The sequence below is a fragment of the Orbaceae bacterium BiB genome (assembly GCA_036251205.1).
GTDB lineage: Bacteria > Pseudomonadota > Gammaproteobacteria > Enterobacterales > Orbaceae > Orbus > Orbus mooreae.
This window is the reverse complement of sequence record CP133958.1, coordinates 1,672,474-2,133,846: the sequence shown is the minus strand read 5'-3', so window position 1 is coordinate 2,133,846 and position 461,373 is coordinate 1,672,474. Positions and strand designations below refer to the sequence as shown.

Below are 461,373 nucleotides of genomic sequence, written 5' to 3'. Positions count from 1 at the left end.
TACTGTTTATTAACTCTTTGAAATCAATAAAAACCAATGAAACCAATATAAATTATCAAAAGATACCTAATTAACTACGAACTATGTTATCGGTAACCATATAGGGAATAAAAGCATTATTATAAAGATATCTTAAAAATAATAATGCAAAACAGATCACATATTCTCTATAATTAATGAATATCTTTATCTAACACATTAAAACTATCAGCCCCCTCTTCAGCAGAAGATAAACGGCAACGAAGAGTGTTGAATAATTCTCGACCAAAACCAATATAACTACTATCACAATTAATCGGCTTACATATTCGATGATCTAATTCAGATTGATCGACAAGTAATGTTATCTCGCCTGTTTTACCATTAATACGAATCAGATCCCCCTCTTCAACTTTACTGAGCAAGCCTCCGACATAGGCTTCAGGAGTAACATGAATTGCGGCCGGGACTTTACCAGAAGCACCTGATAAACGACCGTCGGTTAATAGTGCAACATTAAATCCTCGATCTTGTAATATACCAAGGGGAGTAATAAGTTTATGTAACTCTGGCATACCAATTGCTTGAGGACCTTGATAACGAACAACAACCACACAATCTTTATCTAATTGACCCGCTTTAAATTTTGCCTCTAAATCATATTGACTCTCAAAAATTACAGCTGGAGCCTCAATAATTTGATGTTCAGCTTCAACCGCAGACGTTTTCATAATTGCTCGTCCCAGATTCCCTGTCATCACTTTTAATCCACCATGAGAGTTAAAAGGTTTATCAATAGATGCAATAACTGTCTTATCTAAAGACTCTAATGGACCTTCACGGAAAATTAATTCCCCATTTTCTAATATTGGTTCTTGTGTATAACGACTTAATCCATGTCCGACAACAGTATTAACATCATCATGTAATAATCCACCTTTTAATAATTCTCGGATCAATACAGATGTTCCACCTGCAGCCTGAAAATAGTTAATATCCATAGGACCATTTGGATAAATACGGCAAAGTAAAGGGACAACATCAGATAATTGAGAAATATCATCCCAATTAATAATTATCCCTGCAGCCTTCGCCATTGACACTAAATGCATCGTTAAGTTTGTTGAGCCACCTGTCGCCAATAGTGCAACTAATCCATTAACGATAACTTTTTCATCAACTAAACGCCCCACAGGTAAATAGTTTCCTGATTGTTCAGTTAAACGAGTGATCTGTCTAGCTGCGGCATTCGTTAATTCCTGACGAAGTTGGGTCTCCGGTGGAACAAAAGCAGCACCAGGTAGATGAAGCCCCATTGTTTCAATGACCATCTGATTACTATTTGCTGTACCATAGAAGGCACATGTGCCTGTAGAGTGATAAGACTCCGCTTCAGATTCCAACAAATCAGCTCTTGTTGCTTTACCTTCTGAATATAATTGTCTAATTCGAACTTTCTCTTTATTTGGCAACCCTGTAGGCATAGGCCCTGACGGCACAAAAATAGCTGGCAGATGTCCAAATGCTAAAGCACCCACAAATAGACCTGGTAAAATTTTATCACATACACCAAGGTACATAGCACCATCGAACATATTATGAGATAAACTAATAGCAACAGACATCGCAATAACATCCCGACTCATGAGGGATAATTCCATTCCAGGCTCACCTTGAGTTACACCATCACACATTGCAGGTACGCCACCGGCCATCTGGCCCACGGCGCCAACATCATGCAATGCTTGACGAATCTGAGCAGGATAATGTTCGTAAGGTTTATGTGCAGAAAGCATATCATTATAAGAACTGATAATAGCAATATTACTTTTTAATAGATTTTTTAAATCACTTTTATCTTGACCACAACAACCAGCAAAACCATGGGCAAGATTACTGCACGGCAATTGAGCACGAGCTGTTTTATGGGCAGATAACGTCTCAATTCGTGCCAAATAAGCTTGTCGCGAAACTTTAGAGCGCTCAATGATACGCTGTGTAACGGCTTGAACAAATTTATTCACTTCTACCTCGAATAACTAAATCACAAAACCAAATGTTACTGGTAACGTATTTCTATTAGGCCATAAAATCAACTTATTCAACATGGAAATGTGACTTAAATCACATTTCAAGTAAAAAAAATGTAAAATAGTATTAATTTTAAGATTTATCAAGAATAACGCTAATAATAAAGAGTCATAGAATTCACATGAATGTTACAGGTAACAATCATGTGTTTCAAAAATACATTGATACCTCGAATAATAAAGAGAAAGCATACAAATATTAAATAGGTATAACAGTTAGTATATGAAAGGCTAGATACTTTCGCCTTCGAGAAAGGTGACCGGAAGATCGATAACTTTTTGGTTAATAACCTGACCACTAAGCCGTTTAAGTAGAAGTTCAGCTGCAACTCTTCCCATTTCAACTCGAGGAGTTAATACTGAAGCTAACCGAGGAGTAACAGCGTGACTGATATTGTGTCCATGAAATCCAGCGATAGATAGCTGCTCAGGAACTTTTATATTGAGTCGCTGACACTCAAACAAGACACCTAATGCTAAATTATCATTACTACAAAAAATACCATCAACGGTCGGACACTCTTGAAAGACTTGATGCAACAATTTTCCACCTAAAGTATAAGAGGAAACCTCTTTACTGGTTATAGTATAATTTGCTAATCCATGTTCACTCATTGCATCTATATAGCCTTTCTGTCTAATAACACTTCGTTCATCAGAGCGAGCACCAAAATAAACAATATTTTTTCGACCTTTATTTATCATCATATTGATCATCTGTTTAGCCGCTGAAAAATTATCAAATCCGACAGCCATATCAATACAAGGTGAAACACTATCCATGATTTCAACAATTGGAATATTGGCAATTTGTAACATTTTAAGTGCTGCAGGGGTGTGATGTCGTTCTGATAAAATAATACCATCAATATTATATGATAAAAGGGAACGTAATCGAGTCTCTTCTTTATTTTTATCATAAGCCGTATGAGCAATCATTGTTTGATATCCATGCTTATCGGTCTCCATTTCAATACCTTTTAAAACTTCGGCAAAAACATGGTTAGTTAAAGATGGCAGAAAAACGCCAATCGCATAACTTTTTGCATTAGATAAAATATCAGGAGCTTTGTTTGGTATATAACCTAACTCATCAATAATAAAAGCAATTTTCTGCCTAAGTGTTGGAGAAACAAGAGCGGGATCTTTCATAAAACGACTAATCGTCATTTTACTAACCCCAGCTAAATTAGCTATATCAAGAAGTCCGGTACGGTGCTTTTTATTCATATTTTATATACTTTTTTAATTAATCTTTGATATTCTATACATAATTTAGAACTTATTATCTATATTATATATTAAAGCTAAACCGAAAGTATTGGAATAAAATTATGGCATATGTGCGATTCGTCACACAACGCAGTCTCTATTCGTGCATAAATCGAATAAAACAGACCTAATCATTAATGATCACAAAACATCTCGGTTTTAACTTGCTCAAGATCATCCACTTACGGTATGATATCGCTAACAAACATATTATAAATAGATTTAATGTTGAAATCATCATCTATTAGTCAAGAATTGATTACCTTCATCCCTAATTCAATTTTAGAAAATTACCAATTATTAATTGTTTGTGGCCTACTATTCATCGTCATTATCTTATTCTCTTTTAGCAAACTCCGCATGGATATTGTCGCAATTCTAGCGATAACATCTATAATTATTACTGGTATTTTATCTCCAGCGGAAGCATTATCTGGTTTTAGTGATCCCAATATTGTTCTGATTGCTCTTTTATTTATCATTGGCGAAAGCTTAGTCAGAACAGGAATATCTTACCAAATGAGTGAATATATACTCAAGATTGCTGGAAAAAACGATATCCGAATTATAGTTCTAATTATGTTAGGCGTTGCACTATTGGGTTCCGTCATGAGCTCAACCGGCGTTGTAGCTATTTTTATTCCCGTTGTCATTAGTATCTCCTCTCGCTCAGGAATTCATGTAAAAAAATTAATGATGCCATTATGTATTGCAGCATTAATTAGCGGAATGACAACGTTAGTTGCAACACCGCCCAATTTAGTGGTAAACAGTGAGCTTGAGCGCGCAAATATAGCGGGATTTGGTTTTTTTTCAATTACACCAATTGGCTTAGGCATTCTTATCATTGGGATAATTTATTGTATCATTAGTCGTAATTGGCTAATTTCATCCGAGCAAGCCAATCAAACGGAAGAGTCACCTTCTCGGCGAAAAATTACCGATCTTATTCGTGATTATAAACTGACAGGAAGAGCACACCGGGCACAAATTTTAATGGGTTCACCATTTCTAGGAAGGACCCTTGATTCACTTCATTTAAGAAGTAAGCAGGGTGTTAATGTCATTGGTATCGAGAGATGGCGCAAATTTCGGAAAGTGTTAATACCTGTTAATGGTGCCACTGAATTTAGAGAAAATGATATTTTATTGCTTGATTTTGCTCATACAGAAGATGAATATCGCCAATTTTTAACAACAAATTTACTTGAACCAAAAGTATTGCGTGGCGAGTATTTTTCAGAGCAAGTTAAAGAAGTGGGGATGGCTGAAGTGGCTATTTTGCCAGACTCATCACTATATGGTAAGACATTAACTGAAATTGATTTTCGTAGCAAATATTTTTTAACGGTTATTGGTATCTGGCGTAATCATACCCCGCTAGAAACAACCAATTTATTTGAACAGAAACTCGAAATCAGTGACACGTTACTCGTCTGTGGAGATTGGGGATCTATCCGTAAATTACAATCGAAAACTAGTGATTTTGTCGTATTAGATTTTCCAGCCGATATTGATGAGGTCGCGCCAGCAAGTTCACAAGCCATCCCTGCATTAATAAATTTAGCCATCATGATTATTTTAATGGTAACAGGCATTGTAGCCAACGTAGTAGCCGCATTAATTGCTTGTTTACTCATGGGGGCAACTCGCTGCATTGATATGACAAGCGCCTACAAATCAATTCACTGGCCTAGTTTAATACTTATTATCGGAATGATGCCATTTGCAATTGCATTAAATAAAACAGGTGGAATCACCTTAGTATCTGAGTTACTTAAAGCACATCTCTATAGCTATGGCCCCTATGTTGTTCTGGCTTTTATTTTTCTACTGTGCTCATTTATTGGTTTATTTATTACTAATACCGCAACAGCTATTTTGGTTGCGCCAGTCGCCATTAATATCGCGCAAGCGTTTGAGTATTCACCTTATCCATTTGCGATGACCGTCGCAATCGCAACCTCGGCATCTTTTATTACCCCAGTTTCATCACCCGTCAAAACAATGATTGTTGCACCAGGTGGCTATAGTTTCAGTGACTTTGTTAAAGTTGGCGTGCCATTAACGATGTTAGTCTTTGTTGCAGATCTGCTACTTGTACCGGTCTTTTTCCCATTTTAGTCATTGAGATGAAACCCCAGCAACCAACTCTCGTTGTTTGGCTTTTTTCATCAACAAAAACCAAAAACCATTCAATATTCCGACAATAAGTACAATAGAGCCAAAAAGAAAACATGCCCAAATACCGAATATTAAATTAACCATCAAAAGTATCCCTATATCGGTAACACTAAATAAATCCATCGAGCGAACTTGAAAACTGGTAAAAACACCAATAAAAAAACCGCCTAAAAATGTAATAACAAAACAGCATAATAGTGAAATCAAAAATAAACTCATTGCCGAACGCAAATAATAACAACTTTTATAAAAAGCAATATAAAAAGTGATCACACACAAGCACGAAAAAATGCCGTCCAAAATTAAAAATGAGCTATCCCATTGGTGCCAAGTTTGCATATTTAGGATACCAAAATACGTAAAAAAAGCGTTACCAGTAATTAAATTAATGATCAGACCGGTAATAAATACCTGTTTAGTGGATAAATTCATTCTTTCAACCCTTTAATAAAGATTAGCGACATAAATTGCGTTATACTATCACCATATTAACTCAGCAAAAAATGGCGAGAATAAAAATGCCCCTTACACCAAATAATAAACCATTAAAAATTATCTTCGCTGGTACACCTGATTTTGCAGCAAAACATCTACAGGCGCTGATTAGTTCTCATCATCAAGTCATTGCGGTATTCACCCAACCAGACCGCCCGGCAGGTCGTGGAAATAAAATTACCGCCAGTCCAGTCAAACAATTAGCTTTAGAACATAATCTCCCAGTTTATCAGCCTGCAACATTAAAAAAGGAAGAAAACCAAAAAGTTATTCAAGGACTGGATGCTGATATCATGATTGTCGTTGCTTATGGCTTAATTTTACCTCAAGCAGTCCTTAATCTTCCGAAGCTTGGTTGTTTAAACGTTCATGGCTCACTATTACCAAGATGGCGTGGTGCCGCCCCAATTCAGCGCGCATGCTGGGCTGGAGATACAGAAACGGGCATAACGATTATGCAAATGGATGCGGGACTTGATACTGGCGATATGTTATTTAAGGTAACATGTCCAATCACAAGTAATGATACCAGTGCCTCTCTCTATGATAAACTCGCACAATTGGGACCCGATGCTTTACTCGAAACATTAACGCTAATTACTTCAGGAAAAGCCATTGCCCAAAAACAGGAACAATCCTTGGTAACTTATGCTGAAAAACTCTCTAAACAAGAGGCTAAACTTGACTGGCAATTATCGGCTGAACAGTTAGAACGCTGTATAAGAGCCTTTAATCCTTGGCCAATCAGCTATTTCGAAATCAATGGTGAACCAATCAAAGTGTGGCAAGCCAATGTTATTAACCAAAATAGCCAACAAGCACCTGGCACAATTTTACAAGCCAACAAACAAGGCATACAGGTTGCAACGGCTAAAGGTATTATCAATTTAACACAACTCCAGCCAGCAGGTAAAAAACCGATGTCTGCAGCAGATGTACTAAATTCAAGACAATCTTGGTTTGCTGTAGGTAACATACTTTAAGCAATTAGTACGATTATTTTCGTTATAATATTGCTGTAAAGTGTTATTTTAGTGTAAAAACGGATGTTCATAATGACGCAATTAATATCATATGCAGATAAAAATTCTTTACAGGCAAATTGATTGCGTTATGCTTACCACCATTAAATATTAAAACTTCATGAACATGACATCATCAACTAAATTTCAACCAGAAAAATATAATCTTCGCGCTTTTTGTGCACAAATTATTTTCGATGTCCTTGAAAAAGGCCATTCTCTTAGTGCGCTCTTAGCCACTTATAGCAATAAGGTGAACGACAAAGATCGAGCTTTAATGCAAGAGATCTGTTTTGGCGTGATGCGAGTACTACCAGAATTGGAGTTTTATACACAACAGCTAATGGATAAAGTATTTACAGGTAAAAATAGAGCAATTCATTACCTAATATTAGTGGGAGTTTATCAAGTACGCTATACTCGAATTCCAGAACATGCCGCTGCCAGTGAAACGGTTAACGCCGTAGTTAATTTAAAAAAACCATCGCTTAAAGGGGTCGTTAATGGGGTATTACGCTCCTTTCTACGTCAGCAAAGCGACTTAAAAGATCAGTTTATCCAGGAAGGAAATACAACGCTTCATCCGAGTTGGCTATTAAAACGAATTCAATCAGCTTACCCTGAAAACTGGTCTAATATCATCGAGTCCAATAATCAACGCCCTCCTATGTGGTTACGAGTTAATCGTCAACACTATACTGCAGAACAATATCAAACATTATTAGCAAGCTGTGATATTGCTTCAGAAAAGGATGAACAGATAAAAAGTGCGTTAAAATTATTATCGCCTTCTCCCGTTCATAAATTACCACAATTTGAGTTAGGCGTTGCAACTGTCCAAGACTTATCTGCACAACATGCGGCCTATTTACTTGCGCCACAAAATGGCGAAATCATTTTAGACTTATGCGCAGCACCCGGCGGTAAAACAACCCATATTTTAGAACTTGCACCACAAGCCGATGTGCTGGCTGTTGATATTGATGCAGAGCGCGTTAAACGTATTAAACAAAATCTTGAACGTCTACAACTACAGGCTGAAGTTAAAGTGGGCGATGGCTTAACACCAGAAGCGTGGATTAATGATAAAATATTCGACCGAATTTTATTAGATGCGCCTTGTTCTGCAACAGGAATAATACGTCGCCACCCGGATATTAAATGGTTAAGAAGAGATAGCGATATTAATGAACTCGCTAAATTACAATTTGAAATCTTAACTAAAATTTGGCCTTACCTTAAAGAGAATGGCATCCTTATTTATGCCACTTGTTCTATTTTACCAGATGAAAATAAAGTACAAATATCTCGTTTTTTAAATGACAATAAAAATGCTCAATTAATTGGTGAAATGCAACAGTTTCTACCTACTGAAAATGGTGGAGATGGTTTTTTCTATGCTAAATTACAAAAAATTAAACAATAAATGCATTTTGTAGCGATTTTTATTGTTAGTATTAGACGAAAAAAATGAATAAATGATAACATCACCCCAAAATAGAGTAGATTAGAAAAACATGAACTTAATTAACCATCGCTATTTTAGTTTAGCGATTACCCTTATAACCTGCGTTTTAGCATTATTAAGTAGTTTAACACTAAACTATGATTTTTTATTCCAATTCGTCGATGAAGGCGGATTTATTGAGACATTAACTGTTGTTTTTTACTTTATTGCCGCGTTATTCGCACTTTTTTATCCACAAAAAACAATTCGACTAGACTCCCGAGTTGCTATTGCAATCTTAATGTTAGCAATGCTTGCACGAGAAGCTGACCTACATAAAATACTCGGTATGAGTATGCTCAAAATTAAATTTTGGTTAACTAGCGAATCATCAATTAGCGACAAAATATTAGCCGCTATTATTCTGCTATTCCTCGCGTTTTCACTGTATATATTAATTCGTCGATCGGCTAAAACTTGGTTATTAGACTTAAAACTAGGTAAAACCTATGCGGTGACGCTATTTATTTTTTTTGCTGTTTTAGTTATTTCAAAAATTATCGATCGTTCAGTAAATATGATTTACGAAATAACCAATTGGATGGCACCGATTTGGGTAGTAGCAATACAGCTACCGCAGGAGGAGTATCTGGAGTGTTTATTGCCATTACTCATCATAGTAGCAATAACACAATACGATAATAGTAAAAAATTAAGTCATAAACTATAATAGGAAATAAGTAATGCAGTGGATAAAAAAGCAATATTCATCAGTCTGGTTAACCGTTTTCACAATACTATTAGCATTGTTGAGTTCAATTTTTTTAGATCATGAATGGCTACTTGATTTTGTTGATGAAGATCATTTTGTTGAAAATCTTACATTAGTTTTTTATGCAATAGCTATTGTATTTGTATTTATTTATAAGCTTGGTTCAATCAAATTTAGCTATCGTTTTGCATTAGCATTTATTCTATTTGCAATGATGGCACGGGAAGCAGACTTACATAAAATCTTTGGCATGAGTATGCTAAAAATTAAGTTTTGGTTAACAAATGCTGCCAATGTACAATCAAAACTACTCGCTGCACTCATTATTCTTGCTATTCTAATCGCGATTTTTTATATCATTTTAAATAATTATAAAACATGGCTTGTCGATCTCAAGAAAAGAGAAGCCTACGCAATTAGTGTATTTATGTTTTTTGCAGTTCTTGTGGTATCAAAGATTCTCGACCGTTCAGTCAATATGATTAATGAAATTACAGGTTGGATGGCTCCGCGGTGGGTTGTTGCTTTTCAACAGCCACAAGAAGAGTACTTAGAGTGTATTTTACCAATACTGATTATGATTGCAGTAATTCAGTATGTTGATAAGAAGTTAAAATAATTATATCCGATTAATGATTACAATTATTCGACTATGCTTCGCAACAATAGTTTTAATATCCTTAAGTGGTTGTGCAGCTTTCTTGGGATATAGAGAAAATCTCGACCAGTATGAACAACAACTGATTAGTCGTGATTGTAACTATACACCAATTGACGGGCAAATAAAGAGTGATCCTCTACTCTGGACTCTCAATGGAGGGGCCCTTGCTCGTCAGTGCAACGACTATCAAAAAAGCATTACTTATTTAGATCAGGCTGAAGCAATTTTTAAACAAAAAGAGACTGCCTTAGCGCTAAGCGCTGTCGGGCAATCCCTTGGTTCAATCCTAGTCAATAATAATGTTAATGATTACCAAGGCGAAAATTATGAAAAAATCATGATGAATGTCTATAAAGGTTTAAACTTTATGTCACTCAATGATTTTGATAATGCCAGAGTCGAATTTAATCGCGCCTTAGATCGGCAGCGGCGAGCAGCTGAATACTTCGAACAAGAAATAAATGAAGCTTATAAACAATATAATCATTCTGAATATGCAAAAGAGATTAATACCCATTCATTAACCAATAGCAATATTAAAAATTATCGAGGAGATATCTCACCTGAATTATTGTATCCTGATTTTATTAATCCATTTGCCACGTATATAAGTGGATTATTTTTCTATTTAGATCACGATTACAGTAAAGCGGAGGCGTTATTTAGACAAACAGCCCGTATGCTCCCGAACCAAAAACAGGTACAAGATGACTTAAAGTTAAGTACCCAATCGTCTAAACAGAAGCAAAACTACGTTTGGCTGATTTACGAAAATGGTCAAGGCATGCTTAAAAGTGCATTTACTTATCATTTCCCATCTTATCTGTTTACTGATAAAGTCATCACAACTGATATTACAGTTCCTACAATATATAAGCGTTCCTTGTCTTATCCTTATCTAAAATTGGAACAACAAGCTACCACTGAAATTGCGGATATGGATAACATTGTACAGCAAGAGTTCAAAAAGAAACTTCCCGCCATCATGACAGAAGCAATGCTAAATATGATAGCAAAATCGACAATACAATATACTTTAGAAGAGAAATTAGAAGAGTATGGCGGTAAATTTTGGGGATTCCTCTACCAATTGAGCACAGATACCGCAGATATTAGACAATGGAGAGCAATACCGAAAAATATCCAAGTCGCACGCATCCCGATTCAAGATAATACTGTCACAATATATAAACCAGACGGTACGATATTAACAAAAATTGATTATCTACAACCTAATAGCAATGCTATTATTTACATTAAATCCGAGATAGTAGATCATAATACTATTCACCTAATACAACAAAGCAGCAACACACAATAATAATGAGGCTTTATATGATTAATTTATACCAATCCCTAAACCGATGTACTCTCGCAATTACTTTAGGACTTAGCATAATATTAACGGGTTGTTCATCAAATGTTGAATATGTCACTGCTGATAACGCACAAGATGCCGTTAGCTTAGGACTTGATAGTCAAGACTTTGAACTGGCAGCTCAAGAGTCACTGAATTCATTATTAGCAAGTGATGTATTGAATAAACCAGGCGGAGGACGCTATGTTGTTGCTATTGGTAAAGTTGTAAATGATACAACTCTACGCATTGATACCGATATGCTGATCAAAAAAATTCGTATCGGCATGCTACAATCCGGCAAAGCAGTGATTACAACAGCCGTTGCGGGGAATAGTAATAACGTTGACGATTTAATTTATGATGTACGTGAATTACGTGATAATGATGAATTTAAACAAGATACGATTGCAGGCAAAGGAACCCTATATGCGCCAGACTTATCATTAACTGGAAAAATTTTACAACGTATATCTCGTACTGGTAAAAATAAGCAATTAGTTGAGTATTATTTACAGCTAACATTAACTGATGTAAAAAGTGGCTTAGCTTACTGGGAAAATGAGAGTATTGTACGCAAATTAGGTAGCAATAAATCAACTGCTTGGTAATAAAAAGGGATTTATGATGAAAAAATGCATAAAATTAAGTATCTCTCTAGCAACTATTTTATTTCTAGTTGCTTGTAGTTCACAAAATACGGTGAAAGAACAACAAGCGCCTAAAAATGATGTTGATGTATCAACAACCGATGAGAATAATAGTGCCACTTATACTAATGGGTTAGGAGAGACGCAAATTGAACGGTATAAAATTGTGGTCTTGCCAACGCAAGTGGATTTAACAAGCCAGAATGCTTTTCCAATTTCGCCGAGTGCCTTATCGAAAACATTAACTCATGACATTACAACAGCACTGTATGAAACTCACCGTTTTGAGCTTATCTCTGCTGAAAACTACATGAGTGATGGCTTAGAACCTAATAATGTCACTGAACTATCTGATTTTTATCTGCAAAGTACGTTAAATCAATTAGATACTGAAGAGACTGTTCGTATTTTAAAAGCCACTGGCCAAGGCGTTACTGAGAAAATCGTCTCAGCAACAGTGCTATATCAAATCATTGATGCTAAAAGCAATAAGATTGTATTTAGTAACACATTACGTTATCAGTTAAAAAGTACCACTAATAATGAGAGTTTTAGTACTACCATTAATAATACTCTGCAATCTGTAGCTGATTTAATGAAAAATGAAATTATTGGTGAGATCTATCCTATTCGTTTAGTTTCTGTTTCAAATTATAACGAAATAGTATTAGATTATCCGTTACCATTAGGCTCGCAATGTGAAGTTACACGTTTAGGAAAGAAAGTTAAAGACGTTTATACCGATAGCCTACTAGGCTATGAGCAAAGTACAGTCGGTAAACTATTGATTACGCAAACAACAAGTGTGCTCTCGTACGGTGAAATGCTTAACGGTGTTGCACTTAAAGGTGATATTTGTAAACCGATCCAAGCAACATTAAGGGTCGCCCCAGAACTAGTAAAACAGACACCACAAGGTGGTGTTGTATTACCATTTGATTAAACACTTTAAATAAAGTTGTTATATATGAAAAGACTAGTTTCAATAATCAGCCAATTACTCATATTGGCTATCGCATTAAATATCACAAATACTTATGCTGAAAACAAAACAGAACTCTCTTCCTACCTTTCCCTTTTACCTAAAGGTACTGATTTATCAGTATTAGTCGAGACTGTTGATAAAAATCCAACCACACTAGCTGCTTTTCAAAATGATCAGTTTAGGCAACCCGCAAGCGTACAAAAATTAGTAACAGGGCTTGCTGCAATGCTTGAGTTAGGCCCTGACTTTCGTTTTGTGACTCGCTTACAAACAACTGGCAAAATCAGTAACAAACAATTAAAAGGCGATCTCATTATTCAATTGAGTGGCGATCCGACATTGACACGTAAACAACTTGCCGAAATGCTTTCGGTATTGAAGTTGAAAGGTGTCGATAAAATTGTAGGCAATATTGTTATCGACAACTCTATATTTATCGGCCACGATAAAGCCTCTGGTTGGTCATGGAATAATTTAACATCTTGCTATAATACCGCCCCATCAGCAACGATCATTGATGAAAATTGTTTTTATGCGGGTATTTTGCCTGCACAAAAAATTGGTAATAAAGCAACCACATCAGTGTCATCTCGCTATCCAATCACGATCACAAGTGACGTTAGAACCATCAGTAATAAATCGCAAACCTTAGATGATAAATATTGTGAGCTCAATGTCACATCAGCCGATAAAAATCGTTATCACTTATCCGGTTGCATTAAACACAGTAGCCAAAAAAGTTACCTTAAATTTGCAGTTACAGATAGTTTTGCCTACTTTTCTGAAATACTCAAAGCGGAGCTAGCACAAAAGCAGATTAAATTTACAGGACGCATTATTGAAGCTAAAGAGCCAATAACTCAATCATTAGCCCCCCTAGCGCTCAATCAATCGGAACCGCTATCAAAATTACTCACGATTATGCTAAAAAAATCGAATAACTTAATTGCTGATACGGTATATCGAACAATTGGGGCTCACCATTTTAACATGCAAGGTTCATGGCAAAATGCCAGTGATGCAGTGAAAGATATTTTGCTTAAAAAAGCGAATATTGATTTAGAAAATGCAGTCATTATTGATGGTTCAGGATTATCACGACTAAATTTAATTGATGCCAATAAATTGATGCAGATATTGCAATACATTGCAGCTAACAATGATACATTACATATGGTTGAAATGTTACCTATTGCAGGTGTCGATGGTACGTTACAATATCGCAAAAGTTTTGCTAATAATGAATTAAAATCAATTGTCTATGCTAAAACAGGGTATCTTGAAGGCAACTATAATCTAGCTGGATTCATCAAACTAAAAGAAGATAAATATGTTGCATTTGTGCAATTTATCTCTGGTTATAATTATATCACGCCAGACTCTGCGGCCAAAAATAGTGCCATAATTGAGTTTGAAAGGACGCTTTATCAAGATATTCTAAAAAAACGTTAGTCCTAATATGATATACTACTTGGTAAATATCATGTTATTAACAATAAAATGGGTTAATTATAAAATTTGTAACAGTCATTATAATCTGATTTTTAATGATTTTTACATTCAAATTAAATAATCTAACTCATTATTATTTATAATAAATTGTATTATAAAAAAATACTTAACTGTAGTAAGCATGTATTTTCAAGCTATTAAGAATAAATTAGCTAGACTTTTTTTTTAATAAGCATAAAAATAAGCAGTTAAAATAATCGTTCAAAATTTTATGTTATTACCTCACTAAAATTTTTGACAGTCAGTTCGACATCTTACTGTAAGAGAAATAATAGTATCTTCATCTAACTGACTCACAATATAGAATACAAATTGGATAACAAATAGATGGTTTCTGTTTTTTATATTGCAGCAATTATTACTGTATTGGCAAGCATTAAAGCCATTAGTAGTCGACGCTCAATGAGCGCTTTACTGTACTTTGTAATTTCTCTGCTAGCAACCGCTGTAGTTTTTTTTATTATGGGTGCTTATTTTTCAGCAGCCCTAACCGTTATACTGTTTGTTGGAGCAGTATCCTTACTTTTTCTCTCAGTGTTATCACTAATCAATCTTCGCTACGATGCTGTAGAGCAGAATAAACGCGGCATCAGCCCTAAAATTTGGTTAGGCCCATTAATTTTAGTTTTTGTCCTCTTAGTTACATTAATTTATGGTATTGCCAGCACAGATTATTCGGCTTTAGAAGTGACACAGCCAGAAAATGAAAGTCTTACCGATATGTTCTTGGGCTCGTATATTTTAGTTATTGAGTTAGCGATTTTACTATTACTTTGTGGATTAGTAATTGCCTATCATTTTATTTATCGCTTATATATTCATAAAGAGATACCGCCTACTTCCACCAAATCCATAACAAATAAAGGGGAAAAATATGATTCCACTAATGCATAGCCTAATTCTGGCAACATCCCTGTTTATCATTGGTTTATTTGGTGCATTGATTCGCCGTAATTTCTTATTTTTACTATTAAGTTTAATGGTTATGATTAATGGAGCCTTAATTGCTATCGTTGCTGCGGGCGCTTATTGGCAACAGTCTGATGGGCAGATCATCTCAATTTTAGTGCTAAGTACAGCTATCGCTGAGTCTTGTATTGGCCTGGCTTTACTAGTAAAAATGTATCATCGCCGCAAAACGGTAAATATTGACGCACTGAGTGAAATGAAAGGATGAATTTACTTTATTTAACAATTGTTATCCCTTTACTCTCTTTCTTAATTTTAATTTGTTTAGGAAGAAATATAAGTAAAGAAAACATTATTATTGTCGGTATTAGCACAATAGGTTTGGTGTGTGTATTAATGCTATTTGTATGTATCGATTATCAAACAAATACTTATCCTGACACATCTCTAATATACTCCCGCTTATTATGGGAGTGGTTTAGTATTGGCGATACTAAAATCTCAATAGGGTTACAGCTGGATGGTTTATCGCTGGTTTTTTTAGTGATTATTTCACTATTTTGCTTACTGATTTACTCTTTCTCGGCATACTATCTTACTTCATCAAAAGATACCTATACGTTTTTTGCCTATGGTAATTTACTGATTGCTAGCCTATTTCTATTAGTGTTAGCCGATAACTTATTTATCCTCCTACTAGCTTGGGAAGGAATTAGTATTAGTAGTTATTTATTAATTGGAATCTATTACCATAAACGACAAGTTAGTTTCTCCGCGATTAAAACATTTATTATCATGAGTATCGCTGATGCGTTTTTATTATTTGGTATTTTCTTAGTTTACAATGAATTAAATACCCTAAATATTCGCGATGTTCTCACCCTTGCTAATCAAAATTTAGCGATTGATTCAGAAATTATATTTTGGATTACGTTAGTCTTCTTAGTGAGTGTTATTGGTAAAGCCGGATTATTCCCTTTCCATACCATTTTTACCGAAACAAACATTGCTCCAATGCCTGTAATTACGTTATTACAATCAGTGATGGGGATTTTATCTAGTGGTTATTTTATATTACGATTAAGTCCTCTGTTTATGATGTCCAGTGATGTCTTTGTTATTATGGGTGCCGTCGCTGGTGTTGGACTGATATTCTCAAGCTGTGTGTCATTAGTTCAAAATAATATAAAAAGCTTAGTGACATATATTAACTTGAGTCAAATTAGCTACCTCTTTTTCGCCTTTGTCATTCAAAATTGGGTATTATCACTCAATTATATTATTAGTTATTGTGTGACTAGCTCATTATTACTGCTCTCTAGTGCTATTTTAATTAAAATTTGTAACGGAGAACAAAATATTCATAAGCTAGGTGGTTTGTATCGTCGATATCCGTTACTGTACGGAACATTTCTATTATCAGCAGCATCACTCTGTGCGATGCCTTGGGTTATGTCGGCGTTCTATACTAAAGGCGATATTATTTGGGCATTAGTTACCAAAGAGAAAATGGGATTAGGAATCATTGCATTAATTGGGGTGCTACTATCAAGCTTAAGTATTTTAAGACTGATTTTTACCGTTTTCCATCATAAACAAAAACTAACGACTTTTACACCAATTACTCGATATAGTTATATTCCTTTAGTCATATTGGTGCTGATGTCTACAGCTATTTTTAATTACCTTCCATTACCGATAGAAGGAATTATTCCGAATGTTGATTTTAATACTAAAAATCAGTTAATTTTACAAATTTTATTAGCTGCAATCACGATTTTAAGTATTCTAATTGCTTATATACTATTTTTTGATATTAACTCTGAAATTCATGAAATATCCAATACACCAATTGGTAAAGCATTTTTAAAGTTATGGCGTAATGAGTGGTATTTTAACCAGTTACTTGAGTTAGTTTTTGTACGACCCTATCTTTATTTAGCCCAGCTAATTAAAAAGGATCCGCTATCACAATGGAATCAAATAATAAATTGGGGTATTAGGAAGATAAACTTCCAAATTGATTTATTAGAAAATGGTCGATTACGCTGGTATATGATGTCAATAGTGAGTGGTAGTATTATTATCTTATTACTGCTTATTTTGTTTTAATTATAATTACGGAAGGTTTTTCTGTGTTACTTTGGCTTGTTTTTTTACCATTATTAGGTGGATTAATTGGGTGGCTATTAGAAGCTAGCCTAAAGCGTTCATTTACCAAAATGGAACAATGTAGAATCGAACAAGAAAGTCGATTTTTTTTAGTCAATAAATTAAAAAGTGAATTATGTTACTTCAGTGCTGGATGGGTTGCATTATTAACGATGCTTATTGTGTTCGTTATGATGACAATACTCAGTATCGATGCACTAACAAGCTTCTATCAAGGGCAGATGTGGGTCAAAGAGTTTGATGTAAACTGGATCCCATTACTCGGCATTAAATTTCATCTTGTCTTAGATGGACTCTCAATTCTTATGGGAATGCTAGTCAGTACGATTGTCCTCATTGCGATCTTATATTCACGAAAAGAGAGACCAAGTAGTTCTGGTTTATTCTATTTCTGCTTATTATTCATGGCATCAGCGATAATCATGCTGTTTATGGCTATGGATCTTTTTTTATGGTTCTTTTTGTGGGAAGCTGTAGCGATTCCATTCTATTTTCTAATTACACTATGGGGACGCAGAGACTCCAGCGCATCATTAAAAACAAATGGAGCGAGTAAATTTCTGGTTTACACTCAAATCACCAGTCTATTAATGTTATTGGCCATTATTTCATTGGCATTAACAAACTGGCAAATCACCAATGAATGGACATTTGATTATAATGTGTTAATGAAAACCCCAATTTCAAGCTATTTTGAATTTATGCTTATGCTTGGTTTTTTAGCTGCATTAGTGGTCAGAATACCGTTACTACCTTTTCATAATTGGTTTATTGATGCACATATTGAAGCCTCTACAACGGGCTCAATTATGATTAGTGGTTTACTGGTGAATACTTCAATTTATGGTCTATTGCGATTTGTATTCCCCCTCTTCCCTAATGCCTCATTAACAATTAGTCCATTTATTATCATTCTCAGTTTATGTACTCTGTTTTACATGGCTCTGTCATGTTTTAATCAAAGTGATATCAAACGCTTAATTGCTTATGCACATATTGCATTGATGAGCTTTATAACAGCCGTTGCCTATAATGGCTCATTATTTGCCTATCAAGGTGTAGTATTACTGATTATTTCAATTAGTTTAGTGATTGTTGGTCTATTTATTATTAGTGGTTTGCTGACAGAGTTTTACTTAACAAGAAATATTAATAATTTCTTAGGATTAAAATCACATGTTAAGTATTTATCAACACTAACATTATTTTATCTATTAGCAATTTTAGGTATTCCTGGAACAGCAAATTTTGTGGGTAATTTTATGACCGTGTTTAGTAGTTATCAAAATTCAACCTATATGGCTATTTTCTTAATTATTGGACTAATTCTACTATCCATCTCTATTATAGTTCGTACGCAGCCTATTTTTTATGGTGTTATTGATAAGCAGCAATCAAATAAGAAATCTGTTTGTTTTAAAGATCTATTTTTATTAATCGGCATATTAGTGATCTTATTTTTTATTGGGCTATATCCACAATGGGTTTTAGATATATCGTCACCGCCATTAAATAAAATTCAACAAATTATTAGCAGTGCACAAACCAATCTCATCAAAGGAGATGTTTAACTATTATGATGGCGATTACAATATCAGAATTAATCTACTTATCACCGATACTAATATTGAGTTTGGCGATTGTTATCTTATTATTTTTACTACTTTTATTACGTGTTGACACTAAATTTTCAGCAATATTTGCGATTGCTTGTTTGACCATTGCTTTACTCACCTCCGTATTTATTGGCGGCAAGATAATTATTAATGATCATAGTTTAAGTACAGATCCAGCAACCAATCAAGTCGAACAAACGATCCAAGAAGAGAGTGAAAGCAATCCTTATATTATTCCAGCGATACCAGATGACAGTAGTATTAAGGGTTTAGACAGTAATAATATAAGTGCAAAAGAGAGTAGTCATTTGTCTTGGCAAGCCAGCTATGTCACATCACTCTTTACTAGCGACGCTTATGGTGCGTTATATACTAGCCTGATTCTATTCTTATCCATTGTAGTTTCAACATTATCTCTTAACTGGTTTAAAAATGATGAGCAACAGCATCATGGGCTATTCTATCTAATGGTGCTATTTTCCTCATTGGGCGCCACTATTTTAATCTACTCAAGCCACTTGATGTCGCTATTTATTGGTATCGAATTACTATCTATTCCAATCATTGGATTGATCGGTTATCAATATACACAGCAATATTCTTTAGAAGCAGCAATAAAATATATGGTGCTATCGGTTATCTCAACAACATTTTTACTATTAGGTATTGCGTTTTATTATGCGGCGACAGGTGAACTTACCTTTAGTGGCCTAAGTTTCCAACTATCAACAGTCTCCGCGCCAAGTATCTTGTTATTACTTGGGGTCTGTTTAATGTTGGTTGGAATTGGTTTCAAATTAGCACTAGTGCCATTTCAACTCTGGTTACCTGATGTCTATCAAGGAGCGCCCGCGTGTATTGCACTATTACTAACAACAGTAAGTAAAGTTGCTATTTTTTGTGCAGTAGCTAGACTATTTTTATTAGCCCCGATTGTGAATAATGAAACGATTCGAATAATTATGGTCATCATGGCATTTTGTTCAATTATTTGGGGAAATGTCTTTGCGATTAAACAACAAGATATAAAACGACTATTAGCTTATTCTTCGATTACTAATTTTGGCTACCTACTTATTGCTTTAATTGCGGTACAGTATCAAGTATTGGCACTGGAAACCATTGGTATCTATTTGATCGGTTACATTTTAGCGAATATCTGTGTACTTAGCGTAATTAGTTTAGAATCAAAATCAACAGAGACTGATAGCAAAAATATCAATTTAAGCGGGCTCTTCTGGCGTAGGCCAATCGTTGCGCTTGCTATGGGGGTCGGTTTATTATCGCTCGCAGGTGCGCCATTAACCGTTGGGTTTATTGGTCGTTTTTCATTAATACTATTAGGCGTAACAGCGGAATTATGGTGGTTAATTTTAGCAATCATCATCGGTAGTGCCTTTGGATTATACTTCTATTTACGTTTAGTGATTAACCTATATATTAGAAGTCCAAATGATAATAGTGCTATAAATACCCAAGTATTACAAAGTAATCAGCAACAAAAAATAGGCATAAATGAAGTATTTATAGTCGGTTCTGCGTTATTAATTTTATTATGTGGAATCTATCCAAGGTGGTTATTTAATTTAGTTAGTGTCGCGCAATACCTAGCACCAAACTAATTAAATCATTAGTGGTGATAGAATGTTTGTGAAATTAGTGTGCTATAATGCAATTTCTCGTGTATCATTGTTCACCGATTTTTATTAATTTTTAACTGACTCAAGAGGAAAAGTATGGACTTTTTTATCAGTAAAGCTTACGCCGATGGCGGAGAAGTAGCCGAAAGCAATCCTTATTTTTTACCAATTATGCTTGTTGTATTTGGTCTATTTTTTTATTTCATGATTATGCGCCCACAACAAAAACGCGCAAGAGCTCATAAAGATTTAATGTCATCTATTTCAAAAGGTGATGAAGTATTAACTAATGGTGGTTTAATCGGCCGTGTAGCTAAAATCAGTGAAAATGGTTACGTTTCATTAGAACTCAATGACACAACTGAAGTTGTGATTAAACGTGATTTTATTACTTCCGTTCTTCCTAAGGGAACAATGAAATCTTTATAATTCATTGTATATAATAAGTTAACTAATAAACCACAAGAGAATACGTCGTGTTAAATCGCTATCCTTTGTGGAAGTATATTTTGTTGGTCGTCGTAATACTCGTCGGCCTACTTTATGCACTTCCAAATATTTATGGTGAAGACCCTGCAATTCAAATTTCTAACACCAGAAGTTCTGAAGTTACAGTCCAAACTCAAGAAGAGATTCAAAAGCTTTTAAGTGATAATCAAATTGAAGCTAAATCAATTGTATTTGAAAATAATTCAATTCTAATTCGAGTTGCCAATAATGATATTCAGCTTAAAGCCAAAGAACTTATTGCGGAAAAATTAGGTGATAAATATATTGTCGCTCTCAATTTAGCGCCAGCAACCCCCGCTTGGTTAACCGCTCTTGGTGCAGCACCGATGAAATTAGGGTTAGATTTACGTGGTGGTGTTCACTTCCTGATGGAAGTTGATATGACTGCGGCGTTAGAACGGTTACTTGATCAAGCAAGCGATACATTAAAAGCTGATTTTAAAGATAATAAAATTAATTTCACATCACTTAATAAAACGAATGATCAACAAATTAGTATTATTTTTGCAGACGATGATGATAGAAATAATGCAATTGCAAGAATTAGCCAATTAGCTGACTATAATATTGCTGCACAGAATGATAAACAACTCCTGATTAACATCAGTGAAAATAGGTTACAGCAAACAAAATCAGATGCAGTTGCACAAAATACAACAATCTTAAGAAATCGAGTCAATCAGCTTGGTGTTGCTGAGCCTATCGTACAAAGACAAGGTTCTGATAGAATTATTGTTGAATTACCTGGTATTCAAGATACCGCACTCGCTAAACAGATTTTAGGTGCCACAGCTACTTTAGAGTTTAGACAAGTCAATGATATCAATCCAAACACTTTATTAGATATCGTTTCTGGTTCAGCTAGACCACCTTATGGTTCAGAAATCAAATATACCCAAGAAGGTCGCCCCGTATTATTGTATAAAAATATTGTATTAACCGGCGATCATATTACAGACTCCTCATTCCGCTTGAATGAGTATGGTCAACCTGAAGTATCTATATCACTGGATAGTGAAGGTGGTAAAAAGATGCTTGAATTTACCCAAGCGAATCGTTATAAACCGATGGCAACACTATTTGTTGAGTATAAAGATTCTGGTAAAGTCGACAAAGATGGCAAACCTATTTTAGAAAAACAAGAACAAGTAATTAATGTTGCAACAATACAAGGTATTTTTAGTGACCGTTTCCAAGTAACGGGTATTAATAATGTAGAAGAAGCACGACAATTATCCTTATTACTACGAGCTGGCGCACTGATTGCACCAATTCAAATTATTGAAGAGCTAACCATCGGTCCATCAATGGGACAAGAAAACATAACTCAAGGTTTAGAGTCTTGCTTATGGGGACTATTAATATCAGTTATTTTCATGCTCGTCGTATATCGTCTATTTGGGGTGTTTGCTAGTGTTGCATTAGTCGCAAACCTTATTTTAATTGTCGGTATTATGTCCTTATTACCAGGTGCAACACTAAGCATGCCAGGTATTGCAGGGATTGTATTAACTGTTGGTATGGCTGTTGATGCAAACGTACTGATTAATGAACGCATAAAAGAAGAGCTGCGTAATGGCAGAGGTGTTCAACATGCGATCAATGAAGGGTATGCTGGCGCTTGGAGCAGTATCTTTGATGCTAACATTACAACTTTAATGACGGCGATCATATTATATGCTGTGGGTACGGGCTCAATCAAAGGTTTTGCAATCACATTAGGTATTGGTATTTTAACCTCCATGTTTACCTCAATTGTCGGAACAAGAGCATTGGCTAATTTAATATACGGTGGACGCCGTGTTAATAAGCTATCAATTTAGGAGTTAATGATGGCAAATTCACAGTTAACAAATAATCAAGGTCAAGAGCCACAAGTGAGTGTTGAATCACTAAATCATGGCCGACGAGTTATTGATTTTCTTCGTTTCGGCTTTGTAGCATTTGTTATTTCAATGGTATTAGTTGTCGCGTCTATCGTGGTTATCTTCGTCAAAGGTTTTAATCTTGGCCAAGATTTTACTGGTGGTACCACTGTCGAAATAACATTAAGTAAACAAATTCCACTTGATGAGATTCGTGTCAGCTTGAAAAAAGCGGGCTACGGAGAACCCGTTGTACAGAACTATGGCGGTAGCCGGGATATTATTATCCGTTTACCAGTTATCACCGAAGATGAATCTTTCGCACCAGGTAAAGAACCCGATGCAAAAGAGATTCAGAAAATTAATAGTATCGTTGGTACAAAAATCTCTGATCTCATGCACCAAGATATTGACTCAGGAGCACAGATTAAACGTGTCGCATTTGTTGGTCCAACAGTCGGAACTGAGCTTGCTCAAGATGGGATTTTGGCGATTTGTGCAACCCTAATTTGTATTTTAATCTATATTGGATTCCGTTTTGAATGGCGTTTCGGTACCGGTGCGGTTGTAGCATTAGCTCATGATGTTATTATCACCGCAGGTTATCTATCACTATTCCAACGAGAACTAGACCTAACAATAGTGGCAGCCATGTTGTCAATTATTGGTTACTCGTTGAATGATACCATTGTTGTATTTGACCGAATCAGAGAAAACTTCCGTAAGATTCGCCGAGCTTCACCTTATGATGTAATCAATATATCATTAACGCAAACACTAAGTAGAACCTTAATGACATCTGCAACTACGCTTGCGGTCGTTGTTATTCTATATATATTTGGTGGTAGTATGTTAAAAGGCTTCTCGGAAACATTGGGTGTCGGTATCTTATTAGGTACATTCTCATCGATCTATGTTGCTGCATATATGTCGTTGAAAATGGGTATCAAACGAGATCACTTTATTTCTCAAAAAATTGAAGCCGAAGGTGCAGATCAACCTTCTATTATACGTTAGAAAAATAGTGTATCGCCGATTTATTATACTGATTAACGAATAAATCGGTGATACATCAATTTGTATATTGACATCAATCGCTTGCTTGCATATCATTGCGCGTAAGTAGTATTTATGGGGCCATAGCTCAGCTGGGAGAGCGCAACGCTGGCAGCGTTGAGGTCAGGGGTTCGATCCCCCTTGGCTCCACCAATTCAATATTTATTAAAACTCATTAACCCCCATTTAAACCCATAAAAACCAGTAACTACAACGCTTTGTTAACTAATTAAAGCTCATTAAGTACCATTAACACCCATTTACAACCAGAATTAATAGGGGTATAAATAGGGGTATAAATTTATACCCTGAAATTTTGTACCCCAAAAGGTTGATTATGGCTATTAAAATAACACCACTTACAGACACACAAATAAAAGCATTTAAGCCAATAGACAAAGATAAAAAGTATTTTGACGGTGGTGGGCTGTTTTTATTGGTAAAAGTTAACGGCGTTAAAGTATGGCGACTAAAATATAAGAGACCTCTTACCAAAAAGGAAAACTTATTAACCTTTGGAAACTATCCCAAAGTATCACTACAACAAGCCAGAAAGCTAAGAGATGAAGCGAGGGAACTATTAAGCAATGGTATTGATCCACAGGAGCATAAAAAAGAGCTACTGGAACAAAAACAGGCAGATTTATATAATACTTTTCAAAATGTAGCACATGATTGGTTTAAGCTGAAAGCTAGCAAAGGATTATCAAAAGGTACACTAGATAGAACATGGCGATCCTTGGAGATATATATTTTTCCTTGTATCGGGCAAAAAGCAATAACATCATTAAAGGCTAAAGACTTTATAAAAGCACTTGAACCACAGAGATCAAGCAAGAAATTTGAAAATATTAAGCGGTTATGTCAACGCATCAATGAAGTAATGTTTTATGCGGTAAATATTGGATTAATTGATGCTAATCCTGCCGTAAAGATAAAAGATGCCTTTGAAACTCCAATAAAAGGACAAATGCCAACAATTACACGCGATGAATTACCCGAATTCATGAAAGCCTTATCTATGGCAAGAATAGAACTTCAAACAAGATGCGTTATAGAATGGCAGTTATTAACAATGGTCAGACCTAGCGAAGCTGTTGGCGCTAAATGGGAAGAAATAGACCTTGATAATAAACTTTGGAATATCCCTCCCGAGCGCATGAAAATGGATAGACCGCACAATGTGCCACTTTCAGCGCAAGCATTACAAATATTAAAGACAATGAAGCCTATTAGTGGCTCAAGAGTTCATGTTTTCCCTAGCATGAAGCCGCCTTACACTCAATCAATGAATAGTAGCACCGCTAATATGGCGATTAAAAGAATGGGCTACAAGGATAGATTAGTAGCTCACGGGCTAAGAGCGTTAGCTAGTACCGTGTTAAATGAACAAGGTTTTAATTATGACGTAATAGAAAGCGCACTAGCTCATACAGACACGAACACGGTAAGGCGAGCATATAACCGCGCTACCTATTTAGAGCAAAGGCGCATTATGCTAGATTGGTGGGGTGACTTTGTAGAACAAGCAAGTAACGGCAATGTATCAATATCGGGCAATAAATCATTTAAGGTTATAAATAGCTAGTTAAAACAATGGTGTAAGCATATATCTATAATTGCTTACAACATCAACAATATTAACGGGCGCAAAATTGTGCTTGCTCTATCTCTCTAAAATCTCAATAAATTCAATAGGCTTAAAATTGAGCTTGGTTAAGTAAGTGGCTCAAATTGAGCTACCAAATCAATCGGCTAACTTTTCAGCCAATCAGCCGTCTTTATAATGAAGATACCCCTTACCAAGAAAAGAATATCTTAAGTATTCCGTCAATAGTGTAATATCTTTTGCCTACCCCCTAAAAGTTTTATAAAAGTATCCACTTGTATCCACTTAATTCTTTCTAAGTATTGATATATAAGGTTTAGACCTAAGTGGATACTTGTAAATACTATCCCCTTGTATCCACTTGTATCCCCTTAATAGGTGCTATTTAATAACTTACTGAAATATAAAGAATTTAATAAAACGTAATTTCACACTTTGCTTATAAATCAATGTGTTATGTTTTTGTCAGTCCCATGATAATCTAAAGATATGAGCAAAAGTGCGCGCATTGTAGAATGTATTAAATAAATACCTTTCCTTTGGTAAGCATGATTATATTAGGCTAGGATTTGAAATCCGACCCTGTGACAGATTTTATTAAAATCACAGTAACATTAAACCCTAAGTTATTGATATTATCGGAGAACGCCAACGGCGTAACCGTAATTACAAAAAGCTAAATCTAATCATCTATTTATTAATCTAGTCCTAAAGTAAGTCAGGTTTTGTGACGGATTTTATTAAAATCATATAGATAGGTTACTGTTACTATGGGCGCGAACTATTTAAAGAGTATGACTTTTTATGAGTCGTAGACTACATAACGGTTACTAAATTTTTAGTAAACCATTTAAAGGTATCACTGAAGTGGTGATAGCTGAAAACTACAAGATCGTAGCTTTAATTACTGGGGGATCTCATATTTAACTTAAATGTAAATTCATTACCTCAATGGTGATCTTCACCATTCAGCTAGAGAAAATAACTCTTTGATTTTATTTAATTGCGACTGTAGCCCGTATTTAAGCGAGGGCAGAATATTGCCTTAGACTATTGGCATTATCGCAATGGTTGATAATTAGCCACCTCAAATTAGAGGGTACACCTTTATAATGATGTTGATTCGAGTAGGTACGCCCAAAACTGGACACACCCATAAATAAAGATAGCTTTAATCTCAATATCCAATAATCGGACTTTGGATTAGTTAAAGCGATGGCGGAAATCCGCCACCCATTACAAGGCGTAAACGGTTAATAATTGAACTACAAAACTTTTGTAGTAGAATAAGTGACAGGTGAAATGTCACAATTAAGAATTGTACAAAATTTAAGCGAAACACTAAAATGTGCATCGGTTGATAATAAAGGGCTAGAGGTATGAAAGGACGAAAAAGTAACCTAGATACACGATTAGTTAAGGCAAGGGGATACCTTAATAAAGGCTATAAAGAAAATGGCGGATTAATTCCGTCTGTTAGCGGATTATCGCTATATATTGGTTGTTCGCGTTCGAGCTTGTACAACTATGCTAATGAATCGGAAGAATTTAACGACTTGTTGGAAACGGTGAAAGCTATCCAAGAAAATGAGCTAATCAATAAAGGCTTATCAGGCGAGTTTAACGCGACAATCGCAAAGTTAATGCTTGCGAATCATGGTTACAGTCACAAGCATCAAGTAGATCTCAATTAAAAAGAAGTTAACTGAAGCTCAGATATTGAATATAACACAGCTCTACCTTTAAGTTTTATTCTGTCGTCATTGACTTGACAATATAATATACCACTTCTTTCCGATTCTTGTTTTGCAACTATTTTTTCTTTTTTCAATCTTTTCGCCCAAAACGGTGCTATATGGCAGTGACCTGTGCCACAAACTGGATCTTCGGATACATTTAATTTAGGCGCAAAGCTTCGGCTTACGCAATCATATTCAGAATTGGAGCTTCTTGCGGTTATATGCAGTAACAGACCAGGTAAGCTTTTGGCATTTTCTAGATCTATTTTAGCATTTTTAATTTGATTTTCATTTTCTAGTACACAAACTAAATCGCGATCAATCCACGTTTCCACTGGTGTAAATCCAATAATTTTTTTTATTTTCTCAGTTGTTTCAATTGATTTTAATGAATAACAAGGAAAATCTAATTCATACATATTATCAATTTTATTTACAATAAGGTCTCCACTTAATGTGTTAAAATGAATTTCTGTTAGTTCTTTCTCATAATAGTTCATTATTACAAAAGCTGTAGCAAGTGTAGCATGACCACATAAATCAATTTCACCATTGGGTGTAAACCAACGAAGTCTATAACTTTTATTTTCTTTAACCGCAAACGCGGTCTCTGATAAGTTATTTTCACTTGTAATTAATTGCATAAGTTTATCATCGAGCCATTTGTCCGTGATGCATACCGCAGCGGGATTACCTTCAAAAACTCTCTCAGCAAAAGCATCTACAACATACTGTTTTAACATTACCCACCTCTATTCTTTAATTATATAATAACCAATTATTAGCAATTTTTTTATTATAACAACGTAAATATTATTATCTATTATTTAAATAACTAAAAAGTTAATTAATAGTCACGTTAGATCTGACTCGCAAATATTTATAGATAATATAATTTACTATTATAGATAACTCCATTTTTATAATTTGTTAACTTACTTATTTTATTTGTTATTCTTTAATTAACTTTAGATGTTAATAAATGGCATTTAAGAAAGTTCTAATTTTTGGCAAGCATCATCATTAAAAGGCTAAACAACCAACTTACACCAATGGCGGAAGTTAAAATTAATTGTATATAGTGTTAAAATAATCAAATGATTTCGTATTGGAAAAATAATAATGGTTAGAGCTAACACGCGAAACTATACAAGTGAAGTATCACGGATTAATACAAAGCACCTTAAAACGCTTGTTAAAAGTCCGTTACAGTACATAATAACCAGTGGCAATAAAAAGCTAACGGTACAAGTAAAAGACTACGCAATCACTTATACGCTACCTAATGGCAGAATCATACAAAGCAGGATAGACGATACAGCCGTATCTTATGGATCGCGTTACTGGTTTATTTGCCCACATTGCCAAACTAGGCGCGCAACCCTTTATTTTACTAATCAGCAAATTGCTTGCCGTCAATGCTTCAATCTTCATTACCCTAGTCAAAGTGAAAACAAAATGGATAGGCTAAGACGCAAAGTAATTAATAAACGCGATAGGCTATTTAAAAGTAATGATTATGAATATAACAACCTTTTCAATAATTCTTACTATTTCCCTAAGCCTAAAGGAATGAGCCATAAACGTTACGAAATAGAACACAATAAACTAGCTAATGTTGAAGATGCGTACTGGGGCGTTGCGCGTGTGTACGTTGATAAAATATGCGGTAAGGTTACAAGTTAATTATTGGACACGTTAGGATAATCTTGGGGAATTGATGATGAAAAATATTATTAGTATGTTATCTTTATTTGTTATAGTTTTTTCAGTTAAAGCAGATGATAACTGGTTGGTTAAGTTTACTAAAAAAAATAATTTTACGTACAATGAATTTATACAAATAATTGATGAAAATAATAAAGATTTATATCAACGTTTATTCGCCGCTGGATACTATTCTGGAGTTATTAATGGCTCCAGAACTTTGAACGCTGTGGCTAATTTCGAAGGAATTCCAACACTTTATTGTATTCCTGATGAACAAAGGATAGGATTTGAAAGTTATGTTAACTTTATGAAACTTTATTATAGCACTTTGAATAGTGAGCAACAAAAAATTGTAAATGATTTACCCATAGAAATAGTACATTTAAGGACATTAAAAGATAACTTTCCTTGTAAGAAATAATATAAGTTATAATTTAATTATTAGACATTCTGACAGTTTACATCTCTTAAATTTGTAAACTATAATATTTCAATTATCTAGTACTTAAATGATTATCAATTATACTACGGTATCTTTTCAAAAATATTAATCGCCACTTATGTGGCTTTTTTTATGCCTAAATTAAAACAGCCTAATACAACATGTTGTTGAATATTGTTGTTAATTACTACCATATGTAGTATTTACTAAACTAAATTGATTAAAAAACAAGCAAACAGTTTTATTAGTGAAAATAATTAAAAATATTTAATTTATAAAAATTAAAATCACAGTAAAAAGCTATTTAATCAAGCGTTTATTGACAATAAAAAAAGTGTTAATTTTTAATTAAATTAATCAATGACTTAATGCTGGTTAAATTTACCATACGGTAAATACTTCCTAGAACGCACCATACTGATGTTAACCTAACTTAATGGGAAAAGTATATCTTAACTTCACTTTATGCGCTTAAATCGCTTGTTTTGAGGCTTAAATTTTATTTTTAGTTATAACTTGCTATTACCTTTTTTAATAAATGTGTATAATGAAGTTAATTCGTCATTGTGTATATAAATACAGTTACCCGTATATTAAATCAGTGGTTGAATCGAAGCTAATAAGAAGTGTTTTTATTGGTTGGATATGGGAAGTTAGTTACAGGCGACCAAACTTGATAAATAACTCCCCAAAGGCAAAAGATATTAGATAGCAAATAGTAGAATTTACTAAATGGTAAAAAATAACTTTCGTGGTATTAATATAATATCTACTTAAGGTAGTCAAGTATATACTACAAATTAATTTGTAACAGGTTAACATTTAGTCACTTCTATTTTTTATAGTTTGTTATTTAATTTCTTTAATTATTTAATTTTAAAGGACTTAAATTAATGAATACAAATATAAACTCAAATTTAGATATAATCCCACAACAAGAACTATTAAACCTATTAGGCTATAAAAGCCCCGAATCACTAAGAACCCTATTAAAGCGCGACGAAACAGCACCAAAACCATTTAAACCATCAGGGCGTAAAGTATTTTTTGTGCGCTCAGAAGTTGAAAGCTGGTTAGAATCAAAAAAAGCGTCAAGGGGGTAAGCATGAAAAACAACCCTCTATATCGCCAAATAGTCGAGGGCTATACTTGGAATAACTACATTTCATATGATAGCCCAATCCCTCAAAAAAGTGTAGCGAAAAAGTACCGCGCTTATTTATTAATTGCTTGCTCAGGTATTTACGGCATAACAGAAAATGAGATATTGCGAACCTGTTCACTATCAAGCGGCAGAAATTACGCAACAGATATAGAACGCGAGTTAAAAATAACCCTACACCGCTACAAGGATAGTAATCCCGACGGTATAGGCTCACATTTTAGATATGCGCTTACCAGTAAGGAAGATACTGAAAAAGTGTTACACCTAATCAATAAAAACAACCCTAAGTTATTAACCGACAACCAATTAGCCGACATACTGGAGCTATACCCCTTAAAAGTCGCCTAATTAAACCATAACAAAGCATAACGCGTTATCAATGCCATAAGGTAAATAATGCGATTGAAGTCTCTTATTGCCTAAATTTAGCGATATGAGCGATTAATAAATAAATTGAGGTTACAAAATGAATAGTTTTAACAGCGTAGTACCAGTTACAGAATCAACAATTAACGGCAAATTACAACAAACGGTTAGCGCGAAACAATTACACGCTTGTTTAAATGTGGGTAATGATTTTTCTACATGGATAAAAGAGCGCATTAATAAATATGGCTTTATTAAAGATGATGATTATTTAGTTTTTGATTCCTCAAAAAACAGGAATCAAAGTACAAAAATTGAACAGTTAAATAAATGGGAAACATCAAGAGGCGGAGACCGTCGAAGTATTGATTATCATCTAACTTTAAACATGGCTAAAGAACTCGCTATGATTGAAAATAATGAGCATGTGCGCGCAATTAGAAAATACTTTATTAGATGCGAGGAACAACTAAAACAAGTAGCTCCTGCTATCCAAAAGAAAGAAATCAAACGATTAAAGGCACGGCTTGAAACTATAAATTATAGTGGCCCTATGTGTGACGCATTAGCAGAACAACGGAAAGCACTAGGTAAAAGCGCAAACAGTCACGTATTTACTAATGAATTCGATATGATTAACCGCATTGTATTAGGTATGCCGTCGAGCAAATACAAAGAGGCGCATAATCTTACTGGCAACATTCGCGACAATCTAACCGAATTTCAATTAAACCATATCGCACACCTTGAGAATGCCAATACCACATTAATCAATATTGGATATGACTATCATCAAAGAAAAGCCGAGTTAATAAAGCTATCTCATGCTTATTTGATCCGTCATGCGGAACAGGTGGCGTAATGATGACGATAACCGCACCATTTACCACACTAAAAGCCAGTAGTATAAAAGGCTCAAGCGTGGTTATTTCCACACCAGTTACCGCACATGATAACGGTAAGGTAACGGTAAGGATTAAGTTAATAAGCCGTTACTCAAATTTGAGTAAAACCTCTAACGGTGGGAGACCAAGTAAGGAATACCACATTTCTATTGATATGGCTAAAGAGCTTTTAAAATTGGTATCCAGTCAGGTATCCACCGAAAACGTACACTTTGCGTTAGTTGCCAAAAAAGAGGTTGCCACTTTAGTTGCCACTGAAAAGAACGTTTATAACCACGCTTACCAAGAAAGGAAAATCTTATCTTTGGCAAGCAATAAAGATTTTCTTGGGGTCACAACGCGAGCGCGAGAGATTGAAAACCTTTACCAAAGTAGTAAATCATTTACCAAAACAGTAAAGGTTAAGCGCGAATTAATGGACACGTTAGGAACACCTAATAAAATAATTTTGCGACTCCATAAAAAAGGGAATTATTTAGCTGAATTGGCTAACTTTTCGCGACAGGCATTTTTAACCCAAGCCGAGAAATTAGTGTTTTCTTTTGCGACGTGTTTATCAATTTGTTCAAGTAAATCATCTTCAAAGCGGATCATCTTCATAGTGCTGTTTGATCGGTTAAATGATTTTTTTTCTTTTTTCTCTTGCATAGGTAAATACCGTTGTGATAAATTAGTTTTAAAAGGTAAATACCATTATATAGATAATTACCTTAAAAAAGCAATCCCCCGAAGTGTACCACCACTATCGAGGGATTTAACCCAACCATTATACGAGGTAATGATTATGGCTGATCGCTATGATAGCGCACCCCTACGCGCTGAACAATCAAAATTATTCACGTTCTACAACGTTTTAACATCTCAATTAGTCCGAACTATCGCGACAACCGACCAACAAGCTAGGCAAAACCTAAGCAATAGTAAACTTGCGTTTATTTCTCGAAAACCTTTAGCAATGGGGGTTAATCATGGTTAATAAAAACGATAACTTAATATGTGATATTGAAGCTAAATTATATCAAATAGGAAGCATGGCAAGGATAGCCCTTGAAAATCATAACTATAAAAATTCAGGCTATAGCGAACCGTTTATTGATAGCGTTGATATGGGTAATTTAATGTGGGCTATTGCTGACTTAGCCAGTGAAGCAATCAGCAAGCTAAATAATATCGAAGTAAAAGAGGACGTGAATCATGCCTAACATTTCAATGAGTACAGTAAACCTAATCAATAATAAATTAAATCAGGCAGAGGCTATCACTTTATTAATACAAGGCAATTCAACGAGTGAATCACCATTAATAGAGAGCCATATAGATAACGCACTAATGGCGGTTGCGGATTTAATCGAGTGTAGCAATGAAGCGTTAAACGATGACATTGCCAGCGCAAGGGGTAAAAAATAATGAGCCGATTAACAGCAGAGCAACAAGACGAAATTATAGAAAAGTTATCAAAGGCGGAAGCGATTTTAGAATGCCTATCTATTGCCTTAGACCCTCGAGCCGTTGTCAAAATTACGGATAAAACAATACAAAATATTGTTTGGGAATTAGACGACCTAGCACATGGCGCGAATGAAATAGCCATAAATAAGTAAGGAGTTAGCTAATGACTAAGCAAGAAATGATAGAAATATTACGAGCACGAACAGCTAGAGCTATCCTTAATCATTGCGTGGATAAGTTTGGCTCAACAGCTTACTACAAAGACGGTAGACCGTTATTTTTAACCCGTGATGAATTAAATAAATTCTTAATTGTTGATATTGAGGACGTGGCAAAGGAGGAGAATCAACCCGAACACGCAGAACTTATTATTATCAATTTTTACTCTGATATGTTAGATGATGAATCAACGGGCGAAACGGTAAAGCTTAGGGCGGTGGGTTTATCGACTATGGGCATTGAATTTATGGATGATTATTTTAATGAGTTTATCGAGGCGCTAATTAAAAGCGAGGCAAACAATGACATTTAACGAGATTGTAAGCCAGTCAATCGGTAAGTGGGATAGTATTTATCAATCATTGAATATTGACGTATTCCCGAAAGATAAGCATAAGCCTTGCCCTGCTTGCGGTGGGCGCGACCGTTTCAGATATGACGATAAAAACGGTAAAGGTGATTATATTTGTAACCAGTGTGGAACAGGCGACGGAATCAATTTAATTGAGCGCGTTTATCACTGTACGGCAAGTGAAGCGATTAATAAGGTTGCTGATAGCTTAAATTTAAATGTGACTTTAAATCACAATAAAACTACCGAAAAAACGGCAGTTAATAACATGCGCGATAATCCCGTATGTAAAAAAGTGGAGTATCTATTATCACAATCTAATTTAGGTCAACCGGAGTACCTTACCAAGAAAGGGATTACCTTTAGCTTGCCCTTGCTAGACGGTGGAAAAATTATAGTCCCTCTTCTGAATCTTCATAATGAATACACAGGGGCGCAATTCATCGATACTAACGGCAACAAGCAGTTAATGAAAGGCACGAATAAAAAAGGCGCATTTATCGCGATAGCCAGTAACTCACTTGTACCAGTCGAGGGTATAAGTCTACAACTGAAAAGCGAGAACGGGGTTATTATTTGCGAGGGACTGGCGACAGGTTTAACCTTGCGAGAGTTTAATCAGGATAAATTGATTATTATCGCACTGGACGCAGGAAACCTTATTCATGTAGCTAAAGCAATCCGTGAAGTTAATCCAACTGCTAAAATCATCATAGGCGCAGATAATGACATAGGGAATAGTGTTAATACTGGCGTAGAGAAAGCAATTAAAGCCCTTGAATGTGTGGGCGGTTATTTAGCCGCACCCAATACGGATTATAAAGCGGATTGGAACGACTACGCAGCGCATCACGGCATTATAGAAACAAGTAAGGCGTTTACTCAGGTAATGCGAGAAATAGGCTTAAAATCACAACCAGAGCCAAGTAGACGCGAAGAAGTAAGACTACAAAGTAATACCCCTGCAAATAAGCGCGCGGATATTCTCGTTAATTCATATCATGGAAACCTTGCCTATAATCGAGGCATTAAAGAGGCATATTTCTTCACTGGTAAGCAGTGGCGACGTTTAGGGGAATTTGAATTACTGGATAATTTAATTTCAATCTACGAAGATAACAACATTGATTATAGTATTGATAATGTAGAGCGCGTTACAAGACTCGCACTATTAAAATCACCTATTATCAAAGAGCAAAAACAAGGCTATATCTATTTTGATAATGGGGCTTACTGCGTTAATGATATGACTTTCGCGCCTCACAATAAACTAAACTATAACACCAGTACCAACGGTATTACTTATCATAAAAGCCAAACTAACGACAGCTTAGAGACTGGCGCACCCCTATTTTATAAATTCTTATCTAATGCGACTAACCAAGATAAAAGTAAATTAATGGGCGCATTGGCAATACTCTATATTATTTTAGCTAATCGGCATGAATGGCATTATTTTATAGAGCTTACAGGGTCAGGCGGTACAGGGAAAAGCACGTTTTCAGAAATTGCGCGCTTGCTTGTTGGTGAGGTCAATACGGCTGATTGTGATATTAAAGAGCTGGAGCGAAAGACATCAACTAGAACGGCTTTAATTGATAAAACGCTGTTAATCTTATCCGACCAATCACAGTATCAGGGAGAGGGCGACCTACTCAAAAAACTATCATCAGGCGATAATATAGACGTAGACCCCAAATATAAGCAAGCCCATTCATTTAAACCTAAAGCGGTGATATTAGCTGTTAATAATTCCCCTATGGTTTTCAAAGGTAGCGATAGCGGAATAGATAGGCGACATATTAGGCTAGTATTTAATAACGTTATACCGTCAAACGAGCGAGACCCGAATTTACTGGACAAGATAAGCGCAGAACTGCCGTTCATTATTAATTATTTATTGAATACCTTTAGCGACGACAAGGAAACAATTAAACAACTGGAGCAATTAAAATCATCAGATGAAGCCGAAGAAATCAAGCGGAATAATAGCCCTATTTATGATTTTTGTTGCTACCTCATTCCACTAGATACCCCAGACGGTTTAGGCATAGGGCAAAAGACGGAAAACTGGCACAAGTACGACCCTAAAAAATACTTATATCATGGCTACCGTGCTTATTATGGCGCGAATGTGGGCGGTGAGCCTAGAATCAGCATACCAACGTTTAAAAATCAGTTTAAAGAAATTATTAAAATGAGGGGGATAAAATACCTTGAAAGGTTATTAAATGGCGCAATAAAAACCAATCTAATTTATAGCGAGGAAGCGGAGGCGACCGACTGGCTAAATGAAAAAGAGTTTTACATAGTAAAAGCATCAGAGCATAAACAACCAACAAAAAGAGGAAATAAATAAAATGGCTAGAGCAACAAAATTAATTACTATCAACACCGAATCAGGGCGCGACAATGGCAAAGTATTTCTAGTGACAGAGCCTAACGCGTTTATTGGTGAAAAGCTATTCAATCAAGCCTTTTCATTATGTGGCGAGGACGTAACACCTCAATCGTTAATGATGAAAACAACCACTAAAGAGGGGCGCGAATTATGGGAATCATTACTGTATTTAGTGAAATATGTGCCTAATCCTAACGATATTAGTACCGCCAGAAAGATAGACCAAACAGGCGACGATATAGAGGATATTAGTACCGTTATCCGTTTGCGTGGTGAGGCGTTAAGTATGATAGTAAATTTTACCGAAGAATAAAGCCGTTAAACTTGCCCTATCAACCGAGCAAGTACAATTTTAAGGGATATGTGAATATTGGCTCTTATTGTGGCGCGCTAATCTCAACCGGTAAGGCGACATTAAAAGAGTTACAAGAATACTACTCATTAACGGATTTATTCATTATGGCAGAGGTTTTACAGGTTGATAACTACAATCAAGGCGTTATTAATAGAAAAAATAGCGGTCATCATTCGATAAACTTAGGGACGATTTAATCGTCTCTTTTTACAAGGTGGAAAGTATGAGCAGTCAAACGATTGACGAAATGAAGTTAGAGTTAAAAGCTGAGGGCGTATCGCAGTTTATAAAATCGCTCGAGGAATCACAAACAGCATTAAAAGGCGTATCTGAAAACATCAACAAAGTATTAAAAGATGCTGGCGTATTAGATAAAAAAATAGGTAAAACGGAAAAGATACGCGCCGATAAAACCAAGAAGATAAGCGACAAAGAGATTAAGCAAAAAAAGGACGCGTTAAAGGAAAATAAAGCTAATTTTAACGAACTAACCCGAATATTTAAAATTATGGGGGCAATTAGTGGCTTATCCTTTGGTATGAAAGGAATTAAAGACGGCGCGAATAAATCGGCTAATGATGTTACGTCACTCGCTAACCAAGCAAGAACAAGCACGGCAAGCGCGAAAGATATCGAGGCAGTACATCAGGCGTTAAAACTAGGCAATCAAAACGCAGGAACGCTTGACGGATTAGTCAATAAATTAAGCCTTAATCAGTCAGGCTATAAAACTAATGGCGCGTTAGATCCCGATATATTAAACATGATTACAAACCTTAACGCCCGATCAGGTAGTAATAAACAGGTTGATTATTTAGATACAGCACCATTAAAAACATTACGGGATATATCAGAAGTATTAAACGGCATTAAGGACGACTTTAAAAGGAAACAAGTAGCCTTTTATATGGGGTTAAATGATGCTGAGTACTCTGCCCTATCAGATAATAACTTTAATTCTAACTTAAACACTGGCGAAAAACAGGCGATTAGCACACTGGCACAAGTCGAACGCAGCCGAAAAAATAAAATAGAACTAGAAACGAGCGAAAAAGAGTTAGATAACGCGATTAATCTCGCAGGGGAGAAATGGACAGGGGCAAGCGTTAAACTTAATAAAATCTATACCAATTTAGCAACCAATAGCGCAATACTCGCCCCTATGGTTGAGGATGCGTTAGACCTTGTTAACGTGTTGGTGACGGGCGTCAGTAAAGGCGTTGATTTACTCTTTGGCAAGGACGGACTGTACACCACGCAGAAAAAGGCAGGTTTAGATTATTTAAATAATGTTGAGGAAAAACAAGATAAAGCAGAGGGACAGAAAGGCGAAGTATTAAAACGGTTAGATGATAATATTGAATCTATCGATCGAGAAAATGGCGTTATTAAGTTTAAAAATAATGAAGGCAGCTTTAATGGTGGGATTCTTGACTGGCTCAAATACTCCCCTTACATTTTCGATCATTTAAATTCACTATTGGAAACCGATAGCGATACAGGGATAAAAAATAAAACAAGTGGGCTGATTGGCGTAGATAGTAACAAACTTTCAAATTATAACGAGTTATCAGCACCGAATCCCTTACAAAGCGCAATAAATAACACGGCTAACAATAGCAATTCAGTAGTAAACAACTACGAGATTTTAGTCAATAGTGACGCGTCTACCTTTGGCGCATTAATGGCGGATATTGAGAGTTTAAAATCAAGTGTTGATATGCAGAGGTCATCATTTAATAAAATCAATGCGTCTAATGTATTTCCTCACCTAAGTAACGTTTCATAAGGGGCAAGTAATGGATTATCAAAACCAACAGTTAGACTTTACGATCACCCTAGCCAATGAAGAACAATCATTTAGTAACGGTAGCCGTAAAGTAACTTATTTTTCACCACGTAGCACGGCAATTATAACCGCTATCAACGGCACGAATAGCGGTAAAGCATCATTTAGAATATGGGGATTAACTCGCGAAACTATAGCAACTATTACCAATATGGGGATATGGCGAACAGGTGATAAATTAAACAAAATAGAGGTTAAGGCTAACGGTGCGACAGTTTATCAGGGCGTAATAGCTAATTGCGTGGCAGATTTTAATCAAGCCCCCGATATATCTGTTAGTATTGATTGTTACGCTAGTGCGTTTTTAATGATAGAGGTCGCTAAACCTTTTTCATTTAATGGCGAAGTAAAAGCAAGCCAAGCGATAGAATCAATCATAAAGCCTTTTGGTATGACACTAATTAATAATGGCGTGACATCTTCATTAAGCAACCCTTATATTAGCGGTAGCCCATACAATCAAATAATGGAGATTGCGAATAGTGTAGGTTGTCTTGTTATTTTTGAGTATGACACCATAACGCTACATGATAAGGACTACAAGCCTGGTGATCCTGTTATTACTATCTCACCCGAAACGGGATTAATCGGCTATCCAATGTACTTTAGTTATTATCTGACAATTAAAACGTACTTCAACCCAAGCTACAAAGTAGGTAAGCCTGTGAATTTAATTACTAGCCTACCATTAGCAACAGGAAAGTACATAATCGGGGGTATTGAGCATAATCTATCATGTAATCTGATAGGTGGATTGTATGAAAGTAATTTACTATTGTATAAAGTATTTAACTAACCGAAGCCCTTAAGTGGGCTTTTTTATTTCAATATAAACATTTTTTTACGATAAAATATTAATGAGAAATTTAATATACATTAGTTAAAGTCGACTCCAATAGGAGAACGACATATACCCATATCAATATTAGTTTTACTACTTATTATTTTTTTCATAGAAGGCAAATTATAAATATCACATAATTCTTGTATTTTTTCAGTTGTTTCAGTATTAGCTTTTCCAGCTAATAAATTGTTGAAATAATTTTTTGTTTCTATTGGGTAAATATTCCCAATGATTGAGGATAAACGGTTAAATCCTAACTTAATTTTTCTCTCAAGATTTGACTCCCCCCCAGCATATATATAAATACTCTTATTTAGTTTAGATAATAAATTAGGTATTTTATTTTCATCTCCAGCTTCTTTTATTCCAATAATATTGCTTAATAAAAAAAGTCTTTTACAAGTGGATATTTCTAAATCAAAGCCTGTTCTTTTAGGATTATTATATAAGATAATATTTTTTGAGGTTAAATCATCAATACTTTCAACGTAATATTGAGATTCTTTCTGTGTAGGAATTATATATGGAGGGAAACCAACCATTAAAGAAGATATTTTTGTTTTAGTCTCAATTACTTTTGCTAAATGTTGTGCTTCCTTTAGCCTAATACTAGATACGCCAAAAATAATTTCAAAATCAGCGCGTATGCGAACATCTTTTTCTATGGCTTCTATAATTTGTTTTTTTTCTTCAAAAGTTAAACTATGTTGCTCTCCTGTTGAGCCGGATACTAATACTGATTTTATACCTATATTTTGTAAACTAATAATGTAGTCTAGTGTAGATTGTATGTTCAACTTTTCATCTATCGTAAAAGCAGTAGGAATAGCAATATGATAATTTTGCTGTAATCGCATGAAGCACCTTTTATAACGAATATCATTTGATAGTGCGATTCTATTCTTATTTTTACATAAAGGATAGCAAACACTACGATCAGAATAACAATTCAAAAGTTCAAAATTACTAAATTATTCAAATAATAAATAAATTAAGGGGATACTTGCATAAATTAAGGGGACACAAGGGGGGTACAAGTGGATACCTGAAACTCTTGTAACCATTGATAATAAAGGCTTGACAGTAATTCAGTGGACTAAGTGGACACTTTTTCAAAAACTTTTTAGGGGGGGGTATGAAAAATTTTCCCAAGCAAGAATCATGCCAACTTTTAATTATTAGTAAAAATAATTTATTGCTTAACAAAATAAAATAATTCCTCTTTGGTGAGGTGATGATAATTTTTGGAGTAGTACGATTGTGCGAGGGTGATTATTTATACAGGGGTAGGCAAATAGCTATATAGTTATGATCATAGTACCGCCGCTATACCTCTTTTCATACGACCGCAAGTTAGAAAACTTTTTTTCAACTTCCGCCAATGGTGTAAGTTATTGATGTGAAAATATTTAATGTTTTAAAATATAGCAATAATCCGATCCCTAAAATTAATATTTAACACCGCTAAACTGTGGAATTTAAAAAAGTATAAATAATGAACAATTTAGGGGGTTACTTTTCATAATGGGGGTATAAATAGGGGTACAATAAACATCCGTGAAAAACTAAACCCTTTATTAAAAAGGATTTAAACCACCACGTTAGATCTCCCTTGGCACCAATTCACCATCCACAACAATTGTCTATCTTTATTAAAACAATTATAAACCAAGTGATAATCCGATATTATTCAAAACTCTGCTTAATTAAAGACCATTTACATACAAAAAATAACGCATTATAATTAACCACGCTAAGCCTTACAAATACAGCATTTTTCTTTCATATATCATATTTTTTTAAATGAAATTTTTTAGTAGAAATATTAGAAAATAAAATTAATAGCACTCTTATTAATAGGATTTAAAATATGAAAATATCAAAACTTGTTTTCACTGCCGCCATCTCATTATTAACAATAAATTTAGCCTCTGCTAATATTGGCAACACAGTTAATACTAAAAATGGCAAAATTGAAGGGTATTTATCAGCAGATAAACAATTATCTATTTTTAAAGGCATTCCATTCGCGGAACCTCCTGTAGATGAATTACGTTGGCAAAAACCCCAAGAAATAAAAAAATGGCATAATGTTAAAGAGACTAAAACGTTTAGTGCCGGATGTATGCAAACCGTAATTGATGGTGATAAATTACCGTGGAGTAAAGAGTTTTTACACCAAGGTCCAATTAGTGAAGACTGCTTATATTTGAATGTTTGGAGCCCCGCTAATCATAAAAATGATAAACTCCCAGTGATGATTTGGATCTATGGTGGAGGCTTTATCGAAGGCTCTGCCAATGTACCGCTGTACGATGGTGCTAATCTTGCAAGTAACGGCGTGGTTTTTGTAACCTTTAACTATCGAGTTGGTGCATTTGGTTTCTTTGAACATCCAGAATTAACCAAAGAACAAGGAACGTCTGGAAATTATGGTCTATATGATCAGCTAGCTGCCATTAAATGGGTGAAACAAAATATCGCTGAATTTGGCGGAGATCCTAATAATATCACAATCATGGGACAGTCTGCTGGAGCAAACTCGATCACTGCATTAATCGCATCACCTTTGTCTAAAGGATTATTCCAAAAAGCCATCATTGAAAGTGGCCCAGGAACCACTATTTCTGATTATGGTATCAGACCTTTACAAAAAGCAGCAACACCACTTAAAGACGCCGAAAAGCTAGTGTTGAACTGGAGTCAAAACAATGGCTATTCCTCATTAGAGGCATTAAGAGCAGCACCAGCTGATGAATTAATGAATAAGTTTAATAAAAAACCGCCAGTAAAAGGTTATGTCATCGATGGTGTGTTCTTGCCAGAATCAATCCCAGCTATATATGCAAAAGGCGAACAAAATGAAGTTCCTGTTATTGCGGGAATGAATCGAGATGAGCGTGGTAGCGAGAAAGATTACGGTAAAATGACGCTGAAAGAGTACCAATCTTATGCGGAAAAGTATTACCCGTATAATAAACAACAATTTTTATTAACTTATCCAGCCCAAAATAATCAAGAAGCAGGAGAGCAACAAAAACAGATTCTTCGAGATGAACGCCTGTTTAATTTGTATTGGCTTGCTAATGCTAGAATGAGTAAAAATAATGCAAAAAATTATCTTTACTATTTTGATAGAGCCATCCCATGGCCTGAGCACCCTGAATATGGCGCTTTCCATTCTAGCGAGTTTGTTTATGTATTACAAAATCAAGACAAATTAGCACGAAATTGGACACCTTTAGATCAAAAAATATCATCGGTAATCGGACAGTATTGGGTCAATTTTGCTAAAACAGGTAATCCGAATGGCGGTGATCTTCCAGACTGGAAACCAATTAATGAATCCAATGGTGAGGTTATGGTTTTTGGAAATGAAATCGAAATGAAAAAAGTATTATCTAATAAAAAATCAGTGATTATCGCTGAAAAAGTAAATTAATTTATTGTCTGTTCATCCGCCTACTATTCTTGTAACTCACAAGAATAGTAGGCGGATTATTCATGATAAAATACATTAAAAGAAAAACTACTAAAATAAAAATTATACTTTATCCGACATATAAACAATCAAAGCTAATACCATTAAACCAAGTGTTATCCAGCGCCGAGTTGTCATAATTCCATCCTATTGGTCTTAGTGATTGCAAAAATTTTATTTACCATAACGCATCTATGAGCAAACGTGAATCTTTATTTAAAAGAAAATAAATAAAATTAATATTCTCTTAATATTTATTTGATTAAATAGTTAACATCAAACGAGATACATGTTTAACTAACAAGGGGTACATGATGAAAAAATTAATTCCACTAGTATTAATTACTACTTTAGGTCTTTCTGGTGTTGCAATCGCTAAACCGATGCCACAAGGTGGGTTCCACGATAATACAGGCTCTCCTCGCACAGAAATGAATATGGGAGGCTTTCAAGGCGGATTAGTCGCAGCAACAACCGTTGAGCAGGCAAAAAAATTATCTGACGATTCATGGGTTGTGCTTCGCGGTAATATTGTTAAACAAGTTGGTAAAAAAGACTATATCTTTAAAGACAGCACTGGTGAGATTCAAGTTGAAATTGGTCCAAAAGACTGGAGAGGTCAATCAATTACTCCTGATGATTTAATTGAAATTGCAGGTGAAGTTGATAAAGATTGGAACTCAATTGAAATTGACGTTAAAAGTGTAAAATTAATTCCCGCTGACAGTAAATAACTACTCAGTTAATTCTTAAAAAACTGCTTTATAGCGGTTTTTTAATGTCTAGACTCTACTTCTTTTATCCCGTTAATGAGCAAATAATAGGACACTATTTGTAACTAATTTCCATCGTCCGTCACCGCTGATTTATCTACAATAGAACTCACAGAATCTAGTTCATTGTTCACCGTTAATCACATCGCTAGGTTAATAATAATAGCTACAGTCACTATTGCGAATTGCGATATTAAGCTTGAAAAGGAGACGTCATGCGAAAACCCAAAAAATTACTTAATGATCCCAATAATGTTCGTCGTGAAGTCATGGGCGGCTTACTTTATGCCTATAATGGTAAATTAGAAGCGCTTGAGGATTACTGTGCAGTCTATCGAACAAACATTAACGAACAAGTTATTATCGTCAGTGGTGGTGGTAGCGGTCATGAACCGACCTTTGCTGGTTTCATTGGGGATGGTGGTATTGATGCCTGCGCATTAGGTGAAGTATTTACCTCGCCCTCACCCGATCAAATCATTGAAGTCACTAAGTTAGTTCATAAAAATAAAGGTGTGCTATTTTTATATGGTAATTATTCTGGTGATGGTATGAATTTTGATATCGCGGCAGAAATTCTGGCTGAAGAAGGCATTGTAAGTAAAACACTGAGAGGCACCGATGATATTGCCTCTGCACCACTCGAAAGAATCGCTGATCGTCGAGGTGTCGCAGGGATTATGTTTCTCTATAAAATTGCAGGTGCAGCCGCACAGTTCAAAAACTATGATCTTGATTCGCTATATAGCGTAGTTAAAAAAGCGAATCAAAATACACGAACAATTGGTGTTGCACTTGATGGCTGTGCGTTACCTCAATCAAGTAATTTTAATTTTGAGCTTGCTGATGACGAAATAGAAATCGGTATTGGTATTCATGGTGAAGCAGGATTACGCCGACAAAAAATAGACTCAATGGATAAAACCGTTACAGAAATGGTAGATCGCTTATGTGCAGATCTCCCTTTTCAACAAGGGGATAAAATTTGTGTCTCTATTAATAATCTTGGCTCACTCAGTAATACTGAACTCTTAATTGCGACTAAAAAAGTCGGGGAAGAGTTACAAAAACGCGATATTACTATACACCATTTAGTCACAGGGCATTTTTGTACCTCTCTTGAAATGTCTGGTTTTTCTATCAGTTTTTTGAAACTTGATCCTGAGCTACAAGCTCTATATGACTTACCGTGTAAAACCTTAGGTTGGAGAAAATAAGATGAACTTAGCACAAACCCAAGCAATGATAATCTTCACCGCACAAAAAATGGTTGAAAGTGAGCCCACACTAACTTCGCTCGATCAAGTTATTGGCGATGGGGACCATGGAATAGGAATGAAACGAGGCTTTGCTACAGTTCTTAAACAATTACAAGATCCTACGTTTCATGCTAAAGATATTGGTGATTTATTTAATCAAATAGGAACTAAATTGATGACCTCGATGGGCGGTGCCTCGGGCGCTATTTTTGGTACGCTCTTTCGTGCTGGCGGAAAAAGTATTGCTGGAGCTCAAACATTATCTAGCCAAGCATTATCTGAATTTTTGAATAATGGTTGGCAAGCTGTCCATCAAAGAGGAAATGCAAAACCCGGTGATAAAACGATGGTCGATGCCCTTGCTGCGGCCAGTCAAACGGCTCAACAGCAAATTAATCAACCTCTCCCATTAGCATTAAAAGAAATTGCAAAATCAGCAATGGCTGGCGCAGAACAGACCAAAAATATGGTCGCCGTATTCGGCCGTGCTAAAAACTTAGGTGAACGCGCGATTGGTCATGTTGATCCTGGGGCGGTATCAATGGCCTATATATTGCAATATATGAGTGAATACATCTCTCAATAATCTCGACACTAATAATCATAGCCGCCAAATGACGGTTATGATTATTATAGATAATATTAAAAATATCGAGTATCTCTTTCCGTTATTTTCTTGATGAAAGGTGTTATTTTAGTGTAAAAAGTATTTAACCTTAATTAGGATAAAATAATTTATAGCCATTTACTAATGTTTATCCTATATATAAAAAATAAATAAATCAATATATTATATTAATAATATAGTAATTAAGTAAGTGCACACTTACACTAAGAGATGATATTAGCCCGATCAAGGAGTATTATTACTCCTTATGATGTTTGCTACTCTTACTCGATAGATGATAGAACTTTTTCTCACTCATCGAATGGCTTATTTATTACAAATACAAAGCTGTTGCGCAAAATTGGCATAACCTCGTAATAATAGCATTGCCACATACGCACCAGGATCCAATAGTGTTCGAGACTGCTCCCCTCGAGTGGCTGCCCTGCCATGTATAGCCAACATATGGGTTGTATTCATCATCCCCATCTGTGCACTAGCTAAGGCTTGATTAGCTAGAATATCCCATGCTTCAGTCTGGTAAGCCGCTATTAATGTTTGAACTGCGGGATACAATCCATCTAAAAAGGTCTTTTCACCAATTTGAGCCTTACCACGAGCTTGTACCCCATTAAAATAAGCTAAAAATAGTTCACCAAATTCAGTACTATCAATTGATGGACGATCTTTAAACGTTTTTCCTACTTGCATCAGGCCCGAAGCCATCAAGGTTCCCATTGTTGATGGAACAGCATTCATCATTGTTTTACCGGCAACATAGAATAGTTTACCAATATCTTGTTCATTACTATCTTGAACCGCTAAATTAGCCGCAGTAAACCCATCACTCATAGTCAAACCTAAATCACCATCGCCAACAACACTATCTAGCTCGATTAGTTGCTCTTTTTCGGACTGCATAATCGCAGCCCATTGACTAAATAGTGGTTTTAACGCTATCGCAGTTAGTTGCATACCAACCTCACAATAATTGAAACTGTTTGAAAAATGGAGTATTAACCTGTGTATTAATCAATCGTTTCAATTCATTATCCAGTTTTAATAAGCTGATTGATAAACCAGCCATCTCCATCGCGGTGGCATATTCACCAACATAAGTATGATAAATATGAATATTCTCAGCTTGTAAAATCTGTTGAACTCGCCTAAATATGACATACTGTTCTTCAAGGGGAGTTGCACCTAAGCCATTAACTAAAATAGCGACTTCATCACCACTTTGAAATGGTAAATCCATTAATATCTTAGATAAAATTTCATCAACAACCTCATCTGCAGGCAGTAATTTACCTCGGCGAAGACCTGTTTCACCATGAATCCCCATCCCAATTTCCATCTCACCATCAGCTATAGCAAATCCCGCTTTACCAACTCTAGGTACAATACAGGGGGACAAAGCAACGCCCATCGTACGGACATTATATGAAGCTTTTTGCGCAATTCGCTTAACGTTAGCCAGATCCATCATCTCCGCAGCTGCCGCGCCCGCACATTTATACACAAAAAACAGCCCCGCAACACCTCGACGAGTATTTTTTGCATTCTGGTTAGTTGGTGCAGCAGAAGCAACATCATCACCAACGACGACCGAACTTACCTTGATATTTTCTTCGAAATCAGCCATTTCAGCAGCCATGTCAAAGTTAAAAATATCACCATTATAATTACCGTAAATATATAAAACGCCAGCACCAGAATCGATCTCTTTGGTTACAGCAAGCATCTGCTTCGGGCTCGGCGATTGAAAAACGTCACCAATAGCACAACCATCTAACATACCTTGTCCTACATAACCTAAAAATAGGGGTAGATGTCCTGACCCTCCGCCCGTTGCAATGCCTACTTTACCGGCCTGTTTATAAGTAGTATGTAAGCAGTGTAAATCATTATTTGCATAAGCAAGCATATCAGGATGGGCGGTATAAATTCCTTCTAACATTTCACTAATAAAATTTTCGGGTTTATTAATAAATTTTTTCATCATCACTATTCCCTTGATTAATAAAGCTATTGAGAAAAATATCGCTTTAATTAAAGCGATATTTGATAATTCAAGCTAGTTTTTGAATTTGATTTCTGAAGGATAAGCCCACTGCTGTAGCTCTTGCGCAGCAAACCCACCAGGATCTTTGCCATTATTAATCAGTAAGGCGTGATAATAAATTTCTGCCATTTCTTCAATATAAGCGGCCTTTAGAACCGCTTCGTACGGATCTTTATCAACCGCAATCGCACCATGTTTTTCCATTAAAATAGCATCAGCTCGTTTGATAGGTTCAATCACACTATTAGATAAATCTGGCGTACCTGGACGACCATATGGCGCGACAGGAATCACTCCATCTTTAAGGTTTAAGATAGCACATTCATAGACGACCGCTGGAATCGGTCTGGCTAATACAGCAAAAGCAGTTGCATAGATGGAATGGGTATGTGAAATAGCAAATACATCAGGACGAGCTTTATAGATCTCAATATGCATCAAACATTCGCTAGTCGGACGAAGGCCTGACTCTGCTTCAATCACATTAGCATTAACATCCATGACAACAATATCTCGAGGTGTTAATAGCTGCTTATCAATGGTTGTTGGAGTCACAAGTACATATCCAGTCTCTTTGTCACGCACGCTTGAATTGCCAGCTTTATGTTTACAAAGCCCCCATTCAGCGGACTTTTTAGCCATATCAACAACATATTTTTTTTGAATCTCTAACATAGTCATGCTCCTATTAAATAATTGACTTACTGGTAGTGGGCTAATAATGAATAGATCTCATCTTGGCTCTGTGCATCTCGAATACGACTCGCGCCGTGATGAAATTCTAAAAACTCGTTAAGTTGTGCTAAGGCCTTTAAGTGTTTTTGTGGATTGTTGGTAGCTAATACAATAATTAAATCTGCTTGCATATAACCGAGAATATCAATGCGTTCTGGTAATTTGAGTAGAGACATACAAGCTTGATTGGCACCATCTTCAATACCGGCATGAGCAATGATTAAACCATCAACAAGCATAATGTATGGCTGTTCAAATTGAATTTTATCAATCATTCTTTCCAGATAATAAGGTTCAATGAATTGCCTATCGAGTAGCGGTTTTGCTGCCAGCGTAATGGTATTTTGCCAAGACAGTGCCATCGTAGGTAAAATATGAATGTGCTCAATCGGTAATAGTTCAGCTAAAGAGGGTACAGATAATTGGCTAATACGTAATGCGTGGTCACTATCGTTATCATTATATAAATACTCCGTTAACTCTTTTTGCAGTGCTTTTTTATCCACAAGGTGAGCATATTTTTCAATAATTGATATGAGTTCCTCAACTTGAATAATGCTCGGGTCGATACCTTGTAAGGTACCGATAACCTGATTTCGAAATGCATTTTTATGAAAATGGCTAAGTGAGGGATTGACGACAAATAACATTTTATCCGTCACCAAATGAGAGGTTGAAAACACAATATCATAGTAGCGGTTATACTTTTCAAACTCACGTTTTGACATAGCTGTAGCAAAGTGCAGCTCAGGTAATAAAACTTGTAACGTTAAATACAGGTAAGTTGATACTGTTGCGCTATTTTCACAGACAACAATAGCAATTTTTTTCGTTTTGATTTGGTTAATCATCCCCTCGCGAGTTAACCAACCGCCAAATAATACCGTGATAAAGGAGACCTCTTCATCAGGCATTTTGCAATGTAATAGACGTTCGAAAGGGGCGATCGCCCGGCGGACAATCTCATGTAGATGCCCAAAATCCTGTAATACGATGTCGTAAACACTATTAATGTTCGATATATGGTAACGAATACGATAATAGGCAGGTTTCCAGTGCTGATAAATCCGTTCAGTCAGTTCATTTTTATCTTTAAACGTAATACAGCTAATTTGTTCAAAATTATTGATAACGACGACAACACTTTCCAACAAAATCGCGTCGAGATGAAAATATTTATCTGCAATGGTTTGAATATTCGAGCTCTGGACTAATATTGTTAGAAAAATCTTTTCATTGCGTTCCTTAATGCCAAATTTTTCAATTAATTTTTGCATTAGATGGAAATCACGGCTATGTTCCGCTTCAGCATAATTATCAGGAAGCGTCTTAATCATTTTTCCAGCTTCAATACGTTGTAAGACAAAGCAGATAAAATAAATCAGTTCTTGTAACTGCTCATCTGTAAAGAGTATTTTAAGTTTTTTCTCAATTTCACTAAAAACATGACCAACTTGCTCAAGCTGACCTAGCGTAATACTGCTATTATCAAAAAAGATTTTCTGTGCAATTGGCATTCCAATAATCTTACGAATAATATTGAGGAGCAAATAACGCTTATTAATTTCACCACCAATAATTCGATAACCATTTTCACGATCATAGCTAACTTGTAGGTAATATGATTCAATACTATTTTGTACTTTTTTAATATCGTTGATAATTGTATTTTGGCTAACCGTTAACGCTGATGATAAATGAATAAGAGATTGCCTTGTTGTTCTCATTAATAATAAGAACATAATTAAATTACAACGTTCCTCTTCCGAATAAATATAACGTCCAGCTGTCATCGCTTCACCACTATCGCGAAACGTCTCAATTACGATTTTAGGGACACTCAATTTACCCGTTTTGAAACGCTTAATCGGTTCAAGATGATTAGACTCAAGGAAATCATTTACTTTTCTCAAACGATAACTCAGCTGTTTACGTGTTAAGGCAAACTGACTCTCTAACTCAATACCAGTTATTGTCGGATTATGAATAATTGCTGCTAATATTTGATGAATTGCTTTGTCTACGACCATGTAATCAAACCTCTCAAAGTAGTGAGCAATTCCGTTTGGTGATTGCTCACTACAACACATCAATTTATTGAGTTATCAAGACTATTTTTTTGGGCTAAAGAGGCTTCCTTTTTGAGATCTTTAGCATAGAAAAAGTAGCCAACACACCAGTACACGGCCAGCAATAGAGGAATAAAATAACCCTGTACACACTGTATTAAAAATGAAAATGCATAGGTAAATACTGGCGCATCAATCGAACTGTTTGAGATAAGTTGTTCAGGTGGAATATCAATAGCTTTAGTCATTAAACCAAGGTCTGTAATAATCGGTGCAAATTGAGTACCAACAAAAAGGAAGAACGGTACACCAATAATCGCTAAAATAACCATGCGTAGCGTATTGCCATTAGTCAGAATATATGCCGGAACAACCAACGCAATATTAATAATGCCAGCAAATGGTAGAATTTTGTTACCAGGTAGAATAATCGCCCAGATCAATGTAAAAGGAATAGCGACAATCACCGTAAACCAAATTTCGCTAGAGCCCCCCATAAATGGCCAATCCAAACCAACAAAGAATTTACGACCTGAAAAACGTTTATTCATATAATCACTAATCGCTTCTGAGATTGGCGATAATGCTTGCATAAATAGTTTAGAGATCATTGGGAATAGCATTAATGCTGTCGCGGCTTGCACGCCTAACATTAAAATTGTAGCAATATCGTATCCAGCAATAATACCGAAGATAACACCAAGGATAAAACCGATCACATGGTTTTCTGCAAATACACCAATTTTAGAACGTAATACAGCGGCATCCATCGGTTTATTCAGTGCTGGAATTCGACGCAATAGTAGATCAAAAGGGTAATAAATCGCAGCAAAAAAGAGCATACGATGCGTACACGTTACTCCAGGAATACCCGTCAGTTTTTCAATACGATGCTGATTTATATCACCCGAATTAAGCTCCATAATCGTTTGGAAAGAGGCAATAATAAATGATAAAACCAGTGCTGCTGCGCCGCCAATGATCGGACTTGCCACCGCAACAACAATAAAGGCCGTAAAAATTTTACCCCATACATTCCATAAATCAGCATTAAATGTGTTGGTTTTTTTAATCATTAACATCACAATATTTATACCGACTTGCAGTGGAAACATCAGAAATGCATACGGCCAAGCCCATGATACGTTGGCCATTGTTGTCCAACCACCATCAATAATACTGAGTTCAATTCCAGTACGATCCATCATCGTCTGTGCTGCAGCACCAATTGCACTGACCATAAAGCCAATAAGCATACTCATTCCAACAAAAGCGACACCTAATGTAATGGCTGCTGATGAAGCATCTCGGAATTTCATACGCACAATAAGACCTGCGATAAGCATAATAAACGGCACAAAAACCGGTGCCCCTAAATTCAAAATATAGTTAATTATCGAACTGAGAAAATCCATTGCGACACTCCTCTAGTTGTTGCTAATTACTTACAAGCATTAATAATTTTTTGTAGTTCAGCATCCATTCCAATGCCTGTTAAGAACGCAATACCATTAATAACGGGAATCGGATAAGTCTTATCTATCTTGGTAATAGCAATATAAGCAGCACTATCTTTCATATGACTATCAACAGATTTCAAATCGACCACTTCAACTTTAATATCATGACCTTGTTCTTTTAATAATCTCATGACTTTGCTTGCAACTGTTTGCGATGTTGCAACTCCGCTTCCACAAGCAACAATAACTTTTTTCATATATTGGTCTCCTATTGTTTAAAACTTAACTTTTGAATAAAGTAAGTGGATAAAACCTTCAGTAGTCTGACATTCATAAAGCTGTTGTAAAAAATCACCTTCAGTAAAACAAGCCATCAGAGTTTGTAATAAATTGATATGCCCATCTTTTTCAGTAAAGCCTAATAAAAAAATGAAATTGGCTTGAAGAATGCAATCATTGTTGGCCATTTCATGCCAAGCAACATTACCCTTTACACGAGTGACTGAAATGAAAGGTTTGTTGATATGCTCAATATCAGTATGTGGTAATGCCACTACGTATGGCTGAGTAGGTAAAGCCGTTGGATAGGCAGCTTCTCTTGCTTTTATCGCTGCTAAAAAGGATTGTTTAACATATCCATTCGCATAAAGAATCGGAAAAATAAAATCAAAGAATTCATCTGAATTTTTGAACGCATGATCTAAGTGAATCAGATCATTAAAAAACAGATTATTATTGTTATATTCCTCCATATACCTCTCCTAAATCAATGTTCTCAATACTTATGATTACCAATAAGCACTGTTTTACTGATTATTGATTGTAGAGAATCTCATACCAATAGACGACTTAAATTGATACCAAAAAATATCCGTTATTTTGCACCTCATTGGAATCAAGAGATAAGATAAGTCGAGGAGTGGATAAAAATGATATAAAAAAACAGCAGATTATAAAATAACCTGCTGTTTTTTCATTAAATAGCGCTAAAAAACGTAATTAGAAGCGGACTTGAGCGCCAAATGATAATCCAACATTTTGATAGTTATGATCACCGCGTTGGTAACCCACATTGACCCAAATATTGGTATGTTTATTTAAATTACTTTCAAAACCACCCTTAAATTCGGCAAGATTACGAACTCCTGATTGAGAAACCTCTGTACTATTCATTTTGATTGAGAATGGCGATGAGTTATATAACCAGTTTGTTTCTAAGAAAATACGTCCGCCTGTTTCAGTACTCATTTTGTTGGCATCCATCATCATACGTAAACCAAGTCGAGTTTGTAAGTTATTACCATTACCCGATACACGAGTGCCATCAGATTCGGTATGTGTATTAGAGTCAACACCCATCCAAATCAACTGCCCTTGTGGTTGTATGATGTGCTCCTAGTTTAGTGGAGACTTTTTAGTAACAAAAAAGGAGTCTCAAATGAGTAAAAAATACGATCCCCAATTTAAACAAGAAGCGATCAATTTAGCCCTAAATAGCGAACAAACTTATCGACAAACAGCCAATGATTTAGGTATAAATTACAAAACATTTTGTAATTGGATGTACCAAACGATGAATAAACCAACCCATCAAGCGATAAAATCAAATAAAAAACCAGACTATCACGAACTTGAGCGTCAAAATAAAGCGATGAAAAAAGAGCTTGAGCTACGTAAAAAGGAGATCGATATCCTAAAAAAGGCCGCTCAGTACTTTGCGAGCCTGAAATAGCCAGGTACGAATTTATTAAAAAGCAAAACACGCTATCTAAGCGTCGTTTATTTCATCTATTTGACGTGTCAAGTAGTGGTTACTATGCCTATTTAAAGCGATTACCGTCTCAGAGAACAGTGTTTAATCAGCAGCTTGACAAAAAGATTGAAACACTATTTGAAGATCATCGGCATCTCTATGGTTATCGGCGTTTACATGTCGAACTTTTGGAGGAAGGCTATTGTTTATCACGTGAACGAGTTCGTCGACGAATGCACAAGCTTCACCTTAAAGCAAAACAACGCAAAAAGTATAAACAAACAACGGACAGTAACCACAACAAACCGGTCGCTGAAAATATTTTAGATAGGCACTTTACCATGGACACACCTAATCAAGCTTGGGTATGCGATATAACTTACATTAAAGTGAACGGACAGTGGTTATACCTCGCGATTGTACTTGATCTCTACTCTCGTAAAATCATAGGCTGGGCGATGGATCTGCATATGGAAAGCTCGCTAGTTTGTCAAGCCTTAACTATGGCTTTGCTTCATCGGGGCTATCCAAGTAAAGTGATTGTTCATAGTGACCGTGGTGGCCAGTATTGTTCCGATGATTACCAAGCTATATTAACGGCTTATGGCTTAACGTGTAGTATGAGTCGCAAAGGTAACTGTTGGGATAATGCGGTGGCTGAAAGCTTTTTCCATACCTTAAAAACAGAATGGATTTACCGACACAAACTAGAAAATATGGCACAAGCTAAATCGATGATCTTGTGGTACATTGAGGTTTACTATAACCGAGTAAGAAAACATTCATATTTAAACTATTTATCACCTGTTCAATTTGAAGAAAAAATGATTTAATAATTTGAAAATAACTCTCCACTAAAATGTGGGCAGATCATTATTACCTGATGTCATGACTGTAGAACCATTAGTAAGAGTGATTGTGTTCCAGCTATAACTACCAATAATTCCAGAGCTGCCATCTCCTTCAGTAATAATATTTGAGTGATCCCATAATGAAACAGCACCACGGTTAGGACCGCCATTACTTCCCGACATCTGAGCACTATAAACACCATAGGCATTATTACCTTTTGTATGAACCGTGACATTATTCATCTTTGCTGTCGTCTGTAACGGCTCATCACCACGATAATTTGCTCCCCCTAAATATATACCGATGCCCTTATCAGCCGTTGTTGTTATGGTGCCATTTGATAGTTCTACTTGAGAACCAAACATAGCATAAACGCCATATTTTCCGGCGGTAATATCAAAACCATCAATTTTAGTCATATTAGCAAAGTCTTTGCCTGCGACACTGCCATTGAGATCTAATCCATGGCTTCCTGAACTAATGGTGACATTAGTTAAATCAACAGAGGAAGAGCCTGTAATATATAGACCATCACCCATTGCAGAAATATTAATACCATCTCCCGTTACGCTAGTCGCTATTGTTTGCGTACCTTGTACCATTAATCCACTACATCCAGATGTTGTACAATTAATCGTTGTATTTTCAATATTTCCCTGTGGACCATTAACGTAAGTGACGCTACCATTTGCTGTTGTATTTTTTATATCAACACCGGTACCCTTATTCCAAACATCAATACGACCAACAGATTGCCCATCAATAACATGACCGGATCGACCATCTGTAATGATAATTTGTTCTGCATAAGCAGTAGAAGTTCCAATTAATGTGGTTAAAATAAATAGATGTTTGGTGAATGATTGGGGAGTATAACAATAAGGTTTCATTTGTTTTGCCTTTAGTCTTTATAATAATTTATTTTTATGTTTTTTTCTAACGTCTAAAATTAAAGGGAGGGCTAGTATAAAAATTAGTTATCATCATGCCGCACAAACAAAATAATAACGGTCAATTTTAGCAAGAATCATGAGAGCAAACAATCGTTAGATGCTTGTATATTAATGGTTTAAGAGTAATGTGAGATAAATCAAAATATCGTCAGAAAAGTGATGATAAATATATAGCAAGAAATGAAGGAAGGTAGAAAATAAAAAACCCGTTACGTGAACGGGTCTAACATCTATTAAATAATCTTATAATTAGATTAATTTAACTTCAGCAGCCGCAGGACCACGAGCACTGTCTTGAATTACGAATTCAACATTTTGGCCTTCAGCTAATGTTTTGAATCCATCATTCATAATTGCAGAAAAGTGTACGAATACATCTTTGCTACCATCAGTAGGGGTGATAAAACCAAAACCTTTACTTTCGTTAAACCATTTAACTTGGCCAGTTTTCTTTGTCATTTTCAAAATTTCCTAAAAAATAAAACTCACTGCATATCAAAAAAGATATGCTCATTCACATAAACTTACATAACTAATTTTTAACACTTAGAGGGAGCAAAAGTTGAAAATGCAAGGAACTCACTCATCACTTTATATTCAATTCTTAATGCTTTAAAAAAGTTGCACAGCTAATGCCTCAATTATTAACGCATATTCATATATAGATAGCAAGCATAATTTTACCCTTCAGCCATAATCACATATAAAAGATTGATAAAAAGGATAATTAACCGCTAAAATACCCATAACAATAATAGAGAGAGAATACCAGTGCGAATACTTATAGTCGAAGATGAAAAATCCATTCTAAATGTGTTAGCGAAACGACTTTCTCAAGAAGGGTATGGTGTCGATATGGCTGCTGATGGGCAAGAAGCTCAAGCTTATATTGATATGGGCGTTTATGATTGTATCGTGATGGATGTTATGTTACCCATTCAAGACGGCTTAACAGTCTTAAAACAGATGCGCAAAAAACATAATAAAACACCAGTCTTATTATTAACAGCAAAAGATGGGATCGGTGATAAAGTTATTGGTCTCGATGCTGGCGCTGATGATTACCTAGTTAAACCATTTATTTATGATGAGCTGTCAGCTCGGATTCGCGCATTACTACGGCGTAATAGCGAGCAAACATCAACAGTACTACAATTTTCAGATCTCACTTTAGACTTAACAACTAGAGCGGTAACACGCGGCAATAAACAAATTGAATTATCAGCAAAAGGGTTTACCATTTTATCGTATTTTATGCATAATCCAAATCGAGTATTAACGCGCGACCAAATTATCGATCATGGATGGAATTTTGATTACGACAATGATTCCAATGTTATTGATGTTTATGTGGGTTATTTACGGCGTAAAATTGATGATGGATTTGATAATAAGCTACTACACACAGTACGTGGTGTTGGCTATGTACTGAGAGATTACAATGAAAAAAATTAGCATTAGAACCCGTATCACATTATGGTATACCTTGCTATTAATGATTTTTTTAGCTATCGGCGTTGCGGGTTCCTATAATGCTATGTATGAAATATTATTAGAGCAACAACGTAATGGAATGCAAAAAGGCGCTCATAATTTAGCACGTTTAATTGCTAAATCAGATAACCCTATGCAATTTTCGCTAACAGATAAAAGATCCCCACCGAAAGACGTTTACTTTGCTTTTCTGAATCAAGAAAATCAAGTTAAAGCTGGACAGTATGAAGAATGGATGCTTGAGTTACCAAAAGAACTAGATCAAATACGGACGATTGAGCATGATGATTTATATTGGTTCGTCTATGACTATCCAGTCTATAAATACAATACTGAAATTGGTTGGATTAGAACAACCATTGATACCACGGCAACCTTTCAAGCATTACAAGCGATGCGAGAACAGGGAATTATCTTTATTATACCGTGTTTATTATTAGCCGCTTTAGGTGGATTTTTAATTACCCGCTGGGGTTTAAAGCCAATTAAAAATATTGCTATTGCCGCTAAAGAAATTGGTGCAGGTGATCTATCAAAACGAATTGAGCTTGATGCAGCAAAAGATGAAATCGGTGAACTATTAACTGAATTTAACCATATGGCTGATAATTTACAAAATGTCATCGAGAGAGAAAAACAGTTTAGTTCAGATGCTTCTCACGAAATTAGAACCCCTATTGCAGTTATTATTACTAATGCTGAATATGCTATCGAGAGTCAAAATCTGGCCATTTGTACCCAAACATTATCTCTTATTATTAATAAAAGTAAGCATATGCAGCAGATGCTTTCACAGTTAATGATCCTAGCGCGAGGCCATGAACAAGCTCAAGCAATGGAGCTTGAACAACTTGATATTAGTAACGTCATTACAGATATCGCAGAAGAGCGTTCGCCGAGAGCAGAAGAGAAAAATATTACGATCAATATAGACTCAGAGCATGGCATTATCGTCAATGCAGATTTGATGCTACTTTCCCGTATGATAACCAATTTGATTGATAATGCAGTGCAGTATGGTAAAGAGAGTGGATATATCAATATTGATATTTATAAGGATAAAGAGACAAAAAAAGCAGTTATTTTAGTCGTTGATAATGGTATTGGCATCGCTCAAAATGATTTACCATTTATTTTTGATCGATTCTACCGTGCCGATAAATCCCGTTCGCAATCCGGGTCCGGATTAGGATTATCTTTTGTTGACTTCATCGTCAAACTGCATAAAGGTCATATTAGTGTTGATAGTCATTTAGGTAAAGGGACTTGTTTTAAAATTGAACTACCACTAGCTTAGTACTATTCATACCAAGCTAGTATACAAGACGTGTGAACTTAATCGCGAGTTAATGCTTCAATTGGATTAAGTTTAGCAGCATTTTTAGCTGGCATAAAGCCAAATACCACACCGATAATCATCGAGAAAATAATCGATAATATCATGACATTAGTCGAATAAGAGAGGGTCATTGAACCCGATAGAAACCACTGTAATGCGGTACCAATTATTCCAGAAAAGACCAAACCAAATATACCACCGATCATACAGATAAGTACTGCTTCAATTAAAAATTGTTGCATAATATCTGACTGCTTAGCACCAATTGCCATACGTAAACCAATTTCTTTTGTACGTTCAGTTACAGAAACAAGCATGATATTCATAACCCCAATACCACCTACAACAAGGGATATCAAGGCAATACCTGAAATCAGTAAAGTCATCGTTGCAGCAGTACTTTCAATGGTCTGTTTAATACTGTCAGTATTAATAGTGAAAAAATCTTTACTGCCATGGCGCTGGGTTAATACTTGGATAATATTATTTTCAGCCATCTGCGAACTAACACTATCGGCAACTTTGACTGTAATAGAGCTAATATATTTATCGCCAGTAAATTTATTCATCACTGTCGTATAAGGCGCCCATAATGTTAGCGTGTCATTAGACATGCCTATCGTAGTTAATTTTTGTGTAACACCAATAATTTTTAATGGCTTTTTATTAAAAATTATTGTTTTCCCTAAAGGACTTTCGCCATTTGCAAAAAGCTTATCTTTAACATTTTGATCAATCACAACAACCGACGCATTCTCTTTGACATCCTGCATATTAAAAATACGTCCAGATTCAAGTTTAACCCCTTTTACATCAAAATATTGTGAACCGACACCATTTAACTTAGCCGTAAGCGATTCATTTGCAAACGTGATAGTACCTGTCGTCGAACTATTGGGTGTTGTGCTATCGACATAATTTTGTTGCGCTAAAAAATTAGCATCATTAACTGTTAATGTTTTTATTTTATTGGAACGCATATCACCAAAATTCTTTCCTGGCATAATATCAATGGTATTTGTCCCCATTGCATTAATATTTGCCATAATACTCTGCGTTGACCCCTGCCCTAACGCAACCACCGTAACCACTGAGGCAATACCAATAATAATACCAAGCATCGTTAAAAGTGAACGCATTTTATGAGACAAAATAGCCTGAACCGACATTTTAAATGATTCAAATAACATGTATTTACAATGCGAAAAAAAGTTACGCGCTTTACTTTTTACTGGCTTTAACGTGGAGTAGATTTCATCATTTTGTCTATAATCAGCAATCACTTCACCATCTTTAATCTCAATCACTCGACTAGCATAATTAGCAATATTCTTATCATGCGTAACTAAAATTATTGTATGACCCTTACGGTGTAAGTTGATGATAATATCCATCACATTTTCACCACTTTTAGAATCAAGTGCCCCTGTCGGTTCATCAGCTAAAATGATTTCTCCACCATTCATTAAGGCCCGCGCAATACTGACACGCTGCTGTTGACCACCAGAAAGCTCATTAGGTTTATTCGCTAATTTATGTTCTAACCCTAAATCAGTTAATAACTCTTTAGCTCGAGTTCGGCGCTCATTGATATTGCTACCGCTATAAATCGCAGGTAATGCAACATTATCAATGGCACTTAAATTACTCAGTAAATTATAACGCTGAAAAATAAAACCAAACGTTTTAGAACGAAGTTCTGCTAGTTGATTATTATTCATTTGGCTCGTTTCAACGCCATTGATTTGATAAGAACCAGACGTAGGGGTATCTAGGCAACCTAATATATTCATTAATGTTGATTTACCCGAACCAGATTGCCCAATAATTGCGACAAAATCGCCTTTTTCTATTGTTAAATTAATATCTTTTAAGGCGTAAACAAGATTATCGCTACTACCAAAGCATTTATTAATTTTACTAATTTTAATAATATCCATCACTGACTCCTGCTGGGCTATTTTTAAGTGTTATTAAAAATTAACCATTAACTTGTTCACTTCACTCCCCAATAAAAAATAGAGTAAAGCATTACATCATACGAGGGCCTCTTACATTCCCCATTGAACTGTTAATTTCCTGTGTTGTCATTTGTGATAAGACGACTTTCTCACCTTCAGTTAATCCACTCGTAACCTCAATATTAATACCATCAGATAGACCGGTAGTAATAACTTTTTCGACAATCAGATTATCACTTCCTTGAACCTTGACATAGTTTTTACCATTACGTTCAACGATTGCTGAAACGGGGATGGTTAATACATCGTCTTTATGAGCAATTTTAATAGTATCTTGAGTTGTCATACCAATACGTAATTTCCCTTCTGGATTAGGCACTTCAAGACGTCCATAATAGTATATCGCTTGGTCAGAACTATCACCTTGAGCGTAGCTACCATTAGTCAATGTTGTTAGACCTGGATCAATCTCTTTTAATGTTGTCGTAAACACCTCATCTGGAGACGATAAAATAGAATAGGTTACAGGCATCCCCGGTTTAATTTTATTAATATCCCCTTCTGAAATCTCCATCAAGATCTTCATTTCACTTAAATCAGCGATCTGTACGATGGTCGGTGTGGACATTGCCGCATTAACTGTTTGTCCTTCTTCTACTGGAATAGATACCACGGTACCATCAAGTGGTGAAGTTATTTTGGTATAACCTAAGTTTACTTTAGCGGTATTTAATGATATCTGCGTTTGAGATATTGATGACTTAAGTTCAACAACCTTAGATTTTGCTGTTGCATAGGCGCTTTCTGCCTCTTCTAAACTGGCTTTCGATGTTGCTTTTTGTGCATATAACGTTGTTTGTCTATCAAACTCTGATTTTGCAACAACAAGTTGAACTTTTGATGCCTCATACTGAGCCCGATAACTTTCTAATTTAGCCTCTTCGGTATCATAAGTATTTTGCTGTGTTGTTGAGTCAATTTGAGCAATTAAATCGCCTTTTTTAATCGTTTGCCCAAGCTTAACATATAGCGTCTCAATTTGGCCGGAAACCTGAGCACCAACGGTGACAAGTTGAATTGCCGTAACTTCACCCGTTGCACTCACTTCTTGGCTAATATTTTGTTTATGTACAGGAACAGTGATGTAATGGATATCATCACTCGTCTTAAACACAAAAAAGTATAGTGCGATACAAATCACTACAATAATAGCAACAATAATAAGTTTGAGATTCTTTTTCATAAAGTAACCTTAATTTAAATTCATCCACTTCTGCAAATTAAGCACTAATATAATTGAAGGGAATGAAAACTACATGAAAATAAGATGAAGAAAATTTCATTTTCAATTTAATTGAATGGCAAAAAGATAACAGATATTAGTCCAATTACGTTGAACTAATAACGTTATAAATTTAAAAATAAAGTAGTTTATCAATAAACTAGCGAGTTAATAATTTTTTTACCGGTGCAAAACTGGTGCGATAAATCTGATTCACGCCATGTTGAGCTATCGCATCTAAGTGCGATTTTGTTGGATAACCTTTATGTTGGGCTAATCCATAATGTGGATAGATTTTATCAAGCTCAGCCATTTCCCGATCTCTCGTCACTTTTGCTAAAATCGATGCAGCACTAATCTCTTGTACTAAACTATCGCCTTTAACAACGGGTTGTGCTGGAATCCCAAAATCAGGGGCTCGATTACCATCAACTAAGACTAAATCAGGTTTTATGGATAAACCGGCAACAGCCCTTTGCATCGCTAGCATCGTTGCATGCAAAATATTTAATGAATCAATTTCTGCAACACTAGCTCTTGCAACACACCATGCTAATGCATCACGTTTAATAATATCGAACAGATATTCACGTTTTTTCTCTGAGGTTTTTTTTGAATCAGTGAGACCAACAATCGGTTTTTTAGAATCTAAAATAACCGCAGCAGTGACAACATCACCACATAGTGGCCCACGTCCCACTTCATCGACACCCGCGATTAAACCAGCATCGAGTGGATAAACAAAGATCATAGTTTAACTCCAATCACATCTAATACCGCCTGTGCAGCCTGTTCATCAGCATTACAACGAATTTGTTGATGAAGTGATAAAAAAGTCTCTTTGAGGGATGAATTATCACTATTGAAAATACCGATAATTTGCTGAGCAATATTCTCCGCCGTGCAGTCATCTTGCAATAATTCGGGAACAATTTCTTTACCGGCTAAAATATTTGGCAAAGAGACATAAGGTGTTTTAACCAATTTTTTAGCTAACCAAAATGTAAAAGGTTTCATTTTATAACCCACTACCATTGGGCATTTAGCGAGCATACACTCTAAGGCGACAGTACCAGATGCTAAAATAGCAGCATCACTCGCAATCATCGCTTCCCTTGCTTGACCATCAAGTAGCTGTACCGACAAATTCGGAGCAATCAGCGCCTTAATCTCCTCAAACTCCACCCGTCTTTTGGAATTTGCTAGAGGAACAACAATATATAAATTAGGAATAGCAATAGCGATTAATTGCGCTGCTTTCAAAAATGGTTCAGACAACAGCGTAACTTCAGCATGCCGACTCCCTGGGAGTAAAGATAATACTTTTGCATCTAAAGGAATATTCAGTTTTTCTCGCAAACCTATTTTATCTGGGCATAATGCAATATCATCAGCCATTTTGTGACCAATGAAACGACAAGGTACCTGATATTTATCATAAAAAGCTTTTTCAAAAGGCAAAAATGTTAAAATTAAATCCGTATTACGTTTAATCTTAAACACTCGCTTTTGTTTCCATGCCCAAACTGAAGGACTAACATAATGAATAGTTTTGATTCCTGATTGTTTTAACTTACCTTCTAAACAGAGATTAAAATCAGGAGCATCAATACCAATAAATAGATCTGGCTTTAATGTTTGAATTTTTTTAGTGATATCTTTGCGAATGAATAAAATTCGTCTTAGCTTACCTAAAACTTCGACAATTCCCATTACAGATAATTCATCCATTTGATACCAAGCTTCGCAGCCCTCAGCCTGCATTTTAGGACCAGCAATACCAATAAAACGGATATTAGGATAATGTGTGCGGAGGGAACGAATTAAACCAGCTCCCAGAATATCGCCAGAAGTTTCTCCAGCGACAATCGCAATGGTTAACATTCGTTGCTGCGGCTTATTCATGATTAATACACTATTGAGTTGATTGAATAAAAGAAAGATGCATCACGAATGTGATGCATACTATTATTAACGAATAATTCCACGAGTAGAACGAGCAAAAAAATCAAGGAATAGCTGAGCTTCAGGGTGCTGAGCTGCAATGATACCGATTTGCTCTTTGGCTTCATCCAAAGATAAACCATTACGATATAACTCTTTATAACTATTACGTATTGCGTGCAAAGCTTCTTTACTAAAACCACGACGCTTCAATCCTTCAAGATTAACGCCATGAGGGATGGCGTGGTTACCTTGCGCAATAACATAAGGTGGAACATCTTGAGCAACGCCAGAACAACCACCGACCATAACATGAGAACCAATAATACAAAACTGATGAACGGCAGTCATACCACCAATAATAACAAAATCATCAAGTTCAACATGGCCACCAAGTGTCGCGTTATTCGCTAGAATACAACGATTACCAATTTGACAATCGTGGGCAACATGGGCATTGATCATTAATAAATTATCACTACCAATACGGGTCAAATTAGTCCCTTGCACTGTACCACGATGGATCGTTACGCTTTCTCGAATGCGATTGCGATCACCAATTTCAGTACGGGTTGGTTCACCCTGATACTTCAAGTCCTGATTAACTTCACCGATTGAAGCAAATTGATAAATTTGATTATCTCGACCGATTTTTGTATGACCATTAACCACGACATGAGACTTAAGCTCAGTGCCTTCACCAATTTCAACATTTTTACCAATAAAACAAAACGGTCCTATTTTTACATTAGCACCAATAACTGCTCCATCTTCAATGATAGAGCTTGGGTGAATTACAGCTAATTTATCAATTGCCATAAGTATTCCTTAATATCGAGAATCCACCAATAACTATTTACGAGCACACATCATTTCAGCTTCGCAAACTAGCTTACCATCCACGGTTGCAATACCATGGAATAGAGCAATTCCTCGACGTTCTTTGATGTAGGTAACATCAAGAATCATTTGGTCTCCAGGAACTACTGGACGTTTAAAACGTGCCTTATCAACAGATGCAAAATAGTAGAGTTGTCCAGGTGTCAATTCTTCAATACTTTTGAAAGCTAAAATACCAGTGGCTTGTGCCATTGCTTCCAAAATCAAAACGCCGGGAAAAACCGGTTTATTAGGGAAATGACCTTGGAAAAACGGTTCATTCACCGAAACGTTTTTAATCGCTCTTAATGTTTTACCCTTTTCATAGCTAACAACGCGATCAACCATTAAAAATGGGAAACGATGTGGCAATAAACGAATGATTTCGTCGATATCAAGGGAATTTAATTCAGTACTCAAAATAATCATCCTTCTTTGTAATAATTATATCTGCTGGGCATTATAACTGATGTTATGGTTTGGGGGAATCATTTCAAATGATTATTTACTTGATTCGCATAAATCACCGACAGATAAAATATAATGATTTTGTAAATTGCATGCTATTGCTCTTAGATTTGTATATAATACAGCGACTATTGTATACAATAGCCAAATCTATTCGAGATAAATTATGGAGAGTCTAGGATGAAATCATTATTAAAAATGACACTGATCGGTAGTGCAATTGTATTTGCATTAGCAGGTTGTGATGATAAAAAAGCAGAAAAAACCACAGATACACAACCATCCACAGTTCAAACAACTGAGAATGGTGCGGCTGATCAATCGATTAATATTGAAGTCGATCCATCTAAAGAAGCTTATGCTATTGGTGTATCTTATGCTAATTTCTTAAAATTTAATGCTGAAAAAAGCGATCTAAATCTTGATCACAAAGAAGTAATCAAAGGTTTTATTGATGCATTAAATGGTCAATCTAAATATAATGAACAAGAAATTCAATTCATTTTAACTGAATTGGGTAATCGTTTAAACAAAGAACAACAAGAACGTTTAACGGCTGAAAAAGCAACTAGTACTGCTGTCGGTGATAAATTCCGTACTGAGTTTGCCGAGCAACCAGATGTGAAAAAAACTGATAGTGGCCTACTTTATGAAGTGATTACTCCGGGTACAGGCCCACATCCAACGGCAGAAGATACTGTTATCGTTCATTATACTGGCACATTAGTAGATGGTACGAAATTTGATAGTTCTTATGATCGTGGTGAACCAACTCAATTTCCATTAAGTAGTGTTATTCCTGGCTGGACTGAAGGGATTCAATTAATCGGTACTGGCGGAAAAATTAAATTAGTTATTCCACCAGAATTAGCTTATGGTGAACAATCTCCAAGCCCTAATATTCCTGTAAACTCAACGCTTGTTTTTGAAGTTGAATTATTAGGTATTAATAACGATCAAGCAAAACAACCAACTGAATAATTTAGTGTGAGTAACACTTCACTCAATTATACTGTTATTGTAATGGGTCCCGCCTATGGGACCCAATCTTCTTATTGTGCTTATCAATTTTGTCACTCTTTACTATCTCGTTCTAAGCACAAACTAACCTCTATTTTCTTCTACGCTGACGGTATCTATAACGCAAATAGTTTAACCAATCCAGCCAATGATGAGTTTGATCTAGTCAATGCATGGCAAAGACTGGCTAAAGAGTATCAAGTTAAACTCTCAGTCTGTATTGCAGCTGCGCAACGACGTGGAGTTGAAGATAATGGGCAAATGAATAATGTTGCGACTCAATTTGAGTTAGTTGGGCTGGGTGAATTAAGTGAATCAATCTCGCAAAGTGAGCGAGTGATACAGTTTTAACTGAGGGTGAAAAATTGAAAAAAGTTGCTATTATTTTTAATCATCCACCTCATGGTTCAGCAAGAGGTCGAGAAGGACTAGATCTATCCTTAGCACTTTCCGATATTAATCAAATCTCTATATTTTTTATTAATAATGGTGTATTTCACTTACTTGAGAATCAGCAACCAGATAAAATCTTACTACGCGACTATATCGCAACATTTGGCATGTTAGAGCTTTATGATATTGAGAACATCTATATCTGTCAGCAATCTTTGATAGAGAGAAAGATAGATAGATTGCCCCACGTAATAGATGGAGCATTAGTTGATAAACAAACGATAGTTAAACTATTAGCGGATCACAATGCCATCATACAATTTTAGTCTTGTTGGCTAAACCATTCATTAAGTTTCTGTTTTAGCTGCTCTAACCCACTACGTTTTAATGAAGAAAATGTTGTAACTGTAATATCACCTTGAAAAGGTAAAATTGCTTCTTGAACCATATTAAGCTGGCGTTTTTGCGCACCTGAAGCCAATTTGTCACATTTAGTGAGTAATAACATCACTGAAAGATTAGACTCAACAGCCCAAGCAATCATCTGCTGATCGAGATCCTTAAGCGGATGACGAATATCCATTAAGATAACTAATCCTTTTAAGCTTTCGCGCTTTTGTAGATATTCACCTAACGCTTGTTGCCATTTAATCTTTACAGTTTCGGGAACCTGAGCATAACCATAACCTGGTAAATCAACTAGGCGACAATTGGGTTCAACCTCAAATAAGTTAATTAATTGAGTTCGTCCAGGTGTTTTACTGGTTCTAGCTAAGCTTTTCTGATTAGTTAACGTATTAAGTGCACTGGATTTACCCGCATTAGAACGACCAGCAAATGCAATTTCAACACCAGAATCCTCAGGTAAATGATTGATATCAGGCGCGCTCGTTACAAAATATGTTTTTGCATAATTTAATTGACCCACTGACATCAAATACCACCTTTAATTTTATTATTTGGATTCATCATAATCCTTTAAATCGCCATTTATAACAGCTAAGTACGTTTTAAACTAACACAGAAAAAACCATTATTTTCTATATTGAGATTAGCAACCTAATTTGAGCCTGAATTCTATCGCAATAAAGATTGTGATTGCAACTATTAAAACGTCAATATATCGCAAGAAAGGAGAAAGAGAGAAAGATTGCTCAAAGCAATCTTTCTATAACGGAATTAAGAAGAGGCAACCACTTTAGCTACAGCTTGTGCGAAACGCTGCATCCCCTCTTTGATCTCCTCATCAGTAATTACTAATGATGGTGTAAATCTTAATACTGAAGTCCCTGCATTGAGAATCATTACCTTAAATTCAGTCGCAACATTCAAAAAATCTCGTGCTTTACCATGATATTTCGGGTTCAGTTCCGCGCCTAGTAATAATCCTTTACCTTTATACTGCGTAAATACATTAAATTGTTGATTAATCTTTTCTAGTTCATTAATAAACAGTTCGCGCTTAGCATTAATACCAGCGAGTACTTCAGCTGAATTGATCGTATCAAATGCAGCTAAACCAACAGCACAAGCAAGAGGATTTCCCCCATAAGTTGTACCATGCACTCCAGGATGCATCACTTCTGCAATTGCTTCTGTTGTTAACATAGCACTGATTGGGAAACCACCACCTAATGCTTTAGCTGAAGTCAAAATATCAGGCTCTACACCATATTGCTGATAAGTAAATAAAGTACCTGTACGCCCCATACCACACTGAACTTCATCAAAAATTAATAGCGCATCAAACTCATCACATAGCGCTCTTAATCCTTTTAAAAATTCAGGTGTTGCCGATGTTAATCCACCTTCACCTTGTACGGGTTCCAAAATTACGGCACAAGTATGATCATCAATGACAGCTTTAACCGCGTCTAAATCATTAAATGGAATATGAATAATATCCGCTGGTTTTGGTCCAAAACCATCAGAATATTTAGCCTGTCCACCAACTGAGACGGTAAAAAAAGTACGCCCATGAAAAGAGTGATTAAACGAAATAATTTTCGTTTTGTAAGGACTAAATTTCTCAATAGCATAATGTCGGGCTAATTTTAATGCGGCTTCATTCGCTTCAGCACCTGAATTGGCAAAAAATACTCTATCAGCAAATGTATTATCAATTAGTTTTTGTGCTAATTGTAGAGCGGGTTCATTAGTGAATACGTTACTAACGTGCCACAATTTTTCGCTTTGCTCATGTAGTGCTTTTAATAAATTAGGATGACAATGACCTAAAGCATTAACCGCAATACCGCCAGCAAAATCAATATACTCTTCACCATTTTGATCCCACACTCGGCTACCTTTACCTTTAACAGGAATAAATTGCGCGGGGGCATACACGGGTAAAATGACTTTATCAAATAAACTACGGGTAACGGGGTTTTGTTCTTTACAACTCATAATAGTGTCCCTAATAACAGCAATGAGATAATAACGAATAGTTTAACCTAAATTTACTTTATGTAAATATTTATTCAAAATAAGTGAATATAAATTCACGTAATCAAGATAAGTTAAACACCACTCGATAAAAATAAATAACCTAATTGAACTTAATTATTAAGGTATTATAATGCGACGATCAAATTATTTATACTAGATTTATAATATGAATAGCTCCTCCTCATCCGGATTATCGATATCACTTACACTATTGATGGCAATCGCTGTTGGAATTACAGTTGCAAACAATTATTACGCCCAACCGTTATTGCACTCTATCGGACAAGATCTTCATATATCAATGGAGAACTCAGGCATTATTGTCACCACAGCACAATTTAGTTACGCACTGGGTTTGCTGTTTATCGCACCATTAGGCGATAAAATTGAACGCAAAACATTAATTATTAGCCTAATGTTGTTAACAACTTTAGGGTTAATTATTAGTGCTCTAGCCTATAACCCAACCATGTTAATTATCGGTACAGCCATTGCGGGAGTATTTTCCGCTGTAGCGCAAGTTTTAATTCCTTTTTCTGCAACATTAGCCTTTCCTAATCAACGCGGTAAAATTGTTGGTATTTTAATGAGTGGTATGTTACTTGGTATTCTTTTAGCGCGAACATTTGCCGGTGCAATCTCAACAATGGTTGATTGGCGAATGGTCTATTGGATTGCGGCAGGTATGATGTGTTTAATTACACTGCTACTAAGTTACTCACTGCCTCGCTATATTAATCAAGCGCAGCTTAACTATTGGCGCTTAATTGGTTCCATTTTTGTACTGTATCGCCATGAGCGGGTATTAAGAATTCGTTCTCTAATTGGTGGTATTGCTTTTGCGCTATTTTCACTACTCTGGACACCATTAGCTTTTTTGCTTAGCAGTGAACCCTATCACTTTTCCGATTTTATTATCGGTCTATTTGGTTTAGCAGGAGCGGCAGGCGCCATGGGGTCTCCTATTGTCGGACGCTTATCTGATAAAGGTAAGGGGCGCTTAGTTACCTCTATTGGACTTATATTATTACTACTCTCTTGGCTACCACTATCACTTGCACAATTATCAATTATCGCCTTAATTATTGGTGTTATTCTTATCGATTTTGCGGTACAAATCACCCATGTTTCGTGTATGAATGCCATCTATCAAGGTAATCCAGACGCCAGAACTCGAATGAATGCTGGGTATATGTTAAGTTATTTTACAGGCGGAATGCTCGGCTCTTTTAGTTCAACTTACTTGTTTGCTAATTTCGGTTGGATTTCAGTAGTTATAACAGGAGTAACCCTTGCACTATTTGGACTCATTATTTGGCTTTATTACCTAAAATCCGCATACCAAAATTGTTAATTTATCAACATAATATCCTACTTGTGATATCTGGATATTCTGCTACTATCTTGATAAATTTTAACAATTACTATTTAATCAAGGTAGAAGCAATTATGTCATTTCAAATAGCATCAATCGGTGTATTGACTATGTTAACGTTACTCTTAGTCGGCTGCGGTAATGAAGAAGAACGTAAAGCATGGCAAGTAAATATTCAAGAGAGTTTAGATATTATGAACCCTGAAGGTGATCGTGGCTTTTGTTTTGCAATAGAAAATGTTAACTTCCCTTATATTAATCAATATTATCTTGATAATGGACAAGAAACCGAATGGGATAAATATCAAAAATTAATTACAAAAAATATTATATTAGTAAAAAGTCTAAATCGTTTTGCCGATTTAGGTTTACTAAATAAAAAGGCAATAGAGAATAACTCGTATCAATTCGAATATGATTTAAGCAATGAGGGTAAACATTATTTTGTTCCTGAAGTCGGATTTTGTTTTGGTCGGCAAGTACTCAATGAAGTTAATTTATTAGAGTCTATAAGTAAAAACCAAATGAAGATTCGCTTTACCTATACTATTGAAAATCTGCCTGATTGGGCTAGCGACAGTATATTAAATAACCAAATTTATCATATCAAAATGCGTTTTTTAACTGACCGTCTTTATGAAAAGACTATTTATCCCACCAAGAAACTGGACGTTAAACCTGAGATTCATTCCCAATAAAGAGGCTAAAAGATGAAATATAAAGTTATAGTACTAATTGCATTTTGTCTACAGTCATTTTGGGGAGCAGCCTCAAATTCAAATGGCCAAAATAATATTAAAGCAACCATTCAACAGCAAATTGATAATCTCAATCCAAGTGGTAATCAAGCCATTTGTTATTATGTTGGAGATGTGGTATTTCCTTATCAATATATTCCAGTATCAAAGCAAAATAATCGCTTTGTCATCTGGGTTAATAATGAATTAGCTAGACGATTAGATTTATTTGTACAAATGGGGCTTCTCATGGAAACTTCTATGGGTTCAAAACATTATGATCTAACACCAATTGGACAGACCTACTATGTTGACCAAAGTTTCTGTTTTGGCAAAATTGAGCTAATTGAAATAGAATTATTCAATTATCAGGACAATATTCAGCAACAAGGTAAATTCAGTTATCAAGTCAAAAATATCCCTGATTGGGCTAAATCAGATATTTTTACTAAGTATTTTTATTATTATCAAAAATACAGCGATATTCCTGATTTCAAAAATGTGAATTTCTTGCAGAAAGATAATAAAATTCCCGCTTTTATTATTGATGAACAATCCACCTTATCTGAGCTAATTAATTTCGTTAAAAAAGTTGATGGTAGCCTGATACTTGAAACGGATATCGCGACAAAAATTTATGCATTTTATGATGAATCCACTCCAGTTCAATTTGACTCATATAAATATCTTTATGATCCAGGTTGGGGTGGTGGTGATAAAGTTTTGCATTTAATAAACCGTCATGAGTTTGCCCAAACAATTTATGCTAATAATGTTTTATTATTAAACGATCTTAATATATTAGGAGCGCCTCCTGAACCTACTCACTTTATAAAAGAAATCGAATTGAAAATAAATAATACTTTTGACCAGATAGAAGAATCACTCAATTATTTCAGTAATGGTGTACTGATGTCAAAGTATATTCATATTCCCCCATCAGGATTATGGAGTACGAATGGTGAGATCTCGCGAAACTGGGGATATGATTCAGAACCTATCGGTTGGTATTCTAAAGGATCATTAAGTTATAGTAGGTTCTCAACTTCTTCAAATCGTATTGAATATAGAACCAATGCAAGAGGTCAGATTGTTAAAACTCACTCGAACGTTAACGAATACATAAATGGACAAGTGATTTATGACGAGGAAGATAGAGTAATTCGTTTTTATAATGATAATTCTGAAACAAAATATTTTTATGCAAATAATTATTTAGTAAAAATAGTTCAAAATGCGACTATTCCTGAAACAAATGAGAAACTGCATCTAGAACAAGAAGTGATATTAGATGAAAACAATAAATTAGTAACGTATAAAGAATCACTCACTGAGTCAGGTAAAAAGACGATAATAACGAAATGTCAATATAGTGAATTTAATGAACAGGGTGATTGGACGAGACTTATTTGTGAAGATGAAACAACTATTGAACGAAAATTATCTTATTATCGTGATGATCAACTTAAATAATAAGTATGATAATTAATATGAAAGAAAAAATAAAATCAAATGGTTATAGATAAATTAATCATTTGATTTTGCTTGAGAAAATATTACTAGCATCGAGTGCTGAATTCGCTACAATATACACATCAATTGTCATGTTAACTAATGGAAAACGCAATGGCACAATATGTTTTTACAATGAATAGAGTGGGTAAAGTTGTCCCACCTAAACGCTACATCCTCAAAAATATCTCTTTAAGTTTTTTTCATGGCGCAAAAATTGGCGTATTAGGCTTAAATGGCTCAGGTAAATCAACACTTTTAAAAATTATGGCGGGTCTTGATACTGAAATCGAAGGCGAAGCACGCCCACAAGCAGGACTCAAAATTGGTTATCTACCACAAGAACCGAAATTAAATCCAGAACAAACTGTTCGTGAAGCTGTTGAAGAAGCGGTAGGTGATGCAAAAAATGCATTGGCTCGTCTTGATGCTGTATATGCCGCCTATGCCGATCCAGATGCTGATTTTGATAAGCTAGCCAAAGAGCAAGCTGAGCTTGAAGCGATTATTCAAACTCATGATGCACATAACATCAACACTCAATTAGAACGAGCTGCAGATGCACTGCGTCTACCTGATTGGGATGCAAAAATTGCTGTTCTTTCAGGGGGTGAACGCCGTCGTGTTGCACTGTGCCGTTTATTACTTGAAAAACCAGACATGCTCTTACTTGACGAACCAACCAACCACTTAGATGCGGAATCTGTTGCGTGGCTTGAACGCTTCCTACACGATTATGAAGGTACTGTCGTTGCTGTTACCCATGACCGTTATTTCCTTGATAATGTAGCGGGTTGGATTTTAGAACTTGACCGTGGTGAAGGTATTCCTTGGGAAGGTAACTACTCATCTTGGCTTGAACAGAAAGATCAACGTCTTGCACAAGAAGCCTCGACGGAGTCTGCTCGCCGTAAGTCAATTGAAAAAGAACTTGAATGGGTGCGCCAAAATCCTAAAGGTCGTCAAGCAAAAAGTAAAGCTCGTCTTGCTCGTTTTGATGAACTTAACAGTAGTGACTATCAAAAACGAAATGAGACCAATGAACTCTTTATTCCAACAGGTCAACGACTCGGTGATAAAGTTATTGAGGTTGAGCACTTAACCAAATCCTATGGTGACCGCGTCTTAATTGATGATCTCTCATTCCGTATTCCAAAAGGTGCAATAGTCGGTATTATCGGTCCAAATGGTGCTGGTAAATCGACACTATTTAGAATGTTATCAGGACAAGAACAAGCTGATTCTGGCACAATTTCATTAGGTGAAACGGTACAACTTGCATCTGTCGATCAGTTCCGTGACAGTATGGATGATAAAAAGACAGTTTGGGATGAAATATCTCATGGTCAAGATATTATGCGTATCGGTAATTTTGAAATTCCTAGCCGAGCCTATGTTGGTCGTTTTAACTTCAAAGGTGTTGATCAACAAAAACGTGTTGGTGAACTTTCTGGGGGTGAACGCGGACGAGTCCACTTAGCTAAATTACTACAAATTGGTGGTAATGTTCTGTTACTCGATGAACCAACCAATGATCTTGATGTTGAGACACTACGTGCATTAGAAAATGCGATTTTAGAATTTCCAGGCTCTGCATTAGTGATTTCCCATGACCGCTGGTTCTTGGATCGTATTGCAACCCATATTCTTGACTATCAAGATGAAGGTCATGTTGAATTCTTTGAAGGTAACTTTACAGAATATGAAGAGTGGAAAAAACGAACTCTTGGTGCAGAAGCGCTAGAACCTAAACGAGCTAAATATAAACGTATTATCAAATAGTTACAATTATAACTCGTTATAATATTGCTGTAATATCTAATTATAGTGTAAAAAAATAGGGTCGATTCATTCGGCCCTATTGTTATTTAGCACTTGAGGAAATCAAATTAGTTAACTAGTCATAAAAATAAATGCTATATATGAGTTGTAGATTATTTTTATATTATCCACAGAAAAACCACACTTATTCAGTAATCAATCTAGGCTCAATAACTATTTCTGGGAGTGTTGAGCCGCTGTTAAGTAGATTATTAGCCGCTTGCCGACCAATCTCGATAGGTTGGTTATCAATATAACTGATTAAATTTTTCGCCAAATATATCTCACTTTGAGTGCCAAAACTGAATATCTCTATTTGTTGTTCAAAATAACTCGTATTACCGCCTTTACCAATAGAGCGTCCCAATTTTGAAGCACCTAAAATAAGCGCTAATGTAGTTGAAGTGTCATGACATAAAAAGGCGGTAATATTGGGATATTGTTTAAGTAGCTGTTCAAAGTTGCCTAATTGTTCAGGATAATCATCAGCAACAACCCACTCAGTTTTAAATTTAAGACCATGCTTAGTTAATGCATTGGCAAAACCAGCAACACGTTCAGCACGAGTTAATGAATCACTTCGGCCACCTAAATAAGCAATCTGTCTATGTCCTTTACTAATTAGGTATTCTGTAGCCAGCTTTGCCCCCAATCGGTTATCAGAACGCACAAGCAATATATTATCGACGCTACTGGATTGGGAGACCAAAATGAGTGGTATTTTATGTTTATCGGTAATCGTTTTAATTTCATGAGCGATCTGTCCACCACTTCCTAAAATAATACCCGACACATCCTGCTCAATAAGTGAATTAACACATTTGAACAAACCCGCAGAGGTCATATCAGATTGTAGTAAAAAGATAATATATTCTTGCTCAACAAGCACCTCATTAATACCCGTAATAATTCCGGCATAAAAAGGATCGCGAATATCATGAACAATAACGCCAATTACCGCAGAATGCCCACTACGTAACGTTGCCGCATTTTTATTACGAACATAACCAAGTTCTTGAATTGCTTCATTGATTTTTTTAATTGTTATTTCAGATATGCGCCCCTTTCCACTTAAAGCAAGTGAAACTGTCGTTACGGAAACATTGGCATGTTTAGCAACATCATTAATTGTGGGTTTTCGCATCATGTTAAATCTATTTTAGTCATTGTCGATACATCATATTAGCTATTTTCAGTTAACTTGCCTATAGCTAAATTTATTTTCTAATTTTGTGATAAAGGACACATTTACTCTATGGTAAAACGTTTTACCTTAGGGTAAATTAATACTAATTAATCAACATTTAGGTCCCATTATGCCAAATAAAATTAAAACTAAAGTTACCTTTTGGGAGTTTTTCCAAAGCCTCGGTAAGACGTTTATGCTACCGGTTGCACTACTCTCATTTTGTGGGATTATGCTTGGAATAGGTAGTTCATTGGCCAGCCAAGATGTACGCGAATTATTACCATTTCTAGATAATTGGCTCTGCATCACTATTTTTACTTGGATGAGTAAAATTGGTTCATTTGCATTTAGTTTCTTACCTGCAATGTTCGCGATTGCAATTCCGCTTGGACTGGCAAGAGAGGATAAAGGCGTAGCCGCATTTTCAGGATTTGTTGGTTATGCTGTTTTAAACTTAAGCATCAACTTTTACTTAACAATTTCAGGCATCTTACCAACCGAAGATTCAGCAATACTAAGGGCTAATGATATTCAGTCAGTATTGGGGATTCAATCTATTAACACGGGTATCTTAGGTGCTATTTTTGTCGGTATCTTAGTCTATATACTGCATGAACGCTTTAGAGCAATCCGCTTACCCGATGCCTTGGCCTTTTTCGGTGGTAATCGCTTTGTGCCAATCATTACAACATTAACATTAGGTATTGTAGGATTATTGATCCCTTTAATTTGGCCATTTTTTGCCAAAGCGATCAGTGGATTAGGTTATATTGTTAATAGTACTGGAGCATTTGGTCCATTAATTTTTGGTACTGGTGAGCGACTATTATTACCATTTGGGTTACATCATATTTTAGTTGCATTGATTCGCTTTACCGATGCTGGCGGTACGATGGAAGTCTGTAACGAAACCGTCAGTGGTGCACTAACAATTTTCCAAGCACAATTGTCATGCCCAACAACCACCGCATTTTCTGAAAGTGCGACGCGGTTCTTATCACAAGGTAAAATGCCATCATTCTTAGGCGGTTTACCTGGTGCAGCATTAGCGATGTATGTCTGTGCAAGACCAGAAAATAGACATAAAATTAAAGGTTTATTAATCTCAGGTGTTGTTGCCTGTACAGTTGGGGGAATTACCGAACCACTAGAATTTTTATTCTTATTCGTTTCACCTATTTTATATGTTATCCATGCCTTATTAACTGGTATTGGTTTTATGATTATGTCTCTACTTGATGTGACAATTGGTAATACTGATGGCAATATTATCGACTTTGTTGTCTTCGGTATTTTGCATGGCACCGCGACTAAATGGTATTGGGTTCCGGTAATTGCTGCTGTCTGGTTTGTCATTTACTTCTTTGTATTTAAGTTCTTTATTCTACGCTTCAATATCAAAACGCCTGGACGAGAAATTGAGCTTCAAAATGACGATACAAATACACAAATTAACAGCATGATACAGAGCAAATCTGGCTATAATGTACCTGCTATATTAGAAGCCCTCGGCGGCGCGGATAATATTGTCTCTTTAGACAACTGCATTACCCGCCTACGTTTATCTGTTAAAGATATTAGTCTTGTTGATGATAGTAAACTAAAAGCTAACAAAGCTATTGGTGTTGTGCGTCTTAATGAACATAATTTGCAAGTTGTCATCGGGCCACAAGTCCAATTAGTTAAAGATGAACTACAACACTATCTATCATAGTTAAGCATTCAATCGGCTAGTCAAACTAGCCGTATATTGTAAAAAGGCTCACTCAAATGGCTATTTCTGATACTAATTTATTTGATTTTGCTACCCCAGTTGATCGTAAAGGCACTTGGTGTACTCAATGGGATTATGTACAAGATCGGTTTGGTGTTGCGAACTTAACACCATTTACAATTTCTGATATGGATTTCAAAATTGCCCCTTGTATTGAAGATGCTTTACATCAACGTCTGAGTCATGGCGTGCTAGGTTATAGTCGCTGGCAAAATGATGAATATCTGGGTGCGATTGAACACTGGTTTACCTCTCAGTTTAGCACCCTTATTGACCGAAATATGGCAGTTTATGGCCCATCAGTCATTTATATGATTGCGAAACTTATTAACTTATGGAGTGATGAAAATGATAGCATTGTCGTCCATACTCCAGCTTATGATGCATTTTATAAAACCATTATTGGTAATAAACGGCACGTTGTCAGTTGTCCATTGACTAAACAAGGTAGTAACTGGCACTGTGATATGAACGACCTTGAAACGATATTAGCCAAAAGAGAGGTTAAAATCCTTTTACTCTGTAGTCCTCATAACCCAACGGGGAAAGTATGGACAAAACAAGAGTTAATGACAATGGCTAATCTTTGTGCCAAATATAATGTAAAAGTGATTAGTGATGAAATTCATATGGATATGGTTTGGCAAGGAGAACATATACCATGGAGCCAATGTGGTCAAAGCAACTGGGCATTAATCACCTCAGCATCAAAAAGCTTTAATATTCCAGCCTTAACTGGTGCTTATGGTTTAATTGAATGTGCTAAAACCCGAGCTGATTATTTACAACAAATAAAAGCTTGTGATGGGTTATCATCTCCGGCAGTGTTGTCGTTAGTCGCCACAATCGCCGCTTACCAACATGGCGCACCTTGGCTAAAAGCCTTAAAAAACTATCTGTATGGTAATCTCAATTTTGTTGCCGAAAAGTTGAATAGTGCATTTCCAGAACTACAATATACTGTTCCTGAATCAACATACTTAGCTTGGATTGATTTAAACGCGCTTAAGTTAGATGATATCAAATTACAGGAGCAGCTAGTAAATCATGAAAAGGTCGCAATTATGCCGGGTTTTACCTATGGTAATGAAGGTAACGGTTTTCTACGATTAAATATTGGATGTCCACGCAGTAAGGTTGAAATTGGTGTACAAGCAATAATTAACGCGATTAATGCCTTAAAATAAAAAAGGGTGAATATCTAGCCGATATTCACCCTTAATCTGACTCAGTGTATTACTGAGTTTTTTTCTCTTTATCTTTTATTAATTTATCAATAATTTTTTGATGAATACCACCAAAACCACCATTACTCATCACTAAAATAACATCATTGGATTTAATATTTTTCGTAATCATCTCAACGAGCAAATCTAAGTCACTTGACCAGTATGCAGGCTGAATACACTCATCGACCACATCCGACACTAACCAAGGTAGTTGTTCTGGTTGATAGATAAATACTTCATCAGCTCGGCCTAATGACGGCGCGATTTCATCCTTACAAACGCCTAACTTCATTGTATTAGATCTAGGCTCTAGTACCGCTAAAATGCGTCTATTGGCGCCAACTTTACTTCTTAATGCTTCAAGTGTTGCCAAGATCGCCGTTGGATGGTGAGCAAAATCATCATATAATTGAACTGAATCGACTTGACCATAAAGCTCTAAGCGCCTTTTAGCATTATTAAATGTTGCTAACGCTTTACACGCATCTTCGATCGGAATACCGACATTTCTTGCAGCAGCTATCGCCATCAATGTGTTATGCATATTATGTTCACCAACTAGCTGATATTTAACTTCGCCAACCACTGTACCATCTAAAATCACGCTAAAATTACTTGCATCATTGCTCAGTTTTTTAGCATCCCAACCCGTTGCAGATTCGGTCTGTATCTGTTCACTCCAACAACCTTTAGCAAGTACTTGTTTTAAATTGACATCATCTTGAGGCGAAATAATCAGTCCTTTACTCGGGACTAAGCGAACTAAATGATGAAACTGTTTTTGAATCGAAACTAAATCATCAAAAATATCAGCATGATCATACTCTAGATTATTTAATATCAAAGTCTTCGGACAATAGTGCATGAATTTGGAACGTTTATCAAAAAAGGCACTATCATACTCATCAGCTTCAATGACAAAGAAATTACCTTCGCCAAGACGAGCCGAGACTTCAAAATTGCCAGGAACACCGCCAATCATAAAACCTTGCTGATAGTTTGCTTGTTCTAAAATCCAATTGACCATACCTGCTGTTGTAGTTTTGCCATGTGTCCCAGCAACAGCAATAACCCAACGGTCTTTTAGTACATTATCATGTAACCATTGGGGAGCAGAAATATAGGGGATATTATTATTAAGGATATATTCAACACAAGGATTTCCCCTCGACATCGCATTGCCAATAATCACTAAATCCGGAGCAGGATCGAGTTGACTTGGATCGTACCCTTCAATAATTTTAATATGTTCTTTTTCCAGTAACGTACTCATTGGCGGATAAACATTTTTATCAGAGCCAGTTACTTTATGTCCTAACGAGCGGGCAATTAATGCAATTCCTGCCATAAAAGTACCGCAAATACCAAGAATATGAATACGCATTTTGAATCCTTTTGAAAACTTATCAATTTTTAATAGTTACTACGCCGGAGCTCATTAAATCGTCGTAAAAGTCTCTAGTCCAAAGCCCACAAATGTTTTACTAATAATGTAATGCTTTGATTACCTCTAAACTCATCAACAGTCAGATTATAAACCATTTTCACTGTTTTTATAGATGGATCAGGCCATAATGCAGGATCAACATTAAACATAATAGCGTTAACCAGCTGTCCTCCATCATTGGGTTGTAAAACAAGTTTTAGGTGTTTTTGAGCAATCAATTTTTGCTGATAAACAGAAAAAATACCATCAAACAACGGATCAGGGAAACCTTCGCCCCATGGACCATGCTCTTTAAGTAGTTGCGCCGTTGCAACATTTAAAAATTCATCACCTATTTCACCATCAGTTTCAACAACATGCTCTAATGTCATATTAGCAGTTACTTTAGCGACTTCTTCATTAAAATATTGCGTAAAAAGTGCTAAATTTTCTTGTTCGATCGTCAACCCAGCGGCCATGGCATGCCCACCAAAACAGACAATGAGTTTTGAATCACGAATATTTATCCGTTCTAATATATCTCGAAGATGAATACCACTAATTGAGCGCCCAGATCCTTTTAGATAACCATTTTCAGCTAATGCAAATGAAATCGTTGGCCGGTAAAATCGCTCTTTAATGCGTGATGATAATACGCCGATCACCCCTTGATGAAACTTTGGATGGTAAATCACAAAACCATTGGGAATAGTATCTGTTTGTAGATCCAATTGCTCAATAAAGGATAACGCCTCTTGCTGCATATTTTTTTCAACAGCTTTACGGCTATTATTCAGATCTTCCAACACTTCAACTAATTCAAGCGCATCTTGTTCATTTTCAACTAATAGTAACTCGACACCTAATGACATATTTTCCATGCGGCCAGCCGCATTGAGTCTTGGGGCTAAATAGAAAGAGAGATCTTGTGCCGTAAGTTCATGAATATTCTTTTTACTGATCGAAATTAATGCTTTAATCCCTGCACCACAATATCCTGATCGAATCCGGCTAAGGCCTTGTTGAACCAAAATACGATTATTTTGATCTAACTTAACCACATCAGCAACAGTACCCAAGGCAACTAAATCGAGTAAATTAGCTAAATTATACTCTTTTAAATTGCGAGTTTGGAACCAGTTTTGCTGACGAAGCAATGCGCGAAAAGCAAGCATAAAATAGAATGTGACGCCAACCCCCGCTAAATTCTTCGAAGGGAATGCACAATCGACTAAATTGGGATTGATAATAGCATCAGCATTAGGTAAAACATCGGGAGCAAGGTGATGATCGGTAATAATAACTTGAATATTTGCTTGTTTTGCAAAGCTTACTGCTTCAACAGCTGAAATACCATTATCAACCGTAATAATTAATTCTGCTTGCTGTTCAATCGCCTTATTGACAACCGAGGTACTTAAACCATAACCATCTTCAAAACGATCCGGAATAATATAAGTCACATTAGTAATACCAAACTTTTTTAAGGCTGTAATAATCAAAGCGGTACTTGTTGCGCCATCAGTATCAAAGTCACCGACAATTAAGATTTTTTTGTTATTAATAACGCCCTGATAAAGAACTTCCGTTGCCAGATGAATACCCGATAGATGTTGATAATTTAGGAGCGCTTGAGTGGAGTAATTCAATTCCTCAGCTGACTTTATCCCTCTTCCTAGATACAACTTTTCCAGTAAAGGATGTTTAACGCTCGCTAAGTGAATATTTTGTTGAGGTAACTCTCGTCTTTTTATTACTATTTCACTCATAATCTACTTAATTTTAAACACAATGATAATAGCGCAATGAATATTCAAAGCGCTATATAAGTTTATGATGACATTAACAAACTATTTAGTTTGTTCTAGAATTTCCAATAATTTATTAGCAGGAACATAACCGGCTAACAATTCACCATTTGGTAGAATAATTGCAGGAGTACCAGTTAAGCCAAGCTTAACACCAACTTCATATTGCATTTTCACATAAGGAACGACGCTAGAAGCAGGTGAAATTTTACCATCACGATAAGCATTATCAAATGCTGCTTTGCGATCTTTAACACTCCAGATAGATTGCATATTTTTTGCCACATCAGAATCTAGACCGGCTCTCGGGAAAGCAAAATAGTGTACAGAGATACCCGCTTTAAGATAGGTATCAATTTCACTATGTAATTTTTTACAATAACCACAAGTGTAATCACTAAACACATAAATACTATACTTTTCGTCAGGTGCTTGATAAACAATAGCGTCTTTAGCAATAGTTGCAATTAAAGCTAGGTTAGATTCATTAGCAATATTTTGTGGTTGTTTACCACTCATGTTGTAAATAGGACCCTGAGTCAAAAATTGACCATCATTAGTGATATAAAATTTACCGCTAGGCGTTACAACACTTTTCATATTAGGCATTGGTGTATTGCTAATCGTGATACTCTCTTTTGTATAACCTAATTTTGCTAACGTCGCAGCAATATCGGCATCAGAGGCATATGCAGCACTCACAAGTAAACTAGAGATGATACCGATGGTCATGGTTAATTTTTTCATAAAATATGTCCTATTGTGTGTCTAAATTTGTTAAGTCTTATGCCCTTGGATGATGTTTTTGATGTAACTGTTTTAAGCGTTCAGTCGCAACATGTGTATATATCTGTGTTGTGGATAAACTACTATGCCCCAACAACATTTGTACTACACGTAAATCAGCACCATGGTTAAGTAAATGCGTAGCAAATGCATGTCGCAAAACATGAGGAGATAATGCCTCAGCATCTATCCCTGTTAGTATGGCATAATATTTGATCCGATGCCAGAAGGTCTGTCTGGTCATTTTATTACCTAATCGACTAGGGAATAAAACATCAGCAGGCCCCTCTTTCAGTAAATCATCTCGACTATATTTTAAATAATACTCTAACCAGTAAATAGCCTCTTCACCAATTGGCACTAAGCGCTCTTTATTACCTTTACCGATTATGCGAATAACTCCTTGGACTAAACTGATATCATTAAGCTCAAGATTGACTAATTCAGAAACCCGCAATCCCGTCGCATAAAGTAGTTCAAGCATAGCTTTATCACGAATTTCTAAAGTATCTTCGGTATTGGGGGATTGTAATAATGCCTCAACTTGTGATTCAGTTAAATCTTTAGGTAAATTTTTTGCTAGCTTCGGTGATGATAAACTTGCTGAAGGATCATCTTCACGGTATTTTTCACGATAAAGATACTGAAATAGCCGTTTAATCGCACTAAGTAAGCGCGCAGAACTACTGGCTTTATAACCCTCTTCAACCCGCTGTAATAAAAAATCTTGCAGATGCATCGTTTGGGCTGTCAAAAAAGTCACCTTTAGATCTACAAAGGCTTTAATCAGAGCCTGCAAGTCAAGCCGATAAGAAGCAATCGTATTATCGGCGAGATTACGTTCAAGCCATAGCGAATCTAAAAACTGTTCTAATAAAACCGTATCTTGGGACATAAGTTATTCACATACTAGTAGTTAGTAAATGGTTCGACTATTACGAAAACATAACTTTTCAATTCCGCTGACGACATTTTTTGCAAAACGTTCTGATAATTTTTTACGTCTCTGGAATTTGACTTCAATAATTTTATACTCATCAATCAGCGATAAAATAACATCATCACTAGTACTAATTTCATCGACTAAGCCTTTCTCTTGCGCTTGAATAGCAAACCAATGTTCACCGGTTGCCACGTCATCAATATTGATATTAGGACGGTTTTCAGCTACAAAATCTTTAAATAATAGATGAGTTTCTTCTAATTCCTCTTGGAATTTTTTACGACCTTCATCTGTATTTTCACCAAACATCGTTAGAGTCCGTTTGAACTGTCCCGCTGTTTGCAACTCGACATCAATTTCATTTTTCTTTAATAGGCGATGAAAGTTAGGAATTTGTGCAACAACACCAATTGAACCAACAATTGCAAAAGGAGCTGCAATAATTTTATTTGCAGTACATGCCATCATATAACCACCACTTGCTGCTACTTTATCTACGATGGCAGTAAACGGAATATCTTTTTTTCTAAAACGCATCAATTGCGATGCAGCAAGTCCATAACCATGAACAACCCCGCCCGGGCTTTCTAGTTTTAAAAGCACTTTATCTTCAGGTTTTACGACCGATAACACAGCGCTCACTTCCTGTCTTAAATCTTCAACTTCATGGGCATCAACACTCCCATTAAAAGATAACACATAACAAGTTGCTTTATCTTTGTGTGTATTCGTTGGCTTTGCAGTATCTGTATCATCTTTTTCTGATGCCGCTTTATCGGCTTGTTTTGCCAACTTCTTCTCTTGTTTTTTACTCTTTTTCTGCGCCTTTTTGAACTGTTTAATCTGCTCTTCACTCATGATATTCAGCTGCATCGTCTCTTTAATCTCATGATATTCGCTGGTGAGATCTTTAATTTCGAGACTTCCTTGTGGCGCCGATTTTTTACGTTGTGCGATGATAAAAACCAGCACAACAACAATTGCGATAACAACCGTTACAGTTTCAGCTAAAAAAACGATATATTGTAATAGCCATTCCATAATTTACTTAATCCTAATCAAAAATAATGACATATAATAACAGATTTCCTAAAAAGTTTGTTTTATTTACACCCCTTTAATAATCAGATACATAACATAACGATTAATTGATTTAACATATTGTTTTAATTGCAATAATAATTAACCTTTATCCGGTCAGACAATTTCATTATACTATACCCCTGCACACCTTATTTTATTACTCAATGAAGAGATCATCATTATGACAAACTCAGCCAAATTGCTTCCTATTAGTGAAATTGCTCAAAAATGTGGTATCGATGAGGAGTATTTAATCCCTCATGGTAAATACGTTGCTAAAGTTGATTTATCAATCATTGCAGCAAATAAAAAGAGTGTTAAAGGAAAATTAGTTCTCGTTACCGCAATAACCCCAACACCACTTGGCGAAGGCAAAACGGTTAATACTATTGGTTTAAGCGAAGGACTCAACTATATTGGTAAAAAAGCAATCGCTTGTATTCGACAACCAAGTTTAGGCCCAGTTTTTGGAGTCAAAGGTGGCGCCGCTGGTGGAGGGCAAGCAGAAGTATTACCAATGGAGACCCTGAATTTACATTTAACGGGTGATATCCATGCCATTACAGCAGCGCATGATTTAGCGTCAGCAGCGCTTGATGCAAGACTTTATCATGAAACACGTCTTGGTGATGATTTTACAAATCAAACAGGCCTTAAACGATTAAATATAGATAAAGATCGTATCATTTGGAAACGCGTTATTGACCATAATGATCGTGCCTTAAAAAATATCACCGTTGGTGTCGGTGGCGGACTCAATGGTGTTGAACGTGCAGATGGTTTTGAAATCACTGCCGCATCAGAATTAATGGCAATATTGGCGTTAGCTAATGACTTACATGATATGCGTAAACGTATTGGTCAGATTATTTTAGCTTACAATAGCCAAGGTGACGCAATTACCGCCGAAGATCTGGAAGTTGCTGGTGCTATGACAGTACTCCTTAAAAATGCCATTAACCCTAATATCATGCAAACGGTAGAGAACACTCCGGTCTTAATTCATGCTGGGCCATTTGCTAATATTGCACATGGTAACTCATCGGTTATTGCCGATCTTGTAGCGCTGCCATTAGCTGATTATGTGGTAACAGAAGCTGGTTTTGGTTCTGATATGGGTATGGAAAAATTCTTCAATATCAAATACCGCCAATCTGGTATCGCACCATCTTGCGTAGTGCTTGTGGCAACTGTGCGTAGTTTAAAATCCAATAGCGGTAAATATAATATCAAACCGGGACAACCAATTCCTAAAGAGATCTCTGAATCGAATGTCGAGCTGTTATCAATAGGGGCGGCTAATCTGGGGTGGCATATCAATAATGCCAAAAGTTATGGTATGCCTGTCATTGTTGCCATTAACCGTTTCCCTCATGATAGTGAAGAAGAGCTGGCATTTTTACAACAATACGCTTTAGAGCAAGGTGCATATGCTTGTGAAGTCAGTGAAGTTTTTGTTAAAGGCGGTAAAGGGGCTGAGTCTCTAGCTCACCATATTGTTGAAGCCTGCAATACAAAGAGTTCCGTCACATTACCTTATCAAGACAGCGATAAGCTAATCGATAAAATTCAAAAAATGGCTAAAAAATATGGTGCTAATAAAGCGAATTTAGCAGAAAAGGCATTAAAAGATATTCAAGATATTGAAAAATTGAAACTCGATCATTTACCACTCTGTATGGCAAAAACGCCAATGTCAATTAGTGCAGATGCCAACTTAAAAAATGTACCAACTAATTTTGACATTGATATAAGTCATCTTGCTGTATCTGCTGGAGCAGGGTTTATTCGAGTCTACGCAGGTAATATTATGACAATGCCGGGGCTTGGTACCAATCCCGCTTATCGCAATATCGATATTGATAATAATGGAAACATAGTTGGTTTAAGTTAATGACACAAGTACTTACCGCATTTATTGATGAGAACAACTGTATCGGCTGTGGCAAATGTATCCGCGTTTGCCCAACAGATGCAATTGTCGGCGCCAAACATTTTCTACACACCGTCATGCCGGTATTATGCACGTCCTGTGAAGAGTGTATCAATGCCTGCCCGACCGACTGTATTACGTTAAAAACACCTCACCAACCGATGAGCCCAGAACGAGAAGCACAGCTCAAAATGCAAAAGCAAGCACGTTTGGTTGCAACGAAGTCAGTACCACTTAATATACATACTGAAGTGGTTATTAATGATGTCCAAAGTCACGAACCAGAACAACGCAAGCAACAGATTTCTGATGCGATTGCTCGAGTTAAGGCAAGAAAACAGTTATTGAGCAAATAGGAAGAATAATTTGATGGCATATCTCGTTAAATTATTGCTGTCAGGTATCATTATAGTATAAATTTTAGTGATAACTGCAGTATAAACAGTATGTCTTTGATTGCTTCTTTCGCTGATAGCGATATTATAATTGAATATAGATAGAGGAGTATTACATTATGTTAAAAAGTATCAATCCAACCGAAACAGCAGCATGGAAAGCATTACAATCTCATTTTAAAGAAATCAAGAACACGACGATCAAAACACTTTTTGATGCAGATAGCCAACGTGGTGAAAAATTTTCTTTACCTTTTAAAGATCAAGTTTTTATCGACTATTCAAAAAATCATATAACGGCTGAAACATTAGATAAATTGCACGCCTTAGCTAAAGAGTGTAATTTATCCGCTTCGATTAAATCGATGTTTGATGGTGAAAAAATCAATCAAACAGAAAATCGTTCAGTATTACACATTGCATTACGTAACATTTCGAATAAAGCGATTTATTCTGATGGTGTCAATGTGATGGATGACGTCAATGCAGTATTAGCAAAGATGGAATCCTTCAGTAAAAAAATCATCAGTTGTGAATGGAAAGGCTATACAGGTAAAGCCATTACAGATGTTGTTAACATCGGTATCGGCGGTTCTGATTTAGGACCTTATATGGTTACTGAAGCACTTCGCCCTTATAAAAATCATTTAACAATGCATTTTGTTTCAAATGTTGATGGGACTCATATTGTTGAAACGTTGAAAACACTTAATCCAGAAACAACGCTATTTTTAGTCGCATCAAAAACCTTTACAACCCAAGAGACAATGACCAATGCACAAACCGCTCGTGATTGGTTACTGAAATCAGCTAATGATAAATCTGCCGTCGCCAAACATTTTGTCGCCTTATCGACCAATACTCAAGAAGTAACCAAATTTGGTATTGATAGTGCCAATATGTTTGAGTTTTGGGACTGGGTTGGTGGTCGTTACTCGCTTTGGTCAGCAGTAGGGCTTTCAATCGTCTTATCAATTGGTTTTGATAATTTTAAACAGCTATTAGCTGGTGCTCATGATATGGATCTGCATTTTAGTGAAGCAGCTCCAGAACAAAATATTCCACTTACTTTAGCTTTAATTAGTTTATGGTATAACAATTTCTTTGGTGCTGAAACTGAAGCAATTCTACCTTATGATCAGTATATGCATCGATTCCCAGCTTACTTCCAACAAGGTAATATGGAATCTAATGGTAAATATGTTGATCGTAGTGGTAATAAAGTTAACTACTCAACAGGGCCTATTATTTGGGGTGAACCTGGTACCAATGGACAGCACGCATTTTATCAATTAATTCACCAGGGAACAAAACTCATTCCATGTGACTTTATTGCACCAGTGGTTAGCCATAACCAAGTGGGTGATCATCATGAAAAATTATTATCAAACTTCTTTGCACAGACTGAAGCATTGGCGTTTGGTAAAACTAAAGAGGTGGTAGAAAAAGAGTTTTTATCAGCAGGTAAAACCTTAGATGAAGTTAAAAATGTAGTGCCATTTAAAGTATTTGAAGGTAATCGACCAACTAACTCTATTTTAGTTAAAGAGATAACGCCTTATACATTAGGTGCCTTAATTGCCATGTATGAACATAAAATTTTCACACAGGGTGTTATTTGGAACATCTTTAGCTTTGACCAATGGGGTGTTGAATTAGGTAAACAGCTTGCTGGAAAAATTCTACCTGAACTACAAAATAACGATAAAATCGCTAGCCATGATAGTTCAACCAATAGTTTAATTAATCGTTATAAATCTTGGCGCTAAGTTATTCAATATATCAATTAAAACAACTCAGTAAAAAGTCTCGGCTTGTTTACTGAGTTTATTGAATAAATGATAACGATTAGATAATAAAAAAACCGCTATAAAGCGGTTTTTTAATGCTACAAAAATGAAGTTATTTTTTCACTTTCATGATTGGGGTTTTGCCTTCTTCAACTGTACCAGACAATTTAACCAATTCATGGATACTATCCATATTAGAAATAACTACTGGCGTCAGTACAGATTTAGCTTTACCTTCTAAAAAGGCCAAATCAAACTCGATGATAGTATCACCAACTTTAACCTGCTGTCCTTCTTCAGCCACACGAGTAAAGCCTTCACCTTTCAGCTCTACAGTATCGATACCAAAGTGTACAAATAACTCGATACCTTCGTCAGATTCTATCGCAAATGCATGATTAGTTTCAAAAATTTTACCAATCTTACCCGCTAAAGGTGCAACAATTTTATTACCAGTAGGTTTAATTGCAACACCATCACCAACTATTTTTTCTGCAAATACGACATCAGGTACATCTTCAATTTTCACGATTTCGCCAGATATTGGTGCGAATACTTCAATAAAACTCTGATCATCATCAGATACAAACTGCTTCAATTTATCGAATAAACCCATAGTAGCCCCCTGCTAGCAAATTTGCTTTTCTGCCGCGAATTTTTCAAGTAAATCACTAATTTCCTTAGCGGTTGCTTTTTGTAGCGCTTCATCAGCAAGAGCTTTAGCTTCACTAAAATTAGTATTACGGATAATTTTCTTAATTTTAGGAATAGAAATAGAGCTCATACTAAACTCATCTAATCCCATACCCAGTAATAGTACTGTAGCGCGCTCATCACCACCAAGTTCACCACACATACCAGTCCATTTTCCTTCTTCATGAGATGCATCGATCACATTTTTGATCAAGTTAAGCACAGAAGGAGACATTGGATTATAAAGATGCGAAATCAACTCATTACCACGGTCAACAGCTAATGTATACTGAGTTAAATCGTTAGTACCGATACTTAAGAAGTCCACTTCTTTTGCTAAATGTCTTGCAATAACTGCCGCAGATGGAGTTTCAACCATCACACCCACTTCAATGTTTTCATCGAATTTTTTACCTTCGGCACGTAGTTGTTCTTTAAGAATATTCAGTTCTGATTTTAAGATTCTTACTTCTTCTACAGAAATAATCATCGGGAACATGATACGTAATTTACCAAAAGCAGAAGCGCGTAAAATAGCACGTAGTTGTGTATGTAGAATATCTTTTTTATCTAAACAGATACGAATTGCACGCCAACCTAAGAATGGATTCTCTTCTTTTGGTAAATGCATATAAGGAACATCTTTATCACCGCCAATATCCATCGTACGAACAATAACAGACAAGCCATTTGTCGCTTCAGCAACGTCTTTATAGGCTTTAAATTGCTCTTCTTCATTTGGATAAGCATCGCGATCCATGAATAAAAACTCAGTACGATAAAGTCCAACACCCTCATAACCGTTACGGTCCGCGCCAGCGATATCACGTACAGTACCAATGTTTGCACAAACTTCTACTTGGTGACCATCTAGTGTAATAGCTGGTAAATCTTTTAATTTAGCTAACTCTTCTTTGTCATCAAGGTACTGTTTTTGGACAAGTTTTAACTTATCGATCGTTTGGTTATTTGGGTTAATATAGATGGCATTATTAATCGCATCTAATATGATATAGTCGCCTTGTTTAATATTTTTTGTCGCATTAGTTGTACCAACAATAGCTGGAACCTCTAATGAACGTGCCATAATCGAAGTATGTGATGTTCTACCACCAAGATCAGTAATAAACCCTTGCACCATATCTAAATTTAATTGTGCGGTTTCTGATGGCGTTAAATCAGTTGCAACTAAAACACAAGGTTCATGGATTGCACTTAAATCAACGATTTCTAAACCTAAGACATTTTTTAATAAACGTTTACCGATATCACGAATATCTGCAGCACGCTCTTTTAAATATTCATCATCTAGCCCTTCTAACTCTTTTGCTTGAGCTTCAAACACAGAGTTAACAGCAGCATCAGCAGATGAATGTTTAGTCTTGATACGGTTAATCACTTCACCTTCAAGATCTTCATCTTCTAACAACATGATGTGACCTTCAAAGATCGCTGCTTTATCTTCACCTAACGTCTTTTTAGCACGTTCCATGATTGCTTGTAGCTGTTGGCTTGATTTCTCACGCGCGTCTTTAAATCGTGCAATTTCTGCATCAATTTTATTATCGGCAATTGGTCTAGTGTTTAGAACAATTTCATCTTCTTTTAATAATAAGGCTTTTGCAAATGCAATTCCTGGGGAAACGAGTATACCTGAAACCATAATATTGATCCTTGTCAGATAGTATTACCTAAAATTTAACATATTTAATTCGATGGGGTTATTCTAATTCGGGAATAAGCTTAACTAGGTGATCAACTGCATCTTGTTCATCTTCACCATCGGCGACGATTGTGATCACTGTACCTTGTGTTAATCCAAGAGTTTGTAGTTTAAAAAGGCTTTTAGCACTGGCACTTTTGCCATTAGATGTGATAGTTATCTCTGAATTAAATGTTTTAGCTTCTTTTACAAATTGAGCTGCTGGACGAGTATGAAGACCATTTTGCGCTGTGATTGTAACATCTTGCTGATACATATTAATTTACCCCTACAATTTATAATTGTTTCCAATATAAATAAAATTAGACAAAAAAACCAGTCAGTTTTTACCTTAATTTAGAAACTATTTGCTTTTAATTAATCGCCTATTATGGCGAGGAAATTAATTTGAAACAAGTATATTTATTAACTCATTGTTTTAATTATAAAGATAGTATTAGGAAATATTAAATAATTCCATTTTTTTATAAAGTGTTGAGAGTCCAATCCCTAATTTTTTGGCAACTAATCTTTTTTCTTCTGTTGTTATAGTATTTTTCAACAACTGCTGCAAGATGTTTTTTTCGTACTCAAACAATAAACTTTTTAACTGAAATCGTTCTGTATCACAAGGTGTATTAATCGTATTGGGTAATAGTACATTCTTGGGTAAATCACTTAACTGAACTTCCCCTGTTTCATTAATATTAGCAAGGTATTCAACAATATTTTTTAACTCCCGCACATTACCAGGCCAATCGTAGTTAAGTAAGGCAGACATTACGGTAGAAGAAATATGAATACTCTTCTTAAATTTTTTATTATAAATCTGTATAAATGCCTCAATTAATAGTGGAATATCATCCCGTCGGCTCTTTAACGCAGGGATCGTAATTGGAATGACATTAATGCGATAATAGAGGTCGAGACGAAAGCGATTTTGCTCCACTAATTTTAATAAATCTTGGTTAGTGGCACAAATCACCCTGACATTAATCGGTATCTCATGAGCACCGCCAATGCGAGTGATTTTTTGTTCTTGTAATACACGTAATAATTTTGATTGTGCTAACAACGGTAGTTCACTAATCTCATCAAGAAACAACGTGCTATTATTAGCCAGTTCAAATTTACCAATATGACCCGATGATTTTGCACCAGTAAATGCTCCGGCCTCATAACCAAATAACTCACTTTCAATTAAGTTTTCAGGAATCGCACTACAATTTACTGAAATCATCAATTTATGACTTCTCGGGCTATTGTTATGAATAACATTAGCTAACACTTCCTTACCAGTACCACTGTCACCCATAATTAATATGGTTGAATCAGAGCAACTGACTTTATTAACTAAAGAGAGCATCGCTTTTATTTGCTGATTTTGACCAATAAACCCCAGTTCATTTAAATGTTTTCTATTGTTATTAATGACTTCATCTAATTGATTCTCAAGCTCTTGACTATGGTGTACCGTCATCATTTTACTCTCAATTAACATGCTCATATATTTGAGGAACTGTTCAAATTTACGCTTATTATCTTGTAAAATAATCCGTTCTTCCTCTGAAAATGCAGCAATACTAATTACACCACAGACATTATTATCAAAAAAAATAGGGTAAGCTATATCGGCAAATTCAGCACAATTAAAACGATTTCCGCATTGATTACACACATCACTCATTTTTGCATTTTCAACGATTGACGGTCTCTGTGTATGGAAAATTTTTTCAAAGAAAGAAGCATGTTGTATCTGTTCGCCTAACTGATTAAATTTAGCGGTAGCAGCAATACGCTTCATATTGCGATCAACCACCGTCACTTCAACATTCAAAATCGCGGCAATCGCATTCACAAATGCTTGAATGAAATCCGCAATTTTGTTTAATTCTGTTTGCATACATCGCTCCGATGGCTTATTTAAGACTATTCTGTGATGATCTCCAGTATAAAACAAATCATTCTCAAAATGTAGAATTTTTCTCTAAATAGAGAAAGCAAACTTTGAACACAAATTATTATCCATTTGATTATAAATAATAATTTTTTAAATGATATTTTTTAACAAAATGACTTTCTCTTAGAAGAGAAAAATTTAACATTAAAATACAGATAGTTATCATTATTTTTACTCATGGCGAGTAAGATTTATGGTCTTTTTAGTATAAAATAGTGAGATAAATTAAAATTATCTTTATTAATCAATGCAATAATGTATTGGCATATTTTTTGCTTAAATAATATTAGTGCTAACAATAACACCCATCATGAATAAGATAGAGAATTAAATTATGGAAAATAACACCGCTATATGGCAAGCATTAATAGATGTATTAAAACGTCTAGTTTTACCCGCAACAGGCTGTACTGAACCAATTTCATTAGCTTATGCTTGTGCAACAGCTGCAACTTATTTAGATAAAGATCATATCACTCGCGTTAACGCGAAAGTGTCACCCAATTTGATGAAAAATGGGATGGGTGTTACTGTTCCTGGAACGGGTATGGTCGGTTTACCTATTGCTGCTGCCGTTGGTGTCTTTTGTGGCGATGCACAAGCTGAACTGGATGTATTAAAAAATATATCGCCAATTGAACTCGAAAGAGCCAAAGCTTTCTTACAACAAAAACGAGTTTCAGTTGAAATCGCGCAAACGAACAAAGTACTGTATACCGAAGCCAATGTTTATACTGATGATAGCCATGTAAAAGTCTGTATCGAAGATCACCATACCAATATTGTATTAATTGAAAAAGATGGACAGATTATTTTCCAAAAAGATCCAGCACAACAGACAAATAGCGATACCACAACCGTGATGGAGCAAGCGTCAATTGAATTACTGTACGATTTTGCTTGTCATATTGAATTTGATAAAATTAAATTTATTCTACATGCTGCAGAGTTGAATGATGCGTTATCCAAAGAGGGGCTAAAAAACACCTATGGATTAAGTATTGCCGCGCTATTAAAACAACAAATTGATAAAGGGCTACTATCCGACGATCTACTGAGTAAAGTCATGATTAGAACTACCGCAGCATCCGACGCACGAATGGGGGGAGCGACCTTGCCGGCCATGAGTAATTCCGGCTCAGGAAACCAAGGTATTGCAGCAACCATGCCAGTAGTTGTTATTGCGGAATATATTAATGCCGATGAAGAGCGACTCGCTCGCGCATTAGTCTTGTCCCATGTTATTGCGATTTATATTCATAGTAAATATCCACCATTATCCGCACTCTGTGCGGTATCAACGGCTTCTATGGGCGCGGCAGCTGGAATGGTTTATCTATTAGATCACGATAATATTAATAGTGTAAATATGGCGATTTGCAATATGGTGGGCGATTTAACGGGTATTATCTGTGATGGTGCATCAAATAGCTGTGCAATGAAAGTCTCAACATCAGCTTCTTCGGCCTTTAAAGCGGTCTTAATGGCGCTAAATGGCGTACGAATTACAGGCAATGAAGGGATCGTCTGTGATTGTGTTGAGATATCGATTAATAACTTATGTGCATTAGCGAGTAAAAGTATGCAGCAAACCGATGTACAGATCATTAATATTATGGCGAACAAGCCTTAATATTAAGCAATCAAATCAAATTACGCTGATTATATAGACAAATAGACATAAATTTTTAAAAATGTGCTGGACAAAATATTTAGAAATGCGTAATATTGCGTCCTGCTTATATGGTGGCTATAGCTCAGTTGGTAGAGCCCTGGATTGTGATTCCAGTTGTCGTGGGTTCGAATCCCATTAGCCACCCCATTAAGCTCACGGCGAGTAGCGCAGCTTGGTAGCGCAACTGGTTTGGGACCAGTGGGTCGGAGGTTCGAATCCTCTCTCGCCGACCAAATATATAAAGAAAGCCTGCTCTTTGAGCGGGCTTTTTTTATATATTAAGTATAGTGAATGAACCTCCGAAGGAGGTCGACAAATAGTCGGAACGATTTGTACATCACGTAGTGATGCCCGTAGGGTGAGTATCATGGATGATACGAGTAAATCCTCTCTCTCCGACTAATACGATGTCAAACTCTCAACATTATCTTACCAAGATAAATGGGCTTTCCCTTTCTTAAACTTGTGATTTAGATCATTTAATCAAAATACCATTAATAAGGCGTTGCGCCGATTGGGCTATGGCACTCAAACTGAAATTTGCGGACATGGTTTAATAACCATTGTCTGTAGTACACTCAATCAATCGGGGCAATGGTCAACTGATACAATAGAAAGACAAATGAGCCATCAAGAGCGTAACAGCGTTAGAGCCGCTTATATTCATAAAGCGCAGTTTATTGATGAGCGTAAACGTATGATGCAATGGTGGCTGATTATTAAGACGCAAACAAATTGAGTTTTGTAGCGTCTTATGGGTTTAATCATATATTATCGAGTCAGACGCTCGTAATCAGCTTTTATTGAACTCGGAATAGACGCACTATCTATTAGTTCTAAAGCCGTTTTTAAATTTCTACGGCAAAGAGCACCCACAGATATACGACGTCCTAAAGTAGAATTAGGCTCTCCTGCCGCTCGAATTAAAATAGCTATTTCTCGAGGAGAAAAACCTCGAATAATTTCATTATAGAAATGTAAAGCTGCGTTAGAAATGCCATATCCATTACCTATCCGGCAACACATCACTGTTTGAACAAAGTTATCTTGGATTGTTTCAGGAACCGCACCTTGTTGAGTTATTTCTAATAATCTCTCAGCAAGAGGTGGTTCATTATAGAAATTATTCATTCCATTATGGGTATTCCATAATCGTTCAATAGCTTTAGAGAAAATTGAATGCTGTTCTGATTCATTGAGTAAGCTTATAAGTCCTAAACTCTCGAAAAATTGTAAAGATGCCGTGTGCTTATCTTGTAAGCCTTTTGCTACATAATCAGAATGGGAATTAATTAAATCTGATTTGATTGAGCTAGTGAAACTACTCTTTAGTCCATTACAAATATCAATAGAATTTAAACGAGCCGGCTGTGCCATTGCTGAGTCACAATAAATACCATGAACCATATTAATAAGTAATTGGCGTTGTGCATCGTGCGTTTCTGCTAATCTTTGAATCCAGATTTGGCATTGATCATTATTAAATCTAGGACCCTTTACAGCAGAAATAAATGAACTAATGTTGACCCCTCTTGGTGATGAAGAGTCGGCTAAAGCATAACGAACGCAGCGATTTAAGAAGGTTACAAATTCTCTATCATTAACCGTCCCCATTGTTGGATGGGCAGCAGAAAAATTATTTCGTACATTACGACATTGATCAAGAAAGAAAAATCCATCTTCGTCGATTATATTAAGTTTTAAACAAAGATCTAAAAGACGACTATCTTGTAGTTCTATTAATTGTTTTTCTTCAAAATTATTTTGTTGAATTTGAGCTACTACTGGTAAACCAAAATTTCTAATCTTTTGTCTTAACTGGAGAATCGCAGAATTCCAGATATAATTCATTGCACCATCAAATAAACCTGCACTCACAGCCACACACATTCTTGCTATTAAATTATCTCTTAAATTTTCGGGTATTTCTTTTAGTTCCCTTGGTAGATCTCTCCATGCATATTGAATTTCATCTTGACTAGCTAAGGTATCTCGAGGAATGCCGAGAGCTTTAGTCAATTCAGCAATTGCGGGAAGAATAGTATTTGGTAATTCTGGAAGAGTGACATTATTAACAACAGTGAGATTGTTCATTTTTTACTCCAAAATTTTGTCTTTTTAATTAAATAAAGATAAAATTAATTATTCTTCCTTATGAAAAAGAATAATAAAATTAATCGGTTTGATATCAATATATATTAAAAATAGTAAGATATATACTATATAAGAATAAAATTTCATCAGGTGAATAATAATTTTACTTTTGTTTAAAGTATATAAACCCTCTCCACATATCTTCCTCTTCCATCACCATGCCCCAAATCCATAGAAACCAAAGCTAATAATTTAGAAGGAAAATAAACGTGCAGAATAATCAAACAGATTTATATAATGAAATAGGTCAAATATTAGTATCATCAGGGCCTGAAGATGCTAAAAATATTATTATGATTGCAAATCTCTATCCAGAAGGTGATGTTTGCGAATATGAATTTAATTATATATCTATTAGTAATCAAGAGTACGAATACGAGCCTTTAGGTAGAGCAACAACTGATTTAAGAAAAGCACTAGTGAAATTGAGACAATATTTTATCGATAATAATCTAACTAATGATCAGCCTATCTGGACAGACTGCATGGCAACTGTCGATATTGAGAACTCAAAAATCAGTATTGAGTTCAAATATGAACCGTTTATGAATAACTAGCTAATAGTGGATCTTTTCATTGCCAGCCTGCTTGTTTGGTTCAATGACTCCTACAACTATAAACAACTATCCAAACCCCTTTTAAACAGGATTCTCATTTAGTACTTAAATCTAAGCCCTATTTTTACACTAAAATACCACATTACAATAGAATTATAACGAAAAAGGAGGCTTTCGCCTCCTATTATTTGTTTTGATATCTGGCTTACAGTACCATTCTTACAATATCAATATCGCCTAGCTCTTTATACAAGTTTTCTACCTGCTCAATATGCGTTGCATTGATAGTTACAGAGACTGAATGGTAATTACCTTTACTACTTGGTTTAATTGATGGTGTATAGTCACCTGGCGCGTGACGTTGAATCACCGTGATAACTTTGTCAACTAATTCAGGTTTAGCTTCGCCCATGACTTTATAGGTAAAAGAACAAGGGAAATCAAGTAGTTCATTTAGTTTAGTTGGTTGCATAATATTCTCATTAACTCTTTAATTCAATCGATATACTCTATATAGTGTCATCTTATCATTTTATCAACTCATAAAAATAAATAAGACGGAATAAAATCCGCCTTATCATTAAATTCTAATACTAGAACCATTGGTGAAATTTGAGTTTAATATAATCCCAGATGCTACCAAAGAATCCGGTTTCTTCGACCGTTTTAAGTGCAACAAGTGGCTTTTCTGCAATCACTTGATCATCTAACATAAATTGCATTTTACCCACTTCAGCGCCTTGTTCAAGCGGTGCAGATAGATAAGCATCATTCAATTTATAGTTAACTTGTAACTCAGCTGCACGACCTCGCGGAACCGTCACATAGACATCTTCTAATGAGCCAAGTGCAACACTATTCTCATCGCCATACCAAATCGTTTCATTGACAAGTGGTTTATTCGCTTTTAATGGTGTAGCAGTTTCAAAAAAGCGGAATCCCCAAGTCAGTAATTTTTTAGACTCTTCTTCGCGACCCTTAAATGTTCGTCCACCTAATACAGCTGAAATTAATCGAGTATTCCCTTCAACTGCTGAACCAACTAAATTATAACCCGCGGCATTAGTATGCCCAGTTTTAATACCATCAACATTTAATGAGGTATCCCATAATAATCCATTCCGGTTTGTCTGTTTGATATTGTTAAAGGTAAACTCTTTTTCTTTATAAACAGCATACTCTTCAGGCAGGTCTTTAATCAATGCACGTCCTAAAAACGCAATATCTTTTGCTGTGGTATATTGTCCAGCCGCATCAAGACCATGTACAGTTTGGAAGTGAGTATTGGTTAATCCTAATTGCTCAGCATAATTATTCATTAAATTAACAAAAGCGTCTTGGCTACCGGCTACATGCTCTGCCATCGCAATACAAGCATCATTACCAGATTGAATAATAATACCTTTATTAAGTTCAGATACAGGAACTTGATCGCCCGGTTTTAGAAACATCAAAGATGAACCTTTTAAAACTGGATTTCCTGTCGCCCATGCATCTTTACTAATCGTCACAATATCAGTTGTTGAAATGCGCTTGGATTTAATCGCTTCACCAACCACATAACTCGTCATCATTTTTGTTAAACTAGCAGGATCACGACGAGTATCTGCATTGTACTGAGCAAGAATTTCACCCGAATTAGCATCAATCAAAACGTAAGCTTCTGCATCCAATTTAGGGGCATCAGGCGTCGGAAAGCTAATATCTGCATGCGCAGTACCGATTGCTAATGCAAGTACTGCTAAGGAGTATTTGAATTTAAGTGATAACTGTTTTTTCATTATATAAACCTGATCTTATAAAGATAAAAAACTATATGTTTTTTGACAACATATTACGATGTGTGTGGATTGACATAATAATACCAAAGCTAGCCATCAGTACAACTAATGACGATCCCCCATAACTGATAAGAGGTAATGGTACACCAACTACCGGCAATATACCACTGACCATACCAATATTAATAAAGACATAAATAAATAGCACCAGCGTTAAACCTCCAGCTAAAATCCGACCAAAGGTGGTTTGAGCTTGTGAAGCAATAATAAGGCCTCGGCTAATTAAACATAAAAACAGAATTAATAAAATAATAGCACCAATAAAACCAAATTCTTCAGCTATTACCGAGAAGATAAAGTCAGTGTGCCGTTCAGGAATAAACTCTAGCTGTGACTGTGTGCCAGCAAGCCAACCTTTACCCCATAGTCCACCCGAACCAATAGCCGTTTTAGATTGTAAAATATGATAACCTTTACCGAGTGGATCGCGCTCTGGATTAAATAATGTCAATACCCGTTCACGCTGATAATCGTGCATTAAAAAGAACCACATCACCGGGATAAATGCGCCAATAGCCACAACAGATGCAGCAATAAATTTCCAACTAATACCAGCAAGGAATATAATAAAAATACCCGACATAGCAATTAAAATTGCCGTCCCTAAATCGGGTTGCATAGCAACCAATAGCGTAGGTACCGCAATAATTGCTAATGTTTGTACGGTCGTTTTTAAGGGTGGAGGACATCCCTCTCTATTAATAAATTTTGCGACCATCAGCGGAACTGCAATTTTGGCGATTTCAGAGGGCTGAAAACGAATAAATCCTAGATTTAACCACCGCTGAGCACCTTTACTGGTATAACCAAAGACATCAACAATAACCAAAACAATAATACAGGCGATATACAGATAAGGTGCCCATTTTTCATAAAATCGAGGTGAGAACTGGGCAAAAACAATCATCACGAAAATACCTAATATTACCTGCCCTACTTTTCGCTCGGTCATCGGTAGATTTTGCCCACTGGCACTCCACATAATGTACACACTGTAGCCGAGCAACAGGAGAATAAAAAATAAAAATAACGGATCGATATGTAGCCGCATTAAAAGTGAGTCTTTTTTGCCACTAACCATTAGTCTTCATGCCTCGTATTCACAATGGGCTCAGGAACTTGCGTTGATTCATCACCCAATAAATAATAGTCCAAAATATGTTTAGCAATAGCACCACCATTAGAGCTACCACCGCCGCCATGCTCCAGTACAATCGCTAAAGCGATTTTCGGTTTATCATAAGGAGCAAATGCAATAAATAGCGCATGATCACGCAGATGTTCTGGAATATCATTAGCATTATAAATTTCATCAGCCTTTAAGCCGTAAACTTGTGCTGTTCCTGATTTTCCTGCTGCTTTATATGGAGAACCAGCATAAATTTTTCTAGCCGTTCCCCTCGAGCCAAACATGACTTTATACATCCCCTCTTTAGCAAGCGCCCAATATGCCTGATTAATTAATACAGTTAAATCAGAATTGGTCGTTACGGCATTTTTTGTTAATGCAGGGAATGTTCCATCCTCTAACATCTCACTACGTTTATTTTTTAACAGATGGGGTGTATAAACTTTACCATTATTCGCCATGATCGTAGTTGCTTTGGCCAACTGTAATGGTGTTGCAGTCCAATAGCCTTGTCCAATTCCGACCGGAATTGTATCACCAGGAACCCATGGTTGTTTATAACGCTGCATTTTCCATGCGCGACTCGGCATAATTCCGCGACTCTCTTCATTAGGCGAAATATCAATACCAGTACGTTCACCATAACCAAATTTATTCATCCATGCAGAGAGGCGATCAATTCCCATATCATAAGCGACTTGATAATAATAAGTATCCACAGACTCTTCTAATGATTTAACAACATCAACTTTACCATGTCCCCAACGTAACCAGTCACGAAAACGCTTTTCTGTTCCTGGAAGTAACCAATAACCAGGATCCGTCACTATGGTTTTAGGCGTTATCACCCCTTCACTCAGCGCTGAAACAGCAATAAATGGTTTTACTGTTGAAGCTGGTGGATAAGATCCCAACATTGCCCGATTAAATAGCGGTTTATCTTTATCTTCTAATAACGCATTATATTTTTTAGAAGAGATCCCACCGACAAAAAGATTAGGATCATAGCTTGGACTTGAGACCAAGGCTAACACCTCACCATTATTAGGATCGATTGCAACAACCGCAGCCTTTCTACCATCTAGCAATTTTTGAATATATAGCTGTAAATTGAGATCAATCGTTAAATAGATATCTTCTCCCGCTTGAGGAGGATTGTGATTTAATTGGCGAACAATCGTTCCTCGATTATTGACCTCAACTTCTTCATATCCAGGCGTGCCATGGAGTAAATCTTCATAAAAACGTTCCACACCAATTTTGCCGATATTAAGTGTACCGACATAATCACTAAGCTTATTTTCCTCTTCTAAGCGTGCTTTATCCTGATTATTAATTTTCGAGACATAGCCTAATACATGAGTTAAAGCACTCGAATATGGATAGTAACGATGCTGATTACCTGAAATATTAACAAAAGGGAAACGGTGCTGATTAACAACAAATTTAGCAATCTCTTTTTCTGTCAAATTATCTTTAAGGGGAACCGGTCGGTGAGCTTTATAGCTACGGCGCTCTTTTTGGAAAATTTCAATATCTTCGTCAGTCAGATCAACGAGTCCTCTTAACTCATTAAGCTGCTCTTCTAAGTTACTAATTTTGTCAGGGATAATTTTTAACTGATAAATCGTATTGTTAATCGCTAACGGTGTACCATTTCTATCATAAATCACCCCTCGATTCGGTGGAATAGGGATAATTTCAATACGGTTATTATTAGATTTTGTATTGTAATAACCAAAACTCAATATTTGTAAATGTGCGAGAGTGACAAGCAAAACAACAACCATCATCAATACGACCGCAAAAGCAATCAATGCCCTGCGTAGAAATAAATTAGCTTCTGCACTGTGATCCCGAATCTTTGCTCGATCTCGCGAATTTAGCTGTTGTATAACTTGCTACTCCTGATGACTCTTTATTTGATTCTGCCGATTTTCCACCTTACGTTGCTCCTCGGCTTGTTCCCATTTATCATAGGCATTAACAATTCTAGCAACAACAGGATGTCGAACGACATCTTCACTATGGAAAAAGTTGAAACTGATATCGTCGACTTGATTTAACACTTCAATAGCATGTTTTAGACCAGATTTTTGATGACGAGGTAAGTCTATCTGAGTAATATCCCCAGTAATAACTGCTTTAGAATTAAAACCAATACGCGTCAAAAACATTTTCATCTGCTCAATCGTTGTATTTTGACTCTCATCCAAAATAATAAAAGCATCATTAAGCGTTCGTCCTCGCATATAAGCTAACGGCGCAACCTCAATAACGTTTTTCTCGATCAATTTTTCTACTTTCTCAAAACCAAGCATTTCAAATAACGCATCATACAGCGGACGTAAATAAGGATCGACTTTTTGGCTTAAATCTCCCGGTAAAAAACCAAGCTTTTCACCCGCTTCAACTGCGGGTCGCGTTAATAGTATTCGACGGATTTCCTGTTTTTCAAGGGCATCGACTGCGGCAGCAACAGCTAAATAGGTTTTCCCGGTACCAGCAGGACCAATACCAAACGTAATGTCATAATTCATAACATTAGCAATATAAGTTGCTTGATTTGGCGTACGAGGCTTAATCACACCACGTTTAGTCTTAATCATCACTAATTTACCGCCATCATATAGAGCATGAGCAGGTAAATGTTGAGATGCTTTTTCAAGTGCACCACTTTGCTTAATCGCAAGGTGTATCTGCTTAGGTTCAATATCAACTATTTGTTGTTTATTGGTTGTCTGCTTATACAAATCTTGCAAAATTTGCGCGGCAGCTTGCGCGCAAATCGTATCGCCAGTTAACCTAAATTGATTACTACGATGATTAATCTCAATACCTAAACGCTTTTCTAGCTGTTTAATGTTATTGTTATGAGGCCCACATAATGCATTTAATCGCTGATTATCTGCTGGTTCCAAATTAATTTCGTGTGTAATAATGTTCAAGCGTTATCCTTCAAATATTTTTCACCATTAAGGGCGATAAATTTCCACACCGAGCGCATCCGCTTTCTGAGTTTTAGCAATAATAGAGCTTGGTGATAGGCTAATTCGTAAATCCATCTCATCTTCAGTACGAATCACTTTACCACGTAATGAATTTGGATAAACATCGGTGATTTCAACATCTACAAATTTACCAATCATATCAGGTTGCCCCTCAAAATTGACGATACGGTTATTCTCAGTGCGTCCCGTTAGCTCCATTAAATCTTTTTTAGATGGACCTTCAACTAATACTCTTTGCACAGTACCCAACATTTTACGACTAAATTGCATAGCTTGCTGATTGATTCGTTCTTGTAAGATATAAAGACGCTGTTTTTTCTCTTCTTCTGAAACGTTATCTTCCATATCTGCTGCTGGTGTTCCTGGTCTTGCAGAATAAACAAAGCTATAACTTAAATCAAAATTAACATCAGCGATCAGTTTCATCGTCTGCTCAAAATCTTCCTGTGTTTCACCTGGGAAACCAACAATAAAGTCAGAGCTAATTTGAATATTTGGACGAACTTTATGTAACTTACGAATAATTGATTTATACTCAAGTGCAGTATGTGTTCGCTTCATCAGATTAAGCACACGATCAGAACCACTTTGTACTGGTAGATGTAAATAACTAACTAGTTCAGGTGTATCTTGATAAACTTCAATAATGTCATCAGTAAACTCAATTGGATGACTAGTCGTAAAGCGAATACGATCAATACCATCGATTGCCGCAACTAAACGTAATAACTCGGCAAAAGTACAAAGGCCACCATCAAAAGTTGGACCACGATACGCATTTACATTTTGTCCCAGTAAATTTACTTCACGCACGCCCTGCGCTGCCAACTGTGCAATTTCATAAATGACATCATCAAATGGTCGACTCACTTCTTCGCCTCGGGTATAAGGTACCACACAATAAGTACAATACTTATTACACCCTTCCATAATAGAGACAAATGCTGTCGGGCCTTCACTACGAGGCTCGGGTAAACTATCAAATTTTTCAATTTCAGGGAAACTAACATCAACAATATGCGTGTTTTCACTGCTACTAATACGGTTGATCATCTCTGGTAAACGGTGAAAAGTCTGCGGGCCAAAGATAATATCGACAAAAGGGGCTCGTTTACGAATATGTTCACCTTCTTGTGAAGCGACGCAGCCACCAACACCAATAATAATATTCGGATTATGTTTTTTTAAATTTTTCCATCGGCCTAACTGATGAAATACTTTTTCTTGTGCTTTTTCCCGAATAGAACAGGTATTTAATAATAAAATATCGGCTTCTTCGGCATCTTCAGTTAATGTTAGACCATGGGTAGATTCAAGGAGGTCGGCCATTTTTGATGAGTCATACTCATTCATCTGGCAGCCCCAAGTTTTGATATGTAATTTTTTGCTCATCAATAACTCAGCTAGTTGTAATTGTTAAAATGAAAACGGCTTTAAATCCGCGATTTTAGCGAGTTGTATTGTAATGCTTTGTTGAAAGTGAATCCAGATAAAAATAAATTGATTTAATTATGACCAGTTCGCCCCGTTATAAAATGGCAAAAAATAGAAAGAAAGAGGGTAATGAGTACGATATTAAAATATAGTGCTCATTACCCTCTTAAAATACCAATAAAAATTATGATATTAAAAGCTGTTGAACGAAGCCAACATGCATTTTTACGCCGATATCTAACACATCTTCGTCTAAAATAAATTTCGCATTATGTAGACCTACTGTCGTACCTTTTGCTTTATTACCCGACCCCATAAATAGGAAACAACCTGGGACTTTTTCTTGATAAGAAGAGAAATCTTCACTACCAAACATTGGTGCTGAGGCGATAATAAGATTGTCTTCACCAACCACATTGGTGATCACTTGTTGCGCAATATCACAGGTTTCTTCAGCATTATCACCAATGGTATATCCCGTTGTCCATTTAAACTCATAATCCGCACCATGAGCTTGAGTGATACCAGCGACAATGCGTTCCATCAATTGTGGTACCTTCTGACGAACATCTTTATTGTGAGTTCTTAGCGTACCAGCTAAATGCGCGGTTGTAGGAATAACATTATAGCTATCGCCAGCCTGAAATGTTGCAACAGTTAATACTGGAGCATGTAGTGGATCAAGATTACGCGCCACAATTTGCTGTAATGCACTAACGACTTCTGCACCAATCGTAATTGGATCGATACAGTTTTGAGGCATCGAGCCATGACCCCCAACACCTTTAATCGTAATATCAAAATTATCACTCGAAGCACTAAATACTCGACGCTTAAGGGAAATTTTACCGGTTTCAATATTTGGAAATACATGCAGTCCAAAAATCATATCTACATTATCGAGAACCCCTTTTTCGACTAGCTCTTTCGCACCTCCTGGTGGCACTTCTTCCGCAGGTTGGAAAATGAAAAGTACATTTCCTTTAATTTGAGCTTTAAGTTGAGCAAGAACTTTTGCCGCACCTAATAACATTGCCGCGTGTGCATCATGCCCACAAGCGTGCATGACGCCTGTATTTGTTGAACTAAAAGTTTCACCACTACACTCAGTGATAGGTAACGCATCAATATCCCCTCGTAAAGCAATCGTTTTACCAGATTGCGCACCTGCCAAATAAGCTGTCACACTAGTGGGAGTTGGACGACTTAGTTGTAGTCCTTCAATTTTTTCCAATTGCTCATAAATATAATTAGCAGTTTTTTGTTCATTGAATGTTAAATCTGGATATTGATGAATATGACGACGCCATCCAATAACCTCATTTTTGACCGATTCAATTAAAGTATTTACAGTTTGCATAATTCGACTCCTATAATTAATTATTTCAAGCTAATTCGTGTTGTGGTTTTTTCAACGGTAACACGATTAACGCAGCCAGTACCATTCCAGCTGAAAGAAACATAAAGGCAAAAGAAAAATCGCCTGACATAGCACTATTTTCACTAGAGATCATAAAACCAATAACGATTGGAGAAACAAATCCACCTAAAGTCCCGCCTGTATTAACAACTCCCATAGCAGAACCAATCACATTGGCAGGTAGCCATTTCATTGGTAAAGTGAAAATAGTGACAAAAGAGGTCATCAAAAAGATATAGGCAATAAATAGGAATATAGCCGATACGATAATATTTGAATTAAAATAGACTAACCAGATACAAACCGCAGAAATAAGTGAACTCACAAAAATAACTCTCTTCTCTCTATTTCGCATATATTTTCCAACGAACCATCCACTACCAATAGAAGAAATCCACTGAGCTACGCCACCAAAAGCCATGACATATGCTGCCCATTCTAAATTTAGATCTCTTGCTTGTACCAAATATTTAGGTAGCCAAAGCATCAAACCATACGCTGGAATATTAACGCCAAATATAGCAATAAAAAGTAATACCACTACTGGATTTTTCAATAGTGAAAAATACGATATTTTCGGTTCTGAATTCACCGCAGTATTGGTACCACTTTTCTTCAAGTTAGGAACACCGACTAAAATTAATAATGCAACTACAAACGCGATAAGCGCTAAGTCAATATAGGTCCAACGCCAACCAATTAAGCTCAAAGTATAACTAACTGCAATTGGCCCTATAATCATAGCGACACCGCTTGAAGAGAGTAAAATGGACTGAGCTAATGTTCTTTCATCTACTGCAAAATTAGAAGAGACTGCCTTTGCGCATGAACAAGGATAGCCTGAATGCCCGACTCCAGCTAAAAAACGGAAAGTGATTAATAACGCAATCGTTGAGCCGATAAAGCCAAAAAGAAATGCACAAGCCCCGATTATGACCAGAGAAAGCAATAACACTTTTTTATAGCCAATACGATCATTTAACCAACCGGCTGGAATTTGAAATACCGAATAAGAAAGAATAATCCCGTAATATAACCAACATCTTTAGTTGAAAGATCAAGCTCTTTACTTATATCTATCATGGCTAAACCAATTACTGTTTTATCGATATAAACAACTAAATAACCGATAAAAAGTAGTAATATCATCATATATCGTTTTCTATTTTCATGCGCTCACCTTAAATTAAATGGAATAATCCGTTGTAGTTTTATTCGGTATTCATAATAATAAAATGTGATCCAGATCACAAAAATATCATTATATTACAATGTATTAGTTAATATTCATTAATATATATTCCCTTTCTCTTTATAGGGGAATACTATTTTCCACCATGTGATAACAAAAACTGATAGGTCTAGGCATAAAATATTTACCTAAAATTGGTCAATTGAAAGTTTTTCAAGCAATTATTAAATACGGCAGTATTAGGGCAGCGTCGCGCGCATTAAACCAATCGCAGCCTGCACTAACTCGGTCAATGAAAGAGTTAGAAAGTAGCCTAGGCACAGCATTAATTATCCGCGGCGTTCGCGGTGTTCAATTAACAGAAGCGGGACGACTATTCTCAATTAGAATGGAAGTAATTTTAAGTGAACTACAAAAGGCTACTGAAGAGTTACAATATGTGAATGAACAAGCCGAAGGTTATTTGCGAATTGGCTGCTCCTCTTTAATTTTGTTAACTATTTATCCAAAAATGTTAGCTGAGTTTAAAAAATTCTTACCCAAAGCCAGTCTATTTTTAAAAGAGGGACAACTTTCAGTACTCATGCCTGAGTTACGAGAAAACAAATTAGATTTTGCCATTGGCACTGTCTCTGAAAATATACCACTCAATGAATTTATTGAAGAACCCTTATTTAAAGCACCATTTACTATTTTATGTCGAAAAGGACATTCTTTAGAAAACTGTACAGACCTAGAGCAACTACGTAGTGCTAACTGGTTAGTACCTGCAACCGATATGGGCTACTATCAGCAAATACAAAATTTTTTACAAAATACCTATAATCAATTAGATTCGGCACCACTATTTACTGATTCGATAATATGTGGTCTAAATTTAGCACTGAAAAGCGATTATTTAATGATCATCGCTTATGCAATGTCAAAACCGTTATTATTAGATCATGCTTTGTCTGAAATAAAACTACAATCTCCTTTACCAGAAGCGACCTATAGTCTTATTTATCCAAGAAATACTCCTTTAACATTAACAGCTAACCGAATGATAAAAATTTTACGTTGGCACAGTAAAAATACCGATTGGAATCAACTCTACAATTAAGCTAGCAGAGTTCGGCTAGCTTTATTCGGTGAGCAAGTCTGTAAATTAGCTCAGAATCACATACTATCCCTATTAAATTTGTCCGTTTTTCAATCAATAAAACTTAAATTTAATAAAAATTATTTATACTTTAAAAAAATTAAATACCATAAAAATAATAAATACGTCTCATTACTTTAAAAAGTAAGTGTTCACTATCAATAATAAGCTTATTAATAACTGACTTATTGATTTTTTTGGAAAAAAATAATAATCGATTAAGATTATCAATAGTTATCAAGTCATCTTTACCACGATTTTTTATTAATCAACAAGTACTATTATCGATCAAAATCTTTATGTATAATTTACAAAATTTATACTGAAAATGCTTATTAAGAATTTGATTGGATATGTGTGATGACCCTAACTCGCCCATTTATTGTATTATTATGCTTGTTGATTTTTATATCGACTACACTGATCTGCCCACATTTTAGTGGAGAGTTATTTTCAAATTATTAAATCATTTTTTCTTCAAATTGAACAGGTGATAAATAGTTTAAATATGAATGTTTTCTTACTCGGTTATAGTAAACCTCAATGTACCACAAGATCATCGATTTAGCTTGTGCCATATTTTCTAGTTTGTGTCGGTAAATCCATTCTGTTTTTAAGGTATGGAAAAAGCTTTCAGCCACCGCATTATCCCAACAGTTACCTTTGCGACTCATACTACACGTTAAGCCATAAGCCGTTAATATAGCTTGGTAATCATCGGAACAATACTGGCCACCACGGTCACTATGAACAATCACTTTACTTGGATAGCCCCGATGAAGCAAAGCCATAGTTAAGGCTTGACAAACTAGCGAGCTTTCCATATGCGTATCCATCGCCCAGCCTATGATTTTACGAGAGTAGAGATCAAGTACAATCGCGAGGTATAACCACTGTCCGTTCACTTTAATATAAGTTATATCGCATACCCAAGCTTGATTAGGTGTGTCCATGGTAAAGTGCCTATCTAAAATATTTTCAGCGACCGGTTTGTTGTGGTTACTGTGCGTTGTTTGTTTATACTTTTTGCGTTGTTTTGCTTTAAGGTGAAGCTTGTGCATTCGTCGACGAACTCGTTCACGTGATAAACAATAGCCTTCCTCCAAAAGTTCGACATGTAAACGCCGATAACCATAGAGATGCCGATGATCTTCAAATAGTGTTTCAATCTTTTTGTCAAGCTGCTGATTAAACACTGTTCTCTGAGACGGTAATCGCTTTAAATAGGCATAGTAACCACTACTTGACACGTCAAATAGATGAAATAAACGACGCTTAGATAGCGTGTTTTGCTTTTTAATAAATTCGTACCTTGCTATTTCAGGCTCGCAAAGTACTGAGCGGCCTTTTTTAGGATATCGATCTCCTTTTTACGTAGCTCAAGCTCTTTTTTCATCGCTTTATTTTGACGCTCAAGTTCGTGATAGTCTGGTTTTTTATTTGATTTTATCGCTTGATGGGTTGGTTTATTCATCGTTTGGTACATCCAATTACAAAATGTTTTGTAATTTATACCTAAATCATTGGCTGTTTGTCGATAAGTTTGTTCGCTATTTAGGGCTAAATTGATCGCTTCTTGTTTAAATTGGGGATCGTATTTTTTACTCATTTGAGACTCCTTTTTTGTTACTAAAAAGTCTCCACTAAACTAGGAGCACATCACACATGCCAATACACTAACTCAAAATTCAGCTTCATCAACAAAGATCATAATTAATGACCCTTCTGCATTAATCCCATCATTACAAGCTGCCGCCGAAAAAGGTGATGCCGATTCACAATATTCTCTTGCTAATATCTACCAACAAGGACTGGGTACCGAAACGAACTATATCAAAGCCGCATTTTGGTATAAAAAAGCGGCTGATCAGGGAATGGCAAAAGCGCAAAATAACCTCGCAAATCTTTATGTTGATGGGCTAGGAGTCAATCGAGATTTACTAAAAGCATTTGAATACTACCAAAAAGCCGCTAATCAACATTTTGCTTTAGCGCAATATAATTTAGCATTAGCCTATAAAAATGGTACGGGTACAACTAGAAATATATTACTTTCAATCGATTGGTTCACATTAGCGGGTCAACAAGGCATCTCTGATGCTAACTTAAATATCGGACTAATCTACTTTTTTGGTGATGGCATTCCACAAAATAAAAAAATTGCAGCAGATTGGTTTAGTAAAGCGGCTAAAGAGAGTAATAGCGAAGCCCTGTATTATTTAGCGGTCATGTCTGAAAAGGGTGATGGAATCACGCAAGATTATCTTGCCGCTATTTATTGTTACACCGAGGCTGCGGAGCATGATTATGTACCGGCTATGTATAATCTAGGTATTATGTATGCAACAGGAATCGGAACTAAACCGAATAATTCGAAAGCAGCTTACTGGTTTACAAAAGCCGCAGATAATGGCAATGTTGATGCCCAATTTAACATTGGTGTAATGTATGATATTGGTGGTGGCGTTGAGCAAGATCCGGTAAAAGCTGTTGAATGGTATATTAAAGCGGCAGAGAATGGCAGTATGGATGCGCAATATAATTTAGCAACAAAATATCTTGATGGTAATGGTATTATTAAAAATAAGGGCCGAGCTATCTACTGGTTTACTAAAGCCGCCGAACAAGGTGACGAAGATGCAAAAGCCAATTTAGCCGAGTTACTAAGACAAGATGAATACAACGACGAAACTGATTAAAAAAAAAGATTGGCACATGAATATGCCAATCTTTTTTGACCTTAACCTGAGTTACGCATACCAGCAGCAATACCCGATATAGTAATCATTAACGCCTGTTCAACAATTGAATTTTCTTGTGGATTTTTACGTGAACGCTCGAGGAGTTCAACTTGCAGTAAGTTCAACGGTTCGATATAAGTATTTCGTAACGCGACAGATTCGGCGATCCACGGTAAATCAGCCATTAAACTATCATCATCAGTAATTTTTAATACTGTTTCAATATCCTCTTTTAACATACTACATAGCATATCACCTAGATGCCACATTGAACGGTCAACTAATCGTTTTTCATAGTATTGGTAAATATTGGTATCAGCTTTAGCATAAACCATTTCCAGCATACCTAGGCGCGTATTAAAAAACGGCCAGTGATAATACATCTCTTTTAGTAGATTTTCTTTTCCATCTGTTATTGCGCCTTTTAAGGCCGTACCTGCTCCAAGCCAAGAAGGTAACATCAAACGATTCTGTGTCCATGCAAAAACCCAAGGAATAGCGCGTAAGCTTTCGATTCCGCCACCTTTGTTACGTTTCTGGGGACGAGAACCGAGAGGCAAGCGACCCAATTCAGCTTCGGGGGTCACTGCACGGAAATATGAGACAAACTGAGGCTCATCACGGACATAATGGCGATAACATTGGCAGGATTTTACCGACATTTCATCCATGATATCTCGCCATGCTTGTTGCGGATTAGGTGGCGGCAATAAATTTGCTTGTAAGATAGCTGAAGCGTAAAGCATGAGACTACTCAACGCAATTTCAGGCAACCCTAATTTAAAGCGAATCATTTCCCCTTGTTCAGTGACTCGTAGTCCACCTTTTAAAGAGCCTGGCGGCTGAGAAAGTAAGGCTGCATGAGCAGGTGCACCACCTCGACCAATTGAACCACCTCGACCATGAAATAGTGTTAGTTCAATTTGGTAATCTGCAAAAAGTTTAACCAGTTCTTCTTGTGAACGATATTGTGCCCAAGATGCAGCAAGTGTTCCGGCATCTTTTGCTGAATCGGAATAGCCGATCATAACCATCTGTCGACCATTAATTTTTTCTCGATACCACGGAATATCAAGCAATTTTTGCATCACTGATTTGGCGTTATTAAGATCATCTAATGTTTCAAAAAGCGGTACAATCGGAATCTCTTTCTGGCAATTTGCTGATTTCAGTAATAAGCAGACAGCAAGAATATCAGACGGCGTTTTCGCCATTGAAATGACATAAGCCGCAATTGACTCTTCTCCCGCATGAGCAATAACTTTGCAAGTATCAAAAACCTCTTTTACTTGTTCTTCCTGCTGCCATTGGTAAGGGAGTAAAGGACGATTAGAGGCCAATTCAGTTAATAGAAATTGTTGTTTTTCCTCTTCACTCCATGAAGCATAACTCCCGATTTTTAACTCTTGTGTCAATGCATCAAGAGCTTGTGTATGGAAAGAGCTATCTTGACGAATATCTAAACGTACCAATTGTAAACCAAAACTTTTAATACGACGTAATGTGTCCAATAATGGCCCATGAGCGATGGTTGACATACCACAAGCAATCAGCGAGTTATAGCACATATACAGTGGTTGCCATAATTGCTCATTTTTCAACAAAATATCAGCTGGCGGTAAAATATCCTCTTCATTGAGGAGCGATTTTAAGTATAAATGGGTATTAACTAATCGAATTCGTAATTTTTTCATTACGACTCGGTATGGCTCAGCACATTCAGTACCTACAGCAAGATAATCTAATACATCGTCTGTACATTCAGACATTGATAATTCACGAACAAGAACTTGAATATCCGCTAAAAATAACTCTATCGCTTTAATACGCGCTTGCAGCATTACTTTCGCAGTTATCTTAGCCGTTACATTAGGATTTCCATCACGATCTCCCCCCATCCACGAGGTGAATTTTATTGGCACTTGCTCAACCGGTAATTGCTGATCAAAAGCATAGACTAATTGATCATTAAATTCTCGAAGGAATAAAGGAACACCTTCCCATAAACTGTCTTCAATGACAGAAAATCCCCATTTTGCTTCATCAATAGGTGTTGGTCGCTGTTTACGTATTTCATCTGTATACCAAGCTTGACAAACAAGCTGACGAAGCCGACGCATAATACGGTCTTTTTCATAATCCGCTAAATCATCATGATCTAGCTGGGAAAGACAATTGTTAATTGAGGTATAAGTATTAATTAATGTTCGACGATTAATCTCAGTAGGGTGTGCAGTCAAGACCAATTCAATTGAGAGTTTATCAATCGCCTGGCTAATCGCGCTTCGATCAATATTTTGTGTTTTAAGAATATTGAACAACTCAGTTAATTTCTGTGGGCTACTAACAGCTTCACCATGTGGAGAGATACCATAATACTCTGCAGCGGTATTAGCTAAATTTAAAAATTGGTTAAATGCTCGAGCGATAGGTAATAGCTCTTCATTACTTAAATTTTTAATTGCATCAAGAAGCTCATCATGAGCAGCGCTATCACCCTGTTGGCTAACTTTAGCAAGCTGGCGGATATGCTCAACACGATCTAGTGTTTCTTGACCAGCTGCTCGAGTTATTGCATTACCTAACAAGGTACCAAGCATATTTACATTACTCTTCATCAGTGAATAATCTGTATTCATAGTATCCTCAAGATTGTCATATCGAAATAATAGATCGAGTATTATTAACGTATTTTAAAAAATTTTGCTATATCGATGATCAGTCGATTCACATGAATTAATTATTATAAAATAGGTATCATATATTTTCAGTCTCACTACTTTATAATAATGCCAAGATAAAATTAAATTATAAAAATTTATATTCGCATATCGCTTACTAATTCTAGTTATGGTTAAGCTATGTTTATATGGTATTGCAATAGACAAAATAGATAAAAATTATCTTAGGTTACTTAAATTAAAATAGAGAAAATGATTTCATAATTGCCGCTATGATCACAATCTTATTCAAAAACTTATCACTATTGCATTAATATGGTGCATTTATTCTATTTTGGTGCAAGAATATGATGACAGCAAATTAAGATATGATACCGAATCGGTAGATAGTTTTAAAAAAAATATAACCCATTAAAATAAAACAAATTATTTTTATTATAGTAGAAATAACAAAATTGGCATCCTTTTTGCTTATACTTTTTTACAAGAAGTTAATTTAATAATTGTTTGTATTTCGTCCTAATTGTGGAGAATAAATATGTCTATAGAAAAAGTTTTAACAATGATCAAAGAAAATGAAGCTAAATTTGTCGATTTACGTTTTACTGACACAAAAGGGAAAGAGCACCATATTACTATCCCTGTGAGTCAAATTGATGCAGATTTTTTTGAAGATGGCAAAATGTTTGACGGCTCTTCAATTGGCGGATGGAAAGGGATCAATGAATCAGATATGGTATTAATGCCAGATGTATCAAGTGCTGTAATCGACCCATTCTATGAAGATACAACAATGAATATCCGTTGTGATATTTTAGAGCCAGGTACACTACAAGGTTATGAAAGAGACCCGCGTTCAATTGCTAAAAAAGCAGAAGAGTTTCTAAAATCATCAGGTATTGCTGATAGCGTTATTTTTGGACCTGAGCCTGAGTTTTTCTTATTTGATGATGTCCGTTTCGGTACACCGATGTCTGGTAGTTTTGTCCACATCGATGACATCGAAGCTGCATGGAATACAGGTACTAAATATGATGAAGGTAATAAAGGTCATCGTCCAGGCGTAAAAGGCGGTTATTTCCCAGTTCCACCAGTCGACTCATCACAAGATATTCGTTCTGCAATGTGCTTAATTATGGAGCAGTTAGGATTAGTTGTTGAAGCTCATCACCATGAAGTTGCAACAGCAGGACAAAATGAGATCGCATGTCGTTTTAATACATTAACCAAAAAAGCAGATGAAGTGCAAATTTATAAATACGTAGTGCAAAACGTTGCCCATGCGTATGGTAAAACAGCAACATTTATGCCAAAACCAATGTTCGGTGATAACGGTTCAGGAATGCACTGCCACCAATCATTATCTAAAGATGGTGTAAACCTATTTGCGGGTGATAAATATGCGGGCTTATCTGAAATGGCACTATTTTACATCGGTGGTATTATCAAGCATGCCAAAGCAATTAATGCTTTCTCTAACGCAACAACTAACTCATACAAACGTTTAGTTCCGGGTTATGAAGCACCAGTAATGCTAGCTTATTCAGCACGAAACCGTTCTGCATCAATCCGTATCCCAGTTGTAAGCAGTCCAAAAGCGCGTCGTATTGAAGTGCGTTTCCCAGATCCAACAAGTAACCCATACTTATCATTTGCAGCACAGTTAATGGCTGGACTTGATGGTATTATCAATAAAATTCACCCTGGTGATGCGATGGATAAAAACCTCTATGATCTACCACCAGAAGAGTCTAAATTGATTCCACAAGTTGCTGGTTCATTAGAAGAAGCGTTACAAGCACTTGATGCAGATCGTGAGTTCTTAACTCGCGGTAATGTATTTACAAATGATACTATCGATGCTTATATCACATTAAAAACTGAAGAAGTTGATCGTGTAAGAATGACTCCACACCCAGTTGAGTTTGAACTTTACTACAGTCTTTAATTATTAAAGCCAATAAATACTTACTACACCATACATAAGATGAGTAGTAAGTATTTTAATAGCAAACGAATTAAGAACAGCTCATCAGGAGGCGCATTTTGGTTGCAAAACGATTTTCTGAAACTGATGCTATTCTTAATTCGGTTCTAACCAATATTCTTGTGCTAGATAGCAACTTGAATATTATCTATGCCAATATGGCAGCCCAACAGCTTCTAGCCCAAAGTACCAAAAAACTTTATGGTGCTTATTTTCCCGATTTACTTCATTACTTTTCATTAGATATTTCGTTAATGAATACTGCGTTAGCGCAAGGACAAGGTTTTACCGATAATGAAGTCAACATTGTGATACATGATCAACTCTATGTTTTATCCTTAACGGCACAACAGTTTAATCGAGATTCGATTCTAATCGAAATGACGCCACTGAATAATCATAAACGTTTATCACAAGAGCAGATACAACAAGCGCAACAAGTTGCAGCCCGAGATCTGGTTCGTGGTCTTGCACATGAAATAAAAAATCCGCTTGGTGGATTACGGGGAGCAGCCCAACTGCTAGCCCGTGAATTACCACAAAATGAGTTACAAGATTATACAAAATTAATTATTGAACAGGCTGACCGATTAAGAAATTTAGTCGATAGGTTACTTGGTCCTCAACATGTGTTGCAACAAAAAACGGCTAATATTCACCAAGCAATTGAACGTACTTATGCGCTATTAAAATTAGAGAAACCAGATAACATTACCATTGTACGAGATTATGACCCAAGCCTACCCGAGCTATTTCATGATCCAGAACAGATAGAACAAGTTATTTTAAATATCGCCCGTAATGCACTACAAGCCTTAAATAACCAAGTGGGCGGTGAGATTATCATTAAAACACGGACAGCATTCCAAGTCACTATTCAAGGTTCCCGCTATCGTCTGTGTGCCAGAATTGATATTGAAGATAATGGGCCAGGTATCCCGATGTCTTTACAGGACACTATTTTTTACCCAATGGTCAGTGGTCATGAAAATGGTTCCGGTTTGGGACTATCTATCGCACGTAATATTATCGATCAACATCATGGAAAAATTGAATTTAATAGTTGGCCAGGGCATACCGTCTTTTCTATCTATTTGCCTATTCGCCAATGAGGAGTCATCTGATGAGCTACCACCTTAACAATATAAAGCCAGCTATTGACTATAGCGATCAGGCTATATCATTTAACAAAAAACAAGTTTGGGTTATCGATGATGATAGTTCAATCCGCTGGGTATTAGAAAAAGCCTTAACACAAGCTGGTTTTATCTGTACCTGTTTTGAAAATGGCCAATCGGCACTCAATGCGCTGAATACTACAGTGCAAAAACCAGCCGTATTGATTTCAGATATCAAAATGCCAGAAATGGATGGTCTAACACTGCTGAATTTAGTCAAAGAACAGTACCCATCATTACCCGTTATTATTATGACAGCTCACTCGGATCTTGATGCTGCGGTTAACGCTTATCAGCAAGGTGCATTTGATTATATTCCAAAACCATTCGATGTTGATGAAATGATACTACTCGTTGAACGAGCGATCATTCAGAACCAAGAACACCTCTCGGCACAAATAGAAAAGAAAGCACCGTCAACAGGAATTATTGGTGAAGCCCCAGCAATGCAAGAAGTATTTCGTATTATTGGTCGTTTATCAAAATCATCAATCAGCGTATTAATTAATGGTGAATCAGGAACCGGTAAAGAGTTAGTTGCACAAGCGCTACATACGCATAGTCCAAGAGCCAATGCGCCTTTTATCGCTTTAAATATGGCCGCAATCCCAAAGGATTTAATCGAGGCTGAGCTATTTGGTCACGAAAAAGGAGCTTTTACTGGCGCGACACAAATCAGACATGGTCGTTTTGAGCAAGCCAATGGCGGAACGCTTTTTCTCGATGAAATCGGCGATATGCCACTTGATATACAAACACGCTTATTAAGAGTCCTTGCCGACGGTCAATTTTATCGAATCGGTGGATATGCGCCAGTGAAAGTCGATGTAAGAATCATTGCCGCAACTCATCAAAATTTAGAGAATCGCGTTAAAGAGGGTAAATTTAGAGAGGATCTCTTCCACCGCCTCAATGTGATTCGTATTGTACTCCCTGCACTACGCGAAAGGGCAACGGATATTCCGACATTAGCACAACACTTTTTACAAACTACGGCAAAAGAGCTTGGTGTAGAGCCTAAAGTATTATTACCAGAAACTCAGCAAGTGCTATCTCGCTTAAACTGGTCGGGTAATGTGCGACAATTAGAAAATGTCTGTCGTTGGCTAACCGTTATGTCATCAAGTAAAGAGATACTGCCGCAAGATCTACCATCAGATTTAATCGTAGATTCGGTATCCAATGATGCGAGTAAAAATAGTGATGAATCTAAACATATTAATTCACACACATCAGAGACCGATCACTTATCTGAAGAGTGGCAAAAACAATTAAAAATCTGGAGTAAACAAGCGCTTACTGCTGGTAAAGAGAATATTTTGCCAGATGTAAACTATCACGTTGAAAAAATTTTATTAGAAACTGCACTAGACTTTACCCGCGGACATAAACAAGATGCCGCTAAATTACTTGGTTGGGGCAGAAATACCTTAACTCGTAAATTAAAAGAATTGCATATTCATGATAAGTAATTTTATGCTGTTTAGAGTGCCGTAATTATTATAATTTTATCCATCTCAAAAATTGCGGAAGGTATTGGTATAATAACCTTCCGCACTACCGAAACAGAACGACTATCATTAGATCATATTCAAAAAGATAATTATCACTATTTAATAAAATACAATAACAATAATAGTTAAAAATTTTGTTATTTTACTGGACATTAATATACTAAGGTTGTAATTTTATAACCAATAACCGCAGTGTTATTAATGAATTTAGATAAAAATTCAATTATGGTTAAAACAAGGAGATTTATTATGGCTAAAAGTGCTTCTACTGAAAAAAAAGCAACACCAACAAAAAGTGTTAAACAAGCAACTGATAAAAAAATTGAACAAGCTAAAAATTTACAAAAAGCGCCAATTTTGTTCCCAACTGATTTAGGTGAAAAAGCTTCAAAAGATATTTCTGCAGCAATGAACTCTGTTTTAGCTGATGTATTTGCATTATATTTAAAAACTAAAAATTTCCATTGGCATGTTAGTGGTCCTCACTTCCGTGACTACCATTTAATGTTTGATGATCAAGGTACAGAACTTTTTGCTATGACAGATCCAATTGCAGAACGAGTTCGTAAATTAGGTGGTACGACACTACGCTCTATCAGTCATATCTCTAAATTACAAAGTATTTCTGATAACGATGCTGCTTTTGTTGAACCATCAGATATGTTAGCTGAACTTTGTCAAGATAATATCAAACTAACATCTCGTTTACGTGCAGCACATGAAATTTGTGGTAAATACAATGACACAGCAACAGCAAGTTTAATTGAAGAGTGGATTAATCAGGCTGAACAACGTGCTTGGTTCCTATTTGAAACTAGCCGTAAATCAGACTCTTCTGGTCACTAATTCTCTCGTCTTCAAAAAGCCAACACACTACCCTCGGTAGTGTGTTTTCTCAGTTTCATTTCAAGTGGGGTTTATATGAGTAGCACAATCGCTGTATTAGTAGGTAGTTTACGTAAAGAATCTTATAATCTTAAAGTAGCTAAAGTACTTGCCCAAATCGCACCAAGTTCACTGAAATTAAAAATTATTGAAATTGGCGATCTACCTTTTTATAACGAAGACATTGATGGCGCGACTCCACCTGCAGCCTATACAAGATTCAGAAATGAAATTGCGGGATGCCAAGGTGTTTTATTTGTTACCCCTGAATATAATCGAAGCTTCCCTGCTGTAATCAAAAATGCACTCGATGTTGGTTCTCGCCCTTATGGTAAAAGTGTATGGGCAAAAAAACCAGCAGCCGTTATTTCTGTTTCACAAGGTGCTATCGGTGGCTTTGGGGCTAATCATCATTTACGTCAACCACTAGTATTTTTAGATATGCCAACATTACAACAGCCTGAAGCTTACTTTGGTAACGTTGCCCACTCTTTTGATGAAAATGGTCATATTGTTGAAAAAAGCGAAGCTTTTTTACAACAATTCATTAATGCTTATGCAAGCTGGTTTGAAAAAGTAAAATAGATGACTATCATATATAAAAAAAAGCCCTAATGGGCTTTTTTTATTTCTGTGCTTTTCTTACTTTTCGCTCTCTTAGCAAATTAAGCGTTTCAACCGCTAATGAAAAGAACATTGCAAAGTAAATATAGGCTTTAGGTACATGAATATGTAAGCTTTCAACAACTAACACAAGACCGACCATAACTAAAAAGACAATCGCCAACATTTTAATTGGTGGATTTGCTTCCACAAAATCACCAATCGTTTTCGCTGCAAACATCATTATCAGTACAGCAATAACAACAGCTAAAATCATAATAAATATATGATCAGATAATCCGACAGCAGTAATAACCGAGTCTAGACTAAAGACAATATCTAACACCATAATTTCAGCAATCGCTTTGCAAAAAGAGAGTTGTTTCACTTTTTTATCTTCATGATGATCGATATTAAACATCTCTTTAATTTCAAGGGTACCTTTCCAAACTAAGAAAAGCCCACCTAACAATAGTACGATGTCTCGAGCGGAAACAGCAAACACATCAACTAAAGCGCTGACATCAGCGTTAGAGCCCAAGAGTTGCCATTGATAAATATAAAAGAGAGGATGGGATAATTTAACAACCCAAGCAAGCGATGCGAGTAATGCAATACGCATAATCATTGCACCGCCTAACCCTAGTCTGCGAGCAAAATTTTGTTGATGCTTTGGTAATTTTGCCACAACAAGAGAAAGGAAGATGATATTATCAATACCAAGAATAATTTCTAAAAAAGTTAACGTGGTTAATGCAAGCCACGCATTCGGATCAGCTACCCATTCAAACATAATAAATACTTTACATAATTTTGTGTTTGTCTATTATACGATAAAATATTAAATTAATGCTATATTTGTACTTATTGATGTGATTTAAATTATCACATATAACGCCGATGAAAATACAACCTAAGCCCACCAGTGAATCAATGTTAATGGCAAAAGCGCGAGAGATTGCCGGTTACTCTCTGGGTGATATAGCTAAGAGTATTGACTTACCAATTCCCCCTGATTTAAAGAAGAAAAAAGGCTGGGTAGGCCAACTGCTCGAACTCTATCTTGGTGCTGACGCAGGTAGTAAAGCTGAACGCGATTTTGCTCATTTAGGTATTGAACTAAAAACTATCCCGATCAACCAATTAGGCTATCCACTCGAAACAACATTCATCTGCGTTGCACCTTTGGTTGAGAATCATGGAATTACTTGGCAAAGTAGCCATGTAAAGTATAAATTAAATAAAGTATTATGGATTCCGGTTGAGGGAGATCGCGCAATTCCACTCGCTCAAAGGCGTGTAGGATCCCCGATATTATGGCAACCATCCGCAGAAGAAGAGCAACAATTAAAGCAAGATTGGCAAGAGTTAATGGATATGATTGTTTTGGGCAAAATAGCGAATATCACCGCCAAACATGGTGAATTTATCCAAATTAGGCCTAAAGCGGCCAATGGAAAAGCACTAACCGAAGCCTTTAACGAAAATGGCGAGTTAATAATGACTCGCCCTAGAGGATTCTATTTGAAAAAACAGTTTACAGCTCGCATACTAACGAACTATATAACCTTATCTCGTTAATGTTCAATGTCTAACATCAATATTTTCGAATTACGCTGATAATTATATAGCTGCTTTTTCTTAATCGGCAAATTATCAACTTCAGCAGGAATAAAGCCTTTCTCTCTGAACCAGTGAATACTACGTGTTGTTAAAACAAATAGCTTAGTTAATTTCATTTTTTGTGCTTGTTCAACCAATTTTTCTAACAGCATATCGCCTCTTGCAGAGCTACGATAATCAGGATGAATAGCGACACAGGCCATCTCTGCCATTCCCTCTTCAAAATAAGGATACAGCGCAGCACAACCAATCGTAATATTATCACGTTCAATAATAGTAAATTTATCAATTTCCATTTCTAACTGTTCGCGAGAACGTCTAACGAGAATACCTTGTTCTTCAAGTGGTTTAATGAGTTCTAAAATACCACCGATATCATCAATAGTGGCTTTACGAATTTTTTCAGAATGTTCCATCGCAACTTGAGTACCAATACCATCACGAGAGAAGATCTCTTGTAATATCGCACCATCAACTAAATAGCTCACTAAATGACTACGATGCACATGATTACGACAAGCTCGAGATGCCGCACGTAGGAATCGAATATCACTCGATAAATGCTGACCATTCTGTTCTCGCATTTTGACATACTGATCAGCATCGGCAGGAAAGAGATCCGTAATAACATTACCATTGCTATCTAAAATGCCTTGCTCTGCACAAAAACCAATTAACTTATCCGCTTTAAGTTTAATCGCAACTTCAGCCGCCACATCTTCTGATGATAAATTGAAGCTTTCCCCGGTTACCGAGACACCAACAGGCCCAAGAAGAACTATCGAACCATGATTAAGTTGTTCCATAATGGCTTCACAATTAATGCGGCGAATTTTTCCGGTATGACAATAATCAATCCCATCATCAACACCCAATGGTTGAGCGATAACAAAATTACCACTGACAACATTAATATGTGAACCTTGTAGAGGCGTATTGTTTAAACTCATTGATAAACTTGCGGTAATATTCAATTGCAATAAACCCGTCACTTGTTTAACGATATCAAGGGTTTTGGCATCAGTAATACGAGTATATTTGTAATACTTAGGTTCAATATGCTGTTCTTGTAGTGCTTCATCAATTTGATTTCGAGCACCATTAATAATCACTAATTTGATTCCTAAACTATGCAATAAACCGAGATCATTAATAATATTTGCATAGTTGTTACTCTTTAATGTAGCCCCTGTAAGTAAAATCACAAATGTTTTACCTTGATGCGCATTAATATAAGGAACCGAGTGTCTTAAACCTTTAACTAATTCTGTTGTTCGCTCTTTCATTCTCACAACCAAAATGAATAAATATGCAATAATTATGTATTTTTATTTATTTTTTAGCAAATAGCAAGTGATTTTATGCAAATCATATTAATTAAGATATGAAATAATAACAGAGACTAACAAAACAATCGGTATGATTAAATGAAGGAATAATTATGAGAGAGAAATAGAGTGCGATGATAAAATCGCACTCTATTATTTGCTTAACAAAATCTATTCAACAGTCACTGATTTTGCTAAGTTTCTTGGCTGATCCACATCTGTGCCCTTAATTAAAGCAACATGATAAGCCAATAATTGTGTCGGCACTGTAAAATAGATTGCTGCTGTTATCTCTTCAACATGTGGTAGTGAAATAATTGTCATAGAGTCATCACTTACAAAACCAGAATCCTCCTGAGCAAAAATATACAACTGACCACCACGAGCACGAACTTCTTCAATATTCGATTTTAGCTTCTCTTGTAAGTCATTAGTTGGCGCCATAACAATAACTGGCATCTCTTTATCAATCAAAGCTAATGGACCATGTTTCAGCTCTCCGGCAGCATAAGCTTCAGCATGAATATACGAAATTTCTTTCAATTTTAATGCTGCTTCCATTGCAATCGGATACTCATCACCACGTCCTAAAAATAGTGCATGTTGTTTATCAATAAAGCGAGCTGCTAATTTTTCGATTTGACTATCGAAAGTTAATACTTGTTCTATACGATTAGGTAAAGCTTGTAATGCATGTGTAATCGCTTTTTCTGTCTGCTCAGACATATTATGAGCTCGACCCAGTTTCGCAACTAATAACATTAATACCGTTAATTGTGTCGTAAACGCTTTAGTTGATGCTACACCAACCTCAGTACCTGCTTTTGTTAATAAGACTAAGTCAGCTTCTCGAACTAATGTTGATGTCGCAACATTACAAATTGCCATCGTACTAAGATATCCCAACTCTTTTGCTAAACGTAAAGCCGCTAGGGTATCCGCTGTTTCACCCGATTGTGATAATGTGATAAACAGACTATTTTTACGTTTTGCTCGTTTACGATAACGAAACTCAGAAGCAATTTCTACATCACAAGGGATACCCGCTAAAGATTCAAACCAATAACGGGAGATAAATCCAGCATTATAGGCAGTACCACAAGCAACAATTTGAATATGTTCAATTTTTGAAAATATATTTTCAGCCTGTCCACCTAATTCAGATAAATCAACCAAACCATGTTTGATACGATTTTCTAATGTATTTTTAATCGCGATTGGCTGTTCATAAATTTCTTTTTGCATATAGTGGCGGAAACCAGCTTTATCGCCCGCATCGTATTTAATATCAGATTCGATTTGCTCACGCTCAACAAGTTGATAGTTTTTATCAACAATTTTAATATTACGGCGTGTTACTTCAGCAATATCACCCTCTTCTAAAAAGATAAAGCGGCGTGTTACTGGTAATAGTGCTAACTGATCAGAAGCAATAAAGTTTTCACCAACACCTAAGCCTATCACTAATGGACTACCTGAACGTGCCGCGACTAAAACATCAGGATTACGCGTATCCATCACAACAGTACCGTACGCCCCTTTTAGTTGACGAATAACCAATTGTACCGCCGTAAATAAAGAGCACTGTTCTTTAGTGATTGTATCATGAAGCAGATGTGCAATAACCTCGGTATCTGTTTCTGAACGGAATTGATACCCTTTGGCAATCAACATTTCACGCAATGGTTCAAAATTTTCAATAATCCCATTATGAACTACAACAATAAAATCAGACACATGCGGATGAGCATTTAATTCTGTTGGCTCTCCATGAGTAGCCCAACGGGTATGAGCAATACCGGTATAACCAGATAATGGATTATCATCAATCGCATCTTGTAACTCTTTCACCTTACCAACACGACGAACGCGTTGTAGCTGACCTTCAGGGGAAATAATAGCAAGACCCGCTGAATCATATCCCCGATATTCAAGTCTTTTTAATCCTTCTAGAAGAATCTCTGCAATATCTCGTTTTGCTATAGCACCTACAATTCCACACATCGTATTTTCCTCAAATTCATTTCATTTTTTAACAGGTCGTTGCCAATTTGCTATCTGCTTTTGTTTCACTCGGCTTACAACAAGCTGATTTTCTTCAACATTAGCTGTCACAGTTGTTCCCGCTGCAATTGTTGCCCCTTTAGCAATTGTCACAGGGGCAATCAGTTGGCTATCAGAACCCACAAACACATCATCACCAATAATTGTCTGGTGTTTATTTGCACCGTCATAATTACAAGTGATAGTACCAGCACCAATATTCACATTCATACCAATGATACTATCGCCCAAATAAGTTAAATGACCAGCTTTTGTACCTTTACCTAAATGCGCTTTCTTGAGCTCAACAAAATTACCCACATGAACTTCGTCATCAAGTTTTGACCCTGGTCGTAATCGAGCAAAAGGCCCTACCGTACAAGCTTGAGATAAAACAGAATCTTCAATAATAGAATAAGGGCTTATTTCACTATTATCACCAATCACGCAATTTTTTAAGATACAGCCAGCTCCAATATAAACATTGTTGCCGAGTTGTACGTTGCCTTCAATAATAACATTGCAATCAATGACAATATCAACACCGTGACTAAGCTCTCCGCGTAAATCGAAACGCATCGGGTCGAGTAACGTTACGCCAGCCAGTAATAGTTTTTCAGCTAATTTTGTTTGATAAGTCCGCTCTAATGAGGCTAACTGCAAACGGTTATTCACGCCTTCAACTTCAAAAAGTGCTTTTGGATGAGTCGCTTTAATCGGACAACCATCTTGATGAGCAAAGTCAATAATATCGGTTAAGTAGTACTCTTTCTGAGCATTATTATTCGAAAGTTTAGCTAACCAATGTTTAAGTTGCTTACCATTAACTAACATAATGCCAGTATTTATTTCATTAATCTGTTGTTGTTCTGATGTAGCATCTTTTTGTTCAACAATTGCAACAATTTCACCATTTTCTCTCACAATACGACCATATCCCGTTGGATCATTAACAATCGCAGTCAATAATGAAATTCCATTATCGGGTTTATTGGTTATCAACGCTTGTAAAGTTTGTGGTGAAATTAAGGGTGTATCGGCGTAAAGAATTAAAATATCTTCATCGTCATTAATATTAGGTGCGGCTTGCAAAACAGCGTGCCCCGTACCTAATTGGGGTTGCTGTAAGACTAAACTAACGGGTTGATCACGCAATACGGGCTCAAGTTGCTCTTTACCATGACCATATATCACATAAATATTAGCAACATCGAGTAAATTAACAGAATCAATAACATGCTGTAACATCGATTTATGACCAATTTTATGTAATACTTTAGGCAAGTTTGAGTACATACGGGTACCTTTTCCCGCAGCCAGAATAACAGCACTTAATTTAGACATAATTATCATCATATAAAAAATATATGGTATTACTATAATAAAATAGAGTACTGATAACAATGTAAAATCTATTTGAGTGGATTAATTTTTACATCAAAATAAGTATTAGGATATAATCCTAGTCAATCTTAATTGTAATAAGCTATTTGGAAAATCATCATGGAACTAAAAAATGATCGTTACCTACGTGCACTACAGTGCCAACCTGTTGATCGCACGCCACTTTGGATGATGCGTCAAGCCGGTCGTTATTTACCGGAATATCGACAATTACGTGCTGAGGCTGGTGATTTCATGACGATGTGTAAAAATCCAGATTTAGCTTGTGAAGCGACATTACAGCCACTGCGCCGTTTTGATTTAGATGCTGCAATCATCTTCTCTGATATTTTGACAATCCCTGACGCAATGGGATTAGGCTTATATTTTGAGCAAGGTGAAGGGCCTAAATTTAAAAAGGTTATTACTAATATTAATGATATAAAACAGTTGCCAATACCCGATCCAAATAAAGATCTCGCTTACGTTATGAATGCGTTAAGCCTAACTCGCCAAGAATTAAAAGGTAAAGTACCATTAATTGGATTCTCTGGTAGTCCATGGACTTTAGCTACTTACATGATTGAAGGTGGCAGCAGTAAGACCTTTACTAAAATTAAGAAGATGTTATACAGTGATCCAGCTGCATTGCATTTGTTACTGGATAAACTTGCCGAAAGCGTTGCACTTTATCTTAATGCACAAATCGAAGCTGGTGCGCAATCTATCATGATTTTTGACTCTTGGGGCGGCGTGTTAAGCCATAGTAGCTATCTTGAGTTTTCGTTGCATTATATGCATAAAATTCTCTCCTTACTTAATAGGGGCACAAAACACGAACAATATACTCAAAACTATATTCCAGTTACGCTATTTACCAAAGGCGGTGGTTTGTGGATCGATAAAATTATGGCAACGGGATGTGATGCCGTTGGCGTCGATTGGACGGTAGATCTCAGTACCCTAACAAAGGGGAAAGTAGCAATACAAGGTAATTTAGATCCAACCATTTTATATGGTGATAAACAAACAATTGAAGAGAACGTTGCGGCTGTACTGCAAGAGTTTGGTCAACATAATGGACATATATTCAATTTAGGACATGGTATTAATCAAGATACACCAATTGAGAGTGTTGAAACATTAGTTAATGCTGTACACAAATTTTCTAAAAAAATAATAATGGAGTGAATGATGATTAAGAATCCAATTCATCTACGCTTAGAAAAACTAGACAACTGGCAGCTAAAGCTATTTATGGTGTGTTTATGTGAAAGAATGTACCCTAATTTTGCGCTTTATTGTGAGCAAACAGAGTGTCCTGATAGCAAAATTTATAAATCGATTCTAGAACTGAACTGGGAATCATTGCTGGTAAAAAATGCTAAAATCAATTTTGATAGCCAATTAGAAAAATTAGAAGAAATAATTCCCACTGTTGATGAACAAAGCCCATATAGCATCTATCCAGCAATTGATGCATGTGAAGCATTAAGTGAATTATTACATTCGTACTTAAGTGGTGAAGCCCTCGTCGAACACGCCGTCGCTATTAGCCAAATTTCATTAAAAACGATTATTGAATTGGAGAATGCTCAAAACGGTGATAATTTGTCCGAAGAGGAACTTAAAAAATGCCAGCCAGTTCTTGATGAACTTGATATTCAGTGGGAAATATATCGTTTGTTAAAAAATGAAGAACAACATAATTTAGCCCTAATAAAGGGCCTAAAAAATGACTTAAGAGAAGAGTCTATTAGTAATATTGGTGTTTTTTTGAGCAACCAAATATAAAAAAAGTCGTTTTTTATAAGATTTTGATAAATTTTACTTTAATATTCGTTAAATATAGACTACATTTAAGCACATTGGTAATGTGTTTACCTTGGTTGAACAAAATGTTCGGTCCTATTTCTATCAACAATAAATATTATGTAAGGATATGTTCATGAATAAAACAGAACTAGTAGATGCTATCGCAGCTAAAGCTAATATTACTAAAGTTGCAGCTAAGACAGCTCTTGAAGCAACTTTATCAGCAGTATCTGAGTCTCTAGAAAAAGGTGATTCAGTACAATTAGTTGGTTTCGGTACTTTCAAAGTAAACAGCCGTAAAGCGCGTACTGGCCGCAACCCTAAAACAGGTAAAGAAATCAAAATTGCAGCAACTAAAGTTCCAGCTTTCGTTGCAGGTAAAGGCTTAAAAGACGCTGTAAAATAATAAAATATTTTTATTATACAGTTGAGTCTAAAATTTCAGTATTCACTTTTTAGTTAGCTGAGATTCCCGCCCAATTAGAGGTTAAGTTAAATAGTAACTTGGCCTTTTTTATTTTATAAGCTAAATTTTCATTATATTATTGCTGCAATATATTAATCTAGTATAAAAATAACCAGCCAATCCAGTTATTACTCATCTACCGTCAATTTTTACAATCATGTTATTAATCTTCAAACCTAAAAACTTAGGTATAACAATAATAAAGTTGAGTTAATAGGGTTACGAGTAATACTCAAAAAGTGATAGATATGATTGAAAGCAGCTAAAATAAAAAAGGCGGAATAATCCGCCTTTATAATATAAAAACAACGCCTATTTAGTTGGTCGCATCGCAGGGAATAGAATCACATCTCGAATAGTGTGGCTGTTAGTAAATAACATCACTGTTCGGTCAATACCAATACCAAGCCCAGCAGTTGGTGGTAAACCATGCTCAAGTGCTGTAACGTAGTCTTCATCAAAGAACATTGCTTCATCATCGCCAGAATCTTTTTGTCTCACTTGATCTGCGAAACGTTCAGCTTGATCTTCGGCATCGTTAAGCTCAGAGAAACCATTACCAATTTCCCGTCCACCAATAAAGAATTCAAAACGATCAGTAACAAACGGATTTTCATCATTACGACGAGCTAGCGGTGATACTTCTGCTGGGTATTCGGTAATAAATGTTGGTTGAATCAAATTAGCTTCAGCAACCTCTTCAAAGATTTCAGTCACAACACGGCCTAGTCCCCAAGCTTTTTCAACTTCGATACCAACAGCCTTAGCAATTGCACACGCTTTATCAAAGTCATCAAGATCAGCATTATTGGTTTCTGGTCGATAGTGACAAATCGCTTCTCGCATCGTCATTTTGATAAATGGTTTTCCAAAATCAAAGGTATGCTCACCATATTGTACAACTGGAGAACCCGTTGTAATCACGGCTAATCGACGGAATAATGTCTCAGTCAAGATAATAAGATCTTTATAATCTGCATAAGCCATATAGAGTTCCATCATTGTGAACTCTGGATTATGTCGCGGTGATACGCCTTCATTACGGAAATTACGATTAATTTCATAAACACGTTCAAAACCACCAACAACCAGTCGTTTTAAATATAATTCAGGGGCGATACGTAAATACATATCTAAATCTAAGGCATTATGATGGGTAATAAATGGTTTTGCTGATGCACCGCCAGGAATAACCTGCATCATTGGTGTTTCAACTTCCATAAAATGTTGCTCAGCCATGAATTGACGAATTTCAGCAACAATTTGTGAACGGATTTTGAATGTTTGCCGAGAAGTATCATTCGTAATCAGATCTAAATAACGTTGACGATAACGTGTTTCTTGATCAGCTAGTCCATGGAACTTATCAGGTAGCGGTCTTAAAGCTTTAGTCAATAAACGGATCTCTTCACAGTGGATAGATAGCTCGCCCGTTTTAGTCTTAAATAAATAACCTTTAGCCGCAATAATATCGCCAAGATCCCATTTTTTAAACTGCTCATTATAAAAACCATCAGCTAATTCATCACGAGTAACATAAAGTTGAATCTGTCCACCCACATCTTGTAATGAAACAAATGAAGCTTTACCCATGATTCGGCGCATCATCATACGTCCTGCTACAGCAACATAAATTTTATCTGCGACTAACTCTTCATTAGTCTTATCGCCATATTTCTCATGCAATTCACTCGAAATTGTATCGCGACGAAAATCATTAGGGAATGCGATTCCTTGTTCTCTAATCTGTACAAGCTTTTCACGACGTGCTTTAAGCTCGTTATTTAACTCTTCTAAGCTACTTTGACTTTGGTCTTGAGTTTCTGTTGACATGGTTATTTACCTTAATTAACTATTTATAAACCCGCTTTTAAGCTCTCTTCAATAAATTGATCTAAATCACCATCAAGGACGGCTTGTGTGTTACGTGTTTCAACACCGGTACGCAAATCTTTAATTCGGGAATCATCTAAAACATAAGAGCGAATTTGACTCCCCCAGCCAATATCAGATTTATTCTCTTCCATTTGCTGCTTTTCTGCATTCTTTTTATGCATCTCAAGTTCATAAAGCTTCGCTTTTAATTGCTTCATCGCCTGATCTTTATTGCTATGTTGTGAACGATTATTTTGACACTGGGTCACAATACCGGTTGGAATATGGGTAATACGTACGGCAGATTCTGTTTTATTAACATGCTGACCACCCGCGCCAGAAGCTCGGTAGACATCTATCCGTAAATCGGCTGGATTAATTTCGATATCAATATCATCATCCACTTCTGGATAGACAAAAACAGAGGCAAATGAAGTATGTCTACGATTACCAGAATCATAAGGACTTTTACGGACTAAACGATGAACACCAGTTTCAGTTCTCAGCCAACCGTAAGCATAATCGCCCGAAATACGAATAGTAGCTGACTTAATACCAGCAACATCTCCATCAGAGATTTCCATCACTTCGGTAGTAAACGATCTTGATTCTGCCCAACGTAAATACATGCGCAGTATCATTTCCGCCCAATCTTGTGCCTCGGTACCACCAGAACCAGATTGAATATCTAAATAACAATCAGCGCTATCATATTGACCAGAGAACATTCGGCGAAACTCTAACTTATCAAGCTTTATTTCAAGCTCAGCTAATTCACTATTTGTCTCATCAAATGTATCTTGATCCTGTTCCTCAATAGCCAGTTCTAATAGCCCTTCTACATCAGCTAATCCCTGAGTAAGGGAGTCGATCGTATTAACAATTTCCTCAAGTGCTACACGTTCTTTGCCAAGCGATTGAGCTTTTTCTGGATCAGACCAAACGTCCGCCTGTTCGAGTTCACCGTTAACTTCCTCAAGGCGCTCTTTCTTCGTTTCATAGTCAAAGGTACCCCCGGATAATCGCTGTACGCTCAGTAAGGGTTTGGATTTTTGTTCTAACCGGATTTATTTCAAACATAGAATTACTCAAATTTTTAAATTACTTTATGTTAAGTCTGATTGTAACGACATTCTATTTTAGCGAAATATGAATAAATAATACAGATAATTAACCAGAGAAAGGCGAATATTATAAATAATTTGCCATTAAACAAAACCTTTCTATTGAAAAACTCCGTTTAATGACAAATCGTTATTCAGTCGATGTGGAAACGACAATACGCTATTTTGCTACGTTACCGGCGATATTAAGTACATCCCATGTTCGAGCAAAAGGCGGAGCATAAATAAAATCCATAAAACCAAGTTCATCAACTGTCAAACCAGCATAAATTGCGACAGCTAAGGCATCAGTTCGATGAACACTACCACCCAAATAAGCACCACAAATTTGTCCACCAAGTAATACTCTGGATGATTTATCATAAATCAGTTTAACCCAGATATCCGTTTGTGGTTGAACATAATCAGTATGATTTTTATCTTCGACAAAGACGATACCATAATCAATATTGCTTTGCTTCGCATCCGCTTCAGTAATTCCAGTTCTACCAGCCTCGAAATTAAAAACACGAATACCACTTGAACCTAGAGTCCCAATAAATTGGCTCTGATGGCCTGCCATCACTTCACCGGCTAATCGGCCAAGTTTATTAGCCGTTGTCGCTAATGGAATAAAAGTATTACCTAAAATACAGTGTTCGACTGTAGCACAGTCGCCCGCTGCATAAATGTCGGCAATATTGGATTGACAACAATTATCAATAATAATTGCCCCTTGCGCTGTCAAATCAATACCACTATTTTTTAAAAATTCAGTATTCGGCTTAAAACCAGTCGCGACAATCACTAGGTCTGCAGGATAAGAACCTTTATTCGTCGCAACATGAGCCACTTTACCAGCATTACTGATAATTTCCGTAACCGCTTCATCAGTTCTTAAATTCACACCATTATGGATAAGTTCCTGTTCCAACAGTGCAGTAATTTGCTCATCAAAAGTTTTATTTAAAATACGCGGCGCAAATTCAATTAGTGTAACTTTTTTACCTCGGTGTCTTAATGCTTCTGCTGCTTCTACACCAATAAATCCACCACCAATTACAACGATATTTTCGACTTCGGGTAGCACTTGTACGATATTTTGTGCATCATAACGTGAGTGCATCGTCATCACATTTTGTGTCGAAAAACCGTTGATTGCAGGTTTGCTTGGTGAAGCACCAACAGCAATTAATAACTTATCATAATAAAAATCGGTGGTTTGATTCGTCACGAGTTGGCGACAACTAACCTTTTTATTATTAGCATCAAGAACAATAGCTTCATGTTGTAATTTAATATCAATACCTAATTGAATAAAGTCTTGATATGGTCTAGCGGTCATCTGTTCAATATTGGAGAACTCGCCGCCAACATAATAAGGGATACCACATGAGCCAAAAGAGACAACATCGCTTTTTTCAAGAACAGTCACTTTAGCATTCTTGTCAAATTTTAAGATACGCACTGCGGCAGAGAGCCCTGCCGCGTTTGCGCCTAGAATCAAATAATTCATCTATTCTCCTTATGAATTAAAACATAACTTTTTATTTTTCAGTATTAAGCTGAAGTTATGACAAATCCTCTAGACTCTCTAAACCCGCTTTAGGATCATGGAATACGTCCATATCCATGGTACCTACTTCACGATCTGTTGCAACAGCGGCAGTCATTGTACCTGATACGTTTGCTAATGTTCTAGCCATATCAATAATTGGATCAATGGCTAAGACAATACCAATTAATGCAAAATGCTCAGCCATTCCCATACCAGATAGAACAATTGTTGCGGCAACGGTTGCGGTTCCTGGAATACCAGCAATACCGATAGAACCAATAACAACGACAATCAACATCATAATATAAAATTGCACACCCGTTTCGATACCAATCATATGAGCAACCATCACTGCAATCATTGCCGGGAAGAAACCGGCACAACCATTCATCCCCATTGTGCTTCCTAATGAACCGACTAAATTAGCGGTACCATCATTGACCCCCATACGTTTTGTCAGTGTTGAAATAGTCATTGGAAGTGTGCCAACAGAAGAGCGGCTAGTAAAGGCAAGTAACCATGTACTAAATGCTTTTTTGATAAATGTAATTGGGGAAACACCATGCAGAGTCACAATAATTACATGAACGACTAACATGACAAATGTCGCAATATAAATTGCAAAGACAAAGTTAGAAACTTCGATAATAGCGGGAATACCATTCGATGCAATGGTACGGGCAAGTAAAGCAACAACAGCATAAGGCATATATTTAATAATTGTCATAGCAACTGACATTACAATTTTATATAGACCTTGGATTAACTTTTTAAATACACCAATCGCTTCTGGTGCTTTCTTCTCCATTCGGTTAGCGGCAATCCCTAACAAAGCAGAAAAAATGACCAGTCCAACAATATTTTCAGAGTTCATCGCTGAAATAATATTACTTGGAATTAAACGTAATAATGTGTCCACTAGATTTGTATAAGTTTTGGCTTGAGCAGCAATCGATGTCGTTGAGGAGCTAGCACCTAAATTAAATATATTGGCTAACACAATACCTAAAATACAGGCGATTCCAGTAGTAAATAGTAACCAGAATATACCTCTAAAGGCAATTTTAGGTAGATTCTCTTTCCCTGCAAAATCAATAATTACTTTTACAATTGATACAAAAATTAATGGAATAACTAACATTCGGATAAACGCAATAAATGCATTACCAACAAGTCCATACCAAATCGTAATCTCTTTCATCCATACAGATGATGTTGCTGGAAATCCACCGAAAGCTTGAATAGATAAACCTAATACGGCACCTAAAATTAAACCGACTAGCATACGTAATGAAAAAGAGACTTTTCTATTTTGTAGCTGCTTTAAAATAAAAAAACAGACCAAAATAGCCAGTATACCAATTAATGTTTGATAATGCGTAATGGATAGAAAGTTCTCAAAAAAGGTCCCTTCAAAAATAGCCTCTGAATTCATCATATTGCTCCATATTAATTTATCAGTTTTATCACTGATATTACCATAAGTTAATGAGTGATTTATATATCACATTTGTCGTATCAAGGTCTGAAATGATTATGGATATAAAATTAATCACTTCCTAAAATTCAAGCTGTTTTAAATTACGATAAAAAGCTAAAAAACATAATTAATAACAAAAAAATATCCATTGATCTTATTAAACGAAAATATCATTAAGCTCTTTAATATAATTACTGAAATTCTTCTACTGTCATTAATCTTTTGGTCTGGAATTGAATCAATGGCGGTGCTGATATTAACGCTTTTTGCTTCTTGGATGGTTATAGCATAAAGCATTTAATAAATAAATTTTTATTATGGGTAAGCATGATTCAGATCGACCGTATTTCTAAAATAATTATTTAAAATAGAAAGGATTATAATTAAATGATAGCTTTACCATTTAATTAGATAAGTGCTAACTAACAAAAATTAGACTCAGACTAATTCATTAAAAGAGCTCACGCTTGAGCTCTTTTAATATGGAATAGATAGAAAATGAACTATTTACTATTCTTACATAATACTGGGTAAATAATACCCGCTAATACCGCACCAATAATTGGACCAATCTAGAAAATCCAAAGTTGCTCAAGAGCCCAACCCTGTACAAAAACAGCCTGACTTGTTGCACGCGCAGGATTTACAGAGGTATTAGTCACCGGAATACTAATTAAATGAATTAAGGTTAAGCATAAACCGATTGCAATCGGTGCAAATCCAGCAGGAGCTTTACCATGTGTCGAACCAAGAATAACCATCAAAAAGAAAAAAGTCATAACGATTTCACAAACTAAACCTGCTACAAAGCTATATCCTTCTGGAGAGTGTTCCCCTACACCGTTCGCCGCAAAACCATTAACTTCAATAGAGAATCGACTATTACCGGTTGCAATAATATAGATAATTGCGGCAGCCAAAATACCACCAATCACTTGTGCAATAATGTAAGGAAGAATCTCTTTTATTGGAAAACGTCGACCAACAGATAAACCAATAGTCACTGCAGGATTAAGATGACACCCAAAATATGCCCAATTGCATATGCCATCGTTAAAACTGTTAAGCCGAATGCTAAAGCTACACCTGCAAAACCAATAAATGAACCTGCTAAAACCGCACTACCACATCCACCTAAAACTAGCCAAAACGTTCCAAATGTTTCAGCTAAACATCGTACTTTTAAAGAATACATATAAATCCTTTTATCATATTTTATTTAAGATATTTTATAATTTTTACCCACTAAATTGGTTTCCATACTAAACTGACACAATAACAAAGATATCGTGTAAATTTTGACAAAATAGTAAGCGGCTCACTATTTATCACTTTTATTTTAATCGTCAAATGTAATCAAATGAAAACATCTAGAGTGGATAAATAACAAACATTATATGGTGAATTTTAATAAAAATTACATTTAAGTCAGTGAGTTAATTAACAGAGTGGTATCTGTATGCTCTATGTTATAGCACACAAGAGTAAGTTAAAGATTTGATGAGTTGATAGGTTCTATATATTACAAATAAATCATATCACTCTATATTTTAGTGAGTAAGTTGAAAATGATATAGCGAGAATAACAAATACAATATGGGGATATTTGATTGTAACAAAGAGGGAGAAACAAAGATGCCATTAACAATGGCATCTTTTGGTATAAACAGAGTAGATTATTTCGCTGCTGCGTATAATTGAGCAACTTTATCCCAGTTTACAACATTCCAGAATGCAGCAATATAGTCTGCACGACGGTTTTGATATTTAAGATAGTAAGAGTGCTCCCAAACATCTAGTGTCAAAATCGGCTCACCAGAAACACCAGCGAATTTTTCACCCATAATTGGTGTATCTTGGTTAGGTGTTGAAACCACAGCTAGTTTTCCATTTTGAACAACAAGCCACGCCCAACCAGAACCGAATCGGCCTGTTGCTGCTGCAGCAAATTTCTCTTTAAATGCATCAACTGAACCGAAATCTTTTTCAATAGCAGCTTTTAATTCACCTTTTAACTCAGTACCAACTTTTAATAGTTCCCAAAAGAAAGTATGGTTTGCATGACCACCAACGTTATTTTTAATTGGGTTCAATTTATCGGCAGGAACTTTATCTAAATGGCGTAATAGCTCATCTGGTGCTAATGCTTTTAGATCAGCAGGTAGTGATTCAACAGCTGCATTGGCATTATTAACATAAGTTTGATGATGCTTATCATGGTGTAAATGCATTGTTTCGACATCGATATAAGGTTCTAAAGCTTCATATGCATAAGGTAAAGCAGGTAAAGTGTAAGCCATAGTAATGCTCCTTTTAATTATTTTAGGAAATAGCAAAGTTGACACATATACTCAAGTATTATACGTGCTTTACGGGTTGACTCAATCTATTATTCGTATAGTTAATATCTATATCAATAAAATTAATAGCAAATCTCATAACACGGCTCATACGCCGTACCACCAGGTAATTTCATGCGATGTTGCTCGACAAAACTACGCAATAATAGGTCTAATTGCTGCATTATTTGTGGATCACCTTGTAGCTTATAAGGACCATATTGTTGAATGAGCTTCATACCTGATTCTTTTACATTACCGGCGACAATACCAGAGAAGGCTCGGCGGAGATCCGCTGCAAGATTTTCAACAGGTTGATCACTATGTAAATTAAGCCCAGCCATATTTTCATGCGTTGGCTCAAAAGGATGTTGCAAATCTTCTGCTATTTTTAATGTCCAGTTAAAGCCATAAGCATCACCGCTCGTTAAGCGAGAAGCTTTTACTTGTTTAACGCCATTTTTCATAATCCGAGCGACTTCTTCTGGGTTATCAATAACAATTTGATACAGTTTTGTGGCCTCTTCGCCTAACGTGCTTAAGATAAAATTATCAATTGCATCAAAATAGTCAGCACACTCTTTCGGGCCAGTTAAAATTAGCGGTAATGATTGTTTTTTATTTACAGGATCTAATAATATGCCCAGAATATAGAGGAACTCTTCAGCGGTTCCAGGTCCACCAGGAAAGATAATAATACCGTGAGACATACGAACAAAGGCTTCAAGGCGTTTTTCAATATCTGGCATAATGATCAACTCGTTTACTAAAGCGTTAGGTGGCTCTGCTGCAATAATAGAAGGCTCAGTCATACCAATAAAACGGCTATCTTTATAACGTTGCTGAGCATGACCAACCGCGGCACCTTTCATTGGTGCCTCCATAATACCGGGCCCACATCCCGTACAAATATTAAGTTCACGTAATCCTAATTGCATACCAACTTGTCGAGCATAATAGTATTCTGTTTCATTAATGGAATGACCACCCCAACAAACAATCAGATTAGGATCTTCACCAACATGTAATGCATTTGCATTACGTAAAATAGCAAAAACCAGATTGGTAATATAAAAAGAGTCATGCTCTTTTCCAGTTGTCGGCGTAAGTATTCCTTTAATTAAAGCCGCTTGGCTGTTAACAAAAAGAATATCTCTTAAAACAGCAAATAAATTCGCTTGGATTGAACGAATAATCTTATTATCGACAAATGCGCTTTGCGGTGGATTAATTAATTCAAGTTTAATTCCCCGCTCATTAGTAGCAATATTGATATCATAAGATAAAAATCGATCGAGCAGCTCTTTAGTGTTATCGGTTTTACTACCCGCATTAAGCGTTGCGAGAGAACAATTTCTGAATAGTTGATATAATTCGCTATTCGCTGAACGCTTCAGCATATTAACTTCAATCTGAGCGAGTAAATCCATTGATCCTAATGGACTAATCTGAGTAATCACATAAACCTCTCTTTATTTCAACATCGCTGGTTATTATCATCACTATTCTATACAATATTCTTATTAAGTATCTAATTATTGTGCTATTTCTGGGTTGTCTTTACACTTTTAAACAGATAATTCAGATAAGGTTTCAATAAATGACGTTATCATTAGCGATACAGTTATCCTTTTTCAGTCATCATTTGGTAAATAATTATATGAGTTACGCCTCTTCTAATTCACTACTTACTTTTACTCAGCACTATATTTATGAGTGGCAAAAAAACGTTGGTCATAATCCAAAAAGTGCTGATTTATACGGCATTTCATCGCCTTGTATCACGAGTACAAAAGATTTAGAGGTATTTTGGCTACCGGTATTAACCAATAACCATTCATTAAATATCGTTGAAGAAGTAATCAATTTGACGATTACACCAGATGCACACCTTTTTTACGGGACGCAATATGCCGGTGATATGGCAGCTTCATTCAATGGACTCTCGTTATCATTAATCCAAGTTTGGAGTGAAGAGGATTTTTCACGCTTGGAACAAAATATCATTGCTCATCTAAGCATGCAAAAAAAACTAAAACGTCGACCATCGATTTTTATTGCTACTACAGATGATCCAACCCAGTTAATCGCGATTGATAATTTAACAGGAACAATTATTCTTGAAAAACTTATTGAAAATGAAACAGAAGTTTTAGCTGATAATCTTGACTCGTTCCTCGCTGACCTAAAACCTATTGCCCAATAGCTTTTATCAAGCGTATAATGGCAACATCAATGGAAAAAACAGGTGATCTGATGTTTGAAAATCTAACGGCAGCCGCCGCTGACCCAATTCTAGGCTTAGCTGAAATTTACAATACCGATGAACGTAATAATAAAATTAATCTCAGTGTTGGAATTTATAAAGATGAGCACATGCAAACACCAATTTTAGCCTGTGTAAAAAGAGCAGAAACATTTTTATTAGAGAATGAACGAACGAAGTCTTACTTACCAATTGAAGGTCTTGCTGCATTCAACATAGCTACACAAAAATTGATTCTTGGTGAAGATAACCCATTAATTAATAATGGTCGTGTAAAAACAGCTCAAGCACCTGGTGGTACTGGTGCATTAAGAATTGCAGGAGACTTTCTTGCGAGACGTACTAAAGTTCGTCGTATCTGGGTGAGTCAACCCACTTGGCCAAATCATCATAGTGTGTTTCAAACCGCTGGATTAGAAGTTAGAGAATATCGTTATTACAATGAACAAACTCACGATCTTGATTTTGATGCATTAATTGAAGATCTTAGTCGTATTAGTGCCGGAGAAGCCGTATTACTTCACGGTTGTTGTCATAATCCCACGGGTATTGATCCGACACCAGAACAGTGGAAAATTATTGCTGATTTAGCATTAAAAAACGGCTGGCTACCGGTGTTTGATTTAGCCTATCAAGGATTTGGTAAAAGCCTTGATGATGATGTTTTCGGCATACGTTTATTTGCACAAACTCAACCCGAACTATTAATTGCCAGTTCTTATTCTAAAAATTTCGGCCTATATAATGAACGTGTTGGTGCATTAACTGTTATGGCTCAAACTGAAGATATTGCAAATAGGGCATTTAGCCAAGTTAAAACCATTATTAGAGCAAATTACTCTAATCCGCCCTCTCATGGTGCTAATATTGTTACTCATATCTTAGGTAATAATGAGCGAAAAGAAGAGTGGATTGATGAATTAACAATAATGCGTGAGCGTATTCATCGGATGCGCCAGCTATTTGTTAAAACATTACAGGAAAAAGGCACAAACCAAGACTTTAGCTTTATTACCAAACAAAATGGTATGTTTTCCTTTAGTGGCTTAAACGAAACTCAGGTATTAACTTTACGTAATGAGTACGGTATTTATATGGTTAACTCGGGACGAATTAATGTTGCTGGTATGACGCTAGATAATATGTCACTACTCTGTGAGTCAGTTGTAAAAGTATTAGCTTAATCCCCTTCTACTTGCTCTGTTTATCAATAATGAGTATAAACAGAGCAATTTCCCTGTAGTTTTTGCATGTTTAATAAATAATCAATAGCATCTCAAATAAAATTCAGTATAATTGCCCCGTAAGTTATTAATAAGCAAATAGTTAAGTAGGATTTTATGAAACAAGATCGTTCTGTGATCGACCAATCACTTTTTTCGCTAAGTTGGCCGATTTTTATCGATATTTTTTTACACCTGGCTACACTTTTTATCAATACCTATATGATAAGCCATGTGTCAATGTTAATGGTCGCAGCCACAACGGTCGGTAACCAATTTTTTGATATCTTTATCCCTATTTTTAATTTTATTGGGATTGGTTGTAGCGTGGTTGTTGCCCAATACTTAGGTGCGGGTAACCGAGAATTTGCACGCAGAGCGATCCACCTCTCAATATCATTCAATCTCGTCCTTGGTTTGTTATGTTATGTTTTTATATCCGCAATGGGCTATCAAGTACTAATTTGGATGAACACTCCAGCAGCAATTTTGGATATGAGCTATAACTACTTTCATATTCTCGGAATCTGTTTAATTTTTGAAGCGATTGCTATCATTATGGCATCTTGTCTACGAGTTTTTGGCCGTTCACAAGTCGCAATGTATGTTTCCCTAATTATGAATGTCATTACCGTCATTGGTAATATTATTGTGTTATACGGTTTCTGGGGCTTTCCACAAATGGGGCTGGAAGGTGTTGCATGGTCAACAGTTATAGGCCGAGTTATTGGTGTCACATTACTATTTTGCTTATTATTTTATGGATTACGAATCAAAACTGAGCTCTCGCTATTTTTCCATTGGAATAAAAATATCCTGAAGCAGATCTTTAAAATCGGACTGCCGTCAGCGGGTGAAAACTTATCATGGTCAGGGCAAGTTCTAGTCATGACAGCTTTTATTGGATTGATGGGTGAAACAGCCTTAGCCGCTCAAGCTATCTTTTTTCAAATATCCTATTTTATGATGTTATTTGCTATCGCGATCGGTGTTGGTAATGAAATAATGGTAGGTCATCTAGTCGGAGCCAAACGATTTGATGATGCTTATAAACGCACATTCAAAAGCTTAAAATTAGGTATTATTGTTACAGCAATTGTGGTAATTACATTCTTTTTAGTCAGAAAACCACTTGTGACCTCGTTCACCGATAATTTTGATGTCGTAAATACCATTTTACCTATTTTCTTATTATCGATCTTACTTGAACCCGGTCGTACACAAAATATTATTATGGTCAATGCACTACGTGCAACTGGTGATGCCAAATTCCCACTTTATACCGCGATCATTTTTATGTGGGGTGTTGCAATACCGATCGGTTATTTCCTCGGTATTGTTATGGAAATGGGCTTACTCGGTATTTGGATTGGCTTTGCTTGTGATGAGTGGATTCGCGGATTAGTTAATGCATGGCGCTGGAAGTCTCGTAAATGGGAGACGAAACGTCTAGACATTGATCACCATACGCTCTAACAGAACAATCATGACCAATAGTTTCGTTATAAAATTGCTGTAACCTATGATTATAGTATAAAAAAGACCTATATTGAACAATGAAATATTTATTTTGTGGTGTAATAAGCTCATCATCGCTGAATGTTTAATATTTCATTAATATTTATCACATATAATGTCGTAAAACTAAAATCATCATAAGGGCATAATTATGAGAATCTTATTAATAGAAGATGATACCTTAATTGGTGATGGTATCCACATTGGCTTAAAAAAAATGGGTTTTACCCTCGACTGGTTTACTGACGGTCAAGAAGGCGAAAATGCATTATCGATGGCACCTTATGATGCAGTTATTTTAGACTTAACCCTACCTAAAAAAGATGGTCTAACTATTCTAAAAAATTGGCGACAAGCGGGTCTAACAACACCGGTATTAATTTTAACTGCACGCGATGCAATTGAACAACGCGTTACTGGATTACAATCAGGCGCAGATGATTATGTGTGTAAACCCTTTGCACTATCAGAATTATCAGCTCGCCTGCAAGCATTGATTCGCCGTAGCCATCAAAAAGTAGTGGCTGAATTAACATTTGGTGATATTAGCTATAATCCAGAAACACAAGAGGTTAAAAAAGCCAATCAGTTAATTGTATTAACGGCCAAAGAGACTCGTTTATTGGAACTCTTTCTACTCAATGCCAATAAAGTACTCTCTCGTGAGCTGATACAAGAGAAGTTATACAGCTGGTCCGATGATGTCGCGAGTAATACTGTTGATGTCTATATTCATAACCTGCGTAAAAAACTAGGAAATCATGTCATAAAAACAGTTTATGGTGCAGGTTATGCCCTAAGTAAGGAAGCGGAGTCTAATTAATGAAATCACCAAGCCTACGTTTAAGACTCACCATGTTTATTAGCGGTATCTTGCTATTGGCTTGTTTAATCACAACTAGCATCTCTTATTTCGAACTTAAAAACTCATTAAATCAAGTTTTTGATAGCCAACAATTACTATTTGCCAAACGGCTAGCTGCATTAAGCTTTCATGGCAATATGATGCCAAAACCTATGGGACCTAAAAAAATCCCTGAAATCGATGAAGATGAACTTGAGTCATTACAATTTGATGATGATGCGCTCGCTTTTGCCATTTTTAACCGTAAAGGTGAAATGTTGATGAATGATGGAGAAGAAGGTAAAAATCTCTATTTTTATGGTGGTTTTTTCTCATCTAAAAATCATCGCGCAATGGTCAATGAACAGGATAAATGGCGTATCTTATGGCTACTCAGTAATGATAATCGCTCGGTTATTGCTGTTGGGCAAAAACTCGATTATCAACAAGATATTTTAGCCGATTTAGTTTATAAACAGTTGATTCCTTGGTTAATTACCTTCGTTATCGTTATTGTATTTGTGGTATTTTTAATTGGTCGTAGTTTTTCACCAATTAAGATATTAGCCAATAAGATAGCTAATCGGAAACCCGATGAAGCCAGTACCATTAATATCGAGGGTATTCCCAAAGAGATCAGCCCCTTTGTATTAGCATTAAATAAATTATTTGGCCGGATTTCGTCGATGATAACACATGAAAGACAGTTTATTTCTGATGCTGCTCATGAATTAAGAACGCCACTAGCAGCACTACGAGTGCAGACAGAAGTTGCCCAATTATCAAATGATGATGAAGAGAGCCGTAATCGAGCACTTAATAATTTACTAATCGGTATTGATCGGACATCACACCTAGTTGATCAACTATTAACCTTATCGCGTCTTGATTCTTTAGAAATTAAAGATGAACTTAAACAAGTTCGTTGGCTAGATATTATTACTAATGTGGCCGAAGAGTTAAAACCATTAGCAGAACAAAAGCATATTCAAATTACAATAACGCCACAAAATAGTGATGAAACAATTATCGGGCAACAATTACTATTATCAATTATGGTCCGCAATATTATTAACAATGCGATTCGCTATATTGCAGAAAATAAACAGATCACGATTACAATTCAACAAAACCGCATCATTTTTGCTGACAATGGTAAAGGTGTAGACAGTGAAATACTACGTCGTCTCGGTGAACGTTTTTATCGACCAGCAGGGCAAAAAGAGAAAGGAAGTGGATTAGGACTATCAATTGTTAAAAAAATTGCTGAATTACATAAAATCAGCGTTACTTTTGCTAATAAAGATGGCTTTGTTGTAACGCTTGATTGTGAAAACCGTTATGTATCTGGAAAAAAATGACAAGCAAATAAATAAATCCACAAAATAACAGCGAGCAGAACTGATAAAAAAACAGCTGCAGAACCGTAATCTTTTGCGCGACCAGAGAGCTCATGTCTTTCCAGACTAATTCTATCCACAACACACTCAATCGCGCTATTAAGTAATTCAACGATCATCACAAAACCAACGGATCCGACAAGCAGAATCCGTTCGTAGATAGAGAAGTCGATCAGCATAACAATAATATACGCAGCAAGTAACAAAAAACACTCTTGTCTAAATGCTGTTTCATTCAAAAATGCTGATTTTAGTCCCTGTACTGAATATTTTCCGGCATTAATTACCCGACGTAAACCCGTTGCCTTTGCCATTATTAATACCTAAAATTATCTCACATATCCATAGTTCATCAGACGTTGGAAGCGACGTTCTAATAATACAGAGCTATCTAATGCTCCTAACTCATCAAGGTCACCAATGAGCTGTTTTTTCAATGAAGCGGAGATTGCTGTGTAATCTCGATGTGCACCACCTAATGGCTCAGGTACAATAGAATCAATTAAATTGAGTTTTAAAAGTTTATCTGAAGTCATATTCATTGCTTCAGCAGCTAATGATGCCTTATCTGCACTTTTCCATAAAATAGAGGCACAACCCTCTGGAGAGATAACAGAATAAGTACTGTATTGTAACATGTTAACCTTATCGCCTACGCCAAGCGCAAGTGCTCCACCAGATCCACCTTCACCAACAACAGTACAAATAATTGGTACATTTAAACGTGACATTTCACGTAAATTACGGGCAATAGCTTCTGCTTGGCCACGCTCTTCTGCACCAATTCCAGGATAAGCGCCCGGAGTATCAATAAAAGTAATAATAGGTAAACGGAAACGCTCTGCCAGCTCCATTAAACGTAAAGCTTTACGATAACCTTCTGGTGCAGGCATACCAAAGTTTCGATAAATTTTAGATTTTGTTTCACGACCTTTTTGATGACCAATAACCATTACAGGGCGATCATCAATACGAGCCATACCACCAATAATCGCTTTATCATCAGCATAAGCACGATCACCGTGCAACTCATCAAAATCAGTAAAAATCTCTTTGATGTAATCTAGCGTATAAGGACGATTTGGATGACGAGCTAACTGTGCAACTTGCCATGGGGTCAAATTTGCAAATATTTTTTTAGTCAATTCTTTGCTTTTTTTATTTAACTGCTTAATCTCTTCATCAAGATTAATATCAAGTTGAACTTCTTGCGAGTCCATATTTTTTAGTGAGTTAATCTTTGCCTCTAACTCAGCAATAGGTACCTCAAAATCTAAGAAATTATTCATAACTATCCAATGGTTGCCTCTTGTGATCTCGCCAACAACAGCGAGATTAATCAATCATTATATTTTGTTTAATAACTCATAGCGAGTTAATTTGAAAAATCGACTATTATCATTATAACGATATTTTATATATCAATGAATTAATTTTACTATGTATTGAAGATAAATCGCTACAAATTTCCTATTTTATCTGTAACTAATTAAATTCCAACTCAATTCGCTCATTACCCAACATCGTTTTTAGATTAATCAATAATTCATCATTCGGTGTTATTCGCCAAGTAGTACCAAATTCAATGCGCGTCCTCGCCTTACTCGTTTGGTAATAGATATGAACGGGCACTGCACCATTACGATAAGGCTCAAATGTTTTTTGCAATTGTTGTAGAAATTGCCGATTGATCTCAGTCTCTTCCAACGAAACACTCAATCCTTTAACATATTTTTCTCTCGCCTCGCTTAAATCAATAATATCGCGAGCGGACATTTTAAAGCCACCATTAAAGTCATCAACGCTGACTTGTCCGGAGACAATCAATATCTTATCAGGCACCAGTAAATGCTCAAATTTATCAAGAGTTTCACCAAAGGCGATTACTTCGATACGGCCCGAGCGATCATCCAGCGTAAACAAGCCAATGCGGTTTCCTTTCTTCGTTAATCGAATACGTGCACCAATGACTAATCCTGCAAATGTCGCCATTTTACCCCAACCAGTTGGGTTCGCCTCGCTGATGCGTGTTCCATTAGTATATCGATTTAACTCTTTTAAATATTGGGTAACAGGGTGGCCGGTTAAATATAAACCAAGAGCTTCACGTTCACCTTCTAGTATAACTTGTTCGGGTAATTCAGGAACATTGCCATAAGCGTATTCTACTTGTTCTGGCTCTTGTGCCAAAACACCAAACATATCCTCTTGTCCGATATCTCGTGCTTTAGTGTGTTGATCTGCGGCTTGTATCGCATCATTAATACTGTGTAAAATTGCAGCACGATGTGGCCCTAACTTGTCAAAAGCCCCTGCCATTGTCAATTTTTCAAGCACGCGACGATTAAGCTTTTTGATATCTGTTTTCGCACAAAGTTCAAAAATATTTTTGAAAAAGCCATTTTTACCCTGACTATTACGCGCCTCAACAATCGCTTCTATCGGTCCCTCTCCCACACCTTTAATCGCACCAATACCATAAACAATTTCATTTTTTTCATTAACATGAAAATGATATAGTCCGCTGTTGATATCAGGTGGATTAACCTTAATACCCATGCGCAAACATTCATCAACTAAACCGACAATTTTATCGGTGTTATCCATATCAGCAGTCATTACTGCGGCCATAAATTCAGCAGGAAAATGAGTCTTTAACCATAATGTTTGATAAGACACTAACGCATAAGCGGCTGAGTGAGATTTATTAAAACCATAACCGGCAAATTTTTCCACTAAGTCAAAAATTTTCATGGAAAGTTCACCATTTACACCACTATTTTCAGCCCCCTCTTTAAATACCGAGCGCTGCTTAGCCATCTCCTCAGGTTTCTTTTTACCCATTGCTCGCCGTAGCAAATCAGCACCACCTAAGGTATATCCTGCTAATGTTTGAGCAATCTGCATAACTTGTTCTTGATATAAAATGATACCGTATGTTGGTTCTAAAATTGGTTTTAATGATTCATGTTGATATTGACTATCAGGATATGACACCTCTTCTCGTCCATGTTTTCGGTCAATAAAGTTATCCACCATACCCGATTGTAATGGCCCTGGACGAAACAGTGCTACCAAAGCGATCATATCTTCAAAACAGTCTGGTTTTAAACGACGAATAAGGTCTTTCATACCTCGGGACTCTAACTGGAATACCGCAGTTGTCTCTGCTTTTAATAGCAATTCGAATGATAAAGAATCATCGAGAGGAATACGGTTGATATCGACAGTAGGCTGACCTTCTCGTTTCATTCTGGCATTAATCATCTCTAATGCCCAATCAATGATCGTTAAGGTACGTAGACCTAAAAAGTCAAACTTAACTAATCCTGCATATTCAACATCATTTTTATCAAACTGAGTAACTGGATGGTGACCTTCAGAATCACAGTAGATCGGTGAAAAATCAGTAATTTTAGTTGGAGAAATAACCACCCCACCGGCATGTTTTCCAGCATTACGTGTAACCCCTTCTAATTGTCGTGCAATATCAATTAGCCCTTTAACATCTTCATTATTATCATACAGTTCTTGTAACTGGGGTTCGACTTCAAATGCTTTGGCTAAGGTCATACCAGGATCGGGTGGAATCAGTTTAGATATTCGATCCACAAAGCCATATGGGTGTCCTAAAACACGTCCAACATCGCGAATAACTGCTTTCGCGGCCATGGTTCCAAACGTGATGATCTGTGATACAGCGTCTCGACCATACATTTCTGCTACGTGGTCAATAACCAGATCTCGCTTATCCATACAAAAGTCGACATCAAAATCGGGCATGGATACACGTTCTGGATTTAAGAATCGTTCAAAAAGTAGATCAAACTCTAAAGGATCCAAATCAGTAATTTTTAAAGCATAAGCAACCAGTGAACCTGCACCAGATCCGCGGCCAGGTCCGACCGGAACACCATTATCTTTTGACCATTGAATAAACTCCATTACGATCAAAAAGTATCCAGGGAATCCCATCTGATTAATCACGCCAAGTTCAATATCTAAACGTTCATCATACTCAGGACGACGTTTCTTTCGAACCTCCGGATCTGGGAATAAAAATTCTAACCGCTCTTCAAGACCAATTTTTGCTTTATGAACCAAATAGTCCTCTGTGGACATTTCACCGGTTGGGAACTGAGGTAAGAAATATTCACCTAGACGAATCGATACATTACAACGTTTAGCAATTTCAACACTATTTGCCAGTGCTTCTGGGATATCTGAAAATAACTCACACATCTCATCCTCGCTGCGAAAATACTGTTGAGGTGAGAATTTTTTAGGTCTTTTCGGATCATCAAGGATATCGCCATCATGGATCGCAACTCGAATTTCATGGGCTTCAAAATCACTACTATGAATAAATTTAACATCATTACTAGCAACAACGGGTAAATCATATTGCTGCGCTAAAATGACGGCTTGATTAATAAATAGATCCTCATTTTCGCGTCCAGTACGAATTAACTCTAAATACCAATGTGAGGCAAAATGGGTTTGATAGAAAGCAATGGCTTGCTCTACAAGAGTGGAATTATTACGTATGACGCCAATACCGATATCACTTTTATAACTAAGCAGTAGGATCAAACCTGAACGATGTTCAATTAACCACTCTTTATCAACAACAGGGCCATCACCAATATAACCTCGTTGATAGGCTTTAGAGATTAATAACGTTAAATTTTGATACCCTTCATTATTAGCAGCAAGCACAGTAATATCGTAAAAATCATCGATTTCAATATTGCGAATTTTAAGATCTGCACCAATTATCGGCTTAACACCTTTGGAAAAAGCACCACCATAAAATCGGACTAATCCACATAAATTAGTAAAATCAGTTATCGCAATAGCTGGCATATTCATTGATGCAGCTTGCTTGACTAAAACATCGGTTTTAGCCACACCATCAATCATTGAGAAATCACTATGCACATGTAAATGGATAAATTTTGGTTCAGACATAACATACATATTAATAATTAAATTATCACTAATTGTACCATCAATTTGTCATCGGATTGCAATAATCTTACGACAAAGAACGATGTTATTTATTTCACCGATGCTGTCAGTCACTTAGTTAAATTAATGTAATTATTATTTTTAGAATTAATAAAAAATGCCCATTCCACGCTAATTAAGTTAAAATATGGCAATATAAGTTAAATTAACACAGATAAAGGCATGATGATTTATGAATGAAAATGCAGACATGATTGCAATGCTCTGTCGCCGTATAAAAATAGCGAGAATTGAGAAGAATTTGTCGCAAATTGAGTTAGCAGAACGCTCAAATTTAGGAATTGCAACCATTAAACGCATTGAACTCGGAGAATCAATCACGCTGCTAACCCTAATTTCAGTGTTACGAGGCTTAGATGAATTAGATCAACTCAGAAATCTACTGGCTCACAATGAGTTAAAGATTGCCTCGCAAAAAAATGTTCAACAGCGTAAACGAAAACTTAAAGAGAAAGAGAGCCAAACTAAAGAAGAGATAGCTGGGGACGATTTTATTGTATCTAATTTACATAACATGCACTGGAAATACTAGAAAAACGGCTTACCTATAGATGTAAAAATAGGCAGAATAGGTGATATTACGGAATATCAATTATGATACTCCGTAATAAAACGATTTATTCACATTTAACCGTAATTGCTAATCCACCACGAGAAGTTTCGCGATATTTAGAATTCATGTCTTTACCTGTTTCATACATCGTCTCAATTACCTTATCAAGAGAAACGCGAGCAACTGTTGTACGTCTTAATGCCATACGCGCTGCATTAATCGCTTTTACTGCCGCAATCGCATTACGCTCAATACAAGGGACTTGTACCTGACCACCGACGGGATCACACGTTAGACCTAAGTTGTGCTCCATCGCGATCTCTGCCGCCATACATACTTGTTGTGCATTACCACCAAGTAGTTCTGCAAGTCCTGCCGCAGCCATCGAACAAGCAACACCGACCTCACCTTGACAACCAACTTCAGCCCCTGAAATGGATGCATTCATTTGATAAAGCTGTCCAATTGCACCACAAGTTAAGAAAAAGCGAATATAGATATCCGGAGTAACGGGTGTCACAAACTTATTATAATAAGCTAAGATTCCGGGAATAATACCACATGCACCGTTAGTTGGTGCGGTAACTACGCGACCGCCAGCTGCATTCTCTTCACTTACAGCTAATGCAAACATATTAACCCAATCGATAACAATCATTGGATCTGAAATTATTTTTTCAGATGAGGTAGCAAGCTGACGATATAAAGAGAGCGCTCGACGTGGTACTTTTAATGGGCCTGGTAATAAGCCTTCAGTATTCATACCTCGCTTAATACAGTCCTCCATTGTTTTACCAACACGAGTAAAATAGGATTCTATTTCATCATAGCTATGCATCGTTAATTCGTTTTTCATCATAATACTAGAGATTGATAAAGCGTTCTCTGTACAATACTCTAATAACTTTTCTGCACTAGAAAAAGGGAATGGCATTTCAAAACCAGAACTATCTTCTTGTCCAAATTCCTCTTCAAGAACAATTTTTCCGCCACCAATTGAGTAATAAGTCTGTTGTAAAACAAGTTTATCACCTTGATAAGCAGATAAAGTCATACCATTTTCATGTAATGGTAAAAATTTAGAATAAAAATTCATACTTGTTGCTAAAGGAAAAGCAACTTCATATTTACCATTATAGATAGGCAATCGACCTGTTTTACTTACGTTATAAATAAAACTAGGAATATGATCAATGGCAACTGCATCTGGCGTTTCACCTGATAGCCCCATAATAATAGCGACATCTGTTTGGTGCCCTTTACCCGTTAATGAAAGCGAACCATAAACATCAGCCACAATTGCTGTTACTGATGGCATCAAATTTTGTGCAATCAATTGATCAACAAAGAGCTTACCAGCCCGCATTGGTCCAACCGTATGCGAACTTGATGGACCAATACCAATTTTAAAAATATCAAATACAGAGCCCACAATTGCCTCCTTATATTTATTTAGACTTGATGATATTGGTCTAAATAAATAAAATTCAAATTACTTTTTATTAAAAAATGATAAATTAAGTGCCATTTATGCAATGGCACTTAAACTCTATTAATTAGACTAAGTTATATACTGCTGCTGAGATAGCAATAAGTCCCATAATAACAATGAAAATATTACTCAATTTGCCACGGTATTTAGCTAAAGCTGGTAAATTATGAATAGCATACATCGGCATAATGAATAAAATAATCGCTAGAATTGGGCCACCTAATGACTCGATTAAACCTAAAATACTTGGATTTAATGTCGCGACAATCCACGCAGTTACAAACATAAAAATAGCGGCAATATTGTCTAGTTTCTTCTGACCAATCGTTTTACCTTGACTACGTAACGCTTTATTTACCATACCATTAAACCCTTCTTTACCACCTAAATAGTGACCAAGGAAAGATTTTGCCATCGCAACAAACGCGATAATTGGACCTAAATATTCAATAACTGGAGAGTTAAAACGATTTGCTAGGTAAGATAAAATAGAAATGTTTTGCGCTTTTGCATCTAATAGTTCAGCTGGCGTTAAGCAAAGTGCACAACTAAATACAAAGAACATTACAGTTACAACCATCAACACATTACTCGCTGCGATGATTTTACCACATTTTGGTTCAGCATACTTATCACCATACTCTTTACGTTTAGCAACCGCTAAAGAAGAGATAATAGGTGAATGGTTAAACGCAAATACCATTACAGGAATAACTAACCATAGTGTCATCCAAAGTCCACGACCACCTTCAGCTGAACTACCAGACCAAGAAAAATCAGTAAATAATGCGCCATTCCATTCTGGAATTAAAAATAAAGCTAATACCATCAACACTGCAATAAATGGAAATACTAATACAGACATAACCTTAACGATCAGATTTTCGCCTAAATGAACAATTAGCATTAATGCACCCACTAGCACAAAAGATAATAATATTCTTGGTGGAGGAGTCATCGCTAATTGATGTTCCATAAATGAAATAACGGTATTAGTGATACCAACGCTATATACTAACAATATAGGATAAATAGCAAAAAAATACAGTATTGTAATTAATCCGCCCGCTTTACGGCCAAAAGCTTCTTCAACAACAACGGTGATATCACCATCAGCGCTTTTACCTGATAACACAAACCGACATAATGCTCTATGAGCAAAAAAGGTCATTGGGAAAGCTAATACTAGCATGACCAACATAGGTAATAAGCCACCGACGCCCGCATTGATAGGTAAAAACAATACACCAGCACCGATCGCAGTACCATATAAACTTAACATCCAAGTAGTATCACTTGCCCGCCATTTCGGCATTTGACCTACATCTTTTGTAATTATCTTTTGATCGCTCATAGATTAACTTCCTTAACTTTAATAATTAATAACAAATATTTCCTAACATGTATAATAGCAAACTTTTTCAAGTAAATAAGTGACCTATGTCACAAAAATAAATCTTTATTATTCAATAACTTAAAGGAATATTAATTGATACCAAACGCCCTAAAATTACATTAAAGTATCATAAAAGATACCTATCAATAACATTAATGCCATTAACATTGCAATTTTGATATGTTAATAGCAACAAAATATCGATTTTCGAGAAAAATCAAAAATAAATTTAAGAAAAATTGATTTTTTAATAAGGGAAAGGATTGTTTTTATTTTTCTGTTCGAGGTTAAGTAGTGAATCTTTGCGAGATAGTCCACCAGAATAGCCGACCAGTTTTCCGGTAGTACCAATGGCACGATGGCAAGGAATAATAATACTTACTGGATTCATTCCATTTATTTTACCAACAGCTCGAATTGCTTTTGGTGTTGCCATATAATTTGCCAAATCAAGATATGAACTGGTTGTACCATAGGCGATGACCATTAATGACATCCAACTCTCGGTTTGAAATGGTGTACCTTTAATATCTAATGGAATCGTAAATGTCTTCCTTTTTCCATCAAGATATTCATTAAGCTGTCTTTTTGCCTGTTCAATATAGATATTTTCACGATATTCCAACGTTGCATTATAACGGTTTATAAACGTTTTGAATTCACTCATTGGCTTCAATCGGTCACTGAACTCAAGCAAACAGACACCTTTTTCAGTCGCAGCAATAAACATTGAGCCAATTGAGAGATCTAAATAACTAAAACAGACAATATTATTGCCTTTTGGACCCTTTGGCTTTTCAGAGATATCACTAAAAATCATCTGATATAAATCACCAAAATGGACTAAAAGAGTCATACCTCCATAAGTATTAACATCAAAATGAGCGTTATTTAACGCTTTCATCGCCAACATCATTCTATTCATCCGCTGATAAATAGAAAAAGTCATATTATGGTGAGTTAAAAACCAGTTATCGACAATTTTGGCATCCAGGCCTCTTTCTCGTAAATCATCATCAGATAATGGCTTATTTTGATAATCATCTTCCCATGATAATAGCTCAACTATTTGATCTGGTGTCTGCTCGGACACATACAGCGGCTGACAAATTTTACATGCAGTATAACCACTTAAAATCGCATCATAAGTTGATGCAAAATGCTCAATATTTTCTGAAATTGACTCTCGCTCAGAACAAATATCACGACAGAAAATACCGGTCTGACGACTTCCAATATATGATCGCTGATCACCATTGGTATATTTATTATCTATATTTTCAGATATTGATTTCATTATTATGACCTTAAATGTTGCGTACTTTTACCATGATAATTTTAGTTACTGGACCAATATCAATAAACCGACTCTTTAAGTTGTCATTCCTAGCTAACAATGCGAGCTTATCAACAGCAAATAGTTCAAATTTTTATACATAACTTTGTTAATCAGTTTACCATTAGAATAGAGATAACCATCACCTAATTCACGATTATCGAGTTGCAATGCTGCTTTTTTATTCTTACTACAATATCATCAAGAATAATGGGTAATTCAATGATATTTAAATAATATTTTTTGATTGGGTTTAGATAATAAAAAATACCATTTTAAATCAATTTACTAGCTACCTTCAAAATCTATTTAGCCCTATTTTTTACTGTTATACTTGGTTATCGAATAATAAAGATAAAATCTATTATTAATTATTAAAATTAGCAACAAAATTTCTTTAGTGTTGGCTTATGTACTGCTACACTAATGCATATTTTGTATGTTAATTCTGGAATAAATCATGCGAACCAGTCAATATCTTCTATCAACATTAAAAGAAACACCTGCTGATGCTGAAGTCATTAGTCATCAACTCATGCTTCGTGCAGGAATGATCAGAAAAGTAGCCGCAGGTCTATATACTTGGTTACCAACGGGTTATCGAGTACTTAAAAAAGTTGAAAACATTATTCGCGAAGAGATGAATAATGCCGGAGCAATCGAAGTACTAATGCCTGTTGTGCAACCCGCAGACATTTGGCAAGAGAGTGGCAGATGGGAACAATATGGTCCTGAACTTTTACGAATCAAAGATCGGGGTGATCGTGAGTTTGTATTAGGTCCAACTCATGAAGAAGTGATCACTGATTTAATTCGTAACGAAGTCAGTTCTTACAAACAGTTACCATTAAACTTTTTCCAAATTCAAACTAAATTTCGGGATGAAGTGCGACCACGTTTTGGTGTAATGCGTTCACGTGAGTTTATTATGAAAGATGCTTATTCATTTCATACATCACAAGAGTCGCTACAAGCAACTTATGATGACATGTATAAAGCATATAGCGCCATTTTTACTCGCATTGGGCTTGATTTTAGAGCAGTAAGAGCAGATACCGGCTCAATTGGAGGAAGTTCATCTCATGAATTCCAAGTATTAGCAGAGTGTGGTGAAGATGATATTATCTTTTCGACCGAGTCAGATTATGCTGCTAATATTGAAATGGCAGCTGCATTAGCACCAACGGCAGAAAGAGCGGCACCGACTAAAGCAATGGAAATTGTTGATACACCAAATGCGAAAACCATTGACGAGTTAGTCACTCAGTTTAATTTACCGATTGAAAAAACCGTTAAAACGCTGATTGTCAAAGCAGATAAAAATAGTGGGCACCAATTTGTTGCCTTATTGGTGCGAGGTGACCATACCTTAAATGAAGTTAAAGCAGAAAAACAAGCTCTTGTTGCTTCACCATTAGAGTTCGCTACTGAACAGGAAATTCGCGCGGTAATCGGTGCCGGTCCGGGATCATTAGGCCCCGTGAACTTAACCTTACCTGTCGTGATTGATCGCGATGTCGCTGTGATGAGTGATTTTGGTGCTGGCGCAAATATTGATGGTAAACACTACTTTAATATTAACTGGGAACGAGACGTAGCTCTACCCGCTGTTGCCGATATTCGTAATGTTGTTGAAGGCGATATCAGTCCAGATGGCAAAGGAACACTGTTAATCAAACGCGGAATTGAAGTGGGTCATATTTTCCAACTTGGAACCAAATACTCACAAGCAATGAATGCAACGGTACAAGGTGAAGATGGCCAAAATCATGTCATGATTATGGGATGTTACGGTATTGGAGTAACTCGTATTGTAGCAGCTGCCATTGAGCAACGTTATGATGACCGAGGTATTATATGGCCTGAGGCTATCGCCCCATTTAGTGTCGCGATTATCCCAATGAATATGCACAAATCAAGTAAAGTACAAGAAACGACTGAAAGACTTTATCGAGAATTACAATCAGCGGGAATTGAAGTCCTATTTGATGATCGTAAAGAACGTCCTGGCGTAATGTTTGCCGATGCAGAACTAATTGGTATACCACACACAATCGTGATAGGTGAACGTAACTTAGAGAATGGTGAAGTTGAATACAAACACCGTGCTAATGGCGAAAAAGTAATGATTCGTGTTGATAACATCATTGATTTTATCAAAGATAAAAGCAAGTAATATCACTTAGTATTAAGCTCATTTTTATACTAAAATTACATATTACATCAAAAAAATAACGAAAATCTGCAAGTAAAATCCCTTATTAGTGACTAATAAGGGATTTTTTATTTAAGCTTTCGGTTTCCAACGTTTTAATAATAAAGCATTCGTCACAACACTTACACTGCTCAATGCCATTGCCGCACCGGCAATCATCGGGTTAAGTAGACCTAATGCCGCCAGTGGAACACCAATGACATTATAAAAGAAAGCCCAAAAGAGATTTTGCTTAATTTTATTGTAGGTTTTTCTCGAAATATCAATCGTATCAGCAATCAGTAATGGATTGCCTCGCATGAGTGTAATCGCGGCTGTCTGCATTGCCACATCTGTGCCGGTTCCCATTGCAATACCTATATCGGCAGCAGCAAGTGCTGGTGCATCATTGACACCATCACCAACCATCGCAACTTTGCCATACTGTTTTTGCATTTGATAAATTTTATCAGCTTTATCCATTGGCATAACTTGTGCCACAATTTCATCAATTTCTAGCTGTTTACCAACATTATTTGCAGCGCTAACATTATCACCGGTTAACATAATACTTTTCACACCCAATTGATGTAAAGCAGCAATAGCGGGTCCAGCCTCTTCTTTGACAACATCGGAAAAACCAAGTAGTGCTAAAATCTTAACATTATCGGCGCGCTGCTCTGCCAACCAAGAAATAGTACACCCTTTTGCTTCTAATGCCGGGACACTATTTTGTAAATCACCAAAGTCGGCCTGTAATGTTTGCATCCAACGAGAGCTACCTAATACATAGCAATGTTCATTGACAGTCGCTCGAATCCCTGAACCTGCAATATTCTCAAGATTTTGTACATAACTATATTGTAACTGCCGTTCATTAGCAGCTTGTAATACCGCTTTTGCTAAAGGATGCTCACTCCCAGCTTGTATTGTTGCCGCAATAGCTAACAGTTGATTATCATCCATATTCGGTATGCTTTTAAAACTCACTAACTCTGGTTTACCAATAGTTAGTGTACCAGTTTTATCAAAAGCAACAGCTTTAATACTGTGCACGGTTTCAAGGGCTTGAGCATCTTTAATTAGAATACCGTGACGAGCAGCAATACCTGTCCCGACCATAATAGAAGTCGGCGTTGCAAGCCCAAGAGCACAAGGGCACGCGATTACTAATACCGCAACAGCATTGAGTAAAGCCTCTTCCCAATTACCTTGTGTTATCCCCCATGCTAATAATGTCAGTAAAGCAATAACAAGGATTACAGGTACAAAAATAGCACTAATACGATCAACAATCCGTTGAATTGGAGCCTTTTTAGCTTGTGCGGATTCAACCAGTTGAATAATTTTAGCCAACATCGATTGAGCTTGAACAGCCGTTGTTCTAACTGTTAATAATCCTTCACCATTAATAGCACCGCCTGTAACATAATCATTGACTTGTTTACTAACAGGTAAACTTTCGCCAGTAATCATAGACTCATCACTACTTGATGCACCTTCAATAATTACGCCATCAACAGGGATACGTTCCCCTGGTTTAATTAGTACGATATCATCCAATTTAACTTGATCAATGGGCAATACTAACACTTTATCACCGCGTTTTACCGTTGCAGTTTCTGGACGTAACGTACTTAATGCCTCAATTGCTTTTGTTGTTTGATGTTTTGCTCTAGCTTCTAACCACTTACCAAATAGAATCAGCGTAATAATGACAGCTGATGACTCAAAATAAAGATGAGGCATGCTACCACTACCCCACCATTTAATAAGCTGATATAGCGATAACCCGTAAGCAGCACTAGTACCCATGGCAACCAATAGATCCATATTGCCAGTAAAAGCTTTTACTGCTTTCCAGGCACTACGATAAAAACGAGCACCTAGAATAAATTGTACTGGTGTTGCAAGAATCAATTGTACTAACGCCGGTAACATCCAATGAATACCAAAGGGCTCAAGCAGCATAGGTAAAACCAGTGGTAAAGCTAATAGCGCAGAGATAATCACTGGCCATAACGATGGTTGCTTAGGTTTAATAACTTGAGCCTTTTTTTCATCAAGAAATTGTGCTGTATAACCGGCATCTTCAACAGATTGAATCAGTTGAGCCACATCCAGATGATTTCCGATAACTGTCGCTTTTTCTGTTGCTAAATTCACTTGTGTACTTTTAACACCTGCAACTTTATTTAATGCCTTTTCGATTCGATTAACACAAGAAGCACAACTCATTTCACCAATCGATAGTATCACTTGTTGTTCATCATCCTCAGAGGGGGGAGCAATAGCATGATAGCCTGCATCTTCAACAGCCTTAAATAAGCTATCCATATTTATTTCATGAGCTGTTTGTACTGTTGCTCTTTCTGTCGCTACATTAACACTGGCACTCACAACACCATCAACTTTATTTAGCGCTTTTTCTACTCGACCAACACATGATGCACATGACATACCTTCAACAATTAATTGGTATTCAGCCATCTGATAAACTCCTTTATTAAAATAAATTTATATAATACTCCGCATTACTATAAACCTTATCCTTAGAGTAAGGTCAATAAAAAAGTCATTTTTTAACACTTTTTTATATTATTCAGAATCATGTAAAGTATGCAAAGTCTATTACCTCCGCCCTAATCAGATAGGAAAATAGGGGATTATAACGAAATACAGTCAATATTGAGGTTACCGTATACTGCAATATGTCATATTGACTAAATACAATTAGAAAAATAATAGATATGCGGCCAAAACAAGATTTAACCTATTGTATTCAATAAAATAAAACGCATTAAATTAACTACATTTAAATAGATAATCAAATTGAGTACTTTATCATTGACTGTAACGAAATAATTGTGGTCTTTTTTAACTAAATATGGTATAAAACGCGCGCACCTTTCTATTTTTTTAGTCGGGTTGCATAAACAATTTAATTTATTAACGTTATAACACACACATATTACAACGCTTTGCCGGGGTGCTTTAATGAAAATTAAGGTCGGTTAAAGGGAATATGTGGAGGCATAACCCCAATTTTCTATGAGGAAATCATGACTACAGTATCTATGCGCGATATGCTGCAAGCTGGTGTACACTTCGGTCACCAAACCCGTTATTGGAACCCAAAAATGAAACCATTTATTTTTGGTGCTCGTAATAAAGTTCACATTATCAATCTTGAAAAAACAGTTCCTATGTTCAACGAAGCATTAGATATGCTAAACAAGGTTGCTGCTCGTCGCGGTAAAATCTTATTCGTTGGTACAAAACGTTCTGCAAGTGAAGCGGTAAAACAAGCAGCAGAAAGCTGTGGACAGTTTTATGTTAATCACCGTTGGTTAGGTGGTATGTTGACTAACTGGAAAACAGTTCGTCAATCAATTAAACGTTTAAAAGATCTAGAAACACAATCACAAGATGGAACTTTTGATAAATTAACCAAAAAAGAAGCGTTAATGCGTACTCGTGAAATGGCTAAGTTAGAAAACAGCCTTGGTGGTATCAAAAATATGGGTGGATTACCTGATGCGATTTTCGTTATCGGTGCAGATCACGAACATATTGCTATCAAAGAAGCAAATAACTTAGGTATTCCAGTTGTAGCTATCGTTGATACCAACTCTAGCCCAGATGGAATTGACTATATTGTTCCTGGTAACGATGATGCTATTCGTGCGATCCAACTATACACAACTGCAGTAGCAAGTGCGATTAGTTCTGGACGTGAACAAAACCAAGCTCCTGTTGCAGCAGAAACATTTGCTGAAGAAGTTGCTGCTGAGTAATTTGTTAATAGATTCATCGCTCTAATATTAGGAGGAGATATTTCCTCCTATTCTTGTGTATCAAATACAATTTGTCGAAAGAAATTTGGGCAAATGACAGATTTAACTGAGGATTAAAAAATGGCTGAAGTAACTGCTTCTATGGTTAAAGAACTGCGTGAAAGAACTAGCGCAGGAATGATGGAATGTAAAAAAGCATTAGTTGAAGCAAATGGCGATATCGAACTTGCAATCGACAATATGCGTAAATCTGGTCAAGCTAAAGCCGCTAAAAAAGCAGGTCGTGTTGCTGCTGAAGGTGTGATTATTTCTAAAGTTTCAGCTGATAAACAATTCGGTGTTATTTTAGAAGTTAACTGTGAAACAGATTTCGTAGCTAAAGATGCAGGATTCTTAGCATTTAGTGAAAAAGTAGCAGCATTAGCGTTAGCTGATCGCATTAGCGATGTTGCTGTACTACAAGCTAAATTTGAAGAAGAAAGAACAGCTTTAGTTGCAAAAATTGGTGAAAATATCGGTATTCGTCGTATTGCTGAAATCGCTGGTGATGTTGTTGGTGGCTATCAACATGGTGCACGTATTGGTGTATTAGTTGCAGCAAACGGTGCAGCTGACGATGAATTAGTTAAACATATCGCAATGCACATTGCTGCAAGCAAACCAGAATATGTTAACCCAACTGATGTTCCATCTAATGTTGTTGAACATGAGCGTCAAATTCAAATCGATATTGCTATGCAATCAGGTAAACCACGTGAAATCGCAGAAAAAATGGTTGAAGGCCGTATGCGTAAATTCACCGGTGAAGTCTCTTTAACTGGTCAACCATTTGTTATGGATCCATCAAAAACTGTTGGTGACTTACTGAACGAGAAAAAAGCTGCTGTTGCAACATTCATCCGCTTTGAAGTTGGTGAAGGAATTGAGAAAGTTGAAGTTGATTTCGCAGCAGAAGTTGCCGCGATGTCAAAACAGTCTTAATTTGACAAGAAAAATAGCAAAACCGCCGTCAAGGCGGTTTTGTTTATCAAAAAAATGCTTTAGAATTGTATTAATAAATCAATGATTACTTTTATTCATAGGATCCCTCTGCTATGACAACGCAAATCCCCCGTTATAAACGTATCCTTTTAAAACTTAGTGGCGAAGCGCTCCAAGGTGAGGAAGGTTTTGGTATCGATGCCTCTGTTCTTGATAGAATGGCATTGGAGATTAAAGAACTAGTAGACATGGGAATAGAAGTCGCTGTTGTAATTGGTGGCGGTAACTTATTCAGAGGTGCAGGGCTTGCTAAAGCCGGCATGAACCGCGTAGTTGGCGACCATATGGGAATGTTAGCGACCGTTATGAATGGTCTAGCAATGCGTGATGCACTACATCGTATTGAAGTGAATGCCCGTTTAATGTCTGCTATTCCACTTAATGGTGTCTGTGATGATTACCGTTGGACCGAAGCAATTAGCTTATTGCGTCATGGTAAAGTTGTCATACTTTCAGCTGGTACAGGTAATCCATTTTTTACCACCGATTCTGCTGCATGTTTAAGGGGAATCGAAATTGAAGCTGATGTTGTACTAAAAGCAACTAAAGTTGATGGTGTCTACTCTGCTGATCCGGTTAAAAATCCAAATGCAACACTGTTTAAAACACTAAATTATGAAAAAGTGTTAGATGACGAACTAAAAGTAATGGATTTAGCTGCCTTTACCCTTGCACGTGATCATAATCTCCCAATCTGTGTATTCAATATGAATAAACCAGGTGCATTAAAAAGAGTGATCTTAGGTGAGCAAGAAGGAACGCTTATCAATAATGATGTTACTGTAAGTCAATAATTATAGGAAAGAAGGTTTTATATTATGCTTAATGAGATACAAAAAGACGCTCAGGATAGAATGGAAAAAAGCTTAGAAGCTTTCCACAATCATATTGCTAAAATTCGTACAGGTAGAGCATCTCCAAGTCTACTTGACGGTATTGTTGTAGAATATTATGGTAGTGCAACACCACTACGTCAACTCGCTAATGTTGTCGCTGAAGATTCAAGAACACTTGCAATTACTGTATTTGATAAATCATTATCAGCTGCTGTTGAGAAAGCAATTATTGCCTCTGATTTAGGTTTAAACCCGTCTTCAGCTGGTACAGTGATTCGAGTACCACTACCACCATTAACAGAAGAACGTCGTCGTGATCTAACAAAAATTGTTAGAGGCGAAGCTGAACAAGGTCGTGTCGCTATCCGTAACGTAAGACGAGATGCAAATGATCAAGTTAAAGCGCTATTAAAAGATAAAGCTATTTCAGAAGATGATGAGCGTAAAGCTCAAGATGTTATCCAAAAAATGACTGACAACATGATTAAAAAATTAGATGTTGTTCTTGCTGAAAAAGAAAAAGAGTTAATGGAGTTTTAAGAATTAAATCTGACTAGCTACTACTAGTCTAATTATCCAAATACGATAGATATAACTGAAAGTAATCATTCAGTTATATCTATTTTCTCTAGAGCAAATCTACCAAATAATAAGTCATATTCAAGTCCATGGAAAAAAAGCCAGCTTACTTAATTGATTACTATAGACAAAATCCACAGCAATTCGTTTCCAAAACAGTTTATTCTCGATTTTGTATTATTTTTTGGTTACTCTTTATTATATTAGGTTTTTTCATTCATCCAATTATCAGTATCATAGGCCTTATTTTATTTCCTCTATTTTTATTCATAAGTCGTAAACATTATTACTTCAATTCAAAAAATAACCATAAAATTACTGGTGTATTAGAACTGTATTTTAAAATTATTTAATGAAAAAGGATGAAATTATTGACTGTTTTTTAAACAAACGCTTTGTACGTTTAAAGCAGTTAATCGATGAAGCTGAGGATCTAAACTATACCGATCATGATTTTCCTGAAGATCCCGACGAGATTGATAAATTATCAGATAAAGAGCGTAGCTATTTTGATTCGATTTATCTTGAGATTGATAAAGAAGAAAATAGTCAAAATACTATTGTCTATTGTCTATTGTCTATTGTCTATTGTCACAACAACGAGAAAATCCGAAACAAGATGAGGATGACATAATCGGATTAACAGGTGTTCTTATTTTAGAACATGGCGATTATATGGCATTAAATGCCCTCATTGAACTAGCAAAAAACAAGTTAATTCAATTGTGTCTTAATATAAAATTTTTGAGTATAGATCAAAAAAGCCGAGTTTTAAAATGAAGTGACCCCATAAAGTTGGACACTTTAGTTAAGTAGCTCGTAAGGCTTGGTTTCGGTATGCTACCGGAGTCAGGCCTTTTAATTTAACTTTAATCCGTTTCGTGTTGTAGTATTCTATATATTCTTCTATTTTTTCAATCAATTCATCCGCATCTTTAAAATGTTGCCCATGATACATTTCTGATTTTAATAGTCCAAAAAAGTTTTCAGCAACAGCATTATCTAAGCAATTCCCTTTTCTTGACATACCTTGCTTTATACCATTATCAGCAAGTTGCTTCTGATAAATAGGATTTCTATATTGCCAGCCCTGGTCACTATGTAGCAAGGGGTTTTGTTTGTTTTTTAATCGTGATATCCCTTTTTTAAGCATATCGGTGACTAAAGTCAAACGTGCATTCTTAGCCACACTATAAGCAATCACCTCTTGGTTGTATAAATCAATAATGGGCGATAGATAAATTTTCTGTTCATTGACTTTAAATTCAGTGACATCGGTTACCCATTTTTTATTCGGTTTTGACACTTTAAATTTTCTCTTAAGACGATTGGGTGCCGTTTTACCCATCTCGACACGATAAGAGCGATATTTTTTGGGTCTTACTGTTGATTTAAGATTAAGCTCCCTCATTAATCGCTGTACCGTTTTATGATTGAGCCTGCTCCCCTCATTGATTAAAGATAAATGAATTCGGCGATAACCATAACGCCCTTTATGTTCATGGTAAATCGCTTCAATACGCTTTAATTCCTTCTCATAAGGCGATGGCTTTTTCAGCCTATTAACATGATAATAAAATACACTTTTTGCTAGCTGTATTACTGACAGCAAATGTTTTAAGGGATATTGAGATTTAAGCGCTAAAACAACTAACGTTTTTTCTTTGTTTGTTGTCGTTTCGTTTGTCTTAGCTCCTCCCACTTTTTTAGAACAGCGTTTTCCGCTTGTAAATAAGCTATCTCTTCTTTTAATTCTTCAACTGTTTTTTCATCATTACAATGAGTCGATACAATACGTGATGGTTTCATGGATGGTTTTCCTCTAGATTGATACTCAAGCCCGCTGAATCCTTTTTCACGATATCTATCAAGCCAAACGAATAAAAGCCCAGGAGAGGCTAAATTAAGCATAGCACTGGTGTGCCCGAGAGACCAATCATTTGTCCACATTAATTTTAGGGCCTGTAATCTGGCTTGTGCGTGACGTAAATGGGCTGTTGATTGAAAGGATTTATCACCATGAATCGCCACTACCTGCGACCAATACCTTATTTGGCGAGAAGAAATAGCATACCTTTTTGAAAGTGTTTCGGACGATTCTCCTGCTAAGAATTCATTAGCAATGATAATTTTTAAATCTCGACTGTATTTTGACATAAAAAGACCCCCTGTAATTGGTTGTCCAACTATTGGGGGTCACTTCAAAACTCGGCTTTTTTATTTCATCATTAACAATTAAGCTTCAATCGCTGCTCGTAATTTTTGCATCGCATTTTTTTCTAATTGGCGAATACGTTCAGCTGAAACACTATATTTTGCAGCTAACTCTTGTAATGTTGATTTACTATCATCAGCGTCAAGCCAACGTGCTTTAATAATATCCTGACTACGCTCGTCAAGTGATGATAATGCATCATGTAACTTATCCGTTGCATCATTTTCCCAATTATCATTTTCAATAGATTGAGAAAAATTAGAGTTAACATCCTCTAAATATAACGCTGGAGCAACAATTGAATTGTCATCATCATCATTATCAATATCGAACGACATATCTTGTGCAGACATACGAGATTCCATCTCTAATACATCTTTACGAGTTACGCCTAACTCATCAGCAACAAGACCGACTTCATCATGGCTAAACCAGCCTAATCGTTGTTTAGACTTACGTAAATTAAAGAATAGTTTACGTTGTGCTTTCGTCGTTGCAACTTTAACAATACGCCAATTTTTTAATACATACTCATGAATTTCAGCTTTAATCCAATGCACAGCAAATGATACTAGGCGCACGCCCATTTCTGGGTTAAAACGACGTACCGCTTTCATCAAACCGATGTTACCTTCCTGTATTAAGTCCGCTTGTGGTAATCCATACCCAGAATAGCCTCGTGCAACATGCGCAACAAAACGCAAGTGCGATAAAATCAACTGTTTTGCAGCATCAACATCGCCTTGATAATATAATTTTTCACCTAACTCTTTTTCTTCTTCTGCGCTTAACATTGGATACGAGTTAACTATGCGCAAATAAGATTCAATGTTACCTTGTGGAATAACGGCAACAGATTGCATTTTTATTTCGTTACTCATATAAATTCCTCTCACTAAATCCCGACTGTTTATTGTATATAAAACAATAGGTTTAAAATTCGGTGCCTAACTAAAACTTCAGTTTATTATGGCAATTTAATAATTAGACCATAAAAATGTGATTTAGTTCACATTTATATCGTTAAAGATAAAAATCATTCTTATTTACAACTATTGTATCAGTAAAGTTATTACTTAACTAAGCAATATGAGTCATCTTTAAATACTTTTTAGTTGCAATAAAGGCGGATAACCAACCAATTATTGTTGCAATAAGAACAATAAAAAGAGCCTCTTCCCAACTTAGACCTTCGATCGTAAATATTGTGCCAAAAACTGACGAAACATTCAAAATGATTGTTTCGATTTGAAAAATAAATATTGCCGATAATATTAGCGCGACAACGGCGCTAATAAAACCATTAAACATGCCGCTATACAAAAATGGACGTAGAATAAAGCCTTCAGTAGCCCCAATAAGTTGCATTACAATAATAGTTTGTCTTCTGGCAAAAATCGCTAAACGAATACTATTACCAATCACTAACGATACAGCAATGATCATAAAAATTGAAATAGTCCATACAATCGTTTTCACCATATCCGTTAATGCTGTTAAACGCGTAAACCAACTATCATCTAATCTAACGTCATCAACGCCATTGAGCTTCACAACTTCAGTTTGTAAAGCATGCAAAATAGTTGTTTGTTTGGCTTCTTCTTTAGGGATAATAATAGCAACAGCTGGCAATGGATTCTCATCAAGCAAATCAAGGGCATCACTAAACCCAGACCAAAGTTTAAACTCTTCTAGCGTATCACTACGAGAAAGATAATTGATCTCTTCAACTTCGGTAAATTGTTTCATATTATTAATTAAATTCGTTGTCTGCTCTGGTGTTAATGATTTATCCAAGTAGACAGTCAAATTAGGCGTTGGATACCACTGATGTGCGGCCTCATTTGCATTTTTCCAAAGCAAATAACAGATAGTCGGTAACGTGATCGAAATCGCAATAACAATAATCGTTAGTAATGAAGCGATAATATGTTGACGAAAGTCATTGAATACATTTTGCCAACCATATTTAATCTGCCTCAGCCAGCGTGGGAAAAAGGCATTGTCGTCTGTTGGCTGATTTTTATTTCTACTAGCTAACATTAGTATCTCCAATTAAGCGACCTTGGCTTAAGTTCAAAATACGATGATGCTTACGCCGTATGAGTCCCATATTATGGGTTGCCATTAAAACAGTAACGCCTGTTTGGTTAAGCTCTTCAAATAATTTAAGAATATCTTTCGATAATTTATCATCTAAATTACCGGTTGGTTCATCCGCTAATAAAATTAAAGGTTTATTGACGATCGCCCTTGCAATGCCTACTCGCTGCTGTTCTCCGCCAGAAAGCTGAATTGGATAAAACTTCATTTTATCAATCAATCCAACTTTATCTAAAGCAGCCGAAACGCGACGACGGATCTCTTCCGCTGATTTACCTAAAATAATCAGAGGGATCGCGACATTATCATATACTGTATGATCCATTAATAGCTGGTGATCTTGGAAAATGACGCCGATTTGGCGACGTAAAAACGGTAAATCATGTTTCCTTAACGTATTCACATCATGGCCATTTAATAAAACTTGGCCATCGTTTGCACGATCTAATCCGCTTATCAAACGAAGTAAAGTACTTTTCCCTGCTCCTGAATGACCAGTAAGAAAAGCCATTTCCCCTTGGTTTAAAGCAAAATTAATATTCTGCAAAGCCGGTTTGCCGCCAGAATAAACTTTACTAACGTGATTAAACTTAATCATGAATTTTCGCTATCACCCGAATTATTATCAAAGAGAGCATTAATAAAATCATTTGCCACAAAAGGTCTTAAATCATCAATCGTCTCACCAACCCCAATATAACGAATCGGAATGTTAAACTGATCGGCAATACTAAAAATGACACCACCTTTTGCAGTACCATCAAGCTTGGTTAATGTGATTCCCGTTAAACCGACAGCTTCATTAAATATTTTGGTTTGGCTAATTGCATTTTGTCCTGTACTCGCATCAATAGTTAACATAATTTCATGAGGAGCCGTTTCATCCTGCTTTTTCATTACACGGACAATTTTCTTTAACTCATCCATTAAATGTGCTTTATTTTGTAATCGTCCTGCTGTATCAGCAATTAAAACATCGATCTTTTTAGACTTAGCTGTTTGTAAGGCGTCAAAAATAACCGATGCAGAATCAGCATTAGTATGCTGAGCAACAACAGGAATATGATTACGTTCTCCCCAAACTTGTAACTGTTCAACTGCTGCCGCTCTAAATGTATCCCCTGCGGCTAACATGACCGACTTACCTTGATTTTGGAATTGTTTTGCAAGCTTACCAATAGTCGTTGTTTTACCAACACCATTTACTCCTACCATCAAAATAACGAAAGGTTTATGGCTATCTAAATCAAGAGGTTTATCAACATTAATCAGAATTTCACTCATCTCTTGTTTTAATAAATCATGCAAAGCATCAGCGTCTTTAAGTTGTTTTCTTGATGCATGTTCGGTTAATGACTTAATGATTTTTTGTGTTGTATCGACACCAACATCAGAAATAAGTAGCTGTTCTTCTAATTGATCAAACAACTCATCATCAATTTTTTTACCTTTAAATAGGCTAATAAAACCTGAACCAATATTTTGCTTGGTCTTAAATAATCCATTTTTTAAGCGCGCAAAAAAACCCATTTTTTTTTGTTCTGTCATTTGAACAACAACCCCAATAATTTCTTGTTATTGAATAATATTTTGACTTATTATCGACTAAATCGCGAATTTAAACAAATTCATATTATAACTTCAGTTAAGCCATGCAACCGATATGATAAAGCTGATGTCATATAAAAATATACCACATCAGCCGTGATTTCTATCTTTACTATTTACTGATTAAGGTTGACTAGCAAGCTCGGCTGCAATTTTAATTTGTTCAACCGTTGGTGTTTTACCAGTATACAAAATAAATTGTTCAACTGCTTGTAAAATCATCACCTCTCTCCCCGATATTGTCTTTATATTATGACGTATCGCTTCATTAATCAAAGGCGTATAAACTGGCATAGCGATGACTTCGAAAACAACGTTAGCACTTTTGATCAAATCCGCCGGGAAAGATAATGTATTAACATCAGCGCCGCCTGACATACCAAGCGGTGTCGCATTAACTAAAATATCATAATGGGAGGCGGGTTCCGTTACCCATGAAAAATGATACTTCTTAGCTAATGCTTGCCCAGCAGCCTCATTACGCGCAAAAATAGTCACATTCTTAAATCCAGCATCATAAAAAGCCGCAATAACGGCTTTAGCCATACCGCCACTGCCATGAATAATAACAGACTGAGAGGTATTTAATTGATATTGAGTAATCAGTTTACGAATCGCAATATAATCGGTGTTATAAGCGGTCAAATGACCGTTATCATTAACAATGGTATTAACGGAATCTATTGCTAATACTGAATCTGTTAATTTATCTAAAAATGGTATACAAGCCTCTTTAAATGGCATAGAAATTGCGCAACCCCGGATATTAAGAGCGCGAATACCTTTTACCGCATCTTCAATATTTTTGGTTGAAAAAGCCTTATAGATAAAATTTAATCCCAGTTGCTCATATAAACTATTATGAAATCGTGTGCCAAAATTACCCGGTCTTGCCGATAAAGACATGCACAGAGTAGTGTCTTTATTAATCATAATATTTCTCCCTTTATAATGTGTGTTCTTATTACTTACGATATAAATCTGTTTCCGCCAGAGGCATCCATTGTCCCAAAGCGAGTTGATTGGTGAATAGATTAAAAGCACCGATTTGAACGCGAACTAATCTTAAACAGGGAAAACCAACAGCAGCGCACATCCGTCTCACTTGACGATTTTTACCTTCGGTAATCGTGAGACTTAACCAAGATGTTGGTATAGTTTTACGTTCTCTAATCGGCGGCTCTCTTAGCCATAATTCAGTTGGCTCCTCTAAAATCTTGGCCACAGCAGGTAGGGTAGTAAATTCTTTTAATTTAATACCTTTCTCTAATTGATTAATCGCTTCTGCCGTTAATGAGCCTTCTACTTGTGCCCAATAAGTTTTAGGTAACTTAAATTTGGGTGACGCAATTTTTGCTTGTAGGCTACCATTATTAGTTAAAAGTAATAATCCCTCACTATCAGTATCTAATCGCCCAGCCGGATAAAATTCAGGTAGGTTGATATATTGTTTTAATGTTGGGTGTTGGTCATGTTCAGAAAACTGACAAATAACCCCGAAAGGCTTATTAAATGCAATGAGTGAAGGAGCCATACCATAAACATATATTTTATTCAGTGATAGCAAGATTATACACAATTTCTTATAGTGGCGTGATTATAAAATGCTAAGGACATATAATTGAGTCAAATATAACTAGTTTTCACCCTTTATAGATGGATCTTACATAAAGCGACTAACGCTTTTTTCTTAAAAAGCGTATTTCCATGCCTTTTTGTGCTCTTAGTTGTAAATTAACTTTTTATTTACAAATTATACCTTGAATTGTACAAATAATAATGATTATCATTCCCATCATAAATGAAATAAAATAGCAAGGATATTAAAATGAAACTAGTCTCTAAAATTACCGTTTCTGGTTTAGCCATTTTTTCAATGGCTGCATTTGCTCAAGAATACCCACTTGGTCACCCTGTAATCAAAAACGGAATGGAGATCCAAGGTGTATATTTACAACCGATTACAATGGATAGTGAAGAGGGACATCATGCAATGGCCCACCTTCCAGCCGATAAAGCCGATGTCCATTTAGAAGCTGATATCCATGCTGTAGAAGATAACCCCAACGGTTTTGCTGAAGGCGACTGGATGCCATATTTAACTGTAGAGTATACCGTCACTAAATTAGGTGATGAGGCACAGATGCAGTCAGGTACATTTATGCCAATGGTAGCTAGTGATGGTCCTCATTATGGTGAAAATATCAAATTAAATGGTAACGGGAAATATCGCGTAACTTACAAAATTTACCCACCTTCACATAATAAAGATGTGATGTTTGGTCGTCATATAGACAAAGAAACAGGTGTTGCTCCATGGTTCGAACCATTTGAAGTTTCTTGGGACTTCGATTATGCAGGTATAGGACGTAAGGGTAGTTACTAGTTTTAATTTAATAAATGGAAGGGCTTAATGTCATTCATTAAGTCCTTCTAATTCTTAACAGTAAAATAATCATACGAGCCAATAATGAAAACATTCATTAGCCTATTGATAGTCCTTCTATCGGTATTTTCCTCACCGTTTGCTCTCTCTGCTGAAAAATATACCGTTGAACTCGAAATGAATAACGGTGATTTAATACCTCGTGTCTTAGAAGTACCAGCTAAAACAATAATACGAATAAAAATAACGAATACGGGAACAGAACCGGCGGAATTTGAAAGTATTCAACTAAGAAAAGAAAAAGTACTAGCACCAGGAGCTAGCTCAGTGGTGGTTATAGCACCATTAAAACCTGGTACATATACTTTTTTTGATGATTTTCATCTGTCTCACCCAAAAGGCGAGATTGTTGCTAAAGAATAGGATTTAAAATGGGACAGGTTCTTTTTGTTGTCTGGCGTGAAAGTTTTGAAGCGCTCATTGTAATAGGGATTATATATGCCTGGATTAAACGTCATCCAGACGCTAAAAATGGCATGAAATACCTATGGGGAGGAGTCGCTCTCGGCCTTGTCATCTCTGTGTTATTAGCACTAATTATTTACGGTGTATTCAATGTGTTAGATGATACGGCTCAATCACTATTTATGATATTCATGGAACTGCTTGCCTGTATTTTGATAGTACAAATGGTTTATTGGATGAATAAACATGGCAGCTCGATGAAAACTCAAATTGAAGCAGGAATAACGAATAGCGCTGTACACCACAAATGGTGGGGAGCGACAATCATTATCGCGATTGCAATCGCCCGAGAAGGCAGTGAAATTGTTGTTTTTCTATCAAGCTTTATTATGTCACTGACATCAGTAAATGCCGGTGACTTTTTTATAGAAGTAGCAGGAGGCATTGCAATTGCAGGCCTTACCTTATATGCATTTTTGTTAACGAACCGTTATGTATCTTGGAAAATATTTTTTAAAGTGACAGGCATCATCTTATTATTCTTAGCTGTTTCTTTACTACTCAAAGGTGTCGAAGAGATCGCTAATTTATTAATTGAATACGATTATTCTATTCCTGAATTCTTAATTTACCCGGCGTGGGATACCACTTCGTTACTTGATGACTCTAGGGCAATAGGTAATTTTATCTCCTCATTTTTAGCTTACCGTTCACAACCTATTTGGCTAAGTGTTATTACCTTTATTGTATATTGGATTGTTGTCATTACACTTTTTGTTCGGAGCAAAAAACATGCGTAGCATTATTACTATTTTTTTGAGCTTAACCCTTCTTGGTATCACATATAACGTTACCTTTGCTAAAGCGTTACGCTCCCCTGTACAAACAGGTGAAAATATTATTATTGCGAAGGGTGATATTCCAACACCAGAAAAATACCAACCTGCGATAGAAAGTTATTTAGAATTTGTCTCTGAGCAGGTAAATAAAATGGTTATTCAACTTGAAATCTTGCAGCAAAGCATTCAAAACGGTGATCTAAAACAAGCTCAAGACGCCTATGTTTTGGCCCACCAAGACTACGAACGTATTCGCCCGATAGTTATTTTATTTGGTAATACTGACCGAACTATCAATGCTCGTGCAGATTATTTCTTAGATCAAGAAAATGACTATCGTTTTGTTGGCTTTCATTTAGTTGAATATCAACTTTTTAAACTTAAAAATCTTAAAGATGCTCAAGCATCTAGCAATGAGCTATTAATGAAAGCTCGAGATTTACAAAAGCGCTTACAAGTTGAAACAATCGAAATCCCAAAATTAGTACAATCTTCAGCTGATTTTATTGAAATGATTTTAGAGACCAAATTAGCTGGAAAAGAGAATATTTACAGCCGATCTGATATTGCTGATATCGCTGCAAATATTCAAGGCTCGGAAGAGATCGTAAAAGTACTAACACCATTCATTACTACTGAAACGCTTGAAAATATTAAGAGTAACTTCGCAAAAATAAATGAAATAATAAATTCGTATCAATTAGATAACAACAAGTATCAAGTTTACGATCAATTAAATAGTAACGATAAAAATGTATTGTATTCATTATTAACACAACAAGCGGAATTACTTGCAACGTTAAGAGCTCAGATCAATGTAGATGTGTATTATAAATATTGAGGCACAAATTCATGCAAAAAAATAAACTATTATGCAGCGAGCAACCCATCAATAATTCTAGACGGACAGTACTAAAAACGTTGTCGATTGGTAGTGTCATTTTAGCTGCACCGACACTCAAAGCCAAAGAACAGCTCAAAAATTGCCAATTTACTTATGATAAAACAATAAATTATTTAGGTGAAGGTCAAGCTGGAGTCTTAACACCAGAACCAAAACAGGCTGCATTTATTGCATTTGACGTTACCATAAAGACAACTGATGAATTGCAACAGTTATTTCAAATAATAACGCAACGGATTGCTTATTTAACACAACCTAAAGCTGCACCATCGACAACAAATGATAAAATGCCACCCGCAGAATCTGGTATTTTAGGTACCTACTTAGAACCAGATTTACTAACAATTACAGTATCTCTTGGTAATAGTCTTTTTGATTCACGTTTCGGTTTAAATAAAATCAAGCCAGAACAGCTGGTTGAAATGACAAGCTTTCCAAATGATAGGCTTGAAGAGTCTTGGAGCGGTGGTGATATTGTGCTACAAATCTGTGCTAATAGCCAAGAAAGTGTCATTTATGCTTTACGCGATATATTACGCTATACCGCCCCATTTATGCATCCAAAATGGAAAATAGATGGCTTCCTGCCAGCAAGAGATATTGATCGTCGTTCGACGCCAATCAATTTATTTGGATTTAAAGATGGTACAGGAAATGCACCAGCCGATGATAAACAGCTGATGGATCAATTAATTTGGATCACTCCTGAAAGTGAAGAACCCGCTTGGTGTGATGGTGGAACTTATCAAGCAGTACGTTTAATTCGTTTCAATTTAGAATTTTGGGATAGAACTCCGCTTGAAGATCAAGAAAATGATTTTGGGCGTCATAAGGGTAGCGGGGCACCAATTGGTATGAAATATGAACATGATTCACCTGAATTCGAAAACGATCCTCATGGTGATCGCATCTTATTTGACTCGCATGTCAGACGGGCTGAGCCTCGCGATCCCGAGCGCTATACGGCTAAGCTACGCCGCCGCAGTTTTAGTTATTCATTAGGGCTAACGGAAACTGGTGGTCTTGATATGGGATTAATTTTTGTGTCTTATCAGCAAAATCTAAAAACGGGCTTTATTAATACTCAAAAACGCCTAAATGGTGAGCCATTAGAACGTTATATTAAACCATTTGGTGGAGGATATTATTTCGTCTTGCCAGGTATTGAATCCGCGAAAGATTATTTAGGAAAAAGTATGTTTGACGCACTAAAAAGTGCTTCATAGCTAGTCCATCATATTCCTATTTTTATAACATAATCATAAAAAATCGGGTGTATTGATTTACTCGTTATCAAGAACCCGTTTGATATCCTAAAATTAAGCAGAAAATAGAAGTTAGGTAGAAAATAATCACCTGAAAAATGGCAGATATTATTCTACCTGACTATCGGATTGTGTTCTAATTCGTTAAGTTGATAGCAAGGCAAGAGATCGACGCCTAACATTAAAGAAATATATTCGAAATAGTAAAAACAAGGCCTGATACTCGTTCATCAATAAATATGAGTAAATATTTTTAGCAACATATCGGAAAACCTCTCTAAAAATCACAATAGATCTTAATAATCAAATAATTAACCACATCATATAAATAGAATAGATTGATTAATCGTTATTTATTTTTTAAAATTAGAAATGATATTTTTTGTCGTGAATTAAATAAACTAATTTAAGCTATAAAATACTTTTTAAATGACTAATAAGGTTAATAAACGAACTAAAACTAGTTATTTATTTTTTATAGTAAAAAAAGTTTGTAAAAAGGGTAAATATTAGATAGAGTAGGTCATAGGATTTATTTTATAACTATGTGACTATTGGATAAGATGAGCAAATCATATATCTTCACATAGCAACTATATTAATTATTTAAACTATAGCGGAGCAAGAAAATGCGATTAATTCCATTAAAAAGTCCTCAAGAAGGTAGTGCATGGGCTGCTAATTATGTTGTTGAACAAATTAATAAATATCAACCGACGGCCGAAAAACCATTTGTATTAGGTTTACCAACTGGTAGTTCACCATTATTAATGTATCAACAATTAATCAAACATTTTCAAGCAGGTAATGTTAGCTTCAAACATGTTGTGACCTTTAATATGGATGAATATGTTGGTTTAGCTGAAGATCATCCGCAAAGTTACCATACTTTTATGTATGATAACTTTTTTAATCATGTTGATATCGATCATAATAATATCCATATCTTAAATGGTAACGCGCCTGATATTGAGAAAGAGTGCCACGAGTATGAAGAAAAGATCAAGTCGTATGGAAAGATTAACCTATTTATTGGTGGTGTAGGACAAGATGGTCACATCGCGTTCAATGAACCTAGTTCATCGCTGTGTTCACGTACTCGAATTAAAACACTAACTGAAGATACACGTATTGCTAACTCACGTTTTTTCAATAACGATATTAGTCAAGTTCCAAAATATGCATTAACAATTGGTGTTGGGACATTAATGGATGCTGAAAAAGTGTTATTATTAGTATTTGGACATAATAAGAGCTTAGCACTACAAGCAGCCGTGGAAGGTTCTGTTAATCACATGTGGACTGTCAGTGTTCTGCAAACACATCAAAAAGCGATTATTGTGTGTGATGAGCCAAGTACCGATGAATTAAAAGTAAAAACATTAAAATATTTCAAACAACTTGAAGTTAATAATCTAAAAGCGGAAATACTTTAATACTTCATTGTTTAAATATTATGTAAGGATAAATTGTATGTATGCATTAACCAATTGCCGAATTTATACTGGAATGGAAATTCTAAATAGCCATGCTGTAATCATTGATAATGACAAAATTTCGGCCGTTTGCCATATTGATGATATTCCTAAAAATATTCCTATGAAAAATTTGCAAGGAGCGATTGTCGCTCCTGGTTTTATTGATATTCAACTAAATGGTTGTGGTGGTGTTCAATTTAATGAGCAGATCGAAAACCTGAGTATTGAAACGCTTGAAACGATGCAAAAAACTAATTTATTATCCGGATGTTCGAGTTATCTACCTACGCTGATAACATCTAGCGATGAATTTATGCGCCAAGCAGTTCAGGTAATGAGAACTTATCTACAAAAATATCATAACCAAGCATTAGGTTTGCATCTTGAAGGTCCATATCTGAATCCTGAAAAAAAAGGGATTCATAATATTGATTATATCCGCCAGCCTGATCAAGAGATGATTGATTTTTTATGTCAAAATGCCGATGTTATTAAAATTATTACTTTAGCGCCAGAAATGGTCGAAAAACATTTTATCCATCAGCTAGTAGCAGCTGGAATACATGTATCAGCGGGACACTCAAATGGTTCTTATGAAGAGACTCGAGCTGGATTTAATGCAGGTATTCGCATGGGGACTCACCTATTTAATGCAATGCCACCAATTGCAGGGAGAGCTCCTGGTGTAGTCGGTGCCATTTATGATGAATCAGAAGTATATTGTGGAATTATTGCTGATGGTATGCATGTCAATTGGGCAAATATCCGTAATTCTCATCGAATTAAACATGACAAATTAATCCTAATTACCGATGCGAGTTTGCCAGCTGCTTCAACGAATGTTGAACAATTTACATTTGGTGGTAAAACTATTTACTATAAAGACGGTAAATGTACAGATATTAATGGCACATTAGCGGGTTCAGCTTTAACAATGATAGAAGCCGTAAAAAATAGTGTGAATTATGTTGGTATTGCCCTAGATGAAGCACTCCGTATGGCAACACTTTATCCAGCTAAAGCGATCGGTGTAGAAAATAAATTGGGTACTATTACAGCCGGAAAAATAGCTAATTTAGTTATTTTTGACCACAATTTTGTGATTCAACAAACCATTGTAAATGGTCAATAATCAACATTAAAATCAATAAAATAATCACTTCTAATACAAAGTGCTATGCATATTAGAAGTGATTAACCTCTAATGTCCAGATACAAGACCTATAACTGTCTAACAAATAAGGCTATAATGCACCATAGTTATAAAGATAAATAATACGAATTATTATGTAATTAAGGTAAACGTGGTCATGACATTAAGTTATTTAAATTTGGTTGGTAATGCAGAATTAGTTAAACAGCTTAATTATGCGATGATTTATCGGCTTATTATTCAACAAAGTCCTATTTCAAGAATCCAGTTAGCGGAAACAAGTGGACTTGCGCCAGCAAGTATCACTAAGATTACACGTCAATTATTAAAAAAAAAGCTGATTAAAGAAGTCGATATCCAGCAATCAACTGGCGGACGCCCAGCTGTATCGATTGAAGCGCAATTTGAAAACTACCAAGTTATCGCCATTCAGTTAGGTCGAACCAGTGTGAATATCGAACTCTATGATTTTGGTGGTAATAGTCTCGTTTTTCAACGCTACCCGCTTACTGATTTTACTCAGCGTCTTGCGCAAAATTACTTAATTAATCTAATTGAATTACTTTGTAGCGAACATAGCAAAAAAATTAAAAATTTAGTTGCTATATCAGTTGTGATGCCTGGGGTTATTGACTCAGTAAATGGCATTGTTCGTTATACACCACATATTGATGTTAAAAATTGGCCATTGGCTGAAGTTTTAAAAAATAAATTTAATGTTTCTGCTTTTGTTGGTAATGATGTACAAAGTTTAGCATTAGCGGAGAGCTATTTTGGTTCAACACAAAATGTTGCTGATTCCATTCTAATCCGAGTCCATCGAGGCGTTGGTTCTGGTGTCATCATTAATCATCAATTATTAATGAACCATAATCAAAGCGCTTGTGAAGTTGGTCATATCCAAGTTAATCCGCTAGGAGAGCGTTGTCATTGTGGTAATTTCGGTTGTCTTGAAAATCAAGTCGTCAACGCCGAAGTCGAGAAAAAAGCTAAACGATTACTTGAGCAAGGTTATGTTAGTAAATTGACACCAGATCAGTGCGATATTGTCACAATTTGCAATCTAGCAAATCAAGGTGATGATTTAGCCCAGAAGCTAATCAAAAATGCCGGGGAAAATTTAGGTCGTGCAGTGGCGATGCTAGTCAATATTTTTAATCCACAAAATATTGTTTTAGCGGGTGAAATCACCAAATCACCAGAAATTTTGCTCGATACGATTAACAGTGCCCTCAATTCTCAAAGTTTAAAACAGTTACGAGAAAATGTCTCAATTCACTGCTCAACCCTAAACGATTGTTCGGCAATCGGAGCGTTCGCATTAGTACAGCAATCACTCTTTAATGGTTCGTTATTAATGACGATGCTTGAAGATAAAAAGTAGTGCCAAATTCCCCACTATATCAATCATAGTGGGGAAACATAAGACTAAGCTAAAATTCTTAACATTCGACGCAATGGTTCAGCTGCGCCCCAAAGTAATTGATCCCCAACAGTAAAGGCTGATAAAAAGTCATTACCCATGTTCAATTTACGTAAACGTCCAACCGGTGTTGATAATGTTCCAGTCACAGCAGCTGGCGTTAACTCTCTCATCGATAATTCGCGATCATTTGGAATTACTTTTACCCAATCATTGTGAGCGGCAAGTAATTTTTCAATTTCAGGGATGGTGATATCCTTTTTAAGTTTAATCGTAAACGCTTGGCTATGACAACGCAAAGCACCAATACGAACACATAAGCCATCAACAGGAATGATACTCGATGTACCGAGGATTTTATTTGTTTCAGCCTGTCCTTTCCACTCTTCTCGACTTTGGCCATTATCTAATTGTTTGTCGATCCATGGAATTAAGCTGCCAGCTAACGGAACCCCAAAGTTATCGGTTGGCAACGAACCATCACGCATTTTTGCTGTCACTTTTTGCTCGATATCTAAAATAGATGAGTGCGGATTTTCAAGCTCTTTAGCAACATCGGCATGTAGCATACCCATTTGAGTTAATAGTTCACGCATATGACGGGCACCACCACCAGATGCAGCTTGATAAGTAGAGACTGAGACCCAGTCAACTAGATTTTCTTGAAATAAGCCACCAAGAGACATTAACATTAAGCTAACGGTACAGTTACCACCAACAAATGTTTTAATTCCTTTATCAAGGGCGCAATCAATATTCGCTCTATTTACAGGATCAAGAATAATAATTGCATCATCTTTCATTCGTAGAGTCGATGCTGCATCAATCCAATAACCTTGCCAGCCAGCAGCACGTAATTTAGGATAAATATCAGAAGTATAGTCACCACCTTGACACGTTACAATAATATCTAATGCTTTAAGCGCATCAATATCATTCGCATCTTGTAAAACGCCTGTTTTACCAGCAAAAGTAGGAGCTTGTTGACCTGTTTGAGATGTTGAGAAAAAAATAGCATTAATCCCATCAAAATCACGTTCTTGAATCATGCGCTGCATTAAAACTGAACCAACCATGCCTCGCCAACCGATAAAACCAACATTTTTCATAATCAATTATCCACAATTAAAATACATCATTGTTCGAAATGGGAGCAATCCCAAAATCCTCATGTTTAACTATTAAAACAAAATATCTGTATAAAACAAGCAAGATAATAAATTATTTTAAAAGAGCAACAGGTTATAAAAGCAGGTTATGTTATTTAATTAGCTGGTAGTACCATTAATTCTCGTTAAAATATTGCTGTAGTAATGCATTATAGTGAAAAAAAATATTTTATCGTTGCAATACATCAGCATGCTATAAATATACAATAATTTTATGCTATTATGACCGACCGAAATGCTAACTACTTCATGTGATATTGATTTACTATGCCAGCACCATTTGACCCAACGAAACGCTTATTGATTAAAGGAATAGCAGCAGCCTGCCTATTATCAGTAAGTCGTGTAGGTTTTGCCGCAACGGCTCAAATAGTTGCTGTTCGCGTTTGGCCGTCATCGACTTATACCCGAATCACATTAGAATCAAATGTCGCACTATCGTATAAGCAATTCGCACTGAGTAATCCCCCTCGATTAGTTATCGATATAGAAAATCTTAGCTTAAATAGTACATTTCGTAATATTACTTCGCTTGTCCAACCACAAGACCCTTATATAAAGCAATTAAGGGTAGGACAATTCGATAATAAAACGGTGCGATTAGTTATTGAGCTTGCTCAGGAAGTGAATCCAAATCTATTTACATTAACGCCAATTGCTGAATTTAAAAATCGCCTTGTTATTGATCTTTACCCAAGTAAACAAAGCAGTCATGATGAAGATCCGTTATTTGCTCTGTTGCAGGAGTTTAATAAGGGTGAATTAGATAGTGATGATGCCGCAATTACCCAGCCGCCTAAAAGAGTCAATGATAAAGTCATTATCGTTCTTGATCCAGGACATGGTGGTGAGGATCCTGGGGCAATTGGTTATTACAAAACAAAAGAAAAAGATATCGTATTACAAATTGCGCGCCGCTTAAGAGATCTCATCAGAAAAGAGAATAGTATGGCCGTGCATATGACGCGTAATGAAGATATCTTTTTACCACTGCGTGTTCGCGTAGAAAAAGCACGTTCGCTCCATGCAGATCTCTTTATCTCGATCCATGCTGACGCCTTTAGTCAACGCTCAGCAAAAGGCTCATCGGTATATGCCCTTTCAACTAAAGGGGCAAGTAGCTCAGCAGCCAGTTATTTAGCACAAACTCAGAATGAAGCTGATGAAATTGGTGGTGTTAGTCGTAGTGGCGACCGCTATCTTGATCACACGATTTTAGATCTCGTACAAACTATCACGACGAGTAATAGCTTAATCTTAGGTAGAGAAATTCTTAATAGAATTAAAACAGTCAATGCACTGCATAAATCGCAAACAGAGAGTGCTGGCTTTGCGGTATTAAAAGCGCCTGATGTCCCCTCTGTTTTAGTAGAAACAGCCTTTATCAGTAACCTCAATGAGGAAAGAAAACTAAAAACAGCCAGTTTTCAAAATCAAATTGCTAAAGCCATTTTAGACGGCATTAAAAATTACATAAAATTACGTAAAAATTAATTTACCGTCATACAGTAGTTATATATTATTCAATATTAGCATGTCTATTTTTCATCGCATCAAAGCTATCTTGACGCAGCTCAGCTAACATAATAACCAAGCTATCATAAACTAATAAAGAGAGCTGTTCGAAAGTACTGCCCATCGGCTGAGCGTACTGTACACATTGGCTTGGTAAACATAATTTAACGTCAGCAAGCGTTGCTAATGTCGATTTTTCACTCATCGTAATTAAGGCAATATCAATACCTAACTGTTTTGCTTTCTCTGCATAAGCAATTAGGCTAGCCGTTTCACCAGAACCCGATGCAATAATTAATAAATCACCAACTTGCGCTTTAGGCTTAGTAATTTCATTAACTAAACTTACCGATAACCCCAAATGCATTAATCGATTAGCAAAAGCACTAATCATAATACCTGAACGACCCGCACCCACTAAAAAAATATGTTTTGCAGCAACTATTTTATCTGCAAATTGTGCTAGCTGTGGTTCATTAAGGTAAGTGACTTGCTGGGATAACTCCACTAAGATCTGATTTAGAATTGGTTTTACTAACATAACGTACCTTTTATTTAATTTATTTACTAATAGAACACGTTAACTGTAAGATATTGTGCTCTATCTCATTGTTATTAAAAATAAATCCACCAGAAACAATATTATTTGCACCTGCATTAACACAGCTAACAATCGTTTGATCGGTAATATTACCATCAACTTGAATATCATAATGATAGCTATGAGCTAGTTTAAGCGCTGATAACTGAGCAATTTTTTCAACAGTAAAAGGTAAAAACGTCTCACCAGCTCGACCCGGATTAACGGTCATCACTAAGACTAAATCAACAAATGGTAATAACGGTTGGATAAGCTCAACTGGCGTACCCGGATTGATTGCAATACCGACTTTTATATTATGCTTAAGTAGTTGGTTAATAATCACCATATGATGAACCGTTGCCTCAGCATGAAAAGTAATGATATCAGCACCAGCTTTAATAAATGACTCGACTCGATCTTCTGGCTTCTCAACCATCAAATGACAATCTAAAATAAAATTACTATGTGTTTTTAAATTAGCCACAAAATTGGCATTAAACCCTAAAATGGGCACATAGTGACTATCCATTACATCAATATGTAAATGGCTGATACCACTTTTTTCTAACCTAGCTAAGTTAGCTTGAATTAAATATAGATCTGAATTAAATAATGATGGTGCAATAATCATAGTAAAGCCCCTATTAATTTCCCATCGTCATAAAATTAACTGTACGGTTACGTTCACGTAAGCCATCCCAATCAACAAAGTAGATACGCCCAAGTTCACCAAGCTGCGCAACACGCTCTTTAATAATTACACTTGCTGAAAAACAACCAAATAGAGATGAACGAATGTGCGCATCAGTATTTAACATAACCCATTTTTCTGCAGGATAATTTGGATCACTCAGACTTAAACCAAATTCAATATGTTTTGGTCCTGGACTGTTATATTGATTTTCACTGGTCATTTTAGGCACAATGTTGTCTAACACATTATTAATATCAACATGTAGATAGTCATCACCAAAATAGTTAGTGTCATGCATACACTCATCAAAAAATAGTGAACATGTGGTATGAGGCGTTGTGATAGTAAGTAGGCCATTTTGAATATTCGCCTGCTCAATAACAGCCTTTATCTCATCACTCATATCGTGATAAGACGGCCGCCCTGCGACCGTTTTTATTGTAATAGCTCGATGATAAATATTCATTTGATGCTCTCAATTATTGACTAATTAAAATGCTAGACGTTTTTTCAATTCAACAAAGAAATTATCTAGCATCACACCGGTTAATAGCGGTAATCCATTTAGTACTTTATCTTTAATTGAATCAGGTACTATCGTCGTGCTTACTACTGCGTCATATTCATCGATTTTATTGAGTTCATCAGCGATTTTAGATTGGTAAATTTTTACCTGATCTGCTAGCTTTTCATCATTTAACCATTTGTTCACTTTGCTCACTGCGATTGTTGATGTTGCATGGCCTGCGCCGCAGACAATAAGTAGTTTTTTCATTATGTTACCTCTGTTTAGTACATTTCAATTTTTCGGATTTTATTGATATAAATTAGCAGTGCTAAAATAATCAATGCCAATACACCTAAGCCAATATAGCCAGTATGATGTAATAACAAGACAAATAGTGTCACAGGCCATAATCCACATAAAATAGAAGTAATTAAACCACTTGTGCCAACATCATATTGCGCTAAATGGAAAACTTCTGTAATCGTTGGGGCTAACCAAGTAGACATATATAAGCAGATAACTAAATAGACAGTACCACCAACAATTGAACGAATAATGTTACCTTTGAAGAATGGCACCATTAAACAGACACCAAACGCATAGAAAGCTAAATCACCAAATGGTAAGACTTTGTTACCAGGTAAAACTAACGCGAGTAATAATGAAATAGGAACCATAATCAATGCTGTTGCCATTACAGCTGGATGACCAACAGTTAAAGCGGCATCCATACCAATATTGACTTGTTTACCATTTAGCTTTTTACTCGTGAATTCTCTTGCTGCTTCAGCGATAGGTAGTAATCCTTCCATAAACATGGCAACCATTTTCGGCATAATTTTCATTACTGCAGCTGTTGAAATCGCTAATTGACCAATTTGTGAAGCATCATAACCGGCTAAAATTCCGACGACTAATCCAATAATTAAGCCAATAACAACAGTATCTCCAAAAATACCAAATTTTTTGGTTAAGGTTTCAGAGTCAGCATTTAATTTATTAAAACCAGGAATACGATCAAATAGCCAATTAAGTGGAATCGCAACAACTGCGCCCGATAAGGCCATCAAGTGCGTCACCGCAATCCCCGGATAACCAAAAAATGAGCTAACACGTTTTTGAAATAGATCAGCCAATAACCACTGTAGCATGATCGCAGTAATTGCTCCTAAAATACCAACCCAATATTGTCCAGTTACCGCATACGCAACTAATCCCAGGAAAATAGCAAACCAAAAATTCCAAATATCGACATTTAATGTGCGTGTCCAACCTAAAGAGATAAAGATAAAGTTGATAATCAATGATGCCGGAATCAACAATAGCCCAAGTGTTGTAGAGAAAGCCAGAGGACCACCAACACCACATCCAATATCCATAATACTCAGCGATGAACCATATTGTTCACCCATTTGTTGAATTGCGACCCCAAGACTTTGTGATAGTAGCGTAATGACAAGTCCTAAACCAACAATACCTATCCCTACCGTAATACCAGACATAATCGCTTTTGATAAACTAACACGAAAAAATAAACCGATAATACAGATAATAATGGGTAAAAAAACTACGCCACCGAGATTAATTAACCACTGAAAAATATGTGCAATACTATCCATTAACACTCTCCTTTAATTAAATTTATGGCATTCTCAGTTAACGCCAGCACTCGCTAAAATTGATATAAACTCATGGGTTGAATGACATTGGGCTAATAACTGTACTTTTTGTTCATCCTGAAAAAGAGCGACTAAATTTTGTAAATTTTCTAATTGCTCATGAGGTTGCTTCATCGCTAACATAAAAATAAATTTTACTGGCACAATTTCATCTTTATCTGCCATGCTACAAAAATTCACTGGTTCAGCTAATGAGGCAAAACAGATTTGTGGCCGATTAACTTTTGTTGAGTCAGTATGAGGTAACGCAAATCCAACAGAATTAACCAACAGCCCTGTCGGATACTCTTTTTCTCGTTGTAAGATCCCAGCCAAAAAATCAGTGGTAACAATCTGGTGCTCTAGTAACATCTGCGCCATTTGCGTTAACACGGCTTGTTGACTGGTTGCGGTTATATTAAATAGACACAACTGCTGATCAAAATACATAGCTATATTCCTTTTTTATGACTTAAAAACTGTTCCAATTGTTGAAAACTTTGCATTGACTGTAATTGTAAAACTAAATTTTTATCACTAACTATTTGATAAATACCAGTAAAAACATCATTGATATTGATAATGTCCTTTTCAGCCAAACTAACCATAATAATGATCGATACATCAATCGTTCCCCATTTAATTGGTTTATTTAACGTTATTAATGAGATAGAGGATTTAGTAACAAACATCGGCGAACCATGAGGTAGGGCAATACCATGTTCAATAGAGGTATTACCAATCGCTTCTCGATTGAGAACCGATTCTCGATAATTAGCATTAACATAGTTTTCTCCCTCTAACTCACTAAGTAACATATCTAAACACTGTGCTTTACTCGTGATATCAACATTTAGGTGTACTAAATTCGGTCTGAGAAAGGTCGTAATCGATGGCCAATTACCGATTTTATCTACGCCATCACCATGTTTATTAAGCACGTAATTGGCGTAAGTTTGAATAATGTTTTGATAGTCGGCGGTATTAAGTAGAGATGAAATTTTGACAACTGGCTTATTGATCTGCCCAATATCTAACGTTGTAATAATCAAATCGACATTATCCAGTTGGGATGATTGCAGTTTGGATAGAGAATAAACTTCAATATTATCCTTTGCTGGTAATAATTGGCGGACTTTATTTAAAATTAAGTTTGATGATGAGATACCGTATTGGCAAATAATCACAATATTATTTGCATCAGCGGCTTTATCGAGTGCAATTTGAAAATGGATCAATAAAAAAGAGACTTCATGATCATTTAAGGTAATATCAAAACGACGCTCTAAATCCGATAGTGCATACCATAGAATACTAAATAGTTTTGAATATTCTACTTTGATCTCCTCTAAAATAGGATTTATAACCTGAATCTTTTTTTGCAAACGAGTGATCATCGCAGGAAAATGAGATAGTAAAGAGTGATACAATTTGGCATCTTGCGATAAATCAACTCGCTCTATTTCACCAATTTTATTAATTATTTGTTTAATAATTCGCGCATAAAACTGATCATTAATCTTACTAGTTTCATCAATCATGCGGTGTGCAAAAAACAATTTACTTAAATATTCAGTATCGCTGGTGGTAAACACCACTGAAAAATCTGTTTCTAACTTTTCTGCTAGTTGCGATGCAATCAGATAAGATTGCATATATCGAATATGGTTAAATAGAAAATCGTCTTCCTTTTCAACATGATAACCAAGGCTAAGGCGCTTAATCTGTATCGTAATCGCAATCAGTAATGAAGATAAATAGTATTCAGAACATTGCTGAATCAACATACCATTATGATTAACTAATAATTGATTTATATAATTAAACGAATCATCATCAGTCATAGAACGCATTAAAAGTTGTAGATAATCGTTATCTTGTTGCTGGATATAAAATGATAAAAAATGTTTTATTGCGTACTGTATGTGAATTTCTTGACCAGTTACCCCAATACCTTTATGAGTGATATGTAAAGCCACTTGCTCTTTAGCAATGGTGTTATTGATAAATTCAAAATCTTTATGTAATGATGTTTTACTCACAATATAATCAATAGATAATTGTTCTAACGAAACATTTTCTTGATTTAACAAACAGCGTTTAACAATATCTAATCGTCTAAAATGAGGATTAAATCGTCGAGCCTTCACATTAAAATAGCTATGGCTATTAGTTTGATTTAAATGAACAATAATCTGTTCTAGCTGGTTTTTTTTACCAACTAACATCATGCCTTTACGCGGTGATTTTTCAATGTGGAGATCCGTACTAGGTGATGTCGTCAACAAATCATTCAGCTCTTCAATATCGGCATACACTGTTTTGCTTGAAACAGATAATTTTTTACTAAAATAGTTAGCAGGTTGAAACGTCGCTTCATTAAAAAGGAGCTTCAACAATTCAATTTTTCGATTCATTACATCACCTCCTTTTGATTAAAAATAGGCTCATAAGATAGTTTTAAAGTATAGATAGATTAAGAAATAAAACGATGACATTATGTTCTGTATTAATATGGAAGTCGGCTATTGGCTTTACCTTGTTTCAATTACTATTTTTTTTAAAATCATTTTTAACCAATTAATTAGATAAGACTTTTTTATAAATCAGAACCAAGATAAGAAATTAAAATATATCTTTAAACAACAATTTATATTGATAAAAACCAGATCCTTCTCTCACCAAAAAGACCATACTACATGTAATTTTCAGCCCAAAAAATAACAATAGTTTTGATATAAATAAAAACTATATCAAACAATAAAAAAATAGAATTATTCAATACCCTGTTTTTTTGCTATCTTCAAATAAGACAAAATTTAACCAGTTAATTGAGGAAATCAACATGACTACATCTGTTATTGGCTATCCACGAATCGGTAAACTTCGCGAATTAAAATTCACTATTGAGGCCTATTTTAAAGGTGAGAAAACAGCTACAGAATTATTACAACTTGCTAAAACGCTTCGAGCAACCCATTGGCAACAACAAGTAGATAATAAAATTACCTATATCTCTTCTAATGATTTCTCATTTTATGATGCCGTGCTTGATACCGCAGCATTACTTAATATGATTCCAAAACGTTATCAACAACTATCACTACCTGAACTTGATCAGTATTTTGCAATGGCTCGTGGCTATCAAGGTGAGAAAGGTGACGTGCATGCCCTTGCAATGAAAAAATGGTTTAATACCAATTACCACTATTTGGTTCCTGAAATTGAAGAAACTACCAATATTAAACTTACTGGTACAAAACCATTCGATGAATATTTAGAAGCTAAACAGTTAGGTATTGAGACAAAACCGGTCATCGTTGGACCACTGACATTTTTAAAATTAGCAAAATTACCAGCAGGGAAAACCTATCAACAGTACCAATCTGCAATTATTACTGCTTATCAAGAGATCATCGCTAAATTTGCACAACTTGGTACACAATGGTTACAAATAGATGAGCCGATTTTAGTTACCGATTTAAGTAAACAAGATATTCAATCTTTTGAACAGATCTATCAAGCATTGCTACCAACTAAAGGGAAGTTAAATATTCTATTACAAACCTATTTTGGTGATATTAGAGATTGTTACCCAAATGTAACAGCACTCCCATTTGACGGTATTGGTATCGATTTTGTTGAAGGTAAAGAGTCGCTAAAATTATTACAACAACATGGCTTTCCAGCGGATAAAATTTTATTTGCAGGGGTAATTAATGGTAAAAATATTTGGCGTAATAATTATGCTAAAACATTAGCTGTACTTGATACCATTAAAACTAAAGCATCTAAAATTGTTATCAATACATCTTGTTCCCTTTTACATGTGCCTTATACCTTACAAAATGAGACTAAGCTGACGATAGCCCAAAAAGCCTATTTCACATTTGCACAAGAAAAACTACAAGAACTAACAGAACTTGGCCAATTGGTTGACAACTCGCAGCGCACAGATCATGCAGCTTATAAAACTAACCAAACTCTGTTTACACGTGAGCGTGAAGGAACAAATAATACCATTCGTCAAAAAGTTGCAGCATTAACCAAACAAGACTTTGTTCGTTTACCTGAATTTAATCAACGTGAAACAATTCAGAAACAAGCCCTTAATTTACCTTTATTACCAACAACGACAATTGGTTCATTCCCACAAACCAGTGATGTACGTTTGAATCGTTCGAAATTTAAAAAAGGTGAAATAAATCTAGCTCAATATACTGAATTTAATAAACAAAAAATAGCTGAGTGTATTAAATTACAAGAACAAATTGGCCTAGATGTCTTAGTTCATGGCGAATTTGAACGTAATGATATGGTGGAATATTTTGGTGAAAGCTTGAATGGTTTTGTCTTTACTGAAAAAGCTTGGGTACAATCTTATGGTACACGCTGCGTTAAACCACCAATTGTTTGGGGAGATATCTCACGCTCAAAACCAATTACAGTTGAGTATTCACAATATGCTCAAAGTGTTACAGATAAACCAGTGAAAGGCATGTTAACTGGACCGGTGACTATTTTAAATTGGTCTTTCCCGCGTGAGGATATTAGTAACAAAGATTCTGTATTCCAAATTGGCCTCGCTATCGCCGATGAAGTACTTGATTTAGAAGCAGCTGGAATCAATATTATTCAAATTGATGAAGCCGCACTAAAAGAGAAATTACCTCTACGTAAAGCAGATTGGCATAGTGAATATTTGGATTGGGCAATTCCCGCTTTCCGTTTAGTACATAGCAAAGTGAAAGCAGAAACCCAGATTCACACTCATATGTGTTACAGCGAATTTACCGATATTATTAAAGAGATCGACCAAATGGATGCTGATGTAATCTCATTTGAAGCTTCACGTTCAAACTTAGAGATTATTGATGTTCTAAAAGCGAATAACTTTAAAACGAAAGTCGGTCCGGGTGTTTATGATATTCATTCACCAAGAGTTCCTTCTATTGATGAAATCCGCAAAACAATTGAAAAATTGTTGACTAAAATTGACCAAAAGAAACTTTGGATTAATCCAGATTGTGGACTTAAGACTCGTGGTGAAAAAGAGGTTGTTGCTAGCTTAATTAATTTAGTGAAAGCAACGCAGGAAGTGCGTTCAGAGCTGTAATTTGGAGCAATAGCATGAAAACAAACCAACTATTTAAAGATAAAACAGTATTATCTTTTGAGGTTTTCCCGCCAAGGAAAACCTCCCCTTTAGAATCAATTTATGGCACGCTTCGAGAACTGGGTAACTTAAAACCAGATTTTATCAGCGTCACTTATGGTGCTGGAGGTAGTTTAAATGGAGAAACAACGATTAATATCGCTCATGCGGTAAAACACACCTACGGTATTGAGAGTGTGGCACATCTACCTTGTATTCATTTTACTAAAGATGAAATTAAGTCAATACTAACTGAATTAAAGTTTGCTGGAGTGCAAAATGTTTTAGCACTTAGAGGTGATATCACACTAGAATGGCAACCCAAAAAAGATTTCCATTATGCCAGTGAACTTGTTTCATTTATTAAAGAAAATGGTGATTTTAATATTATTGGAGCATGTTATCCGGAAGGACATACTGAAGTTGAAACAGTTAAACAAGACCTGATCAATCTAAAAGAGAAAGTGGATGCTGGAACCAATCAACTCATTTCACAACTCTTTTTTGATAATGACTACTTTTATACTTTCCGTGATAAAGCGGCTGATATGGGGATTCATGTCCCAATTGAAGCAGGGATAATGCCAGTAATCAATAAAAAACAGATAGAAAAAATGGTGTCTATTTGTGGCGTGAACTTACCAAAAAAATTTAAACAGATGATGGACAAATATGAACATCACCCTGAGGCATTTCGCGATGCGGGTATCGCTTATGCGATAGATCAAATTGTCGACTTAGTTTCACAAGGGGTTGATGGCGTTCATTTATATACAATGAATAATTCATTAATTGCAAGGCGGATTAATGAAGCCGTTGCCTCATTATTTACGGTTCCCAGAACACTTAACTAGGGTGCTTAACTGCATCCTATTTACATTACAGGGGGAGTAATAATCACGATTAGCTAATCGCAACAAAATGTAATATTAATTGAATTTAAATAGTGAATAACAAGACAAGAAAATTGGTTGCGGGGGCTGGATTTGAACCAACGACCTTCGGGTTATGAGCCCGACGAGCTACCAAGCTGCTCCACCCCGCGTCAGAGAGGTGCTTATCATATATCATAAAAAAAAGATTGCAACTATTATTCACCATCATTTGATAAAATAAACCTAAAATAAGTTACTCTGCGTAATAATTAAACAGAATAATAGGAATATATTCAATATCACTTTTAAGCAATAAAAGCTGCCATCAATTTAAGTCAATTAAGATCAATGTTAAACATTTTCAGATATGCTAGACTAATGGCGTCACTTCCACTACCTGTATTGAGAAGACTATACATGAAGTTTAAAACTGTATTATTAGGGTTTATCTGTTATTTTTTAAGCACAACAAGCTATGCAACTAATTTAGTTCTTGATAAGTTACGAACTCGTTTTGATAACTGGCAAAATACCTACTTATCATTAACTGACAGTGAACAGAAACAATTGCTTGATGAGTTAAAGGAATACCCTTTATATCCTTACGCACAATATCAGTATTTCATGGCACATATCGATACAGCGACACCAAAAGAAATTAATCAATTTGTTACTCAAAATCGTGACTTTTCTTTGGCAACGCCCTTAATCCAAAATTATTTACAAGAACAGACCAAACGTAAACAGTGGAGTAATATTCTTGCGTTAGAAATTGATAGTTCTATCGCATCTCAATGCCGCTATCAATATGCGCTATTTCAGCAAGGTCAAAAAGAGGCAGCATTAAAACCAATTAAAGATATTTGGCTATCAGGAAATGATTTATCATCGGCTTGTGACCCTATATTTGCAGAATGGAGTAAATCAAGTGATAAAACAGCCAATACCATTTTGCAAAGAATTGAACTCAGCCTACAAAAGAATAATATTAGGCTAGCAAGTTATTTAACAGCTCAGCTTCCTGATAACTATAAAACAATTAAAAAGAACTTAATTGCACTTTATAATAATCCTAAAACACTACCCGATTTCGCTAAAAATATTTCGCCAAGTGCCTTTAGTAAAAAAGTGGTGACATTATCCTTTGCCCGTTTTGCAAACGCGGATGCAGATAAGGCTAAAGCGCAGATCCCAGCCTTAGTAAAAGAACAAAAATTAAGTAAAAGTGATGAAGAAGCAATGTATAGAATCATTGCGAGTAATTATTTTAAAGATTCAGCAACCGATGAACAAGTTCAGTGGCGAGAACAATTTATTGCTCAAGATCGCAGTACATCATTAGTTGAGCGACAAATTCGGCTCGCTTTAAAAACAGCGAATATTGATAGCCTTGCTTATTGGCTAAACCTTTTGTCAAAAGAAGATAGCTTAAAAGATGAATGGCAATATTGGCGAGCGGTAGTACTACTTAATGATAAACATGAGCAAGAAGCCAATAAAATCCTAAACTCATTAATCAATAGTCGCGGCTTTTATGCCATGTATAGCGCCCAAAAATTGAACAAACCTTACCAATTCAATTTTGATTATCCCGTTATTATTAGCGAAAAGTCACCTCAAAAAGAGTTATCTTTATTGCAAAAAAAATATGAGAATGACAAAGTCATTCAGCGTATTGCGGAGCTCCACTTTTGGCAAATGCGTTCAGAAGCAACAAAAGAGTGGCGCAACTATTTATATACTGATACAGCAAATAAGCAATATGCCGAGCTTGCCCGTTATACCTATAATATGGGATGGGGAGAACACAGTATTCAAGCCACGATTGCCGGAAAGCTTTGGGATAATTGGCTAGAGCGTTTTCCAATTGTGTACCCAGATGTATTTAAAGAGTCATTAACAGAAAAAGCCATTCCACTTTCTTATACTCTAGCTATTACAAGGCAAGAGAGTGCTCTTGATGCGACAGTTCAGTCACCAGCCGGAGCCCGTGGATTAATGCAGCTAATGCCAGGAACAGCCAAAGATAGTGCTAAGAAAATTGCTAATTTTAATTATACTTCCGCAGATCAACTCTATGATCCGACAGTGAATATTGCATTGGGAACTTACTATTTAAATTATGCTTATCAAACATTTGATAATAACCGAATATTATCATCGGCAGCCTATAATGCTGGGCCCAACCGAGTGAATCGATGGTTACAAGATACTAGCGGTAAACTAGATGCAGTTGCATTTATTGAAAGCATTCCTTTTACAGAAACACGAAATTATGTTAAAAGTGTACTAGTTTATGATTACATTTACGCAGAGATATTGGGAAATAAACCCAAAGCAATCTTACATGATAACGAAATAAATTATAAATACTAAATATATTGTCTAACAAAACTTTGGAAGAAAATACTATGCTAGAAGATGATTGGCAAAAAACAGTCGCATTTTTGTATCAAGCATTTGAAGATAACCATCAACTTGATATTTTTAAGTTACTTCTAACTACGGATGAACGAAGTTCTCTCATTACTCGAGTGAAAATAGTTAAAGCACTACTTGAGGGGAAAGTGAATCAACGTCAACTCAAAGAGCAATTAGGCATTGGTATTGCAACTATCACCCGCGGTTCTAACTCCCTAAAAGAGGTTTCCCCTGAATTTAAATTATGGTTAGAAGAAAAGTTATTAAAATAAATAAGGAGCCGATTGGCTCCTTATTTATTTTGTATCTTGAGGTGTATCTTTTAAAATAACCGGTATACAGTAATCACATTCAAAAGTTCTGATATCCATTACATCACTCAATGGTGTTAAATTACTGTGGTTATAATGGATCTCTATAACATCAGCTAAACGTAATTTTACATTTAACATAGAAATAGCTTCTAAATAAATCTGTGAAACAAATGCAGAAAGCCCAGTTGGTGGTCCAATATATTTAAAACAAACATATAACCCGCCATGACAAGTGTATTGTTGTGCATTTTCAATAATATTATTATCTTCTATAGCAATCGTATAAAATATTTGTTGCTCATCAAGATTATCTTTATCATTATAACGTCGCGTAAAAGAGTAAACTTTGTCTGGTAATGCAGCGTTATTTTTGAAATATTTAGCTAAATAGTCAACAAAAAATTGTCCTCTTAAAATTGCATTATGTTGTAATAATTCATTCAAAGAGCAGTTATTTTTATATGTGATACCCCAAAAAGCTTTCTCAGGAAAATTGACAAAACTAGGCTCTGGTAATTTTAACTGAGTTTTATTCAGTTCAATCGGAGGCATTAACCCAGAAGGATCCCACAACTCTTTACGTCGATAGGTTGCAGGCGTCACATTAAATTGTTTTTTAAAGGATCGAGTGAATGTTTGCTGCGAATCAAATCGATATTGCATTGCAATATCTAAAATCGGTTTACTCGTTAACTTAAGTGCCAATGCGGCATGAGTTAGACGTCTATTACGAATATAAGTACCTAAGATTTGACCTGTGACTTTTTTAAACATGCGCTGTAAATGCCATTTAGAGTAGCCAGATTTTTCAGCGACATGATCAATAGATAAAGGCTGTTCTAAATTTTTTTCAATCCAAAGAATAAGATCAGAAATAATATTGGCCTGATTCATCATAATGCTCAATTATCCATAATATTCAGTCACACGTTTCGCGATTATGCCGTAAATTTAGGCATAATCAAAGGAAAATGTGATTTTTTTTGTATCTAATAATATGAATGAGAGCCTGATTGATGATCTGTCAAATCGCGAACACCTGATAACTCTGGAAACTCAGCTAATAGTTGTTTTTCAATACCTTCTTTTAACGTTACATCAACCATTGAACAACCATTACAACCACCACCGAATTGTAAAATAACACACTTGTCTTCCGTAATCTCAACTAAGCTAACATTACCACCATGGCTCGCTAATTGTGGATTAATCTGAGACTGTATCATGTAGTTTACTCGTTCAATTAACGGCGCATCATCTGCAACTTTTTTCATTTTTGCATTAGGGGCTTTTAATGTTAACTGAGAACCTAATTCATCCGTGACGAAATCAATCACAGCTTCTTCTAAAAACGGCGCACTAATTTCATCAATATAAATTGAGAAATCTTCATTTTTCTCTTCAATATCAGATGGTTCAACAGAGTCAGGTGGACAATAGGAGACACCACACTCAGCCGTCACGGTTCCTGGGTTCATAACAAAAACACGGATTTGAGTACCTTCTGGTTGATTACTTAATAACTTTTTAAAATGAGCTCTAGCTGCATCATTAATAGTAATAATTGACATATTTATCTCACTTCTATCTGAGAAATCCTAAAAAAACTGGATAATAGTTGACTTTATTTATCAATTATTATAAAGCTTGTTTTAGCTTTTACAAGCGTGTACGACATAAACAGAGTATTTGAATATGTAAAGAACCCTGTTGCTTTAATTTTTTACTCACTTCATTAACCGTATGGCCTGTAGTCACAACATCATCTACAACAGCAATTGTTTTTCCTGTCAGATCCTCATCGCAAGAAAAAATATCACTGACATTCATAGCCCTTTGTGACTTTGATAATAATTTTTGTTCTGTTCTACTGACATTTCGCTTAATAAGATACGGCTGAAAATCCGCCCCTAACCAATAAGCAATTGGTTTTGCTAATAAAGCAGATTGATTATAGCCTCTCGACCAATAACGTTTTTTATATAATGGAACACAAGTAACAATATCAGGCTTAACTAGTCCCGAACTTTGTCTAATTTGATACCAAGATAGAAAAATTAATCGTGCTAAGGCATAAGATATAGCGGTTCTATTATTGGATTTCAATTGATAAATGAGATGTTTAAAAGGCCATGAATAGTCAGAAAATGCAGTTAGCACCTGCCAGTTTGGCTTAAAAGTGATACAGTGAGAACATAATTTATTTTTTGGTGCAATCGGCAAACCGCAGACCGTGCAAACAGATAGAGAGATTGCAGACAACTTCAAGCATTGACTACAAATACCCCAAGGTAGATTAAGTGGTAAATGACATAAAAGGCAGTTCAAAATATCCCCATTTCATCCAAAATGTAAATTATAATAAAATCAAATAATTATATTAAAAACAGTAAAAAACTATGCGATATAATACAAAATTTATACAAAGGTTTTTCATATTAGTACGATTATTCGTTATAATGCATCGCTTAAAAACACTAACCGAAGGAAAGTTGAGTGAATAAGGTTAAAATTTTATTATTGACTGCAGGATTATCGTTTTTTTCAACATTTGCACTAGCTGATAGCAAGGTACTCATGGAAACCAGCTTAGGGAAAATTGAAATTGAACTCGATACTAAAAATGCACCAATTACAACACAAAATTTCTTAGATTATGTAAACAGTGGATATTATGATGGATTAATTTTTCATCGCGTTATCCCACAATTTATGATTCAAGGTGGTGGTGCGGATAGTGAACTAAATTTTAAAGCGACTAATCCACCGATTCAAAACGAAGCGAATAACGGTTTAAAAAATGATCGTGGTACCATTGCAATGGCAAGAACTCCAGCTGTTGATAGTGCAACAAGTCAATTTTTTATTAATGTAGCAGATAATGATTCTTTAAATTATAAATCCCCTGCTAACTATGGTTATGCTGTTTTTGGTAAAGTAATCAATGGGATGGATGTGGTCGATAAAATAGTTAATGTTGAAACCGATAGAAAAGGTCCTCATGCTAACGTTCCTGTCGATCCAATTTATATTATTAAGGCATCCGTTGTTGAATAATCCAGAGTAAAAAAGCGCATAACGCGCTTTTTTTATTTGAGTGTCATCAATAGATTTGCTAACGATCTTACACCAATTCCGGTTGCACCCGTTGCCCATAAGGCTGTTGCACTTTTACGATATGTGGCCGAGCAATCAATGTGTAACCAATTCTTTTTATAATTTTTGATAAAATAAGATAAAAATGCTGCTGCCGTACTTGCGCCTGCAGTATTTGGTAAGCCTGAATTCGCTATATCAGCAAAGGACGATGGAAATTGTCCACGATGAAATTCGGCTAGAGGCAGTTGCCAAAATGCTTCATGCTCACTATCAGCACACTGTAATAACTGTTTAGCAAAAGCGTCATCAAACGATAATAATGACTGATAATCATTACCTACCGCCATTTTTGCTGCCCCTGTTAAGGTTGCACAATCAATGATATATTTTGGTTTATCCATATCAGCAGAGAGTAAACCATCGGCTAGCACCAATCGACCTTCTGCATCGGTATTTTCAATTTCTACACTGACTTTGTTTCGATAATGAATAATATCGCCTAATTTAAAAGCATTACCACTGACTAAATTATCCGCACAGCAGACATACAGTTTAATGCGCTGCTTTACACCTCGAGTGATAGCTAAGGCTAATGCTCCAGTAACTAAAGCCGCTCCGCCCATATCAGAACGCATCGATTCCATATAGCTACTTGGTTTTAAACTATACCCACCAGAATCAAATGTAATTCCTTTGCCCACTAAACTGACACACACGGGAGCATTTGCATCTTTTGTCGGATTATAGTCCAATTCTAATAGTACGGGCGGACGAACAGAGCCTTTACCAACCGTATAAATGCCCATATAGTCCTTATCCTTTAACTCTTCACCCGCAATAAATTGATATTTGATATCTGCAGAAAGTGAAGTCAATAGATCAACGCAATATTCGGCAAGTTGCATTGGACTTTGCTCTTCAGCCGGTTGATTGATAACATTACGAGTCCAATCAATAATTTGTAAGCGATACTGTAATTCTTGTTTATCACTTTTACTCAATTTGGGCCACGTGATTTTTGCTGTTTGATAGGTTTTAGGATGACGATAACCAAGCCAAAAATGCCAAGCTGACTCAAGATCCCAATCATCACCCTCTAACTTAAGGCTATATATTCCCTGAGCTTCGATTTTTCGACCCGCTCTCTGAATCGCACCCAAGCGATGATCTGTTTTGTAATGAATCGTAATAGCACTATCTGAATAGCTTAGTAAAGCAGACTTACCCCATTGTTCACCAGGGGCTTCATGTGATAAAAAAATCGATATTTTAGGCATAATGACGCGTTCCAATTAAAATTGTATGTACCTTTATATGCTGATAAAGATGAATTTTCAAGTCATTAATCAAGATTATATCGTTAGATAGAAGAGAACATGAACAAACTTTATCCCTTTGTCATGATGAAAATTAAGTGATAATCTAACCAAAAATTAATAATAAAAAGAGGGATCATGATGTCAGCTTTATCGCCACATATTGTACCAATAAAAAATGGTATCAATTTTCGAGATCTTGGTGGAATAAAAACTAAAGATGGTCGAAAAATTCGCCCAGGATTACTGTTTCGTTCTGGTGACTTCTCCTCCATAACACCATCTGAACAAGATTTTATTGCAAAACAACTCAATTTGACACATGTCCTTGATTATCGAGATAAAACAGAATCGCAATTAAAACCGGATAACCTATGGCACCAAGCGCAATACTATAATGTTCCCGCAAATCCGTTGAGTGACGATGTTACAGCAACATTAACAAAAGAGTTAATCAATGCTAATGCGCTAAAAAAACAAGCCCCAGTCGACTTTATGATTAAGCTATATCAATTATTACCTTTTAATAATCCAGCTTATCATACGCTGACCAATTTATTACTAAATAACAATGGTCAATCTATTGTACAGCACTGTGCAATCGGTAAAGACAGAACGGGTGTTGGGGTCGCATTGACGCTATTTATTTTAGGTGCAGATGAACAAACCGTGATGAATGATTATCTATTATCGGATCAACTTTTAGGACCTTATCGAGAAAAAATATTTGCTAGTCATAATATCCCGTTAGTACCCGAAGAACTTGAACAGCGAAAACAAATTTTTGCAGCAAAAGAAATTTATTTACAATCGGCTATTGATGCAATTAAAGATAGGCATCAAACAATTAATCAATGGCTTGAAAATGAGTATCAATTAACAGATCAAAAACGACACATCATTCAAAATTACTATTTAGTATGATGAAATTAATTTAAATATATACTTAATATAGCAGTAACTATATTGTAGTAACTCAGCTTATGCTAATAATACGGGAGCAATACTATGTTAACGAAAGAAATGACACAAAAATTAAATGATCAACTTAATCTAGAATTTTATTCATCTAATCTTTATCTACAGATGAGCGCTTGGTGTGATGATCAAAACTTTTCAACTTTTGCACGTTTCCTACGCGAACATGCAAAAGAAGAATTAAATCATATGCAACGTTTATTTGATTACGTTCTAGACTGTGGCTCTCTACCAATTGTTGGAAAAATAGACGCTCCAGAAATAGAGTTTAATTCATTAAGTGAAGTATTTAACAAAGCTTATACTCATGAAATAAAAATAAGTAAATCAATTAATAATCTGGTTGATTATGCTTTAACAAATAAAGACTATGCGACCTTCCAATTTTTACAATGGTATGTTGCTGAGCAGCATGAAGAAGAGAAATTATTCAAAACAATTAAAGACAAATTAGAATTAGTTGGGACAAACAAACGCGATCTATTTTTTATGGATAAAGATTTTACGCAAGTTCTTTCTGAATCAGGATTACTTACCAACAACAATCCTTAATACTACGGTCTATTTAATCAATTAGAGGCTGTTAAACAGCCTCTTTGCTTTTATTGTTCCGGTTGCCATAAAATATTTTTAACATAGTTTATGATTGTTTCTGAAATATTTTGCATCATGCTACTTTCAGGAGCGAAACGATGCCAATAAAGCATTCTACGTTGAAACAAGCCTTCCGTTAAGTTAACTAATTCACCACTTTGTAGCTCTTTTTCAACTTGTAAAATAGGTAGCATACAACAAGCATTACCTTGTTTAGCTAGCTGTACAAAGGCCTCTGATGAACTGGTAATATGGCAAACGACACTACCTGGTGCCAAATTGAAGTTCTCATTCAAAAACATCTGATGCATATCATCCAAATGATCAAAAGCAACGGCTGGCGCTTTCATTAAAGTTGAACGAGTAACGCCATTTGGAAAATAACGTTTAGCAAAATCAGGAGAAGCAACAAAAATATAATCTAGTGCACCAAGCCTATCAGATAAGCAACCAGGTAATGGTAACTCTTGAATACTAATAGCACCAACGACCGTACCTAAGCGCAATAAATCTAACGTGTGTTCTTCATCTTTAACAATAATATCAAATCGTAAATTATTTTTATCCAACACAGGTTTTAGTGCCGGTAATAGCCATGTTGCTAAAGAGTCAGCATTAACAGCAATAGAAAGTAAAAGTGGCGTTGCATTATGATCATTATCACCTAACCATTGCTGTTCAAGTAATTCGACCTGATGCAATAATCCTAAAAGATGTTCGCCTTGTTTAGTTGCCTTGGGTGGAATAGTCCTAACAAGTAACTGCTGACCAAAAAAGCTTTCCAACTGTTTAATACGTTGCGATACAGCGGGTTGCGTTATACACAATTTATCCGCTGCACGTTCAAACCCGCGCTCTTTTATCACGGCATCCAATGCTTGTAATGCTCTATAATCTGGACGTTTCATAGTTATCTATATAGTTATCTAATAATTTTTGATTAATTTTATGGTTGAGATATTAATTTATTTTATCAAAATCATAATGATTTTTACTTTTTAATTGGTTACTATGCCATATATTAAATTATTTTGCTTTTAAAATTTTTCTTTTTTGTGAAGAATAAATCAAAGGGATCGTCAATGACTCAAGATGAACTAAAAAAAGCCGTAGGATTTGCTGCTCTCAAATTTGTTAGACCTAAAACTATTGTAGGTGTTGGAACAGGCTCTACGGCCTCTCACTTTATTGATGCATTAGCTACAATTAAAGATGATATTATAGGAGCCGTCTCAAGTTCTGAAGCCTCAACAAAAAAATTAAAAGCTTACGGAATTCCTATTTTTGATTGTAATGATGTAGATAGTTTAGATATTTATGTTGATGGTGCAGACGAAATTAATCATCAAATGCAGATGATCAAAGGCGGTGGTGCAGCATTAACAAGAGAAAAAATTATTTCAGCTATCAGTAAACAGTTTATCTGTATTGCTGATGAGTCAAAAGTCGTCAATACACTTGGAAAATTTCCTTTACCTATCGAAGTAATACCAATGGCTCGTTCCTATGTTGCTCGAGAACTATTTAAACTTGGCGGTAAACCAATATATCGTGAAGGCGTTATTACTGATAATGGCAACGTTATTTTGGATATTCATGATTTGATGATTCCTAATGCAGTAGAATTAGAAAATAAAATTAATAATATTGCTGGTGTTGTCACTGTTGGATTATTTGCCAACCGCGGTGCTAATGTTGCCCTAATTGGTACTGCAAATGGCGTTAAAGAGATTATCAAATAGTCTGTTAGAAAACCAAATTATGTCACTAATCTAAAGAGAGGATAAAATGGTAGTTCAAGCATTAACCAAAGATGAAAATAAATTTTTATTACTAGAAGGCGTTCACCCTAGTGCAGTAGAAATTTTGAAATCATCCGGTTATCACAACATTGAGTACCACAAAGGTGCTCTGGATAAAGAAGAGTTAAAACTTGCAATAAAAGATGCCCGCTTTATTGGAATTCGATCCAGAACCCAACTATCCAAAGAGATTATTGATGCAGCACCCAAACTTGCGGGTATTGGCTGCTTTTGTATTGGTACAAATCAGGTAGATTTAGTCTCTGCTGCAAAAAAAGGAATCCCTGTTTTTAATGCACCATTTTCAAATACTCGCTCAGTTGCTGAATTAGTCTTGGCTGAAATTATTTTATTATTTAGACGAGTTCCAGAAGCAAATGCACAGGCACATTTAGGTAAGTGGAATAAAATAGCAACCGGTTCTCATGAAGCAAGAGGTAAACGACTAGGAATTATTGGTTATGGACATATCGGTAGTCAACTAAGCGTTCTTGCTGAATCACTAGGAATGAAAGTTTATTTCTATGATATAGAGACTAAATTACCGCTCGGAAATGCGAAGCAGATGCCGACATTACGCTCATTACTCGAAAAATGCGATGTTATTTCCCTACATGTCCCTGAAAATTCAACAACGCTTAATATGATTAGTAAAACAGAATTAAATATGATGAAACCTAATTCAATTTTACTAAATGCTTCTCGCGGAACAACGATCGATCTCGATGCATTAGCACAAGCGCTGGAAAGTAAACATCTAGCTGGAGCTGCAATTGATGTATTCCCAACGGAGCCGGCAAGTAATAGTGAACCATTTACATCGCCATTATGCAAATTCGATAACGTCATTATTACACCACATATTGGTGGTTCAACAATTGAAGCACAGGAAAATATAGGTGTTGAAGTTGCGACTAAATTAGCTAAATATTCTGATACCGGTTCTACTTTAAGTGCCGTCAATTTCCCAGAAGTATCTTTACCAACACCAAGTAAAGGGGGAAGTCGATTCCTTAATATTCATAAGAATCAGCCAGGGGCGTTAACAGCCATCAATACATTGTTTGCCTCAAGAGGATTAAATATTGCTGCTCAATATTTACAAACAATGCCAGAAGTAGGCTATGTGGTCATTGATATTGATAATGTCGATTTTAGCAAGGCAGAAGAGGTTCTTGCTGAATTAAAAAATGTCCCAGGAACAATTAGAGCCAGATTATTATTCTAAAATTAAAAATCCCCATTATGGGGATTTTTTCATCAATAATACCGTATTGATAATTATGGCTGTTTGCCGATATAAGCTAAAATACCACCATCAACATAAAGAATGTGACCATTCACAAAGTTAGAAGCATCTGATGCTAAAAAGACAGCAGCTCCAGCAAGATCTTCAGCATTCCCCCAACGAGCAGCAGGTGTTTTAGCTATAATGAATTGATCAAACGGATGACGAGAACCATCAGCTTGTTTTTCTCGTAATGGTGCAGTTTGTGGTGTAGCAATATACCCAGGCCCAATCCCATTACATTGAATATTAGCATGACCAAATTCAGAACAGATATTTTTGGTCAGCATTTTTAAGCCACCCTTAGCTGAAGCATAACCGACAACAGTTTCGCGACCTAATTCACTCATCATTGAACAGATATTGATAATTTTGCCATGACCCTTTTTAATCATTGATGGCAACACAGCTTTTGCCATAATAAATTGCCCAGTCAAATCAATATCGATAATTTTTCGATAGTCCTCTACTGAAGTTTCAAGCATTGGCGTACGTTGAATAATTCCAGCATTATTAACTAAAATATCCACTACACCAACATCTTGTTCTATCTGTTTGATACCTTTTATAACACTTTGCTCATCGGTGATATCAAATAAATATCCATGAGCATCAATCCCTTCGTCTTTATATGCAGCTAAACCTTTTGCTAGATTCTCTTTTGATACATCATTAAAAACAATTTTTGCACCAGCCTGACTTAATGAAGAAGCAATAGCAAATCCAATACCATAAGATGCACCAGTAACAAGTGCAACCTTACCTTTTAAAGAAAACTGATTTAAAATATTTTGTGACATAATTTTACTCCACTTCGTCGTCTAGTAATTAGCGAATATCAAGCATTTTGATATGATCCATATCATCATATGTTAAATTCTCACCAATCATTCCCCAAATAAAAGTATAACGTTTGGTACCAACACCAGAATGGATAGACCAACTTGGCGAGATAACAGCTTGTTCATTATGCATGACAATATGTCTAGTCTCTTGAGGTTTGCCCATCATATGGAAAACAATCGTATCTTCATCCATATCAAAATAGAAATAGACTTCCATGCGACGTTCATGAGTATGACATGGCATTGAATTCCAGTTACTTCCTTCCTCTAAACGGGTCATCCCCATACTGAGTTGACATGTTTCAACTGCATCAGGAACCAGATATTTGCAAATAGTTCGCTTATTACATGTTTCTAAACTGCCCATCTCTTGTTTAATCGCATCATTTTGGGTTATTACTTTTGTTTTTAATACCGCATGGGCAGGGGCACTGTTATAGTAAAGTTTAGCGGGTTTTTTAGGATCAACACTAGCAAATTCAACATTTCTAGAACCTTTACTAATATAAATCGCTTCTTTACTGCGTACTTGATACACCACACCATCAACAGTAACAGTTGCATCACCACCAATATTAATTGCGCCAAACTCCCTTCGTTCTAAGAAATAACTGACACCAAATTGTTTACCAACTTCATCACTAATAGATACTTTCTTTGCAACCGGCATAATGCCACCAACAACAATACGATCTATATGGCTATAAACCATCGTATATTGATCTGCTTCAAAAATTTTCTCGATCAAAAACTCTTTTCTTAATCCTTCAGTATCGAGTTGTTTAGCGTGATCGCTATGAATGCTTTGTCTTATATCCACAATAATTACCTCTATAATAAAACGGTTAACATAAAAATATTAAGTTCAATCTATTTGCGATTAAGTATTACTCACTTTATTGGTACCGAAACGTTTAGCCCAAAGAGAGGTTAAAACCGGTACCACAATAGACGTCACAATAACACTCGTTGCAACAAGCGCTGTCGCAGCTGGCGCAATAGGCTTAAATTCAGGCGCCATTTCACCAATTAACATCGGTGTAGCAACTGCAGCACCAGCAGTACTTGATGCACCAATACCCGCTGTACCATTACCACCGCCTAAAAATTTATCAGCTAAAATTAATGGAATACCGGTAATAACAATAACACCTAAACCAAGAAGAATACCGGCTAAACCTGTATGAGCAATAACTTGTAAATTGATACCATTACCTAAAGCAAATGCAAAGAACGGAATAAGTGTTTGTACTGCACCACCAAACATTTTTCGTAAATCTGGATCAAGATTACCTAATAGGAATCCAATTAAAAAAGGTAATACAGCACCGACAAATAATTGCGGTTCAAATGTTGCAATACCAGAAGCACCAAGGATAACCATCGTCATTAATGGTCCTGATTCTAATGACATAAGAACGAAAGCACCGGCTTCTTCTTTAGATCCATATTGATTCATTAATGCAGCATATAATCCACCATTAGTCATATCCATTGATGCAACTAAAGCAAGTACTGAAATACCAGCAAAAATACCACCTTCAACCATATAGCCATGAGTCCAAAATGTACCAGCAATAAGAGCAACAACCCAAGCAGTAGCAATTTTAGTTAAAACTAATACACCTGATTTTCTTAGCATTGCCCCTGTTGCTTTTAACTCGATAGATGCCCCCATACAGAAAAACCAAACAGCTAAAATAGGAACAGTTCCTTTAATTAATCCGTTACTAAATGAGCCTAAATAAGCTCCCGCATTAGGAAAAAAAGTATTGCACAGAGCCCCTAAAAATAAAGGAACCAACATCAACCCACCAGGAATTTTATCTATCGTTTTTTTAATTTGCATATATTTCCCTCTATTTTATTATTAAATAATTGAAATTTTATCGGTGATTAACTGCATCTGATATTTTTTTACATGTCGCTAATAAGTTGTTTAAATGTTGCTGTTTTTTGCCATTTTCATACTGAGACTGCATACCATTAATACCTAATGCAGCAATAACATTACCCTCTGCATTATAAATTGGTGCTGCAATACAACAGATTTCAGTGATATCCTCCCCATCATCTATAGCCCATCCTTGCTTTTTAACTAGTTTTAAATGTTCTAAAAAATCGTCTTTATTGGTTATTGTTTTTTCTGTACGTTTTTCAAAATTACAATCAGCTAATATCTCTTCTATTTGAGTTTCAGGTAGCCATGCCAGTAACACTTTCCCTAATGCCATACGATTAAAAATAATTTTTTTACCTTCCCAGGAAGTTCTTACAATCGCTTGAGGAGATTCAACTTTACTAAGGAAAAAACCGCTATTACCATCTAAAATACCCAAATGACTAGTTAATTTCGTCAAATTGACAAGTTCATGCATGAACACAATTGCCTCTTTGCGCAAATCAAGGTTTTTAATAGATAACCCACCTAATTCAAATAGACGTAATCCTAAAACATAGCGACCATCCGCTCTTTGACGTAAAAATTGCGAGCTCGTTAACACATCTAGTAAATGAAATGTGCTACTCTTTGGAATTGAAAGCTCTTTGCAGATTTCAGTAAAACTGGCATCTTCATTGTTAGCAATGTAGTTTAAAATTGAAATTAATCTGACGGCTGCGGGAGCCTTGCTATTTGATAAATCGCTCATAGTTCTATATATAAAACATTTTGTTCTGTATTTAGAACTATACTAACAAAAGGAATTAAAATAATATTTGAGTTAGATCACAAAATAGATAAAATGTGTATAAAAAATATAAAATGGTTGTATAAAAAAGATAAGATAAGCGATATTAGATATAGAAGATGAGTAAAAAAATAAATTAAAACAATATATTGTATTATTTAAATATAAAAAAACCACTCCTTAATGGAGTGGTTAGTGCTAATAGCCGATTAATAATTAATCTTTGCTACCACCTCTAAATGCGCGTTTACGATCATTTTCAGTTAAATGACGTTTACGTAAACGAATAGAAAGTGGTGTTACTTCAACTAATTCATCATCATCAATAAATTCTAGAGACTGTTCTAAAGACATTTTAATTGGTGGTGATAAGGTTGTTGCTTCATCTGTACCAGATGCTCGCATATTAGTTAATTTTTTACCAGTTAAACAGTTAACGGTTAAATCATTTGAACGAGTATGAATACCAATAATTTGGCCTTCATATACTTCAGTACCATGACCAATAAATAACTTACCACGATCTTGTAAGCTGTAAAGTGCATAAGCTAATGCTTTACCTGTACCATTAGAGATAAGTACACCATTATTACGTTGACCAATTTCACCCGGACGAACATCATCATAATGATCAAATGTAGAATATAGTAAACCTGTTCCAGATGTCATTGTCATAAATTCAGTTCTAAAACCAATTAAGCCACGGCTAGGAATGATATAGTCTAAACGAACACGGCCTTTACTATCAGGTAACATATTAGTTAAATCACCTTTACGTAAACCCAATGCTTCCATTACAGAACCTTGGTGTTGTTCTTCAATATCTAAAGTAACTTGTTCAAATGGTTCTTGACGTTTACCATCAACTTCTCTAAAGATAACTTTCGGTCTTGAAACACCTAATTCATAACCTTCACGACGCATATTTTCAATCAGAACTGATAAGTGAAGTTCACCACGACCAGAAACACGGAATGCATCAGGATCTGGGGTTTCTTCAACACGTAAAGCAACGTTATGTACAAGTTCTTTTTTCAAACGTTCTAAAATTTGACGAGAAGTAACAAACTTACCTTCTTTACCAGCAAAAGGAGAGTTATTAACGTTAAAGAACATGGTAACAGTTGGTTCATCAACCGTTAATGCAGGTAAAGCTTCAACAGTATTCACATCACAAATGGTGTCAGAAATACCTAATTCACCAAGACCTGTGATAGCAATAATGTCGCCAGCTTCAGCAACATCCGCTTCATAACGTTGTAAACCTAAATGACCTAATACTTGACCAACTTTACCATTACGTCGTTTACCTTCACTATCAATGATAGTAACTTGTTGATTTGGTTTAATACGACCACGTTTAATACGACCGATACCAATAACACCAACATAGTTATTATAATCTAGTTGTGAAATTTGCATTTGGAATGGACCATCTAGATCAACTTTAGGTGGCTCAACATGCTTAACAATCGCTTCAAATAATGGAGTCATATCTGGCGCCATCACTTCATGATCAAGGCCAGCGATTCCCATTAATGCTGAAGCATAAATAATAGGGAAATCTAATTGTTCATCAGTCGCACCAAGGTTAACAAATAGATCAAAAACTTGGTCAACAACCCAGTCAGGTCGAGCACCCGGACGGTCAACTTTATTAATAACAACAATTGGTTTTAAACCATAAGCAAATGCTTTTTGTGTTACGAAACGAGTTTGTGGCATTGGACCATCCATTGCATCAACTAATAGCAATACAGAGTCAACCATTGACATAACACGTTCAACTTCACCACCAAAATCAGCATGTCCCGGGGTATCAACGATATTAATACGGTAATCATTCCAATTAATAGCGGTATTTTTTGCCAAAATGGTAATACCACGCTCTTTTTCAATCGCATTAGAGTCCATTACACGCTCAGCATCTTCGCCTCGAGTTTCACCAAGAGTTCCAGATTGTTTGAGCAATTTATCAACCAATGTTGTTTTTCCATGGTCAACGTGCGCAATAATGGCAATATTTCTTAAATTTTCAATCACAATATCTATTCCAGAATAATTAACGGGACAATTAGGCGCAAAATTATACACCTTTTTTATCACAAATGTTGATCTGATTCACAAATAATTCGTTAATTATTAGATATTGAATAATTTTTCACTATAATTAACCTTTACAGCAATATTTTAACGAAAAAGACTGATCTTTATACCGACTGAAACTGACTTTATGCTAAAATTTAAGCTATAACTCATCAATATCTAGGCGCTAATCATGAATCCTTTAAAAATAGTTATACTCACTGGTGCAGGAATATCTGCAGAGTCTGGCTTATCCACATTCCGAGCTCAAAATGGATTATGGGAAGGTCACAATGTCGATGATGTGGCAACTTATGAAGGTTATCAACGAGATCCGCTTGCCGTACACAGTTTTTACAACATGCTACGAAAAAAATTACATGATCCAAGTGTGCAACCGAATTCTGCCCACTATGCATTAGCTGAACTCGAAAGTAAATTAGGAAGTGAAAACGTAACTATTATTACTCAAAATGTGGATAATTTACACGAAAAGGCAGGTTCTAAAAATATTATCCACATGCATGGTGAATTACTGAAAACACGTGATGAACAAACAGGTGAAGTATTTTACTGCGATGAAGATATTGATTATCAAAAAAACCACAATATTCGCCCTCATATTGTTTGGTTTGGTGAAATACCACTCTATATGGATGAAATTTATGATCACTTAATGAATGCTGATTATTTCATATCAATAGGGACTTCAGGTCATGTTTATCCTGCTGCAGGATTTGTACAAATAGCGAATCAAGCCGGTGCAAAAACCGTTGAACTGAATTTAGAACCATCATTAAAACAGAGTGAATTTCAGGTAACAATTTATGGACCAGCAAGTAAAATTGTCCCTGAATTTATTAAGCGTTTTGAATAAAATTATTAATTAATGTGAACTAATTTTATTTAAATAACTGTTTTTATCTAAATTTTTAACCTGTTCTTGTATCCATCGTGCTTTATTTATCACATTTTGGCTAGGGTGCGTTGGACTCAAATTTCTAGGATTGGGTAAGATCGCAGCTAACAGACTCGCTTGCCCAAGGGTCAATTTTTTAGCACTAGTGTTAAAATAGTATTGTGCTGCAGCTTCAATACCAAAAATACCATTACCCCATTCAACACTATTTAAATAGACTTCAAGTATTCGTTCTTTTGACCAAAATAGCTCTATCCATAACGTAAACCAAAGTTCAAAACCTTTACGAATAAAACTTCTTGAAGGCCATAAAAATAGATTTTTAGCCACTTGTTGAGTGATTGTACTTGCGCCACGTATATTTTGACTATTTTCATTATATGTTATTGCGCGCTCAATTGCGTCGACATCAAATCCAAAATGGTTCACAAAATTTTGGTCTTCAGCAGCAATAACTGCAATTTTGATATTATCAGAAATCATATCAAAATTACGCCACTCTCTGACTTGTTTACCGTCCCAATCAGCAATTTTTTGTTGTACCATTAACATAGTACCCGGCGGGTTAATAAATCGAAAAATTAATACTAGCAGTATCGAAAGAATAATAAATGCGATAATGATTTTTTTAATCAGTCTAAAGACTCTTTTCATAAAATAACCAATAAAAATAATTAACTACGCATATTAATTAGCATTTTATTCACTAATTAACCTATTTTTTATAAAATTAGCAACTGTTCCAATATCATTAATATCCATCACTGGAATATCAATATCTAATGCCGTATCAGAAACAATAGCGATAGTATGTTGATCATAAAACAGCGCTTTACCGGTCTCTTCTCTATAACAAATTATTTTCGGTATAGCTTCTTCCTTAAAACCTTCAACTAAAACTAATTCAACATCACTAAATTGATTAGTAAGTGTTAGTAAATTTGGCGGATTTATTGGTGTTTCAGTAACCATAGCCCAACGATAATCGCTCGCAACAATGATCTGCTCAGCGCCAGCTTTTCTTAGCTCGTAACTATCTTTACCAGGAATATCAATATCCATATTATGATGGCTATGTTTGATCACAGCCAAGCGTATATTGAGTACTTTTAATTCGGCAATTAATTTTTTGAGTAATGTTGTTTTACCACTACCGCTATAGCCACAAATACCAATTATTTTGGTCATAATTGATTCCAATTATCTAACTCTTTTGGTGTGTTAATATTAATAAATGATTGTTTTTCATCTGAAAAATCGACGCTTATGGCATCAATACTCTGTAAAAATAGTAATAATTTTCGATCACCTTGCATCAAATATATTCGAATTTTTTCAGCTACTTTACGATGAATGAGTAAAATTGTTGGGTGTGATTTTTCACCATCAAAAACATAAGCAGCCATATGATGGGCTATTTTACTTTGTAAACGTAAAAGTAGATCCGCTGGTAAAAAAGGGGTATCACAACTAACAATTAAATTCCAATCCGTTTTACTTTTCATTAGTCCAGAATAGATCCCAGCCAATGGTCCTAAAAACCCAGTTAATTCATCACTAATAACCGGATAATGTGACTGTTGATATAATTCAACATGGCGATTTGTATTAATAATGATATCAGCGACTTGTGGTCTAATTTTATCAATAACGTGACAATATAATGGCTTATTTTTTAATAATAATAGCCCTTTATCATCACCATTCATTCTAGAACTTTTTCCACCTGCAAGGATTATTGCTGTTATCGGCTTTAACATAAATTATTACTTTTTTGCATTGATAAAATCAAAAATGATATTACTATACTGCAACATAGCAATATATGTTATTTACAATTTTAATTTAATAATGCTTAATTGGTTATAACTTCTAAGCAAAATATATGCTGTCGAGTATATACTTAAATTATCTGAAAATGCATAATAAATACCATGCACATAATTAAATAGGTAAATCATTATGGCCTGCCATAGAATAGAAGAGTTAATTGAATTATTGGAACCCGCCTGGGACAAAGAACAAGATTTAAGTTTGTTACAATTTTTACAAAAATTAGGCACAGAAGCTGGCTTTAATGGTGAATTAAATGAACTGAGTGATGAAATACTCATTTATCATTTAAAAATGCGTAATTCCGATAAATGTGAAGCCATTCCAGGAATAAAAAAAGATTATGAAGATGATTTCAAAACTGCTTTATTAAAAGCACGTGGTATCATTAAATAGTAGGTAATTAAGTTTAAGATTTTATTAGGAGTTTTATGATGATTAAAAAGTTTTTTGTCACCTTAGCTGTAATTCTTTTTTCATTTTCTGTTTTTGCTGAGGAAGCACAAGTTAATAGCCAATTACCTAAAATTGAAGAAGGGAAACAGTATATCACGTTAGCTAAATTTCCTTCCCCTGAAAAAGAAGTTGTTGAAATTTTCTCATTTAATTGCCCTAGCTGTTTCCGTATTGATACCGAATTTAAAATTGGTGAAAAAATCAAAAATAACTTACCTGAAGGCGTTAAATTCAAAAAATATAGTTTAAATTCTTTTGGGCCATTAGCAATGGAGTTATCTGAAGCATGGGCTATCGCTAATGTATTAGGGATCCAAAATGATTTTGCAATAGATATCTATAATGGTATTCAGCGTGATAAAACCGTAAAAACAGCTGATGATATTAAAGGTGTATTTGCTAATTTAGGTGTTGATAGCGATAAATATGAAAGTATGAAAAATAACTTTTTAGTTAAAGAGTTTATTACTCAACAAGAACAAGCAACTAAAGAGTTACAGCCTGCTTCAATTCCCAGTTTTTATGTTAATGGTAAATATTTAATCAATGCTCGAGGATTAGATCAAACCTCAGCGGATTCTTCAATAAAAGATTATTCAAGAGTCACTAATTATCTTGTAGAATTAAAATAAATACCCCAAACACACGCCATGTAAACGCGCTTTAATGCGCGTTTTCTATTTGTATCACTTTTTAGTATACTCATAATAAATTTATATATAACCAGTGGGTTTATTATGACAGATCAAAAACCAATTATCCTGATTGATGGTTCATCATATCTTTATCGAGCTTTTTTTGCTACACCATCACTAACCAACCAAAAAGGTGAACCAACCGGCGCAATTTATGGCGTAACAAATATGATTAGAAGTTTAATTAATCAATATAATCCTAGCCATATTGCTGTTGTTTTCGATGCTAAAGGTGGCTCATTTAGAAACGATATCTATAGTGAATATAAAGCCACTCGTGAAGCGATGCCAGAAGATTTAAGAGTACAAATAGAGCCTATTCACACGATATTAAAGGCCATGGGATTACCTTTACTTTGCGTAGAAGGTGTTGAGGCTGATGATGTGATAGGAACGCTAGCCAAACAAGCTGAAGCTGATAATTTGCCAGTTCTAATTAGTACTGGTGATAAAGATATGGCTCAGTTAGTGTCGGATAAAATAACCTTAATTAATACGATGAATAACGTTATCTTAGACCCAGAAGGTGTAAATAAAAAATTTGGCGTACCACCAACTAAAATTATCGACTATTTAGCGCTGATGGGGGATAGTTCAGATAATATTCCAGGCGTACCTGGGGTTGGGGAAAAAACCACTACCAGTTTATTAACTGAATTTGCAGGACTCGATGAACTTTATAATAATTTAGATAGTATTGAAAAATTACCTATTCGTGGGGCTAAATCAATTAAACAAAAACTGATTGATAATGAAAAAGAAGCTCGGTTATCTTATTTGTTAGCCACAATAAAGACAGATGTTCCGCTTAATTTTAGTAATGAACAATTGAAACCCGAGCTTGCAAATATAGAGAAATTAAAAGAATTATTTGAATATCAAGGTTTTAATCGCTGGCTAACTGATCTTAAAAATAATACGTTCTTTAAAGTGAACGAAGCTCAAATAAATCAGCAGCAAGCGAATAATGATGCCGAAAATAGTTCACAAAAAAGTGCTGAAAGTGAAGAGAAGCAGTATGAAACAATCCTGACAAGCGAGCAATTAGATAATTGGGTTCAAAAATTAATGAACTGTAAGCTATTTGCTTTTGATACAGAAACCAATAGTATTGACCATTTTCATGCACAACTAGTCGGTATTTCTCTCTGTATTACTGCCAATCAAGCTTGTTATATACCAATACACCATTATTATTTAGGTGTACCTAAACAGCTATCTATTGATGAAATAATAGAAAAATTAAAACCAATATTTGAAGATGATAAAATAAAAAAAATAGGTCAGAACGTTAAATTTGATTACAGCGTTCTTGCAAATTATGGTATCACTGTTAAAGGTATTGCTTTTGATACGATGCTTGAGTCTTACGTTCTAAATAGTAATGATCGTCATGACATGGACAGTATGGCTATGAAATACTTAAACCATAAAACAATCACCTATGATGAACTGACTAAAATTGATAGAAAAAAAATCACTATCGATATGGTTGATATAGAAAAAACCGCATTATACGCCAGTGAAGATGCTGATATAACAAAACAGCTTAATGATACATTATGGCCAAGACTTGAAAAAGAAGAGCGATTAAAAAATCTATTCCAAAATATTGAAATGCCGCTAGCCATAATTTTAGCAAATATGGAAAGAATGGGTGTATTAATTGATGAAAAGCAGCTTAATCATTACTCTAAAGAACTAAAAATAAAATTAGATCAACTCGAAAAACAGATCCATGACTTAGCGGGTGAAGTATTTAATATCGCTTCGCCAAAACAGTTACAAGTTATTCTTTTCGAAAAAAATCAACTACCTATTATCAAAAAAACACCTAAAGGTGATCCATCAACCAATGAAGAGGTACTCAGTGAACTAGCGAGTGATTATGAGCTACCACGTTTAATTCTTGAATATAGGGGCTTAGCTAAACTTAAAAATACTTATACAGATAAGCTCCCCTTAATGATCAGTGAAAAAGATGGTCGAATACACACAAATTATAATCAAATTGGGACTGTAACGGGCCGTTTATCATCAAATGATCCTAATCTACAAAATATTCCTGTTCGTAATGAAGAAGGCCGTAAAATACGCCAAGCTTTTATCGCACCAAAAGGTTATAAAATAGTTTCAGCTGACTATTCTCAAATAGAGCTACGTATTATGGCGCACTTATCACAAGATAAAAATCTTCTTGAAGCATTCGCAAATGATAAAGATATTCACCGCTTCACCGCCAGTGAGATTTTAAGTAAAAATGAACATGAAGTAACATCGGAAGAACGTAGACGAGCGAAAGCGGTTAATTTTGGTCTAATTTATGGTATGAGTGCTTTTGGATTATCAAGACAGATTAATATACCGAGAAATGAAGCTAAATTTTATATAGATCGTTATTTTGAACGTTATCCAAGTGTTGAACAGTATATGGAAAATACCCGTTTACTTGCAGCTGAAAAAGGCTATGTCGAAACCTTATCTGGTAGACGACTCTATCTACCGAAAATAAAGTCATCAAATGGCATCGAAAAACGCGCTGCAGAGCGTGCTGCGATCAATGCACCGATGCAGGGTACAGCTGCTGATATAATCAAAACAGCGATGATTGAGATGAGTAAATTTATCCAAACGCAAGATGACAAGATCAAAATGGTTATGCAAGTACACGATGAACTGGTTTTTGAAGTCAAAGAAGAACATATTGAAACTATGGTAAAACAGATTAAAGCTATCATGGAAAATTGTTATAAACTCGATATTCCATTAAAAGTAGATGTTGGTATCGGTGATAATTGGGATCAAGCTCATTAAGACTAATAAAAAAATAACTTAAAATCAGTACAAAGTCACATGTAAAAGTGTGACTTTTTTTATATTTAAGCTAATAGAATAAAAAAATATAAAGTTTATAGTTTATTTTTTAATCTATTAAATATTAATAAAGCAGCGATCAAATTTAATTTCTGTGGATAACTCTGTCATTAAAACGATCACTATCCTGTTATTATCAAATTTATAACTAATCATCCTATTCAGGTTGTGGATAAGTACCAAGGTTATCCCCAAAAAAAGATCCATTACCAAGTTGGTTTATAGACAGCTTAAAAAATCATATAACAATTTGAAAAATATAAATAAAAAAGAGTTATAAACAGATCTAACCATTACTAATAAAAATAATAATAAAATAAAAATATAAAAGATCTAATTTAATTAATTAACGATCCAAAATAGATCATTTGACGTAATTAAAAAGACGAGTAAAATTTGTCACGCTTATTTAGCTTTGATCTGATTATTAACTCTTTAACAGACCCAACCGAGGATATTATGTTTTACCCCGATCTTTTTGATGTCATTGTTGTAGGTGGTGGCCACGCAGGAACTGAAGCTGCAATGGCAGCAGCAAGAATTGGTAGAAAAACTCTACTTTTAACTCATAATATCAATACATTAGGACAAATGTCCTGTAATCCAGCAATAGGCGGAATAGGTAAAGGTCATTTAGTTAAAGAGATCGATGCAATGGGTGGCTTAATGGCTCATGCAACAGATAAAGCAGGGATCCAATTTAGAATATTGAATTCAAGTAAGGGACCCGCTGTTAGAGCAACAAGAGCACAAGCTGATAGATCTTTATATCGTGATGCAATAAGAATTGCACTTGAGAATCAAGAAAATTTAATGCTTTTCCAACAATCGGTTGAAGACGTGATCATTGAAAACGATCAAATAACCGGTGTTGTAACGCAAATGGGTATAAAATTTAAAGCTAAAGCTGTTGTATTAACAACTGGTACTTTTTTGGATGGAAAGATCCATATTGGATTAAATAATTATAGTGGTGGTCGAACAGGTGATCCTGCATCAATCGGTTTATCTAAATCTCTTCATCAATATGCTTTTAGAATGGGTAGATTAAAAACAGGAACTCCACCAAGAATTGATGCTCGGACGATCGACTTTTCAAAATTGGGAATTCAAGCTGGTGATAACCCTGTTCCTGTTTTTTCATTTTTAGGTAATGCAAACGAACATCCAGAGCAGATCCCATGTTATATCACTGAAACAAATGAAAAAACCCATGATCTTATTCGTAATAGTTTGGATCGCAGCCCTATGTATACCGGGGTTATCGAAGGAATTGGGCCACGCTACTGCCCCTCTATTGAAGATAAGATTATGAGATTTGCAGATCGTAATTCTCATCAGATCTATTTAGAACCTGAAGGATTAACGAGTAACGAAATTTATCCTAATGGAATCTCAACAAGTTTACCATTTGATACACAGTTAGCTTTTGTAAGAAGCATGAAAGGTCTTGAAAATGCAAATATCATTAGACCAGGTTATGCTATTGAATATGATTACTTTGATCCAAGAGATCTAAAACCAACACTGGAAAGCAAAGTAGTTAAAGGATTATTTTTAGCTGGTCAAATAAACGGAACTACCGGTTATGAAGAAGCTGCTGCACAAGGGTTACTAGCTGGATTAAATGCTGCTAGATTCGTTTGTGAAGAAGAGCAATGGTTCCCTAGTCGTGATCAAGCTTATTTAGGTGTATTAGTTGACGATCTTTGTACTTTAGGTACTAATGAACCCTATCGAATGTTTACTTCTCGAGCTGAATATAGATTAATGCTACGTGAAGATAATGCTGATATTCGTTTAACTGAGATTGGTCGAAAATTAGGTTTAGTTGATGATAATCGTTGGGCTATTTTTAACAAGAAACTTGAAGCAATTGAAACGGAACGCGCTCGTTTACGCGATATTTGGGTTCACCCACATATTCAAACGATTGATGAAGTGAATGCTGTATTAAGTGCTAATTTGACGAAAGAAGCTAATGGTGAAGAGTTATTGAAGCGTCCTGAAATGGATTATAATAAATTAAAATCATTATCTTTATTTTCACCTGGTTTGGATGATGAACAAGCTGCACAACAAGTTGAAATTCAAGTTAAATATGATGGTTATATTAAATTACAAATAGAAGAAATAGAGCGTCAAAAGCGTAATGAGGAAACATTAATTCCTGATTTTATTGATTATGCTGACATATCTGGATTATCTAATGAAGTTGTCGCTAAATTGAAACAACATAAACCGGTTTCAATTGGTCAAGCATCTCGTATTTCAGGTATTACACCAGCTGCTATTTCAATGCTATTAGTCTATTTGAAGAAAAAAAATTATATTAACAAAACTAAAACTGAATAAATTATGTTAAAAAAGAGACTTATTAATTTAATAAAACAGACAGATCTTGTTATCACTGAGCAACAGATAGATCAACTTGTTAATTATGTCGAGATGCTTAATAAATGGAATAAAGCTTATAATTTGACATCTGTGCGCGATCCTAACGAAATGTTAATTAAACATATTATGGATAGCTTAGTTGTTTCTCCTTATTTACAAGGAGAATCTTTTATCGATGTTGGTACGGGCCCTGGTTTACCTGGTATACCACTTGCTATTATTAACCCAAATAAAACATTTGATTTAGTTGATAGTTTAGGTAAACGTGTTCGTTTTTTAAAGCAAGTACAATTTGAATTAAAATTAAGCAATATTAATCCGGTTCAAAGCCGAATTGAAGAATATACTAATAAAAAGTTTGATGGTGTTATAAGTCGAGCTTTTGCTTCATTAAATGATATGCTTAACTGGTGTCATCATTTACCTAATGATAATGGTCTTTTTTATGCATTAAAAAGCCTTGATTGTGAAAAAGAAATTATCTCTTTACCTACTGCATTTCAGGTTATTGATGTGATAAAGCTTGATATACCTGAACTCAACGCAGAAAGAAATCTAGTTATGATTAAATAATATTTATCATAGATTTATATTTTTCTCTACTGTAGACTTAGTCTTATTATCTGTAATATTGTTACTATTATAATAATGAAATGGATGAAAAATGCATAATAATTTGATTAGTTTGATACTTTTTTTATTTTTTTCTTTCAATGCCTTAGCGAGTATTTCTACGTTAACAAAACTGACAGTTAAAGGAACTGAACCTGTTTTTAATACTGGGGAAGGTGAAAAAAGTATTGTCGCTCGTTTATCGTTTGAATTAGATGGTCATAATTATAATGAATTTGATGGAACTTATACGACTGAAACCATTTTTTCTAAAGAGATAAAACTTTCTGATTTTACTATAATTGGTTTATCTCCCACCGATTTTGCTGACAATTATTATAATGATAATGATGGCGATAGTCATGATCCTATAAACCCACTTTTAGTGGGTACGCTGAGTTATAAATGGATAGATAATAATCAGTATGAAATTCCAACTACAGATTATAATAAAAGCTTATTAGATCTTGATGCTGATCCTAATATTAGTTTTCCTTTAAGATTAGAGATTACTAATACAAATGCCCAAGTACAATCAGCTTATGGTGATCCGATTTTAAGTCAAGGTATCGTTATTACTAAGTCTTATCTAATTAATTATCAATCAGGTATTTATGCGATAAAACCAGCAAGTACAAGTAATTCTTGCCAATGGGTTGAAAAAACAAATGGAGCGGGAACAACGACTTCAGATGGCTGGGTTTGTGCATCCCAATCAACTGATGGTCAAAGTGGTAAAAGAGTTGAAATGGGCGGAGGATATACATCTGATTATATTCCCGATATAGGATTTAAGCCGGTTCCAAGTAATAAAGCATTTCCTACTGTTGGTTTTCCTGGTGCTGAATTTACTATTATTATGATTGGTAAGCAAAGTGATTATAAATTTACCTCAGATAATCCAGCCGTTTCAGTGAATTCGGATACTGGGGTGGTTAAATTAATTGCAAAACCATCGGGTACTGTGACGATAACTGCCAATCGTCTTTCTTCTAATATTGATTATCCTTACTCTTTTACTATAACAAAATGGTATACCCCTAAATCAGGTACTCATAATTATAGTTCTGCTATAACGTTGTGCGGTGGTGAAAATAATATTATATCTCGTGCTGAGTTTACTAATTCACCAATTGCTTATATTCCGACTAGTAATAATTGGTCATATGTTAGAAATTATGGTACTCGCGCTATTGATGGTACGCTTTATGGTGAGTGGGGATATATGAGTGATCACTCTTATTCAAGTTCTACATGGCAAAATAACCGTTATTGGACTCGGGATATTAATGAAGATAACTCGCCTAATGTTAATCAGAACTTTTTTGTTGCTTCTTATGACGGTGGTTATATCGGCTATCAATGGGTTGATGATACCGGACTAAGCGTTGTCTGCAAATAGCTTTTCTATTATTTGATAAATCATGATATAATTATTCCTCAGTGGTTATAGCAACCTAATGAGTAGTATAGATTCATAACAACTGAGGCCCTCATGAAAATTGTTGAAGTAAAACATCCCCTTGTACGTCATAAAATTGGTTTAATGCGTGAGCATGATATTTCGACCAAAGACTTTAGAGATCTTGCCAGCGAAGTTGGCAGCTTATTAACCTATGAAGCAACAGCTAATTTACCTACCGAAAAAGTAACCATTCAAGGATGGTGTGGCCCAATTGAAGTTGAACGTATTAAAGGTAAAAAAATTACTGTTGTTCCTATTTTAAGGGCCGGTCTAGGTATGATGGATGGTGTGCTAGAACATATCCCTAGTGCTAGAATTAGTGTTGTTGGTTTTTATCGAAATGAAGAGACTCTTGAGCCAGTTCCTTATTTTCAAAAATTAACATCTGATATTGAAGATAGAATGGCATTAGTTGTTGATCCTATGTTAGCAACAGGTGGATCAATGGTTGCGACGATTGATTTATTAAAAAAAGCAGGCTGCAAGCAAATTAAAGTACTTGTTTTAGTTGCTGCTCCAGAAGGGATCAAAGTGTTAGAAAAAGCACACCCTGATGTCGAATTATATACCGCATCGATCGATGATAGGCTTAACGAGAAAGGATATATTCTCCCTGGGCTTGGTGATGCTGGAGATAAAATCTTCGGTACAAAATAAAATCTCATTTTTTAGACCGGCAGAGCCGGTTTTTTTATGTCTATAGTTTTAATTTTATCAAAGAGAGACGTTTTATCTATGAGTTCAAATGAAATAACGCATGAAGTAACCAATAACAAACACTCGTGGTTGGATATTTTAACTGGTGCACAAATGTTATTTGTCGCATTTGGGGCATTAGTTTTAGTTCCCTTACTAACGGGATTAAATCCTAATGTAGCACTATTTACAGCTGGTTTAGGTACTATTTTATTTCAACTAGTAACGAAAGGGAAAGTACCGGTATTTTTAGCCTCTTCTTTTGCCTTTATTGCACCTATATCTTATGGTGCAATGCAATGGGGTATCCCTGCAACATTGGGTGGACTGGTTGCTGCTGGTTTTGTTTTTATGTTTTTTAGCTTTTTAGTTAAAATAAACGGTTCTAATATTATTAATCGGATTTTACCGCCCGTTGTTACTGGACCTATTATTATGGTGATTGGTTTATCATTAGCACCAGTAGCAGTGAATATGGCTATGGGAACAGATCTAGAGACTACTTTACCTAAATACCAATTAATCATCGTTTCAATGGCATCATTAGTCACAACTCTTATTGTAGCCATTTGGGCGAAAGGATTTGTTAAATTGGTACCGATCATATCGGGTATTGTTGTCGGATATACATTATCTTGCTTTTTAGGATTAGTCGACTTCCAACCAATTTATGATGCACCATGGTTTGCAATACCTGATTTCACTTTCCCAGAGTTTAAGTGGCAGGCAATACTTTATATGATTCCTATCGTTATTGCGCCAACTATTGAGCATGTTGGTGATATTATGGCTATTGGTAGTGTAACAGGTAAAGATTACACAAAAAATCCTGGTTTACATAAGACATTATTTGGTGATGGGATTGCAACTTCTGCTGCTGGATTTTTAGGTGGGCCACCTTGTATCACTTATGCTGAAGTTATTGGTGCCGTTACACTAACAAGAAATTTTAAAACACGAGTAATGACTTGGGCTGCGATTTGGGCTGTTGTTATGTCATTTATTGGAAAAGTAGGCGCATTTTTAGCATCTATCCCATCTGTTGTTATGGGCGGAATTATGGTGCTATTATTTGGTTCTATTGCTTCTGTTGGTATTAATATTTTAATCAAGCATAAAGTTGATTTATCTGTATCGCGTAATATGTGTATTATAGCATTAGTATTAGTTTTTGGTATTGGTGGAATGGTTCTTGATTTAGGATCGTATGTATTACAAGGCATCAGCTTATGTGGTATTGCCGCGATTTTATTGAATCTTATTTTACCTAATAAGTAATATTACCAGTAAGGTAGTATTACTACCTTAGCTAATCTTTTATAAATAATTTTGCTTTTTAAATTTCAGTATTTATACTACAGCTGTTGTAAAATTTTTAGGAGTTATGGCAATTAATTCGCAGCAGCTTGTTTTACCTGTCTCATTACCTGATACAGAAACATTTACTAGTTTTTATACTGGTGATAATCAGTTATTACTTAATGATTTAAAGGAAACTTTACATAAATCAGGTTTTCATTCGCTTTATATTTGGTCAGCTTGTTTATCAGGAAAAACTCATTTACTGCACGCATCTTGTCATTACTCGTCTATTTTAAAGCAGCGGATTAGTTATATTCCTCTTGAACAACATATATTTTTGGAGCCAGATATTTTATTGGGTCTTGATGATTATGATCTCGTGTGCTTAGATAATATTGATAAAATAGCGGGTAATAAAGAGTGGGAAGTTGCTATATTTAATCTTTTTAATAGGTTATCTGAAAATAATAATAGTAAATTAATTATTACCAGTAATGCCCCTCCTAAAAAAGTTCCTTTTATTTTGCCAGATTTAGTATCTCGGTTAGAGTGGGGACCCGTATATCAATTAAAAGAATTGAGTGATGAAGATAAATTACATGCATTACAATTTAGGGCTTTATTACGGGGATTTGAACTACCTACAGATGTTGGTCTATTTTTGTTAAAACGTGTTGATCGTGATATGAGAACTCTATCGGGCTTGCTTGATAAGCTTGATAAGGTGACAATAGAAGAAAAGAGAAAGCTTACTATTCCTTTTATTAAAAGTGTGTTCAATTTATAAATTTACGGTGTGATGAATGATGAACAAACCTAATGCAATTGTTTTTTTTGATTTAGATGGCACTTTATTAACTAGCGATGTAACTGTTGCAAAAAGTACGATCGATGCGATAGCACAATTAAAAAAGAATAATATTTTACCGGTAATAGCAACAGGCAGAACTGTTTGTGAAGTTCAACATATTATGCATCAGTCTAATATTGACTCCATTATTGCAATGAATGGACAATCTGTTTTTTATCAAGGTGAGCATATTTTTTCAAATAATATTGATCCCACTGTTATTGAACGTTTAGTTAATTTCTCCAAAAATCAAAAGAATATTCCAGTTGCATTCTATAATGATAAATTAATGAGAATTTCTGAGTTAAGTGAGCCTGCAAAAGTCTTTTATGCTTATTTAAAACAGAATATTCCACCCGTCGATATTAATACTTATCATCATGCACCTATTCAGATGTTACTACTTTTATGTCAAAGTGGCGAAGAACATTATATCGATTTATTTCCTGAACTAACATTTGTACGCAATACACCTTATTGTGTTGATGTTTTTAATTCTGGTGGTTCTAAGGCATTTGGAATTCAAAAATTATTAGAAAATAAAGGATTTTCTGGTATACCAACTTATGCATTTGGTGATGGCTTAAACGATATAGAGATGTTTCAGTTAGTCGATAACCCTATTGCGATGGGGAATTGTGTTGAACCGTTAAAGAAACTTGCAAAATTTATTACTGATAATAATAATAATAATGGTATAGAGAATGGATTAAAACATTTTGGATTAATATGATTGAGTGTAATTGATCTATTACACTCAATTAGTGTTAATTTGTAGTAATTGATTTAATCTACCTATTTTGGAGAGGGTCCGTATTTATTATCCCCTTTTGTTGGTTGTAAAAATATTGATACTAATATTACTATTCCAGCAAATCCAAAATATAATAAACATAACCAACCAGATAAATTAGCGTCATGTAATCGTCTAATATTATATGGTAGTGTGGTTAACAATGAGATAGCGCAATAAACTAGTGCTATAAAGTCTTCGACTCCACTACTAAAACCAGGCATTTCGCGTAATAATCTAGAACAGATTAATCCTAATATTATAAATAAAATAAACTGAATTATAAGAAAAAAACCAAAAGCACTGCGTCTTTCTCGTCCATAGTAACAACCTATTTTTTATAACCATTAATCCATGAATTAAAGGCATATTTTATCATTTTTTATATTCCTTATTTATTTTGTTATTTTGGATATATTACACCTAAGCTAACAGCTTGTGTTGCACCTGTTACACTCGGTAAATTGCTTGTTAAATTATTTATTCGGCAATAAGCTAACCAAGCAAATGCCATTGCTTCCATATAATCACTACTAATACCCAATTTATCGGTAGTCATTATTTGCCAATTTGGTAATAGTTTTGCTAATCTTTCCATTATTAGTAAATTTCTTGCCCCACCACCACACACTAATAATTCACAAGGTAAATTGTTTAAATGGGGTAAATTTATCAATTGATCTGCGATTGATTTAGCTGTTAATTCAACAAGCGTGGCTTGTATATCTTGAGGGGATAGATCATATTTTACTAATTTTTGTTTCAACCAACTTAAATTAAATAGTTCTCGACCAGTACTTTTTGGATAAGGGAGTGCAAAATAAGATTCATCGAAAAACTCATTTAATAATGATCTATTAACCTTACCTGTTTTTGCCCAATTTCCATCTTTATCATAAGGCTGGCTTTGTTTTTCCATTATCCAGCTATCTAATAATACATTACCAGGACCTGTATCGAATCCAATAACTGGCTGATTTGGGATTAAAACAGTAATATTACTAATTCCACCTATATTTAATACAATTCTATTTTTATCATCTGTAGCAAAAATAGATTGGTGGAAAGCTGGAACAAGAGGTGCTCCTTGCCCACAAAAAGCCATATCTTTACGACGAAAATCAGCAACAGTAGTTATGCCTGTTTTAGCTGCAATAATATTACTATCGCCTATTTGCATCGTAAATGGATACCCACCATTAGGTGAGTGAAATACAGTTTGGCCATGGCAGCCAATGGCAATGACATCTTTTATTTGATATTTTTGAATAAAATCATTTATTGTTGTGGCATAAAGTTTACCTAATTGATGATCAATTTGGCCTAATTTTTCTAAGCTACTGTACTTTTTTTCACAAAGTGTTAATAACGCTAATTTAAGATCTTCAGGTATTGCGTAACACTCACTGGCTATTAATGATATGTTATTGTTTGATATATCAACCAACGCAATGTCTACGCCATCTAAACTTGTTCCTGACATAACACCAATATAGAGTGAATGTTGCATTTTTAGCCCTGCCTAATAATTTTACCTGTTTTTATATCGCGAATTTCTGAAGGATTGATACGCTTACCTGTTTCTCCACCAAGTACGGGAAAATTTTTGCCAAACTGTTTTTCAACTTCCTCGACCGTTCGACAGGGTTCAATGCCAGAAAGATTAGCGCTTGTTGAAACTAGTGGTTTGTTAAAAACTTTACAGATTTTACCAACTAAAGGGTGATCGGTTACTCTAATAGCAATTGAGTCAAACTGACCTGATAAAAAATAAGGGGTATTTTTATTTTTAGGTACTACCCAAGTGACTGGTCCCGGCCAAGAACTAAGCATCAAGTCCTTTTGCTGTTCAGTGATAGATTGTATATCTATGTAGGGGATAAGTTGATCAAAATTTTCGGCAATTAATATTAACCCCTTCTCAACTGGCCGTTTTTTTAATGACAAAATAGTTAATACTGCATTTTCACAATCGGGATCACAACCTAAGCCAAAAACTGCTTCTGTTGGGTAAGCAATAACTTTACCATCGTTTAATATTTGACATGATTCTGTCACGGATAAGATTGTCATATTGATTAATATATCAAGAAATTAATTGCTTAATATAGTATCACTTTTAGCTTAATTCCGTTATAGAATTAACTTTATTTATGACGAATATATCCTCCATTTATAGATTTAATTAATCCAGCTAACTCTAATTCAATTAACTTAATCGCAATATCTGTTACCGATTGATCTGTTTTGTCAGCAATCGTATCAATAGGTATTGGATCCTTATTGAGAAGAGCAAAAATATCGGGATGAATAATGGTACTATTACTCAGATGCTGAGTTTCAATTTTCTGCTTTACCCATACTAAACTACTTGCATAGTGTTCTAAAATATCGATCGGTTTACTGACTAAATAAGCGCCTTGTTTGATAAGCCAATGAGTACCTTCACTATTTTCATTTCCAATATCACCAGGTAAAGCAAAAACATCGCGATTTTGTTCAAGTGCATAACGGGCGGTGATGAGTGAACCACTTTTCTCTGATGCTTCAATAACAAAAGTACCTAAACTTAGACCACTGATAATACGATTTCGGCGCGGAAAATGTTGGGGTTTTGCTACTTCATTGGGTAAAAACTCTGAAATTATTACACCATCTGTGGCTAAAATATCTCTCGCTAAATGGTAGTTTGTTCTTGGTGTAATATTAGCAAGCCCACTACCTAAAACAGCAATAGTTTTACCTGATACTTCAAGCGTTCCTCTATGACAAATTGCATCAATCCCTAATGCTAGTCCACTGGTAATGGTTAGTCCATTGATTGCTAGTTCTCTAGCAAAATATCGGGCCCATTGAGCTCCATATTCACTAAAAGTGCGGCTACCGACCATCGCTATTTGCGGAGTAGATAATAAATCAGCATTACCGATACCAAATAGTAACAACGGTGGACTACTAATTTGTGTGAGTTGCAGTGGATACTGAAAATCATTATAAGTTATTAAAAAATGGTTATCTTGTTCAAGCCAATTAACTATTTTTGTAATATCATATTGATAGAATTGATCAATTTGTTCTGAACTAAAATTTAGTTTAGATAATAGTGAACAATAGTTAATATTTGTTGAATTTTGTAAAAGATACTGTCTAATTTTGCTTGGTTTTTTATTGTTTACTATTGAAAATCGAATTAAGAATTCATATCTATTCATAGAGTCACTATTTTACTAATAGGAATTAAGGGCTACTCAACAGTCTAATTAACGTTTAAAATGCATTTTAGTAAGTAAAAGATTATTTAGAGGAAGATCGAAAAATTTATGGCTATTTTACCAGTATTACGTTTTCCTGATGAGCGGTTACGCAAAGTTGCTAAACCAGTTGACGAAATAACATCAGAATTACAAACAACTATTGATGATATGATAGAGACCATGTACGCAGAAGAAGGTATTGGCCTTGCTGCGACACAAGTGGATGTCCATCAGCGCATTATTGTTATTGATGTATCTGAGAACCACGATCATGTCTATGTGATTATTAATCCTGAAGTTATCAGTAAAGCAGGAGAAACAGGTATTGAAGAAGGCTGCTTATCTGTACCTGATAGCCGTGGTTTTGTTCCTCGATCTGAAACGATAAAAATTAAAGCACTAGATCGAAATGGCCAATCTTATGAAATCGAAGCTGATGGCTTGTTAGCGATCTGTATTCAGCATGAAATGGATCATTTAATGGGTAAACTATTTGTTGATTATCTTTCTCCATTAAAACGTCAACGTATTGAACAAAAAATGAAGAAAATAGAACGTCTTAATAGTAAATAATCAATTAGTCACTATTCATATTGTTATAACCCATAATTTCTGTGGGTTTTTTAATGAGAATTATCGTTATCGATTCCCCACTGACAAATATCTGAAATAAGCTGTTTTAAACTTTTTCCCTTTAGTGTTAGTGAATATTCTACTTTAGGGGGGATTTGTGGATACTCTTTTCGATTAATAATACCATCTTGTTCTAGCTCTTTTAACTGCGCACTGAGCATTTTGTGGGTAATACCCGTAATGCTGCGTTTTATTTCTCCATAGCGAGCTATTTCACAATTAATAAGTAGATAGATTATTTTCATTTTCCATTTTCCAGCAATAATCGATAGCGTGTATTCAAATGGTTTTTTATCTATTATTAACATCTGTTTTTTCCCTTTTACTTTCCTTTTGGTGTATATCACACTAAAAAGTGCATTCTTTCTAAAAAATAGAAAAAGATTATAATCAATTTATATCAAACGATTCAATTTTTTCTTTATTAGTATAGGAGTTCAACATGAGTAAATTATTTAGCCCAATTAAAATTGGTGCACAGAACTTTGAAAACCGGATTGTTATTCCACCAATGTGCCAATATTCAGCAACTAATGGTTTAGTTAGTGATTGGCATTTAATGCATTATGGTTCACTTTCACACTCTGGCGCAGGTTTAATGATTTTAGAAGCAACTTCTGTTTGCCCAGAGGGCCGTTTATCTCCGTTTGATTTAGGTATATGGGGAGATGAGCAAGAGCAAGCGATGGCTTCTCTAGTTTCATCAATACGTCAATATTCAAAAATGCCTATTACAATTCAACTCGTTCATGCTGGTCGTAAAGCTTCAATGCCTGCACCCTGGCAGGAAGAAAAGCATGTTCCAGTATCACAAGGTGGATGGCAAACAGTTGCGCCTTCTGCAATCGCTTTTGATACTAATTATGATACACCACAAGAGTTAACGACTGAACAAGTTAAAAATATTGTTAAACAATTTGCTGATGCGGCTGTTCGTGCAGATAAAGCTGGTATCGATTTTATTGAAATTCATGGTGCTCACGGTTATTTAATCCATCAATTTTTATCTCCTTTATCAAATCATCGTACTGATCAATATGGTGGTAGTCTTGAAAACCGTATGAGATTTGTTCTCGAAATATTTCAAGCTATTCGTGCCGTTTTCCCTAAACATAAAGGTGTCGGTATTCGTATTTCAGCAACTGATTGGGTTGATGACGGTTGGAATTTAGATGAGTCCATTATACTAGCAAAAGCATTAGATAAACTTGGTTGTAGTTATATTCATGTTTCAACTGGTGGTTTAGATATAAGACAAAAAATTCTAGTTGGGCCTAATTATCAGGTACCTTTTGCTCAAGCAATAAAACAGCAAGTAAGTATGCCTGTTATTGCTGTAGGTTTAATTACGGAAGCGGCACAAGCTGAAGCAATTGTATTAACCGGGCAAGCTGATATGGTAGCGATTGGCCGAGATATGTTATTCAATCCTCATTGGCCTTGGTTTGCAGCTAAAGCTTTAGCTGCTCAAGTGACAGTACCTCCACAATATTATCGTAGTGCCCCTCATGGAGCAAAAGCACTCTTTAAATAATATTAAATCATATAAAAAAAGCCCTTGTATTGGGCTTTTTTATTACGATCTCAAATTTATCGTTGATTTTTACACTATAATTAAGTAATACAGCAAAAAAATAACGAATTAATAAACGGTTTCCTTACAGGCAAATAAGTTAGATCGCTGTTGCCATCCAGTAAGACCAACATCTAATCCAACAACAAATTGTTCACTAATTGGATTAACATTTCGAGCAGGTCCAACGAGCAATGTATCTGTTTTATAAGTATTACCATTGCCATCAGAAGCTGTTCTATTATAAAAATCACTATTCGGATATCCATTATATAGGTCTTCCCAGACGCCCATAAATGTTTTATCCAGTGTACGTGTAAATCTAGCATTTCCGCTTATTGTTACGGAACCGTCTGACGCTAAGGGAATATTGCTAATATCTTGAGTTGAGTAGAAATAAGTCAATGATTTTGCATAGGTCATTGTAGCTGTTGCGGCGTTACCTGCGCATACATTTGCGGCTGGGTAAACACTTTGTTCATTTGGATTGACCTTTGTGCTAGCAAAATAGGGTTTAGGTCCTTGAACTGTCATCCATTTGCTCGGTTTTTTGAATGTATAACTATCAATTTTTTCATATACGTTTGGTTCTCTTTCATAGGATAGATCAATGGTAATATCGCTTGAAGGCTGAGTACTTGTATATTCGACGTAACAATTTTGACCAGATTTTCCTGATACCGTCGATAATTTAACCACATTACTTGCACCACTAGAAATTGAGCATTTATATTTGCTTTGATCTCCGCCTGATCCTAGGATATAAAATCCAGCGCCTTTAAATGCAGTACCTGGGAACTCTTTGTTTTTAGGTAAAAAACCATTGTTCGGATCATAACTAGTACTATCATAGCCACCACCTAATCCACTACTTGCTGGGTAAGTCTTTAAGTTTAAAGGTTGTAAATAGCAAATAGCCATATCTGCTTGTTTAAAAGTGTATGTTACCGATTGGGTTCCATAATCTCTTAATCTTGGATCACCATATTGTGTTTTGGCTGATGTATTGGTGATAGATACCGTTAGTGAATACGGACCACCACAAGTAGTTGGTTGACTATTTAGCGCTGTAATTACTTCACCATTATTTTTCCAAACAGCTTTAATGGAACCATCAATCGTTCCAGGAGTATCTCCATCATAGTCATATGATTTATAATAAGTTGCTAGTGATGAGAAACTACGGTCTTGATTATCAGCAGTGATTGCTTTAGTTACAATATCATTAAATGTTTTTCCTACCGGAAAATCGATCGATTTACTTGCTGAACTTGGTAATATAGTCGAAGTGCCACTATCGTTTGGTACACTTATCGTTAAAAATTCATCTGATGTAAGAATGATATTATTTTTTTAAATATCCCATATATATGGTGATTGACCTTGTATTGTCAGTGATGTTTGTGCTTTGATAGCTAAGGCATTGATTGGCAATATGGCTGTTATAATAATGGGTAATGATTTAAAGATAGATAATTTTTTCCTGTTTTCCATTGTTTACTCTTAATCTATTTTTATAAAATTTTTATTAGAGGCGTCGATTGTAATTATAAAAATAAATTATTCAATAAAACTATTGTTAAGTAATGATGAAAAAAAGAACAGAAATAGTTAAAATATTAAGGGAATTAAGCATTCCCTTAATTTAATTTTATTGCTAACTATTTATTTTTAGGCGCACCAATTGGTAAAATTGTTCGGCCATATTGTTCATTTAGAACTTCAGCCATTGCTAAATAGATTGCACTTGCACCACAAATAATACCTTCAAAACCAGCGATATTAATAATTGTATGGTTATCAGCGATATTACCAATAGCAAGTAAAGCAAATAGAATAGTTAAGCTACCAAATACAAACTGTAGTCCTTTATTTGCTTTAAGAGTACCGATAAACATAAATGCTGTGAAAATTCCCCATAATGCTAAAAAGATTCCAAGAAATACTTTATCTGTTGGTGCGGTTGCCGCTGATGTCGGTAAATACCAGATACCAACTAAAGCGATCCAGAAAAAACCATAGGAGGTAAATGCGGTTGTACCAAATGTGTTGCCTTTACGGAATTCTAAGATTCCAGCAATAACTTGTGCAAGTCCACCGTAAAAAATACCCATTGAAACAATCGCTGTTGCAACAGGGAAAAATCCTGCATTATGAATATTTAATAATACTGTTGTCATACCAAATCCCATTAAACCTAATGGTCCTGGGTTGGCTAATTTAATGTTTTCCATAAAATCCTACTGATAATAAGTGTAGTTAGTGTTTTTAAGCGCTGCAATAATAAGGGTAGAGACACTATCAATCAATAGGCATTGAAAAAAAATTTAATTTTTCCCCTTGATATTATTAATAACGATCCCATTTATGTGGAAACAGAATATTTCCTTGTAAATATTGAGGGCTTGAAAAAAAATATTTAAGACCTATATACAAGAAATAAAATACAGGTTTCTAGGAGAAGATTATTATGGGTAAAATTATTGGTATTGATTTAGGTACAACAAATTCATGTGTTGCAGTAATGGATAATGGTCAGGCTAAAGTATTAGAAAATGCTGAAGGTGATCGCACAACCCCATCGATTATTGCTTATACTCAAGATGGTGAAATTTTAGTTGGTCAACCAGCTAAACGTCAGGCTGTAACTAATCCACAAAATACATTATTTGCTATTAAACGTTTAATTGGTCGTCGTTATGAAGATGCTGAAGTTCAACGTGATGTAAGCATCATGCCTTACAAAATTGTTAAAGCAGATAATGGTGATGCTTGGGTTGATATTAAAGGCCAAAAAATTGCTCCACCACAAATTTCAGCTGAAGTATTAAAGAAAATGAAAAAAACAGCAGAAGATTATCTTGGTGAAGCGGTAACTGAAGCGGTAATTACAGTACCGGCTTACTTTAACGATGCTCAGCGTCAAGCAACAAAAGATGCTGGTCGTATTGCTGGTCTAGAAGTTAAACGTATTATTAATGAACCAACAGCAGCTGCGCTTGCTTATGGTTTAGATAAAGATGTTGGTAACCGTACTATTGCTGTTTATGACTTAGGTGGTGGTACATTTGATATCTCTATTATCGAAATTGATGATGTTGATGGTGAAAAAACATTTGAAGTATTAGCAACAAATGGTGATACTCATTTAGGTGGTGAAGATTTCGATTCACGTCTAATCAACTATTTAGTTGAAGAATTTAAACGTGAGCAAGGTTTCGATCTTAAAAATGATCCATTAGCGATGCAACGTTTAAAAGAAGCGGCTGAAAAAGCCAAAATTGAATTATCATCAGCACAACAAACTGATATCAATTTACCGTATATCACTGCTGATGCAACTGGTCCAAAACACTTAAATATTAAAGTGACACGAGCTAAATTAGAATCTTTAGTTGAAGATTTAGTTAAACGTTCAATGGATCCGGTAAAAACTGCGTTAAAAGATGCTGGCTTATCAGTTTCTGATATCCAAGATGTGATTTTAGTTGGTGGTCAGACTCGTATGCCGATGGTTCAAAAAGTTGTTGCAGACTTCTTTGGTAAAGAACCACGTAAAGATGTTAACCCTGATGAAGCAGTAGCAGTTGGTGCGGCAGTTCAAGGTGGTGTACTTGGCGGTGATGTTAAAGATGTATTATTACTTGATGTAACACCATTATCATTAGGTATTGAAACCATGGGTAGTGTGATGACTCCGTTAATCGAGAAAAACACCACTATTCCAACTAAACATAGTCAAGTATTCTCAACCGCGGATGATAACCAATCTGCAGTAACAATACATGTGTTACAAGGTGAGCGTAAACGTGCGAGTGATAATAAATCATTAGGTCAGTTTAATCTTGATGGTATTCAACCGGCACCACGTGGTACACCACAAATTGAAGTAACATTTGATATTGATGCTGATGGTATTTTACATGTATCAGCAAAAGATAAAAATACGGGTCGTGAGCAAAACATTACCATTAAAGCCTCTTCTGGTTTAAGTGAAGAAGAGATTCAAAAAATGGTTCGTGATGCAGAAGTGAATGCTGAAGCAGATCGTAAGTTTGAAGAGTTAGCACAAATTCGTAACCAAGCGGATCACCTTGTTCACTCAACACGTAAACAAGTATCTGAAGCTGGCGATCAATTACCTGCTGATGATAAAAAAGCGATTGAAGAAGCGGTAAATGCGTTAGAAATCGCAGCTCGTGGTGAAGACAAAGCGGATATTGAAGCTAAAATTCAAGCATTAGTTGAAGCATCGAAAAAATTATTAGAGATGGCTCAACAACAAGCTGGTGGTCAACAGACTAGTGATGCAGGAAATAGCAGTGCTAAAGCAGAAGATGACGTTGTTGATGCTGATTTTAAAGAAGTTGATGACAATAAATAATAATGCGCTATTGTCTAAAAGTTATCTCTGATAGCTGATTAGGTAAATCATAAAAACGGGCAAGGGGTAACTCAAGCCCGTTTAGTGTTTTTAAAAAAAGAGTTTAAATTTATTTTATTTATTGAATATGAATAGTGCTATTAATGTAGCACTATTAAATTTAGTGCTTTAGGCTATGAGCCTAAAAATAACTAAACTCACTATAAACACTAAATTATCTTGTAGATAAGTTTAATAAAATTAAAGGATTATTATGGCAAAGAAAGATTATTATGAGGTTTTAGGTGTCAGTAAAGATGCTGATGAGCGAGAGATTAAGAAAGCTTATAAACGCCTTGCCATGAAATATCATCCTGATAAAAATCAGGATAATAAAACTGAAGCAGAAGCTAAATTTAAAGAAGTTAAAGAAGCTTATGAAATTCTAACCGACTCACAGAAGAAAGCAGCCTACGACCAATATGGTCATGCAGCATTTGAACAGGGGGGCGGGCATGGCGGCTTTGGCGGCGGAGGTTTCGGTGGTGGAGCTGATTTTGGCGATGCTTTTGGTGATATTTTTGGTGAGTTCTTTGGTGGTGGTCGAAGTCGTGGTCAATCAGCATCAAGAGGAAATGATTTACAATATAATATCACGCTTACACTTGAGGAAGCCGCTACTGGCGTTTCAAAAGAAATTAAAGTACCAACAGCAGTTGAATGTGATGCTTGTCATGGTAAAGGTGCTGAAAATGCGTCGGATATTAAAACTTGTGATACCTGTCATGGCAGTGGTGTTGTACAAATGCGCCAAGGCTTTTTTGCAGTACAGCAAGAGTGTCCAACATGTCATGGCCGTGGAAAAATAATTAAAAATCCATGTAAGAAATGTCATGGTGAAGGCCGTGTGCAGAAAACAAAAACCTTATCAGTTACTATCCCTGCTGGCGTTGATACTGGTAACAGAATTCGTTTGTCTGGTGAAGGTGAAGCGGGTAAAAATGGTGCGCCATCTGGTGATCTTTATGTTCAGGTTCAGGTAAGACAGCATGCTATTTTTGAACGTGATGGTGTCAATTTGCATTGCGAAATTCCAATTAATATTGTATTAGCTTCCCTTGGTGGTGAAGTCCAAGTTCCAACACTAAGCGGCAAAGTTAGCTTAACTATTCCAGCTGAAACTCAAACAGGCAAAGTATTTAGACTGAAAGGTAAAGGTGTAAAATCTCTTAGAGGCGCAACAATGGGTGATTTATATTGCCATACTGTTGTTGAAACACCGGTTAATTTAACAAGTAAGCAAAAAGAGTTACTAAAAGAGTTTGGGGAAAGCTTAGTTGGTGATAAAGCATCAAAGCATAGCCCAAAAGAGAAGAATTTTTTTGATAAAGTGAAGAAATTTTTTGGTTAGTTAAGTCATTTAAAACATTATCCCTTATTCCTGAGTTATCCTTAGGTATAAGGGATAATTTCTTTCTATATTCTTTTGTAATTTATCCCTTCCTATATCTACAATTTTTTATCGTTACATTATTCTTTAAGATATCGATAACGCTTTATGTTAGACATAATAGATTTGATTTTTATTTGATAATGAATAACACTATAATCATTAATAAGCAGATGAATAACTGATGAGATAATTATTTATGGCAACAATAAAGGATGTCGCAAGGATTGCAAATGTTTCTGTAGCCACCGTGTCTCGTGTGATTAATCATGCTAATAATGTGAGTAGCAGTACGCGTGAAACAGTTGAAAAAGCGATGCTTGCTCTAAATTATTATCCTGATGCTAATGCTCGAGCATTATCACAGCAAGTCACGAATACTATTGGTATTGTTGTTGGTGATGTATCGGATCCCTTTTTTGGCGCAATGGTGAGTGCCGTTGAAAAAGTTGCTTATCAAACTAATAATTTTCTTTTAATCGGTAACAGTTATCATGATGAGCAGCAGGAACGTAATGCTATTGCACAGATGATTGAACATCGATGCTCTGCCCTAGTTGTTCATGCCAAAATGTTAAAAGATGAAGAGCTAATTCGATTAATGGAGCAAGTACCTGGCATGGTATTAATTAATCGTATTGTTCCCCAATATGAATCTCGTTGTATTGCATTAGATGATTATTATGGTTCTTTATTAGCAATACGCCATCTCATTCATAATGGTCACCAGCAAATTGGCTATCTATGTTCAAATCATTATATCTCTGATGCATCTGATCGTTTAAAAGGTTATGAAGATGCACTGATTGAAAACAATATTAATTTTAATCAACGAAATATTGCTTACGGTTCACCAAATGAACAAGGTGGTGAATATGCAATGATGACTTTACTCGAAAGAAATTGTCAGTTAACAGCAATCGCTTGCTACAATGACTCCATGGCTGCAGGTGCTATGTCTGTTTTATATGAAAATGATATTAAAATTCCAGCTGGCGTTTCTATTATTGGTTTTGATGATTTATTATTAGCTCGTTATCTGCATCCTAAATTGACGACTATTCGTTATCCATTACAATCGATGGCTCAACAGGCTGCACAATTAGCATTGGCATTAGCAAAACATGGCGCACCACCAGATAATATTGTCAATCTTTTTGTTCCAACGTTAGTAAAACGTTATTCAGTTCAAATGTTATATTAGTATTTTTAAGTATTGAAATCGGTATTCAAAATACAAAATAAAAATGCGCTTAACTCTTTTTAGAAAATAAATGTATACGTTTACATAAATGTTAACTTGGTCACTTTAATAAATCGCTATTTGTTTATAATGAAGCAAGCAACTAGCTATTTATTAGGGAGATATCATGCTTGATTTAACAACAAATACCTTAGGTGAAATTATCTCGAGAAAAGATTGGAATAATCTATCGATTCTTAGTCTCAATAGATTACCATCTCATCCACCATTTCATAGTTGGCGTAAGCAACAATTAGCTGAATTAAATCAACCATCCGAAAGTATGATTGATTTAAATGGTGAGTGGTTTTTTAGTTATTTTGATAAACCACTTGATGTACCAGAAGATTGGCTTCATAAAGAGTTATCACAAACGACAATTCCTGTTCCTTCAAACTGGCAGTTTCATGGTTATGATACTCCTGTATACACTAATATTCGTTACCCTTTCCCATATAATCCACCTTATGTTCCCGACGATAACCCTACTGGTTGTTACTCTAAATATATCGACATTACTGAGCAGTGGTTAAAGATGGGGAGTCCTCGCATTGTTATTGATGGTGTGAGTAGTGCATTTCATCTGTGGTGTAATGGCCACTGGGTTGGCTATTCTCAAGATAGTCGTTTAGCTGCCGAATTTGATTTAACCCCTTATTTACAAGTGGGTCGTAATCGTATCGCTATTATGGTCTTTAAATGGTGTGATGGAAGTTATCTCGAAGATCAAGACATGTGGCGTTTAAGTGGCATATTTCGGGGTATCTCTTTATTAAGTAAACCACAAAGTTATTTACGTGATGTACAGGTAAAAACGTTACTTGATGCTTGCTATCATAATGCAGTTTTAGATGTCTTAGTCGATGTTACTCATCAACATAATTATGATGATTTAACCGTTCAATTAGGCTTATGGAATGGCACTCGTTTAGTTGCTAATCATGAACAGAAGTTAGGTACGGAGTTAATTGATGAAAAAGGGGCATATCACGATCGGATGATGTGCAAATTGCCCGTTTCATCGCCAAAATTATGGAGTGCTGAAACCCCCAATTTATACCGTTTAGTTATTACCTTAAAAAGTAATAATATTGAAATAGAGTCTGAAGCCTACAATGTTGGTTTCCGACAAGTAGAAATTAAGCATGGACAGTTGATGTTAAATGGTAAGCCTTTATTAATTAAAGGAACTAACCGTCATGAATTCTACCCTGATCAAGGTTATGCGGTAACTAAAGAAGCCATGTTGCACGATATTAAGCTGATTAAACAGCACAATTTTAATGCCGTACGTTGTAGCCATTATCCAAATAATCCAATGTGGTATGATTTGTGTGATGAGTATGGTTTATATGTTGTTGATGAAGCCAATATTGAGTCTCATGGTATGTTCCCAATGTCTCGATTATCTGATGATCCACTCTGGTTTTCCGCTTACAGTGAAAGAGTCACGCGTATGGTTCAACGAGATAGAAATCATGCCTCAATTATCATTTGGTCTCTAGGTAATGAATCGGGTCATGGCGCGACTCATGATGCTCTATATGCTTGGATAAAATCCAATGACCCAACCAGACCAGTTCAGTATGAAGGTGGCGGCGCAAATACAGCTGCAACCGATATTATTTGCCCAATGTATGCCCGAGTTGATGAAGATCAATTGCATCCGAATGTACCAAAATGGTCTATTAAAAAATGGATTAGTTTACCAGATGAGCATCGACCATTAATTCTCTGTGAATACGCTCATGCGATGGGAAATAGCTTAGGTGGGTTCTATAAATATTGGCAGGCTTTTCGTCAATATCCACGTTTACAAGGTGGTTTCATTTGGGAATGGGCTGATCATGGTATTCGTTGTAAGACCGATGATGGAAAAGATTATTGGGCTTATGGTGGTGATTTTGGTGAAGCATATCACGATCGACAATTTTGCTTAGATGGCTTAGTTTTTCCTGATCGACAGCCTCATCCTAGCTTGATTGAAGTTAAAAAAGTACAACAACCTTTTCAGTTTGAATTGTTAAGCCAACAGCCATTAACGATTAAAATTAATAGCGAATATCTATTTCGTCAAACTGATAATGAAGTTTTATGCTGGAATTTACAAGTTGATGGTAAAACAATTTCTGAAAATCAGATTAAATTAGAAATTGATGCCGGTGGTTCGACAATATTAACGTTATTAGATTCTTTGCCTTCAGCGTTACCAGAAGGACACTTATATCTTAATGTTAAAGTAACACAAGTTGCTAAGACAAATTGGTCTAGTGCTGATCATATCGTTGCTTGGGAGCAGTGGCCACTACGTCGAGCATTTTTAGCGACTCAACAATTTACCGATTGTACAAAGAATACTCTCTCATTAAGTGAACAAAATGATTGTTATATGGTTGAAAGCTCAGATCACCGTTGGCAAATAGATAAAAAAACGGGGTGGATTGTTCAATGGTGGAAACAAGGAAAAAGATCTCTCTTATCTGCAATAACTGATCAGTTTGTGCGTGCACCAATTGATAATGATATTGGTATTAGTGGCGATTTTGATAGTAATAACAATCCATTTGCTTGGGTTGAACAATGGAAAGCTGCCGGCTATTATGATTTAGAACATCGATGTATTCAGCTGAAGGCTTATGCTGTTGATAATTGTGTCATCGTGGAATCGATTCATGGTTATTATGTTAAAAACCAGCAAGTACTACAAACCCGTTGGTTGAAACGCTTTATTGGTAATGGTACTTTAGAGCTATCGGTTAATGTTGATATTGCCGATAACATGCCAGCACCTGGTAGAATTGGTTTAGTTTATCAAGTTGAACAGACTCCAGCATCGGTAAATTGGCTGGGTTTGGGCCCACATGAAAATTATCCAGATCGTCAATCTTCAGCTATGTATGGTGATTGGCAGCTACCATTAGCTGAAATGTACACTCCGTATATTTATCCATGTGAGAATGGTCTACGTTGTAATGTTAGCCAATTAGGCTTTAATGATTGGCATATTACTGGTGATATGCAGTTCAATATTAACCAGTTTGGAACTCAGCAACTAACACAATCAACTCATCGTCACTTGTTAGTGAAAGAGCCTGGCGCTTATGTCAGTATTGATGCATATCATATGGGGATTGGTGGTGATGATTCATGGACGCCAAATGTTCATACTGAGTTTTTATTAAATAGAAAACATTATGTTTATCAGTTAGTCATAAAACGTTAGACCGATGTATAAATGAAAAAAGCACTCTTTGTTTTATCATAAATAAAAAAATAACCACCATTAGGTGGTTATTTTTTGATGGAATATTACATTACAATCTTATTTCTCATTCTCTATAATATCTCGATGAGCTTGTATTTCGTTGAATTCATCAGGATTGGTATTTTTTATATTCTGATTTTTTGAGCAAAAAACCGAACGTAGACTACGTCCTGACAGTGTAAATAATGAAATTAAGGTAAAGATAAAGGCGATGCTACCAAGCACTAAATAAGCGCCATGATAGCCCATTGATGTATACATTTTACCGGCTACTGAAGACATAATCATAATCGATACTTGTTTCGCAAAACAGAAAGCGACTAAATATACTGTTGCTGATAGTCGTGCTGGAAAATGTTGGGCAATATATTTAAACGCACTAACAATAAGAATTGGCGCTTCAAACATGTGTAATGTTTTTAGGATAATGACTTCAAAAGGCGTTGTTGCAAAAGCCGAGCCGGTAATACGAATAGACATAATTAAACCGGCAAGTAATAGCGCATTTTTACTGCCAATTTTAAAGACAATGACTGGGGCGATAAACATAACTGCCGCATTGAGTAGTTCGCCTAATGTTGTTACATAGCCAAAAGCTTCACGACCTGATTCTTCAGAGGTAAAAAAGCTGGTAAAGAAGTTGGCAAATTGCTGATCAAACACATCATAGGTACAAGCAACGCCAATAACATATAACATGAAAAACCAAATTTTTGGCATTTTTAATAGTTCAACGACTAAAGCCATTTTAAATGGTTGTTCTTTATTTAGGCCCATTTGATCTATGACATTAGTGGTTGGGGTTTTTAGTGGATTTGCAAATTTAACTAAGATTAATAATAAAAGGGCAAAACCTGAACATAGCCAAAAAACCAGATTAATATTTTTAGAGATCATCAGGCCAACAAATGAGGCACAAATAGCCCAACCAAAGCAACCAAACATTCGAGCTCGTCCAAATTCAAAGCCACTACGTCGACTTATTTTATCAACATAAGCTTCAATTGCAGGAGCTCCTCCATTAAATACCATACCAAGATAAAAGCCCCCGATAATTGAACCTAGCAATATATTGATTTGTAAAAGTGGTCCTAGAATAAAAATAAAGAAAGGTCCAAAAAATACTAAAAGCGTGGTTACAATCCAGAGTAAATTTTTCCTAAGTCCTAATTTATCTGAAATTAATCCAAAAATGGGTTGGAATATTAAGGCAAACATTGATATGAATGAAAATACCAGTCCAGTATCTTCTTGATTGAGGCCATTCATTTTTAACCAAACAGGGAAAAAAGGAAAATAGGCACCCATAATAAAGAAGTAAAAAAAGAAATAAGCACTAAAAATCCAATAGTTTTGATTGTTTAGTACGGAATATTTTTTGGTATTCATGCAATGTATCCTTTTATTAATAGTCTAACAGATTAAGGCTTTTGATAAAGTAAACGATTACATCTAGCTCTATTTCATTTTAACAGGATGGATAATATCATTAATTAGATTTTAAAAGAGTGATCTAGTTATCATTTATGTAATCGGTTACATCGTGTTTTTAATATAGATATTTCTAGAAAATATGAGCTATGAGGTAAATGATTGAAATTGAATCGTGTTAGATTAAAGAGAATATAAGGATAAAATTATTCAATGAGAGGATATTGTAGATAATAAAAAAGCCCGTAATATACGGGCTTTTTTTAATCAGTACAGAATTACATATTAGTTGTAAATGTACGAGCGATAACATCGCGTTGTTGTTCAGCTGTTAATGAGTTAAAACGAACTGCATAACCAGAAACACGAATAGTTAATTGTGGATAATTTTCTGGGTGTTTAACTGCATCTTCTAATGTTTCACGACGTAATACGTTAACATTTAAATGTTGACCACCTTCAACTTTAACTGTTGGTGCTACATCTAATGGAATTTCACGATATTCGAAGTGACCAAGATCTTTAGTTGCAACAACTTGATCTTCTTTGTATTCAGATTTTGCTGCTACACAACGTGCTTCATTTGTTGCGTCATCTAATAGCCAAAAAGAATTTAAAAGAGCGCTGTTATCTGCTTTAGTAATTTGGATACCTGTAATCATTTTTTAATCCTCCTAATTGGGTTTAATTACCCTAATAAATCTAATGATATTATATCAGCTTTAAAATTTGATTTAAATCAAAAAAAACTATTAGTACGATAATTGTTTCCTTTTTAACCAATCAAACCGATATTCAATCTTCTTTATCTATTTATAACAGTTATTATTATTGTTGTTTTTCGGTATAATTATCTACAAATTGTAGCGTGTAAATTATTATTGTAATAAGGTGTGGCATAGATTATGGCAGAGCAGCTAACTTGGCATGATGTAATTGGTTGTGAAAAAGAGAAAGATTACTTTAAGCAAATATTACAATATGTTGATAATGAACGTAGTCGTGGAAAAATTATCTATCCTCCACAGCATGATGTTTTTAATGCATTTCGTTATACACCTTTTGCTGATATTAAAGTTGTGATTTTAGGTCAAGATCCCTATCATGGCCCAAATCAAGCTCATGGTCTCTCTTTTTCAGTGTTACCAGGTGTGAAGACACCACCTTCTTTATTAAATATGTATAAAGAGCTCGCAACTGATATTGCTGGGTTTGAAATTCCTAAGTATGGTTATTTAGGTTATTGGGCTGAACAAGGGGTGTTATTACTCAATAATGTATTAACGGTTGAAAATGGTCAGGCACATTCGCATGCTAAAATAGGCTGGGAAACCTTTACTGATACGGTGATTGAAACCATTAACCAGAATTTAACCGGCGTCGTCTTTTTATTGTGGGGCTCTCCTGCACAAAAAAAAGGTCAGTTTATTGATCGACAAAAACACCACGTTTTAACGGCGGTTCATCCTTCGCCATTATCTGCTCATCGCGGTTTTTTTGGTTGTAAACATTTCTCTAAAGCGAATGAATTTATCATATCTCAGGGTAAACAACCGATTGACTGGCAGCCTCGTTTACCACAAGAGAACCTATAATATGAATAAAAAACGTCGACCCGGTTTAATTGAGATCGCAAATCTTGCTGGTGTCAGCAAAATGACTGTAAGTCGATTTTTGCGAGATGCTAATTTAGTATCGACAACGTTACAAGCCAAAATATCTGCAGCCATTGATAAACTTGGCTATATCCCAAATAAAGCGCCAGATATGCTCTCTAATGCCAAAAGTTATGCGATTGGTGTTGTTTTACCCTCTTTAACCAATCAAGTTTTCGCTGATGTTCTAAAAGGCATTGAGATGATTACCGATGCGAGAGGATATCAAACCATGATTGCCCATACTGGATATAACCAAAGTAAAGAAGAGATGCGGTTACGATCGCTGCTTGGTTATAATATTGATGGCTTAATTTTAACGGAGCGAACGCATAGTCCTGCCACATTAAAAATGCTTGAAATTGCTCATGTACCTGTTGTAGAGATTATGGATAGTGCTACACCTTGTTTTGACATGGCGGTTGGTTTTGATAATTTTTCTGTTACTAAAAAAATGATGCACAGAATGATTGAAAAAGGTCGCAAACATATTATCTATTTTAGTGCTCGCCAAGATGACCGAAGTATTCTTCGTCAAAAAGCCTATGAAGAAGCAATGTTAGAAGCCGGACTCATTCCCTATACTATTGGTACTAAGGAAGCATCTTCTTACTCACTAGGTGCCAAACTATTACAGCAAGCGTTAATAACACATCCTAATATTGATGGTGTTTTTTGTACCAATGATGATTTAGCATTGGGAACACTATTTGAGTGTCAACGTTTAAAAATAGATGTTCCAAAAAAGATAGCGATTGTTGGTTTCCATGGTCATGATGTCGGTCAAGCCATTTCCCCAAAACTTGCATCAATTTTAACACCAAGGATTGAAATGGGGCGAGTTGCTGCAGAGTTATTACTAAAGCGGATTGATGGTGAATCTGTTACAAATAAAATAATTGATTTGCCCGTTAAGTACTTGGATGGCGAAAGTTTATAGTCCTTTTTTGTATTCATAATGTGATGTTTGTCACAAATTTTACTTTTATAAGTTGAATTCCGGTACTATAATAGCTAAAAATGTTACCCGTAACAAGCAAACTTTAGAAGGACTAATTTTATGGAAAAGAACAATAAACATGTTTTTATCTTAATGGGTGTTTCGGGAAGTGGCAAATCTGCTGTCGCTAAACAAGCTGCTTATGATCTTGATGCTGTTTTTTTAGATGGTGATTTTTTACATCCGAAAGCGAATATTTTAAAAATGCGCAGTGGCGTCCCTCTTAATGACGAAGACCGTATGCCTTGGCTAAAATTGATTAGTGATGCTGCATTTGCAATGAGTAATGTTAATCCAGTGTCAATTATTATCTGTTCCGCATTAAAACATAAATATCGTGATATTATTCGTGGTGAAAATGATAACGTCCACTTCATTTATTTAAAAGGAAGTTTTGACGTCATTCAAGAACGGTTACAGAAACGACAAGGACATTATCAAAAAACGGGGATGTTACAGTCACAGTTTGATTCTTTGGAAGAGCCTTCTGCAGATGAAAAAGATGTCTTTGTGGTCAATATCGAGCAGCCATTAGAAAAAGTAATTGCGGATACTGAAGCAATTATTCGTAATGTGTGTAAAGGTTAAAGAGTCATAATTTATCAAGAATTAAATATCTTGTTTTAAAGTAAAACTGTAAAAAGTTTAAGAGGTTATTAATGAATAATACTGTACAAGCTGTAACTCAGCGAATTATTGAACGTTCTAAAAAGACTCGAGCAGCCTATTTGCAAAAAATTGAACATGCTATGTCTAAAAAAGTGAATAGAGCAAGTTTACCTTGTAGTAATTTAGCTCATGGTTTTGCCGCTTGTTGCAGTGCTGATAAAAATGATTTAAAAAATATACTAAAAAGTGATATCGGTATTGTCAGTTCATATAATGATATGTTGTCTGCTCACCGTCCTTATGAATATTATCCCGAACAAATTAAAAAGGTATTACGTGAAACAGGCGCTGTTGGTCAAATGGCTGGTGGTGTACCTGCGATGTGTGATGGTGTAACTCAAGGTGAACCGGGTATGGAGCTCTCTTTGATGAGCCGAGATATTATTGCAATGTCTGTTGCCGTGGCTCTTTCGCACAATATGTTTGATGGCGCATTATATTTAGGTATTTGTGACAAAATTGTCCCGGGCTTATTTGTCGGTGCTATGACGTTTGGTCACTTACCTGCGATATTTGTACCAGCAGGCCCTATGCCATCAGGACTATCTAATAAAGAAAAAGTTAAAATCCGTCAACTTTACTCTGAAGGTAAAGCGACCCGTGAAGATCTGTTAGAATCGGAGTCAGCTTCATACCATACGAGTGGTACATGTACGTTTTATGGTACCGCAAATAGTAATCAAATGGTGATTGAGTTGATGGGACTACATTTACCAGGTGCTGCATTTGTGCATCCAGAAACGGCACTTAGATTCGAATTAACTAATGCTGCAGCAAGACAAATTACTCGTTTAACTGAACAGTCAGGTAATTTTATGCCAGTTGGTAAAATGGTTGATGAAAAAGTGATCGTTAATGGTTTGGTTGCTCTTCTTGCAACGGGCGGCTCAACGAATTTAACGATGCATTTAGTCGCGATGGCAAAAGCAGCTGGAATTATTATCAATTGGGATGATATCTCGGATTTATCTGAGGTTGTTCCTCTACTTTGTAAAATTTATCCAAATGGCCCAGCTGATATTAACTATTTCCAAGCTGCGGGTGGTACATCCGTACTGGTACGTGAGTTACTTGCTGGTGGACTATTACACGAAGATGTTGAAACTGTAGCTGGACATGGATTAACGCGCTATACCAAAGAGCCTATCTTAGAAGATGGTAAGTTAGTTTATCGCGAAGGACCATTAAAATCATTAGATGATAATGTGATAGCTTCAATTGATAAACCGTTTAGCTCTCATGGTGGTTTAAAAGTCATGTCTGGTAATTTAGGCAGAGCTGTAATGAAAACTTCAGCAATCGAACCTGCTCATCAAATTATTAAGGCTCCCGCTGTTGTATTTAATAGTCAGTATGACCTTGAGGCTCAATTTAAAGCTGGTAAATTAGATAAAGACTGTATTGTTGTTGTCCGGTTCCAAGGACCAAGAGCGATCGGTATGCCAGAATTACATAAATTAATTACACCATTAGGTGTATTACAAGATCGTGGCTATAAAGTTGCTTTACTTACTGATGGTCGTCTATCAGGAGCTTCAGGTAAAGTACCAGCTGCAATCCATGTTACACCTGAAGCATATTGTGGTGGATTACTTAATAAAGTACAAGATGGCGATATGATTCTAGTGAATGGTAAAACGGGCGAGATGACATTGTTAGTTGACGAAAAAGAGTTAGCAGCAAGAAAACCGTATGAGATTGATTTAACGCCATCTCATGAGGGATTTGGTCGAGAATTATTTGGTGTTGTCCGTAACAATCTCTCTTCGGCAGAAGAAGGTGCTGTTTGTTTTTAATGGTAGATAGCTTAGTTGCTTTACAATTATAGCCATTTAATTGGGGAATGGAGATATTTCCCCTTTATTTTTCTATTGTGAACAGTTAGCTAGAACCACACGATATTTTATTGAATAGCCCTATTTTTATACTAGAATTAGATCTTACAGTAAGATTTTAACGAAATTATTAATTAATCATTATCTTGTGAATCGGAACTGAACAGCAAACCGATAGATACAGCTGTCTTAATTTTTGATGATATGGATAAAAACTGTCTGCAAATGTAGCTGTAATATCTTGTTGTGGCATGGTAATTGCCATTTCTTTCATTTGCCAAACACCTTTGGCATATACTTTTAATGCTGATTCACGTAGTGTCCAAAGTTTCCAGAAAGCGGCGAGAGGATCGTATTGTTGATTAAGCCAACTGTTTTCTGATGATGAAAAAAATTGTTTTGCAATTTTTTGAATATTTTTACGCGGTCGATCTATCTCAATATCTAATCCCACTAGTCCTTCTGAGCTGATAGCAACTGTAATAAAATCACCGCTATGACTAATATTAAAATCCGGTAGATTCGATTTTTCAAATTTAGGGCGGCTATTATCACCGATTTTTATTTTAGGCAACTGAGCAATATCAAAATATTCGTTTAGTAATTCAGCCAGTAAATAGCGGCAAGCAACAAATTGCTTTTGCCTTTTATGTTCAAAAGTTTCTGCTTGTGTAATAACTTGCTCTGATAATAATGGCGAGGAGAGTAATGCCTCATATGATAAATCATTTAAGTTAGCAGATTGGATAAAAACGAAATTTTTTCGCATGATTACAATTATTAAAAAATTTTTTCTATTTTAACAGATTTTGGTGCGTTGTTTTAAAACATGCTATGCTAATTAGTATTATTTTAGTATATATTTATGAGAATAGATCCCTTTAATCTTCATTTTGCGAGAAGCTAACATGAAATTTCCTAAAGCAACACAGACAACATTAATTAGTGCGGGGCGAAAAAAACGCTATACACAGGGTTCTGTTAATAGTGTAATTCAACGTGCTTCCTCGCTTGTTTTTGAGACCGTTGAGGCCAAAAAAGAGGCTGCTAAAAACCGTACGCAAGGTGCCCTTTATTATGGACGTCGAGGGACTTTAACTCATTTCTCCTTGCAAGATGCAATGTGCGAACTGGAAGGTGGTGCTGGTTGTTACCTTTATCCTTGTGGTGCTGCCGCGGTGACTAATGCTATTTTAGCTTTCGTGAAAGCGGGTGATCATGTTTTGTTGTCAGAGGGCGCTTATGAGCCAACTCATGACTTTTGTGAGCATATCTTAAAGGATCTTGGTATTGAGACGAGCTATTTTCCAGCATTAATTGGCCGATATATTACAAAATATATTCAACCTAATACCAAAGTACTATTTTTAGAGGCGCCGAGTTCAATCACCATGGAGATCCACGACATTCCAGCGATTGTGAGTGCTGCACGTAAAATAAATCCTGACATTATCATTATGATTGATAATACATGGGGTGCCGGCGTGTTATTTAAAGCGCTTGAATTCGGTATTGATATCTCTATCCAAGCGGGTACTAAATATTTAGTTGGTCATTCAGATGCGATGATAGGTACTGCCGTTGCTAATGAACGTTGCTGGCCTCAGTTGCGAGAGCGATCATATCTAATGGGTCAAATGTGTGATGCTGATACTGCATATGTTACAGCCAGAGGATTACGTACATTAGCGGTACGTTTAATGCAGCATCAAAAAAGTAGCTTAAAAGTGGCGAAATGGTTAGCAAAACATCCAAAAGTTGAGCGAGTTAATCATCCTGCACTCTCTAGTTGTAAGGGATACCAATTCTTTAGACGTGATTTTTTAGGCTATAGCGGTCTATTTTCATTTACGTTAACAGAGCGTCTTTCAGAAGTTCAGCTTGCTGATTTTTTAGATGAATTTCAATTATTTTCAATGGCTTATTCTTGGGGTGGCTTTGAGTCATTAATTTTAGCTCATCAACCCGAAGAGATCGCTAAAATAAGGCCGATCAGTGGTGCTAATTTTGAAGGAACATTAATTCGTGTCCATATTGGGCTTGAAGATCCAGATGATTTAATTGCTGATTTATCTGCGGGCTTAGATCGTATTAAGTTTCATAAAAATAAAATTAAAGCGTTGCAATCTCTAGTATAATAAAGATGGATAGACAACTGGCAATTCAATTAGCTGTACAAAATATTGTGCGCAATAAAATAGGTGCGCATCGTGATTTACTTGTTGCTTATAGTGGTGGGGCGGATTCTACCGTTTTATTACATGCATTAACTATAATAAAGCAACAATATCTGCCAGATTTACAGCTTAGAGCGATTTATATTCATCATGGCATCAGTCAAAATGCTGATAGTTGGGCTAACCACTGTCAGCAACAATGTTTAAATTGGCAAATTCCTTGTCTTATTGAAAAAGTTACCTTAGATCTTGAGCTGGGTAATATTGAGGAACAAGCTAGAAAAGCACGTTATTGCGCAATGAGTCAGTATCTTGCTACTGATACTATATTATGTACCGCTCAGCATTTAGATGATCAAAGTGAAACTTTTTTCTTAGCGTTAAAACGAGGGAGTGGTCCAACCGGGTTATCTGCTATGGCTGAAATATCAGACCTAAACGATATTCCACTCTTACGTCCACTATTAACTATTACTCGCGCTCAAATTGAGCAATATGCCAAAAGTTATGAGCTAGCTTGGATTGAAGATGAAAGTAATCAAGATGATCACTATGACCGAAATTTTCTGCGCCTTCATGTATTACCACTCTTAAATCAACGCTGGCCTCATTTTAATCAAATGGTAGCAAGAAGTGCTGAACTTTGTCAGGAACAGCAACAATTGGTTGAAGAGCTGCTTGTTGATGCGTTTCATCAAATGGTTGATGAACAGAAAAGTCTATCCATTCCCCCATTGTTGAGTGTATCTATCGCTAAGCGTAATGCTTTATTGCGGATGTGGTTCAAGCTTCATCAAATAATCATGCCTAGTCGCAAACAGCTTGATATTATTTGGCAAACTGTCGTATTAGCAAGGGAAGATAGTAATCCGCTATTTATGTTAGCTAATCGGCAAGTTAGACGTTATCAGCACCGTCTTTATTTATTGCCACAATACCAAGATTTACAGTCTATTATCATTGATTGGGATCTCAAAAATACCTTAATATTACCTGATAGCGTAGGACAATTGTCCATTATGAGTGCATCTGTAAATAATTGCCGGTTACCGCTGCCTCATGAATCGGTCTCTATTCGTTTTAATGTTCAAGGCATGTTGAGTATTGTTGGGCGACAGGGGTCGCGGTCGATCAAAAAAATATGGCAAGAAAAAAGTGTTCCGCCATGGATGCGTACTCGTACTCCACTTGTTTTTTATAATGAAATACTGATAACAGCGGTTGGTGTTTTTGTAACAGAGCAAGGACACGGTGATCAGATAAGTTTTTTGCTAACAGACCGTTAAATTTTTAACTTATCTAATCAATTTATTTACTTTATAATAATAACAATCTCTAGCGAACAATATTTATCCAAATCATCAAAGAATTTGATGATTTGTGTGCTAATTTAGGTTTTTATTAATCTGTTGTTGACTTGCTTAGGGTAAATGGGGTTAAAATATAAGGTCTAATTATTAGAACGATTGTTTATTCCTTTCATAAGTTATCTAGATTTGGGATAAGTAATTATTTTTTATTATATCAAGGGTAAGTGGTAATATGGCAATCTCCTCTCCAGAGACACCACAAAAGTACATTGAACACCATCTTCATAGTTTGCAGGTGGGTGAAGGATTTTGGACGTTTAATATCGATTCACTATTTTTCTCAATTGTACTAGGGTTAGTCTTTTTACTCATTTTTTATTGTGTTGCGCGTAAAGCTACTAGTGGCGTTCCTGGTAAGTTACAATGTGCTATTGAAATGGTTTTTGACTTTGTAGATAGCACAGTGAAAGGAATGTCTAGTGGTTCAAATAAGTTACTTGGACCTTTGGCATTGACTGTATTTATGTGGATCTTTTTGATGAATTTCATGGATTTAATTCCTGTTGATTTTCTTCCTTATGTAGCACAACAAATAGGGATCCCTTACTTAAGAGTTGTTCCGACAGCTGATGTTAATATTACTATGTCAATGTCTTTAGGGGTATTTTTGCTTATTATTATTTATACCTTCAAGTTTAAAGGAATAAAAGGCACGGTTAAAGAGTACACACTACATCCTTTTAATCACTGGGCATTTGCACCAATTAACTTTATTCTTGAAATGGTGAGTCTATTAGCAAAACCTATTTCTTTAGGTCTACGATTATTTGGAAATATGTATGCGGGTGAGTTAATTTTCATTCTGATCGCGGCGTTATTACCGTGGTGGTCACAATGGTTCTTATCATTACCTTGGGCTATTTTCCATATTTTAATTATTGTTTTACAAGCATTTATTTTTATGGTGTTGACGATTGTCTATTTATCAATGGCAGCGACAACTGAAGATCACTAATCGAAATTTTTTGTTAATTTAATTTGGAGTAATATGATGGAAATGTTATTTATCGCAGCAGGTATTATGATGGGATTAGCTGCAATTGGTGGGGCAATTGGTATCGGTATTTTAGGTGGTAAATTCTTAGAAGGCGCTGCGCGTCAACCAGAATTAATGCCTATGTTACGTACTCAATTCTTTATCGTAATGGGTCTTGTTGATGCGATTCCAATGATTTGTGTTGGTATCTCTTTATACGTTATTTTTGCGGTTGCAGGTTAATAATTGTTAGATAAAGAATTAAGAGGAATTGTCTCATGAATATGAATGCAACACTCCTCGGCCAAGCAATTACATTTGTATTGTTTGTTTGGTTCTGTATGAAGTTTGTATGGCCACCAGTTATGAGTGCGATCGAAAAACGCCAAAAAGAGATCGCAGATGGCTTAAATTCAGCAGAAGCAGCAAAAAAAGATTTGGAATTAGCCAAAGCAAATACATCTGAAATTATGCAACAAGCGAAGGTTGAGGCTAATGCAATAATTGAGCAAGCGAATAAACGTAAAGCAGCTATTCTTGATGAGGCACAACAAGAAGCAAATCGTGAAAGAGAGCGAATTGTTAATCAAGGTCTAGCAGAAGTTGAAGCTGAACGTAAGCGTGCTCGAGAAGAGTTAAGACAACAAGTTGCTACACTTGCAATTGCGGGTGCAGAAAAAATTATTGAACGTACTGTTAATGAGGCCGCAAATAGCGACATCATTGATAAACTCGTAGCTAAACTATAAGGAGTATTGAGCAATGGCTGACTTAATTACAATTGCTCGCCCTTATGCTAAAGCTGCTTTCGATTTTGCTGTAGAGCATAATAGTATTGAGTCTTGGCAAAAGATGTTGGTATTAACATCTGAAGTCAGTAAGGATGAGCAAATTAGAAGTATTTTGACATCCGATATGAAACCCGATGCTATTGCACAATTATTCATCAATATCTGTAAAGATGTGCTTGATGAATATAGTGCTAATTTTATTAAGATCATGGCTGAAAATAAGCGTCTCGCTTTATTGCCAGAAGTGTTTGTGCTTTTTCAACAGTACTGTTTAGAAAAAGCCTCTGCTGCAGATGTTGATGTTATTTCAGCAGTAGAGCTAACCGCCGAACAACTTAGTAAAATTTCTACAGCCGTCGAACAACGTTTATCTCGAAAAGTAAATCTGAAATGCCATATTGATAAGTCGATTATTTCTGGGTTTATTATTCGTACGGGTGATATGGTTATTGATAGTAGTATCAGAGGGCGGCTTAATCGTTTAAGCGACGCTCTACAGTCTTAAGGGGACTGATAATGCAGCTAAATTCAACTGAAATAAGTGAACTAATTAAAGAGCGAATTGCTCAGTTCAATGTTGTGAGTGAAGCTCACAGCGAAGGGACGATCATCTCGGTAAGCGATGGTATTCTTCGTATTCATGGATTAACTGAGGTTATGCAAGGTGAAATGATTGCATTACCTAACAACCGTTATGCAATGGCACTTAACTTAGAACGCGATTCTGTAGGTGCGGTAGTAATGGGTCCATTCGAAGATCTTGCCGAAGGGATGAAAGTTCAATGTACCGGTCGTATTTTACAAGTACCAGTTGGTGATGGCCTACTTGGACGTGTTATTAATACATTAGGTGAACCAATTGATGGTAAAGGTGCAGTTCAACATGATGGATTCTCTCCTGTTGAAGTCGTTGCACCAGGTGTTATTGATAGAAAATCTGTTGATCAGGCGATGCAAACCGGTTATAAAGCGGTTGACTCAATGATTCCAATTGGACGTGGTCAACGTGAGTTAATTATCGGTGACCGTCAAACAGGTAAAACAGCATTAGCTGTCGATGCAATCATTAACCAACGTCATTCAGGCGTAAAATGTATTTACGTAGCGATTGGTCAAAAACAATCAACAATTGCTAACGTTGTACGTAAGCTTGAAGAGCATGGTGCATTAAAAAATACTATCGTTGTTGTTGCATCAGCATCAGAATCAGCGGCATTACAATATTTAGCGCCTTATGCTGGTTGTGCAATGGGTGAATATTTCCGTGATCGCGGACAAGATGCACTTGTTGTTTATGATGATTTATCTAAACAAGCTGTCGCATATCGTCAAATTTCATTATTACTTCGTCGTCCACCTGGACGCGAAGCTTATCCTGGTGACGTATTCTATTTACACTCACGTTTACTTGAACGTGCAGCGCGTGTTAATGCTGAATATGTTGAAGAGTTCACTAAGGGTGAAGTTAAAGGTAAAACGGGTTCATTAACGGCATTGCCAATTATTGAAACTCAGGCTGGAGACGTATCAGCATTCGTACCAACTAACGTAATTTCAATTACTGATGGTCAGATTTTCTTAGAAACCAATTTATTTAACTCAGGTATTCGTCCTGCGGTTAACCCTGGTATCTCGGTATCTCGTGTTGGTGGTGCTGCGCAAACTAAAGTAATGAAAAAATTGTCAGGTGGTATTCGTACCGCACTTGCACAATATCGTGAATTAGCGGCGTTTTCTCAGTTTGCCTCTGACTTGGATGAAGCAACTCGAAATCAATTAAGCCATGGTGAGAAAGTAACTGAACTGTTAAAACAGAAACAGTATTCACCAATGACTGTTGCAGAACAAGCTCTGGTTTTATATGCCGTAGAGCGTGGTTATTTACAAGATGTTGTACTTGAGAAAGTGTTGCCTTTTGAGGCTGCGTTACTTTCTTATGCACATAGCCAATATGCTGATTTCATGAAAGAGCTTGCAGACACTGGTAATTACAATGACGATGTTGAGAAACAGCTAAAAGATATCTTAGATAGCTTTAAATCAACGCAAACATGGTAATTCGTGTAAGTGACAAGAGGTGATAAATGGCTAATGCAAAAGAGATAAGAACGAAAATCGCAAGTATTCAAAGTACACAAAAGATTACTAAAGCGATGGAGATGGTTGCTAATTCTAAAATGCGTAAAACGCAAGATAGAATGGCTGCAAGTCGTCCTTATGCAGAGTTGATTCGTAAAGTAATTGGACATTTAGCGTTAGCTCATTCAAGTGTTAAACATCCCTATTTAGAAACTAGGGATGTAAAACGTGTAGGCTACTTGATTATTTCAACTGATCGTGGTTTATGTGGTGGTTTAAATATTAATTTATTTAAAACCGTGCTAGCTGATATGAATGATTGGCAAGCTAAAGGTGTGGAGTCTGACGTTGCATTAATTGGTTCAAGAGGCGTATCGTTCTTTTCATCAGTAAAAGCGAATATTCTGACACAAGTAACAGGTATGGGTGATGAACCCTCTCTATCTAATTTGATTGGGCCGGTTAAAACGATGTTGGAAGCGTATGATAATGGTGAAATCGATCGTTTATATATTGTGACAAATAAATTTATCAATACGATGTCACAAAAACCAATAGTACAACAGTTAATTCCACTGCCGCCATCAGAAGATAACGAGTTACAAGATAAAGCTTGGGATTATATCTATGAACCTGATGCTGAAGCATTACTTGATGTAATGTTACGACGTTATATTGAGTCTCAGGTTTATCAAGCTGTTGTTGAAAACTTAGCAAGTGAGCAGGCAGCAAGAATGGTAGCAATGAAAGCAGCTACAGATAATGGTGCAAATCTAATTAATGATTTACAAATTGTCTATAACAAAGCTCGACAAGGTGCAATCACTAATGAGTTGATTGATATCGTGTCTGGAGCATCAGCTGTTTCGAGTTAACGTTAAGTCGCGTTGATAGATTAAAGACTATCAGCGGTTATATTAAGTTATAAAGACATAGAGGAATTAAGATGGCTACTGGAAAGATTGTCCAGATCATTGGCGCAGTTATTGATGTCGAATTTCCTGAAAATGCGGTACCAAATATTTATGACGCATTAGAGGTAGACACTGGCGCTGAGAAGCTTGTTCTGGAAGTGCAGCAACAATTAGGTGGTGGTGTCGTTTGTTGTATCGCAATGGGTTCTACTGATGGCGTTCGACGTGGATTAACAGTTGTTAATACTGGCCACGGTATTGAAGTACCAGTTGGAACTGAAACATTAGGCCGTATCATGAACGTGCTTGGTGAACCAATTGATAAAGTGGGTCCAATCAACGAGAAAGAGCGTTGGGGTATTCACCGTAGTGCACCTACTTATGAAGAATTAGCTAACTCTACAGAGCTTTTGGAAACAGGTATTAAAGTTATCGACTTAATCTGTCCATTTGCTAAAGGTGGTAAAGTTGGTTTATTTGGTGGTGCCGGTGTTGGTAAAACAGTTAACATGATGGAGTTAATCCGTAATATTGCGATTGAGCATTCAGGTTATTCTGTATTTACAGGTGTTGGTGAACGTACTCGTGAGGGTAATGACTTCTACCATGAAATGAAAGATTCTAACGTACTTGATAAAGTATCGTTGGTTTATGGACAGATGAATGAGCCACCAGGGAACCGTTTACGCGTTGCATTAACTGGTTTAACCATTGCAGAAAAATTCCGTGATGAAGGTAAAGATGTACTGTTATTTATCGATAATATTTATCGTTATACACTAGCAGGTACTGAAGTATCAGCATTGTTAGGTCGTATGCCATCAGCAGTAGGTTACCAACCGACACTTGCAGAAGAGATGGGATTATTACAAGAACGTATTACTTCAACGAAGAAAGGGTCTATCACCTCTATTCAAGCGGTATATGTTCCTGCCGATGACTTAACCGATCCATCACCAGCAACAACATTTGCTCACTTAGATGCAACTATCGTATTAAGTCGTCAAATTGCGTCATTAGGTATTTATCCAGCGGTAGATCCACTAGATTCAACCAGCCGTCAATTAGATCCATTAGTTGTTGGACAAGAGCATTATGACTGTGCTCGTGGAGTACAATCAATTTTACAACGTTATCAAGAACTAAAAGATATCATTGCAATTTTAGGGATGGATGAGTTATCAGAAGATGATAAATTAATTGTTGCTCGTGCACGTAAAATTCAACGTTTCTTATCACAACCATTCTTCGTTGCGGAAGTCTTTACTGGGTCACCAGGTAAATATGTATCGTTGAAAGATACCATTAGTGCGTTTAATGGCATCATGAAGGGTGATTACGATCATCTTCCTGAACAAGCGTTCTACATGGTTGGTTCAATAGACGAAGTAATTGAGAAAGCAAAATCTCTGTAAGAGATTAAGTGAACGGAGATCATTATGGCACTAACTTCCTATCAACTAGAAGTTGTTAGTGCTGAATCTCATCTGTTTTCAGGTGATGTTCAGCGAATTAGAGTGACCGGTAGTGAAGGTGAGCTCGGGATTTATCCTGGCCATACGCCATTGTTAACAACAATTAAGCCTGGAATGGTCGGAATTGTTAAATCGAATGGTGATGAAGAGTTTATCTATCTTTCTGGTGGGATTTTAGAGGTTCAGCCAACGACAGTAACGATTTTAGCTGATACAGCAATTCGTGGTGAAGATCTCGATGAAGCTAAAGCGCAAGACGCTGTGAGACAAGCTGAAGAACGTATTAGAAACCCATCTAACGATATGACATTTGCTCAAGCATCAGCTGAGCTTTCCAAAGCGTTAGCGAAATTACGTGTTATTGATTTAACGCGTCGAAATCGTTAATTGACGGTATACTAATTATTATCGCACTTATAAGAGTGCGATAATTTTTTTAGATATTCGATCCTCTCCCATTATTTATCTATAAAATTATTCGGTCTTTCATAACTCGTTGATAAATTAGTAGCTAATTCATCTGAAAGAATTTATAATCCATTGCCTGTTAAATCAGCGATTATTTTTATTTTATGTCAACTTCAACTAAGAGTGAACTAATCTACCGATTAGAGGATCGTCCCCCGTTACCACAAACCCTTTTTGCTGCTTTCCAACATTTATTAGCAATGTTTGTTGCTGTGATTACTCCAGCTCTAATTATTTGTCAAAGTTTAGTATTACCAGCAGAAGATACTCAGCATGTTATAAGTATGTCATTATTTGCCTCTGGTGTTGCATCATTAATTCAAATTCGCACTTGGGGACCTATTGGTTCAGGACTTTTATCCATTCAAGGTACTAGCTTTAATTTTGTTGCACCGGTAATTGCCGGCGGTTTAACGTTAAAAGCGGGTGGTGCCAGTATTGATGTTATGATGGCAACGCTGTTTGGTACTTTGATGTTAGGATCATTCACTGAGATGATTTTGTCTCGTGTTTTGCACCTTGCACAAAAAATCATTACACCTTTGGTTTCCGGTATTGTTGTGATGATTATCGGGTTATCGCTTATTCAAGTCGGTTTAACTTCGGTAGGTGGTGGATTTGCAGCGATGCAAAATGGGACTTTTGGTGCTCCAATTAATCTATTATTAGCTGGTGTGGTGCTGTCGGTTATTATTATTCTTAATATTCAGAAAAATGCCTATTTACGCTTATCTTCACTCGTGATTGCAATGGCTATCGGTTATGCTCTGGCATGGTGGTTGAATATGTTACCTGAATCAACAGAGCCATCGTCAAATGCGATTATGATTCCAACACCCTTATACTATGGTTTAAGTATCGACTGGGGATTATTGTTGCCATTTATTTTAGTCTTTTTGATTACATCATTGGAAACGATTGGGGATATCACTGCAACGTCAGATGTCTCTGAACAACCTGTAGCTGGTCCACTTTATATGAAGCGTTTAAAAGGTGGTGTTTTGGCAAATGGTTTTAACTCTTTTGTTTCAGCTGTATTTAATACTTTCCCTAACTCCTGTTTTGGTCAAAATAACGGTGTGATTCAGTTAACTGGAGTAGCTAGCCGTTACGTCGGTTACTTTGTGGCTAGTTTTTTGGTTTTATTGGGTTTATTCCCGCAAGTGAGTGGTTTTGTGCAACACATTCCTGAACCTGTTTTAGGTGGAGCAACATTAGTTATGTTTGGAACTATTGCCGCATCAGGAGTTCGTATTGTATCAAGAGTTCCACTTAATCGCCGAGCTATGATGATTATTGCGTTGTCATTAGGTATTGGTCTGGGCGTTTCACAACAGCCTCAAATTTTCCAATTTATGCCTGATTGGATTAAATCACTATTCTCATCAGGTATTGCTGCTGGTGGTTTGACTGCAATTGTTCTTAATTTTCTTTTCCCAGAAGATAAAGAATAGTAATTTTATCGTATTTATAAAAATGCGGCTTATGCCGCATTTTTAATATAATTTTTTAGACCATCCCAACTTAGTCGATAAATTACGAAAATAATTGTAACGTGCTGAATGAATTAGATTGAATTGGTAAGGGGCTCGGCGAATCAATATTTCATCTGTTGGCTTAGCAGTTAAAATAATTTGACTATCACAGGCCACTTGTAGCTCTTCTTGTGTCGATGGAAACTTAACCTTAATTAAATTATCACTTTTAATCACTAATGGTCTTGCCGATAAAGAGTGAGGAAACATAGGGGTCATAATAAAAGCATCAAGCTCAGGTGTAATGATTGGTCCACCCGCGGAGAGCGAATAAGCGGTAGAGCCGGTCGGAGTCGAAATAATTAATCCGTCAGCGCGCTGTGAAAACGCTTTTTTATCATTAATATACGCTTCATACTCTAACATATGTGCAACTTGGCTTGGATGCAAAACAATTTCATTAACAGCAAAGCTTGATACCGTACTTTCCCCTCGATTATTATATAGGGTGACTTCAAGCAAAAATCGGCTGTCATCGATATATTCTCCAGATAGTACATCCGATAAACTTTCGATAGCTTTATCTGGTGTAATATCGGTTAAAAATCCTAGATTACCCCGATTTATACCAATAATTTTAATATTATAATGAGATAAATAACGAGCTGCCCTTAACATGTTGCCATCACCGCCAATCACGATAGCAAGTTCGGCATTTTGCCCTATTTCATCTAAGGATGCGTATTCTGAAACAGGAAAAGATAAGTGCTCTTGGAGTTTTTTTTCAACTAAAATTCGATAGTTATTTTTTGTTAACCAATTATATAGCATTTCATGTGTTGCTAATGCTTCAGGTTGTCTTGGTACACCAATTAATCCGATACAATTAAATAGTGTGTTCATAAAATTATCCTTTTAAGTGATTGATTTTAAATTAATAAAATCATTTTTCTTATTCTTGTTGATGCGACAGCCTTGTAATATTAAATTTTAGCCCCATAATACCTAAAACAAGAAGTAATTTTTGATAATTTTGGAGTATGTTATGGCTGAACATAATGAAGATATTAACATAAAAGCTGATGCATCGGATCATAATACTGAGACAGAGAAACAAGAGAACGAGCAGCAGTTAGATCTTAATGCGATTATTAAAGAAAAAGATAATCGTATTAGTGAGTTAGAAAAAGAGTTACAAATCGCGAAAAAGAATGAAAGCGAAGCGATGGTTCGTGCTAGAGCGGAAATTGATAATGTACGTAAACGTGTAGAGCTGGATGTTGAAAAAGCGCATAAATTTGCTTTAGAAAAATTCTCTAATGAGCTTTTACCCGTTATTGACAATTTAGAGAGAGCATTGGAGTCAACAGATAAAACCAATCCTGAGCATAAAGCAACAGTTGAAGGTTTAGAATTAACACTAAAATCGTTTTTAGATACAGTTAAAAAATTTGGTGTTGAGGTTGTTTCAACTGAATCAGGTCAACTCAATCCTGAGCTTCATCAGGCTATTACGATGATTGAGTCACCAGATCATCAATCAGGGCAAATTGTTAATACCATTCAAAAAGGTTATACCCTTAATGGTCGTTTAATTCGTCCAGCTATGGTTATTGTCGCGAAGTAATGAATAATCAATAATCTCACATAATATATGTGAGATTATTGTGATCGTTGGTGCTTAACAGTTAAAAATACATTGAACAACAGTACCTTGTTGACCATCATCACGGTTTTTCAAAATAAGCTGTCCCTGATGTAATTTAATTATTCTATGCACAATACTTAACCCTAGACCAATACCTTTATGTCGTCGGTCCATCCTAAAAAAAGCTTCAGTGAGTTGTGATATTTTTTTCTCATCAATGCCAATGCCTTCATCTTTAACTTCAAGCATGACTTGTTTATCATTATAGTTATAACTACTGATTATTATTTGGCTATTTTCTGGGCTATAACGCGATGCATTTTCAACTAAATTACGGATAAGTAGACATATTAATATCTTATCACCTCGAAAAATAATAGGTTTTTCAGGGTTATGCCAAATTAATTGTTGCTCTTTCAGAGCCGTCATTTCAGTTAATTCGTTGGTCAGTAAACCGATAATATCACTTTGAAAATTAATCGATTGATCATCGCTCGTAATTAATCGTTGGCTGGCCCTAGCCAGCGTTAGTAACTGTTCTACGGTATTGACTAATCTATCAATTCGTTCGATGAGTTCTTGGCAAGGAATATGCTTTGTTCGTTCAAGTAACTCTAAATGTAGACGAATTCCAGCTAATGGAGTACGTAGTTCATGAGCAACATCTGCAGCGAATAAACGTTCTTGTTGCAGTGTTTCATTCAGACGATAAAATAAGCCATTAAGCGCAGATGAAATTGACTTTATTTCTCGCATTTCACTTAATGATTGAATCGGATTTAGATTTTCTGCTGCACGAGCCGATAAATCTTGTTGCAATAACTCTAATGGTTTTGTAATTCGCTTAATGGCTTTATAAGCAAGGAATAGTGTGACACACATAATTACAAATGTTGAAAGGAGTAAGGCAAAAATCGCCTCCATCTCTTCTTTATGCACCACACTATCTGTAATCTCTTTACTTAAGGTGAGATCAACTAATACATCGATTTGCTCTTTACTTTCATGCCATAACCAAAAGACCGTAATGATCTGACAGACTAGCATCAGTAAACCTAAGGTAATAAAGAGGTTCCAGCGGATGCTATATCGGATTTGATTCAGCTTTTGCACTATTTGCATACATTTTTTCTCAGTCGGTTAGCGATTCGAGGGTAAATTGATAACCGTAGCCACGAATGGTACGAATATATTGCTTACCAATTTTTTGGCGTAAACTATGGATATGAACTTCTAATACATTAGAACTTGGATCGGTACTCCAGCTATAGAGATCATTTTGCAAAATATCACGATGAACTTGCTGTTCTGCTTTACTCATTAAACACATTAAAATAGCAAACTCTTTAGCGGTTAATGGAATAACGGTTTGATTAAATTGTACTTGCTGTTGAGTTGTATCAAGTGAAAATGGCCCACAATTGATATGATTATCGCTACGGCCTTGATTACGACGGATCAGTGCTCTAACTCTTGCTAATAGCTCAGTTAATGCAAAAGGTTTGATTAAGTAATCATCGGCCCCTAGATCGAGTCCTTCGACTCGATCTTCGATCGTATCACGGGCAGTGAGAATTAATACAGGAATTGGGTTTTTCTGTTTACGCCACAAAGCCAGCAATTCTAAGCCATCGCAATCTGGTAGGCCTAAATCAAGGATCACTAAACTAAATTGCGACATGGTCATAAACTGATTAGCTTGTTTACCCGTTTCAGCAATCTCACAGGCAAAGCCCTCAGCAGTTAACGCACTATATAACCCTTTTTGTAATAAACTATCATCTTCAGTAATGAGTATTTTCATAAATGTTTTATATCAATTTGTTGTTTGACAATTATTCAAAATATTAAGCGATGCTTTATACTCGGTTGTTTCAATATTAAACATTCCTAATAAAGAATGGAATAAATTATCTTGGGAAAATTGTTCTGCTTTGGCTTCTTGAGCTAAACAGGTAGTATTAATATTATGCTGCGTTTGGTATTTATCTGATAACCATAGCAGTAATGGAACATGCTTCTGCTCTTTTGGTGCAACAGCATAAGGCATACCATGTAAGTAAATATTATTTTCCCCTAAAGATTCACCATGATCAGATAGATACATTAAAGATGTATTATAACGTTTATCATAACTCTTTAATAAATTAATTGCTTTATCGATGATTGCATCAGTATAGACAATGGTATTGTCATAAGTATTTATTAACTCTTCTTGTGAACAACGGTTAATTTCATTGGTATCACAAGTCGGTGTAAATTTACGGTATTGGTCAGGATAGCGCTGATAATAGGTCGGGCCATGGCTACCAATCATATGTAATACAATCAAGGTATCGGTTTGAATATTATCTAAATACTGAGGTAAATCAGCGAATAAAATATCATCATAACAGACATCATTATTACATAGTTTAGAGCTATTTTTATATTTTTGAGTGATATCGACTGTTGGTACTCGTTCGCATACACCTTTACAACCACTATCATTATCAACCCATAATATATTAACACCAGCTTTTTGTAATATATCTAAAGCATTCGATTGTTTATTAGCGAGCTTAGGATTGTAATCATCTCTGGTCATATTAGAAAACATACAAGGTAATGAATAAGCCGTTGCTGTACCGCAAGAAGTTGTATTGGGATAATAAATTACATCTTGTTTAGCAAGTAATGGATTAGTCTCTTTATCATAATCACCTAAAGAGAAATTATCTCCTCGTGAAGTCTCACCAACAATTAAGATCATGACATTTTTTTGTCCATTGTTATTGAGCAATGGTTTTTGATGAGCATCACCACCTAATTCAATGAATGGTAAATTTTTATATTTTAAATAATCATATTGATTATAGATTGCAGCAATATAGTTTGATGGTGTTAGATATTTAATGATGCCACTATTATTACGCATAAATGTCGCGTAGTTTTTATAAAAGAAAACTGCAACTAATAGAATAACGGCAATTGCTATGATAATGGCAATAACGCGACGTAATAAATAATAGACCCATTGCTTAATTGGCTTAATCTTAACGAAGATAATCAATAATGCCGGTAATATTCCAAATATCACTACATTAAAAATTAAATTAGGTGTAACTAAGGCTGTTGACTCAGCTCTAGTGGTATCTAAGGCATTTTGTAACATATCTCGGTCGATCATGATACTGTAGGTTGACATAAAATAATTGAGCCATGCGCCTACTATTACTAAAAAACACGCCAATATTTTGATTAATTTAGGGAAAATAAATAAATTAAGTAAGGCAAAAATAACACAAAAAACGACAACTGGCATCGAGCAAAGAAATAGCACATCATCAATACTTTGAATTGATAGTGCTGCTATTACATGTTGATAATAAGTTGAGTTTAATAATGTTGCTTGATAAATTGCAACTAACCCAGCGAGTAGTGAGACTGAAATAGTCCACTTATTTAGAAAATTTTTGATTTTTTTTAACATAGTTTTGTTATCTTATTAATTTGAATTTTTTGTTACATATTTGATAATTTTTAATTTACTTACGACTATTGGTCGTAAAGAGTAGAGTTTTAATAATAATCGTTCAATATGATGCCATTGCTTATTAACTAAGTAAGCACAACCAAAGCTTGTTAAAATACCGGCTAAAATATCTAATGGCCAATGTACTCCCAAATAAATTCGTGACCAACTGACTAGGATCCCGATAACTAGGCAACTAATAAACAGTTTTTGCTGATTAAGCTGATTCTTAAGCCCATAAAATAGAGCAAAAGTGATGGCAAAAATGAATGTAGCATGTTTACTTGGAAATGAATTGCTACTTGAATGTGGTAAAAAGTTAGTGCCAATTGCGAGTTCAAAAGGTCTTGGTGAACTGATAAATGAACGTAAAATGGCTGCAACAGCCAAAGAAATAAACACTGTGACGATAATTTTTAAAATTAATCCTCTTGTCTGTGGTCTTTTGAACCAGCAAAAAATCATAACAATAAGAGGTGTATAAATTAAATACTCAGCACAAAAAGTAGCAATTGTTATCATCAATTTTGATGTATTTGGTGCTGCATTGATAAGCATGAAAAGTTGGGTATTGAGAACCTTAAGCATAATTTTACCTTTTACATTACTAAATAAGCTAATGCATAAAAGTATAAGTTTTGAAGCTTAAGAAAACCTTAAGGTCGCTATTTGATCTTAAGGTCAAGTCAATTTTAGATAATAAAAAAGAGCTTCATCAATGACGAAACTCTTTTTAGACTATCCATTATTGTGATAGCGTTAGTTTAAAATTGATAATAACTCTTTTGTTACAGCTGGAACTGGTTGAGTTCCATCAATTTTAAAGTATTTAGTATTACCTAATTTAGCTTCATGCTGATAATAATTAATTAATGGTTTTGTAAGCTGATGATATTCAACTAAACGTTTAGTGACAATCTCAGCAGAGTCATCTTTACGAATGGTAAGTTCTTCACCAGTAATATCATCAATGCCTTCATTTTTTGGCGGATTATAGCGAAGGTGGTAAACTCGGCCTGAAGCAGCGTGTACACGTCGTCCACTCATACGGTCAACGATTACTTCATCTGGTACATCAAATTCTAAAACATAATCAACTTTAATACCTGCTGTTTTCATTGCATCAGCTTGTGGCACAGTGCGAGGGAAACCATCTAAAAGAAAACCATTTTTGCAATCTTCTTGTGCAATGCGTTCTTGTACTAAGGCTATGACTAATTCATCAGTAACCAGTTTTCCTGCATCCATTAGCTCTTTAGCTTGTAAACCAAGCGTCGTCCCAGCTTTAACTGCTGCACGTAACATATCACCAGTAGATATTTGTGGAATGCCATATTGCTGCATAATAAATTGTGCTTGCGTGCCTTTGCCTGCGCCAGGTGCTCCTAATAAAATAATTCGCATTAAAGATAACCTCTTTTATTTGTTTAAACCTATTATTCCGCCTGATAGCGAAATATAACTTTGCTTGCTGATATTAAGCCGTCAGTTCTACATAAATAATTAATTGCACCACATCCCTTTATTTGTTCGAGCATTTGCTGACAAATTGGACAAGTATAATTTTCGTAATAGTGTTGCCGACATGTTTGGCAATAATAGTGCCGAGGGGATTGTTTTTCCATTGCTTTATGGCAATTAGGACAATATCCCTCAGTATTGATAGCCGATTCGACCTTGGTCATATTAGTGACGACCTCTACCTTTAATATGTTTTAATAAGCGACGACGTTTACGTTGCTGAGAAGTTGTTAATGTATTCTTTTTACCTTCATAAGGGTTATTACCTTCCTTAAATTGAATACGGATTGGTGAACCCATGATTTTTAATGAACGTCTAAAATAGTTCATCAGATAACGTTTATAAGAATCCGGTAGATCAGCGACTTGATTACCATGAATTACCACTATAGGTGGATTATAACCACCAGCATGGGCATATTTTAATTTTACTCGGCGACCTTGTACTAATGGTGGTTGATGATCATCTTGCGCCATTTGCATAATTTTAGTTAGCATTGCAGTATTGACTCGACGAGTCGCACAATCATAGGCTTCTTGGATTGAATCAAATAAGTTACCTACACCACTACCATGTAATGCTGAAATAAAATGTAAACGTGCAAAGTCAATAAAATCTAGTCGATCATCAAGGGTCGTTTTAATCTGTTCTTTAACATCCTGTGATAAACCATCCCACTTATTAACTGCGATAACAAGTGAGCGGCCACTATTAAGAATAAAGCCTAAAAGTGATAAATCTTGATCTGCAATACCTTCTCTAGCATCAATAACCAATATGACAACATTAGCGTCTTCAATTGCTTGTAAGGTTTTAATTACTGAAAACTTTTCTACAGTTTCAGTTATCCGACCGCGTTTTCTCACTCCAGCCGTATCAATTAGAACATATTCGCGTTCATCTCGAGTCATCGGAATATAGATACTATCACGGGTTGTTCCTGGCATATCATAGACAACGACACGATCTTCACCCAGAATTCTATTTGTTAGTGTTGACTTACCAACATTTGGTCTACCAACAATAGCAACTTTGATTGGCTGATTGATGATTTCTTCAATATCATTTAAAACGGAATCGTCGTAAGATTCAGGTAGATTATGTCGCTCATCGTTTTCATCATTAAAGATGACAGGATCTTCAAATTCAAAAATAGGATCAAAAACCGTTTCAATTAACGATGCTACCCCTCGACCATGACTCGCGGCTATTGGATAAACATCGCCTAAACCAAGCTCATAAAATTCGTGCATTACAACGTTAGTATCAAGGCCATCCGTTTTATTTACGGTTAAAAATGTTGGTTTTTCTCGGCTACGTAGATGTTTAGCTATGGCATGGTCAGCTGGCATGACTCCAGCTCTTGCATCAACCATAAATAAGACGATATCTGCTTCTTCAATAGCCAGCAAAGATTGCTCTGCCATAAAGCTTTCGATACCCTCTTCACTACCATCAATACCGCCGGTATCAATGACAATGTATTCGTGGCCTTTTATTTCGGCTCTACCATATTTACGATCACGAGTTAAGCCCGGAAAATCAGCAACTAAAGCATCCCGTGTTTTAGTTAATCGGTTAAATAGTGTTGATTTCCCAACATTGGGGCGACCAACTAATGCAATGACTGGTGGTACCATGTATCAATTCTCTTCTTTAAGATACGTTAAAAATTATTTTTGCCCATACGCATAGACATTGCCATTTTTAGCCTGAATAATAATTTTATTATCAGCAACGGTGAGATCGGCAGCTAAGCCACTACTACTCACTTGGGTTTTCGATATCACTTCACCTGAGTTGATATCAATTAGGTATAGATATCCCTCAAAGTCTCCGACAACAAGATAATTTTGATAGATTATTGGATCGGTTAATTGTCGGTGTAATAAATCAGATTGTTTCCATATAACAGCACCGCCATTTTTAGCGAGTGCATAAATGTTATCATCTTGGTCTACAACAAAAATATGGTTCTGTTCAATGACAAAGCTATGGGTTGAGCTAAGTGATTTCTTCCAAACAGTTTGTCCATTACTGAGATCTAAAGCAGCAATATTACCGTTATAACCGATTGCATATACTAGACCTTGATCAATGATTGGCGTTGTATCAACATCGTTAAGTTTAGCTATTTCAGTTGACCCACTTGGTTGAGAAATACGTTGTTGCCAAATTAACTGACCATCTTTAGCAAAATAAGCATTCACATGGCCGCTATCATCACCAAGTATGATTGCACCATAAGCTAAGGCTGGTGTTGATTGTCCGCGTAATGTTAAACTAGGCACTTCAAGATTTGTTTGCCAAACTTCATTACCATTTTCTTGTGACAAAGCTTGTAAATAGCCACTTGTTGTACGAACAATCACCATATCATCGGTGGATATCGGTTTGGCAACGATCTCACCTTTAGTATCTTGCTGCCAAACAACAGAACCATTATTTTTATCTAATGTATAAAGTTTAGCACGTTCACTGCCTAAGTAGACATACTTATCATCGGCACTAACACCGCCAGATAGGAGTGCTGATTGGCTACGAAACAGTGAGCTATTAGATAAATCGATGTTCCATTTTGTATTGCCCGTCGATAGATCAATCGCTTTTACTTGTCCAGTTCTTCCTGCTGCGTAAACAACATTATCATTTACCACAGGAGAGAGTTGGGAGTATATTTTAGCGTTACCGGATAAACTATTACTCCAGATTTGGCTAAATGGAAATGCAGTTTGGGTTACGGGGGAAGGGGAGACTTCAATCGTATCCACCTCACCACCAAATAGTGAACATCCTGTTGCCATTGTCGTCAATGAAACAACTAATGTACTTGTTAAAAAATATTTACGTAGATTCATATTACATTTCCCTACAAATAAGCTTGAGTTGAGCTATTTAACTATTACGGCTGAAAACTATTGCTGTGTTGTTGTTGCCGCTTTTTCCGCTAGCTCTTTCGTTTCTTTCTCTTTTGCTAACAGTTGTGCTGCTTTTAAATACTCAGCTTGGTTTAACTTAATTTTGATATTCTTTTCTAAATCTGCGGTAGGATTTGATGCTAGCGCAACCTCATAAGCAGAACACGCTTGTGAATATTGTTCCATTTTAACTAAGACATCGCCGCGAATATCATTTACGGTGGAAGCCCAATTATTATTGGTGACTTTCGCTAATGACTGTAAACTAGCATCATATTCACCAAGTTGATATTCTAGTCTAGCGATACGAATATTTATAGTTGCTAAGACCGGTTCAGAGTCAGTTTTTTTACTTGCATCAATTAATAACGTTTTAGCACCAGCGTAATCTTTTAGATTATCTACATAGAATTTTGCAGCTTGTAAACTTGCAAATACGCTATAGATAGAATCATTCTGTTTAGCAAATGAGACTAATTCATTAACCGATGTTGGTTCATTAATATTAAGTTTAGAAATTAATAACTCATATCTGTCTGATGCTTCTGTTAAGCTTTCAGCTTTATATGTCTGCCAGTAGCGCCAGCCCCAAACAGCTAGCAAACCAATAACAATAACCGCAACAATTATCTTCCAAGTTTTAGCTAGAAACTCTTTAATTTCTAGTACTTGTGCTTCACTATCAGAATGACTCACGTTATTCTCCCTTATCCAGTATTTCTAAACATTTTTGAGCAACTAAATCCTGCATTATTGCGTATTGGTTGCCTGTTTGTAACTCTTTTATCATGGCTTTATTTTCTAAAGCTTCATTTCCACCAACGATGACAGCAATTTTGGCGCCATATTTATCTGCTTTGCTAAACTGTTTTTTGAAATTAGTGCTGCCGTAATTGGTCATAATGCGTTTGTGCGGCATTATATCACGAATTTGTTCAGCAAGTCGCTGAGCTATCGCAGTGGTATGCTTGCCATTAATTAATTCGCCAGATGATATCATATAAACATCAATACTATTATCACTTTTCAATTCACTATTTACGGTTTGGATAAGTAAGACTAAGCGTTCAACGCCAATTGCAAATCCAACGCCAGGTGTTGCTTGTCCCCCTAATTGGCTCACAAGTCCATCATAACGTCCACCACCACAAACCGTTCCTTGGGCACCTAAACTCGTTGTTACCCATTCAAATACAGTGCGATTATAATAATCTAAACCTCGTACAAGGCGTTGATTAACACGATATTTGATACCAGCACTATCTAATAGTTGGCATAATCCCGCGAAGTGGGTTTTCGACTCTTCATCTAAATAATCAAATAATTTAGGAGCATTATTCAAAATTGTCTGTATCTCAGCATTTTTTGAGTCCAAAACACGCAATGGATTTGTATACATACGACGTTTGCAGTCTTCATCAAGATGATCTTTATGCTGCTCTAAATAGCTAACTAAGGCTTTTTTATAGTCGGCTCTAGCTGCTAACGAACCAATACTATTAAGTTCTAATGTAGTATGTTCGGTAATACCTAAGGCATTCCAAAGTCTTGCGGTGAGTAAAATCAGCTCAGCATCGATATCTGGTCCTTCAAGTCCAAAAACTTCTATACCAAATTGGTGAAATTGACGATATCGACCTTTTTGTGGTTTTTCGTAACGAAATGCCGGACCAAAGTACCATAAACGTTGTTCTTGATTATATAATAAACCGTGCTCAATACCGGCGCGAACACATCCTGCAGTAAGTTCTGGCCGTAAAGTGATGCTTTCATCATTACGATCATTAAATGTATACATCTCTTTTTCAACAATATCCGTAACTTCACCTACTGCACGTTTAAATAATGCAGTATCTTCAACAATGGGTGTACGAATTTCATTATAACCATAGCTATTTAATACACCTTTAACTGTTTTTTCTACATATTGCCAAAGTGCGCTTTCTGTTGGGAGTAAGTCATTCATTCCCCGGATTGATTGTATTTTTTTCTCAGTCATTTTCATTTCACTAATTGGGTTTAATTATTCGGTTTTAATATCAATTTTATTTAATAATAGTTGTGCTTTAGCTCGAATTTTCGCTTCAAGCTCTTCTATCATTGTTGTGTTATCGATGCGACCAATTCTTACACCATCCTCATAAAAACCGCTCTTATTATTGCCGCCAGCAACGCCCATTGTTGAAGCAAGTGCCTCTCCTGGACCATTTACAACACAGCCAATAATCGAAACATCCATTGGTGTAATAATATCTTCTAACCGTCTTTCTAGCTCATTAACCGTACCAATAACATCGAACTCTTGTCTTGAACAAGTTGGACAAGCAATAAAATTAATGCCTCGAGAGCGGATGCGTAATGATTTTAAAATATCAAAGCCTACTTTTACTTCTTCGGTTGGATCGGCAGCGAGAGATACTCGCAAGGTATCGCCAATACCCTCCGCTAATAACATACCTAAGCCGATAGCGGATTTAACAGAACCGCTTCTTGCTCCACCTGCTTCTGTAATTCCTAAATGAAGCGGCTGTTTAATTTGTTTAGCGAGTAGACGATAGGCTTCGACAGCAGTAAATACATCAGAGGCTTTTACGCTCACTTTAAATTGGTCAAAATTGAACCTATCCAATATTTCAACATGGCGCATAGCTGACTCGACGATCGCTTGCGGGGTTGGTTCACCATATTTTTCTTGAATATCTTTTTCTAATGAACCCGAGTTTACACCAATTCGTATGGGAATATTTTTGTCTCTAGCACATTCGACGACGCTACGAATACGGCTCTCATTACCAATATTACCGGGATTGATACGTAAACAATCAACACCATACTCTGCAACTTTAAGCGCAATACGATAATCGAAATGAATATCGGCAATTAAAGGTACTTTAACTTGTTGTTTAATAAGTTTAAATGCTTCTGCTGCATCCATTGTCGGTACTGATACTCGAACAATATCCACACCAACTCGTTCAAGAGATCTAATTTGCGCAACGGTTTTTTCTACATCCGTTGTGCGTGTATTAGTCATTGATTGAACTGCAATAGGAGCCCCGTCGCCAATAGGCACATTGCCCACATAAATTCGAGTCGATTCTCGGCGCTTAATGGGTGAATCCGCATAACTCATAGGTAGCCTAACTAAAATAAAATAATTTGCGGCTAATCTTAGCAAGATTTATTAAAAATGTCTGTATGTAATGAGAAAAATTAGCATTTATAGTCATTTGAACTATAAGGAGTTTGATTAGTAATTCTACTTTTTTACGCTATAATGATATGTTATAGCAATATTTTAACGAAATAGAGGCTAGTTTATTAAGTTACTAACTAAACTAGGTGTGGATTTAGCTGTTTGTAGAAGATGGCTGAGATATATAATGTGTCACTTCGACAAGTTCATTTTGGCTGTCTTTCCACGCAAAAAATGAGATTATTCCAATAATAATAAGAATAATAAAGAAGCTTGCTAATACTAAGCGTTTACCATTACGTTTTTTTTGCTCTTTATTGGAGTAATTCTTCATGGTTTGTATTGTGGAGTGATTCTGTTGAGACTCAATAAAAGAGATATATTCACTTTCTGGAAGATTAACAATCGTTGCGTAGTTTTTGATGTAACCTTTCAAAAAAACAGGGGGAACATTCGGCACATTATCATTCTCAATATCAAAGATAATAGACGTTCTAATATGTATTTTACTGGCGATATCATGTTCAGTTAATCCAAGTTTTTTTCGTTGGTTAGCTAACTTTTGGCCTAATGAAATAATCTGTTCAGTCTGTTCGATATTTTCTTCTTTCATCAGCTTTCTCTCTGTTATTGTTATTCTGTTTCTTTTTAAATTATCTACTATTTAGTCTAGTTTTGTTGCTTTAAACCACTGTTCTGGTTTAGCAATTTGATCTTGTGCTGCAACTAATTGCAGTTCGTACTGATCACGTTTTAATGTTTCAAGCATCACAGCATAAACCGCTGAGGTAGTATGTTCAAGTGATTCGACTAACGATTTACCAAGTAAGATATTGGCAATAAATAGGCCACTAGTCATATCGCCAACACCAACGGGTTGTCTAACACCAAAATCTACTAATGGGCGGTGTATATGCCAAGCTTCGTTATGAGTAACAAGCAGCATTTCAAAACGATCTTTTTGGATACCCGCACGACTGAGATGTTTTACCAAAATAGCTTTAGGGCCTTTTTGACATAAATCACGGCAAGCAATAATAGCTTCATCAACATTATTGATTGCTCGTTTATTATTCAGTTCTTCTAATTCTAAAATATTGGGTGACATCATGTCACTAATTGGCAACGCAACATTACACAAAAATTCAGATACACCAGGAGCAACAAAACACCCTTTTTCTGGATGTCCCATGACGGGATCACAAATATAAAGGGCGTTAGGATTAGCTTGTTTTACTTTTTTGACAATTTCAATAATGGCATTACCTTGTTCAGGTGATCCCATATAACCACTAAGCACTGCATGGCAATTTTTTAATTCATCAATTGCACTAATACCGTCGGCGATTTCAACTAAATGTGAAGCAGGCATCACAGTACCCGTCCATTGACGATATTGAGTATGATTAGAGAATTGTACTGTGTTTAGTGGCCAAACGTTTACCCCTAGTCGGCGAATAGGAAATTCAGCAGCACTATTACCTGCGTGACCAAACACAACATGAGATTGGATAGATAAAATGTTTTGCATCTCGTTTCCTTTCACTTTACTTAATTATTGCCAAATTAATAAGCAATAGTATTTTTTACCTCGACGAAGTAAAGTATAGCGCTGATACAGTTTATCTGTATCACTAAATTTATAGTCAGCAGAAGATTGTTTTTCACCATTGATTGAAATCGCATTAGATTCAATCATTGTGCGAGCTTGTCCTCTCGATGGAGCAAGTCCAGCATTAACTAATGCTTGCTGCAAATCAGCATCTTTTTCTAATGCTACAATTGGCATACCGTCTTGTTCTAGTTGCTCAAAATCATCTTGAGATAACTCTTTTAATGATCCTGAGAATAGGCTATCTGTAATTCTTTTTGCTGCAATTAAGCCTTCTTCACCATGAACTAATTTAGTCACTTGTTCTGCTAAAACATATTGGGCGCGTGGTGCTTTACCACTATTTTTATCTTCCTCTGCAAGTTTATTAATTTCTTCTAATGACATAAATGTGAAGAATTTCAAGAAACGGTAAACATCAGAATCAGCAGTATTAATCCAGAATTGGTAGAATTTATATGGACTCGTCTTTTTCGGATCAAGCCATACTGCACCGCTTTCTGTTTTACCAAACTTGGTACCATCAGATTTAGTAATCAGTGGTACAGTTAGGCCGAAAACTTGTTGTTGGTGTAAACGGCGAGTTAAATCAATACCTGAAGTAATATTTCCCCACTGATCTGAACCACCGATTTGTAATGTCACATTATGCGCTTTGTTTAAACAGGAAAAATCATAAGATTGCAGTAGATTATAAGCAAATTCTGTAAATGAAATACCAACATCATCACGTTCGATACGTTGTTTCACTGCTTCTTTACTAATCATAGCATTAACAGAGAAGTATTTACCGATATCACGTAAAAAGGTAAGAACACTCATATCGCCAAACCAATCATAATTGTTAACTACGATAGCTGAATTATCACCACAGGCAAAATCAAGGAAAGGGGACACTTGTCGTTTTATTTTATCGGCCCAGTCTTGCACTGTATCTGAGGTATTTAATTTACGTTCTACGGCTTTAAAACTTGGATCACCAATCAATCCAGTCGCACCACCGACCAGTGCAACGGGTTTATGCCCAGCTTCTTGAAAGCGTTTTAGGCAGAGTAATGGTACTAGATGACCTAAGTGTAAGCTATCTGCGGTTGGATCAAAGCCACAATATAAGGCAATAGGGCCTTTGGTTAATTGTTCAGTAAGAGCTTGTTCATCTGTAATTTGCGCAATAAGCCCGCGTTCTTGAAGTTGTTTGATCACATTTGTTGCCATAGTCGTACCCTATCTTCTCTCTATGCCCTAGCTATGAAATAAATTTTGTTGAAGTATAACTCATTCTTATTCTAATGTCTTGGTTTATATACAATTTGCGCCCATTTTATCTATTTAGATTAACTGAATAAAATATGCATCGGTAATATTATTATTCAGTCTCTCAAGCTAAGATGGTTTACGATGATACAATTCGTATGCAGTATCGAAATGCTCAAGGATCGATTTTTCAGGTTTACGGTCAAGTAAGCTAATGATAATTATCGATAATGAAGAAAAAATAAATCCTGGTATTAATGAGTATAGATTAAACCATTTAAACTGAATCCAAATTAAAACAGTAACTGCACCAATAATCATTCCACCTAACGCACCATTTCGAGTCATTCGTTTCCAGAAAACGGAGAAAATAATAATTGGACCAAATGCTGCACCAAAACCAGCCCAAGCATCACTGACTAAATCTAAGACGCTATTATTAGGATTGAGCGCTAATAGGATCGCAATAATGGCGACAACAAGTACCATTGCTCTTCCTACCCAGACAAGCTCTTTTTGTTTGGCTTTAGGCCTAAAAAATGCACGATAGAAATCTTCGGTAATCGCACTTGAACAGACGAGTAACTGGCAGCTTAAGGTACTCATTACCGCAGCTAAAATCGCTGCAAGTAATACGCCAGCAATCCAAGGATTAAAGAGTAGTTTCGACAATTCAATAAAAATACGTTCTTGTTTGCCATCATTAATCAAATAAGCAAATTCTGGGTGACTTGAGAAATAAGCGATACCAAAAAAACCGACTGTAATCGCTCCAGCTAAACACAAAATCATCCACGTCATACTGATTCTACGCGCATTTTTCATGACTTCATGTGAACCTGCTGCCATAAATCTAGCTAAAATATGGGGTTGACCAAAATAGCCTAATCCCCAGCCTAGTAAGGATATGATGGAGATAAAGTCCATATTAGCAAATAGATTAATATATTGTGGATTAAGAGCTTCAATTGCTGTAATTGTATCGCCAAAACTACCACATGATATAATTACCATTATAGGGGTTAAAATAAGGGCAAACATCATTAAACTGGCCTGTACTGTGTCAGTCCAACTCACCGCTAAAAAACCACCGACAAAAGTATAGATAATGGTTGCTCCAGCTCCGGCAAGCATTGCCCAACCATAGCTTAAGCCAAAGGTACTTTCAAATAATTTTGCGCCAGCAACAATCCCTGATGCACAATATATTGTAAAAAAGACTAGAATAATGACGGCTGAAATAAGTCTTAACAATGAACTATTATCATTAAAGCGGCGAGTAAAATAATCGGGTAATGTTAATGAGTTATGGTTGATTTCAGTAAAGACACGTAGACGGCCGGCAATCAATAACCAGTTAAAATAGGCTCCGATCACAAGCCCAATTGCTATCCAACTTTGTGATATACCAAATAAAAAGACCGCACCTGGTAAGCCCATGAGTAGCCAACCACTCATGTCCGATGCTCCTGCCGATAATGCAGTGACAAAACTACCTATTTTTCTACCGCCTAATATATAGTCACCAAAATTTTTGGTCGCTCTAAAGGCAAAAAGCCCGATAGCTATCATGCCAATAATATAAACGGAAAATGTAACGATCATTGGTAAAGACATAGTTGTGTTTTATTCCAAAAAACAAATTAGCGAAAAAGCTTATCATATATTTATCACTCTAAAAAGAGTTAACATTAGGATATAGATACAATTTTGAGTAATTATTGTTATACTAGCATTAAGTTTTTTTAGGAAAGATTTTACTTGTGAAACAGCAAACTCGTATAGAAATATTGAATCGATTAAAACAGCATATTAAGGATCCTACAACAGAGCTGGTTTATCATTCGTCGTTTGAGTTATTGATTGCCGTACTGCTTTCTGCTCAGGCAACGGATGTGAGTGTCAATAAAGCAACTAAACCTTTATTTGCTATTGCTAATACACCAGAAACAATTTTGGCCTTAGGATTGGATACCCTTAAAAGTTATATTAAAACGATCGGACTTTATAATAGTAAGGCTGAAAATATTCTCAAAACGTGTCAAATTTTGATTGATAAACATCATAGTCAAGTACCCGAAAACTTTGAGGCATTAGTTGAACTGCCTGGTGTTGGTCGTAAAACGGCTAATGTAGTATTAAATACAGCTTTTGGTTGGCCAACGATAGCCGTTGATACACATATTTTTCGCGTGTGTAATCGTACTAAATTTGCACCAGGTAAAACAGTTGAAGCAGTTGAAGATAAATTATTAAAAGTAGTTCCTGATGAGTATAAAATTAACTGTCATCACTGGTTTATTTTACATGGCCGTTATACCTGTATTGCCAGAAAACCACGTTGTGGAGCCTGTGTTATTGAAGATTTATGTGAATTTAAAGAGAAGGTTTATCCTGAGTAAATAAAAATGTCAAAAAATTATAAACCGAGTTCTGAAGAGCTAGCACTATTTAAAAGTGCAATTGGTCATGCCAAAAAATTAAAGCAAGATACTGTCATTCATTCTCCACGTAGAGAGAATAAAATAGTTATTACTGAAAAAAAACACCAGCAAGATAATATTAATAATGAGTTCTACTTTTCTGATGATTTCCAACCACTATTATTGGATGACCCGATTCGTTATTCACGTGAAGGCAGTGACCCCAATGAGTTAAAAAAGTTAAAACGAGGTTACTATGAGCCAGAATTATTTTTAGATTTACATGGGTTAACCCAATTAGAAGCAAAAAAAGAGATTGCTGCATTAATTGCTGCTTGTATTCGAGAACGTGTACCGTGTGCATCCATCATGTATGGCCATGGTAAAAATGTTCTGAAAAAACAGACACCAATGTGGTTGGCTCAACACCCTGATGTTATTTGTTTTCATCAGGCTCCAAAAGAGTTTGGTGGAAGTGCGGCACTATTAATATTATTTGATTTAGAGAAGAATGCTGAAGATTTTTTCAAAAATTTTATATAAATAGTAAGGTAAATCATAATGATAAAGAATAGGATAAAAGTTGTTATATTTTTTTTATTCACTATGTTATTAGTTGGCTGTGACGGGCTTGGTAAAATTCCAGCAGAGAAGAAAAATTATATTGGTACTTGGTATGGGCAATATATGGTACTGACTATTACTTCAGAAGCGAGAGTTGAGTATCAATATAAAAATGGTAATTCATCTAAATCTATTGATGCCCCAATCACCGATTTTATCGGCGATGATTTTAAAGTTGGTGCTTTAGGAATATATACAACTTTTATTGTTTCAAAGGTACCCTATTATGAAGATGGTGTATGGAAAATGGTTGTTGATGATCAGTTGGTCATCAGAAAAGAGAGTAGATTGTTTTCATCTGAGTTATAAATAAAAAAGCCAGCTTAATGGTTTAAGCTGGCGAAACATTGGAAGCAATGTGAGCAATGTCATACTTTTTCGAAGCTAGACCACCTGTGGAGGTATCTACTAAAGTATGAGTTAATGATAATGATTATCATTAACTTATGCAAGTGTTATTTATCAAAATAGTTAATAAAATTAAAAATTATTTTTAATTAATTGATTTTTGACTATTTTTCATAGAAAGTTTCAACACCTTCTTCATCACTTTCATCCCAATCGTCAAATTCATCATCTTCAAAAGTATCTTCCATCACTTTTTGGTGATAATCATTCCACATAAATTCAACTTTCTCTTTAGGTTGCTCTGCTTCTTCTTGCTCTCTTGGATGCTCATTGATATAACTCATCAAATCCCAACACAGTGGTTTCACGCCATCTTGGATAATGGCTGAGATTAAGTAGTATTTGTCTTGCCAGCCAAGTTGCTTAACTATTTCAGCTGCTTTTTCTGCAGAAGCTTCTTTACCTAATACGTCACTTTTATTAAAAACTAACCAACGTGGTTTTTTTGCTAAAGTTTCACTGTAGTTTTCCAGTTCCTGAATAATCACTCTTGCATTATCAACGGGATCTGATTCATCAACTGGTGCAATATCAATTAGATGAACTAAAACACGACAACGCTCTAAATGTTTTAAAAAGCGGATACCTAGTCCAGCACCTTCTGATGCACCTTCAATTAATCCTGGAATATCTGCGATTACAAAACTCTGCTCATTATCCATTCTCACAACACCAAGACTTGGTACTAATGTTGTAAATGGATAATCGGCTACTTTTGGTTTGGCCGCTGAAACTGCACGAATAAAAGTTGATTTACCTGCATTAGGTAAACCCAGCATTCCCACATCAGCCAGTAGCAATAACTCTAATAAAATATCGCGTTTTTCACCCGGTGTTCCATCTGTTTTTTGTCTTGGTGCACGATTTACAGAAGATTTAAATCTCGCATTACCTAAACCATGAAAACCGCCTTTTGCGACCATGATTTTTTGTTGGTGTTTGGTTAAATCACCAATGATTTCATTAGTATATTTATCGATAATTCGTGTTCCAACCGGGACTTTAACCGTGATATCATCACCGCGTCTTCCTGTACAGTCAGAACCTTGACCATTTTGTCCTCGTCCGGCACGATAGGCTTTTTCAAAACGAAAATCGATTAAAGTATTTAAGTTTTCGTCAGCAATAAAATATACGTCGCCGCCATCTCCGCCATCACCGCCGTCAGGGCCACCTTTGGGGATATATTTTTCGCGACGAAATCCTACGCATCCATTACCGCCATCACCGGCCTCTACGCGAATTGAAGCTTCATCAACAAACTTCATTCTATTTCTCCTTTTTTGCGGTTCTTAAATGAAAAACCTTTTCTATGATGCCATATGTGATGGCCAACTGTTGCAAACATTGCCCCGCATACTACAGCAAAAGCACCGATATAACCAAGAATATTTAGATATTGCATCACAAAAGTTTCTGGCCAAATTAAAGCAAATAGATCCGAAAAAATTAATGCAAATAGCGGAGTTAAAGTCGTTATTGCGCTAACTTGTGCAGCTTGCCATCGCTCCATTGCGGCAACTAATGCCCCGTAGGCAATTATGGTATTTAAACCACAAAAAATAATAGCGAAAATTTGCCACACATTGGCTAACAGTATTTGACCTGGCGATGATATCGGTAAGAGGACAATGGCACACATTAAGTAAATCAGCCAAAGTAGCTGCTCTGCTCGTAATTTTTTTAGTAATACTTTTTGGGCTAAGGCGTATAAAGCCCAAGATATTGCCGCTAAGGACGTTAATAATACGCCGAATCCATGTTGAGAAAAATTAGCAAACATATCTAAAATATTTTTGTTGAAAAATAATACCAGACCAATTAACAATATACTGATACCAATAATTTGTGATGGTCGAAGTCTTTCTTTAAATACTATAGCACTTGATATCATGAAAAAAACGATACCGAGTTGAGCAACAACTTGTGATGTTGTCGGCGATAGGTATTTGACTCCAGAAGCAAATAAAATGAAATTACCTAGTAAACCAAAACCTGCAACCATTAACATAATAAAACGTCGACGTTTTTTAAAAATAGTAAAATCAGGAAACTGTTTTTTATAGCCAAGCCAGATAGTTAATCCAATGGCTGAGATAATAAATCGGTACCAAACGATGGTATAGGGGTCGACGACTTCTAAGGCATATTTCATCGCAATAGGCACAACTCCCCACATAATGGCTGTTAGCATAGCCAATAGAAAGCCCATTTTTACATTTTGTTGCTTTATCATGATGTAATCTACAGAGAGTGAATGTTTTGTGTCGAATATGGAGTAATCATACTCATAATATTTATTTTAATGAAGTAGAAAATGCAAAAAGCCCTACAAAATGTAGAGCTTCTAATTTATAAAATTCGTTCGAAATTAGCTGTTTGCTACAATGCTAACATAACGACGATTTTTAGGTCCTTTAACTTCGAACTTCACTTGACCATCAACAAGTGCAAATAGAGTGTGATCACGACCACAGCCAACATTTGTACCTGGGTGGAATTGAGTTCCGCGTTGACGAACTAAAATGTTGCCAGCTAAAACTTCTTGACTACCGTAACGTTTAACACCTAAACGTTTACTCTGGGAATCACGTCCGTTACGTGATGAACCACCAGCCTTCTTATGAGCCATTGTTAGTTACTCCTATTAAGCGATTGCAGTGATCTTCACATCAGTGAACCACTGACGGTGACCTTGTTGTTTACGGTAATGTTTACGACGACGAAATTTAACAATTTTAATTTTGTCACCACGACCGTGCTCAACGATTTCTGCTTTAACTGTTGCACCTTCAACAAACGGAGCACCAACTTGGATGTTTTCACCATTTGCTACCATTAAAACTTTATCGAATACGATTTGTGAACCGGTTTCGACTTCTAACTTTTCCAAGCGAACGACTTGGCCTTCGCTAACTCGGTGTTGTTTACCACCACTTTGGAAAACTGCGTACATATCTAACTCCGCAATAAAAAGCAGACGACATCATTCAATATTATTTACAGTCTGCATAGATTAATCATATAGGGCAAGAATTTTACGCAAAAAAAAGGGTTGTTGCAAGTGCTGTTTCATAAAAGATCGTAAAAAGTGGTAAAAAAGATCTGAGGAGTTATCATTTTAGCGTTACAATACAAACAGATATTAAGCAAATTTTTAGATAAAAAATGTTAAAAAAAGTAAGATACAAAGTTTCGATCGTTAAAAGATTAACATTATTAATGCTTTCTTTAGGCGCGATCGCATTACTGGCATTATCCCTATCTGTTAGTATTGCAAATGATACTAAAGGTAGTGCTTATATGGTGAATCAGTTAGGTTTATTGCGTATGAAGAGCTATAAACTTTTGTCGATGCTCCCGTTAGAAAAAAAAGAATACTTTCGATTAGATTTATTTGCTAGCGTTCCTTTATCTACAGAATATAGAGATTTATTAATTCGTTATCAACTACTTGATAAATTCACTCAACTACAGGTGGAGTGGACTGATAATCTTGTACCTTTACTGAAAAATGCTCAATCGATTGAAGAGGTCAGATATAGTATTGATAGGTATGTACAACAAATTGATAGCTTAGTTCATCATATAGATCAGAAAACAGAAAATCAGTTACAAACGATCTCTCGTTTGCAACTACTTTTTATGCTCGTGATTATCTTTTTTTTAATTCTACAAATTTATTATTTGCGTAAAAATCTTCTAGCTCCTTGGCGACAGTTGTTAAAAATGGCTGAAGCTATTTCTAGAAACGATATTAGTGAGCGGTTTAAATTAAGTAATAAACATAATGAATTCGATATTTTGGGACAAGCGTTTAATGAAATGTCGCAACAGATAGAATTGCAATACCAATCCCTTGAACAGCGGGTTAAAGAAAAAACGGCTGAACTACAACATAAAAATAGTATTGTGTCATTTTTATATCAAGTTACTAAGCAGTTTCATACCTCACAACCATTATGTGAACGTTTTTTAGCAATCCTACATCAACTTGAGGGTATTAGTCCATTAAGTCAGTTCCAAATCCGTTTCTATGAAACAGAAGATCTACAACGTTACCAAGAAATTGGTTATGACAATCAGCAAAAATTACCGTATTGTCAAAACTCAGCGTGTTCGGCCTGTTTGATTCCAGCACAAGTACAACAAAAAGAGCGCTATTCTCGTTATTGGTACTTGCAAGATAATCAACAAAAATATGGTTTATTGATCGCGACTTTGCCGAAAAATACACTGTTAACTGCTGAACAAGAAGATTTAGTGATGGGTATTGTAGAACAAATGACAATGGCAATTGCTCTTGATCGACAGATTGAGCGGCAAAAGCAGTATCTATTAATGAAAGAGCGATCTGCAATGGCTCGTGAATTACATGATTCTATTGCTCAATCACTATCTTGTATCAAGATTCATCTAAGTTGTCTACAGATGCAAACTTCTCTAGCTTCTTCAGAAAGTATTGATTTATTAGGCAATATGAAAAAAGAGATTAATAGTGCTTATTCACAGTTGCGTGAGTTGATCACCTCTTTCCGTTTACGCCTAAATCAAACGGGTTTCTATGCTAGTTTGCAAGAGTTAATTAAAGAGTTTAATAAAAAATTAAATTTTCCGATTCAATTTAGCTATCAATTGCCGTTAAATGTTATTGATAGCAAATACGCGATTCATTTATTACAAATTATAAGAGAAGCATTAAATAATATTTATAAACATGCTGATGCAACATCTGTAATGATTAGTGCGACGATTGATGAAGATGATATTATTACAATAATTATTGAGGATAATGGCATTGGTATGCAACAAACCCATACAAGTCAAGATAATCATTATGGCTTAATTATTATGCGCGATCGCGTGGAATTACTAAATGGTAATTTAGTCATTGAAAGCTTCCCAGATAAGGGAACTAAGATTGTAGTCACATTTAGAAATACACATATTCCATTTACTGTTATTGAAGGTTAAAAAGATGCAACAATTTAAAACAACGGTATTGTTAATTGATGATCATCCCATGTTGCGTAATGGAGTAAAACAGCTAATTAATACGGTCGAGAATTTTCAAGTTGTCGGCGAAACGGGGATTGGCAGTGAGTGTGTGCAATTAGCCTTAGAACTTGAACCCGATATTATTCTACTTGATATCAATATCAATGGTGTTAATGGTCTAGATATTTTACGCCAACTTAGAGAAAACAATATTTCAAGTCGGGTTATTATGTTTACCGTTTCTGATGATCGTGACGACATTATTACTGCTCTAAAAGCCGGAGCTGATGGTTATCTACTTAAAGATATGGAACCTGAGGATTTTCTGCAATCACTACAGCAAGTGATGAGCGGTAAGTTAATCATGGATAGTGCGATATCGAATATTATCGTTAACTATATGCGAGGTGAGGAGCATACAACGAATCAAGTGCATGATGTTAGTTCATTAACACCTCGGGAACATGATATTTTTAATTTATTAGTACAAGGCTTATCTAACAAATTGATTGCGAAAGAGCTTAATATTGTTGAGAGTACCGTTAAAGTTCACATTAAAAGTATTTTCAAAAAATTAAACTTTAAATCGCGAATGGAAATGACTGTTTGGTACCTGCAAGGTAAAGAGTAGTCATTGGTTATCGAGCGGTGACTCAACTGAGAACAGAATTCATTAAGGGGTTGCTCCCCTTAATGAACGTAGTGAATTTGAACGAGCTTATCGTTTTGAGATGATACGATCTATAATTAACCGAACTTAATAAATCAGGTACTTTAATGAGTACTTATGAACTAAAAAACCAATTCAATTTTTCCCGTAAAGCAACAACCTGACCAATAATCATTAAGCTTGGACTACGCGCTTGTAAAGCTAATTCATGCAAGTTGTCGAGTGTACCTACAAGTACTTTTTGTTTGGTCGTGGTTCCTTCTTCAACAATTGCTGCCGGTGTATTACTATCCATACCATGATTTATTAATTGCGTACGGATACTTTCTGCTTGGGATAATCCCATATAAAACACTAATGTCTGTTTTTCAGCAGCAAGGCTTTGCCAGTCGATGTGGCTGCCATCTTTAACATGTCCAGTTATTAAGCGAATACTTTGTGCATAATCACGATGGGTTAACGGGATACCACTATATGCTGAGCATCCTGATGCGGCAGTAATGCCTGGTACTACGGAAAAGGGAATGTTGGCATTATATAATGTTTCCAATTCTTCACCACCGCGGCCAAAAATAAATGGATCTCCACCTTTTAAGCGAACTACTCGTTTACCTTTTTGCGCTTGTTCTAATAAAATTTGATTGATCTGTTCTTGTGGTACACAGTGATAACCCGCTCTTTTACCAACAAAAACTCTTTCAGCATCTCGCCTTGTTAAATTTAAAATATCTTCTGATACTAAACGGTCATAAACAATGATATCCGCTTGTTGGATTTGTTGGAGCCCTTTGAGGGTCAGTAATCCAGCATCGCCTGGGCCTGCACCGACTAATACAACTTCACCACGATTTTCGATCGGCTCAGAAAATAATCTATCAGTTAGTAACTCGACTTGTTCTGAATCATTGTTCGCTAAGGCTTGTGCTAACCGTTCATGAACAAATAACTTTTCCCAGAAACGTCGCCGCTCTGTTAACGAACCATAAACTGTTTTAACTTTTTGCCGTAAATATCCTGCGTAATTGGCTAATTTTCCTAAATGTTGCGGTAAAATTCCTTCAAGTTTTTCACGTAGCAAACGGGCTAAGACTGGAGCTTTACCCGCAGATGAGACGGCAACTATAATTGGAGAACGGTCAATAATAGAGGGCATAATAAAGCTAGCATCTTTGGGGGAGTCAACGATATTACAAAAAATTTGGTGCTTTTCCGCTTCAAGACTGACTTGATAATTAACATCATCATTGTCGGTAGCAGCAATAATAAGCCATTTATCAATAACTAGATTAGGATCAAAATTACTGTATGTTAGTGTTAACTGTTTTTGTTCGGCCCAAGCTTGAAATTGAGGAGTAAATGTCGGTGAATTAACCGTTAATTTCGCGCCTGCATCAAGTAGTAAACGTGCTTTGCGTTCGGCAATTTCGCCTCCACCAACTAATAAGCAGTCACGATTAGTTAGTTTACAAAAAATGGGTAAATAATCCATAGTCCCTCAGATAGTACAAATTAATAATAGATAAGAACCAATTGCTATAACATACCAGTTCTTATGCAATAAGAATAGCTTTGCTTTATATTAAGATTGTTTAGATTATGGTGTTGTATACCAATAATCGGTGTTCCTAAATAATGCTGATCTGATACTATGTTACTCAAAGAACGGCTAAATAAATTATGTGCAGCTTTGGCTGCACATTGATTAAAAAGTTGAGTATAGATAATAGCGTACTGCCAGTTCATTAGCGATTTTGGCCTGCTTTAACTTGCACTGTACCATTTTCATCTACTCTTACCTCATAGCAAGGAATCGAGTATTGTTCATCTTCTAAACAGTAGCCATCTTTTAAGCGGAAACGTTGTTTTTTTAGTGGGCTAGCAACCCACAGTTCATTATTGTGCTCTGCAATAATTCCTCGAGATAAAATACTTGCGTCAGCAAAAGGATCAATATTGCTAATGGCATAAAGTTCGTCACTTTGATATGGACGAAAAATAGCAACATGCGCTTTTTCTACTAGAGCACAAACCCCTGTTGCAGGTAAAATATCATCTAATTTACAAACGGTAATCCATTGGTTCATTCTTCTTTCCTCGCCTTATTCTCGTTCCGAACGTGTTGCTGGTCGATGTTGTGCTCGTTCAAGAACAAATTGAACATTTTCATCTCGTAATGGGCTGTTAATAAAGTGAGCAAAACGCGTTTGTTTATCAGGATTATTAACTGTTTCTTTCCATTCACACATAAATAATTTACGGATACGAGCCATCTCTTTTTCCAACTCTTCGTTGATTCCTAATTTGTCATCAATAACGACACTGCGTAGGTAATCAATTCCTCCTTCTAAACTTTCTAACCACACTGAAGTACGTTGTAGTTTATCGGCGGTACGGATATAAAACATAATGAAACGATCTAGATACTTAATTAATGTCTCTTTATCTAAATCAGAGGCTAATAGATCTGCATGGCGAGGTTTCATACCTCCATTACCACAAACATAAAGGTTCCAGCCTTTTTCTGTTGCAATAATCCCAATATCTTTACCTTGTGCTTCTGCGCATTCACGGGTACAGCCTGAAACACCTAATTTAAATTTATGTGGGGCTCGGATTCCTTTATAACGATTTTCTAATTCAACACCAAAACCGACACTATCACCGACTCCGTAACGACACCATGTACTACCGACACAAGTTTTGGCCATACGTAGCGCTTTAGCATAGGCCTGACCTGTTTCAAAACCAGCTTCAATTAACTCTTGCCAAATTGCAGGTAGATCATCTTTTTGCGCTCCAAATAGCCCAATACGTTGTGATCCTGTAATTTTAGAATACAAATTATATTTTTTCGCAATATTACCAACGGCAATTAGACCTTCTGGTGTAATTTCTCCGCCCGCACTACGAGGAATAACCGAGTAAGTTCCATTTTTTTGTATATTACCCAAAAAGATATCGTTACTATCTTGTAGCGGTACTAGTTCTGGCTTTAAGATATATTCGTTCCAGCAGGAAGATAATATTGAACCGATAGCGGGTTTACAAACTTCACAACCATAACCATGCCCGTGTTTTTCGATCACTTCTTGGAAGGATTTTAGTCCTTCAACGCGAATTAGGTGATACAGCTCTTGGCGTGAATATTCGAAATGCTCGCATAATGAGTTACTAACTTCAATTCCTTGTTTGGTCAGCTCCAAGTTAAGAATTTGAGTAACCAATGGTAGACATCCACCACAACCCGTTCCGGCTTTTGTTTCTGCTTTAATTGCTGCAACCGTATGACAACCAGCGTGGATAGCATTAATAATTTTTTCTTTAGTCACATCAAAGCACGAGCAGATTTGTGCTGAGTCTGGTAGGGCATCAACCCCCATCGCTGGTTTTGCACCTGCATAAGCCGGTAAAATTAAGCTGTCAGGATGCTCTGGTAACTCCATCTTATTGAGCATTAACTGTAATAAATTACTATAATCGGAAGTGTCACCGACTAATACTGCACCAAGTAGTTGTTTATTATCACAAGAGACAACTAATTTTTTATAGACGGGAATACTTTCATCGAGGTAGACATAGCTACGACAGCCTGAAGAACGACTTTTAGCATCGCCAATACTACCAACATCAACACCCATTAATTTCAATTTTGCACTCATATCAGCGCCGGTAAATGTTGCTTCTTGCCCGGTTAAGTGCGCAAGTGCAACTTGTGCCATTTTATAGCCTGGTGCAACTAGACCAAAGACTTTACCTTGCCAAGAAGCGCACTCTCCAATAGCATAGATATCAGGATCAGATGTTTGACAGTAATCATTAATCACAATACCGCCACGAGTTCCAATCTCTAGCTCACAAGCTTTTGCCAGTTCATCATGAGGACGAATACCTGTTGAAAAGACAATAAAATCAACTTCTAACGCTGTTCCATCAGCAAACTGCATGATTTTACCTTGTGGGGTATGAATAATTTCTTGAGTATTTTTACTCGTATGAACACCTACACCCATCTCTTCAATTTTTCGACGTAGCTGTTCTCCGCCAATGTTATCTAATTGTTCCGCCATTAATACCGGCGCAAATTCAATAACATGGGTTTCCATACCTAAGTTTTTGACAGCACCAGCAGCCTCAAGACCCAATAGACCACCACCAACAACAGCACCACTTTTACTTCGTTTAGCACACTCTTGTATTGCATCGAGATCTTCGATAGTTCGATAAACAAAACAGTCTGGACCGTCAGACCCTTTGATTGGTGGAACCCAAGGGTATGAACCGGTAGCGATAATTAATTTATCGTATGTGACAATTCGCCCTGTTTGAGAATGAATCTCTTTGCGTTGTCGATTGATTAAAATAGCCAGCTCTCCAAGCAAAATATTCACATCATTTTCTTCATATAATCCATCTCGTACTAGAGATAAAGCTTCAGCGGTATGTCCTGAAAAATAAGAAGAGAGGTGAACACGATCATAAGCGACTCTTGGTTCATCACAAAAAATGGTAATGTTAAATTGATCAGACTGCTTTTTGTCGATTAATTCTTCAATAAAGCGATGACCAACCATCCCATTGCCAATAATAACGAGATTGGTTTTGCTCATATAAATACTCCAAGTTTAATTTTTATCTTAAATTTTCAGCTATGAGTATTGTATAAAACCTCACGTATAATATAACTACCCACAAGGATTACCTCTTTGGTAGTAGTGTAGAAAAGTTATATAGAATAATTGGGTATAATGATTTAGTGGGTCACTATTTATATTGATATGTTACTAAAGCAAGGTGAAATCAGTTAAATATTTTTGGTATTATTACTTGTGATATTTAATCTTGATTATTTTATCTGACTATTAAGGTGATTGTAAACCACCTTAATATTGTTTAGATGTTAAAAGAAAAGTGCATTAACAATTAATAGGGTAACAACTCCGGCAGCCCAAAGAACCGTCGATGTCATACTCCAAACTTTTATCTGTTCTTTTATTTCGGTAATACCAAGTGAGCGGTTTACTACCCAAAAATAAGCATCATTAAAATAGGAAAACATAAATGAACCTATTGAGCAGCCCAATCCTGCCATAATCGGATGAACGCCTAAGGTACCAATCATTGGCGCTGTAATACTTGCTGCGGTTATCATCGCTACGGTTCCTGAGCCTTGAATTAAACGAATCAACGTAGATATTGTTAATGGCAGTAAGATACCTGGGACACCAATTGCAACAATATATTCAGCAATCACTTTCCCCGTGCCTGAATCACGTAATACCATTCCAAGCGCACCGCCACCACCAATAACGAGTAAAATAATACCAGCAGAACGAATCGATCCCTCCATATGGTGAACGACTTCTTTACGAGGAAAATTATTACTCAGTCCAAGAATTGCCACTAACAACCCGATACCAACAGCAATAACAGGATGTCCCATTGTTTTTAGCATTATCGCGATAGTGCTAGTCCATTTCATTTCAGTGATTAATGTTGCACTTAATATTAAAATAATCGGTACAAAGATTGGTGCGAATGAGACTAGTGTTCCTGGTAATTTCTCATCATTATCGATAGCTTGTTCTGAGACAATTAACCGTTCGCGTGTAAAATTCTCTCCATCAGCTGTGGGAACTTGGTAAATTGTCCGACCAATATGACGCGTATAAATAAAGCCAGCAATGGTAATCGGGATCGCGATGATCATTGCCCATAACATATATTCGCCAAGACCAATACCAAATTGAGATACAACACCAAAAGGACCTACTGCTGGTGGAATCATACTATGGCTGATAACTAACCCCATCGCAAGTGTGGCACCTAAACCAACGACGGATTTACCCGTACTACGTGAAATAGCTTTTACTAATGGTAGAAGCACAATAAACGCTGAATCACAAAAAACAGCCAGACTGACGAGTAAACCAATAATGACAAGCGCTAACTCTTCACGACCTCTTCCGAGTAAACGAATAAATACTTGCGCCATTTTTTGGGCGGCACCACTCATTTGTAAAATTGAGCCCATCATTACGCCAAAACCGATAACAATACCGATATGACCAAGTGTTCCGCCAAATCCTTTACTGATAGTTGCTATCATTAGTTCACTCGGCATTCCACCAAGAGAACCGGTGATAATTGCCGCTATAATGAGTGCCGGAAACGCAGGAATTCGAGTCTGTAAAATCATAAAGAGAAGTAAAGCAATGGCGATGAGTAAACCAACAATCATTCTAAGGCTATTTTTTTCAGTTGTCTCCAGTGTTCCTAAATAAAAAACAATTAATCCCACTACTAATAAAATAATGCTATTAAGCACAACATAGGGATAAAGTGATTTTTGGTTATTCGATTTTTTTAGCATAAAAATCTCCTTTTAAGTGTCCTTGAGGGGACACTTAAAGATTAGTAAATAGTAAATGACTAACGCTATTTAAGATTTAAAATTTGGTGCATATAGTGCAGCTAATCGTATCGCTTCAATTAAGCTAATTGGATTGGCGATTCCTTTTCCTGCAATATCATTAGCTGTACCATGATCGACGGATGTACGAAGAATTGGCATACCGTTGGTAATGGAAATAGTACGATGAAAATCGACCATTTTAGTCGCAATATGACCTTGATCATGGTAAGGCGAAAGGACTGCATCATAGCCTCCTCCTAAAGCAAAGTGGAACACACTATCTGCTGGTTTTGGTCCAGTGATATTGATCCCTTTTTTCCTTGCCATTTCGATACCGGGTAATAAGATATCATCATCTTCATGACCAAATAGACCGTGTTCGCCACAGTGTGGATTGATACCGGCAACCGTCATTCTTGGATTTTCAATGCCAAGTTTTATTAACGCTTCATGGCAACGCTGAGCATAATCACACACTCTTTCTGGGGTTAGAGATTGGATTGCATTAACCAGCGAAAGATGACGAGTTAAAAAGAAAACTCTTAAATCTTTTACTTGAAACATTGTTAATGGATCTTTAGTACCAGTAAGATCCGCCAAAATTTCAGTATGGCCAATATAGTTTATTTTTCCTGCTTTTAACGACTCTTTATTGATAGGTGTTGTGGCGATAGCATCTAATTTTTTCGCTAAAGCTAAATCAGTGATTGTTTTGATATAATCGAATGCAGCTTGCCCACATTGACCTTCAATCATCCCATTTTTAAATGTGTCATAATTTATTTTACCGCATTGAATTAAATTCAAAACACCAGGTTTATCAATGATTTGTTGAAGGTTTTCGATAATATTAAAGGTTAATTTGATATTGGAAAAATGACAAGCATTCTCCAATATTTTTTGATCTCCAGTAACGACAACACAGCCGTATTGATAAGTTTGTGGATCGGCAATACTTTTTACTACGATTTCCGGACCAATACCTGCTGGATCTCCCATTGGAACACCAATTAAACAACGATGACTCATTTTTAACTCCTTGTATAATTTATTCAAAATAATTTGTACAGTAATAAACTAATTTGTGGCTGTTCTACTTTCGTGAGAAGATATTTTGGTTGTTAGGTAATCAATGCAACGTACTAACGTATTATCATTACCAACAAAACCACCTTTAGTGACGATGGCATAACCATCACATTGCCCACCAACTAAATGTCCATAGACAGCTAAGGGTTCGACTTCATCTTTTAATAAAAAGCCGCAACCACCCAAACGATTCACAACACTAACGGTAACATCACCACCGCTGGTATAAATTGCCCTGATAGGGGAGTTTTTGCTTTGTAATACTTGTCCTGTAATCTCTGCAATACCTTTATTTAAAGCATTACTAGCTTCGACAATGGTCAGATTATTTTTTTCCGCAATGCAGGATAAATCACATACATCATCAGGCGTTTCAACAGTATCAATACCGATTAAATCTACTTGTTCAAGCTTACTTAATAATTTATCAACAATGGTTTTTGATTTTTTACTATCATTGGCAATATCAATAAGTGTCTGTACTGAAATCGTTTCTAACCAAACTTTTCTGTCGTATCTCAGTTTTTTGATTTGGCGCTGGGTTAGTTCCGATACGCTTCCAATCGCAATAAATACCTTATTGGCCATTTTTCGTTCACTGGCATAACGAAGATGTGCAAATTGTGCAGTAAATGGACCTGGATCAACGCAAAATACGGGTAATTTGGTACTTTCTGATGCTTGAGCTATAACATTAATGTCAGCATCAGTTGTTGCATCAAAAATAACGACTCTGCCACCCTGTTGATAAATTTGTTTGAGGCGTTGTTCTATACGCTCTTTGCCTTCAAGCACCTCTTTTAAACAGATATGAGAAACCGGATAACGTGATTGGCAACGGAATAATTCTAAAATAGATGATTCGGTCATTGGATTTTTTGGATCATTACGCATTGCAGTATTTTGTAGTGGAATACCATTAACAAGTAGTGATCCTCCAACACAGATACGCTCACTTGATGGATATACGGGCACAACTAATGCCATTAGATTTGGATTATTATCAATTACGGCATCAACTTCTGCTCCTAAGTTACCGCGTAGAGTAGAGTCAATTCGCTTACTAATGAGCGGTTCATATTTTTTGAATTGATTAATACAGTCGACAACTCTGGAATAAGCTTCTTTATAAGGGATAGAACGTGAATCTGTAGCAAAAGAAACAATTTCAAATTGCGTTAAATCTTCATGAAATTTTTCTAAGCAAGTTATTGCTTTAAAGCCTTTTTTACTGAGTAAGGCACTGGTGGCATTTGCACCAGTTAAATCGTCGGCTACAACGGCTACTTTCATATATGATCCCTCTGTATTTTTAAATTTATGGTTACACGACATGTCGTGTTTTATTATTTTTTGCAAACAAAGCTTATTTTTAAAAACTAATAGAGCAGTTTTACTTCTTGATTATTTAATGTTTTTACCATCTCCTCTGGTAATCTCTTTTCACTAATGATGTAATTAAACTTTTCTAATGAACAAATTTTATAGCGGCAGCGAAGCCCCAATTTGCTGTTATCAACCAATAAAACTGATTGAATGGAACGCGAGATTGCCATCCATTTACAGTCAGCTTTGACTTGATTTGTTGTTAATGCACCGTCTTCAAAGCTAAAACCATCTGCACCAATAAAAGCTAGATCAATGACTTGCTCTGATAGATATTTCATAGTTTGTGAATTGTAGGTTGCCATCCCATGGCTTTGAATTTCACCCGGGCAGATAATTGTTTTTACTTCCGTTTTTTGTGCAAGTTCGACTGCAACATAAAGATCGGGTGTAATTACGGTGAGTGGTACAGTAATATTTAATGAAAACTCACGCATCGTCGTACCACCATCAATAAAAATGACCATTCCAGGTTCTAATAATTCTGTAGCTAATTTTCCAATTATCTTTTTCCCTTCGGAACAGCGGCTCTGTTTCATATTGTATTTTGGCGTTCCACTGAGGAAACTTCGCTTAACTTCACCACCATAAGCAACTTTAACTAACCCTTTATCTTGTAGTCGTTTAAGATCCCGTCGGATGCTCATATGTGACACTGAAAATAAATTAGATAATAGATTGATTGTCGTAGAATCATATTTATCTAAATGTTCTAAAATTTGTTTATATCTAGGAATATTCTCTTCCATACTATTTTTCTTATTTATGTCAGCTAAGAGTGGCTAGATTCTAATCTAGTAAAAATAGGATTTATGTTATTGTGTTAACACTTTCACAATTCGTTGTAACAATTGTGAGTGAGCTCAAGCTTTGTGAAAGATATTCACACTTTTTCGTTAAACAATTGATTGGAATAAAAGAGTAAACTATAGCTTCAACCGCTGACTGTAACGGGCGTATATTATTTATAGCTCGGTTCCAAGAATAAATAAAATATATTTATAAGTAGGATAATTGAATCTGTTATAATTAAACTAATTAGTTATCTTTATTAATTGAATTATTTTTATCTCGATAAATGTAAAAATAATTACTCATTAAATACAAGTTATGTGTCAAATTTTAATCAGTTTTAATGATTAGATAAAAGGATTTTGGATGAAACGATATATCATCTCGCTATTTTTAATGTTAAGCAGTAGTGCTTTTGCTACCGATATTCAATCTTCTGAAAAGCCTTCTGCAGAACAAGCAAAAGTTGATGCTTGTTTATCGGCTTATTTCGATGGGCTAAAAAGTGGTGATTTTACCCAAGCCGTCCAAAATTGTATTAATGTACCAACCAATCAAGGGCAGATACAGTATATAGCTGGTTTAATGTATGCTAATGGGCAAGGTGTGGCAGTCAATGTGTATGATGCGTTAGCATATTATACACGTTCGGCCGAAAATAATTATGCTGAAGGTCAATATTCTTTAGGTTTATTACTACTTGATAATAATGAATCACATAATAAAGGATTAGCTTGGTTAGAAAAAGCAGCAGAGCAGAAACACCCGGTAGCGCAATATTATTTAGGTGCGTTATATTTTAACGGTGATGGTGTTGCCCAAGATTATAGTAAGGCAGAGGAGTGGTTAGAGAAGTCGGCACAACAAAATTATGCACCAGCGCAATATCATCTTGCATTAATGTATACTGGTGGTATGGGGGTTAATCGTGATTTCAATAAAGGACTGGAATTATTAAACCAAGCCGCAGAGAATAATGACAGATTAGCCCAAAATACACTTGGTTTTATTTACACCGATGGTAAAGAGGTGACGCCTGATTATGAATTAGCGATGAAATGGTATGAAAAGGCTGCTAATCAAGGTGATATTTATGCTCAAAACCAGCTTGCAAATATGTATTATAAAGGTGATAAAATTGAGCAAGATTACTCAAAAGCGCTGGATTGGTATACAAAATCAGCCGAACGCGGCGATCTCACTTCAATGGTAGCCGTTGCCTATATGTATTATAACGGAAAAGGCGCAGTACAAAATTACCCACAAGCCTATTCGTGGTATCAAAAAGCAGCTGAACAAGGCTCTGTAATATCCCAGAGAATGCTAGGTATCATGTATCAAAGAGGGCTAGGCTACGATGACTCACCTGATTATCCAAAAGCAATTGAATGGTTTGAAAAAGCAGCGGAACAAGGCGATCCAGTAGCTCAAAATAGTTTAGGTATTTTGTATGCGAATGGTAAAGGTGTTGAACAAGATACATTTAAGGCTATCACCTTTTATGAAAAAGCAGCGACACAGGGATATACTCCAGCTCAAAACAATTTAGGTCTAGTGTATCAATTTGGATTTGGTGATCTTGATGTTGATACTGATAAAGCTATTTATTGGTTTGAAAAAGCAGCCGCAGGTGGGCATGAAAAAGCCAAGGATAATTTAACTAAATTAAAACAACAATTAGCGATAGAAAAAGCGACAAATACTAAGAAAACAGAACCTGTTGCTCCTGTCCCTGTGAGTTCCCCAGAGACGAAAAAAACGACATCTCAAGTTAATAAAGCTAATACCAATAACCAAATTACAGATTTACGTATTGGGGATAATAAAAATTACTCTCGTTTTGTTGTTGAATCTTCTCAACCAATTAACTATACATTGACTGAAGATAGTGTTGATTCATTTACGTTAGTTCTTAATAAAACGAATGTCAGCGAAAAGCTTATTAGGCTTTTAAATAGTAGGGTAAAAAAGATATCGGGTGCTATTGAGTCAATTCAAAGTATTGAGAAACAAGATAATATTAATTTTGTTATTAAGTTAAAAAAAGATATTACTAATGTAAAAAAAGTACAATATAAAGATAATAATCATCTGTTGATTCTTGATTTTATGTTTCAATCTTAACACTATTCATTAAAATAGTTCGACTAGATTATTGATAAATAATCTAGTCGAGTAAAACTCCTTTCTGTTGAAAGTCATTTATTGATAATAATTATTGCCATTATTATGCTGTTATTATCCCATGGAAATAAGATTGTTAATCTTTGTGGCTATAATTGTGAAGTGAGTCAATTTTTTTAAACTCCATGATGAGTTTTCTGTTAATCTAGATAACCACCTCTATATTTTCTTACTAAAATCGATTCAAATATCTCAAAGTCATTAAATAAAGAATAGAGAGCAATGAGTGTCGATATAATCGAATATGCACAAAGTATCTTAAAATCAGAAGCGCAATCTATTGAGAAATTAATTCCTCGAATTGATGAGCAATTTATTAATATTATTGAATTAATTCTTACTATTAAAGGACGAGTTATCTGTACGGGTATGGGGAAGCCCGGTTATATTGCACACAAATTAGCGGCGACACTGATGAGTACGGGGACTCCATCTATTTATCTTCATCCCGCTGAAGCGATTCATGGTGATCTTGGTATGGTCACTCCACAAGATGTTGTTATTGCTATTTCTAATAGTGGTGAAACCGCAGAGATACTCAATATTTTGCCAGTGATTAATAAAATAGGTGCCCCACTGATAGCCATTTGTGGAAACAATCAATCGACTCTGGCCAAACAGTCTAAATATTATTTAGATGCTGCGGTGGATAGTGAATCCTGTCCATTTAATTTAGCACCGACTAATAGTACTACCGCTCAGCTAGCCTTAGGCGATACTTTAGCTATTACGTTAATGAAAATGAAAGGCTTCACTTCACAAGATTTTGCTTTTTATCATCCCGGCGGTAATTTGGGATCCGTGCGTTTATTAACTTTAAATAAACTGCTTGAACAAACTCATCGAAATCCGATTATTACAAAAGAGAGACCATTATCAGAGGCACTTTTTATTATGACAGATGCGGGTATTGGTGCAATTTCGGTGGTTGATGATAAGCAGCATCTACTAGGGATTATAACTGATGGTGATATTCGCCGTAGCTTAAAGTGCAATGTTGATTTTTTCTCTAAAACGGTTAACGATGTAATGACTATAAATCCTACCGCCATTCATGAATCACAATTGGTTTTAAGTGCATTAAACTTCATGCAAAATCATCAACCAAGCCCAATTACGGTATTGCCTGTTATTAATCATGAGAATGTTGTAACTGGCATGATCCATATCACAGATATATTTAAGTTAAGTCGATAGCAGTTGATAGTTAGCCGTAGCGATATTAATTATTTTATCGGGTTAACTATTCTTCATATTCACTTCACAATATAGGAATATCATTTTCAGTATAATAAAAAATAGAATAATATCATTATGCGTAAACCGTTATCTCATTATCATCCTGTACTATATTGGTTACGAGTATGGCAACGGAGGTTATTTCGTTACCTGTCTTGGTATGCTACAACACGTAAATACAGCCTATCTCTTGTTACTAGTGAAAAACTACCTTATCGTTATAAAAAGCATACTTCTAAATTAATTCGTCGATTGGGTGATAGCGATATCCAGCTGCAATATAATAAAGTCACTAATTTGAAACTGGCTGTTAAAGAGTTAGATGGTATTATTATCGGGCCAAAAGAGTACTTTTCATTTTGTCGTTTAGTCGGTTTACCGACTCGCAAAAGAGGTTTTATTGCCGGTATGGAGCTCTCTTTTGGGCAAGCTCGTAGTGGTATTGGCGGTGGAATTTGTCAGATTAGTAATTTAATTCACTGGTTAGCACTACATTCTGAGCTAAAAATTATTGAGAGAGCTAATCATAGTTTTGATCCATTTCCTGATGATGGACGAGTATTGCCATTTGGTTCTGGAGCTGCAATATTTTATAACTATATTGATCTGGTTCTTTATAATCCTACTGACAAACATTTCCAGATTCGTCTAAATGTAAGTGAGCACCAACTGGAGGGGGAACTTTTATGTGATGTTCCTCGTCAATATAGTTTTCATATATACGAAAAAAATCATCAATTTGTTAGAAAAAATGGCGTTATTTTCCGTCATAACGAGATTTGGCGTGATATTTTAACTAAATATAATGTCAATGCACAGCCAGTCTGTTTAAGTTCAACGCAGCTATATCAAAATCAGGTTGTAGTTAAGTATCAGGTTGCTGATGAGGATGTGAGTAATGAAAAAAGTTAGTACCTACTTACAATTGGCAACGCTATTTATAATATTATTCTCTTTTACGGGATTGGCTGAGACTAAAGTCATTCATCTCGTTGTTGCATTGTGTGATAATAAATACCAACAAATTGCACCAGTACCAGCATTAATTGGTAATGGTCAAGATCCCAGAAATAATCTTTATTGGGGTGCGGCTTATGGTGTTAAAACCTATTTTGCTAAGCAGCCAGAGTGGCAGGTTGTGCAGACAGTTAAGCCAGTAAATAGTCATATTTTGGAGCAGATTATTTATAAACATCGTAGTAAAGATATCTATATTGTTGCAGAAGCTTATGACGGGCAATATATTAGTGATGCGGTCGATAATTTCATCTCATACTCCGCTGGTCAATTACCTCTGACCTTAAATGTTAATGGTTCTGAAATTAAGTTTGGTGGTGATGCTAATCTAGTGGTATATGTTGGTCATGATTTCTTAATGGAATGGTCTTGGTCACAGTTTTTACCTGATGATTGGCGCTGGCAAACTCTATCTAAAGAGCAGCAGCAACTACAACAATCTCGTTATGTAGCGGTATTTGCGTGTCAAAGCCAGCGTTATTTTTCACCGCCGCTTTCTCGATTAGGCATTACACCACTTATTTTAACAACACAGAGTATGGCACCAGAGGCGTATAGCATTTATGCTATGATCGATGGTTGGGTAAATAATCAAAGTAAAGCCCAGATTCGTCAGAAGGTAGCTACAGCTTATAGCAAATATCAGCGTTTAAATAAGCCAGCTCTTGAAATGTTTGTAACAGAGTATGCAGAGTGAAGATGAAAACTCTGCTACCGTTAACTGATATTTAATCAATTTAACGATAGCAAGAGAGCGGGTAATATCTAATTAACCATGTCTATTTTTTATAAGCATCGTTATGTACACCAACTGCCGCACGACCAGATGGATCGTTTAGATTTTTGAATGATTCATCCCATTCAATAGCCTTAGCTGTTGAGCAAGCAACAGATGGACCACCCGGTACACTTTCTGCTGCACTTGGTAGAGGGAAAAGTTCATCAAAAATTTCGCGATACATATAAGCTTCTTTTGACGCAGGTGTGTTATACGGAAATCTAAATTTCGCATTCTCTAATTGCTGATCGGTGACTTTCTTCTCTGCAATTTCTTTCAATGTATCAATCCAGCTATAACCCACACCATCAGAGAATTGCTCTTTCTGACGCCATACAACTGATGCCGGAAGATAAGATTCAAATGCTTCACGAACAATATGTTTTTCCATCTTGCCGTTGCTACCACACATTTTATCTTTTGGATTAATGCGCATTGCTACATCTAAGAATTTTTTATCTAAGAATGGCACTCGAGCTTCAACACCCCAGGCAGACATTGCTTTATTCGCACGAGCACAATCATACATATGCAGAGCTGCTAGTTTACGTACCGTTTCTTCATGGAACTCTTTAGCATTTGGCGCTTTGTGGAAATATAAATATCCACCGAACACTTCATCAGCACCTTCGCCAGATAAGACCATTTTAATGCCCATGGCTTTAATCTTACGAGCCATTAAGTACATTGGGGTTGATGCACGAATTGTAGTGACATCATAAGTTTCAATAAAGTAAATAACGTCACGAATAGCATCAATACCTTCTTGAATGGTAAAGTTGATTTCATGATGTACGGTACCTAAATGATCGGCAACCGCTTGTGCTGCTTTAAGATCTGGTGCACCTTTTAAACCAACTGCAAAAGAGTGAAGTTGTGGCCACCAAGCTTCTGACTTCTCGTGATCTTCAACGCGGCGAGCTGCATATTTTTTAGTAATTGCTGAAATGACAGAAGAATCAAGTCCGCCAGATAGCAATACCCCATAAGGAACATCAGACATTAAATGACTTTTTACTGACTCTTCAAGTGCAGTACGTAATTCGTTAATATCAGTTGGGTTATTTTTAACATTGTCATATTCCATCCAGTCTCGTTGATAGTAAGACTTGATTTCACCTTCAGTACTAGATAAATAACTTCCTGGTGGGAATGGGGCAATTGTTTTACAAACGGGAACTAATGCTTTCATTTCTGAGGCAACATATAGCGAGCCGTTTTCATCATGGCCCGTATATAACGGAATAATACCGATATGATCACGACCAATAAAATAAGTATCTTTATTAATATCATATAAAATAAAGGCAAACATCCCCTGCAATTCGTCTAAACAGTGAATACCTTTTTCTTGATAAAGCGCTAAAATAACTTCACAATCTGAGCCAGTTTGAAATTCATAACGATCTTTATATTGAGCACGTAGTTCTTGGTGATTATAAATTTCGCCATTAACGGCTAAAACTAAAGTTTTATCTTTATTATAAAGCGGTTGAGCTCCTGTATTAACATCCACAATTGATAGACGTTCATGAGCAAGAATTGCTTTATCTGAAGCAAAAATACCAGACCAATCAGGACCACGATGACGCATTAAACTTGATAGTTCTAGCGCTTTGGTGCGTAGTTGTTCTGGATCTGATTTAATATCTAGAATACCAAGAATCGAACACATTGAGTTTCTCCAACAATAAATATCGCTTAAGTAACGAACTTATATTTAAAAATAATAGGTAATAATGCAAAAAACATACCAAATCTATGTATCTACTTAAAATTTACTAAAAAGTAGATGGTTACCGAGATACATTCACCTATTTTATAACATATGGGATGTTGATCATAAAAACAAGTCAGAATGATCAATTACAATAATTTGCGATAAAATAAAAAAACCAGTGATAACACTGATTTTTTATTTTGCACTAAATTAATGCAGATTGCACGTAAAAGGGACTCTTTGCCCAATTACTGATCTGCTCTTGCAAGAATATAGTTAATCGCTTTGTCAATGCGCGATAACGTTCTGCTCTTACCAATCGCTTGAATGGTTGCATCTACCGACGGTGATTGACCAATCCCAGTTACTGCAACGCGTAGTGGCATACCAACTTTACCCATACCTACGCTCAGTTCATCAGCGGTGCTTTGGATCGCGTGATGAATCGTCTCCGTCTGCCAATCTAGTTCTGATATTTGTGTCAATTTATGTTTAATAAGTTCTAAAGGCTCTTTAGCGACAAGACGTAAATGTTTTTTAGCTGCATCAGCGTCAAAGTCACTAAAGTCGTTGTAGCAATAAGCACAAGATTCAGCCATCTCTTTCAAAGTTTTACAACGTTCACCATATAATTTAACGATACTCACTAAATCCGGTCCATGACTAAGATCATAACCTTGTTTTTGCATGTGCCACATTAAATGCTGAGCAACGTAATCAGCATCTAAGTGATTGATGTAGTGGTGATTTAACCAGAGTAATTTTTCAGTATTAAATGCACTAGCTGAACGACTAACTGCGTCTAAAGTGAAAAATTCGATCATCTCTTCTCGTGAGAAAATTTCTTGGTCACCATGAGACCAGCCTAAGCGAACTAAGTAATTGAGTAACGCTTCAGGTAAATAACCATCATCACGGTATTGCATCACACTAACTGCACCATGGCGTTTAGATAATTTTTGTCCATCATCACCTAAAATCATCGATACATGACCATATTGTGGTAATGGGGCACCAAGGGCTTTTAAAATATTAATTTGGCGTGGAGTATTGTTAATATGATCTTCACCACGAATAACATGCGTGATTTCCATATCCCAGTCATCAACAACAACACAAAAGTTATAGGTTGGTGAGCCATCAGTACGACGAATAATTAAGTCATCTAACTCTTTATTCGCGATTTCAATCGGGCCTCTAATTAGATCATTAAAGAGTACTGATCCATCAACTGGATTTGCAAAACGGATTACGTGCGGTTCATTACCTGTATATGATTTTTGGACTGACTCACAACGGCAATGACCATCATAACGGGCTTTTTCACCTTTAGCCATTTGCTCTTCACGTAACTGTTCTAATCTTTCTTTAGAGCAGAAACAACGATAAGCGCTGCCAGCTTTAATCATTTGATTGATAACTTGTTCATAACGATCAAAACGTTTCGTTTGATAAAATGGTCCTTCATCCCAAGAAAGATCTAACCAGTTCATACCTTCGATGATTGCCTCAATAGCTTCAGGTGTTGAACGCTCTAAGTCAGTATCCTCGATACGTAAAACAAAAGTTCCTTTAGCATGGCGGGTATATAACCAAGAATAAAGCGCAGTACGAGCGCCACCAACATGTAGATAGCCAGTTGGACTTGGGGCAAAACGAGTTTTAACTTTCATGAAATGATTCCTACTACGTAATAGAGTATATTGCTGGTCATTTTACCATGATCAGGATATTGAGCAATAAAGTGCTCAAATAAAATAGGGAAAGGCGGTTCGCATTTCCCTATTGTTAGTACATAAAATATGTATTTAAAATTTAGCTAGAATTGTTTGCAGTTCCGGTCTTCGCTCAAATTGCTGTTTAGCATAAGAACAAATCGGAATAATTTTACGTCCTTCTTGTTGCATTTTTTCAATAACAAGATTGAATAACTGACCAGCAATGCCTTGACCTTGATAATCATCACTCACATAAGTGTGATTAATGGAGGCTTTGTCATCACCAATCCGGCTGAACGTGATTTCTGCAATCTCACTCTTGCCATCTGGACTCTTAATATACAAACGTTCATTATCTTCTAAAATTTGCATGATATCGTCCTGTGATTATTAGTAATAATTAGAATAATCGTTTGGCTGTATTATAGAGATCGATATCAAATGGACGTTTCATATTGTTAAGTGCATCCATGATATCATGATGAATTAACTTACCATTTTGGATACCAACACTACGACCACCTTGTCCTTGGATTAACAATTCAACCGCATAAGCGCCCATTCTTGAGCCTAATATACGATCATAAGGAACCGGTGAGCCACCTCGTTGTACATGACCAAGCACTGTTGCACGAGTTTCATGTTTAACGGCCGCTTCAATGTCTTTAGCCAATTCACCCACATCTAGCATATGTTCGGCAACTGCAACAATGGCATGTTTTTTACCTTTTGCAAAGCCTTGCTTGATTTCAGTGATTAAGTCCTCTTTTGTATTGGTGATCTCAGGAATAATCATAAACTCACAACCACCTGCGACCGCTGCATTTAACGTTAAATCGCCACAACCTCGTCCCATAATTTCAATAATAGAAATTCGGTGATGAGAAGAGCAGGTATCACGTAAACGGTCAATTGCTTCAACTGCTGTTTGTAATGCAGTAAAATAACCAATCGTATAATCGGTACCTCTAATATCGTTATCAATCGTACCTGGTAGACCAATACATGGGAATCCTTCTTCAGTCAGTCGCATCGCCCCCATATACGAACCATCTCCGCCAATGACAACTAAAGCATCAATGTCGTTTTTCTTTAAGTTTTCAATGGCTTGTTCTCGGATCGCTTTTTCTTTAAAAGCTGGGAAGCGAGCTGAACCTAAAAATGTTCCGCCTCGTGTAATAATATCCGATACGCTATAACGGTGAAGTTGATTAATTCTATTTTCATATAATCCTAAGTAACCGTCTTCAACGCCATATACTTCTAAGCCTTCGGTTAAAGCGGTTCTAACTACACCGCGAATCGCCGCATTCATACCTGGCGAGTCGCCACCGCTGGTTAGTACACCTATTTTTTTTACCATATAAAATAACCTCAATTATTTAATTTTAGTCTATTATAGAGCCTTAACTTGTGACGCTCAATAGGCTAAGGATACCGATTTAGTTTAATTTCTCTCTTAATCGATGCTTTTCTTTTGGTACTACGGATAGTGGATCTTGGTGAATAATCACTTCTGCTGGATTAAATTCTTGTGAAATAAGTTTTTCCATTTTATCTGCGATAGCGTGTGCTTTTAGCAGTAACATATTATCATCAAGCTCGATATGGAGTTGAATGAAAGTCATTGGCCCTGAACGACGAGTTTTTAAGTCATGGATGCCATGCACTTCTGAAAAGGCGGATGCAATATCTAAAATACGTTCATTATCAGTATCAGGTAGCGCTTTATCAAGGAGATCTTGAATCGCAATCCAAGCTATTTTGGATGCACTAAAAAGAATATAACCGCCAATTAATAAGGCAAAAACGGCATCAGCATAGATAATACCGCACCAACTTAAAATCAAAGCAATAATAACAGCGCAATTCATCATTAAGTCTGATGAATAATGTAACATATCGGCCTTTATCGCCTGACTATTTGTGAGTTTGATAATCCGTTTTTGGTACATAACTAAACTAAGCGTTAAAACAACAGAAACAAAGGAGATGATAATCCCTAATAACGGATATGCAATAGGTTCTGGATTAAGCAGCAATTTTATACTATTTAGTAATAAAAATACGATTGAACCAATAATAAATGCACTTTGTGCAAGAGCGGCTAGTGATTCAGCTTTACCATGACCAAAACGATGTTCTTCATCAGCAGGTTTTAAAGAGTAACGAATAAGAACAAAATTAAAAGCTGAAGCTAATAGATCCATTGATGAGTCAAAAAGTGATGCTAATAAGCTTACCGATCCTGTTATCCACCAAGTAAATAATTTGATGATTATCAAAATGAAAGCAAAAATAACTGCAAAATAAGTCGCTTTTTTGACTAATTTACCATAATTATTGTTCATATGTATGTACTCAAAAATAAACTAATTAAAAACGTTTTTATATTAGCATGGCCACGTTATTTTATTGAGAAATATATCATTTTATTTTAGAATGGCGAGGCTATCACTAGGTTCAATTTCGATAGTATGACATAATATGAAAACAATAAAAAAAATAAAAACTCTTTAATCGCTATTGATGCTGAGGATGGTTATGAACAAGAAATTACTATTGGTTGATGATGATGTTGAAATAACAGCTTTATTAAAAGAATTATTAGAGCTAGAAAATTTCACTGTTGACGTCGCTAATAATGGTACAGAAGCTTTAGTCAAATTCAATGAATCAATCGATTTGATATTGCTTGATATCATGATGCCTGATATAACTGGACTCACTCTTCTTACGCAGTTAAGAACAAAATATACAGTACCTATCATTTTATTGACAGCAAAAGATAATGATCTTGATAAAATTATTGGTCTTGAGCTTGGTGCTGATGATTATATTATTAAACCGTTTAATGATCGTGAGTTAATTGCGAGAATCAGAGCAACCTTACGTCGAAAAGGTTGGGATATTGCAGTGACCCAACAAGATGATTCTCCTTCACTAGAGTATACTGTTGATGCATTGAAAGTAAATGTACGTCAACAATCAGCTTATTTTGATAATAAATATATCGAATTGACCGGAACAGAATTCCAAATTTTACTTAAGTTGCTAGAAAAATCGGGCGATATTATTTCTCGTGATATGCTAAGCGAGTCTGTCCTAGGTAAAGAGTTTTTACCTTTTGCTCGTTCTATCGATGTTCACGTTTCTAACTTACGTAAAAAACTTCCACCACGTAAAGATGGTCTACCTTGGATTAAAACACTTAGATCAAAAGGGTATCTCTTTGTAATTGATAAAGATTTTGTCTAATCCGATTATGATTATATAGTAGGCGGTAAAATGTGGGTTTTTGATCGATTAACAATAAGAATATTTACAATATTTTTATTTACTATCGGTTTTTTCTTGACCCTTATTATTATTATTCCTAGCTTAGATTCAAGAAATTTAGCTGTTCCATCTGAGAAGGCAAAAAGTACGGGCATTTCACTAGCATCAAGCATCCAGCATGAGTTGGTTAACGTGCCCAAAAATAGTTTTCGCTGGTGGATGCGATTTGTTGTTGCGATGGATAATGTTAAGCATTCAGGGCAATTTCTATATGTTATCACCCCGAGCGATCAAATTATTACCCCAGATACAAGTAATATTGATATTGTTCGTAATTTTAGTGAACTGACTAATGGGTTTGAGCGACCAGCAAAGAAAATTCACGATACATTAGAAATTATCGGTCCATTCACAATAATGTATAGTGATGAGGTTTATCGACTATATATTATGCAAGAGATCACGGATACTCAATCTCAATTTGTTAGTTTTATTTTTGATCATCCTTTCTTACTACTATTATTAACCATGTTAGCAAGTACACCTTTACTATTATGGTTATCATGGAGTTTAGCTAAACCTGCGAGACGATTGAAAAAGGCTGCAGATCAAGTCGCCCGAGGTAATATTAAAGAGTGGCCTGAACTAGAAAAATTTGGCTCTTCTGAATTTAAATCTACGGGAGCAAGTTTCAACCATATGCTACGTGAGCTAAAACGTATGCAGGATTTGCAACAGCGCTTATTGTCAGATATTTCTCATGAATTAAGAACGCCATTGACTCGTTTGCAACTTGCAACTTCGTTATCTCGGCGTAAATATGGTGAAACCAAAGAGACAGAACGGATTGAGATCGAAAGTAAGAAGTTAGACTTAATGATTGGTGAGTTACTTTCTTTAGCACGGCAACAATATGCTAACAATGAGACGAAAGCGCCTCATCAAATTGCACAATTATGGAAACCAGTGCTTGATAATGCGGTTTTTGAAGCAGCACAGTTGGATAAATCCTTAAATCTTATTAGTTATCCACCAGAACAATGGATTTTATGTTATCCACAAGCACTTTGTAGTGCACTTGAAAATGTGATTCGTAATGCTTTTCGTTATTCCTACCAAAAGATAGAAGTCAATTTTGCAATTGTTAATGAATGGTTATATGTCACGATTGACGATGATGGTCCGGGTGTTGAACAGCAAGAATTAGAACAAATTTTTAGACCTTTCTACCGCACTAGTGAGGCCAGAGATCGTGAATCAGGTGGAACTGGTTTAGGTTTAGCTATTGTTGCTAATTCAATCACACAAGATAGTGGTGAGGTATATGCTGAAAAAAGCCATCTCGGTGGTTTACGAATTGTGATAAAATTACCATTATATAAGAAGTAACGAGAGACATTATCGTGTTAAATATTGTACTTTTTGAACCTGAAATTCCTGCAAATACCGGTAATATTATTCGATTATGTGCTAATGCTGGATTCAAGCTGCATATTATTGAACCGATGGGATTTTTTTGGGATGACAAAAAACTTCGTCGAGCTGGTCTTGATTATCATGAGTTTGTTGATGCAAAACGCTATAAAAATTTTGTTGATTTTCTAGATACCAACCAATTAGCGCTAGAGCAGACAGATCGTCTATATGCAATGACAACAAAAGGGTCTCGTCCACATAGCGAAGTTAGTTATAAGACAGATGACTATTTATTATTTGGTCCTGAAACTAGGGGATTACCAGCTTCAATTCTTGATCCATTACCGATGCAGCAACGTATTCGTATTCCAATGTTAGCAAATAGCCGTAGTATGAATTTATCTAATTCTGTAGCAGTTGCTATTTATGAGTCTTGGCGACAATTGAACTATCAGGGCGCTAATCTTTAATTATAAAAAAACCGCTTTTGTAACGGTATACTTTTCTTGGAGACATACTTAGCGGTATGATAAACCATCAACTAAGGAGATTACCCCGTGACAAGACAACTAAGTAGTGAATTTAAACGAGAATGTGCAGAGCTCGTTCTTAATTATGGTTATGCACATAAAGATGCAGCAAAAACAATGAATGTGAGTATTTCATCAATTGGGCGTTGGGTAACACAATATAGAAAAGAACGACAAGGTATTACGCCTAAAAGTAGTGCGCTGACCGCTGAACAAAAACGAATACAAGCTTTAGAAAAACAAGTTAAGCAGTTACAAAGTGATAATCAGTTATTAAAAAAGGCTTCAGCCTTCTTCGCCATCGAAATGACAAGCAGCAACAAATAGCGTTAATACTGAAGAAGGCAGGAAATGAAACCGCTCAAATCTGTCGGTGTTTATCATTAGCACCGAGTACTTTTTATTATCGAATTAAACATCGCGCATGTAAATTAATGAATACTAGGCTTGAAATTGCCATAAAATCAATTCATAACGAAATGGACGGTATATATGGAAAAAGAAGAATGTTAGTTGAACTGGTTAAAAAAGGGTTTAAGCTTGGTTTAGATAAGGTCCGACGCTTAATGAGAAAATTAGGCCTAGTGGCTAAAAGGCCTAAACAGCATTCCTATCCTCGTGGCGGTAAATCATCGCTACTGGCACCCAATCATTTAAATCGACAATTTAATCCAGCAACGATTAATCGCTATTGGTCTGGCGATATTACCTATATTCGGACAAGGCAAGGTTGGCTCTATCTGGCTGTCGTGATGGACCTATGCTCTAGGCGTATTGTTGGATGGGCCTTTTCTGAAAAGCTAAACAGTTTACTGACGGTTAAGGCACTAAACATGGCGATACAGCGTCGAAAAGGAGAATGCCCTACGTTATTTCATTGTGATCAGGGGATTCAATATCGTAGTGAACAATTTCAACAGTTATTATCATATCATCAAATTACCTTTAGTATGAGTAGAGCTGGAAATTGTTTAGACAATGCCGTTACTGAACGATTTTTTAGATCATTAAAATCAGAAAGAATTAATTATCGAGATTATATAACAAGAGAGCAAGCGATGGTCGATATTATTGATTATATCGAACCGATTTATAATCAAAAAAGAAGACATTATAAACTTGGATTTATTTCACCAGCAGAATTTGAACATAATTTACTAAAAACTGCCTAAGAAGCTCTCCAATTTTTGTTGACCGTTACACAACACGAAACGGATTAAAGTTAAATTAAAAGGCCTGACTCCGGTAGCATACCGAAACCAAGCCTTACGAGCTACTTAACTAAAGTGTCCAACTTTATGGGGTCACTTCATTATAGCGGTTTTTTTATATCGAACACAATTATTTTACTCGAGATACATATTCACCAGATCGGGTATCAACTTTTAATACTTCACCGATTTGAATAAATAATGGTACGCGAACAACAGCACCTGTTGATAAAGTCGCTGGTTTGCCGCCAGTTCCTGCTGTGTCACCTTTTAAACCAGGATCTGTTTCAATAACTTCCAATTCAACAAAGTTAGGTGGAGTTACTGCAATCGGTTGACCATTCCACAAGGTTAAGATACATTCAGCTTGTTCAACTAACCATTTAGCATTATCTCCAACGGCTTTTGCATCTGCAGATAATTGTTCAAATGTTTCGTTGTTCATAAAATGCCAGAATTCGCCATCTGTGTATAAATAAGTTAAATTCATATCAACTACATCAGCAGACTCAACGCTTTCACCTGATTTAAAGGTTTTATCGACAGTTTTACCTGATAATAGTTTTTTGATTTTTACACGGTTAATTGCTTGACCTTTACCGGGCTTATAAAACTCATTCTCAATAATGACACACGGTTCATTATCTTGCATTATTTTAAGACCCGCTTTAAACTCACTAGTACTATAAGATGCCATACAAGCTCCAAAATTCTGAATACATAAAAATGAGCCACATTATACAGCAAAATTACGTACAGCCAAATAAAGAAGCATGGATTTATGATCTTGCTAATGTTGTTACCGACCTTAAGGTGCTTTTATCTCTCTTATCTATTGAGTTTAGCGAGCCTTCTCCTGCTATTTTAGCCGCTAAAAAACAATTTCCACTACGTGTTCCACGTAGCTTTATTAGCAGGATGGAACAAGGTAATCCGCAAGATCCCTTATTGCGACAAATACTATGTGATGCTCAGGAGATGGATATTGTTGATGGCTATAGTTCAGATCCGTTAGCTGAACAAAATAATTCCATACCCAGTTTATTACACAAATATCACAATCGAGCTCTATTAATTACCAAAACAAACTGTGCAATTAACTGCCGTTACTGCTTTAGACGGCACTTTCCTTATTCAGATAATCAAGGCAACAAAGCCAATTTAAGTCAAGCGTTGGACTATATTGCTAAGCACGATGAGCTTAATGAAATTATATTATCGGGTGGTGATCCCTTGATGGCAAAAGATCATGAACTGAATTGGTTGATAGAAGCGTTAGAAAAAATCCCTCATATTGAACGATTGCGTATTCATACTCGTTTAGCTGTGGTCATTCCCAATAGAATTACCGATACATTATGCCAATTGCTTGCAAACAGTCGGTTGGATGTTGTGTTAGTCACACATATTAATCATCCTAATGAGATCGATCAATCTGTTGTTGATGCTATGCAGAAGCTAAAGCAGCATCAAGTCACTTTACTTAATCAAAGCGTATTATTAAAAACCATTAATGATGATGCCAAAACACTCGCTCAGTTGAGTAATAAGCTGTTTAAAGCGGGGGTTTTACCTTACTATTTACACGTTTTGGATAAAGTGCAAGGTGCAGCTCATTTTTTTGTTGATGATAAAATAGCACAATCTTTAATGCGAGAGCTTGCCAGTCAAGTATCCGGCTATTTAGTACCTAAATTAGCGCGAGAAATCGGTGGTGAAAAAAATAAACGGCTATTACCTTACTGATTTTATTTAACCTTTGTAACCGATATGAATCTTTCGTCAAATTTTTGTTGTAAGCTATCATTATAGTGTAAAAAATAGTATTGATTTTTTGACAAAAAATCGGGACATTAGTGAGTCCCTGATTTTTAGTTAACATTGTTATTAATTAATTTAATGAATAATCCTTTATCGTTTTGTAGCAGCTTTCATTGTTTTAACAAAGGTACTTAATTTTTGTAGCATTAATGTTGGATTATCTTGATTTTCAGCAATAATTTTGACTGTTTCTGAACCTGCAATCGCACCTGCTGCTCCAGCTTTTATGGTTTCACTTACTTGCTCAGGGGTTGAAATACCAAAACCTTGAATTGCTGGCGGAGCATTAAATTGTTTGAGTTTATCAAGTAGATGGGTTAACGGTTTATTTGCCTTATTTTCAGTACCAGTAACTCCTGCACGCGAAACAAGATAAGTATAGCCTTGACCATGTTGTGCGATACCTTTAATCACTTCATCATCAGCATTAGGCGGGCAAATAAAGATTGGTGCGATGCCGTATTTTAATGCTGCAGTTTTAAACGGTGTAGACTCTGATAACGGTACATCGGCAACCAATACTGAATCGACTCCCGCTTGCGCACAACGTTCATAGAAACGTTCAATACCGCCTTTAAATACTAAATTGGCATAAATAAGTAAACCAATCGGTATCGTTGGATGTTTTTGACGGATTTGGGTTAGAATTTCAAAGCATTTGGCAACATTAATACCATTAGCAAAGGCACGTAGATTAGCATCTTGAATCGTTGGACCATCAGCTAAGGGATCGGAAAAAGGAATTCCGAGTTCTAAAGCATCAGCGCCTGCGTTAACTAATGTATCAATGATCTGTAGTGATAGCTCAGGAGTCGGATCGCCAACGGCTACAAAAGGGACAAAGGCGCCACGATTCTCTTTAGTAAGCTGAGCAAAAAGAGACTGGTAACGGTTTGGATTGACTAATTGGCTCATTCTATTTCTCCTCGTGCTTTTAAAATATCATAAACAGTAAAGATATCTTTATCTCCACGACCTGATAAGTTGACGATTAATAACTGTTCTTTGGTTGGGTTTTGTTTAATGAGTTTTAAGGCATAAGCTAATGCATGCGATGATTCGAGCGCTGGAATAATCCCTTCATGTAAGGATAACGCTTTAAAAGCTTCTAATGCTTCATCATCGGTGATTGAGACATATTCAGCTCTGCCAATACTATCTAAATAAGCATGTTGTGGACCAACTGATGGAAAATCTAGACCTGCTGAAATTGAGTAAGACTCTTCAATCTGTCCTTCTTCTGTCTGCATCATCGGTGATTTCATTCCAAAATAGATACCTAATTTACCGTGTTTGAGTGATGCGCCATGGTGGCCTGATTCAATACCATGACCACCGGGTTCGACACCGATCAGTTTGACAGCTTTATCTTCGATAAAGTTAGCAAACATACCAATCGCATTTGAACCACCACCAACACAAGCAATAACAGCATCGGGTAGGCGACCTTCCCGTTCTAAAATTTGTGATTTAGCTTCAAGACTTATCATCTGTTGGAATTCCCGTACGATTGTTGGGAAAGGGTGTGGACCGGCCGCGGTACCTAGCATATAGTGTGCTTTTTCATAACTGCCAGACCAGTCGCGCAGTGCTTCATTGCAAGCATCCTTTAATGTTGCTGAGCCAGAAGTAACCGGAATTACGGTTGCGCCCATTAAACGCATACGAAATACATTTGGTGCTTGTCGCTCAACATCTTTTGCTCCCATATAGATACGACATTTTAGCCCCAATAGTGCGCAGGCTAAAGCTGAAGCAACACCATGCTGACCTGCTCCTGTTTCTGCAATAATTTCAGTTTTTCCCATTCGTTTGGCGAGTAAAGCTTGGCCAAGTACTTGATTTGTTTTATGAGCTCCACCATGTACTAAGTCTTCGCGTTTTAAGTACAGTTTGGTTTTACTACCCGCGGTTAAATTACGGCATAGGGTTAATGCTGTCGGGCGTCCGGCATAATTTTTTAACAGATCATGAAACTCTTTTTGAAAAGCAGGATCATCTTTGGCTGATAGAAAAGCGGTTTCTAGTTCATCGAGTACAGGAATTAGAATTTGTGGTACATATTGTCCACCAAATTCACCAAAATAGGGATCTAATTTAGACATAATGCTGTTCCTTTTAATTATTCAAATAGGGATAATTTCGTAATACGTTAAAAATTTTGGTTATTTTTTGCTGGTCTTTGATACCCGGTGATATTTCGACACCTGAATTGATGTCGATACCAATGACACCCGTTTGTATCGCTTGTTGAGCATTTTCTGGATTAATACCACCAGCTAAAATAACCTTATCAAGTAATCTATTTTGTAATAGCTGCCAATTAAAGGTTTTACCACTACCACCCTGACCATTATCTAAGATATAACGGTTAATTAATGGATTATTGAGTTGCGGTATAGATTCTCCAATACTTATAGCCTGCCAAATTTGGCAAGAATTTGGTAACTGAGTTCTTAATTCAGTAAGATAGTGTTCATCTTCATTGCCATGTAGTTGTACTGCAAATAGATGGAGTGATTTAACCGTATTGACTACTGCATCGATCGGTTTATTACGAAATACGCCGACCCAGTTAAGTTTACTCGATAAAATCAAATCTTCGGCTTTAGCTGGACAAATATAACGAGGAGATTCTGGTACAAAGATCAATCCGCCATATACTGCACCAGCATGATAAGCGGCTACCGCATCTTGTACTGATGTTAATCCACAGATTTTATTTTCACCTAGCATCACTTTACGAATAGCCAGTTCTAAGTCATTTTCTGACATTAGCGCACTACCAATTAAGAAACCTTGAGCATATTGGCTCAACTCTAATACTTGTTGATGTGAATAGATCCCCGACTCACTGATAATAATACGGTCTTTAGGGATCATCGGCGCAAGGTGTTTTACACGATTGAGGTCAACAGTTAGATCACGCAAATTACGATTGTTAATACCAATCACTTTAGCATTTAAATTAATTGCACGTTCGACTTCATGGTCAGTACTTGCTTCAGTTAAAATACCCATCCCTAAACGATGTGCAATTTCACTTAAGTATTGATATTCTTCATCATTTAATACCGATAACATGAGTAAAATAGCATCAGCCTGATAATATCTTGCTAAGTAGATTTGATACTCATCAATAATAAAATCTTTGCATAAAATAGGTTGATGGGTCTGCTGTTTTACAATTGGTAAAAAATCAAAGCTTCCTTGGAAATATTTTTCATCAGTGAGTACTGATATTGCATCGGCATAATTGTTATAGATACTCGCAATTTTCTTAGGGTCAAAATCATCACGAATCATCCCTTTGGATGGTGACGCTTTTTTACATTCCAAAATAAATACACTATGTGGCTTAACTAGTGCTTGATAAAAATCACGATCACTCTGCTTAAGCGTGTCAATAAAAGATGATAAGGGTTGTTGTATTTTGCGCTTATCAATCCAGATTGCTTTATCTGCAACAATTTTTTTTAGCACAGTTGCCATTTGTACATCATTACGTAAGGATTCTATTGCCATGATTAGCCTCGCTGTGCTAATGCTAATAATAATTGATAAGGTCTACCAGTATGCATCATATCAATTGCTTGTTGAGCATTTGCTTGTAAATTATTGTGATCAAAGAGTTTCATTAACATTGCTACATTTGCAGCAATCGCAGCTTCATGAGCTTCTTTGCCATGACCTTGCAGAATATTAGTTAATATATCTCGATTTTGTTCGGGTGTACCGCCTTCAATATCTTTTAAGGTATAAGTTGCTAAACCAAAATCTGCAGGAGTAACTTGGTAATACTCGATTTTGCCGTTATTAACTTCTGCCACATACGTTGTACCATGGACAGCAACCTCATCCATCCCTGCACCATGTACCACGATAGCATGTGTATACCCTAACATACATAATGTTTCGGCGATGGGTTTTAATAAATCTTGATGATAAACACCTAATAAAATACGTTTTGGTTTAGCTGGGTTAATCAGTGGTCCTAAAATATTGAAGATTGTGCGGGTTTTTAGCTGCTGGCGTACCGGGGCAGCATGACGAAATCCCGAATGATATTGTTGAGCAAATAAGAAACAGACACCAAGCTCATCCAAAGCTTGTCTAGCAATATCTGCCGACATATTCAATTTGATACCCAGTGCTGCCAGTACATCTGAAGATCCTGATTTACTAGAGACACCTCGATTACCATGTTTAGCAACTTTAAATCCCATGGCTGCAGCGACAAATGCACTGGCTGTTGATATATTAATGCTATTAGTACCATCACCACCAGTACCAACGATATCAGTAAAATCATAATCTGGTGATACAAATTTATCAGCATTAGCTAATAAGGCTGTCGCTGCACCAGCAATTTCTTGTGGTTTTTCCCCACGTACTTTCATACTAATAATCGCTGTTGCAATACTTGTTGGTTCTAATTTACCTTGGATTATTTGTTTAAATAACTCGGTGCTTTCTGCTTGATCAATAGATTGACCTTGGTAAAGTTTATTGAGAATTGGCTGAATATTACGATCAGTTTTCTCTGACACACTATCTGTTATTTTCATTGATTCATTTGCAACATGTGCTGGGGATAATGCCCATTCAATCGTTTGGTTGAGCAGTTTAACTCCTTGAATTGTTAGAATTGATTCAGGATGAAATTGAAAACCACACACGCGATCACGCTCATGGCGCACTGCCATGACAATATTATTAAAATAGGCGTTAATTGTTAACGTACTGGGAATATTTTCGGCCTTTAAGGAGTGATATCGAGCAACCGGTAAAGGATTTGGTAAATTGGTAAACATCTCTTTATTATCATGTTCAATTAATGATGCTTTACCATGTAAAATATCACCAGCAGGTACTATCGTGCCACCATAAGATTCAACAATTGCTTGATGACCTAAACAGATACCAATAATTGGTAACTTACTTTTCAATTTTTGGAGGAGTTCAGGCATACAACCAGCTTGACTTGGTGCTCCAGGTCCTGGTGATAAAAAGAGAATAGGTTTTGTCATCATTGCTAATTTTTCAATAATCAGCTCTGCGGGTAGGGTATTGCGGTAAATTGTTACCTCATGGCCGCTATAGCGTAGCTGATCGACTAAATTGTAGGTGAAGGAGTCAATATTGTCTAAAAATAGGATATTTGCCATTAGAATGTTCCTTCTACGTTGTGTGCTTTAGCAATCGCTCGAATAACGGCTCTGGCTTTATTACGAGTTTCATCTGACTCTGATTGTGGATTTGAGTCTAATACTACACCACCGCCCGCTTGTACGGTGGCGATACCATTCTCGACATAAGCACTACGAATCACAATACAGGTATCTAAGTCACCATTAGCTGTCAGGTAACCGATTGCACCACCATAACTCCCTCGTTTAGTTTTTTCTGATTCAGAAATTAGCTGCATTGCCCTAACTTTTGGCGCACCTGTTAATGTTCCCATATTCATAGTAGCTTGATAAGCATGGAGTGTATCCAAGTCGGTACGCAATTGACCAATAACTCGAGAAACTAAATGCATAACGAAAGAGTAGCGGTCGACTTTTAATAGCTCTTTAGTGTAACGAGTTCCTGGCTTACAAATTCTAGCTAAGTCATTACGAGCAAGATCAACTAGCATTAAATGTTCTGCGAGTTCTTTTTTATCTGTTCGCATCTCTAGCTCAAGTCGACTATCAAGATCGTGATCAATCTCTCCATTAACTGATAAACCTCGAGGGCGCGTACCTGCAATAGGATAAATTTCTACTTGGTTGGTCGCTTTCGTGTATTTAAGAGCGCTCTCTGGTGATGCTCCAAAAATCGTAAAATCCTGATCTTGCATATAAAACATATAGGGACTTGGATTGCTTTGTTTTAATGTATGGTAAGCAGCTAAAGGTTGGGGGCAAGGTAATCTAAATCGTCTTGAAGGAACTGCCTGAAAAATTTCGCCTTGTTGGATCGCATCTTGCATCTTTTTAACTATGGTATTGAAATCATTATCACTTAAGTTACAGCTAATTTCGAAGTTCGATAATGATTGATATTCTATTGGTTTAATTGGTTGGTTAAGTTGGTTATAAATCTCATGTAAACGCTGTTTTAAACGCTGTTCTTCATTTTCATTTGCACTAAATAGGCTTGCTTTAAGCTCAGTAGTTTGATTTTTATGATTGATCTCTAATAGTGTTTCAGCCAGGTAGAAACAGTAATCATGACAACGCTGTTCTGATGGTAATTTAGGTAAATTTTCAAAACTCGCAACTAAATCATAACCAAATAGTCCACCTAAAAAGAGTGCATCCTTACTTGCATTATGGGGAATTGAAACAACTTTCAGGATACTGCGTAATGCATCAAAAATAGACTCTGATTTTAATCGTGAGTCTTCATCTTGAAGCTCATTAATAATAGGAAAATCAAGTTCTAATCTAGTCTCTGTGATGAAATTTTTTTTTACATTATCCGAAAATGAATTATTTAAAAAAGGCAATAAACTCGCACCATTTTGGCTGAGTGCTACAATTGTGACATGGGTATCTAGTGCAGTAATTCGTAGTGCACTATCAACAATCATCACACTTTTAATACCTTGTTTATTATCGATTTCAGCTGATTCTAATAGAAGTGTTGCCGAGCGTCCTGCACAGATATGGTTAAAAATTTTAGTTGGATCATTATAATAACCCACTAACTGTTTGAACTGTTTTAATTTAGGCATTTCATTTATTCCTACTGACTTTATATAAATGACATAAAAAAACCCGTCTTGACGGGTTTTGTGGATTTTATTGATATAGCAAAAAAACACATTACCCTATGAGAGTTATGTGCCACCAAGAAAATAGAACGGTCATTTGTTTTTTCATGAATTTGCTATCCTAGTTAGTGGTTATCAAATAATACTTTGTACTATTAAACTAGTTCATTAATACTTTGTCAAGTAGATTTGATGATCTTATTTTTATCTTATATTGAATAGTTATCGTACTATTCTGATTGCAAAGCGTGTTTTACATAGTGAAAGTTAGCAAAAACTAACGAGATTTAGCTAAGAATTAAAAAAATCAATTAGTTATCAGTATATTAATATTTATGTAAACAATTTATTTAAAAAATAGTTTACATAAATATTAAAGTGAGGCATGATAAAAACGCGTTTAACATTTATGAGTTAATTTATTATGAAACAACCAATAGCATCCTATTATCCTGCCTTTGTGATGACATTATTCAATTTGACATCATGGCAACGGAAATTAATTGCAACATCAACTGCAACCGCAATTTTAGCGCTAGCTGCAAATATTAGTATTCCTGCTTATCCAGTGCCATTTACGCTACAATCCCTTGTGGTTCTGTTAATCGGTGCTTTTCTTGGCCGGCGCCTTGGTGGATTAGCATTGTTACAATATTTATGTGTTGGTGCGATGGGATTACCTGTTTTTGCTAATGGAAGTAGCGGAATTGTTGCTTTAATGTCACCTTCTGCCGGATACTTATATGGCTATGTAGCGAGTGCATACTTAGCTGGGTTCGCGGCTGAAAAGGGATATGATCGTAAATTTTTAACGGGTCTTGTGGCTTTTGCTATAGCACATCAAGTTATTTTTCTATTTGGTGTAACATATTTGATGGCTTATTTCCAAATCGATATAGTTGCTGCGATGAAGATAGGCTATATCCCGTTCGTGGGTCTCGATCTGACTAAGTTTATTTTGGCAGCTTTGATTATGTGTTTATTGTGGCGATCTCGTGGTAAGACTCAGCGTTAGTCATAGTCCTGTTGGTGCGATTATTTTCCAATCTCTCCGGGATGAAACACCTTTTGGCATTGCTGTTAATGAGTGTAGTATCATTCCCCAACAGGAATTAATAGTTAGTCATATTAATCATGTCGGGCTGTATATTGGTGACAATAAAGTGATTGAAGCCACACGGCTAGATGGAGTTATTGAGCGCAAATTCAGTGATTTTTTATTAGATGCTAATTATAGTATTGCAGCAACGATCAACGACGTAGCCTTAATCCGCCACGCAATTAAACGAGCCCAACTCTATTTAGGACAACCTTATAATCATAGTTTTTATCCTGATGGTTGTGGCTTTTATTGTAGTGAATTGATTGTATATGCTTATCAATGGGAAAATGGTAATAACTATTTTGAGCAATATCCGATGAATTTTTGTGACGGGAATAGCTCACATATATTACCTTATTGGAAGGAATACTATCAGCGGCTAGGCTTAGAGATCCCACAGGGTTTGCTTGGATCTCACCCCCAACAGTTATTGAGGCAGACTAACTTGTTTGATAGCATGACATTGCTGACTTGATGATGTTATTAATTACAGTTTGCCATTTGATTTATATAAGTAATAAAGTTTAACGTACTTATTCATTGTATAGAAATAGTGGTTAACTGATAAAATCCAGCCCATTTTGCCATCTAAAAAACCACCTTGGATAAAGTATACTTTAATAAAGGCCCAGAATGGTCTTAAAACAATATCTTTTAAGAAACTACATTTTTTATGATTTTTTTTATATTTTTCCGCAGATAACGTCGTGTATTTATTAAATTTATTAAAATACTGCTCCCAGTTATCATACGTATAGTGATAAAGATAACCGGTCAGTTTTTTGTGAGGATAAGGGGTTATAATTTGTTGATGAACATAACCTTCCACATACGTCCCTTCTTTTGGCATTAGTCGGCAAACGAAATCGGGTCTGAGAATACCATGTGTGGCTTTATTAAAATGAAATTTATTTTGTCGCTGTATCCAATAAGCATTTTTTTCATTTTTTTCAATGGATTGGATTATTTGCGTAGCAAGCTCAGGGGAGACTCGTTCGTCTGCATCAATTAAAAAAATCCACTCTTTTGTTGCTTGATTAATGGCGAAAGTTTGTTGTCCTCCCCAATCGCCATTCAGCGAGCGTTGAATCACTTTTGCGCCTAATTCAGTCGCAATTTGAACCGTATCATCTGTACTATAATCATCAATGACGATAACTTCTGTCGAAAATTGACAGCTCTTAATACAGTCAGCAATATTATGTTGTTCATTTCGTGCAACAATAATAACCGATAACTCAATCATGTTTTACCTCTGCATCAGCTAGATGCTGTGTTATGCCATTTTGACAATAATGCTCTTTATTTTTTATTGCTAGCTCTAGTCGTTTATCGTTATCTTCTAAATTTTTACGAGTATTTTCATTATGATATAGATGATAAGCGATACCACCAAAGCGTAAATCTTGTCTTTTGACACCATTATTAAGTAGTCTTACAACAAATTCACTATCTTCCCGTCCCCAACCAACAAAGTCATCATTAAAGCCATTAATTGCAATAATGTCAGTTCGCCAAGCAGCAAAATTACAACTACGAATTGATTGATAAGATTTTTTAGATAGTAGGGGGCTTAGAATTACTGATAAAAGCGGGCAACAAATTGCGTTAAGTTTATTCTTCACTGCAGATGAAAATAGAGAAATAGGATATTGGTTATTTTTAAAGAGGGTTTCTGTTAATGAGGGCGTTAGAATAACGCGTCGACCCTGGGTAAAATAATTCGTTTTTGCAATACGTTTATGATCACGGATAAAATGTCGATGTAATACCATATCTCCATCAATCATCACGATATAATTACTTTGACTTTTCGCGATTGCGAGATTACGTGAACGGGCTGCGCGAAAACCATTGTCTTTTTGCCAACTATGGATTAAAGGAATAGGAAAAGTTGCTTGATAACGCTGAATTAATTCACGTGTTTCTTCTCCTGAGCCATCATCAGCAATAATTACTTCATTTGGTAGATGTGATTGTTTTTTTATAGATAATAGGACCAGTTCCAGTGCACTGGGCCAATTATAAGTGGTAACAATTAAAGAAACCGATTTAGGCTGCATAATTTAATCCAATTCATTTTAATGCGAGAGACCTAGCAATATCATTTAGATTCGTATAAATAAGCTGTTTTGGGCTAACAATTCTAACTAATTTTAGGTATGATATCACTCTTTATGTTTTATATCATACACAGGTTTGCCGATGAAAAAAATGCTGACAGCAATTTTCCCTGGTACGTTTGATCCTATTACCAATGGTCACGTTGATCTTATTACAAGAGCATCGTTGTTATTTCCTCGTCTCATTGTTGCCGTTGCCGAAAGTCCAGCAAAAAAAACGCTATTCCCTTTATCTGAACGGGTTGATTTGGCTTCAACAGCATTAGAGCATCTCCTCAATGTGGAAGTGATTGGTTACACTAATTTGATGGCCAACTTTGCTAAAGAGCATAACGCCACTGTATTGATAAGAGGAGTTCGGACCACTCATGACTTCGAGTATGAAAGACAACTTGCTGAGATAAATCGTAATTTGAAAGCTGATTTAGATACTATTTTTCTAATGCCTTCACTCGCAACAGGTTTTATTTCATCAACGATTGTTAAGGATGTGGCACTGCATGAGGGGGATATTTCCACATTGGTGCCAACTCATGTTAAAATTGCGCTCTTGAAGCATCTTTTTTAGTATTAATTATGGTTGTATTTTATTCTGCTCCCAAAAAAACGGTATCTAAGCCAACAAAAATGACCTTGCATATCGATAGCATTGATGCTTTCGGTCAAGGAGTTGCACGCCATCATGGTAAGACTATTTTTGTCAAAAATGCCCTGCCAACAGAAGATGTTGATGTTAAAGTAACCGAAGATAAAAAACAGTATGCTAAAGCAACGGTATTAAAATATTTACGTAAGAGTGATCAGCGTATTATACCTGCTTGTATGCATTATAGTGTCTGTGGTGGCTGTGAAATGCAGCATATACCAAGTAAAATGCAGCACCATATAAAGGCTCAGGCATTTAGTGATCTATTTTATAAAGAGGCCGACTATCAGATTGCGATTGAAGATATTCAGGTTCTTGCAGCAGATTCTTATCACTATCGTCGTCGTGCTCGTTTAGCACTAATACTTGATAATGATCATTTATTAGTTGGTTTTCGTAAACTAGAATCAAACCAAATTATTGATATTAAAACGTGCCCCGTTTTAGTTGAGCCATTAGAGAAATTACTTTCACCACTAAAAACCTGTTTATCGAGTCTCATTGATAAAAAATCATTGGGACATGTTGAACTTATTTATGCTGATAGTGATACTATTATGGTATTGCGGCATGTCCGCCCCTTGTCTGAAAATGATATAGCAACGTTAATGGTATTTGCTCAGCAGCAGCAAATCTCATTGTATCTGCATGGCAAAGAGTTAATACATCTTTTTGGGCATACTGAGCACTATTATTATATCAATGCGTTAAAATTGACGTTTAGTCCACTCAATTTTATTCAAGTAAATAGTGATGTAAACATCAAGATGGTTCGGCAGGCACTTGATTGGCTATCCCCACAGGAAGATGACCATATCTTGGATCTCTTTTGTGGCATGGGTAATTTTTCTCTACCATTAGCAGAAATGTGTCAGCGTGTAACTGGAGTGGAAGGCGTTACAGAATTAGTTGAAAAAGCACAACTAAATGCGGTATTGAATGCACCGTATTTACTAGGTAATGTTCGTTTTTTTGTTAGTAATCTTGATGACGAACAGGCTAAAATTGAGTGGTATGATAGCTCAATTAACAAAGTATTGCTTGATCCGGCAAGAGCTGGAGCCTTACAAATAATGGATAAAATTATTGAACATTCTCCTTCCCATGTGGTCTATATCTCATGCAATCCTGCAACATTGGTTCGAGATAGCAAGAAATTGATTAACTCTGGTTATGAAATTGCTCAAGCGGCTTTCTTAGATATGTTCCCACAAACTAAACATATTGAGTCAATGTTGCTGTTTACAAAATTAGGAAGAAAACAAGATGGTATCAATTAGAGAAGCACATCATCATACGAATGAGCGTTATACCTTAGCGCAATTTGATGCGGAGCGTTGGGCTAAGCAAATATTATCTTTAAATAAGCCTGATGCTTATGAAAAATTTAAAGCAGTATGGGGCTTTTGTTTTGAAAGTAGCGCGGGCTATGCTGAGCAAGATCACTGCTTTGAAAATGCGATTGAGATGGTTGAGATATTATCTACGCTCAATATGGATGTGGACAGTCTGTGCGCGGCATTTTTATTTCCATTTCTCGATGCGAAAATTATTCGCCGAGAAGATATCAGTGAGGTATTCGATCGCGAAATTTTGCATCTTGTTTCTAGTATTGTACGGATGAAAGAGATTAGGCAACTACGAGCCGTAAGAAACGGCAGCGCTACACTCGAGCAGATTGATAGTATTCGTAGAATGTTGCTTGCGATGGTGAACGATTTCCGTAGTGTGGTCATCAAGCTTGCAGAACGAATCATGTATTTGCGTGATTTAATTGATGCACCAAGAGAGATGCAAGTTTTAGCTGCTAAAGAATGTTTTAATATTTATGCTCCACTCGCTAACCGCCTTGGTATTGGTCAGCTAAAATGGGAAATTGAAGATTTCTGTTTTCGTTATTTACAGCCTGATGAGTATCGCTTGATTGCTAATAAGCTACACGAGAAACGGATGGATCGTGAACGATACATTAATGATTTTGTGAATAATTTACAAAAGTTGATGGAAAAAGATGATATCCGAGCAGAAGTTTATGGTAGGCCAAAACATATCTACAGTATTTGGCGGAAAATGGAGAAAAAGCATTTACAATTCGAAGATCTGTATGATATTCGGGCCGTGCGAATTATTTGCGAGCGTGTTGAAGATTGTTATGCTGCATTAGGCATTGTACATAGTCAATATAAGCATATTGCCAAAGAGTTTGATGATTACGTCGCTAATCCTAAGCCAAATGGTTACCAATCGATCCACACTGTTGTGTATGGTCCACAAGATAAAGTTATCGAAATCCAAATTCGTACTGAGCAAATGCATAATGATGCTGAGTTAGGAGTCGCAGCCCACTGGAAATATAAAGAGGGTAGTACCGATAAAGTGACAGCTTACGATCAACGTATTAGTTGGTTGCGTAAATTGTTAGCTTGGCAGCAAGAGATGTCGGAAAGCGGCGAGATACAAGAGCAGATCCGCAGCCAAGTCTTTGATGATCGGGTGTATGTTTTTACTCCTAAAGGTGATGTTGTTGATTTACCGACAGGTTCGACGCCACTTGATTTTGCATATCATATTCACAGTGATGTCGGTCATCGCTGTATTGGTGCAAAGATTGCAGGTCGTATTGTGCCTTTTACTTATCAGCTTAAAATGGGTGATCAAGTTGAAATTATCACACAAAAACAGCCTAATCCTAGTCGTGACTGGCTAAACCCAAATTCAGGATTCGTCAATAGTAGCCGGGCTCGAGCTAAAATTCAGGCTTGGTTTAAAAAACAAGATCGTGATAAAAATATCGCAGCTGGTAAAGAGATCCTTGATAATGAATTGGCGACTCTGGGGATCGCAATAAAAGATATTGATAAACTGTTAGTGAATAGATATAACGCCCATACATTTGATGAGGTACTAGCAGGAATTGGTAGTGGCGATATCCGAATTAATCAATTGACCAATTATCTTAATGCTCAATTTAATAAACCGACTGCGGCAGAAGAGGATCAAGCTGCTTTAAAACAGCTAACACAAAAATCGAATACTCAAGGGAAAAATAGTAAGAAAAACAGCAGTGAAATTATTATTGATGGCGTGGGTAATTTGATGATGACTATGGCGAAATGCTGTCGTCCGATCCCAGGCGATAATATTGTCGGTTTTATTACCTTAGGTCGTGGTATTTCGATTCACCGCAGTGATTGCGAACAGCTATTGGAATTAAAAGATCATGCACCAGAGCGGATTGTTGAAGCCGCTTGGAATAGTCAAAATATTAGTAGTTATACAATGGTACTTAGAGTTATTGCTAATGATCGTAATGGTTTATTGCGAGATATTACGACCATTTTAGCTAATGAAAAAGTTAATGTACTAGGTTTAGCTAGCCGTAGTGATGTGAAACAACAAGTGGCTACCATTGATATGGATATGGAAGTGACGAATCACGAATCATTAAATCGAGTAATTAATAAATTGACTCAGCTGCCAGATGTCATTGAGGCGAAGCGATTAGTCAATTAGAATTTCGTTATTTTCTTGTTGTAATGCGTGATTTTAGTATAAAAATGGTATTTATAACTTTGTATAATCAATTTGAGCTAATCGTTACATCGTATTAGCTCAAATTGATTTTGATTTAATGCACTTTATCTAGAATCTCAAAAGTATAAGCGTACTGATTTTTTTCATCAGCTTGATGTTTTTCACAAAATATACTCTGCCAGTCGGCAAGAGCGTAGTAATCTGGAAAATGGGTATCCCCTATAAGATCTGCCAAAATATGAGTTAAATAGAGACGATTAGCATAAGGTAACGCTTGTTGATAAATATTACCCCCTCCAATAATCATAATTTCCTCATCATTTTTAACTAACTCGATGGCTTTTTCTAATGATGATACCCATGTTAGTTGTGGATTATCACTAGTTTGTGGTGTCCGACTAATAATGATGTTGTGTCGATTTGGTAGTGGTCGACCGATTGATTCAAAGGTTTTTCTACCCATAATAATCGGCTTATTGAGGGTATTTTTTTTGAACCAAGCAAGATCAGCGGGTAGGTGCCATGGCATTTGGTTATTTAAACCAATGACTCGATGATTTGCCATCGCGACGATAAGACTTATGATCATAATTGCTCTCTTTAATTATATTGCATATCCCAATGCTTTAATGCGTTGCTGCACATGATATGGAAATTCAGTTTGTTGCCATAATCGTTTGCTTAATGAGACTAAGGTCTCTTGTTGTCCTGAAATAATCCATTTTGCCAGCTCGGTTGCGACATCTGGATAGATAACCGCTGATGGAGATGGTTGTGTTAACCAATGCTCGATAGTCTGTTTATCTAAGGTATGCATTACTGTTGCTAAATTGAGTTGAGCTAAACAATCGCCGTTATACAGTTGCTCAAACTGACCTGCAACGGGTTTAGTGAGAATTTTTTTACCGAGCACTAGGGCTTCTGAAATAAGTGCAAACCCGGTATTAGCAATAATTCCAGAGCATGATGTGACTGCATTAGTAAATACATCGCGGCTTAATGGTTTCAGTTTGATCTCATTATTGGTAGCTTCAAGCTTTACATCAGGATGAAAGCATTCAAATTCATAATTCTGGCTAAATGGGATAAGATTATTAATAATATCTTCAAGTGATTCGAATGGTAAATAGACAACAATTTTGCCATTTTCTGGCTTGCAGACTAAAGGATCAATCATCGGTGGGACAAGTGCATGGCCAAAATGAAACCAGTGTAGTCCAATTGGATTCGTTACTGGTGCGTAAAACTTCATAATCGTATTGGCAATAACGCCGTACTCTTTTGGTTTTAAATATTGGCAGACAGCTTGATTACTAATACCGATGCTTTCTCGCCCTTGATGATGTGCAGCCCAAGCACTAACCGGTTCAAAGTCACTAATGATCGTATCATATTTTGCTAGATCCAGTTCACGAACATCTTTAATTAAACGAAATGCTTTAATTCGTTGCACTGTTTTACGTAAATTAATTTTGCCATTTTTGGTTGCAAAGCTCATGCCTTCATAAACTTTATAATGGCCAAAAGCATCCATATCAAAGTAGTCTTTAGCATCGCGGCCACTAAAAATATAGTCTACATCGGCACCTGCAGCACTGAGTGCTTTTGCTAATGTTCGACATCTGCTGACATGTCCATTGCCAGTTCCTTGTACGCCAAATAAGATTTTCATCATGTTCCTTATTATATTTTATCTGATGTAATCACTCTGATATTATCATATCAGAATCTCGCTTCTTTTAGATACAATTGAGATACGATAAAGTGTAAATAAGTTATAATCTTCGGTAAATTGAAGGTTATTAAAGTGATCTTCTTGGTGTAACTTGATTAAAAGCTGCCTCTTCGAGAACGACTAGTATATAATACCGGCATTAGAAATTATGATAATTGTATATTATGTTAGCGCTATTTCCTGTTAATGCTTGGATTGTTTTCCCATTATTAATTATTTCCATTGTTCTGGCCTCTTTATTTACCTCGAAAAAAGTAAAATTGTTCATTATCGTTTTAATGACATGCTTTATTGTTATGGAGCTTATTTCTATTTATTTTAGTGGCGGGTTTGTTAATTATCAGTTTTATGTCAACTTAAATGTTAATGATATTATTGAAGGGCTATCAATCTTTAAGTTACAGGCATTACTTGCGATTGTTGTCTTTTTTATTTTAATCTTTTTATTACTTAAATTTGCTACGTTATGCCAGAAAAAAATATCAGTAATTATTCGCTTAATTGTGTTGGTTGCTGCTATTTTTTCATTAAATTACCAAAATGGCCCAATTAGTAAGCTTACTGAGATATATCATATTGTAACTGCACCTAAACTCTCTTTTCCAGAAGCGTTAAGTGAGATGAATTTAAGTGATTACCCACTTAAAGATCAGATCGAGACGACAAAGGGTAAAAATATTATCGTCATCTCATTGGAATCATTTGAACAGGGTTTTTTAGATTTACCATCGATTACGCCAAATCTAAATCGACTCCGTCAAAAATATACTTTCTATGGTGATATTCCAATGGGGACTGGGAGTTCATGGACAACAGCATCAATGCACACGTACATGACAGGTCTGCCATTACTTGTCGGAGGGATGAATACGACCCCATTGAGTGATATTTCTCAAACCAATATAGTCAGTTTAGGTGATGTGTTGCACAAAGCAGATTATCAAACACGTTATATTATTGGTAGTCCGACGTTTGCTGGTATTGGGCATATTATTTCGATGTTTGGTATTGATATTATTAGTGAAAAAAATTATCCAGGTGAGTATCCAAATGCACCATTTGGACTGTATGACAAAGATACTTTTGATATTGCGAAGAAACAAGTGAATGAACTCTCTGCAAGTGATAAACCTTTTGCTCTCTTTATCTCGACCATTTCTACCCATGCACCAAATGGGTTTTATGATGAACGTATGAAAAGTGTTATTGATGATTCACAAGATGATATGTCGTTTGCTGCGGCATCTCTTGATTATAATTTAGGACAATTTATACAATTTTTAGAAGACAAAGGGGTATTAGATAATACTGTATTTTATATCTTTCCTGACCACTTAATGATGGGGTCAGGAACTAAAACTATTGCAGAATTATCAAAGCAAAAACGTTTTTTATATGTATTAACAAATGCTAATGCTAAAGATTTGGCCAGTTATGCATCCCAAGAACATAATATATATCAAATTGATTTACCGAGAATCATTTTGAATGGTGCCGAGGTTAAAACGAATGCTCGTTTTTGGACCGATAGTTTTACTATTGAGAATGGTGATAATCGGGCCGAATATGTTGAGAAATATATTACAAAAATCGCAGCCTTGAATCGAGCGGCTGGAGTAGAATAAATATGAATTGGGATCTTCTTTTTGTTGCTGCAACGGTTAGTTTTCTAGGTATGATTTCACCTGGACCTGACTTTTTTCTGGTTGTTAAAAATAGTTTAAGTCATCATCGAAAGTACGCAATGATGACATGCCTTGGTGTTGTAATGGCGATTTTTACCCATATGATTTACTGTGTGGCGGGAATTGCGATTATCATTAAAGCGACACCATGGCTATTCACTTTGTTACGTTATGCTGGGGCATTTTACTTAATTTGGATTGGTATTAAAGCTATTTTAGCCAAGGCTAGTGGTTCTACCTATATTGGTCAAGATTCGCAAAAACATAACATAACGTATAAAAAAGCGTTTTTACAAGGCTATTTGTGTAATTTACTTAATCCCAAAGCTACTCTATTTTTTCTAGCAATTTTTACTCAAGTTTTAGCGGTTGACTCTTCTTTAACTGATAAGTTAGCGGTGGCATTTATTATCTGGCTTGAGGCCGTAATATGGTGGCCATGTGTTGTGACAGTTTTTCAATCCGAAATGATTCAACGTCGTTATTTTAAAATTCAATTTATTGTGGATAAGTTATTCGGCCTTATCTTAATTGGCTTGGGCGTTAAAGTAGCCTTAGGTATTTGATTTGTTATAATTATGGTGAAAAGTAATATTAACTTATTAATATTATTCGTTTTATATGTTTTTTTATTGCTAATAAGTAGTATCGATTTTATTTATAAACTAGAATAGTAGTACTTATTTTTAATAGGGACAGTTTATGCGCTGGCAGAATAGGAAAGGTAGTAATAATATTGAAGATCGTCGTTCACAATCAAGTTCACGGTTTCGTACTGGTGTTCCATTAAAAGGTAAGAGTGGACTAGTGCTATTAATCGTTATTGTTGTGGCGGGTTATTACGGTGTGGATTTAACGGGTTTATTAAATAGCCAAGTTAGTTCTTCACAATCGAATTCTTATGCGACCTCAACAGTACAAGAACAAGAGGCCGCTGAATTTACCTCTATTATTCTGGCAACGACGGAAGACTATTGGGGACAAGAGTTTCAAAAACAGGGTAAGAGATACATTGAACCTAAACTAGTGATTTATAATGGTGCGACAACCACGGGTTGTGGTACCGGGCAATCGATCATGGGACCTTTTTATTGTAGTGTTGATAGAACAGTGTATCTTGATTTATCTTTTTACCAAGAGATGAAACAAAAACTCGGTGGTGGTGGCGATTTTGCTCAAGGCTATGTGATTGCTCATGAAATTGGACATCATGTGCAAAATTTATTAGGTACTTTTGCTTATGTTGATCGCTTAGGCCAAGGACAATCAAAAGCGGTGAAGAATAAACTCTCCGTCAAGCTTGAGTTACAGGCTGATTGTTATGCTGGACTTTGGGGGCATGCAATGAATAATGAGAATATTTTAGAAGTTGGTGATCTTGAAGAAGCATTGAATACAGCGCAAGCAATTGGTGATGATCGCCTGCAACAACAGAGCTCAGGAACGGTTATGCCAGATAGCTTTACTCATGGTACTTCTGCACAACGTTACCAATGGTTTAAGCAAGGGTTTGATAGTGGCAATCTTGCCAGTTGTGATATTTTTTCACAATAGATGTGATTCCATTACGAACCACGATAAGTGACAAAAAATTGGAAATATGACTGATTTTTTATTTCCAATAAAATGAATTATTGAGCCAGATTATGGCTCAATTTATTTGAGGAAATGGAAAATCTATTATGACAAAAACTGTTTTTTCTGCGTTAATTATAGCATTATTAGCTGCTCTATTAGTATGGTTAAGTGCGTATCTTAAATTACCCTTTTGGTTCTGCTTACTAAGCAGTGCACTATTTTTTGCTTCTCCACAATCAAATCTGTTGGGATTAGTTACGACACTATTTACTGCTCTTTTAGGTATTCTATTTGGGGTAATTTATTTACAATTTAGCCCCTATATCGCTACTTTTCCTTATAAAATGGAAGTGATCGTTGCGGTAATCGTTTTTCTTCTCTTCTTAATTACGCAAACACAATATTTAAAATATTTTGCTTGTGCATTGATCACTTTATCATTACTTGTTCTACAAAATGGTGATTGGATATTGATTTGTCAATCCGTAGTCATTGGTATTGTGTTTGGATTTGTTGCTCGGGCGATCAGCTTACTTATTACCGGTAAAAATCTTAATTAGTAAAAATATGTTACTATAGTCACCTATTTTTTATTATTCTCACGATTAACTATGCTAGTTGCTAAAGTTGCACTGCCGATAAAATTACACCAAGTATTTGAATATATAGTACCAGAGGAGCTGCAATCTTCAGTATCCATTGGCTATCGAGTTAAAGTACCTTTTGGTAAGCGTCATGCTATTGGGATTATTACAACTGTTAGTGATAATAGTGAATATGATATTGATAAGCTGAAAGTTATTGATGAAGTTATCGATAACTGTTCTCTATTTTCTCATGAACTTTGGCAGTTTTTATTATGGGCTGCAGATTATTACCATTATCCTCTTGGTGAAGTTTTATTTCATGCGATACCGGTTTTATTGCGGCAGGGCCGTCCTGCCGCAATTAGCGAGACTTTAGTTTGGCAATTGACCGAACAGGGTAAAATTTTTGATAGTAAACAACTTTCACGTTCCGTAAAACAACAAGCACTACTCAATGCGATGCAAACTAATCAAATAATTGAGGTGGATCATTTTTCTGCTGCTATTTATAACGGACTACATCGTAAAGGTCTGATTGATAAAGTCGCTATCTCGACAGAAGTTATTGATTGGCAAAATAATATTTTATCTCGTCCTAGCCCTTTTCAGTTGAATGAAGAGCAGCGGTATGCAGTGGATGAAATTAATCAGCATCTTTGTCATTTTTCAGCATTTTTACTTGATGGTGTCACTGGTTCTGGCAAAACTGAGGTTTATCTACAAGTTATTCAGGCTGTTATTGAACAAGGCAAACAAGCATTGGTTCTGGTGCCAGAAATTGGATTAACCCCCCAAACGATTCGACGTTTTAAAGAACGCTTTGATGTGCCAATTGTTATTTTACATTCAGCAATGAGTGAAAAAGCACGTCTTGCTGCATGGTTACAATGTAAAAGTGGTGAAGTCGCGATTGTTGTTGGTACTCGTTCTGCGCTATTTAGTCCCTTCGATCATCTTGGTATGATTATTATTGATGAAGAGCATGATTCATCTTATAAGCAGCAGGAAGGATGGCGATATAATGCAAGAGATTTAGCCATAGTACGAGCTAAAATTGATAATATTCCCGTTATACTTGGTTCCGCTACGCCATCGTTGGAAACGCTAAATAATGCCAATAGTCAGCGCTATCATCATCTACATTTAACGGAGCGAGCTGGCAATGCACAGCTCGCTAAACAGATGATTTTAGATATTAAAGGGTTAGTATTATCGGCAGGTTTATCACAACCGCTTATTACTCAAATAAAAAAACATTTAGCTAATGATAATCAGGTATTGTTATTCCTCAATCGTAGAGGATTTTCTCCTTTACTTATTTGTCATGATTGTGGCTGGATAGCAGAGTGCCCTCGTTGTGATAAACCTTTTACTTATCATCAAAAGCAGCATAAATTAATTTGTCACCATTGCGATACTCCTAGAGTCATTCCTGAGCAATGTCCAAAGTGTGGTTCAACACATCTTGTACCGATTGGTTTTGGTACTGAACAATTAGAGAAACAGCTCAATTTACTTTTTCCAGATGTTCCAGTTAGCCGTATTGATCGTGATTCAACGAGTAAAAAAGGCGCACTGGATAATTATTTACAGAATATTAATTTAGGCGGTAAACATATTTTAGTCGGTACACAAATTCTAGCTAAGGGGCACCATTTTCCTGATGTGACTTTGGTCGGTATTATTAATGTTGACGGTGCTCTGTTTTCTAGTGATTTTAGAGCAACAGAACATTTTGCACAAATTTATACGCAAGTATCAGGCCGAGCAGGACGAGAAAATAAGACTGGAGAGGTAATACTACAGACTTACCATCCAGAGCATCCATTACTAAATATTTTATTACAGCAGGGATACCAAGCTTTTGCCGCTCAGGCACTACAAGAAAGAGAAATGACTCTGCTACCACCATTTAGTTATCAAGCTTTAATCCATGCAGCAGATCGTAATAATCAACATGCACCACAATTTTTGCAAAAAATAGAGGATTGGTTAAAACGGCAATTCGATGATTCATCTTTATGGTTATTTGGCCCAAGTCCTGCTAATCAAGTGAAAAGAGCAGGTTACTATCGTTGGCAGTTTTTACTTCAGCATACTCAACGAACCAAACTACAAATGGTATTAAATCAGTTAGTTTCTGTTATTGAACAGTGGCCTGAAGGGAAAAATATACGTTGGAGTATTGATATTGATCCTATTGATGGTTGGTAAGGATAAATAATTATTAATAACAATCAAATTTAATGATGTTCTCGTTTGAATAAAAAAAGCCTCGATATTTATCGAGGCTAGAGATTTAAGAACGATTAAAACTTATAATACATCAACAGCATTAAGTTCTTTAAACGCTGACTCTAAACGAGCAATCATTGACTCTTCACCTTTACGTAGCCATACGCGAGGATCATAGTATTTTTTGTTTGGTGAATCAGCACCTTGTGGGTTACCTAATTGACCTTGTAGATATGCTTCGTTTTCTTTATAGTAATTTAATACACCTTCCCAGTTTGCCCACTGAGTATCAGTATCGATATTCATTTTAACAACACCATAACTTACTGCTTCAGCAATTTCTTCTGGAGTTGAACCTGAACCACCATGGAATACAAAGTTTAATGGTTTATTCGGTAGACCAAATTTATCAGCAACAAATTTTTGTGAGTTATCAAGAATTTTTGGCGTAAGTTTGACATTACCTGGTTTATAAACACCATGAACATTACCAAATGCTGCAGCAATAGTAAATTTAGGGCTGATTGCACTTAATCTTTCGTAAGCGTAAGCAACATCTTCTGGTTGTGTATATAATGCAGAACTATCCATATGGCTATTATCGACGCCATCTTCTTCACCACCAGTACAGCCTAATTCTAACTCAAGAGTCATTCCTAATGATTTCATACGAGCTAAATATTGGCAGCATAGATCGATATTGTCTTTTAAACTTTCTTCAGATAAATCAATCATATGTGATGAGAATAAAGGTTTACCTGTACGTGCAAAATGTGCTTCACCCGCATCTAGTAGACCATCAATCCATGGTAATAATTTTTTTGCACAATGGTCAGTATGAACTAGCACTGGCACACCGTACTTTTCAGCAACTAAGTGAACGTGTTTTGCACCAGATACAGCACCAAGAACAGCGCTGCCTTGACCTTCTAATTTTAGACCTTTACCAGCGATAAATTGAGCACCACCATTAGAGAATTGAACAACTACAGGTGCACGAACCTTAGCAGCAGTTTCAATTACAGCATTAATTGTATCAGTATTAACACAGTTGACAGCAGGTAATGCAAAATTATTGTCACGAGCAATTTGGAAAAGTTTTTGAACATCATCACCGGTGACAACGCCTGGTTTAATTACATCTGAAATCTTAGTCGTCATTATTTTTTACCTATTAATTTAAAAAAATAGAAAAGGATAGACGATTGTCTATCCTTAATACTGCTAAATTATTTGCCGCGAGATTCTAGCATTGCAACAGCAGGAAGTGTTTTGCCTTCTACGAACTCAAGGAATGCACCACCACCAGTTGAGATATAAGAGATTTTATCTTCAATACCAAATAGATCGATTGCGGCTAATGTATCTCCACCACCTGCGATAGAGAAACCAGCACTATCAGCAATTGCTTTAGCTACAATTTCAGTACCGCGACGGAAGTTTGGAAACTCAAATACGCCAACAGGACCGTTCCATAAAATGGTTTTAGCATTTTTGATAATTTTAGCTAATTCTTCAGCAGAAGCATCACCAATATCTAAGATTTGTTCATTTTCTTTGACGTCTTTAACTGATTTTAATGTCGCAGTAGCTGTTTCGCTAAACTCAGTTGCTACACGAACATCTGTAGGTACTGGAATTTGACAGTTTGCCATTAATTTTTTAGCTTCAGGAATTAAATCTGCTTCGTAAAGTGATTTACCAACATTATATCCTTCAGCTGCGATAAAGGTATTTGCAATCCCACCACCCACAATAATTTGGTCGGCAATTTTTGATAGGGAATCGAGTACAGTTAATTTAGTTGAAACTTTTGAACCAGCAACAATAGCAATCATTGGGCGAGCCGGATTGTCTAATGCTTTACCTAAAGCTTCTAATTCATCTGCAAGTAGAGGGCCAGCACAAGCGATTGGTGCAAATTTACCTACTCCGTGCGTTGATGCTTGTGCGCGGTGAGCAGTACCAAAAGCATCCATTACATAAATATCACATAATGCAGCATATTTTTTAGATAATGCTTCGTCATCTTTCCCTTCACCAACGTTGAAACGAACATTTTCAAGAACAACTAATTCACCTTCTTTAACGTCAACACCATCTAAATAATCTTTAACTAAACGGACGGGGAAACTAACATGTTCTTTTAAATAATCAACAACAGGTTGTAAAGAGTATTCTTGATTATATTCCCCTTCGGTTGGACGACCGATATGTGATGTAACCATGACTTTTGCACCTTGCTTAATTGCAAGTTCAATGGTTGGTAATGAGGCACGAATTCGTGCATCCGATGTTACTTTACCATTTTTTACTGGTACATTAAGATCTGAGCGGATAAAAACACGTTTGCCTTTTAGGGCAAGATCAGTCATTTTGATAATAGCCATGAAATTTCCTCGTTAAATAATCGAATTCAATAAACTGTAGCCATTTTATCATAAAATCTTTGTTGCAGATCAATTTAAAAGGATATTTAATTGAAAAAAAGATTTAATTAAAATTTCTTATTGACAAAACCAGCTAAATAAGGCATATTTTGCCGCCTTAATGATAATTATATTTTATTAGTTCATCTAATTTGGGAGTTGACCTTGGCTAATATCAAATCAGCTAAGAAGCGTGCAGTTCAATCTGAAAAACGCCGTAAACACAACGCTAGTCGTCGTTCAATGATGCGTACTTATATCAAGAAAGTATACGCAGCTGTTGCAGCTGGTGATAAAGAAGCAGCGCAATTAGCATACAAAAATATGCAAGAAGTTGTTGATCGTCAAGCGGCTCGTGGTTTAATCCACAAAAATAAAGCAGCACGCCATAAAGCTAACTTAATCAAGCAAATTAATGCAATTGCATAATTTATTGCTTGGCTAAAAGTAAACAATGCAAGTTGTAGTATAAATTTTGTTTATCAATTTAAATAAAAAGTGGTGAAAGCCACTTTTTTTATTTGTATACTGCACCAATTGTAGAATAAAAATTTAGAGAGAGTCTAATTGTGGCACAACGTGATTATGTCAAGAAAAAATCCAAAGCAAAAAACACTTCACGTATTATTCCTAATTTAATGATGGCTATTGCTGTTATATTAGTGATCTTGTTTGTGGCTATTTTATACTTTGTTTCAACAAATAAAACGAATAAACCATCAGCCCCTGTTGATGTGATTACTGAAAAACCACAAATAACGTTACCTGATAAACAAGAGGAACGCTGGACATATTTGAAAGAATTAGAGAATCCGGGTGGAGCGAATAATTCAACACAGTTACAGCCTAATCAAGCATCGCAAGATAAAGAACGTCAAAAAATTCTTGATAATTTCATCAATGACAAGGCTCAAGTTAGTACGACTACCCCTGCTGTAGTTGATAAATCAACTGCTACAACTTCTACGAATACGAATCAAAACAAGGTTGACCAGTCAAAGCCTGCAGTAGATGTGAAATCGAATCAAACAGGAAATTGGGTCCTACAGTGTGGTGCATTTAAAGATCGGGCTAATGCTGAATCATTACAAGCCAAGTTGGCCATGATTGGGGTAACAAGTTTTGTAAAAAATGAAAAGTTCTATCGTGTTCTTGCTGGACCTTATGATTCTAAAGGTGAGGCTGAAAAAGTCGTCGCAACTCTTAAAAGTAATCATATGACGAGTTGTATAATAACTTCAAAATAGTTTTCCATCGTAGGGTATAGCCATGAAAAAGGTAAAAAATTTTATACCATCCACAACGGGAACTAAATCTTTCTTAGCTATTTTATGGCAGAGAATCAATAATGATCGGCTGACAACAGCCGCTGCCAGCTTAGCTTACACTTCTATTTTAGCCTTAGTGCCATTAATTGCGGTCATTTTTTCGTTATTGGCAGCGTTTCCCATCTTCAATGAAGCTAGCCAAGCTTTTCGTGAATTGATTTATGATAATCTAGCACCAACTGCCAGTGACACAATTCAAGAGTATGTTGATCAATTTATTGCGAATACTAATCGTATGACCGTATTTGGTCTTATCGGTTTGATGGTCACCTCATTACTCCTTATCCGTTCTATCGATAATACTTTAAATTATATTTGGCGAACGACACGCAAGCGTTCCATTATGTATAATTTGACGATGTATTGGACTGTATTAACCTTAGGCCCTATTTTGATTGGGGCAAGTATTGCGATTAGTTCTTATATCTTTTCAGTTAATTGGTTATCGGATATTCCTGTTGCGAGTATATTTTTAAAGTTCTTGCCTTTTATTATTTCAATTATTGGTTTTTGGCTCTTGTACTGTATTGTACCAACTGAATCTGTGCCAGTTAAAGAGTCAATCATTGGTGCATTAATTGCCGCAATACTATTTGAATTAGGCAAGAAACTATTTACCTTATATGTCACTTCATTTCCGACTTATCAACTGATTTATGGTGTATTAGCTTCGATTCCATTATTGTTAGTTTGGATCTATTTTTCATGGTGTATTATTTTATTTGGCGCTGAATTCGCAGTAGCTTTAGTTGATTATAATAAACAGAAAAAAGCAGCTTTAATATTATCAACACATAAGGAACAACAATGATTGCGTTAGTACAAAGAGTTAAGAATGCCAATGTAAACATCGATGGAAAAATTGTTGGCCAAATTAATCATGGCTTATTAATTTTATTAGGCGTTGAAAAAGATGATAATGAACAAAAAGCAATTCGTCTTTGTGAACGAGTATTAGGTTACCGTATTTTTAGTGATCATGATGGTAAAATGAATCTGAATATTAAACAAGTTAACGGTCAGGTTCTTGTCGTTTCCCAATTTACTTTAGTTGCTGATACTCATAAAGGAATGCGGCCGAGTTTTACTAATGGTGCTACGCCGAGTGATGCAAATAGATTATATGACTATTTTTTGCAGTTATGTCAGCAACAAATCAGTACTCAAAGTGGTGAATTTGCTGCTGATATGCAAGTATCTTTAGTAAATGATGGTCCTGTTACTTTTTGGTTACAAGTTTAGTATCGTTTTTATCGGCACTAAGTTCCCTCCTTTTCATATCAGAATATCCCTTTAAAACTTTATTTTTTTGATTTTTAATAATTATTTTTTATAAATCTTGTAGTTTATGGAACAATCATATTTGATCAGTCGCATAACATGGGTTAGATGAAGAAAAGTTGCCAGTATCTTGAAAATTGTCCTCTAATTAATTATATCCCTTTTATTTTTGTGGAAAAAGCGTATCTTATTAGGTAAGTTGATTCATAACTAAACAACAATAAGATGAAATGGTACCCGATAAATATTCAAATTAGTAGTGCGTTTAAAGCTTCATGTATTAAAGAACCTTATAACAAAGCTAGATTATTGAAGGATATTATTGCAGGCATTACGGTTGGTATTATTGCTATTCCATTAGCTATGGCTCTTGCTATGGCAAGTGGTGTCGCTCCCCAGCATGGTTTATATACTGCAATTATTGCTGGTATTGTTATTGCATTAACTGGTGGATCTCGGTTTAGTATTTCAGGGCCAACAGCAGCATTTGTTGTAATACTTTATCCCGTTTCTTTGCAATATGGTTTGTCAGGTTTACTGGTTGCAACATTATTGTCTGGTGTATTTTTGGTGCTTATGGGGATTGCTCATTTAGGTCGGGTAATTGAGTATATTCCCTTACCTGTTGTATTAGGTTTTACTTCTGGTATTGCCATTACTATTGCCACAATGCAAATTAAAGATTTTTTTGGTCTTACAATTGAGCATATGCCTGAGAGTTATACTGGCAAAGTAATGGCAATTATTCATAGTTTTTCAACGATAAATATTGCTGATATGATTGTTGGTTTTGCGACTTTAGGTATATTAATTTTTTGGCCTAAATTACGCGTTAAAGTACCCGGTCATCTACCTGCTATTATTATTGGGGTAGTTGCGATGTTGATTTTACAACATTTAGGTTATGATATTGCAACAATCGGATCAAAATTTAGTTATGTTCTTCCTGATGGTACGGTTGGTTACGGTATTCCAGATGTTTTACCTGAATTTATTTTACCATGGGACTTAGCTGAATTTCATTGGAATTGGGCGACTTTATCAGCTTTGATGCCAATCGCTTTAACTATGGCGATGCTTTGTGCTATTGAGTCATTATTATGTGCAGTTGTACTCGATGAAATGACACATACTAAACATAACTCAAATAGTGAATTGATAGGTCAGGGACTTGGTAATATTATTGTACCATTTTTCGGTGGTATTTCTGCAACAGCGGCAATAGCTCGATCAGCTGCAAATGTAAAAGCAGGTGCAACGTCGCCGCTTTCATCCTGTTTTCATGCTTTAGTCGTTTTACTGGCTTTAGTTAGCCTTGCGCCTATTTTATCGTTTTTGCCTTTAGCTGCAATGGCGGCTCTATTACTGATTGTGGCATGGAATATGAGTGAAGTAGAAAGGGTAATTTATATCCTTAAACGAGCCCCGAAAGACGATATTATTATTATGTTAATCTGTTTATCATTAACTGTTTTATTTGATATGGTGATTGCTATTACGGTTGGTATTGTTCTAGCTTCATTACTTTTTATGCGTCGAATTTCTCGAATGACAAAATTGGTTGAGTTGTCGCAATGCACTGAAGACACTTTAGTGATTCGTATTAATGGTCCATTATTTTTTGCCGCTGCAGAAAGAACATTTTTAGATCTATATAATCGAATTAATGGCCATAAACATATTGTTTTACAATGGGATGCGGTTCCTTTACTTGATGCAGGAGGACTTAATGCGCTGATTCATTTCATTGATGCATTACCTAATAATGTTGATCTTTCTATTGCTGAACTACAATTTCAGCCTTTGAAAACATTAGCAAGAGCGAAAATAATACCGATTCCACAAAAACTATCATTTTATTCTACATTAGAGGAAGCATTATCAAATATTGCTGAATAACTTATTCAGGCATAAAGAATTGTGTTTTTTTATGTTCTAAACGAATAGATAATGTCGTGATGGCGATAATAAGTGCTGAGCGGATCATCTGTTGGTAGCGTTGATGATACATGGATGACTTCATGCTATCAACGATTCCTACTTCATTGGTCTTTTTTTGCTGTGTTGGTAATCCGGGTGGAATAATCATATCATGTAGTAAACTAATTGGGCCTAAAATTTCATCATCAATATAGGTATATACTCTTTCATTATCATTATTGAGTTCATCAAGCACTGCCATTAATAACTCAATGTCCTCGTATTCTTCTCGTGAAATGATACCTAAAACATAAAGTAGCTTTAGTCTAATGGATAAATCATTTAAAGGTCCTTTATTGCCGACTAAGGAAGGTATAACAAATTTAATAGCATGTTGTTCTTTACGAAAAGCCTTCATTATTAGATGATCAATAATCTCATCTATAATTTCGATAGCACAAATCAACAGCCCATGAATATCGGACCGTTGATTTAATTTTTCGAGAATCTCATCTTCTTGTTGATTATCGGACATGATCTTAGCTAATAATTAAAAGCTCTTATTTTGCATGGAAGTGTAAATATCAGCAACTTTTTTTATTATTGGATGATGCATATCAATCGTAGATAATAGACTCAATGTTTTAGCTACACCATGTTCATCAATCATTTTTGCAAGTTCAATCGCTTGCTCATCCTCACTATTACGATAATGTAATGCTGCTGCGATACCAATTAGTAAATTTTCATGAGGGGTTTGATATTCAAATGTACCTAATAATGGTTTGATTAAACGATCTGCTACACCTAATTTACGAATTGGTTGGCGCCCAACGCGGTCAGTATCATCAAGTAAATAAGGATTTTCAAAGCGAGTAATAATTTTTTCTATATAAGCTTGGTGCTTGGTATCATCAAAGTTATAGCGTTTGATTAAAACTTGTCCGCTTTCTTCCATTGCACCTTGTACGATTAAACGAATTTTTTTATCTAAAATTGCATCTCGTATCGTGTTAATACCATAATAGTGTCCCAAATACGCAGTGATAGCATGTCCAGTATTAAGCGTAAATAGTTTCCGTTCAACGAATGCCATTAAGTTATCAGTGAGTTCCATTCCTCTAATTTTTGGTGGATGTCCTTTAAACTGTGTTTTATCAACAATCCATTCCGCAAAAGTTTCAACAGTTACTTCTAATATATCGCCTGATTTGGATACCGCAGGCGGTACAATTCGGTCAACTGCTGAATCAATAAATCCAACATGTTGTTCTACCCAATCATGATATTGCTGTGGTAATTCAGCTAAAATATAACCTTTAAACAAGCTAGTGCCTCTAACCATATTTTCGCAAGCAATAATATTTAATGGTTGAGTATTATTACATTTCATTCGTGCGACTAATCCATTTGCAATCGAGCTGGCAATTCTAGTCAATATTTGTGGACCCACCGCAGTAGTAATAAAATCAACTTCGGTGATCTTTTGTATTACATCATCTGATAAACTACTAATTGCATCAACACCTGTAACAATTTCAATCGCAGTTTGTTCACCAACAACGTTAACTGGGTATTTATGTCGAGTTGCTAATGCCTCAACAACGCTTTGATTGACGTCTGCAAATGTGACTTCTAATCCTGCATCTGATAATAATTTACCAATAAATCCACGTCCAATATTACCCGCTCCAAAATGTAAAACTTGCATAGTATTCACCTTAAAATAAATTTTATTGAAAGAATACGCCTTAAAGTAAGACGTATTCTTATAAATGTATTAAGCTAAAATAGATAACACATCTTCTATATTGTCTGTTTCAATCAATTTTTTGATAATATCTTCATCATCAAGTGCGCTAGTTAATTTTGATATCACATGTAGATGTTCATTATTACGAGCAGCGATAGCAATGACAATCCGTGCTTTATCATCTTCCTCGTCACCAAATTGAACTCCTTGTGGATATTGGCAGAAAACAATTCCTGTTTTGAGTACTTGATCTTTCGCTTCGATAGTCCCATGTGGCACTGCGATAGATTGTCCTAAGTAAGTACTTGTTAGCTTTTCTCGTTTTAGCATGGCATCAATATATTCAGGTTTAACATAACCTCTTTCTACTAGCTTTTGTCCTGCAAAACGAATTACTTCTTCTTTAGTTTGAGCGTGTTGAGCTAAAAAGATATCATCAGCAGTTAATTGGAATATATTATTAGTTGTCTCTTTTACTGGTTGTTCTGTTTCTACTGTAACTACAGTATGTGTTGCTAATAACGATTTAACAAGTTGTTCATATAGTCCACTATCAAGGAAATTTGTTAATGAAATATGATGAGCATTTGGAGCATATTGTTTTGCTCGGTCTGTTAAATCTTTATGTGTAATAACAATATCAACATCTGATGGTAAGTTATTAATAGCAAGATTTGTTACTGCGATATCGAGTCCTGCATCATTGATTTTTTTATTTAAAACACCTGCACCCATGGCACTTGATCCCATACCAGCATCACAAGCTACAATGATTTTCTTTACTTTGGCATAATTATGTTCAGTATTTAAACCTTTAGACTTGCTTTTCATTGTTGCTATATTTGCTTGTGCATCTTCCAGATTTTTTTCTGTATTTTTAGTACTTTTTAATAAAATAGCAGAGGCAATAAAGGTGACCACCGCCGAAGCAATCACTGATGAAATAACCCCAATCATTGAACCTTTTGGTGTAACTGCAAGCACAGCTATAATTGATCCTGGAGATGCCGGTGCGCTAAGGCCAGCATTAAACAAGGTTAGTGTAAATATTCCTGTCATTCCACCTAAAATCATTGCGATGATTAAACGCGGGTTCATTAGAACATAAGGGAAGTAAATTTCATGAATACCGCCAAAGAATTGAATAATTGCAGCACCACCAGATGAACTTTTTGCTGCTCCTTTACCAAAAGCCATATATGCTAATAGTAAACCTAATCCTGGTCCTGGGTTTGCTTCGATTAAAAAGAAAATCGATTTAGAATATTCGGCTGCTTGTTGAATACCTAAAGGTGAAAAAATACCATGGTTGATTGCATTATTTAAAAATAAGATTTTTGCTGGTTCAACAATAATAGCCGTTAATGGTAACAAATTAGCTTGTACCATAAAATCGACTCCAATTGCTAATATTGCTGATGCTTTAACAACAAAAGGTCCGATAGCAAAAAAAGATAAAAGGGCAAGCAACATACCAATAATTCCAGATGAAAAATTATTTATTAGCATTTCAAAGCCACTTTTAATTTTTCCATCGATGATTTTATCAAATTCTTTAATTGCCTTACCGCCAAGAGGTCCAACAATCATTGCTCCAAGAAACATTGGAATATCAGAGCCAACAATTACTCCCATTGTTGTTATAGCACCAACAACACCGCCTCTTTCACCGTAAATTAGCTTCCCTCCGGTATAACCTATTAATAGTGGTAATAGGTAGGAGATCATCGGTCCGATTAATTGTGCTATGGTTTCATTAGGAAACCATCCGGAAGGATAAAGAAAAATTGCAGTGATAAAACCCCAAGCGATAAAGGCTCCAATATTAGGCATCACCATATTACTTAAGAACCGTCCGAAATTTTGTACTTTTAACTTCAGGTTTGAGTTAGACATAATTTATTCCATTTTTTCTTCTAAGATGCTGGCTATTGTATGTGTTTAGTTAATCAAAATTCACCAAAAATTATTCTTTAACGTGATCATTGTCACAAATATTTTGAATGCATGGATTTTGAAAGTGTGACAAAGATCACGTTTATGTTTTTAACATATTGAAATATATTATATTAATATAAAATAGCCTTTTATATTATAGGGATTAATTATCTGTTCGTTTTCATTATGGACTAAATAGTTTACAAGTGACTTTGATTAGGATATGCTTCACGCAGAAATCAACCAGACAATCGCTGCTTTGTTGTTGTCCATAACTGGAGACAAACAAAGGGGAGGAAAGTCCGGGCTCCATAGGGCAAAGTGCCAGGTAACGCCTGGGGAGCTTTTGCGAGAGTGAAAGTTCACGACAAGTGCAACAGAAAGTATACCGCCGATGGCTGCTTGCAGATCAGGTAAGGGTGAAAGGGTGTGGTAAGAGCACACCGCGCAATTGGTAACAGTTGTGGCACGGTAAACTCCACTTGGAGCAAGGTCAAATAGGGATTCATTGGCGCGGCCCGCGTTGAATCCGGGTAGACTGCTTGAGCTAATGCGTGAGCATTAGCCTAGATGAATGATTGTCCTCGACAGAACCCGGCTTATCGGTTGATTTCTCTCTTTTTCTGTTTGCTGTTTTTCTGAGAAAAACGTCTTTTAACTACTACTATGATTGAAGCAATAAGACCTATCGTAAGTAGAAATACAGGAATAAGCATTAAGAAGGTCATAAACTGTTTCTCATATGCTTTAAATATTGATGATAATCCAAATAGATAGCCCAATGTTACAATCAAGAAAATCCATAGTGTTGCACTGACCCAATTATAAATATGAAAACGATTATTTTTTAATCCTGAAAGTCCAGCCATAATTGGTAGTGCTGTACGAACAAACGGAATAAAGCGGCCAATAAAGAGAGCTTGTAGGCCATATTTATGAAATAGTATCTCTGTTCTTTTGTGATATTTCTCAGGTAAATGTGCCATCCAGTTTTTAATGACTTTAGTATTACCTAGCCAACGCCCTTGTAGGTAACCGAGCCAAGTACCAAAAGCACCACCACAAATCAGAATAACATTAATGAGTCCAAAGTGAAAAACATCAAGGCTAATGAGTACGCCTGTTAAAAATAGTAAACTATCGCCAGGTAAAAATGCTGCAGGTAAAATACCATTTTCTAATAATAAAATAACAAATAGCATGCCATAAAGAGTCCACAAGACTTTAGGGTCTTGTAAAACAACTAAATCCATAGCAAGAAAAGCATGATAAAGCGCAATTATTGTATCCATTTATTCTATTTCTCTTCTCTCTAAATATCCTGTTACTATTTGTTAATAGTACCACCAACAGTCAAATTATTCACTTTTAATGTTGGCTGACCAACACCAACTGGCACACTTTGTCCTGCTTTACCACAAACACCAACGCCAATATCAAGTGCCATGTCATTACCAACCATTGATATATTTTGCATCGTTTCGATTCCTGAACCAATCAAGGTTGCACCTTTAACAGGCTTGGTTATTTTACCTTTTTCAATTAAATAGGCTTCAGAAGTTGAGAAAACAAATTTACCTGACGTTATATCAACTTGGCCGCCAGCAAAGCCAGGAGCATATAAACCATAATCAACACTATTAATAATCTCATCGAACTCTGAGGTACCACCTAGCATGTAGGTATTGGTCATTCTTGGCATCGGTAAGCAAGAATAGTTTTCTCTACGTCCATTGCCTGTAGAAGATGTATTCATTAATTTTGCATTCAATTTATCGAACATATAGCCTTTTAAAATGCCATTTTCTATTAATACTGTTTTTTGCCCTGCAACACCTTCATCATCGACAGTCAGCGAACCTCGACGATCTTTTAGTGTTGCATCATCGACAATAGTGCATAATTCAGAAGTTACTAATTCACCGATCTTATTACTAAAAACTGATGATTTTTTGCGATTAAAGTCTCCTTCTAGCCCATGTCCAACTGCTTCATGTAGCAGGACTGCTGGCCAACCAGCACCTAAAACAACGGGCATTGTTCCCGCTGGTGCATCTGATGCTGATAACGCAACTAGAGCTAATCTAACCGCCTCTTTAGTATAAGTATCCGTTTGCGTTTCGCCGGTTAGTGGATTAATCGATAGGAAATACTCGTAGCCGAATCGTCCACCGCCACCACAGCTTCCTCGCTCTCTGATTCCATTTTCTTCAACAAGAACCGATATAGATAAACGGACTAATGGTCGGATATCTGTAGCTAAGGTACCATCTGTCGCTGCAATAAGCACATCTTCATAACTGCCCGATAACGATGCAGTTACTTCAATGACTCTTTGATCTAGTGAGCGAGCCACACGATCAATATTTTGCAATAATTGAATTTTAGCTTCTTGTGGCATACTATTAATCGGATTGATACTTGCATATATTGCAATTTGGTTAACCGTCTTTATAGGCGTGATTGCTAGTTTTTGTGTATCTTGAATAATGCTTTGTACCGCAATAGCACTTTGTTCTAATTTCGGCAGCGATATGTGATCAGTATAAGCAAATCCTGTTTTTTCACCCACAATAGCTCTAATACCTACCCCTTGATCTCGATGAAAAGAGGCATTTTTAATGATTTTATCTTCCAAAGTCCAGCTTTCATAGTAGCCAGATAAAAAATAGATATCACCATAATCAATTCTTCTTGAAGACAAAATATCCAATAGGTTTACTAAATCATGCTGCTGTAGATTGTTAGCAGTTAGTAGACGTTCACTTACATCGGTTAATAACATATCTTCCCTAATAGATAACAAATATAATAATTAAATTATGCCAATTACATTAATACGACATCATACTGTTCTTGAATATATTGAGGCTCTAGCTTGACTTCGACTCGCTTGCCCACAAATAATTCTACTTCAGCTAAAGCATGAGACTCATCTGCTGTTAATGCTTGTGCAACTGCAGTTGATGCATAAACTAAGAAGTATTCACTGCGATGAGCCTTATGCACGCGAACAATTTCACGTAAAATTTCATTACAAACAGTTTCAACTGATTTAACCATACCTCGTCCATGACATGAGCTACACTCTTCACATAAAATATGTTCAATACTTTCTCTAGTTCGTTTACGCGTCATCTCGACTAAGCCTAATGGTGAAAAGGCATTTACTGTTGTTTTGGCTCGATCCTTACTTAAGGAGTCTTGTAAAGATTGCAACACTCTTTCTCGATGCAGATCTTCTTGCATATCTATAAAATCAATAATGATAATACCACCTAAGTTACGTAATCGTAACTGCCTAGCTATCGCAATTGTTGCTTCAATATTGGTATTAAAAATAGTTTCTTCAAGGTTTCGGTGACCAACAAAAGCACCAGTATTAATATCGATGGTTGTCATTGCTTCGGTTTGATCAATAATTAGATAGCCACCTGATTTTAATTTAACTTTACGTTCAAGCGCCCGCTGAATCTCATTCTCAATATCATACAGATCGAAAATAGGAATATTGGCTTTATAGTGAGCAAGCTTGTTGGTAACTTCAGGCATGAACTCTAATGTAAACTCTGTTAACAGATCGAAAGTTAATTTAGAGTCCACCAATATTCTTTCGATTGGGTCGCCGACGAAATCTCTTAAAATTCGCTGAGATAGGTCAAGCTCACCATACAATAAGTGTTTACTACCTGGTCTTGACATTCTTTCTTGAATTTTTTTCCAAAGACGACTTAAAAAGGCAACATCTTGTTCTAGTTCGTGTTGGTGTGCTCCCTCTGCAGCTGTCCTGACAATAAAACCACCGTCATCTGTAATATATTTTTCTATAATATTCTTTAAGCGTTCTCGTTCATCTTCACTTTCAATACGTTGGGAGGTTGCCACATGTGAAGAGTTAGGTCCAGGCATAAAGACAAGATAGCGAGAAGGTAGCGTAATATCAGTGGTTAGTCTTGCTCCTTTGGTACCGATTGGGTCTTTAACGACTTGAACCATGAGATCCTGTCCTTGTCTAACAAGTTCCGATATCTCTTTAACTTGAAACTTTTCTTGCTCTCTATCAGAAACACATTCAGTATAAGGCATAATATCCGATGCGTGTAAAAAAGCAGCTTTTTCCAAGCCAATATCTACAAATGCAGCTTGCATGCCGGGTAAAATACGAATTATTTTTCCTTTGTAAATATTGCCAACAATGCCGCGTTTTGATTCTCGATCGACATGAATTTCTTGCAGAATTCCATCTTCAATATAGGCAACCCGTGTTTCCGATGGGGTTACATTCATTAGCAATTCGACAGCCATAATATCCTCATTTAATCTATTGCAAAGCCACGTCTAATTTGCCGTAATAGCAAAAATAACCATATCCAGACCATTCCATCAATGCATGATGATAAGAAAATTAATGGTGACATAGTGATCATTTGATATATCGTGATTTGGAATATAAATAGTAACAAATCATAAAGAAGTGACAACGCTAATATAATGAAAGCTTGTTGCCACAAAGCTAAATTCCTAATTAATTGGAATCTAAAAATAACTAGATAAGCAATAACAGAAAAAATAAAAGCATGAACACCAAGTACCGTTCCTGAAAATAGATCTAATATCATACCGATTAGAAAAGCTGTCCAGATACCAACTCTATGGGGTAATGCCAATACCCAATAAATGGTAACTAGCATTAACCAATGTGGTTTTAACATGTAAAAGGATGATGTCCATGGGATGATTTGAAGTAGTAAACCAATTAATAGTGTAACCCAAATTACCCAATAATTATGAGCGATTCTATTCATTATTTGGTACCTCTTGGGTCACTTTTTCTGGCTCGGTCGGTTTATTTTTTTCATTCCATAGTAGTAATAAATAACGTAATCGCTTTAAATCAGCGGTTGGTGTAGCAGAAATAACGGGGGTTGAATCATGCATATCAAGTTTAACTGAACTCACTACTGCCACAGGATAACCCTCAGGAAACTGTTCGTCTAAGCCTGACGTCACTAAAACATCACCGACTTGTATATCTACATTATTAGGTAGGAAATCAAGTAATAAATCGTTATTACAACCATTACCTACAGCAACCATTGACATATCATTACGTAGTACTTGCACTGGAATAGCATGTTGGTAGTCACAAATTAAAATAGCTCGGCTCGTATTACTTGCCGTTTTATAAATTTGCCCAACAATACCTTTTTCATCGACAACGGGTTGCCCAACAAACACACCTTCCTTTTCTCCTTTATTGAGTACTATTTGGTAAACGTAGGGATCAGAATCGGCCAGTAATACTTGGGCAACTTTTTTATATTCATCATGTTGCAATGGAGAACCTAATAACTCGCGAAGTTTATTATTTTCTTTTTTTAGAAAAGCCAACTGTAATAATTCACTTTGTCGACTTTGTAGTTCATTTTTTAATGCAACATTTTCATCAAACAATTTTTGATGAGTTTTTGACATATCATTTAGCGTATCAAATGTCGCTCTTGGTGAATTTGATACATAATATAAAGGCGATATTATTGTGTCTAGATAGTATCTTATTGTCGCAAATGCTCGATAATTGATGTCTGCGACAATAAAAAAGATTGCTAAAAATAGTGCAAAGAAAAGCTGGAAAACGAGGGATGTTCTCTTAGTAAATAATTGCTTCACAACAAAAACCACCTCTTATTATAATAAAAAGTGGTTTTCAACAGTAAAATTGGACTAATCTTCACTAAATAGATCACCACCATGCATGTCTACCATATCCAATGCTCTACCACCGCCGCGAGCGACGCTTGTTAGTGGGTCATCAGCGATGACAACATGAATCCCAGTTTCTGCCGCAAGCAATTTGTCGATGTTACGTAATAGAGCTCCACCGCCAGTCATTACCATTCCATGCTCAGAAATATCTGAAGCAAGTTCTGGTGGACATTGTTCTAAAGCGACTTTTACTGCGCTGACAATACCACTTAGTGGCTCTTGTAGTGCTTCTAAAATTTCGTTTGAGTTTAACGTAAAACTTCTTGGTACACCTTCTGCTAAGTTTCGACCTCGAACTTCAATTTCCAGAACTTCATCACCAGGGTAAGCACTACCAATAGTATGTTTAATTCTTTCAGCTGTTGCTTCACCAATCAGTGCACCATAATTACGTCTAACATAATTGATGATAGCTTCATCAAATCGATCTCCACCAATTCGAGCTGATGCTGAGTAAACAACACCATTTAGAGAGATGACAGCAACTTCGGTTGTCCCTCCCCCGATATCAACAACCATCGACCCCGTTGGTTCTGATACAGGTAAATCTGCACCAATCGCAGCTGCCATTGGTTCTTCAATAAGATATACTTCTCTTGCTCCAGCACCTAATGCTGATTCACGAATTGCTCTTCGCTCAACTTGGGTTGCACCAACTGGTACGCAGACCAAAACGCGAGGGCTAGGTCTTAAAAAACTGTGGCTATGCACTTGTCTGATGAAATACTGTAACATTTTTTCTGTAACAGAAAAATCGGCAATAACACCATCTTTCATTGGTCTAATTGCTGCGATATTGCCAGGTGTTCTACCTAGCATCTGTTTCGCTGCATGTCCAACCGCCGCAACACTTTTAGGTGTCCCACTGCGATCTTGTCGAATCGCGACAACAGAGGGTTCATTGAGAACAATTCCTTGACCTTTGACATAAATGAGTGTGTTTGCTGTACCCAAATCAATAGATAGATCATTAGAAAAAATGCCGCGGATTTTTTTGAACATAATAAAAGCTCTTCCTAAATTGATAATATAGATGTTATTTCAATTAGCCCTGAGTTTATAAAATAATATTTTTATAGACTCAACGATAAGTTGACACATTAAAATATGTGCTATTGTAGCGCAATTATGCTATAACGCATAGTTAGAAATAGTAACAAAGATAAATATTTAGTGTATCGCTTTGCAACTTTTTGTCTAAAAAAACATCTAATCAAATATATATATAATGACAAATTAATTTTAACAGTGTATGCTTGCCCGTTAATATAATCGCCGCAAAAATAATAAAATTCTCGGCAAACGTCTGTTAACTTGTAGTCATATAGCAAGATTTAATAGAATATTAATGTGATAACGAATGATTATTGATTTTGATGTTATCACCTCATTTTATGAACTATAATACGGTGTTATTCATGGATATACGTAAAATAAAAAAATTAATTGAATTAGTTGAAGAGTCGGGAATTTCGGAGTTAGAAATTTCAGAAGGTGAAGAATCAGTTAGAATTAGTCGGGCAATCCCACAACCAGCTTACCCAGTGCAAAACATTCATGTTGCACAACCTACTCCAAATATTGTTAATACAAGTATTGAGCAACCAGCACCAGTAGCCGCTCCAAGTAATACAATTTCATCTAATGCAATTAAATCACCAATGGTTGGTACTTTCTATCGCACACCAAGTCCTGATTCAAAGGCTTTTGTTGAGATTGGCCAAACAGTTAATGTCGGTGATGTTTTATGCATCGTTGAAGCAATGAAAATGATGAACCAAATAGAATCAGAAAAAGCAGGTGTAGTTAAAGCGATTTTAGTTGAAAATGGCCAACCAGTAGAGTTTGATCAACCACTATTTGTGATCGAATAATATTAGTCTATGGTATCTATTTTCAGATAAATTTCTTATTTAATAAATCTGCTTAGAGGTTAGTATGCTTGATAAAATTTTAATTGCCAATCGAGGCGAGATTGCCTTACGTATTTTGAGGGCATGTAAAGAACTTGGCATCAAAACGGTTGCTGTACACTCAACAGCCGATAGAGATTTGAAGCATGTCTTACTTGCTGATGAAACAGTATGTATTGGTCCCGCTCCATCTGCTAAAAGTTATCTAAATATTCCTGCTTTAATTGCTGCGGCTGAAGTGACGGGCTCTTCTGCGATCCATCCTGGATATGGCTTTTTGTCTGAAAATGCGGATTTTGCAGAGCAAGTAGAACGTTCTGGGTTTATTTTTATTGGACCAAAGGCTGAAACTATTCGTCTTATGGGGGATAAAGTTTCAGCAATTAATGCGATGAAAAAAGCGGGTGTCCCATGTGTTCCCGGATCTGATGGTTCTCTTGGTAATGATATTGAACTTAATAAAAAAATAGCGAAGAAAATCGGCTATCCAGTGATTATTAAAGCATCTGGTGGTGGCGGTGGTCGTGGTATGCGAATTGTACGCCAAGAAAAAGATCTTGAGCAAGCAATCAAAATGACCAAAATGGAAGCAAAAACAGCTTTCAATAATGATATGGTTTATATGGAAAAATTTCTTGAAAACCCTAGACATATTGAAATACAAGTTCTTGCCGATGGTCAAGGAAATGCTATTTATCTTGGTGAACGCGATTGTTCAATGCAAAGACGTCATCAAAAAGTTGTCGAAGAAGCGCCTGCCATTGGTGTTTCTGAAAAAATGCGCCAATTTATTGGTGAGCGTTGTGCTAATGCTTGTGTGGAAATTGGTTATCGAGGTGCCGGTACATTTGAATTTCTTTTTGAAAACGGTGAATTCTACTTTATTGAGATGAACACTCGTATTCAAGTAGAGCATCCTGTTACAGAAATGATTACAGGTGTTGATTTAATTAAAGAGCAAATTCGAGTCGCATCAGGGTTGCCATTAACGATTAAACAACAAGATATTCATATTAAAGGTCATGCTATTGAATGCCGTATTAATGCTGAAGATGCTAAGACTTTTATGCCATCTCCGGGTAAAATAACTCGATTCCATGCTCCTGGTGGATTCGGTATTCGTTGGGAATCGCATATTTATGCTGGCTATACAGTTCCTCCTCATTATGATTCAATGATTGGTAAATTAATCGCTTACGGTGAAACCCGTAGTATAGCAATTGCTCGTATGAAAAATGCGTTAGCTGAGCTTGTGATTGATGGAATCAAAACGAATATCGATTTACATATTGATATTATGAATGATGAGAATTTCCAAAAAGGTGGTACAAATATCCACTATTTAGAAAAGAAACTTGGCATTTACGAATAGAGTAATCGGTTAATGTTCAAAATAGAGGGCAAGAGTGCCCTCTATTTTTTTGTGCATTTTAAATCCCCACCATAAAAATTATTGTTATTAATTAAATAATCAAGCGGGCAATTTGATTTCTTACAATTACTCTATTTATTTGACTTTAGCTTATAAACTAAAGTCGCTATACATGCAAGACCAGTAGCAACTCCACCAATAGTAAGTCATCGCATTGTGCGTTAAATTGATAACACTGTTATAGATAACTGAGAAGAAGAAAAGCAAACTAGTAAAAGTTATTACTGTTTTAGAAATCTGCCGTACGAAAATAATATCTAACTTTTGTTTCATGATATTACCTCATTATTTATGGTAACTTTTATAGTTATATAAACATATGTTTAATGTTTAATCAATTTTTACTCCTTTATTTTTTTAAAACAAATCGTTTTCAGTTATTGTATAAATAGATTAAAAAATAACTGTATTTATTTACAGCGGTATTGTAAGATAATAATTAAATAATAATTACTATGATCATTATATGCTCACCCAACTAACAATTAATAATTTTGCTATTGTCGATAATTTACTCATTGATTTTAATTCTGGTATGACTGCTATTACTGGTGAGACTGGGGCTGGAAAATCTATCGCAATTGACGCATTGGGTCTGTGTCTAGGTGCAAGATCAGATATTTCGTTAATTAAACATGGCAGTGCGCGTTTGGATATTTCTGCCCACTTTGTGTTAGATGATACACCAAGTGCGTTAAATTGGTTAACTGAAAATCAATTAAATGATAATAATGAATGTATTTTAAGACGTGTTGTTAGTCAAGATGGTCGTTCTAAAGCATTTATTAATGGCAGAGCGGTACCGATCGCTCAGTTAAAAGAGCTCGGTCAGATGCTTATTCAAATTCATGGTCAACATGAGCATCAGCTCCTTTTACGTGCTGATTATCAGCAAACGCTACTTGATCAATATATGGCGGATAACCATTTACTCTCTGCGATGAAACTTGCATATAAAAAATGGAAAGTTGAAACAGAAAAATATACACAGTATCTAAAATCTCGACAAGAGAATGACGCCCATATTCAATTATTACAATATCAGCTTAAAGAACTTAATGAGTTTTCGCCAATAGAGGGGGAATATCAACAAATTGATGAGGAGCATAAACGTTTAGCAAATAGTGAGCAACTTATCAATTTAAGTCATAATTTGATTGATTTGATACAGGAAAATCAAGATATTAATCTCTTAAATCACCTAAGTAATGCTAATCGTATAGCTCAAGATTTGGCGAGCCTAGATGGTCAGTTAATTGAAATTTCAACAATGCTAGATGAGGCTGCGATTCAAATTAGAGAGGCTAGTTATGAAATTCATCGTTATATTGATAATCTTGAAATTGATCCATCTCGCATTATGCAACTAGAACAACGACTATCGAAACAAATTTCATTAGCTCGAAAACATCATATTTCACCAGAAAAACTCCCGGAGTTACATCAACAGTTACTTGATGAATTTAACCAAATTTCAAATCAAGATGAAATTGGTGAGCAATTGAAGCAAAATATTGCTCAATATCAACAAGAGGCCTTATCTTGCGCTAAAGCCCTGCATGATAAACGCGTTAAGATCGCTGCAATATTATCACAAAAGATTACACATAGTATTCGAGAACTAGCAATACCGCATGGTGAATTTAGTATTGATATTGTTGATGATAGTAGCAAGATTAGTGAAACAGGCATAGATCAAATTACTTTTTTGGTCAGTACTAATCCCGGTCAACCGATGCAACCGATTAGTAAAGTCGCCTCTGGTGGTGAGTTATCGCGGATCGCTTTAACTATCCAAGTATTGACAGCGCAAAAGATGGAAACACCAGCGCTTATTTTTGATGAAATTGATGTGGGCATTAGTGGTCCGACAGCTGCAAAAGTCGGGAATTTACTCAGACAGCTCGGTTTATCAACACAAGTTATAACTGTAACTCATTTACCTCAAGTCGCGGGGAATGCACACCACCACTATTTCGTAGCCAAACAAACAGATGGCAAACATACAGAAACAAACATAAATATATTAACACAATCACAAAGATTGAAGGAACTGGCTAGATTATTAGGTGGCGATAAAATAACAGAAAATACATTAGCGAATGCTAAAGAGCTGTTAATACAATAGATGTTTAATGATTATATTAATTTATTTAATAGTGCATTAATAAATACATAAATCTGAGTAAATATTAAATTGTCACCAAGTCCTTATAAAAATTGGTTAATATCATAAGTATTCATGGTAAAATATAATAAATTTATGTGATAGAAGTTGATAATATGAATTTAGTTAATAAGCATATTTTATTAGGAATCACGGGCGGTATTGCTGCCTATAAATGTCCTGAATTGGTACGCCAATTAAAAAAAATGGGTGCTCAAGTTCATGTTGTTATGACTGAATCGGCAAAGCATTTTGTCTCTGAATTAGCTTTGCAGGCTGTGTCTGGTAATCGAGTTTCTTATGATTTATTTGACTCTTCCGCAGAGTTATCAATGGGGCATATTGAACTCGCTAAATGGGCTGATTTAGTTTTAATTGCGCCCGCTACAGCGAATATTATTGCTAAGTTAGCAAATGGTATTGCCGATGATCTTTTAACCACATTATGCCTTGCGACATCAGCCCCAATTGCAATTTCTCCTGCGATGAACCAACAGATGTATCAATCTACAATTACCCAGCAAAATATTGCAACATTGGCAGCTCGAGATTTCCATATTTGGGGACCTGATAATGGTTTTCAGGCTTGTGGAGATATTGGCCCTGGTCGAATGCTTGATCCAGTAGAGTTAGTTACATGTGTTGATAATTTATTTACTGATTTAGATTTATTAAGTGGCTTGAATATTGTAATTACAGCTGGACCAACTCAGGAAGCATTAGATCCTGTTCGTTATATTAGTAATCATAGTTCTGGTAAAATGGGTTTTGCTATTGCTAAGGCTGCGGCAAATCTTGGTGCAACAGTTACGTTAATTAGCGGGCCAGTTAATTTATCAACACCAGCAAAAGTAATGCAGGAAAATGTTAAAACAGCTTTGCAAATGCATGAAAAAGCAATGCAGTATGCTAAAACAGCTGATATTTTTATTTCTTGCGCGGCAGTTGCTGACTATCGAGCAAAAATAGTTTCTGATCAAAAAATCAAAAAACAGCAAGATAGTAATGAGTTAACAATGACTTTTACTAAAAATCCAGATATTGTTGCTGATGTTGCATCCATGAAGAGTCATCGTCCTTTTGTCGTCGGTTTTGCTGCTGAAACGAATAATGTTGAAGAATATGCATTAAAGAAATTGAAAAGCAAAAATTTAGATATGATTTGTGCTAACGACGTTTCATCTAGTGAGCAGGGGTTTAACGCAGATAATAATGCGTTAACTCTGTATTGGTCTTTAGGTAAATTATCATTACCTCTAACAAGTAAAGAGAAATTAGCACAAGCGCTACTTACTGAAATAATTAAACATTATAATGAGTATACTAATGAAAAAAATAATTGATATAAAAATTTTAGATCAACGTCTCGGTAACGAATATCCATTACCAACTTATGCCACAGAAGGATCTGCCGGTATTGATTTGAGAGCAATGTTTGATGAAAAAACGGAAATAAAACCAGGACAAACCATTTTAACACCGACAGGGCTTTCGATGTTTATTGCCGATCCGAATCTGGCGGCATTAGTTTTACCTCGATCTGGTTTAGGATCAAAAAATGGCATTGTTTTGGGAAATTTGGTGGGTTTGATTGATTCAGATTATCAAGGACAACTTTTTGTTCCTCTCTGGAATCGTAGCGATACTTCATTTACTGTTGAGCCTGGAGATCGTATTGCTCAACTTATTATTGTGCCAGTTGTTCAAGCCGAATTTAATATTGTTGATAAATTTGATGAGTCATCTCGCGGTGAAGGTGGTTTTGGTCATTCAGGTAAAAAATAATTGTGATTACCAAACGTAAAAATCGTAAAGAGGACATTTTGCAAGCATTGGCTACAATGCTTGAATCAAATGAAGGTACTCAACGTATTACTACCGCAAAATTAGCTGCTAACGTTGGAGTTTCAGAAGCTGCATTATATAGACATTTTTCGAGTAAAACGAAAATGTATGAAAGTTTAATTGTTTTTATTGAAGATACTTTACTTTCTCGTATTAATACTATTTTGCAGGATGAAAAGGAGACTGAAGTTAGACTAAGATTGATTATTGCTCTTATTCTTGGGTTTTGTGAAAAAAATCCGGGATTGACGCGTATTATGACAAGCCATGCGTTGATGTTTGAACAAGAAGAACTTCAGGATAGAGTGAGTCAGCTATTTGAGAGAATTGAAACTCAACTTAAACAAGTTTTACGCGAAAGAAAGTTACGAGAAGGTTTAGCATATAGTATTGATGAACGAATTTTAGCAAGCCAACTTCTTGCTTTTTGTGAAGGCATGATGGTGAGATATGTAAGATCTGGCTTTAAATATTTGCCAACAACAGATTTTGATATCCGTTGGTTGTTAGTATCAAAACAACTCGTTTAAATATTAAAATACTGAGTGCTATCAGTATATTTTTATTGTATAAATTTTTATTTATTTTTCTAAATAAGGTGGTAAGGGATGGATATAATTAATAAACTAATTCAAGTCGTTGAAAAGTACGACAGCGTAGTGCTATCTTATTTGTTGAATATTGCTTTCGCTATTCTAATCTTTTTCTTAGGTCGTTTTATTTCTATTTTTGTTAGTCGACAGTTACGTAAAATACTCATTAATAAAAATGTTGAATCAACTATAATTAAGTTTACCACTTCCTCTATCCGCTATGCCATCATGGCTTTTACATTGGTGGCGGTGTTAGGGCAACTCGGTGTTCAAACGACATCTATTGTTGCTATTATTGGTGCTGCTGGTTTAGCTATCGGGCTTGCTCTACAAGGATCATTATCTAATTTTGCGGCTGGTGTATTATTAATTCTTTTTCGTCCATTTAAAGTTGGAGAATTAGTGATTATTAGTGGTATCTTAGGTACAGTTGATGCAATACAGATATTTTCAACCACGATAATTACTCCAACAGGCGAAACTGTAACTATTCCAAATAGCCAAGTTCTTGGTACCAATATCATCAATTATACTAGACAACCTAATCGAAGAATCGATCTCAATATTGGGGTTGATTATAAAGCAGATATTAAAGCTGTTTATGACATACTAAAAGGTTCAGTTGAAAAGACACCTGATATTTTGCGAGACTTAGGCGTTACCATTCGTTTTAATGAATTAGCGGGCTCTTCAATTAATTTTGTAGTTTATGTGTGGGTTGTTAATGAAAATTATAGTACAGTTAGAACTGTGTTACTCGAAAACATTAAAAATGATCTTGATGCTAATAATATTAATATTCCATACCCAACTATGGACCTCAATATCAAAAAATAGTCCTTGTTAGAGCGATATATTCTTCAGTTAAGGCGCATCTTCATGAGCGCCTTAATTTTTTAGATATCTTGATCCATATTTAAAGCTGGTTTTTCACAATCGGGGCATCCTACTATTTTAGCAGGGACGCCTGCGACAGTAGTATGTTGTGGTACTGGATTAAGGACAACAGAGCCTGCCCCAATCTTTGCTCCCTTGCCTATTTCAATATTACCTAAAATAGTGGAGTTTGCACCAATCATAACACCTTCTCGGATTTTAGGATGACGATCACCATTTTCTTTTCCTGTTCCACCAAGTGTCACTGATTGTAAAATAGAAACATCATTTTCAACCACTGCAGTTTCACCAATCACAATGCCTGTCGCATGGTCAAACATGACACCACAGCCAATTTTTGCTGCGGGATGAATATCAACACCAAATACAATTGCAATTTGGCTTTGCAAAAAAGATGCAAGAGCTCGTCTATTCTGTTGCCAAAGCCAATGAGCAATTCGATAAGCTTGTAGTGCAAGGAACCCTTTATAATAAAGTAACGGAGTTGAGTAATAGTTTGTCGCTGGATCTCGTAGATAAACAGCCATAATATCAGTCATGCCTGATTGAATAATTTCAGGGTTAGCTATATATGCTTGTCTTATGACTTCTCGAATATCAATAGCGGGCATAACTTCACTTGATAATTTATTAGCCAGAATATAACCAATAGCGCTACCAATATTATCATGATTAAGTAGTGTTGCATGAAAATAGCTTGCCAACATTGGCTCACTTTCTACTAATTGGCTAGCTTCTTCACGAATAGTATGCCAAAGTTGGTTAGGCTTAACGATTTTTTTAGCCGCAAGCATGACGAATACTCCTATATGATAAACATGTATGACAACTACTATTTTGCTATATTAGGACTTTTCAGTTCTTCTTTTTGAGTTCTACCAAGTAAATCTTTTGCAGCTTCTTTAGGATCCTTATGGCAATAAAGAATTTGATAGATCTGTTCAGTAATAGGCATATCAACTTGGTATTTTTCAGCTAATAGTTTAACTTCTTTTGTGTTTTGACAGCCTTCAACAACTTGTCCAATGATTTGTTTGGCTTCATCGATAGTTTTGTTTTGGCCAAGTAACATACCAAATCGGCGATTACGAGATTGATTATCTGTACATGTTAATACGAGATCACCAAGGCCTGCCATTCCCATAAAAGTAATTGGATCTGCACCTAGCACGGCTCCTAATCTCATCATTTCAGCGAGTCCACGAGTAATTAAGGCAGTTCTTGCATTTGCTCCAAATCCGAGCCCATCAGACAATCCTGCGCCAATTGCAATAACATTTTTGACAGCACCACCAAGTTGAACACCGATAAAATCTTTACTACTGTAGACACGAAAACTTTTACCACAATGGAAAAGATTTTGTAACTCGACTAAAAATAGATCATTTGTTGATGCAACGGTGACTGCAGTAGGTAGTCCTTGTGCGACTTCTTTTGCAAAAGTTGGTCCAGAAATTACAGCTAATGGTATTTGATCACCTAAAATTTCTTTAGCAACATCTTGTAGTAAACGGCCTGAATTAGTTTCAAGCCCTTTGGTTGCCCAAACAATTTTAGAGTCAGGTCGTAGAAATGGCTTTATTTGGTTTAATACCTCTCCAAAAGCATGGCTTGGTACTACAATTAGTAAGATTGGAGAGGATTCAATAGCCGTTTGTAGATTTGTTTCAATAACTAGATTATTAGGGAATACAATACCTGGTAAAAATTTACTATTTTGTCTATCGTGTTCAAGCACATTCATTTCATCACGATTATGACCCCACAAAATAGTGTCATGACCGTTGCGAGCTAATAAGATTGCTAACGCTGTACCGTAAGATCCAGCACCAATGACTGTAATAGTTGAATGTGTTTGATTACTCATATTTACCTACTAAATAAATTATTGTAACTGTTCATTACTGTTAGCCGGATTTTCAGCTTGGCTATTAGCTGTATTTTGTTGTTGCTGTAAATAGTTCATAAATAAGCCATCAAAATTAACTGGCTCTAGATTAATTGGTTGGAATGTACCTTTATTTACTAAACTAGAAATTGTCTCACGCGCATATGGGAATAAAATATTTGGGCAAAAAGCACCTAAACAATGTTGTAACTGGTTACCTGAGAATCCTTGTACAGAGAAAATTCCTGCTTGAGTTACTTCACAAATATAAGCAACTTCATTATTAGATTTCGTTGTCAATGTAACACGCAAAGAAACTTCATATACATTTTCCACAATTAGGTGTGATGATGTATTTAGCTCAATATTAATTTCAGGTTTCCACTCTTTTTGGAAAATTTGTGGAACATTAGGTGTTTCAAATGAGATATCTTTAATATAAATACGCTGAATAGCAAAATTGTTTTCTTGCGTTTGAGCATTATTTTGTTCGGTCATGATTTTTTTCCTTTATTCATTTTATTTTTTTACTAATGGTAAATTCTCACCATTCCAACCTGCAATACCATCTTTTAGGACAAACACTTGTTCGAATCCTTGTTTATAAAGAAGGTCTCCAGATGCATTAGCTGACAAACCGTTATCATCAACTAAGATAATAGGTGATTGTTTATACTTCTCAATTGATTTGATACTGCTGTTTTTAATATCTACCGGCAGAATATTTAAGGCTTCTGTTATATGCCCTTTCTTAAAATTGTCAGCAGATCGAAGATCGACAATAATAGCCTCTTCTTTATTCATCATATGAATCGCTAGAGCATTACTGACAATTTTAACTTTTGTCAATTTAGCTTTAATTGTGAGATAGATAATGACAACAAAAAGAATAATCCACCCTAATGATAAAAACGGGTGATTTTTCACAAAAGGCATAATTTCGTTAACAATAAAGTCCATATTAGTACAATTACCTGTCTTGGTTGATTTATTACATTGTAGTGAGTGATTATAACGATATTGTTGTGCAAAATACAGTATTGAATCGAAAAGGCTGTAATTTTGGCTACATGATTAAATGAATTTAAGTTTAAAGGGGCGGCTACCCCTTTAAAAATAATATGGAGATTAAACTCTATTTATCGTATGAGTTACTATTAGATCTCTGATCAGTTTTATTATTTGCCGATAATTATTTTTAATCATCAATAGTTAAATTACGAGTATTTAAATCGTAAGGTGTCAATTGGTAAACATAATAGTTTAACCAGTTACTAAATAATAAATAGGCATGACTGCGCCAAGTTGCTTTAGCTGCTATTTCTGGGTTATTTTCAGGAAAATAGTTTTCGGGAATTGTTGGATTTATTCCAGCACTGATATCACGGAAATATTCGTTAGCTAAGGTAAATGAATCATATTCAGGATGACCTGTAACAAATGCCATTCGTTTATCTTGAGTTGCCATTAAATAAGCCCCCGTTATTTCTGATTCAGCCAGAATAATTAGGTCTGTTTTTTCTCGGATGATATTACATGGAAAATGAGCATAGCGCGAATGAGGGGCTAAAAATGTGTCATCAAACCCACGAGTTAAGATAGCTTTAGGGTCTGTAATATTGTGAGAGTAAACACCAGATAATTTTTTTTCTCTCGTTAATTTTGGTAAGCCATATAAAATATTTAATGCAGCTTGGACTGCCCAGCAAACAAATAATGTTGATGTAACATGCTCTTTCGCCCAATCAATAATATTAACCAGTTGCGGCCAATATACGACATCATCAAATTGCACCTTACCTAATGGTGCTCCAGTAATAATTAATCCATCAAAATTTTGATTTTTAATGTCATCAAAATCACAATAAAAACTATCTAAATGTTCAACTGGTGTATTTTTTGACTCTCTTTGATCTATGCGCAATAACTGAATATCAACCTGTAATGCGGAATTAGATAACAGACGTAAGAATTGATTTTCGGTCTCTATTTTTTTAGGCATTAGATTTAAAAATAGTACTTTTAATGGGCGGATTTCTTGAGTTTTAGCACGGCTAGCCGCCATCACAAATACATTTTCATTACGCAATACATCAACTGCCGGTAATGTATCGGGAATACAAATAGGCATAAGTTAACTCCTTATCTGATACTGTAATTATCTATCCATTTAAACGTTTAGACGTCTAGATATCTAAATATAACTTTTTTTAAGAGATTTGTCGAGAACTAGATTAATTTTGTTTTTATGCTGTCATTTATAATATTTTGTTATCACATTAAGATAATTAAAAACACATTAAAAACAGAAAAGTATTAAGCATTGCACAATCAACATAACTATTTCTAGTTGCTCTCTCCTCATCCATTAGAATGCGTAAAGCATTATTACCATAATGTTTCAATTATTTGTTTTATAATAATTTTATTAGATGAGGTTGTTATGCCGAAGCAAAAAAGTCATATTCGTTTTCATATCGCAGCATTAATGCTATTTGCTATTGTGATCAATTATTTAGATCGGACAGTTATGTCTGCAGCTGCACCAATGATTGCATCCGATCTCAATATTTCACCACAAGCAATGGGCTGGATCATGTCTGCATTTTTCTTAAGCTATGCTTGTTGTCAGATTCCAGCGGGATTTTTAGCTGATCGATTTGGACAACGCAAAACCTTAGCAGGCTCGGTAGCTTGGTGGTCTTTGGCTACAGCTGCGACAGCATTAGCAACATCACCTGCTGGATTTATTTTTGCACGTGTTTTTATGGGAGTAGGTGAAGCAGCAGCTTATCCATGTAATGGTGGTGTAGCGGCAAAATGGTTCCCAGATAGAGAAAGAGGACGAGTTACAGCTCTATTTGATAGTGGATCTCGATTTGGTACCGCCTTCGCTATGCCATTAGTCGTGTGGATTATTGCGCAATGGGGATGGCATGCTGCATTTTTTATTTGTGGTGGATTAGGTTTTATTTGGGTTGTATGGTGGCTGCTTGTTTATCAAGATCCAGAGAAACATCCTAATATTAGTCAAGCCGAGCTTAAATATATCCGTGATGGACAAGTAAAAAAAGAAGGTATTGATACAATTCAACCAATGAAGTGGTATGAGTTATTGAAATACAGAAATGTTCTTGCAATGTGTATTGGTTTTTTCATGCTTAACTACGCGGTATATTTCTTTATTACCTGGTTCCCAACATATTTAATAAATGAACGCGGTTTAAGTTTTACTGAAATGGGCTTTTTTGCTATGCTCCCTCCATTATGCGGTGTTTTAGGTCAATGGATTGGCGGCTGGTTATTAGATTTTGTTTTTATCAAAACAAATAATCTTAATATTGCACGAAAAATTAATCTAGTTGGAGGCATGCTAGTTGCAACAAGTATCGCTTTTGCTGGGTTGGTTGATTCTATGTCAATTATGATGTTGTTACTTTGTGTATCTTATGTCGGTTTAGCTTTTGCAGGATCTGCAATTTGGTGTTTACCTGCCGATATCGCTCCACGAAATATGACATCTGTCCTTGGTGGTATTCAAAATACTGTATCAAACTGCGGTGGATTTTTGGGTCCAATTGTAACTGGATATATTATTGGTGCAACTGGTTCATTTATGTATGCACTTATTGTATCAGGTAGTGCTTGCGCAATTGGTGCATTAGTTTATATGTTTATGTTAAAAGATATTAAACCAATTGAAGCGAAACAAGCTTAATGTTCTTAGTAAACAAATACGGTAATTACCGTATTTGTTTATGATAATTAAAAGTTTGGTAATCTACCTAAAACCTAAATCTAAAGTCTCCAACGACGATTCTATATTGGAAACTAATATATGAGCAGAAATCCAACTTTACGACAAAGAACAATTAACCAATTTATTGATTGTGTATTAAAAAATATTCTCACTTTTCCCTTACCACCACTCATTACTCTTGCTGATATGTTTAATGTCAGTCGAACTACAATGCGAGCGGTCTTAGTACACTTATCGGATACAGGTGTTTTAAATCAGGTAGATGAGCAATATTACCTACAACGTAAGCCAACAGAACAAGACAAAATGAATGGTATTTTTGAAGAACGAGAAGTACAGGATCAGCATTTTGAGAACTATTTTTATCACTTGATCAATAGTCATAAACTGTTACCAGGTGATCGTTTTGATGAAATTCAATTATCTAAAGATGCCAAAGTTAATCCGATTGTTGTTCGGGAATTTTTACTGCGGTTTTTGCATTATGGTTTAATTAATAATTACGAAAAGGGAAAATGGGCACTGATTATAGTAGATAAAGACTATGCAGAGAAACTTTATGAGTTTCGTAGTATTTTAGAAATATTTGCTTTGCGCTCATTTATGGCACAAAAAAATGATCATATTAATTGGACTAAAGCTAAGGAGTTATTGCAGCGGCATAAAAACTTACAACAAAATATTAATAATGATTATACTTTATTTGCAACACTTGATCGCGATTTCCATCAATTAATTCTGTCATCTAATAATAATCCATTTTTTGTACAATCTTTTGATTTAATTTCTGTAATCTTTCATTTTCATTATCAGTGGGATAATAGTGACTTGAAACAACGCAATAGTGTTGCTGTGAGCGAGCATATTGCAGTATTAAGTGCAATGTTACAAAAAGATGAAACGAAAGCGATAGCAGCATTATGTAAGCATCTTAATACCGCTAAAATGTCGATGCGTGAATCGATTGATCGTTCTCTAAAAATAAAAAACAGATAAAAAACAAAAAAGTGAAATGTCAGGCACGAAATACACAACAAATTTAAGTGACTCTGATTAGCTAAGATATAGTGCTCTTTACTAACCGTACACTATGTAAAGAGAAGAGAGCCCTGTATTATGACTAAACAACTTAATCGCCAAAATTTCTCAGGTCCTGTTTATCCTGAAAAAGTGATTCAATTCGGTGAAGGCAATTTTTTAAGAGCTTTTATTGATTGGATTATTGATAATCTTAATGAAAAAACAGATTTCAATAGTGGTATCACCATTGTTCGTCCGATTGATAGTCACCAGCCAAAACTCGATGAGCAAGATGGATTATATACGACAGTCATTAGAGGTATTAATGAACAGGGAGACGCTGTTGCCGTTCCTCGTATTATCTATTCTGTTAATCGTGAATTGTCAGTATATGAAGAGTTTGCACAATATTTGAAATGTGCTGAAAATCCTGAATTAGAGTTTGTATTTTCAAATACCACCGAAGCTGGGATTGCATTTAATAATAAAGATCAGCTATCAGATACACCACCAGCAACATTTCCTGCAAAATTGACAATATTCTTACATCATCGCTTTAAATATTTTAATGGTCAAAAAGAGAAAGGATTAATTATTATTCCTTGTGAATTAATTGATTATAACGGTGAGAAATTAAAAGAGTATGTTATTGATTATGCGAAGTTGTGGAATTTAAGTACAGATTTTATCAACTGGCTTAATGAAGCAAATACTTTTTGTTCAACATTAGTTGACCGTATTGTTACTGGTTATCCAAAAGACGAAGTAGATAAGTTAGAGCAAGAGCTCGGTTACAAAGATAAGTTTTTGGATACGGCAGAATATTTTTATCTCTTTGTTATTCAGGGTCCGAGTTGGATTAAGGATAAATTGAAACTTGAACAAGTAGATCTAAATATTTTAGTTGTGGATGATATTAAACCTTATAAAGAACGTAAAGTTGGCATACTTAACGGAGCCCATACGGCAATGGTTCCTGTCGCATATCTTGCTGGTATTCGTACTGTTGGGCAAGCAATGTCTGATAATCAAATCGAATGTTTTATTAAAAATCTTTTAAATAAAGAAGTGATTCCTACATTATCTTTGGATAAAGATGAACTTAATCAATTTGCACATGATGTATTGAATCGATTTAGAAATCCGTTTATTAAACATGAGCTTATTGCTATATCGCTTAATTCATTAACTAAATTTAAAACGCGTTTATTACCGCAATTGCTGACTTATAGCCAAAAATTTAATCAACCACCAAAATATATTTCATTCTCATTAGCTGCTTTGATTGCGTTTTATCGTGGTGAATATCAAGGACAAGTTATTCCACTCACTGATGATAAACCATTATTAGATCGTTTTAATGAATGGCATCCGTTATATCAGAGTAATGTAAAAAAATTAGTTTCTAACGTATTAGGTATGTCAGATCACTGGGAACAAGATTTAAATAATATTCCAGGTCTTACCGACTTAGTGACAGCAAATCTGACAGCAATTTTATCAAATGATATTAAAGCTATTATCCCACAGAATTAATTATCAAGGAGCAAACACATGTCTAGTATGAAATATATTGTTATTCCAGAGCCAGGAAAAGTTGAAATTAGAGATATGGAAAAGCCTGTTTTGCAAAAAGGCGAGGCTATTTTGAAGGTTCTTTATGGTGGTATTTGTGGTTCCGATATGGGAACTTATAAAGGCACCTTTTTATATGCGAGCTATCCTCGGATTCCTGGACATGAATTTTCAGCTGAAGTTGTCGAAGTTGGAGAAAACACGTTTGGCATTAAAAAAGGTATGATTGTTACCGCGAATCCTTATTTTAATTGTGGAACATGCTATTCCTGCCGAAGAGGATTTGTGAACTGCTGTACGAGTAATCAAACCTTAGGTGCTCAGCGAGATGGCATTTTCCGTCAATATTATAGTATGCCTATTGAACGTATTTATGATGGTAAGGGGTTAGATGCTTTAACGCTTGCTATGATTGAACCTTTCTGTATCAGTTACCATTCTGTTCAGCGAACAGCAGTTAAAGAAGGGGATAAAGTATTAGTTGTTGGTGCAGGTCCAATTGGTTTATTTGCTGTAATGGCAGCAAAACTAAAAGGTGCTGAGGTTTATGTTAGTGATATGATGCAAAACCGTTTAGATAAAGCCCTCGAGATTGGTGCCACTGGCGTGATTCGTACTGATAAAGAGGATTTTGCTACCAGAGTTAAAGAGATTACTAATGGGGACGGTTTTGATGTTTGTATTGAATGTGTTGGTTTGCCACAAACATTCCAAAATTGTATTGATGCTGCGGCATTTAGAGGGCGAATTGGTTTAGTTGGCGTTAGTAAGCAAAAGCTGGATTTTGCCTTTACTCAGATTCAAACTAAAGAGTTAGATGTATCGGGTTCTCGTAATGCTTTGAAAAAGGATTTTATTGAATTGATTGATTTAGTGAAATCAGGTAAATGCAACGTTAAAAGTATTATCACTGATGTATATGAACTTGAAGATGCTCAAAAGGCTTTTAAAGATATGGCGGATGATCCAATTAGTCGATTGAAATCTGTCATTAAAATTGGTTAATCGTTTTTTTATTTAGTTTAGTGGTAAATTTCAGGTGGATTACTGATAAATTCCACCTGAAATAAGATATATGATGCAATCGATAATTTTCAGTCTTAATGAAATTTGGTTGTGAGCCAGTATTGAATATTTTAGTGAGTGTTGAGACTAACAGTATGAAAAATATTATTAAAATCAATGATAACGATAATGTTATTATTGCATTGGAAAATTTAAATAAAGGTGATAGTTTATCTATCAATAATAAGCTGATAACCGTTTTGCAAGATATTCCTTCTGGGCATAAAGTTGCCATTAAAACGATTAGTCTAAATGAGAATGTGATTAAATATGGTTTCCCGATTGGCCATGCTACTACCATCATACAAGTAGGAGAACATGTCCATACTCATAATGTAAAAACCAATCTTGGCGAGTTACAAGAATACCAATATCAACCGACCAAGATAGCGATAGCGAGTGAGTTCTCTGATCGAGAAATTAAAATTTATCGTCGGGAAAATGGTGAAGTGGGGATTCGAAATGAACTCTGGATTATACCAACGGTTGGTTGTGTTAATGGTATTGCTCAACAAATAAGTAAAAAATTTATTGCACAGCTAGCCGCACAAGGTGAACAGTTCGAGAATGTATATGTACTTGCTCATCCTTATGGTTGTTCTCAATTAGGTAAGGATCACCAAAATACACGAACTATTTTACAAGACATGGTAAAGCATCCTAATGCAGGTGGCGTCCTTATTGTTGGCCTCGGTTGTGAAAATAATCAGTTAGCAGCTTTTCGCGAAACATTAGGCGATTATAATTCTGAACGCGTTAGCTTTATGATTTTACAAGAAGAACGAGATGAAATAGCTACGGGTCTCGCTCATCTTAATCAACTTTACCAAAAAATGAGGAATGATAAACGAGTAACCGGTAAGCTAAGCGAACTAAAATTTGGTTTAGAGTGTGGTGGCTCTGATGGTTTATCAGGAATTACTGCTAACCCACTATTAGGAAAATTTTCTGATTATGTTATCGCTCATGGTGGAACAAGTGTTTTAACTGAAGTACCTGAAATGTTTGGTGCTGAAACAATCTTAATGTCACACTGTATTAATCAACCAACTTTTGAAAAAACAGTTAATATGGTTAATAACTTTAAACGTTATTTTATGGAACATAATCAACCGATCTATGAGAATCCTTCTCCTGGTAATAAAGCGGGCGGAATTACGACACTGGAAGATAAATCTTTAGGATGTACTCAAAAAGCGGGTAATAGCCAAGTTGTTGATGTATTAGAATATGGAGAACGTTTAACTTGTGCTGGATTAAATCTACTTTCAGCACCAGGTAATGATGCGGTGGCGACTAGTGCACTAATTGCTGCTGGTTGTCATATGGTTCTCTTTTCTACGGGAAGGGGGACGCCATATGGCGGATTTGTGCCAACAGTAAAAATTGCAACCAATACCGCATTGGCAGAGAAAAAGCAAACTTGGATTGATTTTAATGCTGGTCAATTAGTTGAAGGGACTCCGATGCTTGAATTATTAAAACAATTTATAGATCTCATTGTTAATATTGCAAATGGTCAAACTAGTTGTAATGAAAATAATGATTTTAGGGAATTAGCTATTTTTAAAAATGGTGTAACTGAGTAATTTACTTCATATTCAATTTTACCCTTATTAAGACAAAAGGAATAAGCGCTTTTCTTTTGTCTATCTCTTCTACGATATGCCATTATTCAAAAAATAAGTTTATGTTTATTTATTCTATCGAATTTGAAGCATTAATATTTCTTTACGATAGGGCTATTTTGAAAATCATTAATCAAGAATTTGTTAAATTTGTTGTGTCTTTATTAACATAGATTTATATCTAAAGAGCATTTAGTTCTTATTTGAAGTATGTATTATGAAAATCTTATTAAGTTCTCTTTTAACCATTTGTTTAATCGGATTTGCTACAACTGATACTTATTCTCAAGATTTTATTTATGCACATAAAACGCTATTAATTGGTAATAGTTTAAAAATTGCAGATAAAATCAATGATTTTGATGATTATATTTTTTTACCCGATGAGCATATTGAAGAAATTGAGCCCGTATTTGAAGAAGATGCTATTAAAAATAATATATTCTCCAAGAGGAGCAGATAACCATATATGGTGTTTAACTAATGTCTATAATTGTTGCTATGTTGTTTTCTACTTCAAAACGAATATTCATGTTACTTAATGTTATTCCAAATATTTGTGGTCGCGTCGACTTCTTTTTATATGCAGGTCTAGGATCTTGTGAGACAACCTGAATAATTAGTTCTTGCAATTCTGGTAGCGATTTTAGTTGCTCGATTGCTTTATTAGAAAATATAACGGTTAATGATGGAAGTGGTTTATTATTCGCATAGCTTGCCGCCGCATTTGGATAGCAATCACTATAAGGAATATAAGGTTTAATATCAATGATTGGAGTTTTATCAACAATATCGACACTACCCAATTTTAAAATAATCTGTCCGTTAACATTAATAATATCGTGTAGCTCAACTGCTGATAATCCAATTGGATTAGGTCTAAATGTTGAACGACTTGCAAAAACACCGACTTTTTCATTTCCACCTAATCTAGGGGGACGAACTGTATTTTGCCAACCTTGTTCGATTGTATGATTAAAGATGAAGAGTAACCATAAATGTGAAAATTGCTCTAATCCTTTCACACATTCAGGATTATTAAATGGAGGTAAGAGATGTAACTCTCCTTTTCCTAGTGGGACAAGATTTGGTTGTCTTGGAACTCCAAATTTTTCTTTATATGGTGAATGGATTGTACCGATTGGTGTCAAATTAATCATATTAGATAAAAAATGAAATAGCAAATTTGCTATTTCATTTAAGTCGTTTAGTAATTATACGTTCGATGTAATTAAAGCATTACCAGCCTTTAATTGCACCACCATTAAATATTTCATTAGCCTTTTCTGCAACAGCATCTGTTTGGTATGCTTTTACAAAATTAATGACGTTTGGATCATCTTTATTATCTTCTCTAGCTACAAGAATATTAACATAAGGAGAGTCTTTATCTTCAACAAAGATTCCGTCTTTACTTGGTGTTAAATTCACTTGGCCAGCAAATGCATTATTAATTATTGCTAAATCTACTTGTGCATCATCAAGAGAACGTGGCAACATTGGAGCTTCAATTTCGATAATGTTTAGATTATAAGGGTTGCTAGTAATATCAATTACTGTTGGTAGTAAACCTTTTTCAGGATCTACAGTAATTAAGCCTTGTTTTTGTAATAATAATAGCGCGCGACCTAGGTTTGTTGGATCATTTGGAATGGCAATCGTTGAATTCGCTGCAATAAAATATGATTCCCCGCGAGGTGAAGTAACGACGACGCCATTTGCATCAGCTGGTTTATCTGTTATTGGTTTTAATTTATTACTATAAGCAGCAATTGGATAAACAAATGAGTTACCAACAATGGCTAGTTTATAACCACGCTCAGCGACTTGTTGATCTAAATAAGGTTTATGCTGAAATCCATTTACATCTATAAGTCCATCGTTTAATGCTTGGTTTGGTGTAACATAATCATTGAATACGACAAGTTCCACATCTAAATTATATAGATCTTTTGCTTGTTGTTTTGCTTCTTCAGCGACTTCTTGTTCAGGGCCCGAGATTACACCAACTTTAATTGAAGAAATAGCAGTTGGAGAAGCAGGGCTAGTTGCAGCTTCATCTTTTTTATCGCAAGCACTCAGAAAAAAAACACTTGCAAGAGTTGTAATTATAGCCAGTTTTTTAAATTTCATATCTTTTTTCCTTGTCAAAAGTTAGTGATGTGTAACGCGTTTTACAAGCTTATTACCAATAAACTGGATAATAAACACAATAATAATAAGTATAACAAGTACAGTATTCATGATTGCTAATTTATAGCCATTATAACCATATTGGATAGCTAGTTGCCCAAGTCCACCAGCGCCGACTGCACCAGCCATTGCAATATAACCTGTTAACGTAATAAGCGTAATTGTCATGCTATTAATCAATACAGGCAATGATTCAGGTAATAATACTTTATAAATAATCTGTAATGGTGTTGCTCCCATAGAGCGAGCAGCTTCAATTAATCCTTTTGGCACATCTAATAATGCATTCTCTACCATTCTAGCAATTAGCGGGGCAACGGCAATACTTAGTGGCACGATTGCAGCTTGTTTACCAAGAAAGGTTTTTGTTCCTGTTAGTAGGTCCATTGCAATATAGGTAAATGGAATAATCCATACAATTAATATGATAAATGGAATTGAACGGAAGATATTGGTTACAAATGATAGAATTGAATTTGCCATTCTACATTCTAAAATTTGGCCTTGTCGAGTCGTGTATAATAAAATACCTAAAGGTAACCCGATAACTAAACCAAAAAAACCAGATAAGATAACCATATAAATAGTATCATCTGTTGCTTGTGCCAATTTTATAAGCATACTTCCGTTAAAGCCATTAAATTGCGAACAAAATGCAACAAAACTATGCCAGAAATCAAACTGTGATAAAAACCGAAATAAAGTCTCGAAAGGTTTAAAAGAAGGTAAAAAACTAGACATAACCGAGAACCTCTATTTTGGTGTTATTATTTTGTAAAAATTGAATTGCGTTTTTTGTAGCAAGTTGAGATCCGATCATTTCAGTTAACATAATACCGAATTTAACGCCTCCCGCATAATCCATTTGCGCGCTAATAATATTATTATCAATATTAAACTCTTTTGCTGCTTGGGATAATAGTGGTGAGTCAACTGAAACACCAGAAAACTCTAATCTTAATAATGGATTCAGTCCTTCTTCGTGAATCGGAGATAATCTTTTTAAGTAATCATCAGGAATATTTAAGTGTAATGTAGCTTGAATAAACTGCCTTGCAATATCACTTTTAGCATTAGAAAACATTTCTCCAATGGATGCTTGCTCTATTAATTTTCCATCACTTATTACTGCAACTTGATCACAAATTTGTTTAACAACATCCATTTCATGCGTAATAAGTAAGATTGTTAAACCCAATTTTTTATTAATATTTTTCAACAATTCTAGAATAGAACGTGTTGTTTCTGGATCTAGAGCACTGGTTGCTTCATCACATAACAATACTTTTGGATCATTAGCCAATGCCCTTGCAATAGCAACTCGTTGTTTTTGTCCTCCTGACAAATTAGCCGGATATACACTGGCTTTGTCTGTTAGACCAACTAACTCTAAAAGTTGATTCACTTTTACTTTAATTTGTTTTTTAGGTACGCGATCTAATTCTAATGGAAACGCAACATTGTCAAAGACTGTTCTCGAAGACAATAAGTTAAAGTGTTGAAAAATCATACTTATTTTTCGGCGAATATAGATTAACTGATGATTAGATAATCCAGTTATCTCTTGATTATCGATAAAAACTTTACCACTTGTTGGTCTTTCCAATAGATTAATACAACGAATCAGGGTACTTTTTCCTGCACCTGATTTACCGATTACACCATATACTTGCCCAGCAGGAACATTAATATTAATATCCTTTAGTGCTTCGATGTTTTTTTTATTGTGGATAAATGTTTTAGAAATATTTTCAAGTCTTATCATAAAAGAATTCAAGCAAAAAATTGATTTAGAAATGTTAAGACGTCTAGACATCTAAGTCAATAGATATTATGCTACATACATACAAATAATAGATATATAGAGTAATAAATGAAGCCTGCAATTTTTCTTGATCGTGATGGTACAATTAATATTGATCATAATTATGTACATCAAATTGATGATTTTGATTTTATTGATGGTGTGATAGAGGCCATGCTTGAATTAAAAAAAATGGGTTTTTTACTTGTCATTACCACCAATCAATCAGGTATTGCTAGAGGTATCTTTTCACAAGAGCAGTTTGACGCCCTAACAGAGTGGATGGATTGGTCCCTAATAGATAGAGGTGTGGAAATTGACGGAGTATATTATTGTCCTCATGACCCTCTTTATACTAATTGTGATTGCCGTAAGCCAAAACCAGGAATGATTTTAACTGCTCAACAAGATTTAAATATTGATGTCGCTAACTCATATATGGTTGGAGATCGTGTTTCTGACCTTTTATCTGGTAGAAATGCTGGTGTTAAAAAAACAGTGCTTGTAAAGACAGGAGATCCTTTAACACCAGAGGCTGAGACACAGGCAGACTGGATAATTGATAGTTTAGCTGAATTACCTAGTAAGATAAAAAATGAGCAGTTGAAAAAATAAATGCAAAATAGACTTGATCTAAACGAGAAGATGTCTATAATGCGCATCCACTGACGTAACGCAAAGCCTTAAAGCAAGGCGGTTGGTTAAGTTGGAAAAGTTAGTGAATCGGTTGAAACGATTTTCAGAATTTGAAAAAAAGGATGAAAAAAGTTATTGACAGATTAAAAAGGAAAGCGTAGTATACGCAACCCTTGAGACAGCAAAACGAAACGCTGTCAGCTCTTTAAAAATTAAGAACAGACAATCTGTGTGGGCACTGTTAGGACAAAGAAATTAAAGTCTACGGACTTAAAAAAATCAAGTCTTAATAAGTGACACTGAAGATTCATTTGAATATGTCAGAAACAGTTATTGAGCATCAAACTTTAAATTGAAGAGTTTGATCATGGCTCAGATTGAACGCTGGCGGCAGGCTTAACACATGCAAGTCGAACGGTAACATGGGTGCTTGCACCTGATGACGAGTGGCGGACGGGTGAGTAATGTATGGGGATCTGCCGAATGGAATGGGACAACAGTTGGAAACGACTGCTAATACCGTATAATGTCGCGAGACCAAAGTGTGGGACTTTCGGGCCACATGCCATTTGATGAACCCATATGGGATTAGCTAGTAGGTGGGGTAATGGCTCACCTAGGCGACGATCTCTAGCTGGTCTGAGAGGATGACCAGCCACACTGGAACTGAGACACGGTCCAGACTCCTACGGGAGGCAGCAGTGGGGAATATTGCACAATGGGGGGAACCCTGATGCAGCCATGCCGCGTGTATGAAGAAGGCCTTAGGGTTGTAAAGTACTTTCGGTGATGAGGAAGGTACTTGGTCTAATAGGCCAAGTAATTGACGTTAATTACAGAAGAAGCACCGGCTAACTCCGTGCCAGCAGCCGCGGTAATACGGAGGGTGCGAGCGTTAATCGGAATGACTGGGCGTAAAGGGCATGTAGGCGGATGATTAAGTTAGGTGTGAAATCCCCGAGCTCAACTTGGGAATTGCATTTAAAACTGGTCGTCTAGAGTATTGTAGAGGAAGGTAGAATTCCACGTGTAGCGGTGAAATGCGTAGAGATGTGGAGGAATACCGGTGGCGAAGGCGGCCTTCTGGACAGATACTGACGCTGAGATGCGAAAGCGTGGGGAGCAAACAGGATTAGATACCCTGGTAGTCCACGCTGTAAACGATGTCGATTTGGAGTTTGGGGGCATGTCCCTTGGGCTCCGGAGCTAACGCGTTAAATCGACCGCCTGGGGAGTACGGCCGCAAGGTTAAAACTCAAATGAATTGACGGGGGCCCGCACAAGCGGTGGAGCATGTGGTTTAATTCGATGCAACGCGAAGAACCTTACCTGGTCTTGACATCCATAGAATCTTTCAGAGATGAGAGAGTGCCTTCGGGAGCTATGAGACAGGTGCTGCATGGCTGTCGTCAGCTCGTGTTGTGAAATGTTGGGTTAAGTCCCGCAACGAGCGCAACCCTTATCCTTTGTTGCCAGCGGTTTGGCCGGGAACTCAAAGGAGACTGCCGTTGATAAAGCGGAGGAAGGTGGGGACGACGTCAAGTCATCATGGCCCTTACGACCAGGGCTACACACGTGCTACAATGGCGTATACAAAGGGAAGCGAAGGAGCGATCTGGAGCGGACCTCCTAAAGTACGTCTAAGTCCGGATTGGAGTCTGCAACTCGACTCCATGAAGTCGGAATCGCTAGTAATCGTGAATCAGAATGTCACGGTGAATACGTTCCCGGGCCTTGTACACACCGCCCGTCACACCATGGGAGTGGGTTGCACCAGAAGTAGATAGCTTAACCGAAAGGAGGGCGTTTACCACGGTGTGATTCATGACTGGGGTGAAGTCGTAACAAGGTAACCGTAGGGGAACCTGCGGTTGGATCACCTCCTTACGAAGTTCCTGACAGTGTTCACATAGATTGTTTGTTTGAAGTTGTAAAAGATCATTTAGTCCCCTTCGTCTAGAGGCCTAGGACATCGCCCTTTCACGGCGGTAACAGGGGTTCGAATCCCCTAGGGGACGCCATTTAAAGACGGATGATTGAATGCAACGAATAATATATTGATAAGTGTACTAATTAGTGCATTGATTAATATAGCTCTTTAACAAAATGGAACAAGCTGAAAAGAAACGAGTTCTCGTTTTATGGAGGCGTTGATGTGAATGATTTCACGTTGATGTTGAAATAGAAAGAGAAAAAAACAAGCGAAATTGAAAAAGCCAAGACAACTGTAAGTTGTAAGGTTAAGAAATTAAGCGTACACGGTGGATGCCTAGGCAATCAGAGGCGAAGAAGGACGTGTTAATCTGCGAAAAGCGACGGTGAGCTGGTAAAGAGCGTTATAGCCGTCGATGTCCGAATGGGGAAACCCAGTGCAATAATGCACTATCATTAGTTGAATAAAATAGATTAATGAGGCGAACCGGGAGAACTGAAACATCTCAGTACCCCGAGGAAAAGAAATCAACCGAGATTCCCAAAGTAGCGGCGAGCGAAATGGGAGGAGCCCAAAGCGGGTAGCTTGATGTGTAAATGGAAGTATCTGGAAAGGTACACGATAGAGGGTGATAGTCCCGTACATGAATATGCATGAAGTGGAAGCTTGAAGAGTAGGGCGGGACACGTGGTATCCTGTCTGAATATGGGGGGACCATCCTCCAAGGCTAAATACTCCTGATTGACCGATAGTGAACTAGTACTGTGAAGGAAAGGCGAAAAGAACCCCGGCGAGGGGAGTGAAATAGAACCTGAAACCGTGTACGTACAATCAGTGGGAGCATCTTTATGGTGTGACTGCGTACCTTTTGTATAATGGGTCAGCGACTTATATTCTGTAGCAAGGTTAACCGAATAGGGGAGCCGAAGGGAAACCGAGTCTTAACTGGGCGTTAAGTTGCAGGGTATAGACCCGAAACCCGGTGATCTAGCCATGGGCAGGTTGAAGGTTGGTTAACACTAACTGGAGGACCGAACCGACTAATGTTGAAAAATTAGCGGATGACCTGTGGCTGGGGGTGAAAGGCCAATCAAACCGGGAGATAGCTGGTTCTCCCCGAAAGCTATTTAGGTAGCGCCTCATGTATAACTGTTGGGGGTAGAGCACTGTTTCGGCTAGGGGGCCATCCCGGCTTACCAACCCGATGCAAACTCCGAATACTGACAAGTTGAGCATGGGAGACACACGGCGGGTGCTAACGTTCGTCGTGAAGAGGGAAACAACCCAGACCGCCAGCTAAGGTCCCAAAGTCATAGTTAAGTGGGAAACGAAGTGGGAAGGCTTAGACAGCTAGGATGTTGGCTTAGAAGCAGCCATCATTTAAAGAAAGCGTAATAGCTCACTAGTCGAGTCGGCCTGCGCGGAAGATGTAACGGGGCTAAAACTATGCACCGAAGCTGCGGCAGTGTGTAAATAACATATTGGGTAGGGGAGCGTTCTGTAAGCCGTAGAAGGTGTCTTGTGAGGGATGCTGGAGGTATCAGAAGTGCGAATGCTGACATAAGTAACGATAATGCGGGTGAAAAGCCCGCACGCCGGAAGACCAAGGGTTCCTGTCCAACGTTAATCGGGGCAGGGTGAGTCGACCCCTAAGGCGAGGCAGAGATGCGTAGCTAATGGGAAACGGGTTAATATTCCCGTACTGGATGTGACTGCGATGGGGTGACGGAGAAGGCTAGGTTTACCGGGATAGGTCCGCAAGGAGCCCGGGTTAAGCAAGTAGGGGTGTGATTAGGCAAATCCGGTCACTAAAACTCTGAGATGCGATGACGAGGCACTAAGGTGCTGAAGTAATTGATGCCCTGCTTCCAGGAAAAGCCTCTAAGCTTCAGGTTACATGCAATCGTACCCGAAACCGACACAGGTGGTCAGGTAGAGAATACTCAGGCGCTTGAGAGAACTCGGGTGAAGGAACTAGGCAAAATGGTGCCGTAACTTCGGGAGAAGGCACGCTGATGGTAATTGAAATCCCACGCGGACGTAGGTGAAGTCAGTCGAAGATACCAGCTGGCTGCAACTGTTTAATAAAAACACAGCACTGTGCAAACACGAAAGTGGACGTATACGGTGTGACGCCTGCCCGGTGCTGGAAGGTTAATTGATGGGGTTATCCGTAAGGAGAAGCTCTTGATCGAAGCCCCAGTAAACGGCGGCCGTAACTATAACGGTCCTAAGGTAGCGAAATTCCTTGTCGGGTAAGTTCCGACCTGCACGAATGGCGTAATGATGGCCAGGCTGTCTCCACCCGAGACTCAGTGAAATTGAATTTGCCGTGAAGATGCGGTGTACCCGTGGCAAGACGGAAAGACCCCGTGAACCTTTACTATAGCTTGACAGTGAACATTGAGCCTTAATGTGTAGGATAGGTGGGAGACGAAGAAGTGTGGACGCTAGTTTGCATGGAGTCGACCTTGAAATACCACCCTTTAATGTTTGATGTTCTAACGTAGGGCCCTGAATCGGGCTTGCGGACACTGTCTGGTGGGTAGTTTGACTGGGGCGGTCTCCTCCCAAAGAGTAACGGAGGAGCACGAAGGTTAGCTAATCCTGGTCGGACATCAGGAGGTTAGTGCAATGGCATAAGCTAGCTTGACTGCGAGAGTGACGGCTCGAGCAGGTACGAAAGTAGGTCATAGTGATCCGGTGGTTCTGAATGGAAGGGCCATCGCTCAACGGATAAAAGGTACTCCGGGGATAACAGGCTGATACCGCCCAAGAGTTCATATCGACGGCGGTGTTTGGCACCTCGATGTCGGCTCATCACATCCTGGGGCTGAAGTAGGTCCCAAGGGTACGGCTGTTCGCCGTTTAAAGTGGTACGCGAGCTGGGTTTAGAACGTCGTGAGACAGTTCGGTCCCTATCTGCCATGGGCGTAGGAAAATTGAGAGGGTTTGCTTCTAGTACGAGAGGACCGAAGTGAACGCACCGCTGGTGTTCGGGTTGTGATGCCAATTGCATTGCCCGGTAGCTACGTGCGGAATAGATAAGTGCTGAAAGCATCTAAGCACGAAACTAGCCTTGAGATGAGTTTTCCCAGACTATATGTTTGTAAGGTCCGTTCGAGACTAGGACGTAGATAGGTCAGGTGTGTAAGTGTAGCGATACATTGAGCTAACTGATACTAATGAACCGAGAGTCTTAACCTTACAACTTAGAGTTGTTTTGGATTTAAAATCGCGAGTTGAGAGAAAAAGCTTGTTCTAGTTGTTAGAAAGCGAGACAGAGTTATGTCTGGCGGCGATGTTGCGGTGGACCCACCTGATCCATGCCGAACTCAGAAGTGAAACGCCGTGAAGCCGATGGTAGTGTGGGGTCCCCCCATGTGAGAGTAGGTCACCGCCAGACTATTAAATAAAACAGAAACCCGAACTATGTTCGGGTTTTTTTGTATTTGCAGTTCTCTTATTTTGATTTTTGATAAAAAATTGAATTTTTCTTTATCAATTTGTTTACCTTCATTAGGTTATATGTAACAATCTCCTGTAAATTAATTATTTGTGCGAATCCCTATGATAAATATTCTATTAATTGACGACGATGTTGAGCTTGCTCAAATGTTAAGTGAATACTTAACCAATGAAAGCTTTAAAGTAAAGGTAGTTCATACTGGTCAGGAAGGTATTGATGAAGCTTTATCAGGTAAGTTTAAGGCTATAATTTTAGACGTTATGTTACCTGATATTAACGGAATTGATGTTTTAAAAAGTATCCGTCAGTCAGTAAAAGTACCTGTCATAATGTTAACAGCTAAAGGTGATAATATTGATCGTGTTCTTGGTCTAGAATTAGGAGCTGATGATTATGTACCTAAACCTTGTTATCCGCGTGAGCTACTTGCTCGATTAAGAGCTGTTTTACGTCGTGTTGATGATCAACCATCTCTAGGTCCAGTTGAAACAAGTAATAAAAAATATGAATTTAATAATTTAATACTGGATATTCCTCAACGGTTATGTAGCTGGAATGATGTTACTATTGAATTGACATCAACTGAGTTTAACTTACTTGCTTTATTAGTTAAAAATCAAGAGAGAGTTGTGACCAAGGAAGAGCTTTCTGAAGCTGGTTTAGGAAGAGCAAGGGAGCTTTATGACCGTAGTGTTGATGTTCATATCAGCAATATTCGTCAAAAATTGCACCAGTTGACTAAAGATGCCGTGACTATTGAAACAATAAGAGCGGTAGGATATAGGATTAGATCGTAAGCTACTATGAGCAGACGGCTATTTTGGAAAATTCTCATTATATTTTGGGGAATTTTTTATCTGACATTTCAGCTCACTTGGATCGGTATTAGCTTTTATCTCGAAACAAGAGATACTAAGACTTTTTATCATATTCCAACTAAAGTTGAAATGATTGCACAGCTATTGCAGATATCAGGTGAACAAGAGGCCGTTAATTTCATTTCTCATTTACCAGAGCCAGAACGTAGTTGTTTTTCCATATCGTTATTCAAAGTTCAAGATTCTGATATTGAATTGTCTACTAGTAGTGCAAGTAATGGTAATTTTGTTTATCAGAAGACTGCAACAGCACCTGATGGTATTTCATACCTAATTTCATTTAAAGATCCTGAAACAAATTATGATCGGGGAATGATTTTTAATATGCCAATTCCTATGTTTTTGATGGGAATTACTGGCGGTCTTATTTTTAGCTTATTTTTGGCATGGAATTTAACTCGGCCATTAAAGCTGATTCGAAAAGGTTTTCATCGAGTATCTCAAGGCGATCTCTCTGTTCGTTTATTTGATAAGTTAAAAAATCGTCATGATGAGCTTGCAGAATTAGCGCATGACTTTGACTTAATGGTTGAGCAGTTAAATATTCTTATTTCAGATCGACAGGCATTATTGCATGATGTTTCTCATGAACTACGTACACCGTTGGCTCGTTTGCAACTTGCAATTGGTATTGCTCAGCAAAATACTCAAAATATTGGTAACTCATTACAGCGAATAGAACTTGAATCTGAACGATTAGATAAGTTAATTGGTGAGATCTTGACCTATTCTCGCTCTGAAATCATGAATCCATTAGATGAATATTTTGATTTGAAAGAGTTAATTAGCGTCATTGTTGAGGATGCAAAATATGAAGCTGAGCCGCAGAAAATACAAGTGACTTTTGTTCCAACATTGATTATCCATTCTATTATTAAAGGTAATGCTGAACAGATCCGTCGAGCTGTCGAGAATATTATTCGTAATGCGATCCGTTTTTCTAAGCCAGGACAAAAAGTTGAAGTTTCATTAAAAGAGAGTGGTAGATTTTTACAGATAGATGTTAGTGATCATGGGCCGGGTGTTGATGATTACAAACTTTCTACCATTTTTGAACCATTTGTACGTATACAGTCACCAGAATTAGGTAAAGGTTATGGTTTAGGATTAGCTATTGCTAAAAAGAGTATCGTTATGCACACAGGTACTATAAAAGCCCATAACCGAGATACTGGCGGGCTTATTATTACGATTAAGCTACCTTATTGGCGCCCTTAATCACTCTTTATAACAATCGCTATTTACGTCCAATACATACTCTTGTAAAAACGCCTGTAGAGTTATTTTATTGTGGCCTGCAAAATTTAGCTTATCCATGATTTTTTCAGGCTCTTTTTGCAGTACGGTTTGATATTGAGCAAGATAATTTTTGGCAATTGGTTTATATGACCAGTGCCACTCTTCAGGTTGGTAACCTCCGTTACGTCCCTCATTAAATGGTCGACAAAATCCATATTTAGGCATGTTTTCTTCTAACCATTGATGTAAAATTTTACCTTGAGGATTATTTTTGAAATAATCTGATGAGAGACTCGTTATATCAAAGTCAGTTCCCCAATGGTGTCTTGAACTACCTGGCATCGATGAATACTGCAAAATATTCAGCGCTGTTTGCTGTTCATTTTTGATTTTAGGCATCAAATCGTTCCATTTTCTTTGCCATATTGTATTTTGATAAGAATAATTACGAGTCGCACTGACTATGACAAATGGAATATTCGGATACTGTTTTTTAAAATCTTGATAAGCTTTTATTAATTGCTGTGTTGGCTCTTTTTGCAAATACATGCCACTTTTATTTACGGGGAGCACGGTCGAATCTAATGAGATAAAATCACTATCTTTTTTCTCATTGAATTGTCCAATTAACTTATTTAATGGCACTGAATTTGCCATAGCGGTAGCTGATAAAGTGAATAACATAAATAAAACAATTTTTTTCATGTGATATTAATCTTAAATATTAAGATATGATTAGCCAGATAAAAGTAAAACCAGTATAATCGCTCTTCATATTTTATTATACAATTTCATTATTATTTTTGCCGTAATGTGTAAAAACGAGGCTATGTACCAATTATGCAAACAATCAATGTGAGCGAAACTTGCGATTCGCTATCTTCATCCGTCTTGATCGAAAAACCTACTACAGAAAAGATCAATCTTTTAAATTATACCCGTCAAGATCTACGTGAGTTTTTTAAAAGTTTAGGTGAAAAGCCATTCCGTGCCGATCAAATCATGAAATGGATCTACCAATTTGGTTATGATGATTTTGATTTGATGACCGATATCAATAAAAAATTACGCGATCAGCTTAAAGAGATTGCTGAGATTAAAGCGCCAGAAGTAGCTCAAGAACAACGTTCTTCTGATGGGACGATTAAGTGGGCAATGGATGTCGGTAATAATCAGCTGATTGAAAGTGTCTATATTCCTGAAAAGGATAGAGCAACATTATGTGTTTCATCACAGGTTGGTTGTGCATTAGAGTGTAAATTCTGTTCAACTGCACAACAAGGTTTTAATCGTAATTTGAAGGTCGCTGAAATTATCGGTCAAGTATGGCGTGCTTCAAAAATCATTGGTGTTACAGGTAAACTAATTGATCGTCCAATTACCAATGTAGTGATGATGGGAATGGGTGAACCATTACTTAATATTGCTAATGTTGTTCCTGCAATGGAAATTATGTTAGATGACTTTGGTTATGGCTTATCAAAACGTCGTGTGACGTTATCAACATCAGGGGTTGTTCCTGCATTGGATAAACTTGCGGGTATGATTGACGTCGCTTTAGCAATCTCTCTACATGCACCTAATGATGATATTCGTAGTCAGATTATGCCGATCAACGATAAGTATAATATGGCCACATTACGTGATTCAATTCATCGTTATCTGGCTGTATCAAATGCTAATCACGGTAAAGTAACCATCGAATATGTATTACTTAATCAAGTCAATGATGGTATTGAGCACGCTAAAGAGCTCGCTCAATTTTTAAAAAATACACCGTGTAAAATTAACTTAATTCCTTGGAATCCGTTCCCTGGAGCCCCATATTTGAGGAGTTCAAATACTCGTATTGATCGATTTATGAAAACCTTGATGGAGTATGGTTTTACTGTTATTGTGCGTAAAACACGCGGTGATGATATTGATGCTGCATGTGGGCAATTAGCGGGAGATGTTATTGACAGAACTAAACGAACAAAACTAGTTAAGTCGTCTTTATCTCCATCTTTAATTGATGTTCGGCAGTAAATATACAAGGTAACGGTATCATGTTGAAAGCTACTCTTTATATTGCAATCGGAATTTTATCATTATCGATGTTAAGTGCTTGTCAGTTTACAGATCAGCAACAGCAGGAATTTAATCCTGAAAAAGCAGCATTAGCTAGGTTAAAGGTTGGATTAGGTTATTTAGCTCAAGCCAAAGATCCTACTGACAAAACGAGTGAAGAGATTAAATTAGCTCACTATAATTTAACCCTTGCTAATCAGTATTCACCTAATAATCCGAATGTCATGCTCGGAATGGCGCTTTTTGATCAACATGTTGGTGAGTATCAAGAAGCCGAAATGATTTATCAGGCTATCACTGAAATGGAGCCAAATAATGGTCTATATCAGATCCATTATGGTTCTTTTTTATGTGCAACAAATCATTATGAACAAGCGATAGCACATTATACTCAGGCAATTGAGCTCAATAAACCTCGATGGAAGATAGATGGTTTAGAGCAGATGGGGTATTGTGCTATTCAACATGATGATACCATACGAGCTGATAATGCTTTTAAGACATTATTTAGCTATGATTCAACAAGACGTAAACACGTTGAAAATACAGCTCGCCTATATGAGCAAAAAGGCGACTTAAGAATTACAAATTATTTACTAACAGTTATTAACCGTTATTAACTAATAACAATTATTTTAATTATAAAATTGAGCATATGTTATGAGTTTTCTAGCAATACTATTGTTGTCATTTGCAATGTCAACTGATGCGTTTGCAGTTGCAGTATGCAAAGGTATTTCACTTCAGGTACCCAAATTTATTGATGCATTAAAAGTGGGGGTACTATTTGGTTTTATTGAAGCAATTACTCCGATTTTAGGCTGGCTATTAGGCTATATTGCGGTGCAGTATATTGAGGAGTGGGATCACTGGATAATTTTCCTATTGATGCTCTTTTTAGGGTTACGTATGATCTATAACAGCCTTAAACAAGAACAAGCTTGTCAGGAAGAGTCACTCAAAGGTTCGATGGTGATGCTGGTTTTGACTGCAATTTCAACTAGCATTGATGCCTTTGCTGTCGGTGTTGGCTTAGCTTTAGCATCGGTAAATATTGTCTTTGCTGCTGGTATGATTGGACTGGCAACTTGTATTATGGTGACTATTGGTATTTTACTAGGTAAAAAAATCGGTTGTTTTGTCGGTAAAAAAGCTGAATTAGTTGGCGGATTGGTACTCATCTTTATTGGTGCTTTTACCTTATATCAGCATCTCTCTGCCTAACCAATGATCTTTATTGATATGCTATCTTATCAGTTATTGAATTATCAGATAGCATATCATCATAAATTTTAAAGATATGCTTAATATCTTTCTTTTTACTTCTTCAATGATAACTCCATTTGAATATTACAACGTTGGTATGGTGTATAATTTCGTACAACTTTTTTAAAGCCTAATTTTTGATAAAGATTTATAGCTGGTTTTAACATTGTATTACTCTCTAAATACAGTTTATTAGCGCCTAGCTCCAAAGCCTTTTTAATCGCTGCTTGACCTAATAGAAAGCCAATATTTTTACCCTGAGCAGTTGATGAAACTGCCATTTTCACTAATTCATAGTCATAATCGGGATCTGACATTTTTAATAGTGCATATACCCCAACAGGTTCTTGCTTATATAAGACAACAAAAATATAGCCGCCATTTTTGATGATTGATTGTTGAGGATCGGCAAGTACTTTATGATCGGCTTCTTCCATTTCAAAATAGCGACTAATCCATGCTTCATTTAGAGATTGGAATATATGTTGATAAATTGGTTGGTAATTAATAATGTCGACCTCTTGGCTTTCACGATGTTTTTTTTCTTCTTCGACACGTTTGAATAATGATTTTTCTGCTAACAGGAAATTCCCACTCTTCAATGGCTTGCTATAAATTGTGTGTTGTTTGTTTAGCAATATTATTGATGGCAGATGTTACATCCGCATACTGCTCAACTAATTGATTCGAAACATCATATCCTTTGTTTGATAATGTGATGAAATTTTTACGGCCATCAGATGGATCCGCTTTTTCATCAATAAAACCCTGCGCTGACATCTCTTTAATAATATTACTGACAGAGGGGGAGAGTGGTGAATTTCTTTCGCCAGGGTTGTAATTGTTTTTGATTCACCATTATTGAGGTATTTTAATAATTATCGGATATAATAATAAATTGAGAGACGAATAGGAAGGCTATCAGTTTTTTCACTAGAATGTTAATTTACATCAATATTATAACGAATTGTCGCATTATAATTGATGATTCATTATTAACAGATTGTTCAGTTTTGTCTCCTGTGGTTTTCTATTGTGCTATTTTACTTAACTAAATAAGCATTCCACGGTAGTATAGCGGGCAAAATAAGGTAGTAACACTTGGAATCTGTTATGGTAAATAATTACACACTACGTAGTATTCGTTATATGCTTGGTCTAAATGATTCGAAAATGGTTGAAGTTGTTAAGCTAGCAGGCATTGAGGTTGATGTTACAGATATGACCTGTTGGCTAAAAGCGGAAGATGATGCGGATTATAAGGAGTGTCCAGACTATGTTATGGCTCATTTTTTAAATGGTTTAATTTTTTTCCGTCGAGGTAAAGATGATCGTTTCCCTGCGCCAGAGATCGAACCGGTGATGACTAACAATATTGTGATGAAAAAACTGCGTGCCGCATTTGCATTAAAAGATACAGATCTTCTTGATATTTATTCATCGGTAGATTTTCGAGTTTCCAAACCTGAGTTAAGTGCTATTTTCCGCAAAGCGGATCATAAAAACTATCGTAAATGTGGTGATCAACTATTACGAAATTTCCTCAAAGGTTTAACGTTAAGAGTCCGTAAATCTTAAATCCAGTACATAAGGCGGATATTTATTCACTAATAGTCTTGTTATAAGCTGCTATTTTTGATTAATCGAATTAATATTCGCCCTTATTTTGCTACAACAGTAATTTGCTTAGCCGTTTCACTCTTGCTCAAGTTTATTAAATAAATCGCAGCCTGCTTGATCATGATTATCACATGCCTCGTTAGCATATTTTTTTGCGAGAGCTAAATCTTTTGTTCCGCCTAAACCATTTTGATAGATAATACTTAGGCTATATTGTGCATATGGATAATTTTGTTCAGCTGCTAAGGTATACCACTGTATTGCCTCAGCATAATCTTGTTTTACACCAAGACCATTTGCATACATAATGCCAAGATTGTTTTGCGCTGATGCATTGCCTTGTTTAGCTGCTAAAAAATACCATTTTAATGCTTCAGTATAATCTTGTTTAATTGCTTTCCCGCTACTATACATTATTCCTAGATTATTTTGGGCATCGGCATTATTTTGTTCTGCGGCTCGAGCATACCATTTGATCGCTTTATCATAATCTTGTGTAACTCCTTGTCCTCGATAATAGAGGTTACCTAAGCTATATTGAGCACTTGAATCTCCCTGTTGGGCAGCTTCAATATACCAGTTAAAGGCTTCTATATAGTCTTGAGTGACACCTCGACCATGATAATAAAGATCGCCTAAGTTATATTGTGCCGATGCATTGCCTTGTTTCGCGGCTAAGGTATACCATTTCAACGCTTCCGCGCTATTTTGCTCTACGCCTTGTCCCAGATTATACATAACAGCGAGATTATTTTGTGCAAAAGTATCACCTTTCTCGGCGGCTAGGGTATACCATTTTAACGCCTCAGCATAATTTGGTTCCACCCCTAATCCATCATGATATATAACACCTAAACTAAATTGTGATTCGGTATCTCCCTGCTCGGCAGCCGATATAATGGTTTGTATGTCATTTTTAGATTCTTCTGTTGCATAAACAGGGCGTACAAATAGGAGTGTTAACAGCACAAATAACGGATAAAGATTTTTTGACATAAACATATTCCAATATGTTGACTTATTGCGCAAATCCTATCAAATTTAAGTGGTTAAAGCGAATAGTTTTGATGATCTTTTTGTTTGCTTTTGTAAGGCTATTTGGTCGTTTATTGGTCATTTTGGCATGGTAAGTTTTTAGGTATTAATTTTTGGTTTGTATTTATGACATTCAGATAAAGTGAGAACGATATTTTGTATTGTGATATAGACAATACAAAATATATTATCAATGACTTATCTTCTTTGAACATTGCAGAATAATCACCTTTATTGAGGTAAAAAGTCACCTTCTCTAAGGGGGTAGATGTTAAAGCCCGCCAAATGGATAGCTTTAACATCAATATTATATTACTGATGTAGCCAGCTTGGTAGCCAATCACCATGAGCACCAATTAAGTCATCAATTAAGGCATAAATTTCATCAATGCTTAATACCACTGCTGTATGTGGATCAAGTAATGCTGCGTAGTAGACACTATTTTTATCTTCGCGCAAAATAGCTTCTGTAACTAATGTTTGTACATTAATATTAGTTTGCATGAGCGCAGCTAAATGGCTTGGTAATTTTCCAACTTTGGTTGGTGTAATTCCATTGGCATCAACCAAACAGGCGACTTCAACACAGCAACCTTCTGGTAAATTATCAATCAAATGATTATTTCTAACATTGCCATAAATAACGCTAGGTTCGCCAGTCCAAATTGAGTTAATTATGGTACTTGCATACTCTTTTGATTGTTTGATATCAATACGTTCTGCATTTTGATATTCAGCTAATTCTTTTTTCCAGTTCGCGATCTGCTCTACACAGCGTTTTGGATACTCATCCAATGGAACTTGATAGCGTTCGATTAAATCAGGTCGGTTAGGTTTGATAAAATAAGGTGTATACTCGGCAAAATGTTCGGATGATTCAGTTACAAAATAGCCTAATTTTTTAAACATTTCATAACGTACTAAATTCTTACAGCGTGGGTTGCCATGTGGATTTGGCTTTGGTGCCTGGCCTTTTTCAAATGCAGAGAGTAAGGCTGGATAAATACTATGGTAATGACCTTGGTCATCTTTTTTCTCAATTTCAAGATAAAATGCCATATGGTTAATACCCGCACAGCGATAACGAAGATCGTCATAACGAATATCCAGATCTCTAGCTAATTCTTCGGCTGTTCCTTGGACAGAATGGCATAGACCCACTTGTTTGATATGCGGATACTTTTCATACATTGCCCAAGTATTCATCGCCATTGGATTGACGTAATTTAGCATAGTGGCCTTAGGGCAGACTTCAGTCATATCTTCACAAATTTTCCATAAATGTGGAATTGTACGTAATGCGCGCATAATTCCACCAGGCCCTAAAGTATCAGCAATAGTTTGTTCTAATCCATGACGTTTACATACGTCAAAATCAATCACTGTACAAGGTTCATACCCACCAATTTGAAAAGCCACAATGACAAAATCTGATTTTTCTAAGGCTTCTTTCTGATTAGTATGGCAGCTAATTTGCCCTGTTGCTCTAGCTGATTGCATTAATTTTTTTACAACAATAGCTGATTCTTGTAGGCGTGTTTCATTAATATCCATTAAAGCAATGTGTGCATTTTTAAGTGCAGGACGGTGAAAAATATCACCCAAAATATTTTTTACAAATACAGTTGAGCCTGCGCCGATAAAGGTAATTTTAGGAGCTGTCATCGTTATTAACCTCTGTTATATGTATGAGTGTTTGATGACTTTATCGTAGCCTAGGAGATTACTAAAATCTTCCTCATCGTTGAGACTAAATTCCTAAAAGCTCATATCTTGTGATTTCGATAATAGCTTATGAGTTTTTAGGATAAAGTGATAGAAAATACGGAATATTGCTTTAGAATAAGAGAACTATAGCGTTAAGTGAGGTGATAACATGTTAAATGTACCGCTGTCCAATCAAGTAGCATCAGCCATGAGTTATTCGACGGCTGATTCACCATCGCCGGGTCCATTGTCACTTTATTCCGAATATCAGCGGATGGATATTGAATTGCGTCAGCCTGATACAATGCAAAATAGTCATTGGCATGGTCAAGTTGAGGTCAATTTACCTTTTGATGATGATGTTACTTATTTGATTAATGGCGAAAAAGTCACGATAAAAAAAGGGCATATTACACTTTTTTGGGCATGTGTACCTCATCAACTAATTGACACGGGTCATTGTCAACGAATGGCTATTTTTAATTTACCGATGCATCTATTTTTATCTTGGCCATTACATAAAAATTTAATTAGCCATGTTACTCATGGAATGGTGATTTGTTCTCGTATTGAACAGCAATTAACAGAGCACGAAGTTGCGCGGTGGCAAGCTGATTTGGCTCAGCAACATCCTGAATTTAGACAGTTAGCGATTAGCGAAATTGCACTAATGCTTAAACGTTTTGATTTACTCGGTTGGAATTCATTGCTGATCAATAAAACCCCAAAAACTCACCCACACGCACTATCTAAACACTCTTTATTTTATGTTAGTCAAATACTTGAGTATATTGCTGCTCATCACGATCAAAGCCTCACTATTGAACAGATTGCAGAACATGTTAAATTGAATGGTAATTATGCGATGGGTATTTTTCAGCGGGTTATGCAGTTAACTATTAAACAGTATATTACCGCAATGCGTATCAACCATGCCAAAGTATTATTAAGTGATAGCAATCATAGTATTTATGATATTGCCCTAACGGTAGGATTTAATGCTAGTAGCCGATTTTATGATACCTTTCAAAAAGTTGTAGGTATTACTCCGAATAAATATCGTAAACAGATGCAGGCTTATTTATCTGATAAAGTACCCGCCATTATGGAATCCGTGTAAACCGTTAAGTGAGTATCTATGTCGTTCACTTAACGGCGATTTATTATCGTCTAAAAACGTCTACTTAGGACGTGCTGTTGATACGCTTTATTACATTTCGGGCAATTCCGATGGGCGCATATCAAATACTAATACTTCAGCATTCTTTCCTGCTGTGAAATTTAATACTTGCTCATGACGAACACGAACGCCATCCCCAGCATGCAATTCAATACCATTAAGAGAGAGCTCTCCTGTTGCTAGATGTACATAAGCATAACGATTATCTGCTAGTTTGAGTGTCGCTTTTTCATTATCATTAAATAATCCAGCATAAACGTGGATATCTTGATTTATCAATAGGGAATTATCTTCTCCATTAGGTGAGATAATTAAACGCAATTTGCCTCGTTTATCTTCATGACTAAAATGTACTTGTTGATAATTTGGTTTACTGCCTTTTCGTGCTGGTACAATCCAAATTTGTAAAAAATGTACTTCATGATCTGTTTGTGGATTCATCTCACTATGTAATACACCAGTACCTGCACCCATTAGCTGTACATCACCGGGTTGAATGACTGAACCATTTCCCATCGAATCTCGATGAGCAAGTTTACCATCGAGAACATAGGAAAAGATCTCCATATTATGATGAGGATGGCTTCCGAACCCTTGGTTAGCCGCAACTCGATCATCATTAATGACTAACAAATCAGAAAATCCGACCTGCTTTGGATCGTAGTAATGTGCAAATGAAAAGGTGTGCTGCGATTTTAACCAACCCTGATTACTTATACCTCGATCTTGTGCTTTGCGTAGTTCAAACATTATTAGCTCCTATTACGATAGAAAGAGACTATCCAAGACTTAGTGTTACGGATATAATCAAATCTATCTTGTAAATTTTAAATTATTTTTTACCTTTATGTTTATTATGTTAATTGATTTTTTTTGATTTAAAAGCGAGTAAATTGCAAAGTAATTTTCGAAAAAATCGAATGTAGAAATAGGGATTGAGATGCTACGTTTATCATTAGATGCAATTAATACGATCGATACAATTGTCAGAACAGGTTCATTTTCAGCTGCGGCAGAACAGTTACATCGTGTTCCTTCAACGATATCTTATACCGTTAGTAAGTTAGAAGAACAGATGGGGATCACATTATTTGAACGAAATGGACCACAGGTTAAATTGACTTTGCTTGGACAAGCATTATTGGAGGAAGGGCGTTGTTTACTTACGGCTGCTCATCATTTAGAGTCAAGATTGTATAAAATGTCTCAAGGCGTTGAAATTGAACTCAATATCGCTTTGGATGCGCTTCTTCCAATCTCAATTCTTAATAGTAAACTTGAGGAGTTTATACAATCTCCTTATAACACTCGCTTACATTTTAAACACGAAGTAATGATGGGGGCCTGGGAAGCATTAGTACAACAGCGAGCCGATCTTATTATAGCCGCAGGCCTTGGACCATCAGGTGGTGGCTATAAGACTTACCCTGTCGGCAGTCTATCTTTTGTTTTTTGTGTTGCTCCTAATCATCCTTTAGCCCAACAGTCGCAACCGTTAAGTAAACATCAACTACTTGCACATACAGCTATTGTGATTAGCGATAGTGCAAAACATTTACCTTTACGAACAACGGGTTTATATGACGGACAAAAACAGATTACAGTTAGTACATTAGCCGATAAGATTGCGTTACAAAAAGCGGGGATTGGTCATGGGTTTTTACCGCGTATTTGTGTTGAAACTGCACTTAAGCAAGGCCAACTAATTGAAATTTCAGTTATGGAGCCAAAACCTGATGAGATTTTCTACCTAGCATGGCGAACAGGTGAAAATGGTCAAGCATTGAATTGGTGGCGGGACAAGCTTGCTTATCAATGGTTATCAGAGGGAATCAAGTTTGATGTATAGTACTCTACTCGATTTAGCTTGAAAATGGTGCTTATTTAATCTAGATATTGCCTATATATGTCGTAACGTAAATCCAGTAATATATATGTATGTGAGTTTATATCGGTATGATTATTTTAACTATCTAATCATCATCCTAACTACCATCAATAGTTTGATAAATGAGAGGGCAATATGGCATTTTCAAAAGCTGAATATGCGCAGCTAATCGCATTAAAATTTGTTGGCGAAAAAGTGATTGAGCGTTTAGAGCAGATGGAATTCGATTCTTTTACTAAATTACGTAGTACTAATTTAGATGAAATATTAGCCAAAGGCGCTTTATTATCTGGATCGAGCTGTTGGAAAAATAGCCCACAGGCAAGAAGTGCTATTATTAATATTTTACAGTGTGTTAACCAAGCTAATTAATTTGTCTTCTTTTTAATTACCAAATAATTATTTGTCAGTCTACGTCTTGAATTCAGGTTCAGATAATAGTGGATAATTCAAATCAATATTTTTTAATAATCATTAACTGTCAGTAATAAACAGAAAATATAGTGAAGTCAATAATCTAATAGTCATTAATAAACATTAAGGCGCAGTAATAATCGTTTACAGCCAATTTTAATCGGGGTATATTTGGGGGTATGAATTCATATCGTCAAAATTTGTACCCCGAAAGGTTAATTATGGCTATCAAAATACCCCCCCTTACAGACACGCAAATAAAATCATTTAAGCCAATAGATAAAGATAAGAAATACTTTGACGGTGGAGGATTGTTTTTATTGGTTAAGGTGAACGGAGTTAAATCATGGCGATTAAAATACAATAGTCCTCTTACCAAGAAAGAGAAATTGCTAACCTTTGGCAACTACCCAGATATATCATTACAGCAAGCGCGCAAACTTCGCGACAAGGCTAGGGAATTAATCAAGCAAGGCGTAGACCCCCAAGAACATAAAAAAGAGTTAGAGCAAAAAAAACAATTAGAGATTGATAATTCTTTTTATGCTATCGCATTACAGTGGAAAGATTTTAAAGTTAAACAAGGTATACACGATAGAACGATAGCACTAGCATGGGGAATGCTAAATAATCATTTATTCCCATATATAAAAGATATTCCAATCAACCAAATAACAGCCGTTAAAGTAATTAACGCATTACAGCCATTACATGAGAGCAATAAACTAGAAACAGTTAAACAAGTGTGTAGTCGAGCTAATGAAATAATGTATTATGCGGTTAATAAGGGGATTATCGACAATAACCCAATAGCTAAAGTAACAGCGGTTTTTAGTAAACCTAAATCAAAGAGCAGACCGACAATAAAGCCCGACGAGTTACCCGACTTTATGAAAGCCTTATCTATGGCAAATATAGAGCTACAAACTAAATTGGTTATAGAGTGGCAACTATTAACCTTAACAAGACCTAGCGAGGCAGTAGGCGCGAAATGGGAGGAAATAGACCTCAAGGCTAACCTTTGGACGATACCAAGCGAGCGCATGAAAATGGACAGGGCGCACGCTATCCCATTGTCTAAACAAGCAATGCGCATACTTGAGGTAATGAAGCATATTAGTGCCAGAAGTGAATACGTATTCCCAAGTATTAAACCGCCATATAATCAACCAATGAATAGCCAGACTGCTAACATGGCGATTAAAAGAATGGGCTACAAAGATAAGCTAGTAGCTCACGGACTTAGAGCCTTAGCCAGTACCGCGCTGAATGAACAAGGCTTTAATTATGACGTAATAGAAAGCGCGTTATCTCACGTTGATAAGAACGCAGTTAGACGAGCCTACAACCGCGCAGAGTACGAACAGCAAAAAAGAGTAATGCTTGATTGGTGGGGTGACTTTGTAGAGCAGGCAAGTAATGGGAATGTATCAATATCAGGCACTAAGTCATTCAAGGTTATAAATGGCTAATTAAAACAATGGTGTAACCATATCGTTATGCCATTAATCAACCATATTGATAGCAATACAGTTATATGGATATCAATACAACTAATTAGCTGACTCACAAGGATAAATTCAGTTGTACTCATATGACTACAACTGTAGGCATATATGTATAATTGCTTACAACCTCAATAATATCAACGGGCGCAAAATTGAGCCGCTAAACCAATCGGCTGACTTTTCAGCCAATCAAACGTCTTTATAATAAAAATACTTCTCACCAAGAAAAGAGCATCTTAAGTATTCCGTCAATGGTGTAATATCTTTTGCCTACCCCCTAAAAGTTTTATAAAAGTATCCACTTGTATCCCCTTAATAGGTGCTATTTAATAACTTACTGAAATATAAAGAATTTAATAAAACGTAATTTTACACTTTGCTTATAAATCAATGTGTTATGTTTTTGTCAGTCCCATGACAACCTAAAGATATGAGCAAAAGTGCGCGCATTGTAGAATGTATTAAATAAATAACTTTCCTTTGGTAAGCATGATTATATTAGGCTAGGATTTGAAATCCGACCCTGTGACAGATTTTATTAAAATCATATAGATAAATTGTTATTGCTATGGGGAACTATTAAATGGTGTACATTTCAAATAGCAGCCAAAGAACCCGCATAAGTGCTGCTTTAATTAGGGGATAATCCCGTATTTAAGCGAGGGCAGAATATTGCCTTAAACTATTGGCATTATCGCAATGGTTGATAATTAATGCGCTCAAATTTGAGCAGATCGACAAGGGTCATAATTAGTATGCCCAAAACTGGACTAACCCATAAATAAAGATAGCTTTAATCTCAATATCCAATACTCGGACTTTGGATTAGTTAAAGCGATGGCGGAAATCCGGCACCCATTACAAGGCGTAAACGGTTAATAATTGAACTACAAAACTTTTGTAGTAGAATAAGTGACAAAGGAAATGTCACAATTAAGAATTGTATAAAATTTAAGCGAAGCACTAAAATGTGCATCGGTTGATAATAAAGGGCTAGAGGTATGAAAGGAAGAAAAAGCAATCTCGATACGCGATTAGTTAAGGCAAGGGAATACCTTATTAAAGGCTATAAAGAAAATGGCGGATTGATTCCGTCTGTTAGCGGATTATCGCTATATATTGGCTGTTCGCGTTCTAGCTTGTATAACTATGCTAATGAATCGGAAGAATTTAACGACTTGTTGGAAACAGTAAAAGCTATCCAAGAAAACGAGCTAATCAATAAGGGCTTATCAGGCGAGTTTAACGCGACAATCGCAAAGTTAATGCTTGCTAATCATGGTTACAGTGACAAGCAACAAATAGAACAGAATAACAATGTAAGGCTTGATTTTAATAAACCGCTATCCGCGCTATTTGAAGATGATTAAAGAATATCGTTTACTTTTATAGATGTAAAAAAACAACTTACACCATTGTATGGATGTTAATTATTCGGCTTTTAGGGTAGTTTTAATCAGTTTATTAATATTTAAAATAGCTGTAATCAAATCTTGTCATGAGTAATAAAATCGATTATTGTTATCGCTATAAAAAATAATGATAAATTAATCACAATGAAACATTATCGCTTAATCACCAATAAGGAATGGCAAGAGTTACAAAAGCCATTAGATAATAGTTTAAAGTCAGACAGTGACAATCCTTTTCCCCAAAAAGTAATTGATACTACGGAATTTAAAAAAGTTAAGTATCAATATAACCAACATCTTGATGAAATTGTTCAATATTGTGTTAAGTATCAAGAAGAATGTAAAAACTTGTATCCTATACTGGAAAAGTTGGGCTTATATTATGGCACGAATACCTACAATAAAGATGATATGAAACTTACTGCTGCGTTAATCGAGGCGCTAAGTTCAGAGCGTGCTATTTTACTGGAAAAGCCCGTTGAATATCATTCGGGTTTGTTACCGCCACAAAATAACTTTCTAAAATTGCCGAGTAATCGAATACCGCGTCGATTAACGGCTAGTGAAATCCAAGCGCGTCAACTAGCACAATATGATAATGAAGAAAATTACATTGAATTTACGGTTTATAATTTAGCTAATCAGCCCTTTACTATCTTTGATAATGCCAGTCAGAAGATGCTTAGCCAAGGCACATTAGATAGTAGTGGTTATGCTTATGTGAGTTTACCTGTCAACGCGCAATATGTTGATATCGTGTTTGATAAACAGCAAACTGACCGCCCATGGTATTATGATGTGCCGCTTCAATTGCTGGGTGGTGTCCGTGATGCGGGGCAATCCGTCTCTGATTTGGCATGGGACGCCTCAATCGCTAAACAGTTAACAGGGCATAGCGCTGGCGTTGAATCCTCTAATCCTATTCAATTACCGAAAGTCCCCGAAGCTGAAACCGTATCGGGTGCGCTTGCTCATGGTGTCAGTCAGTTTTTAGTTGGTTTTATTCCTGCCTCTAAAGGGCTTAAAGTTATCAAACCCCTGACAAGAATGGGGAAGTTTGCGCAAAGTATGGTTGCGGGTGGTGTCGCTGATTTTGCTGTCTTTGCGCCCCATGAGGAACGATTATCAAACCTTGTTCAATCATTCGAAGTCTTGCAAAATCCAGTCACTGCGTATTTACAAGCAAGTCCTGATGACGGGGCAGCAGAAGGTCGGTTAAAAAATGCCTTAGAGGGCATATTGCTGGGTGCGCTTGCGGAACCCTTTGTTCATTCGTTACGAGCCTTAAAATACGCCAGAATTAAATGGATGATATCAGATGTTAAAACGCAAGTTCACTATAAGCTCGAAATTGTTACAATAGAAACCGAATCGGGTAGTAAAGGAAATTGGAATAAAGCACTAAATAACCCAGAGCCTAATAGAATTTATATTGTTGATGGTAATAAAATATACCATACTGACGAACTGGGTAGATTAAAGCAAGTAGAAGCTGAACTTAAACTTGATACATTAGACAGAAACACTTATCAGCAATTAAAAGCGGGTAAACTAGGTATTGAGGGAGACGAGGGCGGTCATTTAATCGCGTCAATATTAAATGGCTCGGGTGAAAAAATAAATATGCTACCGATGAATGCCAACCTTAACCGTGGCGCATGGAAGCAAATGGAAAACAAATGGGTAAAAGCCCTAGAAGACGGCAAAACAGTGAAAGTTAAGATTGAGCCTGTTTATAATAGTAGTGGTATAAGACCAGATAAATTTAAAGTAAAATACTCTATTGATAATGGAAGAAGTATTGAGAAAATTTTAATTAATGCTCCTGGAGGAATTTAATGAGAAATGATAATGATATTTATAATGACATTGGAAAAATATTATTTAGTATAAGTCCAGATGGAGCAAAAAAAGTTATATTGCAAGCGGAATTTGTTCCAGAAGGGGATGTTTGTACCTTTCTATATGATTATGTCGATGTGGATAATAATACTAAATGGTTTGATAATGATAGCGCACAGGCGAGCAGCGATCTAATGGATTATTTAATTGAATTAAGGGAATTTACTATAGTTAATAATTTAACTAATGGTAATCCTATTTGGATAGGCTGTATTGTAACCGTCGATATTGAAAAAGCTAAGATTAATATTGATTTTAAATATGAGCCATTTATTGAAGAGTGATCTATTTAATAGATAGATAGGTAGTTATCTAGGCGTATTTTATCGTAATGCGCCTTTTCTTTAGACAAAATAAGACCCTAGTTAAAATTAATCGTATATAGTGTTAAAATAATCAAATGATTTCGTATTGAGAGAAATAATTATGGTTAGACCTAACACGCGAAACTATACGAGTGAAGTATCAAGGATCAACACAAAGCATCTTAAAACTCTTGTTAAAAGCCCGTTACAGTACTGTAACGGTATACTTTTCTTGGAGACATACTTAGCGGTATGATAAACCATCAACTAAGGAGATTACCCCGTGACAAGACAACAAAGTAGTGAATTTAAACGAGAATGTGCAGAGCTCGTTCTTAATTATGGTTATGCACATAAAGATGCAGCAAAAACAATGAATGTGAGTATTTCATCAATTGGGCGTTGGGTAACACAATATAGAAAAGAACGACAAGGTATTACGCCTAAAAGTAGTGCGCTGACCGCTGAACAAAAACGAATACAAGCTTTAGAAAAACAAGTTAAGCAGTTACAAAGTGATAATCAGTTATTAAAAAAGGCTTCAGCCTTCTTCGCCATCGAAATGACAAGCAGCAACAAATAGCGTTAATACTGAAGAAGGCAGGAAATGAAACCGCTCAAATCTGTCGGTGTTTATCATTAGCACCGAGTACTTTTTATTATCGAATTAAACATCGCGCATGTAAATTAATGAATACTAGGCTTGAAATTGCCATAAAATCAATTCATAACGAAATGGACGGTATATATGGAAAAAGAAGAATGTTAGTTGAACTGGTTAAAAAAGGGTTTAAGCTTGGTTTAGATAAGGTCCGACGCTTAATGAGAAAATTAGGCCTAGTGGCTAAAAGGCCTAAACAGCATTCCTATCCTCGTGGCGGTAAATCATCGCTACTGGCACCCAATCATTTAAATCGACAATTTAATCCAGCGACGATTAATCGTTATTGGTCAGGTGATATTACCTATATTCGGACGAGGCAAGGCTGGCTCTATCTAGCTGTTGTCATGGATTTATGCTCTAGACGCATTGTTGGATGGGCCTTTTCTGAAAAGCCAAACAGTTTACTGACGGTTAAGGCACTAAACATGGCGATACAGCGTCGAAAAGGAAAATGCCCTACCTTATTTCATTGTGATCAGGGGATTCAATATCGTAGTGAACAATTTCAACAGTTATTATCATATCATCAAATTACCTTTAGTATGAGTAGAGCTGGAAATTGTTTAGACAATGCCGTTACTGAACGATTTTTTAGATCATTAAAATCAGAAAGAATTAATTATCGAGATTATATAACAAGAGAGCAAGCGATGGGCGATATTATTGATTATATCGAACCGATTTATAATCAAAAAAGAAGACATTATAAACTTGGATTTATTTCACCAGCAGAATTTGAACATAATTTACTAAAAACTGCCTAAGAAGCTCTCCAATTTTTGTTGACCGTTACAAGCCGAAAACTAGTGAAATTCTGGTGCACTATTGTGCTCAATTTAAAAAATAAGTTAATCGTGTTCGAGCTGATAGATTGACGATAATTAAACTAGAGTTTACAGAAATGTGCTCGTAAATTTAATTTATAGCAGGGGAGATAAAAATATAACTATCAGTTGTTCAGGATAAAATCTATCTACCCAATAAGGGTAGATAGATTTAGTAATTAAGCAGCCTTTTCTAACTTAATTGGAATATTTTTATAAGCAGGAATACCTGATTGTATATCAAAATTATCCAATGGAACCAGATTGTTTGATTCAGGGAAATAGGTGGCTAAGCAGCGATCGGCAATATCATAGATTACCACAGTTAAACCATCTAATCTGCGATAAGTCGGTTGCATTTGATTATCTAAAGTAATCAAGTTCACGACATCACCCGCATTAACACCTTGCTTCTCCGCTTCATTTTGGCTGATAAAGACGACATCTCGGCGACCAGATATGCCACGATAACGATCATTAAAGCCATAAATAGTCGTATTGTATTGATCGTGGCTACGTATTGTTGTCAGAATCAGCTCGCTTTTTTGAGTATCTCTTGGATCTTCATCTAACGTATCGGTAGTAATAAAGTTGGCTTTCCCTGACTTAGTGACCCAACGACGTTCTGATGCTGCGTTAACTAAATGAAAGCCACCACGCTGTTTAATGCGTTTATTATAATCTTTAAATTCAGGGAATACGGCTTCAATTGCATCACGAATTTTATCATAATCATTAATGAACTCATCCCATTCTATTTTTGAATCTGGTTGAGTCGCTCTCGCTAGACCTGCAACAATGGCACACTCTGATTTTAATTGTGGGCTTGCTGGTTTTAACATTCCGCGAGATGCATGTACCATTGACATGGAGTCTTCGACTGTAATGCATTGTGATCCTGATGCTTGCATATCAATTTCTGTACGCCCAAGTACCGGTAGTAAATAGGTGTTTTTAGCTGTTAATAGATGGGAACGGTTTAATTTTGTTGCCGTATGTACAGCTAAATCCAGTTTTTTCATACCAGCATATGTTGCATCATGATCTGGCATCGCGACAGCCAAATTACCGCCCATACAAATTAATGCTTTTGACTTACCTTCAAACATTGCTTGCATGGTTGCTACTGCAGCATGGCCAAACTCTTTTGGTGGAGTGAAACCAAAACGTTTTTCTATATTATCTAGCATTGTTTGGCTTGGTTTTTCAGTAATACCTACCGTACGATCACCCTGAACATTAGAGTGCCCCCGCAATGGACAAATTCCAGCACCTTGTTTACCTATATTACCTTTTAAGAGTAAAAGATTCACGAGTTGCTGGATATTTTGAGTACCATGTTGGTGCTGTGTAATACCCATACCATAGCAGATAATAGTTCGTTCTGACTTGATATAAAGTTCAGCAAATTCGGTGATTTGTTCTAGCGTCAATCCTGATTTATTAAGAATTTCATCCCACTGAATATTCATAATATCTTGTTTTAAATCATCAAAGCCACTGGTATGTTGAGCGATAAAATCAAGATCCAAAATAGCCGGTTGCCCAGCCTTAACCGCTGCCTCATGCCGTTCAAAAACAATCCTCATCGTGCCTTTTAGTAACGCAATATCTCCACCAATTCGAACTTGATAGTAATGAGAGGCAAGTTTGGTCGACGTAAGTGTTAACATTTCAATCGGATCTTGTGGATAAGTAAATCGTTCTAAACCACGTTCTTTTAGTGGATTAATTGCTACGATTGTTCCTCCTCGTTTAGAAACTGCGCGAAGAGAAGATAGCATTCTTGGGTGGTTTGTACCTGGATTATGTCCAATACAGACCACTAAGTCTGCATGATCAAAGTCTTCTAGTTCTACGGTGGCTTTACCAATACCTATCGATGCGGCAAGTCCAACACTCGTTGGTTCATGACACATATTAGAGCAGTCAGGAAAATTATTGGTACCATATTCACGAGCAAAGAGTTGGTATAGAAATGCCGCTTCATTGGAGGTTCGACCTGACGTATAAAACTCAACGGTATTAGGATCATCGTAACTACGTAAAATCGCACCTATTTCATTAAAAGCTGTCTGCCATTCAATTTCTTGATAAGTATCCGTTGCTGGATTGTACTTCATTGGATGGGTTAGACGTCCTTCGTTTTCTAAATCAAAATCACTCCATGAGAGTAATTCTGTCGCGGTGTGATTGGCAAAAAATTCAGGCGTTGTTCGTTTTGATGTAGCTTCCCAAGATACAGCTTTGGCGCCATTTTCACACATATCAAATGATGCAGTATGTTTTGGGTCTGGCCAAGCACATCCTGGACAGTCAAAGCCCTGTGGTTTATTCATCTCAAACATAGCAATAATATCTTTACTGATATTCATTTGACCACGGATGGCCTGAGCAACTGCTTTTAAAGCTCCCCAGCCTGCGGCAGGCCCTTTATATTCTTCTATTTTCTGTTTCATCAGTTATCTCTTTATTTAATGTTATTCAAATTGTTATTTGAATCAACGCCTTTATAGGCAATACCATATAATCTGATACTTTATTTAAGGTTATCAAATGGTTTTACGCTATAATTACACCACATACAAAATCATAACACTAAATTAGCACTAGGATAAAAAAGCATCGGACAGCTAGAGTTACGTCATAAATTGGCATATGATGGCAAACGTATTTTAGATAGGATTAATAGAAGGCAAAATTATGGTAGCAGATATGACAAATCAAAACGAACCTTTTGGGACCTTACTTGGTTTTGCTCCAGGTGGGGTTGCTATTTACTCATCGGACTATACGACAACAAATAAAGATGATTATCCTGACGATGCGTCATTTCGTAGCTATATTGGTCACGAATACATGGGATACAAATGGCAGTGTGTTGAGTTTGCAAGACGATTTTTGTACCTGAATTATGGTGTAGTATTTACTGATGTTGGTATGGCTTATGAGATTTTTTCCTTAAGGATTTTACGCCATGTCGTTGACGAATCTTTATTACCTTTACAAGCGTTTGCGAATGGTTGTAAAAGAGCCCCTACCTCTGGCGCTTTATTGATTTGGCAAGAGGGTGGGATCTTTAAACGTACTGGTCATGTAGCCATTATTACAGAGGTCTTAGCCGATAAAGTTCGTATTGTAGAACAAAATGTGACTCATCACCGTTTACCCGCTGGACAACAATGGACTCGTGAATTAGCGTTAGTGTGCCGTAATGGCGAATATCATTTGCAAGATACTTTTGACGATACGACTATTTTAGGTTGGATGATCCAAACCAGTGATACAACTTATAGCTTAACGCAACCTGAAACAGCACCAGAATATCGAACTATTCACAGTGCTCGTTTGGATGATACAGGACAGTTTAATGGTAAATGGTTGAATGAGGCCGATCCATTAGAGCATGCTTATGTGTTGGCGAATGGGCATACCGTGAATCATGACGATCCGTATCAATATTTTACGATTTCAGAAAGTGCTCACCAAGAGTTAATTCGTGCGACTAATGAATTACATCTTATGTATTTACACGCCACAGATAAAGTATTGAAAGATGACAAGCTACTACGTAATTTTAATGTTCCTGAAATCTTATGGCCTCGCTTACGATTATCTTGGCAGAAACGACGCTATCAGATGATTACCGGCCGGTTAGATTTTTGTATGGATGAAAGGGGCTTAAAAGTATATGAGTATAATGCTGACTCAGCTTCTTGCCATACTGAAACAGGTGCTATTTTACAAAAATGGGCGAAACAAGGTGGTTTAACTATCGGTGATGATCCGGGGGAAGATTTACTTAACGCCCTTGCTGATAGTTGGAAACATAGCGATGCTAAATCTTTTGTTCATATTATGCAAGATAATGATAATGAAGAGAATTATCACGCTCTATTTATGCAAAAAGCGTTATCACAAGCCGGTTTTGAGAGCAAAATTTTGCATGGACTTGATGAGCTGCACTGGGATAAACATGGTCGATTAGTCGATGGCGATAATCGTCAAGTGGAGTGTGTTTGGAAAACATGGGCATGGGAAACGGTTCTAGAACAGCTGCGAGCAGAGAGCGAATCTCAAATATCAGCACCACCAATTAGAACTGGTCATCCGGAAAACCATGTGCGTTTAATCGATGTCTTATTGCGTCCTGAAATTAATGTATTTGAACCTCTCTGGACGGTGATACCAAGTAATAAAGCAATTTTACCTGTTCTGTGGTCGCTATTTCCTAATCATCGCTATTTGTTGGAATCGACATTTGAATTAAATGATCACTTGATTCAGCAAGGATATGCAATAAAACCAATAGCGGGCCGTTGTGGGAATAATATTGAATTGGTTAGCCATAATGAGCAGGTGTTAGATAAAACGAGTGGTCGATTTGCGCGACAAGAAAATATTTATCAACAGCTTTGGTGTTTACCAAAAGTTGCAAACAGGCATGTACAAATTTGTACCTTTACTGTTGGTGGGCATTATGGCGGGGCATGTTTACGTTCTGATACTTCATTAGTTATCAAAGGCGAGAGCGATATGGAGCCGTTACGTATACTTGCTGATGAGGATTTTGTTAAATAAGTTTTCTGTATCAATGATTAGATTTGGGCTATAAAATTTCGTTATTTTTTTGCTGTAACATGCGATTTTAGTGTAAAAATAAGTGCCCATAATTTATCTACAATGTTTATTCTCTATCTAACTAAATGGTAGAGAATAAACATACTCTTTCATTAATCGGTTATTTTGGCCGATGCTTTTACTGCTTCAATCACCGCATTACGTAGACCATTTTTTTCTAACGCGGCAACGCCACGAATGGTGGTTCCTCCAGGTGAGCTGACTCGATCTTTTAATTCGGCTGGCAACATATTTTGTTCTAATAGTACGCTTGCTGCACCTAAGACAGCTTGTTTACTCAATAAATAGGCTTCATCTCGCGATAATCCGCCAATGACTCCTGCATCGGCTAAGGCTTCAATAAATAGAGCTACATAAGCAGGAGAGCAGCCAGCAACGGTACTACTTATCTCTAATTTTTTCTCCTCGACAATTGCAATTTGACCAATTGCTAAAAATAGCTGTTTAACGGTGGTTAGCTGCTCATCAGTCACTTGGGCTGCAACGCTGATCGCCGTCATTCCTTGGCAAACTTCACTTGGAATATTAGGAATAGCTCGAATAACAGAGATATGCTGTGGTATATGCTCATAGATCTGCGCTAGGCTGAACGAGGCGGCTACAGAGATAATGATTTTATTTTCTGTAAAGTCTTTGGCAATTTCATCAAGTATGGTAGGTAAGATGCGCGGTATAACAGCCAAAATAATCACATCTGATTTTTCTATCAGTTCTTTGTTATTAGTACAAAAATTACAGTGCAATTGTGCCGCTAATTTTTGGGCTTTACCGGATGAACCACCACTAATAAAAATATTTGCGGGTTGTGTCTGTTTACTTTTTAATAGACCTTGTAATAGGGCTGAGCCTAAATGGCCGACACCAATTATGCCAATATTTTTCATATCAATTCCTTCTATTACTATCAAATAATGAGGCTATTACTATAACACCTCTTTATGTCGAATATGAATCTTGTTTTATGGATTTGGTAATAACGTATTGTCTATTTTTGGGTAGGACGGAATGATTGACTATGTTTATGGGTGGCAATTTAATCACTATCAGTAAGCTTAAAGGCTGAGACTATCAACGATTTATGAATGTATTAAACCGTGATAAATGAAATCCCTTTTTTAATGAAGGTATCGGCATCTTTAGCATCAACACCAACATCGGTTATAATTGTATTTAATTGCTCGATAGGTAATACGACATTAAAACCGCGTTTACCAAACTTTGATGAGTCCAGTAAGGCTATCACTGTTTGTGCTGCATTGGCCATAATTTGACTAATCGCATAACCTTCATTAAACGTGGTAATCCCGCGTTCAGCATCAATACCATCGGCACCGACAAATAGGTAATTGGATGATATTCCCACTAATGAATGTTCAGCAAGGGAACCATGTAATGAACGTGTTTTATGTCGTAGTGTTCCACCACAAACAGCTAACATGATATTACTATTATCAGATAAGACAAATGCTGCTGGCAGATTATTAGTAATAATGGTGATATTGTCTACTTTAACTAGCTCCTCTGCTAGCATCATCGTAGTACTACCGCTATCAAGAATAATGGTATCGCCAGGCTTTACATATTTAGCCGCTTCAAGGGCGATGCGCTTTTTAGGATCAATAAAACGTTGATAACGATCTTCTAATTTTAGTTCATTGGTATTTTTGTCATCATAGTCATAGTGATGTAGTGTTGCTCCTCCATGGAAACGGACTAAAATACCCTGTTTCTCAAGTAAGCGTAGATCGGTTCGAATGGTCACTTCTGAAACATCAAACAATATTGAAAGTTCATTAACTAATACTGTGCCAGTCTTATTAATTATTTCAACGATGTTATGACGTCTTTCAAGTGAATTCATTTTTCTATCCTGTTATTTTAAAAGATTTTTATTTTATATGACAGGCCGAATGCCAAATCCCAGCCCATCATTATATCGTACCCGTTTATCGACGCAATAGCATATTAATTACCAATCTTAAGCAAGAGTTTACCACTCATCGATTTACCGTGTAAATTAGTTACCATCCCAATAAATTCGTCAAAATTACCAATACCGGCAATTAATTTGTCGAGTCTAATTTTTCCCTGAGAAAAATAGTCACTAATAAGCTGCCACTCTTTACCTGGCCATGGTGCAGAATAGTTCATCCAGCTACCGAGTACCATTAGCTCTTTTCTTAAAATTAAACCAAAGGTTTTTTCCGGTAAGTTAAGATCTTGATGAAGTGTTCCAATAAGCACTAATTGAGCGCGTGGACCTGCAATTTCTATGGATAATTTAACCGTTATTGGTGAACCTGCAGTCTCTAAAATCAGCTGGTTGAAGCGGTAGCTATTCATCGCTGTTAAGATTTGTTCGGCAGTCATCGTACTTGAGTTATAAGTATGATCGGCACCAAGCGATTTAGCCAGTTCTAAGCGTTCTTGATTGATATCAATAACTGTAATAGAACGCGCTTCCATTGCTTTTGCACACTGCATTGCTAGTAAGCCGATAGTTCCTGCACCAACAATAATGACATTTTTATCTTTACAGCCATTTGCAAGTAAAATACCGTGCATTCCGACTGTTAATGGTTCAAAAAATGCCCCTTCAAGCAGTGAAACACTATCTGGTAATTTCATCGCATTTTTCTGATCCATGATGACATACTCAGCTAGTCCACCGGCTTTACGAGAGCCAACGAAAGTGTAATTTTTACATAGTGAGTAATAGTGATTATCGCACTCTTCGCAATTAAAACACGGTAGTAGCGGAACACTTGCAATATTGTCACCAACCTTTAATTGATTGACATTTTCGCCTATAGCAACCACTTGACCACTAAATTCATGGCCTAATGTAATAGGATAAAAATGTGCGCCATGATGGAAAATACGCGGAATATCTGAACCGCATAAACCTGAATAGGCGATTTTAACAATAATTTGTTGTGGATTTTCAATTACCGGCATATCAAACTCTTGAGTTTGTAATGTGGTATCTTCGTTGACGATGATAGCTTTCATATGGGTTACCTAATCTATGTATTTTTTAATTTAGAGTACCCTCAACCAAAATATTATTTTGGTTGAGTTATCGGCTTATTTTAAGATTGTTGTTCTTGTGATTGAGCTTGTTCCATTCGGCTAAAATTACGTGCTCGTCGCCAAGTTAAGAATAAACAGAACACATAGAATATACCAATAATGGCAAAACCAATCGGTTGTTGCAGTGTTGTTAATTGAGTCAAAATATAGGTTAATGGTGCTCCACCCTGATCCATTGAACCGAGTAGATCGCCACTTCCTACCGTGATTGCACCTGCATTAATCGCTAAATCTGTCGTTAATGGAATCATTTGGGTTGCAATCCACAGTGTCATTGCCATGATAACCGACCCCGAAATGATGACGCGGAATAAATTACCTTGATGAACGGCAACGCCCATAGCCACAAAGAAACCGATAGTAGCCAAATCACCAAACGGTAGAATTTGGTTGCCAGGTAAAATGATAGCAATAAAGATTGAGATAGGAATAAATAGTAGACTTGCTGTTACAACAGTCGATTGTCCAAGTAATAAAGCTGGATCTAAACCAATTAAAAATTCTTGACCGCCAAATTTAGCTTGTAGATGTTTACGAGCTTGACGGGAAATAGGAGTCAAACCATCCATAATTGGTTTAATAACTCGTGGCATAAGTAACATTACCGCTGCGGTTTGAATTGAAAGTTGTAAGATTCCTTTAACGTCATATCCTGCGAGTAGACCAAGTAGGACCCCCATAAAGAAGCCAACAACAACAGGTTCACCAAAAGCTCCAAAACGTTTTTGTAAATCATCTGCTTTAAAACTAATATTTTTTAACCCCGGTATTTTATTAATCACACTATCAATAAATACTGAAATTGGCGCGCAATAAGCAGATGTTCCATGAGGAATGGCAATACCTTCTAAGCCAAAATAGTCACGGGTATCTTTAGAGAACCAATCACCGAGTTTATAAGAGACGATAGCATGAACAATAACCCCCATAATTCCTAACCAATAGGAGCCTGTTGCAATGTGGACAATCGCGCCAGTAAACGTCATATGCCAAATATTCCAGATATCGACATTGACTACTTTAGTGAGTTTAAGGACTAGCATGACAATATTCGTTACAATTGCGATAGGAATAGCGACGAGTGCAATTTGTGAAGCCCAAGTAATTGGCGCTGTACCAGGCCAGCCAACATCAACAACGTTTAAGCTAATATCAAAACGTTCAGCCATCGCCTGTGCTGCAGGACCAACGGAGCTAATCAATAAACCAATCACCAAACCGATACCGACAAAACCAATACCGATATGTATCCCTGCTTTAAAGGCATCGCCCACTTTCATTCGTAGTATCAGTGAAAAAATGATAATGACAATAGGAAGCATGACAGATGGGCCAAGATCCAAAATATACTGCATTATTTGTTCAAACATGATATTACCCTTTTAATATGGTTAGAATTTTCTCTTTTAAGGTATCAATGCCAACGCCTGAAATAAATGGCATCCCATGGACGATTGGTGTATCACCAAATGTTTGGTCCATTTTTGCTGTGGTACAAATCAAATCGGTTCCATCAATAAAAGTATTTATTTCATTAATACGGCACTGTACCAGTTCGATAGCAATATTGTTTTCAGCACACAACTCTTTAATCTCTTCTGCTGCCATTGTTGAGGTCGCAACTGCGCCACCGCATGCAACGATAATTTTCTTTTTCATATACTCTCCTAATTAGCCTGAGAAAATATTTCTTAATAAAATATTTCTTGGTTAAAACGTTGTTGAATTTCATCTCTAGATGAATTTAATAGGAATTCATAAAATTCTTTATTTTGTAAACGAGAAAATAACGCTCTTAATAACTTCAATTGATCTGCCGGGTCGGTGACAACTAATCCCATTATCAATGAGACATCAACCATTTGGTCATCATCAGCTCGATTAAATGCAACAGGCTGTTTTAAGCGAATTAAATAAACTGCGGGTTTTAAAGCATGAGTTGCTTCACAATGCGGAATAGCCACCGCGTAATCTTCAAAAGCAATACCCGTTGGAAAACTCTCTTCTCTCTCTTGTAATGCCTCTAAATGGCTCGGGGAGACTATTTTTTCGGCAATAAGCGTTTGACTAATATGTTGTAATGCTTGTTTGTAGTCATCGAAAGAGAGTTCATCACTAATAAGTAGTTTATTTTGCGTCATTTGCTTCTCACTTATAATTAAAATGGTGATTATTAACAGTAAAATAATTTCATTTGCTTAATGTTTAAGTTACATTCTTTTTAATTCGAAATCAAACGAAAGGTTTGTTTTTGTGATCAAGGTCATGTGAAATTGAAAAATAAAAAAATAACTTTCGAATTAGAGGACTTATTCATCCATTATTGAATGAATAATAAAATAGTGATTGTATGATTTTGTAGGTAATTAAAGATGTGAAATATAGTTAGGCGTAGCGTAGCCAAAAAAAAGTGGGTCATATAGACCCACTTGATTTAGGATAAATTCTTAAGCAAGTTTTAGTGGTGTTGCTGTTTTCGCTAAAACTTCATTTAAAGTCTCAATATTTTTTCTTCCTTGAGTCTCTAGCCATTGAATAGCCGCTTTCTCTCCACCAACAACAAATTGTTCAACGCCATTGGCCCAAGTTGCTCGTCCACATAGTACTCCATTGAAACGAGAACCAGACTCTTTAGCGAAAAATAGTGTTTGTTGGAATAATTCAGCACTTACACCTGCGCTAAGGAAGATGAATGGTAAGTGAGTTGATTCAGATTGTTGTTTAAAGTAATTTGCAGCTTCTTGTTTTGAATAAGCAACTGGACCATCGGTAAAACCTTCAACATATTTCATATTGACCGGTACTTCAACTTTTAGTACATCAATCTTATAACATGGTTTAGAAAACTCTTTCATCATGTCGTTTACTTTATGTGGTTTTACTTTAGCAAACTCAATCGTTGATGAATCATCATTATTGGCATCATATGAAACTAATTCTAAATAAAACGGTATATCATAATACGCACATTCTGCACCAAGTCTTTCGATAAATGCATGTTTTTGCTCATTAATATATTTTTCTTCATCAATATCATAGTAAAGTAAAAATTTAATCGCATCTGCACCAGCATCTTTTAAACGTCTTACCGACCAAACGCTAAGTAAATCAGGTAAACGTCCTTTCACGGTTGCGTCATAACCTGTTTTTTCATATGCCAATAATAGTCCTGCATTTTTATGTCTTACTTTTGCAGCAGGTAAACCATACTCAGGATCGAGTAAAATTGAAGATGAGTAAGGAGTTAGGACTTGAGATACCAATTTTTTGTAATCGATTAAATCTTGTTCTTTCACACCTGAAGGTTTATATTTGGTGATCATTTTTTTTAGTGCGCCACGTTGATCGATGGCTAGTGCAGCTATGATGCCATGATCGTTGAGTAGGTTTTGCATTAATTGTTTTTTTGCATTACTAAATTGCATAACTATCTCCTAATTCGATGTCATTTAATAAAAACTATTTCAAACAGATAACTATAATGATAATAGGCTTGAAATATCACATTGTCATTTTTTTTTCTCAAAATTATTGATATAAATTTACATGTATTTGTTTAAACAGCTCATCATAGTAAGCTAAATTAATACAGCCAGTTTGCGCCTCCATCGCATTTAACATACCAAAAACCATCGCGCGTTTAAGTATGTTTTCATATGACTCTTGTTTAAGGATACCTATCGCGAGCCCGGCTAAAGTTGAGTCTCCCGATCCAACAGGGTTGACTACGTTGATTTTTGGAATAGTGATTCGCCAGATCTGCTCTGCACATTTTGCCATTGCACCATGTTTTCCTAATGAAACGACAATAATTGGGATTCCCTTAAGTTCAGTATGATTGGATAAGACATCGGCAATTTTATTAAAATCAGTTGCTTCGATAGCTGTATTCGCTAGGAAGCTGAGTTCTTCATGATTTGGTTTGATCAGATAAGGTTTGTCATTATTACTTAGCGCTAACTTCAGAGACTCTCCTGAGCAGTCTAATAATATCTTTTTATGCTGTTGATTAGCAATCTCAATGAGCTTTCCATAGTAATTAGCAGGCATCCCTTTGGGTAAGCTACCTGAGATGGTAATAACGTCAGCTTGTGTAATGAGGTCTGTAAAATGTTGCTTAAATGTTAACTGCTCTTGCTCACTGATGGTTGGGCCTGATTCTAAAATTTCGGTTTGAGCACCTTCGTGGAGTATTGCAATACAATTACGCGACTCTTGAGCGATCGGTAAAAAATTGTGAGGTATATTATCATGGTCTAAATCATTTTGAATATATTTACCCAGATTACCTCCTAATAGTCCAGTTGCAAGTATTGGCTGATCTGCCATTTTTACGACTCTCGCAACGTTTAATCCTTTACCTCCGGCTGTTTTTTTTACATTATCCACTCTATTTACACTATCAATAATTAGTTTTTTAATAGGATAAGAGATATCGATAGACGGATTCATTGTTAGTGCTATGATCATATCAACCTCATTTAAATAATATTTACGAATTCGAAAGATATTCAAAATGCAATTGAATTGTATCATAATAAAAAAAGAATAAAACGAAAATATTCGAAAGTTTAAATGAAAAAATATCTGATTAAAATTTTAAATATTAAATCTACTCTCTAGCTTTTTGATCTATTTTATCCCGTTCAATGATGATGAATACTCTTTATTCGTTATAGCGCTTTTAGATGAGGTTTGTATAATATTAATGATATTTTATAGGCATATATATTGATGAAGGAATAATTACTAATGCAATTAAAAAAAATGATAGGTGTAATCTCGCTTTTAATCTGTTGTGGATTTTTATTCAGTTGCCAGAAAGTTGGTGAGTATAGTTTATCCGAGCAGATGATTAATAGCACTTTACAAAAACAGCTTAGCAAATATAACCAAACTATTAATGGTAGCGATCTTGTTAAGATGAATTTAGCTTTTAATAGTATCAATTTAGATCTTGGTGAGGAAGTTGCAAATAAAGTTGTTGCAAAAGGTACAGCAAAAGCTTCCATTCAAACACTTTTAGGTAAACAAGATGTCGATATTACATTAAAGCTGAAAGCGTTACCTCAAATGGATCAGAAACAAGGTGCTATTTATTTACAACAAGTTGAGATTGCAGACTATCAAATTAATTCCAGTTTAGGCTCAATCACTTCGGGGGCTTTTTTACCTTATTTAAATCAAGCACTACAGCTCTATTTTGAACATAATCCGATATATCAATTGGATACTAGTAATCATCTTGAGTATTTAGCATTTAAGAGCGCTTCTAGTCTTAAAGTAGAACAAGGGAAGTTGGTATTTTCTTGGCTATAACTGAGTAACGAGTTAGTTTGTAAGAACGCTTCTTTTTTTACACTATAATTGCACTATACAGCAACATTTTAACGAAAAGAGATATAAAAAAGATGGGCATATTAGCCCATCTCTAATCAATGAATCTATTATTTTAACTTTTCTCGTTCAATCGCGCGATAGCCAATATCATGACGATAAAAACCACCTTGCCAATTAATTAATTTTACTTGCTGATATGCTCTGGCTTGAGCCTCTGCAACAGATAGGCCTAAAGCTGTTACGCACAGAACTCGACCACCATTAGTATATACTTTGCCATTTTTTAGTACTGTACCAGCATGGAAAACTTTGCAGTCATTTTCATCTTCTTTTGGTAATCCACTAATTTCATCACCAATACGATAATCACCAGGATAACCACCGGCAGCCATCACAACACCTAAAGCTGGTCTGGCATCCCAATGAGATTGTATCGTATTCAATTTGCCGTTCGTTGCAGCTAGGCATAATTTGACTAAATCAGATTGTAATCGCATCATGATTGGCTGTGTTTCAGGATCACCAAATCGACAGTTAAACTCAATAACTTTTGGATTACCTTGTTTATCAATCATCAACCCTGCATATAAAAAGCCAGTATAGGTATTACCTTCAGCAGCCATACCATTCACGGTTGGATAGATAATTTGTTCCATAACTTTATCAAAAACTTGTTTTGTTACAACTGGGGCAGGGGAATAGGCTCCCATTCCACCGGTATTTAGGCCGGTATCTTTATCACCGACACGTTTATGATCTTGACTAGTTGCCATCGGTTCAACATTTTTACCGTCAACCATCACAATGAAGCTTGCCTCTTCACCATCAAGAAACTCTTCAATAACAACTCGATGGCCAGCCTCACCAAATGCATTACCTGATAACATATCATGAACCGCATCTTCAGCCTCTTTCAAGGTCATTGCAACAATAACTCCTTTACCCGCAGCAAGCCCGTCTGCTTTGACAACAATCGGAGCCCCTTTCTGACGTAAATAGTTAATTGCTGGTTCAATTTCAGTGAAGTTTTGGTATTCGCCCGTTGGGATATTATGGCGGGCTAAAAAATCTTTTGTGAATGCTTTAGAGCCTTCGAGTTGAGCGGCAGCTTGTGTCGGCCCAAAAATATTTAAACCAACTTGGCGGAATCTATCAACAACACCGATAACTAGTGGCGCTTCCGGGCCTACGATAGTTAAAGCAATATCTTCTTTTTGTGCAAAGGCAATCAAGCTATCAATATCTGTTGCGTTAATGTCAACATTCTCTAAGTTGCTTTCGAGTGCAGTCCCCGCATTACCGGGAGCAACAAATACTTTTGTAACCAAAGGAGATTGAACGACTTTCCATGCTAGAGCATGTTCTCGCCCACCATTACCAATAATTAATACTTTCATACTAATCCTTATGTAAGATAAACTCTAATGTGTTAACCATCTTTCTCACCAAGTCGATTAATGGCGGAAATGTCTCATATTTGTAAATATCATCGCTATATTATGTTCATCTGCAGCTTGGATAACTTCGTCATCACGTATTGAGCCTCCAGGCTGAATTACGCAAGTAATTCCGACATTCGCTGCTGCATCAATACCATCTCTAAATGGGAAGAAGGCATCTGATGCCATGACTGAACCTGCAATTTGTAAGTTTTCATCTTGGGCTTTTATGCCAGCAATTTTCGCTGAGTAAACACGGCTCATCTGTCCGGCTCCGATACCAATTGTCATCTGGTTTTTAGCATAGACAATCGCATTAGATTTGACAAATTTTGCGACTTTCCAACAAAATAGTGCATCGGATAACTCTTTAGCTGTAGGTTGGCGCTTACTTACTATTTCAAAATCTTGCGGAGTGATCATTCCTAAATCACGATCTTGTACTAATAATCCACCATTTACTCGTTTAAAATCGAGTCCTTCTACTCGCTGTTGCCACTGCCCGCAAGCCAATACACGTACATTTTTCTTAGTAGCAAGAACCGTTAGTGCATTACTATCAACTTGTGGCGCTATAATGACCTCAACAAACTGCCTTGCGATAATCGCTTCAGCGGTTGCTTTATCTAAAGGTCGATTAAAGGCAATAATGCCACCAAATGCGGAAGTTGGGTCGGTTTGATAAGCGTGTAAATAGGCATTAAGTGAGTTATCACTTACAGCCACACCGCAAGGATTTGCATGTTTAACGATAACACAAGCTGGCTCGCTAAACTCTTTCACACACTCTAGGGCAGCATCGGTGTCAGCAATATTATTGTAAGAGAGTTCTTTTCCTTGTAACTGTATTGCCGTTGCGACACTTGCTTCTTGTGGGGCTTCTTCAATATAAAATGCTGCATTTTGATGACTATTTTCACCATAACGCATATCTTGTTTTTTTATATATTGTAAATTAAGTGTTCGAGGGAATTGACCCGATGGTTTAGAGGTTTCACCAAAGTAAGGGGGTACTAACTTACCAAAATAGTTAGCAATCATACCATCATATTTTGCTGTATGTTCAAAAGCTTTAATGGCAAGATTAAATCGATAATCAAAAGTGAGAGAGTGTTGATTACTGTCTATCATCTCAATAATTGGTTGGTAATCTTGGTTATCAACAACAATCGCTACATCTCGGTGATTTTTTGCTGCAGATCGCACCATTGTTGGTCCACCAATATCAATATTTTCAACGGCATCTTCTAAAGTACAATCGGCTTTAGCAACCGTTTGTGCAAATGGATAAAGATTGACGACCACCATGTCGATTGGGGCTATCTTATGCTCAGACATCACATTATCATCAATATTACGTCGGCCTAATATTCCACCATGTATTTTAGGATGAAGTGTTTTGACTCGGCCATCCATCATTTCAGGGAAACCAGTATAGTCTGATACTTCAATGACGGGAATATGATGTTGCATAAGAAGTTTGGCTGTTCCGCCGGTGGATAATATTTCAATATTGCGTAGGGATAAGGCTTTTGCGAATTCAACAATTCCGGACTTGTCTGAAACGCTAAGTAGGGCTCGGCGAATAGGACGATCTTGTTGCATAAAATTTTCTCCAAATAGACTTTGAAGGTTAAATTAGGCAAGTAGTATACAGAATTTATATAAAAAAGTTTAGTTATTATAAAATAATTGGCGAAATGGCCCGAGTTGGGCCATTAAAGATTATGTTATTAGTTACTGATGATTAAACGACCGTTTAATGGTTGAGTTGGTCTGTTATTATGATGTTTAAAAGCATGCGTAAATTTATCTATTTCGGTTTTAGATAATTCCATTGGCTCTTTTAAAACTATCCAAGTCACACCTTCGCTACACGGCGGTGTTGTCAATGATCCAGAAAAACGATAGTAATGAGTTTGCTCAGGAAGAAATGCTGCAATATTTACACTGTCAAAATTAGCTGGTGTATTTTCTTGTTCACTAAGTAGGGATAATAATTGATCCGCTGATTGATTATTGCTTCCCTCTTTAAACATAACGGCCATAACAAGTAAATCGCCATTGCTATTAGCATGGACAAAATGTCCTTCTACTGGAAATGATTCACCGTTTATTTGATTTTCACTTGGTGCATGGAAGTGAAATTGCGTTAGCGTATATTTTTGACCATCAAGAATAATATAATCATTCGGATTTTTTTCTGTAATTTGTACTGTATGGCCATTATTGACAATATTTCCAGACGTTTTTCCATAATGAATATCTAACTCCCCGATATCTGCCTGAATAGTATTAGATATATTGATCGGTGATTGATTTTTACCTAACCCACACATCTGATACTCTGGTGATAATTTAGCCCAATTTTCAGGTAGTTCATTACCTTCATATCCCCAGTGAACCCCAGCCATTGCTTGAGATAGAGTTGCCATTGTTAACATCATTAACGAGATGATTTTTATGTGTTTTTTCATATATTAAGACCTTATTATCGTATGCTTGTATAAAACTTCGTGCTCATTCTACGTCTCTTAGCGCGAATCTCAATTAATAAAAAAAAGAGTACGATTTATTATTCAATTCATTTTTTTGAACTCGATCACAAAATTGATATTTTTTGTACTATACGCATGAAATTCACTTTGTTCTTTTTTATTTTTCTTGTATGTTACGCATAACAGTTATGCGTAACAGAATATTTAGATATAAACACTAAGGATAAAAAATGAAATCATTATTTGAATTAAAAGGTCGACGAGCTTTGATTACTGGTTCTGCACAAGGTATTGGTAATTTAATGGCAAGAGGGCTAGGACAATATGGTGCAAGCATCGTAATTAATGATATTACACAAGAACGAGCAGATGCTGCGGCTGAACTTTTAAGAAAAGATGGCATCGATGCTGTTGGAATTGGTTTTGATGTAACAAATTCAACATCAGTTAAGAATGCCATTGATTATATTGAAAAAGAGATCGGTCCTATTGAAATTTTAATCAATAATGCAGGTATTCAACGTCGCCATCCATTTACTGAGTTTCCTGAAAGTGATTGGGATGCCGTAATTAATGTTAACCAAAAAGCAGTTTTCTTAGTGTCACAACAAGTTGCTAAACATATGATGACGCGTAAACACGGTAAAATTATTCATATCTGTTCAATGCAGAGTGAATTAGGCCGCGATACGATTACGCCTTATGCTGCATCAAAAGGGGCTGTAAAAATGTTAGTGCGTGGAATGTGTGTTGAACTTGCTCGTTATAATATTCAAGTCAATGGTATTGGTCCTGGCTACTTTGATACTGAAATGACAAAGGCATTGGTCGAAAATAAAGAGTTTTCTGATTGGTTATTTAAACGAACTCCTGCTGCGCGTTGGGGTAAACCAGAAGAACTAATCGGTTCTGCGGTATTTTTATCTTCAGCAGCATCAAATTTTGTTAATGGACATATTGTTTATGTCGATGGTGGCATGCTAGCTGCTGTGTAATGATTTCAAATAAAGATAAAGAGAGTTTAAATATATGAATAAAATAGTAACGAAGTTGGCGCCACGTCGTTGGTGGTATTTGATGCCAATCATTTTTATTACTTATAGTTTAGCTTATTTAGATCGTGCTAACTATGGTTTTGCAGCTGCTGCAGGAATCAATGATGATTTAGGCATTACTCACGGTACCTCATCGCTAATCGGGGCTCTATTCTTTTTAGGTTATTTTTTCTTCCAAGTACCTGGCTCTATTTATGCAGTAAAACGAAGCGTAAGAAAATTAATCTTTGCTTGCCTCATTTTATGGGGAGTCTGTGCTGCTGCAACAGGTATGGTAAGCAACATTCCGATGTTGATGGTTATCCGCTTTACACTCGGTGTGGTGGAAGCTGCGGTAATGCCTGCAATGCTCATTTATATCAGTACTTGGTTTACTAAAAAAGAGCGTTCAAAAGCCAATACGTTTTTAATTTTAGGTAACCCTGTTACGGTATTATGGATGTCGATTGTTTCTGCCCATTTAATCGATATTTATGGCTGGCGTGAAATGTTTATCATCGAAGGTCTTCCTGCAGTAGTTTGGGCGATTATTTGGTGGGTTCTAGTTCGCGACAAACCATCTGAAGCAAGTTGGTTAACAGAACAAGAAAAACTTGATTTAGCAAACGCTATGGCGTTAGAACAACAAAATATTAAACCTGTTCGTAATTATGGTGAAGCACTACGTTCTGGTAATGTTATTAAATTATGTGCTGTTCATGCGCTTTGGAGTATCGGGGTTTATGGCTTTATGATGTGGATGCCTTCCATCATTAAATCAGCTGCAAATATGGATATCGTTTCAGTTGGTTGGTTAGCTGCTATTCCTTATGTTGCAGCGATCGTTTTGATGTTATTAGTTTCATATTTTTCTGATAAGTTACAAAATCGTAAACTGTTTGTGTGGCCAGTTCTATTAGTTGCAACAATTGCATTTTTCATTGCTTACTTATTAGGTGCTGACCATTTCTGGATTACGTTCTCATTACTTGTTCTTGCAGCAGGTTGTATGTACGCACCTTATGGACCATTCTTTGCCCTTATTCCTGAATTACTACCAAGTAATGTATCAGGTGTATCAATGGGATTAATTAATAGCTTTGGTGCTCTCGGCGCATTTATTGGTGCATGGTTAGTTGGTGTAATTAATGACGCAACAGGCAGTGCAAGTGCCTCTTATGTATTTATGGGAACAGCGCTAATTCTTTCAGTAGTATTAATGGCAAGTGTTAAAGCTCCAAAAGCACACTAATGACCATTATATCGTGTAATAATAGGTAATTGCCCTCATTAAAGCGAGAAAGACTCGCTTTAATGAGGCATTGCGAACGAAATATGAACCATTGTTAACATAAGTTAAGCCATCCCCATATATATTTCGTTGCTATTTCTGCTACAATAATAAGTCATTTGTGTAATGAGAAAATTGATTAGCAATAAGAACAATAGCATATGAGAGATAAACGAATTAGCCTACAGGACATTGCTAGTCTAGCCGATGTAACCAAAATGACGGTCAGCCGATATTTACGTGATCCAAACCAAGTATCTGAGAAAAATCGTCAAAAATTAGCTAAAATACTCGAAGATATCCATTATATTCCTAATCGTGCACCTGAAATCTTATTAGGTTCAAAAAGCCGCTCAATTGGTATTATTATTCCCTCTTTTAAAAATCATATATTTTTGGAAGTTTTAGCAGGGATCGAGTCAGTTGCGTCCAATCATGGTTATCAGACGATTATTACAAATTATGATTATGACAAAATAATTGAAGAACAAAAAATTATCAATTTATTGTCATACAATATTGATGCGTTGATTTTAATGGAAAAAAATCATACCAAACGTGCGATTAAATATTTAAAATCGGTAAATATTCCCGTTGCAGAACTAATGGATATTAGTCAGCAAAGTCTTGATATTCAAGTCGGTTTTGATAATGAAATGGCTGGGTTTGATATGACACAGGCTTTAATTAAAAGTGGTAAAAAGAATATTGTCTATTTTAACTCAATTGCTAGCGCAAGAGATATGAGTCGATTTGAAGGTTATTGTCGAGCAATGCGGGATGCTGGTTATGAACCTAAGCAGATGTTACCTAATATGATTTCATCGGTTAATTTAGGTCGTAGTCTATTTCATAAAGCGATTCAAGAATATCCAAATATTGATGGTGTTTTTTGTACTAATGATGATATTGCCGTGGGTGTTTTACTTGAATGTCAACATTATAATATTCCTGTTCCTGAGCAAATAGCGATTGCCGGATTTCATGGTTTAGATATTCGACTCGCTAATCAGCAACAGATTGCTTCAGTCATTACCCCTCGTTTTGATATTGGTAAAATGGCTACTGAACTTTTATTAAAAAGGCTCAATGGTGAACATGTTCCATTACTAACCAAGTTACCTTATCAAATTGATAGCGCGATGACAGTATAATCTATTACTATTTTTCTTGAATGGTCAGTGCAAGATAGAGTAATAACTGATTTTCAAATAATTTCATATCTAACTGAGTAATCTCCGAAATTTTTTTTAGCCGATATTCTAGCGTATTACGGTGGATTGCCAGCTCATTCGCTGTATCTGTTGCTTGTAAATTATTTTTAAACCAAATTTTTAGCGTATCAATTAACACTTCGGAAGTATCTGCCGATTTCAGTTTATTCAATTGTCTTGTGAGTTCAAATGTTTGCCAGCTTGCTTCAAGCGTATTTAATAAGGTCGGTAGTAGATAATCTTGATAAACGTAGCAACAAGTATTGGGCGCACGTTCCTTACCGATTGCCAGCGCGGCTAATGCGGTTTGATAGGATTTAGTAATATTGTTGATATCATTAGTAAAAAAGTTACCTAATGAAATTTTGATATTTAAGTTATTTATCTTTTTGATTTTATCAACGAGCGAATACATTTTTTGTTTTTGGTAAATTGCGTCCCAATAGCCAAAAGTATTTAATGCTGGCATCAATAAAACTAAACAGCTTAACGACTTTATTGCAACTAAATTACTTGAATCTAATTTTAATAAATAGTTGTGTAACTGATTCAATTGATCCATGGCTGTTTCGATACCTAATTGGCCAGTTTCAATGTCAATAATAGCAACAAAACGAGGTATTGATAAATCTACGCCAATCCTTGTTGACCACTCTTTTAAATGATTGGGTAATTGTTCATTCTGAATTAAATGAAGCACAATATCTTCATGTAGACGTTTATTTTTTGTCATTTCATTAATTAATGATGCTTGTTCCATCATCATTTCTGCTGACATTTTGACCAGCTCACCAAATTGAAATAATTGTTTGGGATCACCTGTTAAACCAATCACACCAACTAAATGATTATTAATAGTCAGTGGTAAATTAACCCCCGGTTTTGCACCGAAAAGGGTTTTTACGCTATCTTCAGTAATAGTTACGATACGTTTTTGTGACAAGACAAGTAGAGCACCCTCATGTAATTCACCGATTCGTTTCGGATCACCACTACCAATAATATAGCCTTTGTTATCCATTACGTTAATATTACAATCAATAATTTGCATTGTTCTATTAACGATTTGTTGTGCTAATTGTGGATCTAATAAATTATTTAGCATAAAAGGACCTGATTATTTAATAAGTAACATGGCTATTGGGTGCAACTGTTATATCATTAATTAGGCATCTATTTTACCATTTTTATTAACCGTGCAATATTTTCACTGGTTCTTTCGATATTTTGAAAACCGTTGGCTAATAAATCCTCAATTTTGGCAGCACCAGGAACGATACCAAAAATAGTATCAATTCCTTCTGCATAAAGTTCATCAATATTTTTACCAATAGTTCCAGCTAAGGCAATAACAGGAATTTTATTCGCTTTGGCTACTTGCGCTACACCATATGGCGTCTTACCAAATTTTGTTTGAAAATCGATACCACCTTCACCAGTGAAACAAAAATCAGCACCCGCGAGTTTATTGTGTAATTGTGTGTATTTTATGACAATATTAATCCCTTTTTCCATTTTACTATTGGTAAAGGCCATCAAACCAGCACCAAGTCCCCCTGCGGCACCCGCTCCAGGAATCGTTGCAATATCTTTATTAAGTTGTTGTTTGATAATATCAGCATAATGTTTAAGATTGCTATCCAGCTGTTTTACCATTTCAGGCGTCGCCCCTTTTTGTGGACCAAACACAAATGACGCGCCGTGTTCGCCACATAATGGATTGCTGACATCGCTAGCAATTATAAAATCAATACTCTGCAAATTTGGATCAACATTGCTCATATCAATTTTTGATAACTTATTTAGAGCACCGCCTCCAAAGGGTAAATGCTGTCCCTGATCATCATAAAATTGTACACCCAAGGCTTGTGCCATTCCTGCGCCACCATCATTAGTAGCACTTCCACCAATACCTAATATAATTTTTTTTATTCCTTTTTTCATACAGGCAATAATTAGTTCACCTGTACCGTAGGTTGTGGTGATTAACGGATTTCGCTGTTCTTTAGCAACCAGTTGGATACCGCTTGCTGATGCCATTTCAATAACGGCAGTCTGTTTATCCCCTAAAATTCCATAATGAGCAATCACTTTATTACCTAATGGTCCTGTCACTTCAAGGGAATAGAGCGTTCCTCCTGTTGCATCAACTAATGACTGTGTTGTACCTTCTCCGCCGTCAGCCATAGGGACATGAATATAGTTAGCATCAGGGAAAACTTTTTTTAAACCTGACTCCATTGCCATACATACTTCTTTTGCTGTCATACTTTCTTTAAAGGAATCGGGTGCTAGGACAAATGTTTTTTGTTTCATACTGTTTTTCCTCTTTTAGAGAATAAAGCCATAAATAATGGTTGCAATAACGGTCATCGTACCGCCGACCATTGCTTCATAAGGGATTAATTTCATACGTTGCTTTATTGACATATTCATGCTGCTTGCTGTGACATGGAAGTAGTTTCCTTGAGGTAAAGAGTCAATTACTGTTGCCCCAGTATGCATCATTACCGCAGCACTGAGTGCAGGAACGCCCATATCTAAAATTGCTGAGCCAAATGTTCCTGTTGCGAGTATGACACCCGTCGAAGTAGATGCAGTAGCTGCTGCCATTAATATACCCGATATTGGTGCTAGGTATATTCCAGAAATTCCAATATAATCAATAATATTAATCACTTGTTTTGCTAGGTCTGATGCACCAATTAATCCTGCAATCGCACCGGCACCAATTAAAATAAGCACCGTTGCGGTCATTTTTTCAATTCCAGACTTTGTATAAGCGATAATTTTTTTTCGTTTTCCCATTGCGATCATGCCGATAATACCCGCAATAGGTAATACATATAATGCATCAATTTTCAAATTGGCTAATACCTCAATGTGTAAGATAGCGCCGATTGGGCTTAGCATTAATAGTACTATTGCAACAACTGGCGTTACGATTGCTGTTGCTAGTGTTGGTAAGTTATTTTGTTCTTTAGTATTTTTCTGTAGTTCGATGACTTCTTGATCTGAAATTTTATCGCCACGATTTTTAATTAATGATGCCACAAAAACGGTAGCAAGTAATCCGAATATAGCCGGTATTAGACCTGCTAGCATGACATCACTTAAACTTAAATGAAAACCATTTGCCGCAGCAATAGTATTCGGATTGGGCGAGATAATATTACCCGCTTTTCCTCCGCCCGATAGCGCTAATAGTAATGCTAAACGGGAAATCCCCATTTTATTACCGACAGATAGTGCAATTGGCGCAACGATTAACACTGCAACAGGAATAAATACGCCTGACGCTGTTATGACACAAGTTGCTAATGCTAATGCCAATAATGCTTTTTTTTCACCTAGTTTTCTGACTATTGTTTGTGCTATTGTTTCTGCTGCACCAGACTCCATCATTACGCCAGCGAGTACGCCTGCTGCAAGAACTCTAATTACGGTTCCCATAATACTTTGGGTTCCTGAAATGAGGATTGATATCGTTTCAACTAAATTAGCACCACCAATGAGCGAGCCCACAATAGCACCTAAAAATAGTGAGTAAACGGGATTTATCCCTTTTAATATCAGCAAAATAGCTAGAAATAAACCAGACAATGCGCCATACCAGCTGAGTAACTCTAACATCGTCGTTCTCCTTATATGAATAAGATTCAATAATTATTAATTGGTTTGGATATTTATCATTAATATCATGCGAGTTAACTTTATTATGAAGAAAATGTTTTTTCTATGTGGATTTGCCCAAAAAAATAAGATAATTCAATGAAATATTTCAACAATCGTATAAATGGTAGTGAGTTAAATCACATTTTCGTTATTGGACAACAAAAGTACCAATGAATAAAATTCGTTATTGTCCTATTTTTTTGCTAGCATAGACGCCTAAAAAGTTAAGTTAGATATAAGAATATGATTACCCTATCTTCAATACAGATTCGCCGCGGTACTAATTTATTATTGGATAATGCCTCAGCTAAAATTAACCCGGGTCAAAAAGTTGGTTTGGTTGGTAAAAATGGTTGTGGAAAATCGACACTTTTTGCATTGATAAAAGGTGAAATTGTTGCTGATGCTGGCGATGTTTCCCTACCAAGTCATTGGGAACTCGCTTGGGTTAATCAAGAAACTCCGGCTGTTAATATTTCGGCAATTGAGTATGCCATTGATGGTGATAGGGAGTTTCGCAAATTAGAAACACAGCTAGCAATCGCTAATGACAATAATGATGGTAATAAAATTGCTACCATTCATAGTCAGCTTGATATGATCGATGCTTGGACTATTCAGGCTAGAGCTGCATCTTTGCTCAATGGACTCGGTTTTTCTCAAGAACAATTAGCGCAGCCCGTTGAATCTTTTTCGGGGGGGTGGCGAATGCGTCTAAATCTAGCGCAAGCACTCATGTGTCGTTCTGATTTATTATTACTCGATGAGCCAACTAACCATTTAGATCTTGATGCTGTGATGTGGTTAGAAAAGTGGCTGAAAAGTTATACCGGAACACTGTTGCTTATCTCTCATGACCGTGATTTTCTTGATCCATTAGTGGATAAAATTATTCATATTGAACAGCAGTCATTATTTGAATATTCGGGTAATTACTCCTCTTTTGAAATTCAACGAGCTACTAAACTCGCGCAGCAACAGTCTTTGTACGAACACCAGCAATTAAAAGTCGCTCATCTACAGAGTTATATCGATCGTTTTAGGGCAAAAGCGACTAAAGCCAAACAAGCACAGAGCCGGATTAAAATGCTTGAAAGAATGGAGAAAATTGCACCTGCTCATGTGGATAATCCATTCCATTTTACTTTTCGTGCCGCCGATTCATTACCAAGCCCTCTATTAACGATGGAAAAAGTTGTGGCAGGTTATGGTGACAAGATTATTTTGGATCATATTAAATTAAATTTAGTACCCGGTTCACGTATTGGGCTATTAGGCCGAAATGGGGCAGGGAAATCGACATTAATTAAATTACTTGCCAGTGAGCTATCGCCGATTTCCGGTAATATTCATTTAGCGAAAGGAATACAACTGGGTTATTTTGCTCAGCATCAATTGGAATATTTGCGAGCGGATGAGTCCCCGCTATGGCATTTAACTCAGATTGCCGATCCCAAAAATACCGAACAGGTGTTACGCAATTATTTAGGTGGATTCGATTTCCGTGGAGATAAAGTGACGGAGTCTGTCAGTACATTTTCTGGTGGAGAGAAAGCGCGTTTAGTATTAGCCCTTATTGTTTGGCAAAGACCGAATCTATTATTGCTCGATGAACCAACAAACCATTTGGATCTTGATATGCGCCAAGCTTTAACCGAAGCGTTAATTGATTTTGAAGGAGCGCTAGTCGTCGTATCACATGATCGGCATTTATTACGTTCAACAACCGATGAATTTTATTTGGTACATAGCGGGCGAGTTGAACAGTTTGATGGCGATTTAGATGATTATCAGAAATGGTTAGCTGATGATCAAAAAGAGAGTCAGATTAAGGACTTGGATAATGAATCGTCGGAATCCGTAACTTCAAATTTATCAGCTCAAGATAAAAAAGAGCAGAAACGACGCGAAGCGGAATTAAGAGCGCAGCTTCAACCCATGAAAAAATTATTACAAAAAACTGAAGTCGCAATGGATAAATTGTCTGGTGAATTAAAAGAGATTGAAGCTCAACTTGCCGACACTTCGATATATGAAACTAGTAAAAAAGAGCAATTAAATCAGTTACTATTAACTCAGAGTAAACTCAAAGCTGAACTTGAAGAGCATGAAATGCAGTGGCTAGATATTCAAGCTGAAATAGAAGCAATGGCTATCAGTTAATATGACTGATAGTCATTACCAAGTTACACCTAATCCTAAAATGTAATTAATATTATTACTGTATCCTTCTTTAGTTCTATCTTTATCTTTATTAAATGTAGAACTAATGACAAACCAATCTGTAACTCGGTATGCAGCCCCAATTGTTGCTGATAGGTCTAACGATACGGTGTCATCAAAACTACGCCCAATTGAACCATTGGTAAATAATCTTAGCGATTTACCATTAAAAAAGCGCTGATAATCCCAACGAATGGTAGCAAGTGGATGGCGAGAACTTTCATTATCTTGGTAGTGCATTTCTTGATAGTTGAGGAGTAGTGATAAGGCAAAAGAACTCAGCTCATTATCCCATAATTGATAACCAGGACCTGTACCAAAACTTTTTTTAGAGGAGATGTCTTCAATCCAATCATGTCGGTATTGAGCACTTGATTGCCAGAAAAACTCAGGGGTAATAAATTTATCTAAGTTATATAACCCAGTATAATAGTAGGTACTTACACTATCATTTTTTAAATTACGCCGTAAATTAGTCGCGACATTATGCCGCCATAAACTATATTTAATTATAAAATTGGTGTCTAGTGAGTATTGTTCAGTTTTTTTCGTACTCTTATCATAAAAAAAACCGCCTTTAATATTACCACTAAAGGAGACTTTATCTAGAAACTCATTTATGGTTTGTTTATATAAAATAAGATTATTGGTAATTGAAACTGTTTGTTCCTCACCCCGTTTATCTACGATGATAATCGCACCATTCTCTTCAGAGGGTTTAATTTCATTAATAAAAAACTTTTGAGCATAGAGATTATTTTTAACAACAGCGGGCTTATCAATGGTGAACGTTTTAACTTCGGTTGCTTTGATTGTTAGAGTACCGGCATATTTTGTCTCTAAAACCATTTTATTATTATCAATAACTTTGACTGATCCTGAAATAATATCACCATTTTTCATCCAAACCGTATCTGCTAAACAGAGAGATGGCCATACGATATATAAAATAAAAAATAGATATTGAGTATAAGGCATAATTATTAATTCATTTTGTATTAAGTTTTAAGTAATTTTTCTATCTCATTAATCACTTTTTTATCAGGTAAAAAGATAATGAGATGATCATTGTCTTCAATAAGTAGATCGCTTTGTGTAATAATGACGTCATCACCTCTTACAATTGCGCCTATCGTTGCTCCTGATGGGAGTTTTATTTTATCAATCGTACGACCAACCAGCTTCGAGGTCTCTTTATCACCATGAGCGACAATTTCAATAACTTCCGATGTTCCCTGACGTAAAGAGACGACTTTTTTCACTCCAGATTGTCTAACGTGACTGAGTAGGGCGGAAATAGTCGCTAATTGAGGTGAAATTGCAATATCAATAACACTATCATTAATGAGCTCAAGATAAGCTTGTCGTTGGATTAGGACGATAACTTTTTTGGCGCCCATCCGTTTGGCAAGCATCGAGGACATAATGTTTGACTCATCATCACTGGTGACTGCGATGAATAGATCAGTGAGTTCGACTTGTTCTTGAGAAAGGAGCTCTTGATCGGCTGATTCGCCATGCAATACTGTTGTGTTAGTTAAGTTCTCGGCAATCAACTCTGCTTTTTGAGCATTACGCTCAATAAGTTTAACTTGATAGTCATTTTCGAGTTTCTTAGCTAATGAAACCGCAATGCTGCCACCACCACTAATCATGATTCTTTTATAAGGTTTTTCGAGTCGTTGTAGCTCGCTGGTAACAGCTTTTATATTTGATGGCTCGGTAATAAAATATACCATGTCGCCAGCCTCAATGATCGTTGAAGCGATTGGACGAATAAATTTTCCTTGGCGGTATATTGCAACAATTTTTACATCAACATGGGGAAGGTGTTCTTGTAACTCTGATAACTCACTACCAACTAAGGCCCCTCCATAGTACGCGGTTACCGCAACTAAATAGACTTTATTCTCGTAAAATGAGGCGATCTGTAACGCACCAGGATACTGTATTAATTGGCTAATATGCTGTGTAATCAATTTTTCTGGTGAAATAATATGATTAATGGGAATGCCATTCTCTGGTGTAAATAGCTGAAATCGCTCATCACTATATTCAACAGCACGAATACGCGCCACTTTTTGCGGAATATTGAAAAGAGAATGGGCAATTTGGCATGCGAGTAAATTTGCTTCATCAGAATTTGTGACCGCTACAAGCATATCAGCACTATCCGCACCTGCATTTTCCAACACTTGTGGATATGAGACTTTACCTTGAATTACACGTAAATCAAATCTCTCTTGTAGCGATTGTAGTTGCTCTTGCTGCTCATCAATAACTGTCACATCGTTTTCATGCTCTGTCACAAGATATTCAGCCAAAGCACTACCAGTTTGGCCTGCACCAAGAATAATAATTTTCATCGTTTAATTACTCGTATGCCATATATTATTATCGAACAAAGCCGATTGCGTCATAGACTTTCGTTAGAGTCTCTTTCGCTCGACTATTCGCTTTACGTGCACCTTCTTGCATAATTTCGTGCAGTAGTACTTCATTATTTCGATAATGGAAATAACGCTCTTGTAACTCACCTAACATCGTTGATACTTGGCTCGCGACTTCACCTTTTAAGTGACCGTACATTTTACCTTCAAACTCTTTTTCTAGGGTTGGAATTGATTTGCCAGTGATTCCCGTTAGGATATCAAGCAAGTTAGATACTCCAGCTTTATTTTTTACATCATATTTGACCAATGGTGGTTCATCTCCATCAGTAAGGGCACGTTTGATCTTCTTCTCAACATCTTTCGGGTTTTCTAATAAACCAATGACGTTGTTACGATTTTCATCAGATTTTGACATTTTTTTAGTCGGATCTTGTAACGACATTACCCTTGCACCAGCCTTAGGAATAAAAGGCTCTGGGACTTTAAAAATATCACCATATAATGCATTAAAACGGGCTGCAATATCACGAGATAGTTCTAAATGTTGTTTCTGATCTTCTCCAACGGGAACCAAATTGGTTTGATAAATCAAAATATCAGCGGCCATTAGCACCGGATAATCAAATAGACCTGCATTAATATTTTCTGCATGTCTTGCCGATTTATCTTTGAATTGGGTCATGCGACTGAGTTCACCAAAATAGGTATAACAGTTAAGAACCCAAGCTAATTCGGCATGAGCGGGGACATGGGATTGTACAAAAACAGTACTTTTATTCGCATCAATACCACAAGCTAAATATAACGCTAATGTATCTAGCGTTGCTTTTTTTAACTTTTCGGCATCTTGGCGTACGGTAATTGCATGTTGATTCACAATGCAATATATGCAATCGTAGTCATCTTGTAGCCCAACCCAGTTTTTTAATGCACCTAGGTAGTTACCTAAAGATAGTTCCCCTGATGGTTGTGCTCCACTAAATACAATTGGCTTGCTCATAATATTTTCCCGTTTTTATTTAAATTCAATAAACTATTTTCTAGCCTCGGCTTTCGGGCTAGGTAAGATGGTTAGTAGATCTTCAAAGTGATCAAAAACATAATCAGGGTTACTTGTTGTGATTGATTCACCGTAGTTATAACCGTATGTTAAACCGACAGTTAAACACTGGGCATTTTTAGCCGCAGAAATATCATTTTTAGAGTCACCAACAAATAATAATTGATCATGAAATAGGCCGAAAGTTGCCATCACTTGATAAAGCGGTGCTGGATGAGGTTTTAACTTAATCACATCTCCGCCACCTAATACTAATGAAAAGTAAGATTCAAGTTTAAGTGATTTTAGCAACGCCGGTAAAAATTGCTTTGGTTTATTGGTGACTAATGCCATTGGATAATGATACTGCTGTAGTTTATCTAATGTTGTTAATACATTTGGGAACAATTGCGTTCCCTCTTCAATTGCATCATCATAATAGCGATTAAAGGCTTCTTTTGCCAATTCAAAGGGGGCATCTGAGCCATTAACAGCAGCTAGTGCTCTTTTTATTAACATATCGATACCATTACCAACCCAAATTTTTACTTGCTCCTTTGTCACCGAGGGTAGGGATAACTGAGCTAGCATTTGTTGAGTTGCCAAAGTAAGTCCAGGTACACTATCAACAAGTGTCCCATCTAAATCAAAAGCAATTGCTTGAATATCAAGTGGTTGTGTCATATTAATTACTCTCTATTGTCGCTAGTTGTTGATTCATTGCATCAATTACTGTTTTATAGTCTGGTTGGCTAAAAATGGCTGAACCCGCCACAAACATATCGGCTCCTGCTTTGGCTATTTTGGCAATATTATCCACTTTAACGCCGCCATCCACTTCTAAACGAATTTGTCTACCTGATTGGTTAATCATCGCTCTTACTTGTTCAATTTTTTTCAGTGTATATGGAATAAATGATTGACCACCAAAACCAGGATTTACCCCCATGATAAGAATGAGGTCAATTTTATCAATAATATAATCAAGACAATCGAGAGAAACGGCTGGGTTTAATACTACCCCTGCTGTACATCCCTGATCTTTTATCAACTGTATTGAGCGATCAAGATGTATCGTTGCTTCAGGATGAATTGATATATTACTTGCACCTGCTTTCGCGAAAGCAGTAATTAATTCATCAACAGGTGAGACCATTAAATGTACATCAATTGGTGCGCTGATACCATAATCTCGTAATGCGCTACAGAACATCGGCCCCATAGTTAAATTAGGTACGTAGTGATTATCCATTACATCAAAATGGACAACATCAGCCCCTGCATTTAATACTTTTTGTGTATCTTCGCCAAGCTTAGCAAAGTTAGCTGATAAAATAGATGGAGCAATTAAATGTTTTTTCATGATTTTGACCTCTTCAATTTTATAGTGAAGACACAATAATCCATCAAATGGTAATGGATTATATAATATAATATCTTGCTTACGACGACTACTAAATGTGTTGTAAAACTATGAATAAAGCGCTAATAACTCATCTATTTTTTTTCTTCCAGAACCATTACTATTAATCGAACGTCTACTGGTGACAGAATGAAGTTTTGCATGTTGATACCAATCACGAGTATCGGTTGTGTCGTGGTTTGATATTAATACTGGAATATCTTTTTTGGCTAGATTTTCGGCGAGTGTAGCAAGATTTTTTTGATCATCAATGCCAAAATCGATTGAATAATAAGAGGTAAAGCTTGAGCTTACTGATAATGGTACATAAGGCGGATCGCAATAGACGACAGAACCTTTTTGTGCATTTTGCATTACCGAATGGTATGAAGCACAGACAAACTCAGCTTTTTGAGCTTTTTCGGAAAAAGCGATAATTTCATCTTCAGGGAAATAAACTCTATCGTAGTTTTGGCCAAATGGTACGTTGAATTCCCCTTTGCTGTTATAACGGCAGAGTCCATTATAACAATGCCGATTTAAATAAAGGAATAGTAAAGATTTTTGGTAATCGCTTTTAGTATAATTAAAAAAATTACGCAGTTCATAAAATGCGGCAGTTTGGTTGTTTTGTGGGTTGAATAATACCCGAGCATCATCAATAAATTTTTCTGGTTGCTCTTTTATCGTGTTAAATAGTGCGATTAAGTCGTGATTGATATCCGCTAAAATATAACGTTCATAATTTGTGTTTAGGAATACAGAACCAGCACCAACAAAAGGCTCGACTAATAAATCGCCTTCTGGTAAATGTTTTATAATTTGTTCCACAAGTGAATACTTACCACCTGCCCATTTAAGAAAAGCACGCTGTTTTTTCAAACAAGGCTCCTATTGATATCAAATAAAGGTGAATGGATGATCATTTCAATGATTTCTCTTTATTAACTAACTCCCCAGATTTGATCCACGGACGACTTTTTTGTAATTCAAGAGATAGCGATGATATAGCTTTTTTTGCATCAGTAATAGTTGAATAGTTTCCTTTTATCAAAACAAACCATGGTTTGTTTTCTCGATAAGTTTCATAGATTTGATAATTAGTTAATTTATTTTGTTTAACAAAATCTAATAAATTTTCAATGGATGAAGAGGAGTTAATTTGGATTGTATAATGATTATTATCCAAAGTGTTTCCTAGAGGAAGTTCATTTTGTTTGAGATCAGCACTGTTATTTTGCCCAGAAAAAGCAACAGAATCCGTTTGTTGTGTATTTAGCTCGTTAATTTTGTTGGCTAAAATATCAATAACTTCGCCTGGAATCTCAATACGTTCCTTACCAGACTCAGCAGTTTGTTGAGACTCTGTTGCTGTTGTCGATATTTTAGGTGGCGTTAATACTTGATATTCATTATTTGAAGTACCATTTGTTGCCGTCTCATCAGTCCCACCTGATTGTGCCGATGATTGAGACGATGGTTGTTGTAATGTCGGTTTTATCAACGCCGTACCAACTAACACTAAAATGATAATTAACGCTAAAATAAGAATAATCCATTTTGTTTTCGATAAAATGGGAGTTTCTAATTTTTCTGGTTGTGGTTTTTGTGGGGAATTAGGGGAAGTATAGCGATCTTCCTGATCAGGACGAATAGGGTCGTTCACTTTTATCTCCTTTCCGTTCATTCGATATATTAGCCAGTATGACTGGCTAATACCTTATAATTTTTTTATATTTGTTCTATTTTTTCAATAATATAACTTGCTACACCTTTAGCGCTTTGCTCATCAGTTTTGATCGTGATGTCAGCAATTTCTTCATATAAAGGTACTCGTTCACCAGCAAGTTCTTCATAAAGTTCTCTTGGTGTATTACCACCTTGTAGTAATGGACGACGTTTATCTTTCTGTGTTCTCGCCATCTGTTTTTCGATAGTCGTTTCCAGATAAACCACTATTCCACGAGCAGATAAACGGTTACGAGTCTCTTTTGATAAAATAGAACCACCGCCAGTAGCAAGAACGACGCCTTGTTTTTCGGTTAATTCATTAATGACTTTTTCTTCTCTTGCACGAAAACCATCTTCGCCTTCCAGATCAAAAATCCAAGCAATGTCTGCACCAGTACGCTTTTCAATCTCCTGATCTGAATCAAAAAAGTCCATACCAAGTTGTTGTGCGATTTGTCTACCAATAGTACTTTTGCCTGCGCCCATTGGGCCAATTAAAAAGATATTACGCTTCTCTGCCATTATAATTTCATCATCTATATTAGTTAAAAAATATACAGTTCAAGCCTAAAAATGTAAGGTAAACTGTAATAGTTAGTCATAGTCTCCGTCTAACGACAAAAATTTAAGGCGATAATTATCGCAGGAGATAGATCTATTTTGCAACAGGAATTTTTTATTATTCATTTTTCTGAGGAATCATAACAGCTTTCTTCCCCTTGTTATATCAATTATTAAATATAATTTTTATTACATCGATTATGTTGGGATTCCTGTTATGCTATTCCAGCTTGGTGTAAATCGTGAATATTAAGAGCGCCAACCAAGTAACCATCATTATCAACAACAGGGGCGGCGGTAATATTGTGATCACTGAACGATTTTAATGCTTCAATCGCTTTCCATGATTCAGGTAAACGATAACCAGGCTGAGTCATAACTGTTTTGATTATATCATGTAATGTACCATTTTTGAGTAATAAACGACGTAAATCACCATCAGTAAAAACGCCAGTTATTTTATTATTTATATCACATACAGCGACTAATCCTAAACCCGTTCTACTAAGCTCTAACATTGCATCAAAAACTGTTGCCGTTTCAGCAATATGAGGGACTCGATCCCCTGTTCTCATTACGTCTTTTACATGGTTTAATAATTTAGCACCTAAACTGCCTGCTGGATGAGAACGTGCAAAATCTTCTTCTTTAAAGCCTTTTGCTCTCATGACTGCAATAGCTAAAGCATCACCCATTAATAGTGTATTGGTTGAACTTGCAGTGGGTGCGAGTCCCATTGGGCAAGCCTCTTTTTCTATACTAATATCTAAAACAGCATCAGCTGATTTCGCTAATGGGGAGTTAAGTCCTCCTGTAATTGCGATAACGGGTACCGCCATCTCTTTTAGTATCGGTAGAATAAGATTAAACTCTTTAGCACGACCAGAGTACGAGATTAAAATAACAATATCATTGGTTGTTACCATCCCTAAATCACCATGTAAAGCTTCTGATGGATGCATAAAAAATGCAGGTGTTCCGGTACTTGCAAGAGAGGCGGCAATTTTTTTACCAATATGACCGGACTTACCAATACCTGAAACAACAACCTTACCTTTAGTTGCCAATACTAATTCACATGCTTTGATAAAATTATGATTGAGCCTCGCTGGTAGCTTTTGAGCCTCATGAAGTTCTAACTCTAATAATTCACGACCATATTGTAACAATTGTGCTTGATTAGTTGAATTCATCTCTATTTATCATGGTTGGTTTTCGACGATGGTTAGTGTAACAATAATCAATTAAAAGTAAAAGCGAGTTTATTTATCATTTTGATTTTTAATGGATAATTCTTATTTCAAATTTTTTTAGTAAATTTACGCTTATTGCTTATTATCAAAATAGTATGCATAATAATTATCGATTGACTCGGGGCGTCGCATTTGCGGCTGAGATAGTACCCGTTGCACCTGATCTGGATCATACCAGCGTAGGGAAGTCTAAACACTTTGCTTAGTGGCATATTCTTCTCTACCTTTACGCTAAGGAGGAAATATGTCTGTAATTACTTCATTTCAAGCTAATCTCGCAATATCTTATATTGAACAACTTCAGTCCCACAAACCTTTAGTACACTGTATGACGAATGATGTTGTACAAAATTTTACGGCTAATGTTTTACTTGCTATAGGCGCAACACCGGCAATGGTATTAGCGAAGGAAGAAGTCATTGATTTTGTAACTATAGCGGATAGCTTATTAATTAATATTGGCACGATTTCTGCTTCGTCGGTTGACAGTATGTTGTTGGCAGCTGAAACAGCAATGAAAACGCATACACCTTGGGTGCTCGATCCTGTTGCTGTTGGTTCGGTATTAGCTTATCGAACTAACATTAATCAAACATTATTATCTTTTCGTCCAACTGTTATTCGCGGTAATGCCTCCGAGATTTTAGCCTTAGTGGGTGAAAAATCCAGCTCAAAAGGCCCCGATAGTCTCGATTCGACAGAGGTAGCCTTACACTGGGCTAGAGAGCTAGCCTTACAGTACCAAACGGTGGTTGCTGTAACTGGTGCAATCGATTATATCACAGATGGTAAAACAGTTTATTCGATTATTGGTGGTGATATTGCGTTAACTAGAGTAACTGGAACGGGATGCTCATTATCAGCAATGGTTGCCGCATTTATTGGATGCACTTCAGATACCTTACTCGCTACGTCGTCAGCTTGTTTTATGATGAAAAAAGCAGGGCAATTAGCAAATAAACATAGTGGCTTAGGCTCTTTTGCAGTTTCATTACTCGATCAACTCTCTTTATTTATCACTCAATATTAAGGAATAGGGTATGCAAAAACGTTTAGATTTATCACTTTATCTTGTTCTTGATCCTAGCTTATGCGGTGGAATTGAAGGAATGGTCAATACGACAAGGGTTGCAGTCGAGAATGGGGTAACTGCAGTACAACTAAGAGCAGAGTCTCCTTTCCATCGTAAAGACTGGTATACCGCCGCATTAGCATTAAAACAGGTATTAATAAGCACCTCGGTACCCTTAATAATTAATGATAATGTCGATATTGCATTAGCTGCTGATGTTGATGGTGTTCATATTGGACAAAATGATTTGCCTGTAAGTGTTGTTCGAAAACTGATTGGTAACAATAAAATCTTAGGGCTATCGGTTTCAAATGAGCAAGAACTCAGTGCTGTTCCATGGTCCGCGATTAATTATTTAGGTGTTGGACCCATTTTCCCAACAACTTCTAAAAAAAATGCGGCACCAGCATTAGGTATAAATCAGTTTGCACAATTAATTAAAAATAAAAAATGTCCAGCTGTCGGTATTGGGGGCATTAATGCGACTAATATTTGTGACGTGATCCAAACGGGTATTGATGGTGTTGCTGTCGTTTCTGCTATTTGTGGGCAAGAGGATATTAAGTCGGCGACACAGCAATTAGTTGCGAAAATTATACATGCAAAACAGAAAGGGAGATGAAAAGTGACGATTTCATTGACGATTGCAGGCTCTGATCCTAGTGGTGGTGCTGGTATCCAAGCTGATTTAAAAACATTTTCAGCCTTAGGCGCTTATGGAATGTCAGTAATAACGGCGCTTACTGCACAAAGTACTCAAGGTGTTGATGCTATTTTTTCTATTCCAGCCAGTTTTGTTCGACAGCAGTTTTCTTCTATTGCACAAGATAGTCAGATTGAAAGTTTAAAAATTGGTATGCTGATGGATCGAGAGATTGTTTTAGCCGTAAGCCAAATTTTAGAGCAAAGTACGATTCATTATATTGTGTTGGATACTGTGATGGTGGCTAAAGGAGGGCACCCTTTGCTAACATCCGATGCGATTGACGCGATTCGAGACTATTTACTACCTAAAGCGACAATTATTACGCCTAATTTACCTGAGGCCGCCGCATTATTAGCTTGTGGTGAAGCAACCAACGAAACTCAAATGTGTGAGCAAGGGATGGAATTATTAAAATTAGGTTGTCAGGCCGTTTTGATGAAGGGCGGACATTTGGTGAGTGATGAAAGTCCTGATTATTTAATTACTCAACAGCAAATTATTCGTTTAACAACTGAAAGAATAAGGACAAAGAATACACATGGTACGGGATGTACATTATCTGCAGCGATTGCGGCATTATTACCGCAAATGCCATTATTTGAGGCCGTGAAAAATGCTAAAAATTATCTTAGCGGAGCTATCGAACATGCAGATTCATTAAAAGTAGGCAAGGGAATCGGACCTACTCACCATTTTTATCGATGGTGGTAGCATCAGCAAGAATGGGCAATTGATACAATAATTGCCCTATTTGTTGATTACTTATTGTTTACGTAAACCTGATTATTTAAGATATTTTTTTTATCCAAAGTCTGTTTAATACTTTGCATCACTAAACGATTTTCTAAGGGGATAGCTGCATTAAAGTATTTGACTTTGGCGGTACCAATACCATGCTCAGCTGATGGCAGTCCATGTAATTCATGACATTTTTGATAAAGTCCATTATGAATTTCGGTCAATTTTTGCTGCCATTGTTCGTCATCAAGATTATCGCGTAAAATACATAAATGGATATTACCATCGCCAGCATGACCAAAAGCGAGCAATCGTACCTTAGTTTGTTGCTCAAGCTGTTTGGTATAAGCAATAAAATCTGCAATACGATTGATTGGTACAACTATATCAATCGGATCTTGCTGGGTCACAGATTCAACAGCCCGTACTAATGATCCTCTTATTGTCCAAATTTGGTTCGTTTCTTCGGCTGATTTTGGGATTGCATAATCAACTTGACCAAGGGCATTAATTAAATGCTGTCGCTGTTTGTCGATATCATCATTATCCATACCATCTAACATCACCAGTAGATAAGCTTTAGCATGCGGTAATGGAAATTTATATCCACAATAATTTTCACCCCACTGAGCTACTTTTTGTTCAACAAACTCTAATGCTGTTGGCGTTAATGTTTTTAAAATTGTTGTTACATTAGCAATCGCTTTCTCAATACTATCAAAACCAAAAACAATAGTTTGAATCGCTTTAGGTTTAGCTATCAGCTTTAAAGTACACTTGGTGATAATGCCTAAGGTGCCTTCACTACCGATAAATAGATGCTTAAGTGATAGTCCGGTATTATCTTTGACATTTTTACTACCAATATTGAGCAAGGTACCATCGGCAAGTATTACTTCTAAGGCTTGTACATAGTCACGGGTTACGCCATATTTGACTGCTCGCATACCACCCGCATTGGTACTAATATTACCCGCGATGGTTGAGCGTTTTTCCCCTGGATCGGGAGGATAGAATAATCCATACTGTTCAACATATTGTTGAACATCTTTCAAAAAGATGCCGGCTTCAACTGTAATTGTAAATGTATCAGGATCGAGTTCGATAATATTATTCATTAATGACATGTCTAATATGATGCCACCATTAGGAATTGTTGAGCCAACTAGGTTAGAGCCTGCGCCTCTCGCTGTCACACCAATACCATATTGGTTAGCTAATTTCATTATCGCGATGATTTCTTGTGTATCTTTTGGCTTGATCAGTACGTCTGCTTCGCCAAACTGGGCATGTAAACCGTCACTTAGATACTGCTTTTCGATACTTTCTTTTGTGAAAATCCGACTTTGATCGCTAATGATTGTTATTAATTGTTTTAGCATGTTGTTACCTATTTTTTATGTTTATCTAAATAGCTAGCCACAAAATCACCCAAAAATTGTAATAATTGCACAATAATAACAAGTATCACAATACAGATAATTAATAACCAGGTCTCATAACGTTGATAGCCATAGCGAATAGCTAAATCACCAATTCCACCGCCGCCAACAATTCCAGCCATTGCACTATAACCAATGAGTGAAATCACTGTAACTGTTGCATGACGAACTAATTGGGCAAATGCTTCAGGGAATAAGATACCCGTGATAATTCGCCAATTAGAGGCGCCGCTGGCTACTGCTGCTTCAATAACACCATTATCGACTTGGCTAAAGGCGTTTTCAGCTAAGCGACCATAAAATGCGATCGCAGCAATTGATAATGGAAATATGACAGCTTTAGGACCGATAGAGGTACCAACTAAATAAAATCCAACAGGTAATACGGCAACCATCAAAATTAAAAAAGGAATTGATCGAGTCGCATTAACAATAAATCCAGCAATTTGATTGATGATGCGATTTTTAAAAAAGAAACGGTTAGTCGTTAGAAAGAGAAATAGCCCGATAATAGTACCAAATACGATTGCAGCTAACAGTGACCAACCAACCATAACTAGTGTCTCTTTGGCTGCAACCCAAAGTAAGTGACAAAGTTCATCAAAGGAGATATTCATTTTATATCCTCCACTATTACGTGGTGCTTTTTAAGTAGTTCAACTAGCATTTGAATATTTTTAGGCTCGCCACTTAATTCAACAACTAAAGTACCTAAAGCTTTATCATTAAAATACTCAATAAAACCGTGCAGTATGTTAAATGTTACATGGCTTGCTTTAGCGGATTCAAATAAAACCGGCTGAGTTGCATTTTCACTGATATAGCGAAGTCTAAATAATTGACCTTTAACATTATTTTTTACAATATCTGGTAAGGTTGTTGATTCATTAATATTGAGGAATGATTGCGTAAATGTTTTTTGCGGGCCAGCAAACATATCAAAGGTGTTATTTAATTCAATAATTTCACCTTTCGACATGACGGCAACACGGTGGCAGATTTTTTTGACAACATCAATTTCATGAGTGATTAAGACTATTGTGATTTTAAATTCGCGATTGAGTTTTTTTAGTAACTCCAATATGGATGTTGTGGTTTGTGGGTCGAGCGCACTAGTCGCTTCATCACATAACAATATTCTGGCATTATTGGCAAGTGCTCTTGCGATTCCGACTCGTTGTTTTTGCCCGCCACTAAGTTCTGAGGGATAAGCATTCGCTTTATTACTCAAATCCACGAGTTGTAGTAACTCCATCACTCTTTTTTTGACTTGTTCACCTTTTTTCCCAGCTGCTTTTAAGACAAAAGCAATATTTTCGTAAACAGTTTTAGAGGAGGCTAAATTAAAATTTTGAAAAATCATCCCCACTTGAAAGCGGAAAGATTGTAAGCTTGAACCAGATAGATAACGGATATTTTGACCATTAACATAGATATCACCGGTTGAGGGATCAGTAAGACGATTTAATGTTCTTACTAACGTACTTTTACCTGCACCACTAGAACCAATAATACCAAAGATTTCTCCTTCATTAACATCGAAAGAGACGTTTTTTACAGCATCAATCGTTTGACCTTTAGCGGAGAAGGAGACTGATACATTTTTTACGCGAATAAGTGGGATATTCATTAATTACTCGTTTAAATGATTGACTATGGGAGCTTGAATTGCATTTTAGCGCAATTTTTATGATTATAAAAACACTAAACAAACGCTTGATGGTCTGTTTAGTGTTATTTTTGCAAACTAATTTGCTAATTGATATAGCTGATAATCTGGTTTTTGAAAGCTATAGAAAATATCGTCTTTATTATCAATAACCCGATTGAAATCATCAGATGTAACAACCTCAACAATATCTTTACCTAATGTATCTATATCGCTAGTACGAATAACGATGACATTTTTTAGGTCTTTATCTAATGTTTCGGTATATAGCGCCGTCGATAAATCCAGACCTGCACCAATAGCATAGTTACCATTGACGACTGATAATACAGCACTGTCGAGCGCGCGTGGTGTCTGTGGCGCTTCAATTGGCACAATAACTAATTGATAAGGGTTTTCAATGATATCTTTTGGCATTACATCATTTGGATTAATTGCTGGGTTAAGTTTAATTAGTCCCGCAGCTTGTAGGATTCTTAAAGCTCTTGCTTCGTTTGTCACATCGTTAGATATTGTGACTTGATCACCGGGTTTTAACTGTGAAAAATCAGTGATTTTGTTTGAAAAAATCCCAGCGCCAGCTGTTGGTACAAAAGCCACCGCTGTTAAGTCTAAGTTTCTGGCCTGCTTAAAGTTATTTAAGTAAGATAGGTGCTGAAATAAGTTAATATCAATTTCATGGTTAGCAAGGGCAATGTTTGGTTGGACATAATCGCTAAATTCACGAATCTCAATTGTGTAACCTTTTTTCTCTAAACCAGGCGCAATTGCTTTTTTGAACATATCGCCATATGGACCAGCAGCAACGCCTACTGTTAATGTATGACTATCTTTATTGTCACCACATCCGGTTAGGGTAAAAGCGGTAAAAAGTAGTGCTAAGCCAACACTAATAATCTTTTTTAACATGGTAATTTTTCCTTTAGGGTAGATAAACGACTCAATGCCGAGCGTAACGTTTGTTCTTTTTTAGCATAATGAAAGCGAATATAGCGATACTCTTTTTCTTTAAAAAACGCCGAACCTGGTACTGCGGCCACGCCGACTTCTTTGATTAACCATTCACAAAATTCAATATCTGTTGCAAAAGGGTTAAAGGATGAAATATCAACCAGCACATAATAAGCACCTTGAGGTTCATAATAACTTAAGCCTATATCATCTAAGCCAGCTAAAAATAGTTTACGTTTTTCACTATAAGTTTGGGCTAATTGTTGATAATAGTCATCATTAAATGCGAGTCCTGCACAAGCTGCTTTTTGCAGTGGCGCTGCGGCACCGACAGTTAAAAAATCATGAATCATTTTACAACCATCGATAATATGTTTATCCGCAATAATATGACCTAATCGCCAACCCGTGATTGAGTATGTTTTAGAAAGCGAGCTACAGGTAATGGTTAGTTTGTCCATTCCCGGTAGACTTGCTAAATAGATATGTTGATAAGGTGCATAAATGATATGTTCATACACTTCATCGGTAATGACATAAGTGTTGAACTCGATTGCTAATTGCGCAATGTATTCTAGTTCTTCTCGATTAAATACCTTACCACAAGGATTACTTGGGTTACATAAGATCATCGCTTTAGCACCTTGCTCAAACGCAGCCCTAAGCTGTTGTTTATCGAAGGTAAATGTTGGTGGAATTAAAGGTACATAAATGGGTTCTGCATCAGATAAAATCGCATCAGCACCATAATTTTCATAAAATGGTGAAAAAATAATAACCTTATCTTTCGGATTACATACGGTCATGACAGCACACATCATCGCTTCGGTACTACCACAAGTGACCAGTACATTTTCATCTGGATTGATGGCAATATTCATCAATTTTTGTTGTTTTTTAGCCAGTAACTGTCTAAATTCGACAGAACCCCAAGTAATCTCATACTGATGAGGACCATTATCAGCAGCTTGTTTTAAGGCTTCAATCAATTCTTTAGGCGGATCAAAATCCGGGAAGCCTTGTGATAAATTAATCGCATTATATTTATTGGCAATGCGCGTCATTCGACGAATAATTGAATCAGAAAAATGTTGTAGTCGATTTGCTAGCATAGTGTTAATCCATCACAAAAATAAGAAAGTAAGTTATTATAATATAATTAGTTTAAAACAATATTACACAAAATACCTATATATTCTTATAGCTTTTGTTTATAACTTGAAGTTCATTAATGGATAACTTAAAGTAGTCACATAATTTATTATTGATTGAGATAATTGTGAAATATACCGATTTTAGAGATTTTATTACTCAGCTTGAAGAGCAGGGCGAATTAAAACGTATTAGCTATCCTGTCGATCCTTACTTAGAGATGACTGAAATTTCAGATCGCGTTTTGCGTAGTGGTGGACCTGCCTTATTATTTGAAAATCCAATTGGTTATGACATGCCCGTATTATGCAATCTATTTGGTACACCAAAACGTGTTGCGATGGGAATGGGGCAACAAGATGTGTCTGCATTGCGCGATATTGGACATTTGCTTGCATTCTTACGTGAACCTGAACCACCAAAAGGGATTCGTCATTTTTTTGCAGATTTACCGAAGTATAAACAAGTATTAAATATGCCTGTTAAGCAACGGTCTTCAGCTCCGTGTCAGGATGTCGTGTTGAAAGATGATGAAGTCGATTTAATGCAGCTTCCTATTATGCACTGTTGGCCTGATGATGTTGCGCCATTGGTAACATGGGGATTGACGATTACAAAAGGTCCTTATAAAGAACGACAAAATTTAGGTGTTTACCGTTTACAGCGATTAGCCAAAAATAAATTGATTATGCGTTGGTTATCTCATCGTGGTGGAGCGATTGATTTTCAAGAATGGCAAAAAGAGCATCCAGGTGAAAAATTTCCGGTCGTTGTGGCATTAGGTGCAGATCCTGCCACTATTTTAGGCGCAGTAACGCCTGTACCTGATACATTATCTGAATATGCTTTTGCTGGTTTACTTAGAGGTTGTAAAACCGAAGTTGTTAAAGCGTTGTCTTGCGATTTGGATGTGCCAGCAACGGCTGAGATTGTATTAGAAGGTTATATTGATCCAAATGAAATTGCAGCAGAAGGTCCTTATGGTGATCACACTGGTTACTATAATGAAGTAGAACAGTTTGCCGTTTTCACTATTACCCATTTGACGCGCCGCAAAGATGCTATCTATCATTCAACCCATACCGGGCGCCCACCTGATGAACCGTCGGTATTGGGATTAGCGCTGAATGAAGTCTTTATTCCTATTTTGCAAAAACAATTTCCTGAAATTGTTGATTTCTATCTTCCGCCTGAAGGTTGCTCATATCGGGTTGCCGTTGTGACAATTAAAAAACGCTATGCTGGACATGCTAAGCGGGTCATGATGGGAGTATGGTCGTATCTGAGACAATTTATGTATACCAAATTCGTTATTGTTTGTGATGATGATATTAATGCGCGAGATTGGAAAGATGTAATTTGGGCGATCTCTACACGGATGGATCCAAAACGTGATATGACATTTATTGAACATACTCCAATTGATTATCTTGATTTTGCTTCACCTATTTCTGGTTTAGGATCTAAGGTCGGATTGGATGCGACGTCAAAATGGCCAGGGGAAACCAATCGTGAATGGGGACGTATTATTAAAAAAGATCCAAAAGTCGTTGCTCATATTGATGAGATTTGGCAACAACTCGGCTTATAATCAATGTCATATTTGATAAATAGAGTAACAATATAATGAATCGTTTGATATTTACGGTGTTACTGTTTTTTGTTGTTAGCTGTGATAAGCAGTTTGATGCCCCAGGAAATGTGACATTTTTACCCAATAAAAATATCACATTTGATAATTCGCGTGTTTATTCTCAACAGACTCCCTTTACCGGTACTTTGCGTGGTTATAATATTGATAATAATCCAGAATGTCCTGATGAGATCACGGTTGACTTTGTTGACGGACGTATTCAAGGTAGAGCACAAGCTATCACATTAGAGGATATTGATGTTTTATATCAGATTAATGATGGTAAGCTTAATGGCTGGTCAGTAGTATTAGTTTCTCGAATACTTTATCAAAATGATAAGCCTGTGGAATGTAAATTATCTAAGTTAGGCATGGAATTCGGCTCTGATTTAGATTGTTCAAGATTCCTTGCAGATGATCCCGCATCAAGTTCTATGATCACGACGGGAAGTTCGGTAAATAATACGTTCTATGATCTATTGAATCAGATCAATCAGCATCAATTTACCCGTAATGACATTAATAATCGGTGTTGGGAGGTTTATACATATGGTCAAAAAGCGTTACAAGAGTAACTTATAAAACATCAATCCTTTAACCTAACATATTTGAGTTCAGTATCTTTTTTATACTAAATTAAGCCTTTACAACAAGATAATAACGAAGCCGTGTTTAGCTATTCGTTATTATCGTATATAAGATAGGTCAAATCTGTCTAAAATAATTTCAGCAAGCTGATTAAAATATTGGCTATTATAGTGCCAGCTTACGAGTAACAATAGGATACATAATATAAAGGGAAGATAGAACAAAATAGCCATAAAGGCACTTGTTTCAAAAGTTATTTTATAAACCAAGTGAAATATTAATGCTGTGATTAAATAAACCCATAAGGCAATAAGTGCTATAATAATAGCCTTAAATGAGATAATTCCCCAAATAGTAATATTATTGATATCAATGTGGCTATGTTGGGATGGTATTTTAAAATAAAAATATGCGGGAGCAACGGTTAGCACAAAGATGAGTATAACGGCTAGAATTGCTAATCTAAATGATGTTAATCCCTTGACTAAAGCATTCACGCCAACTAGCCATAGCGAGCAGACTGCGAGACCAGCAATTATTAATATCAATACAACATTCTCAGCCATAGTTTTTTATTTTTATATAGTTGTTATTAAAGTAATTATATAAGTAAGTGAGTTATATTTAAAATAACTATTGCAATTTTTTTATATTTATTGCAAAATATCGCCCTCATTTTAACTTAGGGGAGCTGTCTGTTATCGGTTTAACAGAGGCGCATGTACCCGAGATAAGGAAACTTAAAAATGGCAAAGAAAGTTCAAGCCTACATCAAGTTGCAAGTAGCAGCTGGTGCAGCAAATCCTAGCCCACCAGTTGGTCCTGCTTTAGGTCAACACGGTGTGAATATCATGGAATTCTGTAAAGCATTTAATGCTAGAACAGAAGGTATGGAAAAAGGTTTACCAACTCCGGTTGTTATTACTGTTTATTCTGACCGTTCTTTCACTTTTATCACCAAAACTCCTCCTGCAGCTGTATTACTTAAAAAAGCAGCTAAAATCAAGTCTGGTTCTGGCGAACCTAACAAGAAGAAAGTAGGTAAAATTACTAGCGCACAAATTCGCGAAATCGCAGAATTAAAAGCAGCTGATATGAATGGTGCAACTATTGAGACTATGATGCGTTCTATTGAAGGAACAGCTCGCTCAATGGGTCTGGAAGTGGAGGGTTAATCAATGGCTAAACTATCTAAGAAAGCTAAACTTATCCGTGAAAAAGTTAATGCAACTAAACAGTATGAAATCAACGAAGCAATCGCACTATTAAAAGAATTAGCAACAGCTAAATTTACTGAAAGTGTTGATGTTGCTGTAAACCTAGGTATTGATGCTCGTAAATCAGACCAAAACGTACGTGGTGCAATTGTACTACCTAACGGTACTGGTCGTAGCGTGCGCGTAGCTGTGTTTACTCAAGGCGCAAATGCTGAAGCAGCTAAAGCAGCTGGTGCAGAATTAGTTGGTATGGATGACTTAGCAGAACAAATCAAAAAAGGTGAAATGAATTTTGATGTTGTTATTGCATCTCCAGACGCAATGCGTATTGTTGGTCAATTAGGTCAAATCCTTGGACCACGTGGTTTAATGCCTAACCCGAAAGTGGGTACTGTAACTCCAAACGTTGCAGAAGCAGTTAAAAATGCTAAAGCTGGTCAGGTTCGTTACCGTAATGATAAAAATGGTATTATCCATACTACTATCGGTAAAGTTGACTTTGATGGCGATAAATTAAAAGAAAACTTAGAAGCACTACTTGTTGCGTTAAAACGTGCAAAACCAGCGTCTTCTAAAGGTGTTTTTGTTAAGAAAGTTAGCTTGTCAACCACTATGGGTGCAGGCGTTGCTATCGACCAAACTAGTTTGAGTGCGACAGTATAGTTTCTTAATTCTTTTTTGAGTAAGAAAGAATCGGTTGGTGTCTGGCCTTATTCCAGACCCCGTCCAAGACCGTAGGGGTGATGTTTTTTTAAAGCATAACTTAATTTTCCCTACGTAGACGGTGACAGAACCTAACAGTTATTTTAATTAGATAAATATAGTTGAATTAACAGGACTCTGCTCACCGTAAATGTGCTAATTATTAATATTAATAATTAGTTATAGTGAGTCTAGGCGAAAGCCTAGTTTAATTCAGGAGCAAAACTAATGGCATTAAATCTTCAAGATAAACAAGCAATTGTTGCTGAAGTTAACGAAGTTGCCAAAGGTGCGCTTTCTGCAGTTGTTGCGGATTCTCGTGGCGTTACTGTAGAAAAGATGACTGCATTACGTAAATCAGCTCGTGAAGCAGGCGTTTATATCCGTGTTGTTCGTAACACGCTATTACGTCGCGTAGTTGAGGGTACTCCTTATGAGTGCTTAAAAGATACGTTTGTTGGTCCAACTCTTATTGCATTTTCTAACGAGCACCCAGGTGCTGCTGCGCGAATTTTTAAAGCGTTTGCAAAAGAAAATGATAAATTTGAGATTAAAGCAGCGGCCTTTGAAGGTGAGTTAATTACTGCGGCGAATATCGACCGTTTAGCAACTTTACCGACTTACGAAGAAGCTTTAGCTCGCTTGATGTCGACCATGAAAGAAGCCGCAGCTGGCAAATTGGTTCGTACTCTTGCAGCGGTTCGCGATCAAAAACAAGAAGCTGCGTAATTTTACGCCTTGTATTGACGCAAACTTTTACTAATTTAAAAAATTATTTATTTAGGAAACTATATTATGTCTATCACTAAAGAACAAATTTTAGATGCTGTTGCTGAAATGTCTGTAATGGATGTTGTTGAACTAGTATCAATGATGGAAGAAAAATTTGGTGTATCAGCAGCGGCAGCAGTAGCTGTAGCAGCAGCTGGTCCAGCTGAAGCAGTTGAAGAAAAAACTGAATTCGACGTTGTATTAAAAGACGTTGGTGCTAACAAAGTAGCTGTAATCAAAGCAGTTCGTGGTGCAACTGGTTTAGGCTTAAAAGAAGCTAAAGATCTAGTTGAATCAGCTCCTGCAACTGTTAAAGAAGCAGCAAGCAAAGCTGATGCAGATGCACTTAAGAAAGCACTTGAAGAGTCTGGAGCAGTGGTCGAACTTAAATAAGTTGGATCGATTATATGCAGCCTGAAAAGGCTGATGGCTGGTGGTTTTATACCTCCAGCCTTTTTGCGTCTCTACAGATGTAAAAAAGAAGTCATACTTTAGTTATAAATGAAATAGCATATAATTAAAAACCTAATCAATTGATATTTATAAATATTTCGAGCAGGTGTCAGATTTAATTATACGATGATTAAGATCTGATGAATATTTAATAAAGCCAATATGATATGCAAGTATGTATCATGGCTGATCAGCAAGTTGAGGAACTAATGGTTTACTCTTATACCGAGAAAAAACGAATTCGTAAGAATTTTGGTAAGCGTCCACAAGTGTTGGATATACCCTATCTTCTTTCTATTCAACTTGATTCGTTCCAAAAGTTTATTGACCAAGATCCAGAAGGTCAATATGGTTTAGAAGCCGCTTTTCGTTCAATCTTTCCTATAAAGAGTTATAGTGGTAGCGCAGAACTCCAATATGTCTCATTTAAAATGGGTGAACCTGTTTTTGATGTTAAAGAGTGTCAAATTAGAGGCATTACCTATTCTGCGCCATTACGTGTGAAATTGCGTTTAGTTATTTATGACAAAGATGCGCCAGAAGGCACCGTTAAAGACATCAAAGAACAAGATGTTTACATGGGTGAAATTCCATTAATGACGGACAATGGAACATTTGTTATTAACGGTACTGAGCGTGTAATTGTTTCTCAGTTGCATCGTAGTCCTGGTGTGTTTTTTGATAGCGATAAAGGTAAAACACATTCTTCAGGTAAAGTATTATATAATGCGAGAATTATTCCTTACCGTGGCTCTTGGCTAGATTTTGAGTTTGATCCAAAAGATAATCTATTTGCTCGTATTGACCGTCGACGTAAGCTTCCTGCTACGATCATTTTAAGAGCTTTAGGCTATGAAACTGAACAAATTTTAGATATTTTCTTTGAGAAAACAGTATTTGAAGTTGCGAAGTCTAAATTGAAAATGGATCTTGTGCCAGAGCGTTTACGTGGAGAAACGGCAATTTTTGATATTGAGTCAAAAGGTCAAATCTACGTTGAAAAAGGGCGTCGTATCACTGCAAGACATATTCGACAGTTAGAAAAAGATAACATTACTAAAATAGATGTACCTGTTGAGTATATTATTGGCAAAGTGCTAGCAAAAAATTATGTGAGTGATGTTACAGGTAATCTTATCGCTCCTGCTAATACTCCGATTTCACTAGAGTTACTGGCTGAGTTAACAAATGCTGGTCACAAAAAAATAGAAACATTGTTTACCAATGATTTGGATCATGGTTCATTTATTTCTGAAACTTTAAATGTTGATCCAACTCACAATCAGTTAGATGCACTGGTTGAAATTTATCGTATGATGCGTCCTGGTGAACCACCAACTAAAGAAGCTGCAGAGTTACTATTTGCTAACTTATTCTTCTCTGAAGAACGTTATGATTTATCGGCTGTAGGTCGTATGAAATTCAACCGTTCATTAAATCGTGAAGAGATTGAAGGTAGTGGCGTTTTAACCAATGAAGATATCATTGAAGTAATGAAAAAACTGATCGGTATCCGTAATGGTCATGGTGAAGTGGATGATATCGATCACTTAGGTAACCGTCGTATTCGAAGTGTTGGTGAGATGGCTGAAAACCAATTCCGTATTGGTTTAGTTCGAGTTGAGCGCGCAGTTAAAGAACGTTTATCATTAGGTGATCTTGATGCATTAATGCCACAAGATATGATCAATGCTAAACCAATTTCAGCGGCAATTCGTGAATTCTTTGGTTCAAGCCAGTTATCACAATTTATGGATCAAAATAATCCATTATCTGAAATTACTCATAAACGTCGTATCTCAGCGTTAGGTCCTGGTGGTTTAACTCGTGAACGAGCTGGTTTTGAGGTTCGAGACGTACATCCAACCCATTATGGTCGTGTATGTCCGATTGAAACGCCGGAAGGTCCAAATATCGGTTTGATTAACTCATTAGCGGTTTATGCACGAACTAATGAGTATGGTTTCCTAGAAACTCCATACCGAAAAGTAGTTGATGGCGTAGTAACTGATGAAATTAACTATTTATCAGCTATTGATGAGAGTTCCTATGTTATTGCACAGGCAAACTCAAACTTAGATGAGTCAGGTCGTTTTGCTGAAGATTTAGTGACTTGTCGTCTTAATGGTGAATCTGGTCTATATACTACTGAACAGATCGACTATATGGACGTTTCGACGCAGCAGATTGTATCTGTTGGTGCTTCATTAATTCCATTCCTTGAGCATGACGATGCTAACCGTGCTTTGATGGGTGCAAACATGCAACGTCAAGCAGTACCAACATTGAAAGCGGAAAAACCGTTTGTTGGTACAGGTATGGAACGAGCTGTAGCTGTTGACTCAGGGGTAACTGTTGTTGCTAAACGTGGTGGTACTGTTCAATATGTTGATGCTTCACGTATTGTAATTAATGTTAACGCTGAAGAGATGTATTCTGGCGAAGCGGGTATTGATATCTATAATTTGACTAAATATACGCGTTCAAACCAAAACACTTGTATCAATCAAATCCCTTGTGTTGAACTTGGTGAAAAAGTTGATCATGGTGATGTGTTAGCTGATGGTCCTTCAACCGATTTAGGTGAGTTGGCATTAGGTCAAAACATGCGCGTAGCATTTATGCCATGGAATGGTTATAACTTCGAAGACTCCATCTTAGTCTCAGAAAAAGTTGTTCAAGATGATCGTTTTACTTCGATTCATATTCAGGAATTATCTTGTGTCTCTCGTGATACCAAATTAGGTGCTGAAGAGATTACCGCTGATATTCCAAATGTGGGTGAAGCTGCACTATCTAAACTTGATGAATCTGGTGTCGTATACATCGGTGCTGAAGTTAAAGGTGGCGATATCTTAGTTGGTAAAGTAACACCGAAAGGCGAAACTCAGCTGACTCCAGAAGAAAAACTTTTACGCGCTATTTTTGGTGAAAAAGCGTCTGATGTTAAAGATACCTCATTACGTGTGCCAAATGGTGTTTCTGGTACTGTTATTGATGTTCAGGTCTTTATTCGTGATGGCGTAGTGAAAGATAAACGTGCGCTTGAAATCGAAGACATGCACTTAAAGCAAGCTAAAAAAGATTTGACTGAAGAGTTCAAAATTTTAGAAGCAGCATTATTTGCTCGAGTTAAAGATGTACTAATTTCTGGTGGTATTGAAGCGAGCAAATTAGATTTACTTTCTCGTGATAAATGGTTAACCATCGGTTTATCTGATGAAGATAAACAGGAAAAAATTGAAGAGTTAGCGGCTCAGTATGCTGAAATCAAAGTAGATTTTGACAAAAAACTTGAAGCGAAACGCATGAAGATCACCCAAGGTGATGATTTACAACCAGGCGTATTAAAAATCGTTAAAGTTTATTTAGCTGTTAAACGTCAAATTCAACCAGGTGATAAAATGGCTGGTCGTCATGGTAACAAAGGGGTTATCTCTAAAATTAACCCAATTGAAGATATGCCATATGATGAACATGGTCGTCCTGTTGACTTAGTTCTAAACCCACTAGGTGTTCCATCTCGTATGAACATCGGTCAGGTTTTAGAAACGCATTTAGGTATGGCTGCAAAAGGTATTGGTCAGAAAATTGACACCATGCTTAAAGAGCAACAAGAACTTGCTAAATTACGTGAATTTATTCAAAAAGCGTATGATCTTGGACTTGGTGCTGCTCAAGAAGTCAATGTTGCTGAGTTTACTGATCAAGAAGTCATGACTTTAGCACAGAACCTTCGTAATGGTATGCCGCTTGCAACGCCTGTATTTGATGGTGCGAAAGAAGCTGAAATCAAATCATTACTTGAATTAGGTGATTTACCAACATCTGGACAAATTACCTTATTTGATGGCCGTACGGGTGAAAAATTTGAGCGTCCAGTAACTGTTGGTTACATGTATATGTTAAAACTAAACCACTTAGTTGATGATAAAATGCATGCGCGTTCAACGGGTTCATATAGCTTGGTTACTCAGCAACCGCTTGGTGGTAAAGCTCAGTTCGGTGGTCAGCGATTCGGTGAGATGGAAGTATGGGCACTTGAAGCATATGGTGCAGCTTACACATTACAAGAGATGTTGACAGTTAAATCGGATGACGTAAACGGTCGTACGAAGATGTATAAAAATATTGTAGATGGTGATCACAGTATGGAACCTGCGATTCCAGAATCATTTAACGTATTGTTAAAAGAGATTCGTTCGCTTGGTATTAATATTGAATTAGATGAAGAGTAATCGAAACTAATTTATTTGATGACTATTTATACGGGTAATAGGTTTGTTTATTACTATTACCCAGTTGGTTTAACTCCATAGGAGCCAATTCGTGAAAGACTTATTAAAGTTTCTAAAAGCACAAACTAAGACTGAAGAGTTTGATGCGATTAAAATTGGGTTAGCGTCCCCAGACATGATCCGTTCGTGGTCATTTGGTGAAGTTAAAAAACCAGAAACCATTAATTACCGTACATTTAAGCCTGAACGTGATGGTTTATTCTGTGCAAGAATTTTTGGACCTGTTAAAGATTACGAATGTTTATGTGGAAAATATAAACGTTTAAAACACCGTGGTGTGATCTGTGAAAAATGTGGTGTTGAAGTCACTCAAGCTAAAGTGCGTCGTGAACGCATGGGGCATATTGAGCTTGCTTCACCAACTGCACATATCTGGTTTTTAAAATCATTACCATCTCGTATCGGTTTATTACTTGATATGCCACTACGTGATATTGAACGTGTGCTTTATTTTGAATCATTTATGGTTCTAAATGGCGGTATGACCAATTTAGATCGTGGCCAGGTACTGACTGAAGAGCAATACTTAGATGCATTAGAAGAGTTTGGTGATGAGTTTGATGCGCGTATGGGCGCTGAAGCAATTCAGGAACTATTACGTAATTTAGATTTAAATGCAGAATGTGAAGCATTACGTGATGAGTTATTAACAACTAACTCTGAAACTAAACGTAAAAAATTAACTAAACGAATTAAAATACTAGAAGCATTCATTATTTCAGAAAATAAACCTGAATGGATGATTCTTAATGTATTACCGGTTTTACCACCAGATTTACGTCCATTAGTACCATTAGATGGCGGTCGTTTTGCAACGTCGGATCTGAACGATTTATATCGTCGTGTAATTAACCGTAATAACCGTTTAAAACGTCTATTAGACTTAGCGGCTCCAGATATTATTGTGCGTAACGAAAAACGTATGTTACAAGAGTCTGTTGATGCATTATTAGATAATGGTCGTCGTGGTCGTGCGATTACGGGTTCAAACAAACGTCCTTTAAAATCTTTAGCTGATATGATTAAAGGTAAACAGGGTCGTTTCCGTCAGAACTTACTGGGTAAACGTGTTGACTATTCTGGTCGTTCTGTAATTACCGTAGGTCCATACTTACGTCTACACCAATGTGGTTTACCGAAGAAAATGGCACTTGAGCTATTTAAACCATTTATTTACGGTAAATTAGAACGTCGTGGTTATGCAACAACCATTAAAGCTGCGAAGAAAATGGTTGAGCGTGAGGATGCAATCGTATGGGATATTTTAGATGAAGTGATTCGTGAACACCCGGTTTTATTAAACCGTGCTCCAACACTCCATAGACTAGGTATTCAAGCATTTGAACCATTACTTATTGAAGGTAAAGCGATCCAGTTGCACCCATTAGTTTGTGCGGCATTCAACGCCGACTTCGATGGTGACCAAATGGCGGTACACGTACCATTAACAATCGAAGCACAAATTGAAGCCCGTGCGTTGATGATGTCAACAAATAATATCTTATCACCAGCGAGTGGTGAGCCTATTATTGTTCCATCGCAAGACGTGGTATTGGGTCTTTACTACATGACTCGTGATAAAGTTAATGCGAAAGGCGAAGGCATGGTATTAACTGGACCTAAAGAAGCTGAAAAACTTTATCGTTTAGGTTTAGCAGAGCTTCATGCCCGAGTTAAAGTCAGAATTACTGAATATCATCAAGATAATGCAGGTGAATGGATTCCGGAAATATCTTTAGTTGATACAACTGTTGGTAGAGCTATTTTGTGGCTTATTATGCCAAAAGGTTTACCATTCTCAGTGGTTAATCAGCCGTTAGGTAAAAAAGCGATCTCTAAAATCCTAAATGTTTGTTATCGTCAATTAGGTATGAAAGAGACTGTTATTTTAGCTGACCAAATTATGTATACTGGTTTTGCTTATGCTGCGCGTTCAGGTGTTTCTGTTGGGATCGATGATATGGTTATCCCTGCAAAAAAATCAGAAATCATTGGTGAAGCGGAAGCTGAAGTTGCTGAAATTCAAGAACAGTTCCAGTCAGGTTTAGTTACTGCAGGCGAACGATACAATAAAGTTATCGATATTTGGGCTGCAGCCAACGAACGTGTTGCGAAAGCGATGATGGATAATTTATCCACTGAAAAAGTCATCAATAAAGATGGCAAAGAAGAGACGCAAACATCATTTAATAGTATCTATATGATGGCCGACTCAGGTGCTCGTGGTTCTGCTGCGCAGATTCGTCAGCTTGCTGGTATGCGTGGTCTGATGGCAAAACCAGATGGTTCGATCATCGAAACCCCAATTACAGCAAACTTCCGTGAAGGATTAAACGTACTTCAGTACTTTATTTCAACCCATGGTGCTCGTAAAGGTTTAGCCGATACCGCATTAAAAACAGCGAACTCAGGTTACTTAACTCGTCGTTTAGTTGACGTAGCACAAGACTTAGTCGTTATTGAAGATGACTGTGGCACAATGGAAGGTGTGGTAATGACACCTGTTATCGAAGGTGGGGATGTTAAAGAGCCACTTCGTGAACGTGTGTTAGGTCGTGTAACCGCTGAAGATGTATTAAAACCAGGAAGTGCAGATATTTTAATTCCTCGTAATACATTACTTGATGAAAGTTTCTGTGACCTATTAGAAGCAGAGTCTATTGATAGTGTTAAAGTTCGTTCAGTTGTATCTTGTGATACTGACTTTGGTGTTTGTGCTAAATGTTATGGTCGTGACTTAGCACGAGGTCACTTAGTCAATAAAGGTGAAGCGATCGGTGTTATTGCAGCACAATCAATCGGTGAACCAGGTACACAGTTAACGATGCGTACGTTCCATATCGGTGGTGCGGCATCGCGAGCAGCGGCAGAGTCAAGCGTACAAGTTAAGAATAATGGTAATATCAAATTATCTAATGCTAAATTTGTTATTAATCCAGAGAAGAAACTCGTTATTACTTCACGTAATACGGCATTAACCATTGTCGATGAGTTAGGTCGAATGAAGGAAACTTATAAGGTTCCTTATGGTGCGATCTTAACCAAAGGTACTGGTAGTGTGGTTAAAGCAGGTGAAACAGTGGCAAACTGGGATCCGCATACCATGCCTGTTGTATCTGAAGTACAAGGTTTCGTTAAGTTTGTTGATATGGTTGATGGTCAATCAATTACGCGTCAAACTGATGAATTAACAGGTTTATCATCTATTGTTGTACTTGATGTTGCAGAGAGAACATCTGTAGGTAAAGATCTACGTCCAGCAATTAAGATTGTTAATGCTAAAGGTAAAGATATATTTGTTACAGGTTCTGAAATGCCTGCTCAGTATTTCTTACCAGGTAAAGCATTAGTTCAATTAGAAGATGGTGCTGAGATCAATATCGGTGATGTGTTAGCTCGTATTCCACAAGCTTCTGTTGGTACTAAAGATATTACCGGTGGTTTACCACGAGTAGCAGATTTATTTGAAGCTCGTAAACCTAAAGAGCCAGCTATCTTAGCAGAAGTTGATGGTATCGTTTCATTTGGTAAAGAGACTAAAGGTAAACGTCGTTTAGTTATTTCACCAGCTGATGGTAGCGAACCATACGAAGAGATGATTCCAAAATGGCGTCAGCTAAACGTGTTTGAAGGTGAACATGTTGAACGTGGTGACGTAATTTCTGATGGACCAGAATCTGCGCATGATATTTTACGTTTACGTGGTGTTAATGCAGTAACTCGTTATATTGTTAATGAAGTACAAGAAGTTTATCGCTTACAAGGCGTAAAAATTAATGATAAACACATCGAAGTTATTGTGCGCCAAATGTTACGTAAAGCAACTATTATGAATAATGGTAGTTCACGTTTATTAGAAGGTGAGCAGTTAGAAGTTTCTCGTATTAAGATTATTAATCGTGAACTTGAAGCTCAAGGTAAAGAACCAGCAACGTATATGCATGATTTGCTAGGTATTACTAAAGCATCATTAACGACTGAATCATTTATTTCAGCGGCATCGTTCCAGGAAACAACTCGTGTGTTAACTGAAGCAGCAGTTGCAGGTAAAAATGATGAACTTCGAGGCTTGAAAGAAAACGTGATCGTTGGTCGCTTGATTCCAGCAGGTACGGGTTATGCTTATCATAAAGAACGTTTACGTAAACGTTCAGTTGTAAGCGATGCTCATGTTGCAACTGAATCGACTATTACGGCAGAAGAAGCTACTGCTAACTTAGCTGAACTATTGAATTCAGCTGATGACGCTTAAGTCTTATTAATGACAAAAGGCCACTCAATTGAGTGGCCTTTTTTATACTATATTACTACTATACAATAAAATTATAACGAGTTTTTATTCTTTACTTACTATATAGAATTAATCTATTATTCAGCAGCCTACTTATTCTCTCTTTATTCATTGCATACTTCGTTTCGTTATTTAATAAAATACTTATATCCTGTGAAATGTGACTTAATTATCTGATAATTTTTTTATCCTTTTATTAGTACGATCACTATTTATAATAGTTGATTATGTTCATATAATGGGATCATCGAATAGTGGAGGGTATTTTTTTATGATTATTCCTTGGCAAGATTTGCCTCATGAGACATTAACTAACATTATTGAGTCTTTTGTTTTGCGAGAAGGTACCGATTATGGCGTAACAGAAAAGACACTAGCTGAAAAAGTTGATAATATCAGAACTCAACTAAAACAAAATAAAATTGTTCTTGTTTGGTCAGAACTACATGAATCGATAGATTTTAAGGTAACAGATGTGCTTATTTAGTGAGTAATCATAGATAATCACTTAAATTAATTTTGATATATTATTCATTACATAAGTTTGTTATAGTACTTGTTAGCAACTAGATATTGTATAACTGGAGTAGGATCTAATGATTATTAGTAAACAACAATCCGATACAACGTTAGAGTGGTTTTTATCTCATTGCCATATCCATAAATATCCCGCCAAAAGTACCTTGATTCATCAAGGTGAAAAAGCCGAGACTTTGTATTACATCGTAAAAGGCGCAGCAGCGGTACTCATTAAAGATGATGAAGGTAAAGAGATGATTTTATCCTATTTGAGCCAAGGTGAATTTATTGGTGAATTAGGTCTATTTGAAGAAGGTATGGAAAGAAGTGCTTGGGTTAAAGCAAGAACTAGTTGTGAAGTTGCTGAGATTTCTTATAAGAAATTTAAACAACTTATCCAAGTCAATCCTGATATTCTGATGAAATTAGCTGGTCAAATGGCTAATCGATTACAAGTAACCTCTGAAAAAGTGAGTAATTTGGCGTTTCTTGATGTTGCAGGTCGAATTGCCCAAACATTGTTAAATTTAGCAAAACAGCCAGATGCGATGACTCATCCCGATGGTATGCAGATTAAGATAACGCGTCAGGAAATTGGTCAAATTGTAGGCTGTTCAAGAGAAACTGTGGGGCGGATTTTGAAAATGCTAGAAGAGCAGCATTTGATTTCAGCGCACGGTAAAACCATTGTTGTATATGGTACCCGCTAGTTTTTAATCAATTGGTATATATAGTCTTTTCCATTGTATTTAAATTTATTAAAATGAATTTTTTATGTTAGTTTATTGTGCTAATATTACAATAGATTTTTAATGAAAATGGAAAAGGCATGACATTGCACAAACTCATTCCCAATCATATCGCAATTATTATGGATGGTAATGGACGCTGGGCTAAAAGTCGCAATCAATTGAGAATGGTTGGACACAGAGCGGGACTAAAAGCCGTAAGAAAAACAGTACAACATGCTAGCCTAATTGGTATTAAGGCTTTAACCCTCTATGCTTTTAGTAGTGAAAATTGGAAAAGGCCAGAACAAGAAGTCTCTTCCTTGATGTCTCTATTTGTTTATGCTTTAAAGCGAGAAGCTAAAACATTACACAAAAACAATATTCGCCTGAATATTATTGGCGATATTTCTCGTTTTTCTGCTCAACTTCAAACTATGATTAATGATATTCAAGCAATGACCCTTAATAATACAGGATTGATATTGAATATTGCTGCTAATTATGGTGGACGTTGGGATATCACCAATGCAATTAAAAATATTGTGCATAAAATTGATAATGGTCAAATGTCTATAGATGCTATTGATGAGGAGATCGTTAATAGTGAGATTTCATTGCATGATTTTCCTGCAATTGATCTGGTGATTCGTACTGGTGGCGAGCATCGAATTAGTAATTTCTTACTTTGGCAAATAGCTTATTCTGAATTTTATTTCACAGATATACTATGGCCAGACTTTGATCGAAAAGCGCTTGACGAAGCGATTGCTGTTTTTAATAAAAGAGAACGTCGTTTTGGTCAAGTAATTGATTCTTAATAATTAGGATAAGTAATGTTAATTCAACGTCTTTTAGCTGCGATAGTTTTAATTCCTTTGGTCATTATCTGTTTATTTTTTTTACCATTACATGGTTTTTTAATCGCGATGGCCGTTATTTGTGCTCTTTCAGCATGGGAGTGGGCTCAATTTCTACATATCAAATCAGTAAAAAGTAAATTATTATTTGCTATTGGTTTTACTTGTTTTGTTGCCGCTATCTATTTTTTATCTATCAGCTCGATGTATATAGAAACCATTTTCAAAACGATTCTCTTATTATCTATTGTATGGTGGTTAGTTGCCCTAGTGTTAGTTGCAACTTACCCAAATTCACTACGTTTTTGGCAAAATAATATTGCTAAGGTGTTATTTGCTTGCTGTACATTAATTCCATTTGTTTTTGGTATGATTACTTTAAGAGGCGTTTACTATTATGCCGATACTTTTCACGGTGCATTTCTATTATTGTATGTTTTAGTCCTTGTTTGGGCGACAGATTCAGGTGCTTATTTTGCTGGACGGGCATTTGGTAAACATAAATTAGCACCAAGCGTCTCTCCTGGTAAAACAATTGAAGGATTTATTGGTGGTGTTGCTTTAGCATTAGTGGTTAGTGTTATTGTCTATGTAAGTGGCTACTTTACTATCTCATTTAGTAATATGATGATTAGCTCAATATTTGCAATTCTTGTATCTGTACTTGGCGATTTAACTGAAAGTATGTTTAAACGAGAAGCCAATATTAAAGATAGTGGTCATTTGATTCCAGGGCATGGCGGTATTTTAGACCGCATTGATAGTCTGACTGCCGCGATTCCTGTTTTTGCTGCAGTTTCTCTATATATTCTTTAAGGTTATCGTGTGATTTGGACAACACTCATTTTTCTAATTACGATCAGCGTTCTGGTTGCTGTGCATGAGTTTGGCCATTTTATTATAGCAAGATTATGTGGTGTTAAAGTTGAATGCTTTTCAATAGGTTTCGGTAAAAAACTTTATTCATATACTTCTAAAAAAGGAACTCAATTTAGCTTATCAGTCATCCCACTTGGTGGCTATGTAAAAATGCTAGATGGGCGAAATGTCGAGCTTACTGATGATGAAAAGCCATTTGCATTTGATCATCAATCTATTCTTAAACGAGCTGCGATAATCAGTGCTGGTCCAGTTGCTAATTTTATTTTTGCAATTATAGCCTATTGGATTATTTTTCAGCTTGGTGTTGTTTCTTATCCCGTTAAAGTTCAGAGCGTCTTACCTAATACTCCCGCAGCAAGTATAAATATTCCAGAGAATATGGAACTAAAATCTATTGCAGGAATCAAAGTAGATAGTTGGGGTGATGTCAATTCAGCTCTGATCACAGAAATGGGTAAAGATGCTCTCACATTAGGTTATGAAACAGAGCAGGGAGAGCAATATCAACAGACCATAAATATTAAAAATTGGAAGTTTGATATTGAAAAGGTATCACCAATTACCGCTTTTGGTTTTGTGCCTGCTCAAATTGAGATTTATCCTATTGTTAGTAAAATTGTTGCTAATTCGGCTGCAGAAAAAGCGGGAATGGCTGTTGGAGATACTATTGTTGCATATAACAATAAACCTTATGACAGTTGGGAAAATTTTGTTGCGTTAGTCAAACAAGGTCAACCTATACAGTTGGAAGTAGAGCGAGAAAATAAGCAGCTAATGTTGGATCTTATTCCCTCTATTGAAATTAATGATAAGGGCGAAAAAATTGGTATAGTAGGAATTTATCCAACTAGTAACACAATTGTAAAACAGTATGGTATAGTAGGCGCATTTGTTAAAGGTCTGGATCAGACAAAATTGACAATAATATCGGTCGTACGTTCATTTTACCAATTAGCGACTGGTGTAATTAGTCTGAAAAATTTATCGGGGCCGGTTTCAATCGCGAAAGGGGCTGGGCAAACGGCAAGTTATGGTTTTGTACCATATCTGTTTTTTTTAGCATTTATCAGTATTAGTTTAGGTGTGATTAATCTTGTGCCTTTACCAATGTTAGATGGTGGACACCTTGTTTTTTTATTAATTGAAAAAATAAAAGGTTCTCCATTGTCTCGAGAAATACAAGAAGCTTGCTATAGACTGGGTTTTGTTTTATTGATGATTATAATGGGAATTGCATTCTTTAATGATTTTGTGCGATTGTCGTTGTAATCGAATGGAGTAACATATTATGAAGGTGAGCCATATCAATGAGAATTAATAAATTGCTCATAGCGTCTTTGCTTTTTAGTTCTTTTAGCTATAGTCCAATTGCATTGAGTGCTGATAACTTTGAAGTAAAAGATATCAAATTTGAAGGATTACAAAGGGTAACACTTGGCGCAGCATTGTTGAAAATGCCTGTTCAGGTCGGTGATTATGTTCATGAGTCTGATCTTGGGGATATAATCAAATCATTGTATACCAGTGGTAATTTCGAAAATATTACGATCTCTCGTGATGGTGGTACGCTTATCATTCATGTTGAAGAACGCCCAACTATTGCTAGCATCTCATTTTCTGGTAATAAATCAGTCAAAGATGATCTATTGACGTCTAATCTAGATGCTTCTGGTGTTAGAACCGGAGAATCATTAGACCGCACTTCCTTATCTGCTATCGAAAAAGGATTAGAGGATTTCTATTATAGTATTGGTAAGTACAACGCAAAAGTAAAAGCGGTTGTCACACCACTTTCCCATAATCGAGTTGATCTAAAATTAGATATTGCCGAAGGGGTATCTGCACAAATTGAACAAATTAATATTGTTGGTGCTAATGCTTACTCGTCAGAAGAGCTTATCTCTCGTTTTTCTTTACGTGATGAAGTGCCATGGTGGAATATGCTTGGCGACCGTAAATATCAAAAACAGAAGTTAGCGGCAGATTTAGATGAATTACAAGGTTTTTATCTTGATCGTGGTTATGCCCGTTTTAATATTGATTCCACTCAAGTTAGTTTAACGCCAAATAAAAAAGGTATTTATGTTACGATAAATATTAACGAAGGCGATCAATATAATTTATCTGAACTTGAGTTTAAAGGTAACTATGCTGGACATAAAGAAAAAATTGAAAAGCTTGCGAGTGAACAACTTAGATTAGGTGAACTGTATAACGGTGAAAAGATCACGCAGATCGAAGACCAAATTAAAAAAGAGTTAGCGGATTATGGTTATGCTTATCCGAAAGTTATTACTCATCCGGAAATTAATGATGAAAATCATACCGTCAAATTAATTGTCTTTGTTGATGTAGGACCTCGTTTTTATGTTCGTAAAATTAATGTAGTTGGAAATACTGTAACAAGCGAACAAGTTATTCGACGTGAATTCCGCCAGAGCGAGGGAGCTTGGTTAAGTAACAATCTTGTCGAGTTAGGTAAAACCAGACTTAATCGATTAGGTTTCTTTGATACGGTAGAAACGGAAACGCAAAGAGTCTCAGGAGTAGATGATCAAGTCGATATTACCTATAAAGTCGCTGAACGTAATACGGGTAGCATTAAATTTGGTATCGGTGTTGGCTCTGATAGTGGTTTAAGCTTTAATGCAGGTATTTCTCAAGAGAACTGGTTAGGTACTGGTAATAGTGTTTCATTTGATGTAAATACCACCGATTCAGATAAAACAGCATCGATTTCTGCAACCAACCCTTACTTTACTGTTGATGGTGTTAGTTTAGGTGGCGGTGTTTATTATAATACTTATCAAGCTGATAAAGATGGTGACCAATCTGAGTATTCTAGTAAAACTTGGGGTGCAAATGCGAATTTAGGTTTCCCAATTAGCGAAAAGAATTTTATTCGTTTAGGTACTGAATTTGCTAACCACCGATTGAGTGATATGGATGCCCAATATGGTATGTGGCGTTATTTCCAATCAATGGGTGAAAATGTAAAAGGTAAGAATAGTATCGCGTTTAGCACTAATGACCTACTATTAAATGCTTATTGGAGTTATAACTCATTAGATCGTGGATTCTTCCCGACAGATGGATTGAAACTTTCAGCTAATGGTAAAGTGACTGTTCCTGTATTTGATAACCGTTTTGTCAAATTTACCTTAGATGGCTCTTATTACTATCCATTGGATTACGATCATAACTGGGTTGTGTTAGCGCGTGGTCGTTTAGGTTATGGTACTGGATTTGGTGGTAAAGAGTTACCATTTTATGAAAACTTTTATGCCGGTGGTTCTTCTATCTTAAGAGGATTTAAATCGAATACGGTTGGGCCAAAAGCAATCTATTTTAATGGTTCATGTGATTTAGATAATACTTCTGGTTGTACAGCATCATCTAATTCTGTTGGTGGTAACGCTCTTGCATTTGTTAGTGGTGAGTTAATTGTACCAACACCATTTGCAAGTGAAAAATATTCAAATAGTATTAGAACATCAGTGTTTGTTGATGCAGGTACTGTATGGGATACAGATTGGAGCCTTAAAGGTGATAGTAATATTCCTGATTATGGTAAAGCATCAGATATTCGAGTTTCGGCTGGTTTAGCAGTGCAATGGATGTCGCCACTTGGGCCTCTAGTGTTCTCTTATGCGCAACCGATTAAAAAATACAATGGCGATTCGGCTCAGCAGTTCCAGTTTAATATTGGATCTACTTGGTAGAGTAAAATTATAGGTAATATAAAAGGTGATTAGTGTGAAAAAAATTGTATCAATTATAAGTTTAAGTTTGGCTTTATTATTTACAGGCACAGCGCTTGCAGAAACAAAAATAGCCGTTATTGACGTTATGTCTATCTTACAACAAATGCCAGAAAGAGATAAAGTGGGTAAAACCCTTGATTCTGAGTTTGAAGCAAGAGCGAAAGGTTTACAGCAAGAAGAGAAAAAAGCGAATGAAGCTGCTCAAAAACTACAAAAAGATGGTATGACGCTATCTGAATCTGAAAAAGCAAAATTAACTAAAGTAATTAAAGCGTTCCAAGATAAAGCGAATACGTTCTCTACTGATTACCGTAAACGCGAAAATGAAGAAGCTAATAAATTATTAGTTAAAATTCAAGATGCAGTCGCGAAGATTGCCAAAGAACAAAAATATGATCTTATTTTGAAAGCAGAAGCTGCTTTTTATGTTGTTGATTCAGTTGATATCACCAATCAAGTTTTACAACAGGTTAATAAATAATGTATGCATATAAGCTTAAAGAACTGGCAGAGAAATTAGATGCTGTTTTAGTCGGTGATGGGGATATTGTTATTAGTAGTATTGCCTCAATGGCAAATGCTGGAAAAGGACAAATTACTTTTTTATCCGATAATAAATATCAAGACCAGCTACAGTCGTGTAAAGCAACTGCAGTTGTTTTGACAGAGGAAAGCTTATCTCATTGGAATGGCGCAGCATTAATTGTTGGCAATCCTTATTTGACCTATGCAAGATTAGCTCAATTATTGGATACTACGCCAAAACCAGCACACGGAATTGCACCATCAGCTGTTATCGCTGATGATGCGGTGCTAGGTAAAAATGTTTCGATAGGAGCTAATTCAGTCATTGAAAATGGTGTTACCCTTGGTGATAATGCTATTATAGGTGCAGGTTGTTTTATTGGTAAAAATAGTAAAATTGGTGCTAATACCAAGTTATGGGCCAATGTTTCGATATATCATAATATTGAAATTGGTGATAATTGCTTGATTCAATCTGGAGCCGTTATCGGTTCTGATGGTTTTGGTTATGCGAATGATCGCGGAAACTGGGTTAAAATACCACAATTAGGCCGTGTTATTATTGGTAACAATGTGGAAATTGGAGCCTCAACGACGATTGATCGTGGCGCACTTGACGATACTGTGATTTGTGATGGTGTTATTATTGATAACCAATGTCAAATTGCACATAATGACTTTATTGGTGCTCATACTGCTGTTGCTGGTGGTGTGATTATGGCTGGTAGTCTGAAAATCGGTAAGTATTGCTTGATCGGTGGTGCTAGTGTCATCAACGGTCATATGGAAATTTGTGATAAAGTAACTGTAACAGGGATGGGGATGGTTATGCGACCTATTTCTGAACCAGGTGTTTACTCTTCAGGAATTCCTTTACAAGAGAATAAAGTATGGCGTAAAACTGCCTCATTAGTGTTACACATTGATGAAATGAATAAACGATTAAAATCGTTAGAGAAGAAACTATTAAAATTCTCGACGTAAGCTGTATCGGCCTGTATAATG

415 protein-coding genes, 5 tRNA genes, 3 rRNA genes, 1 other RNA gene, 1 pseudogene and 1 riboswitch are annotated in these 461,373 nt (G+C 36.0%); of the genes and pseudogenes, 223 read left to right on the top strand and 202 right to left on the bottom strand.

The genetic code is table 11. The features are described from left to right. Positions 1-173 precede the first annotated feature (173 nt). Entirely contained in the window at positions 174-2,003 is a 1,830-nt protein-coding gene (gene edd, locus RHO11_09990; protein WVD60817.1) for a phosphogluconate dehydratase, read from the bottom strand. Between the two features lie 297 nt (positions 2,004-2,300). Continuing rightward, entirely contained in the window at positions 2,301-3,299 is a 999-nt protein-coding gene (gntR, locus tag RHO11_09985; GenBank protein ID WVD60816.1) for a gluconate operon transcriptional repressor GntR, read from the bottom strand. 267 nt (positions 3,300-3,566) lie between these two features. Here gntR (RHO11_09985) and RHO11_09980 point away from each other — a divergent pair, with 267 nt between their 5' ends. After that, a complete protein-coding gene (locus RHO11_09980; protein WVD60815.1) occupies positions 3,567-5,465 on the top strand; it encodes an SLC13 family permease in 1,899 nt (632 codons plus the stop codon). On the opposite strand, the gene RHO11_09975 is transcribed toward RHO11_09980, so the two are convergent. After that, positions 5,466-5,957, bottom strand: coding sequence for a hypothetical protein (locus RHO11_09975; protein ID WVD60814.1), 492 nt, complete (start codon positions 5,955-5,957; stop codon positions 5,466-5,468). 86 nt (positions 5,958-6,043) lie between these two features. Here RHO11_09975 and fmt point away from each other — a divergent pair, with 86 nt between their 5' ends. The 19 genes from fmt (at position 6,044) to RHO11_09880 (ending at position 27,497) form a co-directional block, all read left to right on the top strand. Next, positions 6,044-7,003 carry a methionyl-tRNA formyltransferase gene (gene fmt, locus RHO11_09970; GenBank protein WVD60813.1) on the top strand — a complete coding sequence of 320 codons (960 nt, stop codon included), beginning with the start codon at positions 6,044-6,046 and terminating at the stop codon, positions 7,001-7,003. A gap of 166 nt (positions 7,004-7,169) precedes the next feature. After that, a complete protein-coding gene (gene rsmB / locus RHO11_09965) occupies positions 7,170-8,468 on the top strand; it encodes a 16S rRNA (cytosine(967)-C(5))-methyltransferase RsmB (GenBank protein ID WVD60812.1) in 1,299 nt (432 codons plus the stop codon). A 91-nt stretch (positions 8,469-8,559) separates the two neighbouring features. After that, positions 8,560-9,219: a hypothetical protein gene (locus RHO11_09960; GenBank protein ID WVD60811.1), complete on the top strand. Its 660-nt coding sequence runs from the start codon at positions 8,560-8,562 to the stop codon at positions 9,217-9,219. A gap of 13 nt (positions 9,220-9,232) precedes the next feature. Further along, complete coding sequence (locus tag RHO11_09955; protein ID WVD60810.1) at positions 9,233-9,880, top strand: hypothetical protein; 648 nt, start codon at positions 9,233-9,235, stop codon at positions 9,878-9,880. Between the two features lie 82 nt (positions 9,881-9,962). Next, positions 9,963-11,243 (top strand): hypothetical protein, encoded by a 1,281-nt coding sequence (locus tag RHO11_09950; protein ID WVD60809.1) that lies wholly within the window; start codon positions 9,963-9,965, stop codon positions 11,241-11,243. Between the two features lie 14 nt (positions 11,244-11,257). Then, positions 11,258-11,890 (top strand): penicillin-binding protein activator LpoB, encoded by a 633-nt coding sequence (gene lpoB / locus RHO11_09945; GenBank protein ID WVD60808.1) that lies wholly within the window; start codon positions 11,258-11,260, stop codon positions 11,888-11,890. Between the two features lie 13 nt (positions 11,891-11,903). After that, positions 11,904-12,872, top strand: coding sequence for a hypothetical protein (locus tag RHO11_09940; GenBank protein ID WVD60807.1), 969 nt, complete (start codon positions 11,904-11,906; stop codon positions 12,870-12,872). A 24-nt stretch (positions 12,873-12,896) separates the two neighbouring features. Further along, positions 12,897-14,366: a serine-type D-Ala-D-Ala carboxypeptidase gene (dacB, locus tag RHO11_09935; GenBank protein WVD60806.1), complete on the top strand. Its 1,470-nt coding sequence runs from the start codon at positions 12,897-12,899 to the stop codon at positions 14,364-14,366. A gap of 387 nt (positions 14,367-14,753) precedes the next feature. Continuing rightward, entirely contained in the window at positions 14,754-15,320 is a 567-nt protein-coding gene (locus RHO11_09930) for an NADH-quinone oxidoreductase subunit J (GenBank protein WVD60805.1), read from the top strand. Further along, entirely contained in the window at positions 15,301-15,603 is a 303-nt protein-coding gene (gene nuoK / locus RHO11_09925) for an NADH-quinone oxidoreductase subunit NuoK (protein WVD60804.1), read from the top strand. The genes RHO11_09930 and nuoK overlap by 20 nt, the downstream gene beginning before the upstream one ends. Beyond that, a complete protein-coding gene (locus tag RHO11_09920; GenBank protein ID WVD60803.1) occupies positions 15,600-17,447 on the top strand; it encodes a proton-conducting transporter membrane subunit in 1,848 nt (615 codons plus the stop codon). The genes nuoK and RHO11_09920 overlap by 4 nt, the downstream gene beginning before the upstream one ends. Before the next feature lie 23 nt (positions 17,448-17,470). Continuing rightward, entirely contained in the window at positions 17,471-19,078 is a 1,608-nt protein-coding gene (locus RHO11_09915) for an NADH-quinone oxidoreductase subunit M (protein WVD60802.1), read from the top strand. A gap of 5 nt (positions 19,079-19,083) precedes the next feature. Then, positions 19,084-20,745, top strand: a complete 1,662-nt coding sequence (locus tag RHO11_09910) for an NADH-quinone oxidoreductase subunit N (GenBank protein ID WVD60801.1) — start codon at positions 19,084-19,086, stop codon at positions 20,743-20,745. A gap of 114 nt (positions 20,746-20,859) precedes the next feature. Then, on the top strand, positions 20,860-21,192 hold the full coding sequence (gene yajC, locus RHO11_09905) for a preprotein translocase subunit YajC (GenBank protein WVD60800.1): 333 nt from the start codon (positions 20,860-20,862) through the stop codon (positions 21,190-21,192). A 47-nt stretch (positions 21,193-21,239) separates the two neighbouring features. Beyond that, on the top strand, positions 21,240-23,096 hold the full coding sequence (gene secD, locus RHO11_09900) for a protein translocase subunit SecD (protein WVD60799.1): 1,857 nt from the start codon (positions 21,240-21,242) through the stop codon (positions 23,094-23,096). Positions 23,097-23,105: 9 nt separating this feature from the next. Next, on the top strand, positions 23,106-24,155 hold the full coding sequence (gene secF, locus RHO11_09895; protein ID WVD60798.1) for a protein translocase subunit SecF: 1,050 nt from the start codon (positions 23,106-23,108) through the stop codon (positions 24,153-24,155). Between the two features lie 116 nt (positions 24,156-24,271). Then, positions 24,272-24,347, top strand: a tRNA-Ala gene (locus tag RHO11_09890). A gap of 184 nt (positions 24,348-24,531) precedes the next feature. Next, a complete protein-coding gene (locus RHO11_09885; protein WVD60797.1) occupies positions 24,532-25,782 on the top strand; it encodes an integrase domain-containing protein in 1,251 nt (416 codons plus the stop codon). Positions 25,783-27,182: 1,400 nt separating this feature from the next. Next, positions 27,183-27,497, top strand: a complete 315-nt coding sequence (locus RHO11_09880; GenBank protein WVD60796.1) for a terminase small subunit — start codon at positions 27,183-27,185, stop codon at positions 27,495-27,497. Here RHO11_09880 and RHO11_09875 read toward each other — a convergent pair. After that, complete coding sequence (locus RHO11_09875; GenBank protein WVD60795.1) at positions 27,494-28,285, bottom strand: PhzF family phenazine biosynthesis protein; 792 nt, start codon at positions 28,283-28,285, stop codon at positions 27,494-27,496. The two genes, RHO11_09880 and RHO11_09875, sit on opposite strands and share 4 nt — an antisense overlap. A 379-nt stretch (positions 28,286-28,664) precedes the next feature. Between RHO11_09875 and RHO11_09870 the strand changes: the two genes are divergently transcribed. From RHO11_09870 to RHO11_09800, 15 genes are all read left to right on the top strand, one after another. Continuing rightward, positions 28,665-29,228: a hypothetical protein gene (locus RHO11_09870; GenBank protein WVD60794.1), complete on the top strand. Its 564-nt coding sequence runs from the start codon at positions 28,665-28,667 to the stop codon at positions 29,226-29,228. Between the two features lie 34 nt (positions 29,229-29,262). Next, positions 29,263-29,673, top strand: a complete 411-nt coding sequence (locus RHO11_09865) for a hypothetical protein (GenBank protein WVD60793.1) — start codon at positions 29,263-29,265, stop codon at positions 29,671-29,673. A 914-nt stretch (positions 29,674-30,587) separates the two neighbouring features. Further along, complete coding sequence (locus RHO11_09860) at positions 30,588-30,797, top strand: hypothetical protein (protein WVD60792.1); 210 nt, start codon at positions 30,588-30,590, stop codon at positions 30,795-30,797. Positions 30,798-30,799: 2 nt separating this feature from the next. Then, positions 30,800-31,207: a hypothetical protein gene (locus RHO11_09855; protein WVD60791.1), complete on the top strand. Its 408-nt coding sequence runs from the start codon at positions 30,800-30,802 to the stop codon at positions 31,205-31,207. A gap of 118 nt (positions 31,208-31,325) precedes the next feature. Beyond that, positions 31,326-32,087: an antA/AntB antirepressor family protein gene (locus tag RHO11_09850; GenBank protein ID WVD60790.1), complete on the top strand. Its 762-nt coding sequence runs from the start codon at positions 31,326-31,328 to the stop codon at positions 32,085-32,087. Further along, complete coding sequence (locus RHO11_09845; GenBank protein WVD60789.1) at positions 32,087-33,106, top strand: hypothetical protein; 1,020 nt, start codon at positions 32,087-32,089, stop codon at positions 33,104-33,106. Before RHO11_09850 ends, RHO11_09845 begins: the two co-directional genes overlap by 1 nt. Beyond that, positions 33,099-33,332 (top strand): hypothetical protein, encoded by a 234-nt coding sequence (locus tag RHO11_09840; GenBank protein ID WVD60788.1) that lies wholly within the window; start codon positions 33,099-33,101, stop codon positions 33,330-33,332. Before RHO11_09845 ends, RHO11_09840 begins: the two co-directional genes overlap by 8 nt. Next, entirely contained in the window at positions 33,325-33,537 is a 213-nt protein-coding gene (locus RHO11_09835) for a hypothetical protein (GenBank protein ID WVD60787.1), read from the top strand. Before RHO11_09840 ends, RHO11_09835 begins: the two co-directional genes overlap by 8 nt. Further along, positions 33,537-33,731: a hypothetical protein gene (locus RHO11_09830; protein ID WVD60786.1), complete on the top strand. Its 195-nt coding sequence runs from the start codon at positions 33,537-33,539 to the stop codon at positions 33,729-33,731. The genes RHO11_09835 and RHO11_09830 overlap by 1 nt, the downstream gene beginning before the upstream one ends. Before the next feature lie 11 nt (positions 33,732-33,742). Further along, positions 33,743-34,111, top strand: coding sequence for a hypothetical protein (locus tag RHO11_09825; GenBank protein ID WVD60785.1), 369 nt, complete (start codon positions 33,743-33,745; stop codon positions 34,109-34,111). Beyond that, complete coding sequence (locus RHO11_09820) at positions 34,101-36,509, top strand: primase-helicase zinc-binding domain-containing protein (protein WVD60784.1); 2,409 nt, start codon at positions 34,101-34,103, stop codon at positions 36,507-36,509. Before RHO11_09825 ends, RHO11_09820 begins: the two co-directional genes overlap by 11 nt. A gap of 1 nt (position 36,510) precedes the next feature. Further along, a complete protein-coding gene (locus RHO11_09815; GenBank protein WVD60783.1) occupies positions 36,511-36,864 on the top strand; it encodes a hypothetical protein in 354 nt (117 codons plus the stop codon). Between the two features lie 50 nt (positions 36,865-36,914). After that, positions 36,915-37,103, top strand: coding sequence for a hypothetical protein (locus tag RHO11_09810; GenBank protein WVD60782.1), 189 nt, complete (start codon positions 36,915-36,917; stop codon positions 37,101-37,103). Positions 37,104-37,129: 26 nt separating this feature from the next. Next, positions 37,130-38,695 (top strand): hypothetical protein, encoded by a 1,566-nt coding sequence (locus RHO11_09805; protein ID WVD60781.1) that lies wholly within the window; start codon positions 37,130-37,132, stop codon positions 38,693-38,695. A gap of 10 nt (positions 38,696-38,705) precedes the next feature. Further along, positions 38,706-39,551 carry a hypothetical protein gene (locus RHO11_09800; protein ID WVD60780.1) on the top strand — a complete coding sequence of 282 codons (846 nt, stop codon included), beginning with the start codon at positions 38,706-38,708 and terminating at the stop codon, positions 39,549-39,551. Positions 39,552-39,631: 80 nt separating this feature from the next. Here the strand turns inward: RHO11_09800 and RHO11_09795 are convergent, their stop codons facing one another. After that, entirely contained in the window at positions 39,632-40,456 is an 825-nt protein-coding gene (locus tag RHO11_09795; GenBank protein WVD60779.1) for a dihydrodipicolinate synthase family protein, read from the bottom strand. Positions 40,457-41,469: 1,013 nt separating this feature from the next. On the opposite strand from RHO11_09795, the gene RHO11_09790 reads away from it, so the two are divergent. The 4 genes from RHO11_09790 (at position 41,470) to dhaL (ending at position 45,698) form a co-directional block, all read left to right on the top strand. Beyond that, complete coding sequence (locus RHO11_09790; protein WVD60778.1) at positions 41,470-43,041, top strand: carboxylesterase family protein; 1,572 nt, start codon at positions 41,470-41,472, stop codon at positions 43,039-43,041. Positions 43,042-43,391: 350 nt separating this feature from the next. Then, on the top strand, positions 43,392-43,814 hold the full coding sequence (locus tag RHO11_09785; protein WVD60777.1) for a YgiW/YdeI family stress tolerance OB fold protein: 423 nt from the start codon (positions 43,392-43,394) through the stop codon (positions 43,812-43,814). A 254-nt stretch (positions 43,815-44,068) separates the two neighbouring features. After that, positions 44,069-45,070, top strand: coding sequence for a dihydroxyacetone kinase subunit DhaK (locus tag RHO11_09780; protein ID WVD60776.1), 1,002 nt, complete (start codon positions 44,069-44,071; stop codon positions 45,068-45,070). Position 45,071: 1 nt separating this feature from the next. Continuing rightward, complete coding sequence (gene dhaL / locus RHO11_09775) at positions 45,072-45,698, top strand: dihydroxyacetone kinase subunit DhaL (GenBank protein ID WVD60775.1); 627 nt, start codon at positions 45,072-45,074, stop codon at positions 45,696-45,698. Positions 45,699-46,046: 348 nt separating this feature from the next. On the opposite strand, the gene RHO11_09770 is transcribed toward dhaL, so the two are convergent. The 8 genes from RHO11_09770 to RHO11_09735 form a co-directional block, all read right to left on the bottom strand. Continuing rightward, positions 46,047-46,694, bottom strand: coding sequence for a dihydroxyacetone kinase subunit L (locus RHO11_09770; protein WVD60774.1), 648 nt, complete (start codon positions 46,692-46,694; stop codon positions 46,047-46,049). A gap of 7 nt (positions 46,695-46,701) precedes the next feature. Next, entirely contained in the window at positions 46,702-47,724 is a 1,023-nt protein-coding gene (locus RHO11_09765) for a dihydroxyacetone kinase subunit DhaK (GenBank protein WVD60773.1), read from the bottom strand. 72 nt (positions 47,725-47,796) lie between these two features. Next, positions 47,797-48,459 (bottom strand): class II aldolase/adducin family protein, encoded by a 663-nt coding sequence (locus RHO11_09760; protein ID WVD60772.1) that lies wholly within the window; start codon positions 48,457-48,459, stop codon positions 47,797-47,799. A gap of 26 nt (positions 48,460-48,485) precedes the next feature. After that, on the bottom strand, positions 48,486-50,549 hold the full coding sequence (locus tag RHO11_09755) for a BglG family transcription antiterminator (GenBank protein WVD60771.1): 2,064 nt from the start codon (positions 50,547-50,549) through the stop codon (positions 48,486-48,488). A 59-nt stretch (positions 50,550-50,608) separates the two neighbouring features. Beyond that, positions 50,609-52,003 carry a PTS transporter subunit IIC gene (locus RHO11_09750; protein WVD60770.1) on the bottom strand — a complete coding sequence of 465 codons (1,395 nt, stop codon included), beginning with the start codon at positions 52,001-52,003 and terminating at the stop codon, positions 50,609-50,611. Between the two features lie 26 nt (positions 52,004-52,029). Then, entirely contained in the window at positions 52,030-52,305 is a 276-nt protein-coding gene (locus RHO11_09745) for a PTS sugar transporter subunit IIB (GenBank protein ID WVD60769.1), read from the bottom strand. Positions 52,306-52,323: 18 nt separating this feature from the next. Continuing rightward, complete coding sequence (locus tag RHO11_09740) at positions 52,324-52,800, bottom strand: PTS sugar transporter subunit IIA (protein ID WVD60768.1); 477 nt, start codon at positions 52,798-52,800, stop codon at positions 52,324-52,326. 247 nt (positions 52,801-53,047) lie between these two features. Continuing rightward, complete coding sequence (locus RHO11_09735; GenBank protein WVD62884.1) at positions 53,048-53,434, bottom strand: autotransporter outer membrane beta-barrel domain-containing protein; 387 nt, start codon at positions 53,432-53,434, stop codon at positions 53,048-53,050. A gap of 52 nt (positions 53,435-53,486) precedes the next feature. Between RHO11_09735 and RHO11_09730 the strand changes: the two genes are divergently transcribed. Both RHO11_09730 and RHO11_09725 read left to right on the top strand, forming a co-directional pair. Continuing rightward, positions 53,487-53,780, top strand: a complete 294-nt coding sequence (locus tag RHO11_09730) for a transposase (GenBank protein ID WVD60767.1) — start codon at positions 53,487-53,489, stop codon at positions 53,778-53,780. Further along, positions 53,777-54,634, top strand: coding sequence for an IS3 family transposase (locus RHO11_09725; GenBank protein WVD62883.1), 858 nt, complete (start codon positions 53,777-53,779; stop codon positions 54,632-54,634). The genes RHO11_09730 and RHO11_09725 overlap by 4 nt, the downstream gene beginning before the upstream one ends. A 21-nt stretch (positions 54,635-54,655) precedes the next feature. Here the strand turns inward: RHO11_09725 and RHO11_09720 are convergent, their stop codons facing one another. Both RHO11_09720 and RHO11_09715 read right to left on the bottom strand, forming a co-directional pair. Beyond that, positions 54,656-55,543, bottom strand: coding sequence for a hypothetical protein (locus tag RHO11_09720; protein ID WVD60766.1), 888 nt, complete (start codon positions 55,541-55,543; stop codon positions 54,656-54,658). Positions 55,544-55,855: 312 nt separating this feature from the next. Further along, complete coding sequence (locus RHO11_09715) at positions 55,856-56,065, bottom strand: cold shock domain-containing protein (GenBank protein ID WVD60765.1); 210 nt, start codon at positions 56,063-56,065, stop codon at positions 55,856-55,858. Between the two features lie 312 nt (positions 56,066-56,377). Here RHO11_09715 and RHO11_09710 point away from each other — a divergent pair, with 312 nt between their 5' ends. Next, a complete protein-coding gene (locus RHO11_09710) occupies positions 56,378-57,061 on the top strand; it encodes a response regulator transcription factor (GenBank protein ID WVD60764.1) in 684 nt (227 codons plus the stop codon). Further along, the gene (locus tag RHO11_09705) at positions 57,048-58,397 is read left to right on the top strand and encodes a HAMP domain-containing sensor histidine kinase (GenBank protein WVD60763.1); all 1,350 of its coding nucleotides are present in this window, start codon (positions 57,048-57,050) and stop codon (positions 58,395-58,397) included. The genes RHO11_09710 and RHO11_09705 overlap by 14 nt, the downstream gene beginning before the upstream one ends. Before the next feature lie 38 nt (positions 58,398-58,435). On the opposite strand, the gene RHO11_09700 is transcribed toward RHO11_09705, so the two are convergent. The 6 genes from RHO11_09700 to fabZ all read right to left on the bottom strand — a co-directional run bounded on the left by RHO11_09700 (position 58,436) and on the right by fabZ (position 64,925). After that, positions 58,436-60,379: a MacB family efflux pump subunit gene (locus RHO11_09700; GenBank protein ID WVD60762.1), complete on the bottom strand. Its 1,944-nt coding sequence runs from the start codon at positions 60,377-60,379 to the stop codon at positions 58,436-58,438. Positions 60,380-60,470: 91 nt separating this feature from the next. Next, positions 60,471-61,643 carry an efflux RND transporter periplasmic adaptor subunit gene (locus RHO11_09695; GenBank protein ID WVD60761.1) on the bottom strand — a complete coding sequence of 391 codons (1,173 nt, stop codon included), beginning with the start codon at positions 61,641-61,643 and terminating at the stop codon, positions 60,471-60,473. Positions 61,644-61,842: 199 nt separating this feature from the next. Continuing rightward, entirely contained in the window at positions 61,843-62,433 is a 591-nt protein-coding gene (gene rnhB / locus RHO11_09690) for a ribonuclease HII (protein ID WVD60760.1), read from the bottom strand. After that, positions 62,430-63,587, bottom strand: a complete 1,158-nt coding sequence (gene lpxB / locus RHO11_09685) for a lipid-A-disaccharide synthase (GenBank protein ID WVD60759.1) — start codon at positions 63,585-63,587, stop codon at positions 62,430-62,432. Before lpxB ends, rnhB begins: the two co-directional genes overlap by 4 nt. Before the next feature lie 66 nt (positions 63,588-63,653). After that, entirely contained in the window at positions 63,654-64,445 is a 792-nt protein-coding gene (gene lpxA, locus RHO11_09680; GenBank protein ID WVD60758.1) for an acyl-ACP--UDP-N-acetylglucosamine O-acyltransferase, read from the bottom strand. Positions 64,446-64,478: 33 nt separating this feature from the next. Beyond that, on the bottom strand, positions 64,479-64,925 hold the full coding sequence (gene fabZ, locus RHO11_09675; protein ID WVD60757.1) for a 3-hydroxyacyl-ACP dehydratase FabZ: 447 nt from the start codon (positions 64,923-64,925) through the stop codon (positions 64,479-64,481). A 228-nt stretch (positions 64,926-65,153) separates the two neighbouring features. Here fabZ and fkpA point away from each other — a divergent pair, with 228 nt between their 5' ends. The 3 genes from fkpA to tusC are packed head-to-tail and all read left to right on the top strand — an operon-like array spanning position 65,154 to position 66,712. After that, entirely contained in the window at positions 65,154-65,954 is an 801-nt protein-coding gene (gene fkpA, locus RHO11_09670) for an FKBP-type peptidyl-prolyl cis-trans isomerase (GenBank protein WVD60756.1), read from the top strand. A 6-nt stretch (positions 65,955-65,960) separates the two neighbouring features. Beyond that, complete coding sequence (gene tusD, locus RHO11_09665; GenBank protein ID WVD60755.1) at positions 65,961-66,344, top strand: sulfurtransferase complex subunit TusD; 384 nt, start codon at positions 65,961-65,963, stop codon at positions 66,342-66,344. A gap of 14 nt (positions 66,345-66,358) precedes the next feature. Then, positions 66,359-66,712: a sulfurtransferase complex subunit TusC gene (gene tusC / locus RHO11_09660; GenBank protein ID WVD60754.1), complete on the top strand. Its 354-nt coding sequence runs from the start codon at positions 66,359-66,361 to the stop codon at positions 66,710-66,712. Here the strand turns inward: tusC and yihA are convergent. Together yihA and RHO11_09650 are read right to left on the bottom strand one after the other, a co-directional pair. Next, entirely contained in the window at positions 66,709-67,314 is a 606-nt protein-coding gene (gene yihA, locus RHO11_09655) for a ribosome biogenesis GTP-binding protein YihA/YsxC (protein WVD62882.1), read from the bottom strand. The genes tusC and yihA overlap by 4 nt on opposite strands. 251 nt (positions 67,315-67,565) lie before the next feature. After that, positions 67,566-68,792 (bottom strand): aspartate aminotransferase family protein, encoded by a 1,227-nt coding sequence (locus tag RHO11_09650; GenBank protein WVD60753.1) that lies wholly within the window; start codon positions 68,790-68,792, stop codon positions 67,566-67,568. A gap of 208 nt (positions 68,793-69,000) precedes the next feature. On the opposite strand from RHO11_09650, the gene RHO11_09645 reads away from it, so the two are divergent. The 4 genes from RHO11_09645 to ettA all read left to right on the top strand — a co-directional run bounded on the left by RHO11_09645 (position 69,001) and on the right by ettA (position 74,240). Then, the gene (locus RHO11_09645; GenBank protein WVD60752.1) at positions 69,001-70,188 is read left to right on the top strand and encodes an MFS transporter; all 1,188 of its coding nucleotides are present in this window, start codon (positions 69,001-69,003) and stop codon (positions 70,186-70,188) included. A gap of 95 nt (positions 70,189-70,283) precedes the next feature. Then, positions 70,284-70,907, top strand: a complete 624-nt coding sequence (locus tag RHO11_09640) for a hypothetical protein (GenBank protein WVD60751.1) — start codon at positions 70,284-70,286, stop codon at positions 70,905-70,907. A gap of 12 nt (positions 70,908-70,919) precedes the next feature. Further along, positions 70,920-72,419, top strand: a complete 1,500-nt coding sequence (locus RHO11_09635) for a hypothetical protein (protein WVD60750.1) — start codon at positions 70,920-70,922, stop codon at positions 72,417-72,419. Positions 72,420-72,572: 153 nt separating this feature from the next. After that, positions 72,573-74,240: an energy-dependent translational throttle protein EttA gene (gene ettA, locus RHO11_09630; GenBank protein ID WVD60749.1), complete on the top strand. Its 1,668-nt coding sequence runs from the start codon at positions 72,573-72,575 to the stop codon at positions 74,238-74,240. 184 nt (positions 74,241-74,424) lie between these two features. On the opposite strand, the gene malI is transcribed toward ettA, so the two are convergent. Further along, positions 74,425-75,426, bottom strand: coding sequence for a Mal regulon transcriptional regulator MalI (gene malI, locus RHO11_09625; GenBank protein WVD60748.1), 1,002 nt, complete (start codon positions 75,424-75,426; stop codon positions 74,425-74,427). A 169-nt stretch (positions 75,427-75,595) separates the two neighbouring features. Between malI and malX the strand changes: the two genes are divergently transcribed. After that, the gene (gene malX, locus RHO11_09620) at positions 75,596-77,182 is read left to right on the top strand and encodes a maltose/glucose-specific PTS transporter subunit IIBC (protein WVD60747.1); all 1,587 of its coding nucleotides are present in this window, start codon (positions 75,596-75,598) and stop codon (positions 77,180-77,182) included. A 56-nt stretch (positions 77,183-77,238) separates the two neighbouring features. Continuing rightward, positions 77,239-78,429, top strand: coding sequence for a MalY/PatB family protein (locus RHO11_09615; protein ID WVD60746.1), 1,191 nt, complete (start codon positions 77,239-77,241; stop codon positions 78,427-78,429). 49 nt (positions 78,430-78,478) lie between these two features. Here the strand turns inward: RHO11_09615 and mpl are convergent, their stop codons facing one another. The 5 genes from mpl to sohB form a co-directional block, all read right to left on the bottom strand. After that, on the bottom strand, positions 78,479-79,855 hold the full coding sequence (gene mpl, locus RHO11_09610; GenBank protein ID WVD60745.1) for a UDP-N-acetylmuramate:L-alanyl-gamma-D-glutamyl-meso-diaminopimelate ligase: 1,377 nt from the start codon (positions 79,853-79,855) through the stop codon (positions 78,479-78,481). Between the two features lie 74 nt (positions 79,856-79,929). Further along, entirely contained in the window at positions 79,930-81,666 is a 1,737-nt protein-coding gene (gene recJ / locus RHO11_09605; GenBank protein ID WVD60744.1) for a single-stranded-DNA-specific exonuclease RecJ, read from the bottom strand. Positions 81,667-81,747: 81 nt separating this feature from the next. Further along, a complete protein-coding gene (dsbC, locus tag RHO11_09600) occupies positions 81,748-82,452 on the bottom strand; it encodes a bifunctional protein-disulfide isomerase/oxidoreductase DsbC (GenBank protein WVD60743.1) in 705 nt (234 codons plus the stop codon). A gap of 37 nt (positions 82,453-82,489) precedes the next feature. Beyond that, positions 82,490-83,386, bottom strand: a complete 897-nt coding sequence (gene xerD, locus RHO11_09595; GenBank protein WVD60742.1) for a site-specific tyrosine recombinase XerD — start codon at positions 83,384-83,386, stop codon at positions 82,490-82,492. A 21-nt stretch (positions 83,387-83,407) separates the two neighbouring features. Further along, on the bottom strand, positions 83,408-84,475 hold the full coding sequence (gene sohB / locus RHO11_09590) for a protease SohB (GenBank protein WVD60741.1): 1,068 nt from the start codon (positions 84,473-84,475) through the stop codon (positions 83,408-83,410). Positions 84,476-84,698: 223 nt separating this feature from the next. Here sohB and RHO11_09585 point away from each other — a divergent pair, with 223 nt between their 5' ends. The 3 genes from RHO11_09585 (at position 84,699) to pgi (ending at position 88,614) form a co-directional block, all read left to right on the top strand. Continuing rightward, positions 84,699-86,411, top strand: coding sequence for a formate--tetrahydrofolate ligase (locus tag RHO11_09585; GenBank protein WVD60740.1), 1,713 nt, complete (start codon positions 84,699-84,701; stop codon positions 86,409-86,411). After that, positions 86,411-86,806, top strand: a complete 396-nt coding sequence (locus RHO11_09580) for an RnfABCDGE type electron transport complex subunit B (GenBank protein ID WVD60739.1) — start codon at positions 86,411-86,413, stop codon at positions 86,804-86,806. Before RHO11_09585 ends, RHO11_09580 begins: the two co-directional genes overlap by 1 nt. 158 nt (positions 86,807-86,964) lie before the next feature. Further along, entirely contained in the window at positions 86,965-88,614 is a 1,650-nt protein-coding gene (gene pgi, locus RHO11_09575; GenBank protein WVD60738.1) for a glucose-6-phosphate isomerase, read from the top strand. A gap of 133 nt (positions 88,615-88,747) precedes the next feature. Here pgi and crr read toward each other — a convergent pair whose 3' ends face one another. The 4 genes from crr to RHO11_09555 form a co-directional block, all read right to left on the bottom strand. Next, positions 88,748-89,251 (bottom strand): PTS glucose transporter subunit IIA, encoded by a 504-nt coding sequence (gene crr, locus RHO11_09570; protein ID WVD60737.1) that lies wholly within the window; start codon positions 89,249-89,251, stop codon positions 88,748-88,750. 12 nt (positions 89,252-89,263) lie between these two features. Further along, on the bottom strand, positions 89,264-90,991 hold the full coding sequence (gene ptsI, locus RHO11_09565) for a phosphoenolpyruvate-protein phosphotransferase PtsI (protein ID WVD60736.1): 1,728 nt from the start codon (positions 90,989-90,991) through the stop codon (positions 89,264-89,266). Positions 90,992-91,049: 58 nt separating this feature from the next. Next, positions 91,050-91,307: a phosphocarrier protein Hpr gene (gene ptsH / locus RHO11_09560; protein WVD60735.1), complete on the bottom strand. Its 258-nt coding sequence runs from the start codon at positions 91,305-91,307 to the stop codon at positions 91,050-91,052. 180 nt (positions 91,308-91,487) lie between these two features. Beyond that, entirely contained in the window at positions 91,488-92,933 is a 1,446-nt protein-coding gene (locus RHO11_09555) for a sigma 54-interacting transcriptional regulator (GenBank protein ID WVD60734.1), read from the bottom strand. A gap of 391 nt (positions 92,934-93,324) precedes the next feature. Here RHO11_09555 and RHO11_09550 point away from each other — a divergent pair, with 391 nt between their 5' ends. From RHO11_09550 to RHO11_09535, 4 genes are all read left to right on the top strand, one after another. Next, the gene (locus tag RHO11_09550; protein ID WVD60733.1) at positions 93,325-94,623 is read left to right on the top strand and encodes an L-serine ammonia-lyase, iron-sulfur-dependent, subunit alpha; all 1,299 of its coding nucleotides are present in this window, start codon (positions 93,325-93,327) and stop codon (positions 94,621-94,623) included. Between the two features lie 113 nt (positions 94,624-94,736). Then, positions 94,737-94,812: transfer RNA gene (locus tag RHO11_09545), tRNA-His, on the top strand. A 9-nt stretch (positions 94,813-94,821) separates the two neighbouring features. After that, a tRNA-Pro gene (locus RHO11_09540) sits at positions 94,822-94,898 on the top strand. 281 nt (positions 94,899-95,179) lie between these two features. Then, a complete protein-coding gene (locus RHO11_09535; protein WVD60732.1) occupies positions 95,180-95,404 on the top strand; it encodes a hypothetical protein in 225 nt (74 codons plus the stop codon). A gap of 32 nt (positions 95,405-95,436) precedes the next feature. Here the strand turns inward: RHO11_09535 and RHO11_09530 are convergent, their stop codons facing one another. Further along, positions 95,437-96,759 carry a hypothetical protein gene (locus tag RHO11_09530; protein WVD60731.1) on the bottom strand — a complete coding sequence of 441 codons (1,323 nt, stop codon included), beginning with the start codon at positions 96,757-96,759 and terminating at the stop codon, positions 95,437-95,439. 269 nt (positions 96,760-97,028) lie between these two features. On the opposite strand from RHO11_09530, the gene RHO11_09525 reads away from it, so the two are divergent. After that, on the top strand, positions 97,029-97,376 hold the full coding sequence (locus RHO11_09525; protein WVD60730.1) for a hypothetical protein: 348 nt from the start codon (positions 97,029-97,031) through the stop codon (positions 97,374-97,376). Between the two features lie 205 nt (positions 97,377-97,581). Here RHO11_09525 and ybeD read toward each other — a convergent pair whose 3' ends face one another. From ybeD to RHO11_09480, 9 genes are all read right to left on the bottom strand, one after another. Beyond that, positions 97,582-97,848: a DUF493 family protein YbeD gene (gene ybeD, locus RHO11_09520; protein WVD60729.1), complete on the bottom strand. Its 267-nt coding sequence runs from the start codon at positions 97,846-97,848 to the stop codon at positions 97,582-97,584. A gap of 121 nt (positions 97,849-97,969) precedes the next feature. After that, positions 97,970-99,157, bottom strand: a complete 1,188-nt coding sequence (locus RHO11_09515; protein WVD60728.1) for a serine hydrolase — start codon at positions 99,155-99,157, stop codon at positions 97,970-97,972. 31 nt (positions 99,158-99,188) lie between these two features. After that, the gene (gene mrdB / locus RHO11_09510; protein ID WVD60727.1) at positions 99,189-100,298 is read right to left on the bottom strand and encodes a peptidoglycan glycosyltransferase MrdB; all 1,110 of its coding nucleotides are present in this window, start codon (positions 100,296-100,298) and stop codon (positions 99,189-99,191) included. Further along, positions 100,298-102,163 (bottom strand): penicillin-binding protein 2, encoded by a 1,866-nt coding sequence (gene mrdA, locus RHO11_09505; protein WVD60726.1) that lies wholly within the window; start codon positions 102,161-102,163, stop codon positions 100,298-100,300. Before mrdA ends, mrdB begins: the two co-directional genes overlap by 1 nt. 84 nt (positions 102,164-102,247) lie before the next feature. Then, positions 102,248-103,294 carry a PhoH family protein gene (locus RHO11_09500; GenBank protein WVD60725.1) on the bottom strand — a complete coding sequence of 349 codons (1,047 nt, stop codon included), beginning with the start codon at positions 103,292-103,294 and terminating at the stop codon, positions 102,248-102,250. A 27-nt stretch (positions 103,295-103,321) separates the two neighbouring features. Further along, positions 103,322-104,749 (bottom strand): tRNA (N6-isopentenyl adenosine(37)-C2)-methylthiotransferase MiaB, encoded by a 1,428-nt coding sequence (gene miaB / locus RHO11_09495; GenBank protein ID WVD60724.1) that lies wholly within the window; start codon positions 104,747-104,749, stop codon positions 103,322-103,324. A 226-nt stretch (positions 104,750-104,975) separates the two neighbouring features. Then, positions 104,976-106,151, bottom strand: a complete 1,176-nt coding sequence (locus tag RHO11_09490; protein ID WVD60723.1) for an amidohydrolase — start codon at positions 106,149-106,151, stop codon at positions 104,976-104,978. A 25-nt stretch (positions 106,152-106,176) separates the two neighbouring features. Next, a complete protein-coding gene (locus tag RHO11_09485) occupies positions 106,177-107,208 on the bottom strand; it encodes an MFS transporter (GenBank protein ID WVD62881.1) in 1,032 nt (343 codons plus the stop codon). Further along, on the bottom strand, positions 107,190-107,363 hold the full coding sequence (locus RHO11_09480; protein WVD60722.1) for a hypothetical protein: 174 nt from the start codon (positions 107,361-107,363) through the stop codon (positions 107,190-107,192). The genes RHO11_09485 and RHO11_09480 overlap by 19 nt, the downstream gene beginning before the upstream one ends. Positions 107,364-107,605: 242 nt before the next feature. Here RHO11_09480 and RHO11_09475 point away from each other — a divergent pair, with 242 nt between their 5' ends. Beyond that, entirely contained in the window at positions 107,606-108,505 is a 900-nt protein-coding gene (locus tag RHO11_09475; GenBank protein WVD60721.1) for a LysR substrate-binding domain-containing protein, read from the top strand. Between the two features lie 500 nt (positions 108,506-109,005). On the opposite strand, the gene RHO11_09470 is transcribed toward RHO11_09475, so the two are convergent. Both RHO11_09470 and RHO11_09465 read right to left on the bottom strand, forming a co-directional pair. After that, a complete protein-coding gene (locus RHO11_09470; protein ID WVD62880.1) occupies positions 109,006-109,845 on the bottom strand; it encodes an IS3 family transposase in 840 nt (279 codons plus the stop codon). A 14-nt stretch (positions 109,846-109,859) separates the two neighbouring features. Then, the gene (locus tag RHO11_09465) at positions 109,860-110,153 is read right to left on the bottom strand and encodes a transposase (GenBank protein WVD60720.1); all 294 of its coding nucleotides are present in this window, start codon (positions 110,151-110,153) and stop codon (positions 109,860-109,862) included. 265 nt (positions 110,154-110,418) lie between these two features. Between RHO11_09465 and RHO11_09460 the strand changes: the two genes are divergently transcribed. Further along, positions 110,419-111,243, top strand: a complete 825-nt coding sequence (locus tag RHO11_09460) for a tetratricopeptide repeat protein (GenBank protein WVD60719.1) — start codon at positions 110,419-110,421, stop codon at positions 111,241-111,243. Positions 111,244-111,284: 41 nt separating this feature from the next. On the opposite strand, the gene ppc is transcribed toward RHO11_09460, so the two are convergent. Next, a complete protein-coding gene (ppc, locus tag RHO11_09455; GenBank protein ID WVD60718.1) occupies positions 111,285-113,924 on the bottom strand; it encodes a phosphoenolpyruvate carboxylase in 2,640 nt (879 codons plus the stop codon). Between the two features lie 580 nt (positions 113,925-114,504). Between ppc and glnA the strand changes: the two genes are divergently transcribed. From glnA to RHO11_09430, 5 genes are all read left to right on the top strand, one after another. Next, on the top strand, positions 114,505-115,914 hold the full coding sequence (gene glnA, locus RHO11_09450; protein ID WVD60717.1) for a glutamate--ammonia ligase: 1,410 nt from the start codon (positions 114,505-114,507) through the stop codon (positions 115,912-115,914). 98 nt (positions 115,915-116,012) lie between these two features. Beyond that, the gene (gene glnL / locus RHO11_09445; protein ID WVD60716.1) at positions 116,013-117,065 is read left to right on the top strand and encodes a nitrogen regulation protein NR(II); all 1,053 of its coding nucleotides are present in this window, start codon (positions 116,013-116,015) and stop codon (positions 117,063-117,065) included. An 11-nt stretch (positions 117,066-117,076) separates the two neighbouring features. Then, positions 117,077-118,603 (top strand): nitrogen regulation protein NR(I), encoded by a 1,527-nt coding sequence (glnG, locus tag RHO11_09440; GenBank protein ID WVD60715.1) that lies wholly within the window; start codon positions 117,077-117,079, stop codon positions 118,601-118,603. A 291-nt stretch (positions 118,604-118,894) separates the two neighbouring features. Further along, the gene (locus tag RHO11_09435) at positions 118,895-119,491 is read left to right on the top strand and encodes a DNA starvation/stationary phase protection protein (protein WVD60714.1); all 597 of its coding nucleotides are present in this window, start codon (positions 118,895-118,897) and stop codon (positions 119,489-119,491) included. 75 nt (positions 119,492-119,566) lie between these two features. Continuing rightward, a complete protein-coding gene (locus tag RHO11_09430; protein ID WVD60713.1) occupies positions 119,567-120,115 on the top strand; it encodes an NAD(P)H-dependent oxidoreductase in 549 nt (182 codons plus the stop codon). 40 nt (positions 120,116-120,155) lie between these two features. Here RHO11_09430 and RHO11_09425 read toward each other — a convergent pair whose 3' ends face one another. Beyond that, positions 120,156-120,926 carry a TerC family protein gene (locus RHO11_09425; protein ID WVD60712.1) on the bottom strand — a complete coding sequence of 257 codons (771 nt, stop codon included), beginning with the start codon at positions 120,924-120,926 and terminating at the stop codon, positions 120,156-120,158. A 107-nt stretch (positions 120,927-121,033) separates the two neighbouring features. Here RHO11_09425 and mutH point away from each other — a divergent pair, with 107 nt between their 5' ends. After that, entirely contained in the window at positions 121,034-121,714 is a 681-nt protein-coding gene (gene mutH, locus RHO11_09420) for a DNA mismatch repair endonuclease MutH (protein WVD60711.1), read from the top strand. Here the strand turns inward: mutH and argA are convergent. From argA to glmU, 3 genes are all read right to left on the bottom strand, one after another. Continuing rightward, positions 121,711-123,042: an amino-acid N-acetyltransferase gene (gene argA, locus RHO11_09415; GenBank protein ID WVD60710.1), complete on the bottom strand. Its 1,332-nt coding sequence runs from the start codon at positions 123,040-123,042 to the stop codon at positions 121,711-121,713. The two genes, mutH and argA, sit on opposite strands and share 4 nt — an antisense overlap. 213 nt (positions 123,043-123,255) lie before the next feature. Further along, positions 123,256-125,088: a glutamine--fructose-6-phosphate transaminase (isomerizing) gene (glmS, locus tag RHO11_09410; protein ID WVD60709.1), complete on the bottom strand. Its 1,833-nt coding sequence runs from the start codon at positions 125,086-125,088 to the stop codon at positions 123,256-123,258. Positions 125,089-125,109: 21 nt separating this feature from the next. Next, positions 125,110-126,471: a bifunctional UDP-N-acetylglucosamine diphosphorylase/glucosamine-1-phosphate N-acetyltransferase GlmU gene (gene glmU / locus RHO11_09405; protein WVD60708.1), complete on the bottom strand. Its 1,362-nt coding sequence runs from the start codon at positions 126,469-126,471 to the stop codon at positions 125,110-125,112. Positions 126,472-126,630: 159 nt separating this feature from the next. On the opposite strand from glmU, the gene hemE reads away from it, so the two are divergent. The 3 genes from hemE to RHO11_09390 all read left to right on the top strand — a co-directional run bounded on the left by hemE (position 126,631) and on the right by RHO11_09390 (position 128,731). Then, positions 126,631-127,701, top strand: a complete 1,071-nt coding sequence (hemE, locus tag RHO11_09400) for a uroporphyrinogen decarboxylase (GenBank protein ID WVD60707.1) — start codon at positions 126,631-126,633, stop codon at positions 127,699-127,701. Between the two features lie 3 nt (positions 127,702-127,704). Then, on the top strand, positions 127,705-128,304 hold the full coding sequence (locus RHO11_09395; GenBank protein ID WVD60706.1) for a DUF416 family protein: 600 nt from the start codon (positions 127,705-127,707) through the stop codon (positions 128,302-128,304). Positions 128,305-128,458: 154 nt separating this feature from the next. Beyond that, positions 128,459-128,731, top strand: coding sequence for an HU family DNA-binding protein (locus RHO11_09390; GenBank protein ID WVD60705.1), 273 nt, complete (start codon positions 128,459-128,461; stop codon positions 128,729-128,731). A 372-nt stretch (positions 128,732-129,103) separates the two neighbouring features. On the opposite strand, the gene lysS is transcribed toward RHO11_09390, so the two are convergent. The 8 genes from lysS to ppnN all read right to left on the bottom strand — a co-directional run bounded on the left by lysS (position 129,104) and on the right by ppnN (position 138,606). Beyond that, positions 129,104-130,624, bottom strand: coding sequence for a lysine--tRNA ligase (lysS, locus tag RHO11_09385; GenBank protein WVD60704.1), 1,521 nt, complete (start codon positions 130,622-130,624; stop codon positions 129,104-129,106). A 23-nt stretch (positions 130,625-130,647) separates the two neighbouring features. Continuing rightward, positions 130,648-131,703 carry a peptide chain release factor 2 gene (gene prfB, locus RHO11_09380; protein WVD62879.1) on the bottom strand — a complete coding sequence of 352 codons (1,056 nt, stop codon included), beginning with the start codon at positions 131,701-131,703 and terminating at the stop codon, positions 130,648-130,650. A gap of 247 nt (positions 131,704-131,950) precedes the next feature. Beyond that, a complete protein-coding gene (locus tag RHO11_09375; protein WVD60703.1) occupies positions 131,951-133,285 on the bottom strand; it encodes a CoA-disulfide reductase in 1,335 nt (444 codons plus the stop codon). Between the two features lie 55 nt (positions 133,286-133,340). Beyond that, positions 133,341-134,765 carry a cation:dicarboxylase symporter family transporter gene (locus RHO11_09370; GenBank protein ID WVD60702.1) on the bottom strand — a complete coding sequence of 475 codons (1,425 nt, stop codon included), beginning with the start codon at positions 134,763-134,765 and terminating at the stop codon, positions 133,341-133,343. Between the two features lie 614 nt (positions 134,766-135,379). Then, complete coding sequence (locus tag RHO11_09365; GenBank protein ID WVD60701.1) at positions 135,380-135,811, bottom strand: aquaporin; 432 nt, start codon at positions 135,809-135,811, stop codon at positions 135,380-135,382. Next, a complete protein-coding gene (locus RHO11_09360; GenBank protein ID WVD60700.1) occupies positions 135,808-136,002 on the bottom strand; it encodes a hypothetical protein in 195 nt (64 codons plus the stop codon). Before RHO11_09360 ends, RHO11_09365 begins: the two co-directional genes overlap by 4 nt. Positions 136,003-136,483: 481 nt before the next feature. Beyond that, positions 136,484-137,107 (bottom strand): Fe-Mn family superoxide dismutase, encoded by a 624-nt coding sequence (locus tag RHO11_09355; GenBank protein WVD60699.1) that lies wholly within the window; start codon positions 137,105-137,107, stop codon positions 136,484-136,486. A 122-nt stretch (positions 137,108-137,229) separates the two neighbouring features. Beyond that, positions 137,230-138,606 carry a nucleotide 5'-monophosphate nucleosidase PpnN gene (gene ppnN, locus RHO11_09350; GenBank protein WVD60698.1) on the bottom strand — a complete coding sequence of 459 codons (1,377 nt, stop codon included), beginning with the start codon at positions 138,604-138,606 and terminating at the stop codon, positions 137,230-137,232. Between the two features lie 140 nt (positions 138,607-138,746). Here ppnN and syd point away from each other — a divergent pair, with 140 nt between their 5' ends. The 5 genes from syd to qseC all read left to right on the top strand — a co-directional run bounded on the left by syd (position 138,747) and on the right by qseC (position 144,358). After that, positions 138,747-139,352: a SecY-interacting protein gene (syd, locus tag RHO11_09345; GenBank protein WVD60697.1), complete on the top strand. Its 606-nt coding sequence runs from the start codon at positions 138,747-138,749 to the stop codon at positions 139,350-139,352. 17 nt (positions 139,353-139,369) lie between these two features. Then, complete coding sequence (locus RHO11_09340; GenBank protein WVD60696.1) at positions 139,370-140,596, top strand: amino acid aminotransferase; 1,227 nt, start codon at positions 139,370-139,372, stop codon at positions 140,594-140,596. A 156-nt stretch (positions 140,597-140,752) separates the two neighbouring features. Beyond that, positions 140,753-142,111 carry an MATE family efflux transporter gene (locus RHO11_09335; protein WVD60695.1) on the top strand — a complete coding sequence of 453 codons (1,359 nt, stop codon included), beginning with the start codon at positions 140,753-140,755 and terminating at the stop codon, positions 142,109-142,111. A gap of 193 nt (positions 142,112-142,304) precedes the next feature. Next, a complete protein-coding gene (locus RHO11_09330; GenBank protein ID WVD60694.1) occupies positions 142,305-142,976 on the top strand; it encodes a response regulator in 672 nt (223 codons plus the stop codon). Next, positions 142,976-144,358 carry a quorum sensing histidine kinase QseC gene (gene qseC / locus RHO11_09325; protein WVD60693.1) on the top strand — a complete coding sequence of 461 codons (1,383 nt, stop codon included), beginning with the start codon at positions 142,976-142,978 and terminating at the stop codon, positions 144,356-144,358. Before RHO11_09330 ends, qseC begins: the two co-directional genes overlap by 1 nt. Here qseC and RHO11_09320 read toward each other — a convergent pair. From RHO11_09320 to dnaE, 3 genes are all read right to left on the bottom strand, one after another. After that, positions 144,337-144,711: a diacylglycerol kinase gene (locus tag RHO11_09320; GenBank protein ID WVD60692.1), complete on the bottom strand. Its 375-nt coding sequence runs from the start codon at positions 144,709-144,711 to the stop codon at positions 144,337-144,339. The genes qseC and RHO11_09320 overlap by 22 nt on opposite strands. A gap of 15 nt (positions 144,712-144,726) precedes the next feature. Further along, positions 144,727-145,686 (bottom strand): acetyl-CoA carboxylase carboxyl transferase subunit alpha, encoded by a 960-nt coding sequence (gene accA / locus RHO11_09315; GenBank protein WVD60691.1) that lies wholly within the window; start codon positions 145,684-145,686, stop codon positions 144,727-144,729. Between the two features lie 196 nt (positions 145,687-145,882). Beyond that, entirely contained in the window at positions 145,883-149,368 is a 3,486-nt protein-coding gene (gene dnaE / locus RHO11_09310; protein ID WVD60690.1) for a DNA polymerase III subunit alpha, read from the bottom strand. 232 nt (positions 149,369-149,600) lie between these two features. Between dnaE and RHO11_09305 the strand changes: the two genes are divergently transcribed. Next, the gene (locus tag RHO11_09305) at positions 149,601-149,960 is read left to right on the top strand and encodes a helix-turn-helix transcriptional regulator (protein WVD60689.1); all 360 of its coding nucleotides are present in this window, start codon (positions 149,601-149,603) and stop codon (positions 149,958-149,960) included. Between the two features lie 85 nt (positions 149,961-150,045). Here RHO11_09305 and RHO11_09300 read toward each other — a convergent pair whose 3' ends face one another. From RHO11_09300 to RHO11_09290, 3 genes are all read right to left on the bottom strand, one after another. After that, positions 150,046-151,413 carry an L-serine ammonia-lyase gene (locus RHO11_09300; GenBank protein ID WVD60688.1) on the bottom strand — a complete coding sequence of 456 codons (1,368 nt, stop codon included), beginning with the start codon at positions 151,411-151,413 and terminating at the stop codon, positions 150,046-150,048. A gap of 124 nt (positions 151,414-151,537) precedes the next feature. Then, the gene (locus RHO11_09295) at positions 151,538-152,827 is read right to left on the bottom strand and encodes a serine/threonine transporter (protein ID WVD60687.1); all 1,290 of its coding nucleotides are present in this window, start codon (positions 152,825-152,827) and stop codon (positions 151,538-151,540) included. 289 nt (positions 152,828-153,116) lie between these two features. Then, the gene (locus RHO11_09290) at positions 153,117-154,166 is read right to left on the bottom strand and encodes a methylated-DNA--[protein]-cysteine S-methyltransferase (GenBank protein WVD60686.1); all 1,050 of its coding nucleotides are present in this window, start codon (positions 154,164-154,166) and stop codon (positions 153,117-153,119) included. A gap of 499 nt (positions 154,167-154,665) precedes the next feature. Here RHO11_09290 and proS point away from each other — a divergent pair, with 499 nt between their 5' ends. After that, the gene (proS, locus tag RHO11_09285) at positions 154,666-156,381 is read left to right on the top strand and encodes a proline--tRNA ligase (protein WVD60685.1); all 1,716 of its coding nucleotides are present in this window, start codon (positions 154,666-154,668) and stop codon (positions 156,379-156,381) included. 111 nt (positions 156,382-156,492) lie between these two features. Here proS and RHO11_09280 read toward each other — a convergent pair whose 3' ends face one another. Continuing rightward, complete coding sequence (locus RHO11_09280) at positions 156,493-158,889, bottom strand: heavy metal translocating P-type ATPase (protein ID WVD60684.1); 2,397 nt, start codon at positions 158,887-158,889, stop codon at positions 156,493-156,495. Between the two features lie 572 nt (positions 158,890-159,461). On the opposite strand from RHO11_09280, the gene rpsB reads away from it, so the two are divergent. The 5 genes from rpsB (at position 159,462) to RHO11_09255 (ending at position 163,286) form a co-directional block, all read left to right on the top strand. Next, a complete protein-coding gene (gene rpsB, locus RHO11_09275; protein WVD60683.1) occupies positions 159,462-160,196 on the top strand; it encodes a 30S ribosomal protein S2 in 735 nt (244 codons plus the stop codon). A gap of 120 nt (positions 160,197-160,316) precedes the next feature. Then, a complete protein-coding gene (gene tsf, locus RHO11_09270) occupies positions 160,317-161,177 on the top strand; it encodes a translation elongation factor Ts (protein WVD60682.1) in 861 nt (286 codons plus the stop codon). A 113-nt stretch (positions 161,178-161,290) separates the two neighbouring features. Beyond that, positions 161,291-162,031, top strand: a complete 741-nt coding sequence (pyrH, locus tag RHO11_09265) for a UMP kinase (GenBank protein ID WVD60681.1) — start codon at positions 161,291-161,293, stop codon at positions 162,029-162,031. A 21-nt stretch (positions 162,032-162,052) separates the two neighbouring features. Next, on the top strand, positions 162,053-162,613 hold the full coding sequence (gene frr / locus RHO11_09260) for a ribosome recycling factor (GenBank protein ID WVD62878.1): 561 nt from the start codon (positions 162,053-162,055) through the stop codon (positions 162,611-162,613). 391 nt (positions 162,614-163,004) lie between these two features. After that, positions 163,005-163,286, top strand: a complete 282-nt coding sequence (locus tag RHO11_09255; protein ID WVD60680.1) for a hypothetical protein — start codon at positions 163,005-163,007, stop codon at positions 163,284-163,286. Between the two features lie 174 nt (positions 163,287-163,460). Here the strand turns inward: RHO11_09255 and RHO11_09250 are convergent, their stop codons facing one another. The 8 genes from RHO11_09250 to RHO11_09215 all read right to left on the bottom strand — a co-directional run bounded on the left by RHO11_09250 (position 163,461) and on the right by RHO11_09215 (position 170,112). Next, positions 163,461-164,354, bottom strand: a complete 894-nt coding sequence (locus RHO11_09250) for an IS3 family transposase (protein ID WVD60679.1) — start codon at positions 164,352-164,354, stop codon at positions 163,461-163,463. Then, entirely contained in the window at positions 164,303-164,809 is a 507-nt protein-coding gene (locus RHO11_09245; protein WVD60678.1) for a helix-turn-helix domain-containing protein, read from the bottom strand. The genes RHO11_09250 and RHO11_09245 overlap by 52 nt, the downstream gene beginning before the upstream one ends. Before the next feature lie 78 nt (positions 164,810-164,887). Beyond that, on the bottom strand, positions 164,888-165,748 hold the full coding sequence (gene rpoH, locus RHO11_09240) for an RNA polymerase sigma factor RpoH (GenBank protein ID WVD60677.1): 861 nt from the start codon (positions 165,746-165,748) through the stop codon (positions 164,888-164,890). A gap of 199 nt (positions 165,749-165,947) precedes the next feature. Further along, entirely contained in the window at positions 165,948-166,910 is a 963-nt protein-coding gene (gene ftsX, locus RHO11_09235; GenBank protein WVD60676.1) for a permease-like cell division protein FtsX, read from the bottom strand. Continuing rightward, a complete protein-coding gene (ftsE, locus tag RHO11_09230) occupies positions 166,900-167,568 on the bottom strand; it encodes a cell division ATP-binding protein FtsE (protein ID WVD60675.1) in 669 nt (222 codons plus the stop codon). Before ftsE ends, ftsX begins: the two co-directional genes overlap by 11 nt. Beyond that, a complete protein-coding gene (ftsY, locus tag RHO11_09225) occupies positions 167,565-168,518 on the bottom strand; it encodes a signal recognition particle-docking protein FtsY (GenBank protein WVD60674.1) in 954 nt (317 codons plus the stop codon). Before ftsY ends, ftsE begins: the two co-directional genes overlap by 4 nt. A 183-nt stretch (positions 168,519-168,701) precedes the next feature. Beyond that, on the bottom strand, positions 168,702-169,511 hold the full coding sequence (locus RHO11_09220; GenBank protein ID WVD60673.1) for a shikimate 5-dehydrogenase: 810 nt from the start codon (positions 169,509-169,511) through the stop codon (positions 168,702-168,704). A gap of 31 nt (positions 169,512-169,542) precedes the next feature. Further along, positions 169,543-170,112: a pseudouridine synthase gene (locus tag RHO11_09215; GenBank protein ID WVD60672.1), complete on the bottom strand. Its 570-nt coding sequence runs from the start codon at positions 170,110-170,112 to the stop codon at positions 169,543-169,545. Positions 170,113-170,406: 294 nt separating this feature from the next. On the opposite strand from RHO11_09215, the gene RHO11_09210 reads away from it, so the two are divergent. From RHO11_09210 to RHO11_09175, 8 genes are all read left to right on the top strand, one after another. Next, positions 170,407-170,964, top strand: a complete 558-nt coding sequence (locus RHO11_09210) for an iron transporter (protein ID WVD60671.1) — start codon at positions 170,407-170,409, stop codon at positions 170,962-170,964. Between the two features lie 84 nt (positions 170,965-171,048). After that, the gene (locus tag RHO11_09205) at positions 171,049-171,387 is read left to right on the top strand and encodes a cupredoxin domain-containing protein (protein WVD60670.1); all 339 of its coding nucleotides are present in this window, start codon (positions 171,049-171,051) and stop codon (positions 171,385-171,387) included. 8 nt (positions 171,388-171,395) lie between these two features. Further along, the gene (locus tag RHO11_09200; GenBank protein WVD60669.1) at positions 171,396-172,229 is read left to right on the top strand and encodes an FTR1 family protein; all 834 of its coding nucleotides are present in this window, start codon (positions 171,396-171,398) and stop codon (positions 172,227-172,229) included. Continuing rightward, on the top strand, positions 172,222-173,109 hold the full coding sequence (locus tag RHO11_09195) for an EfeM/EfeO family lipoprotein (GenBank protein WVD60668.1): 888 nt from the start codon (positions 172,222-172,224) through the stop codon (positions 173,107-173,109). Before RHO11_09200 ends, RHO11_09195 begins: the two co-directional genes overlap by 8 nt. A gap of 11 nt (positions 173,110-173,120) precedes the next feature. After that, positions 173,121-174,398: an iron uptake transporter deferrochelatase/peroxidase subunit gene (efeB, locus tag RHO11_09190; protein WVD60667.1), complete on the top strand. Its 1,278-nt coding sequence runs from the start codon at positions 173,121-173,123 to the stop codon at positions 174,396-174,398. Between the two features lie 668 nt (positions 174,399-175,066). Further along, positions 175,067-175,873, top strand: coding sequence for a glucosamine-6-phosphate deaminase (nagB, locus tag RHO11_09185; GenBank protein WVD60666.1), 807 nt, complete (start codon positions 175,067-175,069; stop codon positions 175,871-175,873). Positions 175,874-175,910: 37 nt separating this feature from the next. Further along, the gene (gene nagA, locus RHO11_09180) at positions 175,911-177,047 is read left to right on the top strand and encodes an N-acetylglucosamine-6-phosphate deacetylase (protein ID WVD60665.1); all 1,137 of its coding nucleotides are present in this window, start codon (positions 175,911-175,913) and stop codon (positions 177,045-177,047) included. Positions 177,048-177,225: 178 nt separating this feature from the next. Then, positions 177,226-178,452, top strand: a complete 1,227-nt coding sequence (locus RHO11_09175; protein WVD60664.1) for an ROK family protein — start codon at positions 177,226-177,228, stop codon at positions 178,450-178,452. Between the two features lie 44 nt (positions 178,453-178,496). Here RHO11_09175 and asd read toward each other — a convergent pair whose 3' ends face one another. Further along, a complete protein-coding gene (asd, locus tag RHO11_09170; protein ID WVD60663.1) occupies positions 178,497-179,600 on the bottom strand; it encodes an aspartate-semialdehyde dehydrogenase in 1,104 nt (367 codons plus the stop codon). 327 nt (positions 179,601-179,927) lie between these two features. On the opposite strand from asd, the gene RHO11_09165 reads away from it, so the two are divergent. Continuing rightward, positions 179,928-181,154: an N-acetylmuramoyl-L-alanine amidase gene (locus RHO11_09165; GenBank protein ID WVD60662.1), complete on the top strand. Its 1,227-nt coding sequence runs from the start codon at positions 179,928-179,930 to the stop codon at positions 181,152-181,154. A 25-nt stretch (positions 181,155-181,179) separates the two neighbouring features. Here the strand turns inward: RHO11_09165 and hxlB are convergent, their stop codons facing one another. From hxlB to RHO11_09130, 7 genes are read right to left on the bottom strand one after another with little or no spacing between them, the layout of a single operon-like run. Beyond that, positions 181,180-181,716, bottom strand: a complete 537-nt coding sequence (hxlB, locus tag RHO11_09160) for a 6-phospho-3-hexuloisomerase (protein ID WVD60661.1) — start codon at positions 181,714-181,716, stop codon at positions 181,180-181,182. A 19-nt stretch (positions 181,717-181,735) separates the two neighbouring features. Beyond that, positions 181,736-182,389 carry a ribulose-phosphate 3-epimerase gene (locus RHO11_09155; GenBank protein WVD60660.1) on the bottom strand — a complete coding sequence of 218 codons (654 nt, stop codon included), beginning with the start codon at positions 182,387-182,389 and terminating at the stop codon, positions 181,736-181,738. A gap of 13 nt (positions 182,390-182,402) precedes the next feature. Further along, a complete protein-coding gene (locus tag RHO11_09150) occupies positions 182,403-182,918 on the bottom strand; it encodes a YjbQ family protein (protein WVD60659.1) in 516 nt (171 codons plus the stop codon). 24 nt (positions 182,919-182,942) lie between these two features. Next, complete coding sequence (locus tag RHO11_09145) at positions 182,943-183,227, bottom strand: PTS sugar transporter subunit IIB (protein ID WVD60658.1); 285 nt, start codon at positions 183,225-183,227, stop codon at positions 182,943-182,945. A 14-nt stretch (positions 183,228-183,241) separates the two neighbouring features. Further along, positions 183,242-184,579, bottom strand: a complete 1,338-nt coding sequence (locus RHO11_09140; GenBank protein WVD60657.1) for a PTS transporter subunit IIC — start codon at positions 184,577-184,579, stop codon at positions 183,242-183,244. Positions 184,580-184,612: 33 nt separating this feature from the next. Further along, positions 184,613-185,068 carry a PTS sugar transporter subunit IIA gene (locus tag RHO11_09135; protein WVD60656.1) on the bottom strand — a complete coding sequence of 152 codons (456 nt, stop codon included), beginning with the start codon at positions 185,066-185,068 and terminating at the stop codon, positions 184,613-184,615. Positions 185,069-185,070: 2 nt separating this feature from the next. Then, entirely contained in the window at positions 185,071-187,035 is a 1,965-nt protein-coding gene (locus RHO11_09130) for a PTS sugar transporter subunit IIA (GenBank protein ID WVD60655.1), read from the bottom strand. 428 nt (positions 187,036-187,463) lie between these two features. Here RHO11_09130 and metE point away from each other — a divergent pair, with 428 nt between their 5' ends. Both metE and metF read left to right on the top strand, forming a co-directional pair. After that, positions 187,464-189,734 (top strand): 5-methyltetrahydropteroyltriglutamate--homocysteine S-methyltransferase, encoded by a 2,271-nt coding sequence (gene metE, locus RHO11_09125; protein WVD60654.1) that lies wholly within the window; start codon positions 187,464-187,466, stop codon positions 189,732-189,734. A 14-nt stretch (positions 189,735-189,748) separates the two neighbouring features. Continuing rightward, positions 189,749-190,627: a methylenetetrahydrofolate reductase [NAD(P)H] gene (metF, locus tag RHO11_09120; protein ID WVD60653.1), complete on the top strand. Its 879-nt coding sequence runs from the start codon at positions 189,749-189,751 to the stop codon at positions 190,625-190,627. A 114-nt stretch (positions 190,628-190,741) separates the two neighbouring features. On the opposite strand, the gene RHO11_09115 is transcribed toward metF, so the two are convergent. Continuing rightward, a tRNA-Met gene (locus RHO11_09115) sits at positions 190,742-190,818 on the bottom strand. 247 nt (positions 190,819-191,065) lie between these two features. On the opposite strand from RHO11_09115, the gene sltY reads away from it, so the two are divergent. Both sltY and trpR read left to right on the top strand, forming a co-directional pair. Then, on the top strand, positions 191,066-193,024 hold the full coding sequence (gene sltY / locus RHO11_09110; protein WVD60652.1) for a murein transglycosylase: 1,959 nt from the start codon (positions 191,066-191,068) through the stop codon (positions 193,022-193,024). A gap of 35 nt (positions 193,025-193,059) precedes the next feature. Then, a complete protein-coding gene (trpR, locus tag RHO11_09105) occupies positions 193,060-193,341 on the top strand; it encodes a trp operon repressor (protein ID WVD60651.1) in 282 nt (93 codons plus the stop codon). Between the two features lie 24 nt (positions 193,342-193,365). Here trpR and robA read toward each other — a convergent pair whose 3' ends face one another. The 3 genes from robA to RHO11_09090 form a co-directional block, all read right to left on the bottom strand. Continuing rightward, complete coding sequence (gene robA / locus RHO11_09100) at positions 193,366-194,277, bottom strand: MDR efflux pump AcrAB transcriptional activator RobA (protein ID WVD62877.1); 912 nt, start codon at positions 194,275-194,277, stop codon at positions 193,366-193,368. Between the two features lie 95 nt (positions 194,278-194,372). Next, positions 194,373-194,954 (bottom strand): Fe-S biogenesis protein NfuA, encoded by a 582-nt coding sequence (nfuA, locus tag RHO11_09095; protein ID WVD60650.1) that lies wholly within the window; start codon positions 194,952-194,954, stop codon positions 194,373-194,375. Positions 194,955-195,042: 88 nt separating this feature from the next. Continuing rightward, positions 195,043-195,711, bottom strand: a complete 669-nt coding sequence (locus RHO11_09090) for a phosphoribosyltransferase family protein (GenBank protein ID WVD60649.1) — start codon at positions 195,709-195,711, stop codon at positions 195,043-195,045. Positions 195,712-195,960: 249 nt separating this feature from the next. On the opposite strand from RHO11_09090, the gene RHO11_09085 reads away from it, so the two are divergent. Then, positions 195,961-196,440 (top strand): peptidylprolyl isomerase, encoded by a 480-nt coding sequence (locus RHO11_09085; GenBank protein WVD62876.1) that lies wholly within the window; start codon positions 195,961-195,963, stop codon positions 196,438-196,440. Positions 196,441-196,472: 32 nt separating this feature from the next. Here RHO11_09085 and pepB read toward each other — a convergent pair whose 3' ends face one another. Next, on the bottom strand, positions 196,473-197,759 hold the full coding sequence (gene pepB, locus RHO11_09080; GenBank protein WVD60648.1) for an aminopeptidase PepB: 1,287 nt from the start codon (positions 197,757-197,759) through the stop codon (positions 196,473-196,475). Positions 197,760-197,936: 177 nt separating this feature from the next. On the opposite strand from pepB, the gene RHO11_09075 reads away from it, so the two are divergent. Together RHO11_09075 and ftnA are read left to right on the top strand one after the other, a co-directional pair. Further along, positions 197,937-198,722: a tyrosine-protein phosphatase gene (locus tag RHO11_09075; protein WVD60647.1), complete on the top strand. Its 786-nt coding sequence runs from the start codon at positions 197,937-197,939 to the stop codon at positions 198,720-198,722. An 84-nt stretch (positions 198,723-198,806) separates the two neighbouring features. Further along, complete coding sequence (gene ftnA, locus RHO11_09070; GenBank protein ID WVD60646.1) at positions 198,807-199,328, top strand: non-heme ferritin; 522 nt, start codon at positions 198,807-198,809, stop codon at positions 199,326-199,328. Positions 199,329-199,378: 50 nt separating this feature from the next. Here the strand turns inward: ftnA and RHO11_09065 are convergent, their stop codons facing one another. After that, a complete protein-coding gene (locus RHO11_09065) occupies positions 199,379-200,278 on the bottom strand; it encodes a LysR family transcriptional regulator ArgP (GenBank protein WVD60645.1) in 900 nt (299 codons plus the stop codon). A 174-nt stretch (positions 200,279-200,452) separates the two neighbouring features. On the opposite strand from RHO11_09065, the gene rpiA reads away from it, so the two are divergent. Together rpiA and serA are read left to right on the top strand one after the other, a co-directional pair. Beyond that, positions 200,453-201,112 (top strand): ribose-5-phosphate isomerase RpiA, encoded by a 660-nt coding sequence (rpiA, locus tag RHO11_09060; protein WVD60644.1) that lies wholly within the window; start codon positions 200,453-200,455, stop codon positions 201,110-201,112. Between the two features lie 46 nt (positions 201,113-201,158). Then, positions 201,159-202,400, top strand: coding sequence for a phosphoglycerate dehydrogenase (gene serA, locus RHO11_09055; protein ID WVD60643.1), 1,242 nt, complete (start codon positions 201,159-201,161; stop codon positions 202,398-202,400). Between the two features lie 53 nt (positions 202,401-202,453). Here serA and RHO11_09050 read toward each other — a convergent pair whose 3' ends face one another. The 5 genes from RHO11_09050 to typA all read right to left on the bottom strand — a co-directional run bounded on the left by RHO11_09050 (position 202,454) and on the right by typA (position 208,038). Further along, entirely contained in the window at positions 202,454-203,260 is an 807-nt protein-coding gene (locus RHO11_09050) for a gluconate 5-dehydrogenase (GenBank protein ID WVD60642.1), read from the bottom strand. A gap of 28 nt (positions 203,261-203,288) precedes the next feature. Continuing rightward, positions 203,289-204,125 (bottom strand): 5-dehydro-4-deoxy-D-glucuronate isomerase, encoded by an 837-nt coding sequence (gene kduI / locus RHO11_09045; GenBank protein WVD60641.1) that lies wholly within the window; start codon positions 204,123-204,125, stop codon positions 203,289-203,291. Between the two features lie 60 nt (positions 204,126-204,185). Continuing rightward, complete coding sequence (gene kdgT, locus RHO11_09040; GenBank protein ID WVD60640.1) at positions 204,186-205,154, bottom strand: 2-keto-3-deoxygluconate transporter; 969 nt, start codon at positions 205,152-205,154, stop codon at positions 204,186-204,188. Positions 205,155-205,191: 37 nt separating this feature from the next. Further along, the gene (locus RHO11_09035; GenBank protein WVD60639.1) at positions 205,192-205,956 is read right to left on the bottom strand and encodes an IclR family transcriptional regulator; all 765 of its coding nucleotides are present in this window, start codon (positions 205,954-205,956) and stop codon (positions 205,192-205,194) included. Positions 205,957-206,211: 255 nt separating this feature from the next. Continuing rightward, positions 206,212-208,038, bottom strand: a complete 1,827-nt coding sequence (typA, locus tag RHO11_09030; GenBank protein ID WVD60638.1) for a translational GTPase TypA — start codon at positions 208,036-208,038, stop codon at positions 206,212-206,214. 235 nt (positions 208,039-208,273) lie between these two features. Here typA and cobB point away from each other — a divergent pair, with 235 nt between their 5' ends. After that, positions 208,274-208,957 carry an NAD-dependent protein deacylase gene (cobB, locus tag RHO11_09025; protein WVD60637.1) on the top strand — a complete coding sequence of 228 codons (684 nt, stop codon included), beginning with the start codon at positions 208,274-208,276 and terminating at the stop codon, positions 208,955-208,957. Between the two features lie 9 nt (positions 208,958-208,966). Here the strand turns inward: cobB and mtgA are convergent, their stop codons facing one another. Genes mtgA through mobA form a run of 3 tightly spaced genes read right to left on the bottom strand, consistent with a single transcriptional unit; the run spans position 208,967 to position 210,759 of the window. Next, positions 208,967-209,653: a monofunctional biosynthetic peptidoglycan transglycosylase gene (mtgA, locus tag RHO11_09020; protein ID WVD60636.1), complete on the bottom strand. Its 687-nt coding sequence runs from the start codon at positions 209,651-209,653 to the stop codon at positions 208,967-208,969. Between the two features lie 45 nt (positions 209,654-209,698). Beyond that, complete coding sequence (gene mobB / locus RHO11_09015) at positions 209,699-210,187, bottom strand: molybdopterin-guanine dinucleotide biosynthesis protein B (GenBank protein ID WVD60635.1); 489 nt, start codon at positions 210,185-210,187, stop codon at positions 209,699-209,701. Further along, positions 210,184-210,759, bottom strand: a complete 576-nt coding sequence (gene mobA / locus RHO11_09010) for a molybdenum cofactor guanylyltransferase MobA (protein ID WVD60634.1) — start codon at positions 210,757-210,759, stop codon at positions 210,184-210,186. The genes mobB and mobA overlap by 4 nt, the downstream gene beginning before the upstream one ends. A gap of 202 nt (positions 210,760-210,961) precedes the next feature. On the opposite strand from mobA, the gene RHO11_09005 reads away from it, so the two are divergent. From RHO11_09005 to RHO11_08960, 10 genes are all read left to right on the top strand, one after another. Beyond that, on the top strand, positions 210,962-211,228 hold the full coding sequence (locus RHO11_09005) for a YihD family protein (protein WVD60633.1): 267 nt from the start codon (positions 210,962-210,964) through the stop codon (positions 211,226-211,228). A 35-nt stretch (positions 211,229-211,263) separates the two neighbouring features. Beyond that, positions 211,264-211,920 (top strand): DsbA family protein, encoded by a 657-nt coding sequence (locus RHO11_09000; protein ID WVD60632.1) that lies wholly within the window; start codon positions 211,264-211,266, stop codon positions 211,918-211,920. 105 nt (positions 211,921-212,025) lie between these two features. Further along, a complete protein-coding gene (gene polA / locus RHO11_08995; GenBank protein ID WVD60631.1) occupies positions 212,026-214,797 on the top strand; it encodes a DNA polymerase I in 2,772 nt (923 codons plus the stop codon). A gap of 456 nt (positions 214,798-215,253) precedes the next feature. Next, entirely contained in the window at positions 215,254-217,212 is a 1,959-nt protein-coding gene (gene mnmG, locus RHO11_08990; protein ID WVD60630.1) for a tRNA uridine-5-carboxymethylaminomethyl(34) synthesis enzyme MnmG, read from the top strand. A gap of 3 nt (positions 217,213-217,215) precedes the next feature. Further along, positions 217,216-217,827 (top strand): 16S rRNA (guanine(527)-N(7))-methyltransferase RsmG, encoded by a 612-nt coding sequence (rsmG, locus tag RHO11_08985; GenBank protein ID WVD60629.1) that lies wholly within the window; start codon positions 217,216-217,218, stop codon positions 217,825-217,827. A 91-nt stretch (positions 217,828-217,918) separates the two neighbouring features. Then, the gene (locus RHO11_08980) at positions 217,919-219,268 is read left to right on the top strand and encodes a hypothetical protein (GenBank protein WVD60628.1); all 1,350 of its coding nucleotides are present in this window, start codon (positions 217,919-217,921) and stop codon (positions 219,266-219,268) included. A 93-nt stretch (positions 219,269-219,361) separates the two neighbouring features. After that, positions 219,362-219,988: a uracil phosphoribosyltransferase gene (upp, locus tag RHO11_08975; protein WVD60627.1), complete on the top strand. Its 627-nt coding sequence runs from the start codon at positions 219,362-219,364 to the stop codon at positions 219,986-219,988. 78 nt (positions 219,989-220,066) lie between these two features. Then, positions 220,067-221,305: a uracil-xanthine permease family protein gene (locus RHO11_08970; GenBank protein ID WVD60626.1), complete on the top strand. Its 1,239-nt coding sequence runs from the start codon at positions 220,067-220,069 to the stop codon at positions 221,303-221,305. 106 nt (positions 221,306-221,411) lie between these two features. Further along, a complete protein-coding gene (hda, locus tag RHO11_08965) occupies positions 221,412-222,116 on the top strand; it encodes a DnaA inactivator Hda (GenBank protein WVD60625.1) in 705 nt (234 codons plus the stop codon). 16 nt (positions 222,117-222,132) lie between these two features. Beyond that, positions 222,133-222,912, top strand: coding sequence for a Cof-type HAD-IIB family hydrolase (locus RHO11_08960; GenBank protein ID WVD60624.1), 780 nt, complete (start codon positions 222,133-222,135; stop codon positions 222,910-222,912). 463 nt (positions 222,913-223,375) lie between these two features. Here RHO11_08960 and RHO11_08955 read toward each other — a convergent pair whose 3' ends face one another. The 3 genes from RHO11_08955 to dprA all read right to left on the bottom strand — a co-directional run bounded on the left by RHO11_08955 (position 223,376) and on the right by dprA (position 226,184). Next, entirely contained in the window at positions 223,376-224,482 is a 1,107-nt protein-coding gene (locus RHO11_08955; protein WVD60623.1) for an anhydro-N-acetylmuramic acid kinase, read from the bottom strand. Between the two features lie 2 nt (positions 224,483-224,484). Next, positions 224,485-225,045 (bottom strand): Sua5/YciO/YrdC/YwlC family protein, encoded by a 561-nt coding sequence (locus RHO11_08950; GenBank protein WVD60622.1) that lies wholly within the window; start codon positions 225,043-225,045, stop codon positions 224,485-224,487. A 74-nt stretch (positions 225,046-225,119) separates the two neighbouring features. Further along, a complete protein-coding gene (gene dprA / locus RHO11_08945) occupies positions 225,120-226,184 on the bottom strand; it encodes a DNA-processing protein DprA (GenBank protein ID WVD60621.1) in 1,065 nt (354 codons plus the stop codon). 108 nt (positions 226,185-226,292) lie between these two features. Between dprA and def the strand changes: the two genes are divergently transcribed. After that, positions 226,293-226,799 carry a peptide deformylase gene (def, locus tag RHO11_08940; protein ID WVD60620.1) on the top strand — a complete coding sequence of 169 codons (507 nt, stop codon included), beginning with the start codon at positions 226,293-226,295 and terminating at the stop codon, positions 226,797-226,799. Between the two features lie 50 nt (positions 226,800-226,849). Here def and RHO11_08935 read toward each other — a convergent pair whose 3' ends face one another. Next, the gene (locus RHO11_08935; protein WVD60619.1) at positions 226,850-227,167 is read right to left on the bottom strand and encodes a helix-turn-helix domain-containing protein; all 318 of its coding nucleotides are present in this window, start codon (positions 227,165-227,167) and stop codon (positions 226,850-226,852) included. 134 nt (positions 227,168-227,301) lie between these two features. Between RHO11_08935 and RHO11_08930 the strand changes: the two genes are divergently transcribed. Then, positions 227,302-228,393 (top strand): NADH:flavin oxidoreductase/NADH oxidase, encoded by a 1,092-nt coding sequence (locus RHO11_08930; GenBank protein ID WVD60618.1) that lies wholly within the window; start codon positions 227,302-227,304, stop codon positions 228,391-228,393. 108 nt (positions 228,394-228,501) lie between these two features. Here RHO11_08930 and RHO11_08925 read toward each other — a convergent pair whose 3' ends face one another. The 3 genes from RHO11_08925 to satP form a co-directional block, all read right to left on the bottom strand. Continuing rightward, positions 228,502-229,353: a hypothetical protein gene (locus tag RHO11_08925; GenBank protein ID WVD60617.1), complete on the bottom strand. Its 852-nt coding sequence runs from the start codon at positions 229,351-229,353 to the stop codon at positions 228,502-228,504. Positions 229,354-229,785: 432 nt separating this feature from the next. Further along, complete coding sequence (locus RHO11_08920) at positions 229,786-229,926, bottom strand: hypothetical protein (protein WVD60616.1); 141 nt, start codon at positions 229,924-229,926, stop codon at positions 229,786-229,788. 167 nt (positions 229,927-230,093) lie between these two features. Then, positions 230,094-230,666 carry an acetate uptake transporter gene (satP, locus tag RHO11_08915; protein ID WVD60615.1) on the bottom strand — a complete coding sequence of 191 codons (573 nt, stop codon included), beginning with the start codon at positions 230,664-230,666 and terminating at the stop codon, positions 230,094-230,096. A gap of 236 nt (positions 230,667-230,902) precedes the next feature. Between satP and dnaK the strand changes: the two genes are divergently transcribed. From dnaK to RHO11_08895, 4 genes are all read left to right on the top strand, one after another. After that, positions 230,903-232,816, top strand: coding sequence for a molecular chaperone DnaK (dnaK, locus tag RHO11_08910; GenBank protein ID WVD60614.1), 1,914 nt, complete (start codon positions 230,903-230,905; stop codon positions 232,814-232,816). A gap of 253 nt (positions 232,817-233,069) precedes the next feature. Next, entirely contained in the window at positions 233,070-234,206 is a 1,137-nt protein-coding gene (gene dnaJ / locus RHO11_08905; protein ID WVD60613.1) for a molecular chaperone DnaJ, read from the top strand. 238 nt (positions 234,207-234,444) lie between these two features. Beyond that, positions 234,445-235,449 carry a substrate-binding domain-containing protein gene (locus RHO11_08900; GenBank protein ID WVD60612.1) on the top strand — a complete coding sequence of 335 codons (1,005 nt, stop codon included), beginning with the start codon at positions 234,445-234,447 and terminating at the stop codon, positions 235,447-235,449. A gap of 166 nt (positions 235,450-235,615) precedes the next feature. Then, complete coding sequence (locus tag RHO11_08895; protein ID WVD60611.1) at positions 235,616-238,711, top strand: beta-galactosidase; 3,096 nt, start codon at positions 235,616-235,618, stop codon at positions 238,709-238,711. Between the two features lie 204 nt (positions 238,712-238,915). On the opposite strand, the pseudogene RHO11_08890 reads toward RHO11_08895, so the two are convergent. Further along, positions 238,916-240,142 (bottom strand): annotated as a pseudogene (locus RHO11_08890) (MFS transporter). Positions 240,143-240,462: 320 nt separating this feature from the next. After that, positions 240,463-240,846: an autonomous glycyl radical cofactor GrcA gene (gene grcA, locus RHO11_08885; protein WVD60610.1), complete on the bottom strand. Its 384-nt coding sequence runs from the start codon at positions 240,844-240,846 to the stop codon at positions 240,463-240,465. Between the two features lie 243 nt (positions 240,847-241,089). On the opposite strand from grcA, the gene ung reads away from it, so the two are divergent. From ung to edd (RHO11_08865), 4 genes are all read left to right on the top strand, one after another. Beyond that, positions 241,090-241,779 carry a uracil-DNA glycosylase gene (gene ung / locus RHO11_08880; protein WVD60609.1) on the top strand — a complete coding sequence of 230 codons (690 nt, stop codon included), beginning with the start codon at positions 241,090-241,092 and terminating at the stop codon, positions 241,777-241,779. A 1-nt stretch (position 241,780) separates the two neighbouring features. Then, positions 241,781-242,779 carry a gluconate operon transcriptional repressor GntR gene (gene gntR / locus RHO11_08875; protein WVD60608.1) on the top strand — a complete coding sequence of 333 codons (999 nt, stop codon included), beginning with the start codon at positions 241,781-241,783 and terminating at the stop codon, positions 242,777-242,779. Positions 242,780-242,899: 120 nt separating this feature from the next. Next, the gene (locus RHO11_08870; GenBank protein ID WVD60607.1) at positions 242,900-243,427 is read left to right on the top strand and encodes a gluconokinase, GntK/IdnK-type; all 528 of its coding nucleotides are present in this window, start codon (positions 242,900-242,902) and stop codon (positions 243,425-243,427) included. Positions 243,428-243,498: 71 nt separating this feature from the next. Further along, positions 243,499-245,304 carry a phosphogluconate dehydratase gene (gene edd / locus RHO11_08865; protein ID WVD60606.1) on the top strand — a complete coding sequence of 602 codons (1,806 nt, stop codon included), beginning with the start codon at positions 243,499-243,501 and terminating at the stop codon, positions 245,302-245,304. A gap of 169 nt (positions 245,305-245,473) precedes the next feature. On the opposite strand, the gene RHO11_08860 is transcribed toward edd (RHO11_08865), so the two are convergent. Beyond that, on the bottom strand, positions 245,474-246,112 hold the full coding sequence (locus tag RHO11_08860) for a 4'-phosphopantetheinyl transferase superfamily protein (GenBank protein WVD60605.1): 639 nt from the start codon (positions 246,110-246,112) through the stop codon (positions 245,474-245,476). 139 nt (positions 246,113-246,251) lie between these two features. Here RHO11_08860 and metC point away from each other — a divergent pair, with 139 nt between their 5' ends. The 11 genes from metC to RHO11_08805 all read left to right on the top strand — a co-directional run bounded on the left by metC (position 246,252) and on the right by RHO11_08805 (position 257,047). Next, entirely contained in the window at positions 246,252-247,481 is a 1,230-nt protein-coding gene (gene metC / locus RHO11_08855; GenBank protein ID WVD60604.1) for a cystathionine beta-lyase, read from the top strand. A gap of 5 nt (positions 247,482-247,486) precedes the next feature. Beyond that, on the top strand, positions 247,487-248,806 hold the full coding sequence (tilS, locus tag RHO11_08850) for a tRNA lysidine(34) synthetase TilS (GenBank protein ID WVD60603.1): 1,320 nt from the start codon (positions 247,487-247,489) through the stop codon (positions 248,804-248,806). A 256-nt stretch (positions 248,807-249,062) separates the two neighbouring features. Continuing rightward, positions 249,063-249,845, top strand: coding sequence for a F0F1 ATP synthase subunit A (atpB, locus tag RHO11_08845; protein WVD60602.1), 783 nt, complete (start codon positions 249,063-249,065; stop codon positions 249,843-249,845). A 33-nt stretch (positions 249,846-249,878) separates the two neighbouring features. Continuing rightward, the gene (atpE, locus tag RHO11_08840) at positions 249,879-250,109 is read left to right on the top strand and encodes a F0F1 ATP synthase subunit C (protein WVD60601.1); all 231 of its coding nucleotides are present in this window, start codon (positions 249,879-249,881) and stop codon (positions 250,107-250,109) included. Between the two features lie 35 nt (positions 250,110-250,144). Next, positions 250,145-250,615 (top strand): F0F1 ATP synthase subunit B, encoded by a 471-nt coding sequence (atpF, locus tag RHO11_08835; GenBank protein ID WVD60600.1) that lies wholly within the window; start codon positions 250,145-250,147, stop codon positions 250,613-250,615. Between the two features lie 13 nt (positions 250,616-250,628). Further along, positions 250,629-251,162 carry a F0F1 ATP synthase subunit delta gene (atpH, locus tag RHO11_08830; protein ID WVD60599.1) on the top strand — a complete coding sequence of 178 codons (534 nt, stop codon included), beginning with the start codon at positions 250,629-250,631 and terminating at the stop codon, positions 251,160-251,162. 8 nt (positions 251,163-251,170) lie between these two features. Continuing rightward, entirely contained in the window at positions 251,171-252,715 is a 1,545-nt protein-coding gene (atpA, locus tag RHO11_08825; protein ID WVD62875.1) for a F0F1 ATP synthase subunit alpha, read from the top strand. A 26-nt stretch (positions 252,716-252,741) separates the two neighbouring features. Beyond that, on the top strand, positions 252,742-253,611 hold the full coding sequence (gene atpG / locus RHO11_08820) for a F0F1 ATP synthase subunit gamma (protein WVD60598.1): 870 nt from the start codon (positions 252,742-252,744) through the stop codon (positions 253,609-253,611). A 71-nt stretch (positions 253,612-253,682) separates the two neighbouring features. Beyond that, positions 253,683-255,065, top strand: coding sequence for a F0F1 ATP synthase subunit beta (atpD, locus tag RHO11_08815; protein WVD60597.1), 1,383 nt, complete (start codon positions 253,683-253,685; stop codon positions 255,063-255,065). A gap of 24 nt (positions 255,066-255,089) precedes the next feature. Beyond that, on the top strand, positions 255,090-255,512 hold the full coding sequence (locus RHO11_08810; GenBank protein WVD60596.1) for a F0F1 ATP synthase subunit epsilon: 423 nt from the start codon (positions 255,090-255,092) through the stop codon (positions 255,510-255,512). 185 nt (positions 255,513-255,697) lie between these two features. Further along, the gene (locus RHO11_08805) at positions 255,698-257,047 is read left to right on the top strand and encodes a uracil-xanthine permease family protein (GenBank protein WVD60595.1); all 1,350 of its coding nucleotides are present in this window, start codon (positions 255,698-255,700) and stop codon (positions 257,045-257,047) included. 42 nt (positions 257,048-257,089) lie between these two features. Here RHO11_08805 and nadK read toward each other — a convergent pair whose 3' ends face one another. Then, positions 257,090-257,971, bottom strand: coding sequence for an NAD(+) kinase (gene nadK, locus RHO11_08800; protein WVD60594.1), 882 nt, complete (start codon positions 257,969-257,971; stop codon positions 257,090-257,092). Between the two features lie 142 nt (positions 257,972-258,113). Here nadK and grpE point away from each other — a divergent pair, with 142 nt between their 5' ends. Continuing rightward, positions 258,114-258,695: a nucleotide exchange factor GrpE gene (grpE, locus tag RHO11_08795; protein WVD60593.1), complete on the top strand. Its 582-nt coding sequence runs from the start codon at positions 258,114-258,116 to the stop codon at positions 258,693-258,695. A gap of 54 nt (positions 258,696-258,749) precedes the next feature. Here grpE and pmrB read toward each other — a convergent pair whose 3' ends face one another. From pmrB to putP, 15 genes are all read right to left on the bottom strand, one after another. After that, positions 258,750-259,838: a two-component system sensor histidine kinase PmrB gene (gene pmrB / locus RHO11_08790; GenBank protein WVD60592.1), complete on the bottom strand. Its 1,089-nt coding sequence runs from the start codon at positions 259,836-259,838 to the stop codon at positions 258,750-258,752. A 10-nt stretch (positions 259,839-259,848) separates the two neighbouring features. Beyond that, entirely contained in the window at positions 259,849-260,520 is a 672-nt protein-coding gene (locus RHO11_08785; protein ID WVD60591.1) for a response regulator, read from the bottom strand. 12 nt (positions 260,521-260,532) lie between these two features. Beyond that, a complete protein-coding gene (gene eptA, locus RHO11_08780; GenBank protein WVD60590.1) occupies positions 260,533-262,188 on the bottom strand; it encodes a phosphoethanolamine transferase EptA in 1,656 nt (551 codons plus the stop codon). A gap of 15 nt (positions 262,189-262,203) precedes the next feature. Continuing rightward, positions 262,204-262,818 (bottom strand): phosphatase PAP2 family protein, encoded by a 615-nt coding sequence (locus RHO11_08775; protein ID WVD60589.1) that lies wholly within the window; start codon positions 262,816-262,818, stop codon positions 262,204-262,206. A 171-nt stretch (positions 262,819-262,989) separates the two neighbouring features. After that, a complete protein-coding gene (adk, locus tag RHO11_08770) occupies positions 262,990-263,634 on the bottom strand; it encodes an adenylate kinase (protein ID WVD60588.1) in 645 nt (214 codons plus the stop codon). A 32-nt stretch (positions 263,635-263,666) separates the two neighbouring features. Then, positions 263,667-263,915 (bottom strand): zinc-ribbon domain-containing protein, encoded by a 249-nt coding sequence (locus RHO11_08765; GenBank protein ID WVD60587.1) that lies wholly within the window; start codon positions 263,913-263,915, stop codon positions 263,667-263,669. Between the two features lies 1 nt (position 263,916). Beyond that, the gene (der, locus tag RHO11_08760; GenBank protein WVD60586.1) at positions 263,917-265,392 is read right to left on the bottom strand and encodes a ribosome biogenesis GTPase Der; all 1,476 of its coding nucleotides are present in this window, start codon (positions 265,390-265,392) and stop codon (positions 263,917-263,919) included. Between the two features lie 33 nt (positions 265,393-265,425). Next, positions 265,426-266,610 (bottom strand): outer membrane protein assembly factor BamB, encoded by a 1,185-nt coding sequence (gene bamB / locus RHO11_08755; protein ID WVD60585.1) that lies wholly within the window; start codon positions 266,608-266,610, stop codon positions 265,426-265,428. A 57-nt stretch (positions 266,611-266,667) separates the two neighbouring features. Continuing rightward, entirely contained in the window at positions 266,668-267,366 is a 699-nt protein-coding gene (locus RHO11_08750; protein ID WVD60584.1) for a tetratricopeptide repeat protein, read from the bottom strand. A 1-nt stretch (position 267,367) separates the two neighbouring features. Further along, on the bottom strand, positions 267,368-268,669 hold the full coding sequence (gene hisS / locus RHO11_08745; GenBank protein ID WVD60583.1) for a histidine--tRNA ligase: 1,302 nt from the start codon (positions 268,667-268,669) through the stop codon (positions 267,368-267,370). Positions 268,670-268,693: 24 nt separating this feature from the next. Then, positions 268,694-269,803 carry a flavodoxin-dependent (E)-4-hydroxy-3-methylbut-2-enyl-diphosphate synthase gene (gene ispG, locus RHO11_08740; GenBank protein ID WVD60582.1) on the bottom strand — a complete coding sequence of 370 codons (1,110 nt, stop codon included), beginning with the start codon at positions 269,801-269,803 and terminating at the stop codon, positions 268,694-268,696. 217 nt (positions 269,804-270,020) lie between these two features. Beyond that, positions 270,021-270,479, bottom strand: coding sequence for a helix-turn-helix domain-containing protein (locus RHO11_08735; GenBank protein ID WVD60581.1), 459 nt, complete (start codon positions 270,477-270,479; stop codon positions 270,021-270,023). A 51-nt stretch (positions 270,480-270,530) separates the two neighbouring features. Continuing rightward, entirely contained in the window at positions 270,531-271,397 is an 867-nt protein-coding gene (pdxY, locus tag RHO11_08730; GenBank protein ID WVD60580.1) for a pyridoxal kinase PdxY, read from the bottom strand. Positions 271,398-271,421: 24 nt separating this feature from the next. Next, positions 271,422-272,693 (bottom strand): tyrosine--tRNA ligase, encoded by a 1,272-nt coding sequence (gene tyrS, locus RHO11_08725; GenBank protein WVD60579.1) that lies wholly within the window; start codon positions 272,691-272,693, stop codon positions 271,422-271,424. Between the two features lie 168 nt (positions 272,694-272,861). Beyond that, positions 272,862-274,349 (bottom strand): sodium/proline symporter PutP, encoded by a 1,488-nt coding sequence (putP, locus tag RHO11_08720; GenBank protein WVD60578.1) that lies wholly within the window; start codon positions 274,347-274,349, stop codon positions 272,862-272,864. A 146-nt stretch (positions 274,350-274,495) separates the two neighbouring features. Here putP and nth point away from each other — a divergent pair, with 146 nt between their 5' ends. The 3 genes from nth to RHO11_08705 are packed head-to-tail and all read left to right on the top strand — an operon-like array spanning position 274,496 to position 276,088. Continuing rightward, positions 274,496-275,134: an endonuclease III gene (gene nth / locus RHO11_08715; GenBank protein ID WVD60577.1), complete on the top strand. Its 639-nt coding sequence runs from the start codon at positions 274,496-274,498 to the stop codon at positions 275,132-275,134. 6 nt (positions 275,135-275,140) lie between these two features. Then, positions 275,141-275,698 carry an endonuclease SmrB gene (gene smrB / locus RHO11_08710; protein ID WVD60576.1) on the top strand — a complete coding sequence of 186 codons (558 nt, stop codon included), beginning with the start codon at positions 275,141-275,143 and terminating at the stop codon, positions 275,696-275,698. An 18-nt stretch (positions 275,699-275,716) separates the two neighbouring features. After that, positions 275,717-276,088: a hypothetical protein gene (locus RHO11_08705; GenBank protein WVD60575.1), complete on the top strand. Its 372-nt coding sequence runs from the start codon at positions 275,717-275,719 to the stop codon at positions 276,086-276,088. Positions 276,089-276,291: 203 nt separating this feature from the next. Here the strand turns inward: RHO11_08705 and cgtA are convergent, their stop codons facing one another. The 4 genes from cgtA to rplU all read right to left on the bottom strand — a co-directional run bounded on the left by cgtA (position 276,292) and on the right by rplU (position 279,143). Next, positions 276,292-277,455 (bottom strand): Obg family GTPase CgtA, encoded by a 1,164-nt coding sequence (gene cgtA / locus RHO11_08700; GenBank protein ID WVD60574.1) that lies wholly within the window; start codon positions 277,453-277,455, stop codon positions 276,292-276,294. After that, positions 277,452-278,423: a DMT family transporter gene (locus tag RHO11_08695; protein ID WVD60573.1), complete on the bottom strand. Its 972-nt coding sequence runs from the start codon at positions 278,421-278,423 to the stop codon at positions 277,452-277,454. Before RHO11_08695 ends, cgtA begins: the two co-directional genes overlap by 4 nt. A 135-nt stretch (positions 278,424-278,558) precedes the next feature. Then, positions 278,559-278,819 carry a 50S ribosomal protein L27 gene (gene rpmA / locus RHO11_08690; protein WVD60572.1) on the bottom strand — a complete coding sequence of 87 codons (261 nt, stop codon included), beginning with the start codon at positions 278,817-278,819 and terminating at the stop codon, positions 278,559-278,561. 15 nt (positions 278,820-278,834) lie between these two features. Next, complete coding sequence (rplU, locus tag RHO11_08685; GenBank protein WVD60571.1) at positions 278,835-279,143, bottom strand: 50S ribosomal protein L21; 309 nt, start codon at positions 279,141-279,143, stop codon at positions 278,835-278,837. A gap of 212 nt (positions 279,144-279,355) precedes the next feature. Between rplU and narX the strand changes: the two genes are divergently transcribed. Together narX and narL are read left to right on the top strand one after the other, a co-directional pair. Beyond that, complete coding sequence (gene narX, locus RHO11_08680) at positions 279,356-281,161, top strand: nitrate/nitrite two-component system sensor histidine kinase NarX (protein ID WVD60570.1); 1,806 nt, start codon at positions 279,356-279,358, stop codon at positions 281,159-281,161. 4 nt (positions 281,162-281,165) lie between these two features. Beyond that, positions 281,166-281,816: a two-component system response regulator NarL gene (gene narL / locus RHO11_08675; protein ID WVD60569.1), complete on the top strand. Its 651-nt coding sequence runs from the start codon at positions 281,166-281,168 to the stop codon at positions 281,814-281,816. A 154-nt stretch (positions 281,817-281,970) separates the two neighbouring features. Here the strand turns inward: narL and cysG are convergent, their stop codons facing one another. The 7 genes from cysG to RHO11_08640 all read right to left on the bottom strand — a co-directional run bounded on the left by cysG (position 281,971) and on the right by RHO11_08640 (position 291,491). After that, positions 281,971-283,344, bottom strand: a complete 1,374-nt coding sequence (gene cysG / locus RHO11_08670; protein ID WVD60568.1) for a siroheme synthase CysG — start codon at positions 283,342-283,344, stop codon at positions 281,971-281,973. Between the two features lie 253 nt (positions 283,345-283,597). Further along, positions 283,598-283,939 (bottom strand): nitrite reductase small subunit NirD, encoded by a 342-nt coding sequence (gene nirD / locus RHO11_08665; protein WVD60567.1) that lies wholly within the window; start codon positions 283,937-283,939, stop codon positions 283,598-283,600. A gap of 15 nt (positions 283,940-283,954) precedes the next feature. Next, positions 283,955-286,462 carry a nitrite reductase large subunit NirB gene (gene nirB, locus RHO11_08660; GenBank protein ID WVD60566.1) on the bottom strand — a complete coding sequence of 836 codons (2,508 nt, stop codon included), beginning with the start codon at positions 286,460-286,462 and terminating at the stop codon, positions 283,955-283,957. A gap of 290 nt (positions 286,463-286,752) precedes the next feature. Then, positions 286,753-288,225 (bottom strand): gluconate:H+ symporter, encoded by a 1,473-nt coding sequence (locus RHO11_08655; protein WVD60565.1) that lies wholly within the window; start codon positions 288,223-288,225, stop codon positions 286,753-286,755. Between the two features lie 69 nt (positions 288,226-288,294). Further along, positions 288,295-289,296 (bottom strand): 4-hydroxythreonine-4-phosphate dehydrogenase PdxA, encoded by a 1,002-nt coding sequence (gene pdxA / locus RHO11_08650; protein WVD60564.1) that lies wholly within the window; start codon positions 289,294-289,296, stop codon positions 288,295-288,297. Positions 289,297-289,344: 48 nt separating this feature from the next. After that, positions 289,345-290,649 (bottom strand): four-carbon acid sugar kinase family protein, encoded by a 1,305-nt coding sequence (locus RHO11_08645; protein WVD60563.1) that lies wholly within the window; start codon positions 290,647-290,649, stop codon positions 289,345-289,347. Between the two features lie 86 nt (positions 290,650-290,735). Further along, a complete protein-coding gene (locus RHO11_08640; protein ID WVD60562.1) occupies positions 290,736-291,491 on the bottom strand; it encodes a DeoR/GlpR family DNA-binding transcription regulator in 756 nt (251 codons plus the stop codon). A gap of 409 nt (positions 291,492-291,900) precedes the next feature. Between RHO11_08640 and RHO11_08635 the strand changes: the two genes are divergently transcribed. The 4 genes from RHO11_08635 to RHO11_08620 all read left to right on the top strand — a co-directional run bounded on the left by RHO11_08635 (position 291,901) and on the right by RHO11_08620 (position 296,671). Next, positions 291,901-293,658 carry a hypothetical protein gene (locus RHO11_08635; protein ID WVD60561.1) on the top strand — a complete coding sequence of 586 codons (1,758 nt, stop codon included), beginning with the start codon at positions 291,901-291,903 and terminating at the stop codon, positions 293,656-293,658. Positions 293,659-293,940: 282 nt separating this feature from the next. Further along, the gene (locus RHO11_08630) at positions 293,941-294,915 is read left to right on the top strand and encodes a KpsF/GutQ family sugar-phosphate isomerase (protein ID WVD60560.1); all 975 of its coding nucleotides are present in this window, start codon (positions 293,941-293,943) and stop codon (positions 294,913-294,915) included. A gap of 117 nt (positions 294,916-295,032) precedes the next feature. Beyond that, positions 295,033-295,869 (top strand): VanW family protein, encoded by an 837-nt coding sequence (locus RHO11_08625; protein ID WVD60559.1) that lies wholly within the window; start codon positions 295,033-295,035, stop codon positions 295,867-295,869. After that, complete coding sequence (locus tag RHO11_08620; GenBank protein WVD60558.1) at positions 295,856-296,671, top strand: hypothetical protein; 816 nt, start codon at positions 295,856-295,858, stop codon at positions 296,669-296,671. The genes RHO11_08625 and RHO11_08620 overlap by 14 nt, the downstream gene beginning before the upstream one ends. Positions 296,672-296,753: 82 nt before the next feature. Here RHO11_08620 and asnB read toward each other — a convergent pair whose 3' ends face one another. The 5 genes from asnB to RHO11_08595 form a co-directional block, all read right to left on the bottom strand. After that, a complete protein-coding gene (asnB, locus tag RHO11_08615) occupies positions 296,754-298,427 on the bottom strand; it encodes an asparagine synthase B (GenBank protein WVD60557.1) in 1,674 nt (557 codons plus the stop codon). 293 nt (positions 298,428-298,720) lie between these two features. Continuing rightward, a complete protein-coding gene (gene gltX / locus RHO11_08610; GenBank protein WVD60556.1) occupies positions 298,721-300,145 on the bottom strand; it encodes a glutamate--tRNA ligase in 1,425 nt (474 codons plus the stop codon). A 135-nt stretch (positions 300,146-300,280) separates the two neighbouring features. Next, positions 300,281-300,562 carry a GNAT family N-acetyltransferase gene (locus RHO11_08605; protein ID WVD60555.1) on the bottom strand — a complete coding sequence of 94 codons (282 nt, stop codon included), beginning with the start codon at positions 300,560-300,562 and terminating at the stop codon, positions 300,281-300,283. Between the two features lie 28 nt (positions 300,563-300,590). Beyond that, positions 300,591-301,553 (bottom strand): 6-phosphofructokinase, encoded by a 963-nt coding sequence (pfkA, locus tag RHO11_08600; protein ID WVD60554.1) that lies wholly within the window; start codon positions 301,551-301,553, stop codon positions 300,591-300,593. 79 nt (positions 301,554-301,632) lie between these two features. After that, a complete protein-coding gene (locus tag RHO11_08595; protein WVD60553.1) occupies positions 301,633-302,541 on the bottom strand; it encodes a cation diffusion facilitator family transporter in 909 nt (302 codons plus the stop codon). 193 nt (positions 302,542-302,734) lie between these two features. On the opposite strand from RHO11_08595, the gene RHO11_08590 reads away from it, so the two are divergent. The 5 genes from RHO11_08590 (at position 302,735) to RHO11_08570 (ending at position 306,587) form a co-directional block, all read left to right on the top strand. Then, positions 302,735-303,448 (top strand): response regulator, encoded by a 714-nt coding sequence (locus RHO11_08590; protein WVD60552.1) that lies wholly within the window; start codon positions 302,735-302,737, stop codon positions 303,446-303,448. A gap of 30 nt (positions 303,449-303,478) precedes the next feature. Continuing rightward, positions 303,479-304,858, top strand: coding sequence for an envelope stress sensor histidine kinase CpxA (cpxA, locus tag RHO11_08585; protein WVD60551.1), 1,380 nt, complete (start codon positions 303,479-303,481; stop codon positions 304,856-304,858). Between the two features lie 14 nt (positions 304,859-304,872). Beyond that, on the top strand, positions 304,873-305,355 hold the full coding sequence (gene trmL / locus RHO11_08580; GenBank protein ID WVD60550.1) for a tRNA (uridine(34)/cytosine(34)/5-carboxymethylaminomethyluridine(34)-2'-O)-methyltransferase TrmL: 483 nt from the start codon (positions 304,873-304,875) through the stop codon (positions 305,353-305,355). An 87-nt stretch (positions 305,356-305,442) separates the two neighbouring features. Continuing rightward, entirely contained in the window at positions 305,443-305,742 is a 300-nt protein-coding gene (locus tag RHO11_08575; GenBank protein ID WVD60549.1) for a transposase, read from the top strand. Then, on the top strand, positions 305,688-306,587 hold the full coding sequence (locus tag RHO11_08570) for an IS3 family transposase (protein WVD62874.1): 900 nt from the start codon (positions 305,688-305,690) through the stop codon (positions 306,585-306,587). The genes RHO11_08575 and RHO11_08570 overlap by 55 nt, the downstream gene beginning before the upstream one ends. Before the next feature lie 169 nt (positions 306,588-306,756). Here RHO11_08570 and efp read toward each other — a convergent pair whose 3' ends face one another. After that, on the bottom strand, positions 306,757-307,323 hold the full coding sequence (efp, locus tag RHO11_08565) for an elongation factor P (GenBank protein WVD60548.1): 567 nt from the start codon (positions 307,321-307,323) through the stop codon (positions 306,757-306,759). 29 nt (positions 307,324-307,352) lie between these two features. Here efp and epmB point away from each other — a divergent pair, with 29 nt between their 5' ends. Next, on the top strand, positions 307,353-308,372 hold the full coding sequence (epmB, locus tag RHO11_08560) for an EF-P beta-lysylation protein EpmB (GenBank protein ID WVD60547.1): 1,020 nt from the start codon (positions 307,353-307,355) through the stop codon (positions 308,370-308,372). A 165-nt stretch (positions 308,373-308,537) separates the two neighbouring features. Here the strand turns inward: epmB and trpA are convergent, their stop codons facing one another. Genes trpA through RHO11_08535 form a run of 5 tightly spaced genes read right to left on the bottom strand, consistent with a single transcriptional unit; the run spans position 308,538 to position 315,171 of the window. Beyond that, entirely contained in the window at positions 308,538-309,362 is an 825-nt protein-coding gene (gene trpA, locus RHO11_08555) for a tryptophan synthase subunit alpha (GenBank protein ID WVD60546.1), read from the bottom strand. Continuing rightward, the gene (gene trpB, locus RHO11_08550; protein ID WVD60545.1) at positions 309,359-310,552 is read right to left on the bottom strand and encodes a tryptophan synthase subunit beta; all 1,194 of its coding nucleotides are present in this window, start codon (positions 310,550-310,552) and stop codon (positions 309,359-309,361) included. Before trpB ends, trpA begins: the two co-directional genes overlap by 4 nt. A 13-nt stretch (positions 310,553-310,565) precedes the next feature. After that, a complete protein-coding gene (gene trpCF, locus RHO11_08545) occupies positions 310,566-311,972 on the bottom strand; it encodes a bifunctional indole-3-glycerol-phosphate synthase TrpC/phosphoribosylanthranilate isomerase TrpF (protein WVD60544.1) in 1,407 nt (468 codons plus the stop codon). Positions 311,973-311,974: 2 nt separating this feature from the next. Further along, positions 311,975-313,615, bottom strand: coding sequence for a bifunctional anthranilate synthase glutamate amidotransferase component TrpG/anthranilate phosphoribosyltransferase TrpD (gene trpD, locus RHO11_08540; GenBank protein ID WVD60543.1), 1,641 nt, complete (start codon positions 313,613-313,615; stop codon positions 311,975-311,977). Then, positions 313,615-315,171 (bottom strand): anthranilate synthase component 1, encoded by a 1,557-nt coding sequence (locus tag RHO11_08535; protein ID WVD60542.1) that lies wholly within the window; start codon positions 315,169-315,171, stop codon positions 313,615-313,617. Before RHO11_08535 ends, trpD begins: the two co-directional genes overlap by 1 nt. Before the next feature lie 463 nt (positions 315,172-315,634). Between RHO11_08535 and RHO11_08530 the strand changes: the two genes are divergently transcribed. Together RHO11_08530 and RHO11_08525 are read left to right on the top strand one after the other, a co-directional pair. Continuing rightward, entirely contained in the window at positions 315,635-316,225 is a 591-nt protein-coding gene (locus RHO11_08530; protein ID WVD60541.1) for a biotin transporter BioY, read from the top strand. Then, positions 316,206-316,787: a YiiX/YebB-like N1pC/P60 family cysteine hydrolase gene (locus RHO11_08525; GenBank protein WVD60540.1), complete on the top strand. Its 582-nt coding sequence runs from the start codon at positions 316,206-316,208 to the stop codon at positions 316,785-316,787. The genes RHO11_08530 and RHO11_08525 overlap by 20 nt, the downstream gene beginning before the upstream one ends. Positions 316,788-316,799: 12 nt before the next feature. On the opposite strand, the gene RHO11_08520 is transcribed toward RHO11_08525, so the two are convergent. Both RHO11_08520 and RHO11_08515 read right to left on the bottom strand, forming a co-directional pair. Further along, positions 316,800-317,558: a glycosyltransferase family 2 protein gene (locus RHO11_08520; protein ID WVD60539.1), complete on the bottom strand. Its 759-nt coding sequence runs from the start codon at positions 317,556-317,558 to the stop codon at positions 316,800-316,802. Then, positions 317,551-318,375 carry a glycosyltransferase family 2 protein gene (locus RHO11_08515; protein WVD60538.1) on the bottom strand — a complete coding sequence of 275 codons (825 nt, stop codon included), beginning with the start codon at positions 318,373-318,375 and terminating at the stop codon, positions 317,551-317,553. Before RHO11_08515 ends, RHO11_08520 begins: the two co-directional genes overlap by 8 nt. A gap of 151 nt (positions 318,376-318,526) precedes the next feature. Between RHO11_08515 and coaD the strand changes: the two genes are divergently transcribed. The 3 genes from coaD to relA are packed head-to-tail and all read left to right on the top strand — an operon-like array spanning position 318,527 to position 322,594. After that, positions 318,527-319,003 carry a pantetheine-phosphate adenylyltransferase gene (coaD, locus tag RHO11_08510; GenBank protein WVD60537.1) on the top strand — a complete coding sequence of 159 codons (477 nt, stop codon included), beginning with the start codon at positions 318,527-318,529 and terminating at the stop codon, positions 319,001-319,003. A gap of 8 nt (positions 319,004-319,011) precedes the next feature. Then, positions 319,012-320,361, top strand: coding sequence for a 23S rRNA (uracil(1939)-C(5))-methyltransferase RlmD (gene rlmD / locus RHO11_08505; protein WVD60536.1), 1,350 nt, complete (start codon positions 319,012-319,014; stop codon positions 320,359-320,361). Beyond that, positions 320,348-322,594 (top strand): GTP diphosphokinase, encoded by a 2,247-nt coding sequence (gene relA / locus RHO11_08500; GenBank protein WVD60535.1) that lies wholly within the window; start codon positions 320,348-320,350, stop codon positions 322,592-322,594. The genes rlmD and relA overlap by 14 nt, the downstream gene beginning before the upstream one ends. Positions 322,595-322,709: 115 nt before the next feature. Here relA and folA read toward each other — a convergent pair whose 3' ends face one another. After that, on the bottom strand, positions 322,710-323,201 hold the full coding sequence (gene folA, locus RHO11_08495) for a type 3 dihydrofolate reductase (protein ID WVD62873.1): 492 nt from the start codon (positions 323,199-323,201) through the stop codon (positions 322,710-322,712). Between the two features lie 18 nt (positions 323,202-323,219). Beyond that, on the bottom strand, positions 323,220-324,290 hold the full coding sequence (locus RHO11_08490) for a glycosyltransferase family protein (GenBank protein WVD60534.1): 1,071 nt from the start codon (positions 324,288-324,290) through the stop codon (positions 323,220-323,222). Positions 324,291-324,514: 224 nt separating this feature from the next. Here RHO11_08490 and RHO11_08485 point away from each other — a divergent pair, with 224 nt between their 5' ends. The 5 genes from RHO11_08485 to priA all read left to right on the top strand — a co-directional run bounded on the left by RHO11_08485 (position 324,515) and on the right by priA (position 330,414). Beyond that, the gene (locus RHO11_08485) at positions 324,515-325,975 is read left to right on the top strand and encodes a sulfatase-like hydrolase/transferase (GenBank protein WVD60533.1); all 1,461 of its coding nucleotides are present in this window, start codon (positions 324,515-324,517) and stop codon (positions 325,973-325,975) included. A gap of 2 nt (positions 325,976-325,977) precedes the next feature. Beyond that, positions 325,978-326,601, top strand: coding sequence for a LysE family transporter (locus RHO11_08480; GenBank protein ID WVD60532.1), 624 nt, complete (start codon positions 325,978-325,980; stop codon positions 326,599-326,601). Positions 326,602-326,737: 136 nt separating this feature from the next. After that, positions 326,738-327,589: a neutral zinc metallopeptidase gene (locus RHO11_08475; GenBank protein ID WVD60531.1), complete on the top strand. Its 852-nt coding sequence runs from the start codon at positions 326,738-326,740 to the stop codon at positions 327,587-327,589. Positions 327,590-327,717: 128 nt separating this feature from the next. Then, positions 327,718-328,173, top strand: coding sequence for a DUF1097 family protein (locus RHO11_08470; protein ID WVD60530.1), 456 nt, complete (start codon positions 327,718-327,720; stop codon positions 328,171-328,173). Between the two features lie 51 nt (positions 328,174-328,224). Continuing rightward, on the top strand, positions 328,225-330,414 hold the full coding sequence (gene priA / locus RHO11_08465; GenBank protein ID WVD60529.1) for a primosomal protein N': 2,190 nt from the start codon (positions 328,225-328,227) through the stop codon (positions 330,412-330,414). Positions 330,415-330,516: 102 nt separating this feature from the next. Here priA and fbaA read toward each other — a convergent pair whose 3' ends face one another. Together fbaA and pgk are read right to left on the bottom strand one after the other, a co-directional pair. Further along, positions 330,517-331,596, bottom strand: coding sequence for a class II fructose-bisphosphate aldolase (gene fbaA / locus RHO11_08460; protein ID WVD60528.1), 1,080 nt, complete (start codon positions 331,594-331,596; stop codon positions 330,517-330,519). A 68-nt stretch (positions 331,597-331,664) separates the two neighbouring features. Further along, entirely contained in the window at positions 331,665-332,825 is a 1,161-nt protein-coding gene (gene pgk, locus RHO11_08455) for a phosphoglycerate kinase (protein ID WVD60527.1), read from the bottom strand. A gap of 204 nt (positions 332,826-333,029) precedes the next feature. On the opposite strand from pgk, the gene rpsT reads away from it, so the two are divergent. From rpsT to dauA, 5 genes are all read left to right on the top strand, one after another. Continuing rightward, positions 333,030-333,293: a 30S ribosomal protein S20 gene (gene rpsT, locus RHO11_08450; GenBank protein WVD60526.1), complete on the top strand. Its 264-nt coding sequence runs from the start codon at positions 333,030-333,032 to the stop codon at positions 333,291-333,293. A 140-nt stretch (positions 333,294-333,433) separates the two neighbouring features. Continuing rightward, positions 333,434-334,111, top strand: a complete 678-nt coding sequence (locus tag RHO11_08445) for an SPOR domain-containing protein (GenBank protein WVD60525.1) — start codon at positions 333,434-333,436, stop codon at positions 334,109-334,111. A gap of 22 nt (positions 334,112-334,133) precedes the next feature. Next, positions 334,134-335,003, top strand: coding sequence for a virulence factor BrkB family protein (locus RHO11_08440; protein WVD60524.1), 870 nt, complete (start codon positions 334,134-334,136; stop codon positions 335,001-335,003). Beyond that, positions 335,000-335,434, top strand: coding sequence for a D-aminoacyl-tRNA deacylase (dtd, locus tag RHO11_08435; GenBank protein ID WVD60523.1), 435 nt, complete (start codon positions 335,000-335,002; stop codon positions 335,432-335,434). The genes RHO11_08440 and dtd overlap by 4 nt, the downstream gene beginning before the upstream one ends. 264 nt (positions 335,435-335,698) lie before the next feature. Next, on the top strand, positions 335,699-337,372 hold the full coding sequence (dauA, locus tag RHO11_08430) for a C4-dicarboxylic acid transporter DauA (protein WVD60522.1): 1,674 nt from the start codon (positions 335,699-335,701) through the stop codon (positions 337,370-337,372). A 1-nt stretch (position 337,373) separates the two neighbouring features. On the opposite strand, the gene RHO11_08425 is transcribed toward dauA, so the two are convergent. The 3 genes from RHO11_08425 to RHO11_08415 form a co-directional block, all read right to left on the bottom strand. Next, complete coding sequence (locus RHO11_08425) at positions 337,374-337,928, bottom strand: MltR family transcriptional regulator (protein ID WVD60521.1); 555 nt, start codon at positions 337,926-337,928, stop codon at positions 337,374-337,376. Between the two features lie 15 nt (positions 337,929-337,943). Next, positions 337,944-339,104: a mannitol-1-phosphate 5-dehydrogenase gene (locus tag RHO11_08420; protein WVD60520.1), complete on the bottom strand. Its 1,161-nt coding sequence runs from the start codon at positions 339,102-339,104 to the stop codon at positions 337,944-337,946. A gap of 69 nt (positions 339,105-339,173) precedes the next feature. Continuing rightward, positions 339,174-341,042, bottom strand: a complete 1,869-nt coding sequence (locus RHO11_08415; protein ID WVD60519.1) for a PTS mannitol transporter subunit IICBA — start codon at positions 341,040-341,042, stop codon at positions 339,174-339,176. 277 nt (positions 341,043-341,319) lie between these two features. On the opposite strand from RHO11_08415, the gene rnpB reads away from it, so the two are divergent. Continuing rightward, positions 341,320-341,702: RNase P RNA component class A (rnpB, locus tag RHO11_08410), an RNA gene on the top strand. Positions 341,703-342,411: 709 nt separating this feature from the next. Here the strand turns inward: rnpB and tldD are convergent. From tldD to RHO11_08385, 5 genes are read right to left on the bottom strand one after another with little or no spacing between them, the layout of a single operon-like run. Then, the gene (gene tldD / locus RHO11_08405) at positions 342,412-343,869 is read right to left on the bottom strand and encodes a metalloprotease TldD (protein ID WVD60518.1); all 1,458 of its coding nucleotides are present in this window, start codon (positions 343,867-343,869) and stop codon (positions 342,412-342,414) included. Between the two features lie 44 nt (positions 343,870-343,913). Continuing rightward, positions 343,914-345,389, bottom strand: a complete 1,476-nt coding sequence (rng, locus tag RHO11_08400) for a ribonuclease G (protein ID WVD60517.1) — start codon at positions 345,387-345,389, stop codon at positions 343,914-343,916. 11 nt (positions 345,390-345,400) lie between these two features. After that, a complete protein-coding gene (gene mreD, locus RHO11_08395; GenBank protein ID WVD60516.1) occupies positions 345,401-345,889 on the bottom strand; it encodes a rod shape-determining protein MreD in 489 nt (162 codons plus the stop codon). Further along, positions 345,882-346,754 (bottom strand): rod shape-determining protein MreC, encoded by an 873-nt coding sequence (gene mreC / locus RHO11_08390; protein WVD60515.1) that lies wholly within the window; start codon positions 346,752-346,754, stop codon positions 345,882-345,884. The genes mreD and mreC overlap by 8 nt, the downstream gene beginning before the upstream one ends. A 54-nt stretch (positions 346,755-346,808) precedes the next feature. Continuing rightward, the gene (locus tag RHO11_08385) at positions 346,809-347,852 is read right to left on the bottom strand and encodes a rod shape-determining protein (GenBank protein WVD60514.1); all 1,044 of its coding nucleotides are present in this window, start codon (positions 347,850-347,852) and stop codon (positions 346,809-346,811) included. 416 nt (positions 347,853-348,268) lie between these two features. Here RHO11_08385 and accB point away from each other — a divergent pair, with 416 nt between their 5' ends. The 7 genes from accB (at position 348,269) to RHO11_08350 (ending at position 355,637) form a co-directional block, all read left to right on the top strand. Continuing rightward, positions 348,269-348,724 (top strand): acetyl-CoA carboxylase biotin carboxyl carrier protein, encoded by a 456-nt coding sequence (accB, locus tag RHO11_08380; GenBank protein WVD60513.1) that lies wholly within the window; start codon positions 348,269-348,271, stop codon positions 348,722-348,724. Between the two features lie 64 nt (positions 348,725-348,788). Next, positions 348,789-350,135, top strand: coding sequence for an acetyl-CoA carboxylase biotin carboxylase subunit (gene accC / locus RHO11_08375; protein ID WVD60512.1), 1,347 nt, complete (start codon positions 348,789-348,791; stop codon positions 350,133-350,135). Between the two features lie 526 nt (positions 350,136-350,661). After that, the gene (recN, locus tag RHO11_08370) at positions 350,662-352,323 is read left to right on the top strand and encodes a DNA repair protein RecN (protein ID WVD60511.1); all 1,662 of its coding nucleotides are present in this window, start codon (positions 350,662-350,664) and stop codon (positions 352,321-352,323) included. A gap of 155 nt (positions 352,324-352,478) precedes the next feature. Further along, positions 352,479-353,705, top strand: coding sequence for a bifunctional phosphopantothenoylcysteine decarboxylase/phosphopantothenate--cysteine ligase CoaBC (coaBC, locus tag RHO11_08365; GenBank protein WVD60510.1), 1,227 nt, complete (start codon positions 352,479-352,481; stop codon positions 353,703-353,705). Continuing rightward, the gene (gene dut, locus RHO11_08360; protein ID WVD60509.1) at positions 353,689-354,147 is read left to right on the top strand and encodes a dUTP diphosphatase; all 459 of its coding nucleotides are present in this window, start codon (positions 353,689-353,691) and stop codon (positions 354,145-354,147) included. The genes coaBC and dut overlap by 17 nt, the downstream gene beginning before the upstream one ends. Positions 354,148-354,149: 2 nt before the next feature. Further along, complete coding sequence (gene slmA, locus RHO11_08355; protein ID WVD60508.1) at positions 354,150-354,737, top strand: nucleoid occlusion factor SlmA; 588 nt, start codon at positions 354,150-354,152, stop codon at positions 354,735-354,737. A gap of 78 nt (positions 354,738-354,815) precedes the next feature. Further along, a complete protein-coding gene (locus tag RHO11_08350) occupies positions 354,816-355,637 on the top strand; it encodes a mechanosensitive ion channel (GenBank protein WVD60507.1) in 822 nt (273 codons plus the stop codon). 59 nt (positions 355,638-355,696) lie between these two features. On the opposite strand, the gene cysE is transcribed toward RHO11_08350, so the two are convergent. The 5 genes from cysE to metA all read right to left on the bottom strand — a co-directional run bounded on the left by cysE (position 355,697) and on the right by metA (position 359,716). Further along, on the bottom strand, positions 355,697-356,491 hold the full coding sequence (gene cysE, locus RHO11_08345; protein WVD60506.1) for a serine O-acetyltransferase: 795 nt from the start codon (positions 356,489-356,491) through the stop codon (positions 355,697-355,699). A gap of 38 nt (positions 356,492-356,529) precedes the next feature. Continuing rightward, positions 356,530-357,564 (bottom strand): NAD(P)H-dependent glycerol-3-phosphate dehydrogenase, encoded by a 1,035-nt coding sequence (gene gpsA, locus RHO11_08340; GenBank protein ID WVD60505.1) that lies wholly within the window; start codon positions 357,562-357,564, stop codon positions 356,530-356,532. A gap of 18 nt (positions 357,565-357,582) precedes the next feature. Further along, on the bottom strand, positions 357,583-358,083 hold the full coding sequence (gene secB, locus RHO11_08335; GenBank protein WVD60504.1) for a protein-export chaperone SecB: 501 nt from the start codon (positions 358,081-358,083) through the stop codon (positions 357,583-357,585). A 21-nt stretch (positions 358,084-358,104) separates the two neighbouring features. After that, positions 358,105-358,545, bottom strand: coding sequence for a rhodanese-like domain-containing protein (locus RHO11_08330; GenBank protein ID WVD60503.1), 441 nt, complete (start codon positions 358,543-358,545; stop codon positions 358,105-358,107). Between the two features lie 238 nt (positions 358,546-358,783). After that, entirely contained in the window at positions 358,784-359,716 is a 933-nt protein-coding gene (gene metA / locus RHO11_08325; protein WVD60502.1) for a homoserine O-succinyltransferase, read from the bottom strand. 312 nt (positions 359,717-360,028) lie between these two features. On the opposite strand from metA, the gene RHO11_08320 reads away from it, so the two are divergent. From RHO11_08320 to RHO11_08295, 6 genes are all read left to right on the top strand, one after another. Beyond that, positions 360,029-361,303, top strand: a complete 1,275-nt coding sequence (locus tag RHO11_08320; GenBank protein ID WVD60501.1) for an MFS transporter — start codon at positions 360,029-360,031, stop codon at positions 361,301-361,303. 120 nt (positions 361,304-361,423) lie between these two features. Continuing rightward, the gene (locus tag RHO11_08315) at positions 361,424-362,341 is read left to right on the top strand and encodes a GntR family transcriptional regulator (GenBank protein ID WVD60500.1); all 918 of its coding nucleotides are present in this window, start codon (positions 361,424-361,426) and stop codon (positions 362,339-362,341) included. 120 nt (positions 362,342-362,461) lie between these two features. Then, positions 362,462-363,901 (top strand): tagaturonate reductase, encoded by a 1,440-nt coding sequence (locus RHO11_08310; GenBank protein ID WVD60499.1) that lies wholly within the window; start codon positions 362,462-362,464, stop codon positions 363,899-363,901. An 18-nt stretch (positions 363,902-363,919) separates the two neighbouring features. Beyond that, the gene (locus RHO11_08305) at positions 363,920-364,945 is read left to right on the top strand and encodes a zinc-binding alcohol dehydrogenase family protein (protein ID WVD60498.1); all 1,026 of its coding nucleotides are present in this window, start codon (positions 363,920-363,922) and stop codon (positions 364,943-364,945) included. A gap of 98 nt (positions 364,946-365,043) precedes the next feature. Further along, positions 365,044-366,594 carry an altronate dehydratase family protein gene (locus tag RHO11_08300; GenBank protein WVD60497.1) on the top strand — a complete coding sequence of 517 codons (1,551 nt, stop codon included), beginning with the start codon at positions 365,044-365,046 and terminating at the stop codon, positions 366,592-366,594. 256 nt (positions 366,595-366,850) lie between these two features. Beyond that, a complete protein-coding gene (locus RHO11_08295) occupies positions 366,851-367,096 on the top strand; it encodes a hypothetical protein (GenBank protein WVD60496.1) in 246 nt (81 codons plus the stop codon). A 13-nt stretch (positions 367,097-367,109) separates the two neighbouring features. On the opposite strand, the gene tsaA is transcribed toward RHO11_08295, so the two are convergent. From tsaA to metN, 4 genes are all read right to left on the bottom strand, one after another. Then, positions 367,110-367,793, bottom strand: coding sequence for a tRNA (N6-threonylcarbamoyladenosine(37)-N6)-methyltransferase TrmO (gene tsaA, locus RHO11_08290; protein WVD60495.1), 684 nt, complete (start codon positions 367,791-367,793; stop codon positions 367,110-367,112). Positions 367,794-367,872: 79 nt separating this feature from the next. Beyond that, positions 367,873-368,766 carry a methionine ABC transporter substrate-binding lipoprotein MetQ gene (gene metQ / locus RHO11_08285; GenBank protein ID WVD60494.1) on the bottom strand — a complete coding sequence of 298 codons (894 nt, stop codon included), beginning with the start codon at positions 368,764-368,766 and terminating at the stop codon, positions 367,873-367,875. A gap of 21 nt (positions 368,767-368,787) precedes the next feature. Next, entirely contained in the window at positions 368,788-369,567 is a 780-nt protein-coding gene (gene metI, locus RHO11_08280) for a methionine ABC transporter permease MetI (GenBank protein ID WVD60493.1), read from the bottom strand. Then, positions 369,560-370,591 carry a methionine ABC transporter ATP-binding protein MetN gene (gene metN / locus RHO11_08275; GenBank protein ID WVD60492.1) on the bottom strand — a complete coding sequence of 344 codons (1,032 nt, stop codon included), beginning with the start codon at positions 370,589-370,591 and terminating at the stop codon, positions 369,560-369,562. Before metN ends, metI begins: the two co-directional genes overlap by 8 nt. 108 nt (positions 370,592-370,699) lie before the next feature. Here metN and gmhB point away from each other — a divergent pair, with 108 nt between their 5' ends. The 7 genes from gmhB to RHO11_08240 all read left to right on the top strand — a co-directional run bounded on the left by gmhB (position 370,700) and on the right by RHO11_08240 (position 378,764). Next, positions 370,700-371,245: a D-glycero-beta-D-manno-heptose 1,7-bisphosphate 7-phosphatase gene (gmhB, locus tag RHO11_08270; GenBank protein WVD60491.1), complete on the top strand. Its 546-nt coding sequence runs from the start codon at positions 370,700-370,702 to the stop codon at positions 371,243-371,245. A 370-nt stretch (positions 371,246-371,615) separates the two neighbouring features. Next, positions 371,616-373,153 (top strand): 16S ribosomal RNA (locus RHO11_08265). A 58-nt stretch (positions 373,154-373,211) separates the two neighbouring features. Then, positions 373,212-373,287, top strand: a tRNA-Glu gene (locus RHO11_08260). Between the two features lie 217 nt (positions 373,288-373,504). Beyond that, positions 373,505-376,406 (top strand): 23S ribosomal RNA (locus RHO11_08255). Between the two features lie 84 nt (positions 376,407-376,490). Further along, a 5S ribosomal RNA gene (rrf, locus tag RHO11_08250) occupies positions 376,491-376,605 on the top strand. The 16S, 23S and 5S rRNA genes sit together here with 1 tRNA gene alongside, the layout of an rRNA operon. Positions 376,606-376,769: 164 nt before the next feature. Next, positions 376,770-377,465, top strand: coding sequence for a response regulator transcription factor (locus tag RHO11_08245; protein ID WVD60490.1), 696 nt, complete (start codon positions 376,770-376,772; stop codon positions 377,463-377,465). A 6-nt stretch (positions 377,466-377,471) separates the two neighbouring features. Then, positions 377,472-378,764: an ATP-binding protein gene (locus RHO11_08240; protein WVD60489.1), complete on the top strand. Its 1,293-nt coding sequence runs from the start codon at positions 377,472-377,474 to the stop codon at positions 378,762-378,764. On the opposite strand, the gene RHO11_08235 is transcribed toward RHO11_08240, so the two are convergent. Then, a complete protein-coding gene (locus tag RHO11_08235) occupies positions 378,765-379,490 on the bottom strand; it encodes a M15 family metallopeptidase (GenBank protein WVD60488.1) in 726 nt (241 codons plus the stop codon). A gap of 135 nt (positions 379,491-379,625) precedes the next feature. Between RHO11_08235 and RHO11_08230 the strand changes: the two genes are divergently transcribed. Genes RHO11_08230 through RHO11_08220 form a run of 3 tightly spaced genes read left to right on the top strand, consistent with a single transcriptional unit; the run spans position 379,626 to position 382,079 of the window. Beyond that, on the top strand, positions 379,626-380,813 hold the full coding sequence (locus RHO11_08230) for a bifunctional tRNA (adenosine(37)-C2)-methyltransferase TrmG/ribosomal RNA large subunit methyltransferase RlmN (protein WVD60487.1): 1,188 nt from the start codon (positions 379,626-379,628) through the stop codon (positions 380,811-380,813). 20 nt (positions 380,814-380,833) lie between these two features. Next, entirely contained in the window at positions 380,834-381,475 is a 642-nt protein-coding gene (locus tag RHO11_08225; GenBank protein WVD60486.1) for a hypothetical protein, read from the top strand. A gap of 40 nt (positions 381,476-381,515) precedes the next feature. After that, complete coding sequence (locus RHO11_08220) at positions 381,516-382,079, top strand: manganese efflux pump MntP family protein (protein WVD60485.1); 564 nt, start codon at positions 381,516-381,518, stop codon at positions 382,077-382,079. Positions 382,080-382,174: 95 nt separating this feature from the next. On the opposite strand, the gene RHO11_08215 is transcribed toward RHO11_08220, so the two are convergent. Both RHO11_08215 and RHO11_08210 read right to left on the bottom strand, forming a co-directional pair. Further along, positions 382,175-382,723: a GNAT family N-acetyltransferase gene (locus RHO11_08215; protein ID WVD60484.1), complete on the bottom strand. Its 549-nt coding sequence runs from the start codon at positions 382,721-382,723 to the stop codon at positions 382,175-382,177. Between the two features lie 7 nt (positions 382,724-382,730). Further along, positions 382,731-382,913 carry a MarR family winged helix-turn-helix transcriptional regulator gene (locus tag RHO11_08210; GenBank protein ID WVD62872.1) on the bottom strand — a complete coding sequence of 61 codons (183 nt, stop codon included), beginning with the start codon at positions 382,911-382,913 and terminating at the stop codon, positions 382,731-382,733. Between the two features lie 321 nt (positions 382,914-383,234). Here RHO11_08210 and RHO11_08205 point away from each other — a divergent pair, with 321 nt between their 5' ends. Beyond that, the gene (locus tag RHO11_08205; GenBank protein ID WVD60483.1) at positions 383,235-383,699 is read left to right on the top strand and encodes a DUF1456 family protein; all 465 of its coding nucleotides are present in this window, start codon (positions 383,235-383,237) and stop codon (positions 383,697-383,699) included. A gap of 117 nt (positions 383,700-383,816) precedes the next feature. On the opposite strand, the gene RHO11_08200 is transcribed toward RHO11_08205, so the two are convergent. Next, complete coding sequence (locus RHO11_08200; GenBank protein WVD60482.1) at positions 383,817-384,737, bottom strand: tetratricopeptide repeat protein; 921 nt, start codon at positions 384,735-384,737, stop codon at positions 383,817-383,819. 351 nt (positions 384,738-385,088) lie between these two features. Further along, the gene (locus RHO11_08195; GenBank protein WVD60481.1) at positions 385,089-386,441 is read right to left on the bottom strand and encodes an alpha-glucosidase/alpha-galactosidase; all 1,353 of its coding nucleotides are present in this window, start codon (positions 386,439-386,441) and stop codon (positions 385,089-385,091) included. A gap of 211 nt (positions 386,442-386,652) precedes the next feature. Between RHO11_08195 and melR the strand changes: the two genes are divergently transcribed. Further along, the gene (melR, locus tag RHO11_08190) at positions 386,653-387,603 is read left to right on the top strand and encodes a transcriptional regulator MelR (GenBank protein WVD60480.1); all 951 of its coding nucleotides are present in this window, start codon (positions 386,653-386,655) and stop codon (positions 387,601-387,603) included. Between the two features lie 90 nt (positions 387,604-387,693). On the opposite strand, the gene RHO11_08185 is transcribed toward melR, so the two are convergent. Further along, the gene (locus RHO11_08185) at positions 387,694-388,413 is read right to left on the bottom strand and encodes a pirin family protein (protein WVD60479.1); all 720 of its coding nucleotides are present in this window, start codon (positions 388,411-388,413) and stop codon (positions 387,694-387,696) included. A gap of 190 nt (positions 388,414-388,603) precedes the next feature. On the opposite strand from RHO11_08185, the gene RHO11_08180 reads away from it, so the two are divergent. The 8 genes from RHO11_08180 (at position 388,604) to RHO11_08145 (ending at position 396,520) form a co-directional block, all read left to right on the top strand. Next, positions 388,604-389,512, top strand: coding sequence for a LysR family transcriptional regulator (locus RHO11_08180; protein ID WVD60478.1), 909 nt, complete (start codon positions 388,604-388,606; stop codon positions 389,510-389,512). Between the two features lie 174 nt (positions 389,513-389,686). After that, entirely contained in the window at positions 389,687-389,923 is a 237-nt protein-coding gene (locus RHO11_08175; GenBank protein WVD60477.1) for a hypothetical protein, read from the top strand. 221 nt (positions 389,924-390,144) lie between these two features. Beyond that, complete coding sequence (locus tag RHO11_08170) at positions 390,145-391,437, top strand: integrase domain-containing protein (GenBank protein WVD60476.1); 1,293 nt, start codon at positions 390,145-390,147, stop codon at positions 391,435-391,437. A 1,037-nt stretch (positions 391,438-392,474) separates the two neighbouring features. Further along, on the top strand, positions 392,475-392,843 hold the full coding sequence (locus RHO11_08165) for a terminase small subunit (protein WVD60475.1): 369 nt from the start codon (positions 392,475-392,477) through the stop codon (positions 392,841-392,843). Between the two features lie 186 nt (positions 392,844-393,029). After that, positions 393,030-394,724: a DNA/RNA non-specific endonuclease gene (locus RHO11_08160; GenBank protein ID WVD60474.1), complete on the top strand. Its 1,695-nt coding sequence runs from the start codon at positions 393,030-393,032 to the stop codon at positions 394,722-394,724. After that, positions 394,724-395,071, top strand: a complete 348-nt coding sequence (locus tag RHO11_08155) for a hypothetical protein (GenBank protein WVD60473.1) — start codon at positions 394,724-394,726, stop codon at positions 395,069-395,071. The genes RHO11_08160 and RHO11_08155 overlap by 1 nt, the downstream gene beginning before the upstream one ends. 304 nt (positions 395,072-395,375) lie before the next feature. Beyond that, a complete protein-coding gene (locus RHO11_08150) occupies positions 395,376-395,675 on the top strand; it encodes a transposase (protein ID WVD60472.1) in 300 nt (99 codons plus the stop codon). Beyond that, complete coding sequence (locus RHO11_08145; protein WVD62871.1) at positions 395,621-396,520, top strand: IS3 family transposase; 900 nt, start codon at positions 395,621-395,623, stop codon at positions 396,518-396,520. The genes RHO11_08150 and RHO11_08145 overlap by 55 nt, the downstream gene beginning before the upstream one ends. Positions 396,521-396,759: 239 nt before the next feature. On the opposite strand, the gene RHO11_08140 is transcribed toward RHO11_08145, so the two are convergent. Continuing rightward, entirely contained in the window at positions 396,760-399,039 is a 2,280-nt protein-coding gene (locus RHO11_08140; protein WVD60471.1) for an FdhF/YdeP family oxidoreductase, read from the bottom strand. A 256-nt stretch (positions 399,040-399,295) separates the two neighbouring features. Here RHO11_08140 and gss point away from each other — a divergent pair, with 256 nt between their 5' ends. Further along, on the top strand, positions 399,296-401,161 hold the full coding sequence (gene gss / locus RHO11_08135; protein ID WVD60470.1) for a bifunctional glutathionylspermidine amidase/synthase: 1,866 nt from the start codon (positions 399,296-399,298) through the stop codon (positions 401,159-401,161). 152 nt (positions 401,162-401,313) lie between these two features. On the opposite strand, the gene proC is transcribed toward gss, so the two are convergent. From proC to RHO11_08095, 8 genes are all read right to left on the bottom strand, one after another. Then, positions 401,314-402,105 (bottom strand): pyrroline-5-carboxylate reductase, encoded by a 792-nt coding sequence (gene proC / locus RHO11_08130; protein ID WVD60469.1) that lies wholly within the window; start codon positions 402,103-402,105, stop codon positions 401,314-401,316. 203 nt (positions 402,106-402,308) lie between these two features. Continuing rightward, positions 402,309-403,082 (bottom strand): DeoR/GlpR family DNA-binding transcription regulator, encoded by a 774-nt coding sequence (locus tag RHO11_08125; protein WVD60468.1) that lies wholly within the window; start codon positions 403,080-403,082, stop codon positions 402,309-402,311. A 104-nt stretch (positions 403,083-403,186) separates the two neighbouring features. Next, positions 403,187-404,233, bottom strand: coding sequence for an alcohol dehydrogenase catalytic domain-containing protein (locus tag RHO11_08120; protein ID WVD60467.1), 1,047 nt, complete (start codon positions 404,231-404,233; stop codon positions 403,187-403,189). Between the two features lie 80 nt (positions 404,234-404,313). Next, positions 404,314-405,684, bottom strand: coding sequence for a PTS galactitol transporter subunit IIC (locus tag RHO11_08115; GenBank protein WVD60466.1), 1,371 nt, complete (start codon positions 405,682-405,684; stop codon positions 404,314-404,316). Between the two features lie 4 nt (positions 405,685-405,688). Continuing rightward, a complete protein-coding gene (gatB, locus tag RHO11_08110; protein ID WVD60465.1) occupies positions 405,689-405,973 on the bottom strand; it encodes a PTS galactitol transporter subunit IIB in 285 nt (94 codons plus the stop codon). Between the two features lie 32 nt (positions 405,974-406,005). Further along, a complete protein-coding gene (gene gatA, locus RHO11_08105) occupies positions 406,006-406,455 on the bottom strand; it encodes a PTS galactitol transporter subunit IIA (protein ID WVD60464.1) in 450 nt (149 codons plus the stop codon). A 306-nt stretch (positions 406,456-406,761) separates the two neighbouring features. Then, the gene (lacD, locus tag RHO11_08100) at positions 406,762-407,739 is read right to left on the bottom strand and encodes a tagatose-bisphosphate aldolase (GenBank protein ID WVD60463.1); all 978 of its coding nucleotides are present in this window, start codon (positions 407,737-407,739) and stop codon (positions 406,762-406,764) included. A gap of 103 nt (positions 407,740-407,842) precedes the next feature. Next, positions 407,843-408,784, bottom strand: a complete 942-nt coding sequence (locus tag RHO11_08095; GenBank protein ID WVD60462.1) for a hexose kinase — start codon at positions 408,782-408,784, stop codon at positions 407,843-407,845. Between the two features lie 282 nt (positions 408,785-409,066). Between RHO11_08095 and RHO11_08090 the strand changes: the two genes are divergently transcribed. Next, positions 409,067-409,633 (top strand): DUF1439 domain-containing protein, encoded by a 567-nt coding sequence (locus RHO11_08090; protein ID WVD60461.1) that lies wholly within the window; start codon positions 409,067-409,069, stop codon positions 409,631-409,633. A 128-nt stretch (positions 409,634-409,761) separates the two neighbouring features. Here the strand turns inward: RHO11_08090 and purD are convergent, their stop codons facing one another. The 3 genes from purD to RHO11_08075 all read right to left on the bottom strand — a co-directional run bounded on the left by purD (position 409,762) and on the right by RHO11_08075 (position 413,570). Next, on the bottom strand, positions 409,762-411,051 hold the full coding sequence (gene purD / locus RHO11_08085; GenBank protein WVD60460.1) for a phosphoribosylamine--glycine ligase: 1,290 nt from the start codon (positions 411,049-411,051) through the stop codon (positions 409,762-409,764). A 57-nt stretch (positions 411,052-411,108) separates the two neighbouring features. Then, on the bottom strand, positions 411,109-412,698 hold the full coding sequence (purH, locus tag RHO11_08080) for a bifunctional phosphoribosylaminoimidazolecarboxamide formyltransferase/IMP cyclohydrolase (GenBank protein WVD60459.1): 1,590 nt from the start codon (positions 412,696-412,698) through the stop codon (positions 411,109-411,111). Between the two features lie 128 nt (positions 412,699-412,826). Further along, a complete protein-coding gene (locus tag RHO11_08075; protein WVD60458.1) occupies positions 412,827-413,570 on the bottom strand; it encodes a carbonic anhydrase family protein in 744 nt (247 codons plus the stop codon). A gap of 251 nt (positions 413,571-413,821) precedes the next feature. Here RHO11_08075 and idnO point away from each other — a divergent pair, with 251 nt between their 5' ends. From idnO to RHO11_08060, 3 genes are all read left to right on the top strand, one after another. Beyond that, positions 413,822-414,586, top strand: a complete 765-nt coding sequence (gene idnO / locus RHO11_08070; protein WVD60457.1) for a gluconate 5-dehydrogenase — start codon at positions 413,822-413,824, stop codon at positions 414,584-414,586. Positions 414,587-414,620: 34 nt separating this feature from the next. Continuing rightward, complete coding sequence (locus tag RHO11_08065; GenBank protein ID WVD60456.1) at positions 414,621-415,877, top strand: MFS transporter; 1,257 nt, start codon at positions 414,621-414,623, stop codon at positions 415,875-415,877. Between the two features lie 200 nt (positions 415,878-416,077). Beyond that, positions 416,078-417,070 (top strand): substrate-binding domain-containing protein, encoded by a 993-nt coding sequence (locus tag RHO11_08060; protein WVD60455.1) that lies wholly within the window; start codon positions 416,078-416,080, stop codon positions 417,068-417,070. Positions 417,071-417,077: 7 nt separating this feature from the next. On the opposite strand, the gene RHO11_08055 is transcribed toward RHO11_08060, so the two are convergent. From RHO11_08055 to RHO11_08045, 3 genes are all read right to left on the bottom strand, one after another. After that, a complete protein-coding gene (locus tag RHO11_08055; GenBank protein ID WVD60454.1) occupies positions 417,078-418,235 on the bottom strand; it encodes a sugar diacid recognition domain-containing protein in 1,158 nt (385 codons plus the stop codon). A 68-nt stretch (positions 418,236-418,303) separates the two neighbouring features. After that, complete coding sequence (locus RHO11_08050; protein ID WVD60453.1) at positions 418,304-419,446, bottom strand: glycerate kinase; 1,143 nt, start codon at positions 419,444-419,446, stop codon at positions 418,304-418,306. 15 nt (positions 419,447-419,461) lie between these two features. Next, positions 419,462-420,763: an SLC13 family permease gene (locus RHO11_08045; GenBank protein ID WVD60452.1), complete on the bottom strand. Its 1,302-nt coding sequence runs from the start codon at positions 420,761-420,763 to the stop codon at positions 419,462-419,464. 285 nt (positions 420,764-421,048) lie between these two features. Here RHO11_08045 and RHO11_08040 point away from each other — a divergent pair, with 285 nt between their 5' ends. After that, entirely contained in the window at positions 421,049-422,968 is a 1,920-nt protein-coding gene (locus RHO11_08040; GenBank protein ID WVD60451.1) for an ABC transporter ATP-binding protein, read from the top strand. A gap of 15 nt (positions 422,969-422,983) precedes the next feature. On the opposite strand, the gene RHO11_08035 is transcribed toward RHO11_08040, so the two are convergent. From RHO11_08035 to gutQ, 9 genes are all read right to left on the bottom strand, one after another. Further along, the gene (locus tag RHO11_08035) at positions 422,984-424,006 is read right to left on the bottom strand and encodes a DUF481 domain-containing protein (GenBank protein ID WVD60450.1); all 1,023 of its coding nucleotides are present in this window, start codon (positions 424,004-424,006) and stop codon (positions 422,984-422,986) included. Between the two features lie 20 nt (positions 424,007-424,026). Beyond that, positions 424,027-425,394 carry a Trk system potassium transporter TrkA gene (gene trkA / locus RHO11_08030; protein ID WVD60449.1) on the bottom strand — a complete coding sequence of 456 codons (1,368 nt, stop codon included), beginning with the start codon at positions 425,392-425,394 and terminating at the stop codon, positions 424,027-424,029. Positions 425,395-425,422: 28 nt separating this feature from the next. Continuing rightward, positions 425,423-426,421 (bottom strand): tryptophan--tRNA ligase, encoded by a 999-nt coding sequence (trpS, locus tag RHO11_08025; GenBank protein WVD60448.1) that lies wholly within the window; start codon positions 426,419-426,421, stop codon positions 425,423-425,425. Between the two features lie 33 nt (positions 426,422-426,454). Further along, positions 426,455-427,144: a phosphoglycolate phosphatase gene (locus tag RHO11_08020; GenBank protein WVD60447.1), complete on the bottom strand. Its 690-nt coding sequence runs from the start codon at positions 427,142-427,144 to the stop codon at positions 426,455-426,457. Between the two features lies 1 nt (position 427,145). After that, positions 427,146-427,823: a ribulose-phosphate 3-epimerase gene (rpe, locus tag RHO11_08015; protein WVD60446.1), complete on the bottom strand. Its 678-nt coding sequence runs from the start codon at positions 427,821-427,823 to the stop codon at positions 427,146-427,148. A gap of 108 nt (positions 427,824-427,931) precedes the next feature. Further along, a complete protein-coding gene (locus tag RHO11_08010) occupies positions 427,932-428,744 on the bottom strand; it encodes a Dam family site-specific DNA-(adenine-N6)-methyltransferase (protein ID WVD60445.1) in 813 nt (270 codons plus the stop codon). 40 nt (positions 428,745-428,784) lie between these two features. Further along, the gene (locus RHO11_08005) at positions 428,785-429,528 is read right to left on the bottom strand and encodes an SPOR domain-containing protein (protein ID WVD60444.1); all 744 of its coding nucleotides are present in this window, start codon (positions 429,526-429,528) and stop codon (positions 428,785-428,787) included. Positions 429,529-429,593: 65 nt separating this feature from the next. After that, positions 429,594-430,115, bottom strand: a complete 522-nt coding sequence (aroK, locus tag RHO11_08000; protein WVD60443.1) for a shikimate kinase AroK — start codon at positions 430,113-430,115, stop codon at positions 429,594-429,596. Positions 430,116-430,369: 254 nt separating this feature from the next. Further along, positions 430,370-431,347, bottom strand: coding sequence for an arabinose-5-phosphate isomerase GutQ (gene gutQ, locus RHO11_07995; protein ID WVD60442.1), 978 nt, complete (start codon positions 431,345-431,347; stop codon positions 430,370-430,372). Between the two features lie 169 nt (positions 431,348-431,516). Next, a riboswitch (TPP riboswitch) is annotated at positions 431,517-431,610 on the top strand. A 41-nt stretch (positions 431,611-431,651) separates the two neighbouring features. On the opposite strand from gutQ, the gene thiM reads away from it, so the two are divergent. Genes thiM through thiD form a run of 3 tightly spaced genes read left to right on the top strand, consistent with a single transcriptional unit; the run spans position 431,652 to position 433,896 of the window. Further along, a complete protein-coding gene (gene thiM, locus RHO11_07990) occupies positions 431,652-432,437 on the top strand; it encodes a hydroxyethylthiazole kinase (GenBank protein ID WVD60441.1) in 786 nt (261 codons plus the stop codon). A 10-nt stretch (positions 432,438-432,447) separates the two neighbouring features. Continuing rightward, entirely contained in the window at positions 432,448-433,101 is a 654-nt protein-coding gene (gene thiE / locus RHO11_07985; protein WVD60440.1) for a thiamine phosphate synthase, read from the top strand. Between the two features lie 3 nt (positions 433,102-433,104). Next, positions 433,105-433,896, top strand: coding sequence for a bifunctional hydroxymethylpyrimidine kinase/phosphomethylpyrimidine kinase (gene thiD / locus RHO11_07980; GenBank protein ID WVD60439.1), 792 nt, complete (start codon positions 433,105-433,107; stop codon positions 433,894-433,896). Between the two features lie 47 nt (positions 433,897-433,943). Here thiD and RHO11_07975 read toward each other — a convergent pair whose 3' ends face one another. The 5 genes from RHO11_07975 to RHO11_07955 form a co-directional block, all read right to left on the bottom strand. Continuing rightward, entirely contained in the window at positions 433,944-435,305 is a 1,362-nt protein-coding gene (locus RHO11_07975; GenBank protein WVD60438.1) for an FAD-binding oxidoreductase, read from the bottom strand. A gap of 8 nt (positions 435,306-435,313) precedes the next feature. Next, positions 435,314-435,982 (bottom strand): methionine ABC transporter permease, encoded by a 669-nt coding sequence (locus RHO11_07970; GenBank protein ID WVD60437.1) that lies wholly within the window; start codon positions 435,980-435,982, stop codon positions 435,314-435,316. Next, a complete protein-coding gene (locus tag RHO11_07965; protein WVD60436.1) occupies positions 435,979-436,995 on the bottom strand; it encodes an ATP-binding cassette domain-containing protein in 1,017 nt (338 codons plus the stop codon). Before RHO11_07965 ends, RHO11_07970 begins: the two co-directional genes overlap by 4 nt. 117 nt (positions 436,996-437,112) lie before the next feature. Next, positions 437,113-437,943, bottom strand: coding sequence for a MetQ/NlpA family ABC transporter substrate-binding protein (locus RHO11_07960; protein WVD60435.1), 831 nt, complete (start codon positions 437,941-437,943; stop codon positions 437,113-437,115). Further along, positions 437,937-439,097 carry an aminotransferase class I/II-fold pyridoxal phosphate-dependent enzyme gene (locus RHO11_07955; protein WVD60434.1) on the bottom strand — a complete coding sequence of 387 codons (1,161 nt, stop codon included), beginning with the start codon at positions 439,095-439,097 and terminating at the stop codon, positions 437,937-437,939. The genes RHO11_07960 and RHO11_07955 overlap by 7 nt, the downstream gene beginning before the upstream one ends. Positions 439,098-439,264: 167 nt before the next feature. Here RHO11_07955 and ubiD point away from each other — a divergent pair, with 167 nt between their 5' ends. Beyond that, positions 439,265-440,728, top strand: a complete 1,464-nt coding sequence (gene ubiD, locus RHO11_07950; GenBank protein WVD60433.1) for a 4-hydroxy-3-polyprenylbenzoate decarboxylase — start codon at positions 439,265-439,267, stop codon at positions 440,726-440,728. Between the two features lie 35 nt (positions 440,729-440,763). Next, on the top strand, positions 440,764-441,345 hold the full coding sequence (locus RHO11_07945) for a hypothetical protein (protein WVD60432.1): 582 nt from the start codon (positions 440,764-440,766) through the stop codon (positions 441,343-441,345). Positions 441,346-441,456: 111 nt separating this feature from the next. On the opposite strand, the gene RHO11_07940 is transcribed toward RHO11_07945, so the two are convergent. Next, a complete protein-coding gene (locus RHO11_07940; protein WVD60431.1) occupies positions 441,457-441,924 on the bottom strand; it encodes a hypothetical protein in 468 nt (155 codons plus the stop codon). 180 nt (positions 441,925-442,104) lie between these two features. Here RHO11_07940 and rplK point away from each other — a divergent pair, with 180 nt between their 5' ends. The 14 genes from rplK to lpxD all read left to right on the top strand — a co-directional run bounded on the left by rplK (position 442,105) and on the right by lpxD (position 461,352). Continuing rightward, positions 442,105-442,533 (top strand): 50S ribosomal protein L11, encoded by a 429-nt coding sequence (rplK, locus tag RHO11_07935; GenBank protein ID WVD60430.1) that lies wholly within the window; start codon positions 442,105-442,107, stop codon positions 442,531-442,533. Between the two features lie 3 nt (positions 442,534-442,536). Continuing rightward, entirely contained in the window at positions 442,537-443,238 is a 702-nt protein-coding gene (gene rplA, locus RHO11_07930; GenBank protein WVD60429.1) for a 50S ribosomal protein L1, read from the top strand. 267 nt (positions 443,239-443,505) lie between these two features. Further along, positions 443,506-444,006 (top strand): 50S ribosomal protein L10, encoded by a 501-nt coding sequence (gene rplJ, locus RHO11_07925; GenBank protein WVD60428.1) that lies wholly within the window; start codon positions 443,506-443,508, stop codon positions 444,004-444,006. Positions 444,007-444,072: 66 nt separating this feature from the next. Continuing rightward, positions 444,073-444,441 (top strand): 50S ribosomal protein L7/L12, encoded by a 369-nt coding sequence (gene rplL / locus RHO11_07920; GenBank protein WVD60427.1) that lies wholly within the window; start codon positions 444,073-444,075, stop codon positions 444,439-444,441. Positions 444,442-444,710: 269 nt separating this feature from the next. Beyond that, the gene (gene rpoB, locus RHO11_07915) at positions 444,711-448,739 is read left to right on the top strand and encodes a DNA-directed RNA polymerase subunit beta (protein ID WVD62870.1); all 4,029 of its coding nucleotides are present in this window, start codon (positions 444,711-444,713) and stop codon (positions 448,737-448,739) included. A gap of 91 nt (positions 448,740-448,830) precedes the next feature. Then, a complete protein-coding gene (gene rpoC / locus RHO11_07910) occupies positions 448,831-453,051 on the top strand; it encodes a DNA-directed RNA polymerase subunit beta' (GenBank protein ID WVD60426.1) in 4,221 nt (1,406 codons plus the stop codon). Positions 453,052-453,361: 310 nt separating this feature from the next. Beyond that, on the top strand, positions 453,362-453,577 hold the full coding sequence (locus tag RHO11_07905) for a YheU family protein (GenBank protein WVD60425.1): 216 nt from the start codon (positions 453,362-453,364) through the stop codon (positions 453,575-453,577). 109 nt (positions 453,578-453,686) lie between these two features. Then, positions 453,687-454,319, top strand: coding sequence for a cAMP-activated global transcriptional regulator CRP (crp, locus tag RHO11_07900; protein ID WVD60424.1), 633 nt, complete (start codon positions 453,687-453,689; stop codon positions 454,317-454,319). 119 nt (positions 454,320-454,438) lie between these two features. After that, on the top strand, positions 454,439-455,158 hold the full coding sequence (locus tag RHO11_07895; protein ID WVD60423.1) for an isoprenyl transferase: 720 nt from the start codon (positions 454,439-454,441) through the stop codon (positions 455,156-455,158). Between the two features lie 15 nt (positions 455,159-455,173). Next, on the top strand, positions 455,174-456,013 hold the full coding sequence (locus RHO11_07890) for a phosphatidate cytidylyltransferase (protein ID WVD60422.1): 840 nt from the start codon (positions 455,174-455,176) through the stop codon (positions 456,011-456,013). 9 nt (positions 456,014-456,022) lie between these two features. Continuing rightward, positions 456,023-457,348 carry an RIP metalloprotease RseP gene (gene rseP, locus RHO11_07885; protein ID WVD60421.1) on the top strand — a complete coding sequence of 442 codons (1,326 nt, stop codon included), beginning with the start codon at positions 456,023-456,025 and terminating at the stop codon, positions 457,346-457,348. Between the two features lie 38 nt (positions 457,349-457,386). Next, on the top strand, positions 457,387-459,801 hold the full coding sequence (bamA, locus tag RHO11_07880) for an outer membrane protein assembly factor BamA (GenBank protein ID WVD60420.1): 2,415 nt from the start codon (positions 457,387-457,389) through the stop codon (positions 459,799-459,801). A gap of 34 nt (positions 459,802-459,835) precedes the next feature. Next, positions 459,836-460,324, top strand: a complete 489-nt coding sequence (locus RHO11_07875) for an OmpH family outer membrane protein (protein WVD60419.1) — start codon at positions 459,836-459,838, stop codon at positions 460,322-460,324. Next, complete coding sequence (gene lpxD, locus RHO11_07870) at positions 460,324-461,352, top strand: UDP-3-O-(3-hydroxymyristoyl)glucosamine N-acyltransferase (protein WVD60418.1); 1,029 nt, start codon at positions 460,324-460,326, stop codon at positions 461,350-461,352. The genes RHO11_07875 and lpxD overlap by 1 nt, the downstream gene beginning before the upstream one ends. Positions 461,353-461,373: the final 21 nt, after the last annotated feature.

Bases quoted from the DNA above. Each gene is read 5' to 3' on its own strand.
- pdxA (WVD60564.1), bottom strand. From the start codon at position 289,296: ATGAGTCATCGTTGTTTAATTGGTGTTCCAATGGGAGATCCAGCAGGT.
- thiM (WVD60441.1), top strand. From the start codon at position 431,652: ATGTCTGTAATTACTTCATTTCAAGCTAATCTCGCAATATCTTATATT.
- argA (WVD60710.1), bottom strand. From the start codon at position 123,042: ATGAAAGAGCGAACAACAGAATTAGTTAAAGGTTTAAGACACTCGGTT.
- RHO11_09295 (WVD60687.1), bottom strand. From the start codon at position 152,827: ATGAGCGATCAAAAGATAATTACAAAAGATGTAGGTCAAATGCCGAAA.
- lpxA (WVD60758.1), bottom strand. From the start codon at position 64,445: ATGGCAATTGATAAATTAGCTGTAATTCACCCAAGCTCTATCATTGAA.
- pepB (WVD60648.1), bottom strand. From the start codon at position 197,759: ATGCCTAAAATATCGATTTTTTTATCACATGAAGCCCCTGGTGAACAA.
- cobB (WVD60637.1), top strand. From the start codon at position 208,274: ATGAATCCTTTAAAAATAGTTATACTCACTGGTGCAGGAATATCTGCA.
- atpE (WVD60601.1), top strand. From the start codon at position 249,879: ATGATGGAAATGTTATTTATCGCAGCAGGTATTATGATGGGATTAGCT.
- dhaL (WVD60775.1), top strand. From the start codon at position 45,072: ATGAACTTAGCACAAACCCAAGCAATGATAATCTTCACCGCACAAAAA.
- RHO11_08065 (WVD60456.1), top strand. From the start codon at position 414,621: ATGAATAAAATAGTAACGAAGTTGGCGCCACGTCGTTGGTGGTATTTG.
- RHO11_08970 (WVD60626.1), top strand. From the start codon at position 220,067: ATGAGTTCAAATGAAATAACGCATGAAGTAACCAATAACAAACACTCG.
- rplL (WVD60427.1), top strand. From the start codon at position 444,073: ATGTCTATCACTAAAGAACAAATTTTAGATGCTGTTGCTGAAATGTCT.
- purD (WVD60460.1), bottom strand. From the start codon at position 411,051: ATGAAAGTATTAATTATTGGTAATGGTGGGCGAGAACATGCTCTAGCA.
- accB (WVD60513.1), top strand. From the start codon at position 348,269: ATGGATATACGTAAAATAAAAAAATTAATTGAATTAGTTGAAGAGTCG.
- asd (WVD60663.1), bottom strand. From the start codon at position 179,600: ATGAAAAATGTTGGTTTTATCGGTTGGCGAGGCATGGTTGGTTCAGTT.
- gpsA (WVD60505.1), bottom strand. From the start codon at position 357,564: ATGAGTAATCAAACACATTCAACTATTACAGTCATTGGTGCTGGATCT.
- RHO11_08245 (WVD60490.1), top strand. From the start codon at position 376,770: ATGATAAATATTCTATTAATTGACGACGATGTTGAGCTTGCTCAAATG.
- coaBC (WVD60510.1), top strand. From the start codon at position 352,479: ATGAATTTAGTTAATAAGCATATTTTATTAGGAATCACGGGCGGTATT.
- tsaA (WVD60495.1), bottom strand. From the start codon at position 367,793: ATGATTAATTTGACACCAATCGGTACAATCCATTCACCATATAAAGAA.
- RHO11_08470 (WVD60530.1), top strand. From the start codon at position 327,718: ATGACAAAAACTGTTTTTTCTGCGTTAATTATAGCATTATTAGCTGCT.
- nuoK (WVD60804.1), top strand. From the start codon at position 15,301: ATGATTCCACTAATGCATAGCCTAATTCTGGCAACATCCCTGTTTATC.
- metE (WVD60654.1), top strand. From the start codon at position 187,464: ATGACTACATCTGTTATTGGCTATCCACGAATCGGTAAACTTCGCGAA.
- RHO11_09150 (WVD60659.1), bottom strand. From the start codon at position 182,918: ATGAATATTTATCATCGAGCTATTACAATAAAAACGGTCGCAGGGCGG.
- RHO11_09910 (WVD60801.1), top strand. From the start codon at position 19,084: ATGATGGCGATTACAATATCAGAATTAATCTACTTATCACCGATACTA.
- RHO11_08055 (WVD60454.1), bottom strand. From the start codon at position 418,235: ATGCTAAATAATTTATTAGATCCACAATTAGCACAACAAATCGTTAAT.
- RHO11_09790 (WVD60778.1), top strand. From the start codon at position 41,470: ATGAAAATATCAAAACTTGTTTTCACTGCCGCCATCTCATTATTAACA.
- nadK (WVD60594.1), bottom strand. From the start codon at position 257,971: ATGAACACACTATTTAATTGTATCGGATTAATTGGTGTACCAAGACAA.
- RHO11_08490 (WVD60534.1), bottom strand. From the start codon at position 324,290: ATGATGAAAATCTTATTTGGCGTACAAGGAACTGGCAATGGACATGTC.
- RHO11_09075 (WVD60647.1), top strand. From the start codon at position 197,937: ATGATGTCAGCTTTATCGCCACATATTGTACCAATAAAAAATGGTATC.
- trpB (WVD60545.1), bottom strand. From the start codon at position 310,552: ATGTCTAAATTAGATCCCTATTTTGGTGAATTTGGTGGACAATATGTA.
- RHO11_08860 (WVD60605.1), bottom strand. From the start codon at position 246,112: ATGCGAAAAAATTTCGTTTTTATCCAATCTGCTAACTTAAATGATTTA.
- RHO11_09370 (WVD60702.1), bottom strand. From the start codon at position 134,765: ATGATGAATTCAGAGGCTATTTTTGAAGGGACCTTTTTTGAGAACTTT.
- fmt (WVD60813.1), top strand. From the start codon at position 6,044: ATGCCCCTTACACCAAATAATAAACCATTAAAAATTATCTTCGCTGGT.
- RHO11_08980 (WVD60628.1), top strand. From the start codon at position 217,919: ATGCATAATAATTTGATTAGTTTGATACTTTTTTTATTTTTTTCTTTC.
- dnaJ (WVD60613.1), top strand. From the start codon at position 233,070: ATGGCAAAGAAAGATTATTATGAGGTTTTAGGTGTCAGTAAAGATGCT.
- asnB (WVD60557.1), bottom strand. From the start codon at position 298,427: ATGTGTTCGATTCTTGGTATTCTAGATATTAAATCAGATCCAGAACAA.
- RHO11_09255 (WVD60680.1), top strand. From the start codon at position 163,005: ATGAAAAAGGATGAAATTATTGACTGTTTTTTAAACAAACGCTTTGTA.
- RHO11_08695 (WVD60573.1), bottom strand. From the start codon at position 278,423: ATGATAAAGCAACAAAATGTAAAAATGGGCTTTCTATTGGCTATGCTA.
- RHO11_09860 (WVD60792.1), top strand. From the start codon at position 30,588: ATGAATACAAATATAAACTCAAATTTAGATATAATCCCACAACAAGAA.
- metA (WVD60502.1), bottom strand. From the start codon at position 359,716: ATGCCTATTTGTATTCCCGATACATTACCGGCAGTTGATGTATTGCGT.
- ybeD (WVD60729.1), bottom strand. From the start codon at position 97,848: ATGCAACCAACTAAACTAAATGAACTACTTGATTTCCCTTGTTCTTTT.
- RHO11_09845 (WVD60789.1), top strand. From the start codon at position 32,087: ATGATGACGATAACCGCACCATTTACCACACTAAAAGCCAGTAGTATA.
- RHO11_08225 (WVD60486.1), top strand. From the start codon at position 380,834: ATGTTGAAAGCTACTCTTTATATTGCAATCGGAATTTTATCATTATCG.
- RHO11_09530 (WVD60731.1), bottom strand. From the start codon at position 96,759: ATGAACAATCTCACTGTTGTTAATAATGTCACTCTTCCAGAATTACCA.
- RHO11_09815 (WVD60783.1), top strand. From the start codon at position 36,511: ATGGCTAGAGCAACAAAATTAATTACTATCAACACCGAATCAGGGCGC.
- RHO11_09780 (WVD60776.1), top strand. From the start codon at position 44,069: ATGCGAAAACCCAAAAAATTACTTAATGATCCCAATAATGTTCGTCGT.
- RHO11_08300 (WVD60497.1), top strand. From the start codon at position 365,044: ATGAAATTTGGTTGTGAGCCAGTATTGAATATTTTAGTGAGTGTTGAG.
- RHO11_09435 (WVD60714.1), top strand. From the start codon at position 118,895: ATGGCTAAAAGTGCTTCTACTGAAAAAAAAGCAACACCAACAAAAAGT.
- RHO11_08090 (WVD60461.1), top strand. From the start codon at position 409,067: ATGCAATTAAAAAAAATGATAGGTGTAATCTCGCTTTTAATCTGTTGT.
- tilS (WVD60603.1), top strand. From the start codon at position 247,487: ATGGATAGACAACTGGCAATTCAATTAGCTGTACAAAATATTGTGCGC.
- RHO11_08930 (WVD60618.1), top strand. From the start codon at position 227,302: ATGAGTAAATTATTTAGCCCAATTAAAATTGGTGCACAGAACTTTGAA.
- RHO11_09390 (WVD60705.1), top strand. From the start codon at position 128,459: ATGAATAAAACAGAACTAGTAGATGCTATCGCAGCTAAAGCTAATATT.
- RHO11_08705 (WVD60575.1), top strand. From the start codon at position 275,717: ATGATAAAGAATAGGATAAAAGTTGTTATATTTTTTTTATTCACTATG.
- robA (WVD62877.1), bottom strand. From the start codon at position 194,277: ATGAATCAGGCCAATATTATTTCTGATCTTATTCTTTGGATTGAAAAA.
- pgi (WVD60738.1), top strand. From the start codon at position 86,965: ATGTTAAAAAGTATCAATCCAACCGAAACAGCAGCATGGAAAGCATTA.
- atpF (WVD60600.1), top strand. From the start codon at position 250,145: ATGAATATGAATGCAACACTCCTCGGCCAAGCAATTACATTTGTATTG.
- lysS (WVD60704.1), bottom strand. From the start codon at position 130,624: ATGTCAACAGAAACTCAAGACCAAAGTCAAAGTAGCTTAGAAGAGTTA.
- RHO11_08960 (WVD60624.1), top strand. From the start codon at position 222,133: ATGATGAACAAACCTAATGCAATTGTTTTTTTTGATTTAGATGGCACT.
- priA (WVD60529.1), top strand. From the start codon at position 328,225: ATGCTAGTTGCTAAAGTTGCACTGCCGATAAAATTACACCAAGTATTT.
- thiE (WVD60440.1), top strand. From the start codon at position 432,448: ATGCAAAAACGTTTAGATTTATCACTTTATCTTGTTCTTGATCCTAGC.
- RHO11_08655 (WVD60565.1), bottom strand. From the start codon at position 288,225: ATGCTAAAAAAATCGAATAACCAAAAATCACTTTATCCCTATGTTGTG.
- gntR (WVD60816.1), bottom strand. From the start codon at position 3,299: ATGAATAAAAAGCACCGTACCGGACTTCTTGATATAGCTAATTTAGCT.
- recJ (WVD60744.1), bottom strand. From the start codon at position 81,666: ATGAGTGAAATAGTAATAAAAAGACGAGAGTTACCTCAACAAAATATT.
- RHO11_08115 (WVD60466.1), bottom strand. From the start codon at position 405,684: ATGTTTGAACAAATAATGCAGTATATTTTGGATCTTGGCCCATCTGTC.
- RHO11_09555 (WVD60734.1), bottom strand. From the start codon at position 92,933: ATGCAAACAGAATTAAACAAAATTGCGGATTTCATTCAAGCATTTGTG.
- RHO11_09760 (WVD60772.1), bottom strand. From the start codon at position 48,459: ATGTTAGAGATTCAAAAAAAATATGTTGTTGATATGGCTAAAAAGTCC.
- RHO11_08805 (WVD60595.1), top strand. From the start codon at position 255,698: ATGTCAACTTCAACTAAGAGTGAACTAATCTACCGATTAGAGGATCGT.
- RHO11_07945 (WVD60432.1), top strand. From the start codon at position 440,764: ATGAATCGTTTGATATTTACGGTGTTACTGTTTTTTGTTGTTAGCTGT.
- RHO11_09715 (WVD60765.1), bottom strand. From the start codon at position 56,065: ATGACAAAGAAAACTGGCCAAGTTAAATGGTTTAACGAAAGTAAAGGT.
- mobB (WVD60635.1), bottom strand. From the start codon at position 210,187: ATGACCAAAATAATTGGTATTTGTGGCTATAGCGGTAGTGGTAAAACA.
- RHO11_08330 (WVD60503.1), bottom strand. From the start codon at position 358,545: ATGGACTTTATTGTTAACGAAATTATGCCTTTTGTGAAAAATCACCCG.
- rlmD (WVD60536.1), top strand. From the start codon at position 319,012: ATGGTTGTATTTTATTCTGCTCCCAAAAAAACGGTATCTAAGCCAACA.
- glnG (WVD60715.1), top strand. From the start codon at position 117,077: ATGAGCTACCACCTTAACAATATAAAGCCAGCTATTGACTATAGCGAT.
- RHO11_08140 (WVD60471.1), bottom strand. From the start codon at position 399,039: ATGAAACAGAAAATAGAAGAATATAAAGGGCCTGCCGCAGGCTGGGGA.
- trpA (WVD60546.1), bottom strand. From the start codon at position 309,362: ATGAGCCAATTAGTCAATCCAAACCGTTACCAGTCTCTTTTTGCTCAG.
- rplU (WVD60571.1), bottom strand. From the start codon at position 279,143: ATGTACGCAGTTTTCCAAAGTGGTGGTAAACAACACCGAGTTAGCGAA.
- rplJ (WVD60428.1), top strand. From the start codon at position 443,506: ATGGCATTAAATCTTCAAGATAAACAAGCAATTGTTGCTGAAGTTAAC.
- RHO11_09360 (WVD60700.1), bottom strand. From the start codon at position 136,002: ATGTATTCTTTAAAAGTACGATGTTTAGCTGAAACATTTGGAACGTTT.
- RHO11_07895 (WVD60423.1), top strand. From the start codon at position 454,439: ATGACATTGCACAAACTCATTCCCAATCATATCGCAATTATTATGGAT.
- RHO11_08810 (WVD60596.1), top strand. From the start codon at position 255,090: ATGGCACTAACTTCCTATCAACTAGAAGTTGTTAGTGCTGAATCTCAT.
- def (WVD60620.1), top strand. From the start codon at position 226,293: ATGGCTATTTTACCAGTATTACGTTTTCCTGATGAGCGGTTACGCAAA.
- bamA (WVD60420.1), top strand. From the start codon at position 457,387: ATGAGAATTAATAAATTGCTCATAGCGTCTTTGCTTTTTAGTTCTTTT.
- RHO11_09880 (WVD60796.1), top strand. From the start codon at position 27,183: ATGAAAGGACGAAAAAGTAACCTAGATACACGATTAGTTAAGGCAAGG.
- proS (WVD60685.1), top strand. From the start codon at position 154,666: ATGCGAACCAGTCAATATCTTCTATCAACATTAAAAGAAACACCTGCT.
- glmU (WVD60708.1), bottom strand. From the start codon at position 126,471: ATGTCTAAATTAAGTGCTGTTATTCTGGCTGCGGGAAAAGGTACCCGT.
- RHO11_09490 (WVD60723.1), bottom strand. From the start codon at position 106,151: ATGCAAACTGTAAATACTTTAATTGAATCGGTCAAAAATGAGGTTATT.
- RHO11_09645 (WVD60752.1), top strand. From the start codon at position 69,001: ATGAATAGCTCCTCCTCATCCGGATTATCGATATCACTTACACTATTG.
- RHO11_09145 (WVD60658.1), bottom strand. From the start codon at position 183,227: ATGAAAAAACTACTTATTGTCTGCGGCGCAGGCCATGCAACATCAACA.
- RHO11_09460 (WVD60719.1), top strand. From the start codon at position 110,419: ATGGCAAAAGCGCAAAATAACCTCGCAAATCTTTATGTTGATGGGCTA.
- RHO11_09465 (WVD60720.1), bottom strand. From the start codon at position 110,153: ATGAGTAAAAAATACGATCCCCAATTTAAACAAGAAGCGATCAATTTA.
- RHO11_09290 (WVD60686.1), bottom strand. From the start codon at position 154,166: ATGAAATCAATATCTGAAAATATAGATAATAAATATACCAATGGTGAT.
- rsmG (WVD60629.1), top strand. From the start codon at position 217,216: ATGTTAAAAAAGAGACTTATTAATTTAATAAAACAGACAGATCTTGTT.
- pfkA (WVD60554.1), bottom strand. From the start codon at position 301,553: ATGGTAAAAAAAATAGGTGTACTAACCAGCGGTGGCGACTCGCCAGGT.
- hemE (WVD60707.1), top strand. From the start codon at position 126,631: ATGGAACTAAAAAATGATCGTTACCTACGTGCACTACAGTGCCAACCT.
- syd (WVD60697.1), top strand. From the start codon at position 138,747: ATGACGTTATCATTAGCGATACAGTTATCCTTTTTCAGTCATCATTTG.
- recN (WVD60511.1), top strand. From the start codon at position 350,662: ATGCTCACCCAACTAACAATTAATAATTTTGCTATTGTCGATAATTTA.
- RHO11_08595 (WVD60553.1), bottom strand. From the start codon at position 302,541: ATGAACAATAATTATGGTAAATTAGTCAAAAAAGCGACTTATTTTGCA.
- tsf (WVD60682.1), top strand. From the start codon at position 160,317: ATGGCTGAAGTAACTGCTTCTATGGTTAAAGAACTGCGTGAAAGAACT.
- putP (WVD60578.1), bottom strand. From the start codon at position 274,349: ATGTCTTTACCAATGATCGTTACATTTTCCGTTTATATTATTGGCATG.
- sltY (WVD60652.1), top strand. From the start codon at position 191,066: ATGAAGTTTAAAACTGTATTATTAGGGTTTATCTGTTATTTTTTAAGC.
- RHO11_08640 (WVD60562.1), bottom strand. From the start codon at position 291,491: ATGGAAGAGAATATTCCTAGATATAAACAAATTTTAGAACATTTAGAT.
- mpl (WVD60745.1), bottom strand. From the start codon at position 79,855: ATGCGTATTCATATTCTTGGTATTTGCGGTACTTTTATGGCAGGAATT.
- RHO11_08605 (WVD60555.1), bottom strand. From the start codon at position 300,562: ATGCAAATTTTAGAAGATAATGAACGTTTGTATATTAAGAGTCCAGAT.
- gntR (WVD60608.1), top strand. From the start codon at position 241,781: ATGAATAAAAAACGTCGACCCGGTTTAATTGAGATCGCAAATCTTGCT.
- RHO11_08295 (WVD60496.1), top strand. From the start codon at position 366,851: ATGAAAATCTTATTAAGTTCTCTTTTAACCATTTGTTTAATCGGATTT.
- RHO11_07960 (WVD60435.1), bottom strand. From the start codon at position 437,943: ATGTTAAAAAAGATTATTAGTGTTGGCTTAGCACTACTTTTTACCGCT.
- ftnA (WVD60646.1), top strand. From the start codon at position 198,807: ATGTTAACGAAAGAAATGACACAAAAATTAAATGATCAACTTAATCTA.
- atpD (WVD60597.1), top strand. From the start codon at position 253,683: ATGGCTACTGGAAAGATTGTCCAGATCATTGGCGCAGTTATTGATGTC.
- RHO11_09980 (WVD60815.1), top strand. From the start codon at position 3,567: ATGTTGAAATCATCATCTATTAGTCAAGAATTGATTACCTTCATCCCT.
- RHO11_08235 (WVD60488.1), bottom strand. From the start codon at position 379,490: ATGAAAAAAATTGTTTTATTTATGTTATTCACTTTATCAGCTACCGCT.
- RHO11_09960 (WVD60811.1), top strand. From the start codon at position 8,560: ATGAACTTAATTAACCATCGCTATTTTAGTTTAGCGATTACCCTTATA.
- RHO11_08535 (WVD60542.1), bottom strand. From the start codon at position 315,171: ATGCCTAAATTAAAACAGTTCAAACAGTTAGTGGGTTATTATAATGAT.
- RHO11_09165 (WVD60662.1), top strand. From the start codon at position 179,928: ATGCCAGCACCATTTGACCCAACGAAACGCTTATTGATTAAAGGAATA.
- RHO11_09650 (WVD60753.1), bottom strand. From the start codon at position 68,792: ATGAGTTGTAAAGAACAAAACCCCGTTACCCGTAGTTTATTTGATAAA.
- RHO11_07970 (WVD60437.1), bottom strand. From the start codon at position 435,982: ATGAATATCTCCTTTGATGAACTTTGTCACTTACTTTGGGTTGCAGCC.
- RHO11_08205 (WVD60483.1), top strand. From the start codon at position 383,235: ATGGTAAATAATTACACACTACGTAGTATTCGTTATATGCTTGGTCTA.
- RHO11_08040 (WVD60451.1), top strand. From the start codon at position 421,049: ATGATTACCCTATCTTCAATACAGATTCGCCGCGGTACTAATTTATTA.
- RHO11_07975 (WVD60438.1), bottom strand. From the start codon at position 435,305: ATGCTAAAACAATTAATAACAATCATTAGCGATCAAAGTCGGATTTTC.
- RHO11_08415 (WVD60519.1), bottom strand. From the start codon at position 341,042: ATGTCTAACTCAAACCTGAAGTTAAAAGTACAAAATTTCGGACGGTTC.
- narX (WVD60570.1), top strand. From the start codon at position 279,356: ATGTTAAAAAAAGTAAGATACAAAGTTTCGATCGTTAAAAGATTAACA.
- atpG (WVD60598.1), top strand. From the start codon at position 252,742: ATGGCTAATGCAAAAGAGATAAGAACGAAAATCGCAAGTATTCAAAGT.
- pmrB (WVD60592.1), bottom strand. From the start codon at position 259,838: ATGCAAATAGTGCAAAAGCTGAATCAAATCCGATATAGCATCCGCTGG.
- RHO11_08515 (WVD60538.1), bottom strand. From the start codon at position 318,375: ATGCAGCCTAAATCGGTTTCTTTAATTGTTACCACTTATAATTGGCCC.
- RHO11_09355 (WVD60699.1), bottom strand. From the start codon at position 137,107: ATGGCTTACACTTTACCTGCTTTACCTTATGCATATGAAGCTTTAGAA.
- RHO11_09550 (WVD60733.1), top strand. From the start codon at position 93,325: ATGGAAAATAACACCGCTATATGGCAAGCATTAATAGATGTATTAAAA.
- metI (WVD60493.1), bottom strand. From the start codon at position 369,567: ATGTCTAGTTTTTTACCTTCTTTTAAACCTTTCGAGACTTTATTTCGG.
- RHO11_09305 (WVD60689.1), top strand. From the start codon at position 149,601: ATGAATGAAAATGCAGACATGATTGCAATGCTCTGTCGCCGTATAAAA.
- purH (WVD60459.1), bottom strand. From the start codon at position 412,698: ATGCAACAAGATCGTCCTATTCGCCGAGCCCTACTTAGCGTTTCAGAC.
- metQ (WVD60494.1), bottom strand. From the start codon at position 368,766: ATGAAATTTAAAAAACTGGCTATAATTACAACTCTTGCAAGTGTTTTT.
- RHO11_09640 (WVD60751.1), top strand. From the start codon at position 70,284: ATGTCATTTCAAATAGCATCAATCGGTGTATTGACTATGTTAACGTTA.
- ptsI (WVD60736.1), bottom strand. From the start codon at position 90,991: ATGGTTTCAGGTATACTCGTTTCCCCAGGAATTGCATTTGCAAAAGCC.
- RHO11_08625 (WVD60559.1), top strand. From the start codon at position 295,033: ATGCGTAAACCGTTATCTCATTATCATCCTGTACTATATTGGTTACGA.
- nirB (WVD60566.1), bottom strand. From the start codon at position 286,462: ATGAGCAAAACCAATCTCGTTATTATTGGCAATGGGATGGTTGGTCAT.
- RHO11_09480 (WVD60722.1), bottom strand. From the start codon at position 107,363: ATGATGATATTACTACTTTTTATCGGTTATTTAGTTGTTTATATCGAT.
- RHO11_09330 (WVD60694.1), top strand. From the start codon at position 142,305: ATGAGAATCTTATTAATAGAAGATGATACCTTAATTGGTGATGGTATC.
- secB (WVD60504.1), bottom strand. From the start codon at position 358,083: ATGACCGAACAAAATAATGCTCAAACGCAAGAAAACAATTTTGCTATT.
- RHO11_08220 (WVD60485.1), top strand. From the start codon at position 381,516: ATGAGTTTTCTAGCAATACTATTGTTGTCATTTGCAATGTCAACTGAT.
- RHO11_09830 (WVD60786.1), top strand. From the start codon at position 33,537: ATGAGCCGATTAACAGCAGAGCAACAAGACGAAATTATAGAAAAGTTA.
- narL (WVD60569.1), top strand. From the start codon at position 281,166: ATGCAACAATTTAAAACAACGGTATTGTTAATTGATGATCATCCCATG.
- ftsY (WVD60674.1), bottom strand. From the start codon at position 168,518: ATGACAGAACAAAAAAAAATGGGTTTTTTTGCGCGCTTAAAAAATGGA.
- RHO11_08775 (WVD60589.1), bottom strand. From the start codon at position 262,818: ATGCTTAAGGTTCTCAATACCCAACTTTTCATGCTTATCAATGCAGCA.
- miaB (WVD60724.1), bottom strand. From the start codon at position 104,749: ATGAGCAAAAAATTACATATCAAAACTTGGGGCTGCCAGATGAATGAG.
- dtd (WVD60523.1), top strand. From the start codon at position 335,000: ATGATTGCGTTAGTACAAAGAGTTAAGAATGCCAATGTAAACATCGAT.
- RHO11_08095 (WVD60462.1), bottom strand. From the start codon at position 408,784: ATGATCATAGCACTAACAATGAATCCGTCTATCGATATCTCTTATCCT.
- dnaE (WVD60690.1), bottom strand. From the start codon at position 149,368: ATGTCTGAACCAAAATTTATCCATTTACATGTGCATAGTGATTTCTCA.
- RHO11_08060 (WVD60455.1), top strand. From the start codon at position 416,078: ATGAGAGATAAACGAATTAGCCTACAGGACATTGCTAGTCTAGCCGAT.
- RHO11_08950 (WVD60622.1), bottom strand. From the start codon at position 225,045: ATGACAATCTTATCCGTGACAGAATCATGTCAAATATTAAACGATGGT.
- RHO11_09865 (WVD60793.1), top strand. From the start codon at position 29,263: ATGATGAAAAATATTATTAGTATGTTATCTTTATTTGTTATAGTTTTT.
- ppc (WVD60718.1), bottom strand. From the start codon at position 113,924: ATGAATACAGATTATTCACTGATGAAGAGTAATGTAAATATGCTTGGT.
- RHO11_08530 (WVD60541.1), top strand. From the start codon at position 315,635: ATGAAACAACCAATAGCATCCTATTATCCTGCCTTTGTGATGACATTA.
- RHO11_09200 (WVD60669.1), top strand. From the start codon at position 171,396: ATGGGACAGGTTCTTTTTGTTGTCTGGCGTGAAAGTTTTGAAGCGCTC.
- hxlB (WVD60661.1), bottom strand. From the start codon at position 181,716: ATGTTAGTAAAACCAATTCTAAATCAGATCTTAGTGGAGTTATCCCAG.
- RHO11_09885 (WVD60797.1), top strand. From the start codon at position 24,532: ATGGCTATTAAAATAACACCACTTACAGACACACAAATAAAAGCATTT.
- RHO11_08315 (WVD60500.1), top strand. From the start codon at position 361,424: ATGAGCAGAAATCCAACTTTACGACAAAGAACAATTAACCAATTTATT.
- mrdB (WVD60727.1), bottom strand. From the start codon at position 100,298: ATGGTTAGTGGCAAAAAAGACTCACTTTTAATGCGGCTACATATCGAT.
- dprA (WVD60621.1), bottom strand. From the start codon at position 226,184: ATGAATAGATATGAATTCTTAATTCGATTTTCAATAGTAAACAATAAA.
- malX (WVD60747.1), top strand. From the start codon at position 75,596: ATGCCAAATAAAATTAAAACTAAAGTTACCTTTTGGGAGTTTTTCCAA.
- RHO11_08020 (WVD60447.1), bottom strand. From the start codon at position 427,144: ATGACACAACCACTTGATATTCAAGCAATTGCTTTTGATTTAGATGGG.
- bamB (WVD60585.1), bottom strand. From the start codon at position 266,610: ATGAATCTACGTAAATATTTTTTAACAAGTACATTAGTTGTTTCATTG.
- cysE (WVD60506.1), bottom strand. From the start codon at position 356,491: ATGCTTGCGGCTAAAAAAATCGTTAAGCCTAACCAACTTTGGCATACT.
- RHO11_09425 (WVD60712.1), bottom strand. From the start codon at position 120,926: ATGTTTGAATGGGTAGCTGATCCGAATGCGTGGCTTGCATTAACCACG.
- RHO11_09765 (WVD60773.1), bottom strand. From the start codon at position 47,724: ATGATGAAAAAATTTATTAATAAACCCGAAAATTTTATTAGTGAAATG.
- RHO11_08045 (WVD60452.1), bottom strand. From the start codon at position 420,763: ATGTTAGAGTTACTCAGCTGGTATGGCGCATTGTCTGGTTTATTTCTA.
- cgtA (WVD60574.1), bottom strand. From the start codon at position 277,455: ATGAAGTTTGTTGATGAAGCTTCAATTCGCGTAGAGGCCGGTGATGGC.
- edd (WVD60606.1), top strand. From the start codon at position 243,499: ATGAATAATACTGTACAAGCTGTAACTCAGCGAATTATTGAACGTTCT.
- accA (WVD60691.1), bottom strand. From the start codon at position 145,686: ATGAATAATTTCTTAGATTTTGAGGTACCTATTGCTGAGTTAGAGGCA.
- RHO11_09800 (WVD60780.1), top strand. From the start codon at position 38,706: ATGGATTATCAAAACCAACAGTTAGACTTTACGATCACCCTAGCCAAT.
- pdxY (WVD60580.1), bottom strand. From the start codon at position 271,397: ATGCAAAACATTTTATCTATCCAATCTCATGTTGTGTTTGGTCACGCA.
- RHO11_08475 (WVD60531.1), top strand. From the start codon at position 326,738: ATGCGCTGGCAGAATAGGAAAGGTAGTAATAATATTGAAGATCGTCGT.
- RHO11_09130 (WVD60655.1), bottom strand. From the start codon at position 187,035: ATGAATCGAAAAATTGAATTGTTGAAGCTCCTTTTTAATGAAGCGACG.
- RHO11_09065 (WVD60645.1), bottom strand. From the start codon at position 200,278: ATGAAACGTCCAGATTATAGAGCATTACAAGCATTGGATGCCGTGATA.
- RHO11_09740 (WVD60768.1), bottom strand. From the start codon at position 52,800: ATGGAGGAATATAACAATAATAATCTGTTTTTTAATGATCTGATTCAC.
- qseC (WVD60693.1), top strand. From the start codon at position 142,976: ATGAAATCACCAAGCCTACGTTTAAGACTCACCATGTTTATTAGCGGT.
- malI (WVD60748.1), bottom strand. From the start codon at position 75,426: ATGATGCGAAAACCCACAATTAATGATGTTGCTAAACATGCCAATGTT.
- RHO11_07890 (WVD60422.1), top strand. From the start codon at position 455,174: ATGTTAATTCAACGTCTTTTAGCTGCGATAGTTTTAATTCCTTTGGTC.
- RHO11_08230 (WVD60487.1), top strand. From the start codon at position 379,626: ATGCAAACAATCAATGTGAGCGAAACTTGCGATTCGCTATCTTCATCC.
- RHO11_08765 (WVD60587.1), bottom strand. From the start codon at position 263,915: ATGACCAAGGTCGAATCGGCTATCAATACTGAGGGATATTGTCCTAAT.
- RHO11_08955 (WVD60623.1), bottom strand. From the start codon at position 224,482: ATGCAACATTCACTCTATATTGGTGTTATGTCAGGAACAAGTTTAGAT.
- RHO11_08075 (WVD60458.1), bottom strand. From the start codon at position 413,570: ATGAAAAAACACATAAAAATCATCTCGTTAATGATGTTAACAATGGCA.
- RHO11_09750 (WVD60770.1), bottom strand. From the start codon at position 52,003: ATGGATTTTCTCAGTTCGATAATTAACTATATTTTGAATTTAGGGGCA.
- RHO11_09215 (WVD60672.1), bottom strand. From the start codon at position 170,112: ATGGCTCCTTCACTCATTGCATTTAATAAGCCTTTCGGGGTTATTTGT.
- der (WVD60586.1), bottom strand. From the start codon at position 265,392: ATGGTACCACCAGTCATTGCATTAGTTGGTCGCCCCAATGTTGGGAAA.
- eptA (WVD60590.1), bottom strand. From the start codon at position 262,188: ATGTTAAAAAAAATCAAAAATTTTCTAAATAAGTGGACTATTTCAGTC.
- gltX (WVD60556.1), bottom strand. From the start codon at position 300,145: ATGAAAGTTAAAACTCGTTTTGCCCCAAGTCCAACTGGCTATCTACAT.
- RHO11_08350 (WVD60507.1), top strand. From the start codon at position 354,816: ATGGATATAATTAATAAACTAATTCAAGTCGTTGAAAAGTACGACAGC.
- grpE (WVD60593.1), top strand. From the start codon at position 258,114: ATGGCTGAACATAATGAAGATATTAACATAAAAGCTGATGCATCGGAT.
- RHO11_08035 (WVD60450.1), bottom strand. From the start codon at position 424,006: ATGCCTTATACTCAATATCTATTTTTTATTTTATATATCGTATGGCCA.
- mreD (WVD60516.1), bottom strand. From the start codon at position 345,889: ATGAATAGAATCGCTCATAATTATTGGGTAATTTGGGTTACACTATTA.
- RHO11_09585 (WVD60740.1), top strand. From the start codon at position 84,699: ATGACAAACTCAGCCAAATTGCTTCCTATTAGTGAAATTGCTCAAAAA.
- glmS (WVD60709.1), bottom strand. From the start codon at position 125,088: ATGTGTGGAATTGTAGGTGCTATAGCAAAACGAGATATTGCAGAGATT.
- RHO11_09720 (WVD60766.1), bottom strand. From the start codon at position 55,543: ATGAAACCTTATTGTTATACTCCCCAATCATTCACCAAACATCTATTT.
- metF (WVD60653.1), top strand. From the start codon at position 189,749: ATGAAAACAAACCAACTATTTAAAGATAAAACAGTATTATCTTTTGAG.
- atpH (WVD60599.1), top strand. From the start codon at position 250,629: ATGGCTGACTTAATTACAATTGCTCGCCCTTATGCTAAAGCTGCTTTC.
- accC (WVD60512.1), top strand. From the start codon at position 348,789: ATGCTTGATAAAATTTTAATTGCCAATCGAGGCGAGATTGCCTTACGT.
- hisS (WVD60583.1), bottom strand. From the start codon at position 268,669: ATGACTGAGAAAAAAATACAATCAATCCGGGGAATGAATGACTTACTC.
- RHO11_09515 (WVD60728.1), bottom strand. From the start codon at position 99,157: ATGAAAAAACAGTTATCACTTAAATTCAAATACTCCTTAGCAGTACTT.
- dsbC (WVD60743.1), bottom strand. From the start codon at position 82,452: ATGAAAAAATTAACCATGACCATCGGTATCATCTCTAGTTTACTTGTG.
- aroK (WVD60443.1), bottom strand. From the start codon at position 430,115: ATGGCAGAGAAGCGTAATATCTTTTTAATTGGCCCAATGGGCGCAGGC.
- ettA (WVD60749.1), top strand. From the start codon at position 72,573: ATGGCACAATATGTTTTTACAATGAATAGAGTGGGTAAAGTTGTCCCA.
- RHO11_09320 (WVD60692.1), bottom strand. From the start codon at position 144,711: ATGGCAAAGGCAACGGGTTTACGTCGGGTAATTAATGCCGGAAAATAT.
- RHO11_08735 (WVD60581.1), bottom strand. From the start codon at position 270,479: ATGAAAGAAGAAAATATCGAACAGACTGAACAGATTATTTCATTAGGC.
- RHO11_08160 (WVD60474.1), top strand. From the start codon at position 393,030: ATGAAACATTATCGCTTAATCACCAATAAGGAATGGCAAGAGTTACAA.
- RHO11_08630 (WVD60560.1), top strand. From the start codon at position 293,941: ATGAGTGTCGATATAATCGAATATGCACAAAGTATCTTAAAATCAGAA.
- RHO11_08635 (WVD60561.1), top strand. From the start codon at position 291,901: ATGAAACGATATATCATCTCGCTATTTTTAATGTTAAGCAGTAGTGCT.
- RHO11_08590 (WVD60552.1), top strand. From the start codon at position 302,735: ATGAACAAGAAATTACTATTGGTTGATGATGATGTTGAAATAACAGCT.
- satP (WVD60615.1), bottom strand. From the start codon at position 230,666: ATGGAAAACATTAAATTAGCCAACCCAGGACCATTAGGTTTAATGGGA.
- metN (WVD60492.1), bottom strand. From the start codon at position 370,591: ATGATAAGACTTGAAAATATTTCTAAAACATTTATCCACAATAAAAAA.
- RHO11_09220 (WVD60673.1), bottom strand. From the start codon at position 169,511: ATGATTAATAAAGACACTACTCTGTGCATGTCTTTATCGGCAAGACCG.
- RHO11_07905 (WVD60425.1), top strand. From the start codon at position 453,362: ATGATTATTCCTTGGCAAGATTTGCCTCATGAGACATTAACTAACATT.
- trkA (WVD60449.1), bottom strand. From the start codon at position 425,394: ATGAAAATTATTATTCTTGGTGCAGGCCAAACTGGTAGTGCTTTGGCT.
- RHO11_09005 (WVD60633.1), top strand. From the start codon at position 210,962: ATGGCCTGCCATAGAATAGAAGAGTTAATTGAATTATTGGAACCCGCC.
- dnaK (WVD60614.1), top strand. From the start codon at position 230,903: ATGGGTAAAATTATTGGTATTGATTTAGGTACAACAAATTCATGTGTT.
- RHO11_08520 (WVD60539.1), bottom strand. From the start codon at position 317,558: ATGATTGAGTTATCGGTTATTATTGTTGCACGAAATGAACAACATAAT.
- xerD (WVD60742.1), bottom strand. From the start codon at position 83,386: ATGTCCCAAGATACGGTTTTATTAGAACAGTTTTTAGATTCGCTATGG.
- RHO11_08420 (WVD60520.1), bottom strand. From the start codon at position 339,104: ATGCAAGTTTTACATTTTGGAGCGGGTAATATTGGACGTGGATTTATT.
- RHO11_09580 (WVD60739.1), top strand. From the start codon at position 86,411: ATGACACAAGTACTTACCGCATTTATTGATGAGAACAACTGTATCGGC.
- RHO11_09875 (WVD60795.1), bottom strand. From the start codon at position 28,285: ATGTTAAAACAGTATGTTGTAGATGCTTTTGCTGAGAGAGTTTTTGAA.
- proC (WVD60469.1), bottom strand. From the start codon at position 402,105: ATGAAAAATATTGGCATAATTGGTGTCGGCCATTTAGGCTCAGCCCTA.
- RHO11_09820 (WVD60784.1), top strand. From the start codon at position 34,101: ATGACATTTAACGAGATTGTAAGCCAGTCAATCGGTAAGTGGGATAGT.
- RHO11_08900 (WVD60612.1), top strand. From the start codon at position 234,445: ATGGCAACAATAAAGGATGTCGCAAGGATTGCAAATGTTTCTGTAGCC.
- ispG (WVD60582.1), bottom strand. From the start codon at position 269,803: ATGAGTTATGCGGATTCACCCATTAAGCGCCGAGAATCGACTCGAATT.
- atpB (WVD60602.1), top strand. From the start codon at position 249,063: ATGGCAATCTCCTCTCCAGAGACACCACAAAAGTACATTGAACACCAT.
- yajC (WVD60800.1), top strand. From the start codon at position 20,860: ATGGACTTTTTTATCAGTAAAGCTTACGCCGATGGCGGAGAAGTAGCC.
- RHO11_08125 (WVD60468.1), bottom strand. From the start codon at position 403,082: ATGAATTCACTTGAAAGACGTCATAACATCGTTGAAATAATTAATAAG.
- hda (WVD60625.1), top strand. From the start codon at position 221,412: ATGGCAATTAATTCGCAGCAGCTTGTTTTACCTGTCTCATTACCTGAT.
- RHO11_09205 (WVD60670.1), top strand. From the start codon at position 171,049: ATGAAAACATTCATTAGCCTATTGATAGTCCTTCTATCGGTATTTTCC.
- RHO11_09340 (WVD60696.1), top strand. From the start codon at position 139,370: ATGGCAACATCAATGGAAAAAACAGGTGATCTGATGTTTGAAAATCTA.
- RHO11_08185 (WVD60479.1), bottom strand. From the start codon at position 388,413: ATGTTTGAACTACGCAAAGCACAAGATCGAGGTATAAGTAATCAGGGT.
- sohB (WVD60741.1), bottom strand. From the start codon at position 84,475: ATGGAATGGCTATTACAATATATCGTTTTTTTAGCTGAAACTGTAACG.
- RHO11_08175 (WVD60477.1), top strand. From the start codon at position 389,687: ATGGCATTTTCAAAAGCTGAATATGCGCAGCTAATCGCATTAAAATTT.
- RHO11_08320 (WVD60501.1), top strand. From the start codon at position 360,029: ATGCCGAAGCAAAAAAGTCATATTCGTTTTCATATCGCAGCATTAATG.
- RHO11_09785 (WVD60777.1), top strand. From the start codon at position 43,392: ATGATGAAAAAATTAATTCCACTAGTATTAATTACTACTTTAGGTCTT.
- fkpA (WVD60756.1), top strand. From the start codon at position 65,154: ATGAAATCATTATTAAAAATGACACTGATCGGTAGTGCAATTGTATTT.
- RHO11_08785 (WVD60591.1), bottom strand. From the start codon at position 260,520: ATGAAAATACTCATTACTGAAGATGATAGTTTATTACAAAAAGGGTTA.
- RHO11_09615 (WVD60746.1), top strand. From the start codon at position 77,239: ATGGCTATTTCTGATACTAATTTATTTGATTTTGCTACCCCAGTTGAT.
- ftsX (WVD60676.1), bottom strand. From the start codon at position 166,910: ATGTTAGCTAGTAGAAATAAAAATCAGCCAACAGACGACAATGCCTTT.
- efeB (WVD60667.1), top strand. From the start codon at position 173,121: ATGCAAAAAAATAAACTATTATGCAGCGAGCAACCCATCAATAATTCT.
- RHO11_09745 (WVD60769.1), bottom strand. From the start codon at position 52,305: ATGAAAAAAGTTATTGTTGCTTGTGGAAGCGGAGTTGCAACATCGCAA.
- RHO11_08620 (WVD60558.1), top strand. From the start codon at position 295,856: ATGAAAAAAGTTAGTACCTACTTACAATTGGCAACGCTATTTATAATA.
- fbaA (WVD60528.1), bottom strand. From the start codon at position 331,596: ATGACGACTAAGATTTCAGATGTAATTAAACCAGGCGTTGTCACCGGT.
- RHO11_08425 (WVD60521.1), bottom strand. From the start codon at position 337,928: ATGTCCGATAATCAACAAGAAGATGAGATTCTCGAAAAATTAAATCAA.
- rpmA (WVD60572.1), bottom strand. From the start codon at position 278,819: ATGGCTCATAAGAAGGCTGGTGGTTCATCACGTAACGGACGTGATTCC.
- RHO11_09335 (WVD60695.1), top strand. From the start codon at position 140,753: ATGAAACAAGATCGTTCTGTGATCGACCAATCACTTTTTTCGCTAAGT.
- crp (WVD60424.1), top strand. From the start codon at position 453,687: ATGATTATTAGTAAACAACAATCCGATACAACGTTAGAGTGGTTTTTA.
- mutH (WVD60711.1), top strand. From the start codon at position 121,034: ATGAAAATACAACCTAAGCCCACCAGTGAATCAATGTTAATGGCAAAA.
- rpiA (WVD60644.1), top strand. From the start codon at position 200,453: ATGACTCAAGATGAACTAAAAAAAGCCGTAGGATTTGCTGCTCTCAAA.
- RHO11_08920 (WVD60616.1), bottom strand. From the start codon at position 229,926: ATGGAAAACAGGAAAAAATTATCTATCTTTAAATCATTACCCATTATT.
- RHO11_09705 (WVD60763.1), top strand. From the start codon at position 57,048: ATGAAAAAAATTAGCATTAGAACCCGTATCACATTATGGTATACCTTG.
- gmhB (WVD60491.1), top strand. From the start codon at position 370,700: ATGAAGCCTGCAATTTTTCTTGATCGTGATGGTACAATTAATATTGAT.
- gss (WVD60470.1), top strand. From the start codon at position 399,296: ATGACAAATCAAAACGAACCTTTTGGGACCTTACTTGGTTTTGCTCCA.
- lacD (WVD60463.1), bottom strand. From the start codon at position 407,739: ATGCAATTTAGTAATGCAAAAAAACAATTAATGCAAAACCTACTCAAC.
- metC (WVD60604.1), top strand. From the start codon at position 246,252: ATGAAATTTCCTAAAGCAACACAGACAACATTAATTAGTGCGGGGCGA.
- RHO11_09930 (WVD60805.1), top strand. From the start codon at position 14,754: ATGGTTTCTGTTTTTTATATTGCAGCAATTATTACTGTATTGGCAAGC.
- RHO11_09195 (WVD60668.1), top strand. From the start codon at position 172,222: ATGCGTAGCATTATTACTATTTTTTTGAGCTTAACCCTTCTTGGTATC.
- RHO11_08485 (WVD60533.1), top strand. From the start codon at position 324,515: ATGTTAGCGCTATTTCCTGTTAATGCTTGGATTGTTTTCCCATTATTA.
- rnhB (WVD60760.1), bottom strand. From the start codon at position 62,433: ATGATCTTTGTTTATCCACTCGATGCTGGTTTAATCGCGGGTGTCGAT.
- rpoH (WVD60677.1), bottom strand. From the start codon at position 165,748: ATGAGTAACGAAATAAAAATGCAATCTGTTGCCGTTATTCCACAAGGT.
- rplK (WVD60430.1), top strand. From the start codon at position 442,105: ATGGCAAAGAAAGTTCAAGCCTACATCAAGTTGCAAGTAGCAGCTGGT.
- RHO11_09840 (WVD60788.1), top strand. From the start codon at position 33,099: ATGGTTAATAAAAACGATAACTTAATATGTGATATTGAAGCTAAATTA.
- polA (WVD60631.1), top strand. From the start codon at position 212,026: ATGACAGATCAAAAACCAATTATCCTGATTGATGGTTCATCATATCTT.
- RHO11_09085 (WVD62876.1), top strand. From the start codon at position 195,961: ATGGAAACCAGCTTAGGGAAAATTGAAATTGAACTCGATACTAAAAAT.
- RHO11_09135 (WVD60656.1), bottom strand. From the start codon at position 185,068: ATGTATTTTGATCAGCAGTTGTGTCTATTTAATATAACCGCAACCAGT.
- RHO11_08935 (WVD60619.1), bottom strand. From the start codon at position 227,167: ATGTTAATAATAGATAAAAAACCATTTGAATACACGCTATCGATTATT.
- cpxA (WVD60551.1), top strand. From the start codon at position 303,479: ATGTGGGTTTTTGATCGATTAACAATAAGAATATTTACAATATTTTTA.
- RHO11_09700 (WVD60762.1), bottom strand. From the start codon at position 60,379: ATGGATATTATTAAAATTAGTAAAATTAATAAATGCTTTGGTAGTAGC.
- epmB (WVD60547.1), top strand. From the start codon at position 307,353: ATGAGCCACATTATACAGCAAAATTACGTACAGCCAAATAAAGAAGCA.
- rsmB (WVD60812.1), top strand. From the start codon at position 7,170: ATGACATCATCAACTAAATTTCAACCAGAAAAATATAATCTTCGCGCT.
- RHO11_09870 (WVD60794.1), top strand. From the start codon at position 28,665: ATGGTTAGAGCTAACACGCGAAACTATACAAGTGAAGTATCACGGATT.
- RHO11_08155 (WVD60473.1), top strand. From the start codon at position 394,724: ATGAGAAATGATAATGATATTTATAATGACATTGGAAAAATATTATTT.
- trpS (WVD60448.1), bottom strand. From the start codon at position 426,421: ATGAGCAAGCCAATTGTATTTAGTGGAGCACAACCATCAGGGGAACTA.
- RHO11_07965 (WVD60436.1), bottom strand. From the start codon at position 436,995: ATGAATATCCCACTTATTCGCGTAAAAAATGTATCAGTCTCCTTCTCC.
- gatA (WVD60464.1), bottom strand. From the start codon at position 406,455: ATGACGCAAAATAAACTACTTATTAGTGATGAACTCTCTTTCGATGAC.
- rpe (WVD60446.1), bottom strand. From the start codon at position 427,823: ATGAAAAAACATTTAATTGCTCCATCTATTTTATCAGCTAACTTTGCT.
- lpxB (WVD60759.1), bottom strand. From the start codon at position 63,587: ATGAATAAGCCGCAGCAACGAATGTTAACCATTGCGATTGTCGCTGGA.
- dut (WVD60509.1), top strand. From the start codon at position 353,689: ATGAAAAAAATAATTGATATAAAAATTTTAGATCAACGTCTCGGTAAC.
- RHO11_08440 (WVD60524.1), top strand. From the start codon at position 334,134: ATGAAAAAGGTAAAAAATTTTATACCATCCACAACGGGAACTAAATCT.
- tldD (WVD60518.1), bottom strand. From the start codon at position 343,869: ATGTTATTAACCGATGTAAGTGAACGTCTACTAACTGCTAACAATCTA.
- RHO11_09430 (WVD60713.1), top strand. From the start codon at position 119,567: ATGAGTAGCACAATCGCTGTATTAGTAGGTAGTTTACGTAAAGAATCT.
- RHO11_08180 (WVD60478.1), top strand. From the start codon at position 388,604: ATGCTACGTTTATCATTAGATGCAATTAATACGATCGATACAATTGTC.
- secF (WVD60798.1), top strand. From the start codon at position 23,106: ATGGCAAATTCACAGTTAACAAATAATCAAGGTCAAGAGCCACAAGTG.
- RHO11_09730 (WVD60767.1), top strand. From the start codon at position 53,487: ATGAGTAAAAAATACGATCCCCAATTTAAACAAGAAGCGATCAATTTA.
- trpCF (WVD60544.1), bottom strand. From the start codon at position 311,972: ATGGCAATAGAATCCTTACGTAATGATGTACAAATGGCAACTGTGCTA.
- serA (WVD60643.1), top strand. From the start codon at position 201,159: ATGGTAGTTCAAGCATTAACCAAAGATGAAAATAAATTTTTATTACTA.
- RHO11_09850 (WVD60790.1), top strand. From the start codon at position 31,326: ATGAATAGTTTTAACAGCGTAGTACCAGTTACAGAATCAACAATTAAC.
- RHO11_09035 (WVD60639.1), bottom strand. From the start codon at position 205,956: ATGAGCGATTTATCAAATAGCAAGGCTCCCGCAGCCGTCAGATTAATT.
- dauA (WVD60522.1), top strand. From the start codon at position 335,699: ATGAAATGGTACCCGATAAATATTCAAATTAGTAGTGCGTTTAAAGCT.
- grcA (WVD60610.1), bottom strand. From the start codon at position 240,846: ATGATTACAGGTATCCAAATTACTAAAGCAGATAACAGCGCTCTTTTA.
- RHO11_09155 (WVD60660.1), bottom strand. From the start codon at position 182,389: ATGATTATTGCACCATCATTATTTAATTCAGATCTATATTTAATTCAA.
- RHO11_08170 (WVD60476.1), top strand. From the start codon at position 390,145: ATGAATTCATATCGTCAAAATTTGTACCCCGAAAGGTTAATTATGGCT.
- RHO11_08305 (WVD60498.1), top strand. From the start codon at position 363,920: ATGTCTAGTATGAAATATATTGTTATTCCAGAGCCAGGAAAAGTTGAA.
- RHO11_09140 (WVD60657.1), bottom strand. From the start codon at position 184,579: ATGGATAGTATTGCACATATTTTTCAGTGGTTAATTAATCTCGGTGGC.
- RHO11_09000 (WVD60632.1), top strand. From the start codon at position 211,264: ATGATGATTAAAAAGTTTTTTGTCACCTTAGCTGTAATTCTTTTTTCA.
- cysG (WVD60568.1), bottom strand. From the start codon at position 283,344: ATGGATTATTTACCCATTTTTTGTAAACTAACTAATCGTGACTGCTTA.
- nfuA (WVD60650.1), bottom strand. From the start codon at position 194,954: ATGTCAATTATTACTATTAATGATGCAGCTAGAGCTCATTTTAAAAAG.
- RHO11_09050 (WVD60642.1), bottom strand. From the start codon at position 203,260: ATGTCACAAAATATTTTAAATCAGTTTTCTTTAAAAGGTAAGGTTGCA.
- RHO11_08925 (WVD60617.1), bottom strand. From the start codon at position 229,353: ATGGCTATTTGCTATTTACAACCTTTAAACTTAAAGACTTACCCAGCA.
- rpsB (WVD60683.1), top strand. From the start codon at position 159,462: ATGACTACAGTATCTATGCGCGATATGCTGCAAGCTGGTGTACACTTC.
- rpoB (WVD62870.1), top strand. From the start codon at position 444,711: ATGGTTTACTCTTATACCGAGAAAAAACGAATTCGTAAGAATTTTGGT.
- smrB (WVD60576.1), top strand. From the start codon at position 275,141: ATGTCAAAAAATTATAAACCGAGTTCTGAAGAGCTAGCACTATTTAAA.
- pyrH (WVD60681.1), top strand. From the start codon at position 161,291: ATGACAACGCAAATCCCCCGTTATAAACGTATCCTTTTAAAACTTAGT.
- coaD (WVD60537.1), top strand. From the start codon at position 318,527: ATGCTGACAGCAATTTTCCCTGGTACGTTTGATCCTATTACCAATGGT.
- RHO11_09825 (WVD60785.1), top strand. From the start codon at position 33,743: ATGACTAAGCAAGAAATGATAGAAATATTACGAGCACGAACAGCTAGA.
- RHO11_09920 (WVD60803.1), top strand. From the start codon at position 15,600: ATGAATTTACTTTATTTAACAATTGTTATCCCTTTACTCTCTTTCTTA.
- RHO11_09395 (WVD60706.1), top strand. From the start codon at position 127,705: ATGATTAAGAATCCAATTCATCTACGCTTAGAAAAACTAGACAACTGG.
- rplA (WVD60429.1), top strand. From the start codon at position 442,537: ATGGCTAAACTATCTAAGAAAGCTAAACTTATCCGTGAAAAAGTTAAT.
- RHO11_09975 (WVD60814.1), bottom strand. From the start codon at position 5,957: ATGAATTTATCCACTAAACAGGTATTTATTACCGGTCTGATCATTAAT.
- dacB (WVD60806.1), top strand. From the start codon at position 12,897: ATGAAAAGACTAGTTTCAATAATCAGCCAATTACTCATATTGGCTATC.
- lpxD (WVD60418.1), top strand. From the start codon at position 460,324: ATGTATGCATATAAGCTTAAAGAACTGGCAGAGAAATTAGATGCTGTT.
- glnA (WVD60717.1), top strand. From the start codon at position 114,505: ATGTCTATAGAAAAAGTTTTAACAATGATCAAAGAAAATGAAGCTAAA.
- RHO11_08385 (WVD60514.1), bottom strand. From the start codon at position 347,852: ATGTTCAAAAAAATCCGCGGCATTTTTTCTAATGATCTATCTATTGAT.
- trpR (WVD60651.1), top strand. From the start codon at position 193,060: ATGCTAGAAGATGATTGGCAAAAAACAGTCGCATTTTTGTATCAAGCA.
- upp (WVD60627.1), top strand. From the start codon at position 219,362: ATGAAAATTGTTGAAGTAAAACATCCCCTTGTACGTCATAAAATTGGT.
- nagA (WVD60665.1), top strand. From the start codon at position 175,911: ATGTATGCATTAACCAATTGCCGAATTTATACTGGAATGGAAATTCTA.
- pgk (WVD60527.1), bottom strand. From the start codon at position 332,825: ATGGCTATTATCAAAATGACTGATCTTGCCCTAAAAGGCAAACGTGTT.
- ftsE (WVD60675.1), bottom strand. From the start codon at position 167,568: ATGATTAAGTTTAATCACGTTAGTAAAGTTTATTCTGGCGGCAAACCG.
- RHO11_08895 (WVD60611.1), top strand. From the start codon at position 235,616: ATGCTTGATTTAACAACAAATACCTTAGGTGAAATTATCTCGAGAAAA.
- trpD (WVD60543.1), bottom strand. From the start codon at position 313,615: ATGGCAAATATCCTATTTTTAGACAATATTGACTCCTTCACCTACAAT.
- RHO11_09855 (WVD60791.1), top strand. From the start codon at position 30,800: ATGAAAAACAACCCTCTATATCGCCAAATAGTCGAGGGCTATACTTGG.
- RHO11_08480 (WVD60532.1), top strand. From the start codon at position 325,978: ATGAATTGGGATCTTCTTTTTGTTGCTGCAACGGTTAGTTTTCTAGGT.
- melR (WVD60480.1), top strand. From the start codon at position 386,653: ATGTTAAATGTACCGCTGTCCAATCAAGTAGCATCAGCCATGAGTTAT.
- RHO11_08310 (WVD60499.1), top strand. From the start codon at position 362,462: ATGACTAAACAACTTAATCGCCAAAATTTCTCAGGTCCTGTTTATCCT.
- RHO11_09805 (WVD60781.1), top strand. From the start codon at position 37,130: ATGAGCAGTCAAACGATTGACGAAATGAAGTTAGAGTTAAAAGCTGAG.
- RHO11_09795 (WVD60779.1), bottom strand. From the start codon at position 40,456: ATGCGATTACAGCAAAATTATCATATTGCTATTCCTACTGCTTTTACG.
- RHO11_08645 (WVD60563.1), bottom strand. From the start codon at position 290,649: ATGAAAGTAGCCGTTGTAGCCGACGATTTAACTGGTGCAAATGCCACC.
- RHO11_08195 (WVD60481.1), bottom strand. From the start codon at position 386,441: ATGACAGCTCCTAAAATTACCTTTATCGGCGCAGGCTCAACTGTATTT.
- RHO11_08050 (WVD60453.1), bottom strand. From the start codon at position 419,446: ATGAAACAAAAAACATTTGTCCTAGCACCCGATTCCTTTAAAGAAAGT.
- ptsH (WVD60735.1), bottom strand. From the start codon at position 91,307: ATGTATCAGCAAGATGTTACAATCACAGCGCAAAATGGTCTTCATACT.
- nirD (WVD60567.1), bottom strand. From the start codon at position 283,939: ATGAACCAATGGATTACCGTTTGTAAATTAGATGATATTTTACCTGCA.
- RHO11_09280 (WVD60684.1), bottom strand. From the start codon at position 158,889: ATGGCTGAATACCAATTAATTGTTGAAGGTATGTCATGTGCATCATGT.
- crr (WVD60737.1), bottom strand. From the start codon at position 89,251: ATGGGTTTATTCGATAAATTGAAGCAGTTTGTATCTGATGATGATCAG.
- RHO11_09210 (WVD60671.1), top strand. From the start codon at position 170,407: ATGAAACTAGTCTCTAAAATTACCGTTTCTGGTTTAGCCATTTTTTCA.
- nagB (WVD60666.1), top strand. From the start codon at position 175,067: ATGCGATTAATTCCATTAAAAAGTCCTCAAGAAGGTAGTGCATGGGCT.
- RHO11_07940 (WVD60431.1), bottom strand. From the start codon at position 441,924: ATGGCTGAGAATGTTGTATTGATATTAATAATTGCTGGTCTCGCAGTC.
- RHO11_09770 (WVD60774.1), bottom strand. From the start codon at position 46,694: ATGCAACTAACTGCGATAGCGTTAAAACCACTATTTAGTCAATGGGCT.
- tyrS (WVD60579.1), bottom strand. From the start codon at position 272,693: ATGGCAACAAATGTGATCAAACAACTTCAAGAACGCGGGCTTATTGCG.
- RHO11_09955 (WVD60810.1), top strand. From the start codon at position 9,233: ATGCAGTGGATAAAAAAGCAATATTCATCAGTCTGGTTAACCGTTTTC.
- efp (WVD60548.1), bottom strand. From the start codon at position 307,323: ATGGCATCTTATAGTACTAGTGAGTTTAAAGCGGGTCTTAAAATAATG.
- kdgT (WVD60640.1), bottom strand. From the start codon at position 205,154: ATGCAAATTAAAAAAACGATAGATAAAATTCCTGGTGGGTTGATGTTG.
- gutQ (WVD60442.1), bottom strand. From the start codon at position 431,347: ATGAATTCAACTAATCAAGCACAATTGTTACAATATGGTCGTGAATTA.
- idnO (WVD60457.1), top strand. From the start codon at position 413,822: ATGAAATCATTATTTGAATTAAAAGGTCGACGAGCTTTGATTACTGGT.
- relA (WVD60535.1), top strand. From the start codon at position 320,348: ATGGTATCAATTAGAGAAGCACATCATCATACGAATGAGCGTTATACC.
- gatB (WVD60465.1), bottom strand. From the start codon at position 405,973: ATGAAAAAGAAAATTATCGTTGCATGCGGTGGCGCAGTTGCGACCTCA.
- RHO11_08870 (WVD60607.1), top strand. From the start codon at position 242,900: ATGGAAAAGAACAATAAACATGTTTTTATCTTAATGGGTGTTTCGGGA.
- RHO11_09175 (WVD60664.1), top strand. From the start codon at position 177,226: ATGACATTAAGTTATTTAAATTTGGTTGGTAATGCAGAATTAGTTAAA.
- RHO11_08165 (WVD60475.1), top strand. From the start codon at position 392,475: ATGAAAGGAAGAAAAAGCAATCTCGATACGCGATTAGTTAAGGCAAGG.
- RHO11_07955 (WVD60434.1), bottom strand. From the start codon at position 439,097: ATGCTAGCAAATCGACTACAACATTTTTCTGATTCAATTATTCGTCGA.
- ung (WVD60609.1), top strand. From the start codon at position 241,090: ATGGCAGAGCAGCTAACTTGGCATGATGTAATTGGTTGTGAAAAAGAG.
- RHO11_08120 (WVD60467.1), bottom strand. From the start codon at position 404,233: ATGAAAGCTATCATCGTCAACGAAGATACCACATTACAAACTCAAGAG.
- mobA (WVD60634.1), bottom strand. From the start codon at position 210,759: ATGTTAAAGCCGATAACAGCAATAATCCTTGCAGGTGGAAAAAGTTCT.
- rng (WVD60517.1), bottom strand. From the start codon at position 345,389: ATGGCTGTCGAATTGCTAATGAATGTAACCCCATCGGAAACACGGGTT.
- RHO11_09695 (WVD60761.1), bottom strand. From the start codon at position 61,643: ATGAAAAAGAATCTCAAACTTATTATTGTTGCTATTATTGTAGTGATT.
- RHO11_08240 (WVD60489.1), top strand. From the start codon at position 377,472: ATGAGCAGACGGCTATTTTGGAAAATTCTCATTATATTTTGGGGAATT.
- RHO11_09245 (WVD60678.1), bottom strand. From the start codon at position 164,809: ATGTCAAAATACAGTCGAGATTTAAAAATTATCATTGCTAATGAATTC.
- RHO11_09635 (WVD60750.1), top strand. From the start codon at position 70,920: ATGAAATATAAAGTTATAGTACTAATTGCATTTTGTCTACAGTCATTT.
- RHO11_09755 (WVD60771.1), bottom strand. From the start codon at position 50,549: ATGGTCGTAGACAAAGCAATTCATCAAATATTAGCAGCAATTATTCAT.
- RHO11_09375 (WVD60703.1), bottom strand. From the start codon at position 133,285: ATGAATTATTTGATTCTAGGCGCAAACGCGGCAGGGCTCTCTGCCGCA.
- lpoB (WVD60808.1), top strand. From the start codon at position 11,258: ATGATTAATTTATACCAATCCCTAAACCGATGTACTCTCGCAATTACT.
- adk (WVD60588.1), bottom strand. From the start codon at position 263,634: ATGCGAATTATTTTATTAGGAGCACCTGGCGCAGGCAAAGGCACGCAA.
- mtgA (WVD60636.1), bottom strand. From the start codon at position 209,653: ATGAAAAGAGTCTTTAGACTGATTAAAAAAATCATTATCGCATTTATT.
- RHO11_09835 (WVD60787.1), top strand. From the start codon at position 33,325: ATGCCTAACATTTCAATGAGTACAGTAAACCTAATCAATAATAAATTA.
- RHO11_08200 (WVD60482.1), bottom strand. From the start codon at position 384,737: ATGTCAAAAAATCTTTATCCGTTATTTGTGCTGTTAACACTCCTATTT.
- RHO11_09940 (WVD60807.1), top strand. From the start codon at position 11,904: ATGATGAAAAAATGCATAAAATTAAGTATCTCTCTAGCAACTATTTTA.